This is a genomic window from Labrys sp. Lb11 (assembly GCF_057554225.1).
Window position 1 is genome coordinate 392,316 of sequence record NZ_BAAJOT010000001.1, and the last position, 447,701, is coordinate 840,016.

Sequence of the window (447,701 nt, forward strand, 5' to 3'; positions counted from 1 at the left end):
ATCATCAGCAGGGGCCGGCTCTATCGCGGCCGGCTGCGCGGCGCCGGCGAGATCGGCCATATCCGGCTGGGCGAGGAGGGCTACGTATTCGACGGGCGCCAGCCCGGCCGCTTCGAGACCTATGTCGGCAAGGAGGCGCTGCTCGCCCGCCATCGTTACCACGGCGGCCGCAGCGGCACGCTGGAGGAGGTGCTGGCGGCGCTCGGGGGCGGCGAGCCGGCGGCGCAGCGGGCGGTGGCGGACTGGGCCCGCTGGCTCGCCCGCGGCCTCTCGGTGCTGATCTGCACGCTGCAGCCGCAGAAGGTGATCCTCGGCGGCTCGGTGAGCGCTGCCTTCCCCTTCGTCGCAGCCGGTGTCCGGCGCGAGGTCGAGGCCGCGCTGGTCGCAGGGTACCCCATGCCGGCGATCGAGACCTCGCCGATCCGCACCAGCGGCCCGGCCCTGGGGGCGGCCTGCCTGCTGCACCAGCAGATGCTGTCCATGGACGACCAGTTCGAGGTCTGAGGTTCCACCCGGACCCAAAGGAGATTGTCGATGCCACGCAAGGATGAGAAGAGGCTCAGGATCGGGGTTCTGGGCTGTGGGCCGATCGCCCAGGCGGCCCATTTCGAGGCCTGCGCCAAGGCGCGCAACGCCGATCTCTATGCCATTTGCGACGTCGCCGACGATCTGCGCGAGCGCATGGCCGCGACCTTCGCGCCCGAGAAGGCCTATGCCGACTACCAGGCCATGCTCGAGGATCCCGCGCTCGACGCGGTGATCATCGCCACGTCGGACACCTTCCACGTCCAGGCCTCGATCCAGGCGCTGCGGGCCGGCAAGCACGTGCTGTGCGAGAAGCCGGTCGGCGTCGGCGTCGAAGAGGCGGAGGAGCTGAAGGCGGTGGCCGAGGCGACGGGACGGCTCGTCCAGGTCGGCCACATGAAACGTTTCGATGCCGGCATCGAGGCGGCCAAGGCCTTCATCGACACCGAGATGGGTACGCTGCTGGCCTACAAAGGCTGGTACTGCGACAACACCCATCGCTATGCCATGACCGATGCGGTCCAGCCGCTGATCATCACCAGCGCCAGCGCCCGCAAGCCGGCCGTCAACCCGAAGGCGGATCTGCGCCGCTATTACATGCTGGCCCATGGCAGCCACCTCGTCGACACCGCCCGCCACCTCGCCGGGCCGATCGAGGCGGTGGACGCCCGCCTCACCGAGCGCTTCGGCGCCTATTGCTGGTTCGTGGTCGTGCATTTCGCCGATGGCACGGTCGGCCATCTCGACCTCACCGTCGCCGTCCGGATGGACTGGCACGAGGGCTTCCAGATCTACGGCGAGAACGGCAGCGTCCTCGGCAAGACCTACAACCCCTGGTACTATAAGAGCAGCGACGTCGACATCTTCCGCGAGGCCGATGGCGCCTGGCACCGCACGCTCGGTGCCGACGGGCATTTCTACCGGCGGCAGGTGGAGGGCTTTGCCGGGGTCATCCTCGACGGCGCGCCGATGCGGGGCGCCTCGGCCGAGGACGGCGTCGCCTCCGTCCGCGCCATGGCGGCGATCGCCCGCTCGGCCGAGGCCGGCTGCGCCGTTGCCCTCGCCGATGTGAGCGGGGTGATCTGATGCAGCTCGGGATCTTCGCCAAGACCTTCGATGCCGTCGGCGCCCTGCCGACGCTCAGGGCCGTCGCCGGTGCCGGCTATGCCGTAACGCAGTTCAACCTCGCCTGCCTCGGCCTGCCCTCGATGCCCGACCGGATCGAGCCGGCCGACGCCGCTTCCGTCGGCGCGGCCGCACGGGAGACCGGCGTCGGCATCGCCGCCGTCTCCGGCACCTACAACATGATCCACCCCGATCCGGCGGTGCGCCGCACCGGCCTCGCCCGGCTCGAGGTGCTGTGCGGCGCGGCGGCGGCCATGGGCACGCGCCTGGTGACGCTGTGCACCGGCACCCGCGATCCCGACGACCAGTGGCGCTGGCATCCCGGCAACGCCGCTCCCGAGGCCTGGCGCGACCTTCTGGCGGAGATGGCGGCAGCGGTTGACATCGCCGAGCGCTTCGGCGTCGACCTCGGCGTCGAGCCCGAGCTCGCCAATGTGGTCAGCTCGGCCGCGCTGGCGCGGCGGCTGATCGACGAGATCGGCAGCCGGCGCATCCGCATCGTCCTCGACCCCGCCAACCTGTTCGAGGTGGCGACGGCCGAGCAGCGCCGGGCCGTGATCGAGCAGGCGGTCGACCTCCTGGCCGGCGACATCGCCATGGCCCACGCCAAGGACCGCAACCCCGACGGCTCCTTCGCCACCGCGGGACGAGGCGTCGTCGATTTCCGGCATTTCGTCGGCCGCCTCGGGGCGGCGGGCTTCGACGGCCCGCTGGTGACCCACGGCCTCGCCGCGGTCGAGGCTGCCGGCGTCGCCGGCTTCCTGGCGGCTGTCCTCGCCGGGGAGGGCGCCCGATGAGCTTTGCGACGTTCGAGCGGGACGGGCTGGCCCTGCGCTATCGCGACGCCGGCGCGGGTCCGCCGGTGTTGTTCCAGCACGGCCTCGGCGGCGACGAGGCGCAGGTGGCGCAGGTCTTTCCCGCTGAGCCGCCGATGCGGCGCGTCACGCTCGAATGCCGCGGCCAGGGCGGCTCCGCCTTCGGTCCGCCGGCGGCGCTCTCCATCGCCGGCTTCGCCGAGGATCTCGCCGCCCTGGCGGCGCGGCTCGGCATCGCGCGGGCGGTGGTCGGCGGCATCTCGATGGGAGCGGCGATCGGCCTCGGCCTGGCGGTGCGTCGGCCGGATCTGGTCCGGGCGCTGGTGCTGGCGCGGCCGGCCTGGGTCGCCGCTGCGGCTCCGGCCAATATGCGGCCCTATGGCCTGGTCGGCGAACTGCTCGGCACCTTCGAGCCGGCCGAGGCGCGCCGCCGCTTCGAGGCGAGCGAGACGGCGGCGGAGCTCGCCCGGGCGGCGCCGGACAATCTGGCGAGCCTCATCGGCTTCTTCGGCCGGTCCGATCCAAAGGCTTTCGGGGAGCTGCTGCGCGCCATCGCCGCCGATGGCCCGGGGGTGGAGGAAGCCGAGATCGCCGGGATCGCCGTCCCGACCCTGGTGATCGGCCACGGCGCCGACCTTGCCCACCCCCTGGCCTATGCCCGGCGGCTGGCCGGGCTCATCCCCGGCGCCGAGCTCGCCGAGATCACGCCCAAGGCGGTCGACCGCCCCGCTTTCGAGCACGAGTTCCGCCAGGCCCTGGCCGGCTTCCTCCGGAGGCTGGCGTGAGCGCCGACACCCTCGTCGTCATCGAAATCGGCGGCACCTCGGTCAAGATCGGCTTCGCCGATGGCGGCCGGGTGCTCGACTTCGCGCGCACCTATGCCACGGCGCGCATCCGCTGCCCCGATCCGGTAACGGCGCTCGCCGCCATCGTGCGCGAGGCCTGCCGCGAGGCGGGACTGACGCCGGCCGGGGCGGTCGCCACGGTGCCCGGCTTCATCGCCCCGGATTTCGACCGGGTGCTGCGGGCCGCCAACGTGCCGGAACTGGACGGACGGGCATTGGCCTCGGATCTCGCGCGGGCCCTCGGCATGACGGTGCGGCTGGAGCGCGACGTGGTGCTGCAGCTCCTCGGCGAATGCCGGGCCGGCGCCGTGCGGGGCGAGAGCCATGTCCTGGCGGTCTATATCGGCACCGGCATCGGCGCGGCCTATGTCGGCGACGGCGCGGTGTTCCGCGGCGCCGGCTGGGCGCTCGAGATCGGGCACATGCCGATGCACGGCTTCGGGCGCACCCTGCCGGGCATCGAGCCGGACCGGCTGGAGGTCTACGCCTCCGGGCGGACGCTGGCGGCGCTGGCGCAGGCGCACGGCGTGCCCGTCGCGGAGGTGTTCGTCGCCGCCGAGGGCAACCCGGCGCTGCGGGCGGCACTGGCGGACGCCGTGCGCGACCAGGCTTTCGCCATTGCCTCGGCGGTCGCGCTGCTCTCGCCGAGGGTCGTGCTGGTCGGCGGCGGCGTCGTCGAGATGGCGGGCTATCCGCGCGAGGCGCTGGCCGGCATCGTCGCGGCCCATATGCCGTTGCCCGCGACGATCCAGCCGCTCGACCTGCGCTGGGCCGGGCTCGGCTGGCAGGCGGCGGTCTGGGGCGCCATCGGGCTGGCGGAGGCGCAGGAGGCGCGCGGATGAGCGCGCCGCCTCACGCCGGCTGGACCGCGCCGGAGGCGCCCGCCGCTCCGCGCTGCCGCGGCGGCTCGATCAGGATCGAGATGGCGGCGGCCATGATGCCGGTGAGGCCGGCGATCAGGAAGGCGAGCTCGTAATTGCCCTGCAACTGGCGCATGGTGCCGCCGAAATAGGCTGCCGCCGCCGCGCCGAGCTGGTGGCCGGCGACGATCCAGCCGAACACCAGCGGCCCGCTGCGGTCGCCGAAGATCTCGTTGCTCAGCCTGAGGGTCGGCGGCACGGTGGCGATCCAGTCGAGGCCGTAGAGCACCGCGAAGATGCCGAGGGCGGCGACCGAGAAGTCGGAATAGGGCAGGAACATCAGCGACAGCCCGCGCACGGCATAGTAGACGCACAGGAGCTTGCGCGGGTCGAAACGATCGGTGAGCCAGCCCGACAGCGTCGTGCCGACGAGGTCGAACACGCCCATCACCGCCAGCAGCCCCGCCGCCTGCACCTCAGGGATGCCCATGTCGCCGCAGAAGGCGATGAGGTGGGTGCCGACCAGGCCGTTGGTGGTGAAGCCGCAGACGAAGAAGGTCGCGAACAGGTACCAGAAGGCCCGCATGCGCGCCGCCCGGCCGAGGGTCGCGAGCGTGGCGACGACGAAATTGCCCTGCGGGGCGGGCGGCGCCGGCTCTTCCGAGTCGGCGCCGTAGCGCGTGAGCCCGATCGAGGAAGGCCGCTCCGGCACCAGGAGATAGACCAGCGGCAGCAGTGCCGCGCAGGCGATCGAGACCGCCACCGCCACCGGACGCCAGCCGCCCGACTGGGCCAGCATCGCCAGCAGCGGCAGGAACACCAGCATGCCGGTAGCGCTGCTGGCCGAGAGCAGGCCCATGACCAGCCCGCGATTGGTCTTGAACCAGCGGTTGGCGACGGTGGCGCCGAGCACGCTGGCGACGGCGCCCGAGCCCAGGCCGGACATGACGCCCCAGGTCGCCACCAACTGCCAGGACTCGCGCATCAGCAGGCTGAGCGCCGTCGAGACCGACATGAGCGCGATGGCGGCGAGCAGCGTGCGGCGCAGACCGAGCCGTTCCATCAGCGCCGCGGCGAACGGCCCGACCAGGCCGTAGAGGAAGATGCCGACGGCCGCGGACAGGGAGATCACGTCGCGCCGCCAGCCGAAGGCCTCTTCGAGCGGCACCATCATCACCGACGGCGCCGAGCGGAGCCCGGCCGCGACCAGCAGGGCGACGAAGATCACGCCGACCACCACGAAAGCGTAGCGCTGGCCGAAGGGGCGCGTTTGGGCTATGGTCATGTTACAAACCGGTACGTATCTGGAGTGTGTATCAGTACGTACCGGTCAGTTACATTGTCAAGAGGCCATTGGCGTGACCGACGCGAAGACGGGGACTGCGACAGGGGAGACGGGTGCGGAGCAAGGCAGCGGCACGCCGCGCGCCGCCGACAGGATCCTCGGGGTTGCCCGCGACCTGTTCTACAGCCAGGGCATCCGGGCCATCGGCGTCGACGAAATCGTCCGTCAGGCCGGCGTGACCAAGCCGAGTCTCTATCGCAGCTTCGCCTCCAAGGACGATCTCGCAGCCTCCTACCTCCAGCGCTATGAGCGGGACTTCTGGGCCCGGTTCGACGCCGCCGTCGCCGCCCATCCCGGCGATCCGCGCGCCCAGGTGGTCGCCTACTTCACCGGGGTCGGCCAGCGCGCCGGCAATCCCGGCCATCGCGGCTGCGGCCTGACCAATGCGGTGGTCGAATATCCCGAGGCGGCGCATCCGGCCCATCGGGTCAGCGAGGCCAACAAGCGCGAGCTGCGCCGGCGCCTGCGCGCCATGGCGGCCGAGATGGGCGCCGTCGATCCCGACGTCCTCGGCGACGGCCTGCTGCTCCTGTTCGAGGGCGCCAATATCAGCGGCCAGATCTTCGGCCCCGACGGCCCGGCCGCCTCGCTCGGCGCCAATGCCGACCGGCTGATCGCAGCCAGCCTGCCCGCGCCCCCCAGGCAGCATCTTCCGAACCGTCCCGCGCTTGAGGGAGCGGTCGGCATGGTTCGGCCGGGCGGCGGCGGTTCCGACTGAAGCCATGACGGTCCATCCGCCCCGGCAATTGCGCGCTGGAGGCCGGGGAGGCTGGATCGGCATGCGGTTCCGGCCTACCACTAGGGGTGGGAAGGGCCGCAAAGGCCCCGGCCCGTCGATCCGTGCCGGGTGGACGGCGATCATCCGGCAGATGCAGCTGTTCCAGGGAGACGATCATGGCCAAGGGAAGTTCCGCCAAATCGACTGGCGGCAAGGCAGCCGGCGAGGCCGCGGGCGGCGATCTGTCGGGCGCGAAGGCCCGGCGCAAGGCGGCGCTCGCCACTCCGACAAGCCTCGGCGGCAATGCGGTCAAGGATATCGCCGGTGCGGTGAACGCGCTGCTCGCCGACACCTTCGCGCTCTACCTCAAGACCAAGAACTTCCACTGGCACGTCAGCGGGCCGCATTTCCGCGACTATCACCTCATGCTGGACGAGCAGGCGGCCCAGATCCTCGCCGCGACCGACGACATGGCCGAGCGCGTGCGCAAGATCGGCGGCACGACCATCCGCTCCATCGGCCACATCGCCCGCCTGCAGCGGGTGCAGGACAATGACGCCGATTTCGTCGACCCGCTCGACATGCTGGCGGAACTGCGCGAGGACAACAAGGACATGGTCCAGCGCCTGCGCGAGGTGCACGACCTGTGCGACGAGCACGGCGACGTCGCCACAGCCAGCCTGATCGAGAATTGGATCGACGAGGCCGAGCGGCGGACCTGGTTCCTGTTCGAGGCCGCGCGCGGCGGCTCCGGCGGGCGCTGAGGGCCCGTCACCGGGGCGAGGCCGCCTGCGGCTCCCGGCGCGGTGCGCGGGAGCCCTCCCAGCCGTGGGCGGAGACGATGGTCCGCAGGCCGCGTCCTCCCATGCCACGATGCTTCGGCCGGGCCGTGATTGCAGCGGCTTCTTAACCATGATGCTTGGCGTTTTCCACGTTTTGACGGATCCCGATCACGTCTCGTAAACCCTGCCGCCAGCAACTTGGCCGCCGAGCCGTGTCGAGCCGGCATGATCTGGCTTCGTTCATCTTTCAGGAGCGTTTGCGACGTCTGAATGGCCGGGATGAGACGGATGCGGCGGGCAGGCGATGCCTTGCTATGCATCCCGAGCTGTTGCGTCAGGATCGCCCCATGAAGCCTTTGATCGGAGCCTGCCTGCTTTTCGCCCTCGTGCCCTTCGGCGGCGCGGCGGCCCAGACAACCGGCGGCGTGCGCTCATACGACGAGCCGCGCGTCGTCTACGCGCCGGCCTATGGGCGGGCTCCGGTGTCGCGGCCGCGCGCCAACCTCGGCGGAGGATTCATCGAATTCCTGTTCAGCGGCGGCGATGTCGACGAGCCGGCGCCGCCGATGCGCCGGCAGCGTCCGCGCCGCGCGCCGGCCTATGTCATCGACCAGCCCGCCTCCTATGGCGTGCCCCGCGCGGCCAGGCTCGGTGCCGCCGAGCGGCGCCTGGCCTATGCCGCGGCGCCCGTGGCGGAGGAGGTCCGGCCGCAGCGCCCGCGCATGGCGCCGCAGTTCATGAAGCAGACCGTCGATTATAGTGGCGGTGAAGCGCCCGGTACCGTCGTCATCGACACCTCGCAGCGCTTCCTCTACCTCGTGCAGGAGGACGGCAAGGCCCTGCGCTACGGCGTCGGCGTCGGCCGGGCCGGGTTCGAATGGAACGGCACCAACGCCATCTCGCGCAAGGCCGAATGGCCGGATTGGCGCCCGCCGGCGGACATGCGCCGCCGTCGCCCCGACCTGCCGAGCTTCATGGCCGGCGGCCCGCGCAATCCGCTGGGCGCCCGCGCCATGTACCTGGGCAGCACGCTCTATCGCATCCACGGCTCGAACGAGCCCTGGACCATCGGTCAGGCCGTGTCCTCCGGCTGCATCCGGATGCGCAACGAGGACGTGATCGACCTCTATGAGCGCGTCAAGATCGGCACCAGGGTCGTGGTGATGTAGGCTTTCGGAAGGGGAGGGGCGCGGGCGGTTTCGTCCGCTCCCCTCCTTTCGATCAGAAGTTGAACTGGTCGATATTGCCGGAATCGAAGGTCGTCAGGTCGGCCTGGGTGTTGATGACGTGGTCCGGGCCGATGGTGATCGTGCCCAGGCCCGGCACCTCGAACGTCTCGCCGACCTCGTTCTTGATGGTGCCGTTCTTCACGCCGACGGCGAAATAGGCGCTGAGCAGGCCCTCATTGTAGGGGCTCCACAGTTGCATCGACTTGAGCGTGCCGTCCTTGATGAAGGGGCGCATCTGGTTGGGCGTGCCCAGGCCCGTCAGGACGATCTGCTTGGCCTTGCCCTGGGTCTGCAGCACCTGCGCGGCGGCGGCGACGCCGACCGTGGTCGGCGAGATCACGCCGCGGAGATTGGGGTGCTTCTGGATCAGCGCTTCCATCTCGGTGGTGGATTTCTGCGGGTCGTCGTCGCCATAGGCGACCTCGACCAGCTTCATCTTGGCGTATTTGGGATTGCTGGCGAGCGCGTCCTTCATCGCCGCGATCCAGGTGTTCTGGTCGGGCGCGTCGGTGGTGGCCGAGAGGATGGCGATCTCGCCCTCGTAGTTGATCTGCGATCCCAGAAGCTCCACCTGGCTCGGGCCGGTCTTGGTGAAGTCCACCGGCAGGATGCCGGCATCGCGATGCTCGAGATTGCCGACGAGGTCACCGTTCACCGCCAGCACCAGGGTGCCGCGCGAACGGGCGCGGTCGAGCACCTGGTTGAGGGCGTCGGGGCTGTTGGGCGAGATGGCGATCACGTTGACGCCGCGCTGAGTCTGCGCGGTGATGAAGGGGATCTGCGAGGTCGCCTCGGCGGTGGCGGGCGCCTGGGTGTCGAACTCGCAGCCCAGCTTGGCGCAGCCGTCCTGGAAGCCCTTCACCAGCGAGTCGAAATAGGGATTGCCGGTGTTCTTGGGGATGTAGACGATCGAGACCTTGTCGGCGGCCTGGGCGGCGACGGAGCCAGCGAGAGCGAGCCCGAGCGAGAGCCCGAGCAGCAGCGATTTCCTGGGCATGGTTTCCTCCTGTTGGGCCGGACGCGCGGCTCCTCCGGCTATCTCTGGTTGCGCGAATAGATCGCGTTGGTCGCGATGATGGAGACGATGAGCAAGAGGCCCATCACCGTGAGCTGGAAGGTGACGGGGATATTGGCGACGGTCATGCCCGTGGCGATGATCACCAGGAGCCAGGAGGCGATGAAGGTGCCGAGGATGGTGCCGCGGCCGCCGAAGATGTAGGTGCCGCCGAGCATGACGATCAGCACCATCTGCAGTTCGCCGCCGGAGGCGAGGTCGTAGCGCACCGAGGCCAGGCGCGAGGCTGCCATCAGGCCGCAGACGGCGCTGGAGAGCCCCATCGCCACGAACAGGCCGAACTTGATCCGCCGCACCTTGATGCCGGCATGGCGGGCTGCGACCTCGCTGGTGCCGATCTGGTAGATCTGGCGTCCCAGGATGGTGGCGCCGAGCACGAAGGCGAGCGCCAGGGCGGCGATGGTGAAGACCAGGACCGGCACGGGGATGCCGAGGACCTCGCGGTAGTCGATGCCGACGAACCAGGCCGGGAACTTGCCGATCGACTTGTCGCCGGCCAACACCTTGGCCAAGCCCCGATACATGATCAGCGTACCGATGGTGACCATCAGCGAGGGCAGGCGCAACCACAGCACCATGAAGCCGTTGAAGGCGCCCATGACGAGGCCGGCAATGATGCTGGCGGTCATGGCCAGGCCGATCGGCAGGCCCGCCTGGAAGCAGGCGCCGAACAGGCAGGCGGTCAGCGCCATGGTGGCGGCGGGCGAGAGGTCGATCTCGCCGGCGACGATGACCAGGGTGAGGACCAGCGCCAGGATAGAGAATTCGGAATAATAGGTGGCGCTCTCGAGGATGAAGGCCAGCGAGGCGAAGAAGGGCGAAAGCAGGGAGGCCGTGACGATGGCGAGCGCCAGGAGGACCAGCGTCATCGTTTCCGGGCGCACCAGCAGGGTGCGCCAGAGCGGCAGCGGCCTGGCGGCGTCCTGCGGCGAGACGGCGGCGGTGCGAAGCTCGGTCATGCCGCGTCCCTCGCCAGCAGGCCCTTGAGTCCGCCCTGGCGGACGCTGCGGTCGATCACCAGGGCGACCAGGATCACCGCGCCGTAGATCGCATCCTGCCAGAAGCCGGAGACGCCGAGGATCGGCAGCGCCACGCTGACGGCGCCGAGCAGCAGCACGCCGAGCACGGTGCCGGCGACCGAGCCGACGCCGCCGTTGATCGAGACGCCGCCGATCACCACCGGCGCGATCACCGTGAACTCGAAGCCGACGCCGGTGATGCCCGGATTCACGTAGCCGAAGCGCGAGGCGTACATCACGCCGGCGAGGCCGGCGAGCGCGCCGGAGATGACGAAGACCAGCACGGTGATCGGCGCGGCGCGGATGCCGCGCAGCGGCGCCGCCACCGGGTTGGAGCCGATGGCGTAGATCTGCCGCCCGAGCCGCGTGTGGTCGAGGAAGAAATAGGTCGCGAGCGCGACGGCGAAGGCGATGAGGATGATCCAGGGAATGCCGAAGACCGGCGAGGTCTGGCTGAGCTCGATCAGGCTGCGCGGAATATATTGCGGGTCGACCTGCCGGGAGCCGGAGACATAGAACAGCAGGCCGCGATAAAGGCTGAGCGTGCCCAGCGTGACGATGATCGAGGGCAGGCGGAAGGCGGTCACCACCAGTCCGTTGACGAGGCCGAGCAGGCAGCCCAGCGCGATCGCGGCGATCACGCCGGCCAGGATCGGCAACTCCGGATGGTCGCGCCAGATCATGCCGGCGACGATCGCGGTGAAGCCGAGGATCGAGCCCATCGACAGGTCGACATGGCGGGCGACGATCACCATCATCTGGCCCATCGCCGCCACCATGATCAGCGGCACCGCGAGCAGCACGATGCGCAGCGTCTCGGCCGAGAGAAAGCGCGGCTGCAGGAGGCCGACGACCACCGAGAAGACGGCGATCATCACCACGATGCCGGCCTCGCGGCGGCGGAAGATCGAGGTAGCGGTCATGCTGCCTCCCGCCCGTCGGATTTGCGGCGCGGCACGGCGGCATGCATGACGCTCTCCTCGGTCGCCTCGCCGCGGGCGAGGCTGGCGGTGAGGCGGCCTTCCGACATCACCAGCACGCGGTCGCTGAGGGCGAGCAACTCCGGCAGCTCGGAGGAGATCACCAGGATGGCGCGGCCGGAGGCGGCCAGTTCGCCGATCATCTCGTAGAACTCCGCCTTGACGCCGATGTCGATGCCGCGGGTCGGCTCGTCGAGGATGAGGATCCGCGGATCGGTCAGCAGCCAGCGCGCCAGGATGGCCTTCTGCTGGTTGCCGCCGGAAAGCTCGCCGATCGGCTGGCGCTGGCTGGCGAGGCGGATGCGCAGCCGGCGCACGGCGTCGCCGGCGATGCTGCGTTCGAGGGCGCGGCGGATGATGCCGCGCGGGGCGATGGTCGCCGGCACGGCGGCGGTGATGTTCTGCTCGACCGGCAGGGTGCGGAAGATGCCGGCGACGGCCCGGTCCTCCGGCACGAAGGCGAGGCCGTGGGCGACAGCGTCGGACGGTTCGCGGATCGCGACCTCGCGGCCGTCGATGACGATGCTGCCGGAGGCGGCCGGTGCGACGCCGAAGATGGCGCGGGCCACATCGGTGCGTCCGGCGCCGACCAGGCCGCCGAGCCCGACGATCTCGCCCTTGCGCACCTCGAAGCTGATGGCCTCGAACCGGCCGGGCAGGGTCAGGCCCTTCACCGCCAGCGCCACCGCGCCGATCTCGGACTTGTGCCGGGGGATGTATCCCTGCACGTCGCGTCCGATCATCAGGCGGATGATGTCGGCGTCGGTGACGGCCGCGGTCTCGCTGGTGGCGATCTTGCTGCCGTCCCGGAACACGGTGACGCGGTCGCAGAGCGCCCGCACCTCCTCCAGCCGGTGGCTGATGAAGATGATGGTGCGGCCCTCCTGCCGGAGCTGGCGGGCGATGCCGAACAGGGTCTCGACCTCCCTGGGCGTGAGCGGGGCGGTCGGTTCGTCCATGATGATCAGGCGGCTGTCGCTGGCGAGCGCCCGGGCGATCTCGACCATCTGCTGGTCGGCGATCGACAGGCCGCGCATCGGCCGTGCCACGTCCAGGGTGATGCCGAGCCGGCCCATCAGGGCCTCGGCCTCGCGCTTCAGGTCGCCCCAGCGCACGCGCCCGAGCGGCGCGCCCTCATGGCGGCCCAGGACGAGGTTCTCCGCCACCGACAGGTCGGGGAAGGAGATCGGCTCCTGGTGGATCAGGGTGATGCCGAGCTTCTGCGCCGCCAGCGGGCTCGGCACCTCGACTTCGGCGCCGTTCAGGCTGAGCGTGCCGCGGCTCGGGCGGTGCACGCCGGCGATGATCTTGGCGAAGGTGGACTTGCCGGCGCCGTTCTCGCCCAGCAGCGCATGGATCTCGCCGATGTACAGGTCGAGGTCGACGTCGCGCAGCACCTCGACGCCGGCAAACTGCTTGGAGATGCCGCGCGCCGAGATCAGGATCGGCAGGGCTGCCGCGCCCGTCATGGGGTGGGCGCGTCCTTGTCGATCAGGCCCTGCGTCTTCAGGTCGGACCAGAAGCCGGCCGGGATCGGCTGATGGTGCGCGGCGACGTTCTGCTCCACCTCGCCCGGCCTCACTGCGCCGGGGATCTCGGAGACCACGGCCGGATGGGCGAGCACGAACTGCAGCGCCGCCGCGGGCAGCGCCACGGCGTGCGCCCTGCAGACCGCCTCGATGTCCCGCACCTTCTTCTGCACCGGCTCGGGCGCATTGGCGTAGCCGTATTTGGAGGTGCTGCCCGACCCCGTCGCCAGGATGCCGGAGGCGAAGGGCGAGCCGATGATGACGCTGACGCCGCGCTTCAGGCAGTCCGCCATGCCGGTGTGCAGGCTGCCCTGGTCGAGCAGGGTATAGGGCATGGCGACCAGCACGAAGTCGAGGTCGACCAGCGGCGCCACCGTCTCCAGCGCCTCGCGGGTGTTGATGCCCATGCCGATGGCCTGGATCTCGCCCCGCTTCTTCAGTTCCTCCAGCGCCTTGATGCCGGAATGGACGAGGTCCTTCTTGCGATAGCCGAAGTCCGGGCCCTGGTAGGCGGCGTCGAGGTCGTGGATGACCAGCGCGTCGATGGTGTTCAGGCCGAGCCGCATCATCGACTGCTCGTAGGAGCGCATGACGCCGTCATAGGAGTAGTCGTAGCGGTGCTGGAACGGCATGCCGCCCAGCCACATCTCCGACTTGAAGGTGGCGGGATCGAAGGGGCGCTCCAGGATGCGGCCGACCTTGGTGATCAGCTGGTACTCGCCGCGCGGCCGGTGCCGCAGCCCGTAGCCGAGGCGGTGCTCGGACAGGCCGAGGCCGTACCAGGGCGCGGTGTCGTAGAGCCGCACGCCGGCGTTCCAGGCGGCATCGATGGTGGCGTTCGCGTCCGCTTCCGTGACGAGGCTGTAGAGCTCGCCGAGATGGGCCGAGCCGTAGCCGAAGGTCGGCACGGTCATGGCGGTCTTGCCGACGCGGCGGCGTTCGAAGTCCCGGGGGCATGCATCCCTCCCGCAGCAGGTCTTGTCTGTTCTTATGGGACCAGAGGTCGTGTTGGCGCGCAAGTTGTCAGACAAAAATTAGTTTGACAAGATTTTTGCGCGCTGACAGAACCAGGGGCGAAGGCGGCCGAGACCGCCGGGACGGGAGTGGCGGAAAAGCGCTGGAATCGCAGGCTTTTCCCGCGGAATCGATGAACATTGCGGGGGTTGGCATGAGGCCCGGCGGCACCTATCCCATGCTGTTTGCCTTCTTCGACGAGGCTGGTGCGCTGCGTCGCGACGGCCTGACGCGGCAGGTCGAGGCGGCCATGGCGGCGGGAGCCTCCGGCGTCGCCGTGCTCGGCCTCGCCACGGAGGCGGGCAAGCTCACCCGTGCGGAAAAGGGCTCCCTGATCGACTGGGTGCGCGCCGACATCGCCGGCCGTCTGCCTCTGGCGGTGACCGTCGGCGAGCCGAACCTCGCCGAAATGATCGAGGCCGCCCGGGCGGCGCGCGCCGCCGGGGCCGACTGGCTGATCCTGCAGCCGCCGCGCCCGCCGATCGCCTCGCGCGAGCTCATCCGCTTCTTCGGGGCTGTGGCGGATGCCGTCGACTGTCCGGTCGGCATCCAGAACGCGCCGGAATTCCTCGGCGTCGGCCTCTCCCCGGCCGAGTTGGTGGAACTGAACCGGATCCATGCCAATGTCGGTATCGTCAAGGCCGAGTCGAGCGCCCTGGCAGTCGGCCATCTCATCGATGCGCTCGAGGGCCGGATGGCCGTGTTCAACGGCCGGGCCGGACTGGAGCTCACCGACAATTTCCGAGCCGGCGTCGACGGGATGATCCCGGGCGTCGAGACCCTCGACCTGCAGGTCGGCGTCGAGCGCGCCATGCGCGCCGGCCGGGAGGAAGAGGCGGAGGCGCTCTATCGGCGCCTGCTGCCCTTCGTCGCCTTCGCCATGCAGGGCATCGAGCATCTCGTGCTGCATGCCAAGCTGCTGGCCGCCCTCCGGCTCGGCCTCGCGCCCAGCGGCCGGCGCATTCCCTCCGACACGCTCACCGCCCGCGGCGAGGCCTGGGTCCGCCGCTTTGCCGGCGAGCTCGGCCCCCTGGCGTTCTAGGAAGGAGAAGGGCATGGCCCGCATCCGCGATGTCCGCACCACGATCTGGGAATGGGTCGGACCGGTGGCGCCGATGCCGCCGCATTTCTGCACGACGGCGAGCGACATCGTCGCCGACGTCAGCGGCACCATCTCGGGCTTCCGCTTCCTCGGCTGGCTGGTGGTGGAACTGGAGCTCGACGACGGCACGGTCGGCATCGGCAATGCGGCCCTCGCTCCGCATGCGGTGAAGACCACGATCGACACCTACCTCAGGCCGCTGCTGATCGGCCAGGACCCGTTCGATTCGGAATATCTCTGGCAGTCCATGTACCGGCGCACCTTGCCCTTCGGCCGCAAGGGCATCGGCATGACGGCGATCTCCGCCGTCGACCTCGCCGTCTGGGATGCCAAGGGCAAGCTGCTCGGCCAGCCGGTGTTCCGCCTGCTGGGCGGGCGCACCAAGCCGAAGATCCCCGTCTATGCCAGCCGGCTCTACAGCCAGCCGCTCGACGTGCTGCATGCCGAGGCCAAGGCCTATGCCGACCAGGGCTTCGGCGCCGTCAAGCTGCGCCTCGGCTGGGGCCCGAAGGACGGCATCGCCGGCATCGCCCGCAACATCGACCTGGTGCGGACCGTGCGTGAGGCCGTCGGCCCGGACGTCGACATCATGGCCGACGTCTACATGGGCTGGACCGTCGAATACGGCCGCCGCATGCTCCGGGCGCTCGAGCCCTGGAACCTGCGCTGGCTGGAGGAGCCGGTGGTGGCCGACGACATCGCCGGCTATGCCGAGTTGCGCGCCCTCGGCCATGTCGCAATCTCCGGCGGCGAGCATGAATACACGCTCGCCGGCTTCCGGCAGCTGATCGATGCCCGGGCCATCGACATCGCCCAGTTCGACGTCAACCGCGTCGGCGGCATCACCGCGGCCAGGAAGATCACCGACCTTTGCGAGGCCTACGACGTCCCGGTGATCCCGCATGCCGGCCAGATGCACAATTACCACATCACCTTGTCGAACTATGGCTGCCCGATCGCCGAGTATTTCCCGAAAGTGCCGGTCGAGGTCGGCAACGAGCTGTTCTGGTACATTTTCGACGGCGAGCCCGTGGCTGCGGCCGGCGCGGTCGATCTCGCCGACGACAAGCCCGGCTTCGGCCTGGCGCTGAAGACGCCGGACGCCAATTTCAAGCTGACGCGCTGAGAGGAACGCCATGCCCGACTTTCCGATCATCGACACGCATCTGCATGTCTGGGACCACGGCCAGCTGAAATATTCGGCCTTCGAGGGCAGCCCGCTGTTTTCCAGGAACTTCCATGTCGAGGATTATCGGCGCGACCTGGGCGCGGTGCAGGTCGAGGCCATGGTCTTCCTCGAGTGCTATGCCGATTTCTGGGAAGGGGGCGGCCAGTACGTCAAGGAGGTGCTGTTCGTCGAGGAGGAGGCACGGCGCGACCCCGGCATCAAGGCGATCGTGCCGATGGCGCCGCTCGAATGGGGCGCCCGGGCCGAGCCGATCCTGGTGGAGATGCAGGAGAAGCATCCGATGGTGCGCGGCATCCGCCGCATCGTCGAATTCGACCGGGATCCGCGCGCGCTCACCCTCTCCGAGGACTTCATCGCGGGCGTGAACCTGCTTGAAAAGTTCGGCTACCATTTCGAGATCAACGTCCATCACCATCAGATGGACATCGTGCGCGAGTTCGTGAAGCACATCCCGAACGTGCCGATGATCCTCGATCATTGCGGCAAGCCCGGTATCAAGGAAGGCGCGATCGCCCAGTACCGCGACGATGTGAAGGAGCTGGCGCGCCATCCCAACCTCTTCATCAAGCTCTCGGACCTGCCGGTCGAGGCCGACCTGCAGCACTGGACGGACGCGGATCTGCGTCCCTTCATCGACGCCACCTTCGAGAGCTTCGGCATCGACCGCACCATCTTCGCCGGCGACTGGCCGATCTGCCTGCAGGCCACCAGCATGACGCGCTGGGTCGAGACGCTCGACCGCGCCATGGCCGGGTTCTCGCCGGAGGAGACGCGCAAATTCTACCGCGACAACGCCAATTCCTTCTATCGCCTGGGGTTGTGAGCCGGGGCGGGGACCATTCCCGGACGGTCCGGGACCAAGGCAGGGATGTGAGCAAGCAGGTCAAAGATCCCGATTTCGGTGCCTTCGGCGCAGCGGAGACCGGCGAGGTCGTGCCCGAGGCGTTCGGTGGCGGCGCGCTGGAGCGGCGGCCGATCGCCGAGCAGGTGGCCAGCCGCATTATGGCGATGATCAAGTCGGGCAATCTGCGATCCGGCGACCGCCTGCCGACCGAGGCGCAGATGGGGATCGCCTTCGGCATCTCGCGCCCGCCGCTGCGCGAGGCGCTCAAGGCCCTGACGCTGATGGGCGTGCTCGAAAGCCGCCAGGGCGGGCGCTACACGGTGACGGATCTGTCGCCGAGCCGTCTGGTCGCGCCGTTCTCGACCATGCTCTCATTCGCCGACTACGACGTGGACGAGCATTTCGAGGCGCGGGTGGCGGTCGACCTCGAGCTCGTGCGCCTGTGCACCGAGCGAGCCGACGCCGAGACGCGGGCGCGGATCATGAAGCTCGCCGTCGACGGCCATGCCTTCCACGAGGATCCCGTGGCCTTCCGCCTGATCGACATCGAGTTCCACCGTGCCCTCAACAATGCCGGCGGCAGCCGCATGCTCGCGACCCTGGCCGAGGGGCTCTACGATGTCGGCCTGGACGTCCGCCGCATCGCCAGCGCCTTGCCCGGCGTGATCAAGGTCAGCGTCACCCAGCACGTCGATGTCGCCGAGGCTGTGATGGCCCGCGATCCCGCGGCGGCCATGGCCGCCTATCGCCGCCATCTGGAGCATGTGCGCGACACCACCCGCCAGGCCCAGGATATCGTCGCCAGAACGCCCTGAGAGGACGCCGTGCCCGAGCACGAGGTCATGAAACGCTGGTGGGCCTTCATGCGCGATATCATGGACGCCCATCCCGACAATGCGCCGGTGATGGTGCCGTTGCGGCGGGTGTTCCACCTGCCGTAGCGGCCGCGAAAGGCGGGCATGGCCGGAGCCGGATGCACCCGGCGCTGTCCGGCCGGACGCCCGGCTCGTCCCGACGCCGCTGGCGGCGATGGAAATCGAGCGAAGATCTTGCCGCAGCCGGCCGCAGACAGTACATCCCGCTCATGCTGTCCGTTGAACCCCTGAAGCTCCTGGCTTTCGACGAGGACGACCTCGCCGTGATCTCGACGCATCTGCAGGACGCGCAGGTCCGGCCGGCCGAGATTGCCTGGCTGCCGGCCGAGCGCCGCTTCGCTCTGGTCGTCGATCGGTTCGACTGGTGCGCCGCCGATTGCGGCGAGCGCCGCCGCCGCCGCACCGGCCTGCATTTCGACCGGGTGCTGGCGGTGCGCCGCGCCCGCTTCAGCCAGGATGGCGACACGGTGTCCAGCCTGGTGGCCATCGCCTTCGCGCCGTCCGATCCACCGGCCGGCAGCATCATCCTGAGCTTTGCCGACGGTGCGGCCATCCGGCTCGATGTCGAGTGCCTGGAGGCTGCCATGGCCGATCTCGATGCCGGACGCCCCTGCGAGGCCGAAGCTGCGCCCGCCTCCCTGAAAGGATAGCCATGCCGATCCGGCTCGACGCCCGCGATCCCGATTTCGAGACCGCGTTCCGCGCCTTGCTCGCCATGAAGCGCGAGGTTTCGGAGGACGTCGACCAGGCCGTGCGCGTCATTCTCGCCGATGTCGCCGCGCGCGGCGACGAGGCCGTCATCGAACTGACCGCCCGCTTCGATCGCCTGGATCTCACGCCGCCGGCCCTGCGGATCGGCCGCGATGAGATCGAGGCGGCGGCGGCCCGGTGCGAGGCGCCGGCGCTGGACGCGCTGAGGCTGGCGGCGGACCGCATCGCCGCCTACCACCGGCGCCAACTGCCGGCGGACGAGCGCTTCACCGACGCGCTCGGCGTCGAGCTCGGCTGGCGCTGGACCGCCATCGAGGCTGTCGGCCTCTACGTGCCCGGCGGCACCGCGGCCTATCCGTCCTCGGTGCTGATGAACGCCATCCCGGCCAAGGTCGCGGGCTGCCCGCGTGTGGTCATGGTGGTGCCGGCGCCCGGCGGGACGCTCAACCCGCTGGTGCTGGCGGCCGCCAGGCTGGCCGGCGTCGACGAGGTCTATCGCATCGGCGGCGCCCAGGCCGTGGCGGCGCTGGCCTACGGCACGGCGACGATCGCCCCGGTGGCCAAGATCGTCGGGCCGGGCAATGCCTATGTCGCCGCGGCCAAGCGCCGGGTGTTCGGCCGTGTCGGCATCGACATGATCGCCGGTCCCTCCGAGGTGCTGGTGATCGCCGACGGCAGCGCCGATCCGGCCTGGATCGCCGCCGACCTGCTGGCCCAGGCCGAGCACGACACCGCGGCCCAGTCGATCCTGATCACCGACAGCCCGGCGCTGGCGGACGCCGTCGAGCGGGCCGTGGCGGCGCAACTCGCCGTACTGCCGCGCCGCGACATCGCCGGCGCGAGCTGGCGCGATTTCGGCGCGGTCGTCCTGGTCGGGCGGCTGGCCGACGCCGTGCCGCTCGCCGACCGCATCGCCGCCGAGCATCTGGAGATCATCGGCGCCGATGCCGAGGCGCTGGCCGGGCGGATCCGCAATGCCGGCGCCATCTTCCTGGGGGCCCATACGCCCGAGGCCATCGGCGACTATGTCGGCGGCTCGAATCACGTGCTGCCGACCGCGCGGTCGGCCCGCTTCTCTTCCGGCCTCGGCGTGCTCGACTTCATGAAGCGCACCTCGATCCTCAAATGCGGGCCGGCGCAGCTGGCGGCGCTCGGGCCGGCGGCGATCGCCCTCGGCGAGGCCGAGGGCCTGGCCGCGCATGCGCGCTCGGTTTCGATCCGCTCGAACCTTGTGTAGGGTCGGGCCCATGTCCGGACCCCAGCTCCAGCGCCGCCTCGTCGCCGTCCACTTCGACGAGCGCAGCATCGGCCGCGGCAATTCGGACCAGGAGCACGAGCGCGGCGTGGCGGTCTACGATCTCCTGGAGGAGAACGAGTTCTGCCCGGATGGCCACGCGGGCGGCCCCTATGCCCTGTCGCTCTCGCTCCAGGAGGGGAGGCTGGTGTTCGACATCCGCACCGAGGCGGGCGAGCCCGTCGTCGCGCATATCCTGTCGCTGACGCCGTTCCGGCGCGTCATCCGCGACTATTTCATGATCTGCGAGAGCTACTACGCCGCCATCCGCAACGCCTCACCCTCGCAGATCGAGACGATCGACATGGCCCGCCGTGGTCTGCACAATGACGGCTCGGAACTGCTGCGCGAGCGACTGTCCGGCAAGATCGCCGTCGATTTTCCGACCGCGCGGCGTCTGTTCACGCTGATTTCCGTCCTGCACTGGAAGGGCTAGGCGGTGAGCGAGGGGCGGCGCCCTCAATCCGTGCTGTTCGCCTGCCGGCACAATGTCATCCGCTCGCTCATGGCGGAGGCGGTGGCGCGCTATTATTTCGGCGGCTCGATCTTCTTCTCTTCCGCCGGCGTGCGCACGTCCGACGCCGACCCCTTCGTCCCGGCGGTGCTCGAGGAGATCGGCATTCCGCCCGCCGGCCACCGTCCGCAGACCTTCGAGGAGTTGGAGGAGCTGGAGGGGCTCAATTTCGACCTGATCGTCTCGCTCGCCCCGGAGGCCCACCACAAGGCGCTGGACCTCACCCGCACCCTCGCCGCCGACGTCGAATACTGGCCGACGCCCGACCCCAGCTTCGTCCAGGGCAATCGCGAGCAGCGGATGGACGCCTATCGCGACGTGCGTGATTCGCTGATCAAGCGCATCACCGCCCGGCTCGGCAGCAGCTGATCGCGGCGGGCGCCGGAGCTGCAGCCGGCCATCTGCCGCAATTGCGACAAACCCGTCGGCTCTTGCTGCCCGCCGATGCGTTGCGGAATCCGACTCGCATCACTATCGTGCGCCGCGACGTACCGGAGGCTATCGATGCGCGTCTTGCGTTCCCTGTTCCTGCCCGCCGTGCTGGCCAGCGCGGTCGCCGGCTGCTCGATGTTCGACAAGACGACGCCGAGCGGCGTCAAGCCGATCGTTCCCAAGCCCCTGGAGAAGGTCGAGGTCGCCTTCCCCTTCGACCGCACCTTCGTCGCCTTGAGTTACAAGGACCAGCGCTTCAAGGACGACCGTCCGAGCATCCTGGTGTCGCAGAACAATCGCGGGACCGGTTACTCCGCCTGCAACAACTGGTCGGCGACGATCGTGCCGCGCAAGGACAACCGGATGGTGGTCGGCCCGGTCGCCGTCAGCAAGCGCGTCTGCGACCAGCGCCTGATGCACAACGAGCAGGTGTTCCTGTTCGTGCTGCGGACCGCCCAGACCTGGGGCTATGACGGCCGGATCCTCACCCTCACCGGTCCCTATGGCTCGATGACGTTCGAATCCGCCGTGTAAGGACGCGTCGACGAATAAGTGCGTCAAACGCGGCGCCGGCTACTCTCCTCCCCCTTGTGGGGAGGAGTACGAGGTGGGGGTCCCACAGGATGGAACTCGTCCTGCACGACCCCCATCCCTTACCCTTCCCCACAAGGGGGAAGGGATCGGCAGGCGTCGCGACCGATTCTCTTATTGTCCGACGGACCCTAAGCTCCGACGGACAGGGAGGGACGCCCCTCCCCATCCTGCGATGTCCCGGGCCGGCGCGGGCCCAGCGGCCTCACTCCGCCGCGGTGCTGAACGCGTGCAGCGGCGCATCGACGACCCGCCCCGTGTCGCCGTCCCGCTCGATCGCCACCCGGCGGTCGTGCAGTTTGACCAGCGACGAGCGGTGGCCGATCGACACGATGGTGGTCTCCGGCAGCGCCTCGCGCAGCGTTCGATAGACATTGGACTCGGCCTTCTCGTCGAGCGCGGCGGTCGCCTCGTCGAGGAACAGCCATTTCGGCTGGCGCAGCAGGGCCCGCACGATCGAGACGCGCTGCTTCTCGCCGCCCGAAAGGGCGCTGCTCCAGTTCTCCGTGCGGTCGAGCTGATCGTTGAGATGCTGCAGGCCGACCTGGCGCATCGCCGTGCGCAGGGTCTCGTCGGAGAAGGCCGTTTCGTCCGACGGATAGGCGAATGCGGCGCGCAGGGTGCCCAGCGGCAGATAGGGCTGCTGCGGCAGCATCATGACATCTTCGTTCACCTGCGTCCTGACGTGGCCCGAGCCGAATGGCCAGATGCCGGCGAGGGCACGCAGCAAGGTGGTCTTGCCCGACCCCGACGGACCGGTGACGAGCGTGCGCTCGCCCCGATGGAAGGCGACATTGGCCTTGTTGAACAGCTTGTGGCCGTTCGGCAGCCGAAGCTCGAGGTCCTGCGTGGAGACAGTGCCGTCCGTGCCGCCGTGGTCGACCTTGATCCCTTCGTTGCGTGCCGCGTCCGCCTTGGCGATCGCGTGGTCGAAGCCTGTCAGTCGGTCGATGACGGCTTTGTAGGATGCGATCGAGCTGTAGAAGTTCACGAAGAAGGAGAAGGCGTCGAGCACCTGGCCGAAGGCCTGACTGGTCTGGGTTACGCTGCCGAGCTTGAGGGCGGCATTGGTGAAATAGGCGGGGGCGAGGAAGACCATCGGCAGGACGTTCATCGCCTGGTTGTAGCTCAAGGTCCAGCAAGTCAGCTTGACCTGCCGAACGGCCACATCGAGCGTGTTGCGGAAGACGGCCGAGAACCTGTTCATCAGGTTTCGAGCTTCGGTGCTCTCACCGTCGAGCAGGGCGATCTGCTCGGCATTTTCGCGCACGCGCACAAGATTAAAGCGGAAATCCGCTTCCACCCGCTGCTTGCGGAAATTGAGGGACACCAGCGGACGGCCAATGATGTGGGAGACGACAGTCGCGACCACGGCGAAGGTCAGGGCGAGCCACACCAGGTAACCCGGCACTGAGCTCAGGTTGAACCCTCCAACCGAATAGGGAAACTGGCCCGACAGTTCCCACAGGATCCGGACGAAGGCATAAAGGCTGAGGCTGGTGACGAAAATCTGCACGTAGAATCCGAGCGTCGTCGTCACGAAGTCGTTCACGTCCTCGGCGATACGCTGGTCAGGGTTGTCGGTGTGTTCCGCTGCGAGGCCGAGGCGATAATGCGTCTTGTCGCCAAGCCACTGCTGAATGTAACGATTGGTGAGCCAGCGGCGCCAATGAACTTGAAGAATCTGAGTGAGATAATACTCAAGCAATCCTCGCCCGACCCAGAATATTGCAACAATGGTGAATGTCAGGACCGCGGCCCAAAAACCGGACGCGTCCTTTTCCTGCAGGGACGTGTAGAGAGCGTTGTTGTTGTAGCTGAACAGGACGGTCAGATAGACCTGCACGACATTGAGGACGACGATGACGCCGAACAGGCCGAGTCCGATCCAGCGCTCCGGCAGCCGCCATGTGCCGAGCAGGCCCAGTTCGAGGTCGGTGCTCTCGCGCGCCTCGAAATAGGGAGCGGCCTTGTCGATGACGCCGCGGATCAGGGGGACGAAGCAGATCGCGTAATTCACCAGTGCCAGGATCGCTGAGACCAAGGCGGCGTGGGGCGGTGGCAGGTAGGGTACGATGGCGTCCGGCAGCAGCCCGGCTTCGTTCACGGCGGTGATGGTGCCGAGCGCCAGGAACGAGATGGCGAACAGCCCGATCAGGAAGCTCATGATCGTGGGCAGGCGTACCGACAGGGCCAGGATCGCGGCGAGCACGACGGCTGCCACCGGCAGATAGATCGGCACGGGGCCGAAGGCGGCACCCGCGGCGAAGCCGAGGGCGGCCAGGGCCGAGAGGCCGGAGAGGAAACGGATCATGTAGAAAGCCTTCTTGGGCGGGCGGCGAAGCCCCCTATGCAGGCGGCGAAAGTGTCATGAGCAAGGTGAGGCTGCAAATGACGATGCCGTAAGCTTGCGGACCGATCGTCGCGGAGCGGCTGGCGCAACAAAAAAGGCGCGCTGATGCGCGCCTTCGCAGTCGTTCGCGGCCCGTCCTGTCAGACGGCCTTGAGATTGCCCGCCGCGGCCTTGCCGGTCTTGCGGTCGGTGAGTATTTCGTAGTCGATCTTCTGGCCTTCGCGCAGTTCCGACAGGCCGGCGCGCTCGACGGCGGTGATGTGGACGAACACGTCGCGGCCGCCGTCATCCGGCTGGATGAAGCCATAGCCTTTCTGGGTGTTGAACCACTTCACGGTTCCGGTGCTCATGGATGGTCCTCTGCTTCGGTCTGGGAGCGTGGACGAGGCGCCCTTGCGCCGCGTCCGATGTTGACGTTTGGGGAGGTGTCCTGAACGTGCGCCCTGCGAAGCAAAGCGAAACGGCCCAGCCGTCCGGCCAAATCGAGGCGCTTTGGATATCATGAACTTGCGCTGGCTCACAAGGCCGGGGCGAATCGGTTGCGCGGCGGCGCGGGACGGCTTGGCGGGACCGGTTGCGCGGAAGAAACCTGTTGCCAACCGGACTGCGGATGGGTCTTCAATCGCCGCATGCTGCCTTGCGCACCCCACTGCCGACGGCCCCGACCCATGATCATGCGACTGCGTTGTCTTGTGCTTGCCCTGCTTCTCGCCGCCCCGGGCGTGGCCCTGGCGGCGGCGGGCGACACGGACCGCGATTGCTCGACCGGTGATGCCGAGGTCCGCATTCCCGCCTGTTCCACCTTGCTGGAGCGGACGTTGAGCAAGCCGACGCGCGCCCTGGTGCTCTACCGGCGCGGCACGGCCTATGCCAGCCGCGGTGACGACGCCAAGGCGGTGGACGATTTCACCGCCGCGCTCGGCCTGCAGCCGCGCGATGTCGCGGCCCTGACGGCGAGGGCCGACGCGCTGGCCCGCCTGGGCAAGACCGACACCGCGCTGGCCGACTATGGCGCCGCCATCGATGCGGACCGCAAATCGGCGCTGACGCGGATCAATCGCGGCTTCGCCCTGCTCGGGCTGGAGCGCTATGGCGAGGCGATCAAGGACTTCGACGACGCCCTCGCCCTCAATCCGCGCCAGGCCGAGGGCTACAAGGGGCGGGCCGATGCCTACCGCGCCCAGGGCCGGCACATCGCCGCGCTGGAGGACTATGCCGCGGCCATCCGCATCGACAAGTCCTATCGCAACGCCATCTACGGCCGGGCTCGCAGCTTCATCGCCATGCGCGACTTCACCCGCGCCATTGCCGAGCTCGACAAGGCGATCGATCTCGATCCGGAGTTCGATTCTGCCTATTTCAGCCGCGGCTATGCTCGCTGGCAGCTCGGCGACACCGATGGCGGCCTGGAGGACTACACCAAGGCCCTGTCGCTCACCACCGAGTTTCCCGCCGCCCGGCTGGAGCGCGGCCAGCTCTATGCCGCCGTGCACCGCTATGACGAGGCGCTGGCCGATCTGGACGAGGCCATCCGCGAGCGGCCCGAGGACGCCGACGCCTATGTGTCGCGCGGCACCACGTGGCGGGCGCTGGGCGACTACGAGCGTTCCGCCGAGGACCTGACCAAGGCGATCGAGCGATCCAAGGGGGCTGCGGCCCCGTATGACGAGCGGGCGCAGACCTATCTGCTCGACGACAAGCTCGACGAGGCGCTTCGCGACGCCGACGACGCCATCGCCCTTCGCGACGACGTCGCCGATTATTACGAGACCCGGGGCAGGGTGCGTGAGGCCCGCGGCGACCGCGACCTCGCCATCGCCGATTTCCGCAAGGCGGTGGCGCTGAACCCGAACCAGAAGGCGGCTCGTGCTGGCCTCTCGCGCATCGGCGCGACGCCATAGAGCGGCAGCCCCGGCCTTGCACCCAGACCCGCCTTTGCCGCATTCCTCGACAAGATCGCATGCGATCTTGTCGAAGCGGCCGGATCAAGTGGCATAGGCGTCAACACAGCTAATCATCGGAAAAACGGGCTCACCCGTCCAGCAGCGTCGTGGCCGGACTTGATCCGGCCATGGCGCGACTGAATGGGCAGCCGATTTCTTCACGATCACTTGATCTTAACGCCTACGGGTCACGCCCGACCACGACGCCAACGTCGATTCACCGATGGACGGACAGCGCCTCAGCGCTCGCCCGAGATTCGCTCGATCAGGGCGCCGCAGGCCGAGAGCTTGCGCTCGAGCTGCTCGAAGCCGCGGTCGAGATGGTAGACGCGATTGACCGTGGTCTCGCCTTCGGCGGCAAGGCCGGCAATCACCAGTGACACCGAGGCGCGCAGGTCGGTCGCCATCACCGGCGCGCCCTTGAGCCGCGACACGCCCTCCACCGTGGCGGTCTGGCCGTCGAGATGGATATGTGCGCCCAGCCGCGCCAGCTCCTGCACATGCATGAAGCGGTTCTCGAAGATCGTCTCGGTGATCTTCGAGGTGCCCTTGGCGCGGGTCATCAGGCCCATCAGCTGGGCCTGCAGGTCGGTCGGGAAGCCCGGATGCGGTTCGGTGGTGACCGAGACCGGGCCGATCCCATGGCCGTTGCGTCGGACGCGGATGCCCTCGTTGGTGGCAGCGATCTCCGCGCCGGCTTCGGTGAGCACGTCGAGCGCCGTCTGCAGGAGCTCGGGCTGGGCGCCTTCGAGCAGCACGTCGCCGCCGGCCATGGCCACGCACATCGCATAGGTGCCGGTCTCGATCCGGTCCGACACGACGCGATGATGGGTGCCGTGCAGGCGCGAGACGCCGGTGACTTCGATGGTGGCGGTGCCGGCGCCCTTGATCTTGGCGCCCATCTTGACCAGGCAGTCGGCGAGGTCGACGACCTCCGGCTCGCACGCGGCGTTGTGGATCACCGTGGTGCCCTGGGCCAGCGTCGCCGCCATCAGCGCCGTGTGGGTGCCGCCGACCGTCACCTTGGGAAAATCGATTTCGGCGCCCCTGAGCCCGCCGGGCGCCTTGGCGACGACGTAGCCGTTCTCGATCTCGATCGAGGCGCCGAGCCGCTCCAGCGCCATCAGGAGCAGGTCGACCGGCCGGGTGCCGATGGCGCAGCCGCCGGGCAGCGACACCCGGGCATGGCCCATGCGCGCGACCAGCGGCGCGACCACCCAGAAGCTGGCGCGCATCTTCGACACCAGCTCGTAGGGGGCCGTGGTGTCGACGATGGTGCGGGCGTCGAGCCGCACGGTCTGCCCGGTCAGCTCGACCTCGCCGGGCCGCTTGCCGGCCACGGTCATGTCGACGCCGTGATTGCCGAGGATGCGGGCGAGCTGCGACACGTCGGCGAGGCGCGGGACATTGGCGAGGGTGAGGATGTCCTCGGAGAGCAGGCTCGCGATCATCAGCGGCAGGGCGGCGTTCTTGGCGCCGGAGATCGGAATCACGCCGTTGAGCGGCGCGCCGCCGGTGATCTTGATGCGGTCCATGAGCAGTCCTTCACGGAAACGGGCAGGCTCGCCGCCGAACCGCTCCGGGAGGCGGACTGTCGGCGAATCTGCGGAGCGGCAAGGTTAATCGTTCCGAGTAAACGAACGAAGAAGGCCGAACAAGGGATCGGCCGGCTCCGCGTTCACGCACCGTCGTCCTGTGACTTTTGCGCATCGGCCGGCGCGGCCGACGCCTCGTCTCGTTCCGCCGCCTGCCGGGCTCGGGCCTGTCCCTTGCGCCGGGCGAGGTTGGCCCGCAGCGCCTTGGCCAGCCGCTCGGCCCGTTCGTCGGCCTTTCCCGACGCCTTGTCCACCTTATCCGCCACAGGCCTCACCATCGGGCTTGCACCAAGCCCTCCCTTGTGGCACTAGGGCGGCGCGACGCGCAACCGCGCCGAGATGCTGCCGTAGCTCAGTGGTAGAGCACTCCATTGGTAATGGAGAGGTCGACAGTTCAATCCTGTCTGGCAGCACCATCCAACTCTCTGAAAATCCTGTAGAAATTATGCTCTGAAATTTCCGGGGCCCGATGCCGTTCGGCCGGCGCAGGCAGGACATGGCGCGCCGGCTGCTGGAAAATCCGTGGAAGGCGGCTAACGCGAGTCGGGGCGGAGGACCTTGCGGACCGTCACGGTCGCGGCGGCGAGGCGGCGGTAGAGTCGGCGGCGGCGGGCATGCGGCAGCCAGTCGTAGAGGAAGATTTCGGTCGGGCGCCAGATCACCACCCATCCGACGATGATGAAGCTTTCCTGCAGCACGCGGGCGAACGGCCCTTCGGATCGCTGGGACAGGGCCCAGGCCAGGAACATGCAGACGGACAGGGCGGCGAGGCCGATCAGCAGGGCGAGGCGGCCGTCCCGGAACAGGTCGCGTATGGCTTTGTCCTCGGCCGCGGCCCGCGCGCCGAACCAGCCGGTGATAGCGCTGCGCAGGTCGAGCTCGGTGCCGCTTTCGGGGCCTGCCGGCTGGAGGTGGACGACGATGGCGATCGGCTGGTCCTTGGGCAGCTCCATCGCCCGGTCGACGATGAACTCTTCCGCGTCGCCGGCAAGATCACGCTCCCGGAACGGGAAGGGGTCCAGCGTGTTGAAGAGCTGGTCGACATCGTGCAGGCGCAACTCGATGGCCGCCGCATCGTGGTGGGTGCTCAGGATGAACCTCCGGGACTGCTGCTTGGTGGACGGCCGTCGCGTCGGGCCGGCTCACCCCGCCTTGCCGGTCAGGGTGGCGAGATAGCGTTGCCGGTTCTTCTCGGGCGTGGCCGCCTCCGCGGGCGGGACAGGCACCAGCGCCTTGAAGCCGTACTGGCCGATCAGCATCAGCCAGGTGACGAGGACGAAGGTCGAGGTGAAGACCGGCATGCCGATCGGCTTCAGGAAGATCGCGACCGAGGCCCAGAGCCAGGTCGTCACGACCACGCCGAAGACGGTGTAGAGGAAACTCTGCCAGGTCAGCACCAGGAAGAAGCCGCCGAGCGCCAGGGCGGTGAGCGCGGCGTTGTAGCCGAACAGGCCGTCGCGGATCGCTCCCTCCGGCGCGCCGTAGGCGACCGCGACCAGCGCGGCGAGCGCGGCGCCCATCAGCGCCATGCCGGCGCCGATGCGCGAATGCACGGCGATGCCGACCAGGATGAGATAGCCGCTGATCCAGTTGTCCTGGAAGAAGATCTGCCCGATCGCATTGCCGATGCCCATGTACCAGGTGGGCAGGACATAGGCGACGCCCTCCTGGAACTGCTCAGGCGACACCGGCTTGGCCAGCGGGCCGGCGTCGATGCTGCTGAACTTCAGCACCGCGAACAGGAACAGCCAGCCGACCAGGACGAAGGGGGCGGTCAAGGCGGCGACCTTGTGCGGGCCGAGCAGGGTGGCGAAGCTGGAGAACACCATGCTGGTCATGGCTGCCGCGAAGGCGATGTAGACCACCATGGCAAGCGAGGGCACCGCGCCGGTGCGGAAGTTCTCGCTGGTGAAGGCGATCAGCGCCAGGGCGACCAGGGCGCCGTTGAAGCCGAACAGCCCGTCGCGGATCAGCCCCTTGTCGGCCTTGAGCACGATCGCCGCGGCGGTGGCGACGACGACGCCGAGAATGCAGATCGAGCCGTAGATCCAGGAGTTGAAGAACAGCGCCGCCAGGATGATCAGCCCGGAGAGCGGGTTGTTCTGGAACACCACCTGGCCGATGCCGCGCAGTGACCAGTCGACGAAACCGAGGCTGGGATGGTCCTGGAACTGGTTCAGCATCACGGATCGTCCTTCCCCCTGGCCGCGATCCCGTCCGGCCGGGACGACGCGGATCTCGCATTGATGTCGGCAGGTCGGGAACACGGTCGGCTCGACCCCGGCGGCGGCGACGCAGCAGGGTAGCGCCGCACCCTGGCGCCCCGCCGGCTTCAACCGACCGTGTTCCGGTCTCGTCAGAACAGGAAGTAGCGCTGCGCCATCGGCAGGCTGTCCGCCGGCTCGCAGGTGATGACCTCCCCGTTCACCCGCACCTGGTAGTTCTGCGGGTCGACCTCGATCTTCGGCGCCAGGCCGTTGTGGATCATGTCCTTCTTGCGGACGGTGCGCGTGCCGCGGACGGCGACCAGGGTCTTGTCCAGCCGCAGCCTCTGGCCGATGCCGTCATCGAGCGCCGCCTGGGAGACGAAGGTGACGCCGGTCGAGGCGCGGGCGCGGCCGAGCACGCCGTACATCGGCCGGTAGTGCACCGGTTGCGGCGTCGAGATCGAGGCGTTGGGGTCGCCCATCGGCGCGACGGCGATCATGCCGCCGAGCAGGACCAGCGACGGCTTGACGCCGAAGAAGGACGTCTTCCACAGCACGAGATCCGCACGCTTGCCGACCGCGATCGAGCCGATCTCATGGGCGAAGCCGTGGGTGATCGCCGGGTTGATCGTGTACTTGGCGACATAGCGCTTGACGCGGAAATTGTCGTTCCGCCCGTTGTCCTCGGGCAGCGGCCCGCGCTGCACCTTCATCTTGTGGGCGGTCTGCCAGCAGCGCAGCGTCGTCTCGCCGATGCGGCCCATGGCCTGCGAGTCCGAGGACATCATGGAGAGCGCGCCGATGTCGTGCAGGATGTCTTCGGCGGCGATCGTCTCCTTGCGGATGCGCGATTCGGCGAAGGCGACGTCCTCTGGGATCTGCGGGCTGAGATGGTGGCACACCATCAGCATGTCGAGATGCTCGTCGATGGTGTTGACGGTGTAGGGCCGCGTCGGGTTGGTGGAGGACGGCAGGATGTTCTCTTCGCCCGCCGCCGTGATGATGTCGGGGGCATGGCCGCCGCCGGCGCCCTCGGTGTGGAAGGAGTGGATGGCGCGGCCCTTCATCGCCGCGAAGGTCTGCTTGACGAAGCCGCTTTCGTTGAGCGTGTCGGAATGGAGGGCGACCTGGACATCCAGCTCGTCGGCGACCGTGAGGCAGGTGTCGATCGCCGCGGGCGTGGTGCCCCAGTCCTCGTGCAGCTTGAGGCCGATGACGCCGGCTCGGATCTGCTCGCGCAGCGGTTCGGCCTGGCTGGCATTGCCCTTGCCGAGCAGGCCGACATTGATCGGCAGGTCCTCGACGGCCTCGAGCATGCGGTGGATGTTCCACGGCCCGGGCGTCACCGTCGTCGCCAGGGTGCCGACCGAGGGGCCGGTGCCGCCGCCGACCAGGGTGGTGGTGCCGCTGGCGAGGGCCTCGTCCGCTTGTTGGGGAGCGATGAAGTGGATGTGCGTGTCGATGCCGCCGGCGGTCAGGATCTTGCCTTCTCCGGCGATGACATCCGTGCCCGGGCCGATGATGATGTCGACCTTGGGCTGGATGTCCGGGTTGCCGGCCTTGCCGATGCCGGAGATGCGGCCGTTCTTGATGCCGACATCGGCCTTCACGATGCCCCAGTGGTCGAGGATGATCACGTTGGTGATGACGAGGTCGGCGACGTCGGCCGCGAGCCGCTGGCTCTGGCCCATGCCGTCGCGGATGACCTTGCCGCCGCCGAAGGTGACTTCGTCGCCGTAGACGGTGTGGTCCTGCTCGATCTCGATCACCAGCTCGGTGTCGGCGAGGCGGATCCGGTCGCCCTTGGTCGGGCCGTAGAGGTCGGCGTAGGTGCGTCTTTCGATCCTGGCCATCTCAGCGCTCCAGCTTGCCCATGACCTTGGCGTTGAAGCCGTAGACCTCGCGGCCGCCGGCGAGGGCGACCAATTCCACCGTGCGGTCCTGCCCCGGCTCGAAGCGCACGGCCGTGCCGGCCGGGATGTTCAGGCGGAAGCCCCGCGCCGAGGCCCGGTCGAAGACCAGTGCCTCATTGGTCTCGAAGAAATGGTAGTGCGAGCCGACCTGGATCGGCCGATCGCCGGAGTTGGCGACCTTGACCGACCGCGTCTCCCGGCCGGCATTGAGCTCCAGCGTGCCGTCCTCGAGGAAATATTCGCCCGGTATCATCTCGCCCCCTCACGGTATCGGATTGTGGACGGTGACCAGCTTGGTCCCGTCCGGGAAGGTGGCCTCGACCTGGACGTCGTGGATCATCTCGGGGATGCCCTCCATCACGTCGTCCCGCGTCAGCAGCGTCGCGCCATAGGACATCAGCTCGGCCACGCTCCTGCCGTCGCGCGCGCCCTCCAGCAGGGCGGCGGAAATATAGGCCACGGCCTCCGGGTAGTTCAGCTTGACCCCGCGCGCCTTGCGGCGCTCCGCCAGCAATGCTGCGGTGAAAAGCAGGAGCTTGTCTTTCTCACGCGGCAGAAGTTCCATCTGCTCCCCTCCTTATGACTGAATCAGGTTGCCCAAATGCGCGGCGGCGCCGACGGCTTGCCCTGGCAGGTGCCGCGCAGGACGGCCCAGGCGCGCACGAACAGCGCCTTGCCCTCCGACATGCTGGCGCCGAGATAGCGGCAGACGATCGCCTCCTCGAGCTGGCTGACCGACAGGACGCCTCGGCCGTCCTCGCCCAGCTCGCGGCGCAGGCGTTCCGCCGCGCCCTCGTCCGCCGGTCCGACATGGACCATCGTGCCGAGGATGGGCTTGCCCGCCAGGGCGAAGGCGGCGTCGGCCAGGGACGAGCCGCCGGCGAGCGCGAGACGCTCGAACCAGACGGGCCGGCCGCCGCGAACCACCTCGACGCGCTGGCGCAACGCCCCGGCGGCGAAGCGCTCGCCGGCGGCAGGACGGCCGAGGCTGATGAAGTCCCAGCCGACATAGGTCGCGCCGTCGGCCAGCTCGACCTGGGTGGCGAGGCTGGCGTCGGCGCCGTCATAGACGATTGTTTCCTGCGGCAAGTACTCGCAGACGGCGCCGGCCCCGACGTGGATTCGCGCCGTCTGGCGGCTGGCGCCGTGCCGGCTGCGATAGAATTTCGTGGCGCCCGGCGTGGTCAGCAGCGCGCGCGCGCCGGGGGCGAGATGAAAGGTCATCTCCAGGCTGTCGCCGCCCGCGACGCCGCCCGGCGGATGCAGCAGGTAGACGTGGCACGTGCCGTCCGGCTCGGGATGGAAGGGGCGCTGCACCATCAGCGGGCCGAGATGGCGGCGGCGGTGCAGCCTGGTGCGGGCGGCATGAACGTCGAACCACAATTCGAGCTCGCCCCGCCACTCGCTGCGCTGCGGCGCGTAGACGGCAAGGGCAGGCGCGGCATCGACAGGCGGTTCGGCAAGCAAAAGCGGCTCCATGACGCGCCGGCCGCCCACAGCTGATGCGCTGGACATCTGGGCCGAGCGGTATCGGCACCCTGCTTAACTCACGGTCGGTTGATCGACAACAGGAGAATTTCCAAAGATGAATCAAGAGGCTGGCGTCTATACACCGCGTCCCGGTTCTATACCGGACGTCTCGCGGAAGGACTTTGTTTTGCCTGTCGCCGGAAGTCGACGCACAATGACCGCCCGTCCGGACGGGCGGGTGTTGGATCGAGCGGAGAGCAGGAATGTTGAAGGCGATTGCCGTCCGGCACATGTCCGAGGCCGGGCCGGCCGGGCCTGTACCCTTCGACAGGGCGGTGCTCTCCCATGACGAGCGGCACCTGCGCCGCAAGGCCGTGACGCTCGCCGGCGGCGAGCGGATCCTGGTCGACCTCGCCGAGCCGGTGGTGCTCCGGTCCGGCGATGCGCTCATGCTCGAAGACGGGCGGGAAGTCGCGATCGTGGCGGCGCAGGAGCCCCTGCATGAAGTTGTGGCCCGTGGCCCGGTCCATCTCAGCGAACTGGCCTGGCATATCGGCAACCGGCACCTTGCAGCCGCCATTGCCGCGGACCGCATCCTGATCCTGCGCGATCACGTCATCAAGGCGATGCTGGAAGGGCTCGGCGCCGTGGTCCGGGACGTCGTCGCGCCGTTCGAGCCCGTCCGCGGCGCCTATGGCGGGCAAGGCCATGGCCTTGCCGGGCATGGTCGCGATCACCATGAGCATGGCCACCACCACGATCAGCATCATGACCATGGGCACCATGGCCATGGTCCCGGGGCGCACCACCATCATCATCACGACTGACGCCGTCGGCGGCGACGGAACCAACGGGAAGCCATCATGACGTCCAGGAACGGTCCTCTGCGCATCGGCATCGGCGGGCCCGTCGGCTCCGGCAAGACGACGCTGACCGAAAAGCTCTGCAAGGCGCTGCGCGACGAGTTTTCGATCGCCGTCGTCACCAACGACATCTACACTCAGGAGGACGCGCTGATCCTGGCGCGGCGCCAAGCGCTGCCGGAAGACAGGATCATGGGAGTGGAGACCGGCGGCTGCCCGCATACCGCCATCCGCGAGGATGCCTCGATCAACCTCCAGGCGATCGCGGAACTGCGCCGCCGCATCCCCGATCTCGACATCGTCTTCATCGAATCGGGCGGCGACAACCTGGCGGCGACCTTCTCGCCCGACCTTGCCGACCTCACGCTCTATGTCATCGCCGTCTGCCAGGGCGAGGAGATCCCGCGCAAGGGCGGCCCCGGCATCACCCGCTCGGACTTCCTGATCATCAACAAGAGTGACCTTGCTCCTTACGTGAACGTCGACCTCGACGTCATGCGCGCCGACGCCGCCCGGATGCGCGGCCCGCGCCCCTTCGGCTTCACCGACCTGTCGCGCGGCAAGGGGCTCGATGCCGTCATCGCCTTCATCGTCGAGAATGGCGGCCTCGAGCGCAGCCTGCGCCAGAGCGCCTGACGCCCGGCTCCTCTCCCGCGGGCACGCCGGACATGTCCGACGTGCTTTCCTCGCGGCGCGATGCAGCGCCTTCCTGCGAGAGAGCCTGGGCTTTCCGTCCCGTGCGCCGTCCTCCGACCCCGCGGCGTCGCCTGCGGATGCCCGGCGACTCCGCGCCGGGAGAGCCCGTCTGCCGCGACAGATCAGCCGGGGCCGCGAGCTGCCGTCGGATTTCGGCAAGTTTTGTGCGCCGCGGCTCAAGGGTTCCATGCACTGCAAACTGAGATCCGCGGCCTATTCTTGGGACGCTCCGCCCTTTCTGGTCTGACAACCGACGCCCTATTATCGATCATCAGAAGGCAGTCGACGGGGGCGCGGTTCTGCCCGGAAGCGGCGCGGCCTGCATGGCTGCTGCCTGCAGCCGAGCGTATCCCGCCGCGGAACCGTCCGACGTCGAGCCGGGACTTTAGGCAGGAAGCGAGCGCATGTCGGATCTCGTCGTCATCACCTATCCGAGCGAGCAACGGGCGGAAGAGGTCAGGCAGCGGCTGCTGCAGTTGCAGAAGGAGTTCCTGATCGACATCGCCGACGCGGTGATCGCCACCAAGGCGCCCGACGGCGAGATGAAGCTCAACCAGCTCGTCAACCTCAAGGTCAGCGGCGCGGTCTCGGGCAGTTTCTGGGGGCTGCTGGTCGGCATGGTCTTCCTCAATCCGCTGCTCGGCGTGGCGGTCGGTGCCGCGTCGGGCGCGCTCGGCGGCGCCTTCGCCGACTACGGCATCAACGACCAGTTCATGAAGGACGTCGCCCAGAGCATCAATCCGGGCGATGCGGCGCTCTTCGTGCTGGTCCGAAAGATGACGGAAGACAAGGTCCTGGCCGAGATCGAAGGCTTCGGCGGCAAAGTGCTGAAGACGTCTCTCGATGCTTCGAAGGAGCAGGCGCTCAAGGACGCGCTGGCCAAGGCCGTGTCCTCGCAGATCCTGGCCGACGAGCCCGCGGCACCCGCTCAAATTTCGACGAACCCGGGAGGGACGCCATGAGGCATCTGGTCATCCTGCTGCTGACCGCAGGCGCGCTCGCGGCCTGCAACAGCGATTCCCAGTCGCAGCGCACGCTCGGCGGCGGGCTGGTGGGGGCCGGCGCCGGCGCGGCGGTCGGCAGCCTGACCGCTTCGAATTCACGTCGGGGAGCTGCGGTCGGCGCAGCGGTCGGCGGTGTCGGCGGAGCGCTGATCGGGCGCGCATCGACACCCAACAACTGCCTCTATCGCCACACGAACGGCTCGGTGTTCGAAGGGCCGTGCCCCTGATCCCGGAGGGCCCGGCCGGCCGGGACGGCTTCCGGGCACGGCCCCCTGGCATCTTCGAGGACGCGCCTTTCCCTCCTGGCGAAGGCGCGCTCCTTCGTCGACGATGCCGGCCGCCGCCGGCCCGTCCCTGACGGTGCCGGGAGGCGTTGCGCCGGAGTTTGCTGCTCGCGCCGGCGACCGGGGCGGGCTCGCATCTTGAACGCATACAACCGACGGGCACACACCGTGCGAGGGCAGGAATGACATCCAAGACGACTGGGACGATGTCCTTGCCCGCACTCACCGCCATGGTGGTCGGGTCGATGGTCGGGGCCGGCATCTTCAACCTTCCCGGCCGTTTCGCCACCGCGACCGGGCCGTTCGGCGCCATCATCGCCTGGGCGATCGCGGGCACCGGCATGTACATGCTGGCGCGCGTGTTCCAGGCGCTGGCCCAAAGGCGGCCGGACATCGATTCCGGCGTCTTCGCCTATGCCAAGGCCGGCTTCGGCGACTATATGGGCTTCCTGTCGGCCTTCGGCTACTGGGTGGGAAGCTGTCTCGGCAACGTCTTCTACTGGGTGCTCATCGGCTCGACGCTCGGACGCTTCTTCCCGGAGATCTTCGGCGACGGCAGCTCCCTCACCGCGATCATCGTGTCGCTGATCGGCGTATGGGCCTTCCATTTCATGATCCTGCGCGGTGTCGAGCAGGCGGCCTTCGTCAATACGATCGTCACCATCGCCAAGATCGTGCCGCTGATCGTTGCGATCCTCGCCTTCATCTTCTTCTTCAGCTACGCCCAGTTTTCGGAGAACTTCTTCGGCGGCGTGGGAATGCCCGAGAAGACGCTGTTGGCGCAGGTGCGCGACACCATGCTCATCACGGTCTTCGTGTTTCTCGGCATCGAAGGCGCGAGCGTCTATTCCCGCTTCGCCAAGAAGCGCTCGGATGTCGGCACGGCCACCATCCTCGGCTTCGTCGGCGTCACCGGGCTCATGGTGGCCGTCACGCTCCTGCCCTACGCCACGGCCCCCCGCGCAGCGATCGCGGGCGTTCAGAACCCCTCGCTCGCCGGCGCTCTCGAGCTGGTCGTCGGGCACTGGGGCGCCGTGCTGATCTCGGTCGGCGTGCTGGTCTCGGTGCTCGGCGCCTATCTCGCCTGGTCGCTGATCTGCGCGGAGGTGCTGTTCGCTGCCGCCAAGTCGCAGGACATGCCGAGGCTGTTCGCGGCGCAGAACGGCAACCGCGTGCCCGCCAATGCGCTGTGGCTGACCAACATCGTCGTCTCGCTGTTCGTGATCTCGACCTACTGGTCGCGCGACGCCTTCAACTTCATGCTGGACATGACCAGCGTGACGGCGCTGCTGCCTTACCTGCTCGTTGCCGGCTACGGCGTGCTTCTCGCCCGCAGCGGCCAGGGCTACGAAGCCGCGCCCGGCGAGCGCGGCCGCGACCAGATCTTCGCCTGGATCGCGGTGATCTACACCCTGTTCATGTTCATCGCCGCCGGCCTGAAATACGTGCTGCTGGTCGCGGTGCTCTTCGTGCCGGGAACGGTCCTCTATTTCTGGTCGCGCTGGGAGCAGAAGGCGCGCGTGTTCGCGCCGGCCGAGCTCGTCATCTTCGCCGTCACCGTCATCGCAGGCCTGGTCGGCGCCTACGGTCTTCTGACCGGCGTCATCACGCCTTGAGAAGCAACAGGAGCCCAACGATGGAAACCAAGTTCGGCGTGCATTCCGAGGTCGGTCAGCTTCGCAAGGTCATGGTCTGCGCGCCGGGCCGGGCGCACCAGCGCCTGACGCCGAGCAATTGCGACGACCTCCTGTTCGATGACGTTCTCTGGGTCGAGAACGCCAAGCGCGATCATTTCGATTTCATCACCAAGATGCGCGACCGCGGCGTCGATGTGGTGGAGATGCACAATCTGCTGGCCGAGACGGTCGCGATCCCCGAGGCCAAGGCCTGGATCCTCGACAACCAGGTCGTGCCCGACCAGGTCGGGCTCGGTCTCGTCAACGAAATCCGCAGCTATCTCGACGGGCTGTCGCACCGCGAACTGGCCGAGACGCTGATCGGCGGCCTCTCCACCTACGAGTTTCCGGAAACGCATGGCGGCGAGATGCTCAAGCTCGTCCGCGAGGCGGCCGGGGTGACCGAATACCTGCTGCCGCCCCTGCCCAACACCCTCTACACCCGTGACACCACCTGCTGGATCTATGGCGGCGTGACGCTCAACGCCCTCTATTGGCCGGCGCGCCACGAGGAGACCATCCTCGCCACCGCGATCTACCAGTTCCATCCCGACTTTGCCGGCAAGGTCAATGTCTGGTGGGGCGATCCGCTCAAGGACCACGGCCTCGCCACCCTGGAGGGCGGCGACGTCATGCCGATCGGCAAGGGCAACGTGCTGATCGGCATGAGCGAGCGCACCTCGCGCCAGGCGATCAGCCAGGTGGCCGCCAACCTGTTCGAGAAAGGCGTGGCCGAGCGCGTCATCGTCGCGGCCATGCCCAAGCTGCGCGCCGCCATGCATCTGGACACGGTGTTCACCTTCGCCGACCGGGATTGCGTGCTGCTCTATCCCGACATCGTCAACGGCATCCAGGCCTTCTCCTACCGCCCCGACGGCAAGGGCGGCGTCGAGCTGCACAAGGACAAGGGCAGCTTCGTCGAGACGGTCCGCGATGCCCTCGGCCTCAAGGCGATGCGCGTCGTCGAGACCGGCGGCAACGCCTATATGCGCGAGCGCACCCAGTGGGACAGCGGCGCCAACCTGGTCTGCGCCTCGCCGGGCGTCGTCTACGCCTATGACCGCAACACCTACACCAACACCCTGCTGCGCAAGGAAGGCATCGAGGTGATCACCATCACCGGGGCCGAGCTCGGCCGCGGTCGCGGCGGCGGTCATTGCATGACCTGTCCGATCATCCGGGACGCCGTCGACTATTGACGCACCGCCTCCCGTTGCTGCAGCCGTAGAGGGGGCCGTCGGCCCCCTTTGCGCGCCTGCGAGGGGGCGATGCGCTGGGCGGGGACAAGACGAGCGTCATGGCGGCTTGGGCATATCGACTGGTGAAGTGGACGGCCGTGCTCGTGGCAACGGTGGTCGTGGCGATCCTGGGCGTGCGCATCTACGATTCGCAGCGCGGGCTGCCGCTGGAGAACTGGCACACCTTCATCCCGAACGAAGCGCATGCCGCGGCCATCGACGGGATGGACTGGGCGCAATACCTCGCGGCCGAGGATGCGCTGATGCAATCGGTCCGCGCCCAGGGCATGCGCGATGCCGGAAAGACCGAAGGCCCCGGCTTCAGCCGCTACGTTCGCGGCAGCCCGGTCGATCCCGAACATTTCGCGCATGACTGGAACCGCTCCTATATGCTCGAGCCGGCTGGCGCGCCGGTCGGGGCGGTGGTGCTGCTGCACGGGCTGACCGACAGCCCCTACAGCTTGCGCCACGTCGCCAGGGCTTACCGCGACCGCGGCTTCGTGGCCGTCGCCATCCGGCTGCCGGCCCACGGCACGGTTCCCGCCGCGCTGACGGCGGTGGAATGGGAGGACTGGGCCGCGGCCACGCGCCTGGCGGTCCGCGAGGCCAGGCGGAGGGCCGGACCGGGGGCTCCGCTCCACATCGTCGGCTTCTCCAACGGCGGCGCCCTGGCGCTGCTCTATGCGCTCGAAGCCATCGACAATCCGGCCCTGCCGCAGGCCGAGCACCTGATCCTGGTCTCGCCGATGGTCGGCATCACCCGCTTTGCCCGCTTTGCCGGCCTCGCCGGTGCGCCGGCCTTCCTGCCGGCCTTCGCCAAGGCGGCCTGGCTGTCCATCCTGCCCGAGTTCAACCCGTTCAAGTACAATTCCTTCCCGGTCAACGGTGCGCGCCAGTCCTACGCGCTGACCCAGGCTCTGCAGGCCGAGATCGGCGCGCATCAGCGCGACGGGCGGCTTTCCCGGTTGCCGCCGGTCCTGACCTTCCAGTCGGTGCTCGACTTCACGGTCAGCACCCGGGCGATCATCACCGCGCTCTACAATCGCCTGCCGGCCAACGGCAGCGAACTGGTGCTGTTCGACCTCAACCGCAACACCAAGCTGGGGCCGCTGCTGACCAGCGCGTCGCGGACCATGCTGGAGCGCATCCTGCCGGCGCCGCCGCGCCTCTACGCCACCACGGTGATCATCAATGCCGGGCCGGGGCGCTCGGACATGGTGGCGCAGGTGACGCCGGCGGGCGAGACGGCGACGACGGTGCACGAACTCGGCCTGTCCTATCCCGCCGAGGTCTTCTCCCTGTCGCATGTCGCCTTGCCCTTCCCGACCACCGACGCGCTCTACGGCACGAACCCGGACGGCACGGAGGATTTCGGCATCAAGCTCGGTTCGGTGGCGGCCCGCGGCGAAACGGGCACGCTGATCGTGCGTCTCGACAACCTGCTGCGCATGTCCTCAAACCCGTTCTTCCCCTACGTCCTGACGCGGGTTTCGGATATGATGGCGCCGTCGCCGGCCGGGGCCGGCAAGGCGATGCCGACCGCCGTTCCCGCCGTTTCGGACGCCGACGAGGCGACTCAGGACGATCCCTGGTCGGCGGAGTTGAGCGATTATGATGATGTGTGGTAACAGGATAACTCTATCGTTGCGAAATGTGAGCGATCTCTGACACAATTTTAAGCAACTTATCCTTCAGGTTTCAATTTGCCATCATCTTCGAAGGGCATGATGGGGCGCCGCCGTGCGTGCCTTTAGGGTAGTTGAGGGTGAACGCGACTATCATTCGGGAGGCGGGTATGGTCGTGCAATCTTCGCTGGTCTTCTCGACATGTGATTTGCCCAGGCGGGAGCAGTTCGACGCCTGGCGCAGCTTCATGGCCCCGGTCGTCGATATGGAACTGCTCGAAAGCCCGTCCGCCGGCTTTCCGGCCGAGCAGACCGTGTGGAACCTCGGCAGCCTCGTCCTGACCCGGGCGCTCCTGCCGGGCGGGCAGTACCGCCGCCGGTTCCGGCATTTGCGCAAGAACCCCCTGGACCATTGGTGCCTGGTGCTGTCGGACGACCGGGGACGGCCCGGCGACGCGGCCTGGGACGGGGCGGGCGGGAGCCGGCAGCTCGGCATCCGGTCGCTGGCCCGGCCCTTCGAGGGCGAGGCGGCGGACTGCTATGTCCTGTCCCTGTTCATCCCCCGCGACCTGTTCGGGGGCGCGGCCAGCGCGCTCGATGCGATCCAGGGCGAGATCGGCGATGTCGGCGCCAGGGGGATCCTGGCCGACTACCTGCTGAGCCTGGCCGGCCGCATGCCGCAGGTCGGCGTCGACCAGGTCGGCCAGATCGCCGAAGCGACGAGGGCGCTCGTCGCCGCCTGCCTGGCGCCGAGCACCGCGGACATGGCCGTGGCACGGCCGGTGATCAGCCTCACCATCCTCGACAAGGCCCGCATCGCGATCCAGAACAATCTGCAGAAGCCCGGCTTCGGGCCGGGCCAGCTGTGCCGGACGGTGTCGGTCTCCCGCTCGCGGCTCTACCGCCTGTTCGAGCCGCTCGGCGGCGTGACGCACTACATCCAGCGCCAGCGCCTGCTCCAGGCCCACGGCATGCTGTCGGACGGCAACAACACCGAGACCATCAATCGGATCGGCGAGCGTTTCGGCTTCCTCGACGCATCCGGCTTCAGCCGTTCGTTCCGCAAGGAATTCGGCTACAGCCCGAGCGATGCACGCACGGCTGCGCTGTCCGGCTTCCCGCGCTCGCCCTCTCCGCCGCGCAGCTTCCGGGCGCCCCCGCCGAGCGCCAGCCCCCTCGGCGACACCCTGCGGGCCCTCCACGCCTGACGCCGCCGGCGGGTGCGCGCGGCGGGTGTTTGAGACGCGTTGCACAGAGACAGGACTCTCGGCCGGTACCGGCGCGGAAGCTGGTTGTTATAGTGCGGCACCGTTTGCGCGCGGGCCCGGCTGCGGCCGGATCGGCGCGCCCTGCGTTGCCGGCGAGTTGAAATCGAGGAAGCTGGACGTGCCGATATCGAACCTGGCTGCCGGCGGCGGAAGCCGACTCGCACATGCATTCATTCCCCTGTCGGTCGTCTGCCTCGTCCTGGCAGGGTGCGGGCAGCAGGAGCAGGAGCAGGCCGCACCGGCGCCCCGCCCGGTCCGCACAGAGACCGTCGCCATCCAGACCGCCGGCGAGCCGGTGTCGCTGACCGGCTCGATCCAGGCCGTCAACGAGGTGGCGATCGCCTTCCGCATCGGCGGGCAGTTGATCGAGCGCCAGGTCAATGTCGGCGACCGCGTCGAGCCCGGGCAGGTCCTGGCCAAGCTCGATCCGCAGAACGAACTGAACGCCTTGCGCTCGGCCGAGGCCAATCTCGCCGCGGCCGAGGGCCAGCTCGTGCAGGCTCGCAACAATTTCGACCGCCAACAGAGCCTGATGCGCAACGGCTTCACCACGCGGGCCAATTTCGATCAGGCGCAGCAGGCTCTCCAGACCGCGCAGTCCATGGTCGACGACGCCGGCGCCCAGTTGAAGATCGCGCACGACCGTGTCGGCTTCACCGAACTGCGGGCGGATGCCGCCGGCACGGTGACGGCGCGGGGCGCCGAACCCGGAGAGGTCGTGCAGGCCGGCCAGATGATCGTGCGCCTGGCGCGCAAGGACGGACGCGACGCGGTCTTCGACGTGCCGGCCCAGATGATCCGCTCGCTGCCGCCCGATCCGGTCATCAACATCAGCCTGACCGACGCGCCGGGCATTGCCACCACCGGCCGAGTCCGCGAGGTGGCGCCGCAGGCCGATCCCGTCACCCGCACCTTCCAGGTCAAGGTCGGCCTGATCGATCCGCCCGAAAGCATGCGCCTGGGCTCGACGGTCCGCGGCCAGACCGAGACCCAGACCCAGCCGCGCATCGCGGTCGCGGCCTCCGCCCTGACCTCGTCCGAAGGCCACCCCGCCGTCTGGGTGGTCGACCCAGCCGATTTCACCGTCGCCTTGCGGCGGGTCGAGGCCGCCCGGTTCGACCCCGCCTCCATCATCGTCTCGGAAGGCCTGAAAATCGGCGACATCGTCGTGACGGCCGGTGTCCAGGCCCTGCATCCCGGCCAGAAGGTCAGGCTCCTCGAGGCGGCGCCATGAGCGGCTGGAATCTGTCCGACTGGGCGCTGAAGACGCGCTCCGTCGTCGTCTACTTCATGATCGTCGCGGTGGCGGCCGGCGTCTGGTCCTTCACCCGCATCGGCCGCAGCGAGGATCCGAGCTTCATCATCAAGACCATGGTGGTGCAGGCCGCCTGGCCCGGCGCTTCGATCGACGACACGCTCAAGCAGGTCACCGAGCGCCTGGAGCGCACGCTGCAGGAGACGCCGCACCTCGATTTCATCCGCAGCTTCACCCGCGCCGGCGTCACCACCATCTTCGTCAACCTGCAGGGCAGCACGCCGGCCGACGTCGTGCCCGATGTCTGGTATCACGTGCGCAAGAGCATCGGCGACATGCGCAGCACGCTGCCGGCGGGCGTGGTCGGGCCGGGCTTCAACGACGAGTTCGGCGACACGTTCGGCATCATCTACGGCTTCACCGCCGACGGCTTCTCCATGCGCGAACTGCGCGACCAGGTCGAGACCGTCCGCTCGAAGCTGCTCAACGTGCCGGACGTCAGCAAGATCGAGATCCTCGGAGCCCAGGACGAGCGGATCTTCATCGAGTTCTCGATCAAGGAACTGGCGGCTCTCGGCATCGACCGGCAGGCGCTGCTGGCGGCGCTGCATGCCCAGAACATCATCCACCCGGCGGGCACGATCCAGACCTCGGACGAGGCCATCGCGCTGCGGGTCACCGGCTCGTTCAGTTCCGAGCAGGATATCCGCGACATCAACTTCCCGGTCAACGGCCGCATCCTGCGCCTGAGCGACATCGCCCAGATCCGCCGCGACTTCGCCGATCCGCCCCAGCCCCTGTTCCGCGTCAACGGCAAGCCGGCCATCGGTCTGGCCATCGCCATGCGCGAGGGCGGCGACATCCTGGCGCTCGGCAAGAACATCAAGGCGGCCATGGCCGAGGCCACCGACGACATGCCGATCGGCATCGAGAGCCGCCTCGTCGCCGACCAGGCCGTGACGGTCGACCACGCCATCGCCGACTTCATGGCCTCGCTCTGGCAGTCGGTGGCGATCATCATGGTGGTGAGCTTCATCAGCCTCGGCGTCCGGCCCGGCCTGGTGGTGGCCCTGTCGATCCCCCTGACGCTCGCCGTGGTCTTCTCGATCATGGATCTGGCCAACATCGACATGCAGCGCATCTCGCTCGGGGCGCTGATCATCGCCCTGGCGCTCCTGGTCGACGATGCGATGACGACGACGGACGCCATGCTCAACCGGCTGGGCGTCGGCGACGACAAGCACAGCGCGGCCACCTTCGCCTTCCGCACCTATGCCTTCGCCATGCTCGCGGGCACGTTCGTCACCATCGCCGGCTTCGTGCCGGTCGGCTTCGCCGCGAGCTCGGCGGGCGAGTACACCTTCACGCTGTTCGCGGTGGTCGCCATCGCCCTGATCGTCTCCTGGTTCGTCGCGGTGATCTTCGCGCCGCTGCTGGGCGTCCTGATCCTGAAGGCGCCGGCGAAGACGGCCGCAGAGGCCAAGCCCGGCTGGGTCTTCCGTACCTATAGCAGCTTCCTTTCGGCTGCCATCCGCCTGAAATGGATCACGATCGGCGCCACGCTGGTGCTGTTCGCCGCCTCGATCCTCGCCCTGCCGCTGGTGCCGAACCAGTTCTTCCCGTCCTCGGACCGGCCGGAGCTGCTGGTCGACCTCAGCCTGCCGCAGAACGCGTCAATCTTCGCGACCGAGTCCGCGGCCAAGCGGTTCGACCAGGTGCTGGAAGGCGATCCCGACGTCGATCGCTGGAGCACCTATGTCGGACGCGGCGCCATCCGCTTCTACCTGCCGCTGAACGCCCAACTGCCCAACGTCTTCTTCGCCCAGGCCGTCATCGTGGCCAAGGACGTGGCGGCCCGCGAGCGGCTGCACACCAAGCTGGAGAAGCTGCTGGCCGAGCAGTTCCCGGGCGTGGTCGCCCGCGTCTATCCGCTGGAGCTGGGACCGCCGGTCGGCTGGCCGATCCAGTACCGCGTCAGCGGCCCCGACCCCGACCGCGTCCGCGACCTGGCCCTCAACCTGGCGCGGACGGTGGCCGGCAATCCCGACACCAGGCTGGTGAACTTCGACTGGAACGAGCCGGCCCGCGAGGTGCGGATCCGGGTCGACCAGGACGAGGCGCGCCTGCTCGGCCTCAGCAGCCAGACCATCGCCACGGTCCTCAACACCGTGATCTCCGGCAGCCCGATCACCCAGGTGCGCGACGATATCTACCTCGTCGACGTGATCGCCCGGGCCACGGACGAGCAACGCGCCGACCTGTCGACGCTGCGCTCCCTGCAGGTGCCGCTGCCCTCGGGGCGCACCGTGCCGCTCAGCCAGTTCGCCACGCTCGAATATGCCCAGGCCTATCCGATGATCTGGCGGCGCGACCGCGTGCCGACCCTGACCGTGCAGGCGGACGTCGCTCGCGGCGTGCTGCCGGAGACGGTGACCTCCGCGCTGGACGAGCCGATCGCCAAGCTCTCCAAGGACCTGCCGCGCGGCTATCACATCGCCGTCGGCGGCACCGTCGAGGAAAGCCAGAAATCGCTCGCCTCGGTGCTGGCGGTCGTGCCGGTGATGCTGCTGATCATGTTCACGGTGCTGATGCTGCAGCTCAAGAGCTTCCAGCGCCTGGTGCTGGTGCTCAGCGTCGCCCCGCTCGGGCTGATCGGCGTGGTCGGGGCGCTGCTGCTCTCCGGCCGGCCGCTCGGTTTCGTCGCCATCCTCGGCATCCTCGCCCTGATCGGCATGATCACCAAGAATGCGGTGATCCTGATCGGGCAGATCGACGCCGAGCGGGTCGCGGGCAAGGACGTGCGCGCGGCCGCGATCACCGCCTGCAGCCAGCGCTTCCGTCCGATCATGCTGACGGCGATCTCCACCGTGCTCGGCATGATTCCGATCGCGCCGACCGTGTTCTGGGGGCCGATGGCCGTGGCCATCATGGGAGGTCTGCTGGTGGCGACCTTGCTGACGCTGATCTTCCTGCCGGTTGCCTACACCACCTGGTTCGAGCGGTTCGACCGCTCGGCCGAGAAGGCGCCGGAGGTGAAGACGCCGGCCGGCCAGCCGGCCTGACGGGCGGCGGACGCGCGAGGGCGCCCACCGCGCCCCGGAGGACATGGGCCGCCTCGATCAGGGCCGACCCGTCCCGAGCCCGGCGAGCCGGGACCGGCTTGCCTTGATCGCGGCAGGAGAAGAGGCCGGCAGGAGCGATCGCGGTCTTTCGACGGCTCGGCTGGCCGAAGCGCCTGCGGATGCGACGTCACCCGGATATGGTCCGCTCGCCGGTGTCGATAGGGCCGACGCGGCCGGTCAATGCCCTGTCTCCAGGGCAGCCTTCCTGCCGGGAGAGCTCAAGCCGACATGCGGAAAGACTCTCATCTCTGCTTTGAGGAATAGCATTCGAAGTTTACCTTCACTCAAAGCATATTCGACCAATTCGGAGTTGAGATAACGTCCCGTTCTTGAATGTTGACCGGACGGTATGGGGATGCGGTGCACAAAATTTGGGACACCGCGTCATTTCTCATCGTTATCTGGAATGATAATTTGCCCAAAATCGAATATCCGCGACCGCGCAATCGAGTAGGGCAGGATAGGCTCATGAAAAGACGTGCAATCCTGACTGAAAGCGGCGCTGCGGTCATCGGTTTCTTGTCTCGGTCCGACTTCCGCCGACACGTCCGGCCGGTCGGCTGCTGCGTGGCCTTGTTCGATCGGCCATCGGTTGCCTCGCGGTGGCGACGCGGCAGGGGCGCCGCGATCGGATTGTGAAACCCGGCCCGCCGGTACTGATGCTCCGCCCGCCGGGCCGAGAAGGGGGGGCACCGGCGATATTGGTGTCGTTCATCGGGGTTGAGGCCATCGGGGCGGGTGCCCTCGACGCGATCCGGGCTCTTTCCGACCGGTCCCGTCGATGCTTGCGTGACGGCGGCAATCCCTCGCGTTCAGGCGGAGCGCATCACATCCACCAATTCTTCCAGCAGCCATTGAAGGCCCCTGTCGCGATCGCCGCGCTGATGCCAGATGGCCTCCGCGGCGGCTTCCAGCGGCTCGTAGGGCAAGTCGAGGATCGCGTGGGTGCCCGCAAGCACGAGCTGCCGCGCCATCCGCTCGGGCAGCGTCGCGACCATGTCGGTCGCCGACAGGATGCCGGGAACCGCCGCGTAGTGCGGCAGCGAGACGGCGACATGCGCCACGGCGTCGCCTTCGGTGGTCTCGATCAGCAGGCGGTCGATCCATACGCGCCGCCAGACGCCGCGCTCATCGATGAAGCCATCGGCGGACTTTTCTCCGCTGCCTGTCAACTCCACCACCACGAACGGGTAGGAGAAGAGCTGCGCCCGGTCGACCGGCAGGCCCGCCAGCGGATGCCCGCGGCGCACCACGATCGCCTCCCTGTCCCTCAGGATCGCCGTTCGACGCACCCGCTCCGGCAGGTCGTCGAACCAGCCGATGACGAGGTCGAGCTGACCCTCGTCGAGATGACGGATCACATCGGTCCGGTTGTAGGGAAAGATGCGCAGCTCGAGCTGCGGCGCCGTCCGTGCGAGCCGTTCGACCAGGCGGGTGAGGATGATCGTCGTGCCGTAGTCGGTGGTGGAAATGCGGAAGGTGCGCGCCGAAACGGCCGGGACGAAAGACCTGGCGCTCACGGCATCGTCGATCCGTCCGAGCCCGTCGCGGATGGCGGGGGCGAGTTCGAGAGCGCGCACGGTGGGCGCCATTCCATCCTCGCCGTGAACGAACAGCTCGTCGCCGACCGCGTGGCGGAGGCGGGCAAGAGCATGGCTGATCGCCGACGCAGTGACGCCGAGCTCCTTGCTCGCCCCGCTGACGCTCCGGCACTGCATGACAGCTTCGAAGACCCGAAACAGATTCAAGTCAATTCTCTTTATGGACATGCCGATGCTCCGTGACTCGATTTCAGGTTTTACCTGAAGAAAATTCAGCGTTTACGTGTCGCCAATATATTGGCATGTTTCGTCCAAGGGGGGATAAGCTCGATATTCTTGCGGGATTTTTCGAGATTTTGGAATATTGGCGATGGTTTCTGCTGGAATCAACTATAAAGAGCGTGAAGCAACAGCTGACGAGGCCATGCTCGAGGCTTGGAGCCTCAAGGCAGGTATTGGCTGACCCGCCGATGCCTTTCCCTCGACGAAGACGCCAATGCGAAAGTCATGGCGGGGCGGCGGCGCGCGGAAACAGCCTGTCGCGCGCACCGGCCGGGCCGCGACATGTCGCGGGAGGGCATCCGCCGGCGCGCGGCTCCCGTCACGGCGACCTGAACGGCAGATCAACGCGGCTCCCTTCCAATCCAGACCGGATCGCTTCCGATCGGGAACGAGCATGACGATTCGGTTCCAGTCCAGCTCTCTTGCATGAAAAAACATCCCCCCAATGACGCATCGGATGGGCAACCGGATGGTGCGCCGCTTCAAGCCGCCGAGTTCACGACCCATGGCCTTCCCGGCCCGGCTCAGTTCAACGAATTCAAGGCGGCCTATCGAGGGGTGATCGAGATCTTCCCCGCCAGAAGCAAGGACAAGACCTTTCCGGTCCATCAGAAAACCTGGAATCTCGACAAGATGGCTCTGGTGTGCGCGCAGTTGCCGGGGCCGGGCTATGCCTTCGGCTGGCGTCATGCGCGGCGCGTGGAGTTCGATCACTGCTATGTGCTTCTGCCGTTCGACGGGGCAGCTTCGGAGGTCTTCCAGGGCCGGGCGACGGCACTGAGCTTTCACTGCCTGGCAAGGCCCTTCCAGTCCGAGCTCGAGGCGCAGGGCATGCTCCTGCTCTTCATTCCGCGCGATCTCGTCGCCGTCAATATCGATGCGGTGCTGGACCGCCGGCTCGACGACGGCGCGAGCCTGCTGCTGGCGGATTTCCTGACCGTGCTCTGCCGCCGCCTTCCGCGATTGCGCCCCTCCGAGCTGCCGGGCGTTCTGGAGGCGACCCGCGGCCTCATCGCCGCATGCGCCGCTCCTTCCGAGATCCCGCCCTCGGGCGCACGCGACCCCATCGACCTGAGACTGCTCAATCGGGCGAGGCGGCTAATCGAACGCAGAATCGCGGAGCCCGATCTTTCTCCCGAATCCCTGTGCCGGGACCTGTTCGTCTCGCGGTCGCGCCTTTATCGGACCTTCGAGCCGTTCGGCGGCGTGTCGGCGCATATCCGGCGCCAGCGGCTGTTGCGGGCTCGCGACGCCCTCCTCGACGCCGGCAACGTGCGTTCCGTCGCGCGGATAGCCGAACTATGGGGGTTCGCGGACGCCTCGACGTTCAGCCGGGCGTTCAAGAGCGAGTTCGGCTTGTCGCCCGGGGCGGCCCGCAAGATGGGCTGGGCCGAGCGCGGCTATCGCAGCGGCCGTGACGAGCCGCAAAACCGGGCAGGTGCACTGAGCCTGCACGCCCTGCTGAGACGCCTGCACGCCTGAAGAGTCCCGGAAGGGGGGCGCTGCGAATGGGCCGAGGCGGACAGGTGCGGCGCGAAAAGCAGGATGAGGATCGCCAGCGGTTGCGCCGGCGCAGCCGCTGGCGAGGCGTTTCTGAGGGGCGTCGCGGACTGTCGCGGCTTGCCAGCCGAGAAGGGAGAGCCCGGATCACCGGAGGATACTCCTCCTGAGTTCCTGGCCTTGGGCGAAATCAGGGACTGTGGCGGCCCCGTGTCCTGCAGCCCATTGCCGTCGTCGATGGGCGGAGGAACCCGGGCCGAGCCCGGCTTGCGGATGATGCCGCGAGGAAGAAGCCGAAAGGTATGGCACGGCTGGATCTTGAAGATCCGCGGCCGGACCGGATCAGGCGGTTCCGCGTTCGCTGATCCGGACGTGGGAAAAAGCGTGATCGGGCCGGGACCGAACGTCGGGATCTGCCTGGCGCGCGAGAGCACTCGGCACACGCAAGGGGATCAGCGGCCTCGCGGCGCTGATCCCAGGGGGCATGTCCGGAAATCTTGATTTCCGTGTCAACTTTCAAGGACAGGGACCGGTGAAGCGACGGCCGTAGCGATCCTCGAAAATGCAGTTGTTCGGGGTCGTGGCGCGACCGATGAGCGCTCCAGCCGCACCGCCCGCAAGCGCGCCGATCGCCGCCCCGCGTCCTCCGCCGGCCGCAGCCCCGATCAGAGCGCCGCCACCCGCGCCGAGAGCGGCGCCGCCGAGCGTGCGTTGTGACTGCGAGTCCGTGTTGCAGCCCGCCACCGCGAGGGCAAACAGTGTAACAGCTGCGATTTTCTTGATCATATCATCTCCACCCGACGCAAATATCCACACTATTGTTCTCTACCACGACATTCCAGATCCGCATGTCCCCCGCGTCCCAGTCATTGTGCATATTGTCCCAATTTGGGCGCCCTGGCCTGGGCCGGCATGCGTCGTCGATCTCGCCGAATGCTGCCATCCACCGGGTGGGGGCCTGAGCGAGGCGCGTGATAAGAGGCACGATTGTGACCAGACAGCCCCGGAAGGCACGCACTCCGCCGGGTCATGTCCGCAGAGGCCCGCGCGTCCCATAGCCGAACGATGTTCGAGGTCGAATGAGCCGGCCCTGCGCGGGAGCGAGCGTTTCGGCGGAAAGGGGCCTGCCCGCGAGGGAGGCGAGCCCCGATCCTTCGGTGCGAGCCCCCGACATGACCGAACGCCATCTGGAGGCTTCACTCGACGTCATGCGTCGAGGCGGAAGCCTCCACCGCCAATCCCGGGCCGTGGAGGCTGAGCGTCACGCATCGACAGGGCCCAGGACATCGGGGGTCGTCATGCTCTGCCGAGGCAAGGGACGACGCTGCGAATGCCCCCTCTGCTGCGGCCTTGCCCGATGCTGCTGCGGCCTTGCCTGCTGCTGCCGGTTTCGTTGCTGCTGCGGCCTTGCCTGCTGCTGCCGGTTTCGTTGCTGCTGCGGCCTTGCCTGCTGCTGCCGGTTTCGTTGCTGCTGCGGCCTTGCCTGCTGTTGCCGGGTTCGTTGCTGCTGCGGCCTGGCCTGCTGCTGCCGGGGGCGCTGCTGCTGCGGTCTGGCCTGCTGTTGCCGGGGGCGCTGTTGCTGAGGCCTGGCCTGCTGCCCTGGCCTCGCCGATGGTTGGTTTGGCCGGGCGGCGGGACGGTTGGCAGCGGGACGGTCGGGCCGTGCGCCACCGGGACGATCGGGCCGTGCGCCACCGGGACGATCGGGGCGCGCGCCACCAGGACGATCGGGGCGCGCGCCACCAGGACGATCGGGGCGTGCGCCGCCGGGACGATCGGGGCGTGCGCCGCCGGGACGGTCGGGGCGTGCGCCGCCGGGACGGTCGGGCCGTGCGCCACTAGGACGGTCGGGCCGTGCGCCGCCGGGACGGTCGGGCCGCGCGCCGCCGGGACGATCGGGCCGCGCGCCGCCGGGACGATCGGGTCGCACGCCGCCGGGACGATCGGGACGTGCGCCGCCGGGACGATCGGGGCGTGCACCGCCGGGACGGTCGGGCCGCATGCCGGGACGGTCAGGCCGCCACGCCTCCGGGGGGCGACCGGGACGACCGGGGTTCGGACGCCAGTTGGGTGGCGGGGCGTGCCAGACATTGTTGTTGACCCACACCTGGTTCCATCGCCGGTCGTTCCAGCCCCACCGGTTGTTCCAGCTCGAGCCGAGGACCACGGCACTGGTGAACAGCAGAGCCCCGGCTGCCGCCGTACTCGTCGTATTGAAGACACGCGAAGAGTCATATGTCGGGACGTAGATGCGCTCGGGATTGGCTGGCGCGATGTAGATCACGCGCGATCCGGCCTCGTCCCGCGCAGTCACGGTCTGCTGTGGCGTGGACTTGAGGTTGCCGTGCGTCTCTGCCTGGGCGCGGAGCATCTGGATTGCGATCGCTACATCCTTGGGCTGGAAGGCGAACGCAGTTCCGAGCGACTCTGTCCAGTCGAAATGGCCGGCGAGCATGTCGATCACGTCGGGAAAGCGCACCAGTGCTTGGACCGACGAGTCCCAGTCCTTCGCGTCGACCTCGCTGAAGTCGCCTCGTTTGACCGCATCCGGATTGGCGGCGATCCACCGGTCCGCCTCATCGATCTGCTCGGGAAACGTGCTTGCCGGCAGGATCAAGGCCACGAGAGTGTCGGGGAAGAGGGCAATGGGGCCCAGCAGGTATTCAAGATCGGTAAGCGAATAGATCGCGGCCGGATCTGCCGCCGTCGCAACCGGCGTCTGCTTGCCCGGGTCGGGCGACTGTGCCGTCTGTGCAAACACGGGATGGACGGTCGTCCAACCGAGCACGGCCACCATGGCAAGCCGTGGCCACCCCCTTCCTTTTCCGCTCGTCATCGCTCTGGCCACTTCGCCTCCTATGCATCCCCCCAAAGGGAACCGCCGGGCTCATCCTGGAAACCCCATCGGCTCCTTTCTGGCAAAGAAAATATGCAATGAACAGAGGTTCCTGGGATGGATGTTCGAAAATTGATCGACGGACATCAGTTATATTTGATCCCATCGAAGATAACGGCAAATGATTTGGGACGAATTGCTCTGTTTTGAGACAAATTGAACAGCATGCAGACCTGCCGTGGCCGGTATCCTCTGGGATCAATCTCGCAGGCCGAGGATCATGACGGCCATGGCTGACCTGTGAGCTTGCCCAGGGCGTGGCGGGAGGCAGGACGCAAACCGGCAACCCGCCGTTGCGCGTGACCTGCCGGACGTCTTCAACGAGGTTGGAAGCGGATCGCCGCGTCCGCAAGACGATGTCGGCGCTTCCGGAAGCATCCCCGGCTGCGGCTGTTCGTCCGGATGCATATTCCGGCAAGATGCCCGAAGTCCGGGAAGGAGCAGCGCTGCATGGTTGGGATACTTGAGCGGGCCCTGTGCGTCGGAGCGCACCCGCAGCGAAGCCTCCCAGGGATCGAGCTTCATCACCCGCGCGACGCACTTCTCCACCAGCGCCTCGAAACAGCATGGATTCGAGATGATCGAAATTGCGGATCAACGAGATCTCCCGGAAACGACGAAATGTCCCAATAATTGTCGATCCGTTCCAAGTTCAGTATTGCGGGGATTCCGATCGGGGCCTTGAGGGAGGACGATGGCGACAGCGGCGCATGGGCAGGTTGCCACGGGCTGGATTCTGTCCCGCAATCCTTGATCGACCGCGGATTCTGGTTGCCCGGACGAGGAAAAGTCTGGTGACCCACCGCCTGGGCCGGATTTGGAAACCAATCCGTTCGGCGACCCAGCGTCATTGACTTGCAAACCGAATGCGCAGGTGGGAGTTCCGCAGAAATTTGAATGTTTCAATTCCGATTCTGCAGGGAAAATTCCTCTGCTGAAACGTATTTTATCGTGCAGCCGCTACATCATGCTTATTCCGGTGATCGGCGCATTTTGGGGATCATTGGTGCTCCTGCTGTATGAAATGATTGTTCTCATGGCGTCCGTCATCGCCACGATCGGGCGAGGTGAATTTTCTTCAAAAGACGTCAAGGTTTTCGCTGTGGGATCGGTGGAAGCTGTTGATGCATTCTTGATCGCCATTGCTGTATATATTGTCAGAATTGACCTGTATGCGCTCTTCGTTGACGAAACGATTCCTTTGCCGAAGTGGTTGGAGATCAAAAATCTCGAAGATCTGAAGGGAAATTTGATCAGTGTCGTAATCGCCGTTCTCGCCGTTCTCTTTCTGCGGGAAGCCGTCTCTCGGGACGGCAACCTCAATTCGCCGGTTTCGGGGAGAGGGGCTCTGGCCCTGGTCATCGCAGCGCTTTCATTCTTCCTGATGAAAAGCAGGACGGAAAAGGACTGAGCGGCCTCGGCTTCAGCCACCACCATGCCCTCGAACCGAGCAGCGCCCGCCTTCGTCCGCTTCCGATTGGTTCGCGGCCGGTCGAGCAGGTCATGGCAGCCGGGCTGCCCGATCTACCGGGACGGTGCCGAAGGTCGGCGTCATTCCGATGCCGGTGGTCATCGCGGCTTGGTTCGGGGGCGTTCGCGATCGAGCCCGGCTCCGACGATGCATCCTGCGACATCCGTGACCGGGCTTGCATGGGCAGCTCTGCAAGGGGGGGCTGCCGCAACTCGATCGCGGCTACGGGTTCTGCACACGGTTGAAGATCAGGAACGGCGCGGCGACCAGCGTGCCGGCGGCGCTGCCGAGGGTCTGCGCCGCATCGACCGGCGCCACGGCGTCCGAATCGGTGATGGGCTGCCCGGTGATCAGGCGGTCGCCGATCAGGCGCACGGCCTTGGGGCTGGTGGCGAAGGCATTGTGGTTGAAGGCGTCGCCGCTGCGCAGCTGGCTCATGTCGATGAAGACGAGATCGGGAATGCCGGCGAACTTCCGGCGGTAGTCCTCGCCGGTCACATCGATGCCGCCCAGCCGCGTCATGCGGCCGGAGATCAGGCTGGAGACGCCGAGAGCCCGGTCGCCGTTGGAGGTGAAGACCGTGAAGCGTGGCCGCTTCGTGCCGATGTCCTGCATCTGCCGCAGGAAGACGTCGACGTCGAGATCGGGCGAGGCGAGCACGACATTGTTGATCTTCGGCGAGATGCGCCCGTCCGACAGGGCCATCTGCCGCAGGGCCTCGACCGCGACCCAGGCGCCCATGGAATGGGCGAGCACGGTGACCTCGCTGACCTGCGGGCTGGCCACGGCGGTGCGCAGCAGGTTGGCGAGGTCGGTGCGCGAGAAGTTCGCGCTTTCCCGGTCGTAGTTGTAGTCGAGGATGCGTCCGCGCGACGGCCAGGTGAACAGCACCGGAGCCGCCCCCGCATCCGTGTCGTGCGCGATCTGGGCAAAGCGGAAGACGGCGGCGTCGAAGCGCGTGTTGAAGCCGTGGATGAAGACAAAGACGCGATGCTGCCTGGCGCCGGCCTGGGCGAACCAGCGCGGCACGTCGGTCTTCTGCAGGGGCGTGACGGATTCGGTGACGAAGTCGCGCTGGGGATCGCCCGGCACGCGGCGCGGCCACTGGATCGTGCCGACCTCGCGGCCGGGCGGCAGCGACATGACGATCTTGGCCAGCGACATGCCGTCCCCGCGTTCGCCGGTGAACATGGTGCCGGGATCGCCGCTCGGCGCGCGCGTGGTCGCCACCAGCATGTCGACCCGGGCGCCGCCGGTCGGGCCGGTGGCGACGGGGCGCAGCACGCCCTCCGGATGGCTGCTGCAGCCCGAGGCCAGCAGGGCGAGGAGCAGCAGGCCGAAGCCCCCGCCGCGCCTGGACGGACCTCGCGCGCCGGGCAGGCGCGGCCGCAAGGCGCCCCGGGACGGGCTCGCCGCGATCGAGGCGTCGGGGCGCCGGACCGGTTGCGAGAAACCGGATGCCTGCAGACGGCTGAGGGGCGATCTCGTGCGCGACTCGATCATTCGCCGACAAACCTTCATTGCTGCGACCTCTGGCTCTGGACTTGGCGGCGGAGCTCTGAAATTGAACCAGCGTCGTACGGGTGTTAGCGTCAGAATGGCCGACTCGCAACGCGGGCGGTCACGACGGACGTGCCGGGACCCGCGGCGGAGAGGCCGGGGACCGGCCTCGCTTTCCCGGACGGGGCACCGGGCGCCGAATGGAAGGACGCATGCCTGGATGAGTGACCTGGACCTTCCGGCCTTGCGGCTGTCGCTGCTCTACACGGCGCTGTTCTTCGATCTCGGTGTCACCTTGCCGTTCCTGCCGATCTGGCTGCAGTCGAGCGGCCTGGACGCGGCGCAGATCGCAACCGTGCTTGCCGCGCCGCTGCTGGGCCGCCTGCTGGCCAACCCGATCGTGACGGACTTCGCCGACCGCCGCGGCGCGGTGGCGCGGACGCTGGCCGTCAGCGCCGTCGGCGTCCTGATCGGCACGGTGTCGCTGGCGCTGTCGCACCGCTACGTCACCATCCTGGTCATCGTCTTCCTGCTCGGGCTGGCGCAGGGGCCGCTGATCGCCCTGACGGACACCTATGCCTGGGCCAAGCTGCGCCTGCAGGTCGTTCCGGCGCGGCGCGAGCAGGTCTACGGCCAGATCCGCCTGTGGGGCTCGCTCGGCTTCATCGTCGCCAGCATCGGCGCCGGCCGGATGCTCGACTGGTTCCGCCCCTCCTTCATTATCTGGCTCCTCGCCGGCGCCGCCGCGGTGCTGGCGGTGACGGCCGTTTCCGTCGCCCGGTCCGAGCCGGCCGGCGCCGTGCGCGCGGCGAAGCTTCCATCGCCGTCCGGACATCTCTGGCGCCTGGCGCTGATCATCGTCGGCGCGGCGCTCATCCAAGCCAGCCATGCCCTCTATTACGGCTTCAGCAGCATTCACTGGGCGCAGGAGGGCCATTCGGGCACCGAGATCGGCGTGCTCTGGTCGGTCGCGGTGACGGCGGAAGTCCTGTTCTTCGCCGTCGGAGCGCGGATCTTCTGGGCGGTGGGCGGCCCGCCGGTCGTCCTCCTGCTCGGTGCGGCCGGGGCTGTGCTGCGCTGGGGCACGATGGCTCTCGACCCCTCCCTCGCGGTCCTCGTCCTCTTGCAGATGCTCCACGCCGTCAGTTTCGGCGCGACCCACCTGGCCAGCATGGCCGCGATCTCCCGCCTCGCGCCGGCGCATCTGCAGGCGCGGGCGCAGGGCTGGCTCGCCGCGCTCTGGGCGGGCGTCATGGCGCTGCTGATGGCGCTTTCGGGTCGGTTCTACGGACCGATGGGCGAGGGAACCTATCTGCTGATGGCCGCCGTGGCGAGCGTCGGCCTGATCCTCTTCGCCCTCGCGTCCTATGTCCGCACCACCGGCCTCACCTGGCGAACGGCGGAATGCGACGGCGGCTGCAGGCTCGGCCGGGTCGGCTGACGCCGGGCGGCGGCCTGCAGATCGGGACGGGAGGCATCGGATTGGGACATCGGACCAATTCCCGCGTGCACCCGGGATGCCTACCCTGCATCGATCGCAGGGGGCTCACCGCCGGCTCGTCCGTCGGAGCGAGGCTGCTTTGCTCGGCGAGTTGCCCGGATGGCCCACGCCACGGAACAAAAACTGTCGTTCTGGGCGCTGGTCGCCCTTGTCGTCGGCTCGATGGTGGGCTCCGGCATCTTCACGCTGCCCGCCGCCTTCGCCCGGTCCAGCGGCGCCCTCGGCGCCGGCATCGCCTGGCTCGCCGCCGGCCTCGGCACGCTGGCGCTCGCTTTCGTCTTCCAGTCCCTGACGCTGCGCAAGCCGGAACTCGACACCGGCATCTTCGCCTATGCGAAGGCAGGATTCGGCCGCTATGTCGGCTTCAACGCGGCGCTGGGCTATTGGATCGGCTGCTGCCTGGCCGACGTCGCCTGCCTCGTCCTGATCAAGGCGACGCTCGGCGCGTTCTTCCCGATCTTCGGCGACGGCACGACGATCCCGGCCCTGGTCGGCGCTTCCGTCATCCTGTGGGGCACGCACGTGCTGATCCTGCGCGGCGTCAAGGAAGCGGCGGCGCTGAACTCGATCGTCACCGCGGCCAAGCTCGTGCCGCTTCTCATCTTCATCGCGGTGGCCGCCTACGCCTTCGATCCCGCGGTCTTCGCCGCCAATCTCCGCGGCGGCGACGCGCCGACGGCGGCCGACATCTTCGGGCAGGCGCGCGGCGTCATGCTGGTCGCGGTGTTCGCCTTCGTCGGCATCGAGGGGGCGAGCGTCTATTCGCGGCTGGCGAAGAACCGCCGGGATGTCGGCGCCGCGACGGTCCTCGGGCTCATCGTCGTCTTCATCCTCCTGGTCCTGGTGACGATGCTGTCCTTCGGCGTGCTGCCGCAGGCGGAACTGGCGAGGCTGCGCAACCCGTCGACGGCGGGGATCATGGAACATGTCGTCGGCCGTACGGGTGCGGCCTTCATCGGCATCAGCCTGATCGTCTCGGTGCTCGGCAACTACCTGTCATGGTCCCTGCTCGCCGCCGAGGTCGTCTACGCGGCGGCCCGCAACGACGCGATGCCGGCCCCCCTGGCCCGCGTGAGCGACAAGGGCGTTCCGGTCGCGGCGCTCTGGCTCAGCAACGGCGTCATCCAACTGTTCCTGCTCGTGACCTATTTCGCCGACTACGCCTTCAACCTGGCCCTGAAGATGACGAGCGCCATGACGCTCGTGCCCTACTTCCTCGTGGCGGCCTATGGCGTGCGCCTCGCCTGCACCGGCGAGACCTATGGCGGCGCGCCGCGCCAGCGCATCTTCGACCTCGGCTGCGCCGGCCTCGCCATGGTTTATGCCGCCGCCATGATCCTGGCCGGGGGGGCCAGATACCTGCTCTTCGTCGCCATCATCCTGGCGGCCGGCTCGCTCCTCTACGTCCTGTCGGCGAAGCCGGAGCATGAGCGGAGGTTCCGTCCGGCCGAGCTGGCCCTGTTCTGCCTCGTCATGGTGGCGGCGCTGATCGGCATCTCGGCGCTCGTGACCGGCACGCTGACGATTTAGCCGGATGCAGGCACGTCCGCCCAGCCGGCGCGAGCCGCCGCTGTCCGGCGGCATGTTGCGGTGCAAAATAGGGACGACATGCATGGGATCGGGACAGAGCGCCAATTCCCGCGGCACCCGCGGCGGGCCTATCGTGCCGGCGCGCGGCAGCGTCCGGGCTCCCGTCGCGGGACTGGGGCGGCCGCGTCGGGTCGGCGTTGCGGGCGAGTGGGGAAAGGGCCATGGTGTCGAAGCAGCACGGGAGAACGGCCGATCCCCTGCCGATCGATCTGGCGCTGCAGGGCGGCGGCGCGCATGGCGCCTTCACCTGGGGCGTGCTCGACCGGCTGCTCGAGGAGCGGTGGCTGCATGTCGAGGCCGTGTCCGGCACCTCGGCCGGGGCGATGAACGCCGCCGTGCTCACCCATGGCTGGACGACCGGCGGTCCCGAGGGGGCCCGCGCCGCGCTGGATGAGTTCTGGCGGCGCGTCGCCAAGGCGGGGGCGGCGAGTCCCCTGCAGCGCACCCCGCTCGATCGGGTCATGGGCAACTGGTCGCTCAGCACCTCGCCCGCCTTCGTCGCGCTCGACCTGATGGCGCGACTGTTCTCGCCCTACGACCTCAACCCGCTGGGATACAATCCCCTCAAGGACATCCTGGCCGAGACCGTCGACTTCGAACGCCTGGCGCACGCGCCGATCAAGCTCTTCGTCACCGCGACGAATGTCCGGACCGGGCGGGGGCGCATCTTCCGCAACGGTGACATCACGGTCGACGTGCTGCTCGCCTCGGCCTGCCTGCCGACCATGTTCCAGGCTGTCGAGATCGACGGCGATCCCTATTGGGATGGTGGCTTTGCCGGCAATCCGACGATCACGCCGCTGGTGCGCGAGAGCGAGGCGCAGGACTCCATCCTGGTGCAGATCAATCCCCGCGAGCGGCCGCAAACGCCGCGCAGCGCCTCCGAGATCCTCAATCGGATCAACGAGATCTCCTTCAACGCCGCCCTGATGAAGGAATTGCGCATGATCGCGCTGATGCGGGAGATGGCGACGCCCAACACGGCGGAAGGCGCGCGCTGGGCCAATATGCGCACGCATCGGATCATGACCGAGATGATGACGGACCTCGACCATTCGTCCAAGCTGAACGCCGAATGGGAATTCCTCGCCATGCTGCGCGACGAAGGGCGGGCGGCGGCGTCCCGGTTCCTCGACGCGCATGCCCAGGACCTCGGCGAGCGTTCGACCGCCGACCTCGACATACTCCTGACGGAGTGCTGAGCCATGGGGCTCCTCGGCATCCTCGCCGGTCTGGCGCTGCTGGTCGGCCTGGCCTTCCGGGGCTGGAGCGTCCTGGTGCTCGCGCCGCTGGCGGCGCTGATCGCCGCGCTGTTCTCCGGCGAGCCGCTGCTGGCGCACTGGACCCAGACCTTCATGACCAGCGCTGCCCATTTCCTGGCGCAGTTCTTCCCGCTCTTCCTGCTCGGCGCCCTGTTCGGCAAGCTGATGGAGGACAGCGGCTCGGTCACGGTGATCGCCGATGCGATGATCCGCCGGCTCGGTCAGGAGCGCGCCCTGCTGGCGGTGGTCCTGGCCGGCGCGATCGTCACCTTCGGCGGCGTCAGCCTGTTCGTCGCCTTCTTCGTGCTGGCGCCCATGGCCCAGCAGGTGTTCCGGGCGGCGAATGTGCCGCGCCGGCTGATGCCGGCGGCGATCGCCCTCGGCACCTCGACCTTCACCATGTCGGCCTTCCCGGGAACGCCCTCGATCCAGAACGCCATTCCCATGCCGTTCTTCGGGACGACGCCGTTCGCCGCTCCCGGCCTCGGCATCATCGCCTCGGCGATCATGCTTGCCTTCGGCATGGCTTGGCTGAACCGGGCGCAGGCGGCGGCGCGCCGGCTCGGGGAAGCCTTCGGTTCCGAAGCGGCTCCGGAGCCGGCCGCGATCGCCGGCCGCGAGGGCCTGCGCGAGAGGGCCGCCACCGCCCATGAGTTCGACCCGGCCGAGATGGCGCGGAGCGCGGTCAGCAAGACCAGCCCGAGCCTCCTCCTCGCCGCCTTGCCGCTGGTGGTGGTCATCGCCGTGAACATGGCGATGTCCCTGGCCATTCTGCCGCGGCTCGATCTGAGCTATCTCGCCGAACCGCGCTTCGGCGGCACCTCGCTCGCCGCCGTCGGCGGCGTCTGGGCGGTGGTCACGGCGCTGGCGAGTGCGATCGTGGTCGTGCTGCTGGTCAGCGGCCGGCGGCTGCCGGGCATCCGGGCGACGATCGACGCCGGCGCGAACGCCTCGGTCCTGCCGGCGGTCAGCGTCGCCAGCCTGGTCGGCTTCGGGGCCGTGGTGGCGGAGATGCCGGCCTTCTCCGTGGTGCGCGACTGGGTGCTGGGGATCGGCGGCGGACCGCTGGTCTCGCTCGCGGCCGCGACGAACATCCTGGCCGCCCTCACCGGCTCGGCCTCGGGCGGCCTGACCATCGCGCTCGACGCCCTGGGCTCGACCTATCTGGAGCGGGCCCAGGCGATCGGCATGGACCCGGCGCTGCTGCACCGCGTCGCGGTCATGGCCTCCGGGACACTGGACAGCTTGCCGCACAACGGCGCGGTCGTCACTCTCCTCGCCGTCTGCGGGGTGACTCACCGGGAAGGCTATCGCGACATCGTCATGGTCGGCATCGTCGGCGCGCTCGTGGCGCTGGTGGCGGTGATCGTGCTGGGATCGCTGGTCGGGTCGTTCTGAGCGCAGGCGCTAGGGCAGGGGAGCTCGGACACCATGGACGCGACACCGGACGACAGGCAGCGGCGCGGGATCGGGGCAGCCGAAGGGCTGATCGCCCTGGTCGTGGTCCTCGGGGCGCTGCATGTCTCGGCCTCGATCTTCGCGCCGGTCGCCTTTGCCGTGCTTATCATCATGCTGGTCTGGCCGCTGCAGATGCGGCTGCAAGCGATGATGCCCAAGCTCCTGGCGCTGCTGCTGAGCATGATCGTGACGCTGACCGTGTTCGGGGCGTTCGGCTATCTCGTCACCTGGGGGTTCGGCCGTGTCCTGCGCGCCCTGATCGCCGATGCCGCCCGCTTCCAGGCGCTCTACGAGCAACTCGTCGTCTGGCTCGACGGGCATGGCGTCGCCGTGGCCGGGCTGTGGACCGAGCATTTCAACGTCGGTTGGATGCTGCGCGTCGTCCAGGGGCTTTCGGGACGGCTCAACACCATGCTGAGCTTCTGGCTCGTGGTGGCCGTCTACGTTCTGCTCGGCCTGCTCGAGGTCGACACCCTTGCCCGCAAGGCCCAGGCCCTGCGCAACCGGACGGCTGCCGACGTGCTCATGCGCGGCGGGGCCTCCACTGCGGCCAAGCTGCGGCGCTACATGGTGGTGCGCACGCAGATGAGCATCCTCACCGGTGCCCTGGTCGGGGTGGTCGCGGCCGTTGCCGGACTGCCGCTGGCCCCGGAATGGGGCGTCATCGCCTTCGCGCTCAACTACATCCCCTTCCTCGGGCCCCTGGTCGCGACGACCTTTCCGACCCTGTTCGCCCTGGCGCAGTTCGACACCTGGCAGGCGGCCCTGGTGATCCTGGTCTGTCTCAACCTCGTGCAGTTCGTGGTGGGCAGCTACATCGAGCCGCGCATTTCCGGCAGCGTCCTGTCGATCTCGCCCTTCATCGTGCTGTTCTCGGTGTTCTTCTGGGCCTTCCTGTGGGGGATCTTCGGGGCCTTCATCGGCGTGCCGATCACCATCGCCGTCCTCAGCTTCTGCGAGCAGCACCCGTCGAGCCGATGGGTGGTCGACCTCTTCGGAGGCGAGAAAGGCGCCGGGAGTCCGGGCGACGCGCAGGCAGGCCGTTCCTGATGCACGGCGATTTCGCACCGGCATGGCCTCGGACCAGCTCGTGCGGATCGCGCCGCGCGGCCTCCCATCGATCGGCCGGCCACGGGTTCCATTCCACCCGGCTGTCGGGGCATGATGGCGGCCTGATCGCGAGACGCACGGCGTCGCCTCGACGGGAGCGGCCATGGACATGGTGACCGGATCGGCAACGAAGGAGGCGCTCCCGGCGCTTTCGGACGACGGCCTGCTGGCCGTCGTGGCTGCGCTCGCCGGCGCCTTCGTCCTGTTCGGCCTGGTCGTCTCCGGTCCCGGCGCCGTCCTCGAGGGCCTGCCGAAGATCTGGCTCGCCCGCGACACCCTGATCACCGACTATATCGGCGTCGGCGGCATCGGCGCCGCCTTCGCCAATGCCGGGTTGCTGACACTGGCCGCGGCGGCGATCTACCGGCTCTCCGCGGTGAAGATCGGCGGCGCAGCCGTGGCCTGCCTGATGCTCGTGCTCGGCTTTGCGCTGTTCGGCAAGAACCTCCTCAACGTCTGGCCGATCGTGGCGGGCGTCTATCTCTATTCTCTCTACAAGCAGGAGCCGTTCGCCAACCACATCAACACCGCCTTCTTCGGCTGCGCCCTCGCGCCGGTGTTTTCCGAGATCCTGTTCAGCTCGGCCTTGTCCTTCGGCGTCAGCCTGCCGCTCGGCGTCGCCACCGGGCTGCTGATGGGCTTCGCCCTGCCGGCGGCGGCGGCCCAGCTGTTCAAGGCCCATATGGGCTACAGCCTCTACAATATGGGCTTCACCGCCGGTATCGTCGGCACGCTGGTGGCGGCGGTCTACAAGTCCTACGGTTTCGTCCCCGATCCCGTGTTCATCTGGTCGACCGGCAACAACCTGCTGCTCGGCGGCTTCCTCGCCGTCCTGTTCCTGGCGCTGATCGCCGGCGGCATCGCCCTCGACCGCGGGGCGCTGGAGAGGATGAAACGCATCCTCGGTGCCAGCGGGCAATCGCCCAGCGACTTCATCGCCCTGGCCGGCGCCGGCGCGACGCTGGCGAACATGGGGGCGAGCGGCCTGATCGCCCTGGCCTATGTCCTGGTCATCGGCGGCGATCTCAACGGCCCGGTGATCGGCGCGCTCTTCACCATCGTCGGCTTTGCCGCCTACGGCAAGCATCCGCGCAACATCGTCCCGGTCATGGCCGGCGTGTTCCTGGGCACGCTGGCCAAGCCTTTCGGCGCGGCCGACCCGTCGATCGTGCTGGCGGCCCTGTTCGGCACGACGCTGGCGCCGATCGCCGGGCGTTTCGGCTGGCACTGGGGCATCGTCGCCGGCTTCGTCCACGTCTCCGCGGCGCAGACCGTCGGCGTGCTGCATGGCGGCCTCAACCTCTACAACAACGGCTTCGCCGCCGGCATCGTCGCCTCCGTCCTGGCGCCGGTGATCATTGGCATTCAGATGCGGCGGGAAGACCACCCGCAGGAGAAGCTGTGATGCGCCTCCGGGCAGCCCCGCGGTCCGCCAGGAGATCGTCGCGGATCGGCGCTTCCCCGTGCCCGGCCCCGGCGACCGCCCGAGGTCTCCGCCGCCCATGGTCGGATCAAGGCCGGGCCTTCGCCTCTCCCGGGGTGACCCGATGAGCATGCGCGACCGGACACCTCTCCAACGCCAGCCGGAGGAGCTTCAAGACATGGCACAGAGCACCGGAAGGTCGGGGAAATCCTTCATCCCGCAGGGCATGTTCCCCCTCTGGCTGGTGCTGTTCACGGTGTGGATGGTCGCCAACGCCTCGCTGGCCCCGGAGGTCGCGCTCACCGGTGCGGTCATCACCCTGGTGATCGCCCATGCCTTGGCCTCGACCAGCGTGGCCTGGCAGCGGGTGCGCTGGACGCCACGCGGGCTCTACCATTTCATCGCCTATACCGGCACCTTCGTGGTCGAGCTGGTCAAGGCCAACATCGCCATGCTGGCCTATGTCTATGCGCCGCGCATCGTCATCCGGCCGGGCATCGTGCGGGTCCGCACGCGCCTGACTTCGCCGATCGGCCGGCTGGCGCTGGCCAATTCGATAGCGCTCACCCCCGGCTCGCTCGTCATCGATCTCAAGGCCGACACGCTCTACGTCCACTGGCTCGACGTCAGGACCACCGATGTCGAGGAGGTAACGGCGGCGCTGGCCGCTCCCTTCGAACGGCACCTGGAGAAAGTCTTTGGCTGAGACCATCGTTCAGATCGCCGCTGTCCTGATCTTCCTCGCCATTCTGTTCAGCGTGATCCGGCTCATCCTCGGCAAGACCCTCGTCGACCGGATCGTCGCGGTCGACATGCTGACGGTCATCTCCATTTCGTTGATCGCGCTCTACGCCCATGTGTCCGGCCGGTTCACCTATATCGACGTGGCGCTGGTCTACGGCCTGCTCAGCTTCCTGGCCGTGCTGGCCATCGCCCGCTTTCTCGAGAAGGGGTTCTAGGACGTGCTCGAGCTGCTCCTCCTCCTGGTCTGCGCCGGCATCATCGTCAGCGGCCTGCTGGCGGTCTGCCTGAAGAACCTGATGGCCGCGATGGTGAGCTCCAGCCTCGCCGGCCTTTTCGCCGCCGTCTCCTTCCTGCTGCTGGCAGCGCCGGACGTCGCCATGGCGGAGGCGGCGATCGGCTCGGGCCTGGCCACCTTCATCTTCCTCTATGCCATCCGCAAGACCGGCAGCCAGGGAGGCGATGCATGATCGAGCTGGTCGGCAGCCTCTTCATCCTGGTGGGCGCGATGTTCCTGTTCTCGGCCGGCCTCGGCCTGCTGCGCATGCCCGACGCCTATACCCGCATCCAGGCCGGCACCAAGGCCTCGACCCTCGGCAACATGCTGGTGCTGATCGGGCTGGCCTTCTACCACCCGGGCTGGACCTTCAAGCTGATCCTGGTCGTCTATTTCGTGCTGATGACCAATCCGGTGTCCTCCCACGCCCTGTCGCGCGCGGCCTATCGCATCCGCACCCCGATGACGGGATCGACCATGGTCGATGCGCTCGCCGAGGACGAGGGGCGCGATGGAACGGGACGGCCGTCATGATGCGGCGCGCGCTCGTCCTGCTCGCCGTCGGCCTGTTCGCCGTCGTCTTCGCCCGCCTGATCGGCGGCTACAGCGAGTTGCAGGGGCTGCGGCCGCTCGCCGAGTATTTCGTCGCGCGCGGGCCGGTCGAGCTCGGCGTGCCGAACATCGTCACCGGCATCCTCATCACCTATCGCGGCTTCGACACGCTCGGCGAGGTCGCCGTGCTGTTCATGGTCGCGGCCAGCGTCGGGCTGCTGCTCAAGCAGGACGAGGCGGCCGCGGATGCCACGCCCGGCGCGGCCGGCGAGCCGCGGCCGCCGAGCGAGATCGTCGTCAGCGGCTCGGCGGTGCTGCTGCCGCTGATCTTCGCCTTCGGCGCCTATGTCATCATGAACGGCCATCTCTCCGCCGGCGGCGGCTTCCAGGGCGGCGCCATCGTCGCCTCCGGCTCGATGCTGATGCTGCTGGCGCGGCCGGGGGCGAGCCTCAACGTCGCGGCGCTGAGCGTGATCGAGTCCTTTGCCGGCGTGGTCTATGTCGGCATCGGCATTCTCGGCCTGGTGCTGGCGGGCGGCTTTCTCGACGGCCGCTTCCTGCCGCTCGGCGAGTTCGGCGCCTTCTTCAGCGCCGGCGCCGTGCCCGTGATCTCGGCCCTGCTCGGCATCAAGGTCGGCGCCGAGCTCAGCGTCATCATCGACCGGTTCAGAAGTTGAAGGGGGCAGGCGCCATGTCCACCGGCCTACCTGTGTCCACCATCCTGCTGATCACGGGCTTCTGCCTCGCCCTGATCGGCCTGTGGGGCATGCTGACCCATCGCCACCTCATGCGCATCATCATCGGCTTCGCGCTGTTCGACACCGGCCTGCACATCGTCATGGTCGCCACCGGGTATGTCACCGGCGGCACCGCGCCGATCATCGACAAGGCGCTCGGCAAGGCCGAGGCCGTGCAGCGCGCCATCGATCCCATCCCCTCGGCCCTGGTGGTGACGGCCATCGTCATCGGCATGTCCGTCACGGCGGTGATGCTGGCCTTCGCCGTCCGCCTTTACGAGGCGAAGAAGACGCTCTCCATCGACGCCTTCACGGAGTCGAAATGGTAGCGAGCCTCCTTCACCCGCTGAACATCTTCATTCTCGGCCTCGGCGGCGGCTTCGTCATCCCGCTGCTGTACCGGCTCGGCAAGGCCTGGCTGACCGCGGGCTTCTTCGTCGCGCTGGGCGGCATCACCCTCGTCAGCGGCCTGTGCTTCCTCGGTCTGCTGCAGGGCGGCGACACCATCGAAGTGCTGACGGCCGGGGCGCAGCCGCCGGTCTCGATCAATCTGCGCTTCGGCCTGGCGGAAGGGTTCTTCACCCTCAGCGTCAATCTGGTGGCGCTGCTCGGGGCGTTCCACCTGTGGGACCGCCTGCGCGGCAACTATGCCGCCCTGCTGCTCTATCTCATCCTGGTCATGGGCATCGACGGCATGGTGATGACCCGCGACCTGTTCAACCTTTTCGTGTTCCTGGAGATCGTCTCGATCGCCACCTACGGGCTGCTCGGGCTCGACCGCACGCCGGCGGCGCTCTCGGCGGCGTTCAAGTACATCATGGCCACGGTCGTCGCCTCGACCTTCTTCCTGCTCGGGACGGTGCTGGTCTACTACGTCACCGGCACCCTCAACATCGATGCCCTGATCGCCGGGCGCGACGCCATCACAGGGCCGATCGGCATCACCGCCCTGCTGCTCGTTCTGGCCTGCCTGATCATCGAGCTCAAGCCCTTCCCGGCCAACGGCTGGGGCCTCGACGTCTACGAGACCGCGCCGAGCGGCATCGCGGCCATGGTCTCGGTCGGCGTTTCGGCCGGCGTGTTCTTCTCCCTGCTCAAGCTGCTGCCGTTGTTCGAGGGTCAGCTCGGCCTCATCGCGATCTCCGGTGGCGTCACCTTCCTCGCCTCCAACCTGATTGGCCTGAGGCAGGACAAGGTGCAGCGGCTGCTCGGCTATTCCTCCATCGGCCAGATGGGGTTGCTCACCCTTGCCCTGGCGCTGCTGCAACAGGTCGGGGCACAGGCCGCGATCCCGATGGTGGTCGGGGGGCTCTTCGTCAATCACCTCCTCGCCAAGGCCGGCCTGTTCTGGTTCGCCGGGGTGGCGCGCTGCGCCAGCGTCGAGGGCGGGCTGACCAGCCTGGCGCGCCGGCCGCTGATGATCGGCCTGTTCGGGCTCTTCCTGGTGGCGATCGCCGGCTTGCCGCCGTTCCCCGGCTTCTGGGCGAAATGGGAGCTGGTGATGCGGCTGGCCGCCGCCGGCAAGCTGCCCTGGATCGGGGTGATCCTGGCCGGCTCTCTGCTCGAAGCCGCCTACATGTTCCACTGGTTCGTCAAGGCGCTGCGCCCGTCGTCCGAAGCGGCGGGACCGTCCTGGGCCTGGCCGGCGCTGGTGCCGGTGCTGGGCGCGGCCGCTCTGCTGGTGATGGCGGGTGTCTCGGCGGCGTACCTCGCCGGTGCGGGCTCGGCCTGGCTGTTCGCGCCGCTCGGCGTCGGCGTCGTCCTCTACGGGCTCGACCGGTTGCCGGGTCCCGCCAAGGCCGTGCTGACGCTCGCGGTCGTGCTGCTGGTCGGCGGCTGGCTGGCGGCGGGCGCCACCGGCATCGCCCGGCTCTTCGCCGTGCTGCTGCTTTCCGGCAGCCTCGTCATCGCCGCCGCCGGCCTTTACCGCAGCGACAGCCGCCCGGGCTACTATCCCCTGCTCGCCGTGCTGCTGCTCTCGATCCCGGCGCTGCTGCGCTCATCGACCAGCCTGGAATTCTTCTTCAACTGGGAGATCATCACGCTGGCCTCCTGCTTCCTCATCGCCAAGGGCCGGGGCGGCGGGCCGCATGTGCTGACCTTCCTCCTGTTCTCGCTGCTCTCGGCCTTCTTCCTGCTCGCCGGTTTCGCCAGCGTCGCCACGGTCAGCGGCACCACCGACCTGATGGCGCTGCTGGTCCGCGGCCCGGATGCGACCACCGCCTTCGCGCTGCTCGCCATCGGCTTCCTGATCAAGGCCGGCGCCGTGGGCGTGCATGTCTGGCTGCCCGGGGCCTATGCCGAGGCCGACGACGACTTCACCGCCATGCTCTCGGGCGTGGTCAGCAAGGTGGCGATGTTCGGCCTGCTGATCGGCACCTATGTCTCGATCCGTTCGGAAGCGGGCCTGGAGCTCGCCCACGCCATGGCCTGGATCGGCATGCTCACCACCATCGCCGGCGCGCTGATGGCGCTGGCCGAGGACGATTTCAAGCGCCTGCTCGCTTATTCCAGCATGAGCCAGCTCGGCTACATCGTCACCGCCACGGCGCTGATGAGCCACCTCGGCTGGGTCACGGCGCTCTATCTCGTCGCCAACCACATGATGGTGAAGGGCATCCTGTTCCTGGCTCTGGCCGGCATCATCCTGCGCACGGGCACGCGGCGCTTCTCCGAGACGGGCGGGCTGCGCCGGGCCATGCCCGTCACTTTCGCCACCGTCTTCGTCGCCGTCGTCTCCATGTCCGGCCTGCCGCCGCTGATGGGCTTCGGCGGCAAATGGCTGCTGCTCAGCGCCATGACCGACAAGGGCTGGCACCTGCTGGCCATCGCCGGCCTCGTCGCCACCTTCCTCGGCCTCCTCTACATGATCCGCCTGGTCAGCGGCCTGTTCCTCGGCGAGGCGAAGCCCGGCCAGGAGGGGATCGCCGAGGCGCCGCCGGCGCTGCTGGTGCCGCAGGTCGTCCTGATCGCCGGCATCCTCGTGCTGTCGCTCTATCCCAAGCTCCTGATGGATCCCGTCTCGGCTGCGATCGATCCGCAATTTGCCGCGACCCTGGTCTGGGAGGGCATGTCGCTCGAAACCATCTACGGCACCTGGAACCCGGCGCCGGTCATGATCGTTGCCGTGGCGGTGGCCGCGGCGCTGTCCGCGGTGGCCTGGCTCGCCTATCGCGACGGTCGGCGCGACCCCGCCAGCCTCGACCGCTTCTTCGCCCATTGGCGTCCGGCCATCGGCCACAGCCTGCCGCCGCTCGCCGCGATCTTCTGGCGGGGGCTGTCGGAGGCCGCGCTCGGGGCGGCCGGGACCGCGCGGCTCCTCTACACCGGCGACGGCCAGACCTATGTGCTCCATGTCCTGTTCTATTTCCTGGCGCTCTATTTCGCGAGCACCGGGTTCGGCGCCACGGCGTTCGGGGGATAGGACATGATCGAGGACGACGCCCTGCCGCTGCACCTCCTGCGCCTGGTCAGCCCGAGCCTGCCGGTCGGAACCTTCTCCTATTCGCGCGGCCTCGAAGGCGCTGCGCATGCCGGCTGGGTCCGCGACGAGGCGACGGCGCGCGACTGGATCCTCGGCACGCTGGAGGCCAGCGTCGCGCCGCTCGACGGGGCGCTGTTCTGGCGCATGGCCCTCGCCCTGGAGGCGGACGACCATGACCGCTTCCTGCAGGCCGACGCCTGGCTGGCGGCGGGGCGGGAAAGCTGCGAGATGCAGCGGGAGGACCGGCGCATGGGCGAGGCGCTGCTGCGGCTGCTGGCCGACCTCGATGTCGCGTCGGCCCGGCGCCACGAGGGCCGCGGCCTGACCTACCCCGCTGCCTTTGCGCTGGCCGCCAGCCACTGGCATGTCGGGCCTCGGCCGGCGTTGAAGGGGCTGATGTGGAGCCTCGTGGAGGGGCAGGTGGCGGCGGCGATCCGCCTGGTGCCGCTCGGCCACACCGCCGGCCAGCGCATCCTGATCGGCGCGGTCGAGGCGATCGAGCGGGCCGCTGCCCTGGCCCGGTCGCTCGGCGACGAGGATATCGGCAACGTGGCGCCCGCCATGGCCATGGCCAGCGCCTGGCACGAGACCCAGTACAGCCGCCTGTTCCAATCCTGAGGGGAACCGCCGGCCGCACGTCATGCTCCCGGCATCCGCCGGCGCTCGGTGACGCAGCCCCTGCGGCTCACGTCGTGCGCGACGACACCCAGTAGCGCGGCCCCGGGCCCTGGCGGCCGGCCCGGTCGTCCGGGTTGATCATCCGGCAGCGTTCCAGCGACAGGCAGCCGCAGCCGATGCAGTTAGTGAGACCGATCTTGAGCCGGGTAAACTCGGCGATGCGCTCGTCGATGCGCGCCGTCCAACGCTGGGAAAGCTGAGACCAGTCCGCGCCGCTTGGTACGTGGTCGGTCGGCAGGCGCGCGAGTTCGCCGCCGATCTCTTCCAGCGACATGCCCAGGCGCTGGGCGAAGACGATGAAGGCGATGCGCCGCAGCACCGAACGCGGGAAGCGGCGGTGTCCGGAGCCGGCCCGCTCGGAGCGGATCAGGCAGCGCTCCTCGTAATAGCGCAGGGCGGAGGCCGCGACGCCGGACCGGCGCGAGACCTGGTTGATGGTGAGCTGCGGTTCCATGGACGCAGCGGAGCACATTTTCCGCTTGATCTCAAGTTCACTTGAGCTTCTAGAAAACCACCGTCTCATCTGGAGGGAGGGCTTGGCCCATGACCATTCTTGTGACCGGGGCGACGGGAAATGTCGGCTGTGCCGTCCTGCGCGCTCGCCCATGGCGGCGTTCGCCTGCGAGCGATGACACGTCATCCCGAAAGGGTGGCTTCCGTTGTCGGGGTCGAGGTCGTCTATGGCGATTTCAATGACGCCCGCAGCCTTGCCGCGGCCTTTGCGGGGGTCGAGGCGCTGCACCTGATCAACCATGACGCGGCCGCCGGCACGCATCTGCGCCATCCCGGCCTGGTCGTCGACCTGGCGAAGGCAGCGGGCGTCCGGCGCGTCACATCCTTTCGCGGCGAGCCGCGCGGCCGCCTGGAGGCGGCGCTGGCGCAGAGCGGCCTCGCCTGGACGGACTTCTCCATCCCGGTCGAGTTCATGGCCAATGCCCTGAAATGGGCGTCCTCGGTCCAGGCCGAGGGCCTCGTCCATGCCTTCGGGCCGGTGCGCAGCGCCATGATCCACGAGGACGACGTCGGCGCCGCCATCGCCGCCGCGCTGACCGAGTCCGGCCACACCGGCAAGACCTATACGCTCACCGGACCGGAAGCGCTGACGCCGGCGGACAAGGTCGCGGCGATCGCCCGCGTCCTGCGCCAGCCGGTGACGCTGGTGGAGCTGACGGAGAGCCAGGCCCGGGCTCGCTGGCGCACGCTCGACATGCCCGAATCGTTCATCGACGTCCTGGTCGGCTGGCACGCCGACACCCCGGCGAGCGCCTATGCGGTCACGACCGATCTGCAGCGGATCATCGGGCGGCAGCCGCGGCGCTTCGAGCAATGGGTCGCCGAACGTGCCGGGCTGTTCCGGCAGGTCAGGAGCGCAGCATGAGCAGCCATCGCCTGCGCCTCGGCCTGATCTATGGCAGCAGCCGGCGCGGTCGCTTCTGCCACCGGGTCGGCGACTGGACCCGGCAGCGGCTGGCCGAGGACGAGCAGTTCGAGATCGACCTGATCGATCCGCAGCGGCTCGATCTTCCGGCGCTCCTCCACCACGACGACGGCATGGAGGCGAAGGCGCTGCGCCAGCGCATCGGCCGCGCGGACTGCTTCATCGTCGTGACGCCGGAATACAATCATGCCTACCCGGCGGCTCTGAAGCTCGTCGTCGATTCGGTCGGCGCCGAGTGGCGGGAGAAGCCGCTCGGCTTCGTGTGCTACGGCGGCATCTCCGGCGGCCTGCGCGCTGTCGAGCAACTGCGCCTGGTCTTCGCCGAGCTTCACGCCGTCGCCATTCGAGACTGCGTCAGCATCGCCTTTCCCTGGCGCGCTCTCGATGACGAGGGGCACCTGGCTCCGTCGGATGCGACGGAGGAGGCGATGCGGCTGATGCTCGGGCGGCTGCGGCATTGGGCCCTCACGCTGAAGCCGGCGAGGGGCGCCGCTGTGCCTGCCCTGGCCGGCTGACCGCGTCGGGGCGACGGCCGCTGCGTGCCGGGGCGGCCGACTGGCTCTCAGACCCAGCCTCCGAAGGGGGCGATGGTCATGCCCGCGGCGGCCAGCCGGCCGCGGATGCTCCGGGCCATCCCGACCGCGTCGGGCGTATCGCCGTGGACGCAGATCGTGTCGATGGCCACCGGCATGCGCCGGCCGCCGGCGGTGACGATCTCCCTGGTCTCGACCATCCGCAGCACCCGCTCGGCCGCGGCGTCGGCGTCGTGGATGACGGCGCCCGGGAGCTTGCGGGAGACCAGGTTGCCGCTGTCGGCATAGGCGCGGTCGGCATAGACCTCGCGGGCCATGCGCAACCCCAGGACCTCGCCGGCCCGCTCGGTCTCCAGGCCCGGCATGACGATGAAGATGAGGTCGGGGTCGACCGCCTTGATCGCCCGGGCGACGGCCAGCGCCAGGTCGGCGTCCTCGGCGGCCATGTTGCCGAGCGACCCATGGGTCTTGACGTGCTGCAGCCTCTGGCCGGCGGCGTGGGCCAGCGCCTGCAGGGCGCCGATCTGGTAGATCACGTGCTTCTCGATGTCGGCGGGCCGCTCGCCGAGGATCGGCCGGCGGCCGAAGCCCCAGAGATCCAGGAAGCTGGGATGCGCGCCGACGGCGACGCCGTTGCGGGCCGCCCGCTCCAGCGTCTGCGCCATCACCAGGGGGTCGCCGGCGTGGAAGCCGCAGGCGATGTTGGCCGAGGTGACGATCTCCAGCATCGCTTCGTCATTGCCGAGGGTATAGACGCCGAGGCTTTCGCCGAGGTCGCTGTTGAGGTCGATCGTGGTCATGGCGTCCGGTCTCCTGAGCAGGTTCTCCCGAACCTGCTGACGCTTGAGAATCCGATCAGCATTGATCTTGCTCCGAAAAATGCAAAATCAAGGCTGCTCGGGGGAGGCGAGGGGGGCAGGCGTCGATCAGGCCGCCTCCGCGTCGGGATCGGCGCCGGAGACGACGCCGCTGATCAGGTTGAGGCCGAGCAGATCCTCGGCCGTCAGGGGGGCGCCGGCCTGGGGCGCGGGCCGGATGGCGGCGAGCATCGCCGCGACCGCCTCGTGGTGGCGGGCTGCGGCGGCCTCGGCCTCCGCCGCGGATACCCGCAGGAAGTGCACGGCGTCGCCCGGCCGGCGCTGGGCGAGGCGGAACAGGTCCGGCTCGATCACGGTGGCGATCTTGGGGTAGCCGCCGGTGGTCTGCCGGTCGGCGAGCAGCACGATCGGCCGTCCGTGGCCCGGGATCTGGATGCTGCCGTTCATGATGCCGTCGGAGACGATGTTGAACCCGTCCCTGTGCTCGACCGCCGGTCCGTCGAGTTGCAGGCCCATGCGGTCGGCCTTGCTCGACACGGTGAAGGCGCCCGACAGGAAGGTGGCGATCCCTGCCTCGGTGAAGGCGTCGTCCTGCGGGCCGAGCAGCACCCGGATCGGCCCGGCCGGATCGGGCAGGCCGGGCTCGCCGAGCCGCAGCGGCGGCCCCTCGGCTGCCGTGGCCTCGAGGCCCAGCCGGTCGCCGGCCCGCAGAGCCCGGCCGTCGAGACCGCCGATGGCCGAGCGGGTATGGGTGGAGAAGCTGCCGAGCACCGGCGCCAGGGCGAAGCCGCCGGCGACGCCGAGATAGGCGCGCATGCCCTGGCGCGCCGCGCCGAGCTTGATCCGGTCGCCGCGCCTGAGGTCGTGGGCGCGGCCGGCCGCGGCCGCCTCGCCGTTGATCGACAGCGGCATCGGCGCGCCGGCCACGGCGATGCGACAGTGTTCGGCCTCGACCGTGAATGCGAGGCCGGTCAGGGTCATCTCGACGGCGGCCGTGCCGGCGGGGTTGCCGACCAGCGCGTTGACAGCGGCCAGGGCCACTGCGTCCATGGCGCCGGAGGCGGAGATGCCGAAGCGCTGATAGCCGAAGCGGCCGAGGTCCTGGATGGTCGAGAACAGGCCGCCTTCGCCGACGAGGAGATGGTCGCTCAAGGCATGTCCTCCCGCACCGCGACGGCCTCGCCGGCCTCGGCGGCGACCAGCATGTCCCGATAGGTCGCCGCGTCGACCGGCTCGAAGCGGATGGTGTCGCCGACCTCGAACAGGAACGGCTTTTTCCGCTGCGGATCATAGGAGCGCACCGGCGTCTGGCCGAGCAGGTGCCAGCCGCTCGGGATCTCCAGCGGCGGCGACACTGCGGCCTGCTTGCCGCCGATCGAGATGCTGCGCGGCGGCGTCTTCAGGCGCGGGTCGGTGCGCCGGCTGGTGTGGATGCGCTCGGGCAGGCCGCCGAGATAGGAGAAGCCGGGGGCGAAGCCGATCATGTAGATGTGATAGTCGGCGCCCGAATGCAGGGCCACCACCTCCTCCGGGGTCAGGCCATGCTGGGCGGCGACGCCCTCCAGGTCGACACCCGATTCACCGCCATAGTGCACCGGCACGCGCCATCGCGAGCGGAGCCGGCCGGCCCCGCGTTGCGGCGGGCGGAGCGCCAGGATCTCGCGTTTCAGCGTCTCGCGCGGCAGGACGAGCGGGTCGAACAGGATCAGAAGCGAGCGATAGGTCGGCACCGTCTCGCGGATGCCCTCGAGCGCTCGCGCCGCCAGCGCCGCATCCAGCGCCATCACCCGCTCGTTGATCGCCGCGTCGATCTCCTTGCCGAATTCGGCGACCAGCCCGCCATCCCCGGCGTCGAGGAAGCGCGGCGGCGCGAGCGCCGTCTCATCCATGCGTGCCTCCCGTGCCCAGCCGCGGTGGAACCCGTGCCTGCGTCGATGCCCGGCGGTGCGCCCCGATGCATGTCATGGCGAAGCCCTCAAAACCGATGCGGCCCTCGATAGCCGTTCGCCCCCGGAAAGGCGCGGTCAAAATTCGAGCAGATCGCGCCTAAAAATTCCACTTGAATTCCACTGGTATACCAACGATGCTCCTCGTGTCGATCCCGGGTGTGTCGACAGCGTCAATTCGGTGAGAACGGGGCGGTCGCGTCATGAAGTTCGATGTCGAGGGCGAGATCGTCCTGCCGGCCGGCCACGGCCGCGCTGTCCGCGTGGCGGCCGGGACGCTGGTGCGGATCACCAATCCCGCCGGCACCCAGGCCATCGATTCCTGGGCCTACAACGCCCATGACCTCGGCGAGTTCCTGTCGATGGACCATCTGCGCTCGGTCAACTCGGTCGCCTATGTCGACAAGGGCGTGAAGCTGGTGAGCAATCTGCGCCGCCCGCTGCTCGCCATCGTCGAGGACACGTCCGCCGGCAGGCACGACACGCTGCTGTGTCCCTGCAATGCGGCGCTCTATCGCGAGCTGGGCTGCCGGGACTATCACCGCAGCTGCGCCGACAACCTGCACGAGGCGCTGGCGGCGCTGTCGATCACGGTGCCCTTCACGCCGGCCGCCATGAACCTCTTCATGAGCGTGCGGGTCGAGGCCGACGGTTCCCTGACGCGGCTGCTGCCCGCCTCCAGGCCCGGCTCCCATGTCGTGCTGCGCGCCGAGATGGACGTGGTCATCGCCTTTTCCTGCTGCCCGCAGGACATCACGACGATCAACGGCCCGGAGCGCACGCCGCGCGACTGCCTGATCCGCATCGACAGGCCGGCGACGGCGGGAGCGGCGGCATGAGCGCCCCGGCCGGCGCGCCGGCGCCGCTCCTGCGCATCCGCGACCTCCGCAAGAGCTTCGGCGGCCTGGAGGTGCTCAAGGGCATCACGCTCGACATTCACGCCGGCGAGGTCGTGTCGGTCATCGGTGCCAGCGGCTCGGGCAAGAGCACGTTCCTGCGCTGCATCAACGTCATGGAGATGCCCGACGGCGGCTTCCTCGACTTCGAGGACTTCGCCTTCGACTATGGCGCCGGCCCGCGTGGCCGGCCGACCGAGATGCAGCTGCGCGCCTTGCGCGCCCGCATCGGCATGGTGTTCCAGAGCTACAACCTCTGGCCGCACATGACGGTGCTGGAGAACGTCATCGAGGCGCCGATCCGCGTCAAGGGCCTGCCGCGGACCGAGGCTGTCGATCGGGCCGAGGCGCTGCTCGCCCGCATCGGCCTCGCCGAGAAGCGCCACGCCTATCCCGGCAAGCTCTCGGGCGGCCAGCAGCAGCGCGTCGCCATCGTCCGGGCGCTGGCGATGCAGCCCCGGCTGATGCTGTTCGACGAGGTCACGTCGGCCCTCGACCCCGAGCTGGTCGGCGAGGTGCTGGCGCTGATGGCATCGCTCGCCGCCGAGGGCATGACCATGCTGTTGGTCACCCACGAGATCGGCTTTGCCCGCGAGGTCTCGACCCGGACGATCTTCTTCGACGGTGGCCGCGTCGCCGAGGACGGCCCGCCGCGCGAGGTGCTGCGCAACCCGTCCAGCGAGCGGCTGCGCCAGTTCCTCAAGCGGGTGCTGCACGAGCATGTCGCCCAGGATGTCGCCGCCGGAGGCCAGCCGTCATGACCTTCTCCGAATGGCTCGACTTCTTCCTGCCCTATGTCCCCGGCTTCCTCTATGCCTCCTGGCTGGTGCTGGCGCTGACCGTGCTGGTGATCGTGCTGAGCTGGATCTGCGGCCTCGTCGCCGCGCTCGGCAAGGCCTCCTCGATCCGCCTCTTCCGCTATGCCGCCGCCTTCTACATCTGGTTCGTCCGCGGCACGCCGGCGCTGATTCAGATCTTCATCATCTATTTCGGCCTGCCGCAGCTCGGTCTCGGCCTGTCGCCCTTCGTCGCCGGCGTCATCGCGCTCGGCGTCAACAGCGGCGCCTATGTCGCCGAGATCATCCGCTCGGGCCTGTCCGCCATTCCCAAGGGCCAGACCGAATCCTCCCTGGCGCTGGGCATGAGCCGCCGGGAGACCATGCAGCGGATCATCCTGCCGCAGGTGGTGCGCATCATCCTGCCGTCCGTCACCAACGAGGCGATCGCGACGCTGAAGAACACCTCGCTGCTGTCGACCATCACCGTGGTCGAGCTGACGCTCTATGCCCAGACCATCATCGCCACCACCTTCCGGCCCTTCGAGTTCTACATCGCCACCGCGGTGATCTACCTCGTCCTCACCACGCTGCTGTCGCAGCTCGCCGCCTGGCTGGAACGCCGCAACGCCCGCTACGCCTGATCCTGCCGGGAGCCCGCAAGAGAGCCGAATGCCATGAGCGTCCTGCCGATCGATTCCCTGGAAACACCGCGCTTCTGCGGGGTGCCCACCTTCATGCGCCTGCCGCAGGCGACGAGCCTGTCCGGGCTCGACGCCGCCATCATCGGCCTGCCCTCGGATTCGGGCTCGCCCTTCCGCACCGGCGCCCGCTTCGGTCCCAACGCCATGCGCGCCATGTCGGTGATGCTGCGGCCGATCAACCCCTATCGCGGCGGCATCAACATCTTCGAGCGGCTGCGCATGGCCGATGCCGGCGATGCCGCCGTGGTGCCGGGCTACCAGGAGGAGACGCTCGAACGGCTGGAGATCTCGGTGCGCGCCCTGGTCGACGCCGGGGTGATGCCGTTCGGCATGGGCGGCGACCACTCGGTGACGCTGGCGGAGCTGCGCGCCGTCGCCCATCGCCACGGGCCGCTGGCGCTGATCCAGTTCGATTCCCACTCCGACACCTGGGACAAGTATTTCGCCGGCAAGAAATACAGCGCCGGCACGCCCTTCCGCCGCGCCGTCGAGGAGAACATCGTCTCGCCGGCCCATTCGATCCAGATCGGCCTGCGCGGTTCACTGTTCACGCCGACCGACATCAGCCAGTCGATCGAGCTCGGCTACGACGTCGTCACCACCGACGACATGTTCGCCATGGGGCTGCCGGCCCTGGCCGAGCGCATCGCCGCGCGTGTCGCCGGCCGGCCCGCCTTCATCACCTTCGATCTCGATTTCGTCGATCCCGCCGCCGCGCCCGGCGTGCAGACGCCGGAGGCCGGCGGCCCGAGCGCCCGCGAGACGCTCGACCTCATCCGCCGGCTCAAGGGCATCGACCTGGTCGGCTGCGACGTGGTCGAGCTCAACCCGCTCTTCGACGCCTCATCGCAGATCAGCGCCCTCCTGGCGGCGACCGTCATGGCCGAGCTGATCGCCTTGCGGGCCGAAGCGCCGGCCAAGCCCTGACGGCCTCCGGCTCCACCAGGAGAGGCCGGACGGACCGGCCCGTGAATGCCATCGACCAGAGAAGTGCGTCACCAAAGAAGGGGAACATCATGCGCCTGAAACTTCTGCCCATGCTCGCCGTCGCCCTGCTCGGCGTCTTCGCCACACCGGCTGCCCGGGCCGACGAGCTGGAGCTGGTCCAGCCCGGCAAGCTGCTCGTCGCCACCGAGGGCACCTATCCGCCCTTCTCGATGCGCGCGCCGGACGGCTCGCTCGACGGCCTGGAGATCCGCGTCAGCCGGGAGATCGCCAAGCGCCTGGGCCTTGAGTACACGCCGGTGGTGATCAAGTGGGAGTCGCTGCTGGTCGGGCTCGCGGCCGGCCAGTACGACTACGCCAGCGCCGCCATGGACATCACGCCCGAGCGCCAGAAGCAGGTGCTCTTCGCCGACGGCTGGCTGGAATCCGGCGGCCGCGTCGTGACCAAGGTCGGTTCCGACATCAAGGCGGCCGCCGACATCAAGGGGCGCACCGTCGGCGTGCTCGTCGCCTCCAGCTGGCTCAAGCTCGCCGAGGAGCGCGGAGCCACGGTCAAGGCCTACAAGGCCGAGGCGGACGCCCTGCAGGATCTGGTCAACGGCAATATCGACGGCGTCATCACCGATTCGATCGCCGCGGCCTACTCCATCAAGGCGTCCAAGCTGCCGCTGACCATGACCGAGGACTATGTCAGCCACATCCAGAAGGGGTTCCCCTTCAAGAAGGACAAGCCCAACCTGGTGAAGGCGGTGAACAAGGCGCTGGCCGACATGATCGCCGACGGCACCTATGCCAAGCTCACCACGGAGCTGGTCGGCTATTCGCCGGCTCCGAAGGAGCCGATCCGCAGCCAGTTCTGACCTGGCGGCCGGCGTGCGCGTGCATGCCGGCCTCCCACTCCGTCCCGATGGGGCGGCCATCCCGAGGCTCCCGTGCAGCGATGACCATCCAGCCCAACCCCCTCGCGTCCCTCTTCGACGAGCAGGATCGCAGTCTCAGCCAGATGGCCTATGACCAGGTGCTGGACCGGCTGATCCGGCGCGAGATCCCGGTCGGCTCCGTGCTGCAGGAACGCCGGCTGGCCGAGCTGCTCGGCATCTCGCGCACGCCGGTGCGCGAGGCGCTGAACCGGCTGGAGAGCGAGGGCTTCGTCTCGCGCAAGCCGGGGCGCGTGCTGGTGGTGCGGGAATTCTCCACCCGCGAACTGATCGAGACGCTGCACGTGCGCCAGGTCCTGGAGGTGGAGAGCGTCGGCCTGGCCACGGGGCGTATTCCCGAGGCCGAGCTCCTGTCGATCGATGCCGCCATCCGCGAGGTGCTGGCGACGAATCCGCCGAGCGTCGAAGCGGACTGGGACGTGGACTGCCGCTTCCACGGCATGATCGCCGGCCACAGCGGCAACGCCGTTCTCGCCCACATGATCGCCGACCTGCGCCTGAAGACCCACATGTTCAACCTCGACCGCGTGCCCGAGCGCTTCGAGGCCGGCCATCGCGAGCACCTGGCCATCGTCGACGCCCTGCGCCGGGGCGATCGCGACGAGGCCCAGCGCGGCATCCACGCCCATATCGAAAACGTCAAGCAGAGCATCATCCGCAAGCTCAGCGCCATATGAGGAAAGCCATGGCCGAAAAAATCAGCGAAACCACCCGCGGCGTCTACATCATCTCGCCGACGCCGTTCACCGAGGACGGCAAGCTCGATCTCGCCAGCACGGACACGCTGATCGATTTCTACTTCGACAAGGGCGTGACCGGCATCACCATCCTCGGCGTCCTGGGCGAGGCGACCAAGCTGACGCCGGACGAGTCCCGGACCTTCCTCGATCACGTGCTCAAGCGCGTCGGCGGCCGCAAGCCGATCGTCGTCGGCGCCAGCAACCCCGGCACCGACAACCTCGTGCGCTTCGCCAACGAGGCGATGGAGCGCGGCGCCGCCGGCCTGATGATCGCCCCATTGCCCGGCCTCAAGACCGACGACCAGATCTATGCCTATTGGGAGACGATCCTGAGCCGGCTCGGGCCGGACATCCCGGTCTGCTACCAGGACTATCCCCAGACCACGACCGTCTTCTCCTCGGTCTCGGTGCTGAACCGGCTGATCGACGCCTTCCCGAACTTCGTCATGCTCAAGCATGAAGAGGGCTCGGGGCTCGGCAAGATCACCAAGCTGCGCGAGCGCTCCGACGCCGGCAAGGGCCGGCGCATCAGCATCCTCGTCGGCAATGGCGGCCTCTACCTGCCGCAGGAGCTGCGCCGCGGCGTCGACGGAGCCATGACCGGCTTCGCCTATCCGGAGATGCTGGTCGGTGTGTGCGAGCGCTTTTTCGCCGGCGATGCCGAGGGGGCGGAGGACCTGTTCGACGCCTATCTGCCGATCCTGCGGCACGAGCAGCAGATGGGCTTCGGCCTGGCCGTGCGCAAGGAGGTGCTGCGTCGGCGCGGCGCCATCGCCTCCTCGGCGATCCGCCATCCCGGCCCCAAGCTCACCGCGCGCGACCACCAGGAGCTGGACGAGCTGATGGCCCGGCTCGAGGCCCGGCTGGCCCGGGGCGTCTGACATGGATCTTGGTCTGCAGGGGAGGACGGCCCTGGTCCTCGGGGCCAGCCGGGGCCTGGGCGAAGCCATCGCCCGGACACTGGCGGCGGAAGGCGCCGGCGTCATCGTCGCCGGCCGGGACGAGGCGCGCCTCGCCGCGGTCGTGGGGGCGATCGGCGCTGCCGGCGGCAAGGCCGAGGCCCTGCGCCTCGACCTCGCCGATGCGGCGAGCCGCGATGCAGCCATCGGCTCGCTGCTCGATGCCGAGGGGCTTGGCCGGGTCGATATCCTCGTCAACAACAGCGGCGGTCCGCCGCCGGGGCCGGTCGCCGCCGTCGAGCCGGAGCAGTGGCGCCGCAGCTTCGAAGCCATGGCCAACGCCGTGTTCTCCGTCACCGCGCGGTTGCTGCCGGGCATGCGCGCCCGCCGCTTCGGCCGGATCGTCAACATCGTGTCCTCGGGCGTCGCCCAGCCGATTCCCAATCTCGGCATCTCCAACGCCGTGCGCGCCGCGGTCCTCGGCTGGGCCAAGACGCTGGCCGCCGAGGTGGCGCCCGAAGGCGTGACGGTCAACTCGGTGCTGCCGGGGCGCATCCACACCCAGCGCGTCGACGAACTCGATGCGGCCGCCGCCGCCCGCACCGGCAAGCCGGTCGAAGCGATCGCCGAAGCCTCGCGGGCGACGATCCCGATGGGCCGCTACGGCGATCCGCAGGAGTTCGCCGACGTGGTCGCCTTCCTGGCGAGCGCCCGCGCCAGCTATGTCACCGGCTCGCAGGTCAGGGTTGACGGCGGCATGATCCGGGGGATCTGAAGGGCGCTCCCGGCCGCTGTCGCGGCCTTCCGCCATCGCTTCGCTGCATCCGTTCCGGCCGGCTTTCGGGCCGGCCCTCAGATCGTGGCGAGGCGATGGATGACCGCGGCCTTGACGGCGTCGATGTGCCGGGTCATCGCGAGGCCGGCCGCCTCGGCGTCGCCCGCCTGCAAGGCCTCGACGATGGCGAGATGCTCGCGGCAGACGGCTGCGAAGCGGTCCGGCATGCGGCCGAGGTCGAAGATGCGGGTGCGGCGGCGCAGGTCGCGGATCATCTCGGCCATCATCGGATTGCCCGCGGCCTGGGCAATGCCCTCATGCAGCGTGGTGTCGAGATCGAGCGAATCGTCGGGGCCCGCCGGCGTCGCGCCGTCCCTCACGGCGGCCAGCAGGGCTTCGAGCCGCCGGCGCAGGCCGGCGACCAGTTCGGGATCGATCCGGCCGACGCTGAGCCGCGCCGCTTCCGGCTCGAGCAGGCGGCGGATGTTCAGCACCTGGATGAATTCCGGCACGCTCATCTCGCGCACTTCGAGGTAGCGCGAGCTGCGGCGCTTCAGCAGGCCCTGGCCTTCGAGCAGCAGCAAGGCGTCGCGCAGCGGCGTGCGCGACACGTCCAGGGCCTTGGCCAGGCGTCGCTCGGTCATGGCTTCACCGGCCCGCAGCGCGCCCGACAGGATCATGTCCTCGAGGCGGCGATGGACCTCATAGGCAAGCCGCCGTGACGGTTCCTCGTCCTGTGGCTCCGATTCCATGGCTGCGTCCCGAACGGCGAATCCCGGCGGCATCGATCCTTCCAATGCCGTTACGTCATCTTCTCTAGCGGGCGCGTGCGCAGGTGGCAATCATATGAACGTCGGCTCCGGCCGGGTGTCGGCAGGCCGCCGGTGCAGGCGCAGGGCATTGACGCGTGTTCGTCGACTTGGCTACCAGACCGGCGGAGCGACACCTGCGGGCTCCTCGGCGAAGGAGCAATGCCCATCCCCGGCCTTGCATCGGCCGCGTGCGCTCGCAACCTGTGATAGATCGCCGATGCCTCGCCATTGCGGCGACCAATGGCATACCATATGGATGCAATGGGTCGACCATTCCTGCCCGAGGCGTTCATGACCGACTGTCTGATCGTTCAGCCCATCCATCCGGCGGGCGCCGCCGTCCTGGAGCGGGCGGGCATTCGCGCGGTTCCGGCCTCTTCCGACGACCCGGCGGCGGTCCTGCGCGAGATCGGCGGTGCGGCGGCGGTGATCACGCGCAACGCCGGATTGTCGGCGGCGGCGATCGCGGCGGCTCCGCTGTTGCGGGTTATCGCGGTGCATGGGGTCGGGACCGACCCGGTGGCTGTCGACGCGGCGACGGCGCGCGGCATCGTCGTGGTCAACACGCCCGGGAGCAACGCCCGTTCGGTCGCCGAGCACGCTGTCGGCCTGGCCTTCGCGCTCGCCAAGTCGACGCTGGCCGCCGATGCGGCGGTCCGTGCCGGCGACACCGGCTTCAAGTACCGGGCCAGGTTGACCGAGCTCGCCGGCGCGGTGTTCGGCGTGGTCGGCTTCGGCGTCATCGGCCGGGAGACGGCAAGGCTGGCCCGGGCGCTCGGCATGCATGTCGTGGCCTGGACGCGCTCGGCTGCCGACGAGGATCTCGCCGCCGCCGGAGCGGAGCGGCTCGCCAGCCTGGAGACATTGCTCGCCGAGAGCGACGTCGTCTCGCTGCACCTGCCGCTGACGGCCGCAACCCGCGGCCTGATCGGCGCGCGCGAACTGGCGCTGATGAAGCCGGAGGCGCTGCTGATCAACACCGGGCGTGGCGCGCTGGTCGACGAGGCAGCCCTGGTCGCGGCGCTGCGGGCCGGCCGCATCGGCGGAGCCGGGCTCGACGTCTTCGCGCAGGAGCCGCTGTCGATCCGGTCGCCCCTGGCCGGCCTCGCCAATGTGGTGCTGAGCCCGCACCTCGCCGGCTCCAGCCGGCAGGCGCTGGAGCACACCGCCCGCCTCGCCGCCGAGCAGGTCGTCACCGTGCTGGCCGGCGGCATGCCGCCGCACCTGGTCAATCCGGGTGTCCGGCCAATCACATTCTCCCGCGAGGACGTTCCATGACGGACGGGATCCGTATCGACATCGGTCACGCCGAGCGTCTGTTCGAAGAATTGCGCGCCCGCACCGCCGACCCGCCGGGCGTCACCCGGGCCGCCTTCGGCGAGGGCGAGGAGATCGGCCATGCCATCGCCCGCCGGGTCGCCGGCGAGCTCGGCCTCGACAGCGCCGTCGACGCCGCCGGCAACCTCTATCTCACCCTTGCCGGCCGTGACCCGGCGCTGCCGGGCTGGATCGTCGGCTCCCATATCGATTCGGTGCCGCATGGCGGCAATTTCGACGGAGCGGCCGGCGTGTTCGCCGGGCTCTGCGCCGTCGCAGCCCTGCGTGGGGCCGGCGTCCGGCCGCTGCGCTCGATCACCGTGATGGTGACCCGCGCCGAGGAGAGCAACTGGTTCCCGGTGTCCTATCTCGGCAGCCGCGCCGCCTTCGGCCAGTTACCGGCCGAGGCCCTCGATGTCAGGCGCTCCGACACCGGCTGGCCGCTGCGCGAGCACATGGCTGCGCTCGGGCTGCGGCCCGAGGCGGTCGCCGCCGGCGAGGCCTATCTGGTGCCAGATCGCATCCACGGCTTCATCGAGCTGCACATCGAGCAGGGGCCGGTGCTGGAGGCCGTGGACGTGCCGCTCGGCCTCGTCACCGCGATCGCCGGCAGCTTCCGCTATCGCACGGCGCGCTGCCTGGGCAGCTACGGCCATTCCGGCGCCGTGCCGCGCGGGCATCGGCACGACGCGGTGGTGGCGCTGGCCGATCTCGTCGTCGCCCTCGATGCGTTCTGGGGCGGCCTGCAGGACGAGGGGGAGGCGGCCACCATCACCTTCGGTGAGGTCGCCACCGATCCCCGGCTCCACGCTTTCAGCAAGGTGCCGGGGGAAGTGACGTTCTGCCTCGACGTGCGCAGCATCTCGACCGCCTGCCTCGACCGCATCCATGAGCGGTTGCTGGCCGTCGTGCGCAGCATCGAGGCCAGCCGGGGCGTCCGTTTCGAGCTCGGTCCACGCACCGGCAGCACCCCGGCCCGGCTCGATCCGGGCCTGCGCGCCAGCCTGGCTGCCGTCGCCGCCGATTCGGGCCTGCGCCATGTCGAGATGGTGAGCGGTGCCGGGCACGACACCGCCGTCTTCGCCAATGCCGGCGTGCCTTCGGCGCTGGTCTTCCTGCGCAACCAGAACGGCAGCCACAATCCGGACGAGGCGATGCGGATCGCCGACTTCGCCGCCGGCGTCGAGCTGCTCGCCCGGCGGCTGGCCCGCGACGACGCCTGAGCGCGTCAGGTGAGGCGGGTCGAGACCGACCCGACTCCCTCGACCGAACCTTCCAGGCTGTCGCCGCGCTCGACCGCGGCCACCCCTTCCGGCGTGCCGGTGAAGATCAGGTCGCCGGGGGCGAGGCGCACCAGCCGCGACAGCGCGGCGACCGTCTCCGGCACGCTCCAGATCAGGTGCGAGAGGTCGGAAGCCTGGCGCGTCGCACCGTTGACCCGAAGCTCGATCCGGCCGGCCGCGGGGTGGCCGATCCGGCTGCTGGGCGCGATCGCGCCGATCGGGGCGGAATGGTCGAAGCCCTTGGCCATGTCCCAGGGCCGGCCTGCCTTCTTGGCTTCGGCCTGCAGATCGCGGCGGGTGAGGTCGAGGCCGACGGCATAGCCCCAGACGTGGTCGAGCGCCGAAGCCGCCTCGATGTCGGCTCCACCGGCGCCGATCGCGGCAACCAGCTCGATCTCGTGGTGCAGATCCTGCGTCAGGCTGGGATAGGGGGTGTCGGCTCCATTCGTGACCAGGGCGTCGGCCGGCTTGGTGAAGAAAAACGGCGCCTCGCGCGTCGGGTCATGGCCCATCTCGCGGGCATGCGCGGCATAGTTGCGGCCGACGCAAAAAATGCGCCGCACCGGGAACAGGCCGCCGCCGAGCACGGGGACGGCAGGAATGGCTGGCGGCGGGATCACATAGTCTGTCACGGCGGAAGCTCTTGAGGTCGGGATCGGCGGCGGCCCGGAGCGGGAACGGCGCGGGGACGATGCGAAGCTATCGGCGCGAGCCGAAGCCGGCAAGCGCTGCCCGCTGCGCCCAGATATATGCGCCACAAGGCGGGAGCTTGCACGAGCCCGATCCCTCGATGCACACTTGTCGCTCCGGGGGGAGTGGGGATGCGACGGCTTGCCGGTCTGATCGTGGTGCTGGGCCTCGGCGCCTGCGCGCCCGGTGCACGCGTGCCGATCATCGATGTCGATTCGATCGGGGTTCCGAAGATCGCCGTGTTCGAGCGTATGCCGCCCGGGGCCGAGATCCTGGGCCGCGAGCGGGCGACCTCCTGCAAGAACAAGCTGTGGTCACCGGCCTCCAGCCGGGAGAACGCGCTGGCCCAGCTAAAGGTCCGGGCCGACCGGCTGGGCGGCAACGCCCTGTTCGACGTGAGCTATTGGGAAGGGGGAACCAGCCTCGTCACGAACTGCTGGTCGACCGTCACCGCCTACGGTGTCGTGCTGCGCGTCCGGTCGGAGGCTTCGCAAAGCTCCGACGGGTCTGTCCGGGGCGTGACGCCGTCGCCGCAAAAGCAACCCGGCGCGACGTATCCGTCACGATCGAATTAAAAATCCGACCGCCTCGACGAAATCGCATGCGATCTCGGCAGGGAGCGCGACGGTCACGGGCCGACGTCTGGTGAATGTTCATTTCCGCGCCGACCATAGCGGCGTGTGTGGCCTGACCAAGAGCCCCGTTATCGGGCGGGAATGGTACAGTTGGGTGGACTCGAACCACCGACCTTCGGAGCCACAATCCGACGCTCTAACCAACTGAGCTACAACTGCATCCGCGGCAGGGTCTTTACGCGGATCGGTCCGGCATTTCAAGAGCGATGCCGCCGCTATATGCAGTCTGTCCGCCGCGACAGGCTGCCGGGTGTGGACAATGGGGCGGCCGGAAACCGGGCCGCCTGTTGCTTGCCCGGCATCACGGCCGTCCAGACGCGCCGAGGGCCCGGAACATCGTCCGGGCCCCCCATGCGTGAAGTCCGGATCAGCCCGGGAACTTCAGGGTCTTCTCGATTTGGGCCTTGACCGGGGCAACGGCCTCGGTGGTGACCTTCTGGGCCAGCTCGCCGAACTCCTTGGCCTGGGCGGTGACGGCCTCGGCCTGCCTGCGCAGGAACGCAGTGTTGAGCTCGATCACGTCCGACAGGGTCTTGACGCTGAGGAGCGACACGGCGTGGTCGAACGAGGCGTTGGTGTTGGCGCGGGCGGTCTCGATCGCCTTCAGGCCGAGGGCGGAAACGCCCTTCGAGGTGTTGGAATAGGCGCCTTCGAGCAGGTCGGAGGTCTCGTCGGCAGCGACCTTGAACTTGGCGTAGGCATCCTTGGCCTGCGCAACGCCTTTCTCGGCGAAGTCGCGCACGGCGGCAGGAACTTCAAGCTTGGTGACGCTGTCGAAAGCAGCTTCGGCGGCGGTTTCGGTCTTGGTCTTCGGCTGGGCCATCGTCGTTTCCCTGGGGTCTAGGCGGCATGCATCATGGGTCGGTTCGCCGCCTGGGCACTCAAACCGACTCCAGCCAGGGATATGAAAGCCTCCGCTATGGACGGCTTCGCTCGCCCGGCAAAATCATGAGGCTTTCGGCTGGAATGCCCGGGACGGAACTTTGTTCCGGTCCGCACAAGCCACTCGACGCATTCGGGACAATGCCGCGCCGCCGCCTCGACTTCGATGGCAGCCATATAGTCGATCTTGTTGTGCAATGCAACATCATATTGCACTGCACAATCTGTCGCACCCTAGGGGAAGCTCGGGCCGGGCCGGCGCCGCGCCGGCGGGCGGCTATCTCTCGGGATGGACCACGTTCGCCGCCAGCTTCGACGCGGCCGTGCCGATATCCTTGGCCTGTTCGCCGAAGCTCTCGAGCTGCCGGCGGATGAACTCGCTCTGCAGATGGAGGATCTCCTCCGCATTGCGGGCATTGACCAGGCGGGACGCGAAATCGAGGGCGGCCGAGACGTTCTGCTCGGCATAGCCCATCGCCTTGCGGCCGATGTCTTCGGCGCCGGACTGCACGGTGTGAGCCGACTCCTCCAGCGTGTCCGCGGCCCGATGCGCCGCGCTCATGAAGCCGTCGAAAGCCTTGCGGGCCTGGTCGACGCTCCTTTCCGCAAAGTCGCGCATTTCGGTGGGAATCTCATACGAGGGCTTGGCGACCATGCCGTGTTCTCCGCATTGTCCGTGCTGCGGGATCCTGGATGCTGCATCGAGCGGGCGCCGAAATCCTGCAAAGTCGAAGGTCCTGACGGCAAGATCGAGCCCGGAACCGGAGATCCGACCATGCCCTGCCGTCATCCGTATCATAATCCATGCACCGCATCTTAACCATGCCCGACGCAGGTTTGGTTAACAGGCCTGTCTCGCATTTACCGTTTCGTTTTCCATCTATATTCATACTTTGTTAGGGATGTGGGCACGCATCGCGACCCCGCGGGATGATGCAATGACGGATGCGACGCTGTTTTCCGCCTTCGCGGGCGATCGCCGGCTCGGAGGCCTCGCGGCCGATCCGCGTCCGGCCTTCGTATGGGGCGTCGACGGAAAGCTGCTCTGGGCCAATGCCGCGGGCGCCGGCGCGCTCGGCGTCACGCTGGCCGATCTCGCCGCGGGCCGCACCGCGGCCGGCGCCGCCGCGCTGGCGCCGGGCATCGCCCGGATCGCGCGCGCCCTGTCCGGGCCGGCGGCCGTCCGGATCGAAAAGCTGCGCTTTCCCGGCCTGGGGCGCCTGGAGGCTCTGGCCTGTTTCTGCCGGCTGTTCGACACGCCCGAGGGCGCCCTGCTGATGACCGCCCAGCAGGTGCCGCGCTGGGCTCGGCGCGCCGTGGCCACGGTGCCTGCCGCGCCGCCGGCCCTGCCGGAGATGCCGCCGGCGCCGGTCGCGACCTGGCGCTGGGTCGGGGACGAGGAGTTCGTCACCGTGCACCCCGCCGCGATCGTGACGCCCCCCGAGCCGGAGCCCGTGACGGCTGGGATTGCCGCATCTGCCGCGAATTCCGGTGGCGTGCCCGCCGGCGAGACGTCGCCGCCGGCCTTGGATGCCCATCCGGCGGACGGCGCATCCGCGGCCGTTCCGCAGCCGAGTGCGGAGCCTGTATCGCCGCTGGCGGAGGAGCAGGGCCCGCCGGCGCGAGACGGCGATGCGGCGCCCGTCGGCGAGACGTCGCCGGCCACCCCGGGCGTTCCGCCCGCCGAGGCCGCGCCTGCCATACCGCAGGCCCGCACCGGGCCAGTCCGTTTCGTGTTCCGGACTGAGTCCGACGGCCGCCTTGCCGCGGTGTCGCCCGAGCTCGCCGCCGCGATCGGCGAGGCCGGGGCGCGCTGGCCCGGCCGGACCTTCGCGGAGATCGCGACCGAGGCCGGCCTGGACGCCGACAATGCGGTCTCGCGCGCCATGGCCGGCCGGGAGACCTGGAGCGGCCTGTCCTTCGACTGGCCCGACCCGGAGGCCGGCGTGGCAACTCCGATCGAGCTGAGCGCGCTGCCGATCTTCGACCGCAGCCGGGCCTTCCAGGGGTTTCGCGGCTTCGGCATCTGCCGCATGCCGCGACCCCTGCCGCAGGCCCTGCCGGGCGAGCCCGGCAGCGGGCCCGCCGCCGCGGCCGGCGATGAGGATGACGTGCCGCGCCGCGCCGACACCGAGTCCGGCGATGCGGCCGATGCAGCCGTCCTCCCGGCCGCACCACAGGAGGACGGGGGCAGGGGGCACCGGTTGGTCGAGGCCTGGCGTGGCCCGCAGGCGGGCGACCCCGGCGCCGCCGAACGGCGGCTCGTGCCCGCCAACGACGTGGTCGAGGCAAGGCCGCCGGCGGATGCCGCGCCGGCCAGCCCGGTGATTCCGCTCGCCGCGGCTCGCGAAGCGCGCGGCGCCACCGCCGACTCCAACATCGTACGGCTGCATCAGGCCCGGCCGGCCGCGTCGGAGCGGCCATCGCTGTCGCCCTCCGAGCGCAATGCCTTCCGCGAGATCGCCCGGGCGCTGGGCGCGCGCGTCGAAGGCGACGACGAGCCGTCGAAGCCGTCCGCGGTGCCGGGCGGCGGTCCCGGCCAGGCTGCGGCAGATGCCCCGGCTGCGCTCTCGGGGCCGGTGCGGCCCGCGGACGCTCCGTCGGTCCCGCCGACGACGGCGCCCTCGGCCGGTGCGCCGGCCCCCGTGTCTGCCCAGGACCATTCGGCCGTTCCGGCCGCCACGCCCCTCGACGACCTGCCGTCCGCGGCTGGTCCGGCCGGGCCGCAGCAGGATTCGCCGGCTTCGCCGCCCGTCGGGCCGGAGCCTGACGGTGCCGCCACGCCGGTCGCTCCGCTTTTCGATGGGCCGCCACCGCCGGAGCATCCGGCCGCGGCGCCGCAGCAGGAGGCGCCCGTCACGCCGCCTCCCGGTCCGCAAGCCGCGCCTTCCGCCCCGACGCCGGCCCATGCCGCCGGCGAGGCGGACGAGCGGCTCTGGGCCGCGGACGCGGATCTGGCGGCGCCGGCGGGAGAGGGGCCGCTCAAGGCCGTGCGCCGTCACCTCGTCGCCGAGCAGGAGCCCCTGCCGGAGCAGCCGGCGCCGGAGACGGACCAATCACCCGAATCCGTGCCCTTGGGCCTGGTCGATCGCCTGCCGATCGGCATCCTGGTGGCACGGGGCGAAACGCTGCTCTTCGCCAACCGTACCCTGCTTGACCTGACCGGCCACGACGATCTCGAGGCTATGCGGGCGTCCGGCGGGCTCGAGCAATTGTTCGCCGGCCCCGGACCGGTCGACGGGCCCGAAGAGGATATGAGCGGCGGCGTGCTGCTGCGGCGGGCGGACGGCGAGACCGTCGCGGTCGACGGCCGGGTTCAGACCACGCCCTGGAACGGGGAGAACGCCCTGCTCATCTCGATCCGGCGGCGCGCGCCGGCCCCCGCCGAGCGTTCCGTCCCGGTCCAGGCCGCCGTGGCCTCGCTCGATGAAGCCCGGCAGGCCGCGCTGGCCGAACGCCGCGCCGACGAGTTGCAGGCCGTGCTCGACACCGCCACCGACGGCGTCATCATCCTCAATGCCGACGGCGTCATCATCGGCGTCAACCGCAGCGCCGAGGCCCTGTTCGGCTACGAGATCGAGGAGATCGCCGGCAAGAGCCTGGCGCTGCTGCTGGCGCCGGACAGCCACCGCGCCGCCTTCGACTATCTCGACAGCCTGCGCCAGAACGGCGTGGCCAGCGTCCTCAACGACGGGCGCGAGGTGACGGGGCGGGTGCGCCAGGGCGGGCTGGTACCGCTCTACATGACGCTCGGCCGGCTGGGCGAAGCGGACGGCAACCGCTTCTGCGCCGTGCTGCGCGACATGACCAGCTTCAAGAAGACCGAGGCAGAGCTGCTGGATGCCCGGCGCCGCGCCGAGGATGCCTCCTCGCACAAGTCGGACTTCCTCGCCCGCATCTCCCATGAGATCCGGACGCCGCTCAACGCCATCGTCGGCTTTGCCGAGCTAATGATGGAGGAGCGCTTCGGCCCGCTCGGCAATGACCGCTACCGCGCCTATGCCCGCGACATCCACGCCTCGGGCAGCCATGTCATCAGCCTGGTCGACGACCTGCTCGACCTCTCGAAGATCGAGGCCGGCCGGCTGGAACTGACCTTCGCCAGCGTCGACCTCAACGAGATCCTGCAGCAGGCCGTGGCGATCATGCAGCCCCAGGCCAATGGCGGGCGGATCATCATCCGCACCGCCCTGGCGCCGGGCCTGCCCAACATCGTCGCCGACAGCCGGAGCCTGCGCCAGATCGCCCTCAATCTCCTGTCGAACTCCGTGAAGTTCACGCCGCCTGCCGGGCAGATCATCGTCTCGACCACGCTGTCGGAACGGGGCGAGGCGGTGCTGCGCGTGCGCGACACCGGCGAAGGCATGACCGACAAGGAGCTGGCGATCGCGCTGGAGCCGTTCCGGCAGGTGGCCACGGCCAGCGTGCGCGGCACCGGCCTCGGCCTGCCGCTGACCAAGGCGCTGGTCGAAGCCAACCGGGCCACCTTCGCCATTCAATCCGCCAAGAACGCCGGCACGATCGTCGAAGTGGTGTTCCCGCCGATGCGGGTCCTGGCAGAGTAGGGCGGGCTTCAAAACGAAGACAGGTCCGGCCATGGCGTCGGCCGGACCTGCGGGGAGGGAGGCCGTCCGGTCGGATCAGGCGATCAGCTTGTAGGCCGGCAGGGTCAGGAACTCCTCGAATTCCGGCGCCAGCGACAGGCGTTTGAACAGGGCCACCGCTTCGGGGAAGCGGCCGCCGGCGAATGCCGCCTCGCCGACCTCGCGCTTCACCCGCTCCATCTCCTCGGCGAACACCGTCTCGAACCAGGCCGGCGTCACGGTGATGCCGCCTTCCAGCGTCACGCCGTATTTGACGAACTGCCAGATCTGGGCCCGCGAGATCTCGGCGGTGGCCGCGTCCTCCATCAGGTTGTAGATCGGCACGGCGCCGCGCCCGCGCAGCCAGGCCTCGAGATAGAGCACGCCGACGCGGATATTGTCGCGCACGCCCTGTTCGGTGCGGGTGCCGCGATGCACCTGCAGCAGGTCGGCCCGGCTGATCGAAACGTCGGGCCTGAGCTTGTCGAGCTGGTTGGGCTGCGGCATCAGCCGGTCGAACACCTCCATCGCCACCGGCACCAGGTCGGGATGGGCGACCCAGGTGCCGTCATGGCCATCGCTGGCTTCCCGCTCCTTGTCGGCCCGGACCTTGGCGAAGGCGGCGGCATTGGCGGCCGGGTCGTTCTTCACCGGGATCTGCGCCGCCATGCCGCCCATGGCGAAGGCGCCGCGCCGGTGGCAGGTCTGGATCAGGAGGAGGCTGTAGGCGCGCAGGAAGGCTTCGCCCATGATCACCTGGCTGCGATCCGGCAGCACATAGGCCGGGTTCTTGGCCAGCTTCTTGATGAAGGAGAAGATGTAGTCCCAGCGCCCGCAATTCAGGCCGGCGATATGGTCGCGCAGCTCGTAGAGGATCTCGTGCATCTCGAAGGCGGCCGGCAGGGTCTCGATCAGCACCGTCGCCTTGAACGTGCCGCGCGGCAGGCCGAGTGCCTCCTGGGCCGCGACGAAGACGTCGTTCCACAGCCGGGCTTCCAGATGGCTTTCCAGCTTGGGCAGGTAGAAATAGGGCGCCGTGCCCTGGGCGATCTGCGCCTTGGCATTGTGGAAGGCGTAGAGCCCGAAGTCGAACAGCGAGCCCGACATCACCTCGCCGTCGACGGTGACATGCACCTCCTCCAGGTGCCAGCCGCGCGGCCGCACCATCAGCACGGCCGGATTGTCCTTGAGCTTGTAGGCCTTGCCCGAGACCGCGTCGGTGAAGTCGAGCTTGCCGGTCCAGCGGTCCTTCAGGTTGATCTGGCCTTCGATGCAATTGGCCCAGGTCGGCGAATTGGCGTCCTCGAAGTCGGTCATGAAGACCTTGGCGCCCGAGTTCAGGGCGTTGACGACCATCTTGCGGTCGGTCGGGCCGGTGATCTCGACGCGGCGATCGGCGAGGTCGGCCGGAAGCGGCGCGATCTTCCAGTCGCCGTCCCGCACCGCCTTGGTCTCGGCCAGGAAGCCCGGCACCTCGCCGGCGTCGAAGCGCTTCTGCCGCTCGGCCCGCTCCGCCAGCAGGGCCTTGCGGCGGCCGTTGAAGCTGCGCTGCAGCCCGGCCACGAAGGCGAGCGCCTCGGGCGTGAGGATCTCGTCATGGCGCGCACCGGTCGCGCCGGTGATCACGACGCCGTGCGACGGGCTGGCGGTCATGGCTGGTCTCCAAAAACAGCTGAAGGTCCGTCGCGGACGCCCTCGGAACGGCTCGTCGGGGCTGCGCCGTCCGGCCGGTCGCCGGTCCTGCCAATATGCCTGTCATTGGCGGCAACCGACTCCAGCCGGAGCGACGAACCCCCGTCCGATCCTCGTCCGCGAACGTCCTGGACAGACTCGAAGGGGCACCGCCGCAGGGGCGGCCAAACGGCGGCGAACCTATAGCGCACGGCTGTGCAGTGTAAAGCGCAAAGCCGTCCCACAAAGGTCGTGGCGACGGCCTGGGCGCGGCCTTGATCGAAGCCCGGACGGGATGCGCCCACAACGACGAAGCCCCGCCACGGGCGGGGCTTCGGGAGGGAAAGGGGGATAAGGATCAGCGGCAGACGCGGACGCGGACGTAGCGATAGTAGCCGTAATCGTCGTAGACGCGCTGCTTCTTGTAGAAGCAGGTCGGCTGGTAATAGGTGTAGCTCGGGCTGTAGCTGTAGGAGCGCTGGTAGCTGTAGCCGCCGCCATAGCCGTAGCCGCCGCCGTAACCGTAGCCGCCGGCTTGGGCGGAGGAGGTGGAGAGGAGGGCCGCGCCGGCGAGGGTGGCGGCGATGAGGGTAGCAGGCACGAACTTGCGGATCATGGGTCTGTTCCTTCGGTTTTGATCGCCGCGCCCTTGCGCTTGATCGATGAAGCCAGCATAGCCGCGCCCCGGTCCGACGCCGTGCGCGTTGACACAGGGCAATCGATCCCCGGCAAGCGGCGGACTTTGCCGTTCCGGCAAGACTGTGCTGCGGCAAAGCGACTTCGCGACGGATCGGATGAACGGTTCGATTGCCTGCACGGTCGACGTCTGGCATTTTCCCAGTGTGAATATTTTTATCCTATCGCTGTGCCGGATGTAGCCATGGCTCAACACCACCCTCACGACTTGCGCGGCAAGCCGATCGCCGACACCATCATCGCCGAGGTCCGTCGCGAGGCGGAGGCGCTGGCCGCCGCCGGCTGGCAGCCGCGGCTGATGTCGATCAGCATCGGCGACGTGGCGGCGGTCGCCGTCTATATCCGCAACCAGAAGCGCCAGGCCGAGAGCGCCGGCATCGCCTTCGAGGAGCGCAACTTCCCCGCCGCCATCACCCAGGCCGAGCTCGAGGTGGCGATCCGGGCGATGAACGCCGATCCGCGCGTCACCGGCATCATCATCCAGCGGCCCGCCCCGGCCCACATCTCGCTGAAGGCGCTGCAGGGGGCGGTGCACCCGATGAAGGACGTCGAGGGCATGCACCCCGCCTCGATCGGCAATATCGTCTACAACCAGCTCGACCTTGCCCCCTGCACGGCGGCGGCCTCGGTCGAGCTCCTGAAGGCGACGGGGCTGAAGCTGCAGGGGCTGGAGGTGGTGGTGGTCGGCCACTCCGAGATCGTCGGCAAGCCGATCGCCTTCCTCCTGATGAGCGAGGGCGCGACCGTGACGGTCTGTCACCATATGACCCGCTCGGTGGCGATCCACGCCCGGCGGGCCGACGCGCTGTTCGTCGCCGTCGGCCGGCCCCGGTTGATCACCGCCGAGATGGTGAAGCCGGGCGCCGCCGTCATCGACATCGGCATCAACGCCGTCAAGGATGCCGAAGGGCACGAGATGCTGGTCGGCGACGTCGACTACGAGTCGGTGCGCGACGTCGCCTCCTGGATCACGCCGGTGCCCGGCGGCGTCGGCCCGGTGACGGTGGCGATCCTGCTGCGCAACACCCTGACGGCGCTGAAGCGGCAGCGGGCGCTCTACGAGGCGGCCTATCGCGAGGATGTCGGACGATAATATGCGGGCAAGCGCATCGCTTCCTGCAGCAAGACCCTGCGGGACATGGCGCAAATGTCAGGGAGCCTGCAGGATGGGGTGTTCCCGCCCTGTCTTGCGGGCGTGACATTTTCGGGCGATAACCGATTCGCTCAGATGTACGTGGGCCTCCCGGGCGAGGCAGTTCATCCGGCCTGAGCATTGATGCGCGGTGACGGTCGCCGACGGACAGTCATGTCCGTAGCCGGAAGCTGTCGCCGCGCGTAAACCAGCCATGCTCTTTCCCGTGACGGCCGGCGCCATCGCTCCGGCCCGATCGTTCCGGGCACTGCCGTCGCGCGGGCGCTGCGATGGACAGTCCCTCCGGAAGGGGCGTCGGCATCTCAAGGGATAGAGCACATGCCTACCTACACGGGAAATGACAGCGCCAACACCATCGTCGGCTCCCAGACCGGCGACACCATACGCGGCAATGGCGGGGCCGACACCCTGAGCGGCGGCGACGGCGACGACTATATCTACGGCGGCTACGGCAACTCGACGGTCGACGCCAGCAACGACATCCTCAACGGCGGCGACGGCAATGACGTCCTCTACGGCGAGGATGGCGACGACACGCTGAAAGGCGAGGACGGAGAGGACACGCTCTACGGCGGGGCCGGCAACGACAATCTCAGCGGCGGCGCCGGCAGCGACAGGCTCTACAGCGGCGACGGCGTCGACATCCTGGACGGCGGCACCGGCGACGACTTCATCTATGCCGGCCTCGGCAAGAAGACCATCAAGGGCGGCACCGGCTTCGACACCCTCGACTTCGACCGCACCGCCAGCACCGTCGGCCACACCTTCACCCTGAACGGCGCCAGCAACGACGGCACGACCTCCAGCAGCATCGAGCGGCTGATCTACCGGGGCGGCAGCGGTACCGACATCATCACCGCCGGCGCCGGCGACGACCAGATCTACGGCAATGACGGCAACGACACGCTGAAGGGCGGCGCAGGCTCGGATCGCCTCGAGGGCGGCGCCGGCACCGACAAGCTCTACGGCGGCGAAAGCACCGATTCCCTCTATGGCGGCGTCGGCGCCGACACGCTCTACGGCGACGAAGGCGACGACTATCTCTATGGCGGCTTCGGCAATTCGACCGTCGAGAGCAGCAACGACAAGCTCTATGGCGGCGACGGCAACGACACGCTTTACGGCGAGGAGGGCAACGACACCCTCGACGGTGGCAGCGGCAACGACACGCTCTACGGCGAGAGCGGCAACGACACGCTGATCGGCGGCGCCGGCGCCGACTACCTCTACACCGATATCGGCACCGACGTGGCCAATGCCGGCACCGGCGACGACCGCATCTATGCCGGCCTCGGCAAGAAGACGATCGACGGCGGCGACGGCTATGACCGGCTCGATATCGACCGCAGCGCCAGCGGCGTGGCGCAGGTGTTCACCCTGAACGGCGCCGCCGGCAACGACGGCAGCACCGCGGTGGGCATCGAGGAGATGGTCTACAGGGCCGGCGCCGGCGCCGACACGATCACCGGTGGCGCCGGCGCCGATACCATCTACGGCAATATCGGCGCCGACAAGCTCTCCGGCGGCGAAGGCAACGACTATCTCTACGGCGAGACCGGCATCGACAAGCTCGATGGCGGCGAGGGATCCGACGTCCTCTACGGCGGTACCGAGGCCGACACGCTCATCGGCGGCGAGGGCAACGACTACCTCTATGGCGGCTTCGGCAATTCGACTGTCGAGGCCAGCAACGACATACTGAACGGCGGCGCCGGCAATGACGTCCTCTACGGCGAGGAGGGCAACGACACCCTCGACGGCGGCAGCGGCAACGACTCGCTCTATGGCGAATCCGGAGCCGACAAGCTGACCGGCGGCGGCGGCAACGACTACATGTCTGGTGGAACGGAGAACGACACCCTCAAGGGCGGCAGCGGCGACGACAACCTGCAGGGCGACGAGGGCAACGACTTCCTCTATGGCGGCCTCGGCAACGATACGCTGGCGGGCGGCGCCGGCGCGGACCGCTTCTATTTCGACAGCGCGCTCGATGCCGACGCCAACGTCGACACGATCAACGGCTTCGTCGCCGCGGACGACCAGATCTATCTCAGCAAGGCGGTGTTCACGGCCCTGGCCGCCGGCGCGCTCAGCGCGTCGGCCTTCGCCGCCAACACCACGGGCGCGGCCGGCGACGCCACCGACCGCATCATCTACGAGACCGACACCGGCAAGCTGTTCTACGATCGGGACGGCACGGGGGCGGCCGCGGCGGTCCAGATCGCGGTGTTGAGCGGAGCCCCGTCGCTGTCTGCCGCGGACTTCGTCATCTACTGACGCCATCGTCCCGGCCGGCGCTCAGGCGCCGGCCGGGCGGCCATCCGGAGCGCCGGTCAGCCGGGCGTCCGCCCCAGCCCGGCCGGCTTCGGGCCGCCGGTGGCCCAGTCGAGCACTTCCACGGTGTGGACGATCGGGATGGCCGTACCCTGAGCGATCTGGGTGATGCAGCCGATATTGCCCGTGGCGATGAAATCGGGACGCGTCTTCTCGATGTTGGCCACCTTCCGCGTCCTGAGCTGGCCGGACAGCTCCGGCTGCAGCATGTTGTAGGTGCCGGCCGAGCCGCAGCACAGATGCCCCTCGGGCGGGTCCTTGACCACGAAGCCCATGCGCTTGAGCAGGGCCTTGGGCTCGGAGACGATCTTCTGGCCGTGCTGCATCGAGCAGGCGGAGTGATAGGCGATCGTGCCTTCCATCTCCTGCACGGGCGTCAGCTTCAGCGTCGTCAGATATTCCGAGACGTCCTTGGCCAGGGCGGCGACGTCAGCGGCCTTCCGGGCATAGGCCTTGTCCTCGCGCAGCATGAAGCCGTAGTCCTTGATCGTCGTGCCGCAGCCCGAGGTGGTGATCAGGATGGCGTCGAGCCCGCCGCGCTCGATCTCGGCGGTCCAGGCGTCGATGTTGCGCCGCGCCTGGTCCAGCGCCTGGTGCTCACGGCCCATATGGTGCACCAGCGCGCCGCAGCAGCCCTCGCCGGAGGCCAGCACCACCTCGATGCCGTGCCGCGTGAGCAGCCGGATCGCCGCCTCGTTGATGTTCGGCGCCAGCACCGGCTGGGCGCAGCCGCTGAGCAGCGCCACGCGTCCCTTGCGGGGCCCCTGCGCCTCGAACGTCCCGGGCCGGGCCGACGCCGGTTCCGGCGGCAGCGATGTCGGCGCCAGGGTCAGCATGGCGGCCAGCCTGTCGCCCTGGGGCAGGCGCCGCAGCAGCGGCAGGAACGGCTTGCCGAGCCGGGCCAGGCCCAGGGCCAGGCGGAACAGCCGGCGGTTCGGCAGCACCGTCGCCAGCACGCCGCGCAGCAGCCGTTCGGCGAGCGGGCGCCGGTAGGTGTCCTCGATATGGGCGCGGGCGTGGTCGACCAGATGCATATAGTTGACGCCCGACGGGCAGGTCGTCATGCAGGACAGACATGACAGGCAGCGGTCGATGTGCTTGACCACCTCGCTCGTCGCCGGCTTGCCGCCCTCGAGCATGTCCTTGATCAGGTAGATGCGCCCGCGCGGCGAATCCAGCTCGTCGCCGAGCAGGGCATAGGTCGGGCAGGTGGCGGTGCAGAAGCCGCAATGCACGCAGGTGCGCAGGATCTTCTCCGATTCGCGCACCTTCGGGTCGAGCAGCTGCTCCGGCGAAAAATCGGTCTGCATGCTCAGTCGCCCATCCTGCCCGGATTGAGAATGTTCGCCGGGTCGAAGCTCGCCTTGATGCGCGCCGTCAGGGCCGCGAGCGGCCCGGCGGGCGGCGTGAACGGCGCCACGGCTTGGCGCAGGGCGTCGCTGCCGCGGATCAGCGTGGCATGGCCGCCATGCGCGGCGGCGGCGGCGCGAATCGTGGCAGCGGCTTCGGCCGACTGCGGTGCGGCGATCCAGACGAGGCCGCCGCCCCAATCGTAGAACAAGGCGACGTCTCCCGTCGTCCGCGCCGCCTGCGCCACGGCCGGAGCCTTCGAGGGCGCGACGCTGACGCGCCAGAGGGCGCGGGACATGTCCGACAGCGGCCGGACATCGCGGACATCGCGCCAGAAAGCCGTCGAGGCGGTTTCGTCCAGCATGTCGGCGGCGCCATGGCGCTTGAGCTCCCGGGCCAGGCGCCCGGCCCGATAGCTCACCGAGGCAGCGAAGTTCTCCAGCCGCAGCACCGTGCGCGCAGGCTCGCCGTCCCGCTCCGGCAGGTGCGCAGCCGCCGAGACCTCGTAGGGACTGCCCAGGGCGGCCGACATCAGCGCCACGCCGTCCGTGTCGGCGAGTCCGCGCCAGACCAGGCTCGCGGAGGCCTCGGCCTTGGGCAGCAGCTTGAACACCGCCTCGGTGATGATGCCGAGCGTGCCCCAGGAGCCGGCCATCAGCTTGACCAGGTCGTAGCCGGTGACGTTCTTCATCACCCGGCCGCCATTCTTGATCACCTCGCCGCGGCCATTGACGAAGCGCACGCCGATCAGCGCGTCGCGGCAGGCGCCGGCGGTGATGCGGCGCGGCCCGGAGAGGTTGGCCGCCACCAGCCCGCCGACGGTCGGCTGGGCGTTGCCGGTGCCGAGCAGGCCGCGCCAGTCCGCCGGCTCGAACGGCAGCATCTGGCCGTTGGCGTCGAGCACGGCCATGAGCTCGGTCAGGGGCGTGCCGGCCCGGGCGGCGATGACCAGCTCCGCCGGCTCGTACAGGGTGACCCCGCTCAGGCGGCCGGTCTCGACCTCGGCCGCAGCGCGCACCGGGCCGCCCACGGCGCGCTTGGAGCCACCGCCGCGGATCTCCAGCGGGCTTGCCGCCGCGCGGGCTTCGGCGACGATCTGCGACAGCTCCGCCTCGTCGGCGGGGTAATGCACCGTGCCGGTCATGCCGCCGCCGCGATGCTGGCGGTGGGCCGCAGGTCGAGCGGGAACACCTTGGAGGGGTTGAGCAGCCAGTGCGGATCGAAGGCGAGCTTGAGCCGGATCTGCTGGTCGAGGTCGGCCGCGTCGAATTGCTCGCGCATCAGGTCGCGCTTCTCGATGCCGACGCCGTGCTCGCCGGTGAGGCAGCCGCCCGCCTCGACGCACAGGCGCAGGATGTCGAAGCCGCAGGCCTCGGCCTTCTCGCGCTCGCCGGCATCGTTGACGTTGTAGAGCACCAGCGGGTGCAGGTTGCCGTCGCCGGCGTGGAAGACGTTGGCGACGCGCAGCCCGTAGCCCCGGGTGATCTCGTCCATCCGGGTCAGCACCCGCGGCAGCTGGCCGGTGGGGATGGTGCCGTCCATGCAGATATAATCGGCGATGCGGCCGGTGGCGCCGAAGGCCGACTTGCGGCCCTTCCAGATGGCGGCGCTCTCGGCTTCCGAGGTCGAGACCTTGATGGTCCGGGCGCCGGTCCCGCGGGCGATGGCGCCGATCCGCTCGAGCAGGCGGTCGATCTCCTCGTCCGAGCCCTCCACCTCGATGATCAGCATGGCCGCGGCGTCGAGGGGGTAGCCGGCATGGGCGAAGCCCTCGGTGATCTCGATGGCGAGCTTGTCCATGTATTCGATCGCCACCGGGATGATGCCCGAGCCGATGATCTCGGCGACGCAGCGACCGGCGTCCTCCGGCGAGGCGAACCCGACCAGCATCGGCCGCGCGCCTTCGGCGGCGCGCAGGATGCGCACGGTCGCCTCGGTGACGATGCCGAACTGGCCCTCCGAGCCGATGACGACGCCGAGCAGGTCCAGCCCCTCGGCATCCAGGGCGTCGCTGCCGATGTCGAGGATGTCGCCCTCGAGCGTCACCAGCCGCACGCCGAGGATGTTGTTGGTGGTGACGCCGTATTTCAGGCAATGGGCGCCGCCGGAGTTCATGGCGATGTTGCCGGCGATGGTGCAGGCGAGCTGGCTGGACGGATCGGGGGCATAGAAGAAGCCCTCATGGGCCACCGCGCCGGAAATGCCGAGATTGGTGATGCCCGCCTGGACGCGGGCGATCCGGTCCTCGAAGCGCAGCTCCAGCACCCGGTTCATCTTGGCGAGGCCGACCACGACGGCGTCGGCCTGGGGCAGCGCCCCGCCGGCCAGCGAGGTGCCGGCGCCGCGCGGGATCACCGGCACCCGCTCGGCGTTGAGGAATTTCAGCACGGCCGCCACCTGCTCGGTGGTCTCCGGCAGCACCACCGCCAGCGGCAGCTCGCGATAGGCGGTGAAGGCGTCCGTCTCGTAGGCGCGGCGCTCGTCCTCGCTGACGATCACCTGCTCGCCGGGCAGCAGCGCCGCGAGGCCGTCGACGATGCGCTGGCGCTTGCCGAGGATCGCGGGATCCGGCGCCGGCATCGGGATGCCTGTCGTGTTGGGCGGATGGCCATCGGTCATGGCTGCCTCCGGGGTTGTGCTTGTGCTACTTCTTCCACGAAGCAAGGCTGCGTCGCAAATCCGGAAGACGGGGCGGGGCGACCGCCGGTCGTCGCTCCGCTCCCGGCCGGCCGTTTCTATCCGGTGGCGCACAATCGCCGCAGGCATGACACGATGTTTGCGAAGCTGCGCGACCGGGGATTGTCGAGGTCGAGATGGGGGGCGATTGCCCGGGATCCTCCGATCTTCTGATAGGCCCCGCCGGTCAGCTTCCGCAACTCCTCCGAAGGGGAAACAAGCCTGTCGGGTTCCCGGAATTTCGCGGTGTGCTGACGTCTTGCGAGGGCCGCCATGCCGAGGCCTCGTTCGACGGCGGCAAGGTCGGCAAGATAGATCGTCTCGAGTTCGCGGCAGAAGATACGGATGGTCGCAGTCGGCTGCCCGGCCTCGACGCAGAGCTCACGCAGGCGCTGCTTCAACGCAACGCAGTCGGGATGTGCATCCTGGTCGCGGACAACGATGAAACGAGCACCGGGGACCTGGTAGTTTCGGATCTTGCGGACGAGTTGGCGTTCCAGGTCCTGCTTGCCCTCGAACGGGATATAGCGCACGGGCGGCGGGTTGGCCGCGATCCGCGGCAACAGCCCTTGGAGCATGACCTGCGCGGAAACCTCCTCCAGCAGAAAGACGAGCTGGGTCAAAGCGGATCCGCCCCTTCGAAGAAGCCCTGCTTCCACAAGGCTCCCATCTGGTCACCGTCCGCCATGTAGGCTCTGATCTGCGGGTCGTCGGCAGCACGACGAACCTCGGTGTAGCCACTGCGCTTCACCAGCCAGAAGACTTCCTCCAGCCGGCAAGCGTTCAGGAAATCCGGGGAATGAGTCGAGACGAGAACCTGACCGCCGCGTTGGGCGTAGAGCCTGAATTCCTCTGCGAGTTCGGTCATCAGCCGTGGATAGAGCTGATTCTCCGGCTCCTCGACGCACAGGAGCGGGTGAGGATTGGGGTCGTACAACAACACCAGATAGGCGAACATCTTGATCGTGCCGTCCGAGACGTATCGATCGAGAAACGGGGTTGCGAAGGAGCCGTCACGGAATCTCAGGACGAGATAACCGTCCTCGGTCAGAACCGGCTCGACCCCGCTGATGCCGGGAACGCGGCTCGACATCGCCTTCAGGATGGCGTCGAACGTGTCACGATGCTGCTCGTACAGATATTGCGCGACGCGAGGCAGATTCTCGCCAGATCGGGAGAGGTGCTCGGCCTCACCGATCGCTTCCTTGCGTCCTCGCGCATCCGAAATGTGAAAGTCGGAGACGTGCCAGGCTTCGATCAGGCGTCGGAAAGCGTTGGCGGCCTTGAAACGCTCGAACTGTCCCAGACCTTTGATCGCCAGGATGTCGGGAGAACTGAGTTTTGCAAATTCGCGATCCAGCTCCTCGTCAGGCCGGTTGAAGTCTTCCTCGTTCGTGATCGCATAGCCCTCTCCCTTCCTGAAATCGAGAAAGTAGTAGGGGGCACCGTACCGTCCGCGTTTGTAGCGTAGTGCTTCTCGAATGACGAGAGGTCTGCCGCCGACCTCGCCGATCTCCAAAGTATAGGTGACGAGTCGATCGGTATTCGCAATCGACATTCGATATTGAATCTCAATCAGGATGTTGCCTTTCGAGCCGCGACTGAGGACTTCCCCGAACCGCCCTCGGTCGGCAAGTGCTTGGCGCACATTGCCTTGAAGGCAATCCCGCAGAAATCCGAACACGTCGAACAAAGTGCTCTTGCCGGTTCCATTGGCCCCGACGACAACCATGAAAGGCGGGATGTCCCTGAGATGGACATCCCGGAATGCCCTGAAATTCTTGAGCTTTAAGGATTCGATCCTCATCGCGCATTCCTTGTCGGCGCCCCCTGGGAGCGGCTGAGCCGGGCCGGATGGGAGGATTGGCGGAAGGAGGGAATTCCTCGCTTGGCATCCTCCGCCGACCGAGAGAAACGATCAATCACCCCCGCGCCACCCGCGCAAAATTGTTCCAGATGATGCGGGCGTTTGCCGCGAACCCGGCCGCATGCGTCGCCATGTCGGCCTGCAGCCGCTCCATGGCGCCGGGGCCGTTGGTGTCCTCCAGCGCACGGCGATAGTCGGGCACGCAGGCCCAGTCCTCCACCACGGCGCTCTCCGCCTCGACATGATATTGCATGCCCCAGGCCCGCTCGCCCACGCGCATCGCCTGCACCCGGCACAGCGGCGAGGCGGCGAGCACCACGGCGCCTTCCGGCGGCTGAGCGACGCGCACCGAATGCCATTGCAGCGCCGACGAGCGCGCGGGCAGGCCGGCGAACAGCGGGTCGTGCCGGCCCTCGGCCGTCAGATCGATGTCGAACACGCCGACCTCCGGCGGTCGCTGCGGGCCGCAGGTGCCGCCGAGGGCGTCGGCCAGCAACTGGTGGCCGAGGCAGACGCCGAGGAAGGGGCGGTCGAGCTCGCGCACCCAGCGGCGGATGGCGCGCTTCTCCTCGACCAGCCAGGGATGCTCGTCCACATCCCAGACATCCATCGCCCCGCCCATGACCCAGAGCGCGTCATAGGGCTCAAGCGGCGGGATGACGCCGCCTTCGTCGAGCTCGATGGCGTCCCAGGCCACGCCGTCGGCGGCCATGAACCGGCGGAACACGCCCGGATGCTCCGAGGCGAGGTGCTGGAAAACGAGAATGCGCATGATCGGAGTTCCGGCGACGTCCGGTCGACTATGCAGGATTCTCGGCACTTGCCCAGCCCGATCCGAGCCGGGCGGTCAGGTGACGGCCAGCGCCGCCTCGTGCAGGGCGGGCGTGCGGGCGATCGCCGTGAGGAGGTCGGTCTGGGTGACCAGGCCGAGGATGCGGCGATCGGCGTCGACGATCACGACCGCATGCGTCCGCCCGTCGGTCAGCGGGACGATGAGATTGAAGGCGGGCGTGTCGACGCCCGCGACCGCGGCCTCGGCCATCACCTCCGAGACGAATTCCGCCGGGCGGGCGACCTCGCGCAAGCCGACGGTGCCGAGCAGGTGGCCGGCCTCGTCCACCACCGGCAGGGTGCGTACGCCGTGGCCGAGCAGCAGGGCCTGGGCTGCGTCGAGATCGGCATCCGGGCCGGTGGAGATCACGTCGCGCGACATGATGTCGGCCGCGGTGAGATCGCCGTGAGCGCGCATCAAGGCCCGCAATTCGACCTGCCGCAGCAGCCGGTCGAGGTCGTCCCGGTCGATGTCGAAGGCCTCGCCGAGGTCGATCAGGGCCGCATCCACATCCTCGGCCCGGAAGCCGGCGCGTGTCTGCGGCGGCGGATCGAGCGTGCCGTGGGTGTTGGCCGGTGCCGGCGCCGGCACATGCGGATAGGCGCGGCGGCCGGCCTTGTGGAACAGCCAGCCCAGCATGACCAGCACCGCCGAGTTCAGGGCTACGGGCGCCAGAGCGAAGCCGAAGCCGGCCGCGGCGACGGCGGGGCCGCCGACGATCGCGGTCAGCGCCGCGGCGCCGCCCGGCGGGTGCAGGCAGCGCGTCAGCGACATGGTGGCGATGGCCAGCGCCACGGCGAGGCCGCTCGCCAGCATCGGGTCGGCGACCAGCTTGCCGACGCCGATGCCGACCAGCGCCGAGATGGTGTTACCGCCGAGGATGGGCCAGGGCTGCGCCAGCGGGCTGGAGGGCACGGCGAACAGCAGCACGGCCGAGGCGCCCATCGGCGCCACGATCAACGGCAGATGCGCGCCGCTGCCGACGGCCAGGCCGCAGATCAGGCCGGTCAGGCAGATGGCGACGAGGGCGCCGGCGCAGGCGATCATCCGGTCGCGCAGCGTCGCTCCGGCCAGGATGGGCACGAACAGCTTCAGGCGGCGATGGAGCGGCGGCCGGTCCGGCCGGGTCGGCAATGTCGGCATGGAGGTTCGGAAGGAGCGGTGGAGCCGGCTGCGAGGGCAGGTCGGCGCGACGGCGGACTATATCGCGGCGCCATGCCATGGCAACGACCGGCGGTCACGCCGCCCGGCCGCGCCGGGCGGCAGATGGTCGCGTCCGCCGGGCCGCGGCGGGCCCGGCTCAGCTCCGCAACTCCGGCAGATCCCGGTAGAGCTCCAGAGCCTCCGGATTGGCCAGGGCTTCCTTGTTCTTGACGGTCCGGCCGGCCACCACGTCGCGGACGGCGAGTTCGGTGATCTTGCCCGATTTGGTGCGGGGGATGTCGGCGACCTGCAGGATCCTGGCCGGCACATGCCGGGGCGAGGCGCCGGTCCGGACCTGCGCCTTGATCCGCGCCGCCAGGCCCTCGTCCAACCTCACGCCCTCGCGCAGGCGCACGAACAGCACGATGCGCACGTCATTGTCGAAATCCTGGCCGATCGCCAGGCTCTCCAGCACTTCGGGGATCTTCTCCACCTGGGCGTAGAGCTCGGCCGTACCGATGCGCACGCCGCCCGGGTTGAGCGTCGCGTCGGAGCGGCCATGGATGATCAGTCCGCCATGCGCGGTCCACTCGGCGAAGTCGCCATGGTGCCAGACATTGTCGAAGCGCTCGAAATAGGCGGCGTGATACTTCCTGTCGTCCGGGTCGTTCCAGAACTGGACCGGCATGGACGGGAAGGGCCGGGTGCAGACCAGCTCGCCCTTCTCCTGGCGCACCGGCTTGCCGTCGTCGTTCCAGACGTCGACCGCCATGCCGAGGCCCGCCGCCTGGATCTCGCCGCGCCAGACCGGACCGGTCGGGTTGCCCAGCACGAAGCAGGAGACGATGTCCGTGCCGCCGGAGATGGAGGCCAGATGCAGGTCGGTCTTGACGCTTTCATAGACCCAGGCGAACCCGTCCGGCGAGAGCGGCGAGCCGGTGGAGGTCATCAGGCGCAGCGCGGCGAGGTCGTGGGTCTGCCGCGGCACCAGCCCGGCCTTGTGCGCGGCGTCGATATACTTGGCCGACGTGCCGAACAGGCTCGCCTTCTCCCGCGCGACGAGGTCGAACAGCACCGTCGGCTCGGGATGGAAGGGCGAGCCGTCGAACAGGATCAGCGTCGCCTCCGAGGCCAGGCCCGAGGCGAGCCAGTTCCACATCATCCAGCCGCAGGTGGTGAAGTAGAAGATCGCATCGCCCGGCCGCACGTCCGACTGCAGCCTATGCTCCTTGAGATGCTGCAGCAGCGTGCCGCCGGCCCCGTGCACGATGCATTTGGGCACGCCGGTGGTGCCGGAGGAATAGAGGATGTAGAGCGGGTGGTCGAAGGGCAGGCGCTCGAAGGTCGGTGCCGCCGCGACGAACGGGGCGAGGAAGGCCTCCAGGGTGACACCGTTCGGCAGGCTGGCCGCCACCATGTCCGCCTCGCCGAGATAGGGCACGACAATGGTCTTGACTGTCGATGTCAGCTGCGGCGCGATCGCCTTGAGCTTGTCGCCGATGGCGATGCGCTTGCCGGCATACCAGTAGCCGTCGATGGCGAAGAACAGCTTGGGTTCGATCTGCCCGAAGCGGTCCAGCACGCCGCGCTCGCCGAAATCGGGCGAGCAGGAGGAGAAGATGGCGCCGATCGAGGCGGCGGCGAGCATGATGGCGATGGTCTCGGGACGGTTCGGCATCATCGCGGCGATGCGGTCGCCGGTGCCGACGCCGGCCGCCCGCATCGCCTGCTGCAGGCGCGAGACCAGGTCGGAAAGCTCGCGCCAGCTCAGGCGCATCGCGGCCTTGTCCTCGCCCTGGAACACGATGGCCGTGTCCTCGCCGCTGCGGCGCAGCAGGTTCTCGGCGAAGTTCAGTCTGGCGTCCGGGAAGAAACGCCCCCCCGGCATCCGGTCGAGGTCGATAGCCCGCCGTTCACCCTTTTCACCGACGACGCCGCAGAAATCCCACACCAGATCCCAGAAGGCGGCGGGATCGGCGATCGACCAGGCGTGCAGCGCGGCATAGTCCGGGAGCCCCAGGCCATGGCGCCGCTCGGCTTCCTGGCGAAAGGCGGTCACTTGCGCCGCCGCCACCCGTTCAGGGGAGGGGGACCACAGGGGCGTCTCGATCGGCTCGGGCATGGCGGGCTCGAATGGGGTGGCAAGTGGCCAGTCTTATGGGCAAGTCCGCGCCGGAAACAAGGGCGTGTCCAAGGTCGCCGGCAATACGCGGCCCTGCACAGGAGAAGATGCGGCCTCTCTTTGACCATGATGGCACGCCAATTATAGTCCGTGCAGTTTTGATTCAGGCACTTTCAGGGGCGCCGTTGCCGGTCGCTCGCAACACTCAAGGCGAATGAGGCACACGGTCCACCATGAAGCGAATCGGGCTGGGTCTGGCCGCAATCGCCGCCGCTCTCGTCTCGCTCGCCGCGCTGGTCGCGTGGGCGATGCCGGAGGATTCGCTGCGACGGGCCGTATCCGACCAGGTCGAGGCGCTGACCGGCCGCAAGCCCCGTATCGCCGGCTCGGTGCGGCTGGTGTTCTTCCCGGTGCCGGGCGTCCGCGTCGACGCCGTCTCGCTGCCAGGCCTTGAACCGTCGGGACCGCCGCTGCTCGAGGCGGCGGGAGCCGAGGGAACGCTGGACTTCGCCGCGCTGCTCACCGGCCGGCTGCAGATCGCCGACATCACGCTGCAGCAGCCGCACCTGTCGCTGTCGACCGGCGAAGACGGGCATTCCTGGGCCTTTCGCGGCGGCGCGCTGGCGCAGATCGCCGCCGGCCAGAGCGATGTGAACTTGCCGCTGTCGTCGATTCGGTTCCTGGACGGGACCCTCTCCTATGTCGAGACAGAGCCGGCGCGCACGGCCGAGATCGGCCTGTCCGACGTGACGCTGGAATGGCCCTCGCCCGGAGCGGATCTGTCCCTGGTCGGGGCCGTCGCCTGGGGTGGGCAGACCCTCGACCTGTCGGTGAAGATCGCCGACGCGGCCGTGCTCATCGGCGGCGGCCGCACCGATATCCGCGGCAAGCTCGGCGGCGACCTGCTGCGCCTCGCCGTCAAGGGCACCCTGAGCAGTGACGGACGCCTGGAGGGCAATGTCGGCGTCACCGCGCCGTCGCTGCGCCGCGTCGCGCAGTGGCTCGGCCTGCGACTCGGCGACGGCAAGTCGATCGGTGCGTTCAAGCTGCAGTCGCCTGCGGTGGTCGATGCCGGCCAGATCGCCCTGCCGGCTGCCGAGCTCGAGCTGGACGGCAACGAAGCCGACGGCGCGCTCACCGTCCGGCTGAGCGGGCCGCGACCGAAGATCAGCGGCACGCTCGCGGCCGAGACGCTCGACATCTCGCCCTATTCGGCGGACTTCGCATTGCTCGACGGCATCGGCGGCGGGTGGCGCCGGACGCCGATCGACCTTGCCGGCCTCGGACTCGTCGACGTCGACCTGCGGCTGTCGGCGGCCGACACGATGATCGACAAGGCCCGGCTCGGCCATGCCGCAGCCTCCATCGTCGTCAAGCAGGGAGCGCTGGAGGTCTCGCTCGGCGAGGCCTCCGCCTATGGCGGCATCCTCAAGGGGCGCCTGGCCATGGCCGCTGCCGGCGACAAGTCGACGATCAGCGCCGCCCTCACCTTCGAGGACGTGGAGATGAGCAAGGCGCTCGGCGACCTCTTCGCCTTCCGCCGGCTGGAAGGCATCGGCAAGGGCAGCCTGGATGTGTCCGCCGTCGGGCGCTCCATGGCCGATCTGGCGGCGTCCCTGGCGGGACAGGCCGAGTTCTCGGTGCGCAACGGGGCGTTGATCGGTTTCGATCTCGCCGAGGCGATGCGCCGCATCGAGCGCCGTCCGCTCACCGCCGCGCTGGAGCCGCGCAGCGGCCGCACGGTCTTCGCGACGGGCTCGGCCGCGTTCGTGATTGCCGACGGCGTGGCCCGGACAACCGACGCCCGCCTCGACAACGGGCCGCTGGACGTCGTCCTGGGCGGCAGCGCCGGCCTCGCCGCCCGCGACCTCGACCTTTCCGGCCAGGTCAGCTTCTCGTCGAGCGACGCGGGGCCGCCCTTCGTCCTGCCGTTCAAGATCCGCGGTCCCTGGGCGGATCCGGCGGTGGCGCCGGACACGGCCTCGCTGATCCGTCGCTCGGACGCCGCCGCGCCGCTGCTGCGGGACAGTGCCAGCGCCTTTGCCGACACGCGCAACAGCGAACCCAACAACCTGCCGGTGCCGGCATCGGCGATGCCGGTCGGGGCGCCGTGAGGTGACGCCGAAGGCGGGGCGGGGGTGATGGCCCCGGCCCCTCGGCGTGCTGCGCTATCCCTGCGCCGCCAGGCGTTCCGCGCGCTGCCGCTCCACCTCGGCCCGCTTGGTCATGATCGAGGCGATGATCACGCCGACGGCGACGATGGCAATGAGCAGGGTGCAGGCGGCATTGATCTCCGGGGTCACGCCCAGGCGCACCGAGGAATAGATCCGCATCGGCAGGGTCGAGGCGCCCGGGCCGGTGGTGAAGCTGGCGATGACCAGGTCGTCCAGCGACAGCGTGAAGGCCAGCATCCAGCCCGAGACCACCGCCGGCATGATGATCGGCAGCGTGATCAGGAAGAACGACTTGAACGGCGTGCAGCCCAGGTCGAGCGCGGCCTCCTCGATCGAGCGGTCGAAGGTGATCAGCCGCGATTGCACCACCACCGCCACGAAGCACATGGTCAGCGTCGTGTGGGCCAGGGTGATGGTCCAGAACCCGCGGGCGATGTCGAGGGCGACGAAGAGCAGCAGCAGCGACAGGCCGGTGATGACTTCCGGCATCACCAGCGGAGCATAGACCATGCCCGAGAACAGCGTCCGTCCGCGGAAGCGGCCCATGCGCACCAGCACGATGGCGGCGAGGGTGCCGAGGATCGTCGCCAGCGTCGCCGACAAGGCGCCGACGCGCAGCGTGATCCAGGCCGAGTTCATGAAGGCCTCGTCGTGGAACAGCGCGGCATACCAGCGCGTCGACCAGCCGCCCCAGACGGTCACGAGCTTGCTGTCGTTGAAGGAGTAGATGACCAGGATGACGATCGGCAAATAGAGGAAGGCGAAGCCGAGCGTCACCGAGGTGACGTTGAACCAGGACAGCCCCTTCTTCATCGCCCGGCCTCCAACTGCTTGGCCTGGACGTTCTGGTAGTAGACGATCGGCGCCACCAGCAGGACCAGGAGCACCACCGCCACGGCCGAGGCCGCCGGCCAGTCGCGGTTGAGGTTGAACACGTCCCAGAGCGTCTTGCCGATCATCAGCGTCGACGAGCCGCCGAGCAGGTCGGGGATGACGAACTCGCCGACTGCGGGGATGAAGCAGAGCATGCAGCCGGCGATGACGCCGGGCAGCGACAGCGGGAAGGTGACGAGCCAGAAGGCCTTGATCGGCCGGCAGCCCAGATCCGCCGCCGCCTCCAGCAGCGTGTGGTCCATCTTCTCCAGCGCCGAATAGAGCGGCAGCACCATGAAGGGCAGGTAGGAGTAGACGATGCCGATGAAGATGGCGGTGTTGGTGTTGAGGATCTGCAGCGGGTCGGCCATGTCGACCAGCCCGATCTTGGCGAGCGCGAGGTTGAGCAGGCCTTCGGGCTTGAGGATGCCGATCCAGGCGTAGACGCGGATCAGGAACGAGGTCCAGAACGGCAGGATCACCAGCATCAGCAGGGTCGGGCGCAGGCTCGTGGGCGCGCGCGCCATGCCGTAGGCGATGGGATAGCCGACGATCAGCAGCAGCAGCGTCGAGACCGCGGCGATCCACAGGCTGGACAGATAGGCCTTCCAGTAGAGGGCATCCTCGGTCAGCAGGATGAAGTTCTCGAAGTCGAGCTGCGAGAAATAATCGGCCACGGCCGCCCAGGCCGTGCCCAGGTCGAAGCCCTTGATCGCCTCCCAGGTCTCCGAGAGGGGGAAGGTCGGCGTGTAGGGCGGGATGGAGATGTCGGTGTCGGACAGCGAGATCTTCAGCACCAGCACGAAGGGCAGGATGAAGAAGACCGCCAGCCAGAGATAGGGCACGGCGATGACGGCTGTCCGCCCGGAGAAGAAGCCTTTGCGGGAAGTGGCGGCCATCGGCGCCTCACTTCGTCAGGAGCACGCCGGCATCCGGCGCGAAGGAGACGAAGATCCGGTCTTCCCAGGTGATCGGCCGTTCGACGAAGCGGCTCATATTGGCTCGCGACACCCTCAGGCGCTGGCCCGAGCCGCCCTCGACGTCGACGATGTAGTTGGTCCAGTCGCCGAGATAGCCGATGTCGAACACTTCGCCGGACAGGTGGTTGGCGGTGTCGGAGGCCGGCGCCTCGAAGGAGATCTGCATCTTCTCCGGCCGCACCGCGACATAGGCGGTCTGGCCGGCTGCGACCTTCTCCTGGCACTCGACCGACAGCGTCTTGCCGGTGGTGCCGGACGCGACCTGCACGAGGTTGCCGGTCTGGCCGACGACCTTGCCTTCGAGAATGTTGATGTTGCCGATGAAGTCGGCAACATATTTGGAGTTGGGTTGTTCGTAGATCACCGCGGGTGGAGCGACCTGAACCAGCTTGCCGTGATCCATCACCGCGATTCGGTCGGACATCGTCATCGCCTCTTCCTGGTCGTGCGTGACGATGACGAAGGTGATGCCGAGCTCGACCTGGATGTCCATCAGCTCGAACTGCGTCTCCTCGCGCAGCTTCTTGTCGAGCGCGCCGAGCGGTTCGTCGAGCAGCAGCACCTTCGGGCGCTTGGCCACGGCCCGGGCCAGGGCGACGCGCTGGCGCTGGCCGCCGGAGAGCTGGTGCGGCTTGCGGCCGGCGAATTTTTCCAGCTTCACCAGCTTCAGCATCTCGGCGACGCGCCCGGCGATGGCCGGCTTGGCCATGCCCTCCATCCTCAGCCCGAAGCCGATATTGTCGGCCACGCTCATATGCGGGAACAGCGCGTAGGACTGGAACATCATGTTGACCGGCCGCTCATAGGGCGGCACGCCGGCCAGATCCGCGCCGGCCAGGGTGATGCGTCCGGAGGTCGGCTCTTCGAAGCCGGCCAGCATGCGCATCAGCGTGGTCTTGCCGCAGCCCGAGGGGCCGAGCAGCGAGAAGAATTCGCGGGCGTGCACGTCGAGCGAGACATTGTCGACCGCCGTGAAATCGGCGAAGCGCTTGGTGACGTTTTCAAAGCGGATGAGGGGGACGGCGCCTGGATCGGCCCATGGCGCGAATTTGCGCCTGACGCCGCCGATCGCCTTCTGCCCCTTCGTCGGCGCCGTCGCGGCGCCTCCCTCGATGCCGCTCATGTTGCCCCTGTCCGGCTGTTATGGTGAACCCAGCCTAGCCCGGCGGCTTCGTCACGGTCTACAGGGGAAATGTCCGCGATTGCCTGTTTGGCGAGCATTGGCTGTCCTGGGCGTGGGCAGCGGCAGGATTGGCGGCGTCTCTATCCGATGATCCGTGCGATGGCCCGTTTGAGCGTGGTTCGATCGCCGGTGCCAAGCTTGCCGAGAGGACGAATGACGAGCGCTTGCTCAAGCGTGGCGAAGATTGGCTTGACGGCAGACGGGTTGAGCAGTCCCGCGGCCTGCCAATGGGCGAGCCAAACGTCTCCCAAGGCGGGCGTGGCCCGGAACTGGCTGGTGATCGTCATGACGATGACGTCGGGCTTGGCGATGTTGTAGGCGCGACTGCTGACGACGGCGGCAGGCCTCTGCTTGATGCGGTTTGGCTCGTGAACGGAAATGGAATCAAGACGACGTCGCCGAACTCAAAGGGCATCGTAGACGTCATCTTCGGGGTTGCTCCACACCGAAGCGAAAGCCGGCATGCTGGCGCTTGCAGTTGCCCGGGTGAGAGAGCGTTCGAGTTCGCGCTCGCGCAGGAAATCGATGAAATCCCCGACCTCGGCGAGGCGCTCGACCGGCAGGCTTTGGATTTTCTCGATCAGAGTTGCAGGATCGGCGGGCATGGCGGATCTCCTCACGCCGGGACGGTCCGTCCGTGACCGACCTCGAACAGCAAAGCGGGAATCGCTCGCACAATCACCGCATCCTGTCCCGTCCTCATCGATGGCATCTCATAATCTAGGCAAGCGCGATCGTTGCGGCAAGGATTGGACTCGGATCAGGTTTGGCGGTGATTTTCCAGCGGGCCTCGGGCGGCGGGGCAGGGACGCTGGGGCCGGAAGATGGCACGTCTTCGTCCTCGATTTGACATCCCCCCATCGTCGCAGGCAGTCTTGTTCCAGCGTCGGCTCCTCCGATGCCTCTTTTGCGCGCCGTCCCGCGGCGTGCGGCGCATCCGTCTCCGCCCTCCGATCAGGGCCCGAACCGGAGACAGGACGGCGTGACGGACTGGCCCCCGCGGCCGCGTCGAACAGGTTGCCGGCGCATGTTTCGGGTCGCCCTCCGCATCGCGGAGCGGAAACCTTCATGTGTGCGAGATGAGCAAAAAGAAGAAAGCCGAGAAGCAGGAAATTTCCTCCGACCGGGGCGTCGAAGGTCCCGAGGAAGCCAAGGAGTTCCTGTCCGACCGGTCGATCGAGGAGATCGAGTGCCTGGTGCCGGACCAGGGCGGGGTGGCGCGCGGCAAGATCATGCCGGTGTCGAAGTTCCTGAAGTCGCCGGTGATGAACCTGCCGCTGTCGATCTTCTTCCAGTGCATCACCGGCGAATATCCCGACTATGAGGGGCTGGTCGACGTGGTCGAAGCCGACACCGACATGTTCATGCAGCCGGACTGGTCGACGCTGACCGTCGTGCCCTGGGCCAACGACCCGACGGCACAGGTGATCCACGACGCCGTCACCCGCGATGGCCGTCCGGTGGAGCAGGCGCCGCGCCAGGTGCTGCGGCGGGTGCGCGAGCTCTATCGCAAGAAGGGCTGGCAGCCGGTGGTCGCCCCCGAGATCGAGTTCTACCTGGTCGAGCCCAACACCGACGCCGACTACCCCCTGAAGCCGCCCGTCGGACGCTCGGGGCGGCCGGAGATCGGGCGGCAGGGCTATTCGATCTCGGCGGTGAACGAGTTCGACGCCTTGTTCGAGGACATCTACAAATATTCCGAGCAGCAGGGCCTGGAGATCGACACGCTGATCCACGAGGACGGCGCCGCGCAGATGGAGATCAACCTGCTGCATGGCGACCCCCTCGAGCTGGCCGACCAGGTGTTCCTGTTCAAGCGCACCATCCGCGAGGCGGCGCTGGCGCACAAAATCTATGCCACCTTCATGGCCAAGCCGATCGCCGGCGAGCCGGGCTCGGCCCTGCACATCCACCAGTCGATCGTCGACGCAGCCACCGGCCAGAACATCTTCTCCGATCCGGAGACCGGAGGACCGACGCCGCAGTTCTTCTCCTTCCTCGCCGGCCAACAGAAATATTTGCCGGCAATCATGAGCATGCTGGCGCCTTATGTGAACTCCTATCGTCGGCTGACGCGCGACAGCATGGCGCCGATCAACGTGCAATGGGGCTATGACAACCGCACGGCGGGCCTGCGCGTGCCGCCGTCCGGCCCGGATGCGCGCCGGGTCGAGAATCGCGTTCCGTCCTCGGACGCCAACCCTTACCTGGCGCTCGCCGCCGTGCTGGCCTCGGGCTATCTCGGCATGACGGAAGAGCTCGACGCGACGCCGCCGATCGAGTCGGACGCCAAGAATCGCGACTTCGAGCTGCCGCGCGACCTGCTCTCTGCCGTGGCGCTGCTCGAGGATTGCGAGCCGATCCGCCAGGTCATGGGCTCCTCCTTCGTCACCGCCTATACGGCGATCAAGAAGCAGGAGTTCGAAACCTTCATGAAGGTGATCAGCCCCTGGGAGCGCGAATATCTGCTGCTGAACGTGTGAGGCCGTCCCGCTCACCGGCGGCGTGCTCCTCCCCGAGCCTCGGAGGGGGAGCACGCCGCATCCCGTGCCTGACGCCTCGAAGACCGGTCGCATCATGGACAATCTCGGCCATCCCGCCCAATCCTACTATGTCGCCACCGCTGCGCCGCTGCCCTCGCAGCCGCCGCTGCGGGGCGAGGTGCGGGCCGACGTCTGCATCATCGGCGCCGGCTACACCGGGCTCGGCGCGGCGCTGGCGCTGGCCGAGCGGGGGCTCGACGTGGTCGTGCTGGAGGCGGCCGAGATCGGTTCCGGCGCGTCCGGGCGCAATGGCGGGCAGGTGCACACCGGCATGCGCCGCGACCAGGACTACCTGGAGGAGAAACTCGGCCTCGACACGGCCATGGCGCTCTGGCGCATGGCCGAGGACGCCAAGGCGCACCTGAAGCGCCTCATCGCCGACCATGCCATCGCCTGCGACTACAAGCCGGGTATTCTCTCCGCCGATCACAAGCCGCAGTTCGTGGCGCTGTCGCGCGCCTATGCCGAGAAGCTCAACACCCGCTACGGCTATCCCCATGCCGTGCCGGTGTCCAAGCCCGAACTCGACGCCATGCTCGGCGCCACCGGCTATTATGGCGGCATGCTCGACCGCGACGGCGGCCATCTGCATCCGCTGAACTTCGCGCTCGGCATCGCCGGCGCCGCTCTTTCCAAGGGAGCCCGCATCTTCGAGCGCTCGAAGGCGCTCCGCTACGAAACCGTGGCCGGCAAGGCGGTGGTGGCGACGGCCGAGGGGCGGGTCAATGCCGGCTGGCTGCTGCTGGCCGGCGACGGCTACATCTCCGGCCTCGACGCCGGCGCCGATGCGCGGGTGATGCCGATCAACAACTTCATCCTCGCCACGGAGCCGATGAGCCGGGAGGCGGCGGCGGCGCTGATACGCGACGACGTCGCCGTCGCCGACAGCCGCTTCGTCGTCAACTACTACCGCCTGTCGGCCGATCGGCGCTTGCTGTTCGGCGGCGGCGAGAACTACCGCCCCGGCTTTCCGCCGGATCTGAAGGGCTTCGTCCGCGGCCACATGCTCAAGGTCTTCCCGCAACTGGCCGACAAGCGCATCGACTACGCCTGGGGCGGGGCGCTCGGCATCACCACGACGCGGCTGCCCTTCGTGCGGCGCCTCGGGCCGAACGTGCTGACGGCGGCGGGCTATTCCGGCCAGGGCGTGATGCTGGGGCCCTATTTCGGCAAAGTCCTGGCCGACGCCGTCGCCGGCACGCTGGGCGAGTTCGATCGTCTCGCCTCCTTGCCGACGCCGCCCTTCCCCGGAGGCCGTCTGCTGCGCTGGCCGACCCTGGTTGCGGCCATGAGTTACTTCGCGTTGCGCGATAGGCTTTAACCAAAGCTTTACGTTGTATTCAGCATCCATTCAGTCTCACGAGGCTTTATTGGCGCGGTGTAACGCTCGCCATCGGGCGAAGGAGATGAGATGAAGACCATGTGGAAGAGCGCGGCCGCCGTGCTCGCGATCGGCCTCTCGGCGCAGGCCGCCATGGCCGCCGGACCGGTGACGACATTGACCGCGCCGAACTCCGTGATCGAGGTGAAGGACGGCCGCAACACGGCTGCCGCCGTGGGCGCCGTCGGCGGCCTCGCCGCGGGCATCCTGCTCGGCGGCCTGATGAGCGGCCCGGCGCAGGCCGCGCCGCAGGAAGTGTATGTCCAGCCGCAGGACTACGGCTACGAGCCGGTGCCCGCTCCACGCCCGGTCTACCAGCCGTCCTATCCCCAGCCGAACTATGCCTATCGGCAGCCGGCGCCGCCGCCGCGCTATTATGGCGAGACCCAGGTGCGCCGCGGCGTCGAGATGTGCCGGCGCGGCATCCTCTCGGCCGCCCGCCGCTACGGCGCCTATGATGCGCGCGCCGGCGAGGCCTACCGCATCAGCCAGGAGCCGGACTCCATCAAGTTCCGCGTCCCGATTCGCGTGTTCTACCCGCAGGGCGAGCGCTATTCCGTCGTCGCCTGCCGGACCGACCGGGGTGGGAACTATCTGATCAAGGCGCAGGCGGTGCGCTGACGCCACCCGCCTCGCTGCCGGAAAGTGCGGCCGGATCGGGTGGAGACACCCGGTCCGGCCGTGTCATGTCGGGAAGGCACCGCTCCGCTCAGGGCAGCAGCGCCTTCCGGATCGAGGCGCCGAGCGTGTATTTCGGGTCGACCATGTTGCCGAGCCGTACCCGGCCGGCCTGGGTCAGCAGCATGTAGGCGTCGAGTTCCTCGAAGCCGTAGTCGGCGGCCATCCAGCGCACCAGCTCGCGATAGGCGATGCGGGCGGCGTCCTCCATCGGCCGGGCCGAGCCGATGGTCATGATGAAGTGCTCCGTCTCCAGCCGCGGCCAGCGGATCGGCCAGCCCTTGATCAGGTCGACCTGCACCGTGGTCACGGTCGGGTGCTCGATGGCGACGCCGCACAGTTCGCCGTCGCCTTGCGCCGCATGGCAGTCGCCGAGGTAGAGCAGGGCGCCGGGCGCATTCACCGGCAGGTAGATGACGGCGCCGACGCCGACATCCGGCAGGTCCATGTTGCCGCCGTAATAGTCCGGTTGCAGCGAGGTGATCGCCTCGATCTCGGGCGAGGTGCCGATCGTGCCGATGAAGGGCTCGTAGGGCAGGGTGATCCGCTCGCTCCACTTGACGCCGGTGACGGCGTCGACCTCCACCTTCTTCACCCGCTCGGGCAGCGGCGCGTTGAGCAGGGCGGTGTCGCCGGTGCCGACCAGCCCGCCGAATTCCGGGATCAGGCAGGTGGTGCCGCGCGGCTGCGGGCCCCGGGGCACGATGCTCTTGATGTGGACGGCGAGTGTGTCGCCCTTCTCGGCGCCGTTGACGAAGATCGGCCCGTTCTGCGGGTTGAGATAGGGGAAGTTGAGGATCTGGCTCGGCTTGTCGGTCTCGTGCTTGATCTTGCCCTCGAAGGCGTCGTGGGTCTCGGCCGAGACCACCGCGCCGGGATCGACGGTCAGCACCGGCCTGGCATAGGGCCCGTAGACATAGTGGTAGGTGCCCTGGTCGGCCTCGCTGATGGCATGGGCCGGGCCGGCCTTGCCTTTGGCGAGGCCGCGGCGGGCCATGATCGACGTGTCGAGCCAGGACATGGGGTTTCTCCTTTGACGAGTGCGGTGTCGGGTCAGACGGCAAGGTGGCGGCGCATGGCCTCGCCGTCGGCGAGGCCGTCCCGGTCGAGCTCCGCCACGATCCGGCCCTTGTCCAGGACGTAGCAGCGCTGGGCCATGGCCCGGATCATGTCGATGTTCTGCTCGACCAGCACGATGGTGACGCCGGTCGCCCGGTTGAGCTCGACCATGATGCGGGCGATGTCCTGCACGATGTTGGGCTGGATGCCCTCGGACGGCTCGTCCAGCAGGATGAGCGAGGGATCGGCGATCAGCACCCGGCCGATGGCGAGCTGCTGCTGCTGGCCGCCGGAGAGGGTGCCGGCCCGCTGGCCCCAGCGCTCGGCCAGGATCGGGAAATAGCCGAGCACGCGCTGGCGGTCCTGCGGGGTCACGGAGCGCTTGAGCATGCCGCCGACGGCCATGTTCTCGGCCACGGTCAGGCGCGGGAACACGTCGCGGCCCTGCGGCACATAGCCGATGCCGAGCCTGGCGCGCCGGTGGGCGGCGAGCCCCTCGATCGTCGCGCCGCGATAGCGGATCGAGCCCTGCATGGCCGGCACCAGCCCGATCAGGCATTTCATCAGCGTCGACTTGCCGACACCGTTGCGTCCGATCACGGCGAGGATCTCGCCCCGGCGCACGGCGAGGTCGAGGCCCTGCAGCACCGGCTTGCCGCCATAGCCCGCACGCAGGCCGGCGGTGGACAGGAGGATGTCGCTAGGCATGGGCGTGCCCCAGATAGATGGCGGCAACGCGCTCGTCGGCGACGATCGCGTCGATCGGGCCCTGCGCGAAGACGCGGCCGAGATGCAGGACCGTCACCTTGTGCGCGACCTGGCGGACGAAGGCCATGTCGTGCTCCACCGCCAGCACGGTCATGCCCTCTGCGTTGAGGCGCTTGACCATCTCGCCGGTGGCGTGGGTCTCCTCCGGCGACATGCCGGCGGTCGGCTCGTCCAGCAGGAGCAGGCGCGGCTTGAGGCTGATCGCCATGCCGATCTCCAGCCATTGCTTCTGGCCGTGGCTGAGGTTGCCGGCAAGCTGCCCGGCCTCCGGGCCGAGCTTGAGGAAGTCGAGCAGGCGGTCGATCTCCTGCTGCAGCCTGGCGGGATCGTCATGGTGCTGCAAGGCGATCTCCAGGTTCTGGCGCACGCTGAGCGCCTTGAAGATGCCGGGCACCTGGAACTTCACGCTCATGCCGCGCCGGATGCGCTGGAACGGCCTGAGCCGGGTGATGTCCTCGCCGGCGAACAGGATCCGGCCGCTGCTCGGGGCGTGCTCGCCGAGGACGAGGCGGAACAGCGTACTCTTGCCGGCGCCGTTGGGGCCGATCAGGCAATGGATCTCGCCGGCCTCCAGCGCGAGATCGACGCCGTTGGTGACGTGCAGCCCGCCGAAATGCTTGTTGAGGCCACGGGTTTCGAGCAGGGGCATCAGCGCTCCTCCCGCCGGCGCCGGCGCAGCAGCCCGGCGATCAGGTCGGCGCCGCCGAGGATCAGCCCGCGCGGGGCGAGCAGCACGGTGAGCACCAGCAGGGCGCCCATCACCACCAGCGCATACTGGCTGCCATGGATGGTGAGCGCCTGGAAGACGGAAAGCACCACCAGCGTGCCGACCAGCGTTGCCGTGAGGTCGGAGCGCCCGCCGACGGCTACCCAGACGATCGGCAGGGCCGCGGCGGTCATGCCCATGCTGGAGGGCGTGATGTACTGGCCCCAGCTGGTGTAGAGCACGCCGGAGACACCGGCGAGCGCCGCGCCGATGACGAAGGCGCCGAGCTGGTACTTGCGGATGTCGTAGCCCAGCATCTCCGCCCGCTCCGGGTTCTCGCGGATCGCCACCAGCACGTTGCCGAAGGGCGAGTTCACCAGGATGCGCAGGCAGAGATAGGCCAGCACGAGCAGGCCGAGCACGACATAGTAGAGCTCGACGTCGGGATAGAGGACGAGGTCGCCGCCAAGCCACGGGATGGTGAGCGGCGGCATGTTGCTCATGCCGTTGAAGCCGTTGAGGCGGGCGGCGCCGATGCGCCATTCCGGTCCGGCGGTCTGCGCCATGAAGCGCTCCAGCACCAGCGTCACCGACAGGGTGACGATGCCCAGGAACACGCCGGAGATGCGGCCGAAGAACAGGAAATAGCCGAGCAGCACCGCGAACAGGGCCGCGATGGCGACCGCCAGCACCAGGGCCAGCAGGGTGAAGCCGTGGGCAGCGCCGAAATTGATGGTCAGGATGCCGTAGCCGTAGCCGGCGATGCCGAAGAAGGCGGTCTGGCCGAAGCTGAGCGAGCCGCCATAGCCCCAGACCAGGCTGAGGCCGAGCGCCATGAACACCCAGGTGAAGAAGTAGACGGTGTTGCCGACGGTGTAGCCGTCGGAGAACAGCGGATAGGCGAGGGCGCCGGCCAGAACCACAAGGAAGCCGATCCAGAAGGCCGGTCCCCGGCCGACCGTCTGCGGCCCTTCGAGGCGGCGGAGAATGCGCAGGAGGCTCTTCATCGCGATCGCGGTCTCCGCTCAGGCCCGCTCGCGCAGCAGGAAGCCGGAAAGCCCCCTGGGCAGCACGCGGATGACGATGATGACGGCCACCAGGAGGCCGATCTGACCGAAGAGCTGTCCCTGCCAGGAGGTCAGCGTCGACTTGACCACGGCCAGCACGGCAGCGGCCGGCGCGGTGCCGAGGAACACGTCGGCGCCGCCCACCACCACGGTGACGAAGGCCTCCATGATGAAGGTGGTGCCCATGGTCGGCACCAGCGTCATGGTTGGCGCGTAGAGCCCGCCGGTCAGGCCGGCAAGGCCAGCCCCGAGGGCGAAGGTGAGGCTGTAGACGAGGCGGGTGTCGACCCCGAGCGCCGCGGCCATGTGCGGCACCTGGATGGTGGCGCGCGCGGTGACGCCGAAGCGCGTCCAGTTGAACAGGGCGTAGAGCCCGGCGAGCACGGCGAGCGCCGCGGCGAACAGCACCAGGCGATAGACCGAATAGGAATATCCGCCGATCTGGAAGCTGCCGAACGGCGTGCCGATGCCGGTCATGGTCGAGCCGAGGAGGATCAGCGTGCCCTGGGTGACGATCAGGCTGAGGCCCCAGGTCGCGACGATGGTGTCGAGCGGACGCTGGTAGAGGTGTCGGATCACCGCCACTTCCACCAGCGCGCCGGCGAGGGCCGAGGCGAGGGCGCCGCAGGCGATGGCGAGCGGCAGCGGCAGGCCGGCATGGGCGGCCGACACGGTGACATAGGCGCCGCACATGATGAATTCGCCATGGGCGAGGTTGATGACGCCCATCATGCCGAAGATGACCGCCAGCCCGCAGGCGGAGAGCACCAGGAAGGCGAAGGCGTCTCCGAACTGGTAGAGCGCGGCGAAGGCGAGAGTCCCGGCATCCATTCAGGCGGCCCGTGGTTCAAGCATCGAGGGAACAAGGGAACGCGCCGGGGGCAGGCGCCGCGACGAAGCGGTGCCGCCTTCCGGCGCGGCGAGCCCGGTCAGGGCTTCGGCGGCGGATTCGAGGGCGTGTACTGCTCGCTCGGGTCGTTCTTGGTCAGGTCGCAGCCGGCCTCGCCCAGCCAGTAGGGCTTGATGTCCTGCCAGACCTTCGGGAACGAGATCGAATGATCCGCCCCGACCTTGGCGAGGTAGATGGTGTGGGACATGTGCTGGCTCTTCGGGTCGATGCAGACCTTGCCTTCCGGCGCCTCCATGCAGACGTCGCCCTTGGCGATTTCCTTGCGCAGGTCCTCGCGGTTGGTCGATTTCGCCCGTTCCACCATCTGCTTGTAGAGGTAGACGGCGAGGTAGGAGTTCTCCGCCTCCTGGTTGACATAGGGCTCGTCGGGGAACTTCGCCTTGAACTTGGCGATGAACTCCTTGCTCGAGGGGCTGTCGATCTCCTCGATGTAGTTGGTGGTGACGTACATGTCCTTCAGGCTCGGCGGCTTGAAGCGCTTGTGCTCGTAGCCCTGGCCGACATTGACCGAGGAGGCCATCGGCAGGTTGAGGTTGGCCGCGGCGGCCTGCTCGTAATAGGAGGCCTGGGCCGTGCCGACCAGCAGCGTCACCACGAAGTCGGGCTTGGCCTTCTGGATGTTCTGGATCGACTGGGAGAACTGCGACACGCCGAGCGGGATGAACTCCTCGCCGACCATCTCGCCGCCGTTCTCCTTGACGATGTTGCGCACCCACTCGGCCGAGATCTGGCCGAAATTATAGTCGGCCGCCAGGGTGTAGACCTTCTTGCCGTAGGTCTGCATCATCCAGGGCAGCAAGGTGGAGAACTGCTGCTCCGGCACGGCGCCGGTGACGATCATGTTGGCGTCGCAGACGCCGCCTTCGTACTGGTTGTTGTAGAAGGCCAGCCCGTCGAACTGGTTGACGATCGGCCGGTAGGCCTCGCGCGAGGCGGAGGAGAAGCCGGCGAACACCACGTCGACCTTGTCGCGCTGCAGCACGCGGCGCATGAACTCCTGGTAGCGGGTATTGTCGGACTGGGTGTCGTAGACCACCAGCTCCAGCGGCCTGCCGTCGATGCCGCCGGCCTTGTTGATCTCCTCGGCCGCAAGCTGGATGGCGTGCACCTTGCCGATGGTGGCTGCGGCGAAGTCGCCGGACTGGTCTTCCAGCACGCCGAGCTTGATCGGATCCGCGGCGAAGGCCGGCATGGCGCCGAGCAAAAAAGTCCCCGCAAGGGCTGCGGCGCGCAGCCCCCGTCCTGTCTTCCCAATCATGGTCTGGTCCCTTTCCTCTCTGGTTATGGCCGTCCGGCGCGGGGGGCCGAGGGGATGGCCTGCGCCGGTCCTTCGGGCGTCGCCGCCCGTCTGCCGAGAAGCGCCTCGCAGTAGTCTTCCAGGCCCTGGCGCGCCCGCATGGCCTCGCGCCGCAGCCGGTCATAGGCCGCGTCGTCGTCGAGGCCGCCCTCGCGCATCAGGACGAGAATGGCCTTGATCACCGAGCGCCGCCCCCGGCGCCGCCGCTCCATGTCCTGCAGGCGGTCATTGAGCTCGCAGCGCATCAGGAACTGGTTGATGCCCAGGAACAGCGCCGAGTAGACCACTCCACCATGCACGGGCTTGCGCAGGAAGGCGGTCGCGCCCAGGTTGACCAGCGTCTTGAGGCGGCTCGGCGCCTCGACGCCGACCAGCCCGATCACCGGCACCACCGGCAACCGCGAGCCGGCTTCGACATCGGGCGTCAGCGCGGCGTCGAGATCGCCGTCTATGAACAGGATGTCGCGGTCGGCTTGCAGTCCCGTGACGTCGATCTCGGCCCGTCCCTCGATGATCGGCGGGTACTCCGCCGTCACGCCGAGCTTGGCGAGCGTGGAATCCAGCGCCTGGGTCGCTGCCGGATGGGCGGTGACGATGAGGGCGCGACCACCGTTGAAGTTCTGGAGCAGGCGAGGAGCCATCACCGGATCACCTTCAGGTAGGGGGCGCGGGCGGCGACCGCAAAGCGGGGTGCGGACTGCACGAGATAGGGGTCGGGCGGCACCGGAGCCGGCGCCTCGACGATCACCTCGAAGCGTGCGTCGCGCGTCGAGCGGCCGATGCGCGGCGTCAGGAAGGCATGCAGGGTCTGCGGCTCGACGTGGACGTCGCCCTGCGGTGCGGCGAGGCGCTGGCGCGTCGCGGCCGCCTTGACGGCGCCGATCTCGTCCGTGCCGGCTTCGGCGAGCGCCATGGCCAGCAGCTTGACCGCGATGTAGGAGGCCTCCGCGTCGGCCGACATGGTCGGCCCCTGCGGGAAGGCCGCCTGGTAGTCGGCGACGAAGGCACGGTTCGCCGGCGTGGCGAGCGAGGAGAAGTAGACGCTCGAGCTCAGATGCCCGTCGACCGCCGCAGCGCCGATTTCCTCCAGCTCCGGCTCGGAGAGCGAGCAACTGGCGATCGGGATTGTCCGGGCCTGGTCGATGCCCCGCGCCTCGCAGGCGGCGCGGAAGCTGCGGAAGAAGGCATAGGCGCTGGTGCCGATCAGCGTGTTGAACACGAAGTCCGGCCGCGCCGCCAGCACCGCGTCCACCACCTGGCCGAGCTCGATGTCGCCGACGGCGACATAGCGCTCGGCCAGGACCTGGGCACCCTGCGCATTCATCGCCTCGCGCAGGACGCGGTTGTTCTCCCAGGCCCAGATATAGTTCGAGCCGATGCAGAAGGCCTTCGGGCCGGCATGGCGGAGCATGTGGTCGACCAGCGGCAGCACGTGCTGGTTGGGCGAGGCGCCGGTGTAGATGACGTTGTTGGAGCTCTCGAAGCCCTCATAGTGCGAGGGGTACCAGAGCAGGGCGTCATACTTCTCGAAGCAGGGAATGACCTCCTTGCGGCTGGAGGAGGTGTAGCAGCCGACGACATGGCGGATGCCCGAGGCGATCAGGTCCCGGGCGAGTTCCTCGTAGCGCTGCAGGTCGCCGCCGGGGTTGACCACGACCGGCTCGAGCGCCTCGGCGCCGGCCTCGGCGAAGGCCAGGAGAGCGCCGTTCAGCATCGACCGGGCCACCACGGCATAGGGGCCGGTCGTCGAGAACATCACTCCCACGCGAACCCGTTGTGCCGGCATCGCCCCGATCCAAAACAAAAAACGCCCGCCGGCCGAATGGCCGTGGGCGTCGCTGCCACCAACCCACCGGCCGCGATTGGCGCGACCGTCGTTGGAAATATTCCCCGGAATGGCACGCTTATGGGCAGCCTTGCCCGCGCGCTCTATTGAGGCTGGCGCGGAACCGCGGCTTTGTCAAGCGGCTTGCGGGCGGTTCGATGTGAAAGGTGCGGATCGACCGCAGGTTGCCGCTGGCCGTGGACCCACGCCAAGGCGAGCACGGAAGGCCCCGCGCCAGCACCGGAACTGCGGCCCGCCATGCGACCTGCCGTGGCTCTCGCCACGACCGGTTTTGCATCTTCAATGCAGAATCGGTGCTGCTCGGACTGACGAGTACCGGCAGGTTCGAGAGAACCTGCTCAGGCTCGCGCCGGGGCGGTCAGGCCGTGCTCGGCCACCAGGGCGTCGATGGCCGCGACGGTGTCGGGATCGACCGGAATGCCGTTGCGCAGGCGTTCGGCCTCGACCGCCCATTCGCGGTCGCCGGGAGCCATCGGGCGGCCGGTGGCGCCCTCGGCCGGCGCTGCGCTGCGCAGGTTCTCCAGGTAGCGGGTGATGATGCCGCCATAGATCGCCGACGGGATGAAGGCAGAGGGATCGATCGCCAGGGCGAAGCCGCCCATGTCGCGTGGCGAGCCGGTGGAGGTGGCGTACATCGGCACCAGCTCGGTGGAGAGCGCCATGCCGGTCAGCGGCGCGCTGAGGATCTCGACCAGGCCGGCAATGCCGGCGCCCTTGTAGCCATAGACGCCGCCGACCGGCGACAGCACCTGCGCCGCATGCGGGTCGGTGGTGGTGCGGCCGCTTGCGTCCACCGCCACATTGTCGGGCAGCGTGAGGCCGAGCGAACGGTAGAGCAGGACCCGGTTCATCGGGATGGCGCTGGTCGCCATGTCGAGCAGCCAGGGCCGCTGGCCCGGCACCGGCGCGCCCCAGGCGATCGGGCTGGTGCCGTGGAAGGCGTCGCGGCCGTCATGCAGGCGCACGGCGGCATCGGAATTGGCGGTGAGGAAGCCGATGCAGCCTTGTTCCGCCGCCCAGAGGGCATAGGCACCGGCCGCGCCCATATGCGACATGCGCTTGATGGTGACGGCGCCCACCCCCTGCTCGCGGGCGATGGCGACCGCTTCGGCCATGGCGCGGTAGCACGCGAGGTGGCCGATGGCTCCGTCGGCGTCGAGGACGGCGGCGGAGCCGGCCGTCCGTTCGACGGCGATCTCGGGCGAGCCGTTGATCTCGCCGCTGGCGATCACCGAGAGGTAGTAGGGCAAAAGCCGCACGCCGTGGCTGTCGACGCCGAGCCGCGAGGCATGCATCATCGCCCGGGTCGCGGCGTCGGCCGTGGCGGCGTCACCCCCGCCGGCGCGCAGGGCCTGCTCGACGAAATGGGCCAGGCTGTCGGCGGTGAAGCGGGTCGGTTCGGCCATCGTCAGGTCTCGCGGGCAGGATCGTCGTTGGGCGCCGAGGGCGTCTCGTCCTCGTTGCTCTCGGCGCCGGGAATGGCATAGACGCCCTTCAGCCAGCGCGACAGGTCGATGTCGGTGCAGCGCTTGGAGCAGAACGGGTCATGCTTGGGCTCGCGCGGCTTGCCGCAGATCGGGCAGCTCCGCTTGGGCAGCAGCGGTTCGACGGTCTCGGCCATCAGTGTTCGTCCAACCATGCGGCGCGCACCGGAAAGCCTTCGCCTTCCAGCAGCGCGATCGTCTCGTAGAGCGGCAGGCCGACGACATTGGTGTAGGAGCCGACCAGCTTGACCACGAACACGCCGGCCAGGCCCTGCACGGCATAGCCGCCCGCCTTGCCCTTCCATTCGCCCGAGCCGAGATATTTGTCGAGTTCGTCGCGCGACAGGTGCTTGAAGCGCACGCGCGTCTCCACCAGGCGGGTGCGGATTGTGCCGCCCGGCTTCACCACGGCGACGCCGGTCATCACACGGTGGGTGCGGCCGGAGAGCAGGCGCAGGCAGGCATCGGCTTCCTCGACCCGCTCCGCCTTCGGCAGCACCCGCCCGGTGCAGGAGACGACGGTGTCCGCCGCCACCACATAGGCGCCGGCGAGATCGGGGCGTGCCGCGACCGTGACCAGGGCCGCCTCGGCCTTCTCGCGCGCCAGGCGCTGCACCAGCGAGCGCGCCGCTTCTCCCCGCTTCGGCGTCTCGTCGAGATCGGAGGGCAGCAGCACGTCCGGCGCGCAGCCGGCCTGTTCGAGCAGGGCGAGGCGGCGGGGGCTGGCGGAGGCGAGGACGAGCTTGGGACGGTCGGGCATCAGGCGGGGCGATCTGGTCGTTGACGCTGTGTGGACCAGCGGGGACGGGAATGCAACCGGCCGAGCGGGAGCGTGCGCATCCGGCGCCTGCCGAATCGTCTGCGGCGGCTGCGGCCGGATGCCGGCTGTCCGTCCGCCGGCCGGGCTGCCGGCCGCGATGGGGGCCTTGCGTTGCCGGCTCGAAAGCCCCATAGCAAGGCCCTGAATGGGATTGGACAGGTCCGAAATGGCTTGAGCGTCCGCAATCGCCTGCATCTCGATTGTCGCGAGACCGCCCCCATTTCGCCCTTTGCCGAAGCTGCGATGTTTCGAACTCCCGATATCAAACACGTCTGTTGAGGAGACGAGGATGACTCTCAAGATCGTCCATGGCGGGCCGTCGAAGACCCCGGAACCGATCCAGTTCAACAATCTGGCGGCGCTCTACGCCAATCTGGACGAGCCCGCGCTGATCGAGGAGGCCGTCCGCCGCAAGGAGGGGCTGCTCGCCGCCGGCGGCGCCTTCGTGGTCGATACCGGTTTGCACACCGGCCGCTCGCCCAAGGACAAGTTCATCGTCCGCGAGGAGGCGACGGAATCCAAGGTCTGGTGGGACAACAACGGTTCGATCACCCGCGAGGCTTTCGACCGGCTGCTGGCCGACATGCTGTGGCATGCCACCGGCAAGGAGCTGTTCGTGCAGGATCTGCGCGGCGGCGCCGATCCGGCGCATGGCATCAATGTCCGCGTCTACACCGAGCATGCCTGGCACAGCCTTTTCATCCGCAACCTGCTGATCCGCCCGCCTGCGGCCGAGCTCGCCGGTTTCTGGCCGGACCTGACGATCATCGACCTGCCGAGCTTCAAGGCCGAGCCGGAGAAATACGGCGTACGCTCCGAGACCGTGATCGCCTGTGACCTCGTCAACGGCATCGTGCTGATCGGCGGCACCGCCTATGCCGGCGAGATGAAGAAGTCGGTCTTCACCGTGCTCAACTATCTCCTGCCCGAGCAGGGGGTGATGCCGATGCACTGCTCGGCCAATGTCGGCCCGAACGGCGATGCCGCGGTGTTCTTCGGCCTCTCCGGCACCGGCAAGACCACGCTGTCGGCCTCCGCCGATCGCACCTTGATCGGCGACGACGAGCATGGCTGGGGCCCCGAGGGCGTTTTCAACTTCGAGGGCGGGTGCTACGCCAAGACCATCAAGCTCGATGCCGCCGCCGAGCCGCAGATCTTCGCGACGACGCAGCGTTTCGGCACCATCCTGGAGAATGTCGCCATCAACCCGGCGACGCGCCAGCTCGACTTCAACGACGGCCGCAAGACCGAGAACACCCGCGCCGCCTATCCCCTGCACTTCATCGCCAATGCCTCGCAGACCGGGCGGGCCGGCCACCCCAGGACGATCATCATGCTCACGGCCGACGCTTTCGGCGTGATGCCGCCGATCGCCAGCCTGACGCCGGACCAGGCCATCTACCATTTCCTGTCCGGCTTCACCGCCAAGGTGGCCGGCACCGAGCGTGGTGTCACCGAGCCGCAGCCGACCTTCTCCACCTGCTTCGGCGCGCCCTTCATTCCGCGCCACCCGGCCGAATATGCCAGGCTGCTGCGCGACCTCATTCGCGACCACGGCGTGACCTGCTGGCTGGTCAACACCGGCTGGACCGGCGGCGCCTACGGCACCGGCCGGCGCATGCCGATCCAGTGGACGCGCACCCTGCTGGCCGCGGCCCTCGACGGCACGCTCTCGCGCGGCAGCTTCCGCACCGACCGCCATTTCGGCTTCAAGGTCCCGACGGCCGTGACCGGCGTCCCCGCCCATGTCCTCGACCCGTTCAAGACCTGGGCCGACAAGGCCGCCTACGAGGCGCAGGCCCAGAAGCTCGTCGGCATGTTCGTGGAGAACTTCAGGAAGTTCGAGCCCCATGTCGACGAGGCCGTGCACGCGGCGAAGCTGACGAGCTGAGGGGCGGCGGCGCAGGCACTGTCATGCTCCGGCATGGCGGGCGGAGCTTCCGTCGTCGCGGCGGCGCGGGTCGGAGGCGGCGAGGTTTGCTGCCTCAATCCCGCCTCGGTCTTCGAAATGTCCCAATCCGGGGGGAACTCTGGGGCCGATGATCGCGGACACCGTAGCGCTGCTTCGTCGCGTACCGCGCCGGGTGCGTCGATCGCGATCTGGGGGCTTGCCGCCAGGCGAAGCCCGAGGGAGCCGGTGGACTGCAATTGGAGAGGACGGACCGATGAAGAAGACCCTTTTGATGGCTCTGGCCGCTGCGCCGCTGGTCGTCGCTGGTGTGTCGTCCGCCATCGCCGCCGACGCGGCAGCCTATCCCGCGCCGGTTCCCCAGGAGGAAGAGGCCCGCAACGGCGTGCGGATCGGCTATCTCGACTGCATGATCGGCAGCGGTTTCGGCTATGTCATCGGCTCGGCCAAGGAGGTCGACTGCATCTTCCATCCGGCCAGCGGCCGGAACCGTCCGGAGCGCTATGTCGGCGCGATCCGCAAGCTCGGCGTCGATGTCGGCTACACCGCGCGCAGCCGGCTGCTCTGGGCGGTGTTCGCGCCGACGGCCGGCTATCATCGCGGGTCGCTGGGCGGCGTCTACACCGGCGCCACCGCCGAGGCGACGGTCGGCGCCGGGATCGGCGCCAATGTGCTGATCGGCGGCACGGCGGGATCGATCCAGCTGCAGATGATCAGCGTCACGGGCCAGATCGGCCTCAACGTCGCCGCCTCGGGCACGTCGCTGACCCTGGCCTCGATGTAGTGAGAGGGATTATCGACGAACACGGTCCCCGGGGGCCGCTGCGGCAGCCCCCGGCCCGATGCTTCACAGCAGGAAGTCGGAGGCGCTCAGGGGCAGCGCGCCCCTGATCAGCACGGCGAAGTCAGCCGCGCCATTGCCGTCGAGATCGGCCTCGACGAGGCGGTCGGCGCCGCTCACCACGGCATGCACCTGTCCGGCCACCCCGGTGAACGCCCCGGCGATGAAGCTGAGCGTGCCGTCGAAGATATGGGACAGGTCGATCTTGTCGGCGCCGGACCCGAAGTCGGTGATCGTATCGCGGTGCAAGGGCGTCGATTCGCTGGCGCTGGCGAAGACGAAGATATCGTTGCCTGCGCCGCCGGTCAGGGTGTCCGCGCCGGCGCCGCCGATCAGCGTGTCGTCGCCGTTGCCGCCGCTGAGCACGTCGTTGCCGCCGCCGCCGCTGAGCGTATCGTCGCCATCGCCGCCCACCAGCGTGTTGGCGCCGTTGCTGCCGGTCAGCCTATCGTCGAACTGCGACCCGATCAGGTTTTCGATCGAGGACAGCGTATCCTTGCCGGCGCCGCCCGTGTCCTGGACGCCCGTGAGCGCCAGGCTGACCGTCACCCCCTTCTCGGCCGTGGCATAGATCGCGGTGTCGTTGCCGTCGCCGCCGATCAGGATATCGTTTCCGGCGCCGCCGTGCAGCTTGTCATTGCCGGCGCCGCCGTCGAGCCTGTCATCGCCGGCGCCGCCGTCGAGGAAGTTGGCGCCGGCGTTGCCGGTCAACGTGTCGTTGAACCTCGATCCGGTCAGGTTCTCGACCGAGATCAGCGTGTCCTTGCCGGCGCTGCCGGTGTTCTGGGCGCCTGCGAGCGCCAGGCTGACCGTCACTCCGGCCTTGGCCGAATCGTAGCTGCCGGTGTCGCTGCCGGCGCCGCCGTCGAGGATGTCGTCGCCGTCGCCGCCCTCCAGGTAATTGTCGCCGGCATCGCCGGTCAGCCGGTCGTTGAACTTCGAGCCGATCAGGTTCTCGATCGAGACGAGCGTGTCCTTGCCGGCGCCGCCCGTGTCCTGGATGCCGGCGAGAGCCAGACTGACCGTCACCCCGACCGTGGCCGAGGCATAGGTGGCCGTGTCGTCGCCTTTGCCGCCGTCGAGAACGTCGTTGCCGGAGCCGCCGTTCAGGAGATCGTCGCCGCTGCCGCCATAGAGCGCGTCGTTGCCGACGCCGCCGGTCAGCATGTTGGAGCCGGCATCGCCGATCAGCACGTCGCTGAACCGTGAGCCGATGAGGCTTTCGATCGAGATCAGGAGATCCTCGCCGGCGCCGCCCGTGTCCTGGTAGCCCCTGAGTGTCAGGTTGGCCGTCACCCCGGCCGTGGCCGAAGCATAGGTGGCGATGTCGTGGCCGGCGCCGCCGTCGAGCCTGTCATTGCCGGCGCCGCCGTCGAGCCTGTCGTCGCCGTCGTCGCCGTAGAGTCTGTCGTCGCCGGCATTGCCGGTCAGGACGTTGTTGGCCTCGTTGCCCCGGATCTGGTCGTTGCCGGCACCGCCGACGGCGTTCTCGATCAGCGACTTGGTGCTGCCGTGGAACATCAGCGCGTTGTACAGGTTGGCGCGGGCATATTCGCCCTGTCCCAGGTTGGCGAGCTGCTCGTTGGAGAAGCGCGACCAGCCGCCGGCATGCAGGTCGATGTCCTGGCCGTCGTGGTAGTTGGAGAAGTCGTAGGTGTCGACGCCGCCGCCGTCCCAGATGGTGCGGAAGACACGGTTGGACGAGCCGCCATTGCCGTTGCCCGGCTTGCCCTGCCCGACGTCGTTGATGAACATCTCGCCGGTCGTCTCGGAGAAGGTGTAGACGGTGTTGCCCTTGTTGGTCTCGTAGTTGGCGCCGTACATCTCCTGCAGCGCGGCGATGTCGTACATCATGTAGCTTTGGGGAAAGCCGAACTCCTCGTTCGTGGCGCCGGACCCCGGATCGGCGCTGATGTAGGATCTGTAGGTCATGATCGAGAACTCCACGGAGTCCCGATCCGGCGTCATCGCGACGGAGCCCTGGCCGTCGAGCTCATGTCCGTGCTTGAGGCCGAGCGCGTGGCCGATCTCGTGCCACATCGTGTCCTGTCCGTAGTTCCCGAGCTTGGGATTGCGGTAGTCGGGGTACTGCGCGCTGAACCAGATGTCGCCGCCCCGCGCATCCACGCCGGGATAATAGGCATAGGCCGTCGGCGCCGCGGTCTTGGACTCGGCGAAGCGCAGCGTGGCCGTGTTGGGGTTTGTGCCCTGGGCGAAGGTCAGGTTGGTGAAGGAGGCGAGGTCATCGAAGGCCTCGAGCGCGGCCGTCTTGGCGGCGGTCGAGATCGGGCCGATCCAGTTGTCCGGCGCCGTCTCGAGGCCGTAGCTCTCCCCATAGGTCGCCGCCCTCGTCGGAAAGACGTAAGTGATGGCGGTTCCCGCCCATTTGTGGCCGCTCAGCACGCCGTCGATGTTCTGGTCGCCGGTCAGTTGCTGGGTCGTGCTCGGGGGCTTGGGCATAGGTCAACTCCTGTATTCCAAGGTGATCGATCAAGGCGTGAATCGGCCGCTCCGCTTCAGCCGGGCCAGTTCGTCCCGCGCCCTGGCGGCCAGCGGACTGTCGGGATGGCGTCGGATGAACAGGTCGAGCGCCGCCGTCGTGTCCGCCCGCATGGCGGCGTCGAACTCTTCCCGCACCGCGATCGCCGGATCGCGGTGCGGGGCGGTCTTGACCTGGATGATGGCTGGGGGATCGGAGAGGGCTGCGGGAAAATCCATGGCGACGCGGGAGTGGTCGAGAACGGCGATTTCTACCAAGGGTTTTTGTGATTATACAAGTTTAATTTCCAATAACCTGGGATGAAGCATGGGAGTGGGATCGGAAAGCGGAAATTGAGAAATGTATGAATCAATTTTTTGCAAGTACACAAAATTCTTTGTTAAAAAATAATATTCCTTTTAAAAAGATGCTAATTTCGTCGGGAGGAGGTGTTGCCCTCTTAATGGCCGGCGTTCTCCAACGCCGGGCCGCGCATTCCCGGTGGCCGTCTCGTTGCACGGGCGGCAACCATAGATGCACAACGGCAGAGGCGACGTCGATCTGTTCCCGCCGCTGCGTCGATGATGGGAAACCCGCCCTCTCCGCCGATCTCACATGGGCCTGCCCGGGGCGCCGCGTCGGCGCAGCGCGCTCGGCGTCGTCGCCAAATGCCGCCGCGTCGATGCCGACATGTGGCTGTGGCTGGCGAAGCCGGCTTGGCGGGCGACATCGGCCAGCGGCGTGTCGGTGGAGACGATCAGGCGATCGGCGGAGGGCGAGGCGAAGTCCCAGGATATATATTGGTGCGGCGGCTTCCCGGTGGTCTGGCGAAAGGCCCGCAGGAAATGGCTTGGCGAGAGGTTCGCGACCTGCGCCAGGGTTGCGATCGACAGATCCTCCGCGAGCCCGGCATGAATGGTGTCGTGGAGGATCTTCCAGCTGCGCGCCGGGAGGCCGCCGCGATGCAGCGGCTCCGACCGCCTCTGCAGCGAGAAATAGCTGCGTAGCACATGGGCCGAGAACACCGTGAGCAGGGACTCCAGGTAGAGGTCGTTGACGCCTGTGTCGCTACGCAGTTCCTCGCAAATCAGGTCGGCGACGAAATGCGCCATCCAGTCGACGAAGCCGGTCCTCGGTGGGTGAAACTCGAAATCGGGGCGCTGAAACTCCAGCCCGGCCAGCCGGTCCATGGCGCCGAGGCCGGATGCGATCAGCAGGCTCGCCTTGGGCGCGCCCCAGCGGGCGAACAGGTCGGCCGTGGCCGGCGTGATCTCGATGGCGCCGGCAGGGGCGATGAACCGCGACGGCCGGTCACTGCCGAGCGCGACCTCGCGGTCGGGCTGCGGGGTGAGGATCACCAGGGCCATATGCGTGGGGGCGATGAATCGGATCGAGTTCGGCTCGGTTCGCGTGCGTCGCCGCGCCGCTGCTCCCCTCGAACTTCGGTCCCCACGAATCCGGAATGTCGTCCAGCAAATGCGACATCGGCTGTCGGATCAGATCGCCTCCGCGGCCGTCCCGGATGATCCGGTTCGGCGCGCCCCCGGAACCAACATACAGAGAGAAGGCGTGAAAATCAGATCCGACATACCGAAGGATCGAACATCCTCATTCCATGTTGGTGTGATTGGCCCGCATCGTTTCGGCAGACACCTGCAGGAACTCCTTGAGCTTGAGGATCATCACTTCGAACATCACGAACAGGGCGCCCTCGAAGACCGAGCCCATGGGGAGCACGGACGCACCCGGTCCCTGATCGTTCGCCATGGTCTGGGCCGGCAGAACCAGCACTTCGTCGGCCATCCTGGGAACCCGCCCGTCCGGCTGCGCGGTGATGACGAGGACCTTGGCACCCGCAGCCTTCGCCACCCCGACGAGGGCCACGGCCGTCGAAATCTCGCCGGGGCCGCAGACGTTCAGGAACAGGTCTCCCGGACCGAGGGCCGGCGTCGTCATGTCCCCCACGACGGACACCGAGCGGCCGAGATGGAACAGGCGCATCGCGAAGCCGCGGACCTGCAGGCCCTCGCGGCCTCCGGCGTAGACGCTGACGTGCCTGGCGGACGCGATTGTCCGGACGGCTCTGTCGACGGCGGCATCGTCGAGCTTGTCGAGCGGCCCCGCCAATTCGGCGATCGCCCGTTGATACAGGGTCATCGGCGTATCCTTCCTGTCGTCAAAGTGGATCCTTGCCTGCGTCCTGACGGCATTCGGCGGGGTCGCGGCCCGCTGAATGCCGGGGCGACAGGGCCGATCAGCCGAGCACGAACCGCGAGAATTCCAGCGACCGGCGCGCATCCTCGTCCAGCCGGGCTTCGTCCGCATTGTCGCTGAGATCGCGCCAGACCTTGATGTCGTTGCCGACCTGGCCGCCCATCTTGACGAAGGGCTCCATCACCACCGCGCCGCCATAGCCGATTTCGCGTAGCGCCGTGCCGATCTCGTGCCAGGGCAGGCGACCCTTGCCGGGAACCCGGCGATTGTTCTCGCCCGTGTGGAAATGGCCGAGCAGCGGCCCCGCGGTGCGGATGGCCTGGGCAAAACTGTCTTCCTCGATGTTCATATGGAACGTGTCGAGCATCACCTTGACGTTGGGCTTGCCGACTTCGCGGACGAAAGCCACGCCTTCCTCGGCGGTGTTGAGAACGTGGTTCTCGAACCGGTTGAGCACTTCGAGGCAGAGGTTGATGCCGAGGTTGCCGGCGAAATCGGCAAGACCGGCAATGCCCTCGACGCCCCTCGCCCAATCCCCCGCCTTGTCGACGGGCTTGGAATAGTCGATCGGCCAGTAGGAATGCAGGGCACCGCCGATGACATGGATGTCGAGCTTGGCGAGGTTGCCCAGCGTCTCTTCGAAAAAGGCCCGTCCCGCCTTCCGGATCGCCGGATCGGCGGACGACAGGTTCTTCTCGGCGGACGGACCGATTCCCGCAGTCAGCGCGATCCCGTTGTCCCGGGCGGCCCGGGCGACCTCCGCGATGTGGGCCGGGCTGTAGCTGTTGAGGTGATGAGCGGCGATTTCGATCACGTCGAAACCGAGCCTGGCGCATCTTTCGACATATTTCAGGCAGTCCGCGCTCCACTCCTGTTCCCAGTACGAGTAGTAAATGCCGAACTTCATGGTTCCCTCCGGTTTGATGGCAAGTGTCGTGGTCGCTCGCGACTGCGAAGACTCAGCGTCTCATGATCATGAATCGCAGGCTGCCATACGTCCACATCGAGCGCACGACCACGACCAGCAGGAGGAAGCCTCCCCACAGCGCGGTCGCGAGATGCTGGTTGGCGCCGAGCGAGTTCAGGCCCGACGCGATCACCTGCAGGATGATGAGCGCGATCGCCACCGGCAGCACGCGGCCGAAGCCGCCGTTCGGGGACACGCCGCCGAGGAAGCAGCCGAGCACCGTGATCAGGAGATACGCCTCGCCGTGCCCGACGCGCACCGAGTTGAAGCGGGCGAGCATGACGACGCCGGCAAGGCCGCACATCAGGCCCGACAGCGTATAGATCAGCGTCAGCGATCGGCGCGTGGAGATGCCCGAATAGCGCGTCGCCTCGAGGTTCGAGCCGATCATCCTGGTCGCGAAGCCGAGCCGCGTCCGCGACATCACGATGTACCAGATCAGCACCGCCGCGGCGAAGACGAACACCGGCGCCGGGATACCGAGGAGGGCTCCCTGTCCGATCGCCTGGACTGCGTCGGGCGTGCCCGAGATGTCGCCGCCGCGGGTCAGGAATTCGCCGAGGCCCCGCACGAAGATCATCATCGACAGCGACACGAGGATAGGATGGGCGCCGGTCGTGGCGATGATCGCGCCCATGAGCCAGCCGATGGCCGATCCCGTCGCGATCGCCGCGGCGATGCCGAGCGCGATGGCCAACGGCCCGGCGTCGACGCCGCCGAAGGCGTGCAGGACCGCGGCCATGGCCAGCCCCGACAGGTTGGCGGTGAAGGTGACGGAGAGGTTGAAGCCGTTGGAAATGATCGGCATCAGCATCGCCAGCGTCAGGAGGCCGAGCTCGGGCAACTGGAAGGCGATCGAGGTGAAGGTCGTGCCCGAGAGGAAGCTCGGCGACGTCAGGCCGAATGCCAGGCAGACGACCACGAGCAGGGCGAGGAGGGCCCCGATTTCGGGGTCGACGAGCCGGGCGAGGCCGCTTGTGTCGGTTTGGGTGGTCACTGGGCCGTCCTCCCGATGGGCGCGCCGCGCCAGTTGCCGATGAGCTTGCCGACGCCTTCGCTCGACAGCGTGATGGCGGCGAGGATGATCACGCCGATGATCATCTTGAAGGCGTAGGGCGAGATGCCGAGCAGGTTCAGCCCGTTCTGCGTCATCGCCACCAGGATGATGCCGAGGATGACGCCGAGGATCGAGCCGCGCCCGCCGCCGAGCCGCGCCCCGCCGAGGACGACCGCGGCGAGCACGTCGAGCTCGCGGCCGTAGAGCGCGGTGGGAACGACCTCCTGCGCGTAGTGGGCCTGCATGAGCCCGCCGATCCCCGCCATGAGCCCGAGCCAGCCGAAGGCGAGATAGTGCATGGCGCCGAGGTTGACGCCGATGCGGCGCGCGCCCTCGGTGTTGTCGCCCATCGCATAGAGCTGCCGCCCGGTGCTGGTCCGTTGGATGAGCAGCCAGGTGGCGGCGACGCACAGGGCCATCACCAGGACGAGGATCGTGATCTCGGCGCGGCCGTCGGCGGTGTCCAGGCTGACGATCGCGATCCGCGTCGTCAGCCAGTCCGGCAGGTCGTAGAGCGACGACCCGCCGGTGAAGAACATCAGGAGGCCGAAAAAGAGATTGTAGGTCGCGATCGTCACGACGATCGAGACGATGCGGAACCGGTAGATCCAGAAGGCGTTGAAGCAGCCGAGCGCCGTGCCGAAGGCGCCAGCCAGGAGAAAGCCGATCAGCCAGTTGCCGCCGCCGAGGGCCTCGAGCGCGAGCACCGTGAGATATTGGACGATCGATGCGGCGACGGCGAAGGAGATATCGATGCCGCCGGCGATCAGCACCACCAGGAGGCCGACGCCGAAGATGATGTTGACCGAGCTCGTGTTCAGCAGGTCGAACAGGTTCGACAATGTCAGGAATGTCGAGGTCGAGACGCCGAGGATCGCGCCCATGACCAGGATCACGAGCATGAGCCAGCGCTCGGTCGAGCCGATGCCGAGACTACGCATGGACGGCCTCCTCGATCGTGTCGATTGCGACATCCTGCGGCCGATACTGGCCGACGATCCGGCCGTCCCGCATGTGCAGCACGACGTCCGAGTTGAAATAGACTTCCGGGATCTCGTCGGAGATCAGAAGGATCGCCATCCCCTCGTCGGCAAGCCGGCGCACGATGGCGAAGATGCCGGCGCGCGCACCGACGTCGACGCCGACCGTCGGTGAATCGAGGATCAGCAGACGGGGCCTGGTCGACAGCCACTTGGCGAGGACGACTTTCTGCTGATTGCCGCCGGAGAGGGTCGAAATGGCGTTGCTGGGCTTGCCGATCTTGACGCCGAGATCCCTGATCCATTGGCTGACCAGGCTGTCCCGTTTCCGGAAGGACAGGAGCGGCTTGGGATCGAGCAGCGTATCGAGGACCGAGATGACCGCGTTGTCCTCGATCGACTGCGGCTGGATCAGCCCGAGCGTCAGCCGATCTTCCGAGACATAGGCGACGCCGGCGTCGATGGCATCGCGGTTCGAGGCCAGGCGGACGGGCTTGCCGTCGAGATGGATGCCGCCCTGGTCGGGCTGCGTCATCCCGAACAGGCTCAGCGCCAGTTCCGTGCGGCCCGACCCGAGCCGGCCGGTCAGGCCGACGATCTCGCCCTCGCGGATCGTCAGCGACACGTCCCTGTATTCGCGGCCGCGCGAAAGAGCCTTGACCTCGAGCACCGGCCGCTTGGCCGAGAGGTCGCGGCGGCTGACGACATAGTCGAAGGTCTTGCCGGTCATCAGCTCGGTGAGCCGGGTCTGGGTCATGCCGGCCGTCGGAAACGTGCCGACGAGCCTGCCGTCCTTGATCACCGTGACGCGGCTGCAGACGTCGAGCACCTCGGCGAGTCGGTGGCTCACGAGCACGACCGATATGCCTTCGGCGGCCAGGCGCCGGATGATATCGAGCAGCGCGTCGGTCTCGGCGTGGCTCAGCGATGCGGTCGGCTCGTCCATGAAAACGAGCGTGGCCTTGGTCACCAGCGCGCGGGCGACCGCCACGATCTGGCGCTGGGCGATCGGCAGCGTGCGCAGCGGCGCGTCGAGATCGAGCGTGACGCCGAGGCGCTTCAGGATTTTCTCGGCATCGGCGCGCATCGCGCCATAGTCGACGAGGCGCGGACGGCCGCCGAGATTGCGCTCGAAGCCGATATTCTCCGCCACCGACATCTCGGCGAACAGCGCGAGATCCTGCCAGATCACCTGAATCCCGAGGCCGCGCGCGCCGGCCGGGCTCAGCTCGGCGATCGGGCGCCCCATGAAGTTCATCACCGCGCCGGGCTCGGGCTGATACACGCCGGTGATGATCTTGATCAGCGTGCTCTTGCCGCAGCCGTTCTCGCCGGCCAGGCACAGGACCTCGCCGGGCATGATGTCGAAAGAGACGTCGTCGAGCGCCTTGACGCCGCCGAACCGTTTGGAGACATGCTCGATCTGCAGCAGGGGAACGGCGGACGCCGCCGCCTCGCCCGCCGCGATCCCAAGGACATTGGCCATCGTCTGAAAGCTCGCGGAATTGGGGCTTCATCGGGCGCGCACCCGGCGGCTCCGCCGGGTGCGCGTTTCCACGCGGAAGCGTCGAGGGGTCAGAGGCCCATCTTCGCCAGGCCGTCGATCGTTTCCTTGTTGAGCTCGACGAGCTCGTCCACGATGAGGTTGTGGCCATCCGGATGCACGACCCCGAGGCCCGGGATCTCGGTGCCGTCCTTGATCGGCTCGCCCTTGGCGACCATCTGGCCGAGGGTGACGAAGACTTCGCCGGCGAGCGCCGGATTCCACATGAAGCCGCCGGTCAGGACGCCCTCATGCACGAGCTTCCGGCCCTGGCCGGGCGAGAACGGGCCGAGCACCAGCACCTTGCCGTCGAGATGCTTCTCCTTCACCGCGCGCGCGGCCCCGATCGGACCCTGGCTGCCGAAGGCGAGGAAGGCCTTGAGGTTCGGGTTGGCGCGCATCAGGTCGAGGGCCGTGCTGCGCGATTGATCGACATTCTCCGCCACGCCGTAGCGGTCGCCGACGAGCTTCATCTCGGGCGCGTTCGCCTTGATGTAGGCGATCGCCGCATCGGCCCAGGCATTGTGCAGCGGCACCGTCAGCGATCCGACGAACACCGCATACTCGCCCTTGCCGCCGAGCGCATCGACGAGCCGCTTGCCGTAGGCCTCGCCGAAGCCCTTCACCGACGCCAGCTCGAAATCATAGTCGGCGTTCTTCTGCTTGGGCGACTCGTGGGTGATCACCTTGATGCCGGCGGCGCGAGCCCGCCCGAGCACCGGCTCGAGCACTTCGGCATCGTTGGGAACGACGCCGATCACGTCGACTTTCTGGGCGATCAGATCCTCGATCGCCCGCACCTGCAAGGCAGGGTCGGCGCTGGTCGGCCCGACCATGAAAGCCTTCAGGCCGAGTTCGTCGGCCTTCTTCTTGATGCCGGCTTCCATGGCGTTGAACCACGGAATGCCGCCGATCTTCACCACCACGCCGATGACCGGCTTGTCCGCCGACGCGCGGGCGCCGCCGAGCACGCCCGGCAGCATGAGGCCGCCGACCCCGAGGGCCGAGGCGGCAAGAAAGGTACGGCGGTCGATCTTCGATGCGCGGATGGAGTCGGAACGTGAAGCCATGAAAGGTCCTCCCTGATTGCTCTGCCGGCTGCGGCGACTGCTGTTACCGCAGTTGCCGTGTGCTAAATCCATTCAGCTCAGATTGTCAAGATAGCTAAAAGGATTTAGCATCAATTTTCGGAAGACATCCGGTTCGAGTCGGACGGCCAGTGAGGGGATGATGGCGCGTGCACCAAACGGACGCAGGTCCACCATCTATGACATCGCCGAAACGATCAACGCCTCCCCCGCGACGGTGAGCCTGGTGCTCAACGGCAGCTGGACGCGCTACCGCATCAAGGAAGAAACCGCCAAGCGCGTGCTGCAAGCCGCGCAGGAACTCGGCTACGCCGTCAACATGAAGGCCAGGGGCCTGCGCCTGTCGCGCTCCGGCCTTGCCGGCATGATCATTCCCCATTATCGCAACCGCTTCTTTGCCGGCTTGGCCGAGGCCTTCGAGGCGGACGCGCGCCAGCGCGGCTTGTGTCCCATCGTGGTGAGCACGCGGCGCGATGCCGCGATCGAAGCCAGCGTCGTCAACACGCTGATTTCCCAGCAGGTCGAGTTCCTGTTCATCGCCGGCGTGCGCAACACCAAGCCGCTCAATGCGCAGTGCCAGGCCGCAGGCATCCCCTGCGTCAATCTCGACCTGCCCGGCAGCGATGCACCCTCGGTGGTCACTGACAACTACGGCGGCGCGCGCGCCCTTACGGAAAAGCTGATCGCCAAGCTGCGCAGGCGCCGGGCGGCGCCGCGCGACCTGCTCTTCCTCGGCGGCGTCGTCGGCGAGCATGCCACCGACCGCCGCATCGAAGGCTTTCGCGATGCCGTCGCGGCCAATGGGCAGGACATGAGCGCGGAGGTCTCGGTCTGCGGCTATGGCCCCTCGTCGGCGCGGGAAGCCCTGGCGGCCCGCTTCGAGGCGTCCGGACGCATGCCGAGCGGCCTTTTTATCAATTCGATCACCGCGTTCGAAGGCCTCGTGCAGTTCTCGCTGCTGGTGCCGCGCAAGGCCATGCGCGAAGTCAGCACCGTGTGTTCGGACTGGGATCCTTTTGCGGCCCATCTGCCCTTCGACGTCGCGATGATGCGCCAGAACGTCGAGGGCATCATCGCGGAGGGCTATGCGCTGGTCGACAAATACGTTCCCGGCGAGAATCCGTTGGTGGTGGTGCCGCCCGAATTCGCCCCGAGCTCGGAACGGGAAGGCGACTGGCGCTGAGGACGGCGGGAATGCATGCCGTAGTTCGGTCTCCTGTGTTTAGCCGGCTTTCGATCGCCGTTGACGGTCTTACATCGTGCCCGCCTGGGCGTGGCCTGCTCGGGGCGGTGGGGCTCGTCAACCTGCCCCGGGATCGGACTCCCCGCCCGCTGCCCGCTTTCCGGCGGCCCGGGCGATCGCCTCGCCCAGGTCCTCGACGTTGAAGGGCTTGGAGATCCGCGGCGTCGCGCGCCAGATCGCGTCGATGTCGCTCTCGTCATAGCCGGTGACGAACAGCAGCGGGATGCCGCGGGCCGCGAGCAGCGTGGCGACGGGATAGGCCCATTCCCCGCCGATATTGACGTCGAGGATGGCCAGATCCAGCGGCGCGGTGCTCTCGGCCAGGAAGGCCTGGGCTTCGGCCAGGGTCTGAAAGGTTCCGGCGACGCGGCAGCCGAGGTCAGTCAGGGTGTCCTCAAGCAGCAGCGACAGCAGCGCTTCGTCTTCGAGCACGAGGATGCGCAGGCCGGCGATCGCCGGCTCGTCGTCCGCGTTCATGGCGCCGCCTCCGTCGCTGCGGCGGCCGCGGCATCCGCCGGGGCCGGGGGCTCGGTGGTTTCGCCCGCACGTGGCAGGCCTGCTCCTGCAGATAGCGGGTCGGCCCCCGCGGCTGCAAGGGCGCAGAGGCAAAATCGGCGCCGGCGGCAGGCCTGCGCCGCGCCGCGCCGTCAGCCCGCCGCCGGCGGCAGGCGGGCTTCCAGGCGCTGCATCAGCGCATTCTCCGGCTCGAACACGAAGTCGAGCGTCGAGACCGAGATCGTCCGGGCTCCGCGCCCCGCCAGCCATCCGGCCAGGGCGTAGATCCGGCCGGGCGGCACGTGCAGCGTCAGCGGCTGGCCGGCGACGGGCACGCCGAAGGGCGCGACGGCCGAGAACGTCTCGGCGGCCTCGCCGAGCAGGGCGACGTCGGCGTCGGGCAGGGCACAGCGCACCTCGCGCGTGGCGCCGGCGCGGGCCTGGGCGGCGATGCGCGCCAGCAGCGCGGCGGCTCCGGCGCGGGCCCGCACGCTCCAGGGCGCGCCGAGCGAGCCGACCAGGTTGGCCTCCGAGCGCAGCATCACGCCGTCCTCGAGCACCTTCAGCGCATTGGCGGCGAGCGTGGCGCCGGTGGTGGTGATGTCGACGATCAGGTCGGCGGCGCCCGAGGCGGGTGCGCCCTCCGTGGCGCCGAGGCTCTCGACGATCAGGTAGTCGGCGACGCCGTGGCTGGAGAAGAAGCTGCGGGTCAGGTTGACATATTTGGTCGCCACCCGCAGCCGGCGACCATGGCGCTGGCGGAACGAGGCGGCGACATCCTCGATGTCGGCCATGCCGCGCACGTCGATCCAGGCCTGCGGCACCGCCACCACGACATTGGCCTGGCCGAAGCCGAGGGGCTCGATCAGGGTGACGCGCTCGTCGGCGCGCGGGATGTTTTCGCGCACGAGATCCTCGCCGGTCACGCCCATATGGATGGCGCCCGAGGCGAGCTGGCCGGCGATCTCGGAAGCGGACAGGAACAGCACCTCCACATCGTCCATGCCGGCCACGGCGCCGCGATAGTCGCGGGCGCCGCGCTCCTGCACGAAGCGCATGCCGGCGCGGCCGAAGAAGGTGGTGCAGTTTTCCTGGAGGCGGCCCTTGGAGGGGATGCCGAGCAGCAGCGGGGTGTCGTTCATTGCGCCTCTCCCGCGAATCGGTCGAGCCAGATCGAGCAGCCGACGGCCGGGATCGGTTCGGGCGCGCCCAAGCGCGTCATCAGCTTGTCGTAGCGTCCGCCCCCGACCAGTTGCGGACCGTCCGGACGCGCCGGGTCGTGCAGCTCGAAGACGAAGCCGGTGTAGTAGTCGAGCCGCCGGCCGAAGGCGGTGGAGAAGCCGATGGCGCCGACGTCGATGCCGCGCGCGGCGAAGAAGCCGGTGCGCCGGTCGAAGGCGTCGAGCGCCGCGTCGAGGTCGAGCCCGGCGTCGGCGGCGATCGCCCGCAGGGCCGCCGAGGCGCCGTCCGGATCGCCGGCCACGGCGAAGAGCCGCCGGGTCAGCGCCACGGTCTCGGCCGGGATGCCGCCGCCCGAGGAGAGCGCCGCCTGCTCCAGGAAGCGGTCCGCGACCTCGTCGACCGAGCGTCCGCCCACCGGCTGGATGCCGGCGATCGACAGGAGATCGGCCACCGCCGCCCGCGCCGCGCCGGGGTCCGAGCCCTCCAGCGCCGCCAGGAAGCCGGCATAGGCGGCGGCGCCGTTCTTCGGCGTGGCCTGGCCGAGGCGCGCCAGGTCGGCGTCGAGGTTCCTGGCGCGCAGCACGTCGTTGGCGAGCTGGCGGCGCCACACCGGCGGCAGGGCCAGGGCATCGAGCATGGCGGTGACGATGCCGGCATCGCCCATGCGGATCTCGGGGCTGGCGAGGCCGAGCTCGGCCACGGCGTCGAGGGCCAGGGCCAGCATCTCGGCGTCTGCGGCCTCCAGGTCCCGGCGGCCGAAGTTCTCGAAGCCCGCCTGGGCGAACTCGCCGGGCCCGTCCGGCCGGAAGCGGAAGACCGGGCCGCGATAGGCATAGGCGCCCACGGTACCGGCCTTGTGCTGGAGGTGGTGCAGCGACACGGGAATGGTGAAGTCCGGCCGCAGGCAGAACTCGCGGCCCTCGGCGTCGGTGGTCAGGAAGGCGCGGCGGCGCATGTCCTCGCCGAGCAGGTCGAGGAACAGGTCCGCCGGCTGCAGGATCGGCGGGTCGAGCGGCACATAGCCCGAACGCTCGGCGAGGGCGTCGAGGGCTTCGTAGGTGGGGTCAGGCATCGCCGGCGTTCCGTGGCGGGGGCTCCCGCGAGACGGCGGTTCTCTAGCAGGCGAGGGCCGGCCGCGCGACCGGAAACCGGTCTTTGACTTAATTGCACCTCAACGTGGGGCGCGAGATGGGCGGCCCGGCCGGCGCAGGATCGCGGGCCCGGGCGCCGGCCTGCCTATTCCGCCAGCCAGGGGCTGGTGTCCAGCGACGCCCCGTCCCGGCAGGCCGAGTCGTCCTCCGATCCCGACTGGCGCGTGTCCTCGGGCAGGCCGGCCAGGCGCAGGCCGTCGAGGAAGCGGTCGAGATAGGGCCCGTCGAGATTGTGGATCGAGGTGATCAGCTTGCGGATGCTGAGATCCGGCTGCTCTGCGTGGATCTGCTGCACCGCGCTGCGGGCGAGGTCGAGATCGCCGGCATGGGCGGCCGCGGTCGCGAGCAGGCGATGTGCCCACATCATGCCCGGGCGGTCGTTCAGCGTCTTCTGCGCCCAGTGGATCGCCGCGTCATAATCTCCGAGCAGGAAGTGGCACGTGCCGATCCCGCCATAGGCGTTGAACAGCACAGGGTCCTCCGGACTGAGCGCGATCGCATGTTCCAGGCTGCGGATGCCCTCGCGCGGCTTGCCGGAATAGCCCAGCGAATAGCCCTGCCGGGTCCAGGCCCAGGCGAAGGTCGGATCGAGCGTCAGCGCCCGCTCGATGAACTGCAGCGGCCGCGACTGGTCGACCTGCAGCAGCGAGAGCGTGGCGCCGATCGTGGTGAACACCAGCGGATCGGGCTCGGTGGTATGGGCGGCCCGCTCGGCATAGCCCAGCGCCAGCGCCTTGTCGCGCGCCGGGTTGTCCGTCCACATATAGGCGACCTGCTGGCCGAGGCACCAGCCCTTGAGCCCGAGCGCCAGGCCGTAGCGCGCGTCCACGGCCAGGGCCTCGGCGAGCAGGGCGAGCGCCTTGGCGTTGTCCTCGGCCTTGTGCGCCCAGAAATAGGGCAGGGCGCGCAGCGTCAGGTCGCGGCAGCGGCGCGTGCCGCCGGTGCGGGTCTGCGCCCGGGCGATCTCGGCCGAGCGGATGATCGGGTGCAACGCCCCGGCGATGTAGGTGGCGACGTCGTCCTGCAGCTTCAGCGCCTCGGCCGCCGTGCCGTCCGTGCGGCCGGCCCACAGATGCGCTCCGCCCTCGGCGTCGATGAACTGCGCGGTGATCCGCAGCTTCTCGCGGGTGCCGCGCATGCTGCCCTCGACGACGTAGCGCACGCCGAGCTGGCGCACGAGCGCGCGAACGTCGGTGGCCCGACCCTTATAGGTGTAGGCTGTGTTGCGCGCCATCACGCGCACGTCGCGCAGCTTGGCCAGCGTCGCGGTGATTTCCTCCACCGCGCCGTCGGCGATGCCTTCCAGCGCGGGATCGCCGGTCATGTTGTCGAAGGGCAGGATCACCAGGAGCGGCCGGGGGTCGCCTAACTGGGTGTCGCCCTCCATGTCCGGGGCGAGGAGCTGGGCCGAGGTCGGCCGCATCTCCGGCAATTCGACGCCGGGCGGCGCCCACATCCAGGCCTCGACCGGGTAGGGCACGCTGCGCAGGGTCAGCAGCCCGGCCGGCTTGAACGCCGCCGCCGGCTCGCCGATCAGCTGCCAACGCACGGAGTGGGTGATGGCGATGCCGCCGGGTGGCGCGCCCTCCTGCATGCGGGTGGCAAAGCCGATGGCGACGCCGAACCGGTCCTCGGCGGCGACGATCACGTCGGCGAGGACGATGGCGGCGCGAATCAGGATCGGCTCGCGCCGCGTGCGGGCATTGCGACGGGCCATGGCGTGCTGGAATCCCATGGTCCATTCCACGGCATCCAGCACGCTCTCGAACTCGACCAGGGCGCCGTCGCCCATGGTCTTGATCACGGTGCCGTTGAACTTGGGCAGGGTGGCGAGGCCGAGCCGCTTGTAGATCAGGCTGAGCTCGCTGAGGGTGCGCAGCTCGTTGCCGCGGATGAGCGTGGAATATCCCGCTACATCCAAGGCCACCAGCACGGTCAGGCGACGGCGTGCGCGTTCCATGAAAGTCGGCCTTGCCAGTCTCTCGTCGTCGCCGCCGCAGGGCGGGTGAAGCTCGTTCCGACGATGCCGCCGCGGAAGTTCTTCACGTGCTGCATGTAGTTGCGCCGGAGTGTAGCCTGAACGGAACGTTTCGGCCATAACCCGAGGCGACGGATTTGTCTGTTTCCGAAGCTACATGCCGGACCCGGATACCATCATTTCGCGCACGGCGGTCACGAGATTGTGACGAGGAACCAGGCGCTGAGCCACGCGCGCCTCTCGCCACTCTGCGTTGTCGGCGATGGACTTGGCCATCTCCGCGCCCAGGGCGAGGTCCTTGAGCTGGACCTCGCCGCGCGCAGCCTCGTCCGAGCCCTGGATGACGGCGACGGGCGCCTTGCGCCGGTCGGCATATTTGAGCTGCGCCTTCATGCCGGAGCCGCCGAGATAGACCTCGGCGCGGATGCCGGCGGCGCGCAGCTCGGCCGCCATGGCCTGGTAGTCGGCGAGGCGCTCCTTGTCCATGACGCACACCACCACCGGCCCGTGCTCGTCCTCGGCATCCACGCGCCCGAGCACGGTGAGGGCGGCGAGCAGGCGCGACACGCCGATCGAGATGCCGGTGGCCGGCGTCGCCTCACCGCGGAAGCGCGCCACCAACCCGTCATAGCGGCCGCCGCCGGCCACGGAGCCGAAGCGCACGGGCCGGCCATCCTCGCCTGCGACCTCGAAGGTCAGTTCCACCTCGAACACCGGCCCGGTGTAGTATTCCAGGCCGCGCACCACCGAGGGATCGATGCGGATGCGCTCGTCGCCGTAGCCGGCCGCCTTGACCAGGCGGTCGATCTCGGCGAGCTCGTCGACGCCGGCGCTGCCGGCGGGCTGTCCACCCGTCAGCCGGCGCAGCGCGGCAAAGGTCTCGGCCGGTCCGGCGCCCGCGGTCTCGACATAGGCGAGCACGGTGGCGATCGCCGCCTCGTCCAGGCCCGCGCCCTTGGTGAAGTCGCCGCTCTCGTCCTTGCGCCCGGCCCCGAGCAGCAGCCCCACGCCCTCCGGTCCGAACTTGTCGAGCTTGTCGATGGCGCGCAGCACGGTGAGGCGCCGTCCGGCATTGTCGTCGCCGCCGAGGCCGATCGCCTCCAGCACGCCGTCGAGCACCTTGCGGTTGTTGACCCGGACCACATAGGAGCCGCGCGGGATGCCGAGCTTCTCCATGGTGTCGGCCGCCATCATGCAGATCTCGGCGTCGGCCGCGACCGAGGGGGCGCCGACCGTGTCGGCATCGAACTGCATGAACTGGCGGAAGCGGCCCGGCCCGGGCTTCTCGTTGCGGAAGACATAGCCCATCCGGTAGCTGCGATGGGGCTTGGGCAGCGCGTCGAAATTCTCGGCGACGTAGCGGGCGAGCGGCGCCGTCAGGTCGTAGCGCAGCGACAGCCACTGCTCGTCATCGTCCTGGAACGAGAACACACCCTCGTTCGGCCGGTCCTGGTCGGGCAGGAACTTGCCGAGGGCGTCGGTGTACTCGATGAAGGGCGTCTCCAGCGGATCGAAGCCGTAGAGCTCGTAGACCTGGCGGATGATCTCGACCATGCCGCGGGTGGCGGCGATCTCCGCGGCGGCGCGATCGTTGAAGCCGCGCGCGACACGCGCCTTGAGTTTCTGTGTCTTGCCGGCGGCCATGGCCAAAAATCCCGAGACGATGATCTGCGGGGTGCTTAGTCAGCCCGCCGCCATGCGTCAATGCGACGGTTTCGGAGCCTGGGGCGGCGTGGCGGGCGCAGACCGGGTCCGGCCCCCTCTCGTCGGCGCGGTGCGCGAGGGGCAGCCGCGGCAGGATGCCGGTCCGGCGTGTCGCCGGCCATGCCCCGGCGTCCGCGATGTTTGCGCGGAGCAGCGGGGCGTCCCGCCGGCCGGCCCCGGGATCAGCGTGGCAGCGGGCTCAGGTGCTCGTGGACGATCCGCCATCCGCCGTCGTCCCGCCGCAGCACCGTGGTGCCCCGGCCGCAGCCCTCGGCAGGCCGGCCCTCGCACAGGCCATGCCAGTGGAAACGGTAGATGCAGCTCGCATTGTCCTCGTTCCGGGCGATCCAGACGATATCTTCCAGGCGGTAGACCTCGTCCTGAACGGTCCGCCACGCCGCTTCGAAGGCGGCGCGCGCCGCCTCCCGCCCGGCATAGGAGCCCTCCGAGAACCAGAACACCACGTCCTCGGCGATCAGCGGCACCAGATCGTCGAACCGGTGCCGGTTTATCCGGGTCTGGTACTGCGCCATGACGTCTTCGGGCTGCGCGGCCATCGCGAATCCTCACGGTTGCACAAGGATCGTCAGGGGACTCTTCGGGAGTCGGACAGAACGGGAGCCATCGGCGATCAGACGGTGGTGTCGCGGCTGACGGACCAGCCGGCAACCCATTGCCGGCGCAGCTCATCGCCCTCGCCGCGGAAGAAATCCTCGATGAGGGCGCTGGCCGCGACCCGGTCGGCGCGGAAATTGCGCAGTGCCCGGCGCAGCTCGCACCAGGCGACGATATTCACCGTGTCCGGATAATAGATCAGCGCCACCGGCCGAATGGTGCGTTGCGTCGACCGTCCCTGTTCGTCGCGATAGCCGATGCCGAGCTTCTGCTCGTCGCGGATGGCGCGCCGCACCAGCGCCAGGTCGATCCCTTCCGGCGCGGCGGCGACGGCGCCCCAGGCATGCAGCGTCCCGACATCGAGCGCCCGGCGCAGCGGCACGGGCATGGCGGCGGCGATCTTTCGGTTGACGCGTTGGGCCGCCTGCTTGAGCCCGGGATCGCCCGTCCGCTCCAGCAGGGCCAGCGCCAACACGATCGCCTCCGTTTCCTCGATCGAGAACATCAGCGGAGGCAGGTCGAAGCCGGGACGCAGGATATAGCCGATGCCGCGGCCGCCCTCGATCGGCACCCGCATCGCCTGCAGGGCGGCAATGTCCCGGTAGATCGAACGCGGCGTGACCTCCAGTTGCTCGCCGATGGCGGCCGCGGTCACCGGCCCGCGCGCCCGACGCAGGATCTGGATGATCTCGAAGAGCCGCGACGCCTTGCGCATCCTCGTCCCCCGCTGTTCACAACTGACAATAGCCTGTCAGTTGAGGTGCGCTATCCCTTTCACCATCGGATTGGAAAGAAACGATTTTTCATGCGACATGCCGAGACTGTGAGGGGGTAACTGACAATGACCTACACCGAGAACCTCTGGCTCTTCCTCGCACTCCTGTTCGGGATCATCGTCGTGCCGGGCATGGACATGCTGTTCGTGCTGGCCAATGCCCTGACCGGCGGGCGCCGGGCCGGGCTGGCCGCGACGTCCGGCATCATGGTCGGCGGCGGTGTCCATACGCTGTTCGGAGCCGTCGGCGTCGGCCTGCTCTCGACCCTGATGCCGGCGCTGTTCTCGCCGCTGCTTTTCATCGCCGCCGCCTACATGGCCTGGATCGGCATCACGCTGATGCGAAGTTCGATCACGGTCGGCGCCGTCGGCGCGGCGACCGCCCGCTCGACCTCGGTCGCATTCCGCCAGGGGCTGGCGACCTGCCTGCTCAATCCCAAGGCCTGGCTCTTCGTGATGGCGGTCTATCCGCAATTCCTCAAGCCGGCCTTCGGCGCGCTCTGGGCGCAGGCGCTGGTCATGGGCGTGATGACGGTGCTGATGCAGTTTGCAGTCTATGGCGGACTGGCGCTGGCGGCCGGTCGCAGCCGCGACCTCCTCGTCTCCAATCCGGGGGCAACCATGCTCGTCGGCCGTGCTGCCGGTCTGCTCCTCGTCGTCGTCGCGACGCTGACCGCCTGGCAAGGATGGCTGCCGGGTTAGAGGCGCCGCGTCTGGAGCAAAGTGCGTTTCGGCGGAAACGCGTTTTGCTCCAACTCCTTGTTTCGACGCATCTTTGTGACTTGACCCGATTCCGTCAAATCGCAAGACGTTTTAGCCCCTCGCACCGGCTTCCCGCCCGACCGGGAGAGGCGTCGGCGGCGCGTCCCGGCGGACGTCGCCGGAGGGAGCGCCAGCCTGCGCGGCAAGGAGCTCGGCGAGCGCTGCCGGCTCGACCGGCGGCGAAGTGTAGAACCCCTGGACCTCGTCGCAGGCATCGATGCGCAGCAGCATCAGCTGCTCGGCGGTCTCGACGCCTTCGGCGGTGACGGACATGCCGAGCGCCTTGCCGAGGCCGAGGATCGACTGGACGATCGCCCGCGCGCCCTTGGTCTCGACCATGTCGGCCACGAACTGCTTGTCGATCTTGATGGCATCGAAGGGGAAGGTGCGCAGATTGCCGAGCGAGGAATAGCCGGTGCCGAAATCGTCCATGGCCAGCCGGACGCCGAGCCGCTTGAACCCGGCCAGGGTCTCGCGGGCGCGGGTGGTGTCCTCCAGGAGCACGCCTTCGGTGAGCTCGAGCTCGAGCCGCTCCGGCGGCAGGCCGGTCTCCTTGAGGATGCGCTCGACCGTGGCGACGAGATCGCCCGCCCGGATCTGGGCCGGCGACACGTTGACCGAGACGACGATGCTCTGCCACGGCACGGCCGTGGCGCAGGCCGTCCGCAGCACCCATTCGCCGATCGGGGCGATGAGGCCCGTCTCTTCCGCCAGCGGGATGAAGTCGGCCGGGCTGACCAGGCCGCGCTCGGGGTGGTTCCAGCGGATCAGCGCCTCAGCGGTCAGGATGCGCAGCGAGCGGGTGTCGAAGCGCGGCTGGTAGTGCAGCACGAATTCGCCGCGCTGCACCGCCCGGCGCAGATCCGCCTCCAGCATGCGCCGCGTGGCGATGCGCTCGTTCATCTCGGGGGCGTAGTAGCGATAGGTGCCGCGCCCGTCGCGCTTGGCCTGGTAGAGCGCGAGGTCGGCGACACGCAGCAGCTCGGCCGCGGTCGGTGCGTCGCCCGGCGCCATGGCCACGCCGATCGAGGCCCCGACGCTGAGCTCGCTGTCCTCATAGGCGATGGGAGCGGCGAGCTCGCGCAGCAGGCGCTGGCAGAGCTTTTCGATGTCGTCGTCGGAGATGTCGTGCAGGGCGATGACGAACTCGTCGCCGCCGAGACGGGCGACGAAGCCGTTGTCGCGCACGCTGCGGCGCAGCCGGTTCGCAATCTCGGCCAGGACGAAATCACCGGCGCCGTGGCCGAGGGAGTCGTTGATGGGCTTGAAGCGGTCGAGGTCGATATAGAGCAGCGCCACCCGCCGGCGCTTCGGCGGCAGGTGCTCGGCCAGATGCCGGGACAGGCTGCTGCGGTTGGGCAGGCCGGTGGTGGCGTCGTGCAGGGCGAGGTGCTGCATCTGCTGATGCGCGTCGGCGAGCCTCGATTCGCCGGCGGAGATCGTGCTGGCGGCCTGGGCGGCATGGCGGACGACGAGCACGACGAAGCCGGCCAGGGCCAGGGCCGTCAGCGCCAGGCAGGGAAAGACCAGCCAGAGCATGGCCCGGCCGGTCAGCTGCGGCGTCCAACGCAGCACATAGGGCAGGTGGCCGTCGGCGCTGGTCAAGGCCAGGTTCGGCTCTTCGGCCGCATCCGCCGGGCTCTTCGCCAGGCGCAGCCGCGGGACGAACCATTCTTCGCCCATGCGCCCGAGCTCGGCATCGGTGAGGCGCTGGCCGAACACCAGGATGGACGGAGGGCCGGGCTGCAGCGGCACGGTCGGGTCCGATCCGTTTGACAGGATCGCCGCTGCCGTCAGCACGGGGACGCCGCCGTCATCGAGGAGCCCGGCCTGCGCGATGGGCGTGTCGGGCTTCGCCGCCCTCGCCCGGCCGAGCAGGCTGTCCAGCCCGCCGCGGAAGGGGGGCAGGCGCGGCGGATCGACAAGCTGACCCTCCTGAACGAGATAGGCCACCTTGCCGTCGGGCGCGACGACGAAGACGTAGTCGTACTTGAAGCTGGTGAACAGGGATGCGCCGACGTTCTCCTGCTTGTAGGCCCAGTCGGGATCGACCTTGACGTGCAGGTTGGCGTAGGCGGAGCCCCAGCCGGCATAGTCCATCAGGGTCCTGGACAGCGCCTGCGTGCGAAGCTCGATCGACCTCTGCGTGAAGTGCAGCGACCGGTGCAGCTCCTCCCGGTCCTCGACGGATGCGAGGTGATAGAGCAGCAGGGCCGCGAGCGCGAAGCCGAGGACAATGACGCTCACCACCGGCAGCACGATGCGGCGGCGGAACGCAAGAAGGAAGGGGGCAGACGGCCTCGACATCGCGCACACCCGTGAGTGTGGTGCGAAGCTACCCTCCAATAGGTTAAGAATGGCCGTAATGTGGGACGGCCGGAGGCGGAAGCAAGACCGGCTGATGGTATGGAGCCCCATGTCCAATCCGGCAGGCCATGTCCTCCTCCTCACCGGCACGCCGGGGTCCGGCAAGACCACCGCGGCGCGGGCCCTCGCCGGCGCGCCGGGCGCGCCGGCGGTGCATCTCCATGCCGACGATTTCTGGCGCGCCATCCGCAACGGCGCCGTTCCGCCCTACCTGCCCGAGGCCCAGCGGCAGAACGAGGTGGTCGTCGATGTGGTGGCACGAGCGGCGGAGGGCTATGCCGCCGGCGGTTTCTTCGTCGTCGTGGACGGCATCTTCGGACCGTGGTTCCTGCAGCCGTTCCGGCGGCTCGCCGTGCCGCTGCACTATGTCGTGCTGCGCCCGTCGCTCGACGAGGCGGTCGAGCGCTGCCGCCGGCGCGGCGGGGACACGCTGACCGATCCGGGGCCGATCCGTGCCCTGCACAAGCAGCTCTCCTCGCTCGGCGCGCTGGAACGGCACGTCCTCCCGATCGAGGGACTGATGCCGTCGGAGATCCTGGCCGTGGTCAGCCGGGCGGTCGCGGGCGGCGCGTTCCGCCTGGCGTAGCCGCGGGACGCGGGCGCCGGGCTGCCAGGCGCCGGGGCCGTTGCGGCCTGCCGGAATTGCCGCTAGCGTCGCAGGGCCGGACGATGGGCCAAACCCTGGAGGGGCTTCGCCGTCCCGATCGCCGGATCGAGGAACACGGTCATGGAAATCGTCACGCCCGGCGCCGCCAGTCTCGGCTTGTTCATCGGTGCCGCCATTGTCCTGCTGCTGACCCCGGGACCCGCCGTCCTCTACATCATCGCACGTTCGGTCGAGCAGGGCCGCCTCGCCGGCTTCGTGTCGGATCTGGGTATCCACACCGCCACGCTCGTGCATGTGCTGGCCGCGTCGCTCGGCCTCTCGGCGCTGCTCGCCTCCTCGGCGCTCGCCTTCAGCATCGTCAAATATGCCGGCGCCGCCTATCTCGTCTGGATCGGCCTCAAGAAGCTGCTCAGCCGGCCACAGAACGGCGAGGGCGGTTTCGACACGAGGCGCTACGGCTATGCCCGCCTGTTCCGTGACGGTTTCATCGTCAACCTGCTCAATCCGAAGACGGCCCTGTTCTTTCTCGCCTTCCTGCCGCAGTTCGTCGACGTCGGCCGCGGGCATGTGGCGATGCAGATCGTCGTGCTCGGCCTGATCTTCACGCTGCTCGGCTTCGTCAGCGACGGCTGCTATGCCCTTGCCGCCAGCGCCGCGGGCCAGTGGCTGAAGCGCAGCCGCGGCTATCTCAGCTTCGAGCGCTATGTCAGCGGCGTCATGTTCATCGGCCTCGGGTTGAGCGCCGCTTTCGCCGGAAGCCACCGGAAGTAGCGCGCTCGAGTCGTTGCGCATGCCCTTCTCCCAATCCGCGGCCTCCTGGTCCTCCGTCAGGCCCGAGGAGGCGGGATTTGCCGCCGGCCTCGCCGACAAGCTTGATGCCGGCCTGCGGTCCGGCCTGCTGCGCCATGTCCATGCCGTGCTGGTGGCCCGCGGCGACAGGCTGGTGCTGGAGCATTACGGCGAGGGCCCCGACGAGAGCTGGGGCCTGCCGCTCGGCCATGTGCGGTTCGGGCCGGCGGAGCGCCACGACCTGCGCTCGGTGACCAAGAGCGTGGTAGGCCTGCTCTACGGCATCGCCCTCGACCGCGGCCTGGTGCCGCCGCCCGAAGCGCCGCTGCTGGCACAGTTCCCCGAGCATGCCGGCCTGGCGGTGGAGGATCCGCGGCGGACGCGCATCACCATCGCCCACGCGCTGACCATGACGCTGGGCACCGAATGGGACGAGACGCGCCCCTACACCGATCCGGCCAACAGCGAGATCGCCATGGAGCATGCGCCGGACCGCTACCGCTTCGTGCTGGAGCAGCCGGTCGTCGCCGAAGCCGGCACACGCTGGACTTATTCGGGCGGAGCGGTGGCGCTGATCGGCGCGCTGATCGCCCGCGGCGCCGGCCGCAGCCTGCCGGATTTTGCGCGCGAGGCTCTGTTCGATCCCCTCGGCATTGCCGATGTCGAATGGGCCGCCGGGAGCGACGGCGTCGCCTCCGCCGCCTCGGGCCTGCGGCTGCGCCCGCGCGATCTCCTGCGGATCGGCGCCATGCTGGTCGGCGACGGGCAATGGCAGGGGCGGCGCATCGTTTCCCGCGGCTGGATCGAAGCCTCGTTCGCGCCGGCGGTCGCCACCGACGACGGGTTGCATTACGGCCGGCTGTGGTTCCTCGGCGAAGCTGCCGCGCCGGCCTTTCCCGGCCCGCGGCGCTGGGTCGCCGGCTTCGGCAATGGCGGCCAGCGTCTCTGGCTGATGCCGTCGGCGGGCCTCGCCGCCGCCGTGCTCTCCGGCAACTACAATTCACCCGAGGCCTGGGTGACGCCGACCCGCATCTGGCGGGAGATCGTGCTGGCCAATCTGACCGGCTGAGGCGGCCGCGCCGCGCGACAGGGCCAGCCACGGGGCCGTGATAGCGCGAGCGGGCGGCCTGCTCGAGCCGCCGGAGATCCTCGACCTCGTCCGGCCGGGACGGCCGCAGCATGACGTCTCGATCGCTCATCCTCTGCGAATGGGCAGCAAGAATCGGATCGTCTCGACCAGTCTGACCGGCAAGGATCGCCGGACATGACACGCAGGAGGCGACCATGGCATTTCGTATCACCGGCCTTTCCCCCGAACCGTTCCGCCATCTCTACGGTCTTGGCGAGGCAGACCTCGCCCGGCACGGCGTGAAGCGTTGCGTCGTCGACGCGAAGCCGGGCTTCCCCGACCGCATCGGCATGCGCGAGGGCGAGCCCGGCGAGATCATGCTGCTGCTCAACCATGTCTGCCAGCCGGCGGATACGCCCTACAGGGCCAGCCATGCCATCTTCGTGCGCGAGGGGGCGGAGGAAACCTATGACCGCGTCGACGAGGTGCCCGAGGTCATGCGCGGTCGGCTCCTGTCGCTGCGTGCCTATGACGAGAGCGGCATGATGCTGGACGCCGACGTCGTCGATGGCCGCGAGGTCGAGGCCGTCATCGCGCGCTTCTTCGCCGATCCGTCGATCGCCTATCTCCACGCCCACAACGCCAAGCGCGGCTGCTATGCCGGCCGGATCGATCGTGCCTGAGCTTCGACACTGGCGGGACCTGCCGCGGCATGGCGCGCATCAACTCCTGCCGGCGGGCGCCGGCGACGCCGGGATGCGGTAGAGCACCGCCCGGAATTTGGGATCATCCCGCCGGGCGACGACCGTGCCGCCCAGTGCCTCCGCCAGACGGCGGCTTGGCATGTTGGCTTCGGCGACGGGATAGACGAAGGAGGCGAAGCCGAAGCGGCCGGCTGCCCAGGCGGCGATCCCGGACACCGCCTCCCGCCCATAGCCGTGCCCATGAGCGGCCAGCCGGATCCAGATGCCGAGCTCCGGTTCCGCCGTGGCGATGCCGTGCAGCCCGGCGAGGCCGAGGAACGCGCCGTCGCCGCGCCGGCGTATGGCGGCGTGCAGCTCGGTGCCGGCGGCGATGTCCGGCAGCCACCGCGTCCAGACGGCGGCGAAAGCTTCCGGTGACGGCGGTGACTCCCAGCTCATGAAGCGCGTCAGGCCTGGCGTGATCGCGGCGAAGGTCTCGGCGGCATCGGCCGGCGAGAAGGCTCGGATGACGACCCGGTCGGTCGCGAGCTCGAGGCTCCGCAGATCGTTGGTCGCGGCCGGGCTGCCGCTACAGCCATGAGGATGATCGGGCGTCGCCATCACGTCTCCTCGGCGATTGTGCGCCGTCATCATAGCCTTTGCGGCCGGACGACGTCGTCCGGCGCGATGTCGTCGGCCTGCCGCTCCCGGCCGCAGCCGGACCCGCGCGGCCCGCCGACGCAGGTCGCGGGGAGATCGGGAGCCGGGTTGCGCGCAACAGCCGATATTGCGCCGCCGATCATCGCTCGCCGCCTCTGCGGGGCGGGAGCGTCGTCAATCCACCGGCGGCAGGTCGTACGCGGCCCACAGGGTCCTGGGAACGGGATCGCCGACCAGGAAGGCGAACGCCGAGATCGCCCGGCCGTCGTCCGCGACCTCGCAGCGAAACTTCAGATTGTACCATTGCCGCCGGCTGCGAAAAGCAGCGCCATCGGCGAGCAGCATATTGCCGGCGAGCTTCGTGCCCGCCATCGCATAGGCGATCAGCCGGTCCGGCTGGAACCTGCCGTCCCAGGCATGGATCTGTTCCATCGCCTCGATGCCGCACAGCTGCTCCAGCCGCTCGTCGGGCGCAAGGGTCGGCAGGGCCTCGAGCGCCTGCCGGTTCAGCCGCTTGGCGAGCGTGGTCTTGGCCATCAGCCGCGTTGCCTGGATCAGGGCAGGCGGCTCGGGACCGGCCTCCGGGGCAGGACGGGCAGCGGCGGCCGGAGGCCCGGCAGGCACGCGGCCCGGTATCGGTGGCGCCGCCTCCCGCGCCGGCGTGATCGGCGCAGCCGGCCGCGCCGCGACGATCTCGACCTCGATGCTGCGCTCGCGCAACGGCGGCAGCGCCGGCGGGGCAGGGGCCGACGCCAGGACGACGACGATCGCGCCGTGAAGCACCAGCGCGGCGGCCAGGCCGACGGGCGCCTGCCGATCCGGCGCAGTGCCGGCGCGGGCTCGCCCCGGCCCCGGCAGGGGAAGGTCCTCCGTGAACGTCAGCCGCGCACCTCCCAGGCAGACCGATCGACGGCGCTCGGCCGACTGCGAGGGTCTGCATGTCAAAGCGGCGCTTTGATGGAACGGCTCGGCCCTGAGCGGCTTCTCGTGGCTCCCGCCGCAAAATCAACGCTGCTCGAACTCGCAAGTGCAAGCAGGTTCGAGAGAACCTGCTCAGGGCGAATCGGCGGACCACACGGCGAGCTCGTAGCCGTCCGGGTCCTCGAAATGGAAGCGGCGCCCGCCGGGGAAGGCGAAGACCGGCCTGACGATCTTCGCGCCGGCCTCCTCCAGGCGCTTCTGGGTGGCGGCGAGGTCGTCGGCATAGAGGATGACCAGCGGGCCGCCGGGGCGGGCGGTCCCGGTGGTCAGGCCGCCGGTGAGGCGGCCGTCGCTGAACTCGCAATAAGTCGGGCCGTAATCGGTGAAGCTCCAGCCGAAGGCCTTGCCGTAAAACGTCCTGGACCGGCTGATATCGCTGACGGCGAATTCGATGTTGTCGATGCGGCGGTCATTGCCTTGCGTGCCCATGGCCTCGTCTCCCTGTGGTGAAAGGGCTCCAGCTTGCCGCGAACGCGCGTCGACGGTCTTGAACGAAACGGCCAGGTTCTCAGCCCGCGGCCTGGCGCAGCACGGTGCCGGCAGACAGGCCGCACAGGTCGCGGACGTCGCGGCTGAGGTGCGGCTGGTCGGCATAACCCGCCTGGATCGCCAGGCCGGCCAGTCCCTCGCCGGCTCCGCTGCGCGCCAGGGCCAGGAAGCGCTGGAAGCGCAGGATTCGGTCGAGGGTCTTCGGACCGTAGCCGAAATAGTCCCGGCTGTGCCGCCGGAGCGTCCGTTCGCTGATGTCGAGCCGGTCGAGGAGCCGGGCGATCTTGGGCCCGGCGGCGCCGGCATCGCGCTTGATCGCGGCGAAGATCGCAGCGGCGGCGCGATCGGGCCGGTCGGTCGCGCCGAGCCTGTCCGCCAGCAGGGCCTGCAGTGTCCGGGCCTGTCTTTCCATCGGCGAAGCCTCGGCGAGGCTCTCCGCCATGTCGCGGGCGCATCGGCCCCAGAGATCGGCGAGATCGATCTGGCGGCCGACCAGCTCCGACATCGGCAGCCCGAGCCAATGCCGAGCCGCTCCGGGCTGGAAGCGCAGGCCGAGAACCGTCGTGCCGGGCCGCAAGGTCGGTGTGGCGGCCGTAATGTCCGGTCCGGCCACGACGAGCCGGCCGTCACGCCAGATCAGGTCGGCATGGCCGTCGGGGACGATGGCGACCGGCCCGACATGGTCCTCCGGCACCGTCTTGAACCACAGGCACTGGAACGCATCGCGCAGTTGCGGCACCGGCGCGGCTTCGCCGTAGTGGCCGACGCTGCCGGCGAGAACTGGGCGTTGTGCTGCCTGCCGAACCACGTCGTCCTCCGCTGCCCTGCGATGATTGGCCCCGGCCGCTGCCCTCGGTCAAGCCCGGCGCGGGGCAGGGCGGCCGCGTGCGAATCAGCCGGGTGCACGGCATGATTCGATCCGGGGCGGGCTCCTCCGGGCCCGCCTATCCTAGCTTGTCCGGGCAGCATCGATCTTGCGTCGAAAATGCAGGATCGACCGTGGCGAAAGCCATGAGGGTATGCCCGGGAGAATCCATCGCCGCCGAGCGCGGCCGGGAGCACCGATGTCGAGGCTGGCCCATCATTGTCTCACCCTGTGCGTGGCGGCCCTGGCCGCCGGCATTGCGGCCGGGCTCGCCGCCAGCGGGCAGACCCAGCCCCTGCCGGCGGTGGTGCTCGGCGTATGCCTGTTCGCCCTGGCGCTGCTGATGCGGGAGGCCATCGTCGCCCGCGAGCGACGGCTCGTGCTGGAGGAGATGGCGAACACCGACCATGCCACCTTCGCGGTGACCCGCCACCGGCTGGAGCAGGTCGAAATCCGCCTCAAGGCCCTGGAGATGGCAGCCTCCCGCAGCGATGGCGACCAGGCCGCGGTCGAGATCGCCACCCTCGGCACTCTGGTCAAGGATCTGGCCGAGGGTCTGGCGGCGCAGGAGGGGCGGCTTGCCACCTTGGCCGGGCTGGCGGCGCCGATCGCGCCTCCTCGACCCGCCCAGCCGGCATCGAGCCCGCCCGCTCCCCTTCCCGAGCCGGTCCCGGAACCGGAACCGGAGCCGATGGCGCCGCTCGTTCCGGCCGCCCCGGCCGTCGACCGCGACGTGGTCGAGGCGATCGAGGCCGGACGGGTCGAGTTCCATCTGCAGCCGGTGGTGACGTTGCCGCAGCGCAAGCCCCGGCTCTACGAGGTCCTGCCCCACGTCCGGCTCGGGGACGGACGGCTGCTGGCCGCGCCCGAGTTCATGCCGACCATCGCGGCGCTGGACCAGACCGGCGTCTTCGACCGCCACCAATTGCTGCGCACCCGGCAGATCCTGCGCCGTCTCGCCAGCCGCAGCCGCGATCTGGCGCTGGTGGTGAACCTGTCGCCGCGCTCGCTTTCCGATCGGCTGTTCCTCGACGAGGCGCTGGAGCTTGCCCGCACGGTGCCGGACCTGGTGCCCCAGCTCGTCTTCGAACTGCAGCAGGCCGGCATGCGCACGCTCGACGACGGCCAACTGGCCCGGCTGCGCGCCCTGGTGGCGGCGGGCTATCGCCTGTCCATGGATGCCGTGGCCGATCTGCGCCTCGATCCGCTGGCGCTGGCCGCGCAGGGCTTCCGGCTGGTCAAGGTGCCGGCGGCGGTGCTGCTGGGCCAACCGCCCGCCGGCCTGCCGATCCGCATCGAGGATCTGGCCGGGTTGCTGGCGCGCCACGGCCTCGACCTGGTCGCCGACGGCATCGAGGCCGAAGCCACGGTGCTCGATCTCCTCGACGTCGAGCTGCGGTTCGGCCAGGGCGACCTGTTCGCGCCGCCGCGGCCGGTCCGCACCGACGTGGCCGAGGAGCCGGCGCCGCCGGCTCCTCGGCCGCCGCCCGCCGCGCCGCCATCCGTTGCTTCGTCGCCGGCCGCCCCGCCGCGCACGCTCGGGGAGGCCGCGCTCCACGAGGCCATCGATCGCCTGCGTGCTCGGGCGCCGGCCGCATCCGAGACGGCGCCGGCGACCGATCGCCCCCCCTCGGCCTGGCGCACTCTGGCGCGCCGGGTGCCGTCGCAGCGTGGCTGACCCGGGCCGGGCGGGCCGGCGGCGCCGGTTGCCCGCCATGCCTCAACGCCGGTCTCGGAAGAAGCGCTTGAGCAATTCGGCGGATTCGATCTCGCACAGGCCCGAATAGACGTCCGGCCGGTGGTGGCAGGTCGGCGAGGCATAAAGCCTCACCCCATGCTCCACCGCGCCGCCCTTTTCGTCGGCCGCGCCGAAATAGAGGCGGCGGATGCGGGCGAAGGAGATCGCCGCCGCGCACATCGGGCAGGGCTCCAGCGTCACATAGAGGTCGACGCCGGGCAGCCTTTCCGAGGAAAGCCGCTCGCAGGCTGCCCGGATTGCCAGGATCTCGGCATGCGCCGTCGGATCCCGCAGCTCGAGCGTGCGGTTTCCGGCGCTTGCCAGCACCACGCCGTCCTTGACGGCGACCGCGCCGACAGGTACCTCCCCGCGACCTGCGGCCGCGTGCGCTTCTTCGATCGCCAGTTCCATCATCGATCGCCTCTCTCGCACCGCGTTGACCGTTCTGTTAAGAGCATCCTATGCCCAGTGATAAACGATCCGGCGGCGATGGCCGCAAGCCTCCGCGCGGGCCGCGCAAGCCGTCCGGCTCCGAACCGGCGTCCGGCGGCTTCCGCAAGGTCCGTGCCGACGGCGATGCGCCGCCGCGCCGGCCCCGGGCCGCGTTCGGCGAGGAACGCGCGGCCCGGCCCCGACCGTCGTTCCGTGGCGGCGACGAGGGCGCCGAGCGTCCGTTCAAGCCGCGTGCTCCTTTCCGCGAGCGCGCGGCCGAAGACGGAGCGCCCCGCCGGTCGTTCCGCGATCGCGATGCCGGCGGCGGCGAACGTCCCTCCAAGCCGCGCCCGTCCTTCCGCGACCGCGACGAGGGAGGCGGACGTCCCTTCAAGCCGCGCCCGTCCTTCAGGGACCGCGACGAGGGAGGCGAACGTCCCTCCAAGCCGCGCCCGTCCTTCCGCGACCGCGACGAGGGAGGCGAACGTCCCTTCAAGCCGCGCCCGTCCTTCCGCGACCGCGACGAGGGGGGCGAACGTCCCTTCAAGCCGCGCCCGTCCTTCCGGGACCGCGACGAGGGGGGCGAACGCCCCTTCAAGCCGCGCCCGTCCTTCCGCGACCGCGACGAGGGGGGCGAACGTCCCTTCAAGCCGCGCCCGTCCTTCCGCGATCGCGACGAGGGCGGGGATCGCCCGCGGCCGTTCCGCGCCCGGCCGGCCGATCGGGACGGCGACCGCCGCCCCCGGGTGGAGCGCATCGAACGGGATGGCGAGGGCCCGCGTCGTCCCTTCCGCTCCTTCCATCGCGAGGACGGGACCGGCGAGCGCTCCTTCGACGAGCACCGCGACCCCCGCGGTCGCGTCCGCGATGCCGGCGGCAGCCGCAGCCATGAGAGCGGCCGCCCGTTCCGCAGCCGCTTCGAGGTCGGCGACGACGACCTTCCGCCGCGCCGCGCCTTCGAGCCGCGCTTCGAGGAGCGCCGTGAACGCCGGCCGGAACGTCCCGGCCGCCGCGACGAGCGGCCGGCCGCAGGCAAGGCGCCGCGGCGCAAGCCGGCCGCCGAGGCCGCCGCTCCGGCCGAATCCGGCTTCGCCGGCGACCGCATCGCCAAGGTCGTGGCGCGCGCCGGTCTCGGTTCGCGCCGCGACGTCGAGGTCTGGATCGAGGAGGGCCGCGTCGCGGTCAACGGCGAGGTCCTGACCAGCGCTGCGCGCAACGTCACGGCCGACGATCGAGTCACCATCGACGGCAAGCCGCTGCCGCGGCGCGAGCGCACCCGCCTGTGGCTCTACCACAAGCCGCGCGGGCTGGTGACGACGGAGAAGGATCCGGAAGGACGTCCCACCGTGTTCGAGCACCTGCCCGCCGGCCTGCCGCGGGTGATGTCGGTCGGCCGGCTCGACATCAACACCGAGGGCCTGCTGCTCCTGACCAATGATGGCGGCCTTGCCCGTCTGCTGGAGCTGCCCAAGACCGGCTGGATGCGCCGCTACCGCGTGCGCGCCCATGGCGAGACCGACCAGTCCGTGCTCGACGGCCTGTTCGCCGGCGTGACGGTCGACGGCGTCGAGTATGGCCCGGTGGAGGCTCGGCTCGACAAGGAGCAGGGCAGCAATTCCTGGCTGACGCTCGGCTTGCGCGAGGGCAAGAACCGCGAGGTCAGGAACGTCCTCGCCTCGATCGGCCTCGACGTGAACCGCCTGATCCGCGTCTCCTACGGTCCGTTCCAGCTCGGCGAGCTGGCGGAGGGCGCGGTCGAGGAGGTCGGGACGCGCGTCCTGCAGGACCAACTCGGCACCGAGCTGATCGCCGAGGCCGAGTGCGAGTTCGATGCGCCGGTGTTCGAGCGCCCGCTGGACGAGCAGGCCCCGGCGCCCGGCAAGAAGGAGAAGCGCCGCGGGCTGCGCCTCGAAGGCGGCGAGGGCGAGGCCGCGCGGGTGATGCGGGGCGGCCTGATCGAGGACCGCCGCGGCCGACGCGTGCTGGTGCAGCGTGTCTCCGACGAGGTGCAGGAGGCGCCGGCGCGCCGTCCGCGTTCCTCACGGAGCGACGCCGGCCGGCATGGACCGGCCGACGACGCGGGCGATGCCCGCCCGTTCAAGCCGCGTCCCTCGTTCCGGGACCGGGACGAGGGCGAGGAGCGTCCGCGCCGGTCCTTCCGCGATCGCGACGCGGGCGAGGCCCGTCCGTTCAAGCCGCGTCCCTCGGCCCGGGACCGGGACGAGGGCGAGGAGCGTCCGCGCCGGTCCTTCCGCGATCGCGACGCGGGCGATGCCCGTCCGTTCAAGCCGCGTCCCGCGGCCCGGGACCGGGACGAGGGCGAGGAGCGTCCGCGCCGGTCCTTCCGCGATCGCGACGCGGGCGATGCCCGTCCGTTCAAGCCGCGTCCCGCGGCCCGGGACGAGGGTGAAGAGCGTCCGCGCCGGACCTTCCGCGACCGTGACGCGGGCGACGCCCGTCCGTTCAAGCCGCGCCCCTCGTTCCGGGACCGGGATGAGGGCGGCGAGCGTCCGTCCCGGCCGCGGCGGTTCGAGGATCGCGACGCGGGCGAGCGGCCCTTCAAGCCCCGCGCTTCCTTCCGTGACCGCGACGGCGGGGGACCCGGCAAGCCGGGCGGCGGCAAGGGGCCGCCGAAAGGCCGCCCGACCGGGCGCCGGCCGCGGGACGTCTGATCGCAGCCATGCGCATCGTCGCCGGCCAGTTCCGCGGCAAGCAGCTCGCGACCCCGAGGTCGGACGCCATCCGCCCGACCTCGGATCGCCTGCGCGAGACGCTGTTCAACGTTCTCGCCCATGCCTATGACGACCCCGTGCGCGAGGCGCGGGTCATCGATCTCTTCGCCGGCACCGGTGCGCTTGGCCTCGAGGCGCTGTCGCGCGGCGCCCGCTTCGCCATCTTCGTCGACGACGGGGCCGAGGCGCGCGGCCTGATCCGTGCCAATATCGACGCGATGGGGCTCGGCGGCCGCACCCGGCTGTTCCGGCGCGATGCTGCCCGGCTCGGCGCCATCGGGCCGATCGAGCCGTTCTCGCTCGCCTTCCTCGATCCGCCCTATCGCCGCGACCTCGCGCCCAAGGCCTTGGCCAGCCTCGCCGGCGGCGGCTGGCTGGCTCCCGGGGCCCTGTGCATCGTCGAGGAGGCCGCCGAGGCCGAGATCGCCGCCCCCGGTTTCGATCTGGCCGAGGCCCGCGACTATGGCGAGACCCGGCTGACCATTTTGCGCTATGGCGGGGCGGCCCGGCCGGCGGATTGAGCCGGCCGCGTCTCACGGATGCCCGATCGAGGCGTCCCGCCGCGTGACCGCGCGGGAATTCCGGACCGGATCGGGGTGCGACGGGCGCGTTACTGTCATCCCTCTGTTGCAAGCATCCCACTTCGACCATATTTGGAGGAACACGCCGCCTCCTCTCCGTCGGCAAGCATCCCGCCCCATTCCGGATCCCGCCCATGCTGCCTTCCCTCATCCCCGGCCTTGACGCGGCGTCCACCGCGATCGGTGCGGAAATCTCGCACTTCACCCTGGCCAACGGCCTGGAGGTCGTCGTCATTCCGGATCGGCGCGCGCCGGTGGTCACTCATATGGTCTGGTACCGGGTCGGCGGCGCCGACGAGCCGAAGGGCAAGTCCGGCATCGCCCATTTCCTCGAGCACCTGATGTTCAAGGGCACGGAGAAGCAGCCCGGCGGCTTCTCCAAGGAAGTGGCCAATCTCGGCGGGCAGGAGAATGCCTTCACCTCCTACGACTATACCGCCTATTTCCAGCGCGTCGCCCGCTCGCATCTCGGCACGATGATGGGCTTCGAGGCCGACCGCATGGCCGGGCTCGCCCTCACCGACGCGGTCGTCGATCCCGAGCGCCTCGTCGTGCTCGAGGAGCGCAAGATGCGCGTCGACAACGACCCGGATTCGCAGCTCGGCGAGGAGGTCGCCTCGACCCTGTTCACCCATCATCCCTACGGCACGCCGATCATCGGCTGGGAGGACGAGATCAAGGGCCTGTCGCGGCAGGATGCGATCGACTTCCACAACCGCTTCTACACGCCCAACAACGCCATCCTGGTCGTTGCCGGCGACGTTACCGCCGAGGAGGTGCGCAAGCTGGCCGACAGCACCTACGGCAGGCTGGAGCGCCGGGCCGAGCCGCCGCCGCGCCGCCGTCCGCAGGAGCCGCTGCAGCGGGCCGACCGCCGCGTCAGCCTGGCCGATCCGCGTGTGCAGCAGCCGATGCTGCAGCGCCACTGGCGGGTGCCGTCCTACCATACCGCGGAGGGCGACGAGGCGCATGCGCTCGACCTGCTGTCGCAGATCCTCGGCGGCGGCCTGGTGTCGCGCCTGTTCCGCTCGCTGGTGGCGGAGCGCAAGCTCACCGCCGTCGCCGCCACCTGGTACGGCGGCACGGCCGTGGACGAAGCCCGCCTGGCGCTCTGGGCCGCGCCGTTGCCCGGCGTGACGTTCGAGGCGGTCGAGGCGGCCGTCGACGAGGTCATCGCCGAGGTCGCCGAGAAGGGCGTCGAGGTGGCCGAGCTCGACCGCGCCAAGACGAGGCTCGTCGCCGAGGCGATCTACGCCCAGGACAGCCAGTCCTCGCTGGCCCGCTATTTCGGCTCGACGCTGGCAGCCGGCGGCACGGTGGAGGATCTGAAGGCCTGGCCCGCCCGCATCGCCGCCGTCACGCCCGAGGCGGTTCAGGCCGTCGCCCGCAAATATCTGGTGGAGAACCGTTCCGTCACCGGCCTGCTCCAAGGCGCCGACTGACGAAGCCCACCGGACCGTCAACCTTACCCGGACACATCATGGTCGAGCGCGTCTTCTCTCCCAACGGCATCGAGGCTTGGCTGGTCGAGGACTACGCCGTCCCGATCGTCGCGGTCGATTTCGCCTTCCGCGGCGGTGCGGCCCAGGATCCCGCGGCGCGCAGCGGCCTCGGCCAGATGACGGCGACGTTGCTCGACGAGGGCGCCGGCCCGCTCGACGACAAGGCCTTCCAGCTCAAGGTCGAGGAAACCGCGGTCGAATTGTCGTTCCATGCCGGGCGGGACCACATGTCCGGCTCGCTGCGCACCCTGGCCGGGCGCAAGAACGAGGCCTTCGGGCTGCTGCGCCTGGCCGTCACGGCGCCGCGCTTCGACGCCGAGCCGGTGGAGCGTGTCCGCCAGGCCATGCTGGTCGGCCTGCGCCGCGAGATCAGCGACCCCGGCACCATCGCCAGCAAGGCGACCACGGCCGCGCTCTATCCCGATCATCCCTATGGCCGATGGCCGCACGGCACCGTGGAGAGCATCGAAGCCGCCGGCCGCGACGAGATCGCGGCGCAGCATCGCAACCTGTTCGCCAGGGACAACCTGGTCGTCTCCGTCGTCGGCGCCATCACCGCCGCCGACGTGGCCGCCATGCTCGATACCGTGTTCGGCGACCTGCCGGCGAAGGCGCAGCTGAGCCCGGTGGCCGAGGTCGCGCCCGATACCTCGCTCCCCCGGCAGGTGATCGACCTCGACGTGCCGCAGACCGTGCTGCAGTTCGCCACCCCGGGGGTCAAGCGCTCCGACCCCGACTACATGGCCGCCTACATCGCCAACCATATCTTCGGCGGCGGCTCGTTCTCCTCGCGCCTGTTCCAGAAGGTGCGCGAGGAGAAGGGCCTGGCCTATTCGGTATCCACCCAGCTCGCCTGCTACCAGCGCTCGGCCTATGTCGGCGGGGGCGTGGCCACCAGCAACGACCGCGCCGGCGAGAGCCTGGCCATCATCGAGGCTGAGATGGCCGTGATGGCGGCCGACGGGCCGACCGAGACCGAGCTGGAGAACGCCAAGAAATACATCACCGGCTCCTACGCCCTGCGCTTCGACACCTCGACCAAGATCGCCAACCAGCTCACCCATATCCAGCTGGAAGGCCTCGGCCCCGACTATATCGAGCGCCGCAACGCCCTGGTCGAGGCGGTGACGCTCGACGACGTCAAGCGCGTCGGCCAGCGCCTGTTCGGGGCCGGCAAGCCCTTCGTCACGGCTGTCGGCCGGCCCGAGGGGCTGTAGGAGCACTGCCTTCAAAAGTCTGGGAGCTGACTGGTCATCAGCGCCAGTTGTAGTCAGACGAGGCGGCCGGAATGCCAGTATCGCACGTCCATTGGGGCCAGAGTGCCGATCGGCGTGTTCACCGGACGGGGAGGGCGTTGGCATTAGGAAGGGCTGCGGATTGCGGCCGCCGCTCGTTTTGCTACCCTGTGCGAGGCAGGAGACATCGCCATCTTTGGGCTGCGGATTGCGGCCGCCGCTCGTTTTGCTACCCTTTCCGGCCGGGGAACGCGTCGTCGTCTGGGGCTGCGGATTGCGGCCGCCGCTCGTTTTGCTACCCTATACGCGGAAGAATGGGGTGAGCGCGATGCGCTGCGGATTGCGGCCGCCGCTCGTTTTGCTACCCTGCGTATAAGTGTCCGGCCGCCAGTAGAGCTGCTGCGGATTGTGGCCGCCGCTCGTTTTGCTACCCTCCGGCCGGATGCGCGGGCCTCGCTGCCAGGGCTGCGGATTGCGGCCGCCGCTCGTTTTGCTACCCTGTTGGCGGCGCGCGCCTCGCCGCGCTTGAAGCTGCGGATTGCGGCCGCCGCTCGTTTTGCTACCCTTGAGGCCGGCCGCAAGCTCCAGCACGAGGCGCTGCGGATTGCGGCCGCCGCTCGTTTTGCTACCCTGTAACCGGGCCTTGCCCTGATAAATCGTCGGCTGCGGATTGCGGCCGCCGCTCGTTTTGCTACCCTCCGCATGCTCGTCGGTCGGAGACGCCACCGGCTGCGGATTGCGGCCGCCGCTCGTTTTGCTACCCTGGGCGGCGATCGGTGAAGTCGTCAGCAACTGCTGCGGATTGCGGCCGCCGCTCGTTTTGCTACCCTGGGTCATGGCGACCGCCGGCACCTGGTCGGGCTGCGGATTGCGGCCGCCGCTCGTTTTGCTACCCTGGCCTTCCAGTTCATCCGGTCCACCCTTCAGCTGCGGATTGCGGCCGCCGCTCGTTTTGCTACCCTCGATGCGCATAGTTTCCCAGCATCGCCAGTGCTGCGGATTGCGGCCGCCGCTCGTTTTGCTACCCTACGCCCGCAGGTCGGAAATGGTGAACTTGTGCTGCGGATTGCGGCCGCCGCTCGTTTTGCTACCCTCTGGCGATGGCGAGGCCCTTCGCCAGCGACGCTGCGGATTGCGGCCGCCGCTCGTTTTGCTACCCTGACGAGAGCGGGGTCGACCTTGACCATGCTGCTGCGGATTGCGGCCGCCGCTCGTTTTGCTACCCTACTACGTGATGGGACATCTGCGGGCTCACGGCTGCGGATTGCGGCCGCCGCTCGTTTTGCTACCCTTGGCGTCGGCCAACGCCTTGCGCCACAGCAGCTGCGGATTGCGGCCGCCGCTCGTTTTGCTACCCTGCCGTGAATCCCGTCCTGCTGGTAGCATCCGCTGCGGATTGCGGCCGCCGCTCGTTTTGCTACCCTGAACGCGGCGGGGGCAGAGGCAACCACGAAGCTGCGGATTGCGGCCGCCGCTCGTTTTGCTACCCTGTCGCCGTCTCCACACCGCCGCACGTTGTGGCTGCGGATTGCGGCCGCCGCTCGTTTTGCTACCCTTGAAGCAGCCGCATCGGTAGATCCTTTTTGGCTGCGGATTGCGGCCGCCGCTCGTTTTGCTACCCTGGCCGCTCATGCCAGCCGCTTCAAGATCGTGCTGCGGATTGCGGCCGCCGCTCGTTTTGCTACCCTGCGCGTCCGGCATCGGCACATCGATCACAGGCTGCGGATTGCGGCCGCCGCTCGTTTTGCTACCCTGGTTCACCCGAGAGACCATGCCGCCCCTGCGCTGCGGATTGCGGCCGCCGCTCGTTTTGCTACCCTGGGACGCGTGGATTGAAACGGTCGACGGCAGCTGCGGATTGCGGCCGCCGCTCGTTTTGCTACCCTCCGGCAAGCCGGTCTATAAGGCCGCGTCCGGCTGCGGATTGCGGCCGCCGCTCGTTTTGCTACCCTCCGTCGGCGCGCAGCTGCTCGAGCTCGACGCTGCGGATTGCGGCCGCCGCTCGTTTTGCTACCCTACGGAATGGATTTTTGCCGTCGTCTACCCGGCTGCGGATTGCGGCCGCCGCTCGTTTTGCTACCCTGAGAACCTCTGCACGCCCTTCAGGCCGACAGCTGCGGATTGCGGCCGCCGCTCGTTTTGCTACCCTTGGCGTCGGCCAACGCCTTGCGCCACAGCAGCTGCGGATTGCGGCCGCCGCTCGTTTTGCTACCCTGCCGTGAATCCCGTCCTGCTGGTAGCATCCGCTGCGGATTGCGGCCGCCGCTCGTTTTGCTACCCTTTCGGCCGCTCTCGAACTCGGCCATTTTCAGCTGCGGATTGCGGCCGCCGCTCGTTTTGCTACCCTGAACGCGGCGGGGGCAGAGGCAACCACGAAGCTGCGGATTGCGGCCGCCGCTCGTTTTGCTACCCTTGACAATCGAGTGGCTGTCTGACCGCGTGGGCTGCGGATTGCGGCCGCCGCTCGTTTTGCTACCCTCGCCGGGCGCGCCGCCGCCGACGTCCGCCAGCTGCGGATTGCGGCCGCCGCTCGTTTTGCTACCCTGGATCAGCAGAAGGCTGGCTTCGAGCAGGCGCTGCGGATTGCGGCCGCCGCTCGTTTTGCTACCCTTCGCCACCGAGGCGCCACCCAGTCCCCCAGGCTGCGGATTGCGGCCGCCGCTCGTTTTGCTACCCTGCGCCCCCCTTGCGCCGCACTCGCCAATGCGCTGCGGATTGCGGCCGCCGCTCGTTTTGCTACCCTTCTCTGTCTCGACGGTTTCTCCCGCCGATGGCTGCGGATTGCGGCCGCCGCTCGTTTTGCTACCCTCCAACGGCCATTCGGTTCAGCGCCTGGTCTGCTGCGGATTGCGGCCGCCGCTCGTTTTGCTACCCTCATCGCCGACGCGCTGGGCCTTACTGCTGGGCTGCGGATTGCGGCCGCCGCTCGTTTTGCTACCCTGGCGGCATGCATCGCGACGCTGAAGGCGACGCTGCGGATTGCGGCCGCCGCTCGTTTTGCTACCCTAAGGGGATGAATGCTCCGCGCCTTTCTCCTGCTGCGGATTGCGGCCGCCGCTCGTTTTGCTACCCTGAAGCGGGACCACGCCCCTCACGCCGTGCGGCTGCGGATTGCGGCCGCCGCTCGTTTTGCTACCCTACACCGGGCCCGTGGCTTGAAGGGCCATTCGCTGCGGATTGCGGCCGCCGCTCGTTTTGCTACCCTAGTTGCCGCGCCGGTAGCTCCTGCGCCGCCGCTGCGGATTGCGGCCGCCGCTCGTTTTGCTACCCTACCATCTCCTGGAGCGTGCTGGTACCGCTGGCTGCGGATTGCGGCCGCCGCTCGTTTTGCTACCCTGGCGGTATGAGCGGTCACAGCGCCCTCGCGGCTGCGGATTGCGGCCGCCGCTCGTTTTGCTACCCTTCACCATCAAGCTGTCCGGCACCTCGCTGGGCTGCGGATTGCGGCCGCCGCTCGTTTTGCTACCCTTATTCCGATAATTTGTTGAAATTACGTGGTGCTGCGGATTGCGGCCGCCGCTCGTTTTGCTACCCTCGGAACTGGCCAGCCTTGCCAACAAACCCTGCTGCGGATTGCGGCCGCCGCTCGTTTTGCTACCCTACGGTTCTCATAACTATCTGAACTGAAACCACTTTTCGTCTTCCCAACATTCAGAAAAACTCCAGTTGGGAGGGCGAAGGTGGGGTCGGCTGGCGTTTTCTGCCGGCGAAGACCCTGATTCGCCCAAATTGTCGATCAGTGATCATCAAGAACCGCACTTCGCCCTCAGACGGCACCCGCGCGCCCATCCGCGTCACATGAATCTCGGCATTTTCGACTGAGGCGCAGTGTCGCGCGTAGACCGAATATTGCATCATGGTAAAACCGTCTTCCAGCAGATCCTTACGGAATCGGGCGTAGTCTTTCCGCTTCTTCGGTGTTTCGGTCGGCAGATCGAACATGGCAATGACCCACATCGAGCGCCACCCCCAAGGCATCTGTGGTACGGGCCGGGCGTGAACCATCAACCATCCCCTTCATACTCGAGAAGGTCGGGATCGAGCGGCAAGCCTTCCGGGAAGGCCAGCGCGCGTTCGCCCCCAGTTAGGGCTCGGCAAAGCGACGCCGCGCTCAAGTCTATGGCAAGCAGCATCGGATTGCGCCGACCGCTGACGATCACGGTTTCATTGAATAAGGAGAGCAATGCGGCGCGCGATGATTTCTCGCTGACCGACGGCGCCACACCGCCATTTTCGCTGACAAGCACCTTTACGCGCCAGTCAACGAATGGCCGATAGACCTCGAGCAGGTCGTCCGCGAGGCAGAAGGGGTTGGAGCGGTGGCGGTGGAACACACCCAATGAGGGAATGAGGCCCGCTGCAACGACAGCGCGGGCGACGGCGGCGCGGATCACGGCGTAACCGTAGTTGAGCAGGGCGTTGATGCCTTCGGCGTTGCGGTCACGGCGGAAATCCTTGCCGAACAGCCGCGGCCAGTAACGTTGCGCCGCCTGCGCCTCCATATTGTCTGGATCGCCGGAGCGGACGCGCCGTGCCATCGGCGTAAGGCCGGAATGGTCTCCGGTGAAATGCCGGAGCACTTCGCCTTGCTGTGCGATCTTGGCGCTGACGATTGACTGCCAGACACGCTTCTTGACCGGCAATCCTGCCTCCACTTGGGCGCGGTGCCGCTCAGTCTGCACGTGATGTGCGTCAAGGGGCAGCATCATTCCGGCCGGGAGGTGATCCCGGCCGGCGAGCATCACTGTCGCGCCGGCTTCGAGCAACTCGAGGAATGCGGCCTGGGTATAGGTGGCGCGCACGTCATCAACGATCACGACCCCCAGATCTTCGATAGGGAGCGTAACCTTTGGAAGCTCGGGGCGCTCCACGACAAGTTGCCGGTACGCGACTGAAAGCCGCGTACCGGGGGTCGAGAACTCGACCGTCTTGCGAATGGCTCGGCTGCGCTCAGTCATTGGCAGACCGGACGCGGCCGATGGGATCGACTGAGAGCTTTTGAGGATTGAGCCTGACGAGAGGTGTCGGGCTTGGCCCCCAAAGGCCGCTTGCAGAGGTGTCGGCATCGTTCAGCGATTTGCAGAAGATCTGACCATTGGCGGCGATGGTCTTCACGGTCCAATAGCCCGCCCTGTCTCCCTCTGGGATCACGAATGTATCTCCCAGGCACAGAGACATCAGCAGGTGAGCACCGGAGCCTGAAATCTTCCTTGTGACCGGTTCCCAACGACTAATGCGCCTGACAGCTTCAAAGAGGCTGATCACCTCACTTTCGACCGTGCCGTCGATCCCACGATAAATGGCTATGTGATGATTGTTGCCCGTTGCAGCATGACCAGTCGTTACCGCCGCCACGGCGCGCCATTTCATTGGCAGCGTCAGCCGTACTTTGCGGATTTCGGGGCCCTGTTCACTTGCTTGTGGAAATGTGGCGAACGCTTTCTTCGGCTCTCCTCCACGTGCGGCAACCCAATCGCTGACGATCTGACGAATTTTCGGGTCACGAATATCGTTGATCTCGCCTTTGGACAGCTTGTCGAGATTTTTTGTAGTTACAAATTTCCGATAGGAGCCGTTGCTTGTTGTTACGTCTTCTCGGGTGTCGCCATAGACTGTTTCCTTATGTAGAGGCCCAGACACTTTTTTCCGCACGCGGTGCGACACGACGATGCCGGCTACAATTCGCTCTGCTTCCGCGCGTATCCCTGGCCAAGGCGGCGGCAGATGCGGCCGTTGCGCACGTGGATCGTCCTTCTGTTGCCAATAGCGGGATAGGCGATTCGTCATGCCCGGATCGGTACAGGCGACGGGAAGCGCGTCGACCGCGTGATGGCGATGATCGGATCGGGTCTTTTTACCGCTGTCCGACAGGATGTTGTTCAATCCCCACAGATCCCGCAATTGTGCCGTCACCCGGCCGGTGACCGCCTGCACTTTTACGGGCGCCTCCGGCCCGACATCGGGCCACAGGCGTTTGAGCTGAGCCATGATCTGTCGGGCGGCATAACCGGTGTCGTTGAGCTGGCGACTGGCAAAATCGTCCGGCATGGCTTCGGCGATGAAGCGCTTCACCTTGCCTAGCGACATTCCCGGCGCGCCCTTGCCCGCAATCATGCCTTTGAGCCGATTGGTGACCGCGGACCATTCGTCAGGCCAGCCCTGATAAAACTCAAATGGCGTCCGGTTGCCCTTTTTGATGTTCACGTCGCGGCGGCAGAGCGTCTTGTTGCGGAAGCTGTCATCAAGCGAGCGTGAAAGCGGCCAGATATGCTCAACTTGGTACTCGTTGTTGCGGAACAGCGTATCAAAGCTGATCTGGTCGCCGGTATAGGGGCAGCGTTCCTGTCCTTCCTTCCACAGCATCCATTTTTCAATGTCGTTGCGTGAAGGATCAGCGATCCCCTTGGACTGCAGATCGGAGGCAGCGTCCTTGCGGCGCTTCTCCTGCTTGCGCAGGCCGCTCAGCCTTTCCTCGCGCTCGCGCTTTGACAGGCCGACCTCCCGCGCCAGCTCGACGCGGATCAGATCGGGCTTGCCATATGCGCCGATCAGATTGTTGACCACCTTGCGCAATTCATTCTGCGTGCGGACGACGGTGGGGTTGCGGATCGCGGCGAGACGTTTCCGCTCTTCCGCATCAGCGGGGCTGGGCAGCCTGTCGAGAAATTCGCCGGTGGGATGTTCCCGGTGCGGGAAATTGGTCTGCCGCCAATCCTCCCATTCGGGCGAGGCGATCAACGCGCCAAAGCGCGTGCCTTCCTCCAGCTTGGGCAGAAAAAGCTCGATAGCCTCAATGGAATAAGGCTCCCAACCAGACGGAAGCTTGAGTTCGCTCAGCGCTTTCGCCTCGCTCAGCGTGGCGCCGAAATCGCGGAGGAAGTCCGCGGCGGCTTTCGTGCGCTCTGCGCTCCGTTCTGATTCGCGTCGGATCACCACACGCTGCGTGCCTATCTCGCCATAGTCCGCCTTCCACAGGCGCTGGTGGATGGCGTCTCGGATTTCCTGTTTGCGGGGATGATCGGCCCATTTGCTGCCGAAGATAGTAGCGAGCTGGGCCTCGACGTTATTGCCGATGAGCTTCGCCTCACCTCCGAGTTCGAGATTGAAGTGCAGCGCCTTCTCCTCGCCCGGTTCGCCGCGCCGTCTGTAGAGCGGCTTGAGCGCGGCGCGGACGCCAGCCCATGTCATCGACGCCTGCGTTTGCAGCTTGTCGAGGATCGCTACGCGCTCTTCATCGTCCAGCGGGCGCATATTGCCGCCGACCACGGCGAGATTGTTGAGCTTCTCCAGCATCCGACGCTGTTGCGAGAGCCACGAACCCTTGGGGCACAACTCGGCGCCTGGAATGAAGCGGCACTGCCCCAACGTACTCTTGCGCCAGAAGACCGGCTTCTGGGTAAAGATCGTGTCGCGCAGCCGATCCGCGAACGCGGGATCGCGCAAGATGGGATGATACTGAGCCTGCGCCTCCGTCAGACGGCTGAATTCGATGTCGACGTGTGAGCGTAGCGCGTGGACGCGGCGTGTCTGTTGCTTTGGGATATCGCCTCTGGCCGGTGCGCGGTCGGCAAGCATCTGTCCCAGGGTTTGGCCGCTGGCCCTCAGGGCCTGGATCGTCACGTCCCTTGCGGACTTCGCCGCTTTCTCATCAGCCGTTTCAGCCTCTTCGGGCGTGTCGCTTTCCTCGATCTCCCGGCCCTTGTAGTGGCGCAGCCGAGCCAGATGGTAGAGGGCTCGGCCAAGCTCGTGCGGTTCAAGCCTTTCGGCCAGACCCCGCTTGCGTAGCGAGAGCGGGGGAATCTTCATGGCGTTCGCCCACACAGAATTCTTATCTTTGCTGAAAGGTGGCAGCAGGCCGGCCTCGGCCAGAAGTTCGTTCAGCGTGCGCCGGCGCCGCTTTCGTCGCCGCAGCTGGCGACGGACGAGCCGCTTCTGGCGCCTGTTCTGGTTCAGCGGCGTACCGTCGGGGTCGCGGGCCTCCGGAAAGATTCTCGTGCCCATGCCGAGAATGCGCCCGATTGCGCCTGTAACGTCATGCTCGACCACCGCCCAACCGATCGAAGTTGTGCCGATGTCAAAGCCGAAAATGCGCTGCATCAATTCCTCCCTCTTGCGCTGATGTGCAGGATAGACTACGGAAGATTCCGTAGCAAAACGAGAGGCGGTCGCTTTTCGCAAGCAAATGACCTCTTCGCGCGGGCTCGGCATCCCAAAGGTCAATCGCCGCTTATGACCTCGCCAGAGATGGCGAGGTCATTCGGTGTTTGCTCAATCGAAACTCACGTTTCCTGGCTGGCAGCGGGACTAAATCTCTTCATCGCGCCGGCGTTCCGTTCGCCGCCGAAATACGGTAAGCCCGCGGCCGCCGGCCGGACGCCGGCACGCGAATCTTCCCTGCGAGCCAGCCATGTCCTCAACCCGCATCATCACCGGCCTGCGCGAGATCGCGGCTTCCTACGACGCCGCCTTCTGCGACATCTGGGGCGTGATCCACAATGGCCATGCCCTGTTTCCGGACGTGGCCGAGGCGCTGATCGGCTTCCGCGGCCAGGGCCGCGTGGTGGTGCTGGTGTCGAACGCGCCGCGTCCCTCCGAGAGCGTGGTGCCGCAGCTCGACAGGCTCGGCCTGCCGCGCCAGGCCTGGGACGCCATCGTCACCTCCGGCGACGTGACGCGCAGCCATGTGGCGGCGCAGGCCGGCAGGCCGCTGTTCCATCTCGGCCCGGAGCGCGACCGGCCGCTGTTCGACGGCTACGACATCCGTTTTGCGGGAGAGGCGGAGGCCGAGGTCATCGTCTGCACCGGCCTGTTCGACGACACGGTCGAGACGCCCGAGACCTATTTGCCGATGCTGCGCCGCTTCCTCGCCCGCAAGGTGCCGCTGATCTGCGCCAACCCCGACCTGGTGGTCGAGCGCGGCGGCAAGATCATCTATTGCGCCGGTGCGATCGCCGATGCCTACGAGGCGCTCGGCGGCCCGGTCGTCACCTGCGGCAAGCCGCACAAGCCGATCTACGACGCGGGGCGGGATGTGGTGGAGTCGCTGCTCAAGCGTCCCGTCGCGCTCGGCCGGGTGCTGGCGATCGGCGATTCCGTGCGCACCGATCTCGCCGGCGCCGCGGCGATCGGCTGCGGGGCGCTGTTCGTCACCGGCGGCATCCATGCGCTCGAAGCCGGGCACGGTCCCAGCCTGGACGAGGCGGCCCTGGCGAGCTTCCTCGCCGGCCAGGGGGTGACGCCCGATGCGGCGATGCCGCGGCTGGTCTGGTGAGACGCTACGGGAACAGCGCGTCGATCGCGTCCTGGGAGACGGTTTCGCGGGGCTGCGGGCCATGCAGCAGCAAGGCCTTGGCGCGTTCGTCGCGCAGGCGCTCGGCCTCGTCGGCATAGCCGGCCGCGTCCTTGGCGTTGACCGCGTGGGCGAAGCGGGTGACGCGCGCCTCGATCTGCTGCAGCGCGTCGACGACCTTGCGCACGCGCTGGCCGGTGATGTCCTGGAAGGAGCAGGCCTCGAACAGCAGGATCGCCTGCTCGTCGACGAAGGCCTTGTAGGCCGCCGGGTCCGAGGCGTCGGCGGCCATGATCGCCTCGGCGCAGCCCATGATGGCGTTGGTGGCCTCCGCGGTCGACTGCACGATCAGGTCGAGCTCGCGGCCGGCGGCGGGAATGCGCCGCGACTTGAGGTCGTTGGCCTGCAGCGCGCCGATCTCGGCCTTCATCGTCGTGATATAGGCGGCGATCTCGCGCAGCTCGCCGTAGATCGCCGTGTCCATGGTCCGGAAGAAGGCGTTGAAGCTTTCGGCCGTGATCTCCGCCAGCGTCACCACGTCGCTCAGGGAGACATCGGTGTCGCGCCGTTCGCGCAGATAGGCGAGCATGTTCTCGAAATGCGCATTGCCGGCTGCCGACATTCGATCCCTCCGTCCTTTTCGGGACTCGTTGCGCCGTGGCGGCGATCCGCTCAGGCCCCGAAGACCGCGTCGATCTTCGACTTCAGGGTCTGCGCGTTGAAGGGCTTGACGATGTAGTTGTTCACGCCCGCCTTCTTGGCGGCGATGACGTTTTCGGTCTTGGATTCGGCGGTGACCATGATGAAGGGGGTGGACCGCAACTGGTCGTCGGCCCGGACCTCCTTGAGCAGTTCGTAGCCGGTCATCGGCTCCATGTTCCAGTCGGAGATCACCAGCCCGTACCGGCGTTCCTTGAGCTTGCCGAGCGCGGCCGAACCGTCGGAGGCGTCGTCGATGTCCTCGAAGCCGAGCTGCTTGAGGAGATTCCGGATGATGCGAATCATCGTCTGGTAGTCGTCGACCACCAGGATCGGCATCGAAAGATCAACCGCCATAGTTCTGCCCCCGTGCAACACTTGCAAAAGTGTCGCCCGGCCTCCCTGTTGCGACAAGAGGTGTTCGTGCGCACCGGTTCGACAGGGTGTCACACCCCTCATTCGGCCGCGAAGCTACCCTTCCCCCTTGAAGATCGGGTTAACAGGCGGGATTTGGAGGCTGCCGGATACCGCCCCGATGCCGGGGAGGCGGGAGCGTCGGGGAGTGCATGCCCTCGATTGCCGGCCGCGCGCCGCCGCCGCGGGCCGTGCCTTGACGCCGCCGCATGGGGCGGTCACGGTGCGGCGCGCTTCTCGCAACCAGACGGCCGGCATGCCTTTCCAGACTTTCGACGATCCCGCCGCGCTCCCCGAGCATCTCACCGGCGCCGCCTTTGCCATAGGCAATTTCGATGGGGTCCATCGCGGTCACCTGGCGGTGATCGAGGCGGCCGAGGCGCTGGCCAAGGGGCGCCCGGCCGTGGCGCTGACGTTCGAGCCGCATCCACGCACGGTGTTCCGCCCGTCCGAGCCGCTGTTCCGCCTGACGCCGCCGCCGATGAAGCTCCTGCTGCTGCAGCGGGCCGGCCTGGCCGCGGCGGTGACGCTGCGCTTCGACCGCGCCTTCGCCGCGATCACCGCGGAGGCCTTCCTGGAGGAGCTCGTCGTCGGGCGGCTGAAGGCCCATTCGATCGCCGTCGGCTATGATTTCCATTTCGGCAAGGACCGGCGCGGCACGCCGGAATTCCTGGTGCATCACGGCCGCTCGCTCGGGCTCGACATCGCCGTCGTCGCGCCGCTGCTGGAGGGAGGGCAGGCGATCTCCTCCTCCGCTGTGCGGGTGCGGCTGGTCGAGGGGGATGTCGCCGGGGCCAACCGCCTGCTCGGACGCGAATGGTCGGTGCTCGGCGAGGTCCAGCACGGCGAGAAGCGCGGCCGCGCCCTGGGCTTTCCGACCGCCAACATGCAGCTTGCGCCCGAATGCGGCCTGCGCCACGGCATCTATGCGGTGCGCGCCGTCATCGATGGCGTGGTCCGCCCGGGCGTCGCCAGTTTCGGCCGCCGCCCGACCTTCGACAACGGCGCGCCGCTCCTGGAGACCTTCGTGTTCGATTTCCAGGGCGATCTCTACGGCCGCATGCTCGAGATCGCCTTCGTCGACTGGATCCGCGGCGAGCAGAAGTTCGCCTCCGTCGATGACCTTGTGGCGCGGATGAACGAGGATGCCCGCCTGGCACGCGAGATGGTGGCGCGGTCGCCTCGGCAGTGAGGCCTCGCGATCTCGTGTGCCATTGGCGCTTTATCACGGCCCTTCCGCCTGCTATGAGGCGCCCCATGACCTTTCTGCGGCGCATATCCCGAATTACCGTCCCGGCTTCCGCGCGCGGGCTCGCCTGAGCCCCGCGGAAGGCCCGGGTTTGCGCTGCCTTTTCCATCCGCACGACGGACGATCATCGATGACCGCCTCAAACGCCCCTGTTGCAGAGGGCTTCGACTATTCCAGAACACTGTTCCTGCCCGAGACCGCCTTCCCGATGCGCGGCGGCCTGCCGCAGAAGGAGCCGGAGATCCTGGCGCGCTGGCAGAAGAACCACCTTTATCGCCGGCTGCGCGAGAGCTCGGCCGGCCGGCCGAAATTCCTGCTGCATGACGGCCCGCCCTATGCCAACGGCAACATCCATATCGGCCATGCGCTCAACAAGATCCTGAAGGATCTCGTCACCCGCTCGCAGCAGATGCTCGGCTTCGACAGCAATTACGTGCCGGGCTGGGACTGCCACGGCCTGCCGATCGAGTGGAAGATCGAGGAGCAGTACCGCGCCAAGGGTCGCAACAAGGACGAGGTGCCGCTGGTCGAGTTCCGGCGGGAATGCCGGACCTTCGCCGAGCACTGGGTCGACGTGCAGCGCGAGGAGTTCAAGCGCCTCGGCGTCGAAGGCGACTGGGCCCATCCCTACCTGACCATGACCTATCCGGCCGAGGCGCGTATCGCGCGCGAACTCATGACCTTTGCCATGACCGACCAGCTCTATCGCGGCTCCAAGCCGGTGATGTGGAGCGTGGTGGAGAAGACCTCGCTGGCCGAGGCCGAGATCGAGTATCATGACCATACCAGCGACACGATCTGGGTCGCCTTCCCGGTGGTCGCCTCGGCCGACCCGGCCCTGGCCGGGGCTTCGGTCGTGATCTGGACGACAACGCCCTGGACCATCCCCGGCAACCGGGCGATCTCCTATGCCGGGCGGGTCGCCTACGGCCTTTATCGCGTCACCGCGGCGCCGGAGAGCAATTGGGCCGGGGTCGGCAGCACCTATGTGCTGGCCGACAAGCTCGCCGACGGCGTGTTCAAGGCCGCCAAGGTCGAGGCGTTCGAGCGCCTGCGCGACGTCGGCGCGGCCGATCTCGCGGCGTTGACCTGCGCCCATCCGCTGCGGGGCCTCGGCGGCGGCTACCTGTTCGACGTGCCGCTGCTCGACGGAGACCACGTCACCGACGATGCCGGCACGGGCTTCGTCCACACCGCGCCCGGCCACGGCCGCGAGGACTTCGACATCTGGATGGCGAGCGGCCGCGCCCTGGCGGAACGCGGCATCGACGCCAGGATCCCCTACACCGTCGACGGCGACGGCTTCTACACCGACGAGGCGCCCGGCTTCGGCCCGGCCAGCGGCCATGCCCGGCGCGTCATCACAGACAAGGGCGAGACGGGCGACGCCAACAAGGCGGTGATCGAGGCGCTGGTCGCCGCCGGGCGCCTGGTGGCGCGTGGCCGGCTCAAGCACCAGTACCCGCACAGCTGGCGCTCGAGGAAGCCGGTGATCTTCCGCAACACGCCGCAATGGTTCATCGCCATGGACAAGCCGCTCGGCGACGGCACCACGCTGCGTTCGCGGGCGCTGACCGCCATCGCCGCGACGCAATGGGTGCCCGAGAGCGGCGAGAACCGCATCAACGGCATGATCGCCAACCGGCCGGACTGGGTGGTGTCGCGCCAGCGCGCCTGGGGCGTGCCGATCGCGGTCTTCGCCCGGGCCGACGGCACCGTCCTCAAGGACGAGGCGGTCAACCGGCGCATCTTCGAGGCCTTCGAGGCCGAGGGCGCCGACGCCTGGTACCAGCCGGGCGCGGCGGAGCGCTTCCTCGGCGAGGGCTATGACCCGGCGGAGTGGCGCAAGGTCGACGACATCCTCGACGTCTGGTTCGATTCAGGCTCCACCCACGCCTTCACCCTGGAGGACCCGGTGCACTTCCCGGGCCTTGCCGGCGTGCGCCGCAAGGTCGACGGCGGCGAGGACACGGTGATGTATCTGGAGGGCTCGGACCAGCATCGCGGCTGGTTCCATTCCTCGCTGCTGGAGAGCTGCGGCACCCGCGGCCGCGCGCCCTACGACGTGGTGGTCACCCACGGCTTCACGCTCGACGAGCAGGGCCGCAAGATGTCGAAGTCCGTCGGCAACACCGTGGCGCCGCAGGACGTGATCAAGCGCTCCGGCGCCGACATCCTGCGCCTGTGGGTGGCGACGACCGACTATTGGGACGATCAGCGCATCGGCCCGGAGATCCTCAAGACCGTCGAGGAGACCTACCGCAAGCTGCGCAACACCCTGCGCTGGATGCTGGGCACGCTGGCGCATTACCGCGTCGACGAGGAGGTGGGGCCTGAGGAGCTGCAGGCCTTCGAGCTCGAGCGGCTGATGCTGCATCGCCTGGCCGAGCTCGACGCCCTGGTGCGCGAGGCCTATGCCGCCTACGACTACAAGCGCGTGGTCGCGGCGGTGTCGGCCTTCATGACCTCGGAGCTCTCGGCCTTCTATTTCGACATCCGCAAGGATGCGCTCTATTGCGACCCGCGCTCGTCGCTGAAGCGCCGGGCCGCGCTCGGCGTCGTCGACAAGCTGTTCAACTGCATCGTCGCCTGGCTGGCGCCGGTGCTGGCCTTCACCGCGGACGAGGCCTGGACCTCGCGCTTCGGCGAGGCGTCCTCGGTGCACCTTGAGACTTTCCCGCCGGTGCCGGCCGCGTGGCGCGACGACACGCTGGCGGCCAAGTGGGAGGGGGTCAAGCGGGTGCGGCGCGTCGTCACCGGCGCGCTGGAGCTGGAGCGCGCCGGCAAGCGCATCGGCTCCTCGCTGGAGGCCGCGCCGGTGGTGCACGTCGCCGATGCCGCCACCCGCGCCGTGATCGAGAGCGTGCCCTTCGACGAGGTCTGCATCGTCTCAGGCCTGACGATCGCCGACGGCGAGGGGCCGGCGGAGGCGTTCCGGCTTGACGGCGTCGACGGGGTCGCGGTGGTGCCCCGCCAGGCCGAGGGCGTCAAATGCGCCCGCTCCTGGAAATATTTCGATCCTGCCACTGCCGATCCGGCCTATCCCGGCATCACCGCCAGGGATGCGCGGGCGATGCGGGAATGGCAGGCGGCATGAGCCGGCGTTTCGAAGCAGCGTGAGCGGGCCGATGGCATCCTTCCTGCGCGGCCCGCTCACCGGCCTCGGCCTTACCGTCGCGATCGCGGCCGCCGTGGTCGACCAGATCCACAAGCTCTCGATGCTGTTCGTCTTCGACGCCGCCAACCAGCCCGCGATCGAGGTGACGCCGTTCTTCGAGATGACGCTGGTTTGGAACTACGGCGTCTCCTACGGCCTGTTCCGGCAGGAAAGCAGCACCGGACAATGGGCCCTGGTGGGCTTTTCGGCCGTGGCGGTCATCTTGTTGTGGATCTGGCTCGCCCGGACCAGGTCGCAGATCGAGGCGGCGGGGCTCGGCCTGATCATCGGCGGCGCCGTCGGCAACGCCATCGACCGTGCCGCCTACGGCGCCGTGGCCGACTTCTTCCATTTCCACGTCGGCGCCTTCAGCTGGTACGTGTTCAACCTCGCCGATGTTGCCATCGTTGCGGGGGTGGCGCTCCTCCTGTATGAAGCGTTCATGGGCAAGGGGCGGCCGGGCGTTGCTTGAGCGGCGCCTGCAGCTTTCGAGGACGGATATGCGGACGATGACATTGCGAGCCTTGGTCGCGGCCGGTGCGCTGGCCACGATGGCTTCGCTCTCGGGCACCGCCCAGGCGCAGGAGATCGGCGTCAACTTCTTGAGCAAGATCCTCGGGATGGATGATGACCAGCCGGCGATCAACTACTCCGAGCGAGCGCCGCTGGTGCTCCCTCCCAAGCGCGAGATGCGCCAGCCGACGGTTTCACCGGCGGAGGGCGATCCGTCCTGGCCGAAGGACCCCGACCAGAAGAAGCGCGCCAGTTTGCGCGAGGGCATGACCCGGGGGCCGGCCAGCAGCTCCAGCGATCTTCTCTCGCCGGAGGAAATGGCCGCCGGCGTGCGCGAGGGCCCCAGCCGCGACAAACGCTCGCCGACGCAGGCCCAATTTGACTATGATCACCAGTCGAAGGCGCTCAACCCTCGGGAACTGAACCGCAAGACGGCGCTCGGCCGTTCGACCGAGCCGCTGGCTCCCGGCGTCGAACCGGTCAGGCGTTCGCTGATCGAGCCGCCGAAGGGCATGCGCACCCCCTCCGCCGCCGCGCCGCTCACGGGCGACGAGCCGTTGGCCTCCGAGGCGGAGGAGAACGCCAAGAAGGCCTGGTACCAGAAGATCTTCCGCGACTGACGCCCCCGGGGCATCGCCCGGATGCGGATTGCCGCGGGACAGGACGCTGCGGGCCTTCTCCTTGACTGGAGGGGCCTTTGCGTGAGGACGTGCGGCGGGTCAGCTCTTCCCGTGTCCGGCGCTCAATAGCGCGCCGGCGGATCGCTGGCGGGAAATGATTCGTCGGATGCTTCGTCGACGGTGTCCCACTCCGAGGGTGGGAACGTCATCGATTCCGGTCCGGCCGGCCGACCGCCGCCGGCTCTCGCGAGCCTGATCGGCGCCGGCGCGGTGCTCTCGCGGCTGCTTCGCTGCACGCTCTCGCGCAATCGTCCGTTCTGCGCCGCGAGCACCGACATCAGGCCGATCGCGGCCAGGGGAGCGAAGGTCTTCAGAAGGGACGTCATGGCAGCCCACCCTTAAAAGGTCTCCTACCGGACAACGGGCGGCGGGGCCCGGAGTTCCGTCTCATAGGCCGGCGACGGGCACGATGTTCGGGGGGACGGCGCGTCATCGCCGGCCGAACAGCGCCTCGAGGTCGGCGAGCTTCAGCGAGACATAGGTCGGCCGGCCATGGTTGCACTGGCCGGAATTGGGCGTTGCTTCCATCTCGCGCAGCAGCGCATTCATCTCCGCCGGCAGCAGGCGGCGCCCGGCCCGGACCGAGCCATGGCAGGCCATGGTCGCGGCGACATGGTCGAGCCGACGCTCCAGCACGATCTCCGAGCCCCATTCCGCGAAGCCGTCGGCAAGGTCGCGCACCAGCCGGCCGGGGTCGGTGTCGCCGAGCGCCGCCGGCATGGCGCGCACCAGCACGGCCCCCGGACCGAACGGCTCCAGCACCAGGCCGAGACTGGCGAGGTCGTCCGCCCTGGCCGCGAGCCGCTCCACATCGGCTGGATCGATGTCGACCACTTCGGGGATCAGCAGCATCTGCGAGGCGACGCCGGCGCTGGCGCGCTCGCGCTTCAGCCGCTCATAGACCAGGCGTTCATGCGCCGCGTGCTGGTCGACCAGGATGACGCCGTCGCGGGTCTGGGCCAGGATGTAGGTCTCGTGCAATTGGGCGCGCGCCGCGCCGAGCGGCCGGTCGAGCGCATCCGGCTCCGGCGCCGCCGCATGGGCCCGGGTATCGGCCGAGGGGCCGGCGAGGCTCTCGAACGCGGCCTGTTCGCTTTCGCGCAAGCCCCAGGCTCTTGCCGGGGCGGCCGGGGCCGCCGGCGAGGTGCGCCAGTCCCAGTCGCGAGCCGTGGAGGCCGGATGGCCGCCGGCCGGGGCGGCGCTGCGGCCGAGCAGGCCGAGCGCGGCCGCGCCGTTGGTGCTGGCGGCGCGGCTTGAGTGGAGCTCGAGAGCGGTACGGATGGCCGAGACGATCAGGCCGCGCACCAGGCCGCCGTCGCGGAATCGCACCTCGGCCTTGGCCGGATGGACATTGACGTCGACCTCGCGCGGCGGCAGGTCGACGAACAGGGCCAGCACGGGAAAGCGGTCGCGCGGCAGGTGGTCGGCATAAGCGCCACGCACCGCGCCGAGCAGCAGCTTGTCGCGCACCGGCCGGCCGTTGACGAACAGATATTGATGCTGGCCGGTGCCGCGGTTGAAGGTCGGCAGGCCGATCCGGCCGGTGAGGCGCACCTTCTCGCGCTCCGCATCGATCGCCACGGCATTGTCGGCAAAATCGGCGCCGATCACGGCGGCGAGGCGCTGGGTGAGATCGCCGGTCGCCGCATAGGTGACGGGCTGGTGGTCCTCGCCGGCCAGGGTGAAGGCGATGTCGGGATGGGCCATGGCCAGGCGCTTGACCACGTCGGCGATGGCGGCTGCCTCGGTACGCTCGGTCTTGAGGAATTTCAGGCGCGCCGGCGTGGCATAGAACAGGTCGGTGACCTCGACGCGGGTGCCGGCGGTCAGCGCGGCCGGCTTCACGGGGCCCTTGACGCCGGCGTCGATGGCGATGGCGACGCCGTGGGCCGCGCCGGCAGCCCGCGTGGCGATGGCAAGGCGCGACACCGAGGCGATCGAGGGCAGTGCTTCGCCGCGAAAGCCGAGCGTGGCGATGGCGAGCAGATCCTCGGTCGGCAGCTTGGACGTGGCGTGGCGCTCGACCGCCAGGGCCAGATCCTCGGGGCTCATGCCGCAGCCGTCGTCGACGATGCGGATCAGCCGCTGCCCGCCGCCGGCCGTCACCACCTCGATGCGCGTGGCGCCGGCGTCGACGGCGTTCTCGACCAGCTCCTTGACGGCGCTCGCCGGCCGTTCGACCACCTCGCCGGCGGCGATGCGGTCGATCAGGATCTGGGGCAGGGCGCGGACGGGCATGGGCTGGGTTCACGTGTCGAGTCGCCGCCGATTATAGCAAGCCCGGCGAGGCTCGCTCGCCCGTTGTTCCCGCCTGCCGATCGTCGTGCCCTCGCGGCGCCTTCGCCGATGGCGACGGAGGGGGGCGGCGTGGCCGATGGCTCGATCCCGGTCGACGACACGGCGTCGCGCCATCCATGCCGCTCGCCGGGGTCGGCGTGGGCGCCCGTCTCCGCCGGCCGGTATGCCTTTGCGGCATTCCGTAATGATTCCAGAGTATGGGATGGTCCGAAAGAGTTTGATCGGACAGGTTTTTCCATCCTAGGATCGTGAATCCGGGCGCGAGAGAGGATGAGGACCATGGCGGCTTATGCCAGCTACAATGTCTGGGTCGATCGAGATAGCGCTCTTTTCGATATCCAGATCGACTACACGATCGATGCCTATATCGACCCGGAGACCAGCGAGTATTTCGGCGACACGTCCTGGGGCGCGAGCTACGGCGACGGCACCGGCTGGGTCAGCGGATATAGCGGCGAGTCGGGAACGGCCGGCATCAGCCTCGGCCTCGACCCCGATTCGGGCGAGAACGTCGTGACCGACCATGTCGCCTTTTCGGCGATGAACACCTTCAGCGCCGACAGCGTCTACCTCGACCTCGACATCCAGGTGGCGGCCTATGCCACCACCGCCCTGACGCGCGTCGGCGGCGCCGGCATGGATGTGATCATCACCGGTTCCGGCGACGACACGGTCAGCGGCAAGGGCGGCAATGACACGGCCAGCGGCGGGGCCGACAACGACGTGATCAACGGCGGGGACGGAAACGACCGGCTCTCCGGCGATGCGGGCGCCGACGTGCTCTACGGCGGCGCCGGCAACGACACCCTGATCGGCGGTGACGGCGCCGACACCATGGTCGGCGGCGTCGGCAACGACACCTACTACGTCGATGACGGCTTCGACATCGTCAACGAGACGGCCGCTTCCGGGATCGACCGGATCTACGCGGTGGTCGACGTCAGCCTGGCCAACACGGCGATGGTCCGGGGAGACGTGGAGACCCTGGTGCTGATCGGCACCGGCAACCATGCCGGCACCGGCAACGGCCTCGACAACACCATCACCGGCAATTCCGGCAACAACACCCTGGCCGGCGGCGGTGGCGACGATACGCTCAAGGGCGGCGCCGGGCAGGACCGGCTGACCGGCGGGGCGGGGGCCGACAAGCTGACCGGCGGCACCGGCGCCGATCTCTTCATCGTCGGCGCTCTGGCCGAGAGCACCATCGCGGCTGCCGGCCGCGACACCATCCTCGACTTCAGCCACGCCCAGGGCGACCGCATCGACCTGCGCGGGATCGACGCCCGCGCCGATCTGGCCGGAAACCAGGCCCTCCAGTTCATCGGCACCTCGGCCTTCTCGCACCACGCCGGCGAGCTGCGCTATCGCGTCACGGCCAGCGGCAACGCCTTCGTCGAGGGCGACCGGGACGGGGACGGCACCGCCGACTTCTCGATCCTGGTCAACGGCATCACGGCGTTCCAGGCCAACGACTTCCTGCTTTGAGCAGGGCGTGAGCCCGACAAAAAAACCCCTCTCCCGACGGGAGAGGGGCATTGTCCGCGTGTGTGCCCGGTTTCAGCCGCGCGAGAAGCGCTGGTGCAGCGCGCCGGTGACGCTGCCGAGCACCGCCCAGGACAGGAAGCTCGTCACGGTCACGGCGACGACGAACTGATGCCAGAGCGACTCCGGCACGTTCGTGGCCTCGTCGGCCGGCGGCGGCGCGCCGATGAGGTGAGGCGCGACGATCAGGGCGACGCCCAGCACCGCCGCCCAGGGGGCGCGCCTGAACACGATCAGGCCGATGCCCGCCGCCGTCGCCAGCGCCGTCCCGATCCACCAGGTCTGACGCGGCCCGAGTTCGGTTGCCGGCATGCCCGGCAGTTCCGGGGGCAGGCCGAGGCTGGGCGCGATCGTGAACACCGCAAAGCCGGCCAGGCCCCAGATCAGGCCCTCGCGCCAGGTGATCGCGCGGCCCGAGATCACATAGGCGCTGGTCAGCAGCAGGGCAAAGCCAATGGCGGTGAGGACATCGGCGAGCGCGGTGAAGGCGTTGCGCTGGAAGCCGTCGGCCGGTTCCCAGGCCTCGGCGTCATGCTCGTGGGCCGCGGCGCCGGCCTGGTGCTCGTGCGCCGCCTGGGCCTCGGCCGCTGCCGGCGCGGCAGCCTCGGCAGCCTTCTCGTAGACCTCGGCCTTGAGGATCAGCGGCACGGTGCCGAACTGGTGGGCGAACGTGACCAGCAGCCCGGCAATCAGGCCTGCGACGACCGAGGTGAAGACGATGGACCGGAAGATGCTCACGGCGCCGTCTCAGTGACAGGGGAAGGCGTTGGAATGCCGGGTGTCGTGGGCGGCGTTGTGCAGGACGTCGATCGGCGAGAAACCGACCATGCCAAGGACGAGAATGCCCAGGGCCAGGGCGGCGAAGGCCTGGATCAGGACGCTGGCGCGGTCGCGGACCGCGGTATGGCCGATGACGGCCGATTGCTGGGACATGCGACGCTCCTCGCTTGCGAAATCACCCGCGGATCCGCGGCGGGAGAGCGAGAAGCCGCAAGCACCGGCCTCGAGAGCCGGTTCTTGCACCACTCGGGACACCCCGCCCGGTCCTGGACCAACAACGGCAGGTCTCCTGGCTCGCGGGTCGGTGTCTCAGGCCGGCCTTCCCGGTTTCCCAGTGGCTCGATTCGGTCTTCGACTCGCCGCTTACAGTTGCGGGGGCAGCCGGCGCTTCGGCCTCGCGGCCTCACGACGTTCCCTTTTGACCCCTTGCGGGGACCGTTGAAGCCTTGGACGCTACCGATGGGGCAGGAGGGTGTCAAGGAGAGGCGCGACATCCCATGTCTTTCCCGCGTCACGGTCGGGCGGCGGCGCGTCGGATGTCGCGGCTGTTCAGGTGGAAATTCGCCTGCCGGCCGAGGGCCGCCCGGGCGATCTTGGCCCGCGCCGCCGCCTCGAACACAGCCCGATGCGCCGCGAACCAGGCGAGGCAGTCCTCGGCCGTGCTCTCCCGTCCGACGAGGATGCGGAAGGCCCGGCGGTGCACGACGCACAGCCCGTCATGGCCGGCGGCTCGGAAGGCGAGAGAATCGATGTCGGGGCGCCATATGGCGGTCATGCCCGCTCCAGCAGGGCGGCGAGCCTGCGCTTCAGTTCCTCCTTCGCCGGCCGGGCCAGGCGCAGGATGACGCTGACCCGGAAGAAGTCGAGCACGCCGAAGAGGTCGACGTCGGGCCGGATCAGGATGTCGGGCGGGTGGCGCGCCAGCTTCTGGTCGATCAGCGAGCCCTGCAGGATCTGCAAGGCGCCGAACACCGCGTCCCACGGCCCGGGCAGGTGCTCCCGCGCCGGCCGGAGCGGGCCGCCGGTGACGTCGACGCCGACCACGATGTCGGCGTGGGCGCGGACATGATCGATCGGCAGGGGATTGACCGCACCGCCGTCGATGAGCACGCGGCCGTCGATCTCCACCGGCCGGATCAGGCCTGGAATGGCGATGGAGGCGGCGACGGCCCGGTGCAGCGGCCCACTGGTGAACGCCACCTCCCGGCGGGCGTAGAAATCGGTGGCGACGATCGTCAGCGGCGTGGCGCAGGCGCCGAAGTCCGGCGCCACCGCCTGCGGCAGCAGCAGCGCGCACAGGGCCTCTGGATCGATCAGCATCGGATTGCCGAAGCCGGAAAAGATGTCGACGAAGCGCCCGGCCCGGGCTTCCATCACCTTGGCGAGCATGCCGCGCCGGTCGCGCAACGTCGCGACCGTGACCTCGCGGATATCCCTGGCCGGCATGCCGGAGGCATAGGCGGCGGCCAGGATCGCGCCCATGGAGGTGCCGGAGAGCGCCACAGGCCTGACGCCGAGCTCGTCGAGTGCCTCCAGCATCGGGATATGCGCCAGCCCGCGGGCGCCGCCGCCGCCGAGCGCGATCGCCACGCTCGGCGCGCCGTGGGGCCGCGACTGGGATCGGCCGGTCAACGCGGCCCCCTAGGCGAAGAAGCGCAGAAGCGCCGCCGCTGTTGCCGCCGGGTTCTCCTCGGCGAGGAAATGGCCGCCTTCGATCGCCGTGCCGGCGACGTCGTCGGCCCATTCGCGCCAGACTTCGAGGGGACCGCGCCCCTTGGCGGGGAAGCCTTCGGCGCCCCAGGCGGCGAAGAGGGGACAGCCGATCCTGCGCCCGGCCGATCGATCCGCCGCATCGTCGTCGCGATCGACGGTGGCGCCGGCGCGGTAGTCCTCGCAAAAGGCGTGGATGCGGGCGGGATCATTGAAGGCGGCGCGATAATGGGCCATGGCGCGGGGGTCGAAGGCATCGAGCGTGCCGCCGGCGGTCCAACTCGCCAGCGTGTGCTCGAGGTAGGGCAGGGCGGCGGCGCCGATCAGCGTCTCCGGCAGGCGGCCGGGCTGGGCCAGGAACAGCCAGTGATAGGTCGACATGGCGTGGGCGGCGTCCATGCCCTGCCACATGTTCCAGGTGGGAACGATGTCGAGCACGGCCAGGCGCTCGACCCGGCCGGGATGGTCGAGAGCCAGCCGATAGGCGACGCGCCCGCCCCGGTCATGGCCGGCGAGACGGAAACGGACATGGCCGAGCGTCGCCATGACGGCGACGGCGTCGGTCGCCATCGCGCGCTTGGAGAAGACGCGATGCTCCGGGTCCGAACGCGGCGCGGAGGACCAGCCATAGCCGCGCAGATCCATCAGCACCAGGGTGAAATGCTCGGCCAGCGCCGGAGCGAGGCGGTGCCACATCACATGGGTCTGCGGAAAGCCGTGCAGCAGCAGGAGCGGCGGGCCGTTGCCGCCGGACCGGGCGAAGATGCGTCCGGCTTCGGTGTCGATCCAGTGCGAGGCGAAACCGGGAAACAGGTCGGCAAGGTCGGGCATGGCGGCATCTCTCCCTGCGATACGCCACCATATGACCCGATTCAGGCCTTGCGTTCCACTGCCCGCCAGCCGATGTCGCGCCGGCAGAACCCCTCCGGCCAGTCGATCGCGGCCACGGCCTCGTAGGCCCGGGCCTGCGCCGCCGCGACGCCGGCGCCGACGGCGGTGATGCCGAGCACGCGGCCGCCATTGGCCAGGATGCGGTCGCCGTCGCGCTTCGTGCCGGCATGGAAGACCAGGACGTTCGGCATCGATGCCGCCTGCTGCAGATTGCGGATCTCGCTGCCGTTCTCGTAGGGGCCGGGATAGCCCTGCGTCGCCATCACCACGCAGAGCGCGGCCTCGTCCTTCCAGCGCAGCGAGACGGATTTGAGCACGCCGTCGGTCGCGGCGATCAGGGCCGGCAACAGGTCGGAGCGCAAGCGCGGCATCAGCACCTGCGCTTCCGGATCGCCGAAGCGGACATTGTATTCGATCAGCTTCGGCCCGTCCTTGGTGATCATCAGGCCGGCGAACAGCACGCCCTTGAACGGCGTGCCGCGAATGTTCATCGCCTTCACCGTCGGCAGCACGATGGTGTCCATCACCTGCGCCTCCAGCTCCGGCGTCATCACCGGCGCCGGGGAATAGGCGCCCATGCCGCCGGTGTTGGGACCCTTGTCGCCGTCGAAGACACGCTTGTGGTCCTGGGCGGAGGCGAGCGGCAGGGCGTGCTTGCCGTCGCACAGGGCGAAGAAGGAAACTTCCTCGCCTTCCAGGAAGTCCTCCACCACCACTTCGCCGCCGGCCTTGCCGAGGCCCCCGTCCAGCATCATGTCGATGGCGGCGGCCGCCTCGGCCATGGTCTGGGCCACCACGACGCCCTTGCCGGCGGCGAGGCCGTCGGCCTTCACCACGATCGGCGCGCCGCGGTCGCGCGCATAGGCCTTGGCCCAGTCCGCGTTGGAGAAGCGCTGATAGGCGGCGGTGGGGATGCCGAATTCGCGGCACAGATCCTTGGTGAAGCCCTTCGAGCCCTCGAGCTGGGCTGCGGCCTTGCCCGGACCGAAGGCCTTGATGCCGGCGGCGGCGAGATCGTCGACCAGGCCGGCGACCAGCGGCGCCTCGGGACCGACGACCACGAAGTCGACCGCATGCTCGCGGCAGAAGGCGATGACGCCGGCATGGTCGGCGGTGTCAAGCGCGACGCAGATCGCGCATTCCTCGATGCCGGGATTGCCCGGCGCCGCATAGAGCCGATCGCAGAGCGGGCTTGCGGAAATGGCCCAGGCCAGGGCGTGCTCACGCCCGCCGGACCCGATGAGAAGGACGTTCATTCGACCCGCCGTCGCTGGAGATGTTGCCGTTCCGACCTTTGCCCGATCGGGGGCGACCTTGCAACGCGCGCATCGACTGCGCAGGGAGGCAGGCGCGGTCCGTGCGGTCATGCGGCGCGGATAACCGGCGAATCAGGTGTACTCTGGCGCGGCGAGGCGTCAGGCCGGCGCGCCGGCCGCCGCCGGGATCAGCACGAGCGACCCGATGGTGCGCCGGGAGGCCAGCCGGCGATGCGCCTCGGCCGCCTCGTCCAGCGCTAGCTGCCCGGCGATTTCGGGGCGCACCGTACCGTCCCGCACCAGGGCGAACAGACGGGCGGCGCGGGCGGCGAGTTCGTCACGGTGGCCCGCATAGTGCCCGAAGCTCGGCCGTGAAAGGCGAGCGGACTTGGCGGCGAGGCGGTCGAGGTTGCGCTCGCCGAGCGGGCCGCTCGCCTGGCCGTAGCTGACGAGGTGGCCGCGCCGGGCCAGCAGGTCGAGCGAGGCCTCGAAGCTGTCGCGGCCGAGGCCGTCGAAGACGACGTCGACCCCGCGCCCGGCCGTGGCGGTCCGCACCGCCTCGGCCACGTCGCTTTCGGCGCCGCAGGCCATATGATCGCAGCCGGCCCGGCGCGCCGCCGCGGCCTTCTCCTGCGTCGAGACGGCGCCGATCACCGTCATGCCCCCGGCCTTGAGCAGGCGGGCGAGGATCAGGCCGACGCCGCCCGCCGCCGCCCGCACCAGAGCAACGTCTCCGCGGCGCGGCGGGTGCACGTCCGTTGCCAGGATATCGGCCATCAGGCCCTTGAGGAACACGGCCGCGGCGGCGTCCTCGGGGATGTCCGGCGGCAGGCGCACGACCAGGTCCGCCGCCATGCTGCGCAGGGCCGCATAGGCGCCGGGTGGATGGCAGGCATAGACCACGCGGTCGCCGGGCCCGAGATGGGAGACGCCGGGGCCGATGTCGAGCACCGTGCCCGCCGCCTCCAGGCCGGGCGTGCCGGGCAGGGCCATCAGCGCGACGTCGCCGGTCCGGCAATGCAGGTCGATATGATTGACGCCGACCGCGGCCTGGCGGATCCGCACCTCGCCGGGCCCCGGCGGCGGCACGTCGACGAGGCGCGGCACCAGCACCTCCGGCCCGCCATGGCGCTCGACGACGATCGCCTGCGCCCGCAGCGTCTCGCCGCCGCGGGAGCGGGGAGCGGTCGCGGCCGGAAGCGGCCGGATCGCCGGAGGCAACCCGGAGACCGGCGCGCGACGGCGTTCGGAGGGCTCGAACCGGCGCTGCAGCGCCGCGAACCCCGCCTCGTAGATCTCCTCGGCCACGAGGTGGGCGAGCGCCTGCGCCTGCGCCGGCGGCGGCGCGAAGCGGCTCTGCCACACCAGCAGCGTCCGGTCGCCGTCGGTGACCGGCTTCAGGCTCATGGTGGCGACATAACCGTCGAGGCGCACGGGCGCTTCGACGAGGCAATAGGTCAGGCTGCGATCGCGGTCGGAGAGGGCGATCAACTGCTCGCGCAGGTGCCCGCCGCCGGCGAGATCGAAGGCGCGGACGCCCCCGACAAGGTCCGTCGCCGCCCCGTCCTCCATCCGGCTGCGGGCGATCGCCGGGTGCCAGCCGGCATGGCCGTTGAAGTCGCGCAGCAGGCGCCAGACCTCCTCGACCGGCGCGTCGATCACCGTGCTCCTGACGATCCGCACGGACGCCATCGCGTCAGCCGCCGAAACGGGTCTGGAGCGCGCGGAAGGCCGCCTGGAAGACGTTCCGGCCGATATGTCCGACCAGCTCGGCCTCACGCGCGGGCGGGCAGTCGAACTCGGCGCTCCATTCGGCGAAGGCGCGGTTGCCGTCGGTCACGGGAATGAGCCGCAGCGTGGCGACGTAGTTCTCCACGCCCATGGGGCTTTCCAGGATCGAATAGCTCATCGACAGGTCGTAGTCGGAGAGGGCGAGCAGCCGCTCGCGGATCCGCCCGCCGTCGCGCAGGCGGAAATTGCGGATCGCGCCGACCCTGTCGGCCGGCTCGTTCTGCTCGATCCGGCTCTCGGCCACGAAGGGCGTCCAGCCCGGCAGTCCGTTGAAGTCCCGGATCACCGCCCAGACCTGCGCCGCCGGGGCCGCGACGATGCAAGACACATAGACCTTGGCCAAGGGATGCTCCTCGTCAGCAATGGGGGCGGGCAGGCATGAGCGGGGAGGCCCCGGGCCGGAGGCGCGGCCGGCTCCGTCCTTGCCGCAGCCTTCCCGTCACGGCGGCGCTTGACCCGGCCGTCCGCGCGCCCGCGACGCCGGCCGGGCCTGATGCATCCGGGAGAGGAACCTTTCCCGATGCCGCAGCCGATCGCGTGGATGGGCGGATCAGGTCCGCCCATGACGGTCGCGGATACGGCAGCCGGCGCCGCCCTCGCCGCTTCCGCCGGCCGAGGTCGCGCCCGGCGTCGCAAGGCCCGATCCGCCGCATCAGTCGTCGTCCCGGCGGTCGGCCCGGCCCTCGCCCTCGCCTTCGTCCTTGCGCGCGCCGCTGTCGCCCTTGTCCTTGCGCCGGTTGCGGACGATGGAATCAAGGTCCTTGGCATCGCGCAGCACGTCGGTCATGCGGCCGATGCTGGCGCCGTCGATGCCGACCTCCTTCATCAGGCTGTCGATCATCGGCGCCTGCACGCGGTAGCGCAGGGCGCTGTCGATCACCTCGTCGGTGACGTTCTTGCGCCCCCCGTCCTGGCCGCCGCCGAGGCCGTCGACATGCAGGATCTTGATGCCGTCGATCTTCTCCATCGGCCGGGCGCTCTCGCGCACGATGCCTTCGATCTTGTCGAGCAGCTTCATGCGGGCGCGCGAAGCCCGCGCCTCGGCGGTCAGGACATTGTCGGCCTCGTTGGCCTGGCGCTGGCCTTCGGCGTCGACCTTGTAGCGCGTCGCCTCGGCTTCCGTGCGGATCCGCGTCGCGTCGGCCTCGCCCTTGGCGATGATGCGCTTGGCCTCGGCGAAATCCGCGGCCGCGTCCTGCTCCGCCCTGGCCTTGGCCGTGAGGTGCAGCCGCTCGCGTTCGACGTCGCGGGCGGCGGCGATGAGGTCGATCGCCTTGCGCCGCTCGGCGATCTCGCGCTCGCGCGCGGTGAAGACCTGTTCCTCCGCCAGGATCGCCGCGGCGCGGGCGGCCTCGGCGTCGGCAATGGCGGCGGAGCGCTCGCGCGACTTGGCCGCGACTTCGATCGCCTTGTCGATCTCCGCGATCTCCAGCACCTTGTCGCGCTCGACCGCGAGCCTGCTGAGGTCGCGGTCGCGCACCACCCGGGCCTCGCCCAGGCCACGCTCGGTGGCGATGCGGGCGCGTTCCACCTCTTCGCCGGAGACGATCTCCGCCTCCTCGAAGGCCTGGCGCTTGGCGATCTCCAGGGCCTGCAGGGCGCGCTCACGCTCGATCCGCGCCTCGTCGAGGCGGCGTTCGGACGATACGCGCTCGCGCTCCACATCGGTGCGCGAGGCGATTTCGGCGCGCCGGGCCTCGACGTCGGCCTGGATCACCTCCACCGCCTTGCGCGACAGGGTGATCTCGCGCTCGCGCTCGGCCAGCTCCAGGCCGAGGCGGCGTCCGACCTCCAGCTCCTCCTGCTCGCGCTGGCGGCGGATGCGCTCGCGCTCGACGGCGAGGCCGAGGGCGATCTCCTCCCGCTCGGTCTGCTCGCGGCTGCGCAGCTCCGTCTCCTCCACGGCCTGCCGGCGGGCGATCTCGCGCTTGCGGACCTCCTCCTCGCTGGCGATGCGGCTTTCGGCGAGCGCACGCTCCTGGGCGATGCGCGTCTTCTCCGTCGCCTCGGCGGCGGCGAGCTGGGCCTGCTGGGCCTCCTGATCGCGCTGGGCCCGTTCGCGCGCCAGCTCGGCCCGCTGCACCGCCCGGCGGATCTCGATCTCCCGTTCCTGCTCGATCCGCGCATATTCGCTCTCGCGGTCGATCTGCAGCACCCGGCGTTCGGATTCCAGGTTCTGGCTGCGGATCTCGACCATCGTCTGCTGCTCGATCTGGTTGCGCATCTTGCGGCGCATCTCGATCGTCTCGGTCAGCTGGGTGAGGCCTTCCGCGTCGAAGGCATTGGCCGGATCGAAGAACTCCAGGCTGGTCTGGTCGAGATCGACGAGCGAGACGGTCTCCAGCTCCAGGCCGTTGAAGGCGAGCGCTTCGGCGGCCTGCTCGCGCACCCGCGCCATGAACTGGCTCCGGCGCACATGGATCTCCTCCAGGGTGAGCTCGGCGGCCACCGCCCGCAAGGCCGAGGCGAACTTGCCCTCGAACAGTTCGCGGATGCCGTCCTGCTGCAGCAGCCGCCGGCCCAGGGTCTGGGCGGCGACGGCGACCGCCTCCCGCGACGGCTGCACCCGCAGGAAGAACTCGGCGATCAGGTCGACGCGCATGCGGTCCCGGGTGATCAGCGCGTTCGACTGGCCGCGCCTCACCTCGACCCGCATCACGGTCATCTGGACCGGCGTGACCTCGTGCAGCACGGGGATGACGAAGGCGCCGCCGTTGATGACCACCTTCTCGCCGCCGAAGCCCGTGCGCACGAACGCCATCTCCTTGGTCGAGCGGCGATAGAGCCAGCGCAGCAGATAGACCGCGATCGCCACGACGATCGCCGCGACGATCAGCCAGAGAATGAGCGTCCCGATGATCTCACCAGCCATTGCCGTTTCCTCCCGGCCGGCCGACGCCCCCGGCGGGCGTCCGCGCGGCGCTTGTCTTCAGTGTTGCCGCGTCACGGCCTTGAAACGCCGCGTCTGCTCGACCAGCGCCCGCTCCGTCGGCAGGCGCTCCATCGAGGAGGCGCCGTAGAAGCCGTGGCAGGTGTGGGCACGGGCGAGGACATAGGCCGCGTCCTCCGGCTCGGAGACAGGACCGCCATGGACGAGGATGATGGCGTCGGGCTTCACCCGCAGCGCCGCCTCGGCCCAGCGGTCGACCAGGGCCGGGCAATCCTCCAGCTTCAGGGCCGTCTGCGCGCCGATGGCGCCGCCGGTGGTCAGGCCGAGATGGCAGACGATGATGTCGGCGCCGGCCTTGGCCATGGCCGCTGCCTCGTCCTCGTTGAAGACGTAGGGGGTCGTCAGCAGATCCTTGGCATGGGCCTTGGCGATCATGTCGATCTCCAGGCCGTAGGACATGCCGGTCTCCTCCAGATTGGCGCGGAAGGTGCCGTCGATCAGGCCGACCGTCGGGAAGTTCTGCACGCCGGAGAAGCCGACCGCCTTGATCTCGTCGAGGAACCTGTCCATCAGGCAGAACGGATCCGTGCCGTTGACCCCGGCCAGCACCGGCGTGTGCCGGGTCACCGGCAGCACCTCGGCCGCCATCTCCATGACGATCTCGTTCGCATTGCCGTAGGCGAGCAGGCCGGCGAGCGAGCCGCGGCCGGCCATGCGGTAGCGGCCCGAATTGTAGATGACGATGAGGTCGATGCCGCCGGCCTCCTCGCACTTGGCCGAGAGGCCTGTGCCGGCGCCGCCGCCGACAATGACCTCGCCGCGCGCGATCATGGCGCGGAATTTCTCGAGGAGGGCGGATCGTTCGAAGCGCGGCATGGTCAGGCTCTCTTGCGCAGGGGGGCGATCTCGCGGAAGGCCTCGGCGAGGGCCGCCGCGAAGGCGGGGTCGTTGATGTGCAGCGGCAGGCGCACGATGCGGCGCTGGCCGGTCTGCTGCACGGTCTGCTCGATCGCGTCGAACAGGGCCCGGTCGGCTTCCGGGTCGTGGAAGGGCTTGCCCGGCGCGTCGAGGCCCGAAACGCCGCCGGCCGGGATCAGGAAGCGCACGGGCCCGCGCATCGCATTGAGCCGGGCGCCGATCCAGCGCCCCGCCTGCGTGTTCTCCTCCCGCGTCGTGCGCATCAGCGTGACGTTCGGGTTGTGGATGACGAAGTTGCGGCCGCGGAACCGGTCCGGCACGGTGTCGCGCGGGCCGAAATTGACCATGTCCAGGGCTCCGACCGAGCCGACATAGGGGATGGGCTGGCGGACGAACGCGCCGAAGCGGTCTTCGGTCGCCGGGAACACCCCGCCGACCAGCATGTCCGCGACCTCGGTGGTGGTGACGTCGATCGCGCCGGCGAGCAGGCCGGAATCGGCCAGGCTCTCCATCGAGCGGCCGCCGACCCCGGTGGCGTGGAAGACGAGGCAGTCGTACTCGTCCTGCAGGCTCTCGGTCAGGGCCTGGACGCAGGGGGTGGTCACCCCGAACATGGTGATGCCGAGCGCCGGCTTGGCGGCCGCGGCGGAGCGCGCGGCCGGATCCGGTGCCCGGGCGATCATGCCGGCGAGCGCATTGGCGCCGTTGGCCAGGATGCGCTCGGTGATCGAGTTCAGCCCCTGCACGTCGGCGACGGAATGCATCATCAGGATGTCGGAGGCGCCGACATAGCGCCCGACCTCGCCGGAGGCGACGGTCGAGATCATGATCTTGGGGATGCCGACTGGCAGGCGGCGCATGCCGGCCGTCGCCAGGGACGTGCCGCCCGAGCCGCCGGCCGAGATCACGCCGCCGATGTCGCGCTGGCGCGCGATCCAGGCCTGGAAGGCCACGGCCATCGCCTCGACGGCCTCGCCGCGCTCGCCGGTGAAGACGGCGCTGCCGCCGCGCGGGTGGGATCCCGCGACCTCCTGCGGCGGCACGTCCGCGCTCGACGGCCTGCCGGACGTGGAGAGGTCGACAGTCCTGGTGCGGATGCCGGCCTCGCGCAGGACGTCGCGGATGAACTTCAGCTCACGTCCCTTGGTGTCGAAGGTTCCCGCGACGATGGCCGTCCGCCCGTGCCGGTCGGCCGGAGCCGGCTCGACGAGGCGCGGGGCCGCCGCGGGCTCGGGCGGCGCGGCCGGCCGCACACCGCGCCCGATCTCGGCGTCGGTGAGGGCCCAGCGGTTCGGCAGGGAGGTGTTGGCGCGGAAACCGCCGGCGGCGGCCGGGGCCGTCGCATCGGCGCCGCGCACCACCCTGTAGACTTCGGCGAGACGCTCCCCGGCGCTCTCGCCCGGTTCCGTCGGCGTCTCCTCGGCCTCCTCGCCATGGCGGCCGACGCCGAGGAGGCGCTGCTGCAGATCCCGGTCGGCGGCGAGTTCGCGGGCCGGCATGGTGCGGTTGATGCGGCCGTTGACCATGATGGCGACGGTCTCGGCGATCGTCGCCGCGACGCCGATGTTCTGCTCGATCAGCAGCACGGCGATCTCGCCCTCGGCCGAGAGCTCGGCCAGCATGCCCGCCACCTGGTCGACGATGACGGGCGCCAGGCCCTCGGTCGGCTCGTCCATGACCAGCAGGCGCGGATTGCCGAGCAGTGCCCGCGAGATCGCCAGCATCTGCTGCTCGCCGCCCGAAAGCTGGCCGCCGCCATTGCCGCGCCGTTCCGCCAGCCGCGGGAAGGTCGCGTAGATGCGATCCACGGTCCACGCGGCGTCCCGGCCGCCCCGCGCGGCAACGCGCAGGTGCTCGTCCACCGAGAGGCTGCGCCAGACGCGGCGCCCCTGCGGCACGTAGCCGACGCCGAGGCGGGCGATCCGGTGGGGCTCCAGCCCGGCGATCTCCCGGCCGGCCACGGCGATCGAGCCGGATCGCGCCCGCTTCAGGCCGGTGATGGTGTTGCACAGCGTGGTCTTGCCCATGCCGTTGCGGCCGACGATCGCCAGGATCCGGTTTTCCAGGGTCAGGTCGACGCCCTGGATGGCATGGGATTCGCCGTAATAGACCTGCAGGTCGCGGATGCGCAGGATCGCCCGGGACGCGGTCTCACGCATGGCCGCCCCCGAGGTAGATCGCCTGGACTTCGGGATCGTTCTCGATCTCGCCCGGCGTGCCTTCCCGGAAGATGCGGCCATTGTGCATCATCGTCACCCGTTCCGACACGCGTAGCGCGATGTCGAGGTCGTGCTCGATGATGATGTAGCCGATATGGGCGGGCAGCTGTGTCAGGATCTGGACGAGGTCGCGCCGCTCGGCCGGCGACAGGCCGGCCGCCGGCTCGTCGAACAGGATGAAGCGCGGCGCGCCGGCCAGGGCCAGCGCGATTTCCAGCTGGCGCTGCTGTCCATGGCTGAGCGCGCCGACCAGGGCGTCGCGGCTGTCGTCGAGCTTGACGGCGTGCATGATCCTCTCGGCCTGCTGGCGCGTCGGTTCGTCCCGGCGCGGGCGCAGCAGCGAGAAGCGCCGGCGCGAGACGCCGCGGCAGGCCAGGAAGACGGTGTCGATGACGCTGAGGCCGCCGAACAGCAGCGAGACCTGGTAGGTTCGGCGCAACCCCCGGCGGATCCGCTCATGCGTGGGGAAGGTGGTGATGTCCTCGCCGAAGAAGCGGATCGAGCCGCTCGAGGGCGCGAAATCGCCGGTGATGGTGTTGAACAGCGTCGTCTTGCCGGCGCCGTTGGAGCCGAGCACGGCCCGCCGCTCGCCGGCCCTCACCCGCAGGGAGATGTCGGCGAGAGCCGTCAGAGCCCCGAACCGGCGGCCGACGCCGGCGAGCTCGAGGGCATGGTCGCCCCCCTGCGCCGCGAGCGAGCCGGCTGCCGGTTCGGTCGTCATCACTTGCAGTCCGGGTTGTCGCGGCTGGCGGGGCCGATCTTCAGGAACTCCTTCTCGTCCACGCCTAGCGTCTGGTCGATGTTCTCGGCCACCTTGATGACCTTGTTCACCAGGTTGCCGTCGGCGTCCTCGACCACTTCGGTGACGAAGATGTTGGCGATGCCGTTGCGGTTCTTGTCGAGCTTGACCGGACCGGTCGGCGTGTCGAACTCGAGCTTGGCCAGGGCCTCGCGGTACTTGGCGCCGCCGTCGGAGAGGTCGCCGCCGACCTTGTCGAGCGCCAGCAGCGCCGCCTTGGTGTTGACGTAGTAGGCGTGGGCGAACAGCGACGGGGAGGGGAAGGCGTCGGAGAAGGCCTTCCTGTAGTCCTCGCTGAACTTCTTCCAGCGCGGATCGTCCCAGGTGTCGGCCGTCGGGCCGGCCGCCGGCGTGCCGATGATCTGCTTCTTCTGCTGGCCCTTGGAGCCGAGCACCGTCTGGTCGACCGTGATCGAGCCGCCGATCAGCGGCAGGCTGCCGCCCGACTGCTGGTACTGGCCGAGGAAGTTCACGGCGTCGGCGCCGCCCAGCGCCACATAGATCGCGTCGACGTCGTCGGGCAGGGCGGCAATGACGGAGGAGAAGTCCTTGTTGCCGATCGGCACCCAGGATTTCTGGGTCACCTTGCCGCCGAGCCGGCAGAACGGCACCATGAAGCCCTCCACCTGGCTGTAGGGGAAGGAGTAGTCCTCGGCGACGACCGCGACCTTCTTGTAGCCCTTGTCCTTGTAGACATACTCGCCCAGCCCGGCCATCCACTGGACGCCGTCGGTGGAGAATCGGAAGAAGTTCGGGGCGGGGTCGAACAGCGTCGTGTCCTGCGCCGCCGAGGAGCCGTTGAGGAAGGTCACCTTCGGCTGCGTCTTGGCGTAGTCCTTGACGGCGATGCCTTCGGAGCCGGAGAGCGGGCCGATCAGGATCTGGACGCCGTCCTGCTCCACCAGCTTGCGGGCCGCCTTCACCGCGCTGTCGGGCGAAGCGTCGGACGAGCCGGTCACCAGCTCGATCTTCTTGCCGGCGACGGTGTAGCCCGCCTCCTGCAGCGCCAGCTTGAGGCCGCGCATGCCGTCCTGGCCGAGCACGGTGAAGGGCCCCTCCAGCGTCGCCAGGGCGCCGACCTTGATCGTGTCCTCGGCCGCCGCCAGCCCCGGCGCCATCACGCCGAGGGCGACGGCCGCCGCCAGAAGACCGCGTCTGTCAATCCGCATGGCAGTTTCCTCCTTGTCTTGTTGTCATCGGTTCGGCCCCCGTCATTTCGAACCGCTGCGCGCCGGGGGCGGGCGCAGGGAGTCCTGGAGGGACCGGCTGGCGCCGCTCGCCTTCAACTGCTCCCACAGGCCGAGCAGGCCGTCCGGGGAGAACAGGACGATCAAGAGGAAGGTCAGGCCGATCAGCGTGTTGAAGCGGTCGGCGCTGATCAGGTCGATGGCGAAATTCTTGAGCAGGATGAACAGGACGGCGCCGAGATAGGGGCCGATCGGCCGCTTCAGGCCGCCGACCACGGCGATGATCAGCACGTCGATCGCCGCCGAGACGCTGACGGTGCCGGGCGAGATCTGGCCGTTGAACCAGACCAGCAGGACCCCGGCCGTGCCGGCGATCAGGCCGGAAAGGAAGAAGGCGAACACCCGGTGGGCCGGCACGTCGAAGCCGAGCGCCCGCATCCGGCGGGGATTGTCGCGCACGGCCTGCAGGCCGAGGCCGAAGGTCGAGCGCTCGGCATAGACGGTGGCGCCGTAGAAGAAGGCGGCGACGGCGAGGCTGAGATAGTAGAACGGCGCGGGATCGCGCCAGTGGATGCCCAGCACCGTCGGCGGCGTGATGCCGTGGAAGCCGTTGAAGCCGTTGAACCAGGCGTAGTTCTGGCGGACGAAGTAGAAGAAGGCGGTGGCGATCGCCAGGGTGATCATGATGGTGTAGATGCCCGCGGTGCGCACCGCCAGCATGCCGATCAGCGCGCTCGCCACCGCCGCGGCCAGGATCGCCGCCGGCACGGTCAGCCACCAGGGCCAGCCCAGGCCCAGAACGCCCGAGCCGTTGGTGCCCAGGATGGCGACGAGATAGCCGGCGATGCCGGCCACCGTCATCTGCGCCAGGCTGACCATGCCGCCATAGCCGGCCAGCACCGTCAGCGACAGCGCGATGGTGCCCATGACCAGCGCATAGGCGCCGATCTGGAAGGTGAAGAAGGGACTGGCCACGAAGGGGTAGGCGAGGAGTGCGAGGCCGGTGAGGACGACCGCCGGGTCGATCTCCGGCAGGTCGGCGGCCGCGGCCTTGGCGGGGCTGTCGAGGCTGCTCATGCCGGCCGTCCCATGATGCCCTGCGGCCGCACCGCCAGCACCACGACCATGATCACGAAGGTGAAGACCACGGCGTAGGTCGGGAAATAGGCCAGGCCGATCTGCTCGGCCAGGCCGATCAGCAGGGCGCCGATCGCGGCGCCGGTGATCGATCCCATGCCGCCGACGATGACGACCACGAGCGAGGCGAGAAGGTATCGCACGTCCTCGCCCGGCGCGATCGACAGGGCGGTGCCGCCGACCACGCCGGCAAAGCCGGCGAGGCCGGCGCCGATGGCGAAGACGATGGCGAAGACCGCGTGCACGTTGACGCCGGTCGCCGCCAGCATGGCGCGGTCGTCGACGCCGGCGCGGATCATCATGCCGATGCGCGTGCGGTTGAGCAGCAGCCAGAGGCCGATGCCGATCAGCACCGCGGCCGCGAGCACCACCAACCGGTAGAGCGGGTATTTCATCAGCACCGCCGTGCCGTCCGCCTTCACCGCGGTGACCACCGGCGTCGTCACCGCGCCGTTCAGCCAGTCGGGCGTGGTGAACTGGTAGGTGTTGCCGGACCAGAAGGCGAGCATCAGGTCGGCGGCGACGATCGAGATGCCGATCGTCACCAGCGTCTGGCGTAGGTCGTCGCCCTCCATGCGGCGGAACACCGTCACCTGCATCAGCGCCCCGGCGGCGGCCGCGGCCAGGAAGCCGGCGGCGACGCCGAGCAGCCACAGGCCGGTCCGCTCGGCCACCTCGTAGCCGACATAGGCGCCGAACAGGTAGAGCGAGCCGTGCGCCAGGTTGACGTTGCGCATCAGCCCGAACACCAGGGTGAAGCCGCTGGCGACGAGGAAGTAGAGGCCGGCGAGCGTCACGCCGTTGAAGATGGTGTTGGCGAACACCTTCTTGGCGCCGATCGCCGCGACGAGCCAGTCGGGCCAGGCTGCCAGGAACAGCCAGAGCAGAAGCGCCGCGGCGATGGCGGGCAGGACGATCCAGAGCGGGTGTCTCATCGAGGCATGTCCCTCGGCTCCCGGTGCTCTCGCGAAGGTTCGGGCCCGCCCTGGAGCGCGCCCGGGCGGCTCGCTCAGGCCATCAGGCGCCGGCGCTGCTCCTGCATCTGCGGCTTCTTGTGGAACCTGCCGTCCTTCATGATCGCGAGCAGGCGGTCGCGCTCCTGCAGGATGCGGACATTGGCGAGGGGATCGCCGTCGACCAGGATCATGTCGGCGAGGAAGCCTTCGCGGATCTGGCCGAGCTCATGGCCCATGCCCATGATCTGGCCGCCGAGCTTGGTCGCCGCCAGGATCGCCTCCATCGGCGACATGCCGATCAAGTCGACGAAATACTCGATGTCGCGGGCGTTGGTGCCCTGGGGCGTCCAGGCGAAGCCGTAGTCGCCGCCGATCAGCACGCGGATGCCGCGCCGGTGCATCTTGCGCATGGTCTCGACCGCCATCTCCAGCTCGCGCTCGTAGAGCTGCGCCACCCGGGAGCCGGGCTTGATCCCCCATTCCTCCGCATGGCGGGCGGTGCGGATCAGCCAGGCCAGGCCGGGGGCCACGAAGTGCCTGTCCTTGGCCGCTTCCAGCAGGTCGAGGGCTTCCTCGTCGGCGAAGGAGGCGTGGTAGATGTTCTGGATGCCGTGACGGATGCACTGCTTGACCGATTCGGACGAACGCGCATGGGCGGCGAGCACCTTGCCGCGCGCCTTGGCCGCCATGGCGACCTCCTCCTCCGACATCGGCGTCTCCTCGGCGCCCGTGCCGGTGATCTCCTCGCCGGAGAGGTTGAGCTTGATGGAGTCGACGCCGTACTTGATCAGGGTGCGCACCGTGCGCCGCACCTCCTCGGGCCCGGACACGACGATGCCGAGGTTGAGGCCCTCGTGCGGGATGTGGGAGGGGGCGGAGTCGCCGAGGCCGCCGACCGTGGTGATCTCCGGCCCGGCCGCCGTGTAGCGCGGCCCCGGCAGCCGGCCCTCGTTGATGAAGTTGCGGATGACGACGTCGAGGCGCGGCTTGGCCGCCGCGGCCCCGCGCCCGGCGGTGAAGCCGGCGTCGAGCACGAGCTTGGCCATCTCGGCGGTGACGAGGATGTGCTCCTCGGGCGGCATCATCTGGATCGGATCGATGCCTGGCGCATTGTTCCAGGACAGGTGCAGGTGCGCGTCGACCATGCCGGGCATCAGCGTGGCGCCCATCCCGTCGATGACGGTGGCGCCGCCGCCGTTCGAGGCGCTGAAGCGAGATCCGCCGCGGGTGACCTGCTTGATCCGGTTGCCCTGCACCAGCACCTCGCCGGTGAAGGGATATTCGCCGGTGCCGTCCAGAACCCGCACATTGGTGAAGAGGACGGAGTCCGGCTCATGCCCGTTGGAGCTCCGGCGAGAGCCGTACATGCCTTCGTCTGCCATCGGATCCTCCGGTGTTTCCTCGGCCCGAGCCGTCTCCGCGAGGCGGGCGGCTTTCTCGGCTTGGCGCCATTATTGGACGCGTTTCAGGAAATTGCCCATTCTTTCATTGCACTCGGCCGGCTTCTCGAGCGTCGCCCAGTGGCCGCAGCGGTCGAGGATCGACAGGCTCGAGCCCTTGATCCGGTCGGCCAGCATCTGGCCCATGCCGGGCGGCGCCACGGCGTCGGCATCGCCGGTGACGAGCAGCGTCGGCGCCGAGATCAGCCGGGCATCGACCGCCCGGGCCTTGGCCAGCGCCTCGCAATGGCGGGCATAGCCCTGCGGGTCCTGGCGCATCAGCAGCTCGCGCACCAGGGCGAGGGTGGTGGGCGCGGTGCTGCGCGTGGCCGGCGACAGGGTGTTGGCGACGATCTGCTCGGCGATGCCGTCCATGCCTTCCGCTCGGGCGAGGCGGGCCCGGGCGAGGAGCCCGGTCCGTGCGCCGTCCGGCGGCTCGACGATGGCGCCGAACAGGGTGAGGGAGGCGACCAGCGCCGGCTCGTCCGCCGCGATGCGCTGGCACAGGATCGTGCCCATGGAGTGGCCGACGAAATGGGCCCGGGCGACGCCCAGCGTGCGCAGCGCCGAGACCAGCACGGCCGCGAGCCATTCGACGGAGATCTCTTCGTGCGGCGGCGGGGAGCGTCCCGCGCCCGGCAGGTCGGGGCGCAGCACGCGGTAGCCTTCCAGGACGGGCATCTGCGGCTGGAAGGCGTTGGAGGTGCCGCCGAGGCCGTGCACCATCACGACCGGGAAGCCGTCCCCGGCGACCTCCACCGTCATCCGTCCGAGATTGACGGTGGTCATGGGCGGACTTCCTCGAACGGGTTCTCCAGCGTGCCGATGCCGTCGATCTCGATGCGGACGACATCGCCGCCCTTGAGATAGCGCGGCGGATCGAAGCCGATGCCGACGCCGGCGGGCGTGCCGGTGGCGATGACGTCGCCGGGCTGCAGGGTGAGGCCGGCCGAGATCGTCGCGATGATGGTCGGGATGTCGAAGATCAGCAGGCCGGTGTTGGAGTCCTGGCGCAGCTCGCCGTTGACGAAGGAGCGGATGCCGGTGTTGGCGATGTCGATCGCGTCCCGCGTCACCGCCCACGGTCCCATCGGGCAGAACGTGTCCTGCGACTTGCCGACCAGCCACTGGCTGTAGCGGCCCTGCAGGTCCCGGGCCGTCACGTCGTTGACGATGGTGTAGCCCCAGACATGGTCGAAGGCATTCTCGGGACGAATGCCGCGCCCCTGCCGGCCGATGATGACCGCAAGCTCCGCCTCGTAGTCGACCGCGGCGGAGACGCCGGGATCGATCATCACCCTGGCTGCCGACGGGATGACGGTCTCGGGCACCTTGGAGAAGATGATCGGCGCCTTCGGCACGGCACCGGCGCCGGCGCTCGAATCGAAGCCGCTGCGGGCGAATTCGTGCGCGTGCTCGTGGTAGTTCTTGCCGATGCAGAAGATGTTGCGCCGCGGCCGCGGGATCGGCGCCTCGACGTCGACCCGCTCGATCGCGATCGGCGACAGGCGGGCCGGCATGTCGCGCCGTCCGATCAGGGCGAGGATCCCGGCCTCCGCCTCGGACGGCGGCAGGTCGAACGGCACGACGATGCCGCGTTCGAGGTCGACTTCTCCGACCCGGCGCTCGCCGCCGATCGAGAACGTGGCCACCCGCATGCGCCTTCCTTCCCGGTTAAACTGAACCATCTTGTTCTTATTGGTTCATATTGCGAGGAATGTTGGCTCAGTTTCGGTGCTCTGGCAACCGGAAAACAGACTGTGCTGTTGCCTTTTTTCTGGACCAATCTGATTTGGAGTGATAATTGGTTCAGAATTGGATCAGAACGGGACGCCCCAAGGCATGCCACGCCTCGTCGCCGCCGACATCGCCCGCAGCCTGAGGCAGCGCATCGAGGCCGGCGAGTGGGCGGGCGGGCGTCGCGTCCCGCCCGAGCGCGACCTCGCGGCCGAGCTCGGCGTGGCGCGCAACACCATCCGTCGGGCCATGCTGCTCCTGGAGGAGGACGGCGCCATCACCCGCCAGGTCGGCCGCGGCACCTTCGTGCTCGGGGAGGGCGCGCCATCGCTCGCCGCCACGCTCGCCCGCATGGAAGGGGCGAGCCCGGCCGACATGATGGAGATCCGCCTCCTGCTGGAGCCCCCCGCGGCCGCCTTCGCCGCGACCAACGCCAGCGCGGCCGAGATCGCCGGTGTCGAGGAGGCGCACCGCATGGCGACGGCCTCGATCGAGATGCCGCGCTTCGAGCAGTGGGATGCGGAGTTCCACCACCGCATCTTCGCCTGCTCGCGCAACGATCTGCTGCGCGAAATCCACAATCTCCTGCGCCTGCTGCGCAATCGGAGCCCGTGGTTCGAGATGAAGAAGCGCTCCTTCTCGGAAGAGCGCCGTACGGTCTATTGCCGCGAGCACGGCTTGGTGATGGACGCGATCCGGGACCGCGACCCCGACGCGGCCCGCACCGCCATGCAGGCGCATCTGCGGACGGTGGCGGCCAACATGCTGGGGCGGTGAGAGCCCGTTTTGAAACGCGCTGCGGCGGCGATCTGACGGCGCTTTTTGCGCTTCCGGTGCTCACGGACATCAAGTCCGCTGCGCCCCGGTTCTCGAATCACCGTCATCTCACTCACCGCAGCGCGTTTCAAAACGGGCTCTGAGGCCGGCGCCTATCCCACCATCGTCGTCGCCACCCACCAGCCCGGCCGCGCGGCGCGCAGGGCGCGCGCGGCTGCCACGGCGGCACGGGAACTGTCGAACAGGCCGAAAACCGTGGCGCCGGAGCCGGACATGCGCGCCAGGCGGCAGGCGGGCTGCGCCGCCGTCAGGTCGATCACGTCGCGGACCACCGGCGCCACGGCGATGGCGGGCGCCTCCAGGTCGTTGCGCGCCCGGCGCAGTCCCTCGATCAGGTCGCGTCGCGAGGCTCCCGCGCCGAAGGCCTGGAGCGGGCCGGCGGCCAGGGTTCCGGGGGACAGCCCCAGCGCCCGGAACACCGCGTCGGTCGGCGCGGCGACGCGCGGATTGACCAGCACCGCCGGCAGGCGCGGCAGCGCCACCGGCGGGGACAGGGCCTCGCCGGCGCCGCCCATCAGCCGCGCCCTGGCCTCGAGGCAGACGGGCACGTCCGAGCCGACCTGGCGCGCCGCCGCCATCAGGCGTGGGTCATCCGGCGCCAGGCCGTTCGCCCGCGCCAGCAGCCGCAGCGCCGCGGCCGCGTCCGAGGAGCCGCCGCCGATGCCGGCTGCGACCGGCAGGCGCTTGAGCAGGTGGAAGTGCCCCGTGACCAGGCCGGGAACCGTCGCCGCCAACGCCTCGGCCGCCCGGATCACCAGATTGTCGGCACCCTCGCCCGCCGCCTTCGCCGTCGGGCCGGTGACGCGCAGCGACAGGCCGGCTCCCGGCTGCAGCGTCAGGGCGTCGCCCTTGGCGGCAAAGGCGACGAGGCTGTCGAGCAGATGGTAGCCGTCGGCGCGCCGGCCGAGCACGTGCAGCGTCAGGTTGACCTTCGCGGGAGCGTGCTCGAGCAGCGGATCGGCCGTCACCCGCCCTTCGCGGGCTTGGTCGCGTCCGCCGACCGTGCCTCGTCCTCCTTCAGGCCGCTCTTGAGCTTCTGCTCGATCTTCTCCAGATCCTGCGGCTCGGGCTTGGCATCCTTGGCGTGCCGCCACTGGAATGTCGCCTCCAGCTTGCGGCCGGTGCGCCAATAGGCATCGCCCAGATGGTCGTTGATGGTGGGGTCGCTCGGCTTCAGCGTCACGGCCCGCTCGAGCTGCTTCACCGCGTCGTCATACTGCCCGAGGCGGTAATAGGCCCAGCCCAGGCTGTCGACGATGTAGCCGTCGTCGGGGCGCTGCTCGACCGCCTTCTTGATCATGGTCATGCCCTCGTCGAGATGCGTGCCCTGATCGATCCAGGAATAGCCGAGATAGTTCAACACCGAGGGCTGGTCCGGGAACAGCTCCAGCGCTTTCCTGAAGTCGGCCTCCGCCTTCGGCCACTGCTTGGTGCGCTCATAGGCGACGCCGCGGAAATAGTAGGTCGACCAGTTGGCGCGAGTCGGCGTGCCGATCACCTCGATCGCCTGGGTGAAGGCGTCCGCGGCCTCGGCGTACTTCTTGCGGCCCTGATAGAGGCCGCCCAGCGCGATGATCGCATCGAGATCCTGGGGATCCTGGCGGATGATCTCCTTGAGGTGGGAGGTCGCCTCGTCGGTCTTGTCGAGCTGGTCGAGGGCGCCGGCGAGCTCGATCTCGGCATTGCGCTTGAGCGGGGAGGAAGCGCGAACCTGCTCCAGGAGCGCGACGGCGCGCTCGGGCTGCTTCAGGTCGGTGTAGAGGTCGGCAAGACCGATCTGGGCCGAGGCGTTGTCGGGGGCGAGGTAGAGCGCCAGCTGGTAGAACACCAGCGCGTAGTCCGTGCCCCCCTGCTTGCCGAGCGGCGCGGCGAGGCCGACCAGCACGTCGCTGGCGCCTTCCTGCGCCGTGCGCACCGTCGGCGCGATCGGCTTGCCGGCCTCGATATCGGCCATCAGCGCCCGGATCGCGGGATGGCGCGGCAGCTTCTCGTCATAGGCCTTGAGCACCTTCAGCGCCTCGTCGCGCTGGCCGTCCCGCGCCAGCGCCCTGGCATAGGCCTCGGTGATGCGCACGGCCGAGGAATCGCGGTCGGTGGCGGCCTTCAGGCGCTTGACGGCGTTGGCCTTGTCGCCGGCCATGTCATAGGCCATGCCGGAGGAATAGTCGCGGAAGCTGGTGTACCAGTCCTCCGCCTTGACCTTGTCGGCTGCCGCGACACCCCTGGCCGTCTCGCCGGCGCCGGCGTCGGCCCAGGCGCTCAGGAGCGGCGCGATCAGGTCGAGGAAGGGGCGCTGGGCGGCAAAGTCGAGATTGGTGCGCGCCGTGGCGTATTGCCGGGCCTTGAGCGCCTTCACGCCGAGCGTCAGCCGGCCGATGCGATGCAGCTTGTCGGCGGCCACGAGGCGCTCGGCGAAGCGGAATGCCCGGTCCATTTCGCCGGCCTGCAGCAGGGCCAGGAAAGTGCGGTCGATCAGGTCGAGATTGTTGGGACTCGCCTTCAGCGCGGTCTGGTAGAAATTCGAGGCGGCCTGGTTGTCGCGCAGGCTCGCGGCCAGGCGGCCTGCCAGGAATCCGCCGGTCATGGTCATGCCGTCCGGCGCGCGCTGGATGCGCCGTACGGCGCTGGCGGGCGAAGCGGTGGCGCCGACGATCGCTGCGGCCACGAGGGCGGCGATCAGGCGCGAGCGATGGTTTGCAATCACGGACGTCGGTTCTCCGGAACGGGCGGCGGCCTGCACGGGCGGCCGGCAAAGACGAAGCATCGCCTGCGACAATGGCTGCTTTGCGGCCGCGGGACAAGACGTTGCTGCGGCATCTCGGCGCTTCCCCCGGGTGGCCGGGGAAGCGCCCCTCACGCCCGGCGGGTCATTCCGCCGCGTCGAGCAGGGGGGCCTCGATCGCCTCGCGCAGGGCGCAATCCTCCTTGCAGTCGTGGCAGCGGGCGGCGGCGCGCGCGTCGGCCAGGATCCGCCGGACCGTCTTCAGGCAGCGGCCGCATTCCGGCCCGCAGCCCAGGCAGCGATAGGCTTCCGTCGCCGAACGCGGACAGCCCGGCAGCTCAGTGTCGAGCGTGCTGGCGAAATCCTTGTCGGTCAGGACACGGCAGGAGCAAACGATCATCGACTGTTCGAACCCATGACTTGGCGAAGAGGGATGTGACGGCCGGCGGTCGTCCTGTCAATGCTTGCGGCAAAGAATGGAATTGCTTCAAACTGCAGTTTGGAATTGTCATAAACTGTGGAATTTCCACAAGGCTGCTTGCCGGCATGCCATTCTCGCCGCCTTCGCCAGGGTGGCGGCGTCCGCGCGGATCTCCGCTTGCGTTTGATTGGAAGTATTCTAATCTAACAATGTACGCACAACGGGAGACGGACCATGCAGGGTGACAAGAAGGTCATCGACTATCTCAACCGTGCGCTCCGCAGCGAGCTGACCGCCATCAACCAGTATTGGCTGCATTATCGCATCTTCGACAATTGGGGCCTGCAGGATCTGGCCAAGAAATGGCGGGCCGAATCGATCGAGGAGATGCAGCACGCGGACAAGCTGACCACCCGCATCCTGTTCCTGGAAGGCTTCCCGAACATGCAGACGCTCGACCCGCTGCGGATCGGGCAGACCGTCAAGGAAGTCATCGAGTGCGACCTCGCCGCCGAGCGCGAGGCGCGGCTGATGTACCAGGAAGCGGCCGACTATTGCGCCTCGATCAAGGACTTCGTCACCCATGACCTGTTCAAGGCGAACATGACCGACGAGGAAGGCCATATCGATTTCCTCGAGACCCAGCTCGACCTGATCGAGCGGCTCGGCATCCAGCTCTACACCCAGAAGCACATGGGCGGGTTGAAAGAGGACTGAGCCTCCGGCCGAACGGGGCGGGCCGGCCTCTCCGGCTCGCCCGCCCGCCGGCTTCGCCCGGCTCACATGTTCGGATAGTTCGGCCCGCCGCCACCTTCCGGGGTCACCCAGTTGATGTTCTGGGCCGGATCCTTGATGTCGCAGGTCTTGCAGTGCACGCAGTTCTGCGCGTTGATGACGAAGCGCGGGTCGGTCTTGGCCGCCTCGTCGGCGTAGACCACCTCATAGACGCCCGCCGGGCAGTAGAGCCGGGCCGGCTCGCCGTAGCGCGGCAGGTTGCTGGCGATCGGGACCGAGGGATCCTTCAGCTTCAGATGGATCGGCTGATCCTCCTCGTGGTTGGTCGAGGACAGGAACACCGATGACAGCTTGTCGAAGGAGAGCTTGCCGTCGGGTTTGGGATAGGTGATCGGCTTGGCATCGGCGATCGGCTGCAGGCAGGCATGGTCGGGCTTGCCGTGCTTGAGGGTGCCGAACGGCGAGAAGCCCAGCTTCTCGGTGAAATGCATGTCGAGGCCGCCGAGCATGACGCCGCCGATCGTGCCGAGCTTCGACCAGAGCGGCTTGACGTTGCGCACCTTGCTCAGATCACGCCCAATATCGCTTCCCCGCCAGCCGGCCTCGTAGCCCGCCAGCTCGTCATGGGCGCGGCCCTCGGCTAGGGCGGCGCCGACATGATCGGCCGCCAGCATGCCCGACAGCACCGCATTGTGGCTGCCCTTGATGCGCGGCACGTTGACGAAGCCGGCCGCGCAGCCGATCAGCGCGCCGCCGGGGAAGACGAGCCGTGGCACCGACTGGTAGCCGCCCTCGGTGATGGCGCGGGCGCCGTAGGCGATGCGCCTGCCGCCTTCCAGGACCTGCGCCGCCACCGGGTGGTGCTTGAAGCGCTGGAACTCGTCGAAGGGCGACAGGTTGGGATTCTTGTAGTTGAGGTGCACCACGAAGCCGACGACCACCTGGTTGTCCTCGAGGTGGTAGAGAAAGGAGCCGCCGCCGGTGCCGTTGTCGAGCGGCCAGCCGAAGGAATGCTGCACCCGCCCCGGCACATGCCTGGCCGGGTCGACCTGCCACAGCTCCTTGAGGCCGATGCCGTATTTCTGCGGCTCGCGGCCGGCGTCGAGCCCGAACCGGGCCAGGAGCGTCTTGGTCAGGCTGCCGCGCGCGCCCTCGGCGAACAGGGTGTACTTGCCGCGCAGCTCCATGCCGCGGGTGAAGCCGGCATGGGGCTTGCCGTCGCGGCCGATGCCCATGTCGCCGGTGGCGATGCCGACCACCGCGCCCTTGTCGTCATAGAGCACTTCGGCGGCGGCGAAGCCGGGATAGATCTCGACGCCCAGCGCCTCGGCCCTGCCGGCGAGGTAGCGGCAGACATTGCCGAGAGAACCGACGAAATTGCCGTGGTTCGACATCAGCTTCGGCATGCCGAAATTCGGCAGCCGTATCGAGCCCGACGGGCCGAGATAGTAGAAGATGTCCTCGCTGACCTCGGTCTTCAGCGGTCGGGCCTCGTCCCCGCGCCAGTCGGGCAACAGGCGGTCGAGGCCGATGGGATCGATCACCGCGCCCGACAGGATATGCGCGCCGACTTCCGAGCCCTTCTCGACCACGACGACGGAGATGTCGGGGTTGATCTGCTTCAGCCGGATCGCGGCGGCGAGCCCGGCCGGGCCGCCGCCGACCACCACCACGTCATACTCCATGGCCTCGCGCGGTCCGAGGTCGGTGGTGTCGGTCATGAGCGGCTCCCGAGAGGCTTGATCCCCCGTGCTTTTTCCACGTTTTTGGAAGAGGTGCAAACCGTCATGCGGCAATCACCGGCCGGACCGGATGATCGGGGCGCCCCAGGGCGTCCGCCGCTTCGACGGCATCGCGCCGGCTCGCCGGAACGGGGAGACCGGGGACAGCGGAATGCACCGCCCCCGGGAACGGCCCGATCCGGCCGGTGAAAGGCCGCCTATTCCGCCGCCTCGCGCACCGGCTCCGGCTGCGTCCAGCGCAGCACCGGCTGGCGCGCCGCGCGGGTCTCGTCGAGCCGCCGGCGCGGGGCGTGGTAGGGCGCGCCGGTGAAGCGCTCGGTATCGCCGCGCCCGGCGGCCTGGGCGAGGTCGCGCAGCGTCATGATGAACAGGTCGAGCGAGGCCTTGGACTCGCTTTCCGTCGGCTCGATCAGCATGGCGCCGTGCACGACGAGCGGGAAATACACCGTCATCGGGTGATAGCCCTCGTCGATCATCGCCTTGGCGAAGTCGAGCGTCGTGACGCCGGTGTCCTTCAGCCAGCTGTCGTCGAACAGCACCTCATGCATGCAGGGCTGGTCGCCGAAGGGCAGGGACATCAGGTCGGCGAGGCAGGCCCGGACATAGTTGGCGCTGAGCACCGCGTCCTCGGAGGCCTGCCGCATGCCGTCGGCGCCGTGGCTGAGCATGTAGGTCAGCGCCCGGGTGAACATGCCCATCTGGCCGTGGAAGGCGCTCATCCGCCCGAAGGGCTCGGCGCCGGCCGGCGCGTCCTCCGGCTGCTCGACCAGCGCTCCGCCGACCACGAAGGGCAGCGGCGCGTGGGGCGCCAGCCGTTCCGACAGCACCACCGGGCCGGCGCCCGGTCCGCCGCCGCCATGCGGGGTGGAAAAGGTCTTGTGCAGGTTGATGTGCATGGCGTCGACGCCGAGGTCGCCCGGCCGCACCTTGCCGACGATGGCGTTGAAATTGGCGCCGTCGCAGTAGAAATAGGCGCCCGCCTCATGCACCGCGTCGGCGATCTCGGCCACATCCCGCTCGAACAGGCCGCAGGTGTTCGGGTTGGTCAGCATGATCGCCGCCACCTGCGGGCCGAGCGCCGCGCGCACCGCCTGCGGGTCGACCGTGCCGTCCGGCCGCACCGGGATCGATTCGACGGTGAAGCCGATCAGCGCCGCCGTCGCCGGATTGGTGCCGTGGGCGGAGTCGGGCACCAGCACCACGGTCCGGGTGGCGCCTTCGCCGCGGGCCGCGATGGCGCTCTTGATCGCCATCATGCCGCAGAGCTCGCCATGGGCGCCGGCCTTCGGGCTCATCGCCACGGCCGGCATGCCGGTGAGTTCCTTGAGGTAGTGCGCCAGCCTGTCGATCAGCGCCAGCGCGCCGGGCACGGTCGAGACCGGCTGCAGCGGATGGATGTCGGCGAAGCCGGGCAGCCGCGCCGCCTTCTCGTTGAGGCGCGGATTGTGCTTCATCGTGCAGGAGCCGAGCGGGAAGAGGCCGGAATCGATGCCGAAATTCTTCTGCGACAGGCGCACGTAATGGCGCATCGTCTCCGGCTCGGTCAGGCCCGGCAGGCCGATCGGATCGCGGCGCTCGTGCCCGCCGAGGCGGGAGGGGACGTCGCCGGCCAGGTCGACGTCGACGCCGGTCGTGTCGGTGCGGCCGATCTCGAACAGCAACGGCTCCTCGATCATCAGCGCGCGGTTGCCGGTGAAGGTCGGATGGCCGGCGGCGGCGGTTTCGCCGGGGGCGGTGGGGCGGCCTTGGCGGTTGAGCATCAGATCAGGTCCTTCAGAGCAGCGACATAGGCCGCGCGGTCGTCGTCGGTGTTGACCTCGGTCGAGGCCACCAGGATGAGGTCGTCGAGCCCGGCGCCCGGCGCCAGCCGCGACATGGGCACGCCGCCGAGCACGCCCCTGGCCGCCAGCGCCTCGATCAGCTCGGCCGCATTCCCCGGCACGCGGATGGTGAACTCGTTGAAGAAGGCCTGCTGCAGCACCTCGACCCCCTTCACGCCGGCGAGGGCGTCGGCGAGCTTGACGGCGTTGGCGTGGTTGAGCCGCGCCAGCGCCCTGAGCCCCTTCTCGCCGAGCAGCGTCATGTGGGCGGTGAAGGCCAGCACGCACAGGCCCGAATTGGTGCAGATGTTGGAGGTGGCCTTGTCGCGGCGGATGTGCTGCTCGCGCGTCGACAGCGTCAGCACGAAGCCGCGCCGGCCCTCGGCGTCGACCGTCTCGCCGCACAGGCGCCCCGGCATCTGCCGGACATATTTCTGCCGGGTTGCGAACAGGCCGACATAGGGGCCGCCGAAGTTCAGCGCATTGCCGATCGACTGGCCTTCGCCGACGACGATGTCGGCGCCCATGGCCCCGGGCGGCGTCACCAGACCGAGCGAGACCGCTTCGGTGAACACGGCGATCAGCAGCGCCCCCGCCTTCTGCGCCGCGGCGGCGATGGCGGTGAGGTCGCGCAGGTTGCCGAACACGTCCGGGGTCTGCACCACGACGCAGGCGGTGTCGGCATCGATGGCGGCGATGATGTCCTCGCCGGCGCGGACGTCCGGGGGCAGCGCCGTCACCGCGTCGCCGGCCATGCCGGAGACCGTCTCCACCACCTGCCGGTAATGCGGGTGCAGGCCGCCCGACAGCACCGACTTGCGACGCTTGGTGATGCGATGGGCCATCAGCACCGCCTCGGCGGTGCCGGTGGAGCCGTCATACATCGAGGCGTTGGCCACCTCCATGCCGGTGAGCAGCGCCACCTGGGTCTGGAACTCGAAGAGATATTGCAGCGTGCCCTGGGCGATCTCCGGCTGGTAGGGCGTGTAGGAGGTCAGGAACTCCGAACGCTGGATCAGGTGGTCCACCGTCGCCGGCACGTGGTGCTTGTAGGCGCCGGCGCCGACGAAGAACGGCACGGACGAGGCCGGCACGTTCCTGGCCGCCATGGCGCCCATGATGCGCTCGACCTCCAGCTCGCCCTTGGTCAGCGGCAGGTCGGGCAGGGTCTTGCGCAGCTTGTCGGCGGGGACGCTGGCGAACAGGGCATCGATGTCACCGACGCCGATTCGCGCCAGCATCTCGCCGCGATCGGCATCGGAAAGGGGCAGGTAACGCATGAAGAAGGGCCTCGGTCAGACGAACAGGGGGGCAGGAGGAGCCACCACGATCTCGGTCTTCACCGAGTTGGCGATGAAGCACTCCTCGTGGGCCTGGTGGTGCAGGCCGTCGATCTCGGTGGCGGTCGGGCGCTTTTCGCCCGAGATGGTCAGCGCCGGGCGCAGGGTGACGCGAGACACCCACATCTTGCCGCGCGCGTCCCGGCTCATCTCGCCGAGGGCCTCGTCGACATAGGAGTCGATGACGAAGCCCTGCTTGCGGGCAAAGGACAGGAAGAACAGCATGTGGCAGCTGGCCAGCGCCGCCACATAGGCCTCCTCCGGGTCCACCGCCTCCTCTTGCGACAGGGGCAGGCGAACGATCGAGGGGGAGGAGGAGGCGGGCACGATGACGCCGCCGTCGAACTCCCAGTCATGGGCGCGCGAATAGAGGTTGTCGGTGAACACCGCCCCGTTTCGACGCCAGCGGACGATGGCATTGTAGCTGTGGGTCATGGCTCGTCTTCCTCCCGTCAGGAGCGGTAGCGGCGGGCGCGGGGCCCGCCGCGTCTCATGCGATCAGGGCCTGGTACGCCGCTTCGTCCATGAGCCCGTCGAGCTCGGCCGGGTCGGAGAGCTTGATCCGGATGAACCAGCCCTTGCCCTGCGGATCCTCGTTGACGGTGGAGGGGCTGTCGGGCAGGCCGGCATTGACCTCGACCACCGTGCCGGAGACCGGCGCGTAGACCTCGCTGGCAGCCTTCACCGATTCCACCACCGCGGCTTCGTCGCCCTGCTTGAGCACCTTGCCGGCGGCCGGCAGTTCGACGAACACCACGTCGCCGAGCTGCGACTGGGCATAGTCGGTGATGCCGACGGTGGCGACGTCGCCGTCCACCGAGACATATTCATGGTCCTTGGAAAATTTGACGACGGGCATCGGCTCCCTCAGCTCCTCTTGTAGCGATGCGGGGTGAACGGCATGGCGGCGATCCGGGCGGGCACGTCCTTGCCCCGCAGGTCGACGGTGACGGCGGTGCCGGGCTCGGCGAAGTGGCTGGCGACATAGCCCATGGCGATCGGCGCGCCGACGGTCGGCCCGAAGCCGCCGGAGGTGACGCTGCCGATCACGGCGCCGGACGGGCTCTTGATCGCCGCGCCCTCGCGCACCGGCGCCCGGCCCTCCGGCTTGAGGCCGACGCGCAGCCGCGCCGCTCCCTCGCGCAACTCGCCCTGGACGCGGGTCGCGCCGGGGAAGCCGCCCTGTTCGCGGCGCCGCTTCTGGATCGACCAGGCAAGGCCGGCCTCGATCGGCGTGGTGGTTTCGTCGATGTCGTGGCCGTAGAGGCAAAGCCCGGCCTCCAGGCGCAGCGAGTCGCGGGCGCCGAGGCCGATCGGCTTGACGCGCGCGTCGCCGAGGAGGGCATCCCAGAGCGCGCGCGCCTGATCGGACCTGACGGAGATCTCGAAGCCGTCCTCGCCGGTATAGCCCGAGCGCGAGACGGCGATGTCGATGCCGTCGAAGCGCGCCGGCGCCATGCCCATGAAGGGCAGCGCGGCTGCCTCGGGGCAATGCGCCGCCATCACCGCCGCGGCTTCGGGGCCCTGCAGGGCCAGCAACGCCCGGTCGTCGGCGACGGCCAGCTCGGCCCGGCCGGCGAGCCGCTCGCGCAGGAGCGCGAAGTCGTGTGCCTTGCGCGCGGCGTTGACCACCAGCATCAGCGTGCCGTCCGCGGCCGGATCGGGCGAGCGTGCCACCATCAGGTCGTCGAGGATGCCGCCATCGGCGTTCAGGAACTGGGAATAGCGCTGGCGGCCGCGCGGCAGGCTCTGGATGTCGGCTGGGACCAGGCTCTCCAGGGCGGCCGCGACGCCGGCATGGTCGGCCGCCCTCAGGACGGCCTGGCCCATATGCGACACGTCGAACAGGCCGGCGGCCGTACGGGCATGGGTGTGCTCGGCCAGGATGCCGCTGGGATATTGCACCGGCATGGCGTAGCCGGCGAAAGGCACCATGCGGGCACCGAGCGCCACATGGGCGGCGTGGAGCGGTGTCTCAAGGAGGGGGCCCTGATCCGGCCCCAGGTTCGGCTCTGCCATTGCGGCTCCGACGACAGGTTGCACCTCCGGACGGATGTCCGGTCGAGTGCCCCCTCTGTCGCGGTACCTGAGAGATTTCACGAACGGGCACCCTGGCCGTTCGCTTGCGCCCGTCGGTGAGCCCGGCCGCTTGCGCGCCCGTGCCGCTTTCCAGAGTGTCGTCCCCCACGCGGTCCGGATGCCTGAGAGTTTCCGGGGCGGTTGCTCCTTCGGCGCCGGCCTCGGGGGCCGGTCTCTTCCGCGGGGATCAAACGTATGGCGCGACGCTAGTGCTGCGCCGTTGCGTCGTCAACCCGCGATCCTCTGTCGCAGGCGACAAATTTCGACGGGCCGCGAACGGCGTGCAATCCGGCTTCCGGCGCCCGGTCCGCCGACCTGCGGGACGGGCCGTCAGGCCCGCCGCTTCTTGCGTGCCGGTGCGGCTGCTGCAGCCTTGCCGCCGAAGCCGAGCTGGATCTCGTAGTAGCGCAGCGGCTTCTCCAGCTGCAGCGGGATGACGATGTCGTTGGCGATGTACTTGAAAGTGCCCTGCGAATCGCCCGGCGGCACCGTCGCCGAGACCTGGACGGTCTTGCTGTAGATCGGGTTGGTGTCGCGGTCGCGCACGGTGATGGTCAGCGGCGCCGAGAAGGTCCCGGGCGAGCCCTTCTCGCCGAGCAGCACGCGCCCCCCGACGCCGACGCGGATCCCCACCGTCGTGCCCGAGATCAGCGTGCATTCGCGGGCGAAGTCCGACAGCACCATCTGGTGGCGGACATTGGACGGCGAGGGCTCGCCGGCATAGGCGGCATAGGAGGACATGCCGGTCGGCACGTTGATCTGCGGGCATTCCTTGTCCGGGTCCATCGGGATGACCACGGTACGGCCGGGCTCGGCGGCGGTGGAGACGGTGACGCCGTTGGAGATGTTCGGGTTGGGCGTGGTCTCCTCGGCTGCCGAGCCGTAGACGCCGCTGAGAAAGCCGGCATTACCGCCCCCGCCGCCACCGCAGCCCCCAAGCGCGACCAGCGCCGCCAATCCCGCGCACCGCGCGGCCCAGATGCCGATACGCACGCCGACCATGTCCGAACTCCGTGACGCCGAAACCGCCAATGCCCACCCGATCCCAACCTCCGCGCCGGCGATCCGGCACGGAGCTTCAACCTCGAAATCCATCCGGCCTCGACGATTCGGTGACGGCGCCGAAGCCGTGCGAGCGATATCACGGCCGGCCGCGACCTCCTAGTACGGGAGGCCGGAGCGCCCGGACGCGCCGCTCCTATCTTGACGCCTGTTGCCGCGCGGCCCCATATCCGACCGCCATGCATCAACCCAAGCCGTCGCTTTCCGTTCTTCTCTGCAACCCGCGCGGGTTCTGCGCCGGCGTGGTGCGCGCCATCGATGCGGTGGAGAAGGCGCTGAAAATCCACGGCGCCCCGGTCTATGTGCGTCATGAGATCGTCCACAACAAATATGTGGTGGAGAGCCTGAAGGCGAAGGGCGCGGTTTTCGTCGAGGAGCTCGACGAGGTGCCGGACACGGCCGCGCCGGTGATCTTCTCCGCCCATGGCGTCGCCAAGTCGGTGCCTGCCGCCGCCGGCGCCCGCAATCTCTTCGCCGTCGACGCCACCTGCCCGCTGGTGACCAAGGTGCACCGGGAGGCCGAGGTGCACTGGAAGCGTGGCCGCGAGATCGTGCTGGTCGGCCATCGCGGCCATCCCGAGGTGGTGGGCACCATGGGCCAATTGCCCGAGGGCGCGGTGCGGCTGGTCGAGTCCCTGGCCGACGTGGCCGCCTATGTCCCGCGCGACCCGGCGGCGCTGGCCTATGTCACGCAGACCACCCTGTCCATCGACGACACGCGCGAGATCGTCGAAGCGTTGAAGCGGCGCTTCCCGGCGATCGTCGGGCCGCACAGGGAGGACATCTGCTACGCCACCACCAACCGGCAGGAGGCGGTCAAGGCCGTGGCGCCGCGGGTGGAGGCGATGGTCGTCGTCGGCGCCCCCAACTCCTCCAACTCCCAGCGCCTGCGCGAGGTGGCGGAGCGCCAGGGTTGCCGCATCGCCGTGCTGGTGCAGCGCGCCGCCGACATCGACTGGTCCGTGTTCGGCGCCATCGCCTCGCTCGGCGTCACCGCCGGCGCGTCCGCGCCCGAAGTGCTGGTGGAGGAAATCCTCGATGCCTTCGCCGAGCGCTATGCCCTGAAGGTCGAGACGGTTTCGACGGCGGATGAAAGCATGTTCTTCCCGCTGCCCCGGGAACTGCGCGAGGCGCCGGAACCGTTGGAGCTGGCGGTTTGACGCCGCTTCCCCGCCTCCGCTAAAGCGTTTTGCGATTTGACGGAATCGCGTCAAGTCGCAAAGACGCGTCGAAACAAGAAGTTAGAGCAACGAGCGTTTCCACCAAAACGTGCTTTGCTCTAAGTGCTGGCATCGCCTGTTCCCGGAACCCTGCGCATGGCCGTCTACACGGAAGTCTCCGACGAGGATCTGGCCCGCTTCGTGGCCGGCTACGACATTGGCGCGGTGCTGGCCTGCAAGGGTATCGCCGAGGGGGTGGAGAACACCAACTACATCCTGCGCACCGAGCGCGGCAGCTTCATCCTCACCCTCTACGAGAAGCGCGTGCGGCGCGATGACCTGCCGTTCTTCATCGGCCTGATGGAACATCTCTCCGCGCGCGGCGTCACCTGCCCGATGCCGGTGCGGCGGCGCGACGGGTCGGCGCTGGGCGAGCTTTCCGGACGCCCGGCCGCGCTGGTGACCTTCCTCGAGGGGGTCTGGATCAAGCGCCCCACCGTGGAGCACTGCGCGGCGGTCGGCCGGGCGCTGGCGGCGATGCATCTGGCCGCGCTCGACTACCAGGGGCGCCGGGTCAACGCGCTCAGCGTTGCAGGCTGGCGGCCGCTGTTCGAGCAGGCCGGCGGCCGCAGCGACAGTGTGCAGCGGGGCCTCGACGAGACCATCCGCGGCGAGCTCGCCGTCCTGGAGGCGCATTGGCCGGAGGGCCTGCCGGTCGGCACCATCCATGCCGACCTGTTCCCCGACAATGTCTTCTTCCTGCGCGGCCGCCTTTCCGGCCTGATCGACTTCTATTTCGCCTGCACCGATATCCTGGCCTATGACGTCGCCATCTGCCTCAACGCCTGGTGCTTCGAGGCGGACCATTCCTACAACGCGACGAAGGGCAGGGCGCTCCTGGCCGGATATCGCAGCCTGCGGCCCCTGTCGGCGGCCGAGACCGAGGCCCTGCCGGTGCTGGCGCGCGGCTCGGCGCTGCGCTTCCTGCTGACGCGCCTAGTCGACTGGCTCAACGTGCCGCCGGGCGCCCTGGTCAAGCCGAAGGACCCGGTCGAATATCTCAAGAAGCTGCGGTTCCACCAGCGCGTCGCCGGCGCCGCCGATTACGGGTTGGACGGATGAGCTCGCGGCGCCTCACCCTCTACACCGACGGCGCCTGCTCCGGGAATCCGGGGCCGGGCGGCTGGGGAGCGATCCTGATCTGGGGCGAGCATCGCAGGGCCCTGTCCGGCGGCGAGCCCGTCACCACCAACAACCGCATGGAGCTGCTGGCGGCGATCGAGGGGCTGGAGGCGCTGTCGCGGCCCTGCGCCGTCGACCTGCACACCGACAGCCAGTATCTGCGCAACGGCATCACCGGCTGGATCCACGGCTGGAAGCGCAATGGCTGGCGCACCGCCGACAGGAAGCCGGTGAAGAACGAGGATCTGTGGAAACGCCTCGATGCCGCCGTCGAGCGGCACGACGTCGCCTGGCACTGGGTCAAGGGCCACGCCGGCGAGCCGTTGAACGAGGAGGCGGATCTCCTCGCCCGCCAGGGCATGGCGCCCTATCTGAAGGCGCGCAAGCAGGCAGGCTGAGGGGCCCGCCATCGGCGAGCCCCGGTTCGATGCGGGCCGGTCACAGCGCCTTGAGCAGATTCGCGGCGCTCGACACGTCGGCCTGGCTGGCGTTCTCTTCCTTGTTGAGCACCGTCACCACGCCGTCCTCGACCAGCATGGCATAGCGCTGCGAGCGCAGGCCGAGGCCCTTGGCGGAGGCATCGAGCTCCATGCCGATCGCCTTGGCGAAGTCGCCGCTGCCGTCGGCCAGGAACTCGATCTTGCCGGAGCCGCCCGACGCCTTGGCCCAGGCATCCATGACGAAGGGGTCGTTGACGGAGGTGACGGCGATCGTGTCGACCCCCTTGGCCCGGATCTCGTCCTGGGCTGCCAGGAAGCCCGGCAGGTGGTTCTTGTGGCAGGTGGGCGTGAAGGCGCCGGGCACGGCGAACAGCACCACCTTGCGGCCCTTGAACACGTCGGCGGTGGAGCGCACGGCGACGCCGTCGGGCGTCATCACGCGGAAGTCGGTCTCGGGCAGCCGGTCGCCGGTCTTGATCGTCATTCTGGAGCTCCATGGCAGGACGGTCGAAGGAGGCCGTCAGGATACAGCGACGATCACGGCAGCGTATAGGGCGTTTCGACCGAACCGGCCGCATCGACCAGCGTGAACCGCAGCACCTTGCCTGACGGGGCGGCCGATTTCGGCAGGCCGTCGAGCGCCAGGGTGAAGCGGCGGCCCGGGCCGCCGGCCACGGGCTCGGGCACGGGCAGGTACCAGTCGGCGGGACCGTCGACGAAGAGCTCGGCCTCGGGCGAGGCGTCGACCTCGATCGTCAGCCGGGCCGGCCTGGCGGCGGCGTCGAACGTGATGCGGGTGAGGGCGGGGGCGGCCGCGGTGCCGAGCGGCTTCTGCGTCGGCACCGCGGCGCGCGCCGCCGCGAGCAGCGCGTCCGAGGCCGCATCGGAGGAGCCCGTCGGGTCGAGCCGGAGCGAAGCGTCGCCCTTGGCCGGCACGCACATCGTCTTGCAGATGGCATAGTCGAGCGACAGCGCCAGGGTCGCCGGCCTGGAGGCATCCTTGGGCTTCACCTCCAGCGGCAGCACGGTGCTGGTCTTGTAGCCGATCGACGTGCCGTCCTCGTCCACCAGGCGGTGCGGCGCCGGCCAGAGCACGGTTACCGCAGCGACATTGTCCGAGCGCGACCAATCGAACACCGGTGGCACGCCGGAATCGCCGGGGTTGCGCCAATAGGTCTTCCAGCCCTGGTCCAGGCGGATCTGGAGGCCGGCCCGGCGCTGCTCCGGTGAGGAGGCGTCCGGCACCAGGCGAATGGCCGCGCCGGTGGTCGCGGACCAGGGCGATGCCTCGGCGGCGCGGCCGGCGACAGGCTGCAGGACGAGCAGCAGAGCCGGGATCAGGCATGGGTGGAAATGTCGCATCCGCACGCCGTAGCCGATGCGAGGGTCACGTGCCAGCCACGAAGGCGTGAGCGTCGCGGCAGGACGCCGGCGCGGGGGGCGCGGCATGCAATTTTTGTCTTAACAAAGCCGACTTGTTGCTTCACGATCGACCCATGGGATCCAAGGTTCGCAGTGCGCTGGCTTCGGCCGGCAGTTTCCTTGACGGCAAGATTCTCGTTGCCATGCCGAGCATGCGCGACGAGCGTTTCGCGCGTAGCGTGATCTATTTGTGTGCCCATTCGGACGAGGGCGCCATGGGCATCGTCGTCAACCAGCCCGCCAAGAACGTCCGCTTCGACGACCTGCTGCAGCAGCTCGGTGTCGTCAACTCCGTGGCCGACATCAAGGCGCCGCGAGGCCAGGCGATCCGGGTGCTGAACGGCGGGCCGGTGGAATCCGGTCGCGGCTTCGTCCTGCATACCAGCGACGTGTTCATCGACAATTCGTCGCTGCCGATCGAGAACAATATCTGCCTGACCGCGACGCTCGACATCCTGCGCAGCATCGCCCTCGGCGAGGGGCCCGAGCAGGCCGTGCTGGCGCTCGGCTATGCCGGCTGGGGCGCCGGGCAATTGGAGCAGGAGATCAACGCCAACGGCTGGCTGCACTGCGACGCCGATCCGGACATCATCTTCGGGCCGGAAACCGACACCAAGTATGAGCAGGCCCTGCGCAAGATCGGCATCGAGCCCGGCATGCTGTCGAGCGAGGCCGGCCACGCCTGAGGGCGGTGGACGCTCGGGCCCGCTGGGTGCGGGATTGGGCGCAAGAAGTCTTCTTCATCGAGTATGCAAGGTGTCACCCCGCGGGGATGACCGGCGGAGGGCGGGGCTCCGGCTTCGCCGACACGGCATGACGGTGGCGCAGACGCGGTCAGGGACGGACCTTACGGACCTCACTCCATCTGCCCCGACTGCGTCGGGGCACATTCCCGGATTTTGGATCGACCATTTCACCCCGCCCGACGACGCGCAACGCCTCCTAGGCGCCGTTCACGAATAAGCGATTCGACCTGGGCGTCATGGCCGGACTTGATCCGGCCATCCACGCGAACGCGACAGATCAGGTAAGAGCACTTGTTCAGGTCGCCAATAGTATGACGCTGGAGGTGTTCGCGAGGATGGCCGGATCAAGTCCGGCCATGACGAATTGAGATGTCTCACCCAATTAACAACCGAAGTCCTTATTCTCGGGCGATGTCTTATCCGCAAACGGCTCCTTAGAGGCCGCTCGCACGAATCCGATGTGACGCATCTGTTCGCGAACGATACCTTACGCCCGTAGCCGGATCGGCCCGGCGATCAGCCGGCGGGCCTCGTCGGCGGTCATCGGCTCGCCGAAGGCGTAGCCCTGCGCATACTCGCAACCCAGCTCGTGCAGTTCCGCCGCATCGGCATCGGTTTCCGCGCCTTCGGCGACGACATCCATGCCGAGATCGTGCGCCATGGTGATGATCGAGCGCAGGATCACGGGCCGCGCGCCGCTGCCGTTGGGGCGCACGAAGCTCTTGTCGATCTTGATCGTGTCGAACGGGAAGCGCTGGAGATAGGCGAGGCTGGAATAGCCGGTGCCGAAATCGTCCATCGACAGGCCGGCGCCGAGTTCGCGCACCTGCATCAGCATCTGCGCGGCATATTCGGGATTCTCCATCACCAGGCTTTCGGTGATCTCCAGCTTCAGCGAGCCGGGCGCCACCGCCGAGCGCGACAGCACGCCCTTGAGGTCGTGGATCAGGTCGTGGCGCAGCAATTGGCGGCTGGAGACGTTGACGCTGGCGAAGATCGGCGGGTCGCTTTCCACCAGCCGCTGCCAGGTGACGAGCTGGCGCGTCGTCTTGTCGAGCACGAACAGGCCGAGGTCGACGATCAGGCCGCTCTCCTCGGCGATCGGGATGAAGTCGCGGGGCGACAGCCGGCCGAGCCGCGGATGATCCCAGCGCACCAGCGCCTCGAAGCCGGCGATGGTCCGGTCTTCCAGCCGGACGATCGGCTGGAACAGCACCTTGACCTCTTCCCGCTCGATCGCCCGCCTGAGGTCGGCCTCAAGCGCCAGCCGGTCCGGCCGCTCGCCCCGCATGGCGGCGCGGAACGTCTCGATCCGGTCGCCGCCATGTTTCTTGGCGTGGTACATGGCGATTTCGGCGTCTTTCAGCACCTCCTCCGCCTTGGCGGCGGCATCGCCGTCGACCATGAGGATGCCGATGGAGGCGGTGAGGAAGATTTCCCGGTCGGCCACCGCCACCGGGGTGCGCAGCGTCCTGCGGATCGTCTCGGCGAAGGCCTCGATCCGCTCCGGTTCGCGCTCGGACAGGACGATCATGCCGAACTGGTCGCCGCTGATGCGCGCCACGCTGTCGCGCGGCTTGAGCAGGCGCGACAGGCGGCGCGCCACGGTGAGCAGGATCGAATCGCCGATGGCCAGGCCGACGGAATCGTTGATCTTCTTGTAGCGGTCGATGTCGAGCAGGATCACCACCGGCCGCGCCGCCGGATCCTGCCGGGCCGTGGCCAGGGCTCCTTCCAGACGGTCCATGAACAGTTCGCGGTTCGGCAGGCCCGTGAGGTTGTCATGCACCGCATCGTGCAGCAGCCGTTCCTCGGCGGTCTTCTGCTCGGTCACGTCGGCGATCACGCCGACGCAGCGCACCACCTCGCCGTCGGACCCCACCACCGGGCGTGCCTTGAGGTTCAGCCAGCGGTAGTGGCCGTCGCCGGCCCGGATGCGGAAGTCCTGGGCCACGCGGCCGCGGCGCTGGTCGATCACCGCGTCGAGGGCGGTGCGGAAGCGGTCGCGGTCGAGCACGTGCACCAGCTCCAGCCAACGGCTCGCCGGTCCCTCCAGGGTGCCGCGCTTGACGTTCAGGAGCTGGTCGGCCTCGGGGCTGACATAGATGCGGTCGGCCGGGACGTCCCAGTCCCAGACGATGTCGCCGGACCCGGTGAGGGCGAGAGCCTTGCGCTCGGTGTCGGACATCAGGCCGGGCGCGAAGGTGCCGCCGGCGAATGCGTGCTGCATCACCGTGAAGCCGATCAGCATCACCACCAGCACCAGGCCGCCTGTGAGGGCGGGCTGCACCAGGTCGTTGGTGAGGTGCCCGGTGATGGTCATGCCGGCCGCCACCACCCAGGCCAGCAGCAGCGTCCAGGTCGGGATCAGCATGACCGCCCGGTCATAGCCGTAGGCGGCGAGGTAAACGATGATCAGCAGGCCCACGGCCGCCAGCGTGGCGATGGAGATGCGCGCCACGCCCGCCGCGACCGGGGCGTCGACGACGGCCAGGCCCACCAGGGCCGCCAGCGCGATCAGCCAGGCGACCAGCACATAGCTGTAGCGCACATGCCAGCGGTTGAGATTGAGATAGGCGAACAGGAACACCAGCATCGTCGCCGAGAAGATCGCTTCCGCTCCCGCCCGCCAGGTGCGGTCGCCGTCGTCCCGGATGGCCAGGACCTTGTGCAGGAAGCCGAAGTCGATGGCGAGATAGGCCAGCACCGCCCAGGCCAGCGCCGCGGCGGCCGGGAACATCGCCGTGCCGCGGACCACGAAGGCGATGGTGAGGAACAGCGCCAGCAGGCCGGCGATGCCCATGACGATGCCCTTGTACAGGGTGAGCGCGTTGACCTTGTCCTTGTAGGCGTCGGGATCCCACAGATAGAGCTGCGGCAGCTTGGCGGTGCGCAGCTCGGCGACGAAGGTGACGCGCGAGCCCGGATCCAGCGTGATGCGGAACACGTCCGCGTCGTCCGCGTCCTCGCGCTCGGGCCGGAAGCCCTGGCTCGGCGTGATGTCGGCGATCCGGGAGGCGCCGAGATCGGGCCAGACCAGGCCCGAGCCGACCAGCCGGAAATGCGGCGCCACCAGGATGCGGTCGATCTGTTCGTCGGTCGTGTTGGCCAGGGCGAAGCCGATCCAGTTGGGGTTGGCGCCCGCTTCCTTCGCCCGCACCTCGATGCGGCGGACGATGCCGTCGGGACCGGGCGCGGTCTGGATCTGGATGCGGTCGCCCTGAGTCGAATAGAACTGGACCGCCGGGGACAGGTCGATGGCATCGACATCGTTGGTGACCGAGACCGGCTCCAATGCAAAAGCGGAGCTGATAGCCGCCAGAACGCAGACCGCGGAGGCAAAAACGGCTGCGATGACTGTCCTGAAACTCAACGCACAATCTCCGGCTGCCGGCCGACTGGCACGGCCTGACCCCACTTGCCCCCCGATGTGTGGGCAAGCAGTACCGGGCAAGCGGGCCTTCGGCAAGCGCGGACCATCGGCATCCCCGCGGAATCAACCGCTCCGTCGGCGGAGCACGGCGATTGCGCTCGGCGTTCCGTCGCGGCAGAACTAAGGGCACGCGTCCGCCGTTAAGGGTTCGTACGGCGTTTGCCGTGCATCGTTGCACCAGTCGCAAGGGCTCGTCATGAAGCGCATCCGCAAAGCTGTCTTTCCCGTCGCCGGCCTCGGCACCCGTTTCCTCCCCGCCACCAAGTCGGTGCCGAAGGAGATGCTCACCGTGGTCGACAAGCCGGTGATCCAGCATGTGGTCGATGAGGCGCGCGAGGCCGGCATCGAGCATTTCATCTTCGTCACCGGCCGCAACAAGGGCGTGATCGAGGACCATTTCGACATCGCCTACGAGCTCGATTCGATGCTGAAGGAGCGCGGCAAGACCGAGGCCCTGGAAGAACTCCAGCGCATCCTGCCGGGCGCCGGGCAGACCAGCTTCACCCGCCAGCAGGCGCCGCTCGGCCTCGGCCATGCGGTCTGGTGCGCGCGCGACATCGTCGGCGAGGAGCCTTTCGCCCTGCTGCTGCCCGACATGCTGCACCAGGGCCAGGGCAAGGGCTGCCTCGCCGAGATGATCGAGGCCTATGACAAGGTCGGCGGCAATCACATTGCGGTGTTCGAGGCGCCGGAGGACCAGACGCACCAATACGGCATCGTCGGGCGGGGCGCGGCGATCGGCGGCAACGCCTTCGAGATCACGCAGATGGTCGAGAAGCCCAAGCGCGGCACCGCGCCGTCGAACCTGGCAGTGTCCGGCCGCTATATCCTGCAGCCGGAGGTGTTCAAGCTCCTCGAGACGCAGGAGCGCGGCGCCGGCGGCGAGATCCAGCTGACCGATTCGATGCTGACCCTGGCGAGGACTCAGAAGTTCTACGGTTCGGTCTTCAAGGGCCGCATCTTCGACACCGGCATGAAGATCGGCTTCCTCACCGCCAACGTCGCCTATGCCCTGGCCCGGCCCGGGCTCGGCGACGAATTGCGGGCGGAGCTGAAGGCGCTCGGGATCTGAGCGGCCGCGGCGTCGCCGGCGCCGTTCAATATTGCATCCTGAGGCCGACCATTAGGCTGTTGGCGGTGTAGTCCGAGCTGGGTATGGTGGAGGTGAGGCGCTCATAGGCGTAGGTCGCCTTCACCGCGAAGGTGCGTGACAGCTTGTATTCGAGGCCGAGTGCGGCGTCGAAGGTCCTGTCGGTGCGCGGGGTGCCGACATAATCCGAGATCTGCTGCGAGACGGCGGCCTTGGCGATGAGATAGCGCCGCAGCGCATGGGAGACCTCGACACCGTAGGTGTGATTGATCGTGCCGCTCGAGCCGGCCAGCGTCGTCTCGCCGAGGTTGGACGAGGCTTTGAACGTCACCGTGGTCAGGACGGTCGGGCGCCACACCAGCGACGCATCGACGAGCAGGCCGCTGAGATCGCTGAAGCCGGGCCCCCTGTAGCGGCGCGATTCGTAGCCGACCGCGGCTTCGCCGGTGAACGTGCCGTTGAGGTCGAGCGTCACGCCGGCCAAGCCGGTGAGGCCGTCCGAGTCGCGCGGCGTGTCGACATCGTGGCGGCGCTGGTCCAGTGCGACCTCCAGGAAGGGCCTCACCGCCGGCGACAGGTCATAGGTGCCGCGCAGGGCGACGCCATAGGTGTCGTAGTCGCTGGTCGGATCGTCCTGGGTGGTGTTGCGGTCGATGGCGCCGCGCAGGCGGAGCGAGGTTCGTCCGAACTGCTGCACCACCCCCAGCGTGGCGCCATAGGCGAGCGTGATCGGCCGCGTCGTCGCCCCGGGCGGGGCGTTGGGATCGTCCTGGCGCAGCGAATCGAGGACGAAGCGGGTTTCAGCCTCGATGGCGGTGTCGCGCTGCACGTCGAAGCGCCCGCTCAGCAGCGCGTTGAGCTTGGGGCGGTTCTCATCGGTCTGGCCGAAATAGTTGGTGTAGCTGCCGTCGATCGAGCCGCGCAGCTCATGCCGGTCCCAGTCGGAATTGAACTCCAGCCGCGGCTTGACCAGCACGAAGGTCGCGCCCTTGACCTTGCCGCTTGCGAAGCCGGGATTGTCGCTATAGCCGAAGTCGACATCGATCGAAGGCCGCAGCATGAAGGTGCCGGCCCTGAGGCCGAGCGGCGCATAGGGATCTTCTTCCACGGGCCGCCGCGGCCGGCGGACGGGGATCTCGGGCTCGAGCGTCGGCGGGCCGATCGGCGCCGACGCGGCGCCGTCGCCGGTCGAGACCGGCTGTACCGGCGCGTTGGGATCGGGCACGACGTCGCGCAGCATGGGCGGCTCGGCCGAGCGGATGCGCCGGACGCTCGTCGGCTTGTTGAGCGTCACGGGCGGGGGCGGCAGCGACACCAGGCCCCGCACCCCCGGCGCCGGCGCGGTTGCGTCAAGGGCGCCGCGCAGTTGCAGGGAGTCCTGGGTTTGCGCCAGGGCAGGGCCGAGCACCACCGTCGCGGCCGCGATGGCCACGCCTGCTGCAATGCTGCTGCCATGACATCTCTGGCGCACAGTCCCCCGCTCCCGCCGACGCCCGCAGCGTCGTTACCAACAGGTAAAGGAGCAGGGTTAATGCGGTGTTATCGCAGGGGGTCGGTCGACAGCAGCGCGTAAAGCAGGTGGTCGCGCCACTCGCCGTTGATGCACAGATAGGCGCGGGCATAGCCCTCGCGCGAGAAGCCGACGCGCTCCAGCAGCCGGATCGAGGGCGTGTTGTTGGGCAGGCAGGCCGCCTCGATGCGGCGCAGCTGCAGGGGGCCGAAGGCATAGGGGATCAGCGCGCGCACCGCCGCCGTCATGTGGCCCTTGCCGGCATGGACCTCGCCCATCCAATAGCCCAGAGAGGCCGACTGCGCCACGCCCCGCCGCACCTGGCCGAGGGTGAGGCCGCCGACCAGGGCGCCGTCGCCGGTCCGGAAGATGAAGTAGGGATAGGCCGTGTCGGCGCGCACGTCGCGGGCATAGCGGCGCAGGCGGGCGCGAAAGGCGAGCCGCGTCAGGTCGGCCGGCGGCCAGGTCGGCTCCCAGGGCGTGAGGAAGATGCGGCTGTCGCTGCGCAGCGCCGCCCAGGCCTCGTAGTGGCGCATCTGCGGCGGACGCAGCTCCACGCCCTCTCCGTGCAGCACCGGCATGGCGTCGGAGAAGGACAGCGGCCGCAGGAACGACATCAGCGTCAACCGGCGATCCTGGTCATGATCGCGTCCCGGCGGGGCAGGGTGGCCACCGGGCCGATGGCTGTAAGGGTGGGAGGGCTCGCCAGCAGGGCGCGGCCGACCCTGCGGATATCGTCGGGGGTCACCGCGTCGATCTTGCCGATGATCTCGGCCGTGGTGAGCGGCCGGCCCCAGACCAGCATGTGGCGGGCGAGCTGCTCGGCGCGGACCGAGGAGGATTCCAGCGCCATCAGCAGGCCGGCCTTCATCTGCGCCTTGGCGCGGGCGAGCTCCGCTTCGCCGGGCGCCTCGGTCAGGCCGGCGATCTCGTCGAGGATCACCGGCACGAGGTCGGCGAGATCCTCCGCGCCGGCTCCGGCCGACACGCCGAACAGGCCGGTATCGGCATAGCCCCATTGGAAGGCGTAGATCGAGTAGCACAGGCCGCGCTTCTCGCGCACTTCCTGGAACAGGCGTGATGACATGCCGCCGCCGAGGATACCGGTGAACAGGCCCAGCGCCTGGCTATCCTGATCGCGGTAGGAACGGCCCTCGAAGCCGATCAGCAGGTTCGCCTGCTCGTGGTCGGTCTCCACCACGGTCTCGCCACCCGTGTACCGCGCCGGCTCGGGCGAAGGGGCCGGATCGCTCGGCAGTGCGGCGAACAGCCGCTCGGCATCCTCTGCCAGGCGCGCGTGCTCGACCGCGCCCGCCGCCGCCACCACCATTTGCGGGGCGTGGTAGTGGGTGTCGAGATAGCGGCGGATCGCGGCGCGGTCGAAGGCCGTCACCGTCGCCGGCGTGCCGAGGATGCGCCAGCCGAGCGGCTGGCCGGGGAAGGCCGTCTCGCTGAACAGGTCGAAGACCAGGTCGTCGGGCGTGTCCTCGACCGCGCCGATCTCCTGGAGGATGACGCCTTTCTCGCGACCGAGCTCGGTCTCGTCGAACAGCGGCTCGGTCAGGATGTCGGCGAGGATGTCGAGGCCGAGGCCGACATCCTGCTTGAGGACGCGGGCGTAATAGGCGGTCTGCTCGGCCGAGGTGGCGGCGTTGAGGTCTCCGCCGGCCGCCTCGATCTCCTCGGCGATGCGCCGGGCATCGCGCCGTCGCGTGCCCTTGAAGGCCATGTGCTCGAGCAGGTGGGCGAGGCCGTGCTCGTCGGCCCGCTCGGAACGCCCGCCCGCTCCCGCCCACACGCCGAGGGAGGCGGTCTCCAGATGCGGCATGGCATCGGTGATGACCGTAAGCCCGGAGGGCAGCGTCGTGACCGCGACGCTCATGCGGCTGCGCCCCGAACACTGCGCGACCGCGCACGGACGAAGTCTTCCACGGTGCGCTGGTCGTTCGCCAGCACGGTGAAGCGTTCCTCCCGCTCGAACAGGTCGGCGAGATGTGCCGGCAAGGCGGGATGGATGCCGCTGGCCCGCTCGACCGCGGCCGGGAACTTGGCGGGATGGGCCGTGCCGAGCACCACGATCGGCACGGCCGGATTGCCGGCAGCCTTGCGGGCTGCGGCGACGCCGACGGCCGTGTGTGGGTCGAGCAGGTAGGAAGCCTCGCGCCAGACTTCGCCGATGGTCGCCTCGATCTCGGTTTCGTCGGCACGGGCGCCGTCGAACTCGGCCCGGATTGCCGCCAGCGGTGCCGCGGCGATCTCGAAACGCCCCGATTGCGCCAGGCTCGCCATCAGGCCGCGCAGCGTGCCGGCGTCGCGGCCGTGGGCATCGAACAGGAGGCGCTCGAAGTTCGAGGAGACCTGGATGTCCATCGAGGGCGAGGAGGTCGGTACCACGCCGCGCGCCTCGTAGGCGCCGCTCTCCAGGGTGCGCACCAGAATGTCGTTGGTGTTGGTGGCGATCAGCAGCCGTTCGATCGGCAGGCCCATGCGCTTGGCGACATAGCCGGCGAAGACATCGCCGAAATTGCCGGTCGGCACGGCAAAGGAGACCGGCCTGTGCGGCGCCCCCAGCGCCACGGCGGCGGTGAAGTAGTAGACGACCTGCGCCATGATCCGGGCCCAGTTGATCGAGTTGACACCGGACAGTCCCAGCGCGTCGCGGAAGGCGTGATGGTTGAACATCGCCTTCACCAGCGCCTGGCAGTCGTCGAAATTGCCTTCCAGCGCCACGGCATGGACGTTGGCGGCGGCAACCGTGGTCATCTGCCGGCGCTGCACGTCGGAGACGCGGCCGTGCGGGTAGAGGATGACGATGTCGACCTGGTCGAGGCCGCGAAACGCCTCGATCGCGGCGCTGCCGGTGTCGCCCGAGGTTGCGCCGACGATGGTCGCCCGCCGGTTGCGCGCCTTCAGGACATGATCCATCAGCCGGCCGAGAAGCTGCATCGCCACGTCCTTGAACGCGAGCGTCGGGCCGTGGAACAGTTCCTGCACGAACAGGTTGTCGCCGAGCTGCACCAGCGGCGTCACTGCCGGGTGCGAGAAGGCGGCATAGGCCTCGCGCAGCATGGCACGCAGGTCCTGCGGCGCGATCTCGTCGCCGACGAAAGGCGAGATCACCCGCTCCGCCACCTGCCAATAGGGCTTGCCGGCAAGGTCGGCGATGGCCGCAGCGTCGATCTGCGGCCAGGCCTCGGGCAGGTAGAGGCCGCCGTCGCGGGCCAGCCCGGCCAGCAGGGCGTCGGAGAAGCCGAGAACAGGGGCCTCGCCCCGGGTCGAAATGTAGCGCAATGGACGGACCTCGATGTCGCCGGCACACTAGTCGGCACGCCTGCGGCAGGCAAGGCGAGGATCGCCGGGCCCTATCTCGCGGACGCCGCCGACTGGCCCCGATTGATCCGGCCCCTCATGCCGGGTCGTCGCGGCAGACGCTTCCCCGCTGTAGCGACCGCGAATCCTGCTTGCGCCGGCCGGGCACCTGGACGAGGCTGCCCTTCCCCAGGGGAGCTTTTGCCAATGAGAACCATGACGATGCGGGCCATTGTGGTCGCGATCCTCTGTGCGGTACTGGCTGCATGCACGACGCCGGGGATCGAGCGGCTGAAATCGAACCTGAAGGCCTATCTCGGGCGTCCGGAGGCCGATGTGCTCAGGGACTTCGGACCACCCGAGATCCAATTCCAGCAATCCGGGATGAAGTTCATCGGATACTCCAATCGGCGCATCGGAGGACGCAACATGCTCGGCAAGTTCGAGATTTCGGAAGGGTGGGGCGGAGGAACCCCCAACGACAATTGCCTCGTCAACTTCACCGTGATGAACGGCATCGTGACAGGGCTGTCGGCGTCGGGGCTGGATTGCAGGATGTGACGGATGGCGGCCGCGCCGACGGAGCGGCTTGCTCGCGGGCGACGGCGGCTATTTGCGACGGGGCTACCGTCCGCCCCGTCGCCGCCAGGCAAAGACGGCATAGACCACGACCAGCGACCCGGCGAGGCCGTACCAGGTCAGCGCATATTCCATGTGGCGGTTGGGGAAGGTCAATCGCGTCTCGCCGCCCTCCGGCAACCCGCCGGGACCGCTTTCCGTCGCGTCGACGAAGAACGGCGCCACCCGCGCCAGTCCCTTGGCGGCAGCGATGGCGGCGATGTCGCGGGTGAACCATTCGCCCTTGGCCGGGTTGTCGGCCGGTGTGAAGGCGTTGCGGTCCTCGCTCCAGCGCATCAGCCCCGTAAGGGTGACGGGGCCCTCGATCTGGCCCTCGGCCCGGCTGGCGGGAGCTTCCCGGCCGCGCGGCACGAATCCGCGATTGACCAGCACGATGGAGCCGTCGTCCTGCACCAACGGTGTCAGCACCCAGAATCCGATGCCCTTCGCCGGGCCGCGGGCCTCCGGCAGGTCGGTGAAGACACGCACCTCGTCCTGATGGCGGAAACGGCCGGCCAGCGCGACGCGACGATATTCGACGGAGTCGCGATCGAGCTTCGGCCAGTCGGCCTCGGGCGGCACGGGCTGCGGCGGCTGGGTGGAGCGCTCGGTGGCGGCGCGGATCAGCCCTTCCTTCCAGGCGAGGCGCTGGAGCTGCCAGGTGCCGAGCGCCAGCAGGATGCCGAAGACGAGGACGGCGAAGACGGTCGGCCAGAGCAGCGACCGACTGGGCTGCCGGGCAGCGGTCATCGCTCCGCGCGCCCCTCTGCCGCCTTGTTGGCGTATTGCAGCGCCACCAGCACGCCCTTGATCAGTCGCAGGGCGAGCACGCAGTAGATCAGCGAGAGCGGCACCCAGAGCAGGATATGCACCCAGATCGGCGGCTCGAAGGTGAATTCGAGCCAGAGTGCCGCGGCAAGGATGATGAAGTTGCCGATCAGGATGACGAACATGGTGGCGCCGTCGCCGGGGTCGGCATAGTCGAGGCCGCAGGCTTGGCAGCGCGGCGCGATCTTCACCATCCCATCGAACAGGCGGCCCTGGCCGCAGCGCGGGCAGCGCCCGGCGAGCCCGACCTGGATCGGCGGCTGGGGGGCATAGTGGCGATGATCCGGCATGTGGCGCATCCTCCAAAGCAAAACGGCCGGGTTGCCCCGGCCGTCTCGAATCCATCCGTCGCGGGCCGGACCGGTCCGACCCGCGGCATCCGGGGCCCTAGCCCGCGGAGTGGGCGCCGGCGCCCCACACATAGATGCAGGCGAACAGGAACAGCCAGACCACGTCGACGAAGTGCCAGTACCAGGCGGCGAACTCGAAGCCGAGGTGATGCTGCACGCTGAACTGGTCGAGATAGGCGCGGTAGAGGCAGACCGCCAGGAAGATCGTGCCGACGATGACGTGGAAGCCGTGGAAGCCGGTCGCCATGAAGAAGGTCGCGCCGTAGATATGGTTCGAGAACTCGAACGGCGCGTGGGCATACTCATAGGCCTGGACCGTGGTGAACAGCAGGCCGAGCAGGATCGTGCACCACAGGCCCTGCTTCACGCCCTCCTTGTCGCCGCTGATCAGGGCGTGATGCGCCCAGGTGACCGTCGTGCCCGAGGTCAGCAGGATCAGGGTGTTGAGCAGGGGCAGGTGCCAGGGGTCGAGCGTCTCGATGCCCTTCGGCGGCCAGACGCCGCCGGTCAGGGCCGTGCGGGCGACTTCGTGCACCTCGCCGGGGAACAGCGCCACGTCGAAATAGGCCCAGAACCAGGCGACGAAGAACATCACCTCCGAGGCGATGAACATCATCATGCCGTAGCGATGATGCATCTGCACCACCGGCGTATGGTCGCCGTGCTGGGCCTCGGTGACGACGTTCCACCACCACATCAGCATGGTGTAGAGGATGCCGATGAGGCCGATGCCGAACACCAGCGGACCCCACGAGATCTTGTGCATCCAGAGGATGGCGCCGAGGGCGAAGAAGAACGCCGACATCGAGCCGACGAAGGGCCACGGGCTCGGATTGACGAGGTGGTAGTCGTGGTGCTTGGCGTGCGCCATGGCTCTCTCCAGCAGGCAGTTCCCCGGACCTAGGTCCGAGGTTTATCGGGTTTGGGCGTGGCGCCCGCAACCGGCGTTGCAGAGCGCTTCGCCGGGAAGAAGGTGTAGGACAGGGTGATGGTCTTGACGTCGTCGAGCGCCTTCTGCTCGACGATCGCCGGATCGACGAAGAACACCACCGGCAATTCCATCGTCTCGCCCGGCTTCAACACCTGCTCGCTGAAGCAGAAGCAGGAGATCTTGGAGAAGAAGGCGCCCGTCTCCATCGGCGTGACGTTGTAGGAGGCGATGCCGCGCATCTCCTCCCGGCTGAAATTGCTGACGCGGTAATAGACCGTCTTCACTTCGCCGGCCTTGACCGTGACGGTGCGGGCTTCCGGCTCGAACTTCCAGGGCAGGGCGCCGTTCAAATTGGAATCGAAGCGGACTTCGAAGGTGCGGTCGAGCACCTTGCCCGGCGCGGCCACGGCCTGGCGCGTCGTTCCGGCATAGCCGGTGACCTTGCAGAAGATGTCGTAGAGCGGCACGGCGGCATAGGCTGCGCCGACCATGGCGCCGACGAAGACGGCGCAGCACACGGCCACGCGTGCGTGGCGCGCACCCATGGGGGAGCTCTTCGGTTCCGCCATGCTCAGAACCCCTGCATCGCCACGCCCGGGCCCTTGATGAAGCTGACGGCGTAGAAGAGCACCACCAGGGCCGCAAGTGCCAGCGCCATGGCGATGTTGCGCTGGCGGCGGCGACGGATCTGCTCCGGCGTCAGGGTCACGGCATCCAGTTGCAGCTTGCTCATGATCATGCTCCCAGGCCGGAGACGCGGATGAGGGCTTCCACCAGCAGCGACGCGAACAGCGCGAAGAGATAGAGGATGGAGAAGCCGAACATGCGCTTGGCCGGCCGGTCGTCCTGGGGCCGCAGCCGGATGGCGAAGGCGAGCCACAGCATGCCGATGCCGCCGGCAAGAGCGACGAGGCCGTAGAGCGCATGGCCGAAGCCCATGTACCACGGCAGCAGGCCGACCGGCGCCAGCACGAGGGTGTAGAGCAGGATCTGCCGGCGGGTCTCGGCGGCGCCCGAGACCACGGGCAGCATCGGCACGCCGGCGCGCTCGTAGTCGCCCGACTTGAACAGGGCCAGGGCCCAGAAATGCGGCGGCGTCCAGATGAAGATGATGGCGAACAGCACCAGGCTTTCGAGCGAGACGGAGCCGGTCACCGCCGCCCAGGCCACCACCGGCGGCAGCGCGCCGGCGGCACCGCCGATGACGATGTTCTGCGGCGTCCAGCGCTTCAGCCACATGGTGTAGACGACGACGTAGAACAGGATGGTGAAGGCGAGCAGCGCGGCCGCGACCGGGTTCGCCACAAGGCCGAGCACCAAGACCGAGCCGACGGAGAGCACGATGCCGAAGGCGAGCGCCTCGCCCGGCGTGACCCGGCCGGCCGGGATCGGCCGGCGCCGGGTGCGCGTCATGATCGCGTCGATATCGGCATCGTACCACATGTTGAGCGCGCCCGAGGCGCCGGCGCCGACGGCGATGGCGAGCAGCGAGCAGAAGCCGATCAGCGGATGGATCGCGCCCGGCGCCATCATCATCCCGGTGAGCGCGGTGAACACCACCAGCGACATGACGCGCGGCTTGAGCAGGGCGATGTAGTCGCCGACCGACGCGTTGCTGACGCCGGTGACGGCAGCCTGTTGGTCCGCGTCGATCTGCAAGCCGATATCGGTCACGTCTGAAGCCTCAATTCTCTCCCGGCGGGATGTCCAAGCCCGCCCATCGGAGCGGGCTTGGAGATCGCGCAGAAATCCCGAAGGTCCGGCGGAGCGGCCGGGGACCGGCCGCTCCGCATGTCGTGTCAGTGTCCGCCGTCGACGATGCGCGGCAGCGTCGAGAACTGGTGGAACGGCGGCGGGGAGGACAGCGTCCACTCCAGCGTCGTCGCGCCTTCGCCCCACGGATTGTCGGCCGCGCGCTCCTTGCGGACGAAAATGGCGTAGAAGTTGATCGCCAGGAACCAGAACACGCCGATCGCGAAGATGTAGGAGCCGATCGAGGAGACGAAGTTCCAGCCCGCATAGGCGTCGGGGTAGTCGACATAGCGGCGCGGCATGCCGGCCAGACCGAGGAAGTGCTGCGGGAAGAACAGCACGTTGGCGCCGACGAAGGCGATCCAGAAGTGCACGTGGCCCATCCAGTCGGGGATGACATAGCCCGAGAACTTCGGGAACCAGTAGTACCAGGCGGCGAAGATGGCGAAGACGGCGCCCAGCGACAGCACGTAGTGGAAGTGCGCCACCACGTAGTAGGTGTCCTGCAGCGACCGGTCGATACCGGCATTGGCCAGCACGACGCCGGTGACGCCGCCGACCGTGAACAGGAAGATGAAGCCCACCGCCCAGACCATCGGCGCCTTGAAATCGATCGAGCCGCCCCACATCGTGGCGATCCACGAGAAGATCTTCACGCCCGTCGGCACCGCGATCACCATGGTGGCGAACACGAAGTAGGCCTGGGTGTCGACGTCGAGGCCGACCGTGTACATGTGGTGAGCCCACACGACGAAGCCGACCAGGCCGATGGCGACCATGGCATAGGCCATGCCGAGGTAGCCGAAGATCGGCTTGCGCGAGAAGGTCGAGACGATGTGGCTGATCATGCCGAAGCCGGGCAGGATCAGGATGTACACTTCCGGATGGCCGAAGAACCAGAACAGGTGCTGGTAGAGGATCGGGTCACCGCCGCCCTGCGGGGCGAAGAAGGAGGTGTCGAAGTTGCGGTCGGTCAGCAGCATGGTGATGGCGCCCGCCAGGACCGGCAGCGACAGCAGCAGCAGGAAGGCCGTGACCAGCACCGCCCAGGCGAACAGCGGCATCTTGTGCAGCGTCATGCCCGGGGCGCGCATGTTGAAGATCGTGGTGATGAAGTTGATGGCGCCGAGGATCGAGGAAGCGCCGGCCAGGTGCAGCGACAGGATGACGAAGTCCATCGCCATGCCGGGCGTGCCGACCTTGGAGGACATCGGCGCATAGGCCGTCCAGCCGCCGCCGAAGCCGTAGTCGCCCTCGCCGGGACCGCCCGGCACGAACATCGAGATGATCAGCAGGGCGAAGGAGGGGATCAGCAGCCAGAACGAGATGTTGTTCATGCGCGGGAACGCCATGTCCGGCGCGCCGATCATCAGCGGCACGAACCAGTTGCCGAACCCGCCGATCATCGCCGGCATCACCATGAAGAAGATCATGATCACGCCGTGGCCGGTGACGAACACGTTGAAGGTGTAGGGATTGGTGAAGATCTGCATGCCGGGCGACTGGAGCTCCATTCGCATGCAGATGGACAGGAAACCACCGATCAGGCCCGCGCAGAGCGCGAAGATCAGATACATCGTGCCGATGTCTTTGTGGTTCGTCGAATAGACGTAGCGACGCCAGCCGGTCGGGTGGTCGTGATCGTCGTCGTGTGCGGTTGCTGCGGCAGTGGCCATGATGCGTCCTCGAAGCCGTCAGTTGGCGATAGCGGCCGCCGCGGAGGCGACCTTGTTCGGGGTTTGGCCGTTCATTTCGGCCTTCTTGGTCGAGACCCACTTGGCGAACTCGTCATCGCTGACGATACGGATCGCGATCGGCATGAAGGCGTGTTCGGTGCCGCACAGTTCGGAGCACTGGCCGTAAAACATGCCTTCGCGCGTCGCCTTGAACCAAGTCTCGTTCAGGCGTCCGGGGATGGCGTCGATCTTGATGCCGAAGGAGGGCACGGCGAAGGAGTGGATGACGTCGGCGCCGGTGACCTGCACGCGGACCACCTTGTTCACCGGCAGCACCACCTCGTTGTCGACGGTCAGCAGGCGGGGCTGGCCGGGCTTGAGGTCGGCTTCCTTGACCATCTTGGACAGGATCTCAATGCCGCCATGATCGGGATATTCATAGTCCCAGTTCCACTGGTAGCCGGTGGCCTTGATGGTGATGTCCGCCGGCGGAATGGTCTGCTGGAAATAGAGGAGGCGGAAGGACGGGACGGCGATGAAGACCAGGATCAGGATCGGCACCACGGTCCAGGCGATTTCGATCCCGGTGTGATGGGTCACCTTGGAGGGGATCGGGTTGGCCTTGCGGTTGAAGCGCAGGATGACGTACGCCAGCAGCGCCAGGACGAAGAGCACGATCGCCACGATGATCCAGAACACCATCGCGTGGAAGGATTCGATGTTCTCCATCACCGGAGTCGCCGGCAGCTGGAATCCGTGCTGCCACGGCACAGGCTGGCCGAGCCCCGCGGGTTGCTCCTCCGCCCGGGCCGCGCTCGCCAGCGCGCCCAGCGTCACCGCTGCGACCGCCATGCGGTCCACCCACTTCTTTGCGCAGAAAGCCATTCGCCTTCTCTCCGAATTCCCGCCGGCCACGCTCGTGCCGCGCGGCCTCTACTTATGTTGACCGCGCAGGGCGGACGACGGTGCTGATTTCACGGTTTGGAATGTGTGTAAAGCTCAGAAGCTCCCAAAAACCACAAACCTCGCCTCATCGCAATGGCAGGGGGAGAGCGGTCTGTGCGGCAATTGGGCGCGAAACCGGCGAGGGTCCTCCGGGGCGAGTTTTTGCGGCATCGAGGCGCAAGCTTGACACGGATGACGCCTCTGTTACGGGTCGGCCTTCAGTCATTTCGCGGGTGTTCGCGCGCCCGATTCGGCGAGGGTCGATCGTGTCTCGAAAATCGTTGACCGGAGCGGTGCGCCGGTTGGCCGTGCTCAGCGGTCTCATCCTGGCCGCCTCGGGTGGCTCCGCCCTGGCGCAAAGCACGCCGAAGGCCACCTATGGCGACTGGCAGGTGCGCTGCGACACGCCGCCGGGCGCCCAGAAGGAGCAGTGCGCCCTGGTGCAGAGCGTCACCGCCGAGGACCGGCCCAACGTGGCGCTCACCGTGCTGGTGCTGAAGACGGCGGACCAGAAGAGCCGCATCCTGCGGGTGCTGGCGCCGCTGGGTGTGCTTCTGCCCTCCGGCCTCGGCCTCAAGATCGACGCGACCGATGTCGGCCGCGCCGGCTTCGTGCGCTGCCTGCCCAATGGCTGCGTCGCCGAGGTCATGCTCGACGACACCCTGATCGGCCAGCTGCGCACCGGCAAGAACGCCACCTTCATCATCTTCCAGACGCCGGAGGAGGGCATCGGCATCCCGCTGACCCTGAACGGCTTCGGCGAGGGCTTCGACAAGCTGCCCTGAGGGCCCGCCGCTCCCCTTGGTCTCGGTGGACGCGAGAGCGGCGGGCGGCCGGACGATTGCGGTTGCGTGTCCGGCCTTGCGGTCAGGAGAGGACGTTGCATGTCCCCGGCGGCACGGCGCCTCCGAGCCGTCACGAACGGGGGACGACGGTGATGTCGTAGGTGACGTCTCCGGCAAAGGTCTGGTGCGACGGGCTGTACCAGGTCGCATGCAGCGTCATCTGGTCGTGGCCGGGCCGGTCGCCGCGATAGGCGACGACGTAGTCGTGGACATGGACGATCCCGGCACGCGGCGGCTGGACCACCGTGAACTGGATGTGTCCGCCGAGATTGGCCCATCTGTTCCTGCAGAAGGAATGCGCGGCCGCCGGTCCGGTCAGCGACTGGGGGACCTGCCACCGCACGGTGACGCTGCATCCGTCGCAAATGCGAGCGCGGCTGGCGGCGCATTTTTCGGATGCCGCGGCCGACGTGGCCGCGGCCGCGACGAGCAGGAACGCGGCCAGGCCGCTGGATTTGAGAGACATTGCGGGAATTCTCCGGGCGTGAGCGTATGAACGGCAGAGAATGCGCTGAAGTCTGCAGCGCCAGCCCAGCATCCCGATGCGGAACATTCCACGACTTTCGGAACCTGACAAGGGACGGAAGCCGCAGCGTTCTCAACTATATCAAGTCGCGGCAAGCGTGGAGCGGGAGGAACTGGCCGGAGACGGGTGCTTGAAACGCGGCGGCAGGGAGGGCTGCTTTCGCGGCATAGGACGAGGGCGCAAGGTCAGGTCGAACAATGCCGGCGGGACAGGCGCGAGGCATTCGGCGCTCATGTCGCCTTCGCCCGCGCGATGATCGCTTCCAGCGCCAGCCCGGCGGGCAGGGCGCCGTAGCAGCCGCGCATGCCGCCGCCGATCCGGGCGGCGACGAAGGCCTCGGCGATCGGGCCGGGCGCATGGCGCAGCAGGAGGGAGGCCTGAAGGGCCAGCGCCATGTCCTCGACCAGGCGCCGGGCTATCGGCTCGGCGCCGGCGAGATCCGCGAGCGCGGCCTCGAGGCCGTCGAGGAAGCGGTCGAAGGCCGGCAGCGCGCCCCGGCCCGCGCCCGCCTCGGCCCGCCATGAAGCCAGGGCGCCTCTCTCCCGGCCGAGGGCGCGCAGCACGTCGAGGGCGTTGACGTTGCCGGATCCTTCCCAGATGGCGTTGACCGGGGCCTCGCGATAGAGCCGCGCCATCGGCGCCTCCTCGACATAGCCGTTGCCGCCCAGGCACTCCAACGCCTCGTAGGCATGGTTGGGCAGGCGCTTGGTCACCCAGAACTTGGCCAGGGCGGAGGCGATGCGGGCGAAGGCGCGCTCCTCCTCGCTCGCGCCGTCGAAGGCGCGGGCGACCCGCATCACCAGCGCCAGCGCCGCCTCCGCCTCCAGCACCAGGTCGGCGAGCACGGCCTGCATCGCCGGCTGGTCGATCAGCAGGCGGCCGAAGGCCCGGCGATGGGCGGCGTGATGCACCGCCTGTACCGCGCCCTGGCGCATCATGCCGGCGCAGACCACGGCGGCGTCGAGGCGGGTGTGGCGCACCATTTCCATGATGGCGGCGATGCCGCGGCCCTCCTCGCCGATCCGCGTGGCCGTGGCGCCGCCATATTCGATCTCGGCGGAGGCGTTGGAGCGGTTGCCGAGCTTGTCCTTCAGCCGCTGCAGCAGGATGGCGTTGCGCGTGCCGTCGGCCCGCCAGCGCGGCACCAGGAAGCAGGTCAGGCCGCCCTCGGCCTGGGCCAGGGTCAGGAACGCGTCCGACATCGGCGCCGAGCAGAACCATTTGTGGCCCGTGAGCGCATAGTTCTCGCCCTCGAGCCAGACGGCGCGGGTGGTGTTGGCCCGCACGTCGGAGCCGCCCTGCTTTTCCGTCATCGCCATGCCGATGGTCGCCGAGCCCTTGGCTGCGAGCGGCAGGGGCCGTCCGTCATAGCCGTGGGCGAGGATCGCCGGCAGGTATTCCGCGGCGAGGCCCGGCGCCTGGCGCAGCGCCGGCACCGCGGCATAGGTCATGGTGATGGGGCAGCACACGCCGGCCTCGACCTGCGTCAGCATGTATTCGAGCGCGGCATGGGCGACGTGTGCGCCCGGCCGGCCGGCGGTCCAGGGCAGGGCGTGGATGCCGGCGCCGAGGCCGAGGGCCATCAGCGCGTGGTAGGCGGGATGGAACTCCACCTCGTCGATGCGCTGGCCGTAGCGGTCGAAGGCGCGCAACTGCGGCGGGAAGCGGTTGGCGGCTTCGCCCAGGCCGATCGTCTCCGCCGCGCCGACGAGGGCGCCGAAGGACCGGGCCGCGCCCTCGGCCCAGCCGGCGCCTTCCCGGCGCAGGGCTTCGCCAAGCGCCGGATCCGTGTCGAAGAGGTTGTAGTCGGCGAGCGGCGGCGGCTGGTTCGCCACGGCGTGGGTCGCAAGCGCGGCGGTCGGAGCGAGAGCGGTCATGGCGGGCTCGCGGGGTTCGAGGCGCGATCGAGTATGGCACGGCCGCGGCGATGTTGCGGTGGCGCGCCACGGCGGGGCACATTATATCGCGACACACCCCTGCCGGCCGGCATTCGGTCCGCGGCGTGTCGAACCGCCCTCCGTCGCACGGGATCCCCATGCATCACGCCAGCACCAGCTTCCTGCCGAGCCTTCTCCTGTTCCTCGGCGCGGCCGTGCTGGCCGTGCCGGTGTTCAAGCGGGTCGGGCTCGGGGCGATCCTGGGCTATCTCGTCGCCGGCGTCGCCATCGGGCCCTCGGGCTTCGGCCTGTTCACGGACACCGGCACGATCCTGCAGATCGCCGAGCTCGGCGTGGTGCTGCTCCTGTTCGTGATCGGCTTGGAGCTGCAGATGAGCCGGCTGCTCGCCATGCGCCGCGACATCTTCGGGCTCGGCGCGCTGCAGCTGGCGCTCTGCGCGCTCGGCCTGGGCGCCATCGCCGTGCTGTTCGGCCTGTCCGTGCTCGGCGCCGCGATCGCCGGCATCGCCCTGGCGCTGTCGGCCACGGCGATCGCGCTGCAGGTGCTGAACGAGCGCGGCGAGCTGCAGGCATCCTATGGCCAGCGCAGCTTCGCGGTCCTGCTGTTCCAGGACATCTCGATCGTGCCGATCCTGGCGCTGGTGCCGCTGTTCGCCATGGACGCTGGCCATGGCGAATCCTCCGGCTCCGGCCTGGCCAATGCCGGCATCATGGTCGGCGCCATCGCCGTCGTGGTGCTGGCCGGGCGCTACCTGCTCAACCCGATGTTCCGCATCCTCGCCAACACCGGCGCGCGCGAGGTGATGACGGCGGCCGCGCTGCTCCTCGTGCTCGGTACGGCGCTGCTGATGCAGTTCGCCGGCATGTCCATGGCGCTCGGGGCCTTCCTCGCCGGCGTGCTGCTGGCCGAGTCCAATTTCCGCCATGAGCTGGAGGCCGATATCGAGCCGTTCCGCGGCCTGCTGCTCGGCCTGTTCTTCATGGGCGTGGGCATGGCCATCGACGGCACGCTGGTGCTGGCGCATTGGCCGCTGCTGCTGGCCCTGGCGGTGTGCATCGTTCCGGTCAAGTCGGCGCTCGTCGCCCTGCTGTTCCGCGCCACGGGGTCGCCGTGGCGCGACGCGGTGCGGGCGGGCATCGTGCTGTCGCCGGCCGGCGAGTTCGCCTTCGTGCTGATCCCGCTCGGCCAGGCTTCCGGCTTTCTCGGGGCCGAGCAGGCCGGTCTGCTCTCGGCCCTGGCGGCGATGACCATGCTGATCGGGCCGGTGGTCATGACCGTCTCGGAGCAGGTGCTGAAACGCTTCGGTCCGCCCGCTCCCTCGCGGGACGAGGATTTTTCTGATGCCCACGGCAAGGTGTTGATGATCGGCTTCGGCCGCTTCGGCCAGGTGGCGGCGCAGGTCATGCGCGCCCAGGCCGTCGACGTCACCATCATCGACAACGATGTGGAGATGATCGACGTGGCCGCGCGGTTCGGCAGCAAGGTCTATTTCGGCGATGGCACGAGGCTCGACGTGCTGCGCGCCGCCGGCGCCGGCGAGGCCCGCGTCATCTGCGTCATGGTCGACGACCGTGCCGCGGCGGTGCGCATCGTCGAATTGGCCAAGGCGGAATTCCCGCTGGCGCAGGTCTATGCCCGTGCCTTCGACCGCCAGCACGCGCTGGCGCTGCTCGAGGCCGGCGTCGACTACTTCATGCGCGAGACCTACGAGAGCGCCATGGCCTTCGGGCGGCAGCTGCTGCAGGCTATCGATGTCCCGGACGACGAGGCCGAGGAGGTGATCGCCGACGTCCGCGAGCGCGATGCCGCGCGCCTCGCCGCCCAGATGCAGGGCGGCATCTATGCCGGCATGGATCTGGTCAATTCCCGCCGGGTGGTGCGGCCCGAGCCGCTGGAGGGGCCGGGCCAGATCGGCGTCACCCTCAACGCCGACGCCATCCGCGCCGTCGAGGCGGCCCGCGAAGAGGAAGAGACGGGCTAGGTGCAGGAGAGATTGCACTCGGCGCGGGACGGCGGGCGCGGCAAGTTCGTCGAGGGCTCGACCATGCGCCACGTCGTCACGATGACGGCGGCGGCGTCCGTCGGCCTGATCGCCGTCTTCGCCGTCGACCTGCTGAGCCTGTTCTACATCGCCTGGCTCGGCGACACCGCGCTGACGGCGGCCATCGGCTATGCCTCGACCATCCTGTTCGTCAACACCTCGATCTGCATCGGCCTGATGATCGCCACCGGCGCGCTGTGCTCGCGCGCCCTGGGCGCGGGCGACCGGCTGCAGGCCCGGCGCATGGCCGCCTCCACCATCGTCTGGATGTTCGCCGTCGCCCTGGTGGTGACGGCGGTGACGATGCCGTTGATCCGGCCGATGCTGGCAGCGCTCGGCGCATCGGGGCGCACGCTCGATGTCGCCACGGTCTACCTGCTGATCGCCACGCCGACCATGCCGGTGATGGGGCTCGGGATGGCCTACTCCGGCGTGCTGCGGGCGGTCGGCGATGCCCGGCGCGCCATGTATGTCACGCTGTCCGGCGCGTTCGTCGCTGCAGTGCTCGACCCGCCGGTGATCCTGCTGCTCGGCTGGGGCGTGCCCGGGGCGGCGGTCGTGCTGGCCGTCTCGCGCCTCGTCGTCGCAGCGGTCGGCTATTGGGGAGCGGTGCGCCGGCATGCCCTGGTGGCGCGGCCTTCGCTCGCCGCCGCCCTGGCCGACGCGCTGCCGATCGCCCGCATTGCCGGGCCATCCGTCCTGGCCAATCTCGCCACGCCGGTTGCGGCCGGCTACATGACGGCCGTGCTCTCGCCGTTCGGCGATGCCGCCATCGCCGCCAATGCGGTGATGGGCCGGCTGGTGCCGGTGTGCTTCGGAGCCGTCTTCGCCCTGTCGGGGGCGGTCGGTCCGATCCTCGGCCAGAATCTCGGAGCCTGGCGCCTCGACCGGGTGCGCCGCGCGCTGGGCGATTCCTTCCTGCTCGTCGCCGTCTACGTCGTCGCTGTCTGGGCTCTGCTCGCTCTGGCTCGCCACGGCGTGGTGGCCATGTTCGGCATCACCGATCCGGCTGCGGCGGCCCTGGTCGAGTTTTTCTGCCTGGTGGTGGCCGGCTCCTGGATCTTCCACGGCCTCCTGTTCGTGGCCAATGCCGCGTTCAACAATCTCGGCTTCCCGCTCTTGGCGACGGCTTTCAACTGGGGCAAGGCCACGCTCGGCACCGTCCCGTTCGCCATGGTCGGCGCCGCCTGGTACGGGGCGGAGGGGGCGCTGGCGGGGCAGGGGATCGGTGCGGTCCTGTTCGGCGTCGCCGGAGCCTGGGCGGCCTATGGCGCGGTCGGCCGGCTCGCAGTTCCCGATTGAGGCGACGCTTCTTCCGGCATAGCCTGTGCCGAAGCAGCTTCTCGCGGCTCTCGCCACGATTGATTTTGTATTTTCAATGCAAAATCAATGCTGCTCGCACTTATAAGTGTAAGCAGGTTCGAGAGAGCCTGCTTAGGACGATGATGCGCGGGAGGGCGCTATGACCAATCTGTTCGACATCATGCAGAACGCCCAGGGCGGCCAGGCGATGGAGAACCTCGCCCGGCAGTTCAACCTGTCCCAGCAGCAGACGCAGGCCGCGGTGGAAGCGCTGCTGCCCGCCTTCTCCATGGGCCTGAAGCGCCAGGTGGGCGATCCGGCCACGGCGCCGAACCTGTTCAGCATGATGGGGGGCGCCAATCTCGACGCTTTCGCCAACCCCATGGCCGCCTTCGGCGCGCCGGCCATGAACCAGGGCAACGAGATCCTCGGCAATCTGTTCGGCTCCAAGGATATGAGCCGGGCGGTGGCGGACCAGGCGGCGGCGCTCAGCGGCGTCGGTCCGGCGGTGCTCAAGGCGATGATGCCGGTGATCGCCGCGATGCTGATGGGCGGCCTGCAGAAGACCGCATCGGCGCAGCCCGGCCTGCAGGACATCTTCAGCCAGATGATGGGCGGCATGTTCGGCGGCGGCCAGGCCGCGCCGGCGCCGACGCCGCAGGTCCAGCCCAATCCGAACGGCGGGGGGCTGCTCGGCGCCATCCTCGGCTCGCTGCTGCAGCAGGGCGTGCAGCAGGCCCAGCCTGCGCCGTCTCCGCAGCAGCCGCAGGCGACGCCCGCCGCCGATGCGCCTCCCGGCGCCGATATTTTCGGCCAGATGCTCGACTCCGGCCGGCAGATCCAGCAGGCGCATCTGGATTCGCTGGAGTCGATCTTCAGCGCCTTCCTCGGCAAGAAGACGGGCTGAGAGCCGGCGCCGGCCGGTCGGATCGGGCTCCATCACGAAAAAAGCCCGCTTCGATCGAAGCGGGCCTGAAGTTTGCGGGGCCAGAGAGACCCCCGGGTTTCCGTCGCAGGGGAGCGTCGGAAGGAAAGGCGGGATGCCGGGAGGAGGCATCCCGCGAACGGTCAAATCACAGGCATCGCTCGGTGGAGCGAGCGCAGGGGCGGCCGGACTCGGCGACCAGGCCGTAAAGGTTGTCGCGGGCGGCCGCACGCGCCGCAGCGCGGCGCTCGACCGACCAGATCAGCAGCCGAGCCGAAGGATCGCGCCAGAGCGGCTCGGCCAGCGCGCCCTGGACGTCCATCGGGGTCAGCCCGAGGTCGCGCAGCATCGCCGGATCGGCCTCGAGCAGGCTTGCGACCTGGCGGCGGTTCCTGACGGCCGTGACGACCTGGAGAAGCGTGCGGGTCACGCCGCGCGCCATCGCCGACACCGCGGCGGCGACGCCGGATGAGGAACGGGACGAGGACGTGATCGCGGACATGACACTCTCCATTGGGCCGGGATGCGCCGGCTAGGGTTGATCGCTCAAGGCAACTCATCACCTTTTCTGAACGATCGGAGCATCGCAGACGGGTATTGATCAATCAAACGAATGTTTCTAATGTTGAGCATCAGCGTCGCTTATCGGTGCCGGAGCTTGAGGTTCGCCGGGTTTCGGGCCGGGCGGAGCCGGCGGGCGGCACGGCGGGACGCCACGAAGGGAGCTCCATATGGCCGTGCTTCTCGACATCGATCAGCTGCGCACCTTCATCGCCATCGCCGAGACCGGCAGCTTCACCAAGGCGGCGGAGGCGGTCTACAAGACCCAGTCGGCCGTCTCCATGCAGATGAAGCGGCTGGAGGAGCGCATCGGCAAGGCCATCTTCGAGCGTGATGGCCGCGCCTCCAAGCTGACCGAGGACGGCGAGCGGCTGCTCGACTACGCCCGGCGCATCGTCAAGCTCAACATGGATGCGGTGAACGCCTTCTCCGAGACCGAACTCACCGGCCGCGTCCGCCTCGGCGTGCCGGACGACTATGCCGACCGCTATCTGCCGGAGATCATGGCGCGCTTCTCCCAGTCCAATCCCCGGGTCGAGGTGACCATTGTCTGCGAGCCGACGCCGATGCTGGTCGACCGCATCCTGGCCTCGGACCTCGACCTGGCCATCATCACCCATGTCGAACACAAGGGGCCGGCCGAGTTCATCCGGCACGAGCGCCTGCTCTGGGTGACCTCCAGCCGCCACGCCGTGCACGAGGAGACGCCGATCCCGCTCGCCCTCGGCCGCGTCAACTGCAACTGGCGCCAGGCGGCGATCGAGCGGCTCGAGACGATGGGCCGGGCCTATCGCGTGCTCTATTCGAGCTGGAACTCCACCGCCGTCGGCGCCGCCGTGCTGGCCGGCCTGGCCGTGTCGGTGCTCCCCGAAAGCGCCATCCGCCCGGGCATGCGCGTGCTCGGTCCCTCCGACGGCTTCCCGCCGCTGCCCTCCTGCAAGATCGGCCTGATGCGCAACTGGCGCGAGCGCACTTCGCTGGCCGATGCCCTGGCGGACCTGATCATCCAGAGCCTGGACAATCTGGCCGGCCAGTCGGAAGCGGCGGAGTGACGATCATGAAGGACTGGATCCTGCCGCTCGACCATTTCCGGGAGAATCTCGGGCTCGACGGCAAGCGCTTCTTCGTCGGCATGACGCACGGCTCGATGAAGGTGGAACTCTACAAGCCGGTCGGCCGCGATCCGCAGCAACCGCATGAGCAGGACGAGCTCTACTTCGTCGTGGCCGGCACGGGCACCTTCTTCAAGGCCGGCGAACGGCGGCCCTTCGGCCCGGGCGACGTCATCTTCGTCGAAGCCCATGTCGAGCATCGCTTCGAGGATTTCTCCGAGGATTTCACGACCTGGGTGGTGTTCTGGGGGCCGAAGGGCGGCGAAGGCTGAACCCCCGATCGAGCGCCCATCCGCTCCGGAGCCGGCCCGATCCCCGGCGCCGGGGACGTCGTCGTCGGCTCTCTTGATAAATCCAGTAACTGGATTTAGCGTCGTGTAGCGGCACCGACCGCGCACGACAACAAGACATCCGAGGGGACGTGGCATGAAACAGGGTCTGAAGGGCCGGAAGGCCGTGCTGTCGGCCGGGCTGGGAGCTCTGCTCCTGGCGGGCGTCTCGGCATCGGCCGAAGCGGCCACGGTGTCGCTTTTCTGCAGCTCGTCCGGCTCCGAATACGAGATGTGCAAGGCGGGGGCCGAGGCCTGGGCCAAGCAGTCCGGCAACGAGGTCAAGATCAACAAGATGCCGGCCGCCTGGGACGAGGCGCTGCCGCTCTATCAGCAGCTTCTCGCGGCCCAGTCGAAGGACGCGGACGTGCTGCTGCTCGACGTGGTGTGGATCGGCCTCCTGCAGAAGAATCTGCTCGACCTCAACGCCGAATTGCCGAAGGAGGAGATCGCCGGTCATTTCCCGGCCACGGTCGCGGCCGGCACGGTCGGCGAGCGGCTGGTCGGGCTGCCCTGGTACATCGACACCGGGCTGATGTTCTACCGCAAGGATCTGCTGGCCAAGTACGGCAAGCCGGCGCCCAGGACCTGGGCGGAGATGACCGAGACCGCCAAGGCGGTCCAGGACGGCGAGCGTGCTGCCGGCAACAAGGACATGTGGGGCTTCGTCTGGCAGGGGAAGGCCTATGAGGGCCTGACCTGCGATGCGATCGAATGGGTCGCCTCCCATGGCGGCGGCTCGATCATCGACGACAAGGGCGCCGTCACCGTCGACAATCCCAAGGCTGCGGCCGCGCTCGCCCAGGCCCGTGACTGGGTCGGCGCGATCAGCCCGCCGGGCGTGCTCAGCTATGACGAGGAAGGGTCGCGCAGCGTCTTCGAAACCGGCAACGCCGTGTTCCTGCGCAACTGGGCCTATGTCTGGGGCACGTCGCAGGCGGACGGGGCGCCGCTGGTCGGCAAGGTCGGCGTCATGGCCCTGCCGGTCGGCGCACCCGGCGAGAAGTCGAGCGGCTGCATGGGCACTGCCCATCTCGGCATCTCCAAATACACCCAGAGCAAGGAGGCGGCGGTCAGCCTGCTGCGCTACCTCGCGGGTGCGCAGGAGCAGAAGCGCCGCGCCATTGCCGGGGCCTACAATCCGACGATCCCGGCTCTCTACACCGACGCCGACGTGCTGAAGGCACTGCCGTTCCTCACGGATGCGGAAACCGCCTTCGCCGACAGCACCGTGCGCCCGTCGGCGATCACCGGCTCGAGCTACAACCGGGTGTCGCAGGCCTTCTTTAAGGCGGTGCATGGGGTGCTCAACGGCGACGAGCAGGCGGAGCCGGCGCTGAAGGCCCTCTCCGGGGATCTCGCCCGGATCAAGGCCAGCGGCAAGTGGTGACCGGGGCCCGCCCCGTGCCCGCATCGCAAGGAAAGACCATGCTCATCGGCAATGCGCCCTGTTCCTGGGGCGTGTTTTACCCCACCGGCAACGCGCTCTCGGGGGAGGCCTATCTCGACGCGGTCGCGCGGGCCGGCTACCGCGCGACCGAGCTCGGGCCGCTCGGCTTCCTGCCGACCGACGTCGCCGCCCTGGAGGACGCGCTCGCCCGCCGCGGCCTCGTCCTGGCCGGCGCAGCCCATGTGCACGTGCTGGCCGAGCCCGGATCCTGGCCGGTGCTGCAGCAGGCGCTCGATGCGCTCGGGCCGATCCTCGCCGGCCTCGGCGCGCCGCACCTGGCGCTGATGGACGAGAGCGAATGGTACCCGGCCGCTGCGCCCGGCGTCGTCGATGCCGGCGGCTGGCGCACCATGATCGAGCATGTCCGTCGTGCCGACGCGCATCTGCGCGACCGGTACGGCGTGGCGCTGACCGTCCATCCCCATGTCGGCACATGCGTCGAGCGGGAGGCGCAGATCGACCGCCTCCTGTCGGAGACCCAGGTGAAGCTGTGCTTCGACACCGGGCATCACGCCTTCTGGGACCAGGACGTGCTCGCCTATCTCGGCAAGGTCTGGGACCGGGTCGGCTACATCCACCTGAAGAATGTCGACCCTGCCGTCCGGGCCCGCGTCCTCGCCGGGGAGCTCGGGCCGAACGAATCCTTTGCGGCCGGGGTGATGGCGCCGCTGCCGGACGGCGCGGTCGACATTGCCGCCGTGGTGCGGCTGATGCGCGGGCGCGGCTATGACGGCCCCTGCGTCGTCGAGCAGGATCCGAGCGCCGACCCGGCGGCCGAGGCGCCGGAGGCGCTGGCGCGGCGCAACCGCCTGTTCCTGGAAACCCTTCTCGCCGGCCCGGAGGCCCTCGCATGACCACCGCTCCCGTCCGTGTCTTCGATGACCCCGAGGCGCTCGGCGCGGCCCTGGCCCGGCGCCTGCTCGCCGGCATCGCGGCGGCGCGGACCGAGGGGCGGCGCTATTTGCTGGGCTGTCCGGGCGGGCGCACCCCCCGCCCGGTGTACCAGGCCATGGCCGCGGCGCTGGCGGCGACGCCGCAGGATATCAGCCACGTCGTCATCGTCATGATGGACGACTATCTCGTCCACCGCGGCGGCTGGCTCGATCATGTCGACGCCGACGCGCATTTCAGCTGCCGGCGGTTCGGACGCGAGGAGATCCTCGCCGTCCTCAATGCCGGGCTGCCGCAGGCCTGGCGCATCCCGGCCGCGCAGCTCTGGTTTCCCGATCCGGCCGATCCCGGCGCCTATGACGGCCGTATCGAGGCGGCGGGCGGTATCGACGTGTTCATCCTGGCCTCGGGCGCCAGCGACGGCCATGTCGCCTTCAACCCTGCGGGGACCGAAGCCGGGACCCGTTCGCGCATCGTGCCTCTCGCCGAGGAGACCCGGCGCGACAACCTGAAGACCTTTCCCGACTTCGCCGGGCTGGACGAGGTGCCGGGCTTCGGCGTCACCGTCGGCGTCGGCACCATCGCGGCGCAGTCGAAGGCTGCGGTGCTGCTGGTCTGGGGCGAGGGCAAGCGGCTCGCCTTCCAGCGCATCACCGCGGCGCGGGGCTATGACCCGCAATGGCCGGCGAGCGTGGTGAATCTCTGCCGCAACCCCGAAATCCTGGCCGACCGCGCCGCGGCCGGCGGCGGGCCGCGCTGATGCGGACCGCGCTCGGCGTCGATGTCGGCGGCACCAAGATCGCGGCGGCGCTGGTCGAGCTTGCCGGCGGCGGCATCCTGCATCGCTGCGACCTGCCGACGCCGCGCGGGACCGGAGCGCCGGCCATCATCGAGGCCATCCGCCGGGCGGCGGCGACCGTGCGCGAGCGCGGGCGCGGCGAGGGGCTGGAGCCGGAGGGCCTCGGCCTCGGCCTGCCCGAACTGGTGCGGCTCGACGGCTCGATCGCCAGCACCTGGCTGGCCGACTGGAGCGGGCACGATCCGCGACGCGAGCTGGCGGATTTCGGGGCCGTGGCGGTCGACAGCGACGTGCGGCTCGCGGCGCTGGCCGAGCAGCGCTTCGGCCATGGCCGCGACCTGCCGAGCTTCGTGTTCGTCTCGGTCGGCAGCGGCCTCAGCTATGCCCTGTGCGCAGACGGCCGCATCCATCGCGGCGCCAACGGCTTTGCCATCCATTTCGCCTCCATGGACCTCGTGGCGGTGACGCCGGGCGGCCGGACGGACTTCACCCTGGAGGAGTTCGCCTCCGGCCTCGGCCTGTCGCGCACCTACGCCGCGCGCACCGGCCGCACCGCTAGCGCCCGCGACATCGTCGAGGGCAGGGCCGGCGCCGAAGGAGCGCTGCTGCTCGACCAGGCGACGACCGCCCTGGCCAGCTATGTCGGCCAGATGGTCAATATGCTCGACCCGCACGGCATCGTCGTCGGCGGCGGCCTGGGAACCGCGGCCGGCTTCTTCGAGGGCCTGCGCGCCGCGACGCCGCCCTTCATCTGGGCCGAGAGCTGCCGCGGCCTGCCGCTGCTGGCGAGCGCGCTCGGCACGGCCGCCGGCGTGGTCGGCGCGGCGGCGCTGCATGCCGGGCGGTCGGACATCGGCGATCGCGCCGGGCATCACGGGACGGAGTGAGACATGGCCTCGGTCAGCCTGACAGCCGTGTGCAAGAGTTTCGGCCATGTCGGCGTGATCCGCGACGTCGACCTCGCCATCGCCGACGGCGAGTTCGTGGTCTTCGTCGGCCCGTCCGGCTGCGGCAAGTCCACGCTGCTGCGCCTCGTCGCCGGCCTGGTGCCGGTGACTTCCGGCGAGATCCGCATCGGCGGCGAGGAGATGACGGAGGTGCCGGCCTCCGAGCGCGGCATCGCCATCGTGTTCCAGTCCTACGCGCTCTATCCGCACATGAACGTGGCGCGCAACATCGGCTTCGCGCTGGAGACGGCGGGCCTGGGCCGGGCGGCGATCCGCGAGAAGGTCGAGCGCGTCGCCGCCATGCTCAGGATCGGCCACCTGCTCGAGCGCAAGCCGCGCGAGCTCTCCGGCGGCCAGCGCCAGCGCGTCGCCATCGGCCGGGCGCTGGTGCGCCAGCCCGACGTGTTCCTGTTCGACGAGCCGCTTTCCAACCTCGACACCGACCTGCGCGCCGAGATGCGGGTCGAGATCGCCCGGCTGCATGACGAGCTCGGGACCACGATGATCTACGTCACCCACGACCAGGTCGAGGCCATGACCCTGGCCGACCGGATCGTGGTGCTGAACGAGGGCCGCATCGAGCAGGTCGGCTCGCCGAAGGACCTGTACCTGAAGCCGGTCAACCGGTTCGTCGCCGGCTTCATCGGCTCGCCGCGGATGAACTTCGCCCCGGTCGCCGCCGCGGCGGCCGCTCCGGGCTGGCGCCTGACCGGTCCCGCCTCGCTCGACGTGACCGTCGGTGCCGCGGCGGCCGCGCCGGCCTCGATCGGCATCCGGCCCGAGGCGCTGGCGATCGCCGATGCCGGCGAGCCGGGGCTGATGACCGGCGAGGTGACGCGCATCGAGGATCTCGGGCACGAATGTCTCGCCCATGTCCGGATTGCCGAGGACATCGTCTGGACGGCGCGTCTGGCAGGGGCGCAGCCGCGCCTGGAGCGCGCCGGCCGGGTGGGCCTCGCCTGGCGGCCGGACGCCCTCTTCCTGTTCGATCGGGCCGGGCGCCGGATCGAGCGGGAGGCACGCCCGTGAAGAGGCGGCTCGCCGTGCGCGAGAGGCGGGCCGCCTGGCTCTTCCTGGCGCCGGCGCTCGCCGCGCTCGTCCTGGTCGCGCTTTGGCCGCTGGCGCGCACGCTGTTCTTCTCCGTCACCGACGCCCAGCTCGACGATCCGACGCTCTACGGCTTCGTCGGCCTGGAGAACTTCGTCGCCATTGCCGGGGACCGGCAATGGTGGCGGGCGGTCGGCAACACCCTCGTCTTCACCGTGGTGTCGGTGGCGGTCGAGACGGTGCTCGGCCTCGGCGTCGCGCTGCTGCTCAACGAGGCTTTGCCGGGGCGCGGCGTGCTGCGGGCTGCGATCCTGATCCCCTGGTCGATTCCGGTCGTGGTCTCGGCCAAGATCTGGGAATGGATGCTGCATGACCAGTTCGGCGTCATCAACAAGCTGCTGGTCGGCGTCGGCCTCCTCGACAAGGGCCTGGCCTGGACCGCCGATCCGTCGCTGGCGATGGGCGTCATCATCTTCGTCGACGTCTGGATCACCACCCCGTTCATGGTGCTGCTGATCCTGGCCGGCCTGCAGACCATCCCCTCGGAGATGATGGAGGCGGCCTATGTCGACGGCGTGCCCTGGTGGAAGCGCTTCTGGTCGCTGACGCTGCCGATGCTGCGGCCGGCGATCGGCGTCGCCGTGCTGTTCCGGGCCCTCGACGCCATGCGCATGTTCGACCTCAGTTACGTCCTTGCCGGCAATGGCGAGCGGACGATGACGGTGTCGATCTATGCGCGCAACCAGCTGATCTCCTTCCAGGCGCTGGGAGCCGGCTCGGCCGCGTCCACCTTCGTCTTCTTCGTCATCGGCCTTGTCGCGATCCTGATCATCGGCGCGGTGCGGCTGGACCGGGCCACCACGAGGTGAAGCGATGAGCCATGCCGCGCCGAGACCCGTCCGCCGTCGCCGTTCGCCGGGCTTCCATCGCTGGCGCCGGCGGGCGAAGGCGGCCGGCATGGCGGCGGCAAGCCTGCTCGTGCTCGCCTACACGCTGTTTCCCTACTACTGGGCCTTCGTCTCCTCCTTCCGGTCGGGCACGGCGCTGTTCAGCCCGAGCCTCGTCCCGAGCTTCGACCTCGTCCACTACAAGGCGCTGCTGGCCGACCCGGTCTTCGTCGGCAGCATCGTGAACTCCCTGATCGTCGCCGGCTCGACCACGGCGATCTCGCTGGCGCTGGCGGTGATGGCCGCCTATGCGCTGGGGCGCCTGAGCTTCGCCGGCCGCGGCGCGGTGCTGATGGCGATCCTGATGGTGTCGATCTTCCCGCAGATCGCGGTGATGTCCGGCATGTTCGAGCTGGTGGGCTGGCTCGGGCTCTACAACCGCATCGGCTCCCTGGTCCTGGCCTATCTCATCTTCACCGTGCCGTTCACGGTCTGGGTGCTGACCAGCTTCATGCGCGAATTCCCGCGCGAGCTGGAGGAGGCGGCGATCATGGACGGCTGTTCGCACTGGCGCATCCTGACGCGGGTGCTGCTGCCGCTGATGGGGCCGGCGCTGGCCAGCACCGGTCTGCTCGCCTTCATCCTGGCGTGGAACGAGTTCCTGTTCGCGCTGACCTTCATCCTCACCGACGAGAACCGCACCGTGCCGGTGGCGATCGGCCTGATCTCGGGCAACAGCCGCTACGAATATCCGTTCGGCCCGATCATGGCCGCCTCGATCATCGTGACGCTGCCGCTGATCGGCCTCGTCCTGGTGTTCCAGCGCCGGATCGTCACCGGCCTGACCGCCGGCGCGATCAAGGGGTGAGCCGGTCCGGATCGGCGGGTGCGTAGAGGTCCGGGAGCCTGCCGCGAATGGTCCAGGTCGCGGCGGGGTCGGGATCGAGCGCAGCCAGGAGCGGCGTGGTCGCGGCGCCGAGGGCGATGACGTCGGCATCGACCAGGCCGGTCTGCAGGCGCGGAATGCGGCGGTCGCGGCGCAGGGCAATGGTGTGGTACAGCGGCTGGGCCTGCGCCACCAGGCGCTCCAGCATCCGGGCCGGCAGGCTGGAGCCGATCAGGATGGTTTCGGGGTCGAGCGTGTTCTCCAGCGTGGCGACCAGCCAGCGCAGTTCCTCCGCCGCCTCGGCGATCCAGGCCTGCGCGCCCGTGGGATCGCGCTCGATCAGCCCGGGCAGGCGGAGGTCGAGATCCCTGGCGGCTTCTTCGCCCGGCGCGATGCGCGCCAGCAGCCCTTCGATCGACAGGATCGCTTCCAGATAGACCGCCTCGCCGCCGCGCCGCACCAGGATGCGGCCGACCTCGCCGGCATTGGCCGAGCCGCCGCGGTAAATCGCGCCGCTCTGCACCAGGCCGCCACCGAGGCCGTGGCCGAGGAAGAGGTAGCAGAAATGTTGCAGGCCGGCGCCGCGGCCGAAGGTCAGCTCGCCGAGGGCACCGGCATTGGCGTCGTTCTCGACGATGACCGGCAGGCCGGTGTCGTCGGCGAGCCGGCGGTCGAGCCCGGTGCCATGCACCGAGCTCCAGAACGCGCCTTCGAGCACGGGCGTGTCGAGCTCATCCTCGCCGCGCAGCCGGGGCGAGGCGATGCCGATGCCCCATACGCGCCGGCGATCGACGCCGGCGGCGGCGATGAGGCCGTCGACCATCCGGCACAGCGCCCGCGGTCCGCCATCCGCCGTCAGATCGGCCAGGGGCTCGCGGATCTCGGCGCGCTCGGCATAGGCGAAGTCGATCAGCGCGGCGCGCACGAAGGTGCGGTCGAGATGCAGGCCGATGCCGAAGCCGCAATCGGCGGCGATGCGGTAATTGGTCGGCGGCTGGCCTTTGCCGCCATACACCTTGCCGGCGGGGACGACGAGCCCGCAGTCCCACAGATCCTGGATGATGTTGGAGACGGCCTGCGGGCTCAACTGGACCAGGCGCGCGATCTCGGCGCGGCTGAGCGAAGGATCTCGCCGCAGCAGGCCGAGGACCGTCTGCCGGTTGAGCCTCTTGGTGAAGCCGTGGTTCTTGCCGAGGCCGGGATCCTTCACGATTGCATAAATCCAGTGTGTTGATTTAAAGAATCTGTCGAGGCACTATCGGTCCGATGGGCCGCGTCTTCCAGCCCATTCCAGGGGAGCGAGCATGAGAATCCGGGTCGGCCTGATCGGGCTTGGCGAAGTGGCGCAGCTGATGCACCTGCCGCTGCTGGCGGACGACGGGCGCTTCGAGATCGCCGCGGTGATGGACGTCTCGCCTTCGCTCGTCGCCCATGTCGCGGCGCGCTACAACGTGCCGCGCACCTATTACGACGTGGATGCCCTGCTGGCGGACGCCGAACTCGACGCCGTGTTCATCCTGACGCCGGACCACCTGCATGCGCGGCTGCTGTCCCAGGCGATGGATGCCGGCAAGCACATCTTCATCGAGAAGCCGGTCTGCCTGACGCTGGACGAGATCGCGCCGATCCTGCCGCGGGCAGCCGCCTATCCCGCGACGATCTTCGTCGGCTATATGCGCCGCTTCTCCCGGCCCTTCCTCGAATTGCAACGCCGCCTGCCATCGGCCGGCGAGGTCATTCATGCCCGCATCCGCGACCTGATCTGCGAGGGGCCGTTCTTCATCCGCCAGACCCGGCCGGTGTTCTATCCCAGGGACGTGCCACGCGCCGTGATCGAGGAGGGACGCGCCGAGACCGACCGGCTGCTGCGCTCGGTGATCGGGGAGAGGGCGACGCCGGACGAGGTCCGGGCCTACCAGGTGCTGACGGGCCTCTCCTCCCACAGCTTCTCGGCCATGCGCGAATTGTTCGGCATGCCGCAGGCGGTGCGTGCTGCCGTGCAGCACAAGGGGGAACGCATCGTTGCACTGTTCGACTACGAGCATTTCACCGCGGTCTACGAGGCGGTGATCGACAATGTCGCGCGCTTCGACGCCGGCATCGAGGTGCTGACCGACCGCCAGCGCTTCCGCGTCAACTACGACACGCCCTATGTGCGCAACCTGCCGACGCGGCTGGAGGTCACGACTTCGACCGACACGGACACGCGCACCGAGATCGTCGGGCCGAGCTACGAGGACCCGTTCCGCATCGAGCTCGACGCCTTCCACGACTGCGTCGCCGCCGGCAGCCGGCCGAAGACGACGCTCGACGACGCCCGGCAGGACCTGGAGCTGTTCGCCGCGGTCGGGCGCGCCTTCTGCCGGGGAGCATAGGCACGAGGCCGGCTGACGCCGCGGGGACGATCCCTCGGCGGATCCGCGGGCGGCCTCACAACATCCGGTCGAACTCCTGGAGCGCCGCCCGGCGCAGGCGGTACATGCGGGCCGGGCGGGCGCTGGCCTTGCTGAAGGCACCCGGCACGGGCTCGATCACCTGCAATTCCTCGATCTTGCGGCGGAAGGCGCTATCGTTCAGCGGCGCACCCAGCACCGTCTCGTAGATTTCGCGCAGCTGCGGCAAGGTGAAGCTCGGCGGCAGCAGGAAGGCAGGCAGGGACGACCAGGCGCCCTTGGTGCGCAGCCGGCGCGCGCCGGCCGCGACGATCCGCTCGTGGTCGAAGGGCAGGGCGGTCGCCGCCTCGACCGGGACGAGGTCGGTCCCCCGCTCCAGCACCGGGCCGAGCCGATCCTCCGGCACCAGCGCGTAATAGGCCACCGAGGCCGACCAGCCGCGCGGATCGCGCTCCGGGCCGGAAAACGTCGCCAACTGCTCCAGGAACAGGCCGGACAGGCCGGCCTTGTCGCGCAGCACGCGTCGTGCCGTCGCCAGCGTATCGGCGTCCTCGTCGACATGGACATAGCCGCCGATCAGGGCAGCCCGGCCCCGGAACGGCTCGCGGTCGCGTCGCTGCAGCGCCACGCACAGGCTGGCGTCGCGGACGGTGAACAGCGCGACGTCGACGGTCAGAATCGGCCGGATTTCGGTCATGCCACACCATTGCTCAAAAAATGTAATACGCAAATTGCAATTTACAAATTAGCGTGGCATGGAAGGAGCCGTCAAAACGCGATGAGGGATGACGGCCATGGGACACGGACGCTGGGACGCCAAATCCTGGGCAGGCTACGCTGCCCGCCACACCGCGGGCCGGACCGCCGCGGAGATCTTCGCCGCCCGCGGCATGAAGCCCGACTTCGACCCCGCGCGGATCGCCTTTCGCGAATCCTGCGACAGCCTCGAGAACCCGGCATCGACCGCCATCATCCTGGCCAGCGACGTCACCGGCTCGATGGGCCGGATCGCCGAGGTGATGATCCGCTTCGGTCTCGACACCACCATGCGCGAGATCCTGGCCCGCAAGCCCGTCACCGATCCGCATCTGATGGTGATGGCGGTGGGGGATGCCGAATGCGACAGCGCGCCGCTTCAGGCGCCCCAGTTCGAGGCCGACATCCGCCTGGCCGAACAGCTCCAGGATCTTTGGATCGAGGGCGGCGGTGGCGGCAATGGCGGCGAGAGCTACCACCTGCCCTGGTACTTTGCCGCCACCCGCACGCGCATCGACTGTTTCGGCAAGCGCGGCAAGAAGGGCTATCTCTTCACCATCGGCGACGAGCCGATCCTGGGCGGCATCAGCCCCGCCAATATCCAGCGCGTCTTCGGCGATCAGGTCCGGCAAGGACTGGACTCGCCCGATCTGCTGGCGATGGCTCGGCAGAACTACGAAGTGTTCCATGTGCTGCTCACCAATGTCGGCTACGCCCGGTCGGACCTGAGTCGGGTGCTCGCCACCTGGCAGCCCCTCCTCGGCGAGCGTGTCATCCGCTGCGACGACCACACCCGGATCGCCGAAGTGATCGTCTCGGCCATCCAGGTGGCCGAGGGGGCCGACTGGGGCGCGGTTGCGGGCACCTGGTCGGGCTCGACCGCCGAGACTGTCGCCAAGGCGGTACAAGGGCTGCGGCCGATGCGGCACCTCGCCGCCTGGTACGGCCGGTAGGCCACAATGCGAAGGATCGCCCGCGTGGTCATCGGCGCCGGCTACGGTGACGACGGCAAGGGCCTCGTCACCGACGCGCTGGCGGCGCCGTTCGGTTCCGACGCCACCGTCGTCCGCTTCAACGGCGGTGCGCAGGCCGGCCATACCGTAGTCGCTCCCGACGGGCGGCGCCACGTCTTCCATCATGTCGGCAGTGGTGCGCTGGCGGGCGCCGGCACCTTCCTGTCCCGTTTCTTCGTCGCCAACCCGATCCTGTTGCGCGAGGAAGTGGCCGAGCTCGCTGCGCTCGGCGTCCGGCCGCGGATCGCCATCGACCCGGCCGCGCCGGTGACGACACCCTTCGACATGATGCTGAACCAGATGGCCGAACAGGCGCGGGGGGCGCAGCGTCACGGCTCTTGCGGCCTCGGCTTCGGCGAGACGCTGGAGCGCTGCCGGCATGCGGCGTTCCGTACCACGGTCGGCGATCTCGCTCGTCCCGGGCTGCGCGACCGCCTCGCCGCCGTCCGGAGCCAGTGGGTGCCCCTGCGCCTCGCCGCCCTCGGCCTGCATGCCTTGGCCGAGGACGCAGCGCTGCTGGCGGACGAGCGCATCCTCGATCACTGGCTGGAGGATTGCGCCGCCCTGCTCGATGCCGTCCGCCTCGACGGTATCGGCATGCTTGCCGCTCCCCTCGTCTTCGAGGGCGCGCAGGGGCTGATGCTGGACCAGCACCGGGGCGCCTTTCCCTTCGTCACCCGCTCCAACACCGGGGTGCGCAACGCCGTCGCTCTGGCGCGCGACGCGGGCCTCGACGGGCTCGATCTGACCTATGTCACGCGGGCCTATGTCACGCGCCACGGCGCCGGCCCGCTGGCGCATGAGCGGGCCGATGCTCCCTGGCCGGACGCGACCAACGTCCCCAATCCCTGGCAGGGCCGGCTGCGCTATGCCGCGCTCGACGTCGACGTGCTGCGGCAGGCCCTCTCCGCCGATCTCGCCGATGCCGGCGGCCTCGCCGTCTCGCTGCGCCTGGCCGTGACCTGCCTCGACCAGCTCGGCGACGCGGTGGAGTTCGTGCAGGAGGGACGCTTGCGGACCGCGGCGCCCGAAGCCCTGGCGCGTCGACTCGCCGGCCTCCTCGGCGCGGCCTCTCTGGCGGTCGGCCGCGGCCCGACCCGCGACACCTTGGCCGGCCTCGGCTGAGGCATGGCCGTCGCCCGCCGAACACCGGCCGGGCGCTGTGGCTTGCTCGGTCAGGCCGCCGCGATGTCCTGCAGCAGCGCTTCCTCGGTTTCGTCGACGACGCGGTTGCGGCCGTTGCGCTTGGCCGCATAGAGGCAGGCGTCGGCCCGCTCGATCAGGGCCGCCGCATCGCCGGTCGTCCAGGTGGCGGCGCCGATCGAAACCGTGAGCCGGCCGAGGGTCTCGCCGGTCGAGCGCTTCACCATTTCCCGGGACATCACGGCGTTGCGGATGCGCTCGGCGATGACGCGTGCCTCGGCCAGCTGGAGGCCGGGCAGGACGACAGCGAATTCCTCGCCGCCGTAGCGGGCGGGAAGATCGCCGTCCCTTAGGCTCTGGCGGATCGCCAGCGCCACCAGGCGCAGCACCTGGTCGCCCATCGGATGGCCGTAATTGTCGTTGATGCGCTTGAAATGGTCGATGTCGACTAGGAGCAGCGAGAAGGGCTCGCCCTGCGGCGCCGCCGGCGGCAGCAGTCGCTCGAGGCAACTGTCGAGAGCCTTGCGGTTGGCCAGCGACGTGAGCGGGTCGGTCAGGCTCTCGGCCCGGGCCGCGGACAGCAGGGCCTGCAGCGAGCCGACCTTCTGGCGCGAGGCGGCGAGCTTCTCCTGCATCAGCCGGTTCGATTGCTGCATGCCCTGGATGGCATGGACCACGCCTTCGAGCAGGCTGCGGACATCCTCGCGGGTGCCCGGGCCGGCTGCGAGCTGGCGAATCGCCCCGCTGAGCGCCTTGCCGAAACCGTCGGCCGTGCCGAAGGCGGTCTCGAGCAGGGCGACGAGCTCGTCGATCTCCTCGCCCAGGCTGGCGCCGGCCCGGTCGACCTGGTCGGTCAGCCGCAGCGGCGACAGGTATTGCGCATGAATCGCATCGAGCTCCCCGTCGGTGATGGTGCCGCTCTGTCGCAGGCAGGTGTCTACGGCGTGACTCAATGCCGGATTGTAGCCGGCGACATGGGTGAACCAGATCTCATAGGCCGGCGGCGCCGCAGAGGTGCCGTAGCGTTTGATCGATCCCAGTGCCTCTTCGCCGATTGCGATGGTGTGCTCTGCGCCATGAAGGGGGGTGGCCATCATTATATCCTGCGCGTGGCACCACAACGGTCCTGGAGCAGGAAGTATAGACTTAAAGCGCCGCTGTTAAGTCCTGTTCAATAAAAAATGCGCGGCGTTGACCGCCGCTTCAGCCCATGGGTGCGGTAGAACCGTACGTCATCGTCCTCATGCAGCCCGGCGGCCGCGCGTCAGCATCAGCAGATTGCCGATAATCACCAGGACGAGGCCGCAGATCGCCGGCCAGGTCCAGGCATAGCCTTCGAACACGGTCGAGATCGCCAGCGCCACCACCGGATACATTACGGTGGAATAGCCGGTCCGGTCGGCACCGATGCGTCCGAGCAGGGTCATGTAGGCGGCGAAGGCGAAGACGGAGGAGAAGACCGCCGACCAGACGAGGGCTCCGACATAGCGCAGTGTCGGCTCGACGATGAAGGGCTGTTGGCGCAGCAGGCTGAACAGGGCCAGGAACAGTGTGCCGTAGGCCATGCCCCAGGTCGTGGTCGAGCTCACCGGGAGCCCGCGGCGCTGGCACGACACCGACATCACATTGCCGAGACAGAACATCATCGTGCCGCTGATGCCCAGCAGCAGCCCGCGCAGGGCCGGGCCGCTGACATCGGCGCCGGCGAGCTGCGGCGCGAACATGGCGGCGACGCCGAGGACGCCGAGCACGGCGGCCAGGAGCACGCGCCCGCTCGGCCGGTTGCCGAAGAACACCGCTCCGAGCAGGATGTTGAACACCGAGGCCAGCGAGAACACCACGGCGAGCAGGCCTGACGGCGTCGACAGGCCGGCATAGTAGAACTGCAGGAAATTGCTGGAGAAGATCGTCAGGCCCAGCACTGCGAAACGCAGGTGCTCGCCCAGGCCGAAGCGCAGCCGCTCACCGACCAGTGTCGCCCAGCCCAGCATGATCAGGGCCGAAAGCCCGAAGCGCCAGACCAGCGAGACTTCCGGCGCCACCACGCCGAGCTGCATGTGCAGCGAGATCCAGGACGTGCCCCACAAGAACACGATGGCCGCGTAGAGCCCGTAGTCGTAGGGGCTGAACGCATCCCTGGTCCGGGGGGCGTGAGGGGGGGCGGCAGGCAATGCCGGTGCTTCGGCCATGGTTTCTTATCCCGCCGCCGGGAAATCGCGTCAAACGAGGGATGCCGATGGATGGCATCGCATTCGTTGATGCGAGGCCATCAGTAGGCGTGTTCCTCGAAGATCCGATCGATATCGCCGTCCCAGCTGCGGTGGAACTTGGCCAGCATCGCTTCGGCTGCCGTCACGCCGCTGTCCGCGACCGCGTCGAGCCCGTCGAGGAAGACGGCTTCCGTCCGGCCCTGCCAGTCGACGATGTTGCGCGCCTCGAGGCCGGCTCGGGCGATCCTGAGGCTCTCGCGGGCGATGTCGCGCACCGTGCCCAGGCGGAACGGCGTGTGCAGAGCCTGGCGCGACACGCTGTCGCGCAGCGCCTGGCGCTCGCCCTCGCTCCAGTCCTTGACCAGATCCCAGGCCGCGTCGAGAGCGGTCTGGTCGTAGAGCAGCCCGACCCAGAATGCCGAGAGCGCCGCCAGCCGTCCGGTGGGGCCGGCATCGGCGCCGCGCATCTCCAGATAGCGCTTCAGGCGCACTTCGGGAAACAGCGTGCCGAGATGATTGGCCCAGTCCGAGATGGTGGCCCGCTCGCCGGGCAGCTGCGGCAATTTGCCGGCCAGCAGGTCGCGGAAGGAGGCGCCGGCGACGTCGTGATAGGTGTCGCCGCGCTTGACGAAATAGAGCGGCACGTCGAGGGCCCAGTCGACATAGCGCTCGAAGCCCATGCCGTCCTCGAAGGCGAAGGGCAGCATGCCGGTGCGGTCGAGGTCGGTGTGGCGCCACACTTCCGAGCGCAGCGACAGGAAGCCGTTGGGCCTGCCGTGCAGGAAGGGCGAGTTGGCGAACAGCGCCGTGGCGATCGGCTGCAGCGCGAGCGAGACCCGCAGCTTCTTGACCATGTCGGCTTCCGAGGCGAAGTCGAGGTTCACCTGCACGGTCGAGGTCCGGTACATCATGTCCAGGCCCATGACGCCGACCTGCGGCATGTAGCGGGTCATGATCTTGTAGCGGCGCTTGGGCATGACCGGCGTCTGCTCGCGGGTCCACACCGGCGACATGCCCAGCGCCAGGAAGCGGATGCCGAGGGGCTCGCCGATCTCGTGCACCTGCGCCAGGTGCGCATGGATCTCCGAACAGGTCTCGTGAATCGAGACGAGCGGCGCGCCGGAGAGCTCGAACTGGCCGCCCGGCTCCAGCGAGATCGCGCCGCCGCCGGTCACGTCCAGCATGCCGATGATGTTCTCGCCTTCCATGATCGGCTCCCAGCCGAGCATGTGCCGCATGCCTTCCAGCAGCGCCCGGATGCCGTCCCCACCCTCATAGGGCACGGGCGCATGGGTCCGGGCACGGAACGGAAATTTCTCGTGCTCGGTGCCGATCCGGAAGGCCGATTTCGGTTTGATGCCCTTCTCGATCCAGGCGACGAGTTCGTCGCGCGAGGAAACGGGCGCTGCATCGGTCACGTCACGAGCCATGGAGACAGTCCTGCAAAGAGGCGCGGACCATAGACACAAGGGCAGTCACAATACAATTGGGCCGTATGGCATGCCTGTCCGGCGGGCGGAGGACGGCCTTCCGTCCTCCGCCGCAATGTCACAGCCGCTCGATCTTGACCTTGGCCGTGCCGTTGCGCACGAAGTCCAGGGCCCGGGCGGCGCCGTAGGACAGGTCGAGGACGCGGCCGCGCACGAAGGGGCCGCGGTCCGACACGCGGACCACGACGGACCGGCCGTTGCGCAGGTTGGTGACGTGCAGCTTGGTGCCGAAAGGCAGGCTGCGATGAGCGGTGGTCATGGCGTTCATGTTGAACCGCTCGCCATCGGCGGAACGCCGCCCGTGAAATCCTTTGCCGTAATAGGATGCGGTGCCGATCGTTTCGGCAAGCGTTGGCGCTGACGAGGCCGTCAGCGTGATGGCAACGGCACAGAGCTTCACAGTCGTCGTCAAAGACGTCATTCGGTCTATCTCACAATTGTTGGGGAGGAGTGTCAGATGACGGTGAAGTATGGCGACAAAATGTCAGAAACGACTATAAATTTCAATTCAAGATAGAAATTATTGGAATGTAATCAAGTAATTATAAGAATTTATTCTTGAAATACTGCAATAGAAATCGTTGCCGGATGCGCGAATGCCGCGGATTCGGGGATGTATATTTGATTTTTATGAGTTTTGCGTGATTGCGCGAAGACGGTCCGCCGGCGATGCTCGGTGGGAGCCGTCCCCGGTTCGCGATGACGGAGGCGGTGCGGAACGCTGGCCGGGCTAGAGCTGCTCCAGCCGCACCTTGGTCACGCCGGAACGGACGAAGCCGAGCGATTGAGCCGCGCCGTAGGAGACATCGATGATGCGCCCGCGCGAGAACGGACCACGGTCGGCGATCTGGACGACGACGCGCTTGCCGTTCCTGAGATTGGTCACCCGCACGCGGGTGCCGAAGGGCAGGGTGCGGTGTGCCGCGGTCAAGGCGTTCATGTTGAAACGCTGGCCGCTGGCGGTGCGCTTGCCGGCATGTCCCTTGCCGTAGAACGAGGCGATGCCGACGTCGGCCGCCGAGGCGGGAAGCGCAGAGACTGCGAGAGGTGCGGAGAGGAAAATTGTCCGCAATTGTCTTGCGAGTCTTGTGCCGGCCGCCATGCGTATAGCCTCGTTTCTGTTAACCTTGACGGTCTCCCTGACGAGCAAATGTGTCCAAAAAGAGGATTCTCCCGACGTATGGTTGATGCCTCGTCCTGATGTGTGGCGAGAAATACACGGATTGTGGCACGGGATGACGGTAGCATGACACGGGATGCTGTGGTCTCTGCCAGAATGACTCGGGTTCGTGGGTCGGTCGCAACGTCATGGCCGTGGCATGGTGCGATCCAGCCCTCCACCCCCTTGCATCCGCCGCCGTGGCAGCCGAGATCTTGGGCTCATGCGAAGCCGGCCATGCCCCTGATCTGGACCCTCACCGATGGAAAGCCGGGCGACGCCGTGCAGTGCCGCGGCGTCGCGGAGGCTGTCGTCGCGGAGGCCGGCGGCACGATCGAGGAGCGCGTCGTGCGGCCACGCGCGCCCTTCGTCTGGACCATGCCCTGGGGCCCGCCCGACCCGCGCGACAGTACGCCGCTGGCCCCGCCCTGGCCCGACATCGTCATCGCCTCGGGGAGGCGGGCGGTGCCCTATCTGCGTGCGGTTCGCCGGCGTTCGCCCGCGACCTTCACCGTGTTCCTGAAGGACCCGCGCACGGGGCCGGGAACGGCCGATTTCATCTGGGTGCCCGAGCATGACCGGCTGCGCGGCGCCAACGTGCTGGCGACGCCGACCTCGCCGCACGGGGTGACGGCGCAGAAGCTGGCCGCGGCGCGAGCCGGGGCGCGGCCGCAGCTCCAGGCCTTGCCGCGGCCGCGCATCGCCGTGCTGCTCGGCGGTCCCTCCAAGCATGCGGCGTTCGGCGAGGCGGACATCGCGGCCTTCTGCGGCGATCTGGCGCAACTGGCCGCGAGCGGGGCCGGCCTGATGGTGACGCCCTCGCGTCGGACGCCGCCCGCGCTCGTCGCCGCCGTTGGCAGGGCCCTTGCCGCGGACCGGTCCTTCCTGTGGGAAGGCGACGGCGCCAACCCCTATCTGGAGATGCTGGCGCTGGCCGACGGCATCGTCGTCACCGCCGACAGCGCCAATATGCTGAGCGAGGCGGTCACCACCGGCAAACCGGTGATGGTGTTCTCGCCGGCCGGCCTCAATCCCAAGGTGGCGCGCTTCGTCGAGACCCTCCGGCAATACGGAGCTGTGGCGAAGTTCGCAGGCCATCTTGAAAAGCTTGCCTATCGCCCCCTAGATTCAACCCCTCTGATTGCGCGCGAAATTCTGTCGCGCCTGCGTTCTCCTTCGAAAAGCTGACCGGGAACCTCGCCATGGCCGTCCGTCACGCCAAGCTCGTCATCCTCGGCTCCGGGCCTGCCGGCTATACCGCGGCGATCTATGCGGCGCGCGCCAACCTGCAGCCGCTGCTGATCTCGGGCCTGCAGCCCGGTGGCCAGCTCACCATCACCACGGACGTGGAGAACTATCCCGGCTTCTCCTCGGTCATCCAGGGCCCCTGGCTGATGGAAGAGATGCGCAAGCAGGCCGGGCATGTCGGCACGCAGATGGCGTCCGACCATATCGTCAAGGCCGACCTGTCGCGCCGGCCGTTCCGGCTGGAAGGCGACAGCGGCGACGTCTACACCTGCGATGCCCTGATCATCGCCACCGGTGCCCAGGCCAAATGGCTGGAGCTGCCCTCCGAGCAGAAGTTCCGCGGCTTCGGGGTGTCGGCCTGCGCCACGTGCGACGGCTTCTTCTTCCGCAACAGGACGGTGATGGTGGTCGGCGGCGGCAATACGGCGGTCGAGGAGGCACTCTACCTCGCCAACATCGCCGCCAAGGTCACGGTGGTGCATCGGCGCGATCATTTCCGCGCCGAGAAGATCCTGCAGGATCGCCTGTTCAAGAACCCGAAGATCGAGGTGATCTGGAACGCGGCGGTCGACGAGGTGCGTGGCACCGAGACGCCGCTCGGCGTCACCCATGTCGCGCTGCGAGACCTCCTGAGCGGAGACCTCTCCGAGCATGCGGTCGACGGCCTGTTCGTCGCCATCGGCCACAAGCCGGCTTCCGAGCTGTTCGAGGGACAGCTGCCGATGAAACATGGCGGCTACATCGTCACCGCGCCGGGCACGACCGCGACGGCGGTGCCGGGCGTCTATGCTGCGGGCGACGTCGCCGACGACGTCTATCGTCAGGCGGTGACGGCGGCGGGTCTGGGCTGCATGGCGGCGCTGGAGGCCGAGCGCTGGCTCGCGGCGCAGGAGGAACTGCGCGAAGCGGCGGAATAGGCAAAGGCGGGCCCGGTCCAAATCGCGCCTTCCCCGCGACTTTTTCGTCATCTACAAAGCCGGGATTGGGACGTTCGCGGGCGTCCCGGGGGGGAACCATGGATTGGGACAAGCTGAAGGTCTTTCACGCGGCGGCGGAGGCGGGCAGCTTCACCCATGCCGGCGATGTCCTCGGCCTGTCCCAGTCGGCGGTGAGCCGGCAGGTCTCCTCGCTGGAGGGGGATCTCCGCACCCCGTTGTTCCACCGCCACGCCCGGGGCCTCATTCTCACCGAGCAGGGTGAGATGCTGTTCCGCACCACCCAGGAGGTGATGCTGAAGCTGGAATCGGCCCGCACCGCCCTGACCGACAGCCGCGAGCGCCCGAACGGCGAGCTGCGCGTCACCACCACGGTCGGCCTCGGCACCTATTGGCTGACGCCGCGCATCGGCGAGTTCCTCGACCTCTACCCCGATATCCGCCTGAAGATGCTGCTGACCGAGCAGGAGCTGGATCTCGGCATGCGCGAGGCCGACGTGGCGTTGCGCCTGCGCCAGCCCGAGCAGGGCGATCTCATCCAGCGTCGCCTGTTCACCGTGCACTTCCACATCTATGCGTCTCCGGAATACATCAAGCGCTTCGGGCAGCCCAAGAGCATCGAGGAGATCGACCGTCACCGCATCATCACCTTCGGCGGCACGGCCGGTTCCTTCATTCAGGAGATCAACTGGCTGAACATGGTCGGCCGCGACGCCCGCGACCCGCGCGAGTCGGTGTTCGAGATCAACAATCTCGGTGGTGTGAAGACGGCGGTGGAACGCGGCATCGGCTTGGCCGTGCTGCCCGACTATCTCGTCGGACGCGACAGCGCCCTGGTGCAGGTCCTGACCGATGCGGAGATGCCGCAGCTCGACACCTATTTCGTCTATCCCGAGGAAATGAAGAATCTCGCCCGCATCCAGGTGTTCCGTGACTTCCTGGTCGGCAAGGCGCAGCGCTGGGCCTTCTGACGCCGTTCGTGGCGCCCGGATCGAAATTGAGGCGAATGCGCTGCACATTTGAAAGGCATCTGCATCCATGCGCGGCACGCAATGCGGACATGTGCGGTATGACATTGCCGACGCGGGGGCCTGACCCTATATTCGGATTGTCGAGAGCGCGGGCCATCATCCTCCCGGTGGCGACCTGAGTTTTCGACGTTCCCCTCTGGATGGTGACTTTTGGACTTTTGTCCAAGCAACGGCCGGGTTCGTCCCGGCCGCTTTTTTTTATGCGCTCCGCCAGTCGCCGCGGACGGCCTGGACGAGCGCCAGGGCCGCCACCGCCGCCGTGTCGGCCCGCAGGATGCGCGGTCCAAGCGCGATTCGCGTCACTGCCGGCAGGCGCAGCAGAGCGGACCGCTCCGCCTCGTCGAATCCGCCCTCGGGGCCGATCAGCACCGCCAGCGGCCCGGGCGGCATGGCTGCGAGTGCGGCGAGGGGATCGGCGACCGGGGCGTCCTCGTCGCAGAACACCAGCCGCGTCGCCGCATCCCAGCTCTCCAGCCGCTTCAGCAGCGGCGCCTCCGCCACGATCCCGGGCACGGCGATGACGCCGCACTGCTCCGCGGCCTCGACCATGTTGGCGCGCATGCGTTCCAGGTTGACGCGGGAGACCTGGGTGCGGCGGGTGATCACCGGCTCGATCGAGCCGACGCCCATCTCCACCGCCTTCTGCACCATATAGTCGAGGCGGGCATGCTTGAGCGGCGCGAACAGCCAGCGCAGGCTCGGTTGCGGCGTCTGCGGCCGCGTCCGCTCTTCGAGCAGCAGCGTCATGCGCTTGCCCTCGGCGCGGATCACGGCGGCGAATTCGCCGTCGCGGCCGTTGAACACCAGCAGTTTCTCGCCGCCGCGCAGCCGCAGCACATTGCCCAGATAGTTCTGCTGGTCCCTGTCCAGGGGCAAGCCGGCACCTTCGGCCATGGCGGCGTCGACGAAGAGGCGGGCGGAGACGAAGTCATAGCGGCTCATGCCTCGCCGATATCACGCCGCGCAGCGGTTCGGGAGCCCCGTGCCGATTCTCCCCGATCTCCCGGCCCGTGCAGGCCCAGGCTGCATGGATCTTGCAGTCCCAACGCAAATGGCCGGCGCCGGATTCGACGGGGCGCTCCCTGACGACAGGTCGTCAATCCGCCGCCGCGATGTTGCGGGACGGTGCCGTTCGCTATATCGAATTGCCGTCAGATCGCGTGGGAGCACCAATGCTGCGTTTCGTTCCGGCCGCCATGTTCACAGCGGCGCTCTTCGTTAGCGCTCCGGCGGGCGCCAATGAATTCTGCGACAAGGAGATGCTTCCCCTCGTCCAGCAGCGCGCGGCGATCGCCGCCAAGCTGCAGGCGATCGGCAAGCGTGCCAAGCAGCCCGGCGCGCGCGAGCAGTTCTGCAGCACGCTGAACGCCTACATCAGCAATATCGAGAAGTTTCTCAAGTACATGGAGCAGAACAAGGATTTCTGCGGCATTCCGGACGAGGCCCTCGCCCAGGCCAAGAAAGGGCTTGCCCAGAACTTCACGATGCGTAAGCGGGTCTGCTTGGCGCCGCGCCCGCAGCCTCAGCAGCAGGGCGGAGGTGGCGGCGGCCAGCCGGCGATTCCCCGCCCGCCGGTCGAGCTGCGCCTGCAATAGCGCCGAATCATGAACGGGCGAGTCGCCGACGCGCCGGCCGGCAACTGGGTCGACCGGTACGCGCCGGGAGCGCTGCGGCCGTTCCTGAGGCTGTCGCGGGCGGACCGGCCGATCGGCGGCTGGCTGCTGATGTGGCCGTGCTGGTGGTCGGCGGCGCTGGCGGCGCTGCAACTCGGCCACATGTCGCCCAATCTGTGGCATCTGGCGCTGTTCCTGGTCGGCGCCTTTGCCATGCGCGGGGCCGGCTGCACCTATAACGATATCGTCGACCGCGATATCGACGCCCTGGTCGAGCGCACCCGCTCGCGGCCGCTGCCCTCCGGGCAGGTCGGCCTGGCCGCCGCCATTGCCTGGCTCGCGCTGCAGGGGCTGGTGGGCTTCGTCGTGCTGCTGCAGTTCAACGCCTTCACCATCTGGCTCGGTCTCGCCTCGCTGCTGATCGTCGCTGCCTATCCGTTCATGAAGCGGCTGACCTCCTGGCCGCAGGCGGTGCTGGGACTGGCTTTCTCCTGGGGTGCGCTGATGGGCTGGGCCGCAGCCTACGGCCATCTCAACACGGCGCCGTGGCTGCTCTATGCCGGTTCCGTGCTCTGGGTGATCGGCTACGACACCATCTATGCCTGCCAGGACCGGGATGACGATGCCGTCGTCGGCGTCCGATCGACGGCACGGCTGTTCGGCGCCCGGACCCGCGCCGGCGTGGCGCTGCTCTATGCCGGCACCGTGGTCCTGATGGCACTGGCCTTCGCCAGGGCCGATGCTTCGCTCGTCGCCTTCCTCGGCCTCGGCTGCTTCATGGTGCACCTGGCCGGGCAGGTGGTGGCGCTCGACATCGACGACGGCGAGCGCTGCCTCAGGCTGTTCCGCTCGAACCGGAACGCCGGTCTGGTGCTGTTCGCCGGCCTGGCGCTGGAGTGTCTGCTGCGCGGGCTCTGAGCGGCGGCGCCCTTGGCCGTCAGGTCCGGGCGATGATCTCCCGTTCGCGGTGCACCTTCGGCGCCGGGCCGAGCCTGCCCGTGCGTCGGCGCGTCAGGAAGCGCGGCCGCCGCCTGGCGAGATTGGCGGGCATGCGGCGCTGCCGCACCCGGCCGACGGTCAGGGCGCCGAGGCGAGGAAAGGGCGAGGAGAGCGTGCCGTCGCGCTCGGCCACCAGCATCGGCAGGCCGAAGCGGTTGGCCCAGTACTGCCATTCGGCCGTCACGTCGCGATCGTCGTCCGCCTCGAACAGCACCACGTCGAGGTCGCGGTCCTCATGCGCCAGGCGCACGGCGACCCGCGCCCCGCCCGCGGCCAGCGGCCGGACTGCGACGGCGACGCCCTCGTAGAGCAGGTAGGGGATGGCGACACGCATCCTCATCCCGGCAATGCTGCGCTCGATCAGCACCGCGTCGTCCAGGATCTCGATGCGCCGCTTGCCGCCGTCGGCGCGCGGGTCGTCGACTTCGAAACGAATGGGGATGGCCAAGGCGCCGGACCGTATGACACGGTCCGGCGCGGCCGCGAGCACGCGGCTCGCAGAGTGACGCCTCATTTGACTTGCTCCCTGCGGAGCTCTCTGGCCCCGTCATGGCGGCAAGGTGCGGCGCCTCCTCCTCCCGTCGGCTTAAGGATCGCGGTTAAGCCTTGGTTGCGGCCCGTCCGGGAAAGCCCTTTTGCCTCCTATGCTTAGGAAGGGCTTGCGAGGCAGGGTGAACAAGTGGTTGTTAATATCGTTCGAAAGCGCTGCTTGCGCCGCAGCAGGCCGTCTTCTAAACCGTGCGGGCTTGCGGTCCCTCCGACGTGCTCCTGGAGCCTGTCCGGATGGTCGGGGCGGCGGCTCGACGGTTCTCCATCGCCCCGCATCCACCGACTGTCCGGCCCGGCTCCCCCCAATGCCTGTCCGAACGCCCGGCCGCTCTCACCACGGTTTGGAAGGACCGGCCCGTGCCTGACGCCAGAGGATTGACTGCCAAGGAAGCCCGGGGACTGCTCGTCGCCGCGGCCCGCGAGGCGGGGGAAATCGGCATGCGCTTCGTCCGCGACGGCGCGAAGGTCTTCACCAAGGCGGACGCCTCGCCGGTCACCGAGGCGGATCTCGCCATCGACGCCTATCTGGCGGGCCAACTCCGCAACGTCTCGCCGGCCATCGGCTGGCTGTCGGAGGAAGAGGCCGACAGCGACGCACGGCTGTCGTGCCGGCAGGTCTGGATCGTGGACCCCATCGACGGCACGCGCGGCTTTCTCGCCGGCAACGGCGAATGGGTGATCTCGGCGGCGCTGATCGAGGATGGACGGCCGCTGGCGGGGGTGCTGTTCCGACCGACCACGGGCGATCTCTACGAGGCGACGCGTGGCGGCGGCGCATTCAAGAACGGCACCCGCCTGGTGGTCCCGGACGGGCCCCTGTCTGACATCGGCCCCGTCGCCGCTCCCAAGCCGTTCTTCGACGCGCTCAGCCGCAGCGCGCCGCTTGCCGAGCGTGTGCCGAGGCTGGCCTCCCTTGCCCTGCGGCTGGCCGTCCTGGCGGAGGGGCTGGTCGACGTCGCCTTCGCCGGCGGCAACAGCCATGATTGGGACATCGCCGCAGCCGAGCTGATCGTGGCGGAGGCCGGAGGCCGCGTCACGGGCTTCGACGGGGCACCGGTCGTCTACAATCGTCCCGAACCGGTGCATCAGGCGCTGGTCTGTGCCGGGGCGGCCCGGCACGAGGCGCTCGCCGCGCTCCTGCGCGAGCAGGCGCTGACGCATCACTGACCCTCGGCGGCTGCGGATGCCGGTGGCATCCTGTCGCTCCCTCCGGCAAAGGACCTGCGATGACCGACCATTCCAAACAGCTCCTGCACCTCGTCATCGGCGGCGAGTTGACCGAGATCGGCGGCACCGAGTTCAAGGATCTCGACGCAGTCGAGATCGTCGGCCTCTATCCCGACTATGCCACCGCCAAGGTGGCCTGGAGGGCCAAGGCGCAGAGCACGGTGGACAACGCCCAGACCCGCTACTTCATCGTGCACCTGCACCGTCTGCTCGATCCGTCGACGGACACGACGGCCAGGCAATCCTGACCCGATGCTCAAACGCCTCGGTCGATCGGCAACGGTGCAGCGCCTGGCCGGAGAGTGCCTGGCGCTGTGGCTGAAGTTCGTCCACGCCACATCGCGCTTCACCGATCAGCCGGCGGATCTCTACGGGCCGATCCGCGACAACTACCCCTATATCGTCGCCATGTGGCACGGGCAGCACTTCCTGGTGCCGTTCATGCGGCGTGAAGGCCACGCTTTCAGCATCCTGATCTCGCGCCACGGCGACGGCGAGATCAACGCGGTGGCGGTCACGCGCCTCGGCCTCGGCCTGATCCGCGGCTCCGGCGGCCGCCCGGAGCGGCAGTTCCGCAAGGGCGGCCCGGCGGCGCTGCGCCAGCTGGTGGCGACGCTGGCGGACGGCAGGTCGGTCGGCACCACCGCCGATGTGCCGCGCACGGGGGGCATCGCCGGGGCTGGCATCGTCACCCTGGCGCGCCTGTCCGGGCGGCCGATCGTGCCGGTGGCGGTGGCGACCTCCAACATGATCCGCCTGTCCACCTGGGACCGGGCGGTGATCAACCTGCCGTTCTCGCGCGGAGCCTTCGTGGTCGGCGATCTCGTGCACGTGCCGGCGGATGCCGACGCGGCCATGCTCGAGGAAAAGCGCCTGGAGGTCGAGCGTGCTCTCGACGCCGCGCATGAACGCGCCTACGCCATGGTCGGGCGCACCTTTCGAAAGGCGGGATCGTGACGCAGGCCGCAGCCCCATGCCTGCCGCGATGCGGCGCCTGCCGGGCTCGGCGACGACCGGCGCCCGGCGTGCGGCCGCCTCGTCCGAGCGATCGTGACCGCAGCCCGCTCCGGCCGGGCGCTGCATGAGCCGCGACCTGCCCCTGTCCTTGCCCCTGGGCCTGCGCCTGCATCGTCTCGGTGCTTCGGCATTGGGTCTTCTTGCCCCCATCCTCCTTGCCGCGCGTCGCGTGCGCGGCAAGGAGGATGGGGCGCGCCTGGGCGAGCGGCGGGGGGTTCCCGGACGCAGCCGGCCCACCGGACCGCTGGTCTGGCTGCACGGCGCCAGCGTCGGCGAGACCGTCACTGTCCTGCCCCTGGCCGAGCGGCTTGCGGCGCGCGGCTGCACCGTGCTGCTCACGTCCGGCACCGTCACCTCGGCCGCGGTGCTGGCCGAGCGCCTGCCCCCGGGGGGCCTTCACCAGTTCGTGCCCCTCGACGTACCGGCCTTCGTCGCCCGCTTCCTGGACGCCTGGCGTCCGGACCTTGCGATCTTCGTCGAATCCGAACTCTGGCCGGTGATGATCGTGGAGGCACATCGGCGGCGGGTGCCGCTGGTTCTGGTCAATGGCCGGATGTCGCCGCGGTCCTTCGCGCGCTGGAAGCAGGCACCGCGGACCATTGCCGCGCTGCTCGGCCGGTTCGACCTTTGCCTGGCCCAGAGCCAGGCTGACGCCCGGCGCCTCGCCGATCTCGGGGCGCGACAGGTCTCGGCGCCCGGCAATCTCAAATTCGACGCCGATCCCCTGCCGGTCGACCAGGCGGCGTTCGCCGCCCTGCAGGCGGCCGCGCGCGGCCGCCCGGTCTGGGTCGCCGCCAGCACGCATGAGGGTGAGGAAGCCATGGCCGCGGCCGTCCATGCGGCGGTTCGCCGACGCCTGCCCGATCTGCTGACCATCGTTGCGCCGCGCCATCCCGGGCGTGGCGACGCCATCGCGACCGAACTCGCGAGCCGGGGCCTGACCGTGGCGCGACGCTCGCGTGGCGAACTGCCCGATCGCGGCATCGACGTGCATGTCGCCGACACGGTGGGGGAGCTCGGCCTGTTCTATCGTCTCGCGCCGGTGGTCTTCGTCGGCGGCTCCCTGGTGCGCCATGGCGGCCAGAACCCGGTGGAGCCGGCCAAGCTGGGTGCCGCCGTCCTGCACGGCCCCCATATCGGCAATTTCGTCGACGCCTATGCCGCCTTCGACCGGCACCGCGCCGCCATCGAGGTTCAGGATGCCACGACGTTGGCGGCCGAGGTCGAGCGGTTGCTCGGCGATCCCGCCGCGACGGCGGCCATGGCGGCGGCGGGGGCCGAGGTGGTGACGTCCCTGGCCGGGGCGCTCGACCGCACCATGGCGATGCTGGAGCCGCATATCCTGAGGATCACCGGCGGAGCGCGGCCATGACGGCATGGAAGCGCGCCTTCCTGCGGCCGCCGTCGTTCTGGTATCGCCGGCCCGGCCTGACGGCGCGGCTGCTCGCGCCTTTCGCCCAGTCCTACGGCAAGACCGTGGCCGAGCGTATGGCGCGGCCGGGCGCGCGGCTGGGGGTGCCGGTGCTGTGCATCGGCAACTTCACGGTCGGCGGCGCCGGCAAGACGCCGCTCGCGCTCACCATCGCCCGCATGCTGGCGGCTGCCGGCGAGCGGCCGGTCTTCCTCACCCGCGGCTATGGCGGCTCGGAGCGCGGCCCGGTCGCGGTGACGCCCGGCGACGCCGCGTCTCGCGTCGGCGACGAGGCGCTGCTGCTGGCCGAATTCGCGCCGACCATCGTCGCCGCCGACCGCGTCGCCGGCGGCGAGCTCGCCTGCCGGGCCGGAGCGAGCATCGTCATCATGGATGACGGCTTCCAGAACCCGACACTGGCCAAGGACTGCTCGATCATCGCGGTCGACGGCGAGACCGGCATCGGCAACGGCCTGTCGTTCCCGGCCGGACCGCTGCGCGCGCCGGTCCATGCCCAGATGCCCTTCGCCTCCGCGGTGGTGGTGATCGGCGCGGGCGAGGCCGGCGCCCGGGTCTCCGATTTTGCCCGGGGGTCCGGCGGGGCCGTGTTCCGTGCGCGCATCGGCGCCGAGCCGTCCGCCTCGGACCTGCGCGGCAGGCGCGTGCTGGCCTTTGCCGGCATCGGCCGGCCGCAGAAGTTCTTCAAGACCCTGGCCGACCTCGGCGCCATCATCGCGGCGACGGACGTGTTTCCCGATCACCATCCCTTCACCGAAGCCGATGCCCTACGCATCGCAACGCGGGCGCAGGCCGCCAAGCTCGTCCCGGTCACCACCACCAAGGACATGACCCGCCTCGCCGGCGGCCCGGCCCGCAACGCCCTGGCCTCGCTGAGCCGGACCGTGCCGATACGCCTGATCTTCGAGGACGAGGCGGCGGTGCAGCGCTTCCTGACGAAAATGCTGAACGTGGTGTTCTGAGCGGCCGGACCGGCGAGCGGCAGGGCGGGTGCGAAGGCTATTCCGCCGCCGCATAGCCGCGGGCGGGCCGCCGTCCGCTCCGCAACGCCCAGATGCATCGCCGACAGATCGAGGCTGATTCCGGCTTCGGCGGTGTCCGGACCGGTGGCGATCAGGAAGGCGCGAACGTCCGCGAGACCCCGCGGGAGCATGATCGTGCTTCGGGCCGCAGGCGTGACCGGCGGAACCGGGCGGGCGGTCGACACGCCGGGCTTCGGCAAGGCTTCCGTTATCCCGTTCGCCGGCGCATCGCACCGGCGCCATTCCCGCAGCACGGGCGGCGAAGGCTCGGAAGGGGAGCAGCCGTCGGGAAGGTCGGGGCGGCGGCTCAGGCGAGCCCGAGCATGCGCAGCCGCTGCATCACGGCCTCGCGCGTGGCATAGGCTTCCTGGCGCTCGACGCTCCAGTAGCGCAGGTCGTCCAGCGCGATGCTGTCCCCGGTCACGGCACAGCGCACGAAGGAGCCTGGGCGCACCACCCGGAGGTCGCCGTCGAGATACTGCAATTGGGCCTCGCCGGGTGTCGGCGGGCGGCGTTCATAGCGGTTCATGGCGCGGACTATGGTTGTTTGTGCCCTTGTAGCCCTTTGTCGCGACCGGCGCCACATCAGTCGAACAGTCCTTTCTGTCCGGCCGGCTCCGGTTTCGATCGCCTGGTCGCGGGACGTATGGTGGAAGGCGATGCCCCCTCGCCATGCACCCGCACCCGGCCGTCGGCGAACTGGATGTCGAGGATCTCGGCCGCCCGCGCCGCGGCGGTGTCGCGCACGGGCCGGTCCTGGCTGTCGCGCACCAGGGCGAAGCCGCGCTGCAGCACGCCCTGGTAGGAATAGGCTTCGAGCAGGGTGGCGAGACGGGTCAGCGCGTCGCGGCGGCGATGGGTTCGGGTTTCGGCTGCCGCGGCGAAGCGGGCGAAGGCGCTCTCCAGCCGCTCGCGCCCCTGGGCCGCCTTGCGCGCCAGCAGCTGCGGCCCCAGCCGTTCGGCGAGCGAGTGCAGCCGCGCCCGGCCGATCTCGAGCTGCGCCCGCGGGCTCCTGGCCAGCAGCCGCCGCGCCAGGGCCTCGAAGCGTTGCTGGTGCCGGCGCGCGTTGAGGATGAGGGCCTGCGTCAACCGGCCGGCGGCAAGGTCGAGGCGCTGGCGCGGCGTCGCCAGCAGGGCTTCCGGGCTCGGCAGGCCGCGCGCCAGGTTGCGCAGGTCGCTGCGCCGGCGCTCGACCAGCCGCACCGTGCCGCCGGTCAGCCGGCCGCCGAGGTCGGCGAGGTTGGCCAGGAGTTCGGCGCGCACCGGCACCGCCATTTCGGCTGCGCCGGTCGGCGTCGGGGCGCGGCGGTCGGCGACATGGTCGATCAGCGTCCAGTCGGTCTCATGGCCGACCGCCGAGATCAGCGGGATCGAGCAGGCGGCGGCGGCGCGCACCACCACCTCCTCGTTGAACGACCACAGATCCTCCAGGCTGCCGCCGCCGCGCGCCACGATCAGCACGTCCGGGCGCGGCATCGGGCCGCCCGGTGGCAGGGCATCGAAGCCGCGGATGGCCGCGGCGACCTCGGCGGCGCTGGTCTCGCCCTGTACCCGGACCGGCCAGACCATCACCCGGCGCGGGAAGCGGTCGGAGAGGCGGTGCAGGATGTCGCGGATCACCGCGCCGGTCGGCGAGGTAACGACGCCGATCACCGCCGGAAGATAGGGCAGGGGCTTCTTGCGGGCCTCGTCGAACAGGCCTTCGGCCGCGAGCTTGCGCCGCCGCTCCTCGAGCAGCGCCATCAGGGCACCGAGACCGGCCGGCTCCAGCCGGTCGATGATGATCTGGTAGGACGACTTGCCGGGGAAGGTGGTCAGCCGGCCATGGGCGATGACCTCCAGCCCCTCCTCGGGCCGGGTCTTCAGCCGCGCCAGCGAGCCCTTCCAGATCACCGCGTCGATCTTGGCGCCTTCGTCCTTGAGCGCGAAATAGGCGTGGCCCGAGGCTACCGGCCCGCGATAGCCCGAAATCTCGCCGCGCACCCGGACATAGCCGAACGCATCCTCCACCGTGCGCTTGAGCGCCTGGGAAAGCTCGGAGACGGACCATTCGGGAGCGTTGGAGGGCGATTCGGCGGAAGTATCGGACATGGCGGGAGCTTAGCGAAGGCCTCGGGGGCGGTCGAGCCATCGGGAGATAGGACGCGCGCGGTCCCGAAAAAACGCAAAAAAGCCTTCTCCCCGCAAGCCGGATGTTCCCGACTTGGCCCTGCTTGCACCGCCGTGGTGCTATGTCGACGAAGCCGGAGCACTGCCCGCCACACCCCTCCCGCCTTACGTCTTCCCTTCCCCCGCCAAGGCCGCCTGCGCCGCCGCCAGGCGGGCGATCGGCACGCGGAAGGGCGAGCAGGAGACATAGTCGAGCCCGGCATTCTCGCAGAAGGCGATCGAGGCCGGGTCGCCGCCGTGCTCGCCGCAGATGCCGAGCTTGATGCCGGGGCGCGAGGCCCGGCCGCGCTGGGCGGCGATCTTCACCAGCTCGCCGACGCCTTCCTGGTCGATCGATACGAACGGATCGACGGCGAAGATGCCCTTCTGCACATAGGTGCCGAGGAAGGCGGCGGCGTCGTCGCGGCTGATGCCGATCGCGGTCTGGGTCAGGTCGTTGGTGCCGAAGGAGAAGAACTCCGCGGTCTCGGCGATCTCGTAGGCGCGCAGCGCCGCGCGTGGCAGCTCGATCATGGTGCCGACCTGGTAGGACAGCGCGACGCCGGTCTCCTTCGTCACCGCGTCGGCCATGGCGACGATGCGGGCCTTGACCAGGTCGAGCTCCGCCTTCGTGGCGACCAGCGGCACCATCACCTCCGGCGTCACCGCCTGGCCGGTGGTCCTGGCCGCCTCCACTGCCGCCTCGAAGATGGCGCGTGCCTGCATCTCGGCGATTTCGGGATAGGCGATGGCCAGGCGGCAGCCGCGGAAGCCCAGCATCGGGTTGAACTCGTGCAGTTCCTGCGCTCGCGCCTTGAGCTTGGCTTCCGAGGCCCCCATCGCCGCCGCGACCTCGGCGATCTCCTCGTCCGTGTGCGGCAGGAACTCGTGCAGCGGCGGGTCGAGCAGGCGGATCGTCACCGGCAGGCCGGACATGATCTCGAACAACTGGCGGAAGTCGGCCCGCTGCATCGGCAGGAGCTTGGCCAGCGCCGCACGGCGGCCGGCCTCGTCGTCGGACAGGATCATCTCGCGCATGGCGACGATGCGGCCTTCCTCGAAGAACATGTGCTCGGTGCGGCACAGGCCGATGCCTTCGGCGCCAAACTGCCGTGCCTGGCGGGCATCGTTCGGCGTTTCGGCATTGGTGCGCACCTTCATCCGGCGCACGCCGTCGGCCCATCCCATCAAGGTGGCGAACTCGCCGGAGAGCTCGGGCTGCAGCATCGCCACCCGGCCGGCGAAGACCTGGCCGGTCGAGCCGTCGATGGTGATGATCTCGCCCTTGCGGTAGGTCTTGCCGCCGGCATGCAGCACCCCAGCCGCCGCGTCGACGCGGATGGAGCCGGCGCCGGAGACGCAGGGCTTGCCCCAGCCGCGCGCCACCACGGCGGCGTGCGAGGTCATGCCGCCGAGGCGCGTCAGGATGCCGGCGGCGGCGAGCATGCCCTTGATGTCCTCGGGGCTGGTTTCCTGGCGGACGAGGATGACGGAGCGTCCGGCCGCCTTCACCGCTTCCGCCTCCTCGGAGGTGAAGACGATCTCGCCGGAAGCGGCGCCGGGCGAGGCCGGCAGGCCACGCGCGATTTCGGTGCGGGCGGCGTTGGGGTCGAGGGTGGGATGCAGGAGCTGGTCGAGCGAGGCGGGGTCGACGCGCGCCACCGCCTGCTCGCGGGTGATGACGCCCTCGTCGGCCATCTCCACCGCGATCTTCAGGCCGGCCTTGCCCGTGCGCTTGCCAGAGCGCGTCTGCAGCATCCAGAGCTTGCCGGCTTCCACCGTGAACTCGATGTCCTGCATGTCGCGATAGTGCTGCTCCAGCACCTGGGTGATGCGCTTGAACTCGGCGAAGGCTTGCGGCATCGCCCGTTCCATCGAGGGGGCGCTCGTGCCGCCGGCGATGCGCGCCTGCTCGGTGATCGGCTGCGGGGTGCGGATGCCGGCGACCACGTCCTCGCCCTGGGCGTTGATCAGGAACTCGCCGTAGAGCAGGTTCTCGCCGGTGGAGGGGTTGCGGGTGAAGGCGACGCCCGTGGCCGATGTGTCGCCGCGGTTGCCGAAGACCATCGCCTGGACGTTGACCGCGGTGCCCCAGCTTTCCGGGATCTGGTGCAGCGCGCGGTAGGTGATGGCGCGGGCGTTCATCCAGGACGAGAACACCGCGCCGATGGCGCCCCAGAGCTGCTCGTGCGGATCCTGCGGGAAGGGGCGGCCGAGCTCTTCGTGCACCAGCGTCTTGTACTTGGCGACCAAGCCCTTCCAGTCCGCAGCCGTCAGGTCGGTGTCCAGCACATAGCCCTTGTGCTCCTTGAAGTCCTCAAGGATCTCCTCGAAATGGGCATGGTCGACCTCCAGCACCACGTCCGAATACATGGTGATGAAGCGCCGGTAGCTGTCCCAGGCGAAGCGCTCATTGCCGGAGGCCGCCGCCACCGCCGTGACGGTGACGTCGTTGAGGCCGAGATTGAGCACCGTGTCCATCATGCCCGGCATCGAGGCGCGGGCGCCGGAACGCACCGAGACCAGCAGCGGGTTCTGCGGATCGCCGAAGGTCTTGCCGGTCATGCGGCCGACCTCCGCCAGCGCCGTCTCGATCTGACCGGCGAGCTCGGGCGGATACTGGCGCCCATTGGCATAGTAATAGGTGCAGACTTCGGTGGTGATGGTGAAGCCGGGCGGCACCGGCAGGCCGATATTCGACATCTCGGCGAGATTGGCGCCCTTGCCTCCCAGCAGGTTGCGCATGCCTTGCTCGCCATCGGCCCGGCCGTCGCCGAAACCATAAACCCACTTCGTCATGCTTCACGTCTCCTCCTGCGGGATTTCCGGGCATCCGCCCGCGGGCGGGACGAAAATCCTGCAAACCTGACAATCTGAGCAGGCACGCGAGGCCGGATCGTGGTCCTGCCGGCGCGTGCCCGCCGAGCGGCGGCGCGATTGCGGGCAGGCTTTTCACAGGGCGGCCGGAATTGCAATTGCTATGTGCGGATTCTCGACGTGATTTGCGCCAATGCCGACAATTCTTCGCAATTGATTGCAACCATTGAAGTTTTGTCGGACAAGACATTCCCCTTGCGTTCCCGGCCGCCGGGCGGGACAAACGCCTCGTTCTTCGCGGAGATGCGCATGCCCACCTTCAAGGCCCTCGTCGTGACCAAGCCGGACACCGGCTACACCTGCGATTTCGCCGAGTTCGACGAGCAGGACCTGATGGACGGCGATGTGACGGTGCGGGTCACCCACTCGACCGTCAACTACAAGGATGGCCTTGCCATCACCGGCAAGAGCCCGGTGGTGCGCCGCTTCCCGATGATCCCGGGGGTCGACTTCGCCGGCGAGGTCGCCGCCTCCACCCACAAGGACTGGAAGCCGGGCGATCACGTCATCCTCAACGGCTGGGGTGTCGGCGAGACCCATCTCGGCGGCTATGCCGAGAAGGCGCGGATCAAGGGCGACTGGCTGGTGCAGGTGCCGTGGGGCATGACCCATGCCCAGGCCATGGCCATCGGCACCGCCGGCTACACCGCCATGCTCTGCGTCATGGCGCTGGAAGCGCACGCGATCGTGCCATCGCGTGGGCCTGTGCTGGTTACCGGTGCGGCCGGCGGTGTCGGCTCGGTGGCGGTGGCGCTTTTGGCCAAGGCCGGCTACGAGGTCGTCGCTTCCACCGGCCGCATGGAGGAATCCGATTATCTCAAGGAGCTCGGGGCCGCCGAGGTGATCGACCGCGCCGAGCTGACCGGGAAGGTCCGCCCGCTCGGCAAGGAGCGCTTTGCCGGCGCAGTCGACACCGTCGGCTCGACCACGCTCGCCAACGCGCTGTCCATGACGAAATATGGCGGCGCCGTCGCCGCCTGTGGCCTGGCCGGCGGCATGGATCTGCCCGCCACCGTCGCCCCGTTCATCCTGCGCGGCGTCTCGTTGCTCGGCGTCGATTCGGTGATGTGCCCGCTGGCGGTCCGCAAGGAAGCCTGGCGCCGGCTCGCCAACGAGCTCGACCGGTCGAAGCTGGAGGCGATGACCAGCTCCGTGCCGCTGGCGGAGGTGAAGGAGGTCGCGGCGAAGATCCTCGAGGGTAAGACGCGCGGGCGCGTCGTTGTCGAGATTTCCTAGGGCAAAGCGCGTTTGGGTGGAAACGCGCTTTGCTCTAACTCATTGTTTCAACGCACCTTTGCGACTTGACGCGATTCCGTCAAGTCGCAAAACGCGTTAGGCCCGGTGCCGGAGCGGCCTCAAACCCCTGTGGTGAGGCCGGTCTTGCCCTCGATCAGCCCGCGGCGCTTGGCGAGCGCCTCCCAGGCATGGTCCATGAACACCCGCACTCGGGCCGACTGCTTCAGGTCCGGATGCGTCAGCAGCCAGAGGGGCGCGTCCATGGCCTCGATCGGGGCCGACAGCCGGGTCAGGCTGGAGACCTGGTCGCCGATGAAGCAGGGCAGGGGCGCGAAGCCGATGCCGGCTTCGATGGCCTCCGCCACGCCGAGCACGGTGTTGATGCGCATCACCACCCGCTCGTGCGCCACCTCCCTCTCCATCCAGCGCGCCGGCTGGATATGGGCGAGGTTCTCCCCGAAGCCGACCCAGGGGCCGGAGAGGGCGTCGATCAGGTCGCGTCCGGCGAACTGCGCCTGCCCGTAGATCGCCCAGGCGATGGTGCACAGCTTGCGGCCGACCAGCGTCTCCGGCGGCGCGGTGGCGGCACGGATCGCCACGTCGGCATCGCGCTTCGACAGGTTCAGCGTCGCGTTGGCGACGACCACGTCCAGGCGGATGTCGGGGCACGCCTTCAGGAAGCTGGCGAACACCGGCGTCATCAGATGGACCATCAGCGTGTCGTTGGTGGTGACACGCAACTCGCCCGACGGTTTGATGTCGCGCCCGGCGACGCGGCGCTCGAAGCCGGTGATCTCGCCGCCCATCCGCTCGGCCAGCGCTACCATTTCCTCGCCCGCCGCGGTCAGGGCATAGCCCTGGCGGCCGCGCTCGAACAGGCGCGTCCCAAGCGCCTCCTCAACCGCGTTGATGCGGCGGAACACGGTGGAGTGGTTGACGCCGAGCGCATCGGCTGCCCCCACCAGCGAGCGCGCCTGCGCCACCGCCTGGACATAGCGATAATCGTCCCAGGAGGTCTGGGCGCGGGCAGGGGACGGCGTCGATGTCATGGCGGTTCATCCGCTTGCATTCCTGCAAACAGATGCGCTGTGGCGATGGCCTTGGCAAGCGCCGGGCCGCGCCGTCCTCAGGCGGCGGCCGGCCGCGTCACCGGCTTTTCCACGATCGGCAGGTTGATCACCGCCGAGGCGATGCCCAGCGCCACCGACAGCCACCAGACCATCGTGTACGTGCCGGTCTGGACATAGATCAGACCGCCGAGCCAGACGCCGAAGAACGAGCCGACCTGATGGGAAAAGAAGGCGAAGCCATAGAGCATGGCGAGGTAGCGCGTGCCGAACATCACCGACACCAGCGACGAGGTCGGGGGTACGGTCGACAGCCAGAGGAAGCCGGTGAGCGCGCCGAAAGTCAGCGCCGTGGCGGGTGAGGCCGGGAGCATCAGGAAGGCGACGGTGACGAGGCTGCGGGAGAAGTAGATGAAGGCGAGGATCCAGCGCTTCGGCATGCGGTTGCCGAGCCAGCCGGCGGTGAGCGAGCCGGCGATGTTGAAGATGCCGATCGTGGCGATGGTCCAGCCGCCGACCCAGGCCTCCAGGCCGAGGTCGCCGAGATAGGCCGGCAGATGCACGGTGATGAAGGCGATCTGGAAGCCGCAGGTGAAGAAGCCGAGGACCAGCATCACATAGGAGGGATGCCGGAACGCCTCGCGCAGCGCCTGCACCACGCTCTGGTCGCGCTCGCCATCCGCCTTGCGCGCCACCGGCCGTGTCGCGATGGCGACGGAGAGCGGAATCGAGGCCAGCATCAGCACGCCGAACACGATCAGCGTCTCCTGCCAGCCGACGGAACCGATCAGGCCGACGGAAAGCGGCGCGAACAGGAACTGTCCGCAAGAGCCCGCCGCCGTGCCGAAGCCGAAGGCCATGGAGCGCTTTTCCGGGGGCAGCAGCTTGCCGAAGGCGGCGAGCACGATGTTGAAGGAGCAGCCGGCCAGGCCGAAGCCGATCAGCACGCCGGCCGAAAGGTTGAGCGCCATCGGCGTCGCCGACCAGGCCATCAGGATCAGCCCGGCGGCGTAGAGCAGCACGCCGGTCGACAGCACCTTCGTCGTGCCGAAGCGGTCGGCGACCGCACCCATGAACGGTTGCCCGACGCCCCAGAGCAGGTTCTGCAGGGCCAGGGCGAAGGCATAGACGTCCCGGCCCCAGCCGTTGGTGGATATGACCGGCGTCTGGAAGAAGCCGAGCGCCGAGCGGGGTCCGAAGGTGAGCACGGCGCAGACGCAGCCGCAGGCGATGATCACTGCCGGCGTCCGCCAGCTGCGTTGCGATGCGATATCGGCGGCGCTCATGACGGCCCTCCTCGGGCGATCACGTTAGCGCGGCATGGGTCGCCGCGTGCATGAAATCCGGTTATGCGGACCATCACCGACGTGCATGATGGCTGGGCGAAGGCGTCCGTGTGAAGCCGCCCCGGAGACGGCCGGCGCGGGCCTGCGACGGCGGGGATGGACGCGTGTGTAGCGGCCGGGTGGACCGCGCCGCGATCGCAGCCGGCCCGGCCTATCCCTCGATCCTGGAAAAATCCGCCACGGTACGGGTCGCGGCGCGCATCTCGTCCAGCAGCTTCAGGCGGTTGGCGCGCAGGGCCTTGTCGTCGGCATTGACCAGGATCGTGTCGAAGAAGGCGTCGACCGCCGGGCGCAGCCTTGCCAGGGCCGCCATGGCAGCCTCGAAGTCTTCGCCCGCCACCGCATCGGCAACGGACGCCTTGGCGGTCTGCAGCGCGGCGTGCAGGGCCTTCTCCTCGGCCTCGGCCAGCAGCGCGGCCTCGGCCCCGCCGGCAAAGGCGCCCTCGCCGTCCTTCCTCTCCTCGGCCTTGAGGATGTTGGCGGCGCGGCGCGTGCCGGCCAGCAGCGACCGGCCGTCCTCGGTGTCGAGGAAGCGGCCGAGCGCCTCGACGCGGCGCACGATCAGGAGAAGATCGTCCTGGCCGCCCAGGGCGAAGACCGCATCGACGAGATCGTGCCGCGCGCCCTGCTCGCGCAGTTGCACCTTCAGGCGGTCGGCGAGGAAGGCGAGGAGGTCGGAGACCACGGCGCGATCGCCATTGCCGCCGATCCGCTGCAGCTGGCTCCCGATCAGCGGGGCGAGCGACAGGCGCAGGCCGTTGTCGAGCACCGTCCTGATGGCGCCGAGGGCAGCGCGCCGCAGGGCATAGGGGTCCTTGCTGCCGGTCGGCTTCTCGTCGATGGCCCAGAACCCGGCCAGCGTGTCGAGCTTGTCGGCGAGGCCGACCGCGATCGCGACGGGCTCCGCCGGCACATGATCGCCGGCCCCCTTCGGCCGATAGTGATCCTCCACCGCGGCGGCGACAGCGGCGTCCTCGCCCTGGGCTGTGGCGTAGTAACGCCCCATCAGGCCCTGCAGCTCGGGGAATTCGCCGACCATCTCGGTCATCAGGTCGGCCTTGGCGAGATGCGCCGCACGCTGGGCTTTGGCGGTGTCGGCGCCGACGAGCGCGGCGATTTCGGCCGACAGCGCCTTGATCCGCGCCACGCGTTCGGCCTGGGTGCCGAGCTTCTCGTGGAACACCACCTTGAGGTCGCTGAGCTTCTGCAGGCGCTGGTCCAGCGGCCTGCCGGCCGTCTCGAAGCCGGGCAGCGGCTTGAGGTCGGTCTCCCAGAAGAACTTGGCGTCGGAAAGCCGGGCCCGGATGACGCGCTGGTTGCCGGCGACGATCTCCTTGCCGCCGTCCCGCGCCTCGATGTTGGCGACCATGACGAAATGGTTCGACAGCTTGCCGGTGGCGGGGCTGCGGACCACGAAGCACTTCTGGTTGGCCCGGATCGTCGCCTGGATCGCCTCGTCCGGCACGGCAAGGAAGGCTTCGTCGAACGAGCCCATCAGCACCACCGGCCACTCGACCAGGCCGGCGGCCTCGTGCAGCACCGCCTCGTCCTCGACCAGCTCCAGTCCCTGGGCGAAGGCGAGGTTGCGGGCGTCGGCCAGGATGATCTCGCGCCGCCGTGCCGGATCGAGCACGACCTTGGCCGCCTCGAGCTTGGCGACATAGTCGTCGAAATGCTTCACTCGGATCGGACCGCCGGACATGAAGCGGTGGCCGCGGGTGATGTCGCCGACGCTGACGCCCTCGATCTGGAAGCCGATCACCTCCGGATCTTCGGTCTCCGGCCCGAAGGTGCAGACGATCGAGTGCAGCGGCCTGACCCAGCGCAGGCTGCCCGAGCCCCAGCGCATCGACTTCGGCCAGGGGAAGCCCCTGACCACCTCGGGCACGATCTCGGCGATCAGGTCGGCCACGGCCCGGCCGGGCCGTTCGATCACGGCGACGTAGAACTCGCCCTTCTTCGGATCGCTTTCGATCCTGGCCTGATCGATCGAAGCGAGGCCTGCAGCCTTGAGGAAGCCTTGCAGGGCCGCGTCCGGCGCGCCGACGCGCGGCCCCTTGCGCTCCTCGCGCGTGTCGGGCTGGCGTACCGGCAGGCCGCGCACGGTCAGGGCCAGGCGGCGCGGCGTGACATAGGCCGAGGCGCCCTCGTACAGAACGCCCCGCTCCACCAGGGCGTCGGTGACGAGCTTCTTGAGGTCGTCCGCGGCCTTGGCCTGCATGCGGGCGGGGATTTCTTCGGAGAAGAGTTCGAGGAGGAGGTCGGGCATCGGACTTGTCGGGTCGGAGGATCGGGCTGAAGGGGTAGAGGCGGCCGGACGTTCAGGCGCCGGGGCCGCCGCCGGCCTCCGTCTTGATCCAGGCCTCGCCGCAGGCCTTGGCCAGCTCGCGCACGCGCAGGATGTAGCTCTGGCGCTCGGTCACCGAGATGGCGCCGCGCGCATCGAGCAGGTTGAAGCGGTGGCTGGCCTTGATGCACTGGTCGTAGGCGGGCAAGGCCAGTTCGTGGCGATTGCCCTTGTCGCCGGCAGCCAGCAGGGCCCGGCACTCCTTCTCCGCATCAAGGAAGTGCTGCTTGAGCATGGCGATGTCGGCGTGCTCGAAATTGTGGCGCGAATATTCCTGCTCCGCCTGGAGGAAGACGTCGCCATAGGTGACCTTCTCCGCGCCGTCGCGGCCGTTGAAGTTGAGGTCGTAGACGTTCTCCACGCCCTGCACATACATGGCCAGGCGCTCCAGGCCGTAGGTCAGCTCGCCGGAGACGGGCGTGCATTCCTGGCCGGCGACCTGCTGGAAATAGGTGAACTGCGACACTTCCATGCCGTCGCACCAGCATTCCCACCCCAGGCCCCAGGCACCCAGCGTCGGGCTCTCCCAATCGTCCTCGACGAAGCGGATGTCGTGCAGCAGCGGATCGACGCCGATGGCCGCGAGCGAGCCGAGATAGAGCTCCTGCAGGTCGGGCGGCGAGGGCTTCAGGATCACCTGGAACTGGTAATAGTGCTGCAGGCGGTTCGGATTCTCGCCGTAACGCCCGTCCTTCGGCCGGCGCGAGGGCTGGACATAGGCGGCGTTCCACCGCCGGGGGCCGAGCGAGCGCAGCGTCGTGGCCGGATGGAAGGTCCCCGCGCCGACCTCCATGTCGTAGGGCTGCAGCACCACGCAACCATAGTCGGCCCAGTAGTGCTGCAACGTCAGGATCAGTCCCTGGAACGAGCGTTCCGGGCTGTTATGGGCGGGGAGATCGGCCATGGTGCCTCGCGGGGGCGCAGTTTGCGGCGCACCCTAGCCATGCCGCCCCTCAAGTCAAGGAAGGCACCGCCGTTTCGGCAGCGCCGGGAGTCTCAGCGATGAGGCCGCCACTCGCCGGTGACGGGGTCGCGCCGCAGTGTCTGATAATCCCTGGTGCGGACCGGGACGGCATCGAGCTCGCGGTTGACCCGTTGCCATTCGCGGCGAAGGAAGCGCACGGCGACGACGGCAACGGCGACCGTGGCAACGGCGGCAAGGACTGGCTGCATGGCGATCCTCTCGTTTGAACGGCACTATAATCCGAAACGTGCCCAGATTGCACGCGTTTCGATAGCCGCAATCGTGTCCTCGGCCAGGCTCGCCTCGGCGAGGCGCGAGACGCCGGCGACGCGCCGCGACAGGAAGCTGCGTTCGGGGGCGACGACTTTGAGCCTGAGCTTGTCGCCTAGACGCCGGCGCAAGGTCGAGCGGATGTCGCCGAGCCCGTCGGCGAGGCCGAGCTCGACGGCCCGGCTGGCGGTCCAGAAGGCGCCTGAGAACAATTCGTCCTCCGTGCCCTTGAGCCGGTCACCGCGCCGCTCCCGGACAAGGCCGATGAACAGGGCGTGGATGTCCTGCTGCAGCGCCTTGAGGCGCGCCACGTCCTCGGGGTTCTCGGGCTGGAAGGGATCGAGCATCGCCTTGGAATGGCCGGCCGTGTGCACGCGCCGCTCGACGCCGAGCTTCTCGATCAGGCGGTCGAAGCCGAACGAAGCCGAGACCACGCCGATCGAGCCGAGGATCGAGGTCGGGTCGGCGATGATCTCGTCGGCTGCGCAGGCGATCATATAGCCGCCCGAGGCCGCAACGTCCTCGACGAAGGCATAGACCGGCAGCTTCTTCTCGTCGGCCAGGTCGCGGATGCGGCGCATGATCAGGTGGGACTGCGCCGGGGCGCCGCCCGGCGAATTGACAACCAGCGCCACGGCCTTGGCGCCCTTCACCGAGAAGGCACGCTCCAGCGCATCGGCGATCCTTGCCATGCTCAGGCCGCTGCGCAGGGGGGAAGCCGCGCCGATCACGCCGGACAGGCGCACCACCGGCACCAGCGGTGCCGGCTCGCGCCAGCGGGCCGGCAGGAGCCGCCGCAGTGCGGCGAGGGGGCGGCGGCTTCGGGCCCCACCCGGCAAGGTGGTCGCATCGCTCATCGCAGTCTCCGGAGGGCTCGGCTGTGCCGCGGGATGTTCATGTCGATGAACCCGGGATTAACGGCATGATCAAGCCTCATTCAGTCCGTCGGACAATAATGCTAATCCTATATCCCCGGGCCGGCCCAGCGGGCGGGAAAGCCAGGTTGACCGGAAGCAGCAATCGGAGGAAGCATCCATGCTCCGCAAGATCATGTTCGTCGTCGCCCTCGCCTTCGGGCTCGGCGGCGCCGGTCTTTCGACAGGCTCGGCTCGCGCGGCGGTTGTTCCGGGTGGCGGCGGTGTGACGAAGGCGATCGATGTGACCGCTCCGACGGTGACGAAAGTGGATTACCGTTACGGTCATCGTCGCTACTACGGCAATCGCGGCTATTACGGCCACCGCGGTTATTACGGTCACCGAGGCTACTATGGTAATCGTGGTTATTACGGGTATCGCGGTTATTATCGGCCGCGGTATTATGGGCCCCGGTATTACGGGCCAGGGTATTATGCTCCTGGGGCATATTATTATCCGCGCTGCCGTATCGTCCGGAAGTGGAGCTATGCCTATGGCGGTTGGGTCGCCCGTCGCGTTTGCTACTGATCCGCTGGGCGCCTGGGCCCGGCCGCCCCGTGATCGGGCCGGCATATTCCTCAAGGCCTCGCTTCGGCGAGGCCTTCGTTATGGGAACCAGCTGACCGTGGTCTCGCCGCGGTGAAGGGCTGCGGCTTCGGCGGTGAAACCGCCCGAGCCCTCGTGCAGCACCAGCGGCGGCAGCAGGACGAGGGGCGCGCGGCTGCCGGCCACGGCCCGCATCAGCAGGCGCGTCGCCGGCCGCTCCGGCTTCGGCAGGACGGGCTTGATGCGAATGTCGCCGAAGCGGCGGGCGAGGGCGGCGAGCAGGCGCGGCAGGGCATCTGTCCGATGGATCAATGCCAGCACCCCGCCGGGGCGGATCAGGGAAGCTGCCGCCCTGATCCACGCCTCGTCGGCCTCGCCCTCAAGCAGATGAGCCTGGCGGCGGTAGGCCTGGGGCGATGCTCGGACCGTGCCGGGCAGGTGGAACGGCGGGTTCATGATGACGATGTCGGCGCTGCCCGGGACGAGGCCGGCCGCGGCGCGGTGCCTGCCCGGCGCGGTGATGTCGACCTCGACGACGCGGGCTCCGGCAAGGCCGTTCGCTGCCGCGTTGAGGCGGGCGAGCTCGGCGATGGCCGGGTCCCTTTCGACCAGCACCAGCCGGGAGCTCGGTGCGCGCACCGCCACGGCCAGCCCGGCGGCACCGACGCCGGCGCCGAGGTCGAACACGGTATCCGCCGCCTGCGGCGACACGCTGGCTGCCAGCAGCACGGCGTCGGTGCCGGCCCTGTGGCCGCCCGGCGGCTGCAGCAGGGTCAGCCGTCCGCCGAGGAAGGCATCGCGCGTCGGCCCAGTGCTCACGCCGGCCTGAGCTCATGCGCGAGCCCGGCGTCGCGAATCAGGGCTCGCGCCCGCAGCGCTTCGTCCGAATCGACCAGGATCCGTCGCGGCAACATGCCGATCGAGCCCTCCAGAACGCTCATATGAGTATCGAGCACCATATAGGTGATGTCCGCCCCGGCGAGCAGCGCCTCGATATAGGATATCAACACCGCATCGTTGGTTCGGATCAGTTCTTCCATGGGACGATTGTGGGTCCTCGCCTCGGGATAAGCAACGAGGAGATGCGGCGCAGCGTGGTCTGACGCAGCGCGACAAGAGGGTTCTTGTGCCGGGCGCTGCGCGTTTCTATGGTGCGCGCGTTCAGCGGAGGTTTCCTGTGGGCGTTGTCGTTGCATTCGAGGACAAGGTGGCAGCCGGCGGATCGATCGAACCGATCGTCGCCCTGACCAAGGCCGACATGGCGCGGGTGAACGCCACCATCCTGTCGCGGACCGGGTCGGATGTGACGATGATCCCCGAAGTGGCCAACCATCTCATTTCCTCCGGCGGCAAGCGTTTGCGGCCGATGCTGACGCTGGCGACCGCTCAACTGGCCAATCATGACGGCGACGGCCATATCAAGCTGGCGGCTTCGGTCGAGTTCATGCACACGGCGACGCTGCTGCATGACGACGTGGTCGACGAGAGCGACATGCGCCGCGGCAAGCCGGCCGCCCGCATGGTCTGGGGCAATGAGGCGAGCGTGCTGGTCGGCGACTTCCTGCTTGGTCAGGCCTTCAAGATGATGGTCGAGGTCGGCTCCCTGCGCGCGCTCGACATCCTGTCGAGCGCGGCGGTGGTGATTGCCGAGGGCGAGGTCGCCCAGCTCGCCGCCGCCAAGAACACCGCCACCACGGAAGACGATTATCTCGCCGTGATCCGCGGCAAGACCGCCGAGCTGTTCGCCGCCGCCTGCGAGGTCGGGCCCGTGCTGGCCGACCGGCCCAAGGACGAGCAGGCGGCCTGCCGCTCCTTCGGCATGAATCTGGGCATCGCCTTTCAACTGGTCGACGACGCTCTCGACTATGGCGGCTCGGACACCCGGCTCGGCAAGAATGTCGGCGACGATTTCCGCGAGGGCAAGATCACCCTGCCGGTGGTGCTGGCTTTCCGGCGCGGCAACGAGGCCGAGCGCGCCTTCTGGCGGCGCACCCTCGAGGAGGGGAAGATCGAGGAGGGTGACCTCGATCAGGCCTTTAGCCTAATGCGCCGCCACCGCGCCCTGGAGGACACGATCGAGCGTGCCCGCCATTACGGCGCCATGGCCAAGGATGCGCTGGCTCTGTTCCCCGACGGCGCCATGAAGCGGGCGCTGATCGATGTGGTCGAGTTCTGCGTCAACCGCACGCACTGAGCCCGGCCCGAGACTTTCTATTTCCTGACGGTCCTCCCGGGGCCGTTTTCTGATGCGTGTGCCGTCGAGATGCGTTGCGAGAGTCGGAAGCCCGTTTCGGAACATTCGATCGGCTTGGACGTGTCGGCATCGGGGAGGGGATGGCTCTCTATCGGCGCGGAGCATGGATGCGCCTTGTCGGAATTCCCTCCGACCTGAGGGACGACGGCGACCTTGCCACGAGGAGCCTTTTTCGGGCTTGCCAGGGCAGGGTGTTTCCCGTGGCGGGCATCGAGCAAGGCCGGATCGAGCTTCACGTCGGCGATATCGTCGGTGAGAAGGACTTCATGCATTCGATCTATGTCGAGGCGGAGCTTCTCGAGACGGTCGACCCTTCGTCGACGTGAGCCGGCCGCATCCGTCGCAACGCCGTTCTTCGAGACAAGAAAAAAGCCGCCCGAAGGCGGCTTTTTTGATTCGCGTCCGAAGATCCTTGGCTCAGTTGAGCTTGGTCTTCACTTCGTTGATCGCCGAGCCCATCAGGTCGGCGGCGCCATGGGCTCCGCCGGACAGGATCGAGGAGGCGGCGGAGACGGCGGCGTCCGCCGCGGCAGCGCGAACCTCGGCCAATGCCTGCGACTCGGCCTGGGCGATCTTCTGCTCGGCGAGCTTGGTGCGACGGGCGACGAAGTCCTGCACCTTGGCGACCGACTCCACCTTGAAGCGCTCGGCTTCCTGCTTGGCGGCGGCGACGATGGCCTCGGCCTCGGCTTGCGCTTCCTTCTGCTTCCTCTGGTACTCGGCGAGCAGCTTCTGCGCTTCCTCGCGCAGCGACCTCGCCTCGTCCAGCTCCTTGCGGATGGACTCGGCGCGCTTGTCGAGCGCCTTGGTCAACTGGCTGAAGCCGCCGACCTTCCAGACGATGGCCAGGAAGATAACCGTGGCGACGAGGACCCAGAATTCGGCGCCGGCCGGATTGAACAATTCCATCGGCCCCTCCTATCGCGACACTGCGGCGTCGACCGCTGCCTGCACCGCGCCGGCATCCGGCGTCTTGCCGGTGAGCTGCTCGATGATGGCAGTGGTGGCGTCGGCAGCGATGCTGCGGACATTGCCGAGCGCGGCGGTCTTGGTCGCGCCGATTTGCGTCTCCGCCGCAGCGAGCTTGGTGGCAAGCTCGGCCTCGAGCGTCTTGCGCGTCGTCTCGGTCTCGGCCGCCACGGCGTCGCGGGTCTGCCCGGCGATGGTCTGAGCCTCCGAGCGGGCCTTGGCCAGGGACTGCTCGTAGGCGGCGACGGCCGCGTCGCTGTCGGCCTTCATCCGCTGCGCGTCTGCGAGGTCGGATGCGATCTTGCCGTTCCGAGCCTCGATGATGCCGGCGACGCGCGGCAGCGCGAGCTTGGACATCAGATAGTAGAGCAGCGCAAAGGCAATCGCCAGCCATACGAGCTGCGAAGCGAACGTCGCGCTCTCGAACGGCGGGAACGCGGCCTTTTCGCCATGCCCGCCGGCCGGAACCTCGGTTCCTGCATGCGTGGTCTCAGCCATGAAGCAACACCTTCAGCGGTCGGTGGGTGTCGGTCGAGGATCCCCGCAGCCCGACGGCGGAGGGGATCGCCGGGCGACGCCTCAGACCGCGAACAGGAGGAGAAGGGCGATCAGCAGCGAGAAGATGCCCAGAGCTTCGGTCAGGGCGAAGCCCAGAAGCAGGGTGCCGCGCTGGCCGTCGGCCGCCGACGGGTTGCGCAGGGCGCCCGAGAGGAACTGGCCGAACAGGTTGCCGAGGCCGATGCCCGCACCAGCCATGCCGAGGCAAGCGAGACCGGCGCCGATGTACTTGGCTGCGACGGGATCCATGGAACACTCCTATTGTAAGCTGAGGTTTGGAGGGAGACGGTCTGCTCTCAATGCCCGGGATGCAGGGCGTCGTTGAGATAGATGCAGGTGAGGGTGGCGAAGACGTAGGCCTGGAGCGCCGCGACCAGGAGTTCCAGGGCGATCAGCGCGATGGTCAGGATCAGCGGCAGGGGCGAGAGCACCGCGAACACGCCGGCGCCGGCCAGGGCGACCACGAAGCCGGCGAAGATCTTCAGAGCGATGTGGCCCGCCAGCATGTTGGCGAACAGACGCACCGACAGGCTGATCGGGCGCGACAGGAAGGAGATGATCTCGATCGCGACCAGCAGCGGCAGCAGCCAGACCGGCACGCCCTTCGGCACGAACAGGTGCAGGAAGTGCATGCCGTGCTTGTAGAAGCCGTAGATGATGACCGTGAGGATCACCAACAGCGCCAGCGCCACGGTGACGATCAGATGGCTGGTCACCGTGAAGAAGCCCGGGATCAAGCCGAGCAGGTTGCAGATCAGCACGAAGGCGAACAGCGAGAACACCAGCGGGAAGAAGCGCATGCCGTCATTGCCGGTGGAGCTGCGCACCGTCCCGGCAACGAACTCGTACATGCTTTCGGCGACCGACTGCCAGCGCCCGGGAACCACGGCCCGCGCCGCGGTGCCGCCCAGCATCAGCAGGGCCACGATGCCGACGGCGATGAACATGAAAAGGGCGGAGTTGGTAAAGGCGATTTCATGCCCGCCGATCGTCGCGATCGGAAAGAGCGTCTTGATCTCGAACTGATGTATCGGATCCATCGCCAGCTCGGCCCTTTGTCACTTGCGCGGAGCTCGCCCCGCCTGGTCATTTCTCTTTCCGGGCAGCGCGCTGCCCAGCATTCCCGCCGCTCGCATCACGTTCATGATGCCGGCGCCGAAGCCGAGCATCAGGAACACGATCATCCCCCAGGGAGACGTGCCGAGAAGCTTGTCCATCAGCCAACCGACCCCAAAGCCGGCCAGGATGCCGGCAATGAACTCGCTCGACAGCCGCATCGCCTTGGCGAGGCCCGACGCATCGGAGCCCTGGCCGCCACCGGGCGCAGACGCGGTGTTCTCCGCGGCCTTGTCCGGGCCGAGGCGTTCACCGAGCCGACGCAGGCGCTCGGATAGTTCGGCTTCGCTGGGATTGTCGCCGGTCCCGTGACCTGGCCGGTTCGCCCCGTCGCTCGCCATGGCGGCAACATGCTCCCTGGCCGGCGGCAGAAGCGCCGGATACCCCCCTCGAAAGTCGGGCGGACCATACTCATGGCCCCCTGCGGTGTCAAGGACGGTTGATTTTGATCTAAGGTATTGAACAGAAATTGGAAAATGGCCAAACTGGCCGTGTTGCGACAATCGTGCTCCAGCAGCCAATCATGGCGCCCTTTTGTCCGTGATGCCGCGAAGCTGCTTTTTTCGGTTTCGTCCGGGCTGGAAGGGGCCGCCGGCACCGGCTGTCCACAGGCTTGGCCGGCCCGGCCTATTCGGCCGCCTCGCGGAACTTCTCCGCCTCGCTGAGATCGACCGAGACCAGCTGGCTGACGCCGCGCTCGGCCATGGTGACGCCGAACAGCCGGTTCATCCGCGCCATGGTGATCGGATTGTGGGTGATGGCGACGAAACGGGTTTCGGTCTGCCGGGTCATCTCGTCCAGCAGTTCACAGAAACGCTCGACATTGGCATCGTCGAGCGGCGCATCGACCTCGTCCAGCACGCAGATCGGCGCCGGATTGGTCAGGAACACGGCGAAGATCAGCGCCATGGCCGTCAGCGCCTGCTCGCCGCCGGAAAGCAGCGACAGGGATTGCGGCTTCTTGCCCGGGGGGCGGGCCAGCATGTCGAGGCCGGCCTCCAGCGGGTCATCCGAGTCGGTGAGCTGCAGCTCCGCGGTGCCGCCGCCGAACAGGGTGCCGAAAAGGCGCTGGAAATGGCCGTTGACCACGTCGAAGGCCGCAAGCAGGCGCTCGCGCCCTTCCCGGTTGAGATTGGCGATGGCCTGGCGCAGCCGCTTGATCGCCTCGACCAGGTCGTCGCGCTCGGCGACCAGCTCGTCGATCTGGGTCTGCACCTCGCGCTGCTCCTCCTCGGCCCGCAGGTTGACGGCGCCGAGGCGCTCGCGGTCGTGCCGCGCCAGGTCGAGGGTCTTCTCGACCTGCTCGCGCGGCGGCAGCGTATCCTGGGGCGTCAGGCCGGCGATCTTGAGCAGGGCGGCCGGCGCCGCATCGAGCGCTTCCTGGATCGAGCGGACGATGCCGGCGCGGCGGGTGCGCAGCGCCTCCAGCCGCTCTTCCGAGCGCGCCTGCTCCTCGCGCGCGGCGCTGTGGGCCGCGAGGGCCTCGCGTCCGCGCTGGTTCGCCTCGGCCAGGGCGGCCTCGGCCTCGCCGAGGCGATCGGCCGCGGCGCGGCGTTCCGCCTCCGCCTTGGCCTGCTCGGCCACCAGGGCGCGCCGCTTGGCGGCGAAGGCGGCCGGAGCGTCGTCGAGCTCGACTCGTTCGGCGCGCAGTTCCTCCTGCCGTACCGTCAGCGTCTCGATCTGCGCAGTGCCGCCGTGCTGGCGCTGCTCCCAGGATCCGCGCTCGGCGGCGATGGCGGCGAGGCGCTTCTCGCGCTGTTCCTTCTCGCGCGCCAGGGACTGCACGAGGGTGCGCGCCTCGGCCACTTCGGCCCGGCGCTGCGCCACCTCGCTGCGCAACTGGTCGAAGCGCCCCTGCAGGGCCGTTGCCTCGGGCAGGGCGGCGATGGCCGATTCGGCCTCGTACTGGGCTTCGGCGGCCTCGTCGCGGCTGGCGGCGAGGCGGGCCTCGGCCTCGGCGACGGCCGAGAGGCGGCTGGCGACCTGCGATACCCGGCGTTCCGCCGTGGCCAGGGCCTCGCGGGCCTGATCGGCGGCGCGGGTCGCGGCACGCCAGGCTTCGCGGCGCAGGCGCTCCTGCTCGCCCGCCTGCCGCAGCGCCGCCTGTGCCGCCTCGGCCGCCGCCCGGACCGGGCCGACGGCCATGCGCGCCGATTGCGCCTCATCCTCCAGATCCGCCAGCCGGTTCTTCTCTGCCAGCCGCCGCGCCGCGGCGGACGGGGCGTCGGCGGCTGCGACGAAGCCGTCCCAGCGCCAGAGATCGCCGGCGCGGCTCACCAGGCGCTGGCCCGGCTGCAGGAGCGGCGCCAGGCCGGCGCCGTCCGCCCGGGCGACGATGCCGGTCTGTGCCAGTCGCCGATGCAGCTCGGCGGGCGCCTCGACGAAATCGAGCAGCGGCTCGGCGCCCTCCGGCAGCGTCGGATCGCCGGCCGGCGACACGGTCCCGGCCCAGCGGGCCGGGGCCCTGGGATCGGTGGGGGCGTCGAGATCGTCGCCCAGCGCCGCGCCGAGCGCCGTCTCGTACCCCTTGGCGACGCGGATCGCGTCGGCCACCGGCGCATAATCGGTCCCCCCCGGCGCCAGCAGCAGCTTGGCCAGGGTCCGGGCCTCGGTCTCCAGACGGCTGGCCAGGCGCTCCGCATCCTGCAGCGGCCCGCGCGAAGCCGCCTCGGCCTCGCGGGCACGGGCATGTTCGATCTCGGCATCGGCGGCCTGCTCCTCGGTGAGCAGCAATCCTTCCTGGGCCGATTCGAGCGTCATGCGCAGATCCTCGACCGCGCCGGGGTCGCCGGCCTGGGCCGCCAGCGCCTGCTTCTCGCGAGCGATCTCGGCGAGCTGGGCTTCGGCGCGCGCGCGCCGCTCGCCGGCCTCGCGCAAGGTGCGCTCGGCCTGTCCGCGCTGGGCCTGGGCTTCGGCCAGGGTCCGCTGGGCCTCGCCCATGGCGGCCTCTCCGGCGGCGAGCGCCGCTTCGCTGGTCGTCAGCCGGGCCGCCGCGGCGGCGGTCTGCTCGCCATCGGCGGCGTCCCGGGCCAGTTGCGCCGCTTCCCCGGCCAGCCGTTCCAGCACGATGGCGGCGTCGGCGATCAGCGCCTTCTCGCGGGAGATGTCGGAGTCGCCCTGCGCGATGCGCCGGTCGAGCTCGGTGAGGCGGCCGGAGGCGCGCCGCTCCTCCTGGTCGAGCGCCTCGCGCGCCAGTGTCAGGCGCTGCAGCGCCGCAGCGGCGGCGACCTCGGCCTCGCGCAGCGGCGGCAGGCCGTGTGCCGCGACCGCCGCCAGGCGCGCCGCCTCCGACTGGGCCCGCGTGCGCTCGGCCACGGCGCGCATGTCGCGTTCGAGGCGTTTCTCGGCGTCGATCACCTGCGTGCCCGCCTCCTCGAAGGCGATATGGAACAGCAGCGCCTCGGATTTGCGGATCTCGGCGGTCAGGCTGCGATAGCGCACCGCCTGGCGCGACTGGCGCTTCAGGCCGTCGAGCTGCGCCTCGATCTGGACCAGCACGTCCTCCAGCCGGCCCAGATTCTGCTCGGCCGCCTGCAGGCGCAACTCCGCCTCGTGGCGGCGGCTGTGCAGCCCGGAAATGCCGGCGGCCTCTTCCAGGATGCGGCGGCGCGACTGCGGCTTGGCGGCGATCAGCTCGGCGATCTGGCCCTGGCGCACCAGCGCCGGCGAGCGCGCGCCGGTGGAGGCGTCGGCGAAGATGAGCTGCACGTCCCTGGCGCGGACCTCGCGCCCGTTGATGCGGTACTGCGAGCCCTTCTCGCGCTCGATGCGGCGCGAGATCTCCAGGATGTCGGTGTCGTTGAAGGCGGCCGGCGCCGTGCGGTCGCGATTGTCGACGGTGAGGGTGACCTCGGCCGTGTTGCGCCCGGGCCGCGAGCCCGAGCCGGCGAAGATGACGTCGTCCATCTCGGTGGCGCGCAGGCTCTTGTGGCTGCTCTCGCCCATCACCCAGCGCAGCGCCTCGACCAGGTTGGACTTGCCGCAGCCGTTCGGCCCCACCACGCCGGTGAGGCCGGGCTCGATCAGGAAATCCGACGGCTCGACGAAGGTCTTGAAGCCGAGGAGCCTGAGTTTGGTCAGTCGCATAGAAAACCCCGCGGCGCGGGGGACGCGCCTACGACTTCAGGAACGGCGCGACGGCCTTGTCGAATTCCTCGACCGAGAGCTCGCCGCCGTAACGCTTGCCATTGACGAAGAAGGTCGGCGTGCCGTCGATCTTGAACACGTCCGAACCCCGCTGCTTCACCGCCATCACGCCATCATAAAGCGTCTGGTCCTTCAAGCAGGCGTCGAAGCGTTCCTGTGTAAAACCGGCCTGCTTGGCGATCTGCATGAGGTTCGGCAGCACTTGCGAGCCGTCGACGAAGGCCCAGTTGGCCTGCTGGGCGAAGAGCACGTCGATCAGGGCGTAATACTTGTCGTCACCGGCGCATCGCGCCAGCATGAATCCTGCGGTGGCGCGCGGGTCGAGCGGGAATTCACGCATCGTCCACAGCACCTTGCCGGTATCGATGTATTTTTCCTTGATCGTCGGGAATACGTCCTTCTGGAACTTTGCGCAGTGCGGGCAGGTCATCGAAGCATATTCGTAGACCTTGACCGGCGCGTCGGCCTTGCCGAGCATCATGTCCTTGATCGGTCCCGGCACGGCGAGGTCGGCCGGGCTGGCGTCCTCCTTGCCCTGGGCCAGGGCAGGCAAGGCGGCGAGGGCCGGCGAGGCGGCGAGGGCGGCAAGAAGCGCGCGGCGGGAGAACATGAACGGAGCGTCCTTCGTGGTGCGGCCGCAGCCGCCGGGATCCAATCTGCGGTCATCGAGCCTGCCGATCATGGCAGCAGCGCGCCCATAGCACGGGAAACCCTGCGCAGGGAGCGGGGGAGGGCGAAGTTCCGGCGCCGACCCACGCAATTGTGAATGCCGTTTCGACGAATCACGCCCCTGGACGCCGAGGATGACTGGCAGCGGGCGAGGCCGATCCGCGGCGTCAGCCCTTCCTGTCGGGCCGCGCCGATGATTTCGCCCCCATCACGCCGCGGCCCAGCCTTTCCAGCGCGGCCCTGAGGCCGTCATCGGCGATGCCGGCGACCTGGCCCGCCAGCGCCCGCTCGCGCGCGGCATCCAGCGGCTGCAGCCGCGGCGACGCCTTGGGGCGCGGCGCCTCGACCGGCCCCTGCCGGAGCCGCAGCTTGCCGATGCAGCGCCAGCCGAACACCGCGTTCACCCGCTCGACGATCTGCGCCGCTCCCATCTCCACCTCGAGGGCGAAGGCGCTCTCCACTTTCAGGACCAGCGTCGCAGGCTCGGGCGGCGCGTCGGGCAGGGCGGTCTTGGGGCGCGGCGGCCAGAGCACCCGCACCGGCATGGAGCGGGCGGCGAGGCGCTCGCCGGCGATCTCGGGCCAGCGGGCGAGGATGTCGGCGGCGGCAAAGCCCTGCGCCTTCAGCGCGTCCTTCAGGGCCGGCCGCACGAGATCGGAGAGGGGACGCGCCACGCGGGGCTTGTTCATGCCGGACATCCTGTGGGATGAGGCCCCGGCAGGTTTCCGCGCCGCCGACGGTGTGGCGTGGAAACGGTGCGGAGACTCAAACCTGGGGCCTGTTCCCGCGAATCGGGACAGGGCGGCCGATCACAGTACAGGCTCTCCATGCTTTCTAAGGCAGATGCCCCGCTCGAGCCAGTCGCGGCCGGCGACCTCCTGGTCTGGTACGACCACAATCGACGGCGCCTGCCCTGGCGGGCCCTGCCGGGGGAGGCGGCCGATCCCTACCGGGTCTGGCTTTCCGAGATCATGCTGCAGCAGACCACGGTGAAGGCGGTCGGCCCGTATTTCCAGGCCTTCTCAACCCGCTGGCCGACAGTGGCGGCGCTGGCGGCCGCCGACAGCGAGGACATCCTGAAGGCCTGGGCCGGGCTCGGCTACTACTCGCGGGCCCGCAACCTGATCGCCTGCGCCCGCACGGTGGTGGAGCGCCATCACGGCCGCTTCCCCGACACGGAGGAGGGGCTGCGCGCCCTGCCGGGCATCGGCGCCTACACCGCGGCCGCGATAGCCGCCATCGCCTTCGATCGTCGCGCCGCCGTGGTCGACGGCAATGTCGAGCGGGTCGTGGCGCGCCTCCATGCCCTCGAGACGCCGCTGCCGACCGCCAAGCCGGAGATCCGGCGCCTGGTCGACGCCATGACGCCGGCCGACCGTCCCGGCGACTTCGCGCAAGGCATGATGGATCTGGGGGCGACGCTGTGCACGCCCCGTCGCCCGGCCTGCGGCCTCTGCCCCTGGATGCGCTCCTGCGCGGCGCGCGCTGCCGGCGCGGCCGAGGGCTTCCCGCGCAAGCTGCCCAAGGCGGCGCGGCCGCTGCGGCGCGGCGCAGCCTTCTGGCTCACCCGGCCGGACGGCTACGTGCTGGTGCGCAAGCGTCCCGACAAGGGGCTGCTCGGCGGCATGACCGAGATCCCGTCCAGCCCCTGGACCGAGGATTTCGACCTGGCCCGGGCGGCCGACCATGCCCCGCTCAAGGCGCGCTGGCGCAAGCTCCCGGGCGAGGCCCGCCACGGCTTCACCCATTTCGAGCTGGTCGCCACGGTCTTTGCCGCCGATGCGCTGACGACGACGCGCCCACCAGAGGGCTGCCGCTGGGTGCGTCTCTCCGACCTCGACGGCGAGGCGTTGCCGACGGTGATGCGCAAGATCGTCAGGGTGGCACGCGGCTGAGCCGCTACCCCGTCTGGAACGGCGTCGGATCCATGAAGCGCCTGAGCACGTTCCAGGTGATCCTGGAGACGTTGTTGTCGTAGCCGTTGTGCGACAGCGACCCACACCAGGCGATCGAGGCGGTTGCGAACAGGGCCCCGCCTGACGGGGTCTCGCCGAAGGCGAGATCCGCCTTGACCCGGGCGTTGACGTCGCCGCCGAGATTGGGCGGCACCACGCCGAACTCCTCGTTGACCAGCGTCATGGTCGAGGAATGGCCGTCGGAGGAGGCCAGGCGCAGCATGTTGGGCGGCGAGCCGAGCGCGGTGGTGATGCAGTCGAGCTCGATGCCGGCGGCGCCGCCGCCGATCAGGCCGAAATCGCCGATGATCTCGTCGGGCACGTCCTCGAAGACGAAGGCGGCGCGCGGATTGTCGGCATCCGGCGCCCTCCGGTAGTAGGAGGAGGTGTCGAAGCCCTGAGCGATGAAGCCGACGCCGCAGATGACGTTCGGCGCCCGGCCGACCCGCCGCCACAGCCCGCCATACTCGCCGTTGAAGCTTTGGAAATATTCGCCCGGCTCGGCGATCCAGGTGCGGATGCCATCCTCGGCCCGCCTGAGCTCGATCACCCCCGGCAGGTCCTGGTGGAAGGCGATGCGCCAGTACCAGCCGTTGCCGCCCATGTACATCAGCCGGCCGCCGCGATCGATCCAGGCCTTCATCGCGTCCCACATCGCGGTCGAATGGTATTCGGGATGGGTGCCGGTGAGGATGACGCCGTAGTCGCGGATCAGCTCGTAGCCTTCCTGGTGCAGGTCCTCGTCGGTGATGACGTCGTAGTCGACCTGCCTGTGATCGAGCCAGTCGAACAGGTGGGTGTCGGCATTGTACTGGTAGAGGGCCGAGCCGTGGCCGCCGAGCCAGGAATGATAGCGCGGGGAGAAGTTCAGCACCGGCCGCAGCCGGCTGGAATAGGCCACGCCCGAGCCGTCGGCATGGCAATCGTAGAGAGAGCCGCCGAGCTCGGGATGGTCGTAGAGATAGAGGTCGGAATGGCCGAAGGGCAAGAGCCGGTTCATCTGCAGCTCGGCGCCGCGGGAGGTGATGTGCTCGCCGTGATTGGCATAGGCGATGTAGGAGGCGGTCGGGGCAAGGAACGCCACCCGGGGACGGGCCGGACCGGCGCCGCGCCGGCGTGGCGGGCGCACGAAGAAGGCGAGATAGTCCTCGCGCGTCGCCGTCTCGTCGCTGTCGCCGCAACGGACGTGCAGGGCGTAGGGGCCGCTCCTCGTATCCTCGGGGACGACGAGGCTGACGGAGGTCTCCCAGCCGGCGTCGTAGACGTCGTCGTGATGGAAATGGACGGCGCCGTATTCCTCGGGCCGGCGGCGCCAGTCATGCTCCTCGCCGGTCCAGTTCCAGCCCTTCATCGCCCGCGTCGGCAGGTGCTCCAGCCGGCCGTGGTGGCGCGAGGGGCCGATGTCGACGGCCCGCGTCGTGCCCATGTCGCGGGAGAAATCCCAGCGGGCGATCACGGCCTCGGCCAGATCCGCCGGCGGGCGACTGCGTAGCAGCGCGTCGTGCCGGTCGGCTGCGTGCACGCCGGCGAGGAACATCGGCCCGTCGATCTTGCCGTCGAAATGCCCGCCGACACCGCCGCCCGCGTTGGGGGTGCCGGCCAGCAGAAGGCCGGTGACCGGTGGCGGCGCGACATCGAGGACGCCCTCGAAGCGGCCGCGGTCCTGGACATGGGCATAGGGCTGGAGCGGGCGCTGGTCGAGCACGACGCGCCGGCTCGCCGGGTCGACCGAGACGGCGAGCGCGTACCATTGCCGCACCAGCATCGGCCGGTCGACCGTGACCGTGCGCGCCGGGCCGCTACCGTCCGCCACCGTCAGCGCCAGCCGTCCGCCGTCGGTGATGCCGATGCGCCAGCCGCGGCCGCCGGCCGCGTCCCACTGCGCCGCCAGGGTCTGGTCGGAGCGCTGCGGCAGGGTCGGCCAGACCATGGCGAAGAAGGTGAAGGCGCCGGCGGCCAGCGCCGGCATCGTGTCGGCCGCCATGTAGGAGCCGGCGTCGATGCGCTGCGGCCGTCCGCCATGCCTCCCGTCGGCATTGCTCGGCACATGGCGGAACTTCAGGCCTGGCCCGTCCGGATTGCAGTCGCCGTGCACGACCCGCACCAGGCGGGATTCGAAATGCGAGCCTTCTTCCAGCGAGATCTTGAAGGCGATGGTCTCGCCCGGCGCAACGGAATAGCGATCGGGATAGCCGGTGATCTGGAGCATGGCGGCGGGTTCCGGGCGGGCGTCAGTCGTGCAGGGGCTGGTTGATGCTCTCGCCGGTCAGGAGCCGCCAGCGCCGGCAGAACACGGCCCATTCCGCCTCCTCGCGGCTGGTGAACACCGGCCCGTCCTCGACGACGATCGGATCGGCCCGGTCGGGCGGCATGTTGGCGAGCACCCATTCGGCGAAGGGCTTGCGGCACACCAGGATGACCTGGTTGCCGGTCGGGTCGACCCGCATGATCGAGAGCAGCCGCGTCAGACCGGGGCTATGGGCCCCGATCGGGCATTTGCGGAATTCCTCGACGTAGCGACGGTCCTCGTCCGGGTCGATCCTGTAGACCATCTGCCCCTGTCCTCCGCCCGCTCCGCTCCGTCACCAGCAGGTGTAGCCGCCGTCGACCAGCAGGATGGTGCCGGTGACGTAGCTTGCCGCATCGCTCGCCAGGAACAGCACGGCATGGGCGATCTCGGACGGCTCGGCGAAGCGGCGCATCGGCGTCATCTCCTCCCAGACCTCGACCCATTCGCGCTTGCTGAGGCCGAGCTTGGTCATCTCGGTCAAGGTGTAGCCCGGCGCCACCGCGTTGACGCGGATATTGCGCGGCGCCAGCTCGACGGCGAGCGACTTCACCATCTGGTGCACCGCCGCCTTGCTGGCGTTGTAGTGGGACTGGGGCTGCGGCTTGTCGACCGTGAAGCCGGAATTGGAGCCGATGGCGACGATGCTGCCGCCGCCCTGCGCCACCATGTGGCGGGCGAAGGCCTGGGCGGCGAAGAACTGGGCGTTGACGTTGACGTCCATCACGTCGCGCCATTCCTGCGGCGGGATGTCGAGGGCGTCGGTGTTGGGATTGATGCCGACGCAGTTCACCAGGATGTGGATGCGCCCGAACTCGGCCTGGATGGCCTCGACCGCCGCGGTGGCGGCCGCCGGCTCCCGCAGGTCGGCGTGGTGGAAGGCGGCCCGCTGGCCGAGCCGGCGCAGGCGCTCGGCCGAGGCCTGGCCGGTCTCGGCGTTCATGTCGATCAGCGCGATATCGGCGCCGGCGCCGGCGAAGAGCTCGGCGACGGCATAGCCGATGCCGCGGGCGCCGCCGGTGACCGCGGCGGTCTTGCCGGCCAGGCTGAAGCGGGCGAGAGCGTCCATGACAGTCTCCTTATCGGGCGTCGGCCTCGGCCCGCGCCGGCCGGCCGATGAGCTCGAGCACCTTCTCGATGTGGTCGATGGCAAAGCCGGCGCCGTCGATGGCGCGGCCGTCCTGGGAATAGCCGGCGACGGCGAGGCCGGCGGCTCGGGCGGCACGGGCGCCGGTGATGCTGTCCTCGACCGCCAGCACCGAGGCGGGATCGAGGCCGAGCCGCTCGGCGCCGCGGCGATAGGGTTCGGGGTCGGGCTTGCCGTTGGCGACATCGTCGAGGCTGATCGAGAACAGGATGTCGCCGCCGATGCCGAGCGCGGTCAGGTTGGCGTCGACCACGCGCCGGCTCGAATTGGAGACGCAGATCTGCGGCAGGCCGAGCGCCGCGATCCGCCGCACCGTCGCCAGCACGCCCGGCAGGGGCTCCAGCCTGGGGGCATGAGCGACGTAGTGGTCCTCGATGGCGGCCAGCCATTCGCCGGAGCCGCTCAGGGCCGGCAGGCGCGACCGCAGCACGGTCCAGATGTCGGGCAGGTGCACGCCGCGGAACGCCTCGATCGAGAGGTCCGAGAAATCGACGCCCCAGCGCCGGCCGGAAGCCAGCAGCGCCTCGTGATGCAGCGGCTCGCTGTCGACGAGCGTGCCGTCGATGTCCCAGGCGATGGCGCGGATGGTCATGGCGTGTCTCCGGGCCGGCATCCCGCCAGCCTCGCATAGGTGTCGCGGAAGCGGTGATAGCCTTCGGCGTAGACCGCGGCGTTGGCCGGATCGGGCTGCAGCACCTCGCCGTGTTCGACAAAGCGTCCGATGCCCGACCAGTCGTCGGTGAGGCCGGTGCCGATCGCCGCGGTCCAGGCGGCGCCGAGGCAGGAGCCCGGATGGCCTTTGAGACGCTGCACCGGCTCCTGCAGCACGTCGGCGACGATCTGCATCCAGACCCGGCTGGAAGCCCCGCCGTCGGAAGCCATGTAGCTCGACAGGCGGTGGCCCATGGCGCCGAACACCTCGACATGATGGGCGATGGCATAGGCATAGGCCTCCAGCAGCGCCCGCCAGACATGGCCGATGCCGTGGTTGAGGCTCAGTCCGGTGATGGCGCCGCGGGCGAAGGGGTCGTGGATCGGCGTCTTCTCGCCAAGGAAATAGGGCACGATGGCGACGCCGCCGGCCCCGGCCGGCACGACCCCGGCCAGACGGTCGAGATGCTGGTGCAGCGTCAGCCCGGCGGCTTCTGCCGCGGCGCGCTCGCCGCCGCAGAAGGTGTGCGCCAGCCAGTTGAGGCCCGAGCCGCCGGTCGACATGCAGCCGTTCGGCACGTAGAGGCCGGGAACCAGGTGGTAGTCGAGGAACATGCGCGGGTCGGGCACGGCCTTGTCGGTGGCGATCAGCACGTCGACCGAGCCGCCGAACTTGAGCAGCACGTCGCCGGATCGGCTGAGGCCGGCGGCCAGGGCCGAGGCGATCAGGTCGGCGGCGCCGCCGACGACCGGCAGTCCCTCCGGCAGGCCGGTCTCGGCCGCGGCGGCGGCAGTGACGCGGCCGATGATCTCGTGCGACAGGGCCTTGGGCGGGATCGCCTGCCTCGGCAGGTGGGTGTGACGCACGAGGTCGTCGGAGAGCTCGTGGCGGGCGAGGTCGACGAAGCCTGCCTCCAGCGCCCAGTTCTGCTCGATGCGCCGGGCGCCGCAGAGGCGCCAGTTGATATAGTCATAGGAACCGAACACGGTGGCGATGCGGCCGAACACCTGCGGTTCGTGTCGCTCCAGCCAGCGCAGCTTGCTCGCCACCAGTTGCTGGTTGATGCCGTTGCCGGCGGTACGAACGAAGGCGGCTTCGTCGATCTCGCGGCGCAGTTCCTCGACCTCGGCGGCGCAGCGCCCGTCGCTCTGCTGGATGCTCGGGCGCAGCAACTGCCCCTCGGCGTCGAGCAGCACCACCGCAGGCAGCATGCCGGTGACGCCGATGCCGGCGATGTCGGCGGCATCAATGCCCGCGTCGGCTATGAGCTGGCGGGTAATGGCACACAGGTTCCGCCACCAGTCCCGCGGATCTTCCTCCGCCCAGCCGGGCTGGCGCGAGGTCAGCGTCACCGGGCGGGAGGCGAGGCCCAGCACCTTGTCCGGCATTTCCACCAGGATGCCGATGGTCGAGGTGGTGCCGATGTCGATGCCGAGAACGCAAGCCATGGGTGACGCAGGTCCGGATCCGTCGGGATGGGGGATGTGAGGGGGCCGTTCGCTCAGGTCGTGCCGGCCGCGGGGGCCACCCGGACCGCGACGCCTGCGTTCGCCAGGGCGGCGCCCAGGTCGGCCGGTGGAGCGACATCGCAGATCAAGAGCTCGAGGCCGGCGAAATCCGATATGCGCACCAGCGACATGCGCTGGAACTTCGAGCTGTCGCAGAGCAGGATCTTGCGCGAGGAGCGGCGGAGATAGACGCGCTTGAGCTCGCTGTCTTCCAGCGAATAGTCGAACATGCCCTCGGCCGAAACGCCGGAGACGCCGATGAAGGCGATGTCGAACCAGTAGCGCTCGAACTGCTCGACCGCGGCCGGGCCGCAGACCGACAATTCATCGCCGCGCACCTGGCCGCCGGGCACATGCACCTCGCGGCCGGCTTCGCCCAGGAGCGTCGCAGTGCGCAGGCTCGAGGTGAAGAACTTGAGGCCGTTGCGCTCTGCCAGCCGCTGCGCCAGGAGGTGGGTGGTGGTGCCGACGTCGAGCGCGATGGTCAGCCGGGCATCGATCAGTTCGGCCGCCGCCTCGGCGATGCGGCGCTTGGCGTCCTGGTTGCGGCGCAGCCGCGCTTCGAAGGCCGGTTCCTCGCGGTCGATCGGCGGCAGGAGGCTTGATGCTTCCGCCAGGACCGCGCCGCCGCGGGTGCGCACCAGGATGCCGTCGCGTTCGAGCTCCACCAGGTCGCGCCGGATCGTCATCTCGGAGACGCCGAGCTCGGCGGAGATGTCGACGACCAGGAAGAAGCCGCGCCGGCGCGCGGCCTCGACGAGATGGGCATGGCGAACCTGCGCCGGCATGCGGCGTTGTTCTGCGTGCGGAACGGGCGGGACGCTGTCCATGATGTCGGTTCCCCAGCCGGTTTGAATGCCGAACATTGCCACATGGCCCCGATGAATTGGAGGGGATCGTAGTGGCGGGACCGAACAACGTCAAACAGTAAGCTGCGCTGAAAAGTTCCAAAAAGTTGGAATATGTTCGGTCGGCAATTGGAGAATCATGCTGCCGGACGCTGCGGAGGCACCGGTCCTATGCCTCCGCCGCAGCCACCTCCCGGCGCAGCACGCTGCGCAGCTCGTCGATCGGCTTCAGCGCCGCACCGTCGGAAAAATGCCAGAACGTCCAGCCGTTGCAAGCCGGCAGGCCCTGCACCAGCGCGCCGATCTTGTGGATCGAGCCGACGATGTCGCCGAGCATCAGCGAGCCGTCGGCCCGCACCTTGACGGCGTGGCGGCCGCGATGGTCGGTGAGGACGGCGCCGGGCGTCAGCAGGGCCCGTTCCACCACGGTTGCGAAGGCGATGCGCGGCTCGGAACGCTTCTCGGCCGGCATCAGCAGGGCAGCGTCGGCCACCGGCTCGGCTGCCGCGATGCGGGCTCGCGCGGCTGCGATGTAGCCGCGGTCACGCTCGATGCCGATGAAGCGGCGGCCGAGCTTCCGGGCCACGGCGCCGGTGGTGCCTGTGCCGAAGAACGGGTCGAGCACCACGTCGCCCGGCTTCGTCGCCGACATCAGCACCCGGGCCAGCAGGGCCTCCGGCTTCTGGGTCGGATGCGCCTTGCGCCCGTCCTCGTCCTTGAGGCGCTCGCCGCCGGTGCACAGCGGGAACAGCCAGTCCGAGCGGACCTGCACGTCCTCGTTGCCGGCCTTCAGCGCCTCGTAGTTGAAGGTATAGCGCGAGGCCTGCTCGCGCGCCGCCCAGATCAGCGTCTCGTGGGCATTGGTGAAGCGCTTGCCGCGGAAATTCGGCATCGGGTTGGTCTTGCGCCAGACCACGTCGTTGAGGATCCAGTATCCCAGATCCTGCAGCGTCGCGCCGACGCGGAAGATGTTGTGGTAGGAGCCGATCACCCACAGAGTCGCATCCGGCTTCATGACGCGGCGTGCGGCCTTCAGCCAGTCGCGGGTGAAGGCGTCGTAGGCGGCGAAGGATTCGAACTTGTCCCAGTCGTCGTCCACGGCATCGACCATCGACTGGTCGGGGCGCTGCAGGTCGCCGCCGAGCTGGAGATTGTAGGGCGGGTCGGCGAAGATCATGTCGATGCTCTGCGCCGGCAGCCGGTTCAGGGCGTCGATGCAATCGCCTTCGATGATGCTGTCGAGCGGCAGCGTTGCGGCGCCGGCGGTCTGCGTCGCGACGGAGCGCAGCATCGGCTTCACGGTGGTCCGGGGGCTCATCCGGGGCGCGGCCGCAGCCCCGGTACGCGAGTTACTCATGTCTGTTACTCGTACGCTACGCCACTCACTTGCGGATTAACCATAACCGGGCTTGGTAAAGGCCGGGTTGCCGGCAAAGAAAAAGCGGCGTGCCGGTTCGGGACAGCGGGACGAGAAGGAGAACACAGCCGTCCGCCCGGCCGCATCCGCGTTCAGCGCCGATAGGCCTTCAGCAGGCCGAAGGAGAAGCGGTGATGCCGGCAGGGGCCGTGCGCCACGATCGCGGCGCGATGCTCGGCGGTGCCGTAGCCCATGTGCCTGTCGAAGCCATAGGCCGGAAACTCGGCGGCGAGGCGGGTCATCAGCCGGTCGCGCGTCACCTTGGCGATGATAGAGGCGGCCGAGATCGCCGCCACCAGGGCATCGCCGCCGACGATGGCCCGGCCGGGGCAGGGCAGGCCGGGCGGCACGTCGCGGCCGTCGATCTCGGCCGAAGCCGGCCGCACGGACAAGCCGCACACCGCCCGCCGCATGGCGTCCAGCGTCGCGGCGCGAATGTTCATCCGGTCGATGGCCGCCGGTCCGGCCAGCGCCAGCGAGACAGCGAGTGCATCGCGCATGATCTCGTCGTAGAGCCGTTCGCGCACGGCCGGAGCGAGTTCCTTGGAATCGGCGAGCCCGGCGGGGATGCGGCCGGGATCGAGGATCACCGCCGCCGCCGCGACGGGCCCCGCCAGCGGCCCGCGGCCGGCCTCGTCGACGCCGGCCACCGCCTCGATCGCTCGGGCCGTCTCGTAGGCTTCGTTCCGCATCGGGTCACCATGATTCCTTTGTGTCGTGGACACGTCCGACAGATGCGCTAGTTTCCTAAAACTGTCTCGAAATTTTGAGTGCCCGTCTGCGGCGCATCGCGCCGGAAGGATCCGGAGAGCCGATACCCGCCGCGGCGGACAGGCGCTGACGGTTGGGGAGACCGGCCGGCAGCCTCGGGCCGAACCGAGAGATCGCGGCGGCGCTCGACGACGAGAGGGAGAGAACAATGGATGCGACAGGTACCGAAGATCCGGCCGGCACCGCCCCCAGGGCCGCGCCCCAGCCCTCGGCGCCGGAATGGTCGGCCGGCAACGCCCTTGAGGGGCTGCCCGGCCTGCGCGACACCATCTTCGACAAGCTGGTGAGCAGCGAGAACGACGTGATCGGCCTTCTCGCCTATTCGCTGTCCATGCAGACCAAGCGCGAATGGCTCGCCGCCTTCCATGCCGAGGCGGGGCGGGAGCCGACGGCCAGCGAGATGATGGCCTACGACATCGGCGAGCGGATCGAGCGCCGGCTGGCGACCTACCGCAAGCTGGCCGAGCATGCGCTTTCGGGCAATTCCTTCTGGGCCTCGACGGCGATGACGCCGGTCAGCGAGTTTTCCGGTGCGTCCGTCCCCGACTCTCCTCCGCCGCCAGCGCCTCACCCGGAGCCGAAGCGCCATCGCTTCGGTTCCGGCAATGCGCTGGTGCTGGCCTGCGGCGTGTTCGCGCTGCTCGTCGCCGCCGCCTTCGCCGCCCGCCACTATATCGGAGTGTGAACGGCATATCGGCGCGTGATCGGCCCCAGCCGCCGCCGGGCTACAGGAGTTCGAGCTGCTCGCCGATCCTCGCCGGCCGCTGGAACAGGTCCGTCCGCAGCTTCAGCCGGACGGCGTTCAGCCCGAGCCGTGCCGCCGCCAGCTCGAACCGCCGTCCCACCGTCCAGGCATAGGGGCCGGTGCCGGTCATCCGCTGGCCGAAACGCGAATCATAGTCCTTGCCGCCGCGAGTCGATCGCACCAGCGAGAACACGTGCGAAAGCGCGTTCGGCCGATGCTCGGCCAGCCACTCCTTGAACAGGTCGCGGATTTCCAGCGGCAGGCGCAGCATGACGTAGCCCGCCTCGCGGGCGCCCGCTTCATGGGCTGCCTCCAGGATGCGCTCGATCTCCATGTCGTTGATCGCCGGGATGATCGGGGCGACCAGCACGGTGGCGGGAACGCCCGCCTCGCTGAGCTGGCGCACCGCCTCCAGCCGCTTGCGCGGCGTCGCTGCCCGCGGCTCGAGAGCCCTGGCGAGCTTGGCGTCGAGCGTCGTCACCGACAGCGCCACCTTGACCAGGCCGCGCGCGGCCATGCGCGAGAGGATGTCGATGTCGCGGGTCACCAGCGCCGACTTGGTGACGATGCCGACGGGATGACCGGTGCGTTCCAGAACCTCCAGGATCGAGCGCGTGATCCGCCGCTCGCGCTCGATCGGCTGGTAGGGGTCGGTGTTGGTGCCCATGGCGATGGTCTTGGGCTCGTAGCCCTTGGCCCCGAGCTCCTGTTCCAGCAGCGCGGCGGCGTTCGGCTTGGCGAACAGCTTCGATTCGAAGTCCAGCCCCGGCGACAGGCCCATATAGGCATGGGTGGGACGGGCGAAGCAGTAGATGCAGCCATGCTCGCAGCCGCGATAGGGATTGATCGAGCGGTCGAAGGAAATGTCCGGCGAGTCGTTGGTGGTGATGATCCTGCGCGCCTTCTCCTCCGTCACCTCGGTCCTGAAGGAGGGCAGGGTCTCGATCGAGCCCCAGCCATCGTCCTCGGCCAGGCGGGCGAAGGGTTCGTAGCGTCCGCTCAGGTTCGAGACGGCGCCGCGGCCGCGCCGCCGGTCGATGTCGACGATCATCGAGGCGCCGTCGCGCCGGACCTGGACGGGCTCCTCGGGTCGCCGTGCTACTCCTGCCGCCATGACGGCCTCCTGCCGCTCGTTGCTGATTCGTTGCCTGACGAGCAGGATCAGAACATAATGAGAACAAAAGAACAAGGATAGAACATCGGCCGCCGGATTGCGAGGAACGGCCCGGGAGGGCGGCGGTAGGTCCAGGCAAAATCCTGTGCTAAGACAGAGGGATGATCAGTGTGGTGGTCGCGACCCGCAACGACGAGGAAGCTCTGGCGATGACGCTGTCGGCCCTGGTGCCGGCGGCGGCGGAAGGCTTCGTGCGCGAGGTCGTCGTCGCCGACGACGGCTCGACCGACGGCACGCGCCTGGTTGCCGACGCGCTCGGCTGCACGGTGGTCGAAGGCGGGCGCGAGCAGGGCCTGCGGCAGGTCCGCTCCGAATGGGTGCTGGTGCTCCGGCCGGGCGTGCGGCTGGAGGCGGACTGGTTCCTGGAGGCGGCGTTGTTCATCGAACGGGCGCGACGCGCCGGACCCGGGCGGCGGGCGGCCTCCTTCCGCCCCGCCGTCGATGGCTTCGGCTGGCGCGCCCGGCTCAGCGAGATCCGGGCGGCGATCGCCGCCCGTTTCCAGGCCTCCGGCAGCGTGCTGGCGCGCCGCGACGCCCTTGCCGCCGGCAGCCGGCTGCAGATGTCGTGGCTGCGCTCCCGGGCCTTTGTCGGACGTTAACCTTTGGTTAACCATCCTCATTCACCGTTTGTTGACGGTTGAAGCATGTCTGGTGAGCAACATGGCTGAAAACGTCGACGGAACCGAGAATGCGACGCTGGCGCGCCTGGCCCACGACCCCGCGCCGGGGTGCCGCCTTCAGGCCCTCCACCTCGCCCTTCGCATCCGGTGCAAGGCTGATCCCGCCCGCAGGGCCGAGATCATGGCCGTGGTGCTCGACGTGGTCGGTGGCCTCGACTATTTCGCCCGCTTCGAATTCGCCGAGCAGTTGGTGGATGGCGGGGAGGCCGTGCCGCGCTGCGTCGCGATCGCCCTCGGCGACGGCGAGCCGGCCATTGCCGACATGCTCGGCGAGGTCGGGATCGTCGAGGAGGACGAGGCGCCGCAGCGGGAGACCCCCGCCTGGTACGGGGCCCCGCGCCGGGCCGAGCCTCCCGCAGTCGCGGTCGCGCCGCCGCGCCTTGCTCCGGCGCCAGATGCGCCCGAGCGGATCGAGGCATTGCGCCAGCTGGTCCGCGCCGATCTCGAGCGGCGGCTGCAATCACAGATCGTCGTGCATGCGCCGAGCCCCGTGCCCGCGCCAGCCGAGGCCGCCGAAGCCGCGGCTGCGGCGGCCTCGGACATCGGGCGGGACGCCGTAGCGGGGCCGTCGGCCGCAGGCGACGAGCCGCAGAAGACCTCGGCCCGGCCCGCGCCGCGGCTGCAGATCGTGCCCCCCGCGCCGCCGCCGGCGTCCGGGCACGACCTCATCGATCTGGCGCTGGAGGGCTCGACCGACCAATTGGTCCAGCGCCTTTCCCTTCGCAGCGGCCGGCCTCAGGCCGATGTCGCCGCCTGCCTGGCCGAGCCGAATGCCGAGGCGCTCGGCGCCCTCGTCAAGGACGCGGGCTGCGGCCCGGCGCTGCTGGTCTCGCTGGTGGCGACGCTGCTCGGCCGGAACGGCTTCTCGGACGAGAACGTCGCGGCGATGCGCGCCTGGGAAGCGGCGGAGCCGCGGCGGCCGCGGCTCAGAGCTGCGTCGCGTTGAAGGTGTCGCAGGAACGGATCTGCCCGCTCTTCAGGCCGGCGACGAACCAGCGCTGGCGCTGGGCGGCCGAGCCATGGGTGAAGCTGTCGGGCACGACATAGCCCTGCGCCTTCTTCTGCAGCATGTCGTCGCCGATGGCCTGCGCCGTCTGCAGCGCGCCCTTCACGTCGGCCTCGTCGATGAACCTGTACTGCTGCTGGGTGCGGTTGGCCCAGACGCCGGCCAGGCAGTCGGCCTGCAGCTCGGTCATCACCGACAGGCGGTTGCTCTGCGTGTCGTCGACGCGCTGGCGCATCTGCTGCACCTTCGGGAGCACGCCGAGCAGGTTCTGCACGTGATGGCCGATCTCATGCGCGATCACATAGGCCTGCGCGAAGGAGCAGGCGCCTTCGCCGACCGGGCAGGCATTGAAGCGGCTGCGCATCTCGTCGAAGAACGCGGTGTCGAGGTAGACTTGGCGGTCGTTCGGGCAATAGAACGGCCCCATGGCCGACTGCGCGGTGCCGCAGGCCGAATTCGTCACGCCGTCGAACAGCACCAGCTTCGGCGGGGTGTAGGCCATGCCGATGTTCTGCTCCTTGAACAGGGCGGTCCAGGTATCCTCGGTCGAAGCCAGGATCTGCCGGACGAACTTGCCGGAAGCCTGTTCCTCGGGCGTCAATTGGCGCTGCTGCGTCTGGGAACCGCCGCCGCCCCCGCCGGAGATCGTCTCATAGCCGCCGATCAGCGTCGCCGGGTTGATGCCGGTGAAGTAGGATATGACCAGCACGACGACCAGACCGCCCAGGCCGATGCTGCCCTTGCCCATGGGCAGGCCGCCGCCGCTGCCGCGACGATCGTCGACGTTGTCGGATTGCCGGAAATCGTCGAGACGCATGTCTGTCTCCCTGGTTCAATCCTGCCTTGTAGCAGTCCTTTGCAACGGCGTGAATTCGGTGAATTCACGCGGAGGCCGGCGGACTCTCCCCGAGGGCGGTGGCGAGGGAGCGAAAATCGCGCCAGGCCAGGCGCTTCTGCACCGGCTGGCGCAGGAGATAGGCCGGATGCAGCGTCGCCATCGTCCGCACGCTGCGGCCGCCGACGTCATAGGACAGCCACCGCCCGCGCAGCTTGAGGATGCCCTCGCCGGTGGCGAGCAGGGTCTCGGCGCTGCGCGCGCCCAGGCAGATCAGGATGTCCGGGTTCACCAGCTCGATCTGCCGGTGCAGGAACGGCCGGCAGATCGTGATTTCCTGCGGTGTCGGATCGCGGTTGCCGGGTGGGCGCCAGGGGACGATGTTGGCGATATAGGCCCTGCTGCGGTCGAGGCCGATGGCGGCGAGCATCCGGTCGAGCAGCTGGCCGGAGCGGCCGACGAAAGGCTTGCCCTGCATGTCCTCGTCGCGGCCCGGCGCTTCGCCGACGAACATGACTCGGGCGTCCGGCGCGCCGTCGGCGAAGACGAGGCGCGTCGCGGTCGCCTTGAGGGCGCAGCCTTCGAAGCTTTCCAGCGTCGCCCGAAGCTCCTCCAGGGTCCGGGCCGCCTGGGCCTGCTCCCGCGCCGTCAGCTCCACCGCATCGGGCGCGGTCGTCAGGAGGGCCGGCGCCGGCGCGGCGGTGCGCGCGCGGGCAGGCAGGGGGACCGGAGCCGGCGCCGCCGGCATGGCCGTCGGCGCGGCCACGGCGGCCGCCGCGCTTTCGGCGAAGCGGTCGACCGGCTCCTCCGCCACAGCCATGTCCACGCCCATCTCGGCATACCAGCGCAGCAGGGCTTCGGCCTGATCGGCAAGGGCAGGGGGCACGTCCATCAGGCAGATGTAATACGCTTTCGCCGCGGAGATAAGGGTCTGTCGACGGCGTTAACCGCCTCTCAAGGTTAATCCTTCATCAATGGCGTTCAGTCCGCCGGCTCCTTCAAGGCCGCTTCCTTTGTAGGCGTTGCGTCATGGTTGCGTCGCGTTGGTCCGCTGTTTGTGCGCTTGTGGCTCCGACCCTGGTGGTCGGCGGCATCCTGGGATGGCAACACTGGAAGGGCGCGCCGCCGGCTCCGCCGGCCCTTGCGGCCCGGCCGCTTGCGCCGGCCCGGCCCGCCGATCCGCCGACGCCGCGCCAGACCCTGCTCTCCGCCGGCTCCACCCGCATCATCCGGGCCGGCGTGTTCCAGATGCCGTCGCTGACCCTGGCTGATCTCGCCGCAGGGCCGCTGGCCACGCCGCAGCGAGCGGCGCGGGACCTGCCTCCGGCTGCAGCCCCGGCCGGTCCGGAGCCCGACCTCGTCCACAAGGCCTCGCTCGAAGTCATGCCCGAAGGCGGCTTCGACGCCGGAATCCCGCCCGTGGAAGCGGAGATTCCCGGAGACCCCATCCGCGAGGGCGTCAAGACAGGCGCCGACGGCTGGCCGTCGGTCGACCGGTCCGCCAAGGGCGATCAGCGCGTGCAGGGTCTGAGGCCCAGCGTCACCGGCGGGCCCGGCGACGAGGACCTCGTCAGCCTCATGCCGGTCGACCCGCTGATGCCGGACGAGGGGGCTCCGCCGCTCGCCCGCCTGTCGCGGCAGATGGACCCGCTCGCCCTCGGCGCGCCGGTCGGCGCCTTCCACAAGACGCGCATCGACGCCGGGCTTGCCGCCATCATGGCCGAGCGTCTTCGCCTGCCGGTGCCGGAAGCCGATGGCGACGACGGCTCCGTCCCGCTCGATCACAGCCTGGCGCCGACCGGCGGCACCTCGCCGGCCGCCAGCCGCCCCGACCTCGCCAGCCTCGACAGCCGCACCACCGGCTCGGACGGGCAGATGCCCGTCGAGCTGACCGCGCTGCCCGCCGACGCCGTCATCACCATGGCGGCCGTGCATCCGACCGTCGAGAACGAGAAGCCGATGCCGGCGGTCGGGCCCGACGAAGGCCTCACCACGGCGCAGAAGAACCGCCTGATCGCCGGCCTGCCCGGGCTCGACGACGGCATGGCCCGCCCGCTCACCCTGCCGCCCGTCGCCTACACCAGGGCGCAGATCTGCATGGCGACGGCGATCTACTTCGAGGCGCGCAGCGAGAGCGAGCGGGGCCAGATCGCCGTGGCGCAGGTGATCGTCAACCGGGTGCGCTCGCCCTTCTACCCCAAGAACGTCTGCGACGTGGTCTATCAGGGCGCCAGCGAGCGGCGCTGGGGCGGCTGCCAGTTCTCCTTCGCCTGCGACCGCATTCCCGATCGCGTCACCGAGGAGGGGCCGTGGAAGAATGCGCTGTCCCTGGCCCAGAAGGTGATGGATGCCGAGCTCTGGCTGCCCGAGGTCGGCAACGCCACCCATTATCACGCCACCTATGTCCATCCGCGCTGGGTGCGCGACATGCGCGAGATGAACCGCATCGGCCGGCACATCTTCTACCGCGTGAAATGGTGGGGCTGAAGCGCGCCGGCGCGTCGCCCGCGCCGGTTACCGCGGGCACAGCCTGTGGCATCACTGCCTTTTTCCGGCTTGCCGGCCGCGTTATAGGCGGGTGACGGCCCTCCGGGGCGACCCGGAGCGGGGGCTGCAATGGACGACATCACCTGGATCCTCCTCGGCGCGCTCGTGGTGCTCGGCTTGCCGATCCTGGCGATTTCCGCCTTCGTCATGGCGCTTGGCCTGCGGACGCGCGTGAGCCAGCTCGAGGCGCGGCTCGGCGCGTTGCAGGAGGTATTGGCGGAACGCCCGCCATCCGCCCCGGTCGCCGCGGCCGAAGCGTTGCCGGGGCCGGAGGCGCCGGCGGAACCGGAGCCCGCGGCCGAGGAGCAGGTCCCGGCGGCCGCGCCGGAGGCACCGGCCGAGCCTGCGGAGCCGATACCTGCGGAGGCGGAACCCGCCGAGGCGGAGCCCAATGCCCACCCGCCGCGGCCGGCCCGGCCCCCGGTCAGCCTGGAGGAACGGCTCGGCGCCCGCTGGGCGGTCTGGGTCGGCGGCCTGGCGCTGGCGCTCGGCGGCGTGTTCCTGGTGCGCTATTCGATCGACGAAGGCCTGCTCGGCCCGGGCGTGCGCGTGGCCCTCGGCCTGGTCTTCGCGCTCGGCCTGGTCGCGGCAGGCGAATGGCTGCGGCGGCGCGGGCCCGTGCCGGAGGAGGCCGGCCGAAACGCCTATGTTCCCGGTGTGCTGACAGCCGCCGGCGCCGCGGCGCTGTTCGCCACCGTCTATGCCGCCCACGCGCTCTACGACTTCATCGGCCCGGCCGCGGCCTTTGTCGCGCTCGGCCTGGTCGCCCTGCTCGCCATGGCCGCGGCGCTGCTGCACGGGCCCTGGCTCGCCGGCCTCGGCCTGGTCGGCGCCTATGCGACGCCGCTCCTGGTCGACTCGCATTCGACAGACCGCTGGCCGTTGGTGCTCTATCTCGCCGTGGTCACCGCCGCCGCCTTCGCCCTGGCGCGGCTGCGGCTCTGGCGCTGGCTCGCCCTCACCGCCACCTTCGCGGCCCTGGCCTGGGGCTTCGTCCTGTTCGGCGAGCCGATCTTCGCCTTCGGCCGGGTGCCGGACCTGACGCCGGCCCTCACCCATGTGCTGGCGCTGGCCGCGCTGGTGCTTGCGGTGCTGGTGGTCGAGCCGCATATCGGCCGTGCCGGCTTCGGCGGCTTCGATGCCGTCGCGCTGGTCGCCCTGGCCGGCGTCGCCGCCCTGGCGCTGGCCGGGGTCTATGTCGCGGAGTTCTCCAGCCTCGGCCTCGCCGTGGCGTGGATCGTCGCCGCCGGCCTGCTGGCCGCGGCGCTGGCCTTCGAGGCGGTCGCGCCGGCGGCAGGGGTGGCTGCGCTGCTTGCGCTCGGCGTGGTCCTGTCCTGGCCGGTGGCCGCCGAGATCGCCGCCGAGCCGATCACGGTCGTGCCGGAACGGCTGGTCTCGCCCCCCCTGGTGCCGCAGGCGCTGTCCTTCTATCTCACCATGGCGGGTCTGTCGGGGCTGGCCCTGTTCGCCGGCACGACCGGGGTGCTGCTGCGCCGCGCCATGGTCGTCCCGCCCGCCGTCGCCCTGGCCTTGGCCGGCACGGCCGGGCCGCTGCTGCTTCTCGCCTGCGCCTATGTGCGGGCGACCAGCTTTTCCCAGAGCATTCCCTACGGCCTGGTGGCGCTCGCCGCCGCGGCGATCCTCGCCGCCTCCACCGACCGCCTGCTCCGGTCCGCGGCGACGCATGACGCGCCGGGCCAGGGCGCGGCCGCCGCAGTGCACGCGGCCGGCACTTGCGCTGCCCTGGCCCTGGCGCTGACCATGACGCTGGAAGGCTCGCCGCTGACCCTGGCCTTCGCGCTGGCCAGCCTGGGCGCCGCCTGGGTCTCGGGTCAGCGCCCCTTGGCCGCCCTGCGCTGGAGCGCGGCAGCGTTGGCGCTGCTGGTGCTGACCCGCATGGGTGGAGCCTGGACGGTGATCGGCGAGGCCTTGACGACCTTTCCCGGCTGGGGCGACATCGCCTTGCGTTATGCCGTCCCGTGCCTGGCGGTCGGCCTGGCCGGCCGCCTGCTGCGCCGCCAGGCGGCGGATCTGCCCGCCGCCATCCTCGATGGCGGTGCCATCGTGCTCGGCACGGCGGCGGCGGCCCTCGCCATCCGGCTATGGGTGACGGGCCCGCAGGATGCGCTGACCGCCGAGGTCGGCCTGGCTGAGGCCGGTCTCTACGTCGCGCTGGCCTTCGGCGTGGCGATCGGCTTCGCCCGCGGCGCGCTGACCACCACCAGCGTCGTCCATCGCCTCGCCGCGCCGCTGTCGACGTTCGCCGCCGTGGCGCTCGCCGTGCTCGATCCGATCCTCGGCCTCAATCCGGCGGTGACGGGCGTCCCGGTCGCCGGCGGCCCGGTGGTCAACGTCCTGCTGCTCGGCTACGCCTTTCCGGCGGTGCTGGCCTTCGTCGCCGCCCGGACATGGCAGCGCATCCGCGTACGCGGCGAAGGTCCTGCAGTGCCCTTGGCCGGAGCCCTGGCCCAGGCCGCGGCGGCGACCGGGCTGGTGCTGGCCTTTCTCTACGTGACGCTGGAAACCCATGTGCTGGTCAGCGGTCCCCTCGTCGATCTCCTGTCCATGTCCGATGCGCAGTCCTATGCCTATTCCGCTGTCTGGCTGGTGTTCGGCATCGCGCTGCTGGCGGCCGGCCTGGCGTTCGGCTCGAAGGGCGCGCGCCTCGCCTCGGCGCTGGTCATCCTGCTGACGGTGGCCAAGGTCTTCATCCTCGACCTGAGCGGGCTCGAGGGCGTCTGGCGGGCCCTGTCCTTCATGGGCCTCGGCGCGGTGCTGATCGGCATCGGGCTGGTCTATCAGCGGCTGCTGTTCGGCGCCTCGCCGAGGGGCGGCAAGGCTGCGGCGGCGCGCGCCGGACCGGAGGACGGAGGGAAATGATACCTGGAACGGGAAACGCCCGAGCGGGTTTGCGTGTATGAGGCGCAGGCTGCCGTCCGGGCGGGGCGCTTCCGCGTGAAAGGAGACATCCATGAGCAGGTTCGTGCTGCTGATCGTCGTGGTCTACGTCATCGGCATCTGCGTCGAACTGGCGCCCGTCGCCAGGGCTTCATGGGACAGCGTGCCGGCCTCCGAGCTCGCGGCCAACCTCGTCGACCACCTGCCGGCGGCCGCCGTCTGGCCGATGCGCGTCATCCATAGCCTCACCGGCAAGACGAAGGAGGGCGCGGAGCCCTGAGCTGCCTCAGAGTCCGTTGTTCCAGAAGCTCCACACAGGTCTTTCGCAGATTGCGATTGAGACCATTTTGGTCCCGTGCTATGAGGATCATTGCCCGACGCACTTTGCGGGAATTCGTCGAAAGCCTTTCGGGGCAAAAGGACCAGCCGGCCGTCAAAGCTGCGCTCGATGCCTGGTTCGACGAAGTGAGCAAGACGGATTGGGCGAGCACGGCAGATGTGAAGCGGCTCTATGCGACGGCCAGCATCGTCAGCCCCGAGCGGATCGTCTTCAACATCAAAGGGAATGATTATCGCCTCGTCGTGTCGGTGGACTTTGAGAAGGGTATCGTCTGGATCACGTGGATCGGCACGCACAGGGCTTACGACAAGATCGACGTGAAGGAGGTCAGGCATGGCGAATGACCTGAAGCCGATCCGCACGGAAGCGGATTACGAGGAAGCGCTGGCCGAGGTTGAGCGGCTCTGGGGGGCCAGGAGCGGCACGCAGGATGGCGACCGTCTCGACGTGCTGGCGACGCTGATCGACGTTTACGAGGCGAAGCACCATCCGATCGACCCGCCAGATCCGGTGGAGGCGATCCGCTTTCGCATGGAGCAGCAGGGGCTCACCCGCAGGGACCTGGAGCCGATGATCGGGCCGCGCAACCGGGTGGCGGACGTGCTGAATCGCAAGCGCAGCCTGTCCATCGAGATGATCCGGCAACTGCACGACCGGCTTGGCATCTCGGCCGACGTACTGATCCGGCCGAGCCGCCTCGACAAGGTCGCTTGAGGCTCGGCGTCCGATCGCTTCCTGTGTTCGAGGGCGCCCCCGTCTGTCCCGCAGGGCTATCGCATATGAGTAAAGAGCTCGATGAGGAAATCTTTGCTCCACAGGGCTCGGCGCATTTTGTGGGCCATGGGCTTTTGCAGCGGATGAGCCCGCAAGATGTTTTGCGCGAGCCTGCGGATCACGGCCAAGTTCTCGGGGCCGTGATTCTTTCGGGTACGGGCTTCGTCCTCGCGAAAGATCACGTCGAGGGTCCAGTGGAGATGATTCTCGATGCTCCAATGCGCGCGGATGGTCTCGGCGAGCTGGGGTGGGGTCAGGATTTTCGACAGCGCGACGTAGCGGGTGTCCGCCTGCGTCTTGCCGGAGGCGAGGGTGCGCTCGGCCTGGATGCGTCCGATCGCCTTCAGGCCCGGGAAGCGGACCGGCTTGGGCAGAAGGTGCGCCCGCAGCACGTCGACCCGCCGGCGCTCCCGACGGCCATGGCCCTCCTCGTTGCGCTCGCTGAACGGCAAGGTCTCGCGCCGTGGGTGGCAAAGCCGGCCTGGGCGGCGGCATAGAGCGGCCCATGGTTGCTCTTCAGCCCGAGCGCATAATGCGCCTTGGTCGCCAGCACCGCCTCGGCCATGGCGGGATGGCAATGCAGCGCATCCGCCGTCACCACGCTGCCCTTCAGGGGCAGGCTCTTGAGCAGGCCCAGGGTCGCGGCCACCTCGTTGCCGCCGGGCGCCCGGGCCTGGGCGATCGTCGCGCGCGTCTCGACATCCCACACGCTCACCAGCAGCGGCGGCAGGCAGGAGCGGCCGGCTTCGTAGCCGCGCCGCAGCGCCTTGCCGTCCACCGCGATCACCCGCCCCGGCGCCAGCCCCAGGGCGCGCCGCAGCCCTGCCATGAAGGCATCGAACGCCTTGGCCAGCTCGACCGGGTCGAGCAGGCGAAACAGCCGCGAGAACGTGTCGTGCGAGGCCACCCCATGCTCCAGCACCAGCCAGTCGCGCAGGTGCTCCTCATGGGCCTCGGCAAACTCGGCAAACTCGACGCAGGTCTTCGCGCCACACAGCGTGGCAATCAGCGCCGCGTCCAGGCGCCTGTCTGTGGAATTACGGTGCCAGTTTACCCAATTCCGGCTCCAGGATTGCGTAAATTCCCCCCTCGTAACTCATGGTAATGCCTCCCAAGGGTTGATGACGTTGAGGCCGGCGGCGCGAAAAGGGCCGGTGTCGCGTGTCGCCACCATGAGGCTGTGCGCGGCGGCCGTGGCCGCAATGTAGCCGTCTGCCTGGGCGATGGCTTTTCCCGCCGCCTTTGCTCGCGCCATCAAGTCGGCATAGGTCTTGGCCGTGTCCAGGTCGAAAGCCAGCACACGGCCCGCAAAGGTGGGCAAAACCTCCTGCTCCAGCCGTTCCTGGTAGATCGTGCGCCGCTTGCCCACGGGCATTGTCGCAAGGCCGTAGCGCAGTTCGGCCACGGTGACGGCAGACAGGTAGAGCGTTTCGACGGCCTGGGCGTCAACCCAGGCAAGCACGTTGGGATTTGGCTCGATCTTCCACAGCTCGGAAATGATGTTGGTATCCAGGACGATCATTCAAACCTCAGTGGTTCGGCCGGCGTCTTGTCGCGGATGCGGTCGAAACATGCCGCCTCCTCATCGGTCAGGCCACCCACCTCGCGGGCGATGGAGGCCAGCAGCGAGCCGAGCCTGACGCGCTCGGGCGGTCGGGCGGCGGCTTCCAAAATGTCGCGGATTTCCGCCTCGGTGCTGCGGCCATGATGGGCGGCCCGCACGCGAAGCGCGCGGTGCACGGCATCAGGCAGATTCCTTACGGTTACGGTTGCCATGTCGTCCAATCCAGTCATTCGCCATCAATGATGTCGTTTTAATTCCCATGCCATCATTGCGCAATGTCTGGAAAACGGTCATGTGATGAACAGCGGAGAAAGGGGCGAAAACGCTCCCTTTTTGCCCGGCGTGTTCAAGAGTCCGTTTCGAAGCTGGCGGTCAGACCTCGTAGGCGAAGGGCGTGCCCTCATAGCAATCGGCGCCGCGCCCGATCGCGGCGATGGCGGCGATCATGCGCCCGTCCCGGCCCAGCCTGGCGTCGGCCAGCGCCACGATGCGCGGGTTGGGCGTGGCGGTGGGAGAGGCGCGGCGCAGCGCCAGCGCCGCCTCCACCTCGTCCCGTCCGGGATCGAGGGCGCAGGCGGCGACGTAGGCGGCCGCCGTCGAGCGGCTCACCCCGGCCCAGCAATGCACCACCAGCGGCGCCCGCCGGTCCCAGGCGCCGACGAAGGCGAGCAGCCGGTCGACATGCGCCTCGCCCGGAGCGACGTGCCCTTCCAGCGGTTCGGCGATGTCGTTCATGCCGAGGACCAGATGATTGTCGGGGCTGATCGCGGCCGGCCGCTGCACCGGCGTGGCGGCATTGATCAGCGTCACCACATGGCGCGCCCCGGTCTCGGCGATGACGGCCTCCAGCCGGGCGAGGGGACAGACATGGATGCGCATCGGTCCGCTCCCCTATGCGGTCAGCTCGGCGAATCGGCCGAGGAAGGCGGCCTGGGCGTCGGCGGCGGCGAGCGGCGTCAGCCGGCCGGCTTCGATCGATCGCGGCAGCGGGCGCGGGTCGCCGAAGAAGCGCCGCGCCTCGTCCAGCGCGAAGCCGGCAAGCTCGGTCGCCTCCAGGAAGGCGGCGATGCGGTCGGCCTTCTTGGCCAGGGCCCGGGCGGCCGCCGGCGCCTGGGCCGGCAGGCCGAAGCGCAGGTGGATCGCCCCCAGGAGCCGGGCCTCGACGCTCTTGTAGCTTTCGCCGATCACCGCCTTGAACGGCGAGATCATGTCGCCGATCACATATTCCGGCGCATCGTGCAGCAGCACGACCAGCCGCGTCGCCGGGCTGGCGCCGGGCTCGAGCGCGTCGGCGATGTCGGCGACCAGCACCGAATGCTGCGCCACCGAGAAGATCGCCGGCCCGCGCGTCTGGCCGTTCCAGCGCGCCACGCGGGCGAGGCCGTGGGCGATGTCCTCGATCTCGATGTCGAGCGGCGAGGGGTCGAGCAGGTCCAGCCGGCGGCCCGACAGCATGCGCTGCCAGGCTCGCTGCGGTTGCGGCCTCCGCGCCATCAGCCGGGATGCCCCGTGCGGCCGAGCTCGGCGCAATCCTCGTAACGGTAGCAGCCGACCAGGTGGTCGTTGACCATGCCGACCGCCTGCATGAAGGCGTAGACGATGGTCGGGCCGCAGAAGCGGAAGCCTCGCGCCTTCAGGTCCTTGGCGATCGCCTGCGACAGCGGCGTCTCGGCCGGGACCTCGCCCGTGCTGCGCCAGCTGTTCTGCAGCGGTCGCCCGTCCAGGAAGCCCCAGAGGTAGCGCGAGAAGCCTTGTCTTTCCTCGATGTCGAGGAAGACGCGGGCGCTCTCGACCGTGCCGAGGATCTTGGAGCGGTTGCGGACGATGCCCGGGTCCTGCATCAGCGCCTCGATCTTGTCCGGCCCGAATCGCACGATGCGCTCGGCCTCGAAGTTCTCGAACACCGCCCGGAAACGCTCGCGCTTGCGCAGGATGGTGATCCAGGAGAGGCCGGCCTGGAATCCGTCGAGGATCAGCTTCTCGAACAGGGCGCGGCTGCCATAGTCGGGCACGCCCCAGTCGGTGTCGTGGTAGGCGACGTAGAGCGGATCGGTGCCGGGCCAGGGGCAGCGCATCTTGCCGTCGGCATGGAGGATGGGTGTGCGGTCCATGCGCCGTTGGTAGAGGGGAAGCGGGGCAAGATCAAACCCCGGCGCGGTCCCGGCCGGGAAATTTGACCGGGGCCGGCGCAGGGCCGCTTCAGGCTCGGATCCGCAGCACGATCTTGCCCTGGGGGACGGGGCGGCGGCCTCCCGGCATCTCATGCGCCTCGTGCGCGGCAGCCAGGGGCGGCACAGCCCCGACGGCGGTCCTCAGCTCGCCCGCCGCGATCATGGCGGCGACGCGCTCGAGGCGCTGCGCGGTCACCTGGACCAGGAAGAAGCGGGCCTGCACCTCACCGCCGACGAGGTCGATCGCCGCAGCCACGACGCCGGCCTCGTCCTCGAAGCACTCGGTCAGGCCTTCTTCCGGCGGCGGCCGTCGCGCGGCCTTCGCCGAACAAGGCGGCACGGCGGAGGGCCGCCGATTGCCCGGGGATCTCCGGAAGCATTGTCCGGCGCGAGCGGTCAATCGGCCGAGGCAAGGAGCCGGCGAACCCGGCTCGCCGCCTCACGGCACCGCGGACAGCAGGATGAAGATGGCGAAGATGCCCAGATGCACCGTGCCCTGCAGCACCGTGGTGCGCCCGGTGCCGAGCGTCAGCGTGCTGACGAACAGGGTCAGGACGAGGAGCACCATGTGCTCGGGGATCAGGCCGAGCGTCAGGCTCTGGCCGGTGATCACCGACAGGGCGGCGACCACCGGGATGGTCATGCCGATGCTGGCCAGCGCCGAGCCGAGCACGAGGTTGACGCTGTTCTGCAGGCGGTTCAATTCGGCGGCGCGCACCGAGGCGATGCCTTCGGGCAGCAGGACGAGCGTGGCGATGACGACGCCGACGAAGGTCTGCGGCAGGCCGGCGGCCACGATCGCCTGATCGAGTGGCTTCGACAGGATCTTGGCCAGGAGCACCACCGCCACAAGGGACAGCGGCAGCAGGATGCCGCTCGCCATGGTGACGTGGCGCAGCGGCTGCACCACCTCGTGTCCGGAGGCGACAGGGTCGTCGGCCGATTCCATGAAGTAGTCGCGATGCCGGATCGTCTGCACGAAGATGAAGACGCCGTAGAGCAGCAGCGACACCACCCCGACGCAGGCAAGCTGCAGCGAGGAGAACTGCCGCACGCCGCCGGCGATCACGAAGTTCGGCAGCACCAGGACCAGGGCGGCGAGCGTGCCGAGCACGGCCAGGGCCGAGGAGGCGGCGTTGAGCTGGAAGGTCTGCTCGTGATGGAGCCGGCCGCCGAGCACCAGGCACAGGCCGATGACGCCGTTGAGGACGATCATGATGGCGGAGAACACCGTGTCCCGTGCCACCTCGGCGGCGCCTTCGGCCCCCGACAGCATGATCGAGACGATCAGGGCGACTTCGATCACGGTCACCGCTGCGGCCAGGATGATCGAGCCGAGCGGCTCGCCGACGCGCGCCGCCAGGATTTCCGCGTGGTGGACCGAGGCGAAGACCGCGCCGCCGAGAAACAGCGTGGCGACGATCAGCAGCGCCGCCGACCCGTCCGAGGCGATGCCGGTCATCTTCAGGGCGATGACGAGGCCGGCGCCTGCCGGCACGAGCCACGACCAGGACGGCACGCTGGCATGATGATTGTGGGACATGGGCCGGTCCGATCGGAGGAGGGGTGGTTCATGAAGGGACGATGTGGCCATGTCGAGGCGGCGGGATCGACGACCATCGCCAGGCGTGTCGCCTGCGCCTCAAATCGGCGTAAGCCCGAAGGACGGGAGGCTCGACAACGCCGTCGTCGGTCCGCAGCCGCACGCATCAATCCCCAGGCAATGGCCCCGCGCAGGCGGCGCCGCGATCATGGCGATAGTCCTACCGCATCCTGCCCGCCGAGGGCCAGAGGCGCCGCGCCGGTCGCCGAGCCTTCAAGCACCCGGCGACCATTCCCGTGACGCGCCGCCCCGGGAGGCGGCCGGCATCATTTGCGGCGCATCGCTTCCGCCAGCGCCGCGCCGAGAGCGCCCTGCGTCGTGCCGCTGCCGCCGCGGTCCTTGCCCGGCGGCGGACGCTGGCCGCCCTTGGCGTCGGCGCCGCGCGAGCCGATGCTCTCGCCCGGCCGGCGGCCGCCCTCCTTGCGCATCGACAGGGCGATGCGCTTGCGCTTCACGTCGACGTCGATGACGCGGACGGTGACGACGTCGCCGACCTTCACCACCTCGGAAGCCTCCTTCACCCGCCTGTCGGCCAGCTCGGAGATGTGCACCAGCCCGTCCTGGTGGACGCCGATGTCGACGAAGGCGCCGAAGGCGGCGACGTTGGTCACCACGCCCTGCAGGCTGAGGCCGGGCTTGAGGTCGCCGATCTCCTCGATGCCCTCGGCGAAGGTGGCGGTCTTGAACTGCGGGCGCGGGTCGCGGCCGGGCTTTTCCAGCTCGGCGATGATGTCCCTGACGGTCGGCAGGCCGAAGCGCTCGTCGACGAAGCGGGCCGGGCTGAGCTTGCGCAGTGCGGCCGTGTCGCCCATCAGGCTGCGGACGTCGCGCCCGCAGGCTTCGACGATGCGCTTGGCCACGGGATAGGCCTCCGGGTGGACGGCCGAGGCGTCCAGCGGCTCGTCGCCGTCGTTGATGCGCAGGAAGCCGGCGCATTGCTCGAAGGTCTTCGGCCCGAGCCGCGGCACGGCGAGCAGGTCGCGCCGCCTGCGGAAGGCGCCCTTCTCGTTGCGGTGGACGACGATCGCATCGGCGAGCGAGCCGCCGAGGCCTGAGACGCGGGCGAGCAGGGCCGGGGAGGCGGTGTTGAGATCGACGCCCACCGCCGTCACGGCGTCCTCGACGACGGCGTCGAGGGCGCGGGCGAGCTTGTGCTGGCTGACATCGTGCTGGTACTGGCCGACGCCCACGGCCTTGGGCTCGATCTTGACCAGTTCGGCCAGCGGGTCCTGCAGCCGCCGGGCGATGGAGACGGCGCCGCGCAGCGACACATCGAGCTGCGGCATCTCGGCCGCGGCGATCTCCGAGGCCGAGTAGACCGAAGCGCCGGCCTCGGACACGACGATCTTCGCCGGCTTCGGCGCCGGCAGCTCGGCCAGCAGGGCCTGGACCAGCCGGTCGGTCTCGCGGCTGGCGGTGCCGTTGCCGATGGCGATCAACTGGACCCCGTGCCTGCGGACCAGCGCGGCGAGCGCAGCCATGGCGCCGCGCACGTCGTTCCTGGGCTGGAACGGGTAGACCGTCGCGGTGTCGATGAGCTTGCCGGTGCCGTCGACCACCGCCACCTTGACGCCGGTGCGAATGCCGGGATCGAGGCCCATGGTGACCTTGGCGCCGGCCGGGGCGGCGAGCAGGAGATCCTTGAGGTTGCGGGCGAACACCCGGATCGCTTCCTCCTCGGCCCGCTCGCGGATGGCGGCCATCATGTCGATGGAGACGTGGCTCGAGATCTTCACGCGCCAGGTCCATTTGGCCACGGTCATCAGCCAGGCGTCGGCGGCGGTGCCGCCGGCGGCCCGGATGCCGTAGGCGTTGGCGATCATGGTCTCGATGGGCTTGACCGGCGACGGATCGTCCTCGTCGACCTCCAGGTCGAGGGTGATGACGCCTTCCTCGCGCGCCCGCAGCAGAGCCAGCACCCGGTGCCCGGGCGCGTCGGCCCAGCTCTCGGCATGATCGAAATAGTCGGAGAACTTGGCGCCTTCCTCCTCCTTGCCGGCGATGACGCGAGCCCTCAGCCTCGCCTTGCGCTGCATATGGGCGCGAACCTTGCCCACCAGCTCGGCGTTCTCGGCGAACTCCTCCGACAGGATGTCGCGCGCCCCGTCGAGGGCGGCCTTGGCGTCCGGCACCTTCTCGCCGAGGAAGGCCTTGGCTGCCTCGGCCGGATCGAGGCCACGGTCGGCGAGGAGCGAGCGGGCCAGCGGCTCCAGGCCGTTCTCGCGGGCCGTATCCGCCTTGGTCTTGCGCTTCTGCCGATAGGGCAGATAGAGGTCCTCGAGCTCGGCCTTGGTCGTCGCGGCGCCGATCTTGCCGCCGAGCTCATCGGTGAGCTTGCCCTGTTCCCGGATGGAAGCGAGGATGGCGGCGCGCCGGGCCTCCATCTCGCGGAGATAGCCGAGCCGCTCCTCCAGCTTGCGCAACTGCGTGTCGTCGAGGCCGCCCGTCGCTTCCTTGCGGTAGCGCGCAACGAAGGGCACGGTCGCTCCGCCGTCCAAGAGGGCGATCGCCGCGGCCGCCTGCTCGGGCCGGCAGGCGATCTCGGCGGCGATCAGGGCGGGGAGCAGGGCTTCGGTCATGGCGATCTCCAGATTCGGGGCGCGGAGAATGCCCCGGCGGCGCGCGATTGTCAGCCGGCCGCAGGATGCGGCGCCCGCCTTCCACACCCGCGGCGGGCCGGGCAGGTCGTCACAGCTCCTTCTCCGCCAGCTCACGGAACGCGTCGGGCACGGATCGGCTGAGCTCCAGGGCGACCGAGCCGTAGCCGACGGCGTCCCAGCCGAAGCGTTCGCGGATGCGGTCGACGGCGCGGTCGGCCAGCCAGCGCGCCCTGCCGCGCTGCGTGCCCGGCCGCCGTTCGTCGCCCGCCAGGCCGAAGGGCAATTCCATCTGCACGGCGGCGTCTTTCTCCAGATGCGATACGGAGATGGCGAGCAGCGAGATCGTCCTTTCGCCGGGGCAATGGGCGAGGACCGCGCGCACCAGGTCTTCGGCCACCTCGGCGAGCACGGCGGTTGCCGAGATCGGCGCATCGAGCGTCGTCGACCGGCAGACCGAGCGCATGTCGGCGAAGCGCACGCGCACCGTCACCGTCCGGCCTGAGCGCGACTTCGCCCGCAGCCGGGCGCAGACCCGGTCGGCGAGGTGGCGCAAGGCCGGCCGGAACACGCGCTCCTCGGCCGGCCTGCGGCCGAGCGCCGACTGCGCGCCGGCGGACCGGGAGCGGGACTGTGTCCGGATCGCACGCGGGTCGCGGTTCCAGGCGAGGGCCGAGAGCTTTTCGCCCGCCGCGGCGCCGAGCAGGCGCTCCAGCGAGCGGCCCGGCAGGTCGGCGAGCTGGCCGATGGTCTCGACGCCGATCCCGGCCAGCCGCGCCTTGGCGACCGGGCCGACACCCCACATCAGCTCGACCGGCAGGTCATGCAGGAAATCGAGCTCGGTGGCCGGGTCGACGACCACCAGCCCGTCCGGCTTCGCCACCTGCGAGGCGATCTTGGCGAGGTGCTTGGTGCGCGCCACGCCGACGGAGATCGGCAGGCCGAGCTCGTCGCGGACGCGACGGCGGATCGTCCCGGCGATGTCGGCCGGCGGACCGAACAGATGCGTGCAGCCGGCGACGTCGGCGAAGGCCTCGTCGATGGAGATGCGCTCGACCAGCGGCGTGAAGTCGCCGATGACCCGGATGGCTGCGTCGCCCAGCCGCTGGTATTCGCTGAAATGGCCGCGGACGAAGACGAGCTGCGGGCAGAGCTCGCGCGCCCGCCGCCCCGGCATGCCGCCGCGCACGCCGAAAGCCTTCGCCTCGTAGGAAGCCGCCAGCACGACCCCGCCGCCGACGGCGATCGGCTTGCCGCGCAGCGACGGATCCAGCAACTGCTCGACGGACGCATAGAAGGCGTCGAGGTCGGCGTGGAGGATGGTGGCCGTCATGTCCGTCCGATCCTCGCCGGCGACAGCGGGCAGGTCTCTGTGATCGGAACATAAAGAGAACATATGGTGACGACTGTCAAGCTGCCGCCGATGTTCTCCAGCGCAGCCGCAGCGCACGCTGCCAGCCGGCGAGGCTCCCTTCGGCGGTCGGCGCGAGGTTCTGCGAGCAGACGTGTTGCTCATGCGCCGATGTATGAGTACGTGACGTCATGTCGAAGTGACAGCCGGTGCCCGCCCGCGCAGTTTCCTGGCGTGAAGCGCGGAGGGCTCTTCGCAGGGAGGCCGGACATGACGCGCAGCAGGAAGACGCCGGACGAGCTCAGGAGCGCCCGCTGGTTCGCGCCGGACGATCTGCGCAGCTTCGGCCACCGCTCCCGCATGATGCAGATGGGCTATGGTCCGGAGGACTGGGGCGGCCGGCCGGTCATCGCCATTCTCAACACCTGGTCGGACATCAATCCCTGCCACGCCCATTTCAAGCACCGCGTCGAGGATGTGAAGCGGGGCGTGCTCCAGGCCGGTGGCCTGCCGATCGAGCTGCCGGCGAGCTCGCTGGCCGAGCAATACGTCAAGCCCACCACCATGCTCTACCGCAACCTCCTGGCCATGGACGTGGAGGAACTGATCCGCTCCCACCCGGTCGACGGCGTCGTGCTGATGGGCGGCTGCGACAAGACCACGCCGGCCCTGCTGATGGGGGCCACCAGCGCCGGCCTGCCGGCCATCGTCCTGCCGGCCGGGCCGATGCTGCGCGGCAACTGGAAGGGCAGGACCCTGGGGTCGGGCTCCGACGCATGGAAATACTGGGACGAGCGCCGCGCCGGCGCCATCAGCGAGGCCGACTGGTCGAACATGCAGGCCGGCATCGCCCGCAGCTACGGCACTTGCATGACCATGGGCACCGCCAGCACCATGACCGCCATCGCCGAGGCGATCGGTATGACCCTGCCGGGCGCCTCCTCCATTCCCGCCGCCGATTCCGGCCATATTCGGATGAGCGCCGAATGCGGCCGGCGCATCGTCGAGATGGTCTGGGACGACCTGACGCCGGACCGGATCCAGACGCGCGAGGCCTTCCTCAACGCCATCGCCGTGGCCATGGCCATGGGCTGCTCGACCAATGCCATCATCCACCTCATCGCCCAGGCGCGCCGCGCCGGCCAGGACATCGGGCTCGACGATTTCGAGGCCGCCAGCCGCTCCGTGCCGGTGCTCGCCAATGTGCGGCCGAGCGGCGACACCTATCTGATGGAGGACTTCTTCTATGCCGGCGGCCTGCCGGGGCTGATGTCGCGCATCCGCGGCCATCTCCATCTCGATGCCCTCACCGTCTCCGGCCGCACCGTCGGCGAGGCCATCGCCTCGGCCGAGATCCACAATGACGACGTCATCCGGCCGCTGTCGAACCCGGTCTACGCCGAGGGCGCCCTTGCCGTGCTGCACGGCAACCTTGCGCCGGAGGGCTGCGTCATCAAGCCGAGCGCCTGCGACCCGCGTTTCCTCAGCCATTCCGGTCCGGCCCTGGTCTTCGACGACTATCCCGCAATGAAGGCGGCCATCGACGACGAGAGCCTCGACGTCACTGCCGACCATGTGCTGATCCTGCGCAATGCCGGGCCGCAGGGCGGCCCCGGCATGCCGGAATGGGGCATGCTGCCGATCCCCCGGAAGCTGGTGAAGCAGGGCGTGCGCGACATGGTGCGGCTCTCCGATGCGCGGATGAGCGGCACCAGCTACGGGGCCTGCATCCTGCACGTCTCGCCGGAATCCCATGTCGGCGGGCCTCTCGCCCTGGTGCGGACGGGCGACCGGATCAGCCTCGACGTCGCCGCCCGGACCATCACGCTCGACGTGCCGGAGGAGGAACTGGCCCGGCGCCGCGCCGCCTGGGCGCCGCCGCCGCCGCGCTTCGAACGCGGCTATGGCTGGATGTACACCCGCCACATCCGCCAGGCCCACGAAGGTTGCGATTTCGACTTCCTGGAAACCAGCTTCGGTGCGCCGGTCGGCGAGCCCGCCATCTTCTGAACGGCGAGACGTTAAAGCGTCTTGCGATTTGACGGAATCGCATCAAGACGCAAGGCGCGCTTCCACCGAAGTGCGCTTCGCTCCAGGGCAGCCGGCCTTTCATCGTTTGGAAGCCATGCTTGCAAACCCGATCGTGAGGTTTGCGTGCCAGGATGCCTGCCAAGGTCACCACAAAAGGGACCAGCAGGGATGTCGAGACGGAGTGGACGGGTCGCCCTCGCGGCGGTCCTGACGATCGGCTGCGCCGGCGCAGCCGCGGCCCGGGACGAGGTGTCGTTCGACCCCTCGGTCCGGCCGGGCACCATCGTCGTGGTCACCCATCAGCGCCGGCTCTACTTCGTCACCGATCCGGGGCTGGCCATCCGCTACCCCGTCGGTGTCGGCCGCGCCGGCAAGCAGTGGAGCGGGACCTCCTATGTCGATGGGAAATATGTCAATCCGGCCTGGTCGCCGCCGGCCGAGGTCAAGCGCGACAATCCCGGCATGCCCGACCTCATTCCCGGCGGCTCGCCGCGCAACCCGATGGGCGTCGCCGCCCTGACGCTCGCCGGCGACCAGTACGCCATCCACGGCACAACCCGGGCGATGCGCCGCAGCGTCGGCAGCTTCGCCAGCTATGGCTGCATCCGCATGCTGAACGAGGACGTCACCGACCTCTATCGGCGGGTCAGGGTCGGGACGCCGGTGCTGGTGATGCCGTAGCCGCGGCGATCGGCACCGCCGGGAAGGTCAGTTTCAGGCAAGCACCGCCGGAGCGGCTGTCATGGGCGGTGACGCTGCCGCCGTGCAGTCGCATGATCTCCTGCACCAGGTGCAGGCCGAGCCCGACGCCGCGCCCATCCTGCTGCAGGCGGTGGAACGGCTCGAAGATGCGTTCGCGCTCCTCCTGCGGAATGCCGGAGCCCTCGTCGCAGACCTCCACCGTGCCGGCCCGCCCGACATGCACCGTGATCGTGCCGCCGCGGCCGCCATGGTCGATAGCGTTCTGCACCAGATTGGTCAGGGCACGCTCCAGCGCGGTCTGGTCGCCGGCAACGATGATCGTCTCCCCGTCGGCGTCGAAGGTCATGTCGTAGCCGGCGGCAAAGGCGAGCGGCGCCAGGTCGACGATCACCCGCCGGGCGAGCGCGACGAGGTCGATCGGCGAGAACCGCTCGGCCTGCTGGCCGAGACGCTGGAGATCGAGGAGCTGGCCCGTCAGCACCGATAGACGGGTGGTGTCCTCGAGCAGGCGGGTCTTCTCCGGGCCCGGCGCCAGCGACGCGATCCGGGTGTTGAGGATGGCGATCGGCGTGCGCAGCTCATGCGCGGCATCGGTGAGGAAGCGTCGGTGCCGCTCATAGCCGCTGTCGAGCCGGCGCAGCGCGTCGTTCACCGCCTTGACCAGGGGCGAGACCTCGGCCGGGACGCCGTCGACCGGCAGTTGCACGCCCTGCTGGTCGATATCGATGCGCTCGGCCTGCGCCGCCGCCCGGCCCAGGCCGCCGAGCGCCCGGCGCACCACCAGCGGCGTTGCGATCACCGTCACCAGCGCCATGAGCACGAAGATCGGCAGGATGACGAACAGCGAGCTGATCGACACGCCCCTGACCAGCCGGCCGATCGACATCTGGCCTTGGGTGCCGGTCAGGATCTGCACGTCGCCCGCCGCGGTCTCCACCCATTTCGCCACGGCGTCCGGCCGGCTGGATTGGCCATCCTGCCAGCTCAGCCGGGCCTGGCTGACATGGTCGAGCCCGGCGGCGATCGGCGCGAATGCGGCGGGGACCTGGCCTTCCGCCAGCTTGTGTCCCTGCTTGTCGCGGATCAGGAACCAGAAGTCCGGTACCTTGGCGCGCAGCTGCGCCAGCTCGTCCGTCTCGCCGAGAGCGAGGCCGCCGCCGGCCTCGCGCACCACGGCGTCCTTGAGCACGTCGAGAGTGCTGTCCTCGTAGCCGTCGGCGATCATCGCGGTGCTCCACAGCGTCGCCGCCACCAGCACGACGATCACCGCCAGCATGATCGTCTGGAAGATCACCAGGCGCAGGGCGAGGCGCCATTTCAACGAGCGGGGGCCGCGCATCACGGTGTCTCGCGCAGGAGATAGCCGACCCCGCGGATGCCGTTGATGATCACGCCGGCGTCGGCGTCCGCGAGCTTGCGCCGCAGCCGCGACACATGGGTGTCCAGAGCGTTCGACTGGATCTCGTCGTCGAGGCCGAACACCGCTTCCATCAGCACTGGTCGCGGCACCATGCGGCCCATGCGCCGCACCAGCGCCTCCAGCACCAGGAGTTCGCGTCGCGGCATGTCGAGGGGTCTGGAATCGACGCTCGCCTCGGCATGGCCGAAGTCGAAGGCGAGGCGGGCGATCCGCACGACATCCGACTGGACATGGGCCGGGCGGCGCAGCAGCGCCCGCAGCCGAGCCAGCAGTTCCTCGAAGGCGAAAGGCTTGCCGAGATAGTCGTCGGCGCCGTTGTCGAGGCCGGCGACCCGATCGGCCAGGTCGCCGCGCGCCGTCAGCACCAGCACCGGCACGGCGTTGCCGGCCGCCCGCAGCACCGGGATCAGCGACAGGCCGTCGCCGTCCGGCAGGCGGCGGTCGAGCAGCACCGCGTCATGCACGCCTTCGGCCAGGCTGATCCTGGCTTCGGCCAGGTTCGGGACATGATCCACCACCATGTCGTGCCGGGTCAGGGCGGCGCGGAGCGCGGACACCATCTCCGGCTCGTCTTCGACCAGCAGCACACGCATCCACGTTTCTCCACGCCACGGCAGCGGCCTGTCTAGATCGGCTGCATTGCGCCAGCCTTGCATCTCCGATGCGTCGATAGACCTGCGAATCCGGGCCGAATCCAGGCCTGGCGCGAAAATCCGCATGGCGCTCCCGTGATGACAGGCTGCCGCAATCCAGCGGTGGGACAGACGGGGAGGCCCGGGGCGAATCGACCATGCTGGCCGCCCGGACGAATGCTCGTGCCTCCCCTGCCGGCAGGACGCCTGCCGCTCGACCTGGATGACAGTCATGATCCCGACCGCCAACCGCCGGACCGTGCCTCCCGGCACCCGCCCTTCGCTGCCGCAGCCTGGCGCCGGAGGCCGTCATGCGGATCGCTGACACCCTGCCGTTCCTGCGCGCCTGGATGAACAATCCGCTGCGGGGGGCGGCAATGACCCCGTCGGGCAATGCGGTGGCCGCCTTGATGACTCAGGACATCTCGCCCGAGACCGGGCCGGTCGTCGAGCTCGGCCCGGGTACCGGCGCTTTCACAAGGGCGCTTCTCGGGCGTGGCGTGCGCGAGCAGGATTTGACGCTGGTCGAGCATGACCGCGACTTCGCCCGCCTGCTGAGGCGCCGCTTCCCCCTGGCGCGGGTGCTCTGGCTGGATGCCGCCCGGCTGGCGGATGCCGGCCTGCCCGAGGAAGGCCTGGCCGGCGCCGTGCTCAGCAGGCTCGGCATCATGGCCATGCCGCCGCAGAAGATGGCGGACATTCTCGGCGGGGCCTTTGCCTGCATGCGTCCCGGCGGCGCCTTCTATCAGCTCGCCTATGGGCCCCGCTGCCCTGTGCCCCGCTTCATCCTCGACGATCTGGCCTTGGAGGCGGCCTGTATCGGTCGGACGATGCTGCATTTTCCGCCTGCTGCGGTGTACCGCATCGCCCGGCGCCGCTCGCCGCGACTGGCCCTGGCCTGAGGCCGCCATGGATGTCTCCTCGATCGTCACGATGCTGCTGGGCTTCGGGCTGGCCGGCTTTGCCGGCCTCGCCCTGGCGGAGAAGTTCGTCCCCGCCGTCCCGTCCTACGTCCTGCTGATGCTCATCGGCATGGCCGTGCCGAGCCGGACCATGCTGGCCGCGACGATCCTGGCGACAGTGGCCGGCTCGGTCGCCGGATCGCTCGGCTGGTACGGCATCGGCCGGCTGCTGGGGGCGGAGCGGGTCGAAGCCCTGGTCGCCCGCTACGGACGCTTCGTCCTGCTGCGGCCGGACCTCTACGGCCGGCTGACGCAATCCTACCGGCGCAACCAGTTCCGGGTGACGCTGGTCGGCCAGATCATCCCGACCGTGCGCGTCTATCTCGGCCTGCCGGCCGGCGTGCTGCGGCTCGATCCCGGCATCTTCCTCCTGGCCACGACGCTCGGCGCCCTGGCATGGAACGTGCCGTTCGTCTCGCTCGGCTATGGCCTGCGCGAGAGCGGCGGCGAGCCGTTCAGCCTCGGCCTGGGAGCGACATTCGCGCTGGTCGCTGCGGAGTTCGTCATCCTCTGGCTGACGCGTGCCGCGAGCAGGGCCCTTGCCGCGCTCCGACAGGGGCGGGCGCCGGCAGGGTGAGGGCGCCCGCCCGACGGCGGCGGGAGCAGATCAGGCCTGGCCGGGCCAGCCGGCCGTCCACCAGTCCGGCCGGACCGGGGTGAGCGCCGTCTCGCCCGCGAGAAGGGCCGCGCCGGCTGCCATGGCCTCCTCGACCCGGTCCAGCCGAAGCATGGCAAGACCTCTTTCGCCGGCCGAGGAGCCCATGCTGCCCAGCACCTTGCCGCCGGCGCGGATCTCCGTCCCGGCAACCGGTGCCGCGCCGACAAATGTCACCGGCACGATGCGGGTCCTGGCCGTGCCGCGATGCTGCATGCGGCTGACCACCTCCTGGCCGACATAGCAGCCCTTGCGGAAGGCGATGCCGCCGAGCATGTCCATCAGCGCCTCGTGCGGGAAGGTCTCGCCATAGGCGAAGTCGCGGCCGCCCTCGGGGATGCCCAGGCCGATCCGCAGCGCATCGTGGGCGGCTCGGGCGCTCTCGTCGTCGAAACCGGAGCGGGCGGCGGTTCGCGGCAGCAGGCCGCGCCGGCCAAGGCCGGCGTGGCGCGGGTCGGCATAGGTCAGCGCGTCTTTCCGGCGGAGGAGGTCCCCTGCCGCAACCACCACGCCGAGCCCGTCACCGGCCGGGTCGTCGGAGGAGAGGTCCTCGATCCGGACCTTGGCCCGCAGGCGATAGAAGGCGAGGCGTCTGGCGAAATCGGCCGCCAGCGCGCGCGGCACGTCGAGATGGATGCCCTCCGGTGCGTCGGGATCGGCGTCGATCCGCCCGAAGCTGGCGATGAAGTCGAACAGGATCTTGCCCTGCGGGGTCAGCAATGCCCCGAAACGCGCCTCGCCGGCCTTGATGCCATCGATGTCGCTGGTGACGAGGTTCTGCAACCAGGGGAACGCATCCTCGCCGGTGATGCGGATCACGCCCCGGTCGGGCAGGAAGGCGGTAGGCATTCACGTCTCCGTCTGGCTGGTCCGCCTGATATGGCGTGTCCGGCCCGCTCCGTGAAGACGCCTGTTGTCGAGGGATGCGCCCCTCCCGGCCTTGTGGCCGGGAGGGGCGGGGCGACTCAGCCGACTGCGGCGACGATCGCGATCTCCACCGCGAATTCCGGCCCGGCCAGCTTGGCCTCGACCGTCGCGCGGGCCGGAGCGTGGCCCTTCGGGATCCAGGCGTCCCAGACGGCGTTCATCTCGGAGAAGGTAGAGATGTCGGTCAGCCAGATGGTGGTGTTGAGGATGTTCTCGCGGCGCGACCCGATCCGCTGGAGCAGGGCATCGATCTGCCCCAGAATGTCCTTGGTCTGCTCGGTTACGGAGCCGCCGGCCGCATTCTCGGCCACCTGGCCGGCGAGGAAGGCCAGGCCGCCATGCACCACGGCCTGGCTCATGCGGGGGCTGGTGTCGAAACGTTGGATCGTCATTCAGGAAAACCTTTCTGGCTTTGGCTCGTTCAGGCGGCCGGCGAGAGTTTCTGACGCTCGGCCCGGCGTTGCAACCACTGCACCGTCATCAGGAACACGGTCGAGAACAGGATGAGCAGGGTCGCCACGGCGGCGATGGTCGGACTCAGCGTCTCGCGCACGCCGCTCCACATCTGCCTGGGCAGGGTCCGCTGCTCGGAGCCGGCGATGAACAGGGCGATCACCACCTCGTCGAAGGAGGTGACGAAGGCGAACAGGGCGCCCGAAACGACGCCGGGCGCAATGATCGGCAGCATCACCCGCAGTACGGCCGCCACCGGCGGGGCGCCGAGGCTGGCGGCGGCGCGCATCAGCGTCTGATCGAAGCCGGCGAGCGTCGCCGTCACCGTGATGACGACGAAGGGCGCGCCGATGGCGGTGTGGGCGAGGACGAGGCCGGCCAGCGTGTTGAGCAGGCCGATCGCCGCAAAGGCATAGTAGACGCCGACGGCCGAGACAATCACCGGCACGATCATCGGCGAGATCAGGATGGCCGTCAGTGTCCCCCGGGCGGGGCAGTCGGGCCGGCTGAGGCCGAGCGCCGCAAGCGTGCCCAGGAGCGTCGACAGCATGGTGGCCAGCACCGCGACGACGACGCTGTTGCGCAGCGCCAGCTGCCAGACCTCGGAGCCGAAGAACTCCTCGTACCAGCGCAGCGACAGCCCCGGCATCGGATAGGTGAAGAAGGGCTCGGCGTTGAAGGAGAGCGGCACGATCGCCAGGATCGGCGCGATCAGGAACAGCACGACCAGGCCGCCGGCGAGCCACAGCAGGGTCGGGAACAGGGAGGTCTTGCCCATCAGCCCATCCTCAGACGATCGACGCCGACGAGGCGGTTGTAAACGATGTAGAGCACCAGCACCGCCACCAGCAGGATGGCGCTGAGGGCCGCCGCCATGCCCCAGTTCGTCACCTGGTTGGCATAGTAGGCGATGAAGTAGCTGACCATCTGGTCCTGCGGGCCGCCGACCAGCGCCGGGGTGATGTAGTAGCCGAGCGCCAGGATGAAGACGAGCAGGCAGCCGGCGCTGACCCCGGGCAGGCTCATCGGCAGATAGATCAGCCGGAAGGCCGCGACGGGCGGCGCGCCGAGCGAGGAGGCGGCGCGAAGATAGACCGGCGGAATGCTCCGCATCACGCTGTAGATCGGCAGCACCATGAAGGGCAGCAGGATGTGGGTCATGGCCACCAGCACGCCGATGCGGTTGTAGATCAGCTCGAACGGGTGCGACGGGTCGATCAGCCCGAGGCCGGCGAGGGCGGAATTGACCACGCCGCGGCTCTGCAGCAGCACGACCCAGGCGCTGGTGCGCACCAGGAGCGAGGTCCAGAACGGCAGCAGCACCAGGATCAGCAGCGTGTTGGCGACCATGCCGCGCGAACGGGCGATCAGGGCGGCCAGGGGATAGCCGAGCAGCAGGCAGATCAGCGTCACCGACAGGCTCACCACGAAAGTGCGCAGCAGCACCTCGCGCAGCACGGCATTCTCCGGCGCGGCGGCGGTGATCGCGCCGCGATCGTCGCGCCTGAGGTCCAGTGCCGCCAGGAGGTAGAAATCGGTGGTGGGGGGCAAGGCCTCCTTCAGCACCCGCCAATAGCGCGGCGTGCCCCAGTTGGCGTCGATGGCGATGAAGGCCTCGTGCCACGGCGACTGGGCGCGACCGATCTGGCGGGAGGTCTTGAGCAGCATCGAGCGCAGCCCCGCCTCGTAGTAGTTGAGACGCTTGGCGACCTCGGCGACGGTCTCGCGCGGCGAGGCGCGCAGGTCCTCGGCGAAGGCGGCGTAGACCGTCTCCTCCGGCACGCTCTCGCCGTCCCAGGCGGCGAGGGCCACCGCGGTGTGCGGCAGCGCCTGGCCGACTACGCTGTTGTCGACGCTGCGCATCAGCAGCGCGCCGATCGGCACGACGAAGATGGCAAGCAGAAAGAGCAGCAGCGGCGCGACCAGGAGCAGGGCCTTGGCCTGCCCCTTGCGGCGGAGCCGGCGCAGGCGCTGCGGGAGGGCGCTGCGTTCCTCCGCCGTCCCGGCGATATCCGCAATGGCCATCGTCATGGTCTTGCTCCGCTGCCGAAGGGAATCGAGGGGAGGGCAGGCCGGCCCGGCGCCGTCCGTTACGGCAGCCGCAAACTCGCCTGGAGAAGCGGCCGCCGAGGCGATGGCACCGAGCCTCGATCGGTTATTTTGCCAGCCAAGTGTTGAAGCGCTCGGTCAGCTCCTCGTCATGGTCGGCCCAGAACTCGGCGGAGACCACGAAGGCGTTCCTGGTGTTCTCCGGGGCGGTCGGCAGGTCCGGCAGGATGTCCGCCGGCACCTTGGCGATCGCCGCCTTCAGGGTCGGGCCGTAGGAGATGTATTTCGACTGCTGCGCCATCACGTCCGGGTTCATGGTGAAGGCGATGAACTTGTCGGCCTCGGCCTTGTTCTTCGACCCGAGCGGCTGGGCCCAGAGGTTGAAGTCCATGCCCTGGCCGTCCCAGACGATCTTGAAGTTCTTGCCGCTGTTCTTCACCGCGTCGTAGATGCGGCCGTTCCAGGCGGTGGTCATCGCCACCTCGCCGTCGGCGAGGAGCTGCGGCGGCTGGGCGCCGGCCGTCCACCACACCTTGACGTTCTTCTTGATGGTATCGAGCTTCTTGAAGGCGCGGTCGACCCCTTCCGGCGTGCCGAGCACGGTGTAGACGTCCTTGGGCGCGACGCCGTCGGCGATCAGGGCGAATTCCAGCGTCGTCTTCGGCGACTTGCGCAGCGCCCGCGGGCCGGGGAACTTCTTGGTGTCGAACAGGTCGGCCATGGTGGTCGGGCCGCCGTTCGGGAACTTGCCGGCGTCATAGGCGTAGATCGTGCCGAACACGATGGTGCCGACGGCGCAGTCCATCGCCGCGCCGTCGACGAAGGCCTCCTTGCCGCCGAGCTTGGAATAGTCGATCTTTTCGAGCCAGTTCTCGTCGCAACCCTGCAGCGCATGGCCGGGCTCGACGTCGACCACGTCCCAGGTCACCTGCTTGGTCTCGACCATGCCCTTCAGCTTGGCCGTCGAGCCGTCCCACTCGTCCTGCAGCACCTTGATGCCGGTCTTCTGAGTGAAGGGCTCGAAATAGGTCTTCTCCTGACTCTTGGTGTAGGCGCCGCCCCAGGAGGTGACGGTGAGCGCGCCGTCGGCCAGGGCCGGCGTCGCCAGCAGGGCGGTGAGGAGCGCGGTCGAGAGCGTCGGAAGTCTGGGCATCATGTCGTTCCCCTTGATTGTTCTTGGTATCGTCCGGTCGCAGCCGCTCAGGCGGCGAGCGCCCGGCAATCATTGAGCCGCCAGCCGATCTCGGCGGCAGCGCCGCGTGCGAGGGACGGCCCGGCCTGATGCGTCGGCAGCTTGACGAGGATATCGTCGCGGCCGCAGGCGGCGACGCGCAGGCGCAGATGGTCGCCGTAGTAGATGAGATCCTCGACCCGGCCCGGGAAGCGGTTCTCCACCCCCTCCGCCGGTGTCAGGCCGACCCGCTCCGGCCGGAGCGCCAGGGTGGCCTTGGACCCGACGGCGAGCCCGCTGCCGGCAAGGGCGAGGATCGAGGCACCGCCGTCCGTCTCGATCCGGCACTGGTCGCCGGAGAGGCCGGTTACCCGGCCGCCGATGGCGTTGTTCTCGCCGATGAAGGTCGCGACGAAGGGGTTGGCCGGTGCCTCGTAGAGCGTCGCCGGCGGCGCGACCTGCTGAAGCATGCCGTCGTTGAACACGCCGACCCGGTCCGACATCGTCAGCGCCTCGCCCTGGTCGTGGGTGACGTAGACGACGTTGATGCCCAGCCGTTCGTGCAGGTGCTTGATCTCGATCTGCATGTGCTCGCGCAACTGCTTGTCGAGGGCGCCGAGCGGCTCGTCCATCAGGACGAGCTTGGGATCGAACACCAGGGCGCGGGCGAGGGCGATGCGCTGCTGCTGGCCGCCGGAGAGCTGGCTCGGCTTGCGGGCCTCGAAGGCGGCCATGCGCACCATGTCGAGGGCGCGGCGCACCCGCTCCGTCGCCTCGGCGTTGCCCGTCCGCCGCATCCGGAGCGGGAAGGCGACGTTCTCGCCGACGCTCATATGTGGGAACAGGGCATAGTTCTGGAACACCACGCCGATGTTGCGCCGGTGCGCCGGCACGCTGTCGATGCGCCGGCCGTCGAGCGTGATGGTGCCGCTGGTCGGCACCTCGAAGCCAGCCAGCATCATCAGCGTCGTGGTCTTGCCCGAGCCGGAAGGGCCGAGCAGCGTCAGGAATTCGCCTCTGGCGACATCGAGGTCGAGGCCCCGCACGACATAGCTGGCGCCGTCATAGGATTTCTTCACGCCCTCGAACGTGATGAAGCGCTGGTCCTGCATGGGCTCCCTCGCATCGGCCCGGTTCGAATGCCGGTTGTTTGAATGCATCGTGATATTGTGTGCATTCAAAAAATTAGTCAAGCCGTACAATTGGTGCCTGTTGTGCTCGAGCATGGTCCCCGGCAACCAGCCTCTTCCGCGTGTTTTCCTGCCTCTGGACCGTCAGGGGCAAAGGCTGATATGAAGCCGCTACTTCGATGTCGACAGGGCGTGATTCCACGGCACGTCCGTTTTGTGTGAATCAAGGTGCATCTCGGATGCAGACAAATGCGAAGCGATCGCGATCGTCCGGCGCGGGCCAGGCTCCGCGCGTGCCGGCCTATCTCGCGCTCGCCGCCGAGCTGGAAGGGCGCATCCGCTCCGGCGACCTCAAGCCCGGAGCCAGCCTGCCGCCCCAGCGCGACCTGGCCCGCGAGCGCTCCCTGAACGTCTCCACCGTGTCGCGTGCCTACCGTGAATTGCAGAACCTCAACCTGGTGATGGGCTCGACCCGGCGCGGCACCATCGTCATGAGCGAGGCCGCCATGCCGCGCGTCGACCGGGCGTCGACGCCCTCGGGCGTGATCGACCTGACGGTCAACCGGCCGGCGGTCGACGATTTCCAACAGCGACTGGCGGCGAGCCTGCCGGTGCTGGCCGGCGATCCGCGCTTTCGCGAGCTGCAGGAGTACCAGCCGCCGGAGGGGCCGGCCTGGGCCCGCCATGCCGGTCGGCGCTGGGTGGCGCTGAACGGCTTCGACCCGGCGCCGGGCGACATCGTCGTGACCAGCGGTGCCCAGCACGCCTTGCTGGCGGTGATCGGCAGCCTGGTCGAGCCGGGCGACGTGGTGGCCGCCGACCGGTTGACCTATTACGGCCTCAAGGCCCTGGCCCAGATGTTCCGCTTCCGCATCGTCGGCATCTGTAGCGATGCGGAAGGCTTGTCGGCGGAGGATCTCGACGAGGCCTGCCGCCGCGAGGCGGTGAAGGCGGTCTTCACCGTGCCGTCTCTGCACAATCCCAGCGTCGTCACCATGTCCGAGCGCCGCCGGCGCGCGCTGGTGGAGGTCGCCGCGCGGCGGAACCTGACGATCATCGAGGACGACGTCTACGGACCGATGCTGGACAGCCGGCCGCCGGCGCTGCTCACCCTGGCGCCGGAGCGCACCTATCACATCTCCTCGCTGTCGAAGGCGCTCGCGCCCGGCCTGCGCGTCGGCTACCTCGTCTGCCCGCCCGGCCGGGCCTTGGTGACGGCCGAGGCGGTGCGCACGACGGCCTGGATGCCGGCGCCCCTGCCGCTGCTGGTGGCCAGCCGCTGGATGGAGGACGGCACGGCCGCCGACATCCTGGCGGCGCAGCTCGCCGAGCTCAGGGCGCGCCACGCCCTGGTCGCGACCATCCTGGCTGGCGCCAGCTTCAACGCCGATCCGCGCTGCATGTTCATCTGGCTGAGGCTGCCGGCGCCATGGCGCTCGGAGGACTTTGCCGCCAATGTCCGGGTGCACGGCGTCGCCGTGATGCCGGCGACGGCCTTCGCCGCCGACCGGCAGCCGGTGGAGCACGCGGTGCGGATCAATGTCGGCTGCGCGTCCTCGCGCGAGGAACTGGCCACGGCGCTGCGCATCGTCGCGGCGACGCTGGCCGGCCGGCCGCGCGCCCTGTTCGGCATGGTTTAGGGAGACGGCCATGGCCGATGCCGCTTTCGATCCTTCGCCCGCGCCCGTCGGCGCCGACCGAAGCCGCCACGTCGCGGTGATCGGGGCCGGGCTGGTCGGCCTGTGCTCGGCGCTCTGGCTGCAACGCCTCGGCCACCGCGTCACCGTTCTCGATCGGGTGCCGCCGGTGCCGGGGGGCTCCTATGCCCAGGCCTGTTCCTACGGCAATGCCTGCACCGTGGCGGTGCACGGCGTCCTGCCGGTGGCGACCCCCGGTGTGGCCTGGCGCGTTCCGGGCATGCTCCTGGACCCGGCCGGGCCGCTGGCCATCGTCTGGCGTTACCTGCCGCAGCTTGCCCCCTGGCTCCGGGCCTTCCTGGCGTCGAGCGGCGCGGACGAGGTCGAGCGCATCGCCGGCGTGCTCGCCGACCTGCTCGGCCTGGCCGATGCGGCCTACCGGCCCCTGGTCGAGGAGGCGGGCGCCCGCGGCCTGGAGCGGCATGCCGGCTGCCTCTACCTCTACAAGACCGACGCCTCCTTCGCCGCCGCGGAGGCGGACAGCCGCCTGCGCGAGCGGCACGGCATCGGCATCGACCGCCTGGACGCGGCGGCGATACGTGCCCTCGAGCCGCGCCTGGCGCCGCTCTACCGGCACGGCCTGCTCTTTCGCGACGCCTACACCTTCGACAGCCCGCAGGCGCTGGCGGTTGCCCTGGCCGAAGCGATCCGCGCCCGCGGCGGCGCCTTCGTCGCCGGCGAGGCCCGGGTGCTGCACTGCGGCGACGACGACGTCGAGGTTGCGGCGGGAGACGGGGCGCTGCGCGCCGATCGGCTCGTGGTCGCGGCCGGCGCCCATTCCCGCGCCCTGGTGCGGCAGATCGGCGAGGACGTGCTGCTCGACACGGAACGCGGCTACCACGTGCTGTTCCCGGACGCCGGCCATCTCCTCGGGCGGCCGGTATGCTACCCCGACCACGGCTTCTACATGACGCCGATGGCTGACGGCCTTCGAGCGGCAGGGACCGTGGAGCTCGGCGGCCTTGCCGCGCCGCTGCGGCCGGTGCGGACGCGGGTGATCCGCGAGACGGTCGCCAGGCTGCTGCCGGATGCCGGCGCGGCCGGGCCGGAATGGCTTGGCTTCCGCCCCTCCATGCCCGATTCCCTGCCGGTGCTGGCGCGGTCGAGCCGCTTTTCCGCCGCAACCTACGTCTTCGGGCACGGCCATCTCGGCCTGACCCTGGCGGCGATCAGCGGCCGGATCGTCGCCGATCTCGTGTCGGATCGCTCGCCCGTCCTGCCGGTCGCGCCGTTTCGGCACGATCGATTCGATTCGTGGGGCGGCCGGCGCGGCAAGCGCCGGGAGGCCTGATCGCAGCCGCGCCCGCTGGGGATACGGCCGGGGCTCGGCGATTCAATGCTTCGCCCTCGGACCTCGGACGGTTAAGACGACGGGGCCGGCCGCCAGGCCGGCCGCGACGCCGGAGGGAGCCCATGCCGACCAGCTTCGACCGTATTTTCCGTAACGGCACCGTCGTCAACCATGACGGACGGGGAGAAGCCGATATCGGCGTGACCGGCGGCAGGATCGCTGCCATCGGCGATCTCGGCCAGGCCAGCGCCGGAGAGGTGGTGGACTGCACGGGGCTGACTGTGCTGCCCGGCGTGATCGACAGCCAGGTGCATTTCCGCGAGCCCGGCGCGGTTCACAAGGAGGACCTGCAGAGCGGCTCGCTCTCCGCGGTGATGGGCGGTGTCACTGCCGTGTTCGAGATGCCGAACACCGATCCTCTCACCACTTCGGAGGCGACCCTGGCCGACAAGGTGAAGCGGGCGCATCATCGCATGCATTGCGATTTCGCCTTCTGGGTCGGCGGCACGCACGAGAATGCCGGCGACGTTGCCGAGCTCGAGCGCCTGCCGGGCGCGGCCGGCATCAAGGTGTTCATGGGCTCGTCCACCGGCTCGCTGCTGGTCGAGGACGATGCCGGCGTCGAGGCGATCCTCCGGCGCACCCGCCGGCGTGCCGCCTTCCATTCCGAGGACGAGGCGCGCCTGCGCGAGCGACGGGACCGGCGCGTGCCCGGCGACGCCTCCTCGCACCCGGTCTGGCGCGATGTCGAGGCGGCCTTGAACTGCACCCGCCGTCTCGTGGCCATCGCCCGGCGGACCGGTGCGCGCATCCATGTGCTGCATGTGTCGACCGCGGACGAGATGCGCTTCCTGGCCGATCACAAGGACGTCGCCACGGTCGAGGCGACGCCGCACCATCTCACCCTGGTCGCCCCGGACTGCTACCAGCGGCTCGGCACCCTGGCGCAGATGAACCCTCCGGTGCGCGACGCCGAGCATCGCGACGGCATCTGGCACGGGCTCGACCAGGGCATCGTCGACGTGCTCGGCTCCGACCATGCCCCGCACACGCTGCAGGAGAAGGCCAGGCCATACCCGGACTCGCCCTCCGGCATGACCGGGGTGCAGACGCTGGTGCCGATCATGCTCGACCACGTCCATGCCGGCCGCCTGACCCTGGAGCGACTGGTCGACCTCACGAGCCACGGTCCGGCCCGCATCTTCGGCATTGCCGGCAAGGGACGGATCGCCGTGGGCTACGACGCCGACTTCACCATCGTCGACCTGCAGAAGCACCGCATGATCTCGAACGGCTGGGTCGCTTCCAAGGCCGGCTGGACGCCCTATGACGGCGTTACCGTCACCGGCTGGCCGGTCGGCACGGTGGTGCGCGGCGCCCGCGTGATGTGGGAGGGAGGCCTGGTCGAAGCCAGGCGTGGCGAGGCGATGCGCTTCCTGGAGACGCTCGGCGGGGTGTCCGGCGCCCGCGCAACCGGCTAGACTGAAAGGCCTTGAGTCCCACACGCCGATAGCCATGCCCGATTCGACCCCGCCCGACATTGCCGCGCTTTCCTTCGAGAAGGCGCTCGCCGAACTCGACCAGATCGTCAAGAGCCTGGAGGGCGGCAACGTGCCTCTGGAGGAATCGATCGCCATCTATGCTCGCGGCGAGGCGCTGAAGGCCCATTGCGACCGGCTGCTCAAGATCGCCGAAGCCAAGGTCGACAAGATCCGGCTGGACGCCGAGGGCAAGCCGGCCGGCACGGAGGCCTTGCCGGACGCATAGCTCGCGCCTGTGCCGGCGCTGTCCCGGACCATGCCGGTCGGCGCGGGTTTGCGAGGCTGAAGCGGCCGCTTGCGCTGACCATTGCGTCAATGGACGCATGGCGCGACGTCATCACGAACGGAAACCATGTTGGTGTGCAAATCAGAACGATTGGCGAGAGTGCCATTTTGTGGTCTGGATTGTACCGTCTAGACATGGATGGCCTTTGGCCATGCGTTTTTTGCAATTGGTGGGACCGACCTTGGCAGACCCCTCCCCGACGCCGTTGCTTGACACGATCGAGACGCCGGACGATCTGCGTCGTCTTCCGGACGAGAAGCTCCGCCAGGTTGCGGACGAGCTGCGGTACGAGACGATCGACGCGGTGTCTGAGACGGGCGGGCATCTTGGGGCGGGGCTCGGTGTGATCGAGCTGACGGTTGCGCTGCATGCGGTGTTCGACACGCCGCGTGACCGGCTGATCTGGGACGTCGGGCACCAGGCCTATCCGCACAAGATCCTGACGGGGCGCCGGGACCGCATCCGGACGCTGCGCCAGGGCGGGGGGCTGTCGGGGTTCACGCGGCGTTCGGAGAGCGAGTACGACCCGTTCGGGGCGGCGCATTCCTCGACGTCGATCTCGGCGGGGCTCGGGATGGCGGCGGCGCGGGACCTTGAGGGGGGGACCGGGCATGTGGTGGCGGTGATCGGCGACGGGGCGATGTCGGCGGGCATGGCCTATGAGGCGATGAACAATGCCGGGGCGCTGGGCTCGCGTCTGGTCGTGATCCTGAACGACAACGACATGTCGATCGCCCCGCCGGTTGGGGCGATGTCGGCGTATCTGGCGCGTCTGGTGTCGGGGGGGACCTATACGGGGCTGCGGGAGCTGGCCAAGCAGCTGGCGCGGCGCCTGCCGAAGTTCGTGTACGACAAGGCCAAGCGGACGGAGAAGTATGCGCGGGGGTTCTGGACCGGCGGCACGCTGTTTGAGGAGTTGGGGTTCTACTATGTCGGGCCGATCGACGGGCACAATCTGGACCATCTGTTGCCGGTGCTGCGCAATGTGCGCGACCAGGCGGACGGTCCGGTTCTGGTGCATGTGGTGACGCAGAAGGGCAAGGGCTACGGGCCGGCGGAGGCGTCGGCGGACAAGTACCACGGGGTTGTGAAGTTCGACGTGGTGACCGGGGCGCAGGTGAAGGCGAAGGCGAATGCGCCGGCCTACACGCGGGTGTTCGGCGAGGCGCTGGTCAAGGAGGCGCGCAAGGACGAGCGGATCGTGGCGATCACGGCGGCGATGCCGTCAGGGACGGGGGTTGACCTGTTCGGGGCGGCGTTTCCGAAGCGGACGTTCGATGTGGGGATCGCCGAGCAGCATGCGGTGACGTTTGCGGCGGGGCTGGCGACGGAGGGGTACAAGCCGTTCTGCGCGATCTATTCGACGTTCCTGCAGCGGGCCTACGACCAGGTTGTGCACGACGTGGCGATCCAGAAGCTTGCGGTGCGGTTTCCGATCGACCGGGCGGGCTTGGTGGGGGCGGACGGGGCGACGCATGCCGGGTCGTATGACGTGGCGTATCTGTCGTGCCTGCCGCACATGGTGGTGATGGCGGCCTCGGACGAGGCGGAGCTTGTGCACATGGTTGCGACGGCGGCGGCCTATGACGAGGGTCCGATCGCGTTCCGCTATCCGCGCGGGGAGGGCGTCGGGGTGGAGCTGCCGGAGTCCGGCACGGTGCTGGCGCTGGGGCGTGGACGCGTGGTGCGGGAGGGGACGCATGTGGCGCTGCTGTCGCTTGGGACGCGGCTGGCGGAATGCCTGAAGGCGGCGGAGGACCTTGCGGTGCAGGGGCTTTCGGCGACGGTGGCGGATGCGCGGTTTGCCAAGCCGCTGGACGCTGGGCTGATCCTTCGCCTGGCGCGCGAGCACGAGGTGCTGGTGACGGTGGAGGAGGGGTCGGTGGGGGGCTTCGGCAGCCATGTGCTGCAGCTTCTGGCCGAGCAGGGGGCGCTGGACCGCGGGCTGAAGGTGCGCGCGCTGGTGCTGCCGGACCGGTTCCTCGACCATGACAGGCCGGAGGCGATGTATGCCCGGGCCGGGCTCGATGCCGCCGGCATCGTCGCCAAGGTCTTCGAAGCCCTCGGAAAGGACAGCGCAAAGGCCAGCAGGCGGGCTTGAGCCGGAGAGGCGGCCTTCGTCCCGGAGACGCCGGTCGATGCATCTGTCGAGGCTGACGCGCTTCCATCTCGCCGCGCTGTTCGGCGTTGTCCTGCTCGCCGGGCTGGCCCTGTTCTATGGCCTCGACGGCGTGGCGCGGGCCGTGGCGGATGTCGGCTGGGGCATCGCCCTCATCGTTCTCGTCCGCTTCGGGCAGGTGGCGTTCTCGGGCGTCGCCTGGCGCGCTGTCCTGCTCGCAGCCGTGCCGTGGTGGGCCTGCCCGCTGCTGCGCTGGGTGCGCGAGGCCATCAACGTCCTCCTGCCGGTGGCGCAGGTCGGCGGCGACATCGTCGGCGCGCGCCTGTTGACCCGGCACGGCGTCAAGGGGGCGACGGCGGCGGCCAGCGTCCTCGCCGACCTCCTGGTGCAGGTCTCGACCCAGCTGGTCTTCTCCCTGCTCGGCCTCGGCCTCTTCGTGATGAAGACCGGCGATGGCGAGACCGCGCGCTGGGCCGGCGCCAGCCTGGCGCTCTTCGCCCTCGGCGTTGCCGGATTCTTCGCCGTGCAGCGCTGGGGCGGTATCGACTGGATCGAGCGGCGCATCGTCGCCGCGGCGGCGAGGAAAGGTTGGGCGCTTCCCGGCGGCATCGTCGGCCTTGCCGGCAGCCTGGCGGCCATCCACCGTTCTCCGGCCCGCCTGGCGCTGGCGGCGGCGATCCATATGGGCATCTGGATCGTCGGAGCGCTCGAGGTGTGGATCGCCCTGGCGTTCCTCGGCCACCCCGTCGGCTTTGCCGAGGCTCTGGTGATCGAGAGCCTGTCGCACGTCGCCCGCGGCGCCCTCTTCATGGTGCCCGGCGGCATCGGCGTCCAGGAGGCGGCGATCGTCGCCATTGCCGCGGCCTACGGCCTTTCGCCGCAGCTCGCCCTCGCCGTGGGGCTGGCAAAGCGCGTGCCCGACATCATCTTAGGCATTCCGGGACTGGCGATCTGGCAGGCCATCGAGCTGCGCCAGCTCCCGGCCGATGTCAGTTCGCGACGCGGGCCGTCATGATGCGGGATTTGAGTCTGGTCTTCAGCGTCCTCGCCGTCCTCGGCTGCTTCTATGCGCTGGCCGCGGCATGGCTGATGGCGCGTTTCGGTGGGAAGGCGCCCGCCGGACAGCCCCCCGACGTGCCCGTGACCATTCTCAAGCCCCTGCACGGAGCCGAGCCCCGCCTCCGGGAGAACCTGGAGTCCTTCCTCGACCAGGACTATGGCGGCCCCGTCCAGGTCGTCTTCGGCGTGCAGGATCCGGCGGATGGGGCGATCCCGGTGGTCGAGGCGCTCATCCGCGCCCGGCCTGACCGTGACCTGGCCCTGGTCGTGAACGGCGCCCGGCATGGGACGAATCCCAAGATTTCCAACCTCGTCAACATGATGCCGTCGGCGCGCCATGACGTCATCGTGCTGGCCGACAGCGACATCCGCGTCGAGCCCGACTCTCTCGCCCGGGTCGTGGCGGCGCTGCACGCGCCGGGCGTCGGCGCGGTGACCTGCGCCTATCGCGGCAGCACGACGGACGGCTTATGGTCGCGGCTCGCCGGCCTGGCGATCGATGGCCACTTCCTGCCGAGCGTCGTGGTCGGCCTCGCCGGCGGCCTCGCCAGGCCTTGCTTCGGCGCGACGATCGCGCTGCGTCGCCGGACGCTGGATCGGATCGGCGGCTTTGCGGCGTTCGCCGACGTCCTGGCCGACGACTATGCCGTCGGCCGGGCGGTCCGTCGGCTCGGGCTCGCCGTGACGGTGGCCCCCTTCCTCGTCGCCCACCAGTGCAACGATGCCTCGCTCGGCGAGCTGCTGCGCCACGAGATCCGCTGGGCCAAGACCGTCGCCGGCCTCGACCGGCTCGGCTTCGTCGGCAGCGGCTTGACCCATGCGCTGCCGCTGTCCATCGTGGCCTTTGCCCTCGGCCGCCTGTCCGCGAGCGGCGGGATTCTGGTGGCGGCGGCACTTTTCTGCCGCACTCTGCTGCTCTGGAGTGTGGCGCGACGGTTCGGTCTGCGGGAAACGGCCTATCGGCTGCTGCCCTTGCGCGACTGCCTGTCGTTCTATGTCTATCTCGCCAGTTTCGTCCCCGGAACGGTCCGTTGGCGCGATCGTGCGTTCCTGGTCGAGACGGGCCGGATCTTGGTGGTGAGACGGGAAGGGGATCGATGATGCGCACGCTGTTTCTTCAGGCGCCCTCGTTCGACGGCTTCGACGGCGGCGCCGGCTCGCGCTACCAGGCCCGGCGGGAGATCGCCTCCTTCTGGTATCCGACCTGGCTGGCCCAGCCGGCGGCCCTGGTCGAAAACAGCAAGCTGATCGATGCGCCGCCGCACCGCACCCCGCTGTCGGCGATATCGGCCCAGGCCCGCGATTTCGATCTTGCCGTGCTGCACACCTCGACGCCGTCCTTCAAGTCGGACGTCCGGACGATCGAGGCACTCAAGGCGGCCAATCCCAACCTCAAGGCCGGCCTGATCGGCGCCAAGGTGGCGGTCGATGCGGCCGGGAGCCTCGCCGCGGCGCCCGCCGTCGACTTCGTCGCGCGCAACGAGTTCGACTTCACCATCAAGGATGTCGCCGACGGTATGGACTGGAAGGCGATCCGCGGCCTGTCCTTCCGCAACGGCGACGGCGAGATCATCCACAATGCCGACCGGCCGATGATCGAGCAGATGGATTCGCTGCCCTTCGTCACGCCGATCTACAAGCGCGACCTGACGATCAGGAACTACTTCATCGGCTACCTCAAGCACCCCTACATCTCACTCTACACCGGCCGGGGCTGCAAGTCGCGCTGCACCTTCTGCCTCTGGCCGCAGACCGTGGGCGGCCATCGCTACCGCACCCGCAGCGTCGGCCATGTCATCGAGGAGATCGCCTGGGCCAGGAAGGCCTTTCCGGAGGTGAAGGAGTTCTTCTTCGACGACGACACCTTCACCGACGACCTGCCGCGGGCCATGGAGATCGCCAGGGGGCTCGGCAAGCTCGGCGTCACCTGGTCCTGCAACGCCAAGGCCAACGTGCCGCGCGAGGCCTTGAAGGTGATGCGCGAGAACGGCCTGCGCCTCCTCCTGGTCGGCTATGAATCCGGCAACCAGCAGATCCTGCACAACATCAAGAAGGGCATGCGCATCGAGGTGGCCGAGCGCTTCACCAAGGACTGCCACGACCTCGGCATCACCATCCACGGCACCTTCATCATGGGCCTGCCCGGCGAGACCAGGGAGACGATCGAGGAAACCATCCGCTTCGCCACCAGGATCAACCCGCACACCATCCAAGTCTCGCTCGCCGCGCCCTATCCCGGCACGGTCCTGTACCAGCAGGCGCTCGAGCAAGGCTGGCTCGACGACGCCAATGCCGAACTGGTCGACGAACACGGCGTGCAGATCGCGCCGCTGCACTATCCCGGGCTCAGCCACACCGAGATCTTCGACTCGGTCGAGGTGTTCTATCGCCGTTTCTATTTCCGCGCCGGCAAGATCGGCTCGATCGTCGGCGAGATGGTGCGCAGCCCCGAGATGATGAAGCGCCGGCTGCGCGAGGGCGTCGAGTTTTTCCAGTTCCTGCGCGAGCGCCACAAGATCGCGCAAGGGGCGGCCAACTGAACGCGCTGATCGTCACGGCCGACGATTTCGGCCTGGCGCCTGAGGTCAACGCCGCGGTGGAACTGGCCCATCGCGACGGCATCCTCACCTGCGCCAGCCTGATGGTCGGCGCCGCCGCTGCCAGGGAGGCGGTGGCGATCGCCCGCCGCCTGCCGTCGCTGCGGGTCGGCCTGCACCTCGTGCTGGTCGAGGACCGGCCGGTGCTGCCGCCTTCCGCCATCCCCGATCTCGTCGGCGCCGACGGGCTGTTTCGTCGCGACCTCGTCCGCACCGGCGCCGGAATGTTCTTCCTGCCCGGCGTCCGGCGCCAGCTCGCGGCCGAGATCACGGCCCAGTTCGAAGCCTTCCGCGCCACCGGGCTGCCGCTCGACCACGTCAACGCCCATCAGCACTACCACCTGCACCCGACGGTCGCTTCGCTGATCCTGGCCATCGGCCCGCGCTTCGGCATGCGCGCCCTGCGCGTGCCGATGGAGCCGGCCGCGGTGATCCGCGCCGTCGAGCCGGCCTCCCGCAGCCGCCTCGGCGCGATCACCGCGCCCTGGAGCCGGCTGCTCGGGCGGCGCGCCCGCCGCCACGGCCTGCTGGTGCCGGACCGGGTGTTCGGGCTGGCCTGGACCGGGGCGATGACCGGTGGGCGGCTCCGGGGCCTGATCGACCGGCTGCCGCCCGGCGTCACCGAGATCTACGCCCATCCTGCCACCGGCGGCGGCTTCCCCCGCGCCGCGCCGGGGTATCGCTATGCCGAGGAGCTGACCGGCCTCACCGACCCGGAGACGCGCACGCGCGTTGCGGAAAGCCGCGTGCGGCTGTGCGGCTTCGGCGATCTTGCGTGAGCGCCCGCGCGCTTCTCAGGTCGACTTCGTCTCCCGCGGCGGCCCCATTAGGATCGGCTGGAACAGCACGGCCGCCGCCAGGGTGCAGGCCAGCGACAGGGCCAGCAGTTCGCCCATGCTCGACGTGCCGGGATGGTGCGAGAACCACAGGCTGCCGAAGGCGGCGGCGGTGGTCGCGGCGCTGAACAGCACCGCCCGCGTCAGGCTGGAAGCGAGCAGGCTGCGCTCGCCGGCGCGCCAGGCCATGACGAAATAGACCTTGAAGGCGACGCCGACCCCCAGCAGCAGCGGCAGCGCGATGATGTTGGCGAAGTTGAGCGGCAGGTCGAGCAGCACCGTCAGCTCCAGCGTCACCACCCCGGCCAGCAGCAGCGGCACCAATGTCAGCAGCACGTCGGCGAGACGCTTCAGCACGACGAACAGGAGTATGGTGATGCTGACGAGAGCAAAGGCGCCGGCCTGGAAGAAGGCATGCACGATGGTCTCGCCCGCATCCTGGATGGTCACGGGGTAGCCGGTCGCGTCCGGCGCCACGGCGCGGACTGCGGCTGCGAACCGGCGCAGCGTCGCATTGTCGTTGGAATCGCCCTTGGCGAAGACCTGCACGGCGGCCTGTCCGTCGGGCGTGGTCCAGTCGCCCCTGATCTCGGGCGGCAGGGTGTCCAGCGTCACGCGCGAAGCCTGCAGGCTGTCGCGCAGCTGCGCCAGCAGGGACGGCAGGCCGGCGAACAGGGTGTTCTGCACCCGGGCGCGTGTCTGCGGCGTGGCGTCGGCGAGCTTGCCGAGGGCGGCCGAGAGTCGGCCGAGGGCGCTCTCGCCGGCTTGTCCGCCGAGTGCCTGGACGGCCTGGCGCAGCGATGCCGCCACGTCCGCGTCGCTCGGCGCCGGGGCAGGCGGCGCGGCCAGCATCGGGCCGAGGGTCGACACAGCCATGGCGATCGCCGCGAGCTTCTCGTCCTGGTCCTCCGGGATGAAGGAGGCGAGCGTCACCGCGCGCCCGACCTCGGGCAGCTTCTCGATCCGGGCGGCGGTGTCCTGAGCAGCCTGGAGCGAAGGGCGCAGGATGTGGATCGTTGCCGGGCTGGTGTCCACATCGCGGGTGAGGTCGATGAAGGTCGCCACCGACTCCACCGTGGCGCTGCGCAGATGGATCGGGTTGAAGTCGAAGCGCACGTGCCAGAGCAGCGGCAGGCCGGCGAGGACCACCGCGAGCGTGCCGATCAGGATCGGGATGCGGTGGCGGGCGGTGAAGCGGTCGACCGGTGCCAGGAACAGGAAGCCGACGGCTTCCCGCTCGCCGGCCGGCTTCAGGAGGCGGATCAGCGCCGGCAGCACGGTGATGCTGGTGGCGAAGGCGACGATCATGCCGGTGCCGGCGATGAGGCCGAGCTCGGAGAGGCCGCGATAGGAGGTCGGCAGGAAGGAATAGAAGCCGGCCGCCACCGCCACTGCGGCCAGGGCGAGCGGCCGGCCCGCCTTCAACGCGGCATTCTGCAGCGAGCGGACGAGGTCGTCGTCGAGATGGCGCTCCTCGCGATAGCGCACGCTGAACTGGATGCCGAAATCGACGCCGAGGCCGACGAACAGCACGGCGAAGGCCACCGAGATCAGGTTGAACGCACCCACCATCACGAGGCCGAGGGCGGCGGTGATCACCAGGCCGATGAAGAGGCTGATCAGGACGGCCAGGATGATCCGGCCCGAGCGCAACGCCAGCCAGAGGATGAGAAGCACCGCCAGCAGCGTCAGCGCGCCGTTGAGCTCGGCGCCTTCGGCCAGGGTGCCGAACTCCTCGTCCGCCATCGGCACGTCGCCGGTCAGGCGGACGCGCACGCCGTTTTCCGGGGTCAGCCCGAGATCCCCGGCCGCCTTCCGGATCGCATCGGCGGCGAGGTGCCCGGGCTGCAGGTTCTCGAAGTCGAGCACCGGCCGCACCAGCAGGATGCGGCGCGTGCCGCGCTTGTCTTCCTGGCCCTGGGTCAGGTCGGTCCAGGAGAAGGAAGCCGGCCGGCCGGCGAGATCGTCCTCGATGGCGGCGGCCATGGCGGCAAGGGGCTTTTCGTCGATCGCGTCCTTCGGGATCCGTCCCGCGGCCAGGCCCATGCCGATGCCCGACAGCACGTTGCCGAGGCCGCGCAGCGACGGGTCGGCGGCGAGCGGCCCGAGGAAGGCCTGCGAGCGCAGCAGCGCCTCGACGGTGCGGTTCACCTCCTCGGCCGAAAGATAGAGCAGGCCGTTCTGCCGGAAGAAACGTCCGCCGTCCGCCTGGCGGACCAGCTGGATTGCCTCGGGCATGGTCGATAGCCGTTCGCCGAGCGCGGTCGCGGCCCGGTCGGCTTCGTCCGGTGTCCTGGCATCGATCACCACCGCGACCCCGGTGCTCAGATTGGGAAAGGCGGCGTTGAAGGCGGCTTCGTGGCGGCGCCAGGCGACGTCGGGCGAGATCAGGTCGCTGGAATCGGTGTTGATGCGGAAATGGGTCGCCGCATAGGCGCCGGCTGCGATGGCGATCAGGAGGGAGAGGACGAGCGTGGCGACGGCGTGCCGGATGCAGAGCTGCACGATCCGGAGAACGAAATTTTCCACCATCTCGACGTCATCTCCCCGGGGCGACGGAGCGAGGTGGCATTCCCCGCATCGGCGCGGCGACACTACACGCGAACAGCGGGGCCAGCGACCCCGCCACGGTCGAATCCGCGGAAGACCCGGGGATATCGAGCATATTTGCCACGCACGGCCTCGCTGGCCGATCCGGGGAGCCGGGCGGCGATTGCGGCAACAGTTTGGCAGTTTTCAGATCCGGATCGGCGAAGTCCGGAAGCAGCGGCAAAATGGCATCAAGCCGCTTTTCAAGAAGAGCGTATCGACGATTCCCATGTGGACGGTTCGTCAGGGGGCTGCTACGCTCCGAGCTACTATGGGAATGTCAGGCTGTTGTCGATGAAGGTTATTCTCGCTACGCCTCGTGGTTTTTGCGCCGGGGTGATCCGAGCGATCGAAATCGTTGAATTGGCTCTCGAAAGATACGGTGCCCCGGTCTATGTGCGCCACGAGATCGTGCACAACCGGCATGTCGTGAAGAGCCTGGAAGCGAGGGGCGCTCGGTTCGTCGAGAGCCTGGAGGAGATACCTGCCGGCGCCAGGACCATTTTCAGCGCCCACGGCGTCTCCGACGCCGTCGAGCATGAGGCTCGCGAACGCGGCCTGCCCGTGCTCGACGCCACCTGCCCGCTGGTCACCAAGGTGCACAACCAGGGCCGGCGCTACGAGGCGCAGGGCCGCATCGTGATCCTGATCGGCCATGCCGGCCATCCCGAGGTCGAGGGCACGATGGGGCGCATGGGCGGCGCGGTGCATCTGGTGCAGACCGTAGCCGATGTCGCCGCGCTCGATCTTGCCGCCGACACGCCGCTCGCCTACGTCACGCAGACGACCCTGAGCATCGACGACACCCGTGCCATCATCACGGCGCTGGAGCGGCGCTTCAGCAACGTCGTCGGTCCCGACACGCGCGATATCTGCTACGCCACCCAGAACCGGCAATGGGCGGTGCGCGAACTTGCCCGGGAAGCCGACGTGATCCTGGTGGTCGGCGCCGCCAACAGCTCCAATTCCAACCGGCTGCGCGAGATCGGCGAGGAGTGCGGCGTGCCGAGCTATCTCATCGCCGATGCCGACGATCTCGACCGGTCCTGGCTGCGCAACGCGCGTTGCGTCGGCCTCACGGCCGGCGCCTCTGCGCCCGAGGTTCTGATCGAGCGCGTCATCGACCGCCTTGCCGAGTGGCACAAGATCGACGTCTCGACGCTGGCCGGCCGGGAGGAGCGCATCCAGTTCCGCTTGCCGGCCGAACTGCTCGAAGCCTGACGGGGCATCCGGGGAACGTTTCGGCCATTTCAGGATGACGTAGCGTGGGCATTCCTTTCAACCAGATGGCGCGGATCGGCGCCTATATCCTCAAGAACGAGATCAGCGGCACCAGGCGCTATCCGCTGGTGCTGATGCTCGAGCCGTTGTTTCGCTGCAACCTCGCCTGCGCGGGCTGCGGCAAGATCGACTATCCCGCCGAGATCCTGAACCAGCGCCTCTCGGTCGAGGACTGCCTCGGCGCGGCCGAGGAGTGCCCGGCGCCGGTGGTGGTGATTGCCGGCGGCGAACCGCTGCTGCACCGCGAGCTGCCGCAGATCGTCGAGGCCCTGCTGGCGCGGGGCAAGTTCGTCACGGTCTGCACCAATGCGCTGCTGATGGAGAAGAAGCTGGGGCAGTACAAGCCCCATCGGAACTTCAACTGGTCGGTGCATCTGGACGGCGACAAGCCGATGCACGACAAGTCCGTCTGCCAGGGCGGCGTCTACGACAAGGCGGTCGCCGCCATCCGGGCCGGCAAGGCGGCGGGCTTCCGGGTCAACATCAACTGCACCCTGTTCAACGACGCCGTGCCGGAGCAGGTCGCAGCTTTCCTCGACACGCTGAAGCCGCTCGGCGTCGACGGCATCACCATCTCCCCCGGCTATGCCTATGAGCGGGCGCCGGACCAGCAGCATTTCCTCAACCGCAAGGCGACGAAGACCCTGTTCCGCGAGGTGTTCCGGCGCGGGCGCGGCGGGCGCAACTGGGATTTCTTCCAGTCGGGCCTGTTCCTCGACTTCCTCGCCGGCAATCAGACCTATCACTGCACGCCGTGGGGCAATCCGACGCGTACGGTCTTCGGCTGGCAGAAGCCCTGCTATCTCCTGGGCGAAGGCTACGCCAAGACCTTCAAGGAGCTGATGGAGACGACGGACTGGGACGCCTACGGCACCGGCAACTACGAGAAGTGCGCCGATTGCATGGTCCATAGCGGCTTCGAGGCCACGGCGGTCAAGGACGCGGTCAAGCACCCGCTCAAGGCTCTGGGCGTGGCCCTGCGCGGCGCCCGGACCGAGGGCGAGATGGCGCCGGAGATACCGCTCGACCGCCAGCGCCCGGCCGAATTCGTGTTCTCACGGCATGTCCAGCACAAGCTGGACGAGATAAGGGCACGCAAGACCGGGACCGAGCTGCCGGCGGACGCCGCCGAGTGAGGCGAGGGCGCGCCGCGCGGCAAGCGCGGTGCGCAGCAGCGCCGGCACTTGTCCGGGCGTGCGGGCCAGCGCCGCCAGCACGCGTGCGATGTCGGTGCGTCCGTCAGGCTTGAGGCCGGCAAGCGCAGCCGGCGGCAAGGCCGCATCGGCCGCATCCGCCACAGCGCGGATGACGGCGAAGGGCAGACCATGGATCCCGGCCAGGTCGGCGACGATGTGCGATTCCATGTCGACGGCGGCGGCGCCGGTGGCCGAGGCGAGCCGCTGCTTGGCCGCGGGCGTCGTGGCCGCTTCGTCGCAGCCGGCGATGCCGGCCAGGGTCGCGCCCGGACAGGCCTGCGCCAAGGCCTGGAGCCAGGGGCCGTCGGCATCCCGCCGGCCTGCCGGACCGCACACCCACGGCGCCAGCACCAGTGCGCCGGGCGCCAGCGCCGGGTCGAGCCCGCCGGCAATGCCGAAGCTGACGAGGCCGGCGACGCCTCCCTCGGCCAGGGCCTCGGCCAGCCGCGTCCGCGTCGGGATCGGCCGACCCCCGCCGCAGATCGCCGGCACGGCGGGGCCTTGCGCCAGGCGCGCCTCCGCCTGCAGGCCGCAGACGGCAATGACCCGTGGGGAAGGGAGCGGTGCGGTCCGCATCGGTCCTCCGGCGCTCACATCCCGTGCAACACCGCCGCGCCGTTGCCCTCCATGAGGTTGCGGTAGCGCGACACCGCCCAGAGCGGGAAGATCTTGGCGTAGCCGTGGTAGCGCAGGTAGAAGACGCGCGGAAAGCCGGTGCCGGTGTAGCTTTCCTCCGGCCACAGCCCGTCCGCGTCCTGGCGGTCGAGCAGCCATTGTACGCCGCGGGCGACGGCGGGGTGGCGGGCCTCGCCCGCCGCCATCAGGCCGAGCACGGCCCAGGCGGTCTGGGAGGCGGCGCTGGCGGCTCTTTCATAGCCGGCATAGTCGAGCTTGTAGCTGGCGCAGTCTTCCCCCCAGCCGCCGTCGGGGTTCTGGATCGAGACCAGCCAGTCGACGGCCCGGCGCATCTCGGGCGCGCCGGCTTCGACGCCGACGGCGTTGAGGCCGCACAGCACCGACCATGTGCCGTAGATGTAGTTGACGCCCCAGCGCCCGTACCAGCTGCCGTCTTTCTCCTGCGTGGTCCTGAGATAGTCGAGCGCGCGGGCGACGGCGCTGCTCGTCCGGGCGGTTTCGCCGAGCTGGCCGAGCATGGAGAGGCACCGTCCGGTGACATCGGCCGTGGGCGGATCGAGCAGCGCACCGTGATCCGAGAACGGGATGTGGTTGAGGTAGTCATGATTGTTGTCGGCATCGAAGGCGCCCCAGCCGCCGTTGCGGCTCTGCAGGCCTTCCACCCATTCCCGGCCGCGGGCGATCGCCTCGGCATAGTCGCGATGGCCGCCCGCGCTCTGGGCCCGATCCATGGCCATCACCACCACGGCGGTGTCGTCGAGATCGGGATAGTGGTCGTTGGCATATTGGAAGGCCCAGCCGCCGGGCCGGACGTCCGGACGGATCTCGGCCCAGTCACCCTTGACGTCGAGCACCTGCCGCGGCTTCAGCCAGGCAAGGCCCCGTTCGGCCTGGTGCGGCGCCGTCTCCACGCCGGATTCGAGCAGCGCATGGCTGGCCAGGGCCGTGTCCCACACCGGCGAAACGCAGGGCTGGCAATAGGTTTCCGCCGGCTTGACCACCAGGAGCCTGTCGATCGAGCGGCGGGCGACCGCCAGGGCGGGATGGTCGGCGCGATAGCCGAGCGCATCGAAGGCCATCACCGCATTGGCCATGGCGGGATAGATGGCGCCGAGCCCGTCCTCGCCGTTGAGGCGTTCCAGCACGAAGGCCTCCGCCCTGGCCAGGGCGCGCCGGCGGGAGCCTTTGGGAAAGAGCGGCTCGACCGCGCGCAGCACCCGGTCGATGCCGCCGAAGATCTGGGAGTAGGGGGCCTTCTGATGCGGACCCTTCGGCCACAGCCGGACGCGCTCCGGCGGGACGAGGAAGAGTTCCTCGACCCCGACGCCGCGCGGGTTCCTCGCGGCCGGCTTCAGGGCCTGCAGGATCAGGAGCGGCACGATCACCGTGCGGGCCCAATAGGAGATCTTGCTGAGATGGAAGGGAAACCAGCGCGGCAGCAGCATGATCTCCACCGGCATGACCGGCACCGCCCGCCAGGGCACGGCGCGGTAGAGCGCCAGCAGGATGCGGGTGAAGACATTGCTGCGCGCCGCGCCGCCATGGGCCAGGATCGCCTCGCGCGCGCGCTTCATGTGCGGCAGGTCGGGAGCGTCGCCGATCATCTTGAGGGCGAAATAGGCCTTGACGCTGGCGCTGACGTCGAGCGCCCCGCCTTCGAACAGCGGCCAGCCGCCATGCGCGCCCTGGATGCGGCGCAGATAGGCGCCGATCCCGGCTTCGAGCGCGAGATCATCGGGCTCGCCGCGGTAATGGCGCAGCAGGACGTATTCGGCCGGGATGGTCGCGTCCGCCTCGAGCTCGAACACCCAATGTCCGTCCGGCTGCTGGCGCGACAGCACCGACCGCGTGGCCGAACGGACTGCCCGATCGAGATGCGGCTGCGCCGGCCGGGACGCTGCGAGCTCCGCACCGGAAGGCATGGTCATGTCAGCGCAGCCCCTTTCCTCGTACGGCCGGAAGGCTGGCGCTCCCGTCCGGCTTTTCGATGGCGTCGGCGGCGGTCACGCCGGAGCGGACGGCTCCCTCGATCGTCGCCGGCAGGCCGGTGGCGGTGTAGTCGCCGGCGAGCGCGAGGTTGGCCCAGCGCGTCGCCGCCGGCGGCCGCCGCGTCTCCTCGGCCGGCAGGGCGGCGAAAGTCGCCCGCCGCTCCCTGACGACCTGCCAGGCAGGCATCGGCGCCTCCATGCCGAGCGCAGCCTGGACATCGCGCCAGAGCCGTTCCGCCAGCACTTCGCGCGGTTGATCGAGCAGACGGTCGGCGCTGCTGGTGGTGGTCGAGATCCGGCCGGGATAGGCGAAGATCCACTCGGCTTCGCCACCGATGACGCCGAGGAACGGCGGCGCGCCCGCGGGCGGCTCGATGCGGAAATGGCCGTTGACGATGGCACGATGCTCGGCCGGCGTTTCAAGGCCGGGCACGAGCTGCGCCGCGGCGACAGCCGGCACGGCGAGCACGACGGCTCCGTCCGCCTCGACCGGAATCGTCTCCTCGCCGAAGGCGAGGGCGGCGATCCGCCCGTCCGCCATCGTCAGCGAGCGCAGGCGGCTGCCGAAGCGGACCCGGGCGCCGCGCCGCGCCAGGAAGGCGAGGGCCGGGTCGACGAAGGCGGTCGACAGTCCCTCCCGCGCCATCAGCGGGCGGCAGGCGATGCCGCCGCGCGCGAGCGTCTGGCGAATCACCGCGTCGGCGAGCCCGGCGGCGGCGGCTGGCGGTTCGGTGTTCAGCGCCGCCAGCAGCAGGGGATGCCACAGCCGCTCGTAAAGCGGGCCGGCACAGGCGACGACATCCCCGATCCGGGCGTCCCGTCGTGCGAAGCGCAGGCGCAGCAGCGCGAGGTAGTCGAGAGCCCGCGTCCCGGGCGCTCGCCGGGCCGGGTCGAAAATCCACCAGGGCATCCGGCCGGCGCTCGGCCGGATGCGCCATCGGCGTCCGTCGCGGATATCCACGAAATCGAAGACGGCGTCGTCGGGTCCCGTCAGCCGGCCGCGGGCGCCGATCCTGTCGAGATAGGCGAGGGCCGCCTCGTTGCCCGACAGGATGAGGTGGTTGCCGTTGTCGATCGTCGCGCCCAGCGTCTGGTCGACATAGGAGCGGCAGCGTCCGCCGGCCTGGGGCGCCGCTTCGTGCAGCGTCACCGACCATCCGCGTTCGGCAAGGCAGGTGGCCGCGGACAGGCCGGCAAGGCCGGCGCCGACGACATGGGCCGTGCGCTGCGCCATCAGAACAGGCCGTGCCGCACGAGCAGTCCGATCAGGACCGGCCGGGGGAGGCGCACGCGCGGCCGCGGCGGTGAGAAGCCGCGTGCCGCCAGGCCGCCCAGAAGCCGTCCGTAGATGGCGCCCATCAGGCGCGGCGCCCGCGTCGCGGCCCGCGGCAGGCGGGCGACGACCTGGGCCGCCTCGCCGAAATGGGCGCGGGCTCGCGCGACCAGCGGCTCGCAGGCCCTGGGCAGGGCCGCGTCGGCCACGACCTCCGCCGGCTCACGGCTGGCGATGCCGGCCTGCTCGAGCGCCTCGCGCGGCAGATAGAGGCGTCCCAGGCCCGCATCCTCGTCGATGTCCCGCAGGATGTTGGTGAGCTGCAGGGCGCGGCCGAGATGGTGGGCCAGCGCCAGGCTGTCCTCCCCGGCAATGCCGAAGATCGGGTTGGAGAGGCGCCCGACGGCGCTTGCCACCCGGTCGCAATAGAGGTCGAGGGTCAGCATGTCCGGCGCCCGGATGTCGGCCTCGGCGTCCATGGTCATGCCGTCGATCAGCGCCGCGAAGTCGGCCTGCCTGAGCCCGAAGCGCCGCACCACCGGCGCGATCGCGGCGAAACGCCCCGGAGCGCCGCCGGCGTAGAGCGCCTCGAGATCTTCGCGCCAGCGCCCGAGCTCGACCAGGCGTTGCGTGGACGTGCCGCCCTCGTCGGCGACGTCGTCGACGGCCCGGCAGATGTCGTAGACCGCATACATTGCCTCGCGTTGCTCACGCGGCAGGATGCGCATGGCGGCGTAGAAGGAGCTGCCCCTGGCGCGCGTGGCCGGGGCTTCGGGGGCCTGTGCTGCGGTCATGTCGGCTGTCCGAGCGCCGCCGGGCGCCGGCGCGGCCCGCGGAAGGCCCGGGCCAGCACGGCTCCGGTCACCACGGCAAGGGCGCCGGCCTTGCCGATATGCACGCGTTCGCTCAGGGGATCGCGGCGCTCCAGCAGGCCGACGAGCCGGCGCGCCAAGCCATGGATCACCGCCACCTCCAGCGAGAGGCGCCCGTCGCGAATGGCGGCCGCGAAGGGCCGGGCCTCGTCGAGCAGGTTGCCGGCGCGTCGGGCGAGATCGGCGAGGCAGCGGCGCAGGGCGGCGGAGGCCCGGTCGGCGCCGAGCTCGGAAAGGTCGGCCCCCGCCGTGCGCAGGGCGTCGAGCGGCACGTAGACGCGGTCGAGGGCGCGATAATCCTTGCCGCAATCCTGGAGATGGTTGATCACCTGGAGCGCGGCGCAGAGCGCGTCGTTGGCCGGCCACAGGGCGTGGCTCTCGCCGTGCACGTCGAGCACATAGCGCCCGACCGGCATGGCCGAGAGCCGGCAATAGTCGATCAGTTCGTCCCAGCCGGCATAGCGTGTCTTGCGCACGTCGAGGCGGAAGGCGTCGAGGAGGTCGAGCGCATGGCTCTGGCTCAGGCCGCGCTCCCGCAGCACGGCGCGCAGCGCCAGCGCCGCCGGCTCCGCCTCGCTGCGGCCGGACAGGCCGGCCTCGAGCTGGTCGAGCAGGCGCAGCTTCTCCGCCGGCGCCAGGGTGGGGTGGTCGGCGACATCGTCCGCGGTGCGCACGAACTCGTAGAAGGCGAGGATCGCCGGCCGATGGCGGGCGGCGATCAGCCGGGAGGCGACGGGAAAGTTCTCGTCGCCGGCACCCTTGCCCGTTCTGGCGGAAGCGGCCGTATCCATCATGCATCCCGTGGCGCCTGCACGCGCCCCTTCCACAGGCCGCCCCGTCCCGCCCGGTGCTGCAGGGCCGAATCGAGGGTGAAGGCCATGTAGCAGAGGGCGATGACAGGCAAGAGAGGGCTCCACAGCCAGGAGAGACCATAGAAGCGCAAGGTCGGCACGAAGGCCAGAGCCATGGCGACCCATGTCGCCAGCCCAACGTAGCGCGCGGGCGCCGGCCCGAACAGGGCGATCGCCGGCGGCGCGGCATAGACCAGCAGCATGCCAGCCAGCGTTCCGGCGAGCAGCAGCGGCGAATAGCGAAGCTGTGCGTAGGCCGAGCGGGCGACCATGCGGCGAATATCGTCGAAGCGGTCGGACGCGCGGATGCTGGTCGCCCGGCGGGTCAGGCCGAGCCAGATCCGCCCGCCCCTCCGCTTGAGCCGGGCCGCCAGGGTGCAGTCGTCGATGAGCGCACCGCGAATGGCGCCGATGCCGCCGATATCGGCGAGCGCATCGCGGCGCACCAGCACGCAGCCGCCGGCCGCGGCAGCCGTGGCCGCCCCGGGACGGTTCACCCAGGCGAAGGGATAGAGCATCTGGAAGAAGAAGATAAAGGCCGGGACCAGCATCCGCTCCGCCAGGCTCTCGCAACGCAGCTTCGCCATCAGCGAGACGGCCGCCAGGCCTCCGGCCTCGGCGCGCGATACCATGGTCCTCAGGCAGTCCGGCGTGCAGACGATGTCGGCGTCGCTGAGCCACAGATAGGTCGGGCCGCTCGCGTCGGCCGCGGCTATGCCCTGGCTCAGCGCCCAGAGCTTGCCGGTCCAGCCCGGCGCCAGCGGCGCGCCGGGGATGACGACGAGGCGCTCGTCGGCGCCCAGCGCCTGCGCCGCCGCCCGGGCCCGGTCCGCCGTGCCGTCCCGGCTGTCGTCGTCGGTGAGGATGACGCGAAACGGGCCGGGATAGTCCTGCGCGAGGAGCGATGTGACGGCGCGGGCGATCACCTCCGCCTCGTCGCGGGCAGGGACGACGGCGACCACCGCCGGCCAGGCCGCCGGCGACATGGCAACGGCCGGCTCGTCCCGGTCGGCCGAGCGCCAGAAGCCGCCGCGGGCCAGGAGCATATAGGCCCACGCTGCGGCACCGAGCAGGGCGAGGATCAGCATCGGCATGGCGTTGCGCTCACCGGATCGAGCCTGCGGCGCGGAACCAGGCGATGGCGTCCGCCAGGGCCTCGCCATAGGGGCGGGCGCGATAGCCGAGCTCCCGCTCCGCCTTCGCCGAGGAATAGTACATCTTGTAGCGGGACATCCTGAGGGCATCGAGGCTGAGGAAGGGCTCGCGGCCGGTGAGCCGTGCCATCGCCTCGGCGGCAAGGGCCAGCGGCACCACCAGGCCGCGCGCCAGGCGGATGCGGGGCGGGCGCCGGCCGACCAGCACGGCGATGTCGGCGAGCATGCGCGCCAGCGACACGTCCTGGCCGCCTAGTATATAGCGCTCGCCGATGCGGCCGCGGGCGAGGGCGGCGAGATGGCCGCGGGCGACGTCGTCGACATGGACGAGATTGAGCCCGGTGTCGACGAAGGCCGGCATCCGGCCCGAGGCGGCTTCGATCACGATGCGGCCGGTCGGGGTCGGCCGGACGTCGCGCGGACCGATCGGCGTCGACGGATTGACGATCACCGCCGGCAGGCCCTGGTCCCGGATCATGGCTTCGACCAGGCGTTCCGCCGCGACCTTGCTGCGCTTGTAGGCGCCGACCGCGTCGGCCTCGTCGAGCGGCCGCGTCTCGTCGCTCGGCAGGTCGCCGGCCGGCGGCGCGATCGCCGCGACGCTGGACGTGTAGACCACCCGCTCCACGCCGGCCGCCAAGGCCGCCCGCATGACATTGCCGGTCATGGCGAGGTTGTTGCGGCGAATCTCGTCGGGATCGGGCGCCCAGAGGCGATAATCCGCCGCGACGTGGAACACGGCCCGGGCGCCCTGCATTGCCCTGAGGACGAGGTCGGGATCGCGCAGGTCGCCGGCGACGACCTCGAAACCCGTCCCGTCGAGATTGCGGCGGGGCGTCGAGGCCCGTGCGATGGTGCGCACCCGATATCCCGCCTCGGGCAGGAGGCGAGCCACTGCGGATCCGACGAAGCCGCCGGCTCCCGTCACGACCACCACCGTCATTCCAGAAGCTGTCCCAGTCTCGGCAAGTGAAAACGTCAAGGCACAAGACGCCAGACCGTTCGACCGGTCAAGACGGCAGCCGGCGGTCGCGAACGCCCTCGACATGGCGACTTTGGGAATGGTTCGATCGATGCGGCTGGGCTATGGAGTCCGGACTTACATGGCAATTCGCGCCAGGCGCGAGACTATGGTGGGACCGACCTTGGCAGACCCCTCCCCGACGCCGTTGCTTGACACGATCGAGACGCCGGACGACCTGCGTCGTCTTCCGGACGAGAAGCTCCGCCAGGTTGCGGACGAGCTGCGGTACGAGACGATCGACGCGGTGTCTGAGACGGGCGGGCATCTTGGGGCGGGGCTCGGTGTGATCGAGCTGACGGTTGCGCTGCATGCGGTGTTCGACACGCCGCGTGACCGGCTGATCTGGGACGTCGGGCACCAGGCCTATCCGCACAAGATCCTGACGGGGCGCCGGGACCGCATCCGGACGCTGCGCCAGGGCGGGGGGCTGTCGGGGTTCACGCGGCGTTCGGAGAGCGAGTACGACCCGTTCGGGGCGGCGCATTCCTCGACGTCGATCTCGGCGGGGCTCGGGATGGCGGCGGCGCGGGACCTTGAGGGGGGGACCGGGCATGTGGTGGCGGTGATCGGCGACGGGGCGATGTCGGCGGGCATGGCCTATGAGGCGATGAACAATGCCGGGGCGCTGGGCTCGCGTCTGGTCGTGATCCTGAACGACAACGACATGTCGATCGCCCCGCCGGTTGGGGCGATGTCGGCGTATCTGGCGCGTCTGGTGTCGGGGGGGACCTATACGGGGCTGCGGGAGCTGGCCAAGCAGCTGGCGCGGCGCCTGCCGAAGTTCGTGTACGACAAGGCCAAGCGGACGGAGAAGTATGCGCGGGGGTTCTGGACCGGCGGCACGCTGTTTGAGGAGTTGGGGTTCTACTATGTCGGGCCGATCGACGGGCACAATCTGGACCATCTGTTGCCGGTGCTGCGCAATGTGCGCGACCAGGCGGACGGTCCGGTTCTGGTGCATGTGGTGACGCAGAAGGGCAAGGGCTACGGGCCGGCGGAGGCGTCGGCGGACAAGTACCACGGGGTTGTGAAGTTCGACGTGGTGACCGGGGCGCAGGTGAAGGCGAAGGCGAATGCGCCGGCCTACACGCGGGTGTTCGGCGAGGCGCTGGTCAAGGAGGCGCGCAAGGACGAGCGGATCGTGGCGATCACGGCGGCGATGCCGTCAGGGACGGGGGTTGACCTGTTCGGGGCGGCGTTTCCGAAGCGGACGTTCGATGTGGGGATCGCCGAGCAGCATGCGGTGACGTTTGCGGCGGGGCTGGCGACGGAGGGGTACAAGCCGTTCTGCGCGATCTATTCGACGTTCCTGCAGCGGGCCTACGACCAGGTTGTGCACGACGTGGCGATCCAGAAGCTTGCGGTGCGGTTTCCGATCGACCGGGCGGGCTTGGTGGGGGCGGACGGGGCGACGCATGCCGGGTCGTATGACGTGGCGTATCTGTCGTGCCTGCCGCACATGGTGGTGATGGCGGCCTCGGACGAGGCGGAGCTTGTGCACATGGTTGCGACGGCGGCGGCCTATGACGAGGGTCCGATCGCGTTCCGCTATCCGCGCGGGGAGGGCGTCGGGGTGGAGCTGCCGGAGTCCGGCACGGTGCTGGCGCTGGGGCGTGGGCGCGTGGTGCGGGAGGGGACGCATGTGGCGCTGCTGTCGCTTGGGACGCGGCTGGCGGAATGCCTGAAGGCGGCGGAGGACCTTGCGGTGCAGGGGCTTTCGGCGACGGTGGCGGATGCGCGGTTTGCCAAGCCGCTGGACGCTGGGCTGATCCTTCGCCTGGCGCGCGAGCACGAGGTGCTGGTGACGGTGGAGGAGGGGTCGGTGGGGGGCTTCGGCAGCCATGTGCTGCAGCTTCTGGCCGAGCAGGGGGCGCTGGACCGCGGGCTGAAGGTGCGCGCGCTGGTGCTGCCGGACCGGTTCCTCGACCATGACAGGCCGGAGGCGATGTATGCCCGGGCCGGGCTCGATGCCGCCGGCATCGTCGCCAAGGTCTTCGAAGCCCTCGGAAAAGACAGCGCAAAGGCCAGCAGGCGAGCCTGAGGCGCGTCCGGGAATAAGTGCTTCACCTCCATTTTGTGAAGCCACCCTGCGGGCGAGATGGGCTCCATGCCGGACTTGCCGCGCCGCCCGCGTCTTCCCTCCCCCGGCAAGTCGGATGTTTCCGACTTGCCCGGCCGGCGTCGCGCCTGGAGCACTTATTCGCGGACGACGCCTGAGATGTCTCTCACCTGTCAGGCAAAGCGCAACGCAAGACGGAAAAGGTGTCGTCATCCTCGCCCGGTCCGAGGTTCCCTGCCGGCTGGAATGCCGGCAGCGCTTTGGCGGTTCCGTTCGACCGGCCGCTGCACTACAAGGGCGGCGGTTTCTCTTGCACGGGCCAGCCGCTTGACCAGAAAACGCGCCGACCTCCTGCTCGTCGAGCGGGGTTTCTTCGACAGCCGCGCCCGGGCGCAGGCGGCGATCGCCGCGGGGCTGGTGACGGCCGGCGGCGAGACGGTCCGCAAGGCCTCCGAGGCGATCGCCCCGGACGCCAGCATCACCGCCAGCCCCGCGCATCCCTGGGTCTCTCGCGGCGGCGTCAAGCTCGCCCATGCGCTCAAGACCTTCGCGATTCCGGTCGAGGAGCGCGTCGCCCTCGATGTCGGCGCCTCGACCGGCGGCTTCTCCCAGGTGCTGCTCGAGCGCGGCGCGGCCAAGGTCTATGCCGTCGACGCCGGGCACGGCCAGCTGCATCAGGCCCTGCGCCAGGCGCCCTGCCTGGTCAACCTCGAGGGGGTCGACGCCCGCGGGCTCACCCGCGCCGTGGTGCCCGATCCCGTCGACCTCGCGGTCATCGACGTCAGCTTCATCTCGCTGGCGCTGGTGCTCCAGCCGGTGCTCGCCCTCACGGCGCCCTCTGCCGATCTCGTCGCCCTGATCAAGCCGCAGTTCGAGGCCGGCCGCGACCATGTCGGCAAGGGCGGCATCGTCAAGGACGAGGCCGTGCATCACCTCGTCTGCGAGCGCATCGCCGCCCATGTCGCCAGCCTGGGCTGGCATGTGCGCGACATCGTCGCCTCGCCGATCGAGGGCGGCGACGGCAATCGCGAGTTCCTGCTCGCTGCGGACCGCCGGCCATGACCGCAGTCACCCTGCTGGTCGAGCGCCTCGGCCATCGCGGCGACGGCGTCGCCCCCGGACCGGTGTTCATCCCCTATGCGCTGCCCGGCGAGACGGTCGAGGCAGAGGTCACCGGTGAACGGGGAGAGCTGATCGCCCTGCAGGTCGGAAGTCCGGACCGGATCGCCCCCTTCTGTCCGCATTTCACCCTGTGTGGCGGCTGCGCGGTCCAGCATCTGGCCGAGCCGGCCTATCGCGCCTGGAAGCGCGGTCTCGTCGTCGAGGCGCTGGCGCAGGCCCGCCTCGACGCGCCGGTCGCCGACCTCGTCGATGCCCATGGGCGGGGCCGCCGCCGCGCCGTGCTGCATGCCCGCAAGGGCAGGGTCGGCTTCGCCGAGGCGCGCTCCCACGCGATCGTCGCCCTCGACGCCTGCCCGATCCTCGTCCCGGCGCTGAATGCGGCCCTTCCGGCGGCGCGCGCGCTCGAGAAGCAGTTGAGCGGCCTCAACAAGCCGCTCGATCTCGCCATGACCGCGACGCGCTCCGGCATCGACTGCGATATCCGCGGCGCCGGCCGGATCGACGAGCGTCTGCGGCTGCGCCTGGCGGATCTGGCGCAGGCGCATGACCTCGCCCGGCTGTCGAATCACGGCGACGTCATCGTCGAGCGCCGCGCTCCCGTGGTCCGTTTCGGCGGTGCCGAGGTTTCGCCGCCGCCCGGCGCCTTCCTGCAGGCGACGGAGGCCGCCGACCTCGCGCTCGCCGACCTGGTTCGCGGCGGCCTCGGCGGGGCCAAGCGCGTCGCCGATCTCTTTGCCGGTTGCGGCACCTTCGGGCTGGCGCTGGCCGGCGGCGCCTCGGTCCACGCCTATGACGCGGACAAGCCGGCGATTGCCGCGCTTGAGCGCGCCGCCAGGCGTGCGCCCGGCCTGAAGCCGGTCAAGGCGGAGGCGCGGGATCTGTTCCACCGCCCGCTGCTGCCCGACGAACTCAAGCCCTTCGATGCCGCCGTGTTCGACCCGCCGCGGGCGGGCGCCGAGGCGCAGGCGCGGCGCCTGGCGGCCTCCCGGCTGAAGCGTATCGTCGGCGTCTCCTGCAATCCGGCCACCTTCGCCCGCGATGCCGCGATCCTCATCGACGGTGGCTACCGGCTGACTAGCGTGACCCCCGTCGACCAGTTCCGCCATTCCGCCCATGTCGAGCTGGTCGGCGTGTTCGAGCGATAGGTGCTCGTGCGGCTTGATCGAGCCGCGCTGCACTGCCACAACAGTTTCATGATGCCTCCTGAACTCCTCGCCCGTTTCATCGCCATCGTCGGCGCCGCCCATGCGCTGATCGATCCGGCCGACCAGCAGCCCTATCTCATCGAATGGCGCGACAAATATCGCGGCAAGACGCCGGTGGTGCTGCGGCCGGGCTCCGTGGACGAGGTGTCGGCCATCCTCAGGCTCGCCAACGAGACGCGCACGCCGGTCGTGCCGCAGGGCGGCAACACCGGCCTGGTCGGCGGGCAGATCCCGCTTGAGACCGGGGCGGAGATCCTGCTGTCGCTCAAGCGGCTCGACCGGGTCCGCGCCGTCGATCCGGAGGGCGACACCATGGATGTCGAGGCCGGCGTGACGCTGCAACGGGCGCAGGAAGCCGCCGAGGCGGCCGGGCGGTTGTTCCCGCTGTCGCTGGCCTCCGAGGGCAGTTGCACCGTCGGCGGCAATATCTCCACCAATGCGGGCGGCACGGCAGTGATCGCCTACGGCAACACCCGCGACCTCGTGCTGGGACTGGAAGTGGTGCTGGCGGACGGCCGCGTCTGGCACGGCATGCGCCATCTGCGCAAGGACAACACCGGCTACGACCTCAAGAACCTGTTCATCGGTGCCGAAGGCACGCTCGGCGTGGTGACGGCAGCGGTGCTCAAGCTGTTCCCCCGGCCGCGCGCCGTGGTCTCTGCCTTCGTCGGCGTGCCGGATCCGGCCGCGGCTCTGGCCTTGCTGCAGATGGCGCGGGCGGCCGCCGGCGGCACCGTCACCTCTTTCGAGCTGCTGCCGCGCCGGGCCGTCGAGTTCGTCACGCGGCACGACCCAGGCTCGCGTGATCCGCTGGCCGACCCCCACGCCTGGTATGTCCTGCTCGAGATTTCGGCAGCCACGCCCGATAGCGGCAACACGGCGCTGGAAGAAGTGCTGGCCGACGCCTTGGAGCAGGGGATCGTCGGCGATGCGGTCATCGCCGCCTCGCAGGCCCAGGCCCAGAGCTTCTGGCGCCTGCGCGAGATGCTGTCGGAGGTGCAGCGCCACGAGGGCGGATCGATCAAGCACGACATCTCCGTGCCGATCCGGCTGGTGCCGACCTTCCTGGAGCGGGCGATCCCGGCGATGGAAGCGGTGGTGCCGGGCTGCCGGCCGCTGCCCTTCGGCCATCTCGGCGACGGCAACCTGCACGTCAACGTCTCCCAGCCCGTCGGCATGGACAGGGCCGCCTACATGGCGCGGGGCGAGGAGATGAATGCCGCCGTCCACGCCATCGTCACCGATCTCGGCGGCTCGATCTCGGCCGAACACGGCATCGGCCGCGCCAAGCGCGCGCTGCTGCCGGGGGTGAAGGACCCGGTCGAGATGGCGATGATGCGTAGCATCAAGGCGACGCTCGATCCCAACGGCATCCTCAACCCGGGCAAGGTGCTGTGACGCTGGACGTCTCGGCCGTCACCGACAAGGACATCGCGGCGGTGGTGGATCTGTGGGCCCGCGCCGGCCTGGTCCGCTCCTGGAACGACCCGCGCGAGGATATCGCCTTCGCCTTGTCGTCCGGCCATGCGGCGGTGCTCGTCGGTCGCAAGCCGATCTGACCCTTCGCCGTCAACGGTCGAGGGGAACCTCCACCGCTTCGAGGACGCCGGAGCTCGGCACGGTTTCCAGGCGGAAGGAGAAGCGCTTGGCATCGAAGACCATGCGGAAGCTGTCGATCGGCACGTGCTGCGGCGAGAAGCTGATGCCGGAGATCTCGACCACCCAGTCCCCCGAGGACAGCTTGAGGATCTGGCTGTCGACGGGCTTGGGCATGCGGCAGACCAGGGATTGTTCCTCCCGCGCTTCGCTCAGGCCGTACCGCGCCTCCAGGATCTCGTAGAGCGACCGGCTGTCGTCGCGGCCGACCTGGGTGCCGAGGTCCGGCGCCAGGATCATCGGGATGACCGAGATCTCGTGGATCATCGGCAGATGGTCGAGCAGGCGCAGGCGTGAGATTTCCCAGACCATGGCCCCGTCGGCCACCTGCAGCTGCCGGGCTTCGGCCGGCGTCGCGGCGCGGCCGGCCAGGCCGAGCAGGCGCGTCTCCAGGGCCGAACGGGCGTCCAGGGCGAGACCGTTGCGCAGGCTGCCGACCTTGGTCGTCTCGGCCCGCAGGCGGGGCAGGGCCACGAAGGTGCCGCGCCCCTGGACACGGCGGATCGTGCCCTGCGCCGCCAGCTCCGCCAGCGCCCGGCGCACCGTCACCATGCTGACGCCGGTCATGGCCGCGAGATCGATTTCCTTCGGCAGCTTGTCGCCCGCCTGCAGCTGGTTCTCCTCGATATGCTGAAGAACGAAGGACATCGTCTTCTTGTAGAGCGACATGGAGCCGGTTCCAGCTTCGAGCCTTTCGAGATGGCCGTGTCTGTGCACGGAATGAAGTCAGCCTGTCATACGATCGTACCGCTGCGGGCGGCAATGCATTCCCGCCGCTTTGCACCACGGCTGCGTCGCCCGTCCCGGATTCCGGTCACCCGTGGATCCCAATATCCTATCAGAGATTATAAGGATATGCCTTATGGCGTCGAGATGCTGGAGCTCGGATAGGGCCTGATAGAATCTCTGGTGAATACGGCTTGCATCGGTCCGCCAACCATCGGTTGGTGAGGGCTGGAGGAGCGCTCCGGGACGTCTTGACAAGGATGGGCGAAAATTCATTATAATCATATCATCCATTGGTCGGGGGCGATGCGTCCTTCGGCCGTAGCGCTGCCGGTCCCGCGGCGGCCAAGTCCGCCGAAGGAGCCTGCCTTGCAATTCTCCCCCAAGAACACTGCCCGGACACCCCGCAGCGCAGCGCTGTTTCCGGAAGCCTGCAAGACCATCCCCGGCGGGGTGAACAGCACGGCGCGGGCGACATGGTCGGGCTGGGACCCTTATCCGCTCTTCGTCAGCGGCGGTACCGGCTCGCGTCTGACCGATGTCGACGGCAACACCTATATCGACTACCTGCTCGGGTTGGGACCGATGATCCTCGGTCATCGCCCGCCGGAGGTGACGCAGGCCGTGGTCTCGATGATCGAAAATCGCGGCACGGTGTTCGCGCTGCCGACCGAGGACGAGAACCGGCTGGTCGCCAAGCTGATCGCCGCCGTTCCGAGTCTCGAGCAGGTACGGCTGTGCAACACCGGCACGGAGGCGGTGCTCTACGCCACGCGCCTTGCCCGGGCCTTCACCGGCCGCAGCAAGATCATCCGCTTCGAGGGCATGTATCACGGCTTCTCCGACGGCCTGTACTGGAGCAAGCATCCCGACCTTGCCGAAGCGGGGCCCGACCGCGCCCCCGTGCCCGTGGCGCAGGGGCCGGGCATGCCCAGGGGCGTCGGCGACAATCTCATCATCCTGCCCTGGAACGATGCCGGCCTGCTGGCCGAAGTGCTGGAGCGCGAGGGGCACGACATCGCCGCCCTGATCACCGAGCCGGTGATGTGCAACACCGGCTGCATCCTGCCCGAGCCCGGCTACCTCGAAGCGGTGCGGGAACTGACGGCCAGGCACGGCGTCGTCTTCATCCTCGACGAGGTCATCACCGGCTTTCGCCTCGGCCTCGGCGGCGCGCAAGGCCTGTTCGGGTTGAAGCCCGATCTCTCCGTCTTCGCCAAGGGCATGGGCGGGGGCTTTCCCATCGCCGCCATGGGCGGCCGGCGCGACATCATGGCGCTCGTCGCCGACGGCACCGTGTCGATGGCCGGGACTTATGCTGCCAACGGCATCGCCGTGGCGGCGGCCAACGCCACCCTCGATATCCTGGCGCGGCAGGGCACGTTCGAGCGCCTGTTCGAGCGCTCGGACCGGTTGCGCGAAGGACTGGAGAGGCTCTTGTCCGATGCGCGGATTCCCTCCAGTGTCGTCGGCCTCGGCCCGGTCTTCCAGGTCTGGTTCTCCGAGCATCCGATCCGCAACTACAGGGACGCGGCGCGCCATGCGAGCCACACCGTGTTCAGGCGCTGGTGGGAGGGCATGATGGAGCGGGGAGTGCTGTTCCATCCCGGCGCCTTCGAGAACCTGTTCGTGTCCTGCGCCCATACGGACGAGGACATCGACGAGACGCTCGGCATTGCCCGCGATGTCGTTGCCGACCTGAAGGACTCGGCCAAGCTGGTCTCGGCCGTGGCATGAGCGGCGCGGCGCTGCGGCTCGGCCTCGACCTCGGCACCTCGTCCCTCAAGGCGGTCGTCCTCGATCCGTCCGGCGCCGTGGTCGCGACCGGCTCCTCGCCCTATGCGACCGAGGCCGGAGCCGACGGGCGCGGCGCCGAGCAGCGGCCGGCGGACTGGCTGAGAGCCGCCGGGCAGGCGGTTGCGGAAATCAGGGCCGCTCTCGGCCATGCCGCCACCGCCGAGATCGGCGGCATCGGCCTGGCGGGCCAACTGCCGACGCTGGTCGCCCTCGGTCCGGCGGGGCCGCTGCCGCCGGCCGTCACCTGGCTCGACGACCGCGCCGACGCGCTGGCGCGGCCCGTCGTCGAGGGGGTCGGCGGCGACACCCTCTATCGCCGCACCGGCATGCGCATCGACGGGCGCTATCTCGCGCCGATGTTCCGGCATCATTTCGGCCACTGTCCCGGCGATGTCCGGGGCATCCTCTCGGCCAAGGACTATCTGTGCCTGGCCCTCACCGGCCGGCGCGTCACCGACCCTTCGACGGCGGCCGGCTATGCCATGTTCGGGCTCGAGGACGGGGCCTGGGACGAGGACCTCGTCAGGCTCTGGCATGTCGATCGGGCGCTGCTGCCCGAGATCGCGCCGTCCAATGCCGTCGCCGGGCCCCTGCACGAGGCGGGGGCCAGCCTGCTCGGGCTTCCCGCCGGCTTGCCGGTCAGCGTCGGCGCTGCCGATTCCGTGGCGAGCGCGCTGGCCATGGGCGGGCTGGAGGAGGGAACGGCCGTCGTCACCATGGGCTCCAGCACCGTGATTCTCGACAGCGTGCGGCGACCCGAGCTCGACGGTACCGGCCGCTACATCCTGACGCCGCACGCGGTCGAAGGCTGGTATGGCCGGGAAATGGACCTGCTGGCCACAGGCACCGGCTTCGACTGGCTGTGCCGCCTGTTCGAGATCGGCCCGGACCGGTTCGCAGCTGAGGCTCTGGCCGCGCCCGTCGGCGCCAACGGGGTCTGCTTCGCCCCCTATCTCGGCGGCGGCGAGCAGGGCGCGCTGTGGGATCCCAACCTGCGTGGCGCCATCCATGGCCTGGCGCTGCGACATCGGCGCGGCGACATCCTGCGCGCCTTCCTCGAGGGGGTGATGTTCGAGGTCCGTCGCTGCCTGGCGGTGCTGGGCGAAGTGCAGGCACCGCGGCGTGTCGTGATCGCCGGCCACCTCGCTGCCTCGCCCGGCCTGCTCGGCATGCTGTCCGACGTGCTGCATCTGCCCGTCACGCCATGGTCCGGCGCCTCGCCCGCTGCCGTCGGGGCCGCGCTCAACGCACCCGTCGCCGGTCCGGTCGCCGCGGTCGCCGCGGCTGGCGCCAGCGTGACGCCGTCCGAAGCGGCCTGCGCCTACGAGGCGCTCTACGCCGCCCATCTCCGGCGCTATCCGCTCGGTGCGCGCTGAGGCGCTGCCCAAGGAGCGGAATTCAAGGGTCCTGGCCATGCAACTCCACTGGTACGACGACCCGGCCATGCTGGCCGGGCATGCGGCCGATCGCGTCGCCGCCTTGCTGCGCCGCAAGCCTGATGCGGCGATCGCGCTGCCGACCGGGCAGACGCCGCTGCTGCTCTATCGCGAACTGGTCCGACGCCATCGCTCCGGCAGCCTCTCCCTGGCCGCCGCCCGGCTGTTCGATCTCGACGAATACCTCGGGCTGCCCGGCGGCCATCCCATGAGCTACGCCGCTTTCCTGCGGACCAACCTGCTCGACCTCGTCGATGCCGATCCCGCCCGTATCCATCTGCTCGACGGCGCCAGCGCCGATCCGGCGGGGGAATGCGCCGCGCATGACCGCGCCGTTGCGGCTGCCGGCGGTCTCGACCTGGCGATCCTCGGCCTCGGGGTCAACGGCCATATCGCCTTCAACGAGCCCGGCTGCTCATGGCAGGCCCGCAGCCACGTGGTCGAGCTCGCCGAGGCCACGCTGATGCGGCATCGCCAGCAGACCGGGCGCGGCGACCTGCCGAAGCGCGGCCTCACCATGGGCGTCGCGACGCTGCGGGAGGCACGCTCCGTGCTGCTGCTCGCCAGCGGCTCGGGCAAGCGCACGGCCATGGCGGCGCTCCTGGCAGGGCAGGCCGATCCGGACTGGCCGGTGACCAGCGTGCTGGCGCACCCCGATCTCCTCGTGCTGGCGGAGGAGCGCCTGCGCTGAGCCGGATTTCCGAGCCTCGCCCGCCGGGCAGGCTGCGAAATCCGGCGAAGCCTCGAAGACCGGGCGGAACTCCGGAGCGGAGCCGTTCCCCGGTCCAGGACGCTCCGCTCCGCCGTTTCAGCCTGGCAGGCGGGCCTCGAGCTGCTGCAGGCTGACACGGCATCTCTCGGCGATCTCGTCGATGTCGGCCTCGTTGACGATCAGCGGTGGAGCGAAGCCGAGCACGTCGCCCATGCAGCGGGCGATGAGGCCGTTGTCATAGGCCAGTCGGTCGAAGGTCGGCCCGGCCTGCGCCGCCGGAGCGAAGGGCTTGCGGCTGGCCTTGTCGGCGACGATCTCGATGCCGAGCATCAGGCCGGCGCCACGCACCTCGCCGGCGATCGGCGAGGCGTTCGCCATCGCCTCGAAATGGCTGCGCAGCCGCGCGCCCATGCGCCGGACATGCTCGACCACGCCCATCTCCTCATAGATGGCGATCGCCTCCAGGGCGATGGCGACGCCGACCGGATGGCCGGAATTGGTGAAGCCATGGCCGAAATTGCCGGATTTCTGGTTGAAGGCCCGCAGCGCCGCATAGATGTGAGGCGCCACCACGATGGCCGAGATCGGGAAATAGGAGGAGGACAGCCCCTTGGCCAGCGCCATCATGTCCGGCCGCATGCCGACGCTGTCCTTGCCGAACCAGTTGCCGGTCCGGCCGAAGCCGCAGACGATCTCGTCGTCGAGGCACAGGATGTCGTATTTGCGCAGAACCGCCTGGATCCGGGCGAAATAGCCTTGCGGCGGCGGGATGATGCCGCCGCCGGCGTAGATCGGCTCGGCGATGAACGCGGCGATCGTCTCGGGGCCCTCGCGCAGGATCAGGCGCTCGAGTTCGTCGGCCAGCCGCTCGACATAGGTAGCCTCGGTCTCGCCCTCCAGCATGTTGCGATAGGGATAGGGCGCCAGGGTATGCAGGAAGCCGGGCAGCGGCAGCCCGAATTCCCGATGCATGAAGTCGAGCCCGCACATCGAGGCGGCGGCGATGGTCGAGCCATGGAAGGCGCGCTCGCGGGCGATGACCTTGCGCTTGCCCGGCCGGCCGTTGGCGGCGTGGTAGAGCCAGGCGAGCTTGACCATGGTCTCGTTGGCTTCCGAGCCGGAGGTGGCGAAGACCACCTTGCCGCCGGTCATCCCGGTGAGGTCGACCAGCTTCTCCGCCAGGGTCGCGACCCTCTCGCCGGTACGATGGAAGAAGGTATGGTAGAAGCCGATCTCGTCATATTGCCGGGCGGCGGCGGCGGCCAGGCGCTTGTCGGAGAAGCCGAGGGCCGCGCTCCACAGGCCGGACATGGCGTCGATGTAGGCCCTCCCCTCATTGTCGAAAATCCGGATGCCCTCGCCATGGGTGACGATCAGCGGCCCCCGCTCCTCCAGCGAGCCTGGATTGGTCTGGGGATGGATGTGGAAGGCGATATCCCGCTGGGCGACCGGGTTCGACGGCGAGGATTCGGGCATGAGGCATCCACCATTTGCATCTGGATCGCCGCGGGCGGGGGCGCAGCGGCGAACGCGCCCAGGGGCGTGCGACAGGGGCGACCGCAGCTAATATCCTTATACTGAATTGGCGTCCCGCTTTGTCAAGCCGAGCGGGGGCTGCAGCCTTCCCTCTCTCCCTGGCCCTTTCATTGCCGTATGCATCCGGCGGGAATTTTCCTGATGAAGATCTCTTGTCAGAATTGATTATAAGCATCTAATTTATTCCGCCGAGACCCGTTGAGCCATTCGCAGGATGCCGCAAGGCGTCGAACGGCCGCCGGCTGGCCGGCGCAGAAGGAACTGCGGCCGAAGCGTTCACGACAGGGCGAGCGGACCAACGATCGCCACCACAGAGGGACAGGACGATGCAGATATCCGGATCACGCGGCGGGAAGGGGGCGTCGCCGCTCGCGACCCTCGCAGGACGTTTGAAGGCAGGTGCGCGCCGGCTGATCGCGCCGGCGGTTGCCGCCCTGATCGCGGCCGCTGCGCCGGCTCAGGCGGCCTCGCCGCCGGAGGAGGCCAAGATCGACTGGAAGCAGCAGAGCGGTACGGCGATCGACCTCTTCCTTGTCAAGCACCCCTGGACCGATGGCGTCGAGCCGTTGCTGCCCGAGTTCGAGAAGCTCACCGGCATCAAGCTCAACGTCACCACCGTCACCGAGGACGCCTATTGGAACAAGGCTTCGCTCGGCATGACGGCGGCCAAGCCTCCTTTCGACGTCCTGTTCATGTCGATGGGCATCACCGGCGTGACCGCCTATTCCAACAACTGGATCGCCAAGCTCAACACCTTCCTCGACGACCCCAAGCTCACCGACAAGGACTGGTACGACTACGCCGACTTCTATCCGGCCGCAGCCACCGCCTTCCGCATGCCGACGCCGGCCAGCGAAGGGATCTACGGCGTCCCGATGTCGACCGAAGTCTACATGATGTTCTATCGCAAGGACCTGTTCGAGAAGGCCGGCATCGATGCGGCATCGATCGGGACCTTCGATGACTGGCTTGCCGCCCTCGACAAGCTCAAGCTCGACGAGGGCAGTTATCGCGCCTCTCTTCGCGGCGGCGGCCTCGGCATCCTCGACGAGCTCAACGCCGTCGTCGCCGACAGCTGGGGCGCCGCGCCTTATGAGAAGGACCGCTTCGTCTATTTCGACGCCAATTGGAAGCCGCGTTTCGACGACCCCAGGATCGTCAAGGGGTTCGATATCTGGGCCAACCTGATGAAGCGTTCGGCGCCGGGCGTGACGGCCTTCGACTGGTATGAGGCGACGACGCTGTTCGCCCAGGGCAAGGCGGCCTCCTTCGGTCCGGACGCCAGCCTGTTCGCCTCGATCTTCCTGGATCCGAAGCAGTCCACCGTGGCGGACAAGGTCGGCTTCCGGCCGGTTCCGGCCGCGTCGCCCGACGGCGCCCACACGGCGATGTGGTCCTGGGGGCTGAGCATCCCGGAGAAGTCGGCCAAGAAGGAGGCCGCCTGGCTGTTCGTGCAATGGGCGACGAGCCCGGCCGTCACCGAGCGGATCGCGCGCAAGACCCTGGCTGCGCCGCGCAAGTCGACCTGGGACAGCAAGGACTTCCAGGCGGCGCTGCCGCCCGGCTTCGGCGACGCGGTCGGCAAGTCGCTGGCGATCGCCCAGCCCTCGATCATGTATCTGCAGTCGGCCGACAAGGTGGTCGAGGGCATGCTCGACGCCCTGCATGCCATCTACCAGGGCACGCCGGCCGCCGACGCCGCCAAGACCCTTCAGGATACGGCGACGGACGTCGTCACCGAGGCCGGGCTCTACAAGCCCTGATCGGCTACGCGCGGCGCGGGCGGAAGCCTGCTCCGCGCCTTCGCCGCCCGTCCCGCGGCAGCGCCATGGGACGGGCCGGCCAGCAAAGGTGATTGCGTTTCATGTTCCAGGTCGATCCCACCCGCACCGATCTTGCTCGGGAGTTCCGGCGCGTGCCCTATGGGCGGCACAGCGCCGATCTCCAGCGCATCCTCAATTTCTTTCGCTCGCAGCCGCTGACCGGCAATTATTGTCTCGTCTGCGTCGAGCCGCACCGGGAATGGGTGCTGGCCCGCTTCGGCGCGACCTCGCGCGAGCGCCCCACCATCGTCGGCCCGAGCTTCGCCTCGCTGGCCGATGCCGAGTGGCATGTCTTCAAGCGCCGTTGGCAGGACCACACCGGACAGGTGCTGGAGATCGACTGAATGATCACAATTCTCGGATATCCCGACCGCCTGTCGGTGCGGCCGGGGCAGACCATCGCGTTCAAGGTCAGCTGCGAGGCCGGGGCCGCCTCCTACCGCGCCGATATCGTTCGCCTCGTCTGCGGTGACGACCGGCCGGATGGCCCGGGCTTCAAGGAAGTCCTTGTCGCCGATGCCGCCGTCAACGGCAGCTATCCCGGCTGCGTCCAGCCGATCGATTGCGGCTCCTATGCGCGGGTGGCACCAGTGCCGGCTCTCGATGTCGCCAGCTTCACGCTCGCGGCCCTGGTCTGGCCGACCCTGCCGGGCGTCGGTGAGCAGACCATCCTGGCGCGCTGGCTCGGCGATGCCGGAGCGGGGGAGGGCTATGCCCTGGTCCTGGACGAGGCCGGACGGCTCTGCCTGCGCCTCGGCGCCGCAGGCGGGCATTGGCGCCTGGCCACGGCCCAGGCGCTGGACGAGCGGCGCTGGTACCGCGTCCTTGCCAGCTTCGATGCCGGGAGCCGTGAGGCCGTCGTCCACGCCGAGCCGCTGGAGCGGGCCTGGAACGACCCGGCCTTTGCCCCGGTTCTCGCCACGTCGCCTTTCGCTCCGGCCGTGCCGGCCGCGGCGCCCTTGACCATGGCCGCCCATGTCGTGCCGGCTCCAACCGAAGGCCTGTTCGGCGCCGGCCACTACAACGGCAAGCTCGAGGCGCCGCGTCTGCTCAGACGCGTCGTCGCTCCCGACGGGCTCGCGGGCCTGATCGCCGAGCCGACGCTCGATACCGGCGGGGGGCTGGTGGCAGCCTGGGATTTCTCCGTCGGCATTCCGACGGCCACCGTGCACGACCTTGGGCCGGCGGGGCTGCACGGGACATGCGTCAACCTGCCGACCCGCGCCGTGACCGGGCACGGCTGGACCGGCGACGTCGTCAGCTGGCGCGAGGCGCCGGAGCAATACGGCGCGATCCATTTCCACGAGGACGACCTCTACGACTGCCGCTGGCAAACGGATTTCGCCTGGAATATCCCGGAGGGCCTCAAGAGCGGCGTCTATGCGGCGCGCCTGCGCAGCGGCGACGGCGGCGAGGACTATGTGCCGTTCTTCGTCCTGCCGCCCCGCGGTTCGGCGACCGCGCCGGTGGCGTTCCTCGCTTCGACGGCCACCTACCTCGCCTATGCCAACAGCCACGATGCTTACGACGATCCGCTCGCCGAACGCGCCCACGGCACTGTGTCGGTGCTGGCGCCGTCCGACCTCTTCCTGATGGAGCGGCGCGACTACGGCCTCTCGGTCTACGACCATCACCGGGACGGCAGCGGCTCGTGCTGGACCTCGCGGCTGCGGCCGATCCTCAACATGCGGCCCAAGCGCGCCCTGTGGAGCCTCAACGCCGACCTGCACATCGTCGACTGGCTGGAGGCGACGGGCCAGGACTACGACGTCATCGACGACGAGACGCTGCACGCGGAAGGGGCGGCGCTGCTGGCCCCCTATGCCTGCATCATGACCGGTGCCCATCCCGAATACACGTCGGCGGCGATGATGCAGGCCCTGGCAGGCTACACCCGCGACGGCGGCCGGCTGATGTATCTGGGCGGCAACGGCTTCTACTGGCGGGTGAACTGGCATCCCGAGCTGCCGGCTGCCATGGAGATCCGGCGCGGCGTCACCGGCAGCATCTGGCTGGCGAGGGCGGGGGAGACGCACCTTGCCTCCACGGGCGAACCGAGCACCCAATGGCGCAATTCCGGCCATGCGCCACAGCGCCTGACCGGAATCGGCTTCATCTCCGAGGGCTTCGACATCGGATCCTACTATCGCCGCCTGCCGGCGAGCCGTGACCCGCGCGCCGCCTTCGTCTTCGAGGGCGTGGAGGAGGAGATCATCGGCGATTTCGGCGTGTTCGGCGGCGCGGCCGCCCTCGAGCTCGATATCGTCAACCCCGAGGTCGGCACGCCGCGCAATGCGCTCGTCCTGGCCTCCTCCGAGGGGCACAGCAACATCTATGTCTTCGCCGCCGGCGAAGGCGGCGGCAATTTTCCGGGATCGGACGGCATAGAGTGCCCTGACATTCGGGCCGACATGGTGTTCTTCGAGACGGCCGGAGGCGGAGCGGTGTTCTCCACCGGCTCGATCGGCTGGGCCGGCAGCCTTGCCCATCGCGGCTACGACAACAACGTCTCGAGGATCACGATGAACGTCCTCACCCGCTTCATCGACCCCACGCCCTTCCCCTACGGATCGGCGGCCTGAGCATGGCCGCCGGCCCGTCCCAATCCCGACGGCCGTTCCGGCCGAGCGCGCCGCTGTTGCTGGCGACACCCGCGCTCGTGCTGCTGGCGGCACTCGCGCTCTACCCCATTGCCTTCGGCCTGTGGGCCGGGTTCCACCAATGGAACTGGGCGCTCGGGCAGGCCGAAAACTGGACCTTCAACGGCCTGCACAACTACATCGCCGTGTTCCAGGATCGACGCTTCCTGCATTCGGTCTCGGTGACGCTCTACTTCGCGGTCCTGGCCGTGGCGATGGAGCTGGTGATCGGCCTTTGCCTGGCGCTGCTGCTCTCCAACGTCCAGCGCGGCGCCTGGTTCTTCCGCTCGGCCATCATCTTTCCGCTGATGGTGTCGGACATCGTCGCCGGAGTCATCGCCTCCGTGCTGCTCGATCCGACGCTCGGCCCGATCAACGCGTTCCTTGGCAGCCTCGGGCTGCCGCGCCCGAACTGGATCGGCGATCCCGACCTGGTCATCCCCGTCCTCGCCGCGGTCGACACCTGGTGGCAGACCGGCAACATCGTCCTGATCCTGCTGGCCGGGCTTGCCGGCATCCCGCAGGAGCGGGTCGAGATGGCCTCCCTCGACGGTGCGCGCGGCTGGACGATGTTCCGCCACATCACCCTGCCGGCGCTGATGCCCTTCATCCTGGTTGCGATGGTGTTCCGCACCATCGACGCGCTGCGCGTCTTCGCGCTCGCCTGGTCGATCACCAAGGGCGGGCCGGCCCGGGCCACCGAGGTCGCTCAGCTCTACATCTTCCAGCAGGGGATCGGCCGCTTCTTCAACATGGGATACGCCTCGGCCGCGGCATCGGTCTTCGCCATGTTGATCGGGCTGATCGCCGGCGTCTATCTGTGGGTCATGGCGCGCTCGCGCGATCGGTGAGGGGGAGATCGACGTTGCAGCACTCGCCCCATCGGCGCCTCCTCGGCCGCGGCCTCGCTTACGCCGCCCTGGCGCTTGCCGCCTTCCTGTCCTTCGCGCCGATCCTGTGGATCGGCCTCACGGCCCTCAAGACGCAGCGCGAAGCCCTGGCCTCGCCACCGGTCTGGCGCTTCGTGCCGCAATGGCAGAACTTCGTCGAAGCCTGGAACTCCAACGATTTCAGCCGGTCCTTCCTGGTCACGACCTCGGTGTCGTTCCTGTCCGTCGCGATCACGCTGATCATCGCCATTCCCGCCGGCTATGCGCTGGCGCGCTATCGCCGGACCTGGCTGAGCGGCATGGATATCGGCTTCCTGATCGTCCGGCTGCTGCCGGAGATCCTGTTCGTGACGCCGCTCTACGTCCTCTACCAGGCCTATGGCCTGTTCGACACGCAGATCGGCATCGCCCTGGCCTTCCAGATCTTCAACCTGCCCTATTGCATCTGGCTGCTGCGCCAGTTCATTGCCGAGGTGCCCGTGGAGATCGACGAGGCGGCATTGCTCGACGGCGCCCGCCACTGGACGCTGATCTGGCGCATCATCGTGCCGATCATCGTTCCCGGCATCGTCACGGCGGCGATCCTGTCCTTCATCGCCATTTGGACGAACCTGCTGCTGCCCCTCACGCTGACCTACAACGAGACGCCGATGGTGGCGACCACCATCGCCAACTTCCAGGGGTACGGTTCGTTCAACCTGCCGACCATGGCCGCGGCCGCGGTGATCTCGTTGCTGCCGCAGCTGCTGTTCTTCATTTTCGCGCAGCGCTTCATCGTCAAGGGCTTGACCGCCGGCGCGGTGAAGGGGTGAGGGCGGGGATGCCGGCCCGCCCGCTCAGAACAGGCTGCCCTGTGCGTCGTCCGACGGCTTCCGGCTTTTTGCCGGAGGCGAGGGCGGCGCATCGACGCGCTGCTGCAGCGACGGATCGTCGTTGGCGACGCTGTTGACACCGGTGCCCACCGGCACGAGCTCGAAGAAGTCGTCCGGAGGCGGCTTCAGCATCGCCTCGGCCTCGTCCGGCGTCAGGGCCGGATCGAGCCAGGCGCCGATGTCGGCCTGCCCGAGGACCACCGGGCTGCGCTCGTGCACGGCTGCGAGCGTGCCGTTGGCATGGGTGGTCATGATCGCCACCGTGTCGATCTCGCTGCCGTCCGGACCCGACCAGGTCTCGAAGAGCGCGGCGAAGGCGAAGAGATCGCGGTCCGGCCGGCGGATCAGGAAGGGCCGCTTCACCTTGCCGACGGCCTGCCATTCGTAGAAGCCGTCGGCCGGGATCAGGCCGCGCCGGCGCAGGAAGGCGGAGCGGAACGAGGCCTTCTCGCGCACCGTCTCGGAACGCACGTTGATGACGAGGGGATAATCCTTCGGGTCCTTGACGAAGCCGGGCAGGAAGCCCCAGCGCATCAGCACGAAGCGCCGCTCGCCCTGATCGCGCAGGACGACGGGAACCGGCTGGGTCGGGGCGACATTGTAGCGTGGCGGGAAGTTCGGCTGGTTGCGATAAGCGAACCAGGTCCGCACGTCGTCGGGGGAACGCGTCAGGGCAAAACGACCGCACATGCTCCGCTTAGAGGAGCAAATCGCCGGGAGGTCAACCCTGCGCCCGGCGCGGTGCATAACCTTAACCGCACGGCAAGGGGCCGGCCCTATGCTCGGCGGAATGAGCATCCGGCATGGGCCGGAACGGGGGGCTGCCTGGGCGAGATGGGCGAGACCGTGACAGGCGCAGGTTCCCTGGACGCCGAGGCGCTGCTGGCCGCCAACATCAACCCTGCGACGGGCCTGGCCACCGACTATCTCAACCATTTCAACGAGATCACCATGCTGATCGGCCTCGTGGCCGACATGCCGGACATGGTCGAAGAGGTGAAGCTGTGGCAGCCCGCCACCTATGAGGAGCATTTCGAGCGCTCGGGCTTCAAGGGCAGGGCGCTGGCCATCGCCGCCTATCGCGCCGCCGAGCCGTCGGTCCGCGAGGCTTTTGAACAGGTGGTCATGGCCTTCGACATGGCGATCCTCAGCGTCATCGAGCGCCTCGAGGCCGCCGGGCCCGAGGACTATGCCCGCATCGTCGGCGAGGCCGACGCGGTGTTCCATCCGCTGATGGCCCGCTCCTCCGGCGTCATCCATGGCGTCGAGGTCGATACCGACATCTTTGCCGACCGGGCCGAGCAGGCCGCCGTCGACGCCCTGTTCGCCTAGTGCCGGCGCCGTGGGCGCCTCCAATCGGTCCCCGCCAGGACCGGAATGGTCAAGCGCGAGGAGCGGGCGCGCATTCCCGGAACGGCGATCCTGCGCTAGCCTGCCGGCATGTCCGATTCCCGCGCCTATCCCGCCCGGCCGCTGCTGGCCGCCAGCGCCGCCGTGTTCCGCAACGGCCGCGTGCTGCTGGCGGCGCGCGGGCGCGAGCCGATGCGCGGGATCTTCACCCTGCCGGGCGGCCTGGTCGAGCCAGGCGAGACGATGGTCGAGGCCGCGCGCCGCGAGGTGCTGGAGGAGACCGGTCTGACGGTGGAGGTCGCCGGGTTCGCCGGCTACCAGGACGTGATCGCCCGGGATGCCGATGGCCGGGTCTCCCGCCATTTCGTCATCTGCGCCTTTGCCGCGCTCTGGCGTGGCGGGGAGCCGGTGCCGACGGAGGAGGCGCCGACATTCCGCTGGGCCGACCCCGTCAGCCTGGACGGCCTGCCGGTGACCGACGGACTGCACGCGATCGTGGCCAAGGCGCAGGCGGTGATCGGCTAGGGGCTGTCGCGACAGGCTCCTGGCGGGAGCGCCCTTCACCACGCCGGCCGGATCGGCTTGCGACGACCGGCGGCCAGCCCCTATCCTGGCGCATGCTTCGTCGCCTCGCCCGTCCCGTCATCCTCGTCTGTCTGTTCCTGCCGCTCGCCGGACCGGCGACGGCCCAGGCCGCTACCGCGCCGGCTGCGCCGACCGTCGCTTCGCCGCCTGCCGCGCCTGCTCCCGCGCCTCCCTACGAGGCGCAGCTTCTGCGCCTCTCCGAGCTCCTGGGAGCACTGCACTATCTGCGCGGTCTGTGCGGGGCGGCCGACGCCGCCGCCTATCGCGAGCGCATGTCGGCGCTGATCGAAGGGGAAGCGCCGGACGATGCGCGCAAGGCAAGGCTCGCCGGCGCGTTCAATCGCGGCTACCGCACTTTCCAGCAGACCTATCACAGCTGCAACGCTTCTGCCGGCGCCACGGTGCGTGCCTATCTCGACGAGGGCGGCCGGCTCGCTCGAGACATCAGCGCACGCTACGCCAATTAGGCTCGGCCTCGTTGGCGGATCGATTCGCGGCGCCGGCCGATCTCTCGAATTTTAACTATCCCGTTAATCTTCGTGAAGGAATCGTCTCGCTGCCGGCCGAGGGCGTGTTATGGTCCGGGCCGTGGAGCCTTGAGGCGTCGCTCGCGCCGCATCCGTGGTTCCGCAGGTCGTGATGTCGGGCAGGGGTGTGCGGGCCGAAGCCCGGGCTGCACGAGCCGGGTTCGACGCGGAATGAGTTATGTTTGACAACATCGACATCCTGCAGCAGCGCATCGCTGCCGAAGACGAGCGTCACGCCGCGCTCGACCATCTGCTGCACGCCTGGGAGGAAGCGATCCTCGACGGGATCGATGGGGCATGTGTTGCCCATGCCGCCCTGTTCACGGCGTTCAAGGAGCTGGTTGCGACCTATGGCGAGGAACAGGTCGCCGAATTCGCCCAGAAGCTGCCGGAGCGAGTGCGCAGCGGCGAGTTCACCTTGCGCGGCATCGCGCAGTAGGGCCGGGTTTCGGCCGGTTTCCGGAATCGGCCGATCCCTATATCCCTTGCCACGGAGGGCGTCGGCCTTCCGCGGATAGAAGGAATTGGTCATGGCCAGGCGCGCGCTTGTCGTCGTCGATATCCAGAATGATTATTTCCCCGGTGGGAAATGGCCGCTGAGCGGTGTCGAGGCCGCGGCAGACAATGCGGCCAGGTTGATCGCGGCGGCGCGCGAGGCCGGTGAACTCATCGTGCACATTCGCCACGAATTTCCGACCGATGATGCGCCCTTCTTCGCGCCGGGCTCGGACGGGGCCCGGATCCACGCCAAGGTGCTGAACCGTCCCGGGGAGCCGGTGGTGCTCAAGCACCAGGTCAACGCTTTCCATGAGACGGATCTCGGCCAGGTGCTCGATGCCCATCGCATTGAGGAGGTCGCGGTGGTCGGCAACATGAGCCACATGTGTGTCGATGCCGCCGCCCGCGCCGCGTCCGATCTCGGCTACAAGGTCACCGTCGTCCACGACGCCTGCGCCACGCGCGACCTGGAGTTCGACGGCATACAGGTGCCGGCCGCCCAGGTGCATGCGGCGTTCATGGCCGCTCTCGGCGCCGGCTATGCCGCCATGCGCTCGACGGAGGACTATCTCGGGACTGCCGGCTGACGTCGCGAAAGGGGGGCGTGGCGGGAATGCCACGCCCTGACGGATTGGCTGTCGCGGCCTCGCAAGTGCCCAACTGTGCCGCTAATGTCCCGGCCGTTCCGCTGCTTCGAGTGGTCTGCCGCCATGATCCGTCGCGCCGCCCTGTCCGCCGCCCTGGCGATGCTGTTGTCCTGCCCCGTCCTTGCCGCGGGCGACATCAATTCACAGCCATTGCCCGCACCCGCCGGCGAGGCTTCGCCGCCTGTTCCGGCCCAGCCGAATCCGCCGGCCGCCGCGGCGCCCCAGGCTCCAGCCGCGGATGCCGACGATCAGGCGGACGACAAGGGTACGCCGCAGGTCTTCTACGGCGAGGACGGCCTGCCCGACAAAGTCAAGGAGATGCGCCGGCGCATCATTGCCGCAGCCAAGACCGGTGACATCGAGGCGCTGCGCCCGGTGCTCGAGTCGAACGAGATGCCCCCGTCCCTGTCGGGCGGGGACAGCGACGATCCGATCGCGACGCTCAAGCTCCTCTCCGGCGACGGCCAGGGCCGCGAGATCCTCGCCATCCTCGTCGACGTCATGGAGTCGGGCTATGCGCATGTCGATGTCGGCACGCCGCAGGAAATGTATGTCTGGCCCTATTTCGCCCGCTACAAGCTCGACAAGCTGACCGGCCCGCAGATGGTGGAACTGTTCCGCCTCATCACTGCCGGCGACTTCCAGGACATGCAGGACAAGGGCGTCTACTCCTTCTATCGCGTCGGCATCGGTCCTGACGGCACCTGGCACTATTTCGAGGACGGCGACTGAAGGGATCGGTTCGGCTCCTGCTCGCGCTCCGGACGGTTTGCCTTGGCCCAGGACGATCTCGGCCGTACCGTTCGGATTTCGTGATCGGAGTCTGAGGGCTCCCAACCGAGGCAAACTACCGGCTTCGGAGCCATCCCGGTTCAGCGGCAAGACGCTTGCCCTCGGGGCGGGAAGCGCGGAGCTTCCTGACGGAGGATTGGGTTGCCTGGCGTTCGGCCATCGCTCGGCGACGGTGGAAAGGGATTGTCGGCGAGCCGCGGCTCATCCCGCCATCAGCGTGCCGACATGCGCGGCGGTCGAGCCGGCCAGTGCCGCCAGGTCGTAGCCGCCTTCCAGCACCGAGACGAGGCGGCCGCGGGCGGTCCGTTCCGCCAGGTCCATGAGCCGCTCCGTCGCCCAGGCATAGTCGGTCTCGACGAAGTTGAGATTGGCCAGCGGGTCGCGCCGGTGGGCGTCGAAGCCGGCGGAGACGATGACGAGGTCCGGCGAGAAGGCGAGAAGCCGCGGCAGGATCACGCTTTCCATGGCCTCGCGAAACGCCTCGCCGCCGTCGCCCGCCCTGAGCGGTGCGTTGACGATGGTCCCTGCCTCGCCGGTTTCCTGCCGCGCTCCGGTGCCGGGATAGAGCGGCATCTCATGGGTCGAGGCGTACATGACGCTCGGGTCCGCCCAGAAGATCGCCTGCGTGCCGTTGCCGTGATGCACGTCGAAATCCATGATCGCCACGCGGGCCGCGCCATGGGCGGCCTGGGCATGGCGGGCTGCGATCGCGGCGTTGTTGAAGAAGCAGAAGCCCATCGCCCGGTCCGGCTCGGCATGGTGGCCGGGCGGGCGCGAGGCGCAGAAGGCGTTCCGCGCGCGGCCCGCCATCACCGTGTCCACGGCGAGCATGGCCCCGCCCGCTCCCCGCAGGGCAGCGGCGAATGTGCCCGGCGACATCGAGGTGTCGGCATCGATTGCGGCGAAACCTTCGTCGTCATGCGGGTTCAGCACCCGCAGCGCCTCGACATAGGACCGGGGATGGCAGCGGACGATCGCATCGACCGGCGCCTCCGGCGCTTCCAGCCGCACCAGTTCGTCAAAGGCGGGGTCGGCCAGCGTCTGCTCCACCGCCAGGATGCGGTCGACCCGTTCGGGATGGCCGCGCGGCGTCTCGTGGAGGGCAAAGGCGGGATGGGAAACCAGGAGCGTGGTCATGCCGGTATCCTGCGAAGGGTGAAAGTCTCGGCCGCCCCGCTCCGGCGGGTTCCGCGGTCCCGCCAAAACGCATCCGCGCGGTGCCCGCGGCTCCGCCCCTCACTCCATCGGCTCGCCCAGGACCACGCCCGGCGGCGGCACGCTGTCGTCGGGAACGAAGAAATCCGGTGCCAGCGTCTGGCTCGGATCGGCCCGATAAGGCTCGAAATCGATAACGCCTTCACCTGCCAGAAATGTGTCGTCGATGAGGAAGTTCCCCGAGAAGGCCACCGGTTTCTGGAAGATGCGCCAGGCGGCGTCGGCGATGATCTCGGGCTTGCGCGAGCGGCGCATCAGCGCGTCGCCCCCCAGGATGTTCCTGATCGCGGCGGTGGCGATGGTGGTGCGCGGCCACAGCGCGTTGACCGCCACCTTGCCGCGCAGTTCGCCGGCGAGACCCAGCACCACCAGACTCATGCCGAACTTGGCCATGGAATAGGCGGTGTGCGGCGCGAACCATTTCTCCTTCATGTCGAGCGGCGGCGACAGCATCAGGATATGCGGATTGGCGGCCTTCAGCAGATAGGGAATCGCCAGCTTCGACACCAGGAAGGTGCCGCGGGCATTGATCTGGTGCATCAGGTCGAACCGCTTCATCTCGGTATCGACCGCCTTGGTCATCTGGATGGCGGAGGCGTTGTTGACGACGATGTCGATGCCTCCGAAGGTCTCGGCCGCCGTCTCCAGCGCCGCCTGGACGCTGGCCTCGTCGCGCACGTCGACGACCAGCGGCAGCGCCTTCCCGCCCGCCCGCTCGATCGCCTCGGCCGCCGAATAGATCGTGCCCTCGAGCTTGGGGTGCGGCGTTTCCGTCTTGGCGGCCACGGCGATGTTCGCCCCGTCCCCGGCTGCCTTGAGGGCGATGGCAAGGCCGATGCCGCGCGAGGCGCCGGTGATGAACAGGGTCTTCTTGGCAAGCGACATGAGCAATCCTGAACGATGGAGACCGGTCCGGCCCGAGCGTGGTCGGCCTGTCCGGCCATGCTGGCCCTGCCGGGCCGGACAGCATGGCCCTCAGCTTCGCGCAACTTCGTCCGCGACGCCATAGTGTTGCGCCATGGCCGGAGCCGGTGCTCCCAGGCGAAATCGGGACGCGGGTCTTGCGGCTTCCTTTCCGGCCGGGACCCGCCCAAGAGCAGAGAGTCCGGGAAGCATCGCCGGGCGGCCGCGAAATGCCGGCCTCGGCAGCCTCTCTTGGCTCTCGCCACGATTGATTTTGCGTTTTCAACGCAAAATCAACGCTGTTCAGGCTTGCGAGAGCAAGCAGGCTCGCGAGAACCTCTCAGCCGACCCCGAAGCCTGTTCCGATGGCGTCGGAGCCTTCCATCACGCCCGCCGCCAGCCCGGTGGCGCCCGAGGCGATCTGGCCGGCGAAGAAGCGGGCGGTGTCGATCCGCAGCGCATGGGCCGGGTCGCTCGCCCCGTCCGCCAGCGCCACCGCGGCGGCATGGGCTTCCTTGGCCAACGCCACGCCGCCGGCCGCCACGGCGAACAGCCTGAGATAGGGCGTTGCGCTCGCCAGCGCGTCGGTCGGGCGCTTGACCGCGTCAAGCATCCATTCCGTGGCCCCGTCCAGTGCATCCACCGCGGCGGCCAGAGGCCGCAGAATGCCGGCCTGGATATGGTTCGAGCGGGCGATCGTCGCGAGCGACTGGCGCAACTCGCCGATGACGGCGCGGACGACGGCGCCGTCCTCCATCGGCAGCTTGCGCATGGCGAGGTCGATCGCCTGGATGCCGTTCGTGCCCTCATAGATCGCGGTGATCCGGGCGTCGCGCATGTGCTGGGCCGCGCCGGTCTCCTCGATGAAGCCCGTGCCGCCATGCACCTGCACGCCGAGCGAGGCGACCTCGTTGGCGATATCGGTGGAGAAGGCCTTGGCGACCGGGGTCAGCAGCGAGGCTCGCGCCAGCGCTGCCTTGCGGGCGGCCTCGTCCGCGCCCTTGTGCGAACGATCGAGCGCCTCGGCCACCTGGTAGCACAGGCCTCGCGCCGCCACGGTCTTGGCGCGCATCTCCAGGAGCATGCGCCTGACGTCGGGATGCAGCACGATCGGGCTCATGCCCTCGTCCGTCCAGCCCGGCGCCTTGCCCTGGCGCCGCTCGCGGGCGTAGGCCAGGGCCTGCTGGTAGGCCGCTTCCGCCACGGCCACGCCCTGCAGGCCGACCTGGAGGCGGGCGTTGTTCATCATCGTGAACATGCAGGCCAGGCCCTTGTTCTCCTCGCCGACCAGCCAGGCCGTGGCGCCGCCCTTGTCGCCGAACACCATGGTGCAGGTGGGCGAGCCGTGGATGCCGAGCTTGTGCTCGATGCCGCCGCAGACGACGTCGTTGCGCGCGCCGAGGCTGCCGTCTTCGTTCACCAGGACTTTCGGCGCCAGGAACAGCGAGAGGCCGCGTGTGCCGGCCGGCGCGTCCGGCAGGCGGGCGAGCACGAGATGGACGATGTTGTCCGTCATGTCGTGCTCGCCATAGGTGATGAAGATCTTGCTGCCGAAGAGCCTGTAGGTTCCGTCCTCCTGGCGCTCGGCCCGCGTCCGCAACGCCGCCAGATCGGAGCCGGCCTGCGGCTCGGTCAGGTTCATTGTTCCCGTCCATTGGCCGGAGACGAGCTTCTCCAGATAGATCTTCCTGAGTTCCGGCGAGGCATGCGCGGTCAACGCCTCCACGGCCCCCATGGTCAGGAGCGGCGCCAGCCCGAAGGCGAGCGAGGCGGCATTCCACATCTCGATGCAGGCGGAGTTGAGCAGCACCGGCAGGCCCTGGCCGCCGAAGTCGGGCGAGGCGGGCAGGGCGTTCCAGCCGCCGGCGCTCCAGTCCTTGTAGGCTTCGCGCCAGCCGGGCGGCGTGGCGACGCCGCCATCCGAGAACTGCGCCCCGGACGTGTCGCCGACGCGGCGCAGCGGCGCGAGCTTGTCGGTAGCGAACCGCCCCGCCTCCTCCAGGACGCTGTCGACCGTGTCGGGGCTGGCGTCGGGGAACAGGCCCTCGCTCGCCAGGGCGTCGATGCCGGCGACGTGGCGCAGGGTGAAGGCGATGTCGGCGATGGGCGCGCGGTAGCTCATGCGGGTCCTGTGAGTCGTCGGGCGAAGGATCGGCGCGACCTTGGCCGAATGTGTGCGCCGGGGCAATCGCCGCGCATGCCGGCGCGGCGGGGCCGGATTCCCCCGGCAACGGCGATCCGGTATATCGCTCGCACGCTATCCCCCGGTCCTGCGCGCCCGCCCATGACGTTCCTCGTTCTCTTCCATGTCGGCAACGCTGTGGCGCTGTTCGCCTTCCTGTTCCGCGACCAGTTCCATCTGCGGATGGTGGTGATCGTCAGCATGCTGCTGCAGGCAGCTTACTACACGTTCGTTCCGGGCGGGCCGCAATATGATCCGCTGTTCTGGAAGGTGATGACGGTCCTTCTCAACGTCGCCATGATCGCGCTGCTGTTCCGTGACCGGCTCGGCTATGGCATCGATGCCGAGATCCGGCCCTTGTTCGACGCCATCCGCGTGCTCACGCCGGGGCAGTTCCGCCGCCTGGTCAAGGACGCCGAGCGGGTCGGGGGGCCGCGCGCCATCCTCGCCCAGGGCGAAAGGCCGGATGCGCTCTATTATCTCCTGTCCGGAGAGGCTGAGGTCGCAAAGGACGGGCGCGTCATCACCGTCGCGCCCGGCACCTTCCTGGGCGAGATCGGCTTTCTCACCGGAGGCAGCGCGACGGCGACCGTCACGCTGAGGCCCGGCGCCCGGGCGCTGGCCTGGCGCACCGACGGGCTGCGCGAGGCGCTGGCGCGGGACAAGGCCGGCGACATCGCGCTGCGCGGCCTGTTGAACCACGACCTAGCCGCCAAGACCGCCCGCAGCCGCCTGCCGCGCCCGATCGACGCATCGGCCCCTTGACGCGAGGGCCGGGCAGGCGCAATGGCGCGGCATGACGCATGACAGGGCCGATCCGGCAGGGCCCGAGACGCCGACCCTCCACCTCGATGCCTCGCCTGCATCCATCGCTCGCGCCGCCGCCATCCTGCGCGAGGGCGGCCTCGTCGCCTTTCCGACCGAGACGGTCTACGGTCTTGGCGCTGATGCCACGAATGGCCGCGCCGTCGCCGGCATCTATGCCGCCAAGGGCCGCCCCAGCTTCAATCCGCTGATCGCGCATGTCACCGGCCTGACCGAGGCCGAGCGCCACGGGCTGTTCTCAGCCGACGCCGAGAAGCTGGCGCGCGCCTTCTGGCCCGGACCGCTCACCCTGGTCGTGCCCCGGTTGGACACTTCCGGCGTCAGCGATATCGCCACGGCCGGGCTCGACAGCCTGGCTCTGCGCGTGCCGGCCCATCCCGTCGCCCGCGCCATCCTGGCCGCGGTCGGGCGGCCGGTCGCGGCGCCGTCGGCCAATCGGTCCGGCCATGTCAGCCCGACGCTCGCCGCCCATGTCGCCGCGGACCTGGACGGGCGCATCGGTGCCATCGTCGACGGCGGCGCCACGCATGTCGGGGTCGAGTCGACCATTCTCGCCTGCCTCGATGGTCGCATCGCCCTGCTGCGGCCCGGCGGCGTGACGCGGGCCGCGATCGAAGCCGTGCTCGGCCACCCGCTCGCCGAGGGGCCGGAAGGCGCGGCGGAGGAGACGGACGACGCGCCGCTGGCGCCCGGCATGCTCGCCTCGCATTATGCCCCGCGGGCACGGGTTCGCCTCGATGCGCGGGAACTGCATGCGGGGGAAGCCTGGCTCGGTTTCGGGGCTGCCCGGCCGGTCGGCGCGCGCCCCGTCGCGGAGGGCAATCTCAGCCCCTCCGGCGACCTCGCCGAGGCGGCCGCCAACCTGTTCGGCCTGCTGCGCGAGCTCGATCGCAGCGGTGCTGCCGTCATCGCCGTCGCTGCGATTCCGGCCGAAGGCCTGGGCGAAGCGATCCGCGACCGGCTGGCGCGGGCGGCGGCGGGACGATAGCGTTGCCGCCGGCTCGTCGAGATCATGATTTTTCTTGAACAAAACAAGAACATTGTTATGGTTGCCGTAGAAGCAACCGAAAGGACGACACCATGAACCGCTTGCGCACCGCCTGTCTCCTCGTCCCCTTGCTCGTCCTGGCCGGTCCTGTCGAGGCGGCGGGGGACGGCGGGTGCGCGGCGTTCAAATGGTCGCTCGCGCGGGAGCAGGACTGGTTCTCGGCTGCGCCCGCGGCCTCCTCGGGCGGCAGCCTGCCGAAACCCGAAGGCGCGCTGGCGCTGGCGCTGCAGCCCGTCGGCGCGGTGTCCTTCAACCCTGCGCCCGAACGCAAGCCGGCGCAAGGCACGTTCGGCGCCGTCGTCACGGTCGCGGCGATCGAGCGCGACGGCCTCTACCAGGTGACGCTGTCGGACGAGGCCTGGATCGACGTCGTGCAGGGCGGAGCGGCGATCAGGTTCGACAGCTTCAGCGGCCAGAAGAACTGCCCCGGCCTGCGCAAGAGCGTGCGCTTCAACCTCAAGGCCGGCCCGGCGACCCTGCAGATCAGCGGGTCGAAGGCCCGGCAGATCAACCTCGCCATCGCTCCGGCGAGCTGAGGGCGACTTCAGGCTCCGGGCCGGCGGCCGCATCGACAGGCCGTCGCCGGCGGGATAGGGTGCCGATCCCCACCGGAGACGGCTCCACCCGACAGGATTGCCCGGCGCGAGCGCCGAGGTTCCGGCCGTTCCGCATGTCCGATGCGGGGACGGCTGCCGCGACGTCGGCCGTCTCCCAGCCATGGCGAGGACCGATGTCTCAGGCGCTCTGGACGAAAGTCGACACCTATTTCTGCGATCTGTTCCTGGCGCCGGACGCTGCGCTCGCAGCGGCCCTGCGCGACAGCGACGCCGCCGGCCTGCCGGCGATCGCCGTCTCCCCGAACCAGGGCAAGCTTCTGATGCTGCTGGCGCAGATCCAGGGCGCGCGCCGCATCCTGGAGATCGGCACTCTCGGCGGCTACAGCACGATCTGGCTCGCCCGCGCGCTTCCGGCCGACGGCCGGCTGGTGTCGCTGGAGGCGGTTCCGGCCCATGTCGAGGTGGCGCGGGCCAACATAGCCCGGGCCGGTCTCGGCGATCTCGTCGAGGTGCGCACCGGCAAGGCACTGGACACTCTGCCCGAGATCGAGGCCGAGGGGCTCGGCCCGTTCGACCTGATCTTCATCGACGCCGACAAGCCCAACAATCCCGGCTACCTCGCCTGGGCGTTGAAGCTGTCGCGCCGGGGCAGCCTGATCGTTGCCGACAACGTCGTGCGCGACGGCGCCGTGCTCGACGCCGACAGCCGCGATGCCGGCGTCCAGGGCATCCGGCGCTTCAACGAGTTGCTGGCGGCCGAGCCGCGCGTCAGCGCCACCGCCTTCCAGACGGTCGGATCCAAGGGCTATGACGGCCTGGCGGTGGCGCGCGTCATTGCCGACGCTTGACCGGATGAGCGACCCGGCGTGCCGCCGGCCTCAGGCGGCACGCACGGGCGGGGGAAGGCCCTCGAGCTCGGCGTCCGTGAAGACGCGGCTGCGGGTGAGGAAACGCATGCCTTCCGGTGCTTCGGCCGAGAAGCCGGAGCCGCGGCCGGGCACGATGTCGACGATGAGCTGGGTGTGCCGCCAATATTCGAACTGGGCGGCGCCGATATAGAACGGGCAGCCGGCGACGTCGCCGAGCAGCACATCCTGCGGCCCGACCCGGAAATCACCGGCGGGATAGCACATCGGCGCCGAGCCGTCGCAGCAGCCGCCGGACTGGTGGAACAGCAGGGCGCCGTGCAGGGCCTTCAGGCGAGCGACCATCGCCGCCGCCTCGTCGGTGATCTCGACCCGGTTGACCATGATGGCGCCCCTGTGATGCGGCGGAGCCGGTCGGCGACCTCCGACCGGCGACGTCGGAAAAAGAGGGGCGCGGGGGGAGGGCCCGCGCCCCCGTGAGACGCTCAGAAGAAGCCGAGCGCCTTGGTCGAGTAGCTGACCAGGACGTTCTTGGTCTGCTGGTAGTGATCGAGCATCATCTTGTGATTCTCGCGCCCGATGCCGGACTGCTTGTAGCCGCCGAAGGTCGCATGGGCGGGATAGGCGTGGTAGCAGTTGGTCCACACGCGGCCGGCCTGGATGGCACGCCCGAAGCGGTAGGCGCGGTTGCCGTTGCGCGTCCACACGCCGGCGCCGAGGCCGTAGAGCGTGTCGTTGGCGATGGCGAGCGCTTCCTCGTCGTCCTTGAACGAGGTCACCGAGACAACCGGTCCGAAGATCTCCTCCTGGAAGATGCGCATCTTGTTGTGGCCGGCGAAGATCGTCGGCTCGACATAGTAGCCCCCGGCGAGCTCGCCGCCGAGCTCGGCCCGCTTGCCGCCGGTCAGCACCGCCGCGCCCTCCTGCCTGCCGATGTCGAGATAGGACAGGATCTTCTCCAACTGGTCGTTCGAGGCCTGGGCGCCGATCATGGTGGCGGGATCGAGCGGGTGGCCCTGCTTGATCTTCTGCGTGCGGGCGACGGCCCGCTCCATGAAGCGATCATAGATCGAGGCCTGGACCAGGACGCGGCTGGGGCAGGTGCAGACCTCGCCCTGGTTGAGGGCGAACATGGCGAAGCCTTCGAGCGCCTTGTCGAAATAATCGTCGTCGGCGTCGAGCACGTCGGCGAAGAAGATGTTCGGCGACTTGCCGCCGAGTTCCAGCGTCACCGGGATCAGGTTGTCGGACGCGTACTGCATGATCAGGCGCCCCGTCGTCGTCTCGCCGGTGAAGGCGATCTTGGCGATACGCTTGTTCTGGGCGAGCGGCTTGCCGGCCTCGATGCCGAAGCCGTTGACGATGTTGAGAACGCCCGGCGGCAGCAGGTCGGCGATGAGCTCGGCGACGACGAGGATGCCGAGCGGCGTCTGCTCGGCCGGCTTGAGGACGACGCAGTTGCCGGCGGCCAGGGCCGGGGCAAGCTTCCAGGTCGCCATCAAAATCGGGAAGTTCCAGGGGATGATCTGGCCGACCACTCCGAGCGGCTCGTGGTAGTGGTAGGCGACGGTGTCGTGGTCGATCTCGGAAATGCCGCCTTCCTGGGCGCGGACCACGCTGGCGAAGTAGCGCCAGTGATCCACCACCAGCGGCATGTCGGCATGGGTGGTCTCGCGGATCGGCTTGCCGTTGTCGAGCGTTTCGACCAGGGCGAGGAGCTCGAGATTGGCTTCCAGCCGGTCGGCGATCTTGCCGAGGATGCGCGAGCGCTCCTGCACCGAGGTCTTGCCCCAGGCGTCCTTGGCCTTGTGGGCGGCGTCGAGCGCGAGCTCGATGTCGGCGGCCGAGGAGCGCGGCACGGCGCACAGTTTCTTGCCGGTGACGGGGCTGGGATTGTCGAAATAGCGTCCCTCCACCGGGGCGACCCACCGGCCGCCGATGAAGTTGTCGTAGCGGTCGCGGATCAGAAGCTGCTTGGAGACCTTGTCGATGGCCTGCTGGAACATGGCGTTTCCCTTCGAGCGGAGTCGGAATTCTGCATGGCCGTGCCGGAGGCCGGCATTGGCAGGAAAAGCCACAGCAGCAATCGTGCCAGAGTGGATGTTTGACGGTGACGATATTGTGTTGCAGTGCGGTAAGTCGTTGCCTGGCCAGCGCATCCCTGGCACAGCGTTGAAGCCTTCCAAAGTGCAGGAAGAAATCGAGTGACAATTCGCAGTAGACGTCGGAGATCTGGCTGTGAGAAGATGATGGAAAGAACAACACTTGCCGCAACAGGTGTTGCAATTTGCAGCAGTTCGGGATGAGCCGGTGATGTCTCTGTCGATGACGGATTCTGTCGCGCTGGCGCGACGGCGCTTCTTCCAGGACGGCCAGCCGCCGGACGCGACCGTGGGCGCGTCGATCGCCCGGTCATGGCAGCGCTGTGCCGCGCTTGGTCTCGACGTCGCCGCCTTTCCGGCAATCGAGCCGATGACGGCCGGCGAATTGCGGCAGATCTCCTCCTCGCACGACCGGTTGCGCCATCTCTGCCGCCCGGAGCTGCAGGCCCTGCATCAGGAGGCGCAGGCCACCGGGGCTGTGGTGATCCTGACCGACCCCGGCGGGGTCGTGCTCGACACGCTCGGCAGCGTCGAGTTCGCCACCCGCGCCGCCCAGGTGGCGTTACGCCCCGGCGTGCAGTGGAGCGAGGACGGGACGGGCACCAACGCTATCGGCACCGCCCTCTATGAGCGGCGGCCGATCGAGGTGCGCGGTTCGGAGCACTATTTCGAGACCCACGCGATCCTGACCTGTGCGGCGGCGCCGATCTTCGATCCGCAGGGGCGGATCGCCGGCGCGCTCGACCTCTCCGGCCCATCCCCGGCCGACCATCGCTACGCCCTCGGCCTGGTGCGGCTGGCCGTCGACCAGATCGAGCACCGCTTCTTCGACGAGGGGTTCGGGGATGCCAAGGTCATCCGCTTCCACACCGACCCGGACCTGCTCGGCACGGTGCGCGAGGGCATCTTCGTGTTCCGCGATGGGCGGCTGGTCGCGGCCAATCGCCATGGACTCGGGCTGATGCACCTGGACTGGTCCGCCCTCAACGCCCGTGCGCTGGATGAATTGTTCGTGCATCTGCCGGAGGCCGCGGGCCGCACCGGCCGGTCGCGCGACCGCGGCGGCAAGCCGCTGTTCGCCCGGCTGACCCAGCCGATGCGGCTGGCCGGTCCGTCACGCCCGGCGCAGGCGGCGCGGCGCGAGGAACCGCCGCCGCCGTGGTTCGATGCCGCCGGCGAGACGATGCTCGCCAAGGCCCGGCGCCTCGTCGACGCCGAGGTGCCCTTGCTCCTGACCGGCGAGACCGGCACGGGCAAGGAGGTGTTCGCCCACCGGCTGCACGCCCTGAGCGCCCGGGCCGGCGGGCCGTTCGTGCCGGTCAACTGCGCCGCCCTGCCCGAAAGCCTGATCGAGGCGGAGCTGTTCGGCTATGCGGAAGGCGCCTTCACCGGCGCGCGGCGCCAGGGTGCTCGCGGGGTGATCCGCGAGGCCGACAAGGGCGTGCTCTTCCTCGACGAGATCGGCGACATGCCGCTTGCCCTGCAGGCGCGGCTGCTGCGCGTGCTGCAGGACCGGCAGGTGAAGCCGCTCGGCGGCGGCGCGGCTGTGACGGTCGATTTCGCCCTGGTCTGCGCCACCCACCGCGACCTCGCGGCCCTGGTCGCCGCCGGCACGTTCCGGCAGGATCTCTACTACCGCCTGGCGCAATATCCGTTCGCCATGCGGCCGCTGCGGACATTCGACGACCGCGAAGCGGTCATCTGCGAGATGGTGGCGCGGCACCTGCCCGGCCTGCGCCTCATGCCGGAGACGCAGGCCCTGCTCGCCGCCTATGACTGGCCGGGCAACTTCCGCGAGCTTGCCGGTACGCTGCGCGCCCTGTCGGCGCTGTGCGAGGCCGGGGGCTTGGTGTCGCCCGACATGCTGCCCTTGTCGATCCGGGCCCATGCGCCGGCGGCAGCGCCCGTGTCGCTCGACGCCATCGAGGTCGACGCCATGCGGCGCGCGCTCGACCGGCACGGCGGCAATGTCTCGCGCGCCGCCCGTTCGCTCGGCATCAACCGCAGCACGCTGTACCGGCGCCTGGGTCTGGGTTGAGGCCCGGCCAGGGTCATTTCTTGCCCTGGTTCATCGCCCAGAGCACGCCGAACGGGTCGCGCAGCTGCCCGTAGCGGTCGCCCCAGAACATGTCCTGCGGCGGCAGCACGGCCGTCGCGCCGGCCGCGACGGCCCTGGCGAAGGCCTCGTCGATATTGTCGACCATCAGCGTCAGGTTGAAGCCCTGGGGCGCCTGCAACGGGTGGCCGTGCTCGGGGTAGGCGTCGCTGAGCATCAGCGAGCTGCCGTTGACATGCAGGTGGATGTGCATGGTGCGGCCCTTGTCGTCGACCGGATGCGCGACGACCACCTTGGCCCCGAAGGCCTTCTCGTAGAACTCGGCTGCCCTGGTGGCGCCGTCGACCTGGAGATAGGGAACCAGGCCGCCCTTCACCTCGGCCTTGGCCTGTTGCGTCTCGCTCATGCTGGAAACTCCGTCGTGACAGGATTGAACTTCGGAAGGCGGGATCGGGACGGACTGCGGGTCTCGACCCGGGGTTGATCGTCCGGCCGCGACCGTGCCTGCCCCAAGGACGGCGCGGCCCGCCGCCCGCCGACAGGCCCGGAGAAAAAAATTCAAACGCTCTGGAGCCTGCGGGAGGCTGTCGTTATATTCGTATGAACATTCCGATTTGCCGCTCATTGTCTCGCGGCCCAGCCCAGCCCGCAAGGAGGAGTCCGATGTCGCACGATCTGCAGTTCTATATTGATGGAGCCTGGGTCGATCCCGTCGTCCCCAATACCCTGGATGTGATCGATCCGTCGAACGAGGATGCCTTCGCCCGCATCTCGCTCGGCTCCAAGGCAGACGTGGACAAGGCGGTGGCTGCCGCCAAGCGTGCCTTCGCCACGTTCGGCTTCACCAGCCCCGCCGAACGGCTGGCGCTGCTGGAGCGCATCGTCGAAGTCTACAAGAAGCGCAGCAAGGATCTGGCCCTCGCCGTCTCGCGCGAGATGGGCGCCCCCCGCCAGTTCGCCCTGGACAGCCAGGTCGGCATCGGCCTTGCCCATCTGCAGAAGATCGTCGAGGTGCTGAAGTCCTTCCAGTTCCAGCACGTCAAGGGCACGTCTCTGGTCGTCAAGGAGCCGATCGGCGTCGTCGGTCTGATCACGCCGTGGAACTGGCCGCTGAACCAGATCACCTGCAAGGTCGGCCCGGCGCTGGCGGCCGGCTGCACCATGGTGCTCAAGCCCAGCGAGATCGCGCCGCTCGATGCCATCATCTTCGCCGAGATCATGGACGAGGCCGGTGTGCCCAAGGGCGTGTTCAACCTCGTCAACGGCGACGGGCCGACGGTCGGCCAGGCGCTGGCCAGCCATCCCGACATCGACATGATGTCCTTCACCGGCTCGACGCGCGCCGGCATCCTGGTGGCCAAGGCGGCAGCCGACACCGTCAAGCGCGTGCACCAGGAACTGGGCGGCAAGTCCGCCAACATCCTGTTCCCGGACGTCGACTTCTCCGTGGCCGTCTCCAAGGGGGTCGCCGGCTGCTTCGGCAACAGCGGCCAGTCCTGCAATGCGCCGACCCGCATGTTCGTGCCGCGCGACCGTCACGACGAGGCGGCCGCCTATGCCAAGGCCGCGGCCGAGAAGTTCGTGGTCGGCGCGGCCGACGCTTCGGGCACCAATCTCGGCCCGGTGGTCAGCCAGATCCAGTACGACAAGATCCAGGGCCTGATCGAGAGCGGCATCGCCGAAGGCGCGACGCTGGTCACCGGCGGGCCGGGGCGTCCGGCCGACCTCAATCGCGGCTACTATGTCCGTCCCACGGTCTTCGCCGACGTGAAGCCGGAGATGCGCATCGCCCGCGAGGAGATCTTCGGGCCGGTCCTGTCGATCCTGCCCTATGACAGCGTCGAGCAGGCGATCGAGCGGGCCAACGACACCGTCTATGGCCTTGCCTCCTACATCCAGTCCAAGGACCTGCAGAAGGCGCGCGAAGCGGCGGCGCGGATGCGCACCGGCAACGTCCACATCAACTATCCCGCCTGGGACGCCGGCATGCCGTTCGGCGGCTACAGGCAGTCCGGCAACGGCCGCGAATACGCCGAGTACGGCCTGGAGGATTTCCTCGAGATCAAGGGCATCCTCGGCTACGAGGCGGCTTGATCCCGGCTCCGGCGAGGCCGTCTTCAGGTCCTGATCCCCGGGGCTCCCGGCCGGGAGCCCCGTCTTCGAGGGGCGGACATCCGGCATCAACCGCGACGATTGAAGGCAGCGATGATCGGACGCACCATGGAGAGGTTCCGAACTGGGAGAGCCCCATGTCGACACGCCTCACCATCCGCCTCGACTTCGACACGGATCGCCGCCTCGGCCCCGGCAAGATCGCCCTGCTCGAAGCCATCCGCCGGACGGGATCGATCTCGGCGGCGGGGCGGGAGTTCGGGATGGCCTATCGCCGGGCCTGGCTGCTCACCGACGAACTCAACCGCATGTTCGCCGAGCCGCTGGTGCAGACCCGCGGCGGCGGCAGGAATGGCGGGGGCGCGGCGCTGACTGACCTTGGCAACGAGATCGTCGCTCTGTACCGCGACGCCGAGAGCAAGATCCGCAGCGGCGCCTCGATCGAGATCGAGCGCCTCGAGCAGTGCCTCGCTCCGCCACCACCGCCCTGACGGGCTATCGTCGCAAGTGCGGGGCGTGTCCCCGCCGCAACACTCGAGGAGAGCATCATGAAGCTGAGCGCGCGCAACCAGATCAAGGGCACGATCAAGGCGGTCAACAAGGGCCAGACCACGGCGCATGTCCAGATCGAGATCAACGGCGCCGTCGTCACCGCCTCGATCACCAACGAGGCAGTCGACGAGCTGCAGCTCAAGGTTGGCCAGTCCGCCTACGCCGTCATCAAGGCGTCGGACGTGATGATCGCCGTTGACTGAGCCATGGTGCGGCTGAACGAGATCCGCGCCAACGAGGTGGCAGTCGAGCCGCCGGCGCCGACCGATGCCGGGCTCGTCTTCATCGGCCGCATCCATACGCCCTGGACGTCGCGGCTCGAGTGCCCGCGCCAGGGCCGGCTCGACGGCCCGACCTGCCGTATCGAGATCTTCGACCCCTGGGTCCCGGCTCTGGCCGGGATCGAGGCATTCGAGCGTCTGGAAGTGCTCTACTGGCTCGACCGGTCGCGTCGCGACCTGGTGCGCCAGAGCCCCGCTAATGACGGGGCGACGCGTGGCACCTTCGCGCTGCGCTCGCCGGTGCGGCCGAACCCGATCGGCACCTCGGTCGCGGCTCTCGTCGGAGTCGAGGGCGCCTCCGTGCTGGTCCGCGGCCTCGATTGCCTCGACGGCACCCCGCTCATCGACCTCAAGCCCGACCGCGTCCTGTTCACGCCGCTCGCCCCGCCGCAGCCGGGCGATTTCCAGGTCGGCGATGCGATGAAGAGCGGCTGAGCGGCGGCTTCCTTCAGGCGATGGCGCCTGCCGATCGCCGGTTTCTCCGGGGCGGTGCCGGCGGGGGCGGATCCTGTCCCTCGGCGAGGTCGTCGAGGATCGGGCAATGCGGGCGGCCGTCGCCGTGGCAGTGGGCGGCGAGGTGGCGCAGCGTCCGTGCCATCTGTTCCAGGGCCTTCATCTTCGCCTCCAGCTCGGCCACATGCTGCTGGGCGATGCGCTTGACGTCGGCGCTGGCGCGGGAGCGGTCGCTCCACAGCTTCAGCAGGTCCGCCATCTGCTCCACGGAAAAGCCCAGGTCGCGGGCGCGGCGGATGAAGCGCAGCGTGTGCACGTCGCTCGCGGAGTAGACGCGATAGCCTGCCTCCGTCCGGGCAGCCCCCGGCACCAGGCCGATGGACTCATAGTAGCGGATCATCTTGGCCGAGACGCCCGACGTCCTTGCCGCTTCGCCGATGTTCACTGCCGTTCTCCCTGTCGATGATATGGCTTGCCCGGCGTCACGCAGCGGCGAGCCGGCCGGTCGGAGACGGCGCCTCGGCACCGGCCTCGACCGGCGCCCGGAAACGCTTGAGCCGGAGGGCGTTGGCGAGCACGAACACGCTCGACATCGCCATGGCGCCGGCCGCCAGCATCGGCGACAGCAAGGTGCCGTCGAGGGGGTAGAGAACGCCGGCCGCCACCGGAATCAGGGCCGCGTTGTAGGCGAAGGCCCAGAACAGGTTCTGGCCGATATTGCGGATCGTCGCCTTCGACAGGGCGATGGCGTTGGCCACGCCGCGCAGATCCCCCGACATCAGCACGACGTCGGCGCTCTCGATGGCGATGTCGGTGCCCGTGCCGATGGCGATGCCGGTGTCGGCGGCGGCCAGGGCCGGGGCATCGTTGATGCCGTCGCCGACGAAGGCGACACGGGCGCCGCCGGCCGACAGCCGCCGGACCGCTTCGACCTTGCCGTCGGGCAGGACCTCCGCCACCACCTCGTCGATGCCGAGCCGGCGACCGATCGCCTCGGCGGTGCGACGGTTGTCGCCGGTGATCATCACGATCCGCAGCCCGAGCTCGCGCAATGCGGAGAGGGCCGCCGGCGTGCCGGCCTTGATCGGATCGGCGACCGCGATCACCGCGGCCAGCCGGCCGTCGACGGCGGCATAGAGCGGCGACTTGCCGTCATTGCCGAGGCGGAAGGCCGTCGCGGCGAAGGGGGAGGGATCGAGGCCGAGCCTGCGCATGAACCGGTCCGCTCCGACCGCGACCCGCCGCCCGCCGACGGTCCCGGCCACGCCGTAGCCCGGTGTCGCCTCGAAGCCGTCCACGATCGTCGGCTCGGCGCCGCGCCGGCGGGCCGCCGCGACGATCGCTTCGGCGACGGGATGCTCGGAGCGGGCCTCGACCGCGGCGACGAGGGCGAGGATCTGGTTTTCGTCGAAACCCTCGCCGACGACGAGATCGGTGAGGTCCGGCGCGCCGGCGGTGAGCGTGCCGGTCTTGTCGACGGCGATGACGGTGGCGTCGCGCAGCGTCTGCAGGGCGTCGCCCTTGCGGAACAGCACGCCCAGCTCGGCCGCCCGGCCGGTGCCCACCATGATCGAGGTCGGCGTGGCCAGGCCCATGGCGCAGGGGCAGGCGATGATGAGCACGGCGACGGCATTGACCAGGGCAAAGGTCAGGGCCGGGCTCGGCCCGAAGGCCAGCCAGGCGGCGAAGGTCAGCGCCGCCGCGGCGATGACCGCCGGCACGAACCAGGCGGTCACCCGGTCGACCAGGGCCTGGATCGGCAGTTTCGAGCCCTGCGCCGCCTCGACCATGCGGATGATCTGGGCGAGCAGCGTCTGCGCGCCGACCTTGGTGGCGCGGAAGGAGAAACTGCCGGTCTTGTTGATGGTGCCGCCGACCACCTCGGCGCCGACGCTCTTGGCCACGGGGATCGGCTCGCCGGTGATCATGGCCTCGTCGACGAAGGAGGTGCCTTCGATCACCGCGCCGTCGGCGGCGACCGTCTCGCCCGGTCGCACCACGACGACGTCGCCGACCTGGAGCTCCGCCACCGGCAACTCGACGGTCTCGGCGCCGCGCATGACCCGGGCGGTCCTGGCCTGCAGGCCGACCAGCTTGCGGATGGCCTCGCTGGTCTCGCCCTTGGCCCTGGCCTCCAGATAGCGGCCGAGCAGGATCAAAGTCACGATCACGGCCGCGGCCTCGTAATAGACGTTCGCGGTGCCCTCGGGCAGGGCGTCGGGCAGGAAGGTCGCCACCAGCGAGAAGGCCCAGGCCGCGCCCGAGCCGATGGCGACGAGCGCATTCATGTCCGGAGCGCCGCGCAGCAGCGCCGGAATGCCCTTGGCGAAGAAGCGCAGGCCCGGACCGAACAGCACCAGCGTGGTGAGGACGAACTGAGCATACCAGTTCCACCGGCCCAGCGTCATCGCCGTCCAGTGGTGGAAGGCGGGCACGAGATGGGCTCCCATCTCGACGATGAAGACGGGCAGGGTCAGCGCAGCCGCAAGAAAGAGACCGCGGCCGAGCGAACGCATCTCGGCGGCGCGGGCTTCGCGCTCGGCGTCCGGCGCAGCGTCGGCCGCGACCGGGCGAGCCTCGTAGCCGGCGGCTTCGACGGCACGCTCAAGCGCGCCCGGCTGCAGCGCGCCGGCGACGGCCGTGACGCTGGCACGGCCGGTCGCGAGGTTGACGCCGGCCTCGATCACGCCCGGCACCGCCTTCAGCGCCGTCTCGATGCGCCGGACACATGAGGCGCAGGTCATGCCTTCGATGGTCAGCTCGGTCGAGACACGCCGCGTCCCGTATCCCGCGGCTTCGATCGCCGCCACGACCGCATCGACATCAGGCTTGCCGGCAAAGGCGATGCCGGCCCGCTCGGTGGCGAGGTTCACCGTCGCCGAGGCGACGCCGGGTGTCGCCGCGATCGCCTGCTCGACGCGGCGCACGCAGGAGGCGCAGGTCATGCCCTCGATCGGGATCTGCATCTGCGGGACGGCTGCGGCAGAATGAGGCGGGTTCGGGCGGGTCGGCGCAGTCGTGATGGTCATCGGGCATATCCGTTCGGTTCGACTGCCCAGATGGTTAGACCTTCCCATGATGGGAAGGTCAAGCCCGGATCGTGATCGACGGAAACGGCTTGACCTTCCCATCATGGGAAGCCTCAGAAGTTGCGGGACGCCTGGGGCCGTAGGCCGCCGGGTCGAGGGCCGCCCGATGCGGCCGCGTGCATGAAGGAGATGAGCATGCCGACGTTGAAAGTGCCGGACATGACCTGCGGCCATTGTGCCGCGACGGTCGAGAAGGCGGTGAAGGGTATCGATCCGGCCGCAAGCGTGACGGTCGATCTCGGTGCGCGCACCGTGACCGTCGAGAGCAAGGCCGAACCCGCCGCGATCTCCGGCGCGATCCGGTCCGCAGGCTACGAGAACGAGCGGGCGGCCTGACGGTCCGCCTTCACTTGAAGCGCTCGCAGAAGGTCTGGGGCGACGCATCCGCCGGAGCGCGTCCCAGGGCATTCCACCAGGCATCGAGGCTCGGGCCATGCGGCCCGAGCTTGACCGCCAGGCCTTCGGTCATGTCGAGCCAGCCGGCGAACAGGGCCTCGGGCACCGCGATCACCACGGGGATGTCCCGATCGATCGCCGCGGCCAGGACGTCGAGCAACCCGCCGCCGGTCGCCTCCAGGGAGCCGTAGCGGTTGAGCACGAGCACGTCGGGCCGCCGCGCCAGGGCCTGCGTCAGCCGCGCGCCGATGCCTTGCAGGACGGTGCCGCAGGCCGCCACCGCGGCCTCCCGGCTCTGGCCGTCCTCGTCCGGGACCATGAGGAAGTCCGCCGCCCCGCCGAAGGGCGGGGCGCGGCGGCACTGCACGACTCCCAGGGCATCGTAGCCCCGCTCGATCTGGCGCCGGATGAAGCCGAGCAGCACGGTGTCCGGGTCGTCCAGCCGCCCATACACCATGGCGGCAACATCGCACTCGCCGTGGAAACGCGGTCGGGCAGGGGCGGCCATGGGCGGTCCTACGGCTTGGCCGGCTGCCCGATCGGGGCGAAGCCGAAGCTTTGCAGGGTGGCCTGTCCTTCCGGCGACAGGATCGCCAGGGCGAGCCCGGTCACGGCCGGCTTGTCGAGGCCGGTGACCGCCAGCCCGTATTCCGGCCCGGCGGCATAGGCGTCGGGCACCGTGATCGTCTCCAGGCCCGGCGTTTCCTTCAGGCGCTGGGCCGCGCCGCTGCAATAACCCATCATCACATCGATATCGCCGCGCTCGAAGGCGGAGGCGATCGGCCGGGGATTGGCCGGATCGGCAGCGGTGCTGCCCCCGACGATCTTCCGGGCCTTGGCGTCCAGCGTGGCGAAGGCGCCGGGACGGGCCTTGTCGATCAGGCGGAACATCGTCCAGGTATAGTCGCCGCCGGGATCGGCCTTCGGCGTCGAGGTGCCGAGCTTGACGGCGGGATCGAGCAGGCGCTCGGCGAAGGTCGCGGCCGTGAGCTTTGTCTCTGGCCTGGCGAAGGCACAGAGCCGGTTGCGTGTGAACATCACCACCGCCGCGGCCTTGCCGTCGCTGCGTAGCTTCAGGGCGTGGCCCATGTCGGCGGAGGCGAACAGATCGACCTTGTCCCCGGCTTCGATCTTGTCACGCATCAGGCCCGACGGGCCGAATGCCGTGCGGACGGCAATGCCGGTCCTGGCGGTGTAGTCGGAGGCGATCGCCGTCAGCACGTCCTTGAGGCTGCCGGCTCCATAGAGCACGACCTCCTCCGCCTGGGCTTGCGAAGCGCCGAGAATGAGGAGGAGGCCGGCGAGAACGCGTTTCATCGATATGTCCGTTTCAATGGGCGGAGATGTCGGCTTGCGGTGCCGGCATGCCGCCGGCCCCGACCGCGGCGATGAAGCTGGCGAGGCTGGCGGTGCGCAGGCGCACGAAGGGCTTGCCGGCATCGCGACAGAGCTTCTTCACCTGCCCGGCGGCGATATGGCTGATGCAGTCCACGGGGAAGAAGGCGGCATGCGCCTGGCTGACCAGTCCCGGCAGCAGCGCGCCGCTGTCCTCGACGCCGCCGTCATGGGCGAGCAGGGCGCCGCCATGCCGGGCGATCAGGGACTTGAGCTGGTCGATCAGCTTGGGCCGCCCGCCGACGTAGAGCAGGGTGCGGCCGCTGAGATCGGCGACGGCCGGCGCCCCGTCGCCGGTCTCGGCGAGGCGCAGCAGGGCCTCCAGCGCCGCGACCTCGGCCTGCAGGGCGGACCCGCGGGCGGCCAGCTCGGCGGCTTGCTTGCGGGCCGTTCGCGCCGCGCCCTCCGCCGTCCGCAGCCTTGCGGCAAGGGCGCCTGCATGCGCCCGTTCGGCATCGAGCCGCTGATGCAGCTGGGTGACGGCCGCGGTGTCCGCCGGCTCGGCGCGCGACCTCTGCTGCGCCTGCATCCGGCCGAGCTCTCCCTCGAGGGTTTCGATCCGGCGGGCCAGGTCGTCCCGCACCCGCGCCGCGTCCTGCAGGCGCTGCTCCTGCCGGTCGATCTTGTCGTCGCGCTCGCTGATTTCGCGCTCGAGCTTGCGCAGGCGGGCAATGTCGATGCGATTGGCGGCACCGATCATGTGCGAGAGCATATGGACTTCGCCGAAGACCTCCTGGACCAGCGCAGGCTCCGTCGCGGGATGGGTCAGCACGGCCCAGTACGCGCCGGGGATCTCGCCCTGGTCGAGGGCCTGCAGCCAGAGCGCGCGGATCTCGGCCGAGGTCGATGCTTTGGCGAAGCGCTTGATCACCGTCTCGTGGCGCTTGTCGAGCGCCTTGTTCAGCATCTTGCCGGCCGGGCCGTGCTGTCCGGCGGCACGGACGCCGCGTCCGTGCAGGGCATGGTCGGTCGCCGTCCGCGCATCGGCGTCGCCCATCCTGACGAAGACCTGGCGCAATTCGGCGGCGGTCAGGCATGTGCCGACGATCGAGCAATGGAAGGTGGGGGCGATGTCCCAGATCCGGGTGCGACGTTTGCCCCCGGCGTCGGACGAAACGAGCGGCGGTGCCGTCCAGAAGCTGATCTGCGCCGTGCGGCCCGCATCGGGGCGCGGACGATCGAAGATGGAGAGACCCGACATCGCTGATCCGCTTCGCTATATCTGAATAAATATAGCGATACCGTGCATTCGCGGACGAGGCAAGCCGGTCCGTTCAGGCCCGATTTCCAGGGATGGCGCTTGGAGGCGGAGCGCGGCCCGGCGTCGTGCTTCCGACGCGCGGCCTTGATCGCTCTGCTGGAAAGACACGAGACGGGGAAGCGACAGGGGGGGCCGGACCACCGGTTCGGTCGAACCGTCGGAACCGGTGCGTCAGGGGCCGGGCTGCGCGGAGGCCGGACCCGGATTGCTGTGGAGAAAGCGTACCATCAGCACCTCGTCGGCATAGCCTTGCGGCGTCTTCAGAGCCTTCGGCTCGATGCCGTAGGCTTGGAAGCCTTGGCGTTCGTACAGCGCGATCGCGGCCCGGTTGTCTCGCACGACGGCTAGGGTCAGTTGCTCGACGATGCCGCCGGCAGCGGCGAGCAGGGCGCTGATCAGGGCCTTGCCGACACCTTGGCGTCGCCAGGCGGGCTCGACATAGAAGCCCCAGACGAAGCCCTTGTGGGCGTCCTTGGCACCGGACCCGGGGCGCAGGCCGATCATCGCCACGATCCGATCTTCCACGTAGGCGCCGAGCACGAGCGAGGAGGCAAGCCGTTCGGCGAAATGGCCCACCGGCCGTGCTGCTTCGATGGCATGGACCGAGCCGAAGGCATCCGGTTCGGTCTCCAGGGCTGCCAGGCGGATATTGCGGTAGTCCCGGGCATCGGCCGCCGTGAGGCGGCGGATTTCCACCGGAGCCGGCATGCCTCGCTCCTTGCTGCGCTGCCGGCGGCTCGATGCGAGGCCGGGCTTCGACCGAAGCGGCCCCTCCGGCATGGAGGGGCCGGGCATGTCACATCCCGATCGCCGATTCGGCGGTCACATAGGGCAGGCCGTGCGCTTCCGCCACCGGCGCGCAAGTCACCTTGCCTTCGCTGACATTGAGGCCGTTGCGCAGGTGCGCATCCTCGCGCAGGGCCCGCCGCCAGCCCTTGTCGGCCAGCGCCACGGCAAAGGGCAGCGTCACGTTGTTGAGGGCGAAGGTGGATGTGCGCGCCACGGCGCCGGGCATGTTGGCGACGCAGTAATGCACCACGCCGTCGACGACATAGGTCGGATGCGAATGGGTCGTCGCCCTCGATGTCTCGACGCAGCCGCCCTGGTCGATCGCCACGTCGACGATCACCGAGCCCGACTTCATCGTCCGGACCATGTCGTGGCTGACCAGCTTGGGCGCCGCCGCGCCGGGAACCAGCACAGTGCCGATCAGGAGGTCGGCGCGGCGGACCAGTTCCTCGATGGCCGTGCGAGTCGAGAAGACGGTGGAGATCGAGGTGCCGAACTGGGTGGCGAGACGCTTCAGCGCTTCGGCGGACCGGTCCACCACGGTCACCTTGGCGCCCATGCCGACGGCGATCGTCGCCGCATGCGTGCCGGAGACGCCGCCGCCGAGGATCACGACCTCGGCAGCCGGCACACCCGGCACGCCGCCGAGCAGCACGCCGCGTCCGCCCTGCGCCTTCTCCAGGCTGTGGGCGCCGACCTGCGGGGCGAGGCGTCCGGCCACCTCGGACATCGGCGTCAGCAGGGGCAGTGCGCCGTTGTTGGAGGTGACGGTCTCATAGGCGATGCAGATGGCGCCCGAGGCGACGAGGTCGTGGGTCTGGGCCGCGTCGGGGGCAAGATGCAGGTAGGTGAACAGGATCTGGCCCTTGGTCAGCCGTTTGCGTTCGGCCGCCAGCGGCTCCTTCACCTTCACGATCATCTCGGCTTCGGCAAAGATCCGCTCGCCGCCTTCCACCACCGTGGCGCCGGCGCCGGCATAGTCGGCATCGGTGAGGCCGGCGCCCAGGCCCGCACCGGCTTGGACCAGCACCTTGTGGCCGTGATGCACGAGCTCCTGCACCGACGACGGGATGAGCCCGACGCGGAATTCGTTGTCCTTGATCTCCTTCGGCACGCCGATGAGCATGGGGCTTCCTCTCCTGGGATCGTCCGGGCGGTACTTCCGACCGCCTCGCGACAGGCCGAAGGATAGCCTTGAATTCGCGCAATTTCCCGTCGATCCTGTTGTACGGTGGGCCGATCAAGTGCAGGATATGCGTGTGATGTCGAGATTTGTCGAATATTATGTGACTGTCTGGGATGTGGCGATCCGGCTCTGCGCGATGATGCCCGCGCCGGTCAGCGCCGGCCGATGATCGGGGCGCCCGCTCTCGACGCGCGCGACCGCGCCATCCTGCGGCTGCTGCAGCAGGACGGAAGGCTCACCAATGTCGACCTTGCCGAGCGGGTGAACCTCTCGCCCTCGGCCTGCCTGCGCCGGGTCAAGCTCCTGGAGGAGCGCGGCCTCATCGCCCGCTATGTCATGCTGCTCGACGAGAAGGCGGCGGGGCTGCCCGGCGTCGCCTTCGTGCAGGTGACGCTCGACCAGCAGGGACGGGCCGCCCTCGACACCTTCGAGGCAGCGGTCCAGCGCCATCCGGAAGTGGTCGAGTGCTGCCTCGTGGCCGGAGCGGCCGACTATATGGTCCGCGTGGTCTATGCCGACGCCGCCGATTTCGAGCGCATCCACACCGACGTGCTGACGCAACTGCCGGGCGTGGTCCGCGTCCAGTCGATCCTGGCGCTGAGAACGGTGAAGAAGACGACGGCGCTGCCGCTGTAAGGCGGCCCGCCGTCACACCGTCTCGGTTTCCTTGATCTCGATGCCGAACCCGGCGAGCCCGACATAGGTGCGGGTCCTGGTCGACAGCAGCTTGATCGAGGAAATGCCGAGGTCGCGCAGGATCTGCGCGCCGAGGCCGACCTCGCGCCAATGCTCACTGCGCAGCGCCTCCGAGCCGGCCTCGCCATGTGGAACAGTCGGCACGCCGACGGCGCCGTCGCGCAGATAGACGATAACACCGCGGCCGACCTCCTTGAACCGGGCGAGCGCGGCATGGATGGTCGAGCCGCCGCCGAAGATGTCGGCCACCACGTCGGCCCGGTGCAGGCGGGTCGGCACGTTCTCGCCGTCGCCGATGCGGCCATAGACGAAGGCGAGATGGTGCACGCTGTCGAAGGGGGTGGTGTAGGCGTGTGCGGTCAGCGGGCCGATCTCGCTGTCCAGCGTGAAGGTGGCGATGCGCTCCACCAGCTTCTCGCGCGCCTGACGATAGGCGATCAGATCGGCGATCGACACGGTCTGCAGGCCGTGCTGCTCGGCGAAGGCCGTCACTTCCGGCCCGCGCTTCACCGTGCCGTCGTCGTTGGCGAGCTCGCAGATCGCGGCCACCGGCGGCAGCCCGGCGAGGCGGCACAGGTCGACCGCCGCCTCGGTATGGCCCGAGCGCATCAGGACGCCGCCGTCCTTGGCGATCAGCGGGAAGATATGGCCGGGCCGCACGAAGTCGGCGGCGCCCATATTGCCGTTGGCGAGGGCCCGGATGGTGTTGGAGCGCTGCTCGGCCGAGATGCCGGTGGTGAGGCCATGCTTGACGTCGATCGACACGGTGAAGGCGGTGCCGAGCGGCGCGTCGTTCTGCGACACCATCGGGTCGAGCCGCAGGCGCTTGGCTTCGGAGCTGGTCAGCGGCGCGCAGACGATGCCGCAGGTGTTGCGGATGATGAAGGCCAGCTTCTCCGGCGTGCAATGGGTCGCCGCAATGATCAGGTCGCCTTCGTTCTCGCGGTCGTCGTCATCCGTCACCACGACGATTTCGCCACGGGCGAAGGCTTCGATCGCGGACTGGATCTTGTGCATCGACATGACGGTCTCCGGAAGGCTGTCCTTGGTGGGGCCGAGCCCCAGGAAATCATTGGGGGTCACCTGGCCGCCGGTGGCCTGGGCGATGCGTTCGGCGCTTTCGCGCGAGATCCAGGCGTCGGCATCATTGCACAGCACGGTGATGCTGGCCGGCGACAGGCCCACCGTCCTGGCGAAGGCGTTGCGCGGCGTGGCGGTGTGGCGAAGCCAAGCGTCGAGTTTCATGGGCATACCCTAGGACGGTCGCCCTTCAATTGCAATGAAATAGATGGAAAATTTAGCGGTACTAAAATCTCGTTACGTCGCCAGGCGCATCACCGCCGCCGTCAGCACGCCGCCGCAGAGCAGGCCGATGACAAAGGCGGTGAAGCCGACCCACCAGGTCTTGCGGCGCTGGTTCTTTGGCGTTGCGGCTCGCAGTTTCAGCAGGATTGAAAGAGGGAGCGGCTCGTCCGCCACCATGTTGAAGGAGGCGCGCAACACCTCGCTCTGCCGGCGCCAAGCTGCGGCACGCGCCGCACCGGCCGGATCCTTGTCGAGGATGGCCTTGGTCTCGCGTTCGCCGCGGGCGTTCAGGCGGCCGTCGACATAGGCGTTGAACGTCGCGTCCGGAATCCGGGGCGGTGCGGTCATTTCACCAGCCGCAGCACGACGCGACGGTCGCCGTCGGCGACGCGCACCAAGGCTTCGCGTGCCTGGGTCAGCCGCTTGATGAAGACATCGGTGGACATCTTCAGCACCGCCGCGGCATCCTCGTAGGGCAGTTGCTCGATGATGGCGAGCGCCAGCACCTCCCGCTCCGCCAGTGACAGGCTTTCGAGGGCGTGGACGATGTCATGCGGGTGGTGCGGGCGCGGGCCGGTCCGCAACGGCGCTGGGCGGGCCGGATCCATATTCTGCGATCGGCGCTGGGCGATCAGAACCGCGAACAACTCCATGAGGGTCGCGGCGTGGCCGTCGGCGATCGAAAGCGTTTCGATGACGAGCGCATCCGCGCTCTCCGAATCATGCACGAGCGCTCGCGCCAGCCGCCGCAGGCGGCGCGTCACGACTTCTTCTTGCCGGCTCATGACTCGTCCTCCGAGCAAGTCGATTTACTCGCTACAATCTATGCTTCCATCGTGTCGCAGCCAAGGGAGAGGAGGCCTTTTTTCCGCCTCATTCTTACCCGGCGGGCGCTGCGGCCAGGCCGGTCAGGAGCGTCAGGGCGAGCGCCAGCACCGCCAGCGCGGCCAGCACCTCCAGGGAGCGCAGCGTCACCGCGGCGGCGAAGCTGCCGGGCGCGGCCATCCGCACCGCCACGCTCTTGGCTGTCACCGCGAGTGTCGCGATCAACGACACCGTGACCGCCGTGCCGAGCGCCATGGCGAAGGTGGAGGCCACGCCTGCCACGAACACGCCCTGCGCCAGGGCGAACACCAGCACGATGATGGCGCCGGTGCAGGGCCGCACCCCGATGGCCAGGACCGTGCCGGCGGCGCTGCGCAGCGACCAGGGCAGGCGGGCATCGGGGATCGGCGCGTGCACGTGGCCGCAGGAGGCGTCATGGACATGGGCGCCTGCATCGCTCGCCCGGCCGAACCGCCGGGCCAGCACGCTCCACAGGGCCCGGCCCTTGTGCCAGAGCAGCCAGAGCCCGACCGCCGCCATCAGCGCGTAGGAAGCCCGTTCCAGTGACAGCGCCACGTCGTCCATGGCTCTGGCCGTCGCGCCCAGGAGCAGGGCCAGCACCGTGACCAAGCCGATCGCCGACAGGGCCTGCACCAGCGCCGAAGCGAAGGCGAGGAGGATGCCCTTCCTCAGCGTCTCGCCGCTGGCGAAGAGATAGGCCGAGATCACCGCCTTGCCATGGCCGGGGCCGGCGGCATGGAACACGCCATAGGCGAGGCTCAGGCCGGCCAGCATCCAGGGTGTCGCACCCGTCTCCTTCCAACTGCGGATCGCAGCCGAGAGCTGCTTGTAGAACCGGCTCTGCTCGGCCATCACCCAGGCGGCGAAGCCGTTCGAGGGCGCGGAGACGACGGCGTCGGGCCTCCCGACGCCGAAGGGAACCGGGGCCTGGGCAAGGGCCGGCCCATAGGCGGCGAGGAGGCAGAGCAGAACCGCGGCGCCGATGCCGCAGGCCAGGCCGGGCCGGTGCTGCGGAAGCATCGGCCTCACGGACAGTTGACCAGGATATGGTTGGCGAACTGCTCGCCGAAGGTCGGGTTCTCCGAACTGAAGTCGGGCTGGTCGAGCTGCTTGGCGAACGCCTGCTGGGCGTCGTCCAACGCCTTCGGCCGCATGACGTTGAGAGCGCAGGACGGGGCGCCGGAGATGGCGGCGGGATCCTTCTCCGCCATCTCGAAGGCGACGAAATAGGTCGGATCGTAGACCTGCACCGAGAGCGGCTTCTGGCCCTGGGTCTGCGGCGAGCTCAGTGGCAGGAAGAAATGCAGCGTCAGCTGCTTGTCGGCATAATCCAGCCAGTAGTCGACCGGCGGCTTGAACAGGAGGCGCTTGCCGCCGAGCTTGGCGAAGGTGAAGTACTCGAACTCCTTGAGGGAATCCACATTGGTCTGCGCCAGCGCCTGCAACTCGTCCCGGGTGAGCTGGCCGTCGCCGTTCGCGTCGAGCCCCTGGACGGCGAAGGAGGAGAACATGTCGTCGAAGGTCCAGGCCTGCCGCACGCCGTCGAGGCGGCCGTCGGCGCCGTAGACGATCTCGGTGCGCGATGTGACGAAGACGTGCGGATGCGCCGCGGCAGCCGTGGCGAAGCTGCTGAACATCAGGGCCAGGAGGAGCTTGCGCATGATGTCACCGTGCATCCGCGACGCAGCCGCGAGTCGGCATGCCGTCGTGACATAGGCGCGCGAGTGCGGCGGAACGATGATGCCGGGAGGAGGGCGTCACCGCAGCGCCGCCGCATGGACGAGGCGGAATCGCTCGCCGTCGCTCTGGCGGAACACGGCCAGCCGATCGAGCCGGACAGGACCTGCCGCGCCGCTCGCCTCGGCTTCTTGCCGGAGCGCTTGCCCGACCGGCGCCGGATGGTCGAGACGGCCGGTGAGCGACATGTGGAAGCGAAACTCGTCGAGCACCAGGGGATAGCCGTAGCGATCGAGATAGCCGCGCTGGCGTTCGCTCAGCTGTTCCGGGTTGCGCCGCGCCCTATCTTCCGGCGTCAGCGGCGCGCGGAAGGGTTCGAAACCCTCGACGATCGCCTGTTCCAGCGCCGCCATGGCCGGCGGTGCCGCCACCGGCGTGACGGCCAGGAAGCCGCCGCCCTGGGAGGAGGCGACCTCGTGCACGCCGCAGGGGCCGAGTTCGACCGCGGCGCGGCCGTCGGCGAAGCGCTCCAGGGCGGCGACGAGGGCGGCTTCGCTTTGCCCCGGCGCCAGCACGAACGGCGCCTTCAACGTGGCATGGAAGCCGTACTTGCGCGGATCGGCGGTCATCGCCGCCCAGGCCGCGGCAGAAACGTCCCGCGGCCGCCATTGCGCCACGTCGGCGCCGGTGACCGCGTCGTAGCCGAGCACGGCGCTGCCGTAGCGCCACAGGGCACTGTCGGGGGAGGGGGCGTAGTAGACGGCATAGCGGGTGGGCATGGCGGGTTCCGTTGATGTCGCTGGCTCGCGGCCGGCTCGCCGGCCTACAGGCCCAGGGCCCCGCCGTCCGAGCGCGGATCATGTGCGGCCTCGATCCGGCCGTCCCGGCTGTGGCGGACCAGAGCGCCGGAATGACCGAAGCCGTCGGCATAGGACATGTCCTGCACGACGACGGGATGACCGGCCCGCTCCAGCGCGCCGACCACGGTGTCGTCGAAGCGGTTCTCGAGCTTGAGCAGCACCCGGCTGCCGCCCCAGGGCTTGCCGAGGACGAAGCGCGGCGCGTCGATGGCCTCGGCCAGGCCCATGCCGAGGCGGATGCGCGAGAAGATCTGCGCGAGGATCTGCGGCTGCGCCTCGCCGCCCATGGTGCCGAACGGCATCACCCGGCCGTCGTCGAACAGGGCGAGGGCGGGGTTGAGCGTGTGGAACGGCTTGCGGCCGGGCTGCAAAGGGTTTCGGGCGGACGGATCGAGCGAGAAGGACATGCCGCGGTTCTGCATGATCACGCCTGTGCGGGGCAGCACGACGCCGGAGCCGAAGTCCCAGAACACCGACTGGATGTAGCTGACGGCCAGCCCGTCCGAATCGATCGCTCCCATCCAGATCGTGTCGCCCTCGGCGTCGATCTGCGGCGTCGGTGCCGCGCGGTCCCGCGCGATCGCGGCCGACTGGCGATCGAGGAAGGCCGGGGCCAGGAAGGCGGCGGGATCCTCCGTCAGCTGGTCCGGGTCGGTCACCACCCGGTCGCGCACGGCGGTGGCGCGCTTCACCGTCTCGATCAGGCCGTGGATATGCTCGAAGGTTTCGGCGCGGCGAATGCCGAGCCGCTCCATCAGCCCGATGATGACCAGGGTCGACAGGCCCTGGGTCGGAGGCGGCGTGCCATGGACCCGGCCGCCGGCGATCGGCAGCGACAGGGGCTCGCGCAGCCGCGCCTCGTAGCGGGAGAGATCCTGCCGCGTCAGCGGGCTGCCGGCCCGCTCCAGGTCGGCGGCAATCTCGCGGCCGACGTCGCCGCGATAGAAGTCGTCCAGTCCGGCGTGAGCGAGCTGCGCCAGCGTGTCGGCCAGCGCCGCCTGCACCATCGGTGTCCCGGCGGCCAGCGGCTTGCCGTCGGCCAGGAACTGCGCGGCGAAGCCGGGCGCCGCCTTCAGCTCGTCGAACTCGCGCGAATCGATTCGCCCCTGCGAACCGGACACCGGCACGCCCTCGCGGGCATGACGGATCGCGTCTTCCGTCAGCGTGCCGAGCGGCAGGCGGCCTCCGAAGGCCCCGGCCATCTCCAGTGCCAGCATCCAGCCGCCGATGGCGCCCGGAACGGTCAGCGCGGCCAGAGCGCCGCGTGGCGGGATCGTGTCATAGCCGCGCTGGCGATAAGCCGCGATGGTCGCCTTGGCGCCGGCCGGCCCGCAGGCCTCGATATAGCGCACGCGCCGTGTCCTGTCCGCCACCAGCCAGAAGCCGTCGCCGCCGATGGCGTTCATATGCGGATAGACCACCGCGATCGTCGCAGCCATCGCCACCATGGCCTCGAGCGCATTGCCGCCCTGGGCCAGGATGCGCTGCCCGGTTTCTGCCGCCAGGCTATGCGGCGCCGCAACGGCCGCGTGTCCGAACACCGGTGTCTCGATCATGACGGGCCTCCCTCCGGCTGCGGCCGCGCGGCCGGCACCCTGGGGGCGTAGCAAAGCTCGCCGCCATGGTATAGAGGCTAGGGACAGCCAAGACGGACGAAGCCATGCCTGCCGCGAAGACCATCAACTGGACCAGCCTGATCACCATCGTTTCCGCCGCCATCCTGATCGGCACCGAGCTTCTGGGCGCCGCCTGGGCCTGCGGATGGGCGCTGGCCGGCTGGTTCCAGCTCGGGTCGACCGTGGAGACGGTCCTTCAGAGCGTGTTCGGCTTGGCGGCGCTGTTCGTGATCGGCGTGTTCCTGCGCCAGGCGATCCGGGTCGAGCCGGTGATGAAATAGCGACGCCGGGGACCGTCCGGCGGCGCCTTGCCTGTGGCGTGTGCTACAGGATGAAGTCGCCCGCCTGCATCGTCGTCAGGTGGTTGAGCTGCACCGAGAAGTCGGCCGCGCCGTCGCCGTTGACGTCGCCGTAGAGATAGACGTTGCCGCTCTGCGTGATGTAGCGCAATTCGCCGGCATGGTGGCCGAACCCGGCCGTGCCGATGAAGGTGAAAGCCTGGTTGCCGGCGAGCTGGGTGTCGGCGTCGATGCCGGAGACGTCGATTTTGTCCCCCTGCGCTCGGTTGAAATCGAAGATCACGTCGCGCCCGGCCGGGGCCACCGTGCTTTCGGTCCTGGTGTTGAAGACGAAGTGGTCCGCGCCCGCGCCGCCGGTCAGCACGTCCGCGCCCGAGCCGCCGGCCAGGCTGTCATCGCCGCCCCGGCCGTCGAGGCGGTCATTGCCGAGGCCGCCGCTGATGGTGTTGGCGCCGGCATTGCCGGTGATGCTGTTGGCCAGGGCATTGCCGACGGCGATGGTGTTGCCTGTCCCGAGCAGCACGAGGTTCTCGACGTCGCCATGAACGCGGGTTGCATTGGCCAGGTTGAAGCTGACGGTGGAATAGACCTTGTCGATGCCCGAGGCGCCAGCCTCGTCTACCACGTCGCCATAGCTGCCGACATAATAGGTGTCGTTGCCGGCGCCGCCCCGCATCGTGTCATTGCCGGCATTGCCGACCAGCACGTCATTGCCGGCGCCGCCGCTCAGCAGGTCGTTGCCTCGGGAGCCGACGATGGTGTCGTCGCCGCCGGCGCCGCTCAGGACGAGGTCATGGGTCCCCCGGCCGACGATCCGGGAGACGCCGCTCACCTCGTCGACAGAGACCGAGGTTTCGATGGTCGATGCGTTGACGAGGTCGATCAGGGCATTCTGGCCGGCGGCGATGGTGGCCTTGATCTGGACCAGCGTCGCCAGGCCGCCGCCGGAGAAGGTGACGGTCTGGATCCCGGCGCCGATCTGCTGCGTATAGGCCCCGGCCGTCCCGGTCGCTGTGCTTCCGGCGGCGGTCGCGATCTGAATGCCGCCGCGTCCCTCGCCGATCGAGTAGAACGCGTTGGAATCGGTATCGTCATAGGCGATGCCGGTGAGGAACTGGCCGTTGGTCGCCGGGATGCCGAAATCCTGGGTGACCATCGAGGTGTTGTAGGTCGTGCCGTTGAAGGTGAAGCCGCCGATCACCTGGCCGATGCCGATTTCCTGATAGCGGTCGTCGAGAATGTTCAGCCGGTGCCCGCGGCCGCCGATATTGGCGTCCACGAACAGGCTGCGATGCTGCTCCAGGATGGCGCTGGTCGGGTCGATCGTCCCGGTGGTGCCGGTCCAGGAGATATTCTCGCCGACGCTGCCGCCATATCCGGCGGCGGTGCCGCGCGACTGCGGCGTGCTGCCGGTGTTCGGGTTGGTGTGGGCGAAGAAATCCGAATCGATCATCGCCTGGCTGTGGCCCTCGGCCGCCGTGAGAAGCGCATCCGAGAAGGCCAGCGGCTGCCTTGATCCGGTGGAGAGCGTACCGGCGGCCAGGCCCTCGTTCAGGTCGATGCCGAGCCGGGCGGCTTCGCCGGCCGGATCGAGCCGCGCCCGGTTGATCAGGGCAAGCATCAGCACTTCCTGGGCCGAAGGCGCACTCATGGCATGGGCTCCTATGTCGGGGACGGCTGCGGGGTTTGATGCCTTGTCGTCGTTGCGCCGTCTGTGTGAGGCCGCACAAGCGACGGAGGCCGCGTTGATCGCCCCTGGGGGTCAGGCCGCGCGCTTCCACGCGATCGCCGTCACGCCGGCCCCGACCAGCAGCGAGCCGCCGATGCGGTTGAACCAGGCGATCACCGAGGGGCGCCCGGCCAGGCCTCGCGCGCGGCTGGCGGCGAGCGCGTAGCCGAAGGCGTTGGCGGCGGCGAGTGTCAGGAACGTTGCCTCGAACACCAGCATCTGGGTCCAGAACGGGCCTTGCGGGTCGAGAAACTGCGGCAGGAATGCCACGAAGAAGGTGATGCTCTTGGGGTTGAGCGCGGTGACGATCCAGGCGTGCAGCGCCATGGTCACGGCCGATCCGGAGGAGCGTGCGCTCACGTCGCCGAGCGAGCCTCCGGCTCGGATCAGCTTGATGCCGAGCCAGATGAGATACGCACCGCCGATCCATTTCAGCGCGGTGAACAGCGTCGCCGACGTTGCCAGCAGGGCGCCGAGCCCAAGCATGGACAGCGTCATCGCCGTGAAGTCGCCCAGCGCCACGCCGGTCGCGACGGGAAGGGCCGCCCTTCGTCCCTGGCCAAGCGCATAGGAGACGACGAGCAGGATCGTCGGCCCCGGAATGACCAGTAGCACGGCGGAGGCGGCAGCGAAGGCGAGCCAGAGTTCGAAGGACATGGCGGGCGTCTCTCCAAGCGTCCGCTCACCAAGCCTGAGGCGGCGAGCCTTGGCAAGGGCATGCCGGCGCGCCGCCGCATCGGCGATACCCTACGGCAACTGCAGCTTCGTGACCGTCCGCTTGCCGGCAGCGATCTCGAAATCGGCCTCGACCCGGGTGTCTCCCCGATAGGCGGCGGCCCGGTACCTGCCGGCCGGCAGAACGTAGTTGCCCGGCAGGTTGTAGATCGTGGTGATGTCGCTGGTCTGGTCACCGTAGATGTCCTCGCCGGTGGCGAGGATACGCACGCTCTCGGCGCCCGGGGCGTCGAAGGCGGCGACGCCGGCATCGATCGGTATGGTCAGGTCGAGGCTGTCGCCGGGCCGGATCTCGAACGGCACGGTGCGGTTTACGGCGTCGACCTGCACGCGGGCGCGATAGGCGCCGGCGGGGAGATCGAATTTCGGTTCGTTGCTGTAGCTGTCGGCGATGCTTCCCTCGTTCTCCACCGGCTCGGCGCCGGGGAAGATCTCGACATGCGGGTCCTTCACGGGCGGGCCGCCCGGCGAGAACAGGATCCGGCCCTTCAGCCGACCGACGCCGGCGACGATCTCCACCGCAGTCGTCTCGCCCGGCGCGATTTCGACGTCGCGGCTGGACTTGGCCGCGCCGAGCGTCATCGTCACGGTATATTCGCCGGCCGGGATCACGGTGGCGGTTTCGGCCTTGTAGGCGGTGTGGATGGCGCTGCCGCCGCCCTTGGGCACGATTTCCCACACGACGTCGCCCTGTTCGGTCACCGATTCCGTCCGCTTGGCCCTCAGGCCGAGCCGGCCGGCATTCAGCACGACGTCGAGCCGGTTCATCTTGCCCGCCTCGATCGTCACCGGCTGCTTGATTGCCACGGCGCCGACGTGAACCGTGACGACATAGTCTCCGGGTTCGAGCTCGGCATGGATGTTGGGGTCATAGACGCTGGTGACGAACTCGGGCGTGACACCTTCGGGCGCCGGCCGGTGGAAATCCCAGCCGATGTCCTCGCCTCCGGCCAGCGGATCGTCGTTGGCGGAAAGGCGCACGGAGCCGGTGAGGTTCCAGGCGGGCTTGGGTTCTTCCTTCGGCGCCGGCGGCGGCTCCGGTGCGGGCGCCGGCGCCGGCGGGGCCTGGGCGACGGCGACGGCCTTCTGGATTGCGGCGGCAAGCTCGCCGGCGGTGCCGGCCGTCAGGGCGAGGCCGCCCGTCTTCTGCGCCATGCAGGCGAGCTGATCGGCGGCGGCGGGGTCCTGGATGTCGAAGCCGACGGTATGGACGACCAGGTCGACGTCCTTGGCCTTCAACTCCGCCGCCGCGGCGCAGGGATCGGCCTCGCAGGTCTCGATGCCATCCGAGACGAGGATGACGCTGGCGGGGCCTTCCACCTGCCCGAGCTCGCCCGCGGCCAGGCGCACGGCCTCGGTCATCGGCGTCCGGCCCTTGGGGGAGATCGCGCCGATGGTGGCCATCATCTCGGCCGGATCGACCGGACCGACGGGCTTCATCACTTCGATGTCGCCGCAGTCGCCCTTGCGGCGATGGCCGTAGACCACGAGGCCGAGCTGGTCCTGCTGCCGCCAGTCCTTGAGGATGGTGCCCACGGTTTCCCGTGCGATCTCGATCTTCGTCTGCTCGCCGATGCGTCCCCACATCGAGCCCGAGGCATCGAGCACGAGCACGACACGAGCCCCTTCGTCGGCCAGCGCGGCCGACGCCAGGCCGAGGAACGCGGCCAGGACCAGGAAGAGATGTCGGAAGAAAGGGGCGGCGCGTGCGATCATGGCGGGGCTCGTTCCAGGCGACGGGCAGGCCTCGACCCTATCGCGGCAACCCGCTGACAGGCGTGTGTCAAATCGCACATCGCTGCCCGGCGGCTCCTATCTCGCGGATATGCAGTGTGTCGGAACGCACAGTGACGGCCGGAGGGATGGGCTAATGACGAGCCACGACGGCATGACAGGGGCAGTTGTCCGGCTTGCGTCGGGCCTTCGGGGGGGATGCGTCATGACGAATTCGTTGCTTGCCGCTCGCCCGTTCGACGAGGCCGAGGAGGTCGAGGCGGCTTTCGGGCAGCTCCACCGCGCTTATCTCTCCTCGATCCGGCAGCACCGGGCCCTGGTCCGCGACCTCTGCGCCACGCTGGTGCGGCTCGAAGCGGCGCTGGATGCGACGGATATCGATCCACACGAGCGCCAGGCCCTCACTGCCGGCATCGAGAGACATGTCGCCGCCGCGCGCGCCATCGTGTCGCACATCGACGGCACCTTGATCACAGCAACCGCCGCGCCATCGGCCGGCTTCCACTGACGAGCGCCGAGCCGTCTGGCGGGCTTCCCGCGAAGATGACGGGGCCTGTGGCAAGCGTCGGAGCGGTCCAGGGGGGGCTCGCCCGGCCCAAGGCCGCTCGGTGCCCGCGATAGCGCAACTCGTCGGCCGTCACCTCCACCCCGCCTTCGTCGTGTCGACGCTGCGCCTGCCTTCGTCGCGCCTTTCGTCGCCGGATCCCTGATCGGAGCCCGGCTTGGCGTCGCCACCGGCGCCCGGAGGCATTCGCGGGCTTCGACAGGGGCCGCTGAAAATCATCGCCGGGGCAGGTAACGGGTGGGGCGACGGCGCAGCGTTGAATCCTTGCCACACCGGCCGTTTTTTGTCGCGCTGTCATTGACTTCGCCGGGCGTACAACCTTTCGTTAAACATAGTGATGCACCTTGCTTTAACATTTGCGATCGCGGCGAAAGGCTCGCGGGGCGGGAACGGGTGCGATTTGGGGGTCTGAAATGAATTGGGTTCGCCTGGTGGTCGTGGCTGCCACCTGCGTTACGCTTGGCGCTTGCGCCTATGACTCCACGCCCGATCCCGTGCTGTCCTCGCGCGATGCGGAATTCATGGCGCTGATCCCGAAGGCAACGCCGGACAAATTCTACCAGCGCTACATGGTGGACAACCCGACGGGCGAGCCGGAGGGGACGGTCGTCGTCGAAACCAAGCAGAAACTGCTTTACCTCGTGCTGCCGGGCGGCAAGGCGATGCGCTACGGGGTGGCGCTCGGCGCCCAGGGCTATGGCTGGACCGGCGAGGCGGTGGTGCATCACAAGGCCGAGTGGCCGGACTGGAACCCGCCGGCGGACATGGTTGCCCGGTGGCCCCACGTCAAGCCGACCAAGGGCGGCTGGACCAATCCGCTGGGCGCGCGCGCCCTTTATCTCTATCAGAACGGCAAGGACACGATGTTCCGCATCCACGGGACCAACGAGCCGGAGAAGATCGGCCGCAGCGTCTCGTCCGGATGCATCCGCATGCTCAACATCGATGTGATCGATCTCTACAACCGCGTGCCGGTGAACGCCCGCGTCATCGTGCGCTGATCGCGTCGATGCCCCCTGCGGGCGTCGCCCATGCCAGGCTGACTGTCCAAAACCCCTCTTTCCGACCGGAAGAGGGGTTTTGTCGTCGATCTGTCGCTCGCTGCCGGGATGGGCATCCCTACGTCTTTTGGGGAATTCCCTTGGTGCGCCGGATCGACGCTCGCGGAGGCATCGCGGCCTCGGAGTGGATGACGGGACGACGCAGAGGCCTGTCGGCTCAGTCTCGTGAAAGCTAAAGGGCCGCAGGCCACCGTGTATTGCACGGACCTGCACATCGAGCGCAGCCGCCTCTGATGTAGTCTCAAGTCAAGGCAGAGATCTGCAGCTCACCGGATTGCGTCACGGCGGTCGGCAAGACCTGCCTCAGGACTCTGCGTCCACCTGCATCCAGCCAGGAATCGACGCGCTCATCTGCCGCGACTCCTTACCCTTGGTCTTGCCCTTGACGTTGACTGCGGCGGCCAGGGCCGGAATGCCGATCTTCCGGTACCGATCCTCCAACCTCTCGCGCTGGGGCTGTGCCGTTGGCTGGAGACGCGACCTATCCTTGTCCATGGAACCGATGCCTTCGATTTTCATTCTTGCCCCGCCATTGCACACCATTTGTGCATCGGTGGCAAGAATATGAGCACAATTGTACACGCGAATCCGGGTTTTATGTGACGCAAATGCGACATCTTCGCTACGTCAGGCGACGGGGGCGGCTGCACGTCCCAGGCGGATCAGCGCGATCTCGGGCGGGACGCCGAAGCGGACGGGCACGATGCTGGTGCCGAGGCCAGCCGAAACGACCAGGTCGCGGCCACCTTCGCGATAATGGCCATAGACATAGCTGCGCTCGCCGTGAAGCGCCGGCTTGACCAGCGGGCCGACGAAGGGCAGCCGCACCTGGCCGCCGTGTGTGTGGCCGGAAATGGTGAGGGCGATGCGCTTGGGCACGCGCGGAAAGATGAAGGGCTCGTGCGCGAGCAGGATGGCAGGAGCGTCGTCGGTGACCTGCGCCAGCGTACCCGGCAGGTCATCGTCGCCATGGAAGCCGCCGCGCACCCGGCGCGCCAACTGGTCGCCCAGCCCGAGCAGCCAGAACGACCGAGCATCCTTTGACAGCCGGATCGCCCTGTTCTCGAGAAGCGGGATGGCGTGGGCGGCAAAGGCCATGCGCACGTTGCGCGCATTGTTCGTCCAGACATCGTGATTGCCGAGGACGGCGTGAACGCCGAGCGGCGCCTGCAACCTGGCCAAAGCCGCGGCGCAATCATCCATCGGCACGTTGCGACTCACCCGCGAGAAACGCCGGAGGCCGACTTCATAGTCGCCGGCCAGCAGGACCAGGTCAGGATTGAGGCTGTTGGTGAAGGCGGCGATCGCGGCGATGCGATCGGCGCTCATCCACGGCTCGACCGCATGCACGTCGGCGACGACGGCGATGCTGAGCGGAAAATCCGCCGGCCACCCGGCCGGGGTCAGGGCATAGTCGGCCACCGTCAGGCGCAGCATCGGCTCGACGCCGAAGGCATATCCGCCAAGGCCGACGACCGTTGTGGCAGTCGTGCCCGCGCCGACGAGAAACTGGCGTCGGGTGATCATCGATCGTCAGCCTCCATGGCGCGCGATGTCTGGGGCCGGCGGGGCAGAGGCCGCACACTGCAGTCACGCGGCCTCCGCCCGGCGGATGGTCCGCAACATGGGTCGCTCGCTCGATTCGTCTGCGAGCCCCGGCGCGGCGTCACCGGCCGCGCTGATCGATTGTTCCTGCCACGCCCGGGGTTTCCGGGCCGGCTTCAGGCGGCAATATTGTCGTCGCGCAGGCAGAAGGGCAGTTCGTGCTGCAGCTTCTCGGTCTTTTTCGCCGGCCGGGACATCTGCGCCGCAGCCGCGGCAACGGCGGGAATGCCGATTTCGCGATAGAGACGTTCAAGCTGTTCGCGTGGGTTGGTGCGCGGTTGGCTCTGGGTACGCTTGTCTTGATACTCGGACATCATCAACTCCATGACGCGGGGCCTTTGCCAAGCATCAGCCCCGGGCGTGTTCTTGCCGCCAATTGCAGCGGTCACAAGGCGGTCTCGTGAAACGGCGGAGGCAAATTCCCTTTGCCGTTCGACTGTGACAATTTTAGCAGGGCGTGATGAACGTTCGCTTAACCGCTTTTTCATCTCCTGCCGCTATGTGCCCGGTCGCAGCGTTTGTACCATTCGGCAACTGGCGAGCCAGGCTGAGGCTATATTGATCATATGGCACGGTGCTTCGCCGTGCGAATGCGCACATGCCCGCACGTCATGCGCACTGTCCGGGCCGCTACAGGACGAAGTCGCTCGCCTGGATGGAGGTGATGCCGTTCACCTGGATGGAGAAGTCCGCGGTGCCGTCGCCGTCCGTGTCGCCATAGACGTAGACGTTGCCGCCGACCGCTGCGTAGCGCAACTCGCCGCTGTGACGCGAGAAACCGGCAGTGCCGACGAAGCTGAAGGCCTGGTTGCCGACGACGTCGGTTCGGGCATCGATGGTGTTCAGCGAGATCTTGTCGCCTTCCGCCGCGCTGAAGTCGAGGATCACGTCCCGGCCGCTTCCGGACTGGTTGCTTTCGGCGACGGAAGCATAGGCGAAGACGTCGGCGTCGGCTCCGCCCTTCAGCCTGTCGGCTCCCAGGCCGCCGACGAGCCGGTCTGCTCCGTCGCCGCCGATCAGCGTGTCGTCACCCGAGAGGCCGCGCAGCACGTCCGCGCCGCCGCGTCCGTCGAGCACGTTGTCGCCGGCATTGCCGGCAATGGTCTGGCCGAAGGCATTGCCGGTCAGGCGCAGGGGCGCTGTCCCCGTGGGAGCCGCCGCCAGGGTCTCGATCTCCTGTCCGGCGATCAGCACATAGTTCACCGAGGCATAGACCGTGTCGTGGCCGCCGCCGACCGCCTCGCGCACCTTGTCGCCGGCATCATCGACGAAATAGACGTCGTTGCCGCCGAGGCCGCGCATGTCGTCCGCGCCCTCCCTGCCGTCGATGACGTTGTCGCCGGCATTGCCCGTGATGGTCTGGGCAAAGGCGTTGCCGGTCAGCGTCAGCGGCGTCGTCGCCGACGCGGTCCTGGCCTGCAGGGCTTCCACTTCCTGGCCTGCAGCCAGCGTGTAGCTCACGGAGGTATGGACGATGTCGGTGCCGCCACCGGGGGCCTCGATCACCACGTCCCCGGCATTGTCGACGTAGTAGGTGTCGTTGCCGGTGCCGCCGATCATCGTGTCGGCGCCCCAGTCGCCGACGAGAATGTCGTCGCCGGCATTGCCGATCAGCGTGTCGTCGCCACCCAGGCCGTGGAGCTTGTCGTCATTGCCGCCGCCATAGAGCGTCTCGCCGGCATTGCTCCCGGCATAGTCGAGGCCTGGGATATCGGACATCTCGACATGCCCGTTATTGCTGCCGAGGATGGTGCCAGGCGGCAGGCTGTCGTCCGAGCCGATGATGGTGCGGCCGCGTAGATCCGGCAGGGCGAAGGTGACGCGGCCGTCGCCGCCATAGGTGGTGCCGAGCAGCGAGAACAGGGCCTGGTTCTGGGCGATCGGCAGGAGTTGGCCCTCGCATTTGGCCCAGCCACGCGGTGCGAAATTCCCGGCGAACGTCGCGATCTCGCCCAGATAGGGCTGGTCGGACGGGGCTCCTCCCCCGCCGTCGCGCGGAGGAAAGATCCCTTGGAGCGCGATCATGCAGGTCATGGCAAGGCCCGGCCCGCGATTGTCGAAGGGGTTGTCGCCGCCGCCCGCAGCCCCCGGGATCTGCCCATTGGTGAGCGTCACATGCTCCTGGCCGACCAGGGATCCGACCGGCGTGTCGACCGTCGCCCCGACGATATTGCGGCCGCGCAGATCCGGCAGGGCGAAGGTGGTGACGCCATCGCCGCCATAGGTGGTGCCGATGAGGTTGAAAAGTGTCTCATTGCCGCTGATCGGCAGGATTTGCCCCGCGGCCTCCATGTAGCCGCCCGGGACGAAGTTGCCGGCGAATTTGACGACCTCTCCGATGAAGTTGGTGCCGCCCCCGCTCGGGCTGGGAAACAGGCCGTTGACGCGGATGATATGGGTGACCGTCAGCGACGGGCCGAGATTGTCGATCGGGGCGTTGCCGCCGCCGAGTCGCGGCGGCATCTGGCCGCGGGTCAGATCCAGCGTCGGCGTGCCCGCCGTCTCTCCGAGGAGGTGGTCGGTCAGGCCCGGCCCCTGTCCCACGCCGATCGCCGTCAGAGCATCAAGGTCGGGCAAGGCGAAGGTCGTCCGGCCGTCGCCGCCATAGGTGGTGCCGAGCAGGCTGAACAGCGCCATGTTCTGGGCGATGGACATGAGGCGGCCATCGGCATCGGCTGAGCCATTTGGTACAAAGCTGCCGGCGAAGGTTCGGATCGCCCCGAGGGGGATGTCGCCCGAGCCCACTCCGGGGTCTCGGGACGGAAACACGCCGCCGAGAGGCATCCACTGCACGAGCGCCAGGGATTCCTGGATATTGTTGATCGACGTCTGCATTTTCGGCCTCGCGTAGGGGGCGGCCGGGTATCCCGGTCCGCTGCCCGTGCAGTCACGCCGCCCGGACAGTCGCCACGTATCCCGGTTGTTGGGAACGAAGGCTATCCTGACCCGGCTATGGCAGGTTGGCAATCTTGCTTCACTGCGGCAGGCTCGGCTGAGCAGGTTCTCGTGGCTCTCGCCACGATCGATTTTGCATTTTCACTGCAGAATCGATGCTGCCCAGACTTAAAAGTGTAAGCAGGTTCGAGAGAACCTGCTTAGGGCGCCTTGGGCGGCGTCCACGGCGTGGCGCCGGTGATGGTCCAGGCCGCGCCGTCGGCCTGGCAGGCATTGCCCTGGTACCAATGGGTGTCGGTGCCTTCGATCAGCGTGGCGATGAAGGCCTGGCAGGTGCGGTCCGCCTCGGCGAAGGCGCCGGCGACAGGCGTGACGGTGCCCTTGAGGCCGCTTTCGGGATTGTCCCAGGCTGCGGCCTTGCCGGCGTTGGCCGGGTCGAGCGCCGTCTGCACGGCGCCCTTCGCCCGGGCCCAGTCGGCGTCGGTCATGTTGTTGGAAAAGCGTCCGTCGCGCGGGATGATCGAGCCGGTCACGTCATTGTCGGCGGAGCCGAAGATCGGGCCGAGCGGCACCGAGAGCGCACACCCGCCCAGTCCGAGCGCCACCGCCGACGCAAGGGTTACGCATCGCGCTCCGCGCGCGCTATACACGGCTTCGAAAACTGATACGCGGAACACGCCGGAGCCGACCTGATGACGAAATTGCAAGCAGATGTTGCTGGAGCCACGTTAACGGAAGGTGACTCGCGCCTGGACCCGGGGGACTTCACCGCGGCGCCGGAACCGTTCCGGCTGTTCGCGGCCTGGATGGAGGAGGCGCGGGCGAGCGAGCCGAACGATCCCAATGCCATGGCGCTCGCCACCGTCGATGCGGCAGGGCTGCCGGACGTGCGCATGGTGCTGCTCAAGGGCTTCGACGAGCGCGGCTTCGTCTTCTACACCAACACGGAAAGCGCCAAGGGCCGCGAACTCTCCGGGGCGATGAAGGCGGCACTGCTGTTCCATTGGAAGAGCCTTGCCCGGCAGGTCAGGGTGCGCGGGCCGGTCGAACGGGTCACCGACGCGGAGGCGGACGAGTATTATGCCAGCCGCCCGCGCGGCAGCCGCATCGGCGCCTGGGCCTCGCAGCAGTCGCGGCCGCTCGAGAGCCGTTTTGCCCTGGAAAAGGCCGTCGCTGCCTACACTGCCCGCTACGCCATCGGCGACATCCCGCGCCCGTCTTACTGGACGGGGTTCCGGGTGCTGCCGGCGCAGATCGAGTTCTGGCACGATCGGCCGTTCCGTCTGCACGATCGGGTGGTGTTCCGGCACGGCGACGGCGGTGCCTGGACCAAGGAGCGACTCTACCCCTGACGCTGAGGCGCTGACGAGGGAAGGGGGCGATACGGGCGCCCTTGCCGGTGTGGCCAGGTGCCCTTATATTGCGGGCATATCGCCAGGAGGGTGTCATGGCTTCATCCGCAGCCATCGGCCTGATGCGGGCCGATGCCATTCCCGGGCTTGCCGGCAGCAGCCGTCGCGCCGCCATCGACGCGACCCGGCGCGGACTTCCCGTCGCCGGCGTCGAGCAACTCATGAACTCGGGCCGTCTCACTCTGGCGGAGGTCGATCGCATCGTCTTGCCGCGCAAGACGCTCAGCCATCGCCGCAAGATCGGCACGCTCACGCCCGAGCAGTCGGACCGGCTGATCCGGGTGGTCCGCATCATCGCGGCCGCCGAAGAGACCTTCGGCTCCCAGGAGAAGGCCGCGCGCTGGCTGAGGCGTCCGACGGTCGCGCTGGAAGGCGACGCGCCGATCTCGCTGCTCGACACCACCGAGGGCAGCCGCGAGGTCGAGCAACTGCTCGCCCGCATCGACCACGGCCTCGCCGCCTGATGCTGCTTTGGCGGATCTGTCGTCGCCCCTTCGCCGACCTCTCCGGCGAGGGGGCGCGGCTCCATGGCGGGCGCTGGAACGCGCCCGGCCGCTCCGTCGTCTACACCGCCGAGACGGCGGCCCTGGCCGTGCTCGAAGTGCGCGTCCATCTCGACCTCTCCTGGGATCTCTTGCCGGACGACTATGTGCTGGTGGCGATCGAGGCGCCGGCCGACAAGGTCGAGGATCTCGATGGCCTGCCGGCCGATACGATCGCGGCCGGAAACGCCTGGCTGGCCTCACGCCGCTCCGCCCTGCTGCGAGTCCCGTCCGTGATCGTCCCGGAAAGCCGCAACGTGCTGATCGATCCGACCCATCCGGATGCCGCCGCCGTCGCGATCGCCTCGATCCGGCCATTCACCTTCGACGAGCGGCTCTGGCAATCGCGCTGACGGACGCGCCGGATGGCGGGAGATTCTACTGTAATCAATCGATAAAAACGAACGGTTGAACAGATACAATGCGTTGGATCGATTGATCAAACCCCGCGATTGTGCGCCGACACGATGAGACACCGGCCATGAACGCACTCACCCCGACCACTTCCCCGCGGCCGCCCGCCACGATCGATGCCGCGAGCCCTGTGCCGCGTCGCGCCGGCATCTGGCCTGGTTTGGCCCTGACCGCGACGATCGCCGCGGTCGCCTATGCCTTGCGTCAGATTCCAGGCGTGTCGACCTTCAGCCCGATGATTCTGGCGATCGTCATCGGCATGCTGGTCCACAACCTGGTCGGCATGCCGGCCCGTGCCAAGCCCGGCGTCATGGTGGCGCTGCGCAAGGTGCTGCGCTTCGCCATCGTGCTCCTTGGTCTGCAACTGACGGCGCAGCAGGTCGTCGCCGTCGGAGCGAGCGGTATCGGCGTCATCGTGCTCACCCTGGCCGGCACGTTCCTGTTCACTGTCGGGTTCGGCCGGCTGCTTGGGGTCGAGCGTGGGCTCGCCGAGCTGATCGCCGCCGGCACGTCGATCTGCGGCGCTTCCGCGGTCATCGCCACCAACACGGTGACGGCTGCCCACGACGAAGATGTCGCCTATGCCGTGGCCTGTGTGACCGTGTTCGGCTCGCTCGCCATGTTCGTCTATCCGCTGCTGCCGGCGCTGCTGCATCTCGACGCGCACGCTTACGGCCTGTGGGCGGGAGCCTCGATCCACGAGATCGCCCAGGTGGTCGCCGCCGCCTTCCAGGATGGACGCGAGGCCGGGGAGTTCGGTACGGTTGCCAAGCTGTCGCGGGTGATGATGCTGGCCCCGACGGTGATCGGCCTCGGCCTGTTCGCGGCGCGACGGGCGCGTCGCGCCGGTCGGAGCGGCACCCAGGCGAGGCCGCCAATGCCCTGGTTCGTGCTCGGCTTCGTTGCGCTCGTCGGCCTCAACAGCGTGGTGGCGCTGCCGGCCGAGGCCAAGGCGGTCCTGGTCACGGCAACCGGCTTTCTGCTCGCCATGGCGCTGGCGGCGATGGGCCTGGAGACCGATATCCGCAAGCTGCGCGCCAAGGGCATCCGTCCACTGTTGCTCGGCCTGGCCGCCTTCCTGTTCGTCGCCGGCTTCAGCCTGACGCTGATCAAGATCATGGGGACGGCATGACATTGGAGCAGTTACGCATCTTCGTGGCGGTCGCCGAGCGCGAGCACGTCACGTTGGCTGCGCGTGCCCTCAATCTGACCCAGTCGGCGACGAGCGCGGCCATTGCCGCGCTCGAAGCGCGTCATGCCGCCAAGCTGTTCGATCGGGTCGGCCGACGCATCGTCCTGACGGAGGCCGGGCGCCTGTTCCTGACCGAGGCGAGAGCGGTTCTCGCCCGAGCCGCGGCGGCCGAGACGGTGCTGGCCGACCTTGCCGGCCTCAAGCGCGGCACGATCGTCCTGGCTGCCAGCCAGACCGTGGCGAACTACTGGCTGCCGCGCTTCATCCATCGTTATCGCAGGCTCCATCCCGGCATCTCTGTGAAGCTGGCGATCGGCAACACCACCACCGTCGCGGCCATGGTGCACGAGGGAGACGCCCATGTCGGCTTCGTCGAGGGCGAGGTCGACGATCCCGCGCTGTCGATCGAGCCCGTGGCCGAGGACAGGCTCATCCTGGTGGCTCCGCCGAGCCATCCGTGGGCCGGCGGCCTGTCCGACCCGGCCTCGGCCTTCCCCAAGGCCGAGTGGGTCCTGCGCGAGCCGGGGTCCGGTACCCGTTCGATCTTCGAGGCGGCGCTGCCGGACCTTGGCGTCCGCCCCGACGACCTGAGCGTCGTGCTGGAATTGCCGTCCAACGAGTCCGTCCGTGCAGCGGTCGAGGCGGGCGCCGGCGTGACGGCGCTGTCGGAACTGGTCGCGGCCGGCTCGCTGCGGGCCGGCACCCTGGCACGGATCGATGTCGAGCTGCCGCAGCGGCGCTTCTTCGCCTTGCGGCACAAGGAACGCTATGTCACCCAGGCGGAGCGCGCGTTCATTCGTCTTCTGATGCCGGAGCCGACGATCACCTGATCATTGCCGGTTGGATCCGGCCATGCGGCCTTGGCTTCGTTCAGTTTGCCGGCTTCTGCGGCTTGCCGGCCGGGACCCCGCTTGTCGCCTCGCGCCGGATCGCCTCGACGCAGGTGCCGCCGTCCAGAAGCGCGAAGCTGACCATGGCATACGGGCCGTTGTCGCCCGTGACCGGTCCCGTCACGAAGGCGCGGTTGATCGAGTCCGGCAAGGTCGAGCCGACATCGCGGCCCCATCTGTATCGTGGCGACTTGCCGAGGGCGCTCGCCCCCTTCTCGTATTTCCCGTAGAGCGTCTGCATCTGGCCAAGCAGGCCCTCGGTCTTGGCGATGACGGACTGGCTGTCGACGGCCTCGCCCTTGGTGCCGACCCGGAAATCGGCCAGGATGTTGCAGATGCCCGTCTCCTTGGATGCGCTGAGCACGTAGGCATAGGCGTCGGGATGAGGCTGCGGCGCTCTCAGGCAGACGAAGGAGCCGGGCTGCTCGGGGAACTTCATGCACCCCTCGTAGGAGAGCGGATCGCTTCCGGCCTTGAAGCCGAAGGGGGCGTCGCCGGCCGAGATTTGTCCCCCGGCCGATCCGGCCAGGGTCAACATGGCTGCCGCCAGGAAAAGCCGCATCGTCTCGATCCTCACATGGGCCATCCCGGATGTCGGCAGGCCTCAGCGGCCGACACGCTATAGTACCCTCCCAGCGAGCCGAGTTCCCGAGAGCACAGGCGTGCGAGGTGCGATTGGCATGCCGGCGCGTTCACGGACGCCGTGATGTCCGCTATCCCAGGGCGCCGGCCGGGACGGTCGAGGGGAGGACCATGACAATACGGACGATCCTGCAGTTTCCTGATCCGCGCTTGCGCGCACCGGCCGAAGCCGTCACGGCTCTCGATGCGGAGACCCGCACTCTGGCCGCCGATCTCCTCGACACCATGCGCGCGGCGCCGGGCATCGGCATCGCCGCCCCCCATATCGGGGTGGCCCGACGGCTGATCGTAATCGCACTACCCGGGGAGGAGATGGTGCGGGCCTGCGTCAACCCCGAGATCGTATGGGCCTCGGCCGAGACGGCCCGCCATGAGGAGGGGAGCATCGCCATGCCCGGCGTGAGCGAGCAGGTCGATCGCCCCGCTCGCGTGCGCGTGCGCTATCGCGACCTGGACGGTGCCGAACGGGTCGAGGAGGCGGACGGCTTGCTGGGCGTCTGCTTCCAGCATGAGATCGACCAGCTCGACGGCGTCTTCTGGATCGACCGGCTGTCGCGTCTGAAGCGCGAACGCCTTGCCAAGCGGTTTGCCAAGCTGCGGCGCCCGGACTGAGGCGAGGATGGGCGGGGTGCGGTTCTCCTTCCGTTCGACCCTGATACAATGCCCCCTGCCATGACCGAGGCCCGGATCCGCAAGATCATCCATGTCGACATGGACGCGTTCTACGCGTCGGTCGAGCAGCGCGACGACCCCGCCCTGCGCGGCCGGCCGGTGGCCGTCGGCCATGCCGCCAAGCGCGGCGTCGTCGCTGCGGCGAGCTACGAGGCACGAGCCTTCGGCGTGCGCTCGGCGATGCCCTCGGCGACGGCGCTGCGCAGATGCCCGGAACTGGTGTTCATCACGCCGCGATTCGACGTCTATCGCGCGGTTTCGCGCCAGATCCGGGCGATCCTGATCGACTATACCGAGTTGGTGGAGCCGCTCTCGCTCGACGAAGCCTATCTCGACGTGACCGCGAATCGCCGTGGCATCGCCACCGCATCGGCCACGGCGACCGAGATCCGCTCCAGGATCCTTGCGGAAACCGGGCTCACGGCCTCTGCCGGGATTTCCTACAACAAGTTCCTGGCCAAGCTCGCCTCGGACCAGCGCAAGCCCAACGGCCAGTTCGTCGTCACCCCGGCGATGGGACCGGCCTTTGTAGAAGGCCTGCCGGTCGGCCGGTTCCATGGAGTCGGGCCGGTGACGGCCGAGAGGATGAACCGGCTCGGCATTTTCACCGGGGCGGATCTGCGCCGTCAGTCCCTGGCCTTCCTGCAGCAGCATTTCGGCAAGTCCGGTCCCTGGTATCACGCCATCGCCCGCGGCGAGGATGACCGTCCCGTCGTGCCTGATCGGCCGCGCAAGTCCGCGGGGTCGGAGACCACCTTCGCCGACGACCTGACCGAGCCGGCCGAGATCGAGGCGGGGGTGGCGGCGATGGCCGACGAAGTCTGGAGCTGGTGCGAGAAGACCGGGGCCTTGGGCCGCACGGTGACCGTCAAGATCCGCTATGCCGATTTCCGGCTGGTCACCCGCAGCCGCACCCTGTCGGCCGCCATCGCTTCCCGGCAGGCTCTGCACGAGATCAGCGCCGGCCTGGTGAGGACGGTGTTTCCGCCGGTCGCCGGCATCCGGCTGCTCGGTGTGACCCTGTCGAGCTTCGACAGGCCGGATGAGCCGGGGCCGGAGCAGCTTGACCTCGGCCTGGGAGACCCATAGGACCACCAGTCGCAGCCGACAGCGTTCGGCGTGCTTGATTTTTGCGCCGCAGCAGACGACCTATCGCTGATGAGCACCACAGCCAACCACCCTCGCCGCACCATGCTCCTCACCGGCGCCTCGCGCGGCATCGGCCACGCAACGGTCAAACGCTTTTCCGCGGCAGGCTGGCGGGTTCTCACCTGCTCCCGCCACGCTTTCCCGGAGGAGTGTCCGTGGGAGGCGGGACCGGAGGACCATATCCAGGTCGATCTCGCCGATCCCAACAACACCGACGAGGCCATCGGGGAGATCAAGCGGCGTATCGACGGCGGCCACCTGCACGCCCTCGTCAACAATGCGGCAATCTCGCCCAAGGGATCGGGGGGCTCGCGTCTCGGCACGATCGAGACCAGCGTCGCCGACTGGCAATGGGTCTTCCAGGTGAACTTCTTCGCGCCGATCATGCTGGCGCGCGGCTTGATCGAGGAACTGGCGGCGGCAAAGGGCTCCGTGGTCAACGTCACCTCGATCGCCGGCAGCCGGGTGCATCCCTTCGCCGGCGCGGCCTACTCCACGTCCAAGGCAGCCCTGGCGGCGCTGACCCGCGAGATGGCTTCGGACTTTGCGCCGCGCGGCATCCGCGTTAACGCCATCGCCCCCGGCGAGATCGACACGGCGATCCTTTCCCCCGGCACAGAGAAGATCGTGGCGCAGATCCCGATGCGGCGCCTGGGCACTCCGGACGAGGTGGCCAAGACCATCTATTTCCTGTGCACCGACCAGTCCTCCTATGTGAACGGCGCCGAGATCGCCATCAACGGCGGCCAGCACGTCTGAACCACGGGACCGGCGGAGCGTTCCCGGCCCGCTCGGCGGTATGGGACGCGAGTGGGCGGTGATCGGCCCGTGGGGTGGGCAGGCGGCATCGGCAAATCCGGGAGCTTGGCCTCACGTGCGAGCCGGCGGACTGCAAGGCCGTTTCCGCACTTCCATGCCGACCAAGCTTCCGGTATTCATGCCGCTCCCTAGTGTTGTGTTTCCGACGCCCGATTCTGGTCGCTGTGTCGGAAGCACAATGCAAAGCATTGAACCAACGAGTGTTCCGGGCTGACGGTCCGGTATGGGCCGTCAGCCCGGAACACTCGGATCTGTTTGGAAACGCAGCTGCGCTGCAGTCACCCCGCTGTTTCCAGGTGCGAACATGGCAGTCACGGAATGACGACAAGCGGTTTGATGGCCGGCAAGCGCGGCCTGATCATGGGCGTGGCAAACAATCGTTCCATCGCCTGGGGCATCGCCAAGGCTTGCAAGGCGCACGGCGCCGAACTGGCGCTGACCTATCAGGGCGATGCCCTGCGTAAACGGGTCGAACCGCTGGCCGCCGAGCTCGACGCCATCGTCGCCGGCCATTGCGACGTCACCGACGGTGCGTCGATCGACGCTGTGTTCGAGACGTTGAGGGACAAATGGGGCAGGCTCGATTTCCTCGTGCATGCCATCGCCTTCTCCGACAAGGACCAGCTTGACGGCCGCTACCTCGAGACGACCGAGGACAATTTCACCAAGACCATGCTGATCAGCTGCTACTCGCTGACCGCGGTGGCCCAGCGGGCGGAGAAGCTGATGAGCGACGGCGGCTCGCTGCTGACGCTGACCTATTACGGTGCCGAGAAATGGATGCCGCACTACAACGTCATGGGCGTCGCCAAGGCCGCGCTCGAAGCCTCGGTGCGGTACCTCGCGGCCGACCTCGGACAGCAGGGCATCCGCGTCAACGCCATCTCGGCCGGGCCGATCAAGACGCTCGCCGCCTCCGGCATCGGCGACTTCCGCTACATCCTGAAGTGGAATGAATACAATGCGCCGCTGCGGCGCACCGTGACGATCGACGAGGTCGGCGAGTCGGCTGCCTATCTGTTGTCGGATATGTCGCGCGGCGTCACTGGCGAGATGCACCACGTCGATGCCGGCTACCACATCGTCGGCATGAAGAATCCCGACGCTCCGGATATCAGTGTCGCCGGCAAGGAGTGATGGCGGATCGGTACGCGGCAGCCGGCAAGGGCACCGCGCCGGAGGGGACTTCCGCAACCCGTTAGGAGAACTCTCATGACCCGGCGGATCCTGGCTCTTCTCGGTATGACAGCGGCTCTGGCGGCCGGCCCGGCCCTGGCCGAGGACCAGGTCAACTTCGAGAGCTACAAGAAGACGGTGTTTTCCGGCGGGACAATCAATCTCGATCGTTTCTACGACATCAATCCCGACTGCAGCAGCAACGAGAAGCCGGAGTTCCGCATCGTCGAGAAGCCGGCCGGAGGCAAGGCGGCCGTCATCTCCGGCACCGACTTCCCAGTCTACGGCAAGGACAATATCCGGTCCGTCTGCAACAATCGGCGCGTGCCGGGCAGGGTGCTGCGCTACACCGCCAAAGCCGACTACAAGGGCTCCGACACGGTCAGTGTCGAGATCGTGTGGCAGAATGGCGAGTTCTGGAAGCGCCTCTACGTCATCGATGTGCGCTGAGCGCCCGTTTCGATTCCTCAGTCTCCCAGCAAGCGGATCACCGTGCCTGTTCTCTATTTCATCCGCCACGGCGAGACGGACTGGAACGTCGAGGGGCGCCTGCAGGGGCAGTCCGACATTCCCCTCAACGATGTCGGCCGCGTGCAGGCCGAGGAGGCCGGGCGCAAGCTCCGCGATGCCGGCGTGAGGGCTGAGGAATTGCCCTGGCTGGTCAGTCCTTTGTCGCGCACCCGCGAAACGGCCGAGCGTGCGCGGGACGCCATCGGCCTGCACCCGACCTACTATCGCACCGACGAGCGGCTGAAGGAACTGACCTTCGGCGCTTGGGAGGGCCACACCTGGAAGGAGTTGCGGCGCGTCGACAATGCCGGCGTCGAGGCCCGCTTTGCCGACAAATGGGGCTATGTCCCGCCAGGCGGCGCCGAAAGCTATGCCATGTTGCGTGACCGCATCGGCGGCTGGCTGCCCAGCATCGATCGTGACACCATCGTCGTCAGCCACGGCGGCGTCGCTCGGGTGCTGTTCGTCATTCTCACCGGCATGGCGCCGGAGGAGGCCGCCGACGCGCCCATCTGGCAGGGCAAGCTGATCATCTACCGCGACGGGCGGGCGGACTGGATTTAGGCCGGAGTCTCCCGACAGGCCGGAGCCTTCACCCCGCCGGCGCGAATTGCCCGTTCATGGCTGCCGGGCCGTCCGTCCGCACAACGCCGCGGGCACACAAATCCTCCAGGTGCGCCAGGGTGTTCAGCGCCGCCGCGCCGAGGAGTTCCGGCCGCAGGCCTTCGTAGACGCGGGCCACGATGGCCGGAATGACGCGCTCTCCATCGTCGATCGCCCTGAGGATCGAAGCCTCGCGCATTCGCCGATGGGTGATCAGTCCACGGACGAAGGCCTGGGGAGAGGTTACCGGGCCGCCGTGTCCGGGGAAGTAGCGCCGCTCCGATCGCCGGACCAGCTTCTGCAGGGACTCCATATAGTCGCCCATGGCGCCGTCCGGCGGTGCCACGATCGAGGTCGACCAGGCCATGACATGGTCGCCTGACAAGAGCAACTCGTCCTCGGCCAGGGCGAAAGCGAGGTGGTTGGCGCAGTGGCCGGGTGTCGCCAGCGCCTGCAGCGTCCAGCCGGGGCCGGTGACCGCGTCGCCGTCGCCGAGCTCGGTCTCGGGGACGAATTCATGGTCGGCGCTGGCGTCGAGCGGATTGACTTCGCCGAGCTGTAGCGGCCGGGCGCTGCGATGCGGGCCGGCGCCGTAGGTCCTGGCGCCGGTTGCCGCCGCGACGGCCCGGGCCGCGGGTGAATGGTCCCGATGCGTGTGCGTGACGATCACCGCCTCGACGCTCTCGCCCCGCACGGCCGCCAGGAGGCGAGCGACATGGTCCGGATCGTCCGGGCCGGGATCGACGATCGCCACCCGGCCATGCCCGACGATGTAGCTGCAGGTGCCCGTGAAGGTGAACGGGCCGGCATTCGGCGCCACGATCCGGCGCAACCCGGCCGAGACCGCCTCTATCTGTCCAGCGACGGGGGGCGTGCGCTCGAAAGGGATATCGTCGTTCATACCTTCATTCCATTGCTCTCGCCGGAGGCCCGGTCGGCGTCCAAAAGCCTGTCATCGCATTGTCATCCCCGCCTCTTACCCCAAATTTGCCCGGCGCATGCAGCGCCGTCACTGCGGACGACAATGATGCGCCAGCTTCTTCTCCTCGCAACCGCGAGCCTTCTTGCTACCCCCGCCGCAGCGGAAACCGTGACCGTCCTCACGGCGCCGGCGTTGGCCGTCGGCGATTTCACCCCGCCCGTGCCCGGTGCCAAGACCTTGCATCTCACCGTCGGCTTCGGCTCGGCGCTGTTCCGCGATCCCAGGTCCACCACCGGGACGGTCTTCGGCCTCACCGACCGTGGCGCGAACTTCACCTGCGACGAGGCCAAGGACGTGCTCGGCATCGAGCCGGAGGCCGCCTGTCCGGCGGTCGAAGGTCGGAAGGCAGGCGAGGGGCGGCTTTACCCGACGCCGGCTTCCCAGACGGCGATTTACGAGGCGAAGCTCGATCCGGCTGCCGGGAGCTTCGCCGTCGTCAATACCATCGCGCTCAGGACTCCCGGCGGCAAGCCGATCTCCGGCCTGCTCAACCCGCTGAAGGTGGCCAAGACGGACAAGGGGCGCGACGGCACCGGCCAGCCACTGCAGACCGACCCCAACGCCATCGATGCCGAGGGCTTGGTGCGCCTGCCGGATGGCCGCTTCTTCATCGCCGAGGAAAACGCCACCGGCCTGGTCGAGGTGTCCGCCGACGGCGTCGTTGTGCGCCGCTTCGTTCCCGCCGGTACCGAGGCAGACTTTGCCGGCGCCGACTATCCGGTGGTGGGCAGCCTGCCGGCGATCTTCGCCAAGCGCAACTCCAACCGTGGCCTCGAATCGCTCGCCTTGTCCGACGATGGGCGCTTCCTCCACACACTGGTGCAGAACCCGCTCGCCAATCCGGACGGCAAGGCCTACAACGCTGCGGTCAACACCCGCCTGCTCAAGCTGGAGCTGGGCAAGGCCGCCGACGGCGCCACCACGCTGATGCCCGTGGCCGAATATGTCTACACCCTCGACGGCTGGCAGGCCTTCAAGGCTCTCGGCGCCACCGACGCCTCCAAGCCGTCTTCGCTGCGGATCAGCGAGATGCTGAACCTTGGCAAGGAGCACTTTGCCGTCGACGAGCGCACCGACCAGATCGCCAAGATTTTCGAGATCAGCCTGGACGGCGCTACCAACATCCTGGGCACGCGCTGGGACGATGCCGACACCAGCCCCTCCCTCGAGCAGACGACCGACCTCAAGGCAGCCGGAATCTCCCCTGTCGAGAAGACGGAGCGGCTGATCGCCTCTTCGCTCGGCAATTCGCCCTATCCCACCAAGATCGAGGGCATGACGCTCGATGCCGACGGCAACCTGGTGCTGATCAACGACAATGATTTCGGTATCGGCGGTGACGACACGCGCGTGTTGATCGTGCGGGACAGCGGCATCGGTCCGCGGTCGTAAGTAAGGCGGGTCCGGCAAGATCCCGAGCAACCGTCGCAGCCGGCATGAAGTTCGGCTGCGACGGCACAGGCTCTGCGCGCCTCGGCCGATGAGGCTTCTATAAAGGGCAGGCCGTAGGTTTTTGCTGGGACGACTGTTCCCCGGGGAACACCATCGTCGCTGCGTGGTTTTCTGACCGCCGTTGAGTTCGAGCGGCGGAGCATGATGTCGGCCGTTGCGGAACGGGTCGCCCACTATTCCTCGCCCAGCAGATCGATGCTGCGGGGCGCGATTTTCAAGGGGGAATTCAGTACAATTACGAAGACTTCCTATCGGTCAGGCGCTCCGAGGGGTAAGGATTGATGGCATCGAAATCATTGATAGAGGGAGCCTTCATCCTCTCGGATAGTTTGTTTGCATCTTTCCGGATTGGATGCTTTACTATCCATATCCAGGAGGAACGTCGAATGATCGACTTGCCTGCGATCGGGAGTTGTGATTACCACTCAGCTTTCCAGTTCGATCGATTCTGTTTCTTGATGATTGGGAGCGCAGTGTGACCACCTATACCGGCGACGACAACGCAAACACTCTCATCGGCGGCGCAGGCAATGACCGGTTCATCGGGCGCGGCGGCAACGACGTGCTCACCGGCGGCGGAGGCAGCGACGTCTTTGTCTATGATGCGCGGAATTTCGGCCGTGACACCATTACCGACTTTGGCGCCGACGACCGCATCGACGTGTCGGGCCTGGGCGTGTCCGACCTCGCCAGCCTGCTGCCGTTCATGCAGCAGGTCGGTGCCGACGTCGTGATCTCGCTGGTCTATGACGGTACGACCGAATCGATCACGCTGAAGAACGTCTCGCTCGACGACCTGACGTCGACGCGCTTCGTCTTCGCCTCCTCGACCGCGCCGCGCACGGTGAGCGGAACGGCCTATGGCGACGTGCTGTTCGGCGGCCGTGGCTCGGACACGGTTTCGGGCGGGGCCGGCAATGACAGCCTGGCCGGCGGCGCCGGCAACGACAAGCTGATCGGCGGCGCCGGCGACGATTGGCTGATGGGCGGCACGGGGGCCGACACCTTCGTCTACAACGCCCGTGAATTCGGCCGCGACACCGTCGCCGACTTCGGCGCGGGCGACAAGATCGACGTGTCGGGCCTCGGCGTGTCCGACCTCGCCAGCCTGACGCCGTTCATGAAGCAGGTCGGCCAGGACGTGGTGATCACGCTCGGCTACGACGGCTCCGCCGAGTCGATCACGATCAGGAACACGACGGTCGAATCGCTGCCCTACACGCGGTTCATCTTCAACGCCTCGACGACGGCGAAGACGGTGACGGGCACCGCCTATTCGGACGTGCTGTTCGGCGGCAAGGGCTCGGACACGGTCTCGGGCGGGGCCGGCAATGACAGCCTGGCCGGCGGCGCCGGCAACGACAAGCTGATCGGCGGCGCCGGCGACGATTGGCTGATGGGCGGCACGGGGGCCGACACCTTCGTCTACAACGCCCGTGAATTCGGCCGCGACACCGTCGCCGACTTCGGCGCGGGCGACAAGATCGACGTGTCGGGCCTGGGCGTGTCCGACCTCGCCAGCCTGACGCCGTTCATGAAGCAGGTCGGCCAGGACGTCGTGATCACGCTCGGCTACGACGGCTCCGCCGAGTCGATCACGATCAGGAACACGACGGTCGAATCGCTGCCCTACACGCGGTTCATCTTCAACGCCTCGACGACGGCGAAGACGGTGACGGGCACCGCCTATTCGGACGTGCTGTTCGGCGGCAAGGGCTCGGACACGGTCTCGGGCGGGGCCGGCAATGACAGCCTGGCCGGCGGGGCCGGCAGCGACAAGCTGATCGGCGGCGCCGGCGACGACTGGCTGATGGGCGGTTCGGGCAGCGACACCTTCGTCTACGACGCCCGTGAATTCGGCCGCGACACCATCGCCGATTTCGGCGCGGGCGACCGCATCGACGTGTCGGGCCTGGGGATATCCGACCTCGCCAGCCTGACGCCGTTCATGAAACAGGTCGGCCAGGACGTGGTGATCACACTCGGCTACGACGGCTCCAGCGAGAGCATCACGGTCAGGAACGTCCTGCTCGATGATCTGACCGCAACCCGCTTCATCTTCCGAGCCTCGACCACGGCCCAGACGGTGGACGGCACCAGCTATTCCGACGTGCTGTTCGGCGGCAAGGGAGCGGACACGATCTCGGGCGGAGCCGGCAACGACACCCTGCTCGGCGGGGCCGGCAATGATCGGCTGATCGGCGGCACGGGCGACGACCGCATGACCGGCGGCTCCGGCAGCGACACCTTCGTCTTCGACCGCGCCCCGAGTTCGGCCGGTGACGATGTCATCACCGACTTCACGCGCGGTGTCGACAAGCTGGAGATTTATGCGTCGGCTTTCGGCGGTGGTCTCGTGGCTGGCGGAACCGTCGATCTGGTCAGCGGATCGAACCCGTCCTCGGTCGGCCATTCCGGCGGCGTGTTCCTCTACAACACCACGAGCGGCAATCTCTACTACGACGCCGACGGCCAGGGGGGCGGTGCTGCCGAGCTGTTCCTGCAGCTTGCCAA

Annotated in this window: 420 protein-coding genes, 2 tRNA genes, 1 CRISPR repeat array and 2 riboswitches (2 of these 425 cut by a window edge); of the genes, 193 read left to right on the forward strand and 229 right to left on the reverse strand. The window is 69.0% G+C overall.

Annotated features, from left to right (window positions below; genetic code table 11):
- The 5 genes in view from AC27L4_RS01860 to AC27L4_RS01880 are tightly spaced (at most 30 nt apart) and all read left to right on the forward strand, a layout consistent with a single transcriptional unit that may run on beyond the window.
- Positions 1-504: the 3' portion of an ROK family transcriptional regulator gene (locus AC27L4_RS01860; protein ID WP_487140247.1), read on the forward strand. The gene continues 675 nt to the left of window position 1, outside the view; only the last 504 of its 1,179 coding nucleotides appear in the window; its start codon lies off the left edge, out of view; its stop codon occupies positions 502-504.
- Positions 505-534: 30 nt separating this feature from the next.
- On the forward strand, positions 535-1,611 hold the full coding sequence (locus tag AC27L4_RS01865; RefSeq protein WP_487140248.1) for a Gfo/Idh/MocA family protein: 1,077 nt from the start codon (positions 535-537) through the stop codon (positions 1,609-1,611).
- On the forward strand, positions 1,611-2,447 hold the full coding sequence (locus AC27L4_RS01870) for a sugar phosphate isomerase/epimerase family protein (RefSeq protein WP_487140249.1): 837 nt from the start codon (positions 1,611-1,613) through the stop codon (positions 2,445-2,447). Before AC27L4_RS01865 ends, AC27L4_RS01870 begins: the two co-directional genes overlap by 1 nt.
- Positions 2,444-3,250, forward strand: coding sequence for an alpha/beta fold hydrolase (locus tag AC27L4_RS01875; protein WP_487140250.1), 807 nt, complete (start codon positions 2,444-2,446; stop codon positions 3,248-3,250). Before AC27L4_RS01870 ends, AC27L4_RS01875 begins: the two co-directional genes overlap by 4 nt.
- Positions 3,247-4,152 carry an ROK family protein gene (locus AC27L4_RS01880; protein WP_487140251.1) on the forward strand — a complete coding sequence of 302 codons (906 nt, stop codon included), beginning with the start codon at positions 3,247-3,249 and terminating at the stop codon, positions 4,150-4,152. Before AC27L4_RS01875 ends, AC27L4_RS01880 begins: the two co-directional genes overlap by 4 nt.
- Positions 4,153-4,162: 10 nt before the next feature.
- Here AC27L4_RS01880 and AC27L4_RS01885 read toward each other — a convergent pair whose 3' ends face one another.
- Positions 4,163-5,455 (reverse strand): MFS transporter, encoded by a 1,293-nt coding sequence (locus AC27L4_RS01885; protein ID WP_487140252.1) that lies wholly within the window; start codon positions 5,453-5,455, stop codon positions 4,163-4,165.
- 73 nt (positions 5,456-5,528) lie between these two features.
- Between AC27L4_RS01885 and AC27L4_RS01890 the strand changes: the two genes are divergently transcribed.
- The 3 genes from AC27L4_RS01890 (at position 5,529) to AC27L4_RS01900 (ending at position 8,184) form a co-directional block, all read left to right on the forward strand.
- On the forward strand, positions 5,529-6,233 hold the full coding sequence (locus AC27L4_RS01890; protein ID WP_487140253.1) for a TetR/AcrR family transcriptional regulator: 705 nt from the start codon (positions 5,529-5,531) through the stop codon (positions 6,231-6,233).
- A 176-nt stretch (positions 6,234-6,409) separates the two neighbouring features.
- The gene (locus tag AC27L4_RS01895; RefSeq protein ID WP_487140254.1) at positions 6,410-6,997 is read left to right on the forward strand and encodes a Dps family protein; all 588 of its coding nucleotides are present in this window, start codon (positions 6,410-6,412) and stop codon (positions 6,995-6,997) included.
- A 365-nt stretch (positions 6,998-7,362) separates the two neighbouring features.
- Complete coding sequence (locus tag AC27L4_RS01900; protein ID WP_487140255.1) at positions 7,363-8,184, forward strand: L,D-transpeptidase; 822 nt, start codon at positions 7,363-7,365, stop codon at positions 8,182-8,184.
- A 52-nt stretch (positions 8,185-8,236) separates the two neighbouring features.
- Here the strand turns inward: AC27L4_RS01900 and AC27L4_RS01905 are convergent, their stop codons facing one another.
- The 5 genes from AC27L4_RS01905 to AC27L4_RS01925 are packed head-to-tail and all read right to left on the reverse strand — an operon-like array spanning position 8,237 to position 13,761.
- Positions 8,237-9,241, reverse strand: coding sequence for a substrate-binding domain-containing protein (locus tag AC27L4_RS01905; RefSeq protein ID WP_487140256.1), 1,005 nt, complete (start codon positions 9,239-9,241; stop codon positions 8,237-8,239).
- A 38-nt stretch (positions 9,242-9,279) separates the two neighbouring features.
- Positions 9,280-10,278: an ABC transporter permease gene (locus tag AC27L4_RS01910; protein ID WP_487140257.1), complete on the reverse strand. Its 999-nt coding sequence runs from the start codon at positions 10,276-10,278 to the stop codon at positions 9,280-9,282.
- Positions 10,275-11,261 (reverse strand): ABC transporter permease, encoded by a 987-nt coding sequence (locus AC27L4_RS01915; protein WP_487140258.1) that lies wholly within the window; start codon positions 11,259-11,261, stop codon positions 10,275-10,277. The genes AC27L4_RS01910 and AC27L4_RS01915 overlap by 4 nt, the downstream gene beginning before the upstream one ends.
- Complete coding sequence (locus AC27L4_RS01920; protein ID WP_487140259.1) at positions 11,258-12,787, reverse strand: sugar ABC transporter ATP-binding protein; 1,530 nt, start codon at positions 12,785-12,787, stop codon at positions 11,258-11,260. Before AC27L4_RS01920 ends, AC27L4_RS01915 begins: the two co-directional genes overlap by 4 nt.
- Positions 12,784-13,761: an aldo/keto reductase gene (locus tag AC27L4_RS01925; protein WP_487140260.1), complete on the reverse strand. Its 978-nt coding sequence runs from the start codon at positions 13,759-13,761 to the stop codon at positions 12,784-12,786. The genes AC27L4_RS01920 and AC27L4_RS01925 overlap by 4 nt, the downstream gene beginning before the upstream one ends.
- A gap of 254 nt (positions 13,762-14,015) precedes the next feature.
- Here AC27L4_RS01925 and AC27L4_RS01930 point away from each other — a divergent pair, with 254 nt between their 5' ends.
- The 10 genes from AC27L4_RS01930 to AC27L4_RS01975 all read left to right on the forward strand — a co-directional run bounded on the left by AC27L4_RS01930 (position 14,016) and on the right by AC27L4_RS01975 (position 21,356).
- Positions 14,016-14,903: a dihydrodipicolinate synthase family protein gene (locus AC27L4_RS01930; protein WP_487140261.1), complete on the forward strand. Its 888-nt coding sequence runs from the start codon at positions 14,016-14,018 to the stop codon at positions 14,901-14,903.
- Between the two features lie 13 nt (positions 14,904-14,916).
- Positions 14,917-16,089, forward strand: coding sequence for an L-rhamnonate dehydratase (locus AC27L4_RS01935; RefSeq protein ID WP_487140262.1), 1,173 nt, complete (start codon positions 14,917-14,919; stop codon positions 16,087-16,089).
- A gap of 10 nt (positions 16,090-16,099) precedes the next feature.
- Positions 16,100-16,975 carry an amidohydrolase family protein gene (locus tag AC27L4_RS01940; RefSeq protein ID WP_487140263.1) on the forward strand — a complete coding sequence of 292 codons (876 nt, stop codon included), beginning with the start codon at positions 16,100-16,102 and terminating at the stop codon, positions 16,973-16,975.
- A 47-nt stretch (positions 16,976-17,022) separates the two neighbouring features.
- Complete coding sequence (locus AC27L4_RS01945) at positions 17,023-17,811, forward strand: FadR/GntR family transcriptional regulator (protein WP_487140264.1); 789 nt, start codon at positions 17,023-17,025, stop codon at positions 17,809-17,811.
- A gap of 9 nt (positions 17,812-17,820) precedes the next feature.
- Positions 17,821-17,937 carry an L-rhamnose mutarotase gene (locus tag AC27L4_RS01950; RefSeq protein WP_487140265.1) on the forward strand — a complete coding sequence of 39 codons (117 nt, stop codon included), beginning with the start codon at positions 17,821-17,823 and terminating at the stop codon, positions 17,935-17,937.
- A 143-nt stretch (positions 17,938-18,080) separates the two neighbouring features.
- Positions 18,081-18,521: a DUF2948 family protein gene (locus tag AC27L4_RS01955; protein WP_487140266.1), complete on the forward strand. Its 441-nt coding sequence runs from the start codon at positions 18,081-18,083 to the stop codon at positions 18,519-18,521.
- 2 nt (positions 18,522-18,523) lie between these two features.
- Positions 18,524-19,819: a histidinol dehydrogenase gene (hisD, locus tag AC27L4_RS01960; RefSeq protein ID WP_487140267.1), complete on the forward strand. Its 1,296-nt coding sequence runs from the start codon at positions 18,524-18,526 to the stop codon at positions 19,817-19,819.
- Positions 19,820-19,829: 10 nt separating this feature from the next.
- The gene (locus AC27L4_RS01965) at positions 19,830-20,312 is read left to right on the forward strand and encodes a UPF0262 family protein (protein ID WP_487140268.1); all 483 of its coding nucleotides are present in this window, start codon (positions 19,830-19,832) and stop codon (positions 20,310-20,312) included.
- 3 nt (positions 20,313-20,315) lie between these two features.
- A complete protein-coding gene (locus AC27L4_RS01970; protein WP_487140269.1) occupies positions 20,316-20,759 on the forward strand; it encodes an arsenate-mycothiol transferase ArsC in 444 nt (147 codons plus the stop codon).
- A gap of 135 nt (positions 20,760-20,894) precedes the next feature.
- A complete protein-coding gene (locus AC27L4_RS01975; RefSeq protein WP_487140270.1) occupies positions 20,895-21,356 on the forward strand; it encodes an META domain-containing protein in 462 nt (153 codons plus the stop codon).
- A 262-nt stretch (positions 21,357-21,618) separates the two neighbouring features.
- Here the strand turns inward: AC27L4_RS01975 and AC27L4_RS01980 are convergent, their stop codons facing one another.
- Both AC27L4_RS01980 and AC27L4_RS01985 read right to left on the reverse strand, forming a co-directional pair.
- Complete coding sequence (locus AC27L4_RS01980) at positions 21,619-23,655, reverse strand: ABC transporter ATP-binding protein/permease (RefSeq protein ID WP_487140271.1); 2,037 nt, start codon at positions 23,653-23,655, stop codon at positions 21,619-21,621.
- Between the two features lie 251 nt (positions 23,656-23,906).
- Positions 23,907-24,116 carry a cold-shock protein gene (locus AC27L4_RS01985; protein ID WP_487140272.1) on the reverse strand — a complete coding sequence of 70 codons (210 nt, stop codon included), beginning with the start codon at positions 24,114-24,116 and terminating at the stop codon, positions 23,907-23,909.
- A 324-nt stretch (positions 24,117-24,440) separates the two neighbouring features.
- On the opposite strand from AC27L4_RS01985, the gene AC27L4_RS01990 reads away from it, so the two are divergent.
- A complete protein-coding gene (locus AC27L4_RS01990) occupies positions 24,441-25,667 on the forward strand; it encodes a tetratricopeptide repeat protein (RefSeq protein ID WP_487140273.1) in 1,227 nt (408 codons plus the stop codon).
- Between the two features lie 281 nt (positions 25,668-25,948).
- Here AC27L4_RS01990 and murA read toward each other — a convergent pair whose 3' ends face one another.
- Together murA and AC27L4_RS02000 are read right to left on the reverse strand one after the other, a co-directional pair.
- Entirely contained in the window at positions 25,949-27,244 is a 1,296-nt protein-coding gene (gene murA / locus AC27L4_RS01995; RefSeq protein WP_487140274.1) for a UDP-N-acetylglucosamine 1-carboxyvinyltransferase, read from the reverse strand.
- Positions 27,245-27,387: 143 nt separating this feature from the next.
- Positions 27,388-27,570, reverse strand: a complete 183-nt coding sequence (locus AC27L4_RS02000) for a hypothetical protein (RefSeq protein WP_487140275.1) — start codon at positions 27,568-27,570, stop codon at positions 27,388-27,390.
- A 75-nt stretch (positions 27,571-27,645) separates the two neighbouring features.
- On the opposite strand from AC27L4_RS02000, the gene AC27L4_RS02005 reads away from it, so the two are divergent.
- Positions 27,646-27,720, forward strand: a tRNA-Thr gene (locus tag AC27L4_RS02005).
- Between the two features lie 117 nt (positions 27,721-27,837).
- Here AC27L4_RS02005 and AC27L4_RS02010 read toward each other — a convergent pair.
- The 6 genes from AC27L4_RS02010 to AC27L4_RS02035 form a co-directional block, all read right to left on the reverse strand.
- Positions 27,838-28,362 (reverse strand): hypothetical protein, encoded by a 525-nt coding sequence (locus AC27L4_RS02010; RefSeq protein WP_487140276.1) that lies wholly within the window; start codon positions 28,360-28,362, stop codon positions 27,838-27,840.
- 84 nt (positions 28,363-28,446) lie between these two features.
- Positions 28,447-29,487 (reverse strand): urea transporter, encoded by a 1,041-nt coding sequence (locus AC27L4_RS02015; RefSeq protein WP_487140277.1) that lies wholly within the window; start codon positions 29,485-29,487, stop codon positions 28,447-28,449.
- 173 nt (positions 29,488-29,660) lie between these two features.
- Positions 29,661-31,364, reverse strand: a complete 1,704-nt coding sequence (gene ureC / locus AC27L4_RS02020) for an urease subunit alpha (RefSeq protein ID WP_487140278.1) — start codon at positions 31,362-31,364, stop codon at positions 29,661-29,663.
- A gap of 1 nt (position 31,365) precedes the next feature.
- Positions 31,366-31,677, reverse strand: a complete 312-nt coding sequence (locus AC27L4_RS02025; RefSeq protein ID WP_487140279.1) for an urease subunit beta — start codon at positions 31,675-31,677, stop codon at positions 31,366-31,368.
- A 9-nt stretch (positions 31,678-31,686) separates the two neighbouring features.
- Positions 31,687-31,989, reverse strand: coding sequence for an urease subunit gamma (gene ureA / locus AC27L4_RS02030; protein WP_487140280.1), 303 nt, complete (start codon positions 31,987-31,989; stop codon positions 31,687-31,689).
- 23 nt (positions 31,990-32,012) lie between these two features.
- The gene (locus AC27L4_RS02035) at positions 32,013-32,891 is read right to left on the reverse strand and encodes an urease accessory protein UreD (RefSeq protein ID WP_487140281.1); all 879 of its coding nucleotides are present in this window, start codon (positions 32,889-32,891) and stop codon (positions 32,013-32,015) included.
- A 266-nt stretch (positions 32,892-33,157) separates the two neighbouring features.
- Here AC27L4_RS02035 and AC27L4_RS02040 point away from each other — a divergent pair, with 266 nt between their 5' ends.
- The 10 genes from AC27L4_RS02040 to AC27L4_RS02085 all read left to right on the forward strand — a co-directional run bounded on the left by AC27L4_RS02040 (position 33,158) and on the right by AC27L4_RS02085 (position 45,865).
- Positions 33,158-33,721 carry an urease accessory protein UreE gene (locus tag AC27L4_RS02040; RefSeq protein ID WP_487140282.1) on the forward strand — a complete coding sequence of 188 codons (564 nt, stop codon included), beginning with the start codon at positions 33,158-33,160 and terminating at the stop codon, positions 33,719-33,721.
- A gap of 36 nt (positions 33,722-33,757) precedes the next feature.
- The gene (gene ureG / locus AC27L4_RS02045; protein WP_487140283.1) at positions 33,758-34,393 is read left to right on the forward strand and encodes an urease accessory protein UreG; all 636 of its coding nucleotides are present in this window, start codon (positions 33,758-33,760) and stop codon (positions 34,391-34,393) included.
- Positions 34,394-34,857: 464 nt separating this feature from the next.
- A complete protein-coding gene (locus AC27L4_RS02050) occupies positions 34,858-35,415 on the forward strand; it encodes a DUF1269 domain-containing protein (RefSeq protein WP_487140284.1) in 558 nt (185 codons plus the stop codon).
- Positions 35,412-35,684 (forward strand): YMGG-like glycine zipper-containing protein, encoded by a 273-nt coding sequence (locus AC27L4_RS02055; RefSeq protein ID WP_487140285.1) that lies wholly within the window; start codon positions 35,412-35,414, stop codon positions 35,682-35,684. Before AC27L4_RS02050 ends, AC27L4_RS02055 begins: the two co-directional genes overlap by 4 nt.
- A 239-nt stretch (positions 35,685-35,923) precedes the next feature.
- Positions 35,924-37,357, forward strand: a complete 1,434-nt coding sequence (locus tag AC27L4_RS02060) for a basic amino acid/polyamine antiporter (RefSeq protein WP_487140286.1) — start codon at positions 35,924-35,926, stop codon at positions 37,355-37,357.
- 20 nt (positions 37,358-37,377) lie between these two features.
- A complete protein-coding gene (gene arcA, locus AC27L4_RS02065) occupies positions 37,378-38,616 on the forward strand; it encodes an arginine deiminase (RefSeq protein ID WP_487140287.1) in 1,239 nt (412 codons plus the stop codon).
- Positions 38,617-38,714: 98 nt separating this feature from the next.
- A complete protein-coding gene (locus tag AC27L4_RS02070; RefSeq protein WP_487140288.1) occupies positions 38,715-40,283 on the forward strand; it encodes an alpha/beta hydrolase in 1,569 nt (522 codons plus the stop codon).
- Between the two features lie 167 nt (positions 40,284-40,450).
- The gene (locus AC27L4_RS02075; protein WP_487140289.1) at positions 40,451-41,488 is read left to right on the forward strand and encodes a helix-turn-helix domain-containing protein; all 1,038 of its coding nucleotides are present in this window, start codon (positions 40,451-40,453) and stop codon (positions 41,486-41,488) included.
- A gap of 178 nt (positions 41,489-41,666) precedes the next feature.
- Entirely contained in the window at positions 41,667-42,782 is a 1,116-nt protein-coding gene (locus tag AC27L4_RS02080; RefSeq protein WP_487140290.1) for an efflux RND transporter periplasmic adaptor subunit, read from the forward strand.
- Positions 42,779-45,865: an efflux RND transporter permease subunit gene (locus AC27L4_RS02085; RefSeq protein WP_487140291.1), complete on the forward strand. Its 3,087-nt coding sequence runs from the start codon at positions 42,779-42,781 to the stop codon at positions 45,863-45,865. Before AC27L4_RS02080 ends, AC27L4_RS02085 begins: the two co-directional genes overlap by 4 nt.
- An 872-nt stretch (positions 45,866-46,737) precedes the next feature.
- On the opposite strand, the gene AC27L4_RS02090 is transcribed toward AC27L4_RS02085, so the two are convergent.
- Positions 46,738-47,673 carry a LysR family transcriptional regulator gene (locus AC27L4_RS02090; protein ID WP_487140292.1) on the reverse strand — a complete coding sequence of 312 codons (936 nt, stop codon included), beginning with the start codon at positions 47,671-47,673 and terminating at the stop codon, positions 46,738-46,740.
- A 501-nt stretch (positions 47,674-48,174) separates the two neighbouring features.
- Here AC27L4_RS02090 and AC27L4_RS02095 point away from each other — a divergent pair.
- Positions 48,175-49,230, forward strand: a complete 1,056-nt coding sequence (locus AC27L4_RS02095; protein WP_487140293.1) for a helix-turn-helix domain-containing protein — start codon at positions 48,175-48,177, stop codon at positions 49,228-49,230.
- Between the two features lie 534 nt (positions 49,231-49,764).
- Here AC27L4_RS02095 and AC27L4_RS02100 read toward each other — a convergent pair.
- On the reverse strand, positions 49,765-50,034 hold the full coding sequence (locus AC27L4_RS02100; RefSeq protein WP_487140294.1) for a YMGG-like glycine zipper-containing protein: 270 nt from the start codon (positions 50,032-50,034) through the stop codon (positions 49,765-49,767).
- A gap of 475 nt (positions 50,035-50,509) precedes the next feature.
- Positions 50,510-52,045: a DUF3300 domain-containing protein gene (locus AC27L4_RS02105; protein WP_487140295.1), complete on the reverse strand. Its 1,536-nt coding sequence runs from the start codon at positions 52,043-52,045 to the stop codon at positions 50,510-50,512.
- Positions 52,046-52,961: 916 nt separating this feature from the next.
- Between AC27L4_RS02105 and AC27L4_RS02110 the strand changes: the two genes are divergently transcribed.
- Entirely contained in the window at positions 52,962-53,555 is a 594-nt protein-coding gene (locus AC27L4_RS02110) for a YqhA family protein (protein WP_487140296.1), read from the forward strand.
- 282 nt (positions 53,556-53,837) lie between these two features.
- Here AC27L4_RS02110 and AC27L4_RS02115 read toward each other — a convergent pair whose 3' ends face one another.
- Entirely contained in the window at positions 53,838-55,118 is a 1,281-nt protein-coding gene (locus tag AC27L4_RS02115; protein ID WP_487140297.1) for an alpha/beta hydrolase, read from the reverse strand.
- A gap of 217 nt (positions 55,119-55,335) precedes the next feature.
- On the opposite strand from AC27L4_RS02115, the gene AC27L4_RS02120 reads away from it, so the two are divergent.
- From AC27L4_RS02120 to AC27L4_RS02185, 14 genes are all read left to right on the forward strand, one after another.
- A complete protein-coding gene (locus AC27L4_RS02120; protein ID WP_487140298.1) occupies positions 55,336-56,556 on the forward strand; it encodes an MFS transporter in 1,221 nt (406 codons plus the stop codon).
- Between the two features lie 159 nt (positions 56,557-56,715).
- Positions 56,716-58,146, forward strand: coding sequence for a basic amino acid/polyamine antiporter (locus AC27L4_RS02125; protein ID WP_487140299.1), 1,431 nt, complete (start codon positions 56,716-56,718; stop codon positions 58,144-58,146).
- A 221-nt stretch (positions 58,147-58,367) separates the two neighbouring features.
- Positions 58,368-59,408, forward strand: coding sequence for a patatin-like phospholipase family protein (locus AC27L4_RS02130; RefSeq protein WP_487140300.1), 1,041 nt, complete (start codon positions 58,368-58,370; stop codon positions 59,406-59,408).
- A gap of 3 nt (positions 59,409-59,411) precedes the next feature.
- Complete coding sequence (locus tag AC27L4_RS02135; RefSeq protein WP_487140301.1) at positions 59,412-60,866, forward strand: GntP family permease; 1,455 nt, start codon at positions 59,412-59,414, stop codon at positions 60,864-60,866.
- Between the two features lie 33 nt (positions 60,867-60,899).
- Positions 60,900-61,976 carry an AI-2E family transporter gene (locus AC27L4_RS02140; RefSeq protein WP_487140302.1) on the forward strand — a complete coding sequence of 359 codons (1,077 nt, stop codon included), beginning with the start codon at positions 60,900-60,902 and terminating at the stop codon, positions 61,974-61,976.
- A gap of 163 nt (positions 61,977-62,139) precedes the next feature.
- Positions 62,140-63,441: a DUF1576 domain-containing protein gene (locus tag AC27L4_RS02145; RefSeq protein WP_487140303.1), complete on the forward strand. Its 1,302-nt coding sequence runs from the start codon at positions 62,140-62,142 to the stop codon at positions 63,439-63,441.
- Between the two features lie 196 nt (positions 63,442-63,637).
- Positions 63,638-64,165, forward strand: a complete 528-nt coding sequence (locus AC27L4_RS02150) for a Na+/H+ antiporter subunit E (protein ID WP_487140304.1) — start codon at positions 63,638-63,640, stop codon at positions 64,163-64,165.
- A complete protein-coding gene (locus AC27L4_RS02155) occupies positions 64,158-64,418 on the forward strand; it encodes an MrpF/PhaF family protein (protein ID WP_487140305.1) in 261 nt (86 codons plus the stop codon). The genes AC27L4_RS02150 and AC27L4_RS02155 overlap by 8 nt, the downstream gene beginning before the upstream one ends.
- A gap of 3 nt (positions 64,419-64,421) precedes the next feature.
- A complete protein-coding gene (locus tag AC27L4_RS02160) occupies positions 64,422-64,670 on the forward strand; it encodes a hydrogenase subunit MbhD domain-containing protein (RefSeq protein WP_487140306.1) in 249 nt (82 codons plus the stop codon).
- Positions 64,667-65,011: a monovalent cation/H(+) antiporter subunit G gene (mnhG, locus tag AC27L4_RS02165; protein WP_487140307.1), complete on the forward strand. Its 345-nt coding sequence runs from the start codon at positions 64,667-64,669 to the stop codon at positions 65,009-65,011. The genes AC27L4_RS02160 and mnhG overlap by 4 nt, the downstream gene beginning before the upstream one ends.
- Entirely contained in the window at positions 65,008-65,706 is a 699-nt protein-coding gene (gene mbhE, locus AC27L4_RS02170) for a hydrogen gas-evolving membrane-bound hydrogenase subunit E (RefSeq protein WP_487140308.1), read from the forward strand. The genes mnhG and mbhE overlap by 4 nt, the downstream gene beginning before the upstream one ends.
- A 14-nt stretch (positions 65,707-65,720) precedes the next feature.
- The gene (locus AC27L4_RS02175; RefSeq protein ID WP_487140309.1) at positions 65,721-66,095 is read left to right on the forward strand and encodes a sodium:proton antiporter; all 375 of its coding nucleotides are present in this window, start codon (positions 65,721-65,723) and stop codon (positions 66,093-66,095) included.
- Positions 66,089-69,190 carry a complex I subunit 5 family protein gene (locus AC27L4_RS02180; RefSeq protein ID WP_487140310.1) on the forward strand — a complete coding sequence of 1,034 codons (3,102 nt, stop codon included), beginning with the start codon at positions 66,089-66,091 and terminating at the stop codon, positions 69,188-69,190. Before AC27L4_RS02175 ends, AC27L4_RS02180 begins: the two co-directional genes overlap by 7 nt.
- Positions 69,191-69,193: 3 nt before the next feature.
- Positions 69,194-69,868 carry an urease accessory protein UreF gene (locus tag AC27L4_RS02185; RefSeq protein ID WP_487140311.1) on the forward strand — a complete coding sequence of 225 codons (675 nt, stop codon included), beginning with the start codon at positions 69,194-69,196 and terminating at the stop codon, positions 69,866-69,868.
- 67 nt (positions 69,869-69,935) lie between these two features.
- Here AC27L4_RS02185 and soxR read toward each other — a convergent pair whose 3' ends face one another.
- Positions 69,936-70,382 (reverse strand): redox-sensitive transcriptional activator SoxR, encoded by a 447-nt coding sequence (gene soxR / locus AC27L4_RS02190; protein WP_487140312.1) that lies wholly within the window; start codon positions 70,380-70,382, stop codon positions 69,936-69,938.
- Positions 70,383-70,502: 120 nt separating this feature from the next.
- On the opposite strand from soxR, the gene AC27L4_RS02195 reads away from it, so the two are divergent.
- Positions 70,503-71,306 carry an NAD(P)H-binding protein gene (locus AC27L4_RS02195; protein WP_487140313.1) on the forward strand — a complete coding sequence of 268 codons (804 nt, stop codon included), beginning with the start codon at positions 70,503-70,505 and terminating at the stop codon, positions 71,304-71,306.
- Positions 71,303-71,881: an NADPH-dependent FMN reductase gene (locus tag AC27L4_RS02200; protein WP_487140314.1), complete on the forward strand. Its 579-nt coding sequence runs from the start codon at positions 71,303-71,305 to the stop codon at positions 71,879-71,881. Before AC27L4_RS02195 ends, AC27L4_RS02200 begins: the two co-directional genes overlap by 4 nt.
- A gap of 47 nt (positions 71,882-71,928) precedes the next feature.
- On the opposite strand, the gene AC27L4_RS02205 is transcribed toward AC27L4_RS02200, so the two are convergent.
- The 3 genes from AC27L4_RS02205 to pxpB form a co-directional block, all read right to left on the reverse strand.
- Complete coding sequence (locus AC27L4_RS02205) at positions 71,929-72,699, reverse strand: LamB/YcsF family protein (RefSeq protein WP_487140315.1); 771 nt, start codon at positions 72,697-72,699, stop codon at positions 71,929-71,931.
- 126 nt (positions 72,700-72,825) lie between these two features.
- Positions 72,826-73,869 carry a 5-oxoprolinase subunit C family protein gene (locus AC27L4_RS02210; RefSeq protein ID WP_487140316.1) on the reverse strand — a complete coding sequence of 348 codons (1,044 nt, stop codon included), beginning with the start codon at positions 73,867-73,869 and terminating at the stop codon, positions 72,826-72,828.
- Complete coding sequence (gene pxpB / locus AC27L4_RS02215; protein WP_487140317.1) at positions 73,866-74,606, reverse strand: 5-oxoprolinase subunit PxpB; 741 nt, start codon at positions 74,604-74,606, stop codon at positions 73,866-73,868. The genes AC27L4_RS02210 and pxpB overlap by 4 nt, the downstream gene beginning before the upstream one ends.
- A gap of 260 nt (positions 74,607-74,866) precedes the next feature.
- On the opposite strand from pxpB, the gene AC27L4_RS02220 reads away from it, so the two are divergent.
- The 8 genes from AC27L4_RS02220 to AC27L4_RS02255 all read left to right on the forward strand — a co-directional run bounded on the left by AC27L4_RS02220 (position 74,867) and on the right by AC27L4_RS02255 (position 81,336).
- Positions 74,867-75,502, forward strand: coding sequence for a DUF1989 domain-containing protein (locus AC27L4_RS02220; RefSeq protein WP_487140318.1), 636 nt, complete (start codon positions 74,867-74,869; stop codon positions 75,500-75,502).
- Entirely contained in the window at positions 75,499-76,320 is an 822-nt protein-coding gene (locus AC27L4_RS02225) for an amino acid ABC transporter ATP-binding protein (protein WP_487140319.1), read from the forward strand. Before AC27L4_RS02220 ends, AC27L4_RS02225 begins: the two co-directional genes overlap by 4 nt.
- Positions 76,317-76,979, forward strand: coding sequence for an amino acid ABC transporter permease (locus tag AC27L4_RS02230; RefSeq protein WP_487140320.1), 663 nt, complete (start codon positions 76,317-76,319; stop codon positions 76,977-76,979). Before AC27L4_RS02225 ends, AC27L4_RS02230 begins: the two co-directional genes overlap by 4 nt.
- Before the next feature lie 33 nt (positions 76,980-77,012).
- Complete coding sequence (locus AC27L4_RS02235) at positions 77,013-77,966, forward strand: agmatinase (protein ID WP_487140321.1); 954 nt, start codon at positions 77,013-77,015, stop codon at positions 77,964-77,966.
- A gap of 89 nt (positions 77,967-78,055) precedes the next feature.
- On the forward strand, positions 78,056-78,844 hold the full coding sequence (locus AC27L4_RS02240) for a transporter substrate-binding domain-containing protein (RefSeq protein WP_487140322.1): 789 nt from the start codon (positions 78,056-78,058) through the stop codon (positions 78,842-78,844).
- An 80-nt stretch (positions 78,845-78,924) separates the two neighbouring features.
- Positions 78,925-79,599, forward strand: a complete 675-nt coding sequence (locus tag AC27L4_RS02245; protein WP_487140323.1) for a GntR family transcriptional regulator — start codon at positions 78,925-78,927, stop codon at positions 79,597-79,599.
- 8 nt (positions 79,600-79,607) lie between these two features.
- Positions 79,608-80,543: a dihydrodipicolinate synthase family protein gene (locus AC27L4_RS02250; protein WP_487140324.1), complete on the forward strand. Its 936-nt coding sequence runs from the start codon at positions 79,608-79,610 to the stop codon at positions 80,541-80,543.
- Position 80,544: 1 nt separating this feature from the next.
- Positions 80,545-81,336, forward strand: a complete 792-nt coding sequence (locus AC27L4_RS02255) for an SDR family oxidoreductase (protein WP_487140325.1) — start codon at positions 80,545-80,547, stop codon at positions 81,334-81,336.
- Between the two features lie 77 nt (positions 81,337-81,413).
- Here the strand turns inward: AC27L4_RS02255 and AC27L4_RS02260 are convergent, their stop codons facing one another.
- On the reverse strand, positions 81,414-82,088 hold the full coding sequence (locus AC27L4_RS02260) for a GntR family transcriptional regulator (protein ID WP_487140326.1): 675 nt from the start codon (positions 82,086-82,088) through the stop codon (positions 81,414-81,416).
- A 351-nt stretch (positions 82,089-82,439) separates the two neighbouring features.
- Between AC27L4_RS02260 and AC27L4_RS02265 the strand changes: the two genes are divergently transcribed.
- Both AC27L4_RS02265 and AC27L4_RS02270 read left to right on the forward strand, forming a co-directional pair.
- Positions 82,440-83,426, forward strand: a complete 987-nt coding sequence (locus AC27L4_RS02265; RefSeq protein ID WP_487140327.1) for a hydroxyacid dehydrogenase — start codon at positions 82,440-82,442, stop codon at positions 83,424-83,426.
- On the forward strand, positions 83,423-84,688 hold the full coding sequence (locus AC27L4_RS02270; protein ID WP_487140328.1) for a Zn-dependent hydrolase: 1,266 nt from the start codon (positions 83,423-83,425) through the stop codon (positions 84,686-84,688). Before AC27L4_RS02265 ends, AC27L4_RS02270 begins: the two co-directional genes overlap by 4 nt.
- A gap of 5 nt (positions 84,689-84,693) precedes the next feature.
- Here the strand turns inward: AC27L4_RS02270 and AC27L4_RS02275 are convergent, their stop codons facing one another.
- A complete protein-coding gene (locus tag AC27L4_RS02275; RefSeq protein ID WP_487140329.1) occupies positions 84,694-85,380 on the reverse strand; it encodes a fumarylacetoacetate hydrolase family protein in 687 nt (228 codons plus the stop codon).
- Positions 85,381-85,569: 189 nt separating this feature from the next.
- Between AC27L4_RS02275 and AC27L4_RS02280 the strand changes: the two genes are divergently transcribed.
- The gene (locus AC27L4_RS02280) at positions 85,570-86,013 is read left to right on the forward strand and encodes a hypothetical protein (protein ID WP_487140330.1); all 444 of its coding nucleotides are present in this window, start codon (positions 85,570-85,572) and stop codon (positions 86,011-86,013) included.
- A gap of 142 nt (positions 86,014-86,155) precedes the next feature.
- On the opposite strand, the gene AC27L4_RS02285 is transcribed toward AC27L4_RS02280, so the two are convergent.
- From AC27L4_RS02285 to AC27L4_RS02295, 3 genes are all read right to left on the reverse strand, one after another.
- Positions 86,156-86,232: transfer RNA gene (locus AC27L4_RS02285), tRNA-His, on the reverse strand.
- 208 nt (positions 86,233-86,440) lie between these two features.
- A complete protein-coding gene (locus AC27L4_RS02290) occupies positions 86,441-86,896 on the reverse strand; it encodes a phasin (RefSeq protein WP_487140331.1) in 456 nt (151 codons plus the stop codon).
- A gap of 336 nt (positions 86,897-87,232) precedes the next feature.
- Positions 87,233-87,610, reverse strand: a complete 378-nt coding sequence (locus AC27L4_RS02295) for a phasin (protein ID WP_487140332.1) — start codon at positions 87,608-87,610, stop codon at positions 87,233-87,235.
- Positions 87,611-87,893: 283 nt separating this feature from the next.
- On the opposite strand from AC27L4_RS02295, the gene AC27L4_RS02300 reads away from it, so the two are divergent.
- Positions 87,894-91,520 (forward strand): PAS domain-containing protein, encoded by a 3,627-nt coding sequence (locus AC27L4_RS02300; protein ID WP_487140333.1) that lies wholly within the window; start codon positions 87,894-87,896, stop codon positions 91,518-91,520.
- A 75-nt stretch (positions 91,521-91,595) separates the two neighbouring features.
- Here AC27L4_RS02300 and aceB read toward each other — a convergent pair whose 3' ends face one another.
- Both aceB and AC27L4_RS02310 read right to left on the reverse strand, forming a co-directional pair.
- Positions 91,596-93,191, reverse strand: a complete 1,596-nt coding sequence (gene aceB, locus AC27L4_RS02305; protein WP_487140334.1) for a malate synthase A — start codon at positions 93,189-93,191, stop codon at positions 91,596-91,598.
- A 376-nt stretch (positions 93,192-93,567) separates the two neighbouring features.
- The gene (locus tag AC27L4_RS02310) at positions 93,568-93,825 is read right to left on the reverse strand and encodes a hypothetical protein (RefSeq protein ID WP_487140335.1); all 258 of its coding nucleotides are present in this window, start codon (positions 93,823-93,825) and stop codon (positions 93,568-93,570) included.
- 264 nt (positions 93,826-94,089) lie between these two features.
- Between AC27L4_RS02310 and AC27L4_RS02315 the strand changes: the two genes are divergently transcribed.
- On the forward strand, positions 94,090-94,998 hold the full coding sequence (locus AC27L4_RS02315; RefSeq protein WP_487140336.1) for a bifunctional 5,10-methylenetetrahydrofolate dehydrogenase/5,10-methenyltetrahydrofolate cyclohydrolase: 909 nt from the start codon (positions 94,090-94,092) through the stop codon (positions 94,996-94,998).
- 378 nt (positions 94,999-95,376) lie between these two features.
- Complete coding sequence (locus tag AC27L4_RS02320) at positions 95,377-97,335, forward strand: calcium-binding protein (RefSeq protein ID WP_487140337.1); 1,959 nt, start codon at positions 95,377-95,379, stop codon at positions 97,333-97,335.
- 56 nt (positions 97,336-97,391) lie between these two features.
- Here the strand turns inward: AC27L4_RS02320 and glcF are convergent, their stop codons facing one another.
- The 8 genes from glcF to AC27L4_RS02360 all read right to left on the reverse strand — a co-directional run bounded on the left by glcF (position 97,392) and on the right by AC27L4_RS02360 (position 107,382).
- The gene (glcF, locus tag AC27L4_RS02325; protein ID WP_487140338.1) at positions 97,392-98,702 is read right to left on the reverse strand and encodes a glycolate oxidase subunit GlcF; all 1,311 of its coding nucleotides are present in this window, start codon (positions 98,700-98,702) and stop codon (positions 97,392-97,394) included.
- 2 nt (positions 98,703-98,704) lie between these two features.
- On the reverse strand, positions 98,705-99,886 hold the full coding sequence (glcE, locus tag AC27L4_RS02330; protein WP_487140339.1) for a glycolate oxidase subunit GlcE: 1,182 nt from the start codon (positions 99,884-99,886) through the stop codon (positions 98,705-98,707).
- A complete protein-coding gene (locus tag AC27L4_RS02335; protein WP_487140340.1) occupies positions 99,883-101,361 on the reverse strand; it encodes an FAD-linked oxidase C-terminal domain-containing protein in 1,479 nt (492 codons plus the stop codon). The genes glcE and AC27L4_RS02335 overlap by 4 nt, the downstream gene beginning before the upstream one ends.
- A 116-nt stretch (positions 101,362-101,477) precedes the next feature.
- The gene (locus tag AC27L4_RS02340) at positions 101,478-102,041 is read right to left on the reverse strand and encodes a DUF4276 family protein (protein WP_487140341.1); all 564 of its coding nucleotides are present in this window, start codon (positions 102,039-102,041) and stop codon (positions 101,478-101,480) included.
- Entirely contained in the window at positions 102,038-103,225 is a 1,188-nt protein-coding gene (locus AC27L4_RS02345; protein ID WP_487140342.1) for an AAA family ATPase, read from the reverse strand. Before AC27L4_RS02345 ends, AC27L4_RS02340 begins: the two co-directional genes overlap by 4 nt.
- Positions 103,226-103,340: 115 nt before the next feature.
- Positions 103,341-104,057: a type 1 glutamine amidotransferase gene (locus tag AC27L4_RS02350; protein WP_487140343.1), complete on the reverse strand. Its 717-nt coding sequence runs from the start codon at positions 104,055-104,057 to the stop codon at positions 103,341-103,343.
- Positions 104,058-104,132: 75 nt separating this feature from the next.
- Complete coding sequence (locus AC27L4_RS02355; RefSeq protein WP_487140344.1) at positions 104,133-105,260, reverse strand: HPP family protein; 1,128 nt, start codon at positions 105,258-105,260, stop codon at positions 104,133-104,135.
- Between the two features lie 157 nt (positions 105,261-105,417).
- Complete coding sequence (locus AC27L4_RS02360) at positions 105,418-107,382, reverse strand: acetoacetate--CoA ligase (RefSeq protein WP_487140345.1); 1,965 nt, start codon at positions 107,380-107,382, stop codon at positions 105,418-105,420.
- Between the two features lie 233 nt (positions 107,383-107,615).
- On the opposite strand from AC27L4_RS02360, the gene AC27L4_RS02365 reads away from it, so the two are divergent.
- Positions 107,616-109,496 (forward strand): AsmA family protein, encoded by a 1,881-nt coding sequence (locus AC27L4_RS02365; protein WP_487140346.1) that lies wholly within the window; start codon positions 107,616-107,618, stop codon positions 109,494-109,496.
- A gap of 54 nt (positions 109,497-109,550) precedes the next feature.
- Here the strand turns inward: AC27L4_RS02365 and AC27L4_RS02370 are convergent, their stop codons facing one another.
- The 5 genes from AC27L4_RS02370 to AC27L4_RS02390 all read right to left on the reverse strand — a co-directional run bounded on the left by AC27L4_RS02370 (position 109,551) and on the right by AC27L4_RS02390 (position 113,197).
- Positions 109,551-110,369 (reverse strand): ABC transporter permease subunit, encoded by an 819-nt coding sequence (locus tag AC27L4_RS02370; protein WP_487140347.1) that lies wholly within the window; start codon positions 110,367-110,369, stop codon positions 109,551-109,553.
- Positions 110,366-111,328 (reverse strand): ABC transporter permease subunit, encoded by a 963-nt coding sequence (locus AC27L4_RS02375; RefSeq protein ID WP_487140348.1) that lies wholly within the window; start codon positions 111,326-111,328, stop codon positions 110,366-110,368. The genes AC27L4_RS02370 and AC27L4_RS02375 overlap by 4 nt, the downstream gene beginning before the upstream one ends.
- A 7-nt stretch (positions 111,329-111,335) precedes the next feature.
- Positions 111,336-112,532, reverse strand: coding sequence for an ABC transporter ATP-binding protein (locus AC27L4_RS02380; RefSeq protein ID WP_487140349.1), 1,197 nt, complete (start codon positions 112,530-112,532; stop codon positions 111,336-111,338).
- Positions 112,533-112,672: 140 nt separating this feature from the next.
- Complete coding sequence (locus tag AC27L4_RS02385) at positions 112,673-112,972, reverse strand: type II toxin-antitoxin system PemK/MazF family toxin (RefSeq protein ID WP_487140947.1); 300 nt, start codon at positions 112,970-112,972, stop codon at positions 112,673-112,675.
- Positions 112,973-112,996: 24 nt separating this feature from the next.
- Positions 112,997-113,197 (reverse strand): hypothetical protein, encoded by a 201-nt coding sequence (locus AC27L4_RS02390; protein ID WP_487140350.1) that lies wholly within the window; start codon positions 113,195-113,197, stop codon positions 112,997-112,999.
- Positions 113,198-113,671: 474 nt separating this feature from the next.
- On the opposite strand from AC27L4_RS02390, the gene AC27L4_RS02395 reads away from it, so the two are divergent.
- From AC27L4_RS02395 to AC27L4_RS02405, 3 genes are all read left to right on the forward strand, one after another.
- A complete protein-coding gene (locus AC27L4_RS02395; RefSeq protein ID WP_487140351.1) occupies positions 113,672-115,075 on the forward strand; it encodes a glutamine synthetase family protein in 1,404 nt (467 codons plus the stop codon).
- Between the two features lie 94 nt (positions 115,076-115,169).
- Positions 115,170-116,456 (forward strand): NAD(P)/FAD-dependent oxidoreductase, encoded by a 1,287-nt coding sequence (locus AC27L4_RS02400; RefSeq protein ID WP_487140949.1) that lies wholly within the window; start codon positions 115,170-115,172, stop codon positions 116,454-116,456.
- A 90-nt stretch (positions 116,457-116,546) separates the two neighbouring features.
- Complete coding sequence (locus AC27L4_RS02405; protein WP_487140352.1) at positions 116,547-117,137, forward strand: hypothetical protein; 591 nt, start codon at positions 116,547-116,549, stop codon at positions 117,135-117,137.
- Between the two features lie 88 nt (positions 117,138-117,225).
- Here AC27L4_RS02405 and AC27L4_RS02410 read toward each other — a convergent pair whose 3' ends face one another.
- From AC27L4_RS02410 to AC27L4_RS02460, 11 genes are all read right to left on the reverse strand, one after another.
- Positions 117,226-118,215, reverse strand: a complete 990-nt coding sequence (locus AC27L4_RS02410) for an acetamidase/formamidase family protein (protein WP_487140353.1) — start codon at positions 118,213-118,215, stop codon at positions 117,226-117,228.
- Between the two features lie 32 nt (positions 118,216-118,247).
- Entirely contained in the window at positions 118,248-118,961 is a 714-nt protein-coding gene (locus AC27L4_RS02415) for an ABC transporter ATP-binding protein (RefSeq protein WP_487140354.1), read from the reverse strand.
- Positions 118,954-119,670 carry an ABC transporter ATP-binding protein gene (locus AC27L4_RS02420; RefSeq protein WP_487140355.1) on the reverse strand — a complete coding sequence of 239 codons (717 nt, stop codon included), beginning with the start codon at positions 119,668-119,670 and terminating at the stop codon, positions 118,954-118,956. Before AC27L4_RS02420 ends, AC27L4_RS02415 begins: the two co-directional genes overlap by 8 nt.
- The gene (locus AC27L4_RS02425) at positions 119,670-120,734 is read right to left on the reverse strand and encodes a branched-chain amino acid ABC transporter permease (RefSeq protein ID WP_487140356.1); all 1,065 of its coding nucleotides are present in this window, start codon (positions 120,732-120,734) and stop codon (positions 119,670-119,672) included. Before AC27L4_RS02425 ends, AC27L4_RS02420 begins: the two co-directional genes overlap by 1 nt.
- Positions 120,735-120,752: 18 nt before the next feature.
- Positions 120,753-121,625, reverse strand: a complete 873-nt coding sequence (locus AC27L4_RS02430; RefSeq protein ID WP_487140357.1) for an ABC transporter permease subunit — start codon at positions 121,623-121,625, stop codon at positions 120,753-120,755.
- A gap of 98 nt (positions 121,626-121,723) precedes the next feature.
- Positions 121,724-122,962: an urea ABC transporter substrate-binding protein gene (locus tag AC27L4_RS02435; protein WP_487140358.1), complete on the reverse strand. Its 1,239-nt coding sequence runs from the start codon at positions 122,960-122,962 to the stop codon at positions 121,724-121,726.
- A 23-nt stretch (positions 122,963-122,985) separates the two neighbouring features.
- Entirely contained in the window at positions 122,986-123,642 is a 657-nt protein-coding gene (locus AC27L4_RS02440; RefSeq protein ID WP_487140359.1) for an ANTAR domain-containing response regulator, read from the reverse strand.
- Positions 123,642-124,787 carry a transporter substrate-binding domain-containing protein gene (locus tag AC27L4_RS02445; RefSeq protein WP_487140360.1) on the reverse strand — a complete coding sequence of 382 codons (1,146 nt, stop codon included), beginning with the start codon at positions 124,785-124,787 and terminating at the stop codon, positions 123,642-123,644. Before AC27L4_RS02445 ends, AC27L4_RS02440 begins: the two co-directional genes overlap by 1 nt.
- Before the next feature lie 398 nt (positions 124,788-125,185).
- On the reverse strand, positions 125,186-126,253 hold the full coding sequence (locus AC27L4_RS02450) for an Ldh family oxidoreductase (protein WP_487140361.1): 1,068 nt from the start codon (positions 126,251-126,253) through the stop codon (positions 125,186-125,188).
- Positions 126,254-126,255: 2 nt separating this feature from the next.
- Positions 126,256-126,468, reverse strand: coding sequence for a DNA gyrase inhibitor YacG (yacG, locus tag AC27L4_RS02455; protein WP_487140362.1), 213 nt, complete (start codon positions 126,466-126,468; stop codon positions 126,256-126,258).
- Positions 126,468-127,091, reverse strand: a complete 624-nt coding sequence (locus AC27L4_RS02460; protein WP_487140363.1) for a Maf-like protein — start codon at positions 127,089-127,091, stop codon at positions 126,468-126,470. The genes yacG and AC27L4_RS02460 overlap by 1 nt, the downstream gene beginning before the upstream one ends.
- Before the next feature lie 349 nt (positions 127,092-127,440).
- Here AC27L4_RS02460 and AC27L4_RS02465 point away from each other — a divergent pair, with 349 nt between their 5' ends.
- Positions 127,441-129,042: a phosphoenolpyruvate carboxykinase gene (locus AC27L4_RS02465; protein ID WP_487140364.1), complete on the forward strand. Its 1,602-nt coding sequence runs from the start codon at positions 127,441-127,443 to the stop codon at positions 129,040-129,042.
- A gap of 274 nt (positions 129,043-129,316) precedes the next feature.
- A complete protein-coding gene (locus tag AC27L4_RS02470; protein WP_487140365.1) occupies positions 129,317-129,844 on the forward strand; it encodes a DUF992 domain-containing protein in 528 nt (175 codons plus the stop codon).
- A gap of 63 nt (positions 129,845-129,907) precedes the next feature.
- Here the strand turns inward: AC27L4_RS02470 and AC27L4_RS02475 are convergent, their stop codons facing one another.
- The 9 genes from AC27L4_RS02475 to AC27L4_RS02515 all read right to left on the reverse strand — a co-directional run bounded on the left by AC27L4_RS02475 (position 129,908) and on the right by AC27L4_RS02515 (position 140,124).
- The gene (locus tag AC27L4_RS02475) at positions 129,908-132,361 is read right to left on the reverse strand and encodes a M10 family metallopeptidase C-terminal domain-containing protein (protein ID WP_487140366.1); all 2,454 of its coding nucleotides are present in this window, start codon (positions 132,359-132,361) and stop codon (positions 129,908-129,910) included.
- A 30-nt stretch (positions 132,362-132,391) separates the two neighbouring features.
- Complete coding sequence (locus AC27L4_RS02480) at positions 132,392-132,658, reverse strand: hypothetical protein (protein ID WP_487140367.1); 267 nt, start codon at positions 132,656-132,658, stop codon at positions 132,392-132,394.
- Positions 132,659-132,991: 333 nt separating this feature from the next.
- Positions 132,992-133,738 (reverse strand): helix-turn-helix domain-containing protein, encoded by a 747-nt coding sequence (locus AC27L4_RS02485; RefSeq protein ID WP_487140368.1) that lies wholly within the window; start codon positions 133,736-133,738, stop codon positions 132,992-132,994.
- Positions 133,739-133,988: 250 nt separating this feature from the next.
- Positions 133,989-134,537: an SIS domain-containing protein gene (locus AC27L4_RS02490; RefSeq protein ID WP_487140369.1), complete on the reverse strand. Its 549-nt coding sequence runs from the start codon at positions 134,535-134,537 to the stop codon at positions 133,989-133,991.
- A gap of 97 nt (positions 134,538-134,634) precedes the next feature.
- Entirely contained in the window at positions 134,635-135,501 is an 867-nt protein-coding gene (locus tag AC27L4_RS02495; protein WP_487140370.1) for a D-psicose 3-epimerase, read from the reverse strand.
- 52 nt (positions 135,502-135,553) lie between these two features.
- Positions 135,554-136,507, reverse strand: coding sequence for an ABC transporter permease (locus AC27L4_RS02500; RefSeq protein WP_487140950.1), 954 nt, complete (start codon positions 136,505-136,507; stop codon positions 135,554-135,556).
- A gap of 47 nt (positions 136,508-136,554) precedes the next feature.
- Entirely contained in the window at positions 136,555-137,559 is a 1,005-nt protein-coding gene (locus tag AC27L4_RS02505) for an ABC transporter permease (protein ID WP_487140371.1), read from the reverse strand.
- A complete protein-coding gene (locus AC27L4_RS02510) occupies positions 137,552-139,084 on the reverse strand; it encodes a sugar ABC transporter ATP-binding protein (RefSeq protein ID WP_487140372.1) in 1,533 nt (510 codons plus the stop codon). The genes AC27L4_RS02505 and AC27L4_RS02510 overlap by 8 nt, the downstream gene beginning before the upstream one ends.
- An 89-nt stretch (positions 139,085-139,173) precedes the next feature.
- Positions 139,174-140,124, reverse strand: coding sequence for a substrate-binding domain-containing protein (locus AC27L4_RS02515; protein ID WP_487140952.1), 951 nt, complete (start codon positions 140,122-140,124; stop codon positions 139,174-139,176).
- A 247-nt stretch (positions 140,125-140,371) separates the two neighbouring features.
- Between AC27L4_RS02515 and AC27L4_RS02520 the strand changes: the two genes are divergently transcribed.
- Positions 140,372-141,412: a LacI family DNA-binding transcriptional regulator gene (locus tag AC27L4_RS02520; RefSeq protein WP_487140373.1), complete on the forward strand. Its 1,041-nt coding sequence runs from the start codon at positions 140,372-140,374 to the stop codon at positions 141,410-141,412.
- A 117-nt stretch (positions 141,413-141,529) separates the two neighbouring features.
- Here the strand turns inward: AC27L4_RS02520 and AC27L4_RS02525 are convergent, their stop codons facing one another.
- The 7 genes from AC27L4_RS02525 to AC27L4_RS02555 all read right to left on the reverse strand — a co-directional run bounded on the left by AC27L4_RS02525 (position 141,530) and on the right by AC27L4_RS02555 (position 149,312).
- Complete coding sequence (locus AC27L4_RS02525) at positions 141,530-141,949, reverse strand: response regulator (protein ID WP_487140374.1); 420 nt, start codon at positions 141,947-141,949, stop codon at positions 141,530-141,532.
- 170 nt (positions 141,950-142,119) lie between these two features.
- Positions 142,120-143,109, reverse strand: coding sequence for an ATP phosphoribosyltransferase (hisG, locus tag AC27L4_RS02530; RefSeq protein ID WP_487140375.1), 990 nt, complete (start codon positions 143,107-143,109; stop codon positions 142,120-142,122).
- Positions 143,106-144,221 carry an ATP phosphoribosyltransferase regulatory subunit gene (locus AC27L4_RS02535; RefSeq protein WP_487140376.1) on the reverse strand — a complete coding sequence of 372 codons (1,116 nt, stop codon included), beginning with the start codon at positions 144,219-144,221 and terminating at the stop codon, positions 143,106-143,108. The genes hisG and AC27L4_RS02535 overlap by 4 nt, the downstream gene beginning before the upstream one ends.
- Positions 144,222-144,385: 164 nt before the next feature.
- Positions 144,386-146,260, reverse strand: coding sequence for an adenylate/guanylate cyclase domain-containing protein (locus tag AC27L4_RS02540; protein ID WP_487140377.1), 1,875 nt, complete (start codon positions 146,258-146,260; stop codon positions 144,386-144,388).
- Between the two features lie 171 nt (positions 146,261-146,431).
- Positions 146,432-147,922 carry a histidine--tRNA ligase gene (hisS, locus tag AC27L4_RS02545; RefSeq protein ID WP_487140378.1) on the reverse strand — a complete coding sequence of 497 codons (1,491 nt, stop codon included), beginning with the start codon at positions 147,920-147,922 and terminating at the stop codon, positions 146,432-146,434.
- A gap of 242 nt (positions 147,923-148,164) precedes the next feature.
- Positions 148,165-148,539, reverse strand: a complete 375-nt coding sequence (locus AC27L4_RS02550; protein WP_487140379.1) for a YybH family protein — start codon at positions 148,537-148,539, stop codon at positions 148,165-148,167.
- Between the two features lie 74 nt (positions 148,540-148,613).
- Positions 148,614-149,312: a helix-turn-helix transcriptional regulator gene (locus AC27L4_RS02555; RefSeq protein ID WP_487140380.1), complete on the reverse strand. Its 699-nt coding sequence runs from the start codon at positions 149,310-149,312 to the stop codon at positions 148,614-148,616.
- Between the two features lie 126 nt (positions 149,313-149,438).
- On the opposite strand from AC27L4_RS02555, the gene AC27L4_RS02560 reads away from it, so the two are divergent.
- Complete coding sequence (locus tag AC27L4_RS02560; protein ID WP_487140381.1) at positions 149,439-150,074, forward strand: LysE family translocator; 636 nt, start codon at positions 149,439-149,441, stop codon at positions 150,072-150,074.
- A gap of 111 nt (positions 150,075-150,185) precedes the next feature.
- Here the strand turns inward: AC27L4_RS02560 and AC27L4_RS02565 are convergent, their stop codons facing one another.
- Positions 150,186-152,441 carry a bifunctional diguanylate cyclase/phosphodiesterase gene (locus AC27L4_RS02565; protein ID WP_487140382.1) on the reverse strand — a complete coding sequence of 752 codons (2,256 nt, stop codon included), beginning with the start codon at positions 152,439-152,441 and terminating at the stop codon, positions 150,186-150,188.
- A 109-nt stretch (positions 152,442-152,550) separates the two neighbouring features.
- Here AC27L4_RS02565 and AC27L4_RS02570 point away from each other — a divergent pair, with 109 nt between their 5' ends.
- The 4 genes from AC27L4_RS02570 (at position 152,551) to AC27L4_RS02585 (ending at position 155,649) form a co-directional block, all read left to right on the forward strand.
- On the forward strand, positions 152,551-153,087 hold the full coding sequence (locus AC27L4_RS02570; RefSeq protein ID WP_487140383.1) for an AAA family ATPase: 537 nt from the start codon (positions 152,551-152,553) through the stop codon (positions 153,085-153,087).
- A 141-nt stretch (positions 153,088-153,228) separates the two neighbouring features.
- On the forward strand, positions 153,229-153,879 hold the full coding sequence (locus tag AC27L4_RS02575; RefSeq protein WP_487140384.1) for a LysE family translocator: 651 nt from the start codon (positions 153,229-153,231) through the stop codon (positions 153,877-153,879).
- Positions 153,880-153,898: 19 nt separating this feature from the next.
- On the forward strand, positions 153,899-154,966 hold the full coding sequence (locus AC27L4_RS02580) for a serine hydrolase domain-containing protein (RefSeq protein WP_487140385.1): 1,068 nt from the start codon (positions 153,899-153,901) through the stop codon (positions 154,964-154,966).
- 215 nt (positions 154,967-155,181) lie between these two features.
- Complete coding sequence (locus tag AC27L4_RS02585; protein ID WP_487140386.1) at positions 155,182-155,649, forward strand: DUF1203 domain-containing protein; 468 nt, start codon at positions 155,182-155,184, stop codon at positions 155,647-155,649.
- Positions 155,650-155,688: 39 nt separating this feature from the next.
- Here the strand turns inward: AC27L4_RS02585 and AC27L4_RS02590 are convergent, their stop codons facing one another.
- From AC27L4_RS02590 to AC27L4_RS02605, 4 genes are all read right to left on the reverse strand, one after another.
- On the reverse strand, positions 155,689-156,270 hold the full coding sequence (locus AC27L4_RS02590) for a GNAT family N-acetyltransferase (protein ID WP_487140387.1): 582 nt from the start codon (positions 156,268-156,270) through the stop codon (positions 155,689-155,691).
- Between the two features lie 213 nt (positions 156,271-156,483).
- On the reverse strand, positions 156,484-157,254 hold the full coding sequence (locus AC27L4_RS02595) for a DUF930 domain-containing protein (RefSeq protein ID WP_487140388.1): 771 nt from the start codon (positions 157,252-157,254) through the stop codon (positions 156,484-156,486).
- A gap of 108 nt (positions 157,255-157,362) precedes the next feature.
- Positions 157,363-157,719, reverse strand: a complete 357-nt coding sequence (locus AC27L4_RS02600; RefSeq protein WP_487140389.1) for a VOC family protein — start codon at positions 157,717-157,719, stop codon at positions 157,363-157,365.
- 79 nt (positions 157,720-157,798) lie between these two features.
- A complete protein-coding gene (locus AC27L4_RS02605) occupies positions 157,799-158,587 on the reverse strand; it encodes a DUF6597 domain-containing transcriptional factor (RefSeq protein ID WP_487140390.1) in 789 nt (262 codons plus the stop codon).
- 256 nt (positions 158,588-158,843) lie between these two features.
- Between AC27L4_RS02605 and AC27L4_RS02610 the strand changes: the two genes are divergently transcribed.
- Positions 158,844-160,322, forward strand: coding sequence for an EAL domain-containing protein (locus AC27L4_RS02610; RefSeq protein ID WP_487140391.1), 1,479 nt, complete (start codon positions 158,844-158,846; stop codon positions 160,320-160,322).
- Positions 160,323-160,364: 42 nt separating this feature from the next.
- On the opposite strand, the gene AC27L4_RS02615 is transcribed toward AC27L4_RS02610, so the two are convergent.
- Entirely contained in the window at positions 160,365-160,793 is a 429-nt protein-coding gene (locus tag AC27L4_RS02615) for a nucleoside deaminase (protein WP_487140392.1), read from the reverse strand.
- A gap of 50 nt (positions 160,794-160,843) precedes the next feature.
- On the opposite strand from AC27L4_RS02615, the gene AC27L4_RS02620 reads away from it, so the two are divergent.
- The 4 genes from AC27L4_RS02620 (at position 160,844) to AC27L4_RS02635 (ending at position 166,846) form a co-directional block, all read left to right on the forward strand.
- The gene (locus AC27L4_RS02620; RefSeq protein WP_487140393.1) at positions 160,844-163,486 is read left to right on the forward strand and encodes a pseudouridine synthase; all 2,643 of its coding nucleotides are present in this window, start codon (positions 160,844-160,846) and stop codon (positions 163,484-163,486) included.
- An 8-nt stretch (positions 163,487-163,494) separates the two neighbouring features.
- Complete coding sequence (rsmD, locus tag AC27L4_RS02625; RefSeq protein ID WP_487140394.1) at positions 163,495-164,067, forward strand: 16S rRNA (guanine(966)-N(2))-methyltransferase RsmD; 573 nt, start codon at positions 163,495-163,497, stop codon at positions 164,065-164,067.
- Between the two features lie 194 nt (positions 164,068-164,261).
- A complete protein-coding gene (locus AC27L4_RS02630) occupies positions 164,262-165,569 on the forward strand; it encodes a M16 family metallopeptidase (protein WP_487140395.1) in 1,308 nt (435 codons plus the stop codon).
- Between the two features lie 38 nt (positions 165,570-165,607).
- Positions 165,608-166,846, forward strand: a complete 1,239-nt coding sequence (locus AC27L4_RS02635) for a M16 family metallopeptidase (RefSeq protein WP_487140396.1) — start codon at positions 165,608-165,610, stop codon at positions 166,844-166,846.
- 152 nt (positions 166,847-166,998) lie between these two features.
- Positions 166,999-170,465: direct repeats of the CRISPR family, unit length 36 nt; unit sequence GCTGCGGATTGCGGCCGCCGCTCGTTTTGCTACCCT.
- A gap of 50 nt (positions 170,466-170,515) precedes the next feature.
- Here AC27L4_RS02635 and cas2 read toward each other — a convergent pair.
- From cas2 to cas9, 3 genes are read right to left on the reverse strand one after another with little or no spacing between them, the layout of a single operon-like run.
- The gene (gene cas2, locus AC27L4_RS02640; protein ID WP_487140397.1) at positions 170,516-170,821 is read right to left on the reverse strand and encodes a CRISPR-associated endonuclease Cas2; all 306 of its coding nucleotides are present in this window, start codon (positions 170,819-170,821) and stop codon (positions 170,516-170,518) included.
- Positions 170,822-170,868: 47 nt separating this feature from the next.
- Entirely contained in the window at positions 170,869-171,822 is a 954-nt protein-coding gene (gene cas1 / locus AC27L4_RS02645; protein WP_487140398.1) for a type II CRISPR-associated endonuclease Cas1, read from the reverse strand.
- Positions 171,815-174,961: a type II CRISPR RNA-guided endonuclease Cas9 gene (gene cas9, locus AC27L4_RS02650; protein ID WP_487140399.1), complete on the reverse strand. Its 3,147-nt coding sequence runs from the start codon at positions 174,959-174,961 to the stop codon at positions 171,815-171,817. The genes cas1 and cas9 overlap by 8 nt, the downstream gene beginning before the upstream one ends.
- Before the next feature lie 310 nt (positions 174,962-175,271).
- Between cas9 and AC27L4_RS02655 the strand changes: the two genes are divergently transcribed.
- Positions 175,272-176,135 carry a TIGR01459 family HAD-type hydrolase gene (locus AC27L4_RS02655; RefSeq protein WP_487140400.1) on the forward strand — a complete coding sequence of 288 codons (864 nt, stop codon included), beginning with the start codon at positions 175,272-175,274 and terminating at the stop codon, positions 176,133-176,135.
- 4 nt (positions 176,136-176,139) lie between these two features.
- Here AC27L4_RS02655 and AC27L4_RS02660 read toward each other — a convergent pair whose 3' ends face one another.
- On the reverse strand, positions 176,140-176,775 hold the full coding sequence (locus AC27L4_RS02660) for a protein phosphatase CheZ (protein ID WP_487140401.1): 636 nt from the start codon (positions 176,773-176,775) through the stop codon (positions 176,140-176,142).
- A gap of 50 nt (positions 176,776-176,825) precedes the next feature.
- Positions 176,826-177,209 carry a response regulator gene (locus tag AC27L4_RS02665; protein ID WP_487140402.1) on the reverse strand — a complete coding sequence of 128 codons (384 nt, stop codon included), beginning with the start codon at positions 177,207-177,209 and terminating at the stop codon, positions 176,826-176,828.
- Positions 177,210-177,522: 313 nt separating this feature from the next.
- Between AC27L4_RS02665 and AC27L4_RS02670 the strand changes: the two genes are divergently transcribed.
- The 4 genes from AC27L4_RS02670 to AC27L4_RS02685 all read left to right on the forward strand — a co-directional run bounded on the left by AC27L4_RS02670 (position 177,523) and on the right by AC27L4_RS02685 (position 182,805).
- Positions 177,523-178,458 (forward strand): bifunctional riboflavin kinase/FAD synthetase, encoded by a 936-nt coding sequence (locus AC27L4_RS02670; protein ID WP_487140403.1) that lies wholly within the window; start codon positions 177,523-177,525, stop codon positions 178,456-178,458.
- 187 nt (positions 178,459-178,645) lie between these two features.
- Positions 178,646-181,612 (forward strand): isoleucine--tRNA ligase, encoded by a 2,967-nt coding sequence (gene ileS, locus AC27L4_RS02675; RefSeq protein WP_487140404.1) that lies wholly within the window; start codon positions 178,646-178,648, stop codon positions 181,610-181,612.
- A 31-nt stretch (positions 181,613-181,643) separates the two neighbouring features.
- Entirely contained in the window at positions 181,644-182,144 is a 501-nt protein-coding gene (gene lspA, locus AC27L4_RS02680; protein WP_487140405.1) for a signal peptidase II, read from the forward strand.
- Positions 182,145-182,181: 37 nt separating this feature from the next.
- Positions 182,182-182,805, forward strand: a complete 624-nt coding sequence (locus AC27L4_RS02685) for a hypothetical protein (protein WP_487140406.1) — start codon at positions 182,182-182,184, stop codon at positions 182,803-182,805.
- A 122-nt stretch (positions 182,806-182,927) separates the two neighbouring features.
- On the opposite strand, the gene AC27L4_RS02690 is transcribed toward AC27L4_RS02685, so the two are convergent.
- Both AC27L4_RS02690 and mutL read right to left on the reverse strand, forming a co-directional pair.
- On the reverse strand, positions 182,928-183,191 hold the full coding sequence (locus AC27L4_RS02690; protein WP_487140407.1) for a hypothetical protein: 264 nt from the start codon (positions 183,189-183,191) through the stop codon (positions 182,928-182,930).
- A 103-nt stretch (positions 183,192-183,294) separates the two neighbouring features.
- The gene (gene mutL / locus AC27L4_RS02695; protein ID WP_487140408.1) at positions 183,295-185,103 is read right to left on the reverse strand and encodes a DNA mismatch repair endonuclease MutL; all 1,809 of its coding nucleotides are present in this window, start codon (positions 185,101-185,103) and stop codon (positions 183,295-183,297) included.
- A gap of 339 nt (positions 185,104-185,442) precedes the next feature.
- Here mutL and AC27L4_RS02700 point away from each other — a divergent pair, with 339 nt between their 5' ends.
- Entirely contained in the window at positions 185,443-186,651 is a 1,209-nt protein-coding gene (locus AC27L4_RS02700; RefSeq protein WP_487140409.1) for a calcium-binding protein, read from the forward strand.
- A gap of 72 nt (positions 186,652-186,723) precedes the next feature.
- Here AC27L4_RS02700 and AC27L4_RS02705 read toward each other — a convergent pair whose 3' ends face one another.
- From AC27L4_RS02705 to AC27L4_RS02790, 18 genes are all read right to left on the reverse strand, one after another.
- On the reverse strand, positions 186,724-187,446 hold the full coding sequence (locus tag AC27L4_RS02705; protein ID WP_487140410.1) for a CbtA family protein: 723 nt from the start codon (positions 187,444-187,446) through the stop codon (positions 186,724-186,726).
- 9 nt (positions 187,447-187,455) lie between these two features.
- The gene (locus tag AC27L4_RS02710) at positions 187,456-187,641 is read right to left on the reverse strand and encodes a CbtB domain-containing protein (RefSeq protein ID WP_487140411.1); all 186 of its coding nucleotides are present in this window, start codon (positions 187,639-187,641) and stop codon (positions 187,456-187,458) included.
- A 109-nt stretch (positions 187,642-187,750) separates the two neighbouring features.
- Positions 187,751-187,943, reverse strand: a riboswitch (cobalamin riboswitch).
- 56 nt (positions 187,944-187,999) lie between these two features.
- Entirely contained in the window at positions 188,000-188,263 is a 264-nt protein-coding gene (locus AC27L4_RS02715) for a hypothetical protein (protein WP_487140412.1), read from the reverse strand.
- On the reverse strand, positions 188,260-189,120 hold the full coding sequence (locus AC27L4_RS02720; protein ID WP_487140413.1) for a patatin-like phospholipase family protein: 861 nt from the start codon (positions 189,118-189,120) through the stop codon (positions 188,260-188,262). The genes AC27L4_RS02715 and AC27L4_RS02720 overlap by 4 nt, the downstream gene beginning before the upstream one ends.
- A 9-nt stretch (positions 189,121-189,129) precedes the next feature.
- Positions 189,130-190,029 carry an alpha/beta fold hydrolase gene (locus tag AC27L4_RS02725; RefSeq protein WP_487140414.1) on the reverse strand — a complete coding sequence of 300 codons (900 nt, stop codon included), beginning with the start codon at positions 190,027-190,029 and terminating at the stop codon, positions 189,130-189,132.
- 41 nt (positions 190,030-190,070) lie between these two features.
- Entirely contained in the window at positions 190,071-191,345 is a 1,275-nt protein-coding gene (purD, locus tag AC27L4_RS02730; protein WP_487140415.1) for a phosphoribosylamine--glycine ligase, read from the reverse strand.
- A gap of 159 nt (positions 191,346-191,504) precedes the next feature.
- Entirely contained in the window at positions 191,505-193,028 is a 1,524-nt protein-coding gene (locus AC27L4_RS02735; RefSeq protein ID WP_487140416.1) for an SRPBCC family protein, read from the reverse strand.
- A 13-nt stretch (positions 193,029-193,041) separates the two neighbouring features.
- Positions 193,042-193,479: an SRPBCC family protein gene (locus AC27L4_RS02740; protein ID WP_487140417.1), complete on the reverse strand. Its 438-nt coding sequence runs from the start codon at positions 193,477-193,479 to the stop codon at positions 193,042-193,044.
- A gap of 309 nt (positions 193,480-193,788) precedes the next feature.
- Positions 193,789-196,008, reverse strand: coding sequence for a flotillin family protein (locus tag AC27L4_RS02745; protein ID WP_487140418.1), 2,220 nt, complete (start codon positions 196,006-196,008; stop codon positions 193,789-193,791).
- Positions 196,009-196,065: 57 nt separating this feature from the next.
- Positions 196,066-196,902: a phosphoenolpyruvate hydrolase family protein gene (locus AC27L4_RS02750; RefSeq protein ID WP_487140419.1), complete on the reverse strand. Its 837-nt coding sequence runs from the start codon at positions 196,900-196,902 to the stop codon at positions 196,066-196,068.
- A gap of 2 nt (positions 196,903-196,904) precedes the next feature.
- Positions 196,905-199,103 (reverse strand): Tm-1-like ATP-binding domain-containing protein, encoded by a 2,199-nt coding sequence (locus AC27L4_RS02755; protein ID WP_487140420.1) that lies wholly within the window; start codon positions 199,101-199,103, stop codon positions 196,905-196,907.
- A complete protein-coding gene (locus tag AC27L4_RS02760) occupies positions 199,096-199,884 on the reverse strand; it encodes an ABC transporter ATP-binding protein (RefSeq protein WP_487140421.1) in 789 nt (262 codons plus the stop codon). Before AC27L4_RS02760 ends, AC27L4_RS02755 begins: the two co-directional genes overlap by 8 nt.
- On the reverse strand, positions 199,884-201,131 hold the full coding sequence (locus tag AC27L4_RS02765; protein ID WP_487140422.1) for an ABC transporter substrate-binding protein: 1,248 nt from the start codon (positions 201,129-201,131) through the stop codon (positions 199,884-199,886). Before AC27L4_RS02765 ends, AC27L4_RS02760 begins: the two co-directional genes overlap by 1 nt.
- A gap of 42 nt (positions 201,132-201,173) precedes the next feature.
- Positions 201,174-202,226, reverse strand: a complete 1,053-nt coding sequence (locus AC27L4_RS02770; protein WP_487140423.1) for a branched-chain amino acid ABC transporter permease — start codon at positions 202,224-202,226, stop codon at positions 201,174-201,176.
- Positions 202,223-203,221 (reverse strand): branched-chain amino acid ABC transporter permease, encoded by a 999-nt coding sequence (locus tag AC27L4_RS02775; RefSeq protein ID WP_487140424.1) that lies wholly within the window; start codon positions 203,219-203,221, stop codon positions 202,223-202,225. Before AC27L4_RS02775 ends, AC27L4_RS02770 begins: the two co-directional genes overlap by 4 nt.
- Before the next feature lie 74 nt (positions 203,222-203,295).
- On the reverse strand, positions 203,296-204,624 hold the full coding sequence (locus AC27L4_RS02780; RefSeq protein ID WP_487140425.1) for a metal-dependent hydrolase family protein: 1,329 nt from the start codon (positions 204,622-204,624) through the stop codon (positions 203,296-203,298).
- A 69-nt stretch (positions 204,625-204,693) separates the two neighbouring features.
- Positions 204,694-205,470: an alpha/beta fold hydrolase gene (locus tag AC27L4_RS02785; RefSeq protein WP_487140426.1), complete on the reverse strand. Its 777-nt coding sequence runs from the start codon at positions 205,468-205,470 to the stop codon at positions 204,694-204,696.
- Positions 205,467-206,339 (reverse strand): fumarylacetoacetate hydrolase family protein, encoded by an 873-nt coding sequence (locus tag AC27L4_RS02790; RefSeq protein WP_487140427.1) that lies wholly within the window; start codon positions 206,337-206,339, stop codon positions 205,467-205,469. Before AC27L4_RS02790 ends, AC27L4_RS02785 begins: the two co-directional genes overlap by 4 nt.
- A 184-nt stretch (positions 206,340-206,523) precedes the next feature.
- On the opposite strand from AC27L4_RS02790, the gene AC27L4_RS02795 reads away from it, so the two are divergent.
- Complete coding sequence (locus AC27L4_RS02795; RefSeq protein ID WP_487140428.1) at positions 206,524-207,195, forward strand: FadR/GntR family transcriptional regulator; 672 nt, start codon at positions 206,524-206,526, stop codon at positions 207,193-207,195.
- Positions 207,196-207,347: 152 nt separating this feature from the next.
- Here the strand turns inward: AC27L4_RS02795 and AC27L4_RS02800 are convergent, their stop codons facing one another.
- From AC27L4_RS02800 to AC27L4_RS02810, 3 genes are all read right to left on the reverse strand, one after another.
- Positions 207,348-208,223 (reverse strand): 4-(cytidine 5'-diphospho)-2-C-methyl-D-erythritol kinase, encoded by an 876-nt coding sequence (locus tag AC27L4_RS02800; protein ID WP_487140429.1) that lies wholly within the window; start codon positions 208,221-208,223, stop codon positions 207,348-207,350.
- Positions 208,220-209,959 (reverse strand): tetratricopeptide repeat protein, encoded by a 1,740-nt coding sequence (locus AC27L4_RS02805; protein WP_487140430.1) that lies wholly within the window; start codon positions 209,957-209,959, stop codon positions 208,220-208,222. Before AC27L4_RS02805 ends, AC27L4_RS02800 begins: the two co-directional genes overlap by 4 nt.
- Before the next feature lie 163 nt (positions 209,960-210,122).
- Entirely contained in the window at positions 210,123-210,377 is a 255-nt protein-coding gene (locus AC27L4_RS02810; RefSeq protein WP_487140431.1) for a (2Fe-2S)-binding protein, read from the reverse strand.
- A gap of 255 nt (positions 210,378-210,632) precedes the next feature.
- Between AC27L4_RS02810 and bfr the strand changes: the two genes are divergently transcribed.
- A complete protein-coding gene (gene bfr, locus AC27L4_RS02815) occupies positions 210,633-211,115 on the forward strand; it encodes a bacterioferritin (RefSeq protein ID WP_487140432.1) in 483 nt (160 codons plus the stop codon).
- A gap of 62 nt (positions 211,116-211,177) precedes the next feature.
- Here the strand turns inward: bfr and AC27L4_RS02820 are convergent, their stop codons facing one another.
- From AC27L4_RS02820 to AC27L4_RS02850, 7 genes are all read right to left on the reverse strand, one after another.
- Complete coding sequence (locus AC27L4_RS02820) at positions 211,178-212,854, reverse strand: electron transfer flavoprotein-ubiquinone oxidoreductase (RefSeq protein ID WP_487140433.1); 1,677 nt, start codon at positions 212,852-212,854, stop codon at positions 211,178-211,180.
- Between the two features lie 218 nt (positions 212,855-213,072).
- Complete coding sequence (gene gcvPB / locus AC27L4_RS02825) at positions 213,073-214,635, reverse strand: aminomethyl-transferring glycine dehydrogenase subunit GcvPB (RefSeq protein WP_487140434.1); 1,563 nt, start codon at positions 214,633-214,635, stop codon at positions 213,073-213,075.
- Positions 214,635-215,975 carry an aminomethyl-transferring glycine dehydrogenase subunit GcvPA gene (gene gcvPA, locus AC27L4_RS02830; protein WP_487140435.1) on the reverse strand — a complete coding sequence of 447 codons (1,341 nt, stop codon included), beginning with the start codon at positions 215,973-215,975 and terminating at the stop codon, positions 214,635-214,637. Before gcvPA ends, gcvPB begins: the two co-directional genes overlap by 1 nt.
- A gap of 15 nt (positions 215,976-215,990) precedes the next feature.
- Positions 215,991-216,470 carry an OsmC family protein gene (locus AC27L4_RS02835; protein WP_487140436.1) on the reverse strand — a complete coding sequence of 160 codons (480 nt, stop codon included), beginning with the start codon at positions 216,468-216,470 and terminating at the stop codon, positions 215,991-215,993.
- A 55-nt stretch (positions 216,471-216,525) separates the two neighbouring features.
- Entirely contained in the window at positions 216,526-216,894 is a 369-nt protein-coding gene (gene gcvH / locus AC27L4_RS02840) for a glycine cleavage system protein GcvH (RefSeq protein WP_487140437.1), read from the reverse strand.
- 8 nt (positions 216,895-216,902) lie between these two features.
- A complete protein-coding gene (gene gcvT, locus AC27L4_RS02845; RefSeq protein ID WP_487140438.1) occupies positions 216,903-218,054 on the reverse strand; it encodes a glycine cleavage system aminomethyltransferase GcvT in 1,152 nt (383 codons plus the stop codon).
- Between the two features lie 160 nt (positions 218,055-218,214).
- A riboswitch (glycine riboswitch) is annotated at positions 218,215-218,305 on the reverse strand.
- 139 nt (positions 218,306-218,444) lie between these two features.
- Positions 218,445-219,116 (reverse strand): hypothetical protein, encoded by a 672-nt coding sequence (locus AC27L4_RS02850; protein WP_487140439.1) that lies wholly within the window; start codon positions 219,114-219,116, stop codon positions 218,445-218,447.
- 239 nt (positions 219,117-219,355) lie between these two features.
- Here AC27L4_RS02850 and ispH (AC27L4_RS02855) point away from each other — a divergent pair, with 239 nt between their 5' ends.
- The 3 genes from ispH (AC27L4_RS02855) to rnhA all read left to right on the forward strand — a co-directional run bounded on the left by ispH (AC27L4_RS02855) (position 219,356) and on the right by rnhA (position 221,916).
- A complete protein-coding gene (ispH, locus tag AC27L4_RS02855; protein WP_487140440.1) occupies positions 219,356-220,336 on the forward strand; it encodes a 4-hydroxy-3-methylbut-2-enyl diphosphate reductase in 981 nt (326 codons plus the stop codon).
- Positions 220,337-220,492: 156 nt separating this feature from the next.
- The gene (locus AC27L4_RS02860; protein ID WP_487140441.1) at positions 220,493-221,458 is read left to right on the forward strand and encodes a homoserine kinase; all 966 of its coding nucleotides are present in this window, start codon (positions 220,493-220,495) and stop codon (positions 221,456-221,458) included.
- On the forward strand, positions 221,455-221,916 hold the full coding sequence (gene rnhA / locus AC27L4_RS02865; RefSeq protein WP_487140442.1) for a ribonuclease HI: 462 nt from the start codon (positions 221,455-221,457) through the stop codon (positions 221,914-221,916). Before AC27L4_RS02860 ends, rnhA begins: the two co-directional genes overlap by 4 nt.
- Before the next feature lie 40 nt (positions 221,917-221,956).
- Here rnhA and AC27L4_RS02870 read toward each other — a convergent pair whose 3' ends face one another.
- Positions 221,957-222,442, reverse strand: coding sequence for a redoxin family protein (locus tag AC27L4_RS02870; protein WP_487140443.1), 486 nt, complete (start codon positions 222,440-222,442; stop codon positions 221,957-221,959).
- Between the two features lie 53 nt (positions 222,443-222,495).
- On the reverse strand, positions 222,496-223,320 hold the full coding sequence (locus AC27L4_RS02875; RefSeq protein ID WP_487140444.1) for a protein-disulfide reductase DsbD domain-containing protein: 825 nt from the start codon (positions 223,318-223,320) through the stop codon (positions 222,496-222,498).
- 134 nt (positions 223,321-223,454) lie between these two features.
- Between AC27L4_RS02875 and AC27L4_RS02880 the strand changes: the two genes are divergently transcribed.
- Entirely contained in the window at positions 223,455-224,066 is a 612-nt protein-coding gene (locus AC27L4_RS02880) for a YqgE/AlgH family protein (protein ID WP_487140445.1), read from the forward strand.
- A 547-nt stretch (positions 224,067-224,613) separates the two neighbouring features.
- Here AC27L4_RS02880 and AC27L4_RS02885 read toward each other — a convergent pair.
- Complete coding sequence (locus AC27L4_RS02885; RefSeq protein ID WP_487140953.1) at positions 224,614-227,481, reverse strand: EAL domain-containing protein; 2,868 nt, start codon at positions 227,479-227,481, stop codon at positions 224,614-224,616.
- Positions 227,482-227,755: 274 nt separating this feature from the next.
- Between AC27L4_RS02885 and galU the strand changes: the two genes are divergently transcribed.
- On the forward strand, positions 227,756-228,631 hold the full coding sequence (gene galU, locus AC27L4_RS02890; protein ID WP_487140446.1) for a UTP--glucose-1-phosphate uridylyltransferase GalU: 876 nt from the start codon (positions 227,756-227,758) through the stop codon (positions 228,629-228,631).
- 25 nt (positions 228,632-228,656) lie between these two features.
- Here galU and AC27L4_RS02895 read toward each other — a convergent pair whose 3' ends face one another.
- From AC27L4_RS02895 to thrC, 4 genes are all read right to left on the reverse strand, one after another.
- The gene (locus AC27L4_RS02895) at positions 228,657-230,081 is read right to left on the reverse strand and encodes an outer membrane beta-barrel protein (protein WP_487140447.1); all 1,425 of its coding nucleotides are present in this window, start codon (positions 230,079-230,081) and stop codon (positions 228,657-228,659) included.
- Positions 230,082-230,188: 107 nt separating this feature from the next.
- Complete coding sequence (locus tag AC27L4_RS02900) at positions 230,189-230,776, reverse strand: GNAT family N-acetyltransferase (RefSeq protein WP_487140954.1); 588 nt, start codon at positions 230,774-230,776, stop codon at positions 230,189-230,191.
- A 5-nt stretch (positions 230,777-230,781) separates the two neighbouring features.
- On the reverse strand, positions 230,782-232,041 hold the full coding sequence (locus AC27L4_RS02905) for a M16 family metallopeptidase (protein ID WP_487140448.1): 1,260 nt from the start codon (positions 232,039-232,041) through the stop codon (positions 230,782-230,784).
- Entirely contained in the window at positions 232,038-233,450 is a 1,413-nt protein-coding gene (gene thrC, locus AC27L4_RS02910) for a threonine synthase (protein ID WP_487140449.1), read from the reverse strand. Before thrC ends, AC27L4_RS02905 begins: the two co-directional genes overlap by 4 nt.
- Positions 233,451-233,675: 225 nt before the next feature.
- Between thrC and AC27L4_RS02915 the strand changes: the two genes are divergently transcribed.
- Positions 233,676-234,029, forward strand: coding sequence for a hypothetical protein (locus AC27L4_RS02915; RefSeq protein WP_487140450.1), 354 nt, complete (start codon positions 233,676-233,678; stop codon positions 234,027-234,029).
- A 63-nt stretch (positions 234,030-234,092) separates the two neighbouring features.
- Here AC27L4_RS02915 and AC27L4_RS02920 read toward each other — a convergent pair whose 3' ends face one another.
- From AC27L4_RS02920 to coxB, 8 genes are all read right to left on the reverse strand, one after another.
- Positions 234,093-234,836 (reverse strand): SURF1 family protein, encoded by a 744-nt coding sequence (locus AC27L4_RS02920; protein ID WP_487140451.1) that lies wholly within the window; start codon positions 234,834-234,836, stop codon positions 234,093-234,095.
- Positions 234,833-235,204: a DUF983 domain-containing protein gene (locus AC27L4_RS02925; RefSeq protein WP_487140452.1), complete on the reverse strand. Its 372-nt coding sequence runs from the start codon at positions 235,202-235,204 to the stop codon at positions 234,833-234,835. Before AC27L4_RS02925 ends, AC27L4_RS02920 begins: the two co-directional genes overlap by 4 nt.
- Positions 235,205-235,301: 97 nt before the next feature.
- Positions 235,302-236,135, reverse strand: coding sequence for a cytochrome c oxidase subunit 3 (locus AC27L4_RS02930; protein ID WP_487140453.1), 834 nt, complete (start codon positions 236,133-236,135; stop codon positions 235,302-235,304).
- 29 nt (positions 236,136-236,164) lie between these two features.
- Positions 236,165-236,764, reverse strand: a complete 600-nt coding sequence (locus AC27L4_RS02935; RefSeq protein ID WP_487140454.1) for a cytochrome c oxidase assembly protein — start codon at positions 236,762-236,764, stop codon at positions 236,165-236,167.
- A 2-nt stretch (positions 236,765-236,766) separates the two neighbouring features.
- Complete coding sequence (locus tag AC27L4_RS02940) at positions 236,767-236,928, reverse strand: CoxF protein (protein WP_487140455.1); 162 nt, start codon at positions 236,926-236,928, stop codon at positions 236,767-236,769.
- 2 nt (positions 236,929-236,930) lie between these two features.
- Positions 236,931-237,860, reverse strand: coding sequence for a heme o synthase (locus AC27L4_RS02945; protein WP_487140955.1), 930 nt, complete (start codon positions 237,858-237,860; stop codon positions 236,931-236,933).
- A gap of 134 nt (positions 237,861-237,994) precedes the next feature.
- Positions 237,995-239,623 carry a cytochrome c oxidase subunit I gene (ctaD, locus tag AC27L4_RS02950; protein WP_487140456.1) on the reverse strand — a complete coding sequence of 543 codons (1,629 nt, stop codon included), beginning with the start codon at positions 239,621-239,623 and terminating at the stop codon, positions 237,995-237,997.
- A gap of 18 nt (positions 239,624-239,641) precedes the next feature.
- Complete coding sequence (gene coxB, locus AC27L4_RS02955; RefSeq protein ID WP_487140457.1) at positions 239,642-240,508, reverse strand: cytochrome c oxidase subunit II; 867 nt, start codon at positions 240,506-240,508, stop codon at positions 239,642-239,644.
- Between the two features lie 383 nt (positions 240,509-240,891).
- Between coxB and AC27L4_RS02960 the strand changes: the two genes are divergently transcribed.
- Positions 240,892-241,353 (forward strand): invasion associated locus B family protein, encoded by a 462-nt coding sequence (locus tag AC27L4_RS02960; protein ID WP_487140957.1) that lies wholly within the window; start codon positions 240,892-240,894, stop codon positions 241,351-241,353.
- Between the two features lie 130 nt (positions 241,354-241,483).
- On the opposite strand, the gene AC27L4_RS02965 is transcribed toward AC27L4_RS02960, so the two are convergent.
- Both AC27L4_RS02965 and AC27L4_RS02970 read right to left on the reverse strand, forming a co-directional pair.
- Positions 241,484-241,756 carry a hypothetical protein gene (locus AC27L4_RS02965; protein ID WP_487140458.1) on the reverse strand — a complete coding sequence of 91 codons (273 nt, stop codon included), beginning with the start codon at positions 241,754-241,756 and terminating at the stop codon, positions 241,484-241,486.
- 413 nt (positions 241,757-242,169) lie between these two features.
- Complete coding sequence (locus AC27L4_RS02970; protein ID WP_487140459.1) at positions 242,170-243,816, reverse strand: acyl-CoA dehydrogenase family protein; 1,647 nt, start codon at positions 243,814-243,816, stop codon at positions 242,170-242,172.
- Positions 243,817-243,974: 158 nt separating this feature from the next.
- On the opposite strand from AC27L4_RS02970, the gene AC27L4_RS02975 reads away from it, so the two are divergent.
- The 3 genes from AC27L4_RS02975 to AC27L4_RS02985 all read left to right on the forward strand — a co-directional run bounded on the left by AC27L4_RS02975 (position 243,975) and on the right by AC27L4_RS02985 (position 248,088).
- Positions 243,975-245,819, forward strand: a complete 1,845-nt coding sequence (locus AC27L4_RS02975) for a monovalent cation:proton antiporter-2 (CPA2) family protein (RefSeq protein WP_487140460.1) — start codon at positions 243,975-243,977, stop codon at positions 245,817-245,819.
- A complete protein-coding gene (locus tag AC27L4_RS02980; RefSeq protein WP_487140461.1) occupies positions 245,820-247,181 on the forward strand; it encodes an MATE family efflux transporter in 1,362 nt (453 codons plus the stop codon).
- Positions 247,182-247,341: 160 nt separating this feature from the next.
- Positions 247,342-248,088, forward strand: a complete 747-nt coding sequence (locus tag AC27L4_RS02985) for a DUF937 domain-containing protein (protein ID WP_487140462.1) — start codon at positions 247,342-247,344, stop codon at positions 248,086-248,088.
- Positions 248,089-248,254: 166 nt separating this feature from the next.
- Here the strand turns inward: AC27L4_RS02985 and AC27L4_RS02990 are convergent, their stop codons facing one another.
- On the reverse strand, positions 248,255-248,608 hold the full coding sequence (locus AC27L4_RS02990; RefSeq protein ID WP_487140463.1) for a DUF1127 domain-containing protein: 354 nt from the start codon (positions 248,606-248,608) through the stop codon (positions 248,255-248,257).
- 229 nt (positions 248,609-248,837) lie between these two features.
- Between AC27L4_RS02990 and AC27L4_RS02995 the strand changes: the two genes are divergently transcribed.
- The 9 genes from AC27L4_RS02995 to AC27L4_RS03035 all read left to right on the forward strand — a co-directional run bounded on the left by AC27L4_RS02995 (position 248,838) and on the right by AC27L4_RS03035 (position 256,997).
- A complete protein-coding gene (locus AC27L4_RS02995) occupies positions 248,838-249,719 on the forward strand; it encodes a LysR substrate-binding domain-containing protein (protein ID WP_487140464.1) in 882 nt (293 codons plus the stop codon).
- Between the two features lie 5 nt (positions 249,720-249,724).
- Entirely contained in the window at positions 249,725-250,051 is a 327-nt protein-coding gene (locus AC27L4_RS03000; protein WP_487140465.1) for a cupin domain-containing protein, read from the forward strand.
- Between the two features lie 154 nt (positions 250,052-250,205).
- Positions 250,206-251,498: an ABC transporter substrate-binding protein gene (locus AC27L4_RS03005; RefSeq protein WP_487140466.1), complete on the forward strand. Its 1,293-nt coding sequence runs from the start codon at positions 250,206-250,208 to the stop codon at positions 251,496-251,498.
- Between the two features lie 38 nt (positions 251,499-251,536).
- Positions 251,537-252,412 carry a sugar phosphate isomerase/epimerase family protein gene (locus AC27L4_RS03010; protein WP_487140467.1) on the forward strand — a complete coding sequence of 292 codons (876 nt, stop codon included), beginning with the start codon at positions 251,537-251,539 and terminating at the stop codon, positions 252,410-252,412.
- Positions 252,409-253,209 (forward strand): 6-phosphogluconolactonase, encoded by an 801-nt coding sequence (locus AC27L4_RS03015; RefSeq protein WP_487140468.1) that lies wholly within the window; start codon positions 252,409-252,411, stop codon positions 253,207-253,209. Before AC27L4_RS03010 ends, AC27L4_RS03015 begins: the two co-directional genes overlap by 4 nt.
- Positions 253,209-254,135 carry an ROK family protein gene (locus AC27L4_RS03020; RefSeq protein WP_487140469.1) on the forward strand — a complete coding sequence of 309 codons (927 nt, stop codon included), beginning with the start codon at positions 253,209-253,211 and terminating at the stop codon, positions 254,133-254,135. The genes AC27L4_RS03015 and AC27L4_RS03020 overlap by 1 nt, the downstream gene beginning before the upstream one ends.
- 3 nt (positions 254,136-254,138) lie before the next feature.
- Entirely contained in the window at positions 254,139-255,224 is a 1,086-nt protein-coding gene (locus AC27L4_RS03025; protein WP_487140470.1) for an ABC transporter ATP-binding protein, read from the forward strand.
- A complete protein-coding gene (locus AC27L4_RS03030; RefSeq protein WP_487140471.1) occupies positions 255,221-256,111 on the forward strand; it encodes a carbohydrate ABC transporter permease in 891 nt (296 codons plus the stop codon). The genes AC27L4_RS03025 and AC27L4_RS03030 overlap by 4 nt, the downstream gene beginning before the upstream one ends.
- 88 nt (positions 256,112-256,199) lie before the next feature.
- The gene (locus AC27L4_RS03035; protein WP_487140472.1) at positions 256,200-256,997 is read left to right on the forward strand and encodes a carbohydrate ABC transporter permease; all 798 of its coding nucleotides are present in this window, start codon (positions 256,200-256,202) and stop codon (positions 256,995-256,997) included.
- Here AC27L4_RS03035 and AC27L4_RS03040 read toward each other — a convergent pair.
- A complete protein-coding gene (locus AC27L4_RS03040; RefSeq protein WP_487140473.1) occupies positions 256,987-258,225 on the reverse strand; it encodes an ROK family transcriptional regulator in 1,239 nt (412 codons plus the stop codon). The genes AC27L4_RS03035 and AC27L4_RS03040 overlap by 11 nt on opposite strands.
- Before the next feature lie 94 nt (positions 258,226-258,319).
- Between AC27L4_RS03040 and AC27L4_RS03045 the strand changes: the two genes are divergently transcribed.
- Positions 258,320-259,390, forward strand: coding sequence for a Gfo/Idh/MocA family protein (locus AC27L4_RS03045; RefSeq protein WP_487140474.1), 1,071 nt, complete (start codon positions 258,320-258,322; stop codon positions 259,388-259,390).
- Between the two features lie 55 nt (positions 259,391-259,445).
- Here the strand turns inward: AC27L4_RS03045 and AC27L4_RS03050 are convergent, their stop codons facing one another.
- Positions 259,446-260,105 (reverse strand): NUDIX hydrolase, encoded by a 660-nt coding sequence (locus tag AC27L4_RS03050; protein WP_487140475.1) that lies wholly within the window; start codon positions 260,103-260,105, stop codon positions 259,446-259,448.
- Positions 260,106-260,202: 97 nt separating this feature from the next.
- Between AC27L4_RS03050 and AC27L4_RS03055 the strand changes: the two genes are divergently transcribed.
- Both AC27L4_RS03055 and AC27L4_RS03060 read left to right on the forward strand, forming a co-directional pair.
- Positions 260,203-261,117: a hypothetical protein gene (locus tag AC27L4_RS03055; protein ID WP_487140476.1), complete on the forward strand. Its 915-nt coding sequence runs from the start codon at positions 260,203-260,205 to the stop codon at positions 261,115-261,117.
- Between the two features lie 6 nt (positions 261,118-261,123).
- Entirely contained in the window at positions 261,124-262,302 is a 1,179-nt protein-coding gene (locus AC27L4_RS03060) for an adenylosuccinate synthetase (RefSeq protein ID WP_487140477.1), read from the forward strand.
- A gap of 50 nt (positions 262,303-262,352) precedes the next feature.
- Here the strand turns inward: AC27L4_RS03060 and AC27L4_RS03065 are convergent, their stop codons facing one another.
- From AC27L4_RS03065 to AC27L4_RS03085, 5 genes are all read right to left on the reverse strand, one after another.
- Positions 262,353-263,414, reverse strand: a complete 1,062-nt coding sequence (locus tag AC27L4_RS03065) for a GGDEF domain-containing protein (protein WP_487140478.1) — start codon at positions 263,412-263,414, stop codon at positions 262,353-262,355.
- A gap of 147 nt (positions 263,415-263,561) precedes the next feature.
- The gene (locus tag AC27L4_RS03070) at positions 263,562-264,509 is read right to left on the reverse strand and encodes a DMT family transporter (protein ID WP_487140479.1); all 948 of its coding nucleotides are present in this window, start codon (positions 264,507-264,509) and stop codon (positions 263,562-263,564) included.
- Between the two features lie 80 nt (positions 264,510-264,589).
- Positions 264,590-265,960 carry a glutamate--cysteine ligase gene (locus AC27L4_RS03075; RefSeq protein ID WP_487140480.1) on the reverse strand — a complete coding sequence of 457 codons (1,371 nt, stop codon included), beginning with the start codon at positions 265,958-265,960 and terminating at the stop codon, positions 264,590-264,592.
- Positions 265,961-266,078: 118 nt separating this feature from the next.
- Positions 266,079-266,441, reverse strand: a complete 363-nt coding sequence (locus AC27L4_RS03080; protein ID WP_487140481.1) for a septal ring lytic transglycosylase RlpA family protein — start codon at positions 266,439-266,441, stop codon at positions 266,079-266,081.
- A 309-nt stretch (positions 266,442-266,750) separates the two neighbouring features.
- Positions 266,751-267,092, reverse strand: coding sequence for a septal ring lytic transglycosylase RlpA family protein (locus AC27L4_RS03085; RefSeq protein ID WP_487140482.1), 342 nt, complete (start codon positions 267,090-267,092; stop codon positions 266,751-266,753).
- 324 nt (positions 267,093-267,416) lie between these two features.
- Here AC27L4_RS03085 and AC27L4_RS03090 point away from each other — a divergent pair, with 324 nt between their 5' ends.
- The 3 genes from AC27L4_RS03090 (at position 267,417) to AC27L4_RS03100 (ending at position 270,333) form a co-directional block, all read left to right on the forward strand.
- Complete coding sequence (locus AC27L4_RS03090) at positions 267,417-268,367, forward strand: mitochondrial fission ELM1 family protein (RefSeq protein WP_487140483.1); 951 nt, start codon at positions 267,417-267,419, stop codon at positions 268,365-268,367.
- A 14-nt stretch (positions 268,368-268,381) separates the two neighbouring features.
- Positions 268,382-269,344 carry a thioredoxin-disulfide reductase gene (gene trxB, locus AC27L4_RS03095; protein WP_487140484.1) on the forward strand — a complete coding sequence of 321 codons (963 nt, stop codon included), beginning with the start codon at positions 268,382-268,384 and terminating at the stop codon, positions 269,342-269,344.
- Positions 269,345-269,442: 98 nt separating this feature from the next.
- Positions 269,443-270,333, forward strand: coding sequence for a LysR family transcriptional regulator (locus tag AC27L4_RS03100; protein ID WP_487140485.1), 891 nt, complete (start codon positions 269,443-269,445; stop codon positions 270,331-270,333).
- Between the two features lie 258 nt (positions 270,334-270,591).
- On the opposite strand, the gene AC27L4_RS03105 is transcribed toward AC27L4_RS03100, so the two are convergent.
- Entirely contained in the window at positions 270,592-271,335 is a 744-nt protein-coding gene (locus AC27L4_RS03105; RefSeq protein ID WP_487140486.1) for a 16S rRNA (uracil(1498)-N(3))-methyltransferase, read from the reverse strand.
- A gap of 230 nt (positions 271,336-271,565) precedes the next feature.
- On the opposite strand from AC27L4_RS03105, the gene AC27L4_RS03110 reads away from it, so the two are divergent.
- Complete coding sequence (locus AC27L4_RS03110; RefSeq protein WP_487140487.1) at positions 271,566-271,988, forward strand: hypothetical protein; 423 nt, start codon at positions 271,566-271,568, stop codon at positions 271,986-271,988.
- Between the two features lie 9 nt (positions 271,989-271,997).
- Positions 271,998-272,924, forward strand: a complete 927-nt coding sequence (gene ubiA / locus AC27L4_RS03115) for a 4-hydroxybenzoate octaprenyltransferase (RefSeq protein ID WP_487140488.1) — start codon at positions 271,998-272,000, stop codon at positions 272,922-272,924.
- A 19-nt stretch (positions 272,925-272,943) separates the two neighbouring features.
- Here ubiA and AC27L4_RS03120 read toward each other — a convergent pair whose 3' ends face one another.
- Complete coding sequence (locus AC27L4_RS03120) at positions 272,944-273,453, reverse strand: DUF6101 family protein (protein ID WP_487140489.1); 510 nt, start codon at positions 273,451-273,453, stop codon at positions 272,944-272,946.
- A 458-nt stretch (positions 273,454-273,911) separates the two neighbouring features.
- Between AC27L4_RS03120 and AC27L4_RS03125 the strand changes: the two genes are divergently transcribed.
- The 5 genes from AC27L4_RS03125 to lpxK all read left to right on the forward strand — a co-directional run bounded on the left by AC27L4_RS03125 (position 273,912) and on the right by lpxK (position 278,189).
- Positions 273,912-274,721, forward strand: a complete 810-nt coding sequence (locus AC27L4_RS03125) for a 3'(2'),5'-bisphosphate nucleotidase CysQ (RefSeq protein ID WP_487140490.1) — start codon at positions 273,912-273,914, stop codon at positions 274,719-274,721.
- A 59-nt stretch (positions 274,722-274,780) separates the two neighbouring features.
- Entirely contained in the window at positions 274,781-275,029 is a 249-nt protein-coding gene (locus tag AC27L4_RS03130; RefSeq protein WP_487140491.1) for a DUF4170 domain-containing protein, read from the forward strand.
- Positions 275,030-275,033: 4 nt separating this feature from the next.
- Positions 275,034-275,738, forward strand: coding sequence for a lysophospholipid acyltransferase family protein (locus AC27L4_RS03135; RefSeq protein ID WP_487140492.1), 705 nt, complete (start codon positions 275,034-275,036; stop codon positions 275,736-275,738).
- Between the two features lie 124 nt (positions 275,739-275,862).
- Complete coding sequence (locus tag AC27L4_RS03140) at positions 275,863-277,170, forward strand: 3-deoxy-D-manno-octulosonic acid transferase (protein WP_487140493.1); 1,308 nt, start codon at positions 275,863-275,865, stop codon at positions 277,168-277,170.
- 20 nt (positions 277,171-277,190) lie between these two features.
- Positions 277,191-278,189 carry a tetraacyldisaccharide 4'-kinase gene (gene lpxK, locus AC27L4_RS03145; protein WP_487140959.1) on the forward strand — a complete coding sequence of 333 codons (999 nt, stop codon included), beginning with the start codon at positions 277,191-277,193 and terminating at the stop codon, positions 278,187-278,189.
- A 367-nt stretch (positions 278,190-278,556) separates the two neighbouring features.
- On the opposite strand, the gene AC27L4_RS03150 is transcribed toward lpxK, so the two are convergent.
- The 3 genes from AC27L4_RS03150 to ppdK form a co-directional block, all read right to left on the reverse strand.
- Positions 278,557-278,778: a DUF2093 domain-containing protein gene (locus AC27L4_RS03150; RefSeq protein WP_487140494.1), complete on the reverse strand. Its 222-nt coding sequence runs from the start codon at positions 278,776-278,778 to the stop codon at positions 278,557-278,559.
- A gap of 56 nt (positions 278,779-278,834) precedes the next feature.
- Positions 278,835-280,340, reverse strand: coding sequence for an exodeoxyribonuclease VII large subunit (gene xseA, locus AC27L4_RS03155; RefSeq protein ID WP_487140495.1), 1,506 nt, complete (start codon positions 280,338-280,340; stop codon positions 278,835-278,837).
- A gap of 183 nt (positions 280,341-280,523) precedes the next feature.
- Entirely contained in the window at positions 280,524-283,196 is a 2,673-nt protein-coding gene (gene ppdK, locus AC27L4_RS03160; protein ID WP_487140496.1) for a pyruvate, phosphate dikinase, read from the reverse strand.
- Positions 283,197-283,523: 327 nt separating this feature from the next.
- Here ppdK and acuI point away from each other — a divergent pair, with 327 nt between their 5' ends.
- Complete coding sequence (acuI, locus tag AC27L4_RS03165) at positions 283,524-284,510, forward strand: acrylyl-CoA reductase (NADPH) (protein WP_487140497.1); 987 nt, start codon at positions 283,524-283,526, stop codon at positions 284,508-284,510.
- A gap of 119 nt (positions 284,511-284,629) precedes the next feature.
- Here the strand turns inward: acuI and AC27L4_RS03170 are convergent, their stop codons facing one another.
- The 6 genes from AC27L4_RS03170 to AC27L4_RS03195 all read right to left on the reverse strand — a co-directional run bounded on the left by AC27L4_RS03170 (position 284,630) and on the right by AC27L4_RS03195 (position 291,361).
- The gene (locus AC27L4_RS03170) at positions 284,630-285,559 is read right to left on the reverse strand and encodes a LysR family transcriptional regulator (protein WP_487140498.1); all 930 of its coding nucleotides are present in this window, start codon (positions 285,557-285,559) and stop codon (positions 284,630-284,632) included.
- A 77-nt stretch (positions 285,560-285,636) separates the two neighbouring features.
- Positions 285,637-286,863, reverse strand: a complete 1,227-nt coding sequence (locus AC27L4_RS03175) for an MFS transporter (protein WP_487140499.1) — start codon at positions 286,861-286,863, stop codon at positions 285,637-285,639.
- A gap of 211 nt (positions 286,864-287,074) precedes the next feature.
- The gene (glyS, locus tag AC27L4_RS03180; RefSeq protein WP_487140500.1) at positions 287,075-289,192 is read right to left on the reverse strand and encodes a glycine--tRNA ligase subunit beta; all 2,118 of its coding nucleotides are present in this window, start codon (positions 289,190-289,192) and stop codon (positions 287,075-287,077) included.
- A 52-nt stretch (positions 289,193-289,244) separates the two neighbouring features.
- Positions 289,245-290,174: a glycine--tRNA ligase subunit alpha gene (locus AC27L4_RS03185; RefSeq protein ID WP_487140501.1), complete on the reverse strand. Its 930-nt coding sequence runs from the start codon at positions 290,172-290,174 to the stop codon at positions 289,245-289,247.
- A gap of 92 nt (positions 290,175-290,266) precedes the next feature.
- On the reverse strand, positions 290,267-290,443 hold the full coding sequence (locus AC27L4_RS03190; RefSeq protein WP_487140502.1) for a hypothetical protein: 177 nt from the start codon (positions 290,441-290,443) through the stop codon (positions 290,267-290,269).
- Positions 290,444-290,467: 24 nt separating this feature from the next.
- The gene (locus tag AC27L4_RS03195; RefSeq protein WP_487140503.1) at positions 290,468-291,361 is read right to left on the reverse strand and encodes a S49 family peptidase; all 894 of its coding nucleotides are present in this window, start codon (positions 291,359-291,361) and stop codon (positions 290,468-290,470) included.
- Positions 291,362-291,539: 178 nt separating this feature from the next.
- On the opposite strand from AC27L4_RS03195, the gene AC27L4_RS03200 reads away from it, so the two are divergent.
- Positions 291,540-291,947 (forward strand): hypothetical protein, encoded by a 408-nt coding sequence (locus tag AC27L4_RS03200; RefSeq protein WP_487140504.1) that lies wholly within the window; start codon positions 291,540-291,542, stop codon positions 291,945-291,947.
- Positions 291,948-292,025: 78 nt separating this feature from the next.
- Here AC27L4_RS03200 and AC27L4_RS03205 read toward each other — a convergent pair whose 3' ends face one another.
- Positions 292,026-292,784, reverse strand: a complete 759-nt coding sequence (locus AC27L4_RS03205; protein WP_487140505.1) for a tRNA1(Val) (adenine(37)-N6)-methyltransferase — start codon at positions 292,782-292,784, stop codon at positions 292,026-292,028.
- On the reverse strand, positions 292,781-293,005 hold the full coding sequence (locus AC27L4_RS03210; RefSeq protein WP_487140506.1) for a putative signal transducing protein: 225 nt from the start codon (positions 293,003-293,005) through the stop codon (positions 292,781-292,783). Before AC27L4_RS03210 ends, AC27L4_RS03205 begins: the two co-directional genes overlap by 4 nt.
- Positions 293,006-293,142: 137 nt before the next feature.
- On the opposite strand from AC27L4_RS03210, the gene AC27L4_RS03215 reads away from it, so the two are divergent.
- Entirely contained in the window at positions 293,143-294,159 is a 1,017-nt protein-coding gene (locus AC27L4_RS03215) for a polyprenyl synthetase family protein (protein WP_487140507.1), read from the forward strand.
- A gap of 260 nt (positions 294,160-294,419) precedes the next feature.
- Positions 294,420-294,545, forward strand: a complete 126-nt coding sequence (locus AC27L4_RS03220; RefSeq protein ID WP_487140508.1) for a hypothetical protein — start codon at positions 294,420-294,422, stop codon at positions 294,543-294,545.
- A gap of 91 nt (positions 294,546-294,636) precedes the next feature.
- On the opposite strand, the gene AC27L4_RS03225 is transcribed toward AC27L4_RS03220, so the two are convergent.
- The 8 genes from AC27L4_RS03225 to AC27L4_RS03260 all read right to left on the reverse strand — a co-directional run bounded on the left by AC27L4_RS03225 (position 294,637) and on the right by AC27L4_RS03260 (position 302,366).
- Entirely contained in the window at positions 294,637-295,128 is a 492-nt protein-coding gene (locus AC27L4_RS03225) for a F0F1 ATP synthase subunit B family protein (RefSeq protein ID WP_487140509.1), read from the reverse strand.
- Between the two features lie 9 nt (positions 295,129-295,137).
- Positions 295,138-295,686: a F0F1 ATP synthase subunit B gene (locus AC27L4_RS03230; RefSeq protein WP_487140510.1), complete on the reverse strand. Its 549-nt coding sequence runs from the start codon at positions 295,684-295,686 to the stop codon at positions 295,138-295,140.
- Between the two features lie 81 nt (positions 295,687-295,767).
- On the reverse strand, positions 295,768-295,995 hold the full coding sequence (locus AC27L4_RS03235; RefSeq protein WP_091831801.1) for a F0F1 ATP synthase subunit C: 228 nt from the start codon (positions 295,993-295,995) through the stop codon (positions 295,768-295,770).
- A gap of 47 nt (positions 295,996-296,042) precedes the next feature.
- Complete coding sequence (locus AC27L4_RS03240; protein WP_487140511.1) at positions 296,043-296,786, reverse strand: F0F1 ATP synthase subunit A; 744 nt, start codon at positions 296,784-296,786, stop codon at positions 296,043-296,045.
- An 18-nt stretch (positions 296,787-296,804) separates the two neighbouring features.
- On the reverse strand, positions 296,805-297,203 hold the full coding sequence (locus AC27L4_RS03245; protein WP_487140512.1) for an AtpZ/AtpI family protein: 399 nt from the start codon (positions 297,201-297,203) through the stop codon (positions 296,805-296,807).
- Between the two features lie 286 nt (positions 297,204-297,489).
- The gene (gene smc, locus AC27L4_RS03250) at positions 297,490-300,948 is read right to left on the reverse strand and encodes a chromosome segregation protein SMC (protein WP_487140513.1); all 3,459 of its coding nucleotides are present in this window, start codon (positions 300,946-300,948) and stop codon (positions 297,490-297,492) included.
- A gap of 28 nt (positions 300,949-300,976) precedes the next feature.
- On the reverse strand, positions 300,977-301,618 hold the full coding sequence (locus AC27L4_RS03255; RefSeq protein WP_487140514.1) for a DsbA family protein: 642 nt from the start codon (positions 301,616-301,618) through the stop codon (positions 300,977-300,979).
- 226 nt (positions 301,619-301,844) lie between these two features.
- On the reverse strand, positions 301,845-302,366 hold the full coding sequence (locus tag AC27L4_RS03260; RefSeq protein WP_487140515.1) for a DUF721 domain-containing protein: 522 nt from the start codon (positions 302,364-302,366) through the stop codon (positions 301,845-301,847).
- A gap of 138 nt (positions 302,367-302,504) precedes the next feature.
- Here AC27L4_RS03260 and mutY point away from each other — a divergent pair, with 138 nt between their 5' ends.
- A complete protein-coding gene (gene mutY / locus AC27L4_RS03265; RefSeq protein WP_487140516.1) occupies positions 302,505-303,572 on the forward strand; it encodes an A/G-specific adenine glycosylase in 1,068 nt (355 codons plus the stop codon).
- 4 nt (positions 303,573-303,576) lie between these two features.
- On the opposite strand, the gene AC27L4_RS03270 is transcribed toward mutY, so the two are convergent.
- The 8 genes from AC27L4_RS03270 to AC27L4_RS03305 form a co-directional block, all read right to left on the reverse strand.
- Positions 303,577-305,841 carry a N,N-dimethylformamidase beta subunit family domain-containing protein gene (locus AC27L4_RS03270; protein WP_487140517.1) on the reverse strand — a complete coding sequence of 755 codons (2,265 nt, stop codon included), beginning with the start codon at positions 305,839-305,841 and terminating at the stop codon, positions 303,577-303,579.
- Between the two features lie 22 nt (positions 305,842-305,863).
- Positions 305,864-306,184, reverse strand: a complete 321-nt coding sequence (locus AC27L4_RS03275; protein ID WP_487140518.1) for a N,N-dimethylformamidase alpha subunit family protein — start codon at positions 306,182-306,184, stop codon at positions 305,864-305,866.
- A gap of 30 nt (positions 306,185-306,214) precedes the next feature.
- Positions 306,215-306,988, reverse strand: a complete 774-nt coding sequence (locus tag AC27L4_RS03280; protein ID WP_487140519.1) for an SDR family NAD(P)-dependent oxidoreductase — start codon at positions 306,986-306,988, stop codon at positions 306,215-306,217.
- Between the two features lie 10 nt (positions 306,989-306,998).
- Positions 306,999-307,658: an HAD family hydrolase gene (locus tag AC27L4_RS03285; protein WP_487140520.1), complete on the reverse strand. Its 660-nt coding sequence runs from the start codon at positions 307,656-307,658 to the stop codon at positions 306,999-307,001.
- Complete coding sequence (locus tag AC27L4_RS03290; protein ID WP_487140521.1) at positions 307,655-309,166, reverse strand: FGGY-family carbohydrate kinase; 1,512 nt, start codon at positions 309,164-309,166, stop codon at positions 307,655-307,657. Before AC27L4_RS03290 ends, AC27L4_RS03285 begins: the two co-directional genes overlap by 4 nt.
- A gap of 53 nt (positions 309,167-309,219) precedes the next feature.
- Positions 309,220-310,056 (reverse strand): DeoR/GlpR family DNA-binding transcription regulator, encoded by an 837-nt coding sequence (locus tag AC27L4_RS03295; protein WP_487140522.1) that lies wholly within the window; start codon positions 310,054-310,056, stop codon positions 309,220-309,222.
- 187 nt (positions 310,057-310,243) lie between these two features.
- Positions 310,244-311,365 carry a DNA methyltransferase gene (locus AC27L4_RS03300; RefSeq protein WP_487140960.1) on the reverse strand — a complete coding sequence of 374 codons (1,122 nt, stop codon included), beginning with the start codon at positions 311,363-311,365 and terminating at the stop codon, positions 310,244-310,246.
- Between the two features lie 218 nt (positions 311,366-311,583).
- Positions 311,584-312,183 (reverse strand): ribonuclease HII, encoded by a 600-nt coding sequence (locus tag AC27L4_RS03305; protein ID WP_487140523.1) that lies wholly within the window; start codon positions 312,181-312,183, stop codon positions 311,584-311,586.
- 227 nt (positions 312,184-312,410) lie between these two features.
- Between AC27L4_RS03305 and AC27L4_RS03310 the strand changes: the two genes are divergently transcribed.
- The gene (locus AC27L4_RS03310; RefSeq protein ID WP_487140524.1) at positions 312,411-312,947 is read left to right on the forward strand and encodes a hypothetical protein; all 537 of its coding nucleotides are present in this window, start codon (positions 312,411-312,413) and stop codon (positions 312,945-312,947) included.
- Between the two features lie 40 nt (positions 312,948-312,987).
- Here the strand turns inward: AC27L4_RS03310 and AC27L4_RS03315 are convergent, their stop codons facing one another.
- The gene (locus AC27L4_RS03315; RefSeq protein WP_487140961.1) at positions 312,988-314,058 is read right to left on the reverse strand and encodes a PA0069 family radical SAM protein; all 1,071 of its coding nucleotides are present in this window, start codon (positions 314,056-314,058) and stop codon (positions 312,988-312,990) included.
- Positions 314,059-314,282: 224 nt separating this feature from the next.
- Between AC27L4_RS03315 and AC27L4_RS03320 the strand changes: the two genes are divergently transcribed.
- Positions 314,283-314,780 (forward strand): glycosyltransferase, encoded by a 498-nt coding sequence (locus tag AC27L4_RS03320; protein ID WP_487140525.1) that lies wholly within the window; start codon positions 314,283-314,285, stop codon positions 314,778-314,780.
- Positions 314,767-315,807 (forward strand): hypothetical protein, encoded by a 1,041-nt coding sequence (locus AC27L4_RS03325; RefSeq protein ID WP_487140526.1) that lies wholly within the window; start codon positions 314,767-314,769, stop codon positions 315,805-315,807. The genes AC27L4_RS03320 and AC27L4_RS03325 overlap by 14 nt, the downstream gene beginning before the upstream one ends.
- Here AC27L4_RS03325 and ypfJ read toward each other — a convergent pair.
- Both ypfJ and AC27L4_RS03335 read right to left on the reverse strand, forming a co-directional pair.
- A complete protein-coding gene (gene ypfJ / locus AC27L4_RS03330) occupies positions 315,788-316,684 on the reverse strand; it encodes a KPN_02809 family neutral zinc metallopeptidase (protein WP_487140527.1) in 897 nt (298 codons plus the stop codon). The genes AC27L4_RS03325 and ypfJ overlap by 20 nt on opposite strands.
- A 64-nt stretch (positions 316,685-316,748) precedes the next feature.
- Complete coding sequence (locus AC27L4_RS03335) at positions 316,749-317,594, reverse strand: uracil-DNA glycosylase (RefSeq protein ID WP_487140528.1); 846 nt, start codon at positions 317,592-317,594, stop codon at positions 316,749-316,751.
- 173 nt (positions 317,595-317,767) lie between these two features.
- Between AC27L4_RS03335 and AC27L4_RS03340 the strand changes: the two genes are divergently transcribed.
- The 5 genes from AC27L4_RS03340 (at position 317,768) to AC27L4_RS03360 (ending at position 323,201) form a co-directional block, all read left to right on the forward strand.
- Positions 317,768-319,189, forward strand: a complete 1,422-nt coding sequence (locus AC27L4_RS03340; RefSeq protein WP_487140529.1) for a cell wall hydrolase — start codon at positions 317,768-317,770, stop codon at positions 319,187-319,189.
- 129 nt (positions 319,190-319,318) lie between these two features.
- Entirely contained in the window at positions 319,319-322,129 is a 2,811-nt protein-coding gene (locus AC27L4_RS03345; protein ID WP_487140530.1) for a DUF2339 domain-containing protein, read from the forward strand.
- A gap of 91 nt (positions 322,130-322,220) precedes the next feature.
- On the forward strand, positions 322,221-322,427 hold the full coding sequence (locus AC27L4_RS03350; protein WP_487140531.1) for a hypothetical protein: 207 nt from the start codon (positions 322,221-322,223) through the stop codon (positions 322,425-322,427).
- Positions 322,428-322,507: 80 nt separating this feature from the next.
- Positions 322,508-322,831 (forward strand): type II toxin-antitoxin system HigB family toxin, encoded by a 324-nt coding sequence (locus AC27L4_RS03355; RefSeq protein WP_487140532.1) that lies wholly within the window; start codon positions 322,508-322,510, stop codon positions 322,829-322,831.
- On the forward strand, positions 322,821-323,201 hold the full coding sequence (locus AC27L4_RS03360; protein ID WP_487140533.1) for a helix-turn-helix domain-containing protein: 381 nt from the start codon (positions 322,821-322,823) through the stop codon (positions 323,199-323,201). The genes AC27L4_RS03355 and AC27L4_RS03360 overlap by 11 nt, the downstream gene beginning before the upstream one ends.
- 56 nt (positions 323,202-323,257) lie before the next feature.
- Here the strand turns inward: AC27L4_RS03360 and AC27L4_RS03365 are convergent, their stop codons facing one another.
- The 11 genes from AC27L4_RS03365 to dinB (AC27L4_RS03415) all read right to left on the reverse strand — a co-directional run bounded on the left by AC27L4_RS03365 (position 323,258) and on the right by dinB (AC27L4_RS03415) (position 332,529).
- Entirely contained in the window at positions 323,258-323,653 is a 396-nt protein-coding gene (locus AC27L4_RS03365; RefSeq protein WP_487140534.1) for an ISAs1 family transposase, read from the reverse strand.
- Positions 323,605-324,282 carry an ISAs1 family transposase gene (locus tag AC27L4_RS03370; RefSeq protein ID WP_487140963.1) on the reverse strand — a complete coding sequence of 226 codons (678 nt, stop codon included), beginning with the start codon at positions 324,280-324,282 and terminating at the stop codon, positions 323,605-323,607. The genes AC27L4_RS03365 and AC27L4_RS03370 overlap by 49 nt, the downstream gene beginning before the upstream one ends.
- A 75-nt stretch (positions 324,283-324,357) precedes the next feature.
- Positions 324,358-324,783, reverse strand: a complete 426-nt coding sequence (locus tag AC27L4_RS03375; protein ID WP_487140535.1) for a PIN domain-containing protein — start codon at positions 324,781-324,783, stop codon at positions 324,358-324,360.
- Positions 324,780-325,037: a FitA-like ribbon-helix-helix domain-containing protein gene (locus AC27L4_RS03380; protein WP_487140536.1), complete on the reverse strand. Its 258-nt coding sequence runs from the start codon at positions 325,035-325,037 to the stop codon at positions 324,780-324,782. The genes AC27L4_RS03375 and AC27L4_RS03380 overlap by 4 nt, the downstream gene beginning before the upstream one ends.
- Positions 325,038-325,197: 160 nt before the next feature.
- A complete protein-coding gene (locus tag AC27L4_RS03385) occupies positions 325,198-325,704 on the reverse strand; it encodes a tyrosine phosphatase family protein (RefSeq protein WP_487140537.1) in 507 nt (168 codons plus the stop codon).
- Positions 325,705-325,716: 12 nt separating this feature from the next.
- Entirely contained in the window at positions 325,717-326,319 is a 603-nt protein-coding gene (locus tag AC27L4_RS03390; RefSeq protein WP_487140538.1) for a hydrolase, read from the reverse strand.
- The gene (locus tag AC27L4_RS03395; RefSeq protein WP_487140539.1) at positions 326,319-326,936 is read right to left on the reverse strand and encodes a DNA-3-methyladenine glycosylase I; all 618 of its coding nucleotides are present in this window, start codon (positions 326,934-326,936) and stop codon (positions 326,319-326,321) included. Before AC27L4_RS03395 ends, AC27L4_RS03390 begins: the two co-directional genes overlap by 1 nt.
- 88 nt (positions 326,937-327,024) lie before the next feature.
- Positions 327,025-327,336 carry a zinc-binding dehydrogenase gene (locus AC27L4_RS03400; protein WP_487140540.1) on the reverse strand — a complete coding sequence of 104 codons (312 nt, stop codon included), beginning with the start codon at positions 327,334-327,336 and terminating at the stop codon, positions 327,025-327,027.
- A 99-nt stretch (positions 327,337-327,435) separates the two neighbouring features.
- The gene (locus AC27L4_RS03405) at positions 327,436-328,458 is read right to left on the reverse strand and encodes a calcium:cation antiporter (protein WP_487140964.1); all 1,023 of its coding nucleotides are present in this window, start codon (positions 328,456-328,458) and stop codon (positions 327,436-327,438) included.
- Positions 328,459-328,865: 407 nt separating this feature from the next.
- Entirely contained in the window at positions 328,866-331,178 is a 2,313-nt protein-coding gene (locus AC27L4_RS03410) for a Tex family protein (RefSeq protein WP_487140541.1), read from the reverse strand.
- A 109-nt stretch (positions 331,179-331,287) separates the two neighbouring features.
- Positions 331,288-332,529 carry a DNA polymerase IV gene (gene dinB, locus AC27L4_RS03415; protein WP_487140542.1) on the reverse strand — a complete coding sequence of 414 codons (1,242 nt, stop codon included), beginning with the start codon at positions 332,527-332,529 and terminating at the stop codon, positions 331,288-331,290.
- A 288-nt stretch (positions 332,530-332,817) separates the two neighbouring features.
- Between dinB (AC27L4_RS03415) and araD the strand changes: the two genes are divergently transcribed.
- Positions 332,818-334,557: an L-arabinonate dehydratase gene (gene araD / locus AC27L4_RS03420; protein WP_487140543.1), complete on the forward strand. Its 1,740-nt coding sequence runs from the start codon at positions 332,818-332,820 to the stop codon at positions 334,555-334,557.
- A 189-nt stretch (positions 334,558-334,746) separates the two neighbouring features.
- A complete protein-coding gene (locus AC27L4_RS03425) occupies positions 334,747-335,259 on the forward strand; it encodes a L,D-transpeptidase (protein ID WP_487140544.1) in 513 nt (170 codons plus the stop codon).
- On the opposite strand, the gene AC27L4_RS03430 is transcribed toward AC27L4_RS03425, so the two are convergent.
- Both AC27L4_RS03430 and AC27L4_RS03435 read right to left on the reverse strand, forming a co-directional pair.
- Positions 335,225-336,619 (reverse strand): sensor histidine kinase, encoded by a 1,395-nt coding sequence (locus tag AC27L4_RS03430; protein WP_487140545.1) that lies wholly within the window; start codon positions 336,617-336,619, stop codon positions 335,225-335,227. The two genes, AC27L4_RS03425 and AC27L4_RS03430, sit on opposite strands and share 35 nt — an antisense overlap.
- The gene (locus AC27L4_RS03435) at positions 336,619-337,293 is read right to left on the reverse strand and encodes a response regulator transcription factor (protein WP_487140546.1); all 675 of its coding nucleotides are present in this window, start codon (positions 337,291-337,293) and stop codon (positions 336,619-336,621) included. The genes AC27L4_RS03430 and AC27L4_RS03435 overlap by 1 nt, the downstream gene beginning before the upstream one ends.
- 350 nt (positions 337,294-337,643) lie before the next feature.
- Between AC27L4_RS03435 and AC27L4_RS03440 the strand changes: the two genes are divergently transcribed.
- Together AC27L4_RS03440 and AC27L4_RS03445 are read left to right on the forward strand one after the other, a co-directional pair.
- Positions 337,644-338,234 (forward strand): class I SAM-dependent methyltransferase, encoded by a 591-nt coding sequence (locus tag AC27L4_RS03440; RefSeq protein WP_487140547.1) that lies wholly within the window; start codon positions 337,644-337,646, stop codon positions 338,232-338,234.
- Positions 338,235-338,241: 7 nt separating this feature from the next.
- Positions 338,242-338,871: a DedA family protein gene (locus tag AC27L4_RS03445; RefSeq protein WP_487140548.1), complete on the forward strand. Its 630-nt coding sequence runs from the start codon at positions 338,242-338,244 to the stop codon at positions 338,869-338,871.
- Between the two features lie 30 nt (positions 338,872-338,901).
- On the opposite strand, the gene ygfZ is transcribed toward AC27L4_RS03445, so the two are convergent.
- The 6 genes from ygfZ to AC27L4_RS03475 all read right to left on the reverse strand — a co-directional run bounded on the left by ygfZ (position 338,902) and on the right by AC27L4_RS03475 (position 344,775).
- Positions 338,902-339,798, reverse strand: coding sequence for a CAF17-like 4Fe-4S cluster assembly/insertion protein YgfZ (ygfZ, locus tag AC27L4_RS03450; RefSeq protein WP_487140549.1), 897 nt, complete (start codon positions 339,796-339,798; stop codon positions 338,902-338,904).
- 116 nt (positions 339,799-339,914) lie between these two features.
- Positions 339,915-340,268 (reverse strand): RidA family protein, encoded by a 354-nt coding sequence (locus AC27L4_RS03455; RefSeq protein WP_487140550.1) that lies wholly within the window; start codon positions 340,266-340,268, stop codon positions 339,915-339,917.
- 29 nt (positions 340,269-340,297) lie between these two features.
- The gene (locus AC27L4_RS03460) at positions 340,298-341,107 is read right to left on the reverse strand and encodes an ABC transporter permease (RefSeq protein ID WP_487140551.1); all 810 of its coding nucleotides are present in this window, start codon (positions 341,105-341,107) and stop codon (positions 340,298-340,300) included.
- Positions 341,107-342,354 (reverse strand): ABC transporter permease, encoded by a 1,248-nt coding sequence (locus AC27L4_RS03465; protein ID WP_487140965.1) that lies wholly within the window; start codon positions 342,352-342,354, stop codon positions 341,107-341,109. The genes AC27L4_RS03460 and AC27L4_RS03465 overlap by 1 nt, the downstream gene beginning before the upstream one ends.
- Positions 342,355-342,484: 130 nt before the next feature.
- A complete protein-coding gene (locus AC27L4_RS03470; RefSeq protein ID WP_487140552.1) occupies positions 342,485-343,531 on the reverse strand; it encodes an ABC transporter substrate-binding protein in 1,047 nt (348 codons plus the stop codon).
- 47 nt (positions 343,532-343,578) lie between these two features.
- Positions 343,579-344,775 (reverse strand): ABC transporter ATP-binding protein, encoded by a 1,197-nt coding sequence (locus tag AC27L4_RS03475; protein ID WP_487140553.1) that lies wholly within the window; start codon positions 344,773-344,775, stop codon positions 343,579-343,581.
- Positions 344,776-344,918: 143 nt separating this feature from the next.
- Here AC27L4_RS03475 and AC27L4_RS03480 point away from each other — a divergent pair, with 143 nt between their 5' ends.
- The 9 genes from AC27L4_RS03480 to hpnK all read left to right on the forward strand — a co-directional run bounded on the left by AC27L4_RS03480 (position 344,919) and on the right by hpnK (position 356,048).
- Complete coding sequence (locus tag AC27L4_RS03480; protein WP_487140554.1) at positions 344,919-346,319, forward strand: aminotransferase-like domain-containing protein; 1,401 nt, start codon at positions 344,919-344,921, stop codon at positions 346,317-346,319.
- A 10-nt stretch (positions 346,320-346,329) separates the two neighbouring features.
- Entirely contained in the window at positions 346,330-347,667 is a 1,338-nt protein-coding gene (locus AC27L4_RS03485; RefSeq protein ID WP_487140555.1) for an NAD(P)/FAD-dependent oxidoreductase, read from the forward strand.
- 122 nt (positions 347,668-347,789) lie between these two features.
- A complete protein-coding gene (locus AC27L4_RS03490) occupies positions 347,790-349,148 on the forward strand; it encodes a dihydroorotase (protein WP_487140556.1) in 1,359 nt (452 codons plus the stop codon).
- 34 nt (positions 349,149-349,182) lie between these two features.
- On the forward strand, positions 349,183-349,434 hold the full coding sequence (locus tag AC27L4_RS03495; RefSeq protein WP_487140557.1) for an exodeoxyribonuclease VII small subunit: 252 nt from the start codon (positions 349,183-349,185) through the stop codon (positions 349,432-349,434).
- A 211-nt stretch (positions 349,435-349,645) separates the two neighbouring features.
- The gene (gene dxs / locus AC27L4_RS03500; protein WP_487140558.1) at positions 349,646-351,595 is read left to right on the forward strand and encodes a 1-deoxy-D-xylulose-5-phosphate synthase; all 1,950 of its coding nucleotides are present in this window, start codon (positions 349,646-349,648) and stop codon (positions 351,593-351,595) included.
- 37 nt (positions 351,596-351,632) lie between these two features.
- Complete coding sequence (locus AC27L4_RS03505) at positions 351,633-352,628, forward strand: lysylphosphatidylglycerol synthase domain-containing protein (protein WP_487140559.1); 996 nt, start codon at positions 351,633-351,635, stop codon at positions 352,626-352,628.
- Entirely contained in the window at positions 352,628-353,773 is a 1,146-nt protein-coding gene (gene hpnI / locus AC27L4_RS03510) for a bacteriohopanetetrol glucosamine biosynthesis glycosyltransferase HpnI (RefSeq protein WP_487140560.1), read from the forward strand. Before AC27L4_RS03505 ends, hpnI begins: the two co-directional genes overlap by 1 nt.
- Positions 353,773-355,212 carry a hopanoid biosynthesis associated radical SAM protein HpnJ gene (gene hpnJ, locus AC27L4_RS03515; protein ID WP_487140966.1) on the forward strand — a complete coding sequence of 480 codons (1,440 nt, stop codon included), beginning with the start codon at positions 353,773-353,775 and terminating at the stop codon, positions 355,210-355,212. Before hpnI ends, hpnJ begins: the two co-directional genes overlap by 1 nt.
- The gene (gene hpnK, locus AC27L4_RS03520) at positions 355,209-356,048 is read left to right on the forward strand and encodes a hopanoid biosynthesis-associated protein HpnK (RefSeq protein WP_487140967.1); all 840 of its coding nucleotides are present in this window, start codon (positions 355,209-355,211) and stop codon (positions 356,046-356,048) included. The genes hpnJ and hpnK overlap by 4 nt, the downstream gene beginning before the upstream one ends.
- Positions 356,049-356,063: 15 nt before the next feature.
- Here hpnK and hpnN read toward each other — a convergent pair whose 3' ends face one another.
- Complete coding sequence (gene hpnN, locus AC27L4_RS03525) at positions 356,064-358,637, reverse strand: hopanoid transporter HpnN (RefSeq protein ID WP_487140561.1); 2,574 nt, start codon at positions 358,635-358,637, stop codon at positions 356,064-356,066.
- Positions 358,638-358,988: 351 nt separating this feature from the next.
- Between hpnN and ispH (AC27L4_RS03530) the strand changes: the two genes are divergently transcribed.
- Positions 358,989-359,915 carry a 4-hydroxy-3-methylbut-2-enyl diphosphate reductase gene (ispH, locus tag AC27L4_RS03530; protein WP_487140562.1) on the forward strand — a complete coding sequence of 309 codons (927 nt, stop codon included), beginning with the start codon at positions 358,989-358,991 and terminating at the stop codon, positions 359,913-359,915.
- Positions 359,916-359,959: 44 nt separating this feature from the next.
- Positions 359,960-361,111 (forward strand): adenosyl-hopene transferase HpnH, encoded by a 1,152-nt coding sequence (gene hpnH, locus AC27L4_RS03535; RefSeq protein ID WP_487140563.1) that lies wholly within the window; start codon positions 359,960-359,962, stop codon positions 361,109-361,111.
- On the opposite strand, the gene AC27L4_RS03540 is transcribed toward hpnH, so the two are convergent.
- The 7 genes from AC27L4_RS03540 to hpnA are packed head-to-tail and all read right to left on the reverse strand — an operon-like array spanning position 361,031 to position 368,888.
- On the reverse strand, positions 361,031-361,747 hold the full coding sequence (locus AC27L4_RS03540) for a phosphorylase family protein (protein ID WP_487140564.1): 717 nt from the start codon (positions 361,745-361,747) through the stop codon (positions 361,031-361,033). The two genes, hpnH and AC27L4_RS03540, sit on opposite strands and share 81 nt — an antisense overlap.
- A 14-nt stretch (positions 361,748-361,761) precedes the next feature.
- Complete coding sequence (shc, locus tag AC27L4_RS03545) at positions 361,762-363,729, reverse strand: squalene--hopene cyclase (protein WP_487140969.1); 1,968 nt, start codon at positions 363,727-363,729, stop codon at positions 361,762-361,764.
- A 7-nt stretch (positions 363,730-363,736) separates the two neighbouring features.
- Positions 363,737-365,029, reverse strand: a complete 1,293-nt coding sequence (gene hpnE, locus AC27L4_RS03550) for a hydroxysqualene dehydroxylase HpnE (RefSeq protein WP_487140565.1) — start codon at positions 365,027-365,029, stop codon at positions 363,737-363,739.
- Entirely contained in the window at positions 365,029-365,862 is an 834-nt protein-coding gene (hpnD, locus tag AC27L4_RS03555) for a presqualene diphosphate synthase HpnD (protein ID WP_487140566.1), read from the reverse strand. The genes hpnE and hpnD overlap by 1 nt, the downstream gene beginning before the upstream one ends.
- Entirely contained in the window at positions 365,859-366,731 is an 873-nt protein-coding gene (gene hpnC / locus AC27L4_RS03560) for a squalene synthase HpnC (protein ID WP_487140567.1), read from the reverse strand. Before hpnC ends, hpnD begins: the two co-directional genes overlap by 4 nt.
- A complete protein-coding gene (locus tag AC27L4_RS03565; protein ID WP_487140568.1) occupies positions 366,731-367,885 on the reverse strand; it encodes a glycosyltransferase in 1,155 nt (384 codons plus the stop codon). Before AC27L4_RS03565 ends, hpnC begins: the two co-directional genes overlap by 1 nt.
- A gap of 10 nt (positions 367,886-367,895) precedes the next feature.
- On the reverse strand, positions 367,896-368,888 hold the full coding sequence (hpnA, locus tag AC27L4_RS03570; RefSeq protein WP_487140569.1) for a hopanoid-associated sugar epimerase: 993 nt from the start codon (positions 368,886-368,888) through the stop codon (positions 367,896-367,898).
- Between the two features lie 187 nt (positions 368,889-369,075).
- Here hpnA and dxs (AC27L4_RS03575) point away from each other — a divergent pair, with 187 nt between their 5' ends.
- From dxs (AC27L4_RS03575) to AC27L4_RS03595, 5 genes are all read left to right on the forward strand, one after another.
- Positions 369,076-371,010, forward strand: coding sequence for a 1-deoxy-D-xylulose-5-phosphate synthase (dxs, locus tag AC27L4_RS03575; RefSeq protein WP_487140570.1), 1,935 nt, complete (start codon positions 369,076-369,078; stop codon positions 371,008-371,010).
- Positions 371,011-371,355: 345 nt separating this feature from the next.
- Positions 371,356-372,090 carry a TlyA family RNA methyltransferase gene (locus AC27L4_RS03580; RefSeq protein ID WP_487140571.1) on the forward strand — a complete coding sequence of 245 codons (735 nt, stop codon included), beginning with the start codon at positions 371,356-371,358 and terminating at the stop codon, positions 372,088-372,090.
- Positions 372,087-373,295, forward strand: coding sequence for a class I SAM-dependent RNA methyltransferase (locus AC27L4_RS03585; RefSeq protein ID WP_487140572.1), 1,209 nt, complete (start codon positions 372,087-372,089; stop codon positions 373,293-373,295). Before AC27L4_RS03580 ends, AC27L4_RS03585 begins: the two co-directional genes overlap by 4 nt.
- A gap of 48 nt (positions 373,296-373,343) precedes the next feature.
- Complete coding sequence (locus AC27L4_RS03590) at positions 373,344-374,753, forward strand: FAD-binding oxidoreductase (RefSeq protein ID WP_487140573.1); 1,410 nt, start codon at positions 373,344-373,346, stop codon at positions 374,751-374,753.
- Positions 374,750-374,914, forward strand: coding sequence for a GNAT family N-acetyltransferase (locus tag AC27L4_RS03595; RefSeq protein ID WP_487140574.1), 165 nt, complete (start codon positions 374,750-374,752; stop codon positions 374,912-374,914). The genes AC27L4_RS03590 and AC27L4_RS03595 overlap by 4 nt, the downstream gene beginning before the upstream one ends.
- Before the next feature lie 10 nt (positions 374,915-374,924).
- Here the strand turns inward: AC27L4_RS03595 and AC27L4_RS03600 are convergent, their stop codons facing one another.
- Positions 374,925-375,680, reverse strand: a complete 756-nt coding sequence (locus AC27L4_RS03600; protein WP_487140575.1) for a GntR family transcriptional regulator — start codon at positions 375,678-375,680, stop codon at positions 374,925-374,927.
- A 426-nt stretch (positions 375,681-376,106) separates the two neighbouring features.
- Between AC27L4_RS03600 and AC27L4_RS03605 the strand changes: the two genes are divergently transcribed.
- From AC27L4_RS03605 to AC27L4_RS03615, 3 genes are read left to right on the forward strand one after another with little or no spacing between them, the layout of a single operon-like run.
- Entirely contained in the window at positions 376,107-377,474 is a 1,368-nt protein-coding gene (locus AC27L4_RS03605; RefSeq protein ID WP_487140576.1) for an aspartate aminotransferase family protein, read from the forward strand.
- Complete coding sequence (locus AC27L4_RS03610; RefSeq protein WP_487140577.1) at positions 377,471-378,910, forward strand: xylulokinase; 1,440 nt, start codon at positions 377,471-377,473, stop codon at positions 378,908-378,910. Before AC27L4_RS03605 ends, AC27L4_RS03610 begins: the two co-directional genes overlap by 4 nt.
- Positions 378,911-378,947: 37 nt before the next feature.
- Entirely contained in the window at positions 378,948-379,661 is a 714-nt protein-coding gene (locus AC27L4_RS03615) for a glucosamine-6-phosphate deaminase (protein WP_487140578.1), read from the forward strand.
- 117 nt (positions 379,662-379,778) lie between these two features.
- On the opposite strand, the gene AC27L4_RS03620 is transcribed toward AC27L4_RS03615, so the two are convergent.
- On the reverse strand, positions 379,779-381,158 hold the full coding sequence (locus AC27L4_RS03620) for an aminotransferase (RefSeq protein ID WP_487140579.1): 1,380 nt from the start codon (positions 381,156-381,158) through the stop codon (positions 379,779-379,781).
- A 449-nt stretch (positions 381,159-381,607) separates the two neighbouring features.
- Between AC27L4_RS03620 and AC27L4_RS03625 the strand changes: the two genes are divergently transcribed.
- The 5 genes from AC27L4_RS03625 (at position 381,608) to AC27L4_RS03645 (ending at position 387,382) form a co-directional block, all read left to right on the forward strand.
- The gene (locus AC27L4_RS03625) at positions 381,608-382,981 is read left to right on the forward strand and encodes an extracellular solute-binding protein (RefSeq protein WP_487140580.1); all 1,374 of its coding nucleotides are present in this window, start codon (positions 381,608-381,610) and stop codon (positions 382,979-382,981) included.
- A 101-nt stretch (positions 382,982-383,082) separates the two neighbouring features.
- A complete protein-coding gene (locus tag AC27L4_RS03630) occupies positions 383,083-383,385 on the forward strand; it encodes a N,N-dimethylformamidase alpha subunit family protein (RefSeq protein WP_487140970.1) in 303 nt (100 codons plus the stop codon).
- The gene (locus AC27L4_RS03635; RefSeq protein ID WP_487140581.1) at positions 383,386-385,623 is read left to right on the forward strand and encodes a N,N-dimethylformamidase beta subunit family domain-containing protein; all 2,238 of its coding nucleotides are present in this window, start codon (positions 383,386-383,388) and stop codon (positions 385,621-385,623) included.
- Positions 385,624-385,679: 56 nt separating this feature from the next.
- Complete coding sequence (locus tag AC27L4_RS03640) at positions 385,680-386,531, forward strand: carbohydrate ABC transporter permease (RefSeq protein WP_487140582.1); 852 nt, start codon at positions 385,680-385,682, stop codon at positions 386,529-386,531.
- 14 nt (positions 386,532-386,545) lie between these two features.
- Positions 386,546-387,382 carry a carbohydrate ABC transporter permease gene (locus AC27L4_RS03645; RefSeq protein WP_487140583.1) on the forward strand — a complete coding sequence of 279 codons (837 nt, stop codon included), beginning with the start codon at positions 386,546-386,548 and terminating at the stop codon, positions 387,380-387,382.
- 24 nt (positions 387,383-387,406) lie between these two features.
- On the opposite strand, the gene AC27L4_RS03650 is transcribed toward AC27L4_RS03645, so the two are convergent.
- Positions 387,407-388,132 (reverse strand): SOS response-associated peptidase, encoded by a 726-nt coding sequence (locus AC27L4_RS03650; protein ID WP_487140584.1) that lies wholly within the window; start codon positions 388,130-388,132, stop codon positions 387,407-387,409.
- A gap of 156 nt (positions 388,133-388,288) precedes the next feature.
- On the opposite strand from AC27L4_RS03650, the gene AC27L4_RS03655 reads away from it, so the two are divergent.
- The 6 genes from AC27L4_RS03655 to AC27L4_RS03680 all read left to right on the forward strand — a co-directional run bounded on the left by AC27L4_RS03655 (position 388,289) and on the right by AC27L4_RS03680 (position 391,781).
- Positions 388,289-388,774 carry a hypothetical protein gene (locus AC27L4_RS03655; RefSeq protein ID WP_487140585.1) on the forward strand — a complete coding sequence of 162 codons (486 nt, stop codon included), beginning with the start codon at positions 388,289-388,291 and terminating at the stop codon, positions 388,772-388,774.
- Positions 388,775-388,882: 108 nt separating this feature from the next.
- Positions 388,883-389,317, forward strand: coding sequence for an NUDIX hydrolase (locus AC27L4_RS03660; protein WP_487140586.1), 435 nt, complete (start codon positions 388,883-388,885; stop codon positions 389,315-389,317).
- 92 nt (positions 389,318-389,409) lie between these two features.
- A complete protein-coding gene (locus AC27L4_RS03665; protein ID WP_487140587.1) occupies positions 389,410-389,844 on the forward strand; it encodes a TIGR02301 family protein in 435 nt (144 codons plus the stop codon).
- Positions 389,845-390,082: 238 nt separating this feature from the next.
- Positions 390,083-390,343, forward strand: coding sequence for a hypothetical protein (locus AC27L4_RS03670; protein ID WP_487140588.1), 261 nt, complete (start codon positions 390,083-390,085; stop codon positions 390,341-390,343).
- A gap of 91 nt (positions 390,344-390,434) precedes the next feature.
- Entirely contained in the window at positions 390,435-390,989 is a 555-nt protein-coding gene (locus tag AC27L4_RS03675; protein ID WP_487140589.1) for a cysteine hydrolase family protein, read from the forward strand.
- 123 nt (positions 390,990-391,112) lie between these two features.
- A complete protein-coding gene (locus AC27L4_RS03680; protein ID WP_487140590.1) occupies positions 391,113-391,781 on the forward strand; it encodes a hypothetical protein in 669 nt (222 codons plus the stop codon).
- A gap of 261 nt (positions 391,782-392,042) precedes the next feature.
- Here AC27L4_RS03680 and AC27L4_RS03685 read toward each other — a convergent pair whose 3' ends face one another.
- The 3 genes from AC27L4_RS03685 to AC27L4_RS03695 form a co-directional block, all read right to left on the reverse strand.
- Positions 392,043-392,978 (reverse strand): histone deacetylase family protein, encoded by a 936-nt coding sequence (locus tag AC27L4_RS03685; RefSeq protein ID WP_487140591.1) that lies wholly within the window; start codon positions 392,976-392,978, stop codon positions 392,043-392,045.
- 99 nt (positions 392,979-393,077) lie between these two features.
- On the reverse strand, positions 393,078-393,941 hold the full coding sequence (locus tag AC27L4_RS03690; RefSeq protein WP_487140592.1) for an SDR family oxidoreductase: 864 nt from the start codon (positions 393,939-393,941) through the stop codon (positions 393,078-393,080).
- A 358-nt stretch (positions 393,942-394,299) separates the two neighbouring features.
- The gene (locus AC27L4_RS03695) at positions 394,300-396,081 is read right to left on the reverse strand and encodes an acyl-CoA dehydrogenase (RefSeq protein ID WP_487140593.1); all 1,782 of its coding nucleotides are present in this window, start codon (positions 396,079-396,081) and stop codon (positions 394,300-394,302) included.
- A gap of 162 nt (positions 396,082-396,243) precedes the next feature.
- Between AC27L4_RS03695 and AC27L4_RS03700 the strand changes: the two genes are divergently transcribed.
- From AC27L4_RS03700 to AC27L4_RS03715, 4 genes are all read left to right on the forward strand, one after another.
- A complete protein-coding gene (locus AC27L4_RS03700) occupies positions 396,244-396,906 on the forward strand; it encodes a cyclic nucleotide-binding domain-containing protein (protein ID WP_487140594.1) in 663 nt (220 codons plus the stop codon).
- A 31-nt stretch (positions 396,907-396,937) separates the two neighbouring features.
- Positions 396,938-397,954 carry an L-threonylcarbamoyladenylate synthase gene (locus AC27L4_RS03705; RefSeq protein WP_487140595.1) on the forward strand — a complete coding sequence of 339 codons (1,017 nt, stop codon included), beginning with the start codon at positions 396,938-396,940 and terminating at the stop codon, positions 397,952-397,954.
- Positions 397,955-398,046: 92 nt separating this feature from the next.
- Positions 398,047-398,550: a hypothetical protein gene (locus AC27L4_RS03710; protein ID WP_487140596.1), complete on the forward strand. Its 504-nt coding sequence runs from the start codon at positions 398,047-398,049 to the stop codon at positions 398,548-398,550.
- 194 nt (positions 398,551-398,744) lie between these two features.
- Positions 398,745-399,419, forward strand: coding sequence for an O-methyltransferase (locus AC27L4_RS03715; protein WP_487140597.1), 675 nt, complete (start codon positions 398,745-398,747; stop codon positions 399,417-399,419).
- A 30-nt stretch (positions 399,420-399,449) separates the two neighbouring features.
- On the opposite strand, the gene AC27L4_RS03720 is transcribed toward AC27L4_RS03715, so the two are convergent.
- Positions 399,450-399,821 carry a DUF779 domain-containing protein gene (locus AC27L4_RS03720; protein WP_487140598.1) on the reverse strand — a complete coding sequence of 124 codons (372 nt, stop codon included), beginning with the start codon at positions 399,819-399,821 and terminating at the stop codon, positions 399,450-399,452.
- Between the two features lie 101 nt (positions 399,822-399,922).
- A complete protein-coding gene (gene adh / locus AC27L4_RS03725) occupies positions 399,923-401,443 on the reverse strand; it encodes an aldehyde dehydrogenase (protein ID WP_487140599.1) in 1,521 nt (506 codons plus the stop codon).
- Positions 401,444-401,762: 319 nt separating this feature from the next.
- Here adh and AC27L4_RS03730 point away from each other — a divergent pair, with 319 nt between their 5' ends.
- The gene (locus AC27L4_RS03730) at positions 401,763-403,577 is read left to right on the forward strand and encodes a sigma-54-dependent Fis family transcriptional regulator (RefSeq protein WP_487140600.1); all 1,815 of its coding nucleotides are present in this window, start codon (positions 401,763-401,765) and stop codon (positions 403,575-403,577) included.
- A gap of 13 nt (positions 403,578-403,590) precedes the next feature.
- Here AC27L4_RS03730 and AC27L4_RS03735 read toward each other — a convergent pair whose 3' ends face one another.
- Complete coding sequence (locus AC27L4_RS03735; protein ID WP_487140601.1) at positions 403,591-404,001, reverse strand: VOC family protein; 411 nt, start codon at positions 403,999-404,001, stop codon at positions 403,591-403,593.
- A 257-nt stretch (positions 404,002-404,258) separates the two neighbouring features.
- Here AC27L4_RS03735 and AC27L4_RS03740 point away from each other — a divergent pair, with 257 nt between their 5' ends.
- The 4 genes from AC27L4_RS03740 to tsaA all read left to right on the forward strand — a co-directional run bounded on the left by AC27L4_RS03740 (position 404,259) and on the right by tsaA (position 406,975).
- Positions 404,259-405,689: an aldehyde dehydrogenase family protein gene (locus tag AC27L4_RS03740; protein ID WP_487140602.1), complete on the forward strand. Its 1,431-nt coding sequence runs from the start codon at positions 404,259-404,261 to the stop codon at positions 405,687-405,689.
- A gap of 155 nt (positions 405,690-405,844) precedes the next feature.
- On the forward strand, positions 405,845-406,198 hold the full coding sequence (locus tag AC27L4_RS03745; protein ID WP_487140603.1) for a winged helix-turn-helix domain-containing protein: 354 nt from the start codon (positions 405,845-405,847) through the stop codon (positions 406,196-406,198).
- A gap of 57 nt (positions 406,199-406,255) precedes the next feature.
- Complete coding sequence (locus AC27L4_RS03750; RefSeq protein WP_487140604.1) at positions 406,256-406,462, forward strand: TOBE domain-containing protein; 207 nt, start codon at positions 406,256-406,258, stop codon at positions 406,460-406,462.
- Positions 406,463-406,465: 3 nt separating this feature from the next.
- Positions 406,466-406,975 carry a tRNA (N6-threonylcarbamoyladenosine(37)-N6)-methyltransferase TrmO gene (gene tsaA, locus AC27L4_RS03755; protein WP_487140605.1) on the forward strand — a complete coding sequence of 170 codons (510 nt, stop codon included), beginning with the start codon at positions 406,466-406,468 and terminating at the stop codon, positions 406,973-406,975.
- A gap of 13 nt (positions 406,976-406,988) precedes the next feature.
- On the opposite strand, the gene cueR is transcribed toward tsaA, so the two are convergent.
- Positions 406,989-407,438: a Cu(I)-responsive transcriptional regulator gene (gene cueR / locus AC27L4_RS03760; RefSeq protein WP_487140606.1), complete on the reverse strand. Its 450-nt coding sequence runs from the start codon at positions 407,436-407,438 to the stop codon at positions 406,989-406,991.
- Between the two features lie 37 nt (positions 407,439-407,475).
- Complete coding sequence (locus AC27L4_RS03765) at positions 407,476-409,959, reverse strand: heavy metal translocating P-type ATPase (RefSeq protein WP_487140971.1); 2,484 nt, start codon at positions 409,957-409,959, stop codon at positions 407,476-407,478.
- Between the two features lie 258 nt (positions 409,960-410,217).
- On the opposite strand from AC27L4_RS03765, the gene AC27L4_RS03770 reads away from it, so the two are divergent.
- Positions 410,218-410,418 (forward strand): heavy-metal-associated domain-containing protein, encoded by a 201-nt coding sequence (locus tag AC27L4_RS03770; RefSeq protein WP_487140607.1) that lies wholly within the window; start codon positions 410,218-410,220, stop codon positions 410,416-410,418.
- Positions 410,419-410,428: 10 nt separating this feature from the next.
- Here AC27L4_RS03770 and AC27L4_RS03775 read toward each other — a convergent pair whose 3' ends face one another.
- The 5 genes from AC27L4_RS03775 to ald all read right to left on the reverse strand — a co-directional run bounded on the left by AC27L4_RS03775 (position 410,429) and on the right by ald (position 415,049).
- Positions 410,429-410,986, reverse strand: a complete 558-nt coding sequence (locus AC27L4_RS03775; protein ID WP_487140608.1) for a DUF2478 domain-containing protein — start codon at positions 410,984-410,986, stop codon at positions 410,429-410,431.
- Positions 410,987-410,994: 8 nt separating this feature from the next.
- Entirely contained in the window at positions 410,995-411,795 is an 801-nt protein-coding gene (locus AC27L4_RS03780; protein WP_487140609.1) for an extracellular solute-binding protein, read from the reverse strand.
- 13 nt (positions 411,796-411,808) lie between these two features.
- Positions 411,809-413,074, reverse strand: a complete 1,266-nt coding sequence (locus AC27L4_RS03785) for a DUF2325 domain-containing protein (RefSeq protein ID WP_487140610.1) — start codon at positions 413,072-413,074, stop codon at positions 411,809-411,811.
- A gap of 231 nt (positions 413,075-413,305) precedes the next feature.
- Positions 413,306-413,842 carry a GNAT family N-acetyltransferase gene (locus tag AC27L4_RS03790; RefSeq protein WP_487140611.1) on the reverse strand — a complete coding sequence of 179 codons (537 nt, stop codon included), beginning with the start codon at positions 413,840-413,842 and terminating at the stop codon, positions 413,306-413,308.
- Positions 413,843-413,930: 88 nt separating this feature from the next.
- Positions 413,931-415,049: an alanine dehydrogenase gene (ald, locus tag AC27L4_RS03795; protein WP_487140612.1), complete on the reverse strand. Its 1,119-nt coding sequence runs from the start codon at positions 415,047-415,049 to the stop codon at positions 413,931-413,933.
- Positions 415,050-415,274: 225 nt separating this feature from the next.
- On the opposite strand from ald, the gene AC27L4_RS03800 reads away from it, so the two are divergent.
- Complete coding sequence (locus AC27L4_RS03800) at positions 415,275-415,745, forward strand: Lrp/AsnC family transcriptional regulator (RefSeq protein ID WP_487140613.1); 471 nt, start codon at positions 415,275-415,277, stop codon at positions 415,743-415,745.
- 12 nt (positions 415,746-415,757) lie between these two features.
- Here the strand turns inward: AC27L4_RS03800 and ribB are convergent, their stop codons facing one another.
- The 7 genes from ribB to AC27L4_RS03835 all read right to left on the reverse strand — a co-directional run bounded on the left by ribB (position 415,758) and on the right by AC27L4_RS03835 (position 422,049).
- Positions 415,758-417,050, reverse strand: a complete 1,293-nt coding sequence (gene ribB / locus AC27L4_RS03805; protein ID WP_487140614.1) for a 3,4-dihydroxy-2-butanone-4-phosphate synthase — start codon at positions 417,048-417,050, stop codon at positions 415,758-415,760.
- A gap of 72 nt (positions 417,051-417,122) precedes the next feature.
- Positions 417,123-417,458, reverse strand: coding sequence for an anti-sigma factor (locus tag AC27L4_RS03810; protein WP_487140615.1), 336 nt, complete (start codon positions 417,456-417,458; stop codon positions 417,123-417,125).
- Entirely contained in the window at positions 417,455-417,895 is a 441-nt protein-coding gene (locus AC27L4_RS03815) for a sigma factor-like helix-turn-helix DNA-binding protein (protein ID WP_487140616.1), read from the reverse strand. Before AC27L4_RS03815 ends, AC27L4_RS03810 begins: the two co-directional genes overlap by 4 nt.
- 94 nt (positions 417,896-417,989) lie before the next feature.
- Positions 417,990-418,976 (reverse strand): nickel/cobalt transporter, encoded by a 987-nt coding sequence (locus AC27L4_RS03820; RefSeq protein ID WP_487140617.1) that lies wholly within the window; start codon positions 418,974-418,976, stop codon positions 417,990-417,992.
- Positions 418,977-418,981: 5 nt separating this feature from the next.
- Positions 418,982-419,617: a DUF1007 family protein gene (locus AC27L4_RS03825; protein WP_487140618.1), complete on the reverse strand. Its 636-nt coding sequence runs from the start codon at positions 419,615-419,617 to the stop codon at positions 418,982-418,984.
- Positions 419,618-419,713: 96 nt separating this feature from the next.
- Complete coding sequence (locus tag AC27L4_RS03830) at positions 419,714-420,412, reverse strand: DUF1045 domain-containing protein (protein WP_487140619.1); 699 nt, start codon at positions 420,410-420,412, stop codon at positions 419,714-419,716.
- A gap of 44 nt (positions 420,413-420,456) precedes the next feature.
- Positions 420,457-422,049, reverse strand: coding sequence for a gamma-glutamyltransferase family protein (locus AC27L4_RS03835; protein ID WP_487140620.1), 1,593 nt, complete (start codon positions 422,047-422,049; stop codon positions 420,457-420,459).
- A gap of 104 nt (positions 422,050-422,153) precedes the next feature.
- Here AC27L4_RS03835 and AC27L4_RS03840 point away from each other — a divergent pair, with 104 nt between their 5' ends.
- Entirely contained in the window at positions 422,154-422,390 is a 237-nt protein-coding gene (locus AC27L4_RS03840; RefSeq protein ID WP_487140621.1) for a hypothetical protein, read from the forward strand.
- A 43-nt stretch (positions 422,391-422,433) separates the two neighbouring features.
- Here the strand turns inward: AC27L4_RS03840 and AC27L4_RS03845 are convergent, their stop codons facing one another.
- The 3 genes from AC27L4_RS03845 to AC27L4_RS03855 all read right to left on the reverse strand — a co-directional run bounded on the left by AC27L4_RS03845 (position 422,434) and on the right by AC27L4_RS03855 (position 426,588).
- Positions 422,434-424,059, reverse strand: a complete 1,626-nt coding sequence (locus AC27L4_RS03845) for a CAP domain-containing protein (protein ID WP_487140622.1) — start codon at positions 424,057-424,059, stop codon at positions 422,434-422,436.
- 111 nt (positions 424,060-424,170) lie between these two features.
- Positions 424,171-424,794, reverse strand: a complete 624-nt coding sequence (locus AC27L4_RS03850; protein WP_487140623.1) for a LysE family translocator — start codon at positions 424,792-424,794, stop codon at positions 424,171-424,173.
- A 90-nt stretch (positions 424,795-424,884) separates the two neighbouring features.
- The gene (locus AC27L4_RS03855) at positions 424,885-426,588 is read right to left on the reverse strand and encodes a vWA domain-containing protein (protein WP_487140624.1); all 1,704 of its coding nucleotides are present in this window, start codon (positions 426,586-426,588) and stop codon (positions 424,885-424,887) included.
- Positions 426,589-426,811: 223 nt separating this feature from the next.
- On the opposite strand from AC27L4_RS03855, the gene AC27L4_RS03860 reads away from it, so the two are divergent.
- Positions 426,812-427,114, forward strand: coding sequence for a hypothetical protein (locus AC27L4_RS03860; protein WP_487140625.1), 303 nt, complete (start codon positions 426,812-426,814; stop codon positions 427,112-427,114).
- 470 nt (positions 427,115-427,584) lie between these two features.
- Entirely contained in the window at positions 427,585-428,172 is a 588-nt protein-coding gene (locus tag AC27L4_RS03865) for a L,D-transpeptidase (protein WP_487140626.1), read from the forward strand.
- A gap of 363 nt (positions 428,173-428,535) precedes the next feature.
- On the opposite strand, the gene AC27L4_RS03870 is transcribed toward AC27L4_RS03865, so the two are convergent.
- From AC27L4_RS03870 to AC27L4_RS03890, 5 genes are all read right to left on the reverse strand, one after another.
- Entirely contained in the window at positions 428,536-428,751 is a 216-nt protein-coding gene (locus tag AC27L4_RS03870; protein ID WP_487140627.1) for a hypothetical protein, read from the reverse strand.
- Positions 428,752-428,859: 108 nt separating this feature from the next.
- On the reverse strand, positions 428,860-429,759 hold the full coding sequence (locus AC27L4_RS03875) for a metallophosphoesterase (protein ID WP_487140628.1): 900 nt from the start codon (positions 429,757-429,759) through the stop codon (positions 428,860-428,862).
- Positions 429,760-429,953: 194 nt separating this feature from the next.
- Positions 429,954-430,226 carry a hypothetical protein gene (locus AC27L4_RS03880; protein WP_487140629.1) on the reverse strand — a complete coding sequence of 91 codons (273 nt, stop codon included), beginning with the start codon at positions 430,224-430,226 and terminating at the stop codon, positions 429,954-429,956.
- A gap of 241 nt (positions 430,227-430,467) precedes the next feature.
- On the reverse strand, positions 430,468-432,672 hold the full coding sequence (locus AC27L4_RS03885) for a tail fiber protein (RefSeq protein ID WP_487140630.1): 2,205 nt from the start codon (positions 432,670-432,672) through the stop codon (positions 430,468-430,470).
- 260 nt (positions 432,673-432,932) lie between these two features.
- Positions 432,933-433,337 carry an RT0821/Lpp0805 family surface protein gene (locus AC27L4_RS03890; RefSeq protein WP_487140631.1) on the reverse strand — a complete coding sequence of 135 codons (405 nt, stop codon included), beginning with the start codon at positions 433,335-433,337 and terminating at the stop codon, positions 432,933-432,935.
- Between the two features lie 87 nt (positions 433,338-433,424).
- On the opposite strand from AC27L4_RS03890, the gene pdxH reads away from it, so the two are divergent.
- The 5 genes from pdxH to AC27L4_RS03915 all read left to right on the forward strand — a co-directional run bounded on the left by pdxH (position 433,425) and on the right by AC27L4_RS03915 (position 437,122).
- On the forward strand, positions 433,425-434,084 hold the full coding sequence (pdxH, locus tag AC27L4_RS03895) for a pyridoxamine 5'-phosphate oxidase (RefSeq protein WP_487140632.1): 660 nt from the start codon (positions 433,425-433,427) through the stop codon (positions 434,082-434,084).
- Between the two features lie 95 nt (positions 434,085-434,179).
- The gene (gene parS / locus AC27L4_RS03900; protein WP_487140633.1) at positions 434,180-434,608 is read left to right on the forward strand and encodes a type II RES/Xre toxin-antitoxin system antitoxin; all 429 of its coding nucleotides are present in this window, start codon (positions 434,180-434,182) and stop codon (positions 434,606-434,608) included.
- The gene (locus tag AC27L4_RS03905) at positions 434,608-435,039 is read left to right on the forward strand and encodes an RES family NAD+ phosphorylase (protein ID WP_487140634.1); all 432 of its coding nucleotides are present in this window, start codon (positions 434,608-434,610) and stop codon (positions 435,037-435,039) included. The genes parS and AC27L4_RS03905 overlap by 1 nt, the downstream gene beginning before the upstream one ends.
- Positions 435,040-435,167: 128 nt before the next feature.
- A complete protein-coding gene (locus AC27L4_RS03910; protein WP_487140635.1) occupies positions 435,168-436,232 on the forward strand; it encodes a YeiH family protein in 1,065 nt (354 codons plus the stop codon).
- The gene (locus AC27L4_RS03915; protein ID WP_487140636.1) at positions 436,229-437,122 is read left to right on the forward strand and encodes a LysR family transcriptional regulator; all 894 of its coding nucleotides are present in this window, start codon (positions 436,229-436,231) and stop codon (positions 437,120-437,122) included. Before AC27L4_RS03910 ends, AC27L4_RS03915 begins: the two co-directional genes overlap by 4 nt.
- A gap of 40 nt (positions 437,123-437,162) precedes the next feature.
- Here the strand turns inward: AC27L4_RS03915 and AC27L4_RS03920 are convergent, their stop codons facing one another.
- Positions 437,163-437,744 carry a hypothetical protein gene (locus tag AC27L4_RS03920; protein ID WP_487140637.1) on the reverse strand — a complete coding sequence of 194 codons (582 nt, stop codon included), beginning with the start codon at positions 437,742-437,744 and terminating at the stop codon, positions 437,163-437,165.
- 191 nt (positions 437,745-437,935) lie between these two features.
- On the opposite strand from AC27L4_RS03920, the gene AC27L4_RS03925 reads away from it, so the two are divergent.
- The 6 genes from AC27L4_RS03925 (at position 437,936) to AC27L4_RS03950 (ending at position 442,714) form a co-directional block, all read left to right on the forward strand.
- Positions 437,936-438,436 (forward strand): peptide deformylase, encoded by a 501-nt coding sequence (locus tag AC27L4_RS03925; protein ID WP_487140638.1) that lies wholly within the window; start codon positions 437,936-437,938, stop codon positions 438,434-438,436.
- Between the two features lie 60 nt (positions 438,437-438,496).
- Positions 438,497-439,585 carry a DNA polymerase IV gene (gene dinB, locus AC27L4_RS03930; RefSeq protein WP_487140639.1) on the forward strand — a complete coding sequence of 363 codons (1,089 nt, stop codon included), beginning with the start codon at positions 438,497-438,499 and terminating at the stop codon, positions 439,583-439,585.
- A 69-nt stretch (positions 439,586-439,654) separates the two neighbouring features.
- Positions 439,655-440,404: an SDR family NAD(P)-dependent oxidoreductase gene (locus AC27L4_RS03935; protein WP_487140640.1), complete on the forward strand. Its 750-nt coding sequence runs from the start codon at positions 439,655-439,657 to the stop codon at positions 440,402-440,404.
- A gap of 378 nt (positions 440,405-440,782) precedes the next feature.
- On the forward strand, positions 440,783-441,601 hold the full coding sequence (fabI, locus tag AC27L4_RS03940; protein WP_487140641.1) for an enoyl-ACP reductase FabI: 819 nt from the start codon (positions 440,783-440,785) through the stop codon (positions 441,599-441,601).
- A gap of 75 nt (positions 441,602-441,676) precedes the next feature.
- Positions 441,677-442,090, forward strand: coding sequence for a hypothetical protein (locus AC27L4_RS03945; RefSeq protein WP_487140642.1), 414 nt, complete (start codon positions 441,677-441,679; stop codon positions 442,088-442,090).
- Positions 442,091-442,132: 42 nt separating this feature from the next.
- Positions 442,133-442,714 carry a histidine phosphatase family protein gene (locus AC27L4_RS03950; protein WP_487140643.1) on the forward strand — a complete coding sequence of 194 codons (582 nt, stop codon included), beginning with the start codon at positions 442,133-442,135 and terminating at the stop codon, positions 442,712-442,714.
- 28 nt (positions 442,715-442,742) lie between these two features.
- Here the strand turns inward: AC27L4_RS03950 and AC27L4_RS03955 are convergent, their stop codons facing one another.
- A complete protein-coding gene (locus AC27L4_RS03955) occupies positions 442,743-443,507 on the reverse strand; it encodes an MBL fold metallo-hydrolase (RefSeq protein ID WP_487140644.1) in 765 nt (254 codons plus the stop codon).
- Between AC27L4_RS03955 and AC27L4_RS03960 the strand changes: the two genes are divergently transcribed.
- Both AC27L4_RS03960 and AC27L4_RS03965 read left to right on the forward strand, forming a co-directional pair.
- Positions 443,469-445,127: an esterase-like activity of phytase family protein gene (locus tag AC27L4_RS03960; protein WP_487140645.1), complete on the forward strand. Its 1,659-nt coding sequence runs from the start codon at positions 443,469-443,471 to the stop codon at positions 445,125-445,127. The genes AC27L4_RS03955 and AC27L4_RS03960 overlap by 39 nt on opposite strands.
- A gap of 535 nt (positions 445,128-445,662) precedes the next feature.
- Positions 445,663-447,701: the 5' portion of a calcium-binding protein gene (locus AC27L4_RS03965; protein WP_487140646.1), read on the forward strand. It continues 43 nt past the right edge of the window; only the first 2,039 of its 2,082 coding nucleotides appear in the window; the start codon lies at positions 445,663-445,665; its stop codon lies beyond the right edge, outside the window.

What these genes read in the sequence shown, in the direction of transcription:
- AC27L4_RS01865 (WP_487140248.1), top strand. Translation starts at nt 535, where the DNA reads ATGCCACGCAAGGATGAGAAGAGGCTCAGGATCGGGGTTCTGGGCTGT.
- AC27L4_RS01870 (WP_487140249.1), top strand. Translation starts at nt 1,611, where the DNA reads ATGCAGCTCGGGATCTTCGCCAAGACCTTCGATGCCGTCGGCGCCCTG.
- AC27L4_RS01875 (WP_487140250.1), top strand. Translation starts at nt 2,444, where the DNA reads ATGAGCTTTGCGACGTTCGAGCGGGACGGGCTGGCCCTGCGCTATCGC.
- AC27L4_RS01885 (WP_487140252.1), bottom strand. Translation starts at nt 5,455, where the DNA reads ATGACCATAGCCCAAACGCGCCCCTTCGGCCAGCGCTACGCTTTCGTG.
- AC27L4_RS01895 (WP_487140254.1), top strand. Translation starts at nt 6,410, where the DNA reads ATGGCCAAGGGAAGTTCCGCCAAATCGACTGGCGGCAAGGCAGCCGGC.
- AC27L4_RS01900 (WP_487140255.1), top strand. Translation starts at nt 7,363, where the DNA reads ATGAAGCCTTTGATCGGAGCCTGCCTGCTTTTCGCCCTCGTGCCCTTC.
- AC27L4_RS01905 (WP_487140256.1), bottom strand. Translation starts at nt 9,241, where the DNA reads ATGCCCAGGAAATCGCTGCTGCTCGGGCTCTCGCTCGGGCTCGCTCTC.
- AC27L4_RS01910 (WP_487140257.1), bottom strand. Translation starts at nt 10,278, where the DNA reads ATGACCGAGCTTCGCACCGCCGCCGTCTCGCCGCAGGACGCCGCCAGG.
- AC27L4_RS01915 (WP_487140258.1), bottom strand. Translation starts at nt 11,261, where the DNA reads ATGACCGCTACCTCGATCTTCCGCCGCCGCGAGGCCGGCATCGTGGTG.
- AC27L4_RS01920 (WP_487140259.1), bottom strand. Translation starts at nt 12,787, where the DNA reads ATGACGGGCGCGGCAGCCCTGCCGATCCTGATCTCGGCGCGCGGCATC.
- AC27L4_RS01925 (WP_487140260.1), bottom strand. Translation starts at nt 13,761, where the DNA reads ATGACCGTGCCGACCTTCGGCTACGGCTCGGCCCATCTCGGCGAGCTC.
- AC27L4_RS01930 (WP_487140261.1), top strand. Translation starts at nt 14,016, where the DNA reads ATGAGGCCCGGCGGCACCTATCCCATGCTGTTTGCCTTCTTCGACGAG.
- AC27L4_RS01935 (WP_487140262.1), top strand. Translation starts at nt 14,917, where the DNA reads ATGGCCCGCATCCGCGATGTCCGCACCACGATCTGGGAATGGGTCGGA.
- AC27L4_RS01940 (WP_487140263.1), top strand. Translation starts at nt 16,100, where the DNA reads ATGCCCGACTTTCCGATCATCGACACGCATCTGCATGTCTGGGACCAC.
- AC27L4_RS01955 (WP_487140266.1), top strand. Translation starts at nt 18,081, where the DNA reads ATGCTGTCCGTTGAACCCCTGAAGCTCCTGGCTTTCGACGAGGACGAC.
- hisD (WP_487140267.1), top strand. Translation starts at nt 18,524, where the DNA reads ATGCCGATCCGGCTCGACGCCCGCGATCCCGATTTCGAGACCGCGTTC.
- AC27L4_RS01965 (WP_487140268.1), top strand. Translation starts at nt 19,830, where the DNA reads ATGTCCGGACCCCAGCTCCAGCGCCGCCTCGTCGCCGTCCACTTCGAC.
- AC27L4_RS01975 (WP_487140270.1), top strand. Translation starts at nt 20,895, where the DNA reads ATGCGCGTCTTGCGTTCCCTGTTCCTGCCCGCCGTGCTGGCCAGCGCG.
- AC27L4_RS01985 (WP_487140272.1), bottom strand. Translation starts at nt 24,116, where the DNA reads ATGAGCACCGGAACCGTGAAGTGGTTCAACACCCAGAAAGGCTATGGC.
- AC27L4_RS01990 (WP_487140273.1), top strand. Translation starts at nt 24,441, where the DNA reads ATGCGACTGCGTTGTCTTGTGCTTGCCCTGCTTCTCGCCGCCCCGGGC.
- murA (WP_487140274.1), bottom strand. Translation starts at nt 27,244, where the DNA reads ATGGACCGCATCAAGATCACCGGCGGCGCGCCGCTCAACGGCGTGATT.
- AC27L4_RS02015 (WP_487140277.1), bottom strand. Translation starts at nt 29,487, where the DNA reads ATGCTGAACCAGTTCCAGGACCATCCCAGCCTCGGTTTCGTCGACTGG.
- ureC (WP_487140278.1), bottom strand. Translation starts at nt 31,364, where the DNA reads ATGGCCAGGATCGAAAGACGCACCTACGCCGACCTCTACGGCCCGACC.
- AC27L4_RS02025 (WP_487140279.1), bottom strand. Translation starts at nt 31,677, where the DNA reads ATGATACCGGGCGAATATTTCCTCGAGGACGGCACGCTGGAGCTCAAT.
- ureA (WP_487140280.1), bottom strand. Translation starts at nt 31,989, where the DNA reads ATGGAACTTCTGCCGCGTGAGAAAGACAAGCTCCTGCTTTTCACCGCA.
- AC27L4_RS02040 (WP_487140282.1), top strand. Translation starts at nt 33,158, where the DNA reads ATGTTGAAGGCGATTGCCGTCCGGCACATGTCCGAGGCCGGGCCGGCC.
- ureG (WP_487140283.1), top strand. Translation starts at nt 33,758, where the DNA reads ATGACGTCCAGGAACGGTCCTCTGCGCATCGGCATCGGCGGGCCCGTC.
- AC27L4_RS02050 (WP_487140284.1), top strand. Translation starts at nt 34,858, where the DNA reads ATGTCGGATCTCGTCGTCATCACCTATCCGAGCGAGCAACGGGCGGAA.
- AC27L4_RS02055 (WP_487140285.1), top strand. Translation starts at nt 35,412, where the DNA reads ATGAGGCATCTGGTCATCCTGCTGCTGACCGCAGGCGCGCTCGCGGCC.
- AC27L4_RS02060 (WP_487140286.1), top strand. Translation starts at nt 35,924, where the DNA reads ATGACATCCAAGACGACTGGGACGATGTCCTTGCCCGCACTCACCGCC.
- arcA (WP_487140287.1), top strand. Translation starts at nt 37,378, where the DNA reads ATGGAAACCAAGTTCGGCGTGCATTCCGAGGTCGGTCAGCTTCGCAAG.
- AC27L4_RS02070 (WP_487140288.1), top strand. Translation starts at nt 38,715, where the DNA reads ATGGCGGCTTGGGCATATCGACTGGTGAAGTGGACGGCCGTGCTCGTG.
- AC27L4_RS02075 (WP_487140289.1), top strand. Translation starts at nt 40,451, where the DNA reads ATGGTCGTGCAATCTTCGCTGGTCTTCTCGACATGTGATTTGCCCAGG.
- AC27L4_RS02085 (WP_487140291.1), top strand. Translation starts at nt 42,779, where the DNA reads ATGAGCGGCTGGAATCTGTCCGACTGGGCGCTGAAGACGCGCTCCGTC.
- AC27L4_RS02095 (WP_487140293.1), top strand. Translation starts at nt 48,175, where the DNA reads ATGAAAAAACATCCCCCCAATGACGCATCGGATGGGCAACCGGATGGT.
- AC27L4_RS02100 (WP_487140294.1), bottom strand. Translation starts at nt 50,034, where the DNA reads ATGATCAAGAAAATCGCAGCTGTTACACTGTTTGCCCTCGCGGTGGCG.
- AC27L4_RS02105 (WP_487140295.1), bottom strand. Translation starts at nt 52,045, where the DNA reads ATGGTGGCCGTGCTCGGTTGGACGACCGTCCATCCCGTGTTTGCACAG.
- AC27L4_RS02115 (WP_487140297.1), bottom strand. Translation starts at nt 55,118, where the DNA reads ATGATCGAGTCGCGCACGAGATCGCCCCTCAGCCGTCTGCAGGCATCC.
- AC27L4_RS02120 (WP_487140298.1), top strand. Translation starts at nt 55,336, where the DNA reads ATGAGTGACCTGGACCTTCCGGCCTTGCGGCTGTCGCTGCTCTACACG.
- AC27L4_RS02125 (WP_487140299.1), top strand. Translation starts at nt 56,716, where the DNA reads ATGGCCCACGCCACGGAACAAAAACTGTCGTTCTGGGCGCTGGTCGCC.
- AC27L4_RS02130 (WP_487140300.1), top strand. Translation starts at nt 58,368, where the DNA reads ATGGTGTCGAAGCAGCACGGGAGAACGGCCGATCCCCTGCCGATCGAT.
- AC27L4_RS02135 (WP_487140301.1), top strand. Translation starts at nt 59,412, where the DNA reads ATGGGGCTCCTCGGCATCCTCGCCGGTCTGGCGCTGCTGGTCGGCCTG.
- AC27L4_RS02140 (WP_487140302.1), top strand. Translation starts at nt 60,900, where the DNA reads ATGGACGCGACACCGGACGACAGGCAGCGGCGCGGGATCGGGGCAGCC.
- AC27L4_RS02145 (WP_487140303.1), top strand. Translation starts at nt 62,140, where the DNA reads ATGGACATGGTGACCGGATCGGCAACGAAGGAGGCGCTCCCGGCGCTT.
- AC27L4_RS02150 (WP_487140304.1), top strand. Translation starts at nt 63,638, where the DNA reads ATGGCACAGAGCACCGGAAGGTCGGGGAAATCCTTCATCCCGCAGGGC.
- mnhG (WP_487140307.1), top strand. Translation starts at nt 64,667, where the DNA reads ATGATCGAGCTGGTCGGCAGCCTCTTCATCCTGGTGGGCGCGATGTTC.
- mbhE (WP_487140308.1), top strand. Translation starts at nt 65,008, where the DNA reads ATGATGCGGCGCGCGCTCGTCCTGCTCGCCGTCGGCCTGTTCGCCGTC.
- AC27L4_RS02175 (WP_487140309.1), top strand. Translation starts at nt 65,721, where the DNA reads ATGTCCACCGGCCTACCTGTGTCCACCATCCTGCTGATCACGGGCTTC.
- AC27L4_RS02180 (WP_487140310.1), top strand. Translation starts at nt 66,089, where the DNA reads ATGGTAGCGAGCCTCCTTCACCCGCTGAACATCTTCATTCTCGGCCTC.
- AC27L4_RS02185 (WP_487140311.1), top strand. Translation starts at nt 69,194, where the DNA reads ATGATCGAGGACGACGCCCTGCCGCTGCACCTCCTGCGCCTGGTCAGC.
- soxR (WP_487140312.1), bottom strand. Translation starts at nt 70,382, where the DNA reads ATGGAACCGCAGCTCACCATCAACCAGGTCTCGCGCCGGTCCGGCGTC.
- AC27L4_RS02195 (WP_487140313.1), top strand. Translation starts at nt 70,503, where the DNA reads ATGTCGGCTGTGCCGTCCTGCGCGCTCGCCCATGGCGGCGTTCGCCTG.
- AC27L4_RS02200 (WP_487140314.1), top strand. Translation starts at nt 71,303, where the DNA reads ATGAGCAGCCATCGCCTGCGCCTCGGCCTGATCTATGGCAGCAGCCGG.
- AC27L4_RS02205 (WP_487140315.1), bottom strand. Translation starts at nt 72,699, where the DNA reads ATGACCACGATCGACCTCAACAGCGACCTCGGCGAAAGCCTCGGCGTC.
- pxpB (WP_487140317.1), bottom strand. Translation starts at nt 74,606, where the DNA reads ATGGATGAGACGGCGCTCGCGCCGCCGCGCTTCCTCGACGCCGGGGAT.
- AC27L4_RS02220 (WP_487140318.1), top strand. Translation starts at nt 74,867, where the DNA reads ATGAAGTTCGATGTCGAGGGCGAGATCGTCCTGCCGGCCGGCCACGGC.
- AC27L4_RS02225 (WP_487140319.1), top strand. Translation starts at nt 75,499, where the DNA reads ATGAGCGCCCCGGCCGGCGCGCCGGCGCCGCTCCTGCGCATCCGCGAC.
- AC27L4_RS02230 (WP_487140320.1), top strand. Translation starts at nt 76,317, where the DNA reads ATGACCTTCTCCGAATGGCTCGACTTCTTCCTGCCCTATGTCCCCGGC.
- AC27L4_RS02235 (WP_487140321.1), top strand. Translation starts at nt 77,013, where the DNA reads ATGAGCGTCCTGCCGATCGATTCCCTGGAAACACCGCGCTTCTGCGGG.
- AC27L4_RS02240 (WP_487140322.1), top strand. Translation starts at nt 78,056, where the DNA reads ATGCGCCTGAAACTTCTGCCCATGCTCGCCGTCGCCCTGCTCGGCGTC.
- AC27L4_RS02245 (WP_487140323.1), top strand. Translation starts at nt 78,925, where the DNA reads ATGACCATCCAGCCCAACCCCCTCGCGTCCCTCTTCGACGAGCAGGAT.
- AC27L4_RS02250 (WP_487140324.1), top strand. Translation starts at nt 79,608, where the DNA reads ATGGCCGAAAAAATCAGCGAAACCACCCGCGGCGTCTACATCATCTCG.
- AC27L4_RS02255 (WP_487140325.1), top strand. Translation starts at nt 80,545, where the DNA reads ATGGATCTTGGTCTGCAGGGGAGGACGGCCCTGGTCCTCGGGGCCAGC.
- AC27L4_RS02260 (WP_487140326.1), bottom strand. Translation starts at nt 82,088, where the DNA reads ATGGAATCGGAGCCACAGGACGAGGAACCGTCACGGCGGCTTGCCTAT.
- AC27L4_RS02265 (WP_487140327.1), top strand. Translation starts at nt 82,440, where the DNA reads ATGACCGACTGTCTGATCGTTCAGCCCATCCATCCGGCGGGCGCCGCC.
- AC27L4_RS02270 (WP_487140328.1), top strand. Translation starts at nt 83,423, where the DNA reads ATGACGGACGGGATCCGTATCGACATCGGTCACGCCGAGCGTCTGTTC.
- AC27L4_RS02280 (WP_487140330.1), top strand. Translation starts at nt 85,570, where the DNA reads ATGCGACGGCTTGCCGGTCTGATCGTGGTGCTGGGCCTCGGCGCCTGC.
- AC27L4_RS02290 (WP_487140331.1), bottom strand. Translation starts at nt 86,896, where the DNA reads ATGGCCCAGCCGAAGACCAAGACCGAAACCGCCGCCGAAGCTGCTTTC.
- AC27L4_RS02295 (WP_487140332.1), bottom strand. Translation starts at nt 87,610, where the DNA reads ATGGTCGCCAAGCCCTCGTATGAGATTCCCACCGAAATGCGCGACTTT.
- AC27L4_RS02300 (WP_487140333.1), top strand. Translation starts at nt 87,894, where the DNA reads ATGACGGATGCGACGCTGTTTTCCGCCTTCGCGGGCGATCGCCGGCTC.
- aceB (WP_487140334.1), bottom strand. Translation starts at nt 93,191, where the DNA reads ATGACCGCCAGCCCGTCGCACGGCGTCGTGATCACCGGCGCGACCGGT.
- AC27L4_RS02310 (WP_487140335.1), bottom strand. Translation starts at nt 93,825, where the DNA reads ATGATCCGCAAGTTCGTGCCTGCTACCCTCATCGCCGCCACCCTCGCC.
- AC27L4_RS02315 (WP_487140336.1), top strand. Translation starts at nt 94,090, where the DNA reads ATGGCTCAACACCACCCTCACGACTTGCGCGGCAAGCCGATCGCCGAC.
- AC27L4_RS02320 (WP_487140337.1), top strand. Translation starts at nt 95,377, where the DNA reads ATGCCTACCTACACGGGAAATGACAGCGCCAACACCATCGTCGGCTCC.
- glcF (WP_487140338.1), bottom strand. Translation starts at nt 98,702, where the DNA reads ATGCAGACCGATTTTTCGCCGGAGCAGCTGCTCGACCCGAAGGTGCGC.
- glcE (WP_487140339.1), bottom strand. Translation starts at nt 99,886, where the DNA reads ATGACCGGCACGGTGCATTACCCCGCCGACGAGGCGGAGCTGTCGCAG.
- AC27L4_RS02335 (WP_487140340.1), bottom strand. Translation starts at nt 101,361, where the DNA reads ATGACCGATGGCCATCCGCCCAACACGACAGGCATCCCGATGCCGGCG.
- AC27L4_RS02345 (WP_487140342.1), bottom strand. Translation starts at nt 103,225, where the DNA reads ATGAGGATCGAATCCTTAAAGCTCAAGAATTTCAGGGCATTCCGGGAT.
- AC27L4_RS02350 (WP_487140343.1), bottom strand. Translation starts at nt 104,057, where the DNA reads ATGCGCATTCTCGTTTTCCAGCACCTCGCCTCGGAGCATCCGGGCGTG.
- AC27L4_RS02355 (WP_487140344.1), bottom strand. Translation starts at nt 105,260, where the DNA reads ATGCCGACATTGCCGACCCGGCCGGACCGGCCGCCGCTCCATCGCCGC.
- AC27L4_RS02360 (WP_487140345.1), bottom strand. Translation starts at nt 107,382, where the DNA reads ATGCCCGAGCCGATCGAGACGCCCCTGTGGTCCCCCTCCCCTGAACGG.
- AC27L4_RS02365 (WP_487140346.1), top strand. Translation starts at nt 107,616, where the DNA reads ATGAAGCGAATCGGGCTGGGTCTGGCCGCAATCGCCGCCGCTCTCGTC.
- AC27L4_RS02370 (WP_487140347.1), bottom strand. Translation starts at nt 110,369, where the DNA reads ATGAAGAAGGGGCTGTCCTGGTTCAACGTCACCTCGGTGACGCTCGGC.
- AC27L4_RS02375 (WP_487140348.1), bottom strand. Translation starts at nt 111,328, where the DNA reads ATGGCCGCCACTTCCCGCAAAGGCTTCTTCTCCGGGCGGACAGCCGTC.
- AC27L4_RS02380 (WP_487140349.1), bottom strand. Translation starts at nt 112,532, where the DNA reads ATGAGCGGCATCGAGGGAGGCGCCGCGACGGCGCCGACGAAGGGGCAG.
- AC27L4_RS02390 (WP_487140350.1), bottom strand. Translation starts at nt 113,197, where the DNA reads ATGCCCGCCGATCCTGCAACTCTGATCGAGAAAATCCAAAGCCTGCCG.
- AC27L4_RS02395 (WP_487140351.1), top strand. Translation starts at nt 113,672, where the DNA reads ATGAGCAAAAAGAAGAAAGCCGAGAAGCAGGAAATTTCCTCCGACCGG.
- AC27L4_RS02400 (WP_487140949.1), top strand. Translation starts at nt 115,170, where the DNA reads ATGGACAATCTCGGCCATCCCGCCCAATCCTACTATGTCGCCACCGCT.
- AC27L4_RS02405 (WP_487140352.1), top strand. Translation starts at nt 116,547, where the DNA reads ATGAAGACCATGTGGAAGAGCGCGGCCGCCGTGCTCGCGATCGGCCTC.
- AC27L4_RS02410 (WP_487140353.1), bottom strand. Translation starts at nt 118,215, where the DNA reads ATGTCCTGGCTCGACACGTCGATCATGGCCCGCCGCGGCCTCGCCAAA.
- AC27L4_RS02415 (WP_487140354.1), bottom strand. Translation starts at nt 118,961, where the DNA reads ATGCCTAGCGACATCCTCCTGTCCACCGCCGGCCTGCGTGCGGGCTAT.
- AC27L4_RS02420 (WP_487140355.1), bottom strand. Translation starts at nt 119,670, where the DNA reads ATGCCCCTGCTCGAAACCCGTGGCCTCAACAAGCATTTCGGCGGGCTG.
- AC27L4_RS02425 (WP_487140356.1), bottom strand. Translation starts at nt 120,734, where the DNA reads ATGAAGAGCCTCCTGCGCATTCTCCGCCGCCTCGAAGGGCCGCAGACG.
- AC27L4_RS02430 (WP_487140357.1), bottom strand. Translation starts at nt 121,625, where the DNA reads ATGGATGCCGGGACTCTCGCCTTCGCCGCGCTCTACCAGTTCGGAGAC.
- AC27L4_RS02435 (WP_487140358.1), bottom strand. Translation starts at nt 122,962, where the DNA reads ATGATTGGGAAGACAGGACGGGGGCTGCGCGCCGCAGCCCTTGCGGGG.
- AC27L4_RS02440 (WP_487140359.1), bottom strand. Translation starts at nt 123,642, where the DNA reads ATGGCTCCTCGCCTGCTCCAGAACTTCAACGGTGGTCGCGCCCTCATC.
- AC27L4_RS02445 (WP_487140360.1), bottom strand. Translation starts at nt 124,787, where the DNA reads ATGCCGGCACAACGGGTTCGCGTGGGAGTGATGTTCTCGACGACCGGC.
- AC27L4_RS02450 (WP_487140361.1), bottom strand. Translation starts at nt 126,253, where the DNA reads ATGGCCGAACCGACCCGCTTCACCGCCGACAGCCTGGCCCATTTCGTC.
- yacG (WP_487140362.1), bottom strand. Translation starts at nt 126,468, where the DNA reads ATGGCCGAGACCGTCGAACCGCTGCTGCCCAAGCGGAGCTGCCCGATC.
- AC27L4_RS02460 (WP_487140363.1), bottom strand. Translation starts at nt 127,091, where the DNA reads ATGCCCGACCGTCCCAAGCTCGTCCTCGCCTCCGCCAGCCCCCGCCGC.
- AC27L4_RS02465 (WP_487140364.1), top strand. Translation starts at nt 127,441, where the DNA reads ATGACTCTCAAGATCGTCCATGGCGGGCCGTCGAAGACCCCGGAACCG.
- AC27L4_RS02470 (WP_487140365.1), top strand. Translation starts at nt 129,317, where the DNA reads ATGAAGAAGACCCTTTTGATGGCTCTGGCCGCTGCGCCGCTGGTCGTC.
- AC27L4_RS02475 (WP_487140366.1), bottom strand. Translation starts at nt 132,361, where the DNA reads ATGCCCAAGCCCCCGAGCACGACCCAGCAACTGACCGGCGACCAGAAC.
- AC27L4_RS02490 (WP_487140369.1), bottom strand. Translation starts at nt 134,537, where the DNA reads ATGACCCTGTATCAACGGGCGATCGCCGAATTGGCGGGGCCGCTCGAC.
- AC27L4_RS02495 (WP_487140370.1), bottom strand. Translation starts at nt 135,501, where the DNA reads ATGAAGTTCGGCATTTACTACTCGTACTGGGAACAGGAGTGGAGCGCG.
- AC27L4_RS02505 (WP_487140371.1), bottom strand. Translation starts at nt 137,559, where the DNA reads ATGCGTAGTCTCGGCATCGGCTCGACCGAGCGCTGGCTCATGCTCGTG.
- AC27L4_RS02510 (WP_487140372.1), bottom strand. Translation starts at nt 139,084, where the DNA reads ATGGCCAATGTCCTTGGGATCGCGGCGGGCGAGGCGGCGGCGTCCGCC.
- AC27L4_RS02515 (WP_487140952.1), bottom strand. Translation starts at nt 140,124, where the DNA reads ATGCTGCCGGGCGTGCTCGGCGGCGCCCGCGCGTCGGCGGACAAGCCG.
- AC27L4_RS02520 (WP_487140373.1), top strand. Translation starts at nt 140,372, where the DNA reads ATGGCGCGTGCACCAAACGGACGCAGGTCCACCATCTATGACATCGCC.
- AC27L4_RS02525 (WP_487140374.1), bottom strand. Translation starts at nt 141,949, where the DNA reads ATGAACGCGGACGACGAGCCGGCGATCGCCGGCCTGCGCATCCTCGTG.
- hisG (WP_487140375.1), bottom strand. Translation starts at nt 143,109, where the DNA reads ATGAACGACACCCCGCTGCTGCTCGGCATCCCCTCCAAGGGCCGCCTC.
- AC27L4_RS02535 (WP_487140376.1), bottom strand. Translation starts at nt 144,221, where the DNA reads ATGCCTGACCCCACCTACGAAGCCCTCGACGCCCTCGCCGAGCGTTCG.
- AC27L4_RS02540 (WP_487140377.1), bottom strand. Translation starts at nt 146,260, where the DNA reads ATGGAACGCGCACGCCGTCGCCTGACCGTGCTGGTGGCCTTGGATGTA.
- hisS (WP_487140378.1), bottom strand. Translation starts at nt 147,922, where the DNA reads ATGGCCGCCGGCAAGACACAGAAACTCAAGGCGCGTGTCGCGCGCGGC.
- AC27L4_RS02550 (WP_487140379.1), bottom strand. Translation starts at nt 148,539, where the DNA reads ATGGCCGCGCAGCCCGAAGACGTCATGGCGCAGTACCAGACCCGGATA.
- AC27L4_RS02555 (WP_487140380.1), bottom strand. Translation starts at nt 149,312, where the DNA reads ATGCGCAAGGCGTCGCGGCTCTTCGAGATCATCCAGATCCTGCGTCGG.
- AC27L4_RS02560 (WP_487140381.1), top strand. Translation starts at nt 149,439, where the DNA reads ATGACCTACACCGAGAACCTCTGGCTCTTCCTCGCACTCCTGTTCGGG.
- AC27L4_RS02565 (WP_487140382.1), bottom strand. Translation starts at nt 152,441, where the DNA reads ATGTCGAGGCCGTCTGCCCCCTTCCTTCTTGCGTTCCGCCGCCGCATC.
- AC27L4_RS02570 (WP_487140383.1), top strand. Translation starts at nt 152,551, where the DNA reads ATGTCCAATCCGGCAGGCCATGTCCTCCTCCTCACCGGCACGCCGGGG.
- AC27L4_RS02575 (WP_487140384.1), top strand. Translation starts at nt 153,229, where the DNA reads ATGGAAATCGTCACGCCCGGCGCCGCCAGTCTCGGCTTGTTCATCGGT.
- AC27L4_RS02580 (WP_487140385.1), top strand. Translation starts at nt 153,899, where the DNA reads ATGCCCTTCTCCCAATCCGCGGCCTCCTGGTCCTCCGTCAGGCCCGAG.
- AC27L4_RS02585 (WP_487140386.1), top strand. Translation starts at nt 155,182, where the DNA reads ATGGCATTTCGTATCACCGGCCTTTCCCCCGAACCGTTCCGCCATCTC.
- AC27L4_RS02590 (WP_487140387.1), bottom strand. Translation starts at nt 156,270, where the DNA reads ATGGCGACGCCCGATCATCCTCATGGCTGTAGCGGCAGCCCGGCCGCG.
- AC27L4_RS02600 (WP_487140389.1), bottom strand. Translation starts at nt 157,719, where the DNA reads ATGGGCACGCAAGGCAATGACCGCCGCATCGACAACATCGAATTCGCC.
- AC27L4_RS02610 (WP_487140391.1), top strand. Translation starts at nt 158,844, where the DNA reads ATGTCGAGGCTGGCCCATCATTGTCTCACCCTGTGCGTGGCGGCCCTG.
- AC27L4_RS02615 (WP_487140392.1), bottom strand. Translation starts at nt 160,793, where the DNA reads ATGGAACTGGCGATCGAAGAAGCGCACGCGGCCGCAGGTCGCGGGGAG.
- AC27L4_RS02620 (WP_487140393.1), top strand. Translation starts at nt 160,844, where the DNA reads ATGCCCAGTGATAAACGATCCGGCGGCGATGGCCGCAAGCCTCCGCGC.
- rsmD (WP_487140394.1), top strand. Translation starts at nt 163,495, where the DNA reads ATGCGCATCGTCGCCGGCCAGTTCCGCGGCAAGCAGCTCGCGACCCCG.
- AC27L4_RS02630 (WP_487140395.1), top strand. Translation starts at nt 164,262, where the DNA reads ATGCTGCCTTCCCTCATCCCCGGCCTTGACGCGGCGTCCACCGCGATC.
- AC27L4_RS02635 (WP_487140396.1), top strand. Translation starts at nt 165,608, where the DNA reads ATGGTCGAGCGCGTCTTCTCTCCCAACGGCATCGAGGCTTGGCTGGTC.
- cas2 (WP_487140397.1), bottom strand. Translation starts at nt 170,821, where the DNA reads ATGTGGGTCATTGCCATGTTCGATCTGCCGACCGAAACACCGAAGAAG.
- cas1 (WP_487140398.1), bottom strand. Translation starts at nt 171,822, where the DNA reads ATGACTGAGCGCAGCCGAGCCATTCGCAAGACGGTCGAGTTCTCGACC.
- cas9 (WP_487140399.1), bottom strand. Translation starts at nt 174,961, where the DNA reads ATGCAGCGCATTTTCGGCTTTGACATCGGCACAACTTCGATCGGTTGG.
- AC27L4_RS02655 (WP_487140400.1), top strand. Translation starts at nt 175,272, where the DNA reads ATGTCCTCAACCCGCATCATCACCGGCCTGCGCGAGATCGCGGCTTCC.
- AC27L4_RS02660 (WP_487140401.1), bottom strand. Translation starts at nt 176,775, where the DNA reads ATGTCGGCAGCCGGCAATGCGCATTTCGAGAACATGCTCGCCTATCTG.
- AC27L4_RS02665 (WP_487140402.1), bottom strand. Translation starts at nt 177,209, where the DNA reads ATGGCGGTTGATCTTTCGATGCCGATCCTGGTGGTCGACGACTACCAG.
- AC27L4_RS02670 (WP_487140403.1), top strand. Translation starts at nt 177,523, where the DNA reads ATGCCTTTCCAGACTTTCGACGATCCCGCCGCGCTCCCCGAGCATCTC.
- ileS (WP_487140404.1), top strand. Translation starts at nt 178,646, where the DNA reads ATGACCGCCTCAAACGCCCCTGTTGCAGAGGGCTTCGACTATTCCAGA.
- lspA (WP_487140405.1), top strand. Translation starts at nt 181,644, where the DNA reads ATGGCATCCTTCCTGCGCGGCCCGCTCACCGGCCTCGGCCTTACCGTC.
- AC27L4_RS02685 (WP_487140406.1), top strand. Translation starts at nt 182,182, where the DNA reads ATGACATTGCGAGCCTTGGTCGCGGCCGGTGCGCTGGCCACGATGGCT.
- AC27L4_RS02690 (WP_487140407.1), bottom strand. Translation starts at nt 183,191, where the DNA reads ATGACGTCCCTTCTGAAGACCTTCGCTCCCCTGGCCGCGATCGGCCTG.
- mutL (WP_487140408.1), bottom strand. Translation starts at nt 185,103, where the DNA reads ATGCCCGTCCGCGCCCTGCCCCAGATCCTGATCGACCGCATCGCCGCC.
- AC27L4_RS02700 (WP_487140409.1), top strand. Translation starts at nt 185,443, where the DNA reads ATGGCGGCTTATGCCAGCTACAATGTCTGGGTCGATCGAGATAGCGCT.
- AC27L4_RS02710 (WP_487140411.1), bottom strand. Translation starts at nt 187,641, where the DNA reads ATGTCCCAGCAATCGGCCGTCATCGGCCATACCGCGGTCCGCGACCGC.
- AC27L4_RS02715 (WP_487140412.1), bottom strand. Translation starts at nt 188,263, where the DNA reads ATGACCGCCATATGGCGCCCCGACATCGATTCTCTCGCCTTCCGAGCC.
- AC27L4_RS02725 (WP_487140414.1), bottom strand. Translation starts at nt 190,029, where the DNA reads ATGCCCGACCTTGCCGACCTGTTTCCCGGTTTCGCCTCGCACTGGATC.
- purD (WP_487140415.1), bottom strand. Translation starts at nt 191,345, where the DNA reads ATGAACGTCCTTCTCATCGGGTCCGGCGGGCGTGAGCACGCCCTGGCC.
- AC27L4_RS02745 (WP_487140418.1), bottom strand. Translation starts at nt 196,008, where the DNA reads ATGGCTGGTGAGATCATCGGGACGCTCATTCTCTGGCTGATCGTCGCG.
- AC27L4_RS02750 (WP_487140419.1), bottom strand. Translation starts at nt 196,902, where the DNA reads ATGCCGCGCTTCGAACGATCCGCCCTCCTCGAGAAATTCCGCGCCATG.
- AC27L4_RS02755 (WP_487140420.1), bottom strand. Translation starts at nt 199,103, where the DNA reads ATGCGTGAGACCGCGTCCCGGGCGATCCTGCGCATCCGCGACCTGCAG.
- AC27L4_RS02760 (WP_487140421.1), bottom strand. Translation starts at nt 199,884, where the DNA reads ATGACGACCGAACCGGCAGCCGGCTCGCTCGCGGCGCAGGGGGGCGAC.
- AC27L4_RS02765 (WP_487140422.1), bottom strand. Translation starts at nt 201,131, where the DNA reads ATGCGGATTGACAGACGCGGTCTTCTGGCGGCGGCCGTCGCCCTCGGC.
- AC27L4_RS02770 (WP_487140423.1), bottom strand. Translation starts at nt 202,226, where the DNA reads ATGAGCAGCCTCGACAGCCCCGCCAAGGCCGCGGCCGCCGACCTGCCG.
- AC27L4_RS02775 (WP_487140424.1), bottom strand. Translation starts at nt 203,221, where the DNA reads ATGAGACACCCGCTCTGGATCGTCCTGCCCGCCATCGCCGCGGCGCTT.
- AC27L4_RS02780 (WP_487140425.1), bottom strand. Translation starts at nt 204,624, where the DNA reads ATGGCAGACGAAGGCATGTACGGCTCTCGCCGGAGCTCCAACGGGCAT.
- AC27L4_RS02785 (WP_487140426.1), bottom strand. Translation starts at nt 205,470, where the DNA reads ATGACCACCGTCAATCTCGGACGGATGACGGTGGAGGTCGCCGGGGAC.
- AC27L4_RS02790 (WP_487140427.1), bottom strand. Translation starts at nt 206,339, where the DNA reads ATGCGGGTGGCCACGTTCTCGATCGGCGGCGAGCGCCGGGTCGGAGAA.
- AC27L4_RS02795 (WP_487140428.1), top strand. Translation starts at nt 206,524, where the DNA reads ATGCCACGCCTCGTCGCCGCCGACATCGCCCGCAGCCTGAGGCAGCGC.
- AC27L4_RS02810 (WP_487140431.1), bottom strand. Translation starts at nt 210,377, where the DNA reads ATGATCGTTTGCTCCTGCCGTGTCCTGACCGACAAGGATTTCGCCAGC.
- bfr (WP_487140432.1), top strand. Translation starts at nt 210,633, where the DNA reads ATGCAGGGTGACAAGAAGGTCATCGACTATCTCAACCGTGCGCTCCGC.
- AC27L4_RS02820 (WP_487140433.1), bottom strand. Translation starts at nt 212,854, where the DNA reads ATGACCGACACCACCGACCTCGGACCGCGCGAGGCCATGGAGTATGAC.
- gcvPB (WP_487140434.1), bottom strand. Translation starts at nt 214,635, where the DNA reads ATGCTCAACCGCCAAGGCCGCCCCACCGCCCCCGGCGAAACCGCCGCC.
- gcvPA (WP_487140435.1), bottom strand. Translation starts at nt 215,975, where the DNA reads ATGCGTTACCTGCCCCTTTCCGATGCCGATCGCGGCGAGATGCTGGCG.
- AC27L4_RS02835 (WP_487140436.1), bottom strand. Translation starts at nt 216,470, where the DNA reads ATGACCCACAGCTACAATGCCATCGTCCGCTGGCGTCGAAACGGGGCG.
- gcvH (WP_487140437.1), bottom strand. Translation starts at nt 216,894, where the DNA reads ATGCCCGTCGTCAAATTTTCCAAGGACCATGAATATGTCTCGGTGGAC.
- gcvT (WP_487140438.1), bottom strand. Translation starts at nt 218,054, where the DNA reads ATGGCAGAGCCGAACCTGGGGCCGGATCAGGGCCCCCTCCTTGAGACA.
- AC27L4_RS02850 (WP_487140439.1), bottom strand. Translation starts at nt 219,116, where the DNA reads ATGGTCGGCGTGCGTATCGGCATCTGGGCCGCGCGGTGCGCGGGATTG.
- ispH (WP_487140440.1), top strand. Translation starts at nt 219,356, where the DNA reads ATGCATCAACCCAAGCCGTCGCTTTCCGTTCTTCTCTGCAACCCGCGC.
- AC27L4_RS02860 (WP_487140441.1), top strand. Translation starts at nt 220,493, where the DNA reads ATGGCCGTCTACACGGAAGTCTCCGACGAGGATCTGGCCCGCTTCGTG.
- rnhA (WP_487140442.1), top strand. Translation starts at nt 221,455, where the DNA reads ATGAGCTCGCGGCGCCTCACCCTCTACACCGACGGCGCCTGCTCCGGG.
- AC27L4_RS02870 (WP_487140443.1), bottom strand. Translation starts at nt 222,442, where the DNA reads ATGACGATCAAGACCGGCGACCGGCTGCCCGAGACCGACTTCCGCGTG.
- AC27L4_RS02875 (WP_487140444.1), bottom strand. Translation starts at nt 223,320, where the DNA reads ATGCGACATTTCCACCCATGCCTGATCCCGGCTCTGCTGCTCGTCCTG.
- AC27L4_RS02880 (WP_487140445.1), top strand. Translation starts at nt 223,455, where the DNA reads ATGGGATCCAAGGTTCGCAGTGCGCTGGCTTCGGCCGGCAGTTTCCTT.
- galU (WP_487140446.1), top strand. Translation starts at nt 227,756, where the DNA reads ATGAAGCGCATCCGCAAAGCTGTCTTTCCCGTCGCCGGCCTCGGCACC.
- AC27L4_RS02900 (WP_487140954.1), bottom strand. Translation starts at nt 230,776, where the DNA reads ATGTCGTTCCTGCGGCCGCTGTCCTTCTCCGACGCCATGCCGGTGCTG.
- AC27L4_RS02905 (WP_487140448.1), bottom strand. Translation starts at nt 232,041, where the DNA reads ATGAGCGTCGCGGTCACGACGCTGCCCTCCGGGCTTACGGTCATCACC.
- AC27L4_RS02915 (WP_487140450.1), top strand. Translation starts at nt 233,676, where the DNA reads ATGAGAACCATGACGATGCGGGCCATTGTGGTCGCGATCCTCTGTGCG.
- AC27L4_RS02920 (WP_487140451.1), bottom strand. Translation starts at nt 234,836, where the DNA reads ATGACCGCTGCCCGGCAGCCCAGTCGGTCGCTGCTCTGGCCGACCGTC.
- AC27L4_RS02925 (WP_487140452.1), bottom strand. Translation starts at nt 235,204, where the DNA reads ATGCCGGATCATCGCCACTATGCCCCCCAGCCGCCGATCCAGGTCGGG.
- AC27L4_RS02930 (WP_487140453.1), bottom strand. Translation starts at nt 236,135, where the DNA reads ATGGCGCACGCCAAGCACCACGACTACCACCTCGTCAATCCGAGCCCG.
- AC27L4_RS02935 (WP_487140454.1), bottom strand. Translation starts at nt 236,764, where the DNA reads ATGGCGGAACCGAAGAGCTCCCCCATGGGTGCGCGCCACGCACGCGTG.
- AC27L4_RS02940 (WP_487140455.1), bottom strand. Translation starts at nt 236,928, where the DNA reads ATGAGCAAGCTGCAACTGGATGCCGTGACCCTGACGCCGGAGCAGATC.
- ctaD (WP_487140456.1), bottom strand. Translation starts at nt 239,623, where the DNA reads ATGGCCACTGCCGCAGCAACCGCACACGACGACGATCACGACCACCCG.
- coxB (WP_487140457.1), bottom strand. Translation starts at nt 240,508, where the DNA reads ATGGCTTTCTGCGCAAAGAAGTGGGTGGACCGCATGGCGGTCGCAGCG.
- AC27L4_RS02970 (WP_487140459.1), bottom strand. Translation starts at nt 243,816, where the DNA reads ATGACCGCTCTCGCTCCGACCGCCGCGCTTGCGACCCACGCCGTGGCG.
- AC27L4_RS02975 (WP_487140460.1), top strand. Translation starts at nt 243,975, where the DNA reads ATGCATCACGCCAGCACCAGCTTCCTGCCGAGCCTTCTCCTGTTCCTC.
- AC27L4_RS02985 (WP_487140462.1), top strand. Translation starts at nt 247,342, where the DNA reads ATGACCAATCTGTTCGACATCATGCAGAACGCCCAGGGCGGCCAGGCG.
- AC27L4_RS02990 (WP_487140463.1), bottom strand. Translation starts at nt 248,608, where the DNA reads ATGTCCGCGATCACGTCCTCGTCCCGTTCCTCATCCGGCGTCGCCGCC.
- AC27L4_RS02995 (WP_487140464.1), top strand. Translation starts at nt 248,838, where the DNA reads ATGGCCGTGCTTCTCGACATCGATCAGCTGCGCACCTTCATCGCCATC.
- AC27L4_RS03000 (WP_487140465.1), top strand. Translation starts at nt 249,725, where the DNA reads ATGAAGGACTGGATCCTGCCGCTCGACCATTTCCGGGAGAATCTCGGG.
- AC27L4_RS03005 (WP_487140466.1), top strand. Translation starts at nt 250,206, where the DNA reads ATGAAACAGGGTCTGAAGGGCCGGAAGGCCGTGCTGTCGGCCGGGCTG.
- AC27L4_RS03010 (WP_487140467.1), top strand. Translation starts at nt 251,537, where the DNA reads ATGCTCATCGGCAATGCGCCCTGTTCCTGGGGCGTGTTTTACCCCACC.
- AC27L4_RS03015 (WP_487140468.1), top strand. Translation starts at nt 252,409, where the DNA reads ATGACCACCGCTCCCGTCCGTGTCTTCGATGACCCCGAGGCGCTCGGC.
- AC27L4_RS03020 (WP_487140469.1), top strand. Translation starts at nt 253,209, where the DNA reads ATGCGGACCGCGCTCGGCGTCGATGTCGGCGGCACCAAGATCGCGGCG.
- AC27L4_RS03025 (WP_487140470.1), top strand. Translation starts at nt 254,139, where the DNA reads ATGGCCTCGGTCAGCCTGACAGCCGTGTGCAAGAGTTTCGGCCATGTC.
- AC27L4_RS03035 (WP_487140472.1), top strand. Translation starts at nt 256,200, where the DNA reads ATGGCGGCGGCAAGCCTGCTCGTGCTCGCCTACACGCTGTTTCCCTAC.
- AC27L4_RS03045 (WP_487140474.1), top strand. Translation starts at nt 258,320, where the DNA reads ATGAGAATCCGGGTCGGCCTGATCGGGCTTGGCGAAGTGGCGCAGCTG.
- AC27L4_RS03050 (WP_487140475.1), bottom strand. Translation starts at nt 260,105, where the DNA reads ATGACCGAAATCCGGCCGATTCTGACCGTCGACGTCGCGCTGTTCACC.
- AC27L4_RS03055 (WP_487140476.1), top strand. Translation starts at nt 260,203, where the DNA reads ATGGGACACGGACGCTGGGACGCCAAATCCTGGGCAGGCTACGCTGCC.
- AC27L4_RS03060 (WP_487140477.1), top strand. Translation starts at nt 261,124, where the DNA reads ATGCGAAGGATCGCCCGCGTGGTCATCGGCGCCGGCTACGGTGACGAC.
- AC27L4_RS03065 (WP_487140478.1), bottom strand. Translation starts at nt 263,414, where the DNA reads ATGGCCACCCCCCTTCATGGCGCAGAGCACACCATCGCAATCGGCGAA.
- AC27L4_RS03070 (WP_487140479.1), bottom strand. Translation starts at nt 264,509, where the DNA reads ATGGCCGAAGCACCGGCATTGCCTGCCGCCCCCCCTCACGCCCCCCGG.
- AC27L4_RS03075 (WP_487140480.1), bottom strand. Translation starts at nt 265,960, where the DNA reads ATGGCTCGTGACGTGACCGATGCAGCGCCCGTTTCCTCGCGCGACGAA.
- AC27L4_RS03080 (WP_487140481.1), bottom strand. Translation starts at nt 266,441, where the DNA reads ATGACGTCTTTGACGACGACTGTGAAGCTCTGTGCCGTTGCCATCACG.
- AC27L4_RS03090 (WP_487140483.1), top strand. Translation starts at nt 267,417, where the DNA reads ATGCCCCTGATCTGGACCCTCACCGATGGAAAGCCGGGCGACGCCGTG.
- trxB (WP_487140484.1), top strand. Translation starts at nt 268,382, where the DNA reads ATGGCCGTCCGTCACGCCAAGCTCGTCATCCTCGGCTCCGGGCCTGCC.
- AC27L4_RS03100 (WP_487140485.1), top strand. Translation starts at nt 269,443, where the DNA reads ATGGATTGGGACAAGCTGAAGGTCTTTCACGCGGCGGCGGAGGCGGGC.
- AC27L4_RS03105 (WP_487140486.1), bottom strand. Translation starts at nt 271,335, where the DNA reads ATGAGCCGCTATGACTTCGTCTCCGCCCGCCTCTTCGTCGACGCCGCC.
- AC27L4_RS03110 (WP_487140487.1), top strand. Translation starts at nt 271,566, where the DNA reads ATGCTGCGTTTCGTTCCGGCCGCCATGTTCACAGCGGCGCTCTTCGTT.
- ubiA (WP_487140488.1), top strand. Translation starts at nt 271,998, where the DNA reads ATGAACGGGCGAGTCGCCGACGCGCCGGCCGGCAACTGGGTCGACCGG.
- AC27L4_RS03130 (WP_487140491.1), top strand. Translation starts at nt 274,781, where the DNA reads ATGACCGACCATTCCAAACAGCTCCTGCACCTCGTCATCGGCGGCGAG.
- AC27L4_RS03135 (WP_487140492.1), top strand. Translation starts at nt 275,034, where the DNA reads ATGCTCAAACGCCTCGGTCGATCGGCAACGGTGCAGCGCCTGGCCGGA.
- AC27L4_RS03140 (WP_487140493.1), top strand. Translation starts at nt 275,863, where the DNA reads ATGAGCCGCGACCTGCCCCTGTCCTTGCCCCTGGGCCTGCGCCTGCAT.
- AC27L4_RS03150 (WP_487140494.1), bottom strand. Translation starts at nt 278,778, where the DNA reads ATGAACCGCTATGAACGCCGCCCGCCGACACCCGGCGAGGCCCAATTG.
- xseA (WP_487140495.1), bottom strand. Translation starts at nt 280,340, where the DNA reads ATGTCCGATACTTCCGCCGAATCGCCCTCCAACGCTCCCGAATGGTCC.
- ppdK (WP_487140496.1), bottom strand. Translation starts at nt 283,196, where the DNA reads ATGACGAAGTGGGTTTATGGTTTCGGCGACGGCCGGGCCGATGGCGAG.
- acuI (WP_487140497.1), top strand. Translation starts at nt 283,524, where the DNA reads ATGCCCACCTTCAAGGCCCTCGTCGTGACCAAGCCGGACACCGGCTAC.
- AC27L4_RS03170 (WP_487140498.1), bottom strand. Translation starts at nt 285,559, where the DNA reads ATGACATCGACGCCGTCCCCTGCCCGCGCCCAGACCTCCTGGGACGAT.
- AC27L4_RS03175 (WP_487140499.1), bottom strand. Translation starts at nt 286,863, where the DNA reads ATGAGCGCCGCCGATATCGCATCGCAACGCAGCTGGCGGACGCCGGCA.
- glyS (WP_487140500.1), bottom strand. Translation starts at nt 289,192, where the DNA reads ATGCCCGACCTCCTCCTCGAACTCTTCTCCGAAGAAATCCCCGCCCGC.
- AC27L4_RS03185 (WP_487140501.1), bottom strand. Translation starts at nt 290,174, where the DNA reads ATGGCCGATCTCCCCGCCCATAACAGCCCGGAACGCTCGTTCCAGGGA.
- AC27L4_RS03190 (WP_487140502.1), bottom strand. Translation starts at nt 290,443, where the DNA reads ATGCAGCCAGTCCTTGCCGCCGTTGCCACGGTCGCCGTTGCCGTCGTC.
- AC27L4_RS03195 (WP_487140503.1), bottom strand. Translation starts at nt 291,361, where the DNA reads ATGAGCGATGCGACCACCTTGCCGGGTGGGGCCCGAAGCCGCCGCCCC.
- AC27L4_RS03200 (WP_487140504.1), top strand. Translation starts at nt 291,540, where the DNA reads ATGCTCCGCAAGATCATGTTCGTCGTCGCCCTCGCCTTCGGGCTCGGC.
- AC27L4_RS03210 (WP_487140506.1), bottom strand. Translation starts at nt 293,005, where the DNA reads ATGGAAGAACTGATCCGAACCAACGATGCGGTGTTGATATCCTATATC.
- AC27L4_RS03225 (WP_487140509.1), bottom strand. Translation starts at nt 295,128, where the DNA reads ATGGAATTGTTCAATCCGGCCGGCGCCGAATTCTGGGTCCTCGTCGCC.
- AC27L4_RS03230 (WP_487140510.1), bottom strand. Translation starts at nt 295,686, where the DNA reads ATGGCTGAGACCACGCATGCAGGAACCGAGGTTCCGGCCGGCGGGCAT.
- AC27L4_RS03235 (WP_091831801.1), bottom strand. Translation starts at nt 295,995, where the DNA reads ATGGATCCCGTCGCAGCCAAGTACATCGGCGCCGGTCTCGCTTGCCTC.
- AC27L4_RS03240 (WP_487140511.1), bottom strand. Translation starts at nt 296,786, where the DNA reads ATGGATCCGATACATCAGTTCGAGATCAAGACGCTCTTTCCGATCGCG.
- AC27L4_RS03245 (WP_487140512.1), bottom strand. Translation starts at nt 297,203, where the DNA reads ATGGCGAGCGACGGGGCGAACCGGCCAGGTCACGGGACCGGCGACAAT.
- smc (WP_487140513.1), bottom strand. Translation starts at nt 300,948, where the DNA reads ATGCGACTGACCAAACTCAGGCTCCTCGGCTTCAAGACCTTCGTCGAG.
- AC27L4_RS03255 (WP_487140514.1), bottom strand. Translation starts at nt 301,618, where the DNA reads ATGTTCTCCCGCCGCGCGCTTCTTGCCGCCCTCGCCGCCTCGCCGGCC.
- AC27L4_RS03260 (WP_487140515.1), bottom strand. Translation starts at nt 302,366, where the DNA reads ATGAACAAGCCCCGCGTGGCGCGTCCCCTCTCCGATCTCGTGCGGCCG.
- mutY (WP_487140516.1), top strand. Translation starts at nt 302,505, where the DNA reads ATGCTTTCTAAGGCAGATGCCCCGCTCGAGCCAGTCGCGGCCGGCGAC.
- AC27L4_RS03270 (WP_487140517.1), bottom strand. Translation starts at nt 305,841, where the DNA reads ATGCTCCAGATCACCGGCTATCCCGATCGCTATTCCGTTGCGCCGGGC.
- AC27L4_RS03275 (WP_487140518.1), bottom strand. Translation starts at nt 306,184, where the DNA reads ATGGTCTACAGGATCGACCCGGACGAGGACCGTCGCTACGTCGAGGAA.
- AC27L4_RS03280 (WP_487140519.1), bottom strand. Translation starts at nt 306,988, where the DNA reads ATGGACGCTCTCGCCCGCTTCAGCCTGGCCGGCAAGACCGCCGCGGTC.
- AC27L4_RS03285 (WP_487140520.1), bottom strand. Translation starts at nt 307,658, where the DNA reads ATGACCATCCGCGCCATCGCCTGGGACATCGACGGCACGCTCGTCGAC.
- AC27L4_RS03290 (WP_487140521.1), bottom strand. Translation starts at nt 309,166, where the DNA reads ATGGCTTGCGTTCTCGGCATCGACATCGGCACCACCTCGACCATCGGC.
- AC27L4_RS03295 (WP_487140522.1), bottom strand. Translation starts at nt 310,056, where the DNA reads ATGGACAGCGTCCCGCCCGTTCCGCACGCAGAACAACGCCGCATGCCG.
- AC27L4_RS03300 (WP_487140960.1), bottom strand. Translation starts at nt 311,365, where the DNA reads ATGCTGCGCTCCGTCGCGACGCAGACCGCCGGCGCCGCAACGCTGCCG.
- AC27L4_RS03305 (WP_487140523.1), bottom strand. Translation starts at nt 312,183, where the DNA reads ATGCGGAACGAAGCCTACGAGACGGCCCGAGCGATCGAGGCGGTGGCC.
- AC27L4_RS03310 (WP_487140524.1), top strand. Translation starts at nt 312,411, where the DNA reads ATGGATGCGACAGGTACCGAAGATCCGGCCGGCACCGCCCCCAGGGCC.
- AC27L4_RS03315 (WP_487140961.1), bottom strand. Translation starts at nt 314,058, where the DNA reads ATGATCGTCGACATCGACCGGCGGCGCGGCCGCGGCGCCGTCTCGAAC.
- AC27L4_RS03320 (WP_487140525.1), top strand. Translation starts at nt 314,283, where the DNA reads ATGATCAGTGTGGTGGTCGCGACCCGCAACGACGAGGAAGCTCTGGCG.
- ypfJ (WP_487140527.1), bottom strand. Translation starts at nt 316,684, where the DNA reads ATGCGTCTCGACGATTTCCGGCAATCCGACAACGTCGACGATCGTCGC.
- AC27L4_RS03335 (WP_487140528.1), bottom strand. Translation starts at nt 317,594, where the DNA reads ATGGACGTGCCCCCTGCCCTTGCCGATCAGGCCGAAGCCCTGCTGCGC.
- AC27L4_RS03345 (WP_487140530.1), top strand. Translation starts at nt 319,319, where the DNA reads ATGGACGACATCACCTGGATCCTCCTCGGCGCGCTCGTGGTGCTCGGC.
- AC27L4_RS03350 (WP_487140531.1), top strand. Translation starts at nt 322,221, where the DNA reads ATGAGCAGGTTCGTGCTGCTGATCGTCGTGGTCTACGTCATCGGCATC.
- AC27L4_RS03355 (WP_487140532.1), top strand. Translation starts at nt 322,508, where the DNA reads ATGAGGATCATTGCCCGACGCACTTTGCGGGAATTCGTCGAAAGCCTT.
- AC27L4_RS03360 (WP_487140533.1), top strand. Translation starts at nt 322,821, where the DNA reads ATGGCGAATGACCTGAAGCCGATCCGCACGGAAGCGGATTACGAGGAA.
- AC27L4_RS03375 (WP_487140535.1), bottom strand. Translation starts at nt 324,783, where the DNA reads ATGATCGTCCTGGATACCAACATCATTTCCGAGCTGTGGAAGATCGAG.
- AC27L4_RS03380 (WP_487140536.1), bottom strand. Translation starts at nt 325,037, where the DNA reads ATGGCAACCGTAACCGTAAGGAATCTGCCTGATGCCGTGCACCGCGCG.
- AC27L4_RS03385 (WP_487140537.1), bottom strand. Translation starts at nt 325,704, where the DNA reads ATGCGCATCCATGTCTGTCCCCTCGCCCGGCTGGAGGCCGTCATCGCC.
- AC27L4_RS03390 (WP_487140538.1), bottom strand. Translation starts at nt 326,319, where the DNA reads ATGGCGCGGAGGCCGCAACCGCAGCGAGCCTGGCAGCGCATGCTGTCG.
- AC27L4_RS03395 (WP_487140539.1), bottom strand. Translation starts at nt 326,936, where the DNA reads ATGGACCGCACACCCATCCTCCATGCCGACGGCAAGATGCGCTGCCCC.
- AC27L4_RS03405 (WP_487140964.1), bottom strand. Translation starts at nt 328,458, where the DNA reads ATGACCGGCATCGCCTCGGACGGGTCGGCGGCGCTGCTGATCGTCGCC.
- AC27L4_RS03410 (WP_487140541.1), bottom strand. Translation starts at nt 331,178, where the DNA reads ATGACCGAAGCCCTGCTCCCCGCCCTGATCGCCGCCGAGATCGCCTGC.
- dinB (WP_487140542.1), bottom strand. Translation starts at nt 332,529, where the DNA reads ATGACGGCCACCATCCTCCACGCCGACCTCGACGCCTTCTATGCGTCC.
- araD (WP_487140543.1), top strand. Translation starts at nt 332,818, where the DNA reads ATGACGCGCAGCAGGAAGACGCCGGACGAGCTCAGGAGCGCCCGCTGG.
- AC27L4_RS03425 (WP_487140544.1), top strand. Translation starts at nt 334,747, where the DNA reads ATGTCGAGACGGAGTGGACGGGTCGCCCTCGCGGCGGTCCTGACGATC.
- AC27L4_RS03430 (WP_487140545.1), bottom strand. Translation starts at nt 336,619, where the DNA reads ATGCGCGGCCCCCGCTCGTTGAAATGGCGCCTCGCCCTGCGCCTGGTG.
- AC27L4_RS03435 (WP_487140546.1), bottom strand. Translation starts at nt 337,293, where the DNA reads ATGCGTGTGCTGCTGGTCGAAGACGAGCCGGAGATGGTGTCCGCGCTC.
- AC27L4_RS03440 (WP_487140547.1), top strand. Translation starts at nt 337,644, where the DNA reads ATGCGGATCGCTGACACCCTGCCGTTCCTGCGCGCCTGGATGAACAAT.
- AC27L4_RS03445 (WP_487140548.1), top strand. Translation starts at nt 338,242, where the DNA reads ATGGATGTCTCCTCGATCGTCACGATGCTGCTGGGCTTCGGGCTGGCC.
- ygfZ (WP_487140549.1), bottom strand. Translation starts at nt 339,798, where the DNA reads ATGCCTACCGCCTTCCTGCCCGACCGGGGCGTGATCCGCATCACCGGC.
- AC27L4_RS03455 (WP_487140550.1), bottom strand. Translation starts at nt 340,268, where the DNA reads ATGACGATCCAACGTTTCGACACCAGCCCCCGCATGAGCCAGGCCGTG.
- AC27L4_RS03460 (WP_487140551.1), bottom strand. Translation starts at nt 341,107, where the DNA reads ATGGGCAAGACCTCCCTGTTCCCGACCCTGCTGTGGCTCGCCGGCGGC.
- AC27L4_RS03465 (WP_487140965.1), bottom strand. Translation starts at nt 342,354, where the DNA reads ATGGCCATTGCGGATATCGCCGGGACGGCGGAGGAACGCAGCGCCCTC.
- AC27L4_RS03470 (WP_487140552.1), bottom strand. Translation starts at nt 343,531, where the DNA reads ATGCCCAGACTTCCGACGCTCTCGACCGCGCTCCTCACCGCCCTGCTG.
- AC27L4_RS03475 (WP_487140553.1), bottom strand. Translation starts at nt 344,775, where the DNA reads ATGCTCGAGCACAACAGGCACCAATTGTACGGCTTGACTAATTTTTTG.
- AC27L4_RS03480 (WP_487140554.1), top strand. Translation starts at nt 344,919, where the DNA reads ATGCAGACAAATGCGAAGCGATCGCGATCGTCCGGCGCGGGCCAGGCT.
- AC27L4_RS03485 (WP_487140555.1), top strand. Translation starts at nt 346,330, where the DNA reads ATGGCCGATGCCGCTTTCGATCCTTCGCCCGCGCCCGTCGGCGCCGAC.
- AC27L4_RS03490 (WP_487140556.1), top strand. Translation starts at nt 347,790, where the DNA reads ATGCCGACCAGCTTCGACCGTATTTTCCGTAACGGCACCGTCGTCAAC.
- AC27L4_RS03495 (WP_487140557.1), top strand. Translation starts at nt 349,183, where the DNA reads ATGCCCGATTCGACCCCGCCCGACATTGCCGCGCTTTCCTTCGAGAAG.
- dxs (WP_487140558.1), top strand. Translation starts at nt 349,646, where the DNA reads ATGCGTTTTTTGCAATTGGTGGGACCGACCTTGGCAGACCCCTCCCCG.
- AC27L4_RS03505 (WP_487140559.1), top strand. Translation starts at nt 351,633, where the DNA reads ATGCATCTGTCGAGGCTGACGCGCTTCCATCTCGCCGCGCTGTTCGGC.
- hpnI (WP_487140560.1), top strand. Translation starts at nt 352,628, where the DNA reads ATGCGGGATTTGAGTCTGGTCTTCAGCGTCCTCGCCGTCCTCGGCTGC.
- hpnJ (WP_487140966.1), top strand. Translation starts at nt 353,773, where the DNA reads ATGCGCACGCTGTTTCTTCAGGCGCCCTCGTTCGACGGCTTCGACGGC.
- hpnN (WP_487140561.1), bottom strand. Translation starts at nt 358,637, where the DNA reads ATGGTGGAAAATTTCGTTCTCCGGATCGTGCAGCTCTGCATCCGGCAC.
- ispH (WP_487140562.1), top strand. Translation starts at nt 358,989, where the DNA reads ATGAAGGTTATTCTCGCTACGCCTCGTGGTTTTTGCGCCGGGGTGATC.
- AC27L4_RS03540 (WP_487140564.1), bottom strand. Translation starts at nt 361,747, where the DNA reads ATGCGGACCGCACCGCTCCCTTCCCCACGGGTCATTGCCGTCTGCGGC.
- shc (WP_487140969.1), bottom strand. Translation starts at nt 363,729, where the DNA reads ATGCCTTCCGGTGCGGAGCTCGCAGCGTCCCGGCCGGCGCAGCCGCAT.
- hpnE (WP_487140565.1), bottom strand. Translation starts at nt 365,029, where the DNA reads ATGGCGCAGCGCACGGCCCATGTCGTCGGCGCCGGCCTTGCCGGCCTG.
- hpnD (WP_487140566.1), bottom strand. Translation starts at nt 365,862, where the DNA reads ATGACCGCAGCACAGGCCCCCGAAGCCCCGGCCACGCGCGCCAGGGGC.
- hpnC (WP_487140567.1), bottom strand. Translation starts at nt 366,731, where the DNA reads ATGGATACGGCCGCTTCCGCCAGAACGGGCAAGGGTGCCGGCGACGAG.
- AC27L4_RS03565 (WP_487140568.1), bottom strand. Translation starts at nt 367,885, where the DNA reads ATGCCGATGCTGATCCTCGCCCTGCTCGGTGCCGCAGCGTGGGCCTAT.
- hpnA (WP_487140569.1), bottom strand. Translation starts at nt 368,888, where the DNA reads ATGACGGTGGTGGTCGTGACGGGAGCCGGCGGCTTCGTCGGATCCGCA.
- dxs (WP_487140570.1), top strand. Translation starts at nt 369,076, where the DNA reads ATGGTGGGACCGACCTTGGCAGACCCCTCCCCGACGCCGTTGCTTGAC.
- AC27L4_RS03585 (WP_487140572.1), top strand. Translation starts at nt 372,087, where the DNA reads ATGACCGCAGTCACCCTGCTGGTCGAGCGCCTCGGCCATCGCGGCGAC.
- AC27L4_RS03590 (WP_487140573.1), top strand. Translation starts at nt 373,344, where the DNA reads ATGATGCCTCCTGAACTCCTCGCCCGTTTCATCGCCATCGTCGGCGCC.
- AC27L4_RS03600 (WP_487140575.1), bottom strand. Translation starts at nt 375,680, where the DNA reads ATGTCGCTCTACAAGAAGACGATGTCCTTCGTTCTTCAGCATATCGAG.
- AC27L4_RS03610 (WP_487140577.1), top strand. Translation starts at nt 377,471, where the DNA reads ATGAGCGGCGCGGCGCTGCGGCTCGGCCTCGACCTCGGCACCTCGTCC.
- AC27L4_RS03615 (WP_487140578.1), top strand. Translation starts at nt 378,948, where the DNA reads ATGCAACTCCACTGGTACGACGACCCGGCCATGCTGGCCGGGCATGCG.
- AC27L4_RS03620 (WP_487140579.1), bottom strand. Translation starts at nt 381,158, where the DNA reads ATGCCCGAATCCTCGCCGTCGAACCCGGTCGCCCAGCGGGATATCGCC.
- AC27L4_RS03630 (WP_487140970.1), top strand. Translation starts at nt 383,083, where the DNA reads ATGTTCCAGGTCGATCCCACCCGCACCGATCTTGCTCGGGAGTTCCGG.
- AC27L4_RS03635 (WP_487140581.1), top strand. Translation starts at nt 383,386, where the DNA reads ATGATCACAATTCTCGGATATCCCGACCGCCTGTCGGTGCGGCCGGGG.
- AC27L4_RS03650 (WP_487140584.1), bottom strand. Translation starts at nt 388,132, where the DNA reads ATGTGCGGTCGTTTTGCCCTGACGCGTTCCCCCGACGACGTGCGGACC.
- AC27L4_RS03660 (WP_487140586.1), top strand. Translation starts at nt 388,883, where the DNA reads ATGTCCGATTCCCGCGCCTATCCCGCCCGGCCGCTGCTGGCCGCCAGC.
- AC27L4_RS03665 (WP_487140587.1), top strand. Translation starts at nt 389,410, where the DNA reads ATGCTTCGTCGCCTCGCCCGTCCCGTCATCCTCGTCTGTCTGTTCCTG.
- AC27L4_RS03670 (WP_487140588.1), top strand. Translation starts at nt 390,083, where the DNA reads ATGTTTGACAACATCGACATCCTGCAGCAGCGCATCGCTGCCGAAGAC.
- AC27L4_RS03675 (WP_487140589.1), top strand. Translation starts at nt 390,435, where the DNA reads ATGGCCAGGCGCGCGCTTGTCGTCGTCGATATCCAGAATGATTATTTC.
- AC27L4_RS03680 (WP_487140590.1), top strand. Translation starts at nt 391,113, where the DNA reads ATGATCCGTCGCGCCGCCCTGTCCGCCGCCCTGGCGATGCTGTTGTCC.
- AC27L4_RS03685 (WP_487140591.1), bottom strand. Translation starts at nt 392,978, where the DNA reads ATGACCACGCTCCTGGTTTCCCATCCCGCCTTTGCCCTCCACGAGACG.
- AC27L4_RS03690 (WP_487140592.1), bottom strand. Translation starts at nt 393,941, where the DNA reads ATGTCGCTTGCCAAGAAGACCCTGTTCATCACCGGCGCCTCGCGCGGC.
- AC27L4_RS03695 (WP_487140593.1), bottom strand. Translation starts at nt 396,081, where the DNA reads ATGAGCTACCGCGCGCCCATCGCCGACATCGCCTTCACCCTGCGCCAC.
- AC27L4_RS03700 (WP_487140594.1), top strand. Translation starts at nt 396,244, where the DNA reads ATGACGTTCCTCGTTCTCTTCCATGTCGGCAACGCTGTGGCGCTGTTC.
- AC27L4_RS03705 (WP_487140595.1), top strand. Translation starts at nt 396,938, where the DNA reads ATGACGCATGACAGGGCCGATCCGGCAGGGCCCGAGACGCCGACCCTC.
- AC27L4_RS03710 (WP_487140596.1), top strand. Translation starts at nt 398,047, where the DNA reads ATGAACCGCTTGCGCACCGCCTGTCTCCTCGTCCCCTTGCTCGTCCTG.
- AC27L4_RS03715 (WP_487140597.1), top strand. Translation starts at nt 398,745, where the DNA reads ATGTCTCAGGCGCTCTGGACGAAAGTCGACACCTATTTCTGCGATCTG.
- AC27L4_RS03720 (WP_487140598.1), bottom strand. Translation starts at nt 399,821, where the DNA reads ATGGTCAACCGGGTCGAGATCACCGACGAGGCGGCGGCGATGGTCGCT.
- adh (WP_487140599.1), bottom strand. Translation starts at nt 401,443, where the DNA reads ATGTTCCAGCAGGCCATCGACAAGGTCTCCAAGCAGCTTCTGATCCGC.
- AC27L4_RS03730 (WP_487140600.1), top strand. Translation starts at nt 401,763, where the DNA reads ATGACGGATTCTGTCGCGCTGGCGCGACGGCGCTTCTTCCAGGACGGC.
- AC27L4_RS03735 (WP_487140601.1), bottom strand. Translation starts at nt 404,001, where the DNA reads ATGAGCGAGACGCAACAGGCCAAGGCCGAGGTGAAGGGCGGCCTGGTT.
- AC27L4_RS03740 (WP_487140602.1), top strand. Translation starts at nt 404,259, where the DNA reads ATGTCGCACGATCTGCAGTTCTATATTGATGGAGCCTGGGTCGATCCC.
- AC27L4_RS03745 (WP_487140603.1), top strand. Translation starts at nt 405,845, where the DNA reads ATGTCGACACGCCTCACCATCCGCCTCGACTTCGACACGGATCGCCGC.
- AC27L4_RS03750 (WP_487140604.1), top strand. Translation starts at nt 406,256, where the DNA reads ATGAAGCTGAGCGCGCGCAACCAGATCAAGGGCACGATCAAGGCGGTC.
- tsaA (WP_487140605.1), top strand. Translation starts at nt 406,466, where the DNA reads ATGGTGCGGCTGAACGAGATCCGCGCCAACGAGGTGGCAGTCGAGCCG.
- AC27L4_RS03765 (WP_487140971.1), bottom strand. Translation starts at nt 409,959, where the DNA reads ATGCAGATCCCGATCGAGGGCATGACCTGCGCCTCCTGCGTGCGCCGC.
- AC27L4_RS03770 (WP_487140607.1), top strand. Translation starts at nt 410,218, where the DNA reads ATGCCGACGTTGAAAGTGCCGGACATGACCTGCGGCCATTGTGCCGCG.
- AC27L4_RS03775 (WP_487140608.1), bottom strand. Translation starts at nt 410,986, where the DNA reads ATGGCCGCCCCTGCCCGACCGCGTTTCCACGGCGAGTGCGATGTTGCC.
- AC27L4_RS03780 (WP_487140609.1), bottom strand. Translation starts at nt 411,795, where the DNA reads ATGAAACGCGTTCTCGCCGGCCTCCTCCTCATTCTCGGCGCTTCGCAA.
- AC27L4_RS03785 (WP_487140610.1), bottom strand. Translation starts at nt 413,074, where the DNA reads ATGTCGGGTCTCTCCATCTTCGATCGTCCGCGCCCCGATGCGGGCCGC.
- AC27L4_RS03790 (WP_487140611.1), bottom strand. Translation starts at nt 413,842, where the DNA reads ATGCCGGCTCCGGTGGAAATCCGCCGCCTCACGGCGGCCGATGCCCGG.
- ald (WP_487140612.1), bottom strand. Translation starts at nt 415,049, where the DNA reads ATGCTCATCGGCGTGCCGAAGGAGATCAAGGACAACGAATTCCGCGTC.
- AC27L4_RS03800 (WP_487140613.1), top strand. Translation starts at nt 415,275, where the DNA reads ATGATCGGGGCGCCCGCTCTCGACGCGCGCGACCGCGCCATCCTGCGG.
- ribB (WP_487140614.1), bottom strand. Translation starts at nt 417,050, where the DNA reads ATGAAACTCGACGCTTGGCTTCGCCACACCGCCACGCCGCGCAACGCC.
- AC27L4_RS03810 (WP_487140615.1), bottom strand. Translation starts at nt 417,458, where the DNA reads ATGACCGCACCGCCCCGGATTCCGGACGCGACGTTCAACGCCTATGTC.
- AC27L4_RS03815 (WP_487140616.1), bottom strand. Translation starts at nt 417,895, where the DNA reads ATGAGCCGGCAAGAAGAAGTCGTGACGCGCCGCCTGCGGCGGCTGGCG.
- AC27L4_RS03820 (WP_487140617.1), bottom strand. Translation starts at nt 418,976, where the DNA reads ATGCTTCCGCAGCACCGGCCCGGCCTGGCCTGCGGCATCGGCGCCGCG.
- AC27L4_RS03825 (WP_487140618.1), bottom strand. Translation starts at nt 419,617, where the DNA reads ATGCGCAAGCTCCTCCTGGCCCTGATGTTCAGCAGCTTCGCCACGGCT.
- AC27L4_RS03830 (WP_487140619.1), bottom strand. Translation starts at nt 420,412, where the DNA reads ATGCCCACCCGCTATGCCGTCTACTACGCCCCCTCCCCCGACAGTGCC.
- AC27L4_RS03835 (WP_487140620.1), bottom strand. Translation starts at nt 422,049, where the DNA reads ATGATCGAGACACCGGTGTTCGGACACGCGGCCGTTGCGGCGCCGCAT.
- AC27L4_RS03840 (WP_487140621.1), top strand. Translation starts at nt 422,154, where the DNA reads ATGCCTGCCGCGAAGACCATCAACTGGACCAGCCTGATCACCATCGTT.
- AC27L4_RS03845 (WP_487140622.1), bottom strand. Translation starts at nt 424,059, where the DNA reads ATGAGTGCGCCTTCGGCCCAGGAAGTGCTGATGCTTGCCCTGATCAAC.
- AC27L4_RS03850 (WP_487140623.1), bottom strand. Translation starts at nt 424,794, where the DNA reads ATGTCCTTCGAACTCTGGCTCGCCTTCGCTGCCGCCTCCGCCGTGCTA.
- AC27L4_RS03855 (WP_487140624.1), bottom strand. Translation starts at nt 426,588, where the DNA reads ATGATCGCACGCGCCGCCCCTTTCTTCCGACATCTCTTCCTGGTCCTG.
- AC27L4_RS03860 (WP_487140625.1), top strand. Translation starts at nt 426,812, where the DNA reads ATGACGAATTCGTTGCTTGCCGCTCGCCCGTTCGACGAGGCCGAGGAG.
- AC27L4_RS03865 (WP_487140626.1), top strand. Translation starts at nt 427,585, where the DNA reads ATGAATTGGGTTCGCCTGGTGGTCGTGGCTGCCACCTGCGTTACGCTT.
- AC27L4_RS03870 (WP_487140627.1), bottom strand. Translation starts at nt 428,751, where the DNA reads ATGAAAATCGAAGGCATCGGTTCCATGGACAAGGATAGGTCGCGTCTC.
- AC27L4_RS03875 (WP_487140628.1), bottom strand. Translation starts at nt 429,759, where the DNA reads ATGATCACCCGACGCCAGTTTCTCGTCGGCGCGGGCACGACTGCCACA.
- AC27L4_RS03885 (WP_487140630.1), bottom strand. Translation starts at nt 432,672, where the DNA reads ATGCAGACGTCGATCAACAATATCCAGGAATCCCTGGCGCTCGTGCAG.
- pdxH (WP_487140632.1), top strand. Translation starts at nt 433,425, where the DNA reads ATGACGAAATTGCAAGCAGATGTTGCTGGAGCCACGTTAACGGAAGGT.
- parS (WP_487140633.1), top strand. Translation starts at nt 434,180, where the DNA reads ATGGCTTCATCCGCAGCCATCGGCCTGATGCGGGCCGATGCCATTCCC.
- AC27L4_RS03905 (WP_487140634.1), top strand. Translation starts at nt 434,608, where the DNA reads ATGCTGCTTTGGCGGATCTGTCGTCGCCCCTTCGCCGACCTCTCCGGC.
- AC27L4_RS03910 (WP_487140635.1), top strand. Translation starts at nt 435,168, where the DNA reads ATGAACGCACTCACCCCGACCACTTCCCCGCGGCCGCCCGCCACGATC.
- AC27L4_RS03915 (WP_487140636.1), top strand. Translation starts at nt 436,229, where the DNA reads ATGACATTGGAGCAGTTACGCATCTTCGTGGCGGTCGCCGAGCGCGAG.
- AC27L4_RS03920 (WP_487140637.1), bottom strand. Translation starts at nt 437,744, where the DNA reads ATGCGGCTTTTCCTGGCGGCAGCCATGTTGACCCTGGCCGGATCGGCC.
- AC27L4_RS03925 (WP_487140638.1), top strand. Translation starts at nt 437,936, where the DNA reads ATGACAATACGGACGATCCTGCAGTTTCCTGATCCGCGCTTGCGCGCA.
- dinB (WP_487140639.1), top strand. Translation starts at nt 438,497, where the DNA reads ATGACCGAGGCCCGGATCCGCAAGATCATCCATGTCGACATGGACGCG.
- AC27L4_RS03935 (WP_487140640.1), top strand. Translation starts at nt 439,655, where the DNA reads ATGAGCACCACAGCCAACCACCCTCGCCGCACCATGCTCCTCACCGGC.
- fabI (WP_487140641.1), top strand. Translation starts at nt 440,783, where the DNA reads ATGACGACAAGCGGTTTGATGGCCGGCAAGCGCGGCCTGATCATGGGC.
- AC27L4_RS03945 (WP_487140642.1), top strand. Translation starts at nt 441,677, where the DNA reads ATGACCCGGCGGATCCTGGCTCTTCTCGGTATGACAGCGGCTCTGGCG.
- AC27L4_RS03960 (WP_487140645.1), top strand. Translation starts at nt 443,469, where the DNA reads ATGGTCCGGATCGTCCGGGCCGGGATCGACGATCGCCACCCGGCCATG.